We start from the raw sequence: 461,373 nt of genomic DNA on the forward strand, positions 1-461,373 counted from the left end.
CCATCGCGCCCGCCCAGTGGCAGGTACTGGCCTGGCAATTGTTCAGCGCTCTGGCGTGTGCCCACAGCTATGGCCTGATACACGGCAATCTGCGTCCAGGCAATATTATGTTCGCCAGTGATGACCAGCTGAAGCTCTGTGACTTCGGTTTTGCACCGCACCGCGATGGCCCAAGCCCCTATCAGCCGGATGAGCCACAGAGTCCGGGCGCAGATCTCTATAGCGCGGGCGCGGTGCTGTTTGAAGCCCTCACTGGCCACCTGCCCAGCGGCGGCTGGTTGCGCCTGCGCGACCGCTGGCGGCTTCGCCGTCACAAAAATCTGCGCCCACTGCTACTCGCGCTGCTCCACCCGCGCGCCAGCAAGCGGCCCGCCAGTGCAGGTGAAGTGGCAGATGCCTTGCGTCACCCTGTAGCCGAGCAGCAAACCATTGTGTCGGGCTGACCCCGCCGGCTTAACTACACCGTTGATTAGATTTCTCCGCTCAGACATCCAAAATGCGATGACCAACGCTTTTTTCGCATTTTGCAAAGCAGACTTGAAATAAATCTGCTCAAAACAGCGTTTTCCCGTGCTGGCATGATAATCGCAATATCCCGGTTAGCATTATTGCCTGAACCCGGGAGGCCCCATGAAGCCAACGTTTAACCTGACATCCACACTTGCAGCATGCGCCTTGGCATGCGGTACACACTTTGCCAGCGCCACTGAACAGGAAAACGGCCAATACCTCTGGACGTTTCTTTCCGGCCAACCCTGGCCACTGGGCTACAACCAGAACACCGGTAAACCAGACAATCTGATTTACGCGCGCGATCAGTACCCCACTGAATTTTTCCAGCGCATTCAGAACGCGTTACCCGAGTCTCGTGTGAACGAAGCCTTCATGACCGACGACGCCGGTTCCAATATTGTGCTCAAAGAAGAAGGCGAAGTGTTTGTCACGTTTTTGCACGAGGGTGCCGGTTACAAAAACAGTTTTGGCTACTTTGTTTACGACCCTGAAAATCCGCCACAGACCCCTGCCGACGTCAGGGAGATTATCGTGTTCCCAAATTTGTCTTATCCACACCTGACCAATGGCCATCGCTTGAGTCTTGGTCGTTTTCCGGCGGGCACCCACATCGGTTTTTTTATCGCGGCCAACGGTTTCTGGTATGACACCGGCGTCAAGCCGAACGCCGTACCCTACTACTACTCGCTCAAGAACCTGAATCCTGACACTCAACCCATCCACAAGCAGCATAATGTCCTGCTTTACGATACAGAGGTGCAGGAGGTAATCATTGGCTTCGAAGACCTGCCGCGCGCCTGGGGCGACAATGACTTCAACGATGCCGTCTTTTCCGTTAAAGCGACACCGTCCACCGCCATTGATCCGAGCAATCTTGTCACCATGCCAGAAGTCAATGACAAGGACGCCGATGGCGTCCCCGACAGCGAAGACGAGTTTCCTGATAACTTCCGACGTGCATTCTCGAGTTACTTTCCGTCCGCCAATGACGTGGTCACGCTGGCGTTTGAAGACAATTGGCCAGAAAAAGGCGACTACGATCTGAACGACCTGGTCGTAGCGGCCCAACAACAAACGATTTACAACGCCGACGGGGCCATTACCGGCATGCGGATCAATGGCGAAATTCTGGCGCGCGGTGCCGATCACCACAACGGCTTTGCACTGCGGCTGATGGGCATTGCGCCCTCCGCATTGAAAGACGCCAACCTGACCATTGCCGGCGAAACGTTTGGTAAAACGGCCGAAAGTGGCCAATCCGACCTGGTTCTGATCCTCTGGCAGGATAGCCACCAATTCACCGGCACCGGGGAGTCGGGCCAATGCAGCCATTTCAACACGGTGAAAGACTGTGCGGAATTCCCCACCGTGCCCTTCACACTGGATATTAATTTCAACGACTCACCGACCAGTATTGCGCACAGCACGCTGGACTATTTCATCTTCCGGACCAACTTCCGTGGCCGTGAGATTCACTTTGCCAACTACGCACCCACCGACAAGTTCGATGCGACCCAGTTCGGCAAATTTGATGACACGTCTAATGCCAATACCGGCCGCTTTTTCCGCTCGGCAGATAACCTGCCCTGGGCACTGCAGATCAACAGCCGCTGGCGCTATCCACGCGAATACATCGATGTACTCTGGGCCTACCCTGCTTATGAACAGTGGGTCGAGTCCTCCGGTCAGGACGCGGTGGATTGGTTCCTGAACAGCGACCGCGTGCACCACTACTATTAATCCCCATAGGAGATACAACCATGAAATACACAAGTACTGTTACCTTGATGGCTCTCCTGCTGATTGGTTGTGGTGGCGGAGGCGGCGGAAGCAGCACGCCGGCCCCCACTACGGCACCGGTATCGGACCCTGCACCAGCGCCCACACCGGCCCCTACTGCGACGCCAACACCCACGCCGACCGAAACGCCCACACCGGGCTATGCACCGGACGACGGCCTGTTGGCACAGGATGCAGAAACTTCGGAACAGCTTTATGTGGAAGAGAGCTTTACCTTTATCGCAACCCGCAAACTGGCGGTAACCATCAATTTGTATCACAGCGATGAGCAAGAACAGCGCGTGGAAGTTTATGCGGTGAAAGAATCCGCCGATCTGGAAACGGATCACTCGTTAAAAAGCGGCTCGTTGATTGCCATGGGAAAAACGGATGCCAATGGCACCTGGCAATCACAACTGGAAATCCCTGCGCATTACAGCCAACTGCTGTTCAAGACGTCTGCGATGGGGCTCGAAAACTACCGGTTTGTGCCTCTGATGGGCGGCGAACCTGAATACGTCCACGTAGCTTTCGAACAAGAGTAAGCGCATCAACGGGCAGTCATTTGCAAGCAGGCCATTCGGGCAGACAGCGTCTGCCCTTTTTTATCGGTACATTGCCACGACGGTTGCAGAATTGTATTCAATGACAATGGGTAAAACTGATATCGGGATTTTCCCTCTCTGCGTCCTCGCCTGCCTCAAATCAATGGTCTTTGACGTTTAATCCGATTGCACGCGATCGGTTTCCATCTTCTGATAGACAGGCCCGACCCATACCAACCCCACACAAATCGCGCCCAAAATCAGCAGTTGATGGAGTACCAGACACAGAAAGATACCGATGGGATGACCGGGTACACCTTTCGCCAACAGGTAGGACAAATACAGCGCGCACAAGGTATTGACCAGCAACGCTGCGTCGCGTGCCAGCCGCTTTCGCAACCATAACCCCGGCGCCAGCAGGCCATTGCCTATGCAACTGGCAGCCAGCACCAGCCCGGGCAATAACAACGCAACGCGGTTTCCCATTCCCGAATCATTCACACTCAGTGTTGACCAAACGGCGACCAGATGCCCGGATGCGCCCAAGAACAAAAAAAACGCCAGCAATAAGCCTGTGACTGCAGCCAGCCGATACAAATCGTTTGCCCCACTGCTGGCCTTGGATTCAATAGCCCACATCGCGGCGCCCCACTTTTGCCAAACCCGACTCATAAGCAAACACCACCGCCTGTGCCCGATCACGCAGCCCGAGTTTGGACAACACACTGGATACATGGGTTTTTACGGTTGCCGCGCCAATGGTGAGACTGTCGGCAATTTCGGCGTTATTCCTGCCTTCGGCCAATGCGGTTAACACCTCCTGCTCGCGGCTGGTGAGCCGGGCGAGGCGCTCAGCCAACTGCGGGTTGGCATCGGCTGGCACACTGAATTGTTGAATCAGGCGTTGGGTGATTGCGGGCGACAGCATGGCGCCGCCTTCCGCCACCGTGCGCACCGCCGCGACCAATTGTTCGGGCGGAATGTCTTTCAGAACGAAACCACTGGCACCAGCGCGCAACGCCCGGTAAACATATTCGTCCGGATCAAAGGTGGTCAGTATGATCACGCGGCTGGTGCAGTTGTCCGCCGCGACAATCCGCGCTGTCGCCTCCAGGCCGTCCAACCCGGGCATGCGGATATCCATCAGAATAATGTCGGGTTGCAATTGTTCGGCCGCAGCAATGGCCTCAAGGCCGTCGGCCGCCTCGGCCACCACGTCGATATCGGCTTCATGTCCCAGCACCATGGCAAAACCCCGGCGCACCAGCGCCTGGTCGTCCACTACCATCACTTTAAGCATCCTGCATGTTCCTCGGCAAACTTGCATTCACTTCAAAACCCGTCTGGCCCGCACCCGCGCAAAAAGTACCGCCCAGAAGTTGCACCCGCTCGCGCATGCCGATCAGCCCATGGCCCTGAGCGGATGCGAGCGGAGCCGGCTTAGCCGGGCCTGCGCCATTGTCGCGCACAGACACGGTAATCACGTGTTCATTGCCTTCAATCGCAACCCACACCTGCACATTGGAGCCGGCGTGTTTGATCACATTGGTCAGCGCCTCCTGTACTAACCGGTACACCGTCAGATCCAACCGCGGTTGCAAGTCCTCCAGCGCGCCGCTCAGTTCAAGAGATACATCCGGCCCGGCCTTGATCACCTGCGCCACTAACGCCGGCAAATCGCGTACGCCCGGTTGCGGGACCAGCGCCACCGCCTGTTGTCTGGGCCTTAACACGCTGAGTAGTTGGCGCATTTCCGCCAGCGCCTGCCGGCCTGCGTGTTCGACCGCGGCCATGGCATCAACGGCAGCCTGCGGATCGGTTTTAGCCACCGTGCGCGCGGCTCCGGCCTGTACGGTCATCAGGCTTAACTGGTGTGCCACCACATCGTGCATTTCCCGTGCGATGCGCGAACGCTCCGCCGCCACCGCCCGCTCCGCTTCGGCGTGCTGTTCGCGTTCCAGATGCTGCGCGCGCTCTTCAAGCAGACGCAGATATTCGGCCCTGAAACGCAAACGGCGGCCCAGATACCAGACGCCTATCACCATCATCACGGTCATGGTGCCGCCGGCGGTCAGGCTGTTAACCAGCGCTCGATCCACCAGAATAAAGACGGCGGCAGCGGCAACACCGGCAACACTGGCATGCCGGTTGGCTTCATAGCGGCCCAGGCTGTAAAGCGAAACCGCCAGTGCCACCAGGCCATCGACGGGTGCGGCCACATAAACCAGCACCGACGCCGAGAGCACCAGCGCGTGCACTTGCCACGGATGACTGCGCCGCCATAACAGCGCCAGGCTCGCGGAAAAGGCCAGTTGAAAAGTCGCCACATGGGTAAATGAGGTCAGCGCAAACAGATCGTGCCCGGCGCGGGAAGACCACATCAACAGCGTCAGAATCAGCGCGAGTAGCGCTAACAACAGGTCGGCGAATTGAGGCCAGCGCGCCAATGGCCGCCACAGCGCGTAGTGCCCCGTGAAAGGTTTATTGGCAACGCTATTGGTGGAGGCCGGTTGATTCATGAATGCATGCTAAACCAGCTGGCGCCGGGTGTCATGCCACCGGCGGCGGAGCCCGGTCGTACCCGCCTCCGCCTTTTGGGGGAGGCCCGGTTAGCGCCTGCGGCCGATGTGCGCCCAAGCTCAGCCGTTCACCATGGGCACCACTGAATGCCAATAAACGGAGCATACTCATGAGGTCTCTCGCCATCCACTCGCGCGGCTTACCGCACATTCAACCCCAACGCCTGGTCAACCACGCCGTCAACATCTGGTTCGGCCTTGCGCTCATCGGCCACTGGTTGTTTCTGGCCTATCTGTTAGTAGTGTTTTTTCCGCCCATAGCGGCGGATGGCATGGAAGGCTTGAAGGGCATGCACCTGCCTTCCGGTTTTAGAGAAGGCGATTTCTGGGGCAACCTGGCGGCTACCAGCCATGTACTGCTGGCGGCCATTATCATCGGGGGCGGACCGCTGCAGTTGATGCCGGCGGTACGCAACCGATTTCCCCGTTTCCACCGCCTGCTCGGCCGCGCCTATTTGTTATCCGCAGTCACATCCGCCATTGGCGGCCTGTACATTACATGGACCCGCAGCCCCATCGGCGATGTCATTTCCAAGCTCGGGATTTCCGGCGATGCCGTGCTGATCATCGTGTGCGCCTTCATGGCGGTACGCCACGCCATGGCCGGGCGATTCACCGAACACCGGCGCTGGGCCATGCGCCTGTTTCTGGTGGCCAGTGCGGTGTGGTTTTTCCGTGTTGGGCTGATGGGCTGGGTTTTACTCACCGGTGGCGCCGGCATTGATTTCGAAACCTTTACCGGCCCGTTTCTCTATGTGCTGGGTTTTGCCCAATACCTGTTGCCGCTGGCCATGTTGGAATGGTATCTCCACTGTCAGCGCAGCAGGCAGGCATGGCAAGCATGGAGTTTTGCTTTAGTACTGGCGCTGCTGACCCTGTACATGGGAGCGGGTATTTTTGCCGCCACCATGGGCATGTGGCTTCCGCGCATGAGCTGAGTATCTCGCAAGCTGAGGTGTGCGTCGCCCGGCGCACAACTGCACGGCTACGAAGTACACATCCGCCACCATCGTTCGCACGTAAACCCCGGAAAGGAGAACCAGACCATGTTCGGACTATTTACCCGCGACCCCACCAAAAAGCTACAGCGCCAATATGAAACTTTGTTAACCGATGCCATGGCCGCGCAAAGAAAGGGCGATATTAAACGCTACTCAATGCTGACCGAAGAGGCGGAAGCTATCCGGGTAAAAATTGAACAAATCCAGGGCACTAAATAGTCATTGGCAGCCCCGGTTAAAAAGTAGCGCTACGGCGGGATTGCATTCCTTCCTACCATAGTGCCTGCGCCAGTTCGTTCACCAAGGCGACTTCAACCCGATCAGCGACGTCCCTTCCTCCAAATGCACGCTGACATCAATAAAGCCAGCCGGGAAATACGCAGCAAATTGGCGACGGCTTCATTGCCGACAACCCGGCCAGGGTTTTTAACGTCCCCAAAAAGAGTCTGGACTGTAAAGGGCGTATTCCCCCACGGCCCGGGCTCTTGGCAAAAACGTTGCAATGAGAAAGCGCCCATCGATGGTTGATCTGAAATACCAGCGCCACCGTAAGCATCGATAGCCCACTCATGCAGTTATCGATTATGACCCAGATATACACTCGACTGACCTATGCCAGCACCGCCACCTTCCTCACCAACAGCCGTGGCGGGATCGAGGCAGATGTTGCCCGCATTTTGCTGCAATCCCGGAAAAACAACAGCCACGCAGGCGTGGGCGGTGTGCTGCATTATGGTAATGGCTACTTCTTTCAGTGTTTGGAGGGCCCGCGTGACCAGGTGAACGCGCTGTACCGAAAAATCTCCAAGGACAGCCGTCACAAAAACGTTCAGGTGTTGTCGATGGTGACAATCAACAAAAGGCTATTTGACCGATGGTCAATGAAGTACCTGCCACTGGAAGAAAACCTCACTGCCTCGCTCAAAAAGATCGGACAGGACGCGTTTAATCCCTATCTTCTCAGCGACAGCATGATAGATGACCTGCTGAAAGCCTGCGTAATCGGCCAAGATCCCACCGCCAAGATGACAACCGAAGCACCGAAAAAGAAAGACAGCTCAGTGGCCGGCTGGTGGCGTCGGATTTGGCAAGCCTCTTAATTGGGGTCAGATAAGACTTTCGGCGCGCTATTCAACATCTGGTGTGATTATAGGGCGCCCTACCACCGCCGGTCGCTGGCGCCGGTCATGCAGGGCTTCCAGCTCATCCTTGAAACGACCGTCACCCAATGCCAGACCAGCATTCACTGCCGACCGGATGCTCGTCACCATGCCAGGTTCCATATGGGCTTTGAAAAGTTGCCGGTACGCGCCCTGACGATCGGCATCATTCAAGGCCAACCTGAGGTACTCCTCATGTGGCGTATGCATCGCCACCTTTAATCCAAAGGCGTGTGCCCGGTAACTGGACCAGACATACGCCGAAGGATCATCCACCATACCCGCGCGCACAGGGTTTAGCTCTATGTAGCGCTGGCATACCAACAGGTAGTCGGTTGCCTGCACCAGGCCCGCCCGGAAACGCCCCTCCCATAGAGTGCCGCTGCGCTTGTATGTTCGATTAAAGTACCGGACGTACCGTCTCCCCAGCGCCTGCATCATTGAAGAGACTGCCTTATCAGCCCTGGGTGTCACCAGCAGATGAACATGATTAGTCATCAACACCCATGCATGGATATCCACTTTGAATTCTGTGGCATATTCGGCTAACCAGTGAAGGTATCAGGCCATGTCTTCTTCGGAGCCGAAGCACACCTGGCGGTTATTGCCGCGCTGGACGATGTGTTGAGGAATACCTATGGGAGATATCCGAGGAAGTCTTGCCATGGCAGCATCCTTGTCGCCATTGAAGTGAGGAGTGAATTTAACACAGGAGATTAGGCGATAATCTTAAAAGATGATTTATGCGCCTTAATTCTTATCTGACCCCAATTATTCGGGGTTAATGCGGCATTCTCAAAAGGTGATTTATGCGCCCTAATTCTTATCTGGCCCCAATTATTAACCCCAATTACTATTCTTATCTGACCCCAATTATTTAATTATTTCGAAAATTAGCCGTTTTTCTGCAATGGCTTCCAATTACCCTGTATTTGAGAATTTTTTTCTATCTTTTCTGAAATCATTTTTCTGAACAACAGAAATTTTTCAGCCTCGTCCGCTTCGGAATTCCTTACAACTTCTGCTAGGGTCGCCCAAGCCTCTTCTGCTTCCACTTCTTCTAAGTTTGAAAAGGGCCCCTGAAGTGCTATGTAAATATCGTTCCCTAACTCTTTAGCAAATGTTGATGACAGTGAAGACGGCTCTCTAATAACCAAATAAAATACCAACCCTGTATAGACGGCAAGAAATGCAATTATCGAATTAACAAGTGTATTTCTATAAAGCTCAAATGAATACGCCATTCCACCCAGAACTGCTTCAACCATAAGCAGAAGTAGAACTAGAAAAGTGAATGGATCTTTGACTTTATCGAGTATTTTTGCATCAACCTTAGGCATCATTACCTCCTAATTTAGGAGGCATTTCACCGCATTTATTTATCAGATCTATTAATGCACGAGACTCTTCGTCAGTTAATAAAAAATTGGTAGCCTGAGGAGCCCTAAACAAAAGCATGTTTTTTAAAATTTGGTCAGCACAAATTTTTCGCTTAGAAAGTTTATTGCAAAACTTTTTTTCATAGACAACATCTACACCATAACTCTGCCAGTCGTCTCTTATATATGGCTCGGATTCAATCACGCCCCAACCATACATTCCCTTCCGATCATCTGCACCCGCCATCCAAAAAAACACTATATCGCCGAGCTTCATTCTTTTTCTATATCTGGTCGCATACCAAGTGTCTTTTTTACCCTCTACGACCTCTAACTCAAGGTCAAAGCGTTCTGGAATTGATTGAAATATAAAAACACTCATTAATATTCCCACTTAGAAGCAGTAAATAACGCCCCGACGTTGCCCCCAAAGTCAAACGAACCACCCATCATTCCCAGAGAAAATAAGGGCATAAAATGCGTTAAAAAACTGAGACCATCGAAAGTAGTAGCAAGTTATGCTAATGGGCGGAAGAAATTCAGTCGCGCCCGCCCTATTAAAAAGGAGCTATGAGAAACCTCGATTATTCAAGATTAAAGATCATGACTCCTGGTCAATTATGCTAAAGTTCTCTCTCATAGCGTCAACAATTAAGCCAATCAAATAGCCAAATATTTCCGCCTCAACCCACTCTGGAACGTATGGAAGATCAAATTTTTTATTCAGCCTCGCCCCTAATACAGAAGCCAGTTCTTTCGCGTCCTTATCAGATATCCCATCAGATGAATTTTTCACCAAACCATACAGCTCATTTGGTAAACTTTGATATAACAGTCTATCAACCAACTTTACAGTTTTAACGAAAATGACTTTTTCCGTCCCCTCTTTAATAAATGGAATATTGATTTTTTCATTTAGCTTGGTAGCTAGAACCTCAACCTCTTCAGGCGAAAGCATCTCTATCTGTTGATCCATATCTTGCTTAACAATATTCCGCTGCTCTTCTGTTAAAACAATATTAGTCATAACAAGGCCTCTATTAAAAGTTAACAATGAATTGGCACTATCAATAAACAAAAAAATAACGGCACCATCTATTTATTGATACGTGGCACACGCTTGATATAACCCAGACCCCGCTAAAAATCATCAATAAATTTTAAGAATCCACTAGAACCAGCATAAAGACTGAAAAATATTCCGACACTAAAAACCTTTGCAAAAGAAAACCCTTACTAACTAAGACCGCGAAGAAACAAGCCCCTTCGCTTCGCATATTTGACTAAATCTATTTTTGGCGACAAAAAACAATAAATGGTGCCAAAAATTCCACGGCCACCGCATTAACTAGCAGCAAAGACCAACCATCTTTATAGATCTGCCTACATTCGACATGGAAAGTACTATCGCAGGCGACACCCTCTTCCGAAACATGATTATTTCAACTCTAGACGATGTGCTGACAAACACCTATTCAAGACACCAAGAGAAGTTCTTACCACAGCAACTTTCATTTCAGTAATGTAGTGAGGGATAGATTTAAAACGTAAGTTTACGGAACAATCTTAAATATTATTAATGCACTGCAATCCTCTACTGACTTCGACGATTTCAATAGTGCAACCTGTTCCGCCGCAAAAAAATCTCTCAAGTGATCTCAGCAGCAGCCCTATGAGACATCTTCAACCCTAGAGCTTGAACTTTTTGGTATAGGTTTTATAGGGTAAGCATTTTGCAGTCTTGGTCAAAGTCTATAAGGCGCCACTCCCCCAATTAAAAGCTTCGGTTAAGCCGGAACAGGTTAAAGCCGACCCAACTCACTCAATTAAATGGATTAAGAGCTAAATATTATTGCAGCTCCTCAATGCACATTTGTCACAAAAACCCTCAAATCCATTAGCCGAAGCCTAAAATCCTAGTTTTTTGATTACTATTTATTTTCTTTTGCAAAGTAGTCAGGCCATTGCTCTTTACGGATTTCGTCATACCTGCTCACAGCCTGACTCCACATCCGTGCTGGTATAATAGGAGAGGCTGATCTAAGAATTTCCGACTTTATAGACAGAATTTCGTAATTTTCTTGCGTCTCTAGCTCTATATCCCTCTCTAGATCGCGACGCAAGGATTCCCACTGCGCACCCACTCCTCTATGCTTTTCTGCATCCTCTTGAAATTTCATAAATGTCTGCAGTGATGATAGCACTACGGCTGATATTGCGATCCAAGAAATCACATGACTCGGAAAAATTTTTCCACCATCATTCGGATATACGTCCGCACCGACAATCGCTGTAATAACGACTAATGGGATGCCAAGAAATAAATGTTTTTTTGCCAAGGAAGCAGCAACATAATGATGCGCCACAGATCGCGTAGTTGCTTCTCTGTGCATTTTTAAAAGTATGCAATCTAATCTCATGACGTTTCTTTACCTCAACTTTGATATCTCAATCTACTGCTCGGCATTGTTCACAAAATTAGCCGCTGCAATGATAGAGAAAAATTCAGACTACTTAAAAAAACTACTGCATCAGCAATAAGGGTCTTTCAATTTCAAATATTAATGAAGACCTACAAATGCACTATAACCATTATGAGCGATTGACAGCATTAAGCGCCCACAATATATTCCTATATGCACTCATAAAACTTTCGCTTCGCCAAGCCTTCCACAACTATTTTTCGTTCATATCACGCCATACGTAATATTATAGCGATCCATACAACTCCTGAGCTTAAAACTAGGGATTTCCGTGATTTCTTCGCCAACTAATTGCCGCCATCTACGCATGCGTCAACAGAATCAAACGCAACCAACCCAATGATATAAGCCCTAGAAGAATGCAGAATCTTTCAATTAAGTATCAGCCCCTCTATTGCGTTTCACCACATCGCTTTTTTAATTCAAGATCAGAGGTAAATGCTGGATCCTACGTGTGAGTCGCGCGAAAACAACAAATGTTAACAGGCTCTACCTCTCCGCATTAACTGACAACACCGACAGCTCCGTCAGACCGACTTCTTAACCGACCTTTTATCAAGAGCACCTGATGCCGAGATCAAAATACGACACGAATCACCCAAGACTAAGATCGCCGCACAAAGATTACGGGGTGCACGAATTTAGAGATCAACCCTGAAACCACACTCTCGTTAAAATAGACAACGCATACTTTAGAAGTATCCGCTATCAGTTGACTATAATAGAAAATATTTTTAAAACAGTTGAAAATATAGATATCCTACCGACAAGATCCATCATATTGACAACACCAACACTGATCTAAAAAATCCCGAACACAGCTAGATAAACCCATCAACATACCTAAGCTCCGTATTACCATTGGAACCCACTTGAATTTCCTAACACCCATATTTAAGACAACAAATGTAAATTCAATATCTAGCTTATCAATTATTATTTAATATCGGATTACAGTGGAACCAATTATACATCTTTACATAAACCATAAATTAAAACTTTACTCTGGGCAAAACTTTGATAGATCTTTTTCAAATTCAACTGTAACCAACTGCAGATAGTTTATAGCTGCAGACAATATATCTTCATTTTCATATTCTGACCTATAATTTAAAAGTCTTTGCTCTGATTTTCTAAAATGAATTTCCGCATTATCACTTAGCAGCCAGTCTGTAATACTTATATTCTTCCGATCTAACAATTTCCATGATTTATAGGCTGCATTCAATTCATTAGTCCAACCTGAAGAATGACTTTGTAGCTGAACCACATTTGGATATGGCGAATAGCCACCAATATTCGAAGTGTCCAACAGTAACCGTTTGTCTACATCACCATACCCTGTATCTTTCTGCGCAAAAACCGCCCGATCTAAGCGGGTAAGAGAAAGCATGCCAGTACACATTAAACAAGGCTCCAGACTAGAGTAAAGTGTATAGTTATTAGCCAAGTAGGACGGCGTACCAGGGCACATTAGATAGCTGCTAACGATTCGAACTTCAGCATGCTGTGAAGCGTTTTTGGTAGCATGTCGCGCATTTCTCGCCCAAAAGATAGGTTTAAGATCTGGTCCAACAAGAACTCCACCTATATTGTGTCCTCGACGATTTTCTTTCAAGACATTAACTGACTGCCAGTTTTTATACACAACAGACATAGCCAAAAGAAGATAGATATCGTCTATTTCTTGCCTCTTCTCAATTTCATAGCTATTTGCATTTTCCTTAGCATTATTAATCGATGAGAGATTATTCTCCTCACCTAAAACACCGCTTTGAGAAAATAGAATATCGTGTTTTTCTTTTACATCTAGATTTGCAGTAGAGCAAGAAAAAACAAAAACAACACTAGCCATTGTTATTCGTCGAAAAAACATAGTTCATCGCCACCCCATAGAAACTCAAGGAAACTATCAAACATTAAAAAATTAGTGACCACTGTCCATCAGCGCACCTTTACAGCTAACGATCCCGTATTGCTTCTGCATGGCGAATTTCTAAATAAATATCTTGATCACGAATAAAGTTTTTTGTATAGATATCCCTAAATTTATTTTTTATAATACCGACATCCGCTCCTACATTTTTTCGCGCAATAGAAACACTCCATGTCCACCCCCACTTGGATGCAGAGGTACCTTTTCCAAAGCTTTCCCACCGAGAAAATCCTTGAGCCGACAAGCCATTCCCATTAACTAACTGGTCGCCAAATGATGCTAGTATATCGTTTGTAGTTTGATACCAATCAGCCCTACCATCCTTTACTAACCTTTCTTTCTCACCATCTGACATTTCCGCCCACGTTCTTTCACTTGGAGTCCAAAAAGTTAGTATCAGCGAGTCCGTTGACTCCACAACATTTTCACCAAGAAGACCAGCCTGAACTACATTTTTTACTCCTCCAACAGTACATTTTTCCAAAGAAAATATTAGAACGGAAAGAATTAAAACAATGAGGGCTGACCATACGTTAACAGGTATTCTTTGCCCTACTAGCTCCATCATACTTGCATCTGAATCTGCCATTCAATCACCATTTTTCTCACTGACGAATAGTTAGCCATTAGCATTAGATGGCCTAAAACGGAAGAATTTAAATCTACGAACACCTCACTCCTCGATAGAGGTTAGGACCCAAACCGACAATAAACACCTAAAACACCTGAGCTCAAAATTGGAATCTATAAAAGAAATTTGTCACTACTACTAAAATATCGTGTTGAGCTAAAAATAAAGCAACATAAAATTCAAAAAAAATAAGAAATACAACACAAATAATGAAAAATATCCCGACACTCCAAACAATTCCAAATAAAAAACCCACCACCCCAATTCCAATAAGAAATAAAACCTTCAAGCCGCTACCTAGCCCTCACCCAATTCCAAACGCCAAAAAACAAAAAAGGGCGCCAAAAGGCGCCCTTCAATTTCGAACAGATGTCGCTTAAATCATCACAACAGCAATTTCCGAATATCCCCGATCACCGCCGTAAGATAGGTAAAGAACCTACCTGCATCCCCACCATTAATCGCCCGGTGGTCATAGGACAAGCTCAGCGGCAACATGTTGCGCGGTTCAAACTCTTTACCATTCCACACCGGCTTCACCTGTGCGCGCGATACGCCCAGGATGGCAACCTCAGGTGTGTTGACGATGGGGGTAAACCCATTGCCACCCATGGCACCCAGTGAAGAAATGGTAAAACAACCGCCCTGCATGTCGTTCGGCATCAGCTTGCCATCGCGCGCTTTCTTCGCGAGGGCGGTGGCTTCTTCTGCCAGTTCGTACAGGCCTTTTTTGTCTACGTCGCGGATCACGGGCACCATGAGGCCGTTGGGGGTATCAACCGCCATGCCGATGTGGACGTAATCTTTTTGTACGATGTGCTCGCCGTCGTGGTGCATGGACACATTAAAGCTTGGCTCCGCACGCAATGCTGCGGCGCAGGCTTTGAGCAGGAACGGCACGGGTGTGAGTTTTACGCCGCGCTTTTCTGCCTCTGCTTTCATGCTGTTGCGGAAGGCTTCGAGCTCGGTGATGTCGGCGTCGTCCCATTGGGTCACGTGCGGCACGTTGAGCCAGCTGCGCTGCATATTGGCGGCGGTGACCTTTTTGATTTTGCTCATTTTGACCATTTCAATCGGGCCAAACTTGGCAAAATCTACCGCCGGCACAGCCGGAATACCGGAGCCCACGCTGCCGGATTGCAGCTTGCCGGTTTGCACGTCCTGGATGATGGTTTTCACGTAAGAGCGAATATCATCTTTGGTCAGGCGATTGCGCGGGCCGCTGCCTTTGATTTTGGTCATGTCCACGCCAAGCTGGCGCGCCAATTTGCGCACAGCGGGGCCGGCGTATACGGAATCCACAAAACCGGGGACGGCTTCGTCGGCTGCAGATGTTGCTGCTGCCGTTGCTGGCGCAGCGGGTGCTGCCGTAGTGGCTGGCGCAGGTGCAGCGGCTGGAGCAGCCGCTGGCGCTGAAGCAACGGGCGCGGCTTTACCTTCCGCCACAATCACACCAATGACCGAACCGGCAGAGAGTTTGTCGCCTTCTTTCACGGTCAGGCTTTTGATGGTGCCGGCAAATTCTGCGGGCACTTCCATGGAGGCCTTATCGGTTTCCAGCACCACCAGTGAATCGCCTTCAGCTACTGTGTCGCCTACAGCCACACACACTTCAATCACGTCCACGTTTTCGCTGCCACCCAGATCCGGAATCACCAGGTCCCGGTCACCGGCGGGCGCTGCAGCGGCAACGGGTGCTGCCGCCACAGGCGCAGCTGCCTGAGCAGGCGCCGGTGCGGCTTCGGCTTTGGGCGCAGACGCACCGTTACCGGCCACAGCCACTACACCAATCACGGCACCCTGCGATACCTTGGCGCCTTCTTTCAACGCAATGCTCACTACCTTGCCGGAGACAGGTGACGGCACTTCCATGCTCGCTTTGTCGGTTTCCAACACGATGAGTGAATCGCCTTCGCTCACTTCGTCGCCAACACTCACGCAGATTTCGATTACATCCACGTCTTCGGCGCCGCCAATGTCGGGCACCGCGATTGTTTCAATAGCCAAGGTAAACTCCTTGTTTATCTATTAAACCCAATGAGCGCTTACACGCTCATGGGGTCTGCCTTTGCCGGGTCAATGCCAAATTTCTTAATGGCCTTGGTTACGTCTGCCGCTTTGATTACGCCTTCATCGGCCAGCGCTTTGAGTGCAGCGATGGTGACGAAGTAGCGATCCACCTCAAAGAAGTGACGCAACTTGGCGCGCGTGTCGGAGCGGCCGAAGCCTTCCGTACCCAGGGCGATGTAAGTGTCGGCCGGGATAAAGGCGCGCAATTGCTCGGTGTAGGTTTTCATGTAATCGGTTGCGGCAATCACCGGGCCTTCCTGCTTTTCCAGGCACTCGGTAATGAACGCTTTACGCGGTTTTTTCGCTTCCGGGTTGAGCATGTTCCAGCGCGATACGCGCTGACCGTCGCGGGTCAGTTCGTTCACGGAAGTGAGGCTCCAGATATCGGATTCCACACCGTACTCGTCGCGCAGGATCACCGCCGCCGCTTCCACTTCACGCAGAATCGTACCGGCACCCATAAGCTGAACGCGCATGCCTTTCTTGGGCGTTTTCTTGCCTTCGTTCAGCAGGTACATGCCTTTGATAATGCCTTCTTCGGCACCGGCGGGCATATCCGGATGAACGTAGTTTTCGTTCATGGTGGTGATGTAATAGAAGCAGTTTTCCTTGTCCTGGAACATGCGCTTCATGCCATCCTGCATGATCACCGCCAGCTCGTAGCTGTAGGTGGGGTCATAGGTTTTACAGTTGGGGATGGTGTTGGCCAGAATATGGCTGTGACCGTCCTGGTGCTGCAAACCTTCACCGTTGAGCGTGGTGCGGCCAGCGGTGGCACCAATCAGGAAGCCGCGCGCCTGGCTATCGCCCGCCGCCCATGCCAGGTCGCCAATACGCTGGAAACCGAACATGGAGTAGTAGATGTAGAAAGGAATCATCGGGCAGTGGCTGTTGCTGTACGCCGTCGCCGCTGCCAGCCAGGCCGCCATGGCGCCGGCTTCGTTAATGCCCTCTTCCAGAATCTGGCCTTTCTTGTCTTCCTTGTAGTACATGATCTGGTCGTGATCATGCGGCACGTACTTCTGCCCTTCCGAGGTATAAATCCCCAGTTGGCGGAACATGCCTTCCATACCAAAGGTACGGGCCTCATCGGGCACGATGGGCACAACGCGCTCGCCGATGTTTTTATCTTTTACCAGCGTGGAAATGAAACGCACCCACGCCATGGTGGTGGAAATTTCACGCTCGCCGGTGCCTTTGAGTTGCGCCTTGAACGTTTCCAATGAAGGAATTTCCAGCGCATCAAAATCTGCCTGACGCGCCGGCAGGTAACCGCCCAGCGATTTGCGACGGGAATGCATGTACTGCATTTCCGGGCTGTCGGGTGCGGGCCGGTAGTAAGGCACGGTTTTCAGGTCGTCGTCGGAAATCGGAATACCGAAACGATCGCGGAAGCCTTTGAGCGATGCGATATCGAGCTTTTTCACCGAGTGAGTGATGTTGGCGGCTTCGCCGGCTGCACCCAAACCATACCCTTTAACGGTTTGCGCCAGAATCACGGTGGGCTGACCTTTGTGCGCGACCGCTTCGGCATAGGCTGCGTACACTTTGTACGGGTCATGACCGCCACGGTTGAGCTTCATGATGTCGTCGTCAGACAGATCTTTCACCAGCTCCAACAGCTCCGGGTATTTACCGAAGAAATGCTCGCGGGTGTAAGCGCCGCCGTTGGCTTTGTAGTTCTGCAACTCGCCATCGCACACTTCGTCCATGCGCTTCTGCAACAGACCGGTGGTGTCTTTTTCCAGCAGCGCGTCCCAATGACGACCCCACACCACTTTGATCACGTTCCAGCCGGCACCGCGGAACACACCTTCCAGCTCCTGAATGATTTTGCCGTTACCGCGCACCGGACCATCCAGGCGCTGCAGGTTACAGTTAATCACGAAGATCAGGTTTTCCAGCTGCTCGCGGCCCGCCAGTGCGATGGCACCGAGGGATTCCGGCTCATCACATTCGCCGTCACCCAGGAAGGCCCACACTTTGCGATCGCCGCGCTTGACCAGATCGCGCGCTGACATGTAACGCATGACGTGCGCCTGATAAATCGCCTGCAGCGGGCCAAGACCCATGGAGACGGTGGGGAACTGCCAGTAATCGGGCATGAGCCACGGGTGCGGGTAAGAAGACAGGCCAGCACCGTCCACTTCGCGACGGAAATTATCCAGCTGATCTTCAGAAATGCGCCCTTCCAGGAACGAGCGGGCATACATACCCGGCGCACTGTGGCCCTGGTAGTAAATCAGATCGCCCAGCTCTTCGCCGTCGTTGCCGCGGAAGAAATAGTTAAAGCCCACGTCGTACAGTGTCGCCGCGGAGCTGAAGGAAGAAATGTGGCCACCCAGGCCCTCGTCGTTGTCGTTGGCGCGCATCACCATGGCGAGCGCGTTCCAGCGGATCAACGAACGGATGCGGCGTTCCATAAACAGGTCGCCGGGCATGCGCTTTTCTTTCTTGGGTGGGATGGTATTGCGGTAGGGAGTGGTGATGGCAGCGGGCAGCTCAACGCCGGCCATGGTGGCCCGGTCGAACATCTGCTTCAGCAAAAAGGCCGCACGGCCATCGCCACCGTAACGAATTACCGCGTGTAGAGCATCGAGCCACTCTCGCGTTTCGAGGGCATCAATATCCTCTGTCATTCAACTCTCCTTTCGCCGGCGACGCCGGTTGTAGTGTCTGTGTGAAATAAACATTCGAAAGAGTATAGAAGTGTCGCAATCATCGCTCAAAAAAACTGATTGAGCCGACAATTGCGTCTTCCAGCATCATTCTTGTAGTTTTTTTACAAATTTAGGCGCCGCTTTTCAGCCACGCTCTGGAAGTGTGGTAGGCATAATACGGAAATTCGGGCAAAAGTACACGTTTGGCGGCCCATATGGCAAAAAAAATTGCCAGAATGCCGTTTCTTAAGAAACGGTTTCATCTGTAATTTTTCTACAGGATGTTGCGTGGTGCTACGGGATAGGTGGTTCAACGGATGGCCGCCCCGCCACTTCCACGGGGAATGCGAATGATTGGCCCGCGGCTCGAATGGCTCAGGGCACTATAAACTGTGGGCCTTCGGCCTTGAAGGTGTCTACATCGGTGACTCTGGTCACCGGCTCGGTCTCACTGGCCACGGGCCGGGTGGCAAACAGGATGCGGCGATCGGGATCGAACAACTGGTAGGCGTAGGTGCGCAGGGTCACCGCGTTCACTTCTTTGAGGGCATCCGCCAGCGCGTCGCGCCGGTAGAAATCCACCTCGCCACCGGGGCCCGCATCGGCGATGGCAGTCCAGTAGCGTCCGGCCTGATCGGCCAGGTTGCGAGGTTTTTCGTTCAGTTCGGCCAGCAGGGCTTCGCGGTGTGCGGGCAGGTTATCACCCAACCACTCGGGCACCGAGTCCAGAAAGCCGTCGAACGCTGTCCGCAATTCCAGCGGGGTGGCTTTGGGCGACTGCGCCACCAGCACCATGCCGGGGTAGTCGGCTATTGGTAAGGCTGAAGTAAAGACCACATAACCTAACTGTTGCTCTGTGCGCAGTTGGTGGAAAAACGGCGAGCGCAAGCTTTGCACCAGCATGGCCACATGAGCCCGGTCAGTCAGGCTGTGACCTGGCGCCTGATGGTAGATCACCAGCGCGTCATCCGGATGATTAACCTCGACGTCGCGCTCGTAACCACCGCGCACGTTAGTCAGCACTTTCAATTTGCCGGGCAGATCCCTGGCATTGCCCTTCACCAACTGCTGACGCACCAGGGCGGCCAATTGGCGCGCTTCGGGGGGAAGCAGGTTGCCATACGCCAGCATGTCGGCCTGGGCATTCTGATTGAGCTCCCGCCCAAAGGTTTTCACCTCGGCAAGCCCCGTATTCGCCAGTGCATCAGCCAACGCATGCTGCGGCCAGGCCGGCTGGTACAGGGTGGGCACAATCTGTTGTAGCAATTGAATATAGGGCGGTTGCCGGTCGCCGTTGCGGGTGCGGCGAATCAATTCGGTGCGCACATTGGCAAAACGGGCGGCTTCCAGGCGCGGGCTGACCAGCGCCTCAAGAATTTCCGTCAGCAGCAGGCCCTGGCGGTCGTTGTAGCCGGCCACTGTGATCTCCAGGCCGCGCGCCGTCACCTGCACATCAAACCCAAGTCCCGCCAGAAATGCCGGGTAGCTGTACTCGTTGAGTTCGTCCAATACCATGGCCACATACAGTTCGGCCTGCGCGCGGCTGGCGATGTTTTTGCCCACTGAGGGCGTGCGCAACTGGATGCGGATCACACTGCGCGGCAAATTGAACTGATTGTCCTGCATGTGCCACAAACGCAATTGCGGCTCGTTGATCAACCGCTCGGGCACCGGGGAATCGCTCACCCGCTCGCGTACCTGCAGGCGGCTGGGCACAAACGGATTGGGCTTGGGCAGGCGTAACTGCTGCAGCGCTTGCGGCGCAATGGCCGGCAGTACGGGCAACGGCGCGGTGGCGTATGGCGTATCGTAATCGGCCGCCTGATGGCTGAAAGCACCGTCGTTATCGGCCATCAACACCAGCGCGTGTTCAGGTTTGAGAAAATTCAGAAAGTACTGGGTCAGACTGGCGTCGAATCGCTCGTACATGTAGCCGCCCTGTAAAATATCGGCGGGCTTGTAACGGTTCATCTGATTGACGAGTTGCTGCACCCAGGCAGAGGGGCGCTGGCGCTCCTGAAAACGGAAATTGATGGCCGCCAACTGCGCTAGCTCTTCAAACCGCCACGCCTGTGGTCCGTCTTTTACTATCAGATCGATCGCGGCAAACACCCAGGCCATCACCCGCGCGTATTCGCGCTGGCCTTTGTCGGTGAGCGTAACCGATACAATAAAACTCCCCGCGTAGGGCCCCATATCGCTGTCGCCGGCCCACAGCGCCACCGCCAGGCCTTCCTGCTTCAGTGCCGACAACAAACTGCCCTTGCCTTCATGGCCCAGGAGATCGGCAATCTGGGTAAGCGGTTTTTCCGGGTAGTAACCGGCGCTGTTAGGAATGGGGAACATCAAACGCAGTTCGCGCAATTCTTTAACAGGCTGGTAGCGCACCAGGGTTTTAAGACGGTCTTTTTTGAATAGCGGCTCGGCATTGGTGGGGGCCGCGATATTTTTGTTGGGAATCGACGCAAAATAGCTGCTCGCCCAGGCCGCCAACTGCTCCAAGGATTGCGGGCCCAATACCACCAACGACATGATATTGGCGGAATATTCGCGCTGATAAAAATCGATCAGCGCATCGCGCACCGGTTCGTCTTCGCGGTCGGCCAGGGTGTTCAGATTACCCACGGTAAACCGGCCGGCCGGATGAGCGGGATTGGTGAAATGATTCAGCACCGCACGCGAACGGCGGGCATCGTCTTTTATTTTTGCCTGGTACTCAGCGTTGACCGCCTCGCGCTCGCGGGTGACGTAGGCCTCAGTAAACAAGGGCGCCGTAAAAAACTGGCCGAAACGCTCCAGCGATTGCGCCAGATGTGCGGGTCGCACGGTATAGAAGTACAGGGTGTGATCGAGTGCAGTGTAGGCGTTGTGGGTGCCGCCACTGGTGGCAATGAATCCCGGCCAGCCATCCGGCTCGGGAAATTTTTCGGTGCCGAGAAACAGCATGTGCTCCAGAAAATGAGCCAGACCTTCGCGCCCTACCGGGTCTACCGCACTGCCCACATTAACGCGCAGGGCCACCGCGGATTCTTCCGCTTCCGGCGAGGATACCAGCAATACCCTCAATCCGTTGGCGAGCTCCAGGTAGCGGTACTGGCGATCATCGTTGGGGCTTTTTTCGGGCGTGAACGCGGTGGTTAAGGCAGGCGGATTGTCGGCCGACCATGCGACAGCTACGCCGCAAAGCCACAACAACGCAATCCAGGCAAAACGATTAAGCATTCGCACCCTCGCCGTTAGGCTGGCTGGGCCAGGCATTGATAACGGCTTTTAACAAGGTCGCCAGCGGGATCGCAAAAAACACGCCCCAGAATCCCCAAATGCCACCAAATGCCAAGACGGCAATAATAATGGCGACCGGGTGCAGATTAACGGCTTCGGAAAACAGCACCGGCACCAGCACGTTGCCATCGAGCGCCTGAATAATGCCGTACACCAGTAACAGCCAGTAAAACTCCGAGCTCAAGCCCCATTGCCACAAGCCCACCAATACCACCGGTAAGGTCACGACAGCGGCGCCGATATAAGGCACCAACACAGACAAACCCACGGCGATGGCCAGCAGCAAGGAATAACGCAGCCCCATGAAACTGAAGCTGGCATAGGACACGGCGGCAACAATCAGGATTTCCACCGCTTTACCGCGCACATAATTGGCAATCTGGTCGTTCATTTCCAGCCAGACCCGCTGCATGATGGGGCGTTTGCGCGGCAGAAAACCACTCATCCAGTTGAGGATCAGCTTCTGATCTTTCAGAAAGAAAAACACCAGAATGGGCACCAGCACAAAATAAATCAACGCGGTAATCAGCAGCGGCACGCTGGCCACCGACACACTCAGCAAAGATTGCCCCACAGTGCCCAGTTCGTGATTGGCAAGGTTGGTGAACTGCTGGACGTGTTCAGGCGACACGTAATCCGGGTAGCGTTGGGGCAATACCGCCAATTGGGCCTTGGCATCTGCCACCATGCGCGGCAGCTCTTCAATCAGGTTACCCATCTGACGCCAGAGAATCGGAAACAACACCAGCACCGCCGAGGTGATCAACCCCACCAGCACCAGAAAGGCAGTCCAGACTGCGAGAATATGGCGCATGCCCCAATTGACCAGTCGCTGTACCAGCCCCTGCAGTAAAAAGGCCAGAATCAGCGCCGCAATGGCCGGTGCCAGCACGGTTCCCATGGTCACCACCAATGCCAGCCCAAGAACCAGTAGCAATAGCAACACCAGGGCTTCTTCGTCGTAAAAGTAACGATTGGTCCAGTTACGGAAAATCTTCAACATGGTGAGCGGGGCTCTTTAGGGACGAGGGCGAATGCTAACAGGCCGCTAGTGTTTTTGCAGCCAGAAGCGCCATTGTTGACCGGTTTCCTCGGTGGCCAGCAAGGTATGGCCGGCCAACCGACAAAATGCCGGGATATCGCGCGCCGAACCGGGATCGGTGGCCACGATGTACAAAATCTGACCAGCGGCGAGCGCGTGCAGCGCCTGCTTGGCTTTCAACAACGGCAGCGGGCAAGCCAACCCGGTGGCATCTACCGTGGCATCGGGAATCTGCCCTTCCGGGCCGGGCACAGATTGCGGGGTCATCTTGGTTTCTCATTTCCGGGGGGCGCACTATAAATCGACGCGGCCTTCATGCCAATGCAGGAACCCGGGCCGGTTTGGGAACCCCACACGACGACAAAGGTCTAACCATAGTATGATGGAAAACACTTATGCCGTGAAACGGCCCTTGTGGAGAGAGTTTGTGCCCCTTGTTGCAGGCAAACACCTAATCAGCGCCCTCGCCTTATGCGCGGGCCTGGCCGCCCCGGTTTCGGTTGCGGCCCAAAGCAGTACCGAAATTCAACTGCCCGCGCTGGGCGACGCCACCAGCGGCGTGGTCTCACCGCAGCAGGAGCGCGCATTGGGCGAAGCCTGGGCGCGCGCGTTCAGGGCCCAGGTGCCTACCTCGCACGACCCGCTGATGATCGATTATCTGGAAAAGCTTACGGCCCGGCTGGCAAGCTATTCGCAATTGAAGGACAAGCGGCTGGAATTATTGCTGGTGAAAAACCCCACCATGAATGCGTTCGCCGTGCCCGGTGGCGTCATGGGCGTTCACACCGGCCTGTTCACTACCGCAGAAACCGAAAACCAATTGTCGTCGGTCATCGCGCACGAACTCGCGCACTTGTCCCAACGCCATTTTGCCCGCTCCGTAGAAGCACAGCAGAATGCCAGCATCCCCACCACCGCCGCGCTGCTGGCGAGCCTGGTGCTGATGGCCACCGCCGGTGGCGATGCCGGCATGGCGGCGATGATGGCAACCCAGGCCGCCACCCTGGACAACCAATTACGCTTTTCCCGCCAGAATGAACAGGAGGCTGATCGGGTCGGCATGGAAACCATGGTAGCAGCAGGCCTGGACCCTTACGCGGTTCCCGAAATGTTTGAGTCCATGCTCAAGCAAACCCGCTATTCCCGTCGTCCACCGGAATTTTTACTGACTCACCCGGTAACCGAAACCCGCATTGCCGATGCCATGAACCGCGCTACCCGCTACCCGCGCCAGAGCTTTGACCAGAGCATTGATTTTCACCTGATGCGTGCCCGGGTTTTCATGATGCAGGCGGAAAACCCTCAAACAGCGGTGAAGCGGTTTGAAAGCGAACTCGAAGGCGACAGCCTGAACAAAGAAGCCAGCCGCTACGGGCTGGTGATTGCGGCCACCCGTGCCGGCCAGCTCGATAAAGCCGAGCAGGCGCTGGGCCCACTGCTGGTCGGTCGCCCCGGCTACATCACCTACCTGCTGGCGCAGGTCGATATCATGCAGGCCCAGGGCAAACGGGATCAGGCGCTGACCTTATTGCAACAACTGCTCGAGAAAGACCCCACCAATCATCCGCTCAACATGGCCTATGCGGATGCGCTGATGCGGGCCGGTTTTTACCTGCAGAGCGAACAGGTTCTGGAGCGTCACTCGCGCCGGCGCCGGGGCGACCCCTATGTGTGGTATCACCTGGCCGAAGTCAGCGGCCTGGCCGGCAATATTCTGGGTGTCCACGAAGCCCGCGCCGAGTACTTTATTCTGAACGGCATTTACGATGCCGCCATGGTGCAACTGCGCAACGCACTGAAGCTGGCAGACAACCAATACCACACCAAAGCCATTCTGCAGGAACGTGTCAGGGATGTAAGGGAAATGCAGGCCAGGGCCGACATGCGCTAAAGCACCAACGAGGCTGGACATATTATTGTCACAATCCAGTGCCAATATGCGCCTCAGGGTAGCACCTCATACTCCCCTGCCTGGTTAATCTAGTATCTCAATCACGCCTCCGCCCGGAGGCGTTTTTTTAGCCGGCTCGACTTCTGGACCGCGGCGCGGTACCTTCGTCCCTTTTATTCGTGGCGCAAGCCCCAACAATAACAATCCATCCCGAAAGGTAATCTATGATCACCAACGATGCCGTCCAGCTGGGCCTGCTGGCCATGATTCTGGGCCTGGTGTTTTACACCTCCCACAGCAATCACCGCGCTTTCCGCAGCTTTTATCGTTACGTTCCCGCCCTGCTGCTGTGTTATTTCCTGCCCTCGTTGCTGACCACCTTCAACATTATCGATGCACATGATTCACAGCTTTACTACGTGGCCTCGCGCTACCTGCTGCCGGCGAGTCTGGTGCTGCTGACGCTGAGTATCGATTTCAAGGGCATCCTGAATCTCGGCCCCAAGGCGTTGATTCTGTTCCTCACCGGCACGGTGGGCATTGTGATTGGCGGCCCGATCGCATTACTGCTGGTGTCCTGGCTGGCACCCGGTGTAATTGGCGCCGAGGCAGATCAGATTTGGCGGGGCATGACCACCATCGCCGGTTCCTGGATTGGTGGCAGCGCCAACCAGACCGCCATGAAGGAAGTATTTAATGTCGGCGACGGCATTTTTTCCGCCATGGTGGCTGTGGACGTGATTGTGGCCAACATCTGGATGGCGGTGCTGCTATTGATGGCCGGGCGCTCAGATCAGATAGACGAGTCCATCGGCGCCAATAATCAGGCCATTACCGACTTGCGCAAACGGGTAGAAAAAATGCAGGCCGACATTATCCGCATTCCGAGCCTGCACGATTTAATGCTGATAGCCGCCGTGGGCTTTACCCTGACAGGCCTGGCCCACTGGGGTGCCGATATACTCGCGCCTTTCTTTGCCGAAAACTTCCCGGCCACGGCTCGCCTGAGCCTGACCTCCGGTTTCTTCTGGCTGATCATCATCGCCACCACATTGGGTCTGGCCCTGTCGTTTACCAAGGCGCGACAACTGGAAGGCGCCGGCGCCAGCAAAGTGGGCTCGGTGTTTATTTATTTCCTGGTGGCAACCATCGGCACCCACATGGACTTGAAGGCTATTTTCGAAAATCCGGGTTATTTCCTGATCGGCATTATCTGGATGTTGGTTCACGCCACACTGATGCTGGTGATGTGCCGCGTGTTGCGTGCGCCAGTGTTTTACATGGCCGTGGGTTCGCAAGCCAACGTGGGCGGCGCGGCGTCTGCGCCCGTGGTGGCAGCCGCCTTCCATCCGTCGCTGGCACCGGTGGGCGTGTTACTGGCAGTGATGGGCTACGCGCTGGGTACCTACGCAGCCTGGCTGTGCGGCCTGATCCTGCAGACCGTGGCTCAGTAATCGGCCGGCACTTTATCCGCCCACCCCAGGTGGGCGGGATCTGCCACGGAGGTGTAAAGGTTGACCCAGCCCTCCTGAATAACCTGCTGTGGTTCGGCCATCAGCCGGTGAAAGTTGTCGATGGTTTCCAGGCCTTCAACACCGGTGAGCCCAACCCAACAATTGCGGCCACTGTGTTTGGCGGCGTACAGACAGCGATCGGCTATATCCACCACCTGGGCCCAGCTGTATTCACCGGGCCGGTCCGTGAAAAACGGAAAACAGGCGAAACCGATGCTCGCGCTGAGCTGAATCCCCACCTCATCGCCCACCGCAAAGCGGTGTTCAACAATCAACTGGCGCAGGCGCTCGGCAATCAAGGCCGCGTTTTCACGTTGTGAATAGCGGGCCACAACCAGGAATTCCTCGCCGCCCCAGCGCACCAGATAATCCGACTCGCGAAACACCTGCTGCAACAGTGGCTTGATTTGCGCCAGCACTCTGTCGCCGACCGCGTGCCCGTATTGGTCGTTGACCTGTTTGAAATAATCCAAATCCACCAGGTAAAAAATCAGGTCTGACTGCGTGGGTACCGGTTTTTCGTTCTGCAACCAGTTGAGGTAGTCACGGGCCACTTTTGAACAATCGTTGTCCAGGTGCTGAGCCAGAAACCGACGGTTGGCCAGACCGGTTAACGGGTCCGTCTGGCTGATGGTTTGCAACTGCTCGTACGCGCGCCGGAGCTCGGCATTTTTTTGTTGCAGTTCTTCGGTGCGCTCGTCCACCTGTTGCTGCAAAGTGAGATTGAGCCTGCGCATCTGATAACGACCGAACAACACCGTCGCCAACACCAGAAACACCACAAACCCGGCCAGCACCACATTGCGCTCAAACCGTTCCGCGGCCTGGCGCAGGCTTTGCAGCGCGTCTTCGCGGGCGAGCACCTCATATTGTTGCTCGCGCTTGAAGAACTCCACGCTTGCGCGCAGATGCTTGACCGAGTTGCGGCTTTTTTCCACGGCCAGCTGTTCCGCCAATGTATTGTGCGCCTGCAAGGTGGCCAACGCGCCGGCGCTGTCGCCCTGCGCCTGTTGCAATCCGGATTGCAGTTTAAGCAAATTCAGGCGGGCTTCAGACGCCAGCGCCGGCGACTCAAGCTGATGCAGTTTATTCACCAGCTGCCAGGCTTCGTCATAGCGTGCCAGGCCGGACAAGGCGCGGATTCGGTACAGGTCAAAGGTGGGGTTGGCCTGCGCCAACGGGGCGCCCTGCCCGAGCGCACGAGCCCGATCCAGATAAGTCAGCGCGTCGTCAAAACGGGATTGCCGCAGGGACATTTTGGCCAGGTTGAGCAATACGGCGGCCACGTTTTCCTGAGCGCCGAGGGATTCGAACAGGTCCAACGCCCGCCGGGCATTGGCCTCAGCCTGTGAAAACTCACTCATGGCACATTGGATGTCGGCCAGTTTATGCAGACCGTAGGCGAGGTTAGAGGTATTTTTCAGCACTTCATCTATGGCCACCGAACGCTCCAGGTAGCCCGCCGCACTTTCAAAATCGTGCAGCTCCCGGTAGATCTCACCAATGTTGTAAAGAGAATCCGCCTGACCGGGCCTGTCATTTAGGGCCCGGCGGTATTCCAATGCCTGCAAATGGGCAGACAGCGCTTCTTCCACATTCCCCATCCGCTCCAGGGTCACCCCCAGGGTATTAAAGGCATCGGCCAGCGATGCGGTCGCGCCGGCCAGTCGCAGGCTGCCGATGGCGCGCTGAACCGACTCCAGCGCTTCGGCATAGCGCTCCAAGGCGCGCAATATCTGGGCTTTATCGCCCAACAGCTGCCCTCGCAGCGGCCCGCTATGGGCGTCGGGCAATTGGGCAATGGCCTGCTGAACCAAGCCAAGCGCCTCTTCATAGCGGGTTTGGATAAACAGTTTATTGGCCGCGGCACGGCTCGCTTCGACTGCGTACAGGGGCTTGCCGGTCACCACCGACAATTGTTGCAGCTGGGCCACCAGAGGATCGATGTTGTCCAGTTGGGCCTGTTCCAGATAGGCACGCAACAACAGCCTGTGCAGTTCCGCCCGCTGTCCGGCCGGCAGGGACTGATTGTTAACATGCGGTTCTGCCCACTCAATAACCCGGGCAGGCTCCTCAAGTAACCAGACGCGCGCCTGCTCAAACGCGTCTTCAGGCAGATCGGCATGGGCGTAGCTGACCAGCGCCGCCGATGAGAGAAAGGCTGCAATAGTCCTTAGCAGAAAGAGGTACCGGCGCGTCCGGTTCGCCAGAGCGGTCATGGTGTGTCGTCTGAATTATAGATATCGGGCGAGTATAACAGACAAAATAAAGGGGGCGCTCACTGAGCGCCCCCTTTGGGTGCAGGGTCCAGCAGGACCGTCAGACGCTTTGCGGGCTGGCAGCGACGTCCTGGCTGGGCTGCTTGCGGCGGAACAGGCCCCGGATATCATTGCCTGCCACATAAAGGCAGGGGATCATCAGCAAGGTAATCACGGTCGCGAACAACACACCGAACGCCAGTGACACCGCCATGGGAATCACTATCTTGGCCTGCATGCTGGTCTCGAGCAGGATGGGCACTACGCCGATAAAGGTCGTCAGCGAGGTCAGGATAATCGCCCTGAAGCGACGGCAACCAGCATCCACCACCGCCTGGATGAGTGGCGATCCTTCCCGCCTCGCATTATTGACGTAGTCCACCATTACCAAGGAGTCATTCACCACCACCCCGGCCACGGCGATCAGTCCGAAAACCGACATGGCACTCATATCCATACCCATGATCATATGGCCGATCATGGAACCGATGATGCCGAACGGAATCACCGACATAATCATCATCGGTTGCGTATAGCTGCGCAACGGTATCGCCAGCAACGCATAGACCACGATCATCGACAACAGGAAGTTGCGCATCTGCTTGGCCTGATCATCCATTTCTTCCTGAATGCGGCCGGAAATAGAGCTCTTTACACTCGGGTAGTTCTTCAGCATGGCCGGCAGGAAGTTGTCCCGGATATCCTGGGCAATTTTCTGCGGCTCGGCCTGTTGCGCATCCACCGAGGCCCAGACATTAATAGAGCGCTTGCTGTTTTCACGACGGATTTCCGCGGGCGCCATCACCATGGTGAAGTCGGCCACCTCTGACAGAGGGACTTCGGCTCCGTTGGGCGCACGGATTACCGTGTCTTCTACCAAAGCCACACCGTTGCGCTGGTGCTCGGGATAGCGAACCATCACTTTGATTTCTTCACCGTTGCGCAGAATGCGTTGCGCTTCGATGCCGTAGAAGCCATAACCCACCTGGCGCGCGACATCGGCCAGGGTCAGACCCATGGAATAGGCCAGGGGCTTGAGCTGGAATTGCACTTCATGGGTTTGCTGGCGACGGCTGTCGTTGATATCGCCCACGCCTTTCAGGGTGGACAATTTATCGCGCAGATCCTGTACGGCCAAGTAAAGCTCTTCCTGATTGGTACTTTCCAGACGGAAGCTGATATCGCCATCGTCGCGGTCGTTGCCGAACAGGCTGTCCTGAATAGTCAGGGTCTTTACACCCGGCAATGGTGGCATGGCTTCACGCCAGCGCGCAGCCAATTCAAACGTATCCACGGGCCGGACTTCCGGATCCACCAGCATGGACATGATACGGGCACTGGTGCGGGAGCGCAGTTCTACGTTCAGGCTGCGGATCATTTTCTGACCGAACTCCGCTTCCAGCTGCTTGTCCACTTCGTAGATCATGTTTTCCACTGCCAACGCGGCATCCAACGTGGCCTGCTCAGACGCGGTGATCTGCATTTCGATGTTGATATCGGGGAAGTCGCTGGGCACTTTGGGCGTGCCGATAAAGCGGATCAAGCCACTGCCAAAGAAACCAAAGGAAATCAGCAGCACCGCCAAAAAGCTGGCCAATACCGCCCAACGGTAGTTCAGCAACGATTGCAGCTTGGGGCGGTAAATATTCTCAACAAAATGCCGGAGCCCGCCATCCACGTGCTGGCGCAACCAATGGAAAGGGTTTTTGGGGTTGTGCGGACGCTGCTTCATGTGCGCCAGATGAGCAGGCAGAATCAGCTTGGATTCCACCAGCGAAAACAGCAGACACAAAATCACCACGCCGCCAATGGCGATGGAAAAACCTTTTGATGGGCCATCGGCAAGCAACATCGGGAAGAAGGCCGCTACCGTGGTCAACACGCCGAAGGTGGCGGGCATGGCCACTTTTTGTGCACCACGGATAACGTTCTCTACCGACTGCCCCTTTTCTTCAATTTCGTTGTAGGCGCTTTCTCCGATAACGATGGCGTCATCAACCACGACCCCCAACACCAGAATAAAGCCGAACAGACTGGCGATGTTAATGCTGATGTTCACCCACTCGAGCGGCATGAACATGAAGGCGCCCAGGAAGCTGATCGGCAAACCCAGCATGACCCAGAACGCCAAACGCACGCGCAGGAAAATCGCGAGCAGGAAGAACACCAGCGCCGCGCCCATCCACATGTTGGACTTCATCATATCCAACCGGCCCTGCAGGTAGTAGGTCATGTCCACCCAGGTTTCCAGGTGCACACCGTCCGGTAGCTGGGCTTCTTTTTTCTCTACATAATTCTTGACCACCTGCGCCACAGACATAATGTTCTGATCGCGGGTTGCTCCGATGAAAAATGCGACAGAATTTTTACCATTGAACTTCTGGTATTGGATGCCGTCTTCAAAACCGTCGGAAATGGTTGCCACGTCACCCAACTTAACCTGAGTGCCATCGCGCAGATTAACCAGCGGGATCTGCTCAAACTGGTAGCCCCGATAGGCCTGATTTTCTACCCGCAAAGAAATATAGCCGTCGGCCGCTTTGATCTGGCCGGCAGACATATTGCTGGAGTAATTGCGGATCGCCTGGGCGATGTCCTGAAACGTCAGGTTGTATTCGCGCAAGCGGTCTTTGCTGACCTCCACGCCAATTTCATAACCCAACCCGGAAAAATATTCCGACACGCTCACAGACGGCAGCGATTGGATCTCTTCGTGGATTTTTCGGCCAAGATCTTTCAGCTGGGTAGGCGACAAGTCGCCATACAGCGACAGATACATCACTTCCTGCCGGTATTTGAAACGTTCGATACGGGGACGTTCGATGCCCGCCGGGAAACTGGAAATGGAATCTACCTGACCTTTGACTTCATCCAAGACTTCCTGCGGATCAAAGCCCTTGGCCACTTTGATATAAGCCTGGGACATACCCCGGCGGGAGTAGGTAATCACACGCTCCAGGCCTTGCAGGCTTTTCAGGGCCTCTTCCACCTTGAGGGTAATGCCCTCCTCCACTTCTTTGGGCGCAGCACCGGGGTAATACACTTGCACCTGCAACCAGTCGATTTCGATTTCCGGAAACATCTGCTGCTTCATGGTAATCGCAGAAATCAGACCGCCGAGGAGAATAAACACCATCAACAAATTGGCCGCCACTGTGTTGCGGGCAAACCACGCGATAATTCCGCGTCGGGTGGGATCTTCTTGTTCGATCAATTCGGGTTGATTATCAGTCATGATGCGTCCCTGCTTATTCCGCTTTGCCGGCTAAGGCTTCGGGATTGTCATTTTTAGTCTCTGGCTCGGCAATCTCACCGGGCAGGCGCAACTTCATACCCTCTACCGGATACGCCAGAGCAGACACTATGAGTTGATCATTGTGCGCAACACCCTCGGTCACCACGACATGAGTGCCCTGTTCGCGCACAATCTGCACTGGTTTGAAATGCAGCGTTTTGTCTTCGGCCAGCACCGGCACTTTGCCTTCTACAACCAGGTGGCGGGGAATCAACGCGGCCTGCTCCAAAGACATACCGGCAATCTCGGCCTTCACATAGCTGCCAAAGCGCAGCGGATGATGCGTCGTTTGATTGAGAACTTTGTCGTCTTTGCCAGGCACTTGCAGACCGTAAGGGTTAATCAGCTCGGCCACCAGGTAGGCCATGCGGCTTTGGTCGTCTATGACGCCTTCCGTGCGTACAATTTTGGCGGTCCATTCCGCTTTCTGGCCTTCCAGGTCGCCCACCAGACGGACGTCGGAATTGAGCCCCTGATCAATCAGGAAGCGCAGCTGGTTGTCCGCCACTGGCAAGCGCACTTCGGCCTGCGACACGGACAACAATTCGCCGATCTGGCTGCCGGGATTCACATAGGTACCCAGACCCACTTCGCGCGCAGCCACCAAGGCATGGTAAGGCGCGCGAATTTCGGTGCGCTCGAGGTTTTTCTGTGCGCGAGTCAGTGCCGCTTCCGCCGCTTTGACCCGCGCTTTTTCCTGAGCCAGTTGGGGTTCGCGCAAGCTCAAGGCGGTTGGCTTGCGATCTTTGATCCGGCTCCACTCGTCGCGTGCAACCGCGCCCAAGGCCATCTCCTGTTCAAGCCCCGCCTGCGCCGATGCCAGATTGGCCTGGGCTTCTACCACCAGGGCGCGATAGTCTGCGTCCTCAATGCGCGCCAGCACCTGGCCTTCCTTGATAAATCCACCCCGCTGAAACTCCGGCGCCACGTAGCTGATCGTGCCACCCACCTGTGCCACCAACTGGGTCTGGTACTTTGGCGTTACCAATCCCTGTGAATGAACGGTCAACGCCATGGGCTCCATGACCACGGGCTGAACCTTAACCAGCGGAGCAATGTCCTCCGGCGCCTTTTCTTCCGGGGGCTGTTTCATGCTGGACAAGCCAATCATGGCGACGATGCCGCCGGCAATAATGGCGATGGGCAGATAAACCCGCTTATCCTTCAGCTTTGCTAGGGCCACGATACTAATCTCTCTGACAATGATGTTTGTATACTAACTCTGACCGGTAATGGACTACTGATGGACGGTTAGCTTGGTGATTACATCATAGAGATTCGAAGCGGAATGTCACCGGTCCTGCGATGAGCGGGGAGAATGCTGCGTTTGGGGAATAACGGGGTGTTGTTCACCGATGAAATGGGGCGTTTTACCGATACAAGTGCAATGATTGTGTTTTTGAACCTGCCAGCCAATCAGCCGCGCAAAAAAAAGCCCGGCAATTTACCGGGCTTTGGATCAGCGCTGAATCATGGCTCGACCGGATAGATGATCCGCCACTCGAACTCCAAATTGGTGCTGTTCGGGAAGGATACGGTGAGCTTCAGTGTGCCCTGCTTGGACGACGTGTAGGAGGGCGACGCGTTACCCGCCAGCTGCAACGCGAAATCATGGCCGCCATTATCCAGGTTAGCATTGCTGATGGTGCCTGCTTTAAGACCATAGAGCGCCAGAATATTGGTATCGGCTTCGTTGACTTCCCATTTGAACGTTGTGCCCTTCGGCCAGGGGTTACCATTGCAGTCATCCAGGGTAATAACACCCGAAGCAGCGGCATCTGCGGCAACGGTAAGATCAATTGAACCGCCAGCGGGTTTGGGTGCAGGGAAGCCAGTAATCGCTACCACACAGGCATCATTTCGAGACATGACAATCCGCAACTGTCGCGCAATGAAAATACTGCTTTCACCGTCGCATATAGCTGCAGCATTTACACCCTGCATACAAGGGCCATCCCACTTGTTGTTGCCAAGGTCCCGGTCACCGTCCTGGTTAGTATCAACGTAGAATTCGCCAAGGTCATACATGCCATTTTCATTGGCATCGACGTAGGGCTCTGCGCGATCTTCTGTAAAGGTATCAGCGCCATCGTATACAGCATTACCGTTGACATCAGTAAAGGACTCGGCACCGCGCATATAGGCCAAGAGCCCCACTCGCATATCAGCCGGTCTGGGCGAAGCACTTAACCACTGAACAGAACAGCGCCCGTCAATCAACGAACAGGCATCATCCACCTTACCTGCTTCCGGTGACACAAAGCGCACCTGCGTGCCATCGGGTGGGCTGTTACCAAACTGGTCAGCGGCTATGACATTGATTGAGACTGCGATACCGTCGGTATTGTAGGCATTAGCCGGCTGAGTGTCGTAAGAAATTGAGAACCGGTTATCAACCGCAACGCCGGTTGAAATAACAATGTCAGAGGAGCTGCCCTGGATCTGACTGGCGTCGTGAACGGCATAAACCTTCAAGGTAGTGGCGGTTGTGCCACTTTGCACCACGGTGGTCACTTTACCTTCGGAATCGGTGACCCCAGTGCTGGTTCCCGGCGCTAATGATATACCGCCCTCCGTGGTACTTAAGCTGAAGGTTACATCTTCACCAATGATCGGCGCAGATTGCGCACCCACTAATTTAAAGACAACTTCCGCAGTTTCCTGGCCACCGATGCCCCGCAGTGACAACTGGTTTTTTGAAATGGATACGAACTCCACCGCCAGTACCTGGTCCTGCTCAACTGTAATAGTAACTTCTGCAGACAGCGACTGGGTCTCGGTAACCAATGTAGCGTTGATTGTGTCGGTGCCAACACACCCCTGAGGGGTATAACTGAAAGTAGCCAGACCATTGGAGGTGGTTACTTGCGAAACGTCGCCTCCGTTCTTACTGATTTTCGCCAGCCCAGTGCCTACACAATTAGAATTAACCGATACACTATAAGCTTCAGAAACAGCCGCATTATTTTCGTCTACCACGTTAAGACTAATGGTCGCTGAAGAACCTGATTGCAAAACCGATTTTGTAGTTGCAAGCGCGCCGCTGGTAAAACCTGAACCGGTGCCATTCCCAAGCTTCAGGACCTGAACCGTTACTGTGCCACCGGTACCACCAGTGCCACCGGTGCTGCCGGTGCCACCGCTATCGCCACCAGTATTGAACTTGGGTGAACCACCGCCACCACCACAGGCAGCCAACGCTAACGAAGCAGCAACGGCTATAGCCTTCAACAGACCTGAAGTCTCCATACAATCTCCTTATTTCTCCTTGGTCTACAGCCAAGCAACCTTGAAATTCGCCCAGAGCGATACGCGCACAATATAGCCCAGCCAGTATTAAAGTACCAGCTCATAAAAAACACATAACTGATTGTTTTTTATACAATAACCACAAAAAAATAGGGGCTATTGATAGGGGATTAGCCCTGTATCAGCGGGCCCGGTTAAATGGCGGTAAAGAATTCAGAATCGCTTTGCCGTAACGCCTTGTCAGCAAGCGGTTATCCATGATGGTAATGGCGCCGGCATCGGACTCTGCCCGCAACAGGCGGCCGCAGGCCTGCACCAGTTTCATGGCCGCGTCGGGCACGGTGATTTCCATGAAGGGATTGCCACCCCGGGCTTCAATCCATTCCGACAGGGAGGCTTCCACCGGATCATCGGGTACGGCGAAGGGTATCTTGGCGATGATCACGTGTTCGCAATAGCCACCGGGCAGATCCACGCCCTCGGCGAAGCTCGCCAGACCAAACAGAATACTGGCCTCGCCCTTTTCGATACGGGCTTTGTGCTGATTGAGCATTTCCTGTTTGGACTTATCGCCCTGCACCAGAATCTTGTCGCGCAACGCCACTGGCAGGCCATCGTACACATCCAGCATCTGCCGGCGGGAGGCAAACAGCACCAGGCTGCCTTTGGCGGAATCGAGCAAATCCGGCAAGGCGTCAATCAACCCGAGTGTGTGGTTGATGCTGTCGCTGGCATCGCTGGCCGAATCGGGGATGCGCAGCTCGCCCCGGGAAAAATCAAACGGACTGGGCACCACCGCATAACTGGCATCGTCGGGTGTGCCGGCGCGCATTTTAAGGCGGTCGAACCGGCCAAGCGCGGTGAGCGTGGCCGAGGTCACCACCGCCCCGCAGCAACGGCGCCATAAACTGTACTCCAGGGTTTTGGCGGCCAGGATGGGGCTGGAACAGATTTCGTAATCCAGGCTGCCACCAAAATCCACCAGGGTAATCCAGCGCGCTTTGGGCAACGCATCGGCCACCTGCGGTTCGGCATAGCTGGCCCAGAGCGACAGTGCCGCTTCGGCGCGGGCGAGCCACAGGCCCACCTGCGGGAACCAGTTTTCCAGGTCCACCTTGGGCACATCGCAATCGTTGGATTCCAGCGACTGCTCCAGCTCGCGGCTGATTTTGCCGAGTAATTCGGTCAACCGCTCGAAGCCGATTTTCAATTGCACGGCCACGTCCATCATGGCCTCGGGCACGATACCCTGCTCAAACCGGTAGCGGGGCGATCGCTCCGGGTCTTCAATGCGCTCGGCCAACTGGGTCACCATGGGGTAGACCAGCTCGAGATTGCGCTTGCAATCGCCCAGTGCCGCGGGCAACTGCTCGCCAAACCGATCGATGTTGCCAGCGCCACTCACCTCGCCCAACATGGCCCCGTGCACCTTATTCACCTGCTCGATCCATTTCATGCTGCCGATTAACCGGCTGTGCGCAGCAAAATGATTGAGGGCTTTATCGGGCAGGTGATGACCTTCGTCAAACACGTAGATGGCGTCTTCAGGCGCCGGCAGAATGGCACCCCCACCGAGCGCCAGATCCGCCAACACCAGATCATGGTTGGCCACAATCACGTCAAAACTGCCGAGCGAATCGCGCGATTTGATAAAACTGCAGCTGCTCACGTTGGAACAGCGGCGACCGGTGCACTGGCGGTGGTCGGTGGTGACCCGGCCCCATACATCCGCGGCCAGCTCTTCATGCCACTCGTCTTTATCACCCGCCCATTTGTTGGCCGCCATGGCATCCATCATGGACTGATAGATGGTGAGCGCCTGCTCATCCACCTGCGGGTATTCATCTTCGTACAGGGCTTTGTCGCTGTTGTTGGCCGCGTCCACATCGGAAAGAATGCGGTCCAATTTGGACAAACACAGATAGCGCCCGCGGCCCTTGGCCAACGCAAAACTGAAATTCAGCCCGGAATGGCGTTTCACATCCGGCAGATCCTTGTTGATGATCTGCTCCTGCAACGCCACGGTGGCGGTGGAGATCACCAATTTCTTGCCGAGGAACCTTGCCGCCGGAATCGCCGCCAGCAAATAGGCCACCGTTTTGCCCGTGCCGGTGCCCGCCTCCACCACGCACACATGGCCTTCACCCTCGCGCTCTTCGTCGTCATTCAGCCGGATGCCCCCGAGCGTGCGCGCGATTTCGGCAATCATCAGCTTCTGACCATAGCGGGGCTTGAGTTCCCGGGCTTCCAGAAACTGGCTATAAGCGGCTTGAATGGTTTTTTTCAATCCGGCGTCGAGCATAAAGCGGGAAAACCTCAGATTATTTGAGCGACCGCAATTTCTTGCTTATGCTCTATTGATCCCAAAAGGAGTCGGCTCAGGCCATTATATGCTGAAAGACAAATCCATACCCGTCTGGGTATTCGTCATCGCCGCTGTCGTCCTGGTGATCGTGAGTGTGGCCAGTACCCTGATCATCGCCAAACAATACCGCGCAGGCTTTGACGAGGCGGCCAGCACCAAGCGCGCTCTGGGCATTGTGGAAAACCGGCCCAAGTTCGACACCTTTGCCGGCCACGGTGTGTGTGAAGCTGCCATTTACGCCAATATGGAGGGCAAAATTGTGACCCTTCAAATGGATGAGCGGGCCGCCATCTACAATGACTTCGAGCGCACCAACACCCTTTTGTTCACCGCCGACGTTGTACCGGCCGATGAGCGGTTTTTAAGCGAACACCGCTCCACCATCCCCATGCAGGCCCAGTGCGTCACCAGCGCAGATAACAACAAGCTGGTGACACTGGTGATTGCGCCCGCCGATCAGTGACCGGCGTCCAATCGCGCATGTACCGGGTTGGCGTAGATTCCCAATAACAAATCCCGCTGCAAATCCGGCATCCCCTGCACCCTGCGCTCCAGCTCCTTTTTCACGCAGGGGTGTTGCGCCGGGTCGAAACGCTTGCCTTCGGTGCCGAAAATCACATCGGGCACGCGGCCGGTGAGCATGGTATAGGCCATGCAATTGCTGGCGTGAAGAAAGTAATTGGACAGGATCTGGCGGTCCACTTCGGCAGCAACGGCATCGGTGGATTCATAATCACCCTTGATGACGTTACCAAAGGCCAGGTGAATGGCACCTTTGTAACCCTTGATACCCTGGGCGATAGACTCCACGTCCTCATGTTCGCCCTTCTGATAGCTGCCTTCGGTTTGCAACATGTAAAGCTCGCGGCTTTTGGCTATGTCGCATGGGTCCCACTCGTAAGAAATGGAAACCGGCACCAGATTCAGCTCGGCAATGTATTCACTCAGTGGCTGCGGCTTAGGGCGATTAAGTGCAAACATGCTGATCACTGCCGGGTTGGTCTTATCGCGCCCGTCTTTGGCCCGGCCTTCGCGCTGGGCTATCCACACATTGGATTTTTCTTCCCGCACCACGTGGTGAATGTAGGAAGACAGGTATTTGGCTGCTTTCAGTTTCTCGCGCGGGGCCTTGGCCGAGCGGTTAACGATAAACGACTTGTTCAGCCGCATAATGTCCGACACATAGGGCTTGGTGAGCAAGTTGTCGCCAATGGCAATCTGCAGGGTCTGGAACTCGTTGATGTAGAGCACCCAGTTCACCATGGCGGGGTCCATGGCGATGTCGCGGTGGTTACTGGTAAACAGATAGGCCTGATTGCGATCCAGCGATTCCAGGCCGCTGAAGCTGACGCCGCGGGACTGTTCATCCAGCATGGCACGCAGGTATTTGGACACCAGCTCCTGCAGGCCATCCACGGTATCGATACCGGCGAACTGTTGCTGCAGCTTGCGCTTGACCAGGGGCTTGAGCGCCCAACCGGCAAGGCGGCTCAGGCGCGGGTAAAACAGGGCAGCAATGGCGCTGTGCAGTTCCGGGTTATCTACAATCCGGGCCAGGGTGGGGGCTACCTCATCGTCGCGGTAGGGACGGATGTCGTCAAAATCACTCATATTGTTATCGCTTGCTATTTGAGTACACTCGGCCCTGCCTTAGGCCTTTGCGGATTCGGCTCGCTTCCCGGAGCGGAAAACCGGGCAAAATACCGAAAAAGGACACTAAATGCTAGTTGAAAGCTGCCCTTGTTGTAGCGGCAAGTCTTACGCCGCGTGTTGCGGCCCCATTCATGCGGGCGGGGCCGCCGCCAGCCCCGAGACCCTGATGCGCTCGCGCTTTGCGGCGCATGCCCTGGGGTTATTTGATTACATTCTCGCGAGCTGGTCCGATGAGGCGCGCCCCGCGGTGGATCAGGCTGGCCTGCGTGATTGGCTGGCGGCCGCACAATTTGGTCACTTGCGGGTCATTGCGGCACAGGATGACTGGGTGGAATTTGAATGCTGGTACAAGCAAAACGATCAACTGGAGCAACTGCACGACCGCTCCTACTTTGTTCACGAGCACGGCCATTGGCGTTATCACCGCTCCGAGGCCCCGCGTAGCAAACCCTCCGTGCCGGGGCGCAATGACCCCTGCCCCTGCGGTTCAGGCAAAAAACACAAGAAGTGCTGTGGCTAGCGTTCAGCTCACATGCTTAACCCTGTAACTCATGCACCGACTCCTCCAGTGCATGGATCGCGTCGGTCAGCTGTTCATCGCACAGGTAAGGCGCAGGCCCCATGCGCAGCCAGTGGCGCCGGTAATCCGTGTGCACGCCCCGATCGCGCATCATTTCAGACAAGGCTTGCGCGTGCGGTGAGTCAAAGGATAAAAAGCCGCCCATGTATTCCACCGAAGTGCTGAGCTTGATCACCGCCGGATCAAAATCGTTGCGCTTGAAGGTGTTGGCCAGCAGCTCCAATTGATGATGGTGCACGTCGTCCAGGAACTCGGGCGTGAGATTCTGGGCCCGGAAGAAATCAAATACCCGGTCCGCGCGGAACACCGGCAACATATCAATGGACGAACCATGAAAACGCGCGGCGCCATCGGCATAGGCAAGGGGCGTAGCTGCGGGATTGTCCACCACCGGATCGAAGCCGCCAAACCAACCGGTAATTACCGGCCTGAAATCCGCGCCTTCTGGCACATGCATAAACGCGATGCCGCTGCCCATCTGGCAGTATTTGGCACCACCCGCCACCACAAAAGCGCCCTGCAGGTTGTAGTCTTCTACGGAAAACGACAACACATTTACCGAGTGGTAGGCATCCACAAACAGCGCTACGCCCCTGGCCTCGCACAGCGGCATGAGCGTATCCAGCTCCAGTGTCTGGTGACCGGTTTCAAAATTGACCGACGACACACACAGCGCAGCCGTTTTATCGTTAATTTGCGCGGCCAGACGCTCCACCAAGGTGCTGGCCGGATTGGCCGCCACCGATACCACCTCTACCCCCGCCTCGGCCAGACGCGCCAGCTGGCGGGCAATCGACGGATATTCCGCGTCGGTGGTGACGATTCTCGGACGCGTGGCCAGCGGCATCGCCGACAGAAAGCGGATAAACAAGTCGTGCACCGAAGACGCCAGCGCGATGCGTTCAGGCGCGGCGTGGATCAGCTCGGCAAAGCCGGCACGCACCCGATCGGCAATCTCAAATTCCTGTTCGAACCGCTCCTCGCCGTAACGGTTCAGGCAATCCCAATGCGCCTGGTAGGCGTCACCGGCACAATCCGGCATGGCCTGGTGAATATGGCCAGTGAGCATGATGCGGGCGCCAACAGCGGCGTGGCTGTACAGGGCAGCGAGTTTATTAGGGGTTTTGGTCAGGTCGGCAAGTGTGGGCATGGGCGCTCTCTCGTTCTGTTCAGGAAGTATAGTCGAGCCCTTTGCGGTAGACTGCGCGGCTCACTTCAACCAAGCCCTCAGAGGAAACCCGCGTGTCGACCCCTGCCCTGCACACCCTTGTGGACTTCTTTAACGCCACCGGCCTGCGCTACAAGGCCTATGATCTGGGCGCCCGTATCCAGCTGCTGGCCAAGGACACCTTTGTGGGCTTCGAAAGCGGCCTCACCCCCTACCCGGCCCCCTATCTGGGCAAGGCCAATCTGGGCCTGGTGCTGTGGCGCGAGGGCGACGCGCAGGCGCCGCAAATCTGGTTTCTGCGCTTTGCACTGGACGAGCAAGGCAAGCTGGCACCAGCCGAGCGGGACAGCTTCCTGCGCCAGTTACTGATCAGCGTGGGGGAAAACCTGGACGCGGCCAGTGAGGGCGGCAAACTCAAGGGCGTGTTGGACAACAACCCTTACGTGTGGGAACCGGCGGAGCCGCTGCGCGCGGCCTTCCACGCCAAACTCACCCACCGGCTGAAACTCGCCCCCAGCGCACATTACCCGGACGCCCTGCACTACCTGACACAAGGCCCATGGGACTACTGGCAGGCGCTGGGCTTGCAGGGGCTGGCAGATCTGGTGGTGCGCTGGCAGCAAACCGACGTGCACAAGGCCTTCAAAGCCAGTCTTGGCCAGCTGCCCGATGCGGTGCTGGCCAACCTTGCACCGCTGTTTGAACACGAGGCCATAGACGCAGCCCTGACCCAGTGCTGGATAGAGCGCTTAGACAGCGCCCGAAAGGCCAATCAACCCGGCCAGGCCACCGCTTGCCTGCGCGCCATCGCCAGCAGCGAAGCCCGCGGCATGGTCAATGCGGTGATTGAGCAATTGCTGGCGAGCCCGCAGTTAGATGCGGAAACCCTGGTGACCCTGGCCACCCGCCACAACCAGGCCATCAGCCAGCCCGAACTCACCCTGCCCTACCTTGAGCAGATTGCCCAACTGGACACCAGCGCCTTCAACCGCATCATGGCTGAACTCCTGTTCAACGCCAGCCTGCGCCCCGCCTGGCTCGCCGCCTTCCGCGATCCGCACCGCTCCGAACGCCTGGCCCAAGCCATTGGCGCCCTGCTGGGCAGCAACAACTGAAACACCAAAGTACCAAGGGGTCTGGCGCGACCCGGTCTGGCCCCTTGGTACTTACAACCGACTCCTTTTCGGCCATGGGAATGGCCTCCTACAAAATCATAACCTCGGGGAGTCTGACCCCAGTTCTTGCCCGCTCTCAGTTTATTTTGGTGCGGCAGCGACAACGGCGTCGCTGTTGGTTGGCATGGGGATGTGGTCCGGGCTACGGGTGGCGGATTTGTCGAGTATGCGGGCGGGCCAGAGCGCGAGCAGCCAGGCCAGCACCAGGGCGATAGCACCGATCCACAGCGCCAGCTGATAGTCGGCCAGCAACTGCCCTTCGCCCGTCACACTGAACCCTGCCACCAGTGGCCCACTGGCCAAACCCATTTTGGAGGCAAAGCCCGCCAGTGCGGTAAAGCGGCCGGAGTGATCGAATTCCGCCGCCATGCCCAGCAGGTAAGCAATCACCAACGCCCAAGTCACGCCCACCAGACAATTAGCGAAGCCGAATACCCCGGGCTGATCTGAAAACATCAGACCCCAGGTGGCCCAGGCGGTGAGCAACATGCTGATGCCCAACACCGTGGCCCGGGCAAAATGCTGACTGGTGACGATTACCAGTGCCGCGCCAGCCATGCCCATCCAGGCGGCTATACCCAACCACTGTCCCGCCTGTTCCACCGACAGGCCGGCCGACTTGGCCAGGCCCATGATTATCGCGTAAGGGCCATTGTTGCCGGCCTGAAACAGAAACAACGCCGCCAGGGTAAACACCAATGGCCAATAAGCCACCTCGGCGGATGCACCTGCCGGGCGTACTTTTGGCGCATAGTCCGGCAGCCACTGCAGCAATGCCAGCGCCACAAACGAAAACGCCATCAATGTTAGAAACAAAACGTGGCTGCCAGCGGCCTCTACCCACAGTGGCAGCCACATAACGCCCAGACCACCCAAGCCATATTGCACCACCAATAAAACGGCAAAGGTGCGCGCGGGATTCTGGGTACGGGCAAACACACCATAGGCAATACCCACCAACAATCCGCCCACACAGCCATGCGCGAAACGGATCGCCGCCAGCGCCAGTGGCTCGGCCACCACCATAGACACGGCATCCAACGCGATCAGTCCCACCAACAAGGCGGCACAAAAACGCGCCCAGGGAAAACGCCCCACCAGCACCACCGCCGCCAATGCCCCGAGGGCTGCGCCGTAAATATTGGAGGAGGTAACCGCACTGGCTTCGGCGGTGCTGAATCCACGGCCAGTGATCAGGCCATCCACCAGTGCCGGTAGGATGTTCACGTAAAAAAGTCCGGCGGTGGCAAGCCAGGCCAGACTGAACCGGGCCAGCCAGCCGTTGGGCGCCTGGCGTGGGAGCCAGGCATTGAGCGCGGTAACATTATTCAACATGCGGTAGGTCCTTTACTGACACAGTGGCGCCAACTTATGGGCTTCCTTCGCCGCCGTTTTCCATAGATAAGTGTCGTTGTCAGAAAAATAGTAATAACTGGCACCATTGGGCAGCAGTAAAACGCTGATGCCACCGTAACCCGACATGAAGGGCACCCACAAGGGTGCGCTGCAACCCACATCGCTGCCGATTTCGTGCGCCCAGAAGCCATTGTTGTAGTGATAGTCGGTTAACGGTACAGGCCCGCGATCGGTGTCATTTCGTTGCAACGCCGCTTGCAACAAATTCGCCGACAATGCCTGCACACCATTCACCTGCCCGTTGGCGCGATTGAAAAAATCCGCCAGTTTGGCCACATCATCGCGCTGATAAGTCAGGCCCCAACCGGCAAACGGCTGCGCAATTGAATCGTATGTACGACGCGTCACCTTGGCCACCGGGCTCAGCCCCAGCGGCGACCAGATATCGCGCACAATGGCGTCAGCAAAAATATCGCTGTTACTACCATCCTGCGCCCGCAAGTAGGCATTCATGGCCGTACCCAGCGTATAGGTGTCGGAGGTGTGATACACCCACTGGCTGCCGGGTGTGGCTTTGCGATCGTAATAGTTGCAGCTATAGCTGATTTTCGAGGCGTGATCTTCCGGCAGGAACAGATCGTTGGTATGGCTGGCGCCCTCGTCCGACATGTAAATGCTGGAGCGGTAATTACCGGTGGCCATGTCCAGTGCATGCTCGAAGGTCACATCCCCCCAATTACCGTTGGCCGCACAATCGGGCACCCAGTCGGCAATCTTTTCGTTTCTGGCACCGGGAAAGCGCTGCTCCAGTCGCATCAATGCCGCGCCTGCAAACACCGACTTGGCAGTGGAGTAAGACGGCACCGTTAACACATCACAGAAAGGGTATTGCCCCGCGCGGGTGTCACAACCACCCACGTAATTCACGCCTTTATACACCAACCCAAACAAGGTCATGTGCTCGGGATCCGTTTCGCTGGCAGAACCAAACTGGCTGACATCAATACCCGGATAATCAACGGCCAATTGCGCAATGGGTTTCACCGGCATGCGCGCCGCTTCATCCGCTTGGTGGGCCGCGCGCACACTGGCTGCATTTGTCGGTTCATAGGCAGAGTAAGTGGCCGGCAACCGACCCCACATATCAAACTTAAAATACAAACAGGTTTCACTGCTGATCTGGTAGGCCACATTGCTCACGCTACCCGCACCATCAAAGGTAAAACTCATGACGCCATTGTGCATGCAGTTGGCGTTTTTCTGGTGCAAGGCAAACGGCAAGGCAGCACGGCTTGCACCGTTGTCACCGTTTTCCTGCCAGACCCGGCCGGGCTGCACGATGTATTCCCATTCGGGATGAACATTGGCTTGTGTACCGCGCAGAACCGGCACCAGATGTGAACCGGTTTGCACCAACTCCATATCAAATTCGGGCAGGTGTTTACGGGTGCTGTCGCCGCTGCCGGTGTAGCGGAATGTGTCTTTGATTTCATCAAACGCACCACTGCTGGCTTCGTTACTCAATGCCAGGCGGCCGTTGAACTGGTGTTGTGGGTGTGCTGCATTAGCCGGCAAAGTGAATGCATCCATCGCAACCCTTGAGCCATCGCCCGTAGCATGCAGATCGGCATAGGTCAGTTGAGACCGGCTGACTGCACCGGAGCCCGACAAGGGATCGTAATTGTCTACCACCGAACCCTGTTCAATACCACTCCCGGTCAGGTCGATGATCCAGGGCGATTGATCACTGTTGTTAACCCATTGAATGTCACCGGCAACAAATCCCACCTGCGCGGGCGTGAAAGTCACAGTCAGTGTGCAATTGGCGCTGGGCGACAGGGTTTGATTGCTGCAGCCGTCTTGCTGCAACGCAAAGGCGGAACCGGTGATACTGGCAGCATTGAATACCAACAACGCATTGCCGGCATTTTCGAGCACAATGCTGCGACTGGCCGTCTCGCCCAGGTTGACATTACCAAAGCCCCCCTGCCCGGTTTGGGTGATGTCCGGCGCCGGTTGCAAACCGCCCGCGGTACCGGTCACGCTCACTTCATCCCCCCAACAATAATCGCCTAACAAATCACCGGTGCTGCGAAAACGCACTTGCAGGTCCGGGTTATCTTCAAAGGCGGCGTCGGTCAGGCTGCCAGAAAAAAACGTGGCGTTGTCCTGACCGTCAGCCAGCGTAATCAAGGTTTGCCATTGCTGGCCGGCGTCAGCAGACACCTCGGCATAACACCGATCGGGATCTTCCAGCCCGGTGGCTGCCAGACGCATGGCGACGGTAACGTCGGAATAACCGGTGGTATCGAGCGCATGCACGGCTGTGGCCGTTTTTTTCAGGCGTAAACTGTAATTGCCGATACTTTGTGTGCCACTGACAGCTACATTACCCAACAACTGCCAGCCTGTGGCATCACCGGATTCAAAGCCTTCATAAAACAGTGTTTCCGATTGTCCGTTGCACGCCAACAACGCCATGACGCACGCCACGGTGAGTGTGTTTACCTGCCGCATTACCGCCCCCTCGTTATTATCAAATGAAAACAGTCGGGAACAGTGTAAAGCGCTCAGCAAAACGCCATAGCGCCAGTTCACCGCTGGTGATGGCACCAGTTGTGGGGGACTATTTCCCGAGCAGAGCCAGATAAGGTTGGAAATGGGGTTCGACCTGACGCCAGCGTTCAATCCGGTGGCAATGCACACCGTCGCGGATCTGACTGGCACTGGCAGTAGCTGAGAAGCCCTGTGCCCGGGTGCTGACCGGCGTCAATTCAAGCCAGTCAAATAACGTGCGCGTCAACGCCGGCCAGTCACGCACAGCCGATTCATACTGCAGCCACTGCACCTGCGGCAATTTGGGTTGCCAGTGCGCCATGAGTTGACGGTAGGCATTCACATAACGACCTAATTCGTCCTGCCGATAGGAAAACGGATAAACCCGGCCGAATAATTGCCGGTAAAGCGCAAACCCCATGGCGCGGGGATCGCGGTCAAGATGAATCACTTTGGCCTGCGGTAAGGCAGCCAGTATCAGCGGCAGGTTCAGGCTGTTAATGGGCAGTTTGTCGATAAACCAACGCGCGCCCGACCAGCGCCGGCTTGCCTCCAGATAACGTTGCCCGACCGCCGTCAGATCGAGCGAAAATACCTTGCCGACAAATTCGGCCGGTGTGGCCGGCGGCTTGCCAAACTGGCTCTGGAACTGCTGTATTAACGCGCGGTTAAAATGCGGCAATTCGCCCGCCCCGACAATGTTCGGGTGCGACGCCAGGTGCGACTCCAGCAGACTGGTTCCGGTGCGCGGCAAGCCCACGATAAATAACGGCCGGGCGGTTTCGGCCTGTGCGGGATCGACAGGCAGCGCGGGCAATTCGGCTTCGGCCAGGCAACGCAACAGGGTTTCATCCCGCGTGACCTGATACTGAAACCCCGCGCGTTTGCGCGCAGCACCGCGATCCAACCACTGCATCATGTCATCCCAATGGCCGAGTTGCTCGGCATAGCGGGCGGCGGCATAACACAGGGCGACAGTGTCTTCTTCCGGCACAGATTGCCGGGTGATGATCTCTGTAAGCGCGTTCAATCGGGTGTCGGGGGTATCGGACGCAAGTTCGGCACGTACTAACTGGGCTTCACCCTGTGCAGGATTCAACGCCAACGATTTATCCAGCCACCGGGCGGCCTCGTCCAACTGCCCGCAATGGCGCAAAATAAATCCGTGATTACTCATCAGGCCAGGTGCATCCGGCGCCAGTGCGAGTGCGCGCTCGCTCGCTGCCAGTGCGAATTCAGGCCACTGATGCAAATGACAAAGCTGTGATACATCGGCCCAGGCCTGGGCACTGAGCGATGGCGGGTGTGAAAACCATTGCGACAACGCCTGCCGGTCAGGCTGTGAAGCGGCGGCGGCGAGGCTTTGCAGGTCGGGTGAGGATTGGATTTTCATGACAGCATTGTGCCAAAAATCACAACGAATAGCAGATTAAAATTGGCGCCAATCCATTCGCGCAAAAGATTATGAAACCGTTGACGCAGTTAGCAGTGAACTGCAGCACGCCGACCGAAGTGTCGGACCGTCACTATCCCTGGCTCCTTTCGGCATACAGTCCATCCATGGCGCCGGTTTTTGCTCCTCGGTAACGGCTCCTGCGTTACTCTACCTCCTGCTTCCATGCAGTCGTGCAAAACCGGCATTTCCGCCATCCCTGGCGGTCACAAAAAAAGGGCCGACTGGCGGCCCGAGGGAAGAAATACCCGAGGAAAGATCAATTGAAATAGTATTTGGCACTCAGACCCAAGGTTCTGGGCGTGGCCAGGTAATTACGCTGGTTGTTGCCGTAGTAATTTTCAAAAATACCGGTATCGGTGCTCATGAACGCTGAGGGGAAGCTACCAGTCACACCGGCTTCATTGAACAGATTGCGTGCATAAAGTGACAGCGTCCAACTTTCGGATTGCAACGCTACCGAAGCATTCCACAATGAGAAACCATCAAACGTATCCTGAATGGCACCATCCTGTACTGAGTTTGTAGAATCGGATTGGTAGTAACCAGACAATTGGCTGTACAAGCCCAGACCGTTCGCCAGTGTATAGACGTGATCCACCGATACGGTAAGCACATGCTCTGCGGTACTCGGCAGCCGTTGACCTTTTTCCGCAATCACTGCCTCGGTCTGAGGTGCGATCAGGTCCGCGGCCAGTTTTGCATCCGTATAGGCGTAGCCGGCATTGAAGTTTACTGTATCGGTCAGCGCATAGCTCAGCTCGGCTTCCAATCCCTGAGTTTCGGCTTTATCGCCATTTTGGGCAATAAAGAAGCCCCACCAGGCGGTTGCCGCATTGAGCTGCGGGTCTTGCCAGTCCACGTAGTAAATATCAGCCGAATAGCGCAGACGATCACTTGTGCCTTTGATACCCAATTCATAATTATTGACCCGATCAGCCTTATAGAACTGGATGGTTTCCGGATTCAGTTCGGCAAAAAAACCATCGGTAGGCACGGCGTTAGCACCACCCCGCCGGAAGCCTTGCGAGAAGGTGGCGTACAGCATGCTGTTCTGGGTGACATCCCAGGACACATTGAGTTTCCCCAACACACCGTCTTCTTTTTGCGCAGGAAAATCCTCATAGGGCACCACCACGCCTTCAAACAACGGGAAGTCCATTGCCGTTGAGTTGGTCAGTTCATTGTCAAACCAGCGCGCACCGGCCGTCACTCTCAACGTATCGGACAGGTGGAAGGTCATCTCTCCGTACACCGCCAGATCGGTAAAAGTTTCGCGACGGTCATACAGGAAATCGATTTCAGACAAGGGCGCACCCAGCCACCACTGGCCATCGGCCAGACAGTTGCTGCCAATGGCGCTACACGCCTGACTGTATTCATCCAGCCCGAGCAGGTAACTGGTATTAAAGGTGGAACGGTCCTGATCCATGTAGTACACGCCGGCCACCCAATCGATAGCGGAATCGGTTTCGTTGGAGACCAGGCGGAACTCCTGCACCAGCGCGTCTTCTTCGTAACCGGCATTCACATGTGCCACCGGGCGGGGATTGCCGGGATAGAGCCAGTGAAACCAATCGCGGCCTGTCACCCACAGGGAGGTATTGTCGCGCCAGCCGTTGCCGTTGTGTTCGTATTGCGAGGTATTGCTGGTGAGGGTGGCGAAGCCCATGTCCCATTCCATGTCGAGACTGGCCAACTGTACATCGCGTTCGGACGCTTCCAGCATGGTGGAGCCGGATTCATAATCGCCATACACATTGCCGTTGTAATCGGCACCTTCAGTCACCGAACGGCGCGCATCCACTTCATCCTTTTGTGCACGCAAATTCAGTTGCAAGGAAAAATTATCCGTCGGTTCAAACCGCAAGGCCGCGTGTGCGTAATTAATCGACACGCTGTCTGCATCTTTTTTACCGCCATAACAACTGCCGTTAAACGCCACTTCATCGGGCGTCAGACTGCTGTCTTTTACCGACTTACAGCTGCCATCGTCGGCCGCTACCACGGGCTTGCCATCTGCCAGTTCATACAAGTTGACATAATCAATCACACCGGCATTCTGCAATGTGCCCGCGCTCAGGCGAAATGCCACTGTCTCACCCAAAGGCAGGTTCACCATGGCATCGGCTGAGTAGTTGGTACCGTCACTGCCCTCGGTCATCGAGGTGGTACCGGCCACACTGGCATCAAAACCTTCAGTGCTCGGTTTGTTCATAATGTAACGCACTGTGCCACCCAGCGCGCCGGAACCATAAAGCGTACCTTGCGGACCGCGCAGCACTTCTACGCGCTCGATATCCTTCAACAAAAAGCCGGCAAATAGCGGCGTCTGATCCACATAGCTGGCCACCGTGGGCACCGCTGACAATCCGATATCACCGTTTGCACCGTTATCCACGTTCACACCGCGAATCACCATGCTATTCACCACACCGGCATTACGATAACCGCGATCCACCACAGAAATACCGGGAATGGTGCGCATGAGATCGGTGGCATCCACAATATTCTGACGTTCGATATCATCACCCTGAACGGCCGAAATATTGTAAGGAATATCTTCAATGGATTGTGCACGCGCGCTCGCCGTTACAATCACTTCTTCCAGCGTAACCGCGTCTTGCGCCTGCGCCGGTGAGACGCCTGAGGCGGCGATCGCGAGCGCAAGTGAGCTGATTTGGTATTTAGGTTTCATAGTCCCCTCGACGTTACCCGGTGATTATTGTCAGAAATCACTATGCTCGCCCTCAACCGGACCACATAGTGCCAGTTGAAATTATTTTTTGGTTCCAGTTGTCGGGGCCTGCACGGTATACCGCTCTGGCACCACCAGTTCGCCCAGCTGCTGAAGCACGGCGTGCTGGCTTGCCGGGCAACGATAAGCGGGAAATTCCACATCGTTGTCGCGCCAGCTTTTCAGCACTTGCCCCAGCCCGTGCCAGCCGCGTTCGCGGCATTGCCGGAGATAATCAAAATCCAGTTCGGCCACCATGATTTCGCGCACCTCGCCACATTGGTGCACCACTTCACCGCCGGGGCCGCAAATTAATGAACGACCGTTGCCCAGGCGACCGGCCACATTAACATCAACAAAGTAGACCTGATTTGACACCGCATTGGCGCGCGCCAGCGAAAGCTCCACCTCCCGATCAATGGTATTGGTCATGGTGGGATGCAATATTGCTTCGGCACCCATACACGCCAACGACCGGCTGACCTCCGGAAACCACATGTCGTAGCAAATGGAGACGCCGAAGCGCGCCACACCCGGCACGTCGAATACACAACACTCAGCGCCAGGTGTCACACCTTTTTCATAGGGCAAAAACGGAAAAATCTTCCGGTAGCTGGCCACCTGTTCGCCCGATGGCGCAAACACCGGCGCAGTATTGAATACCTGCCGTCCCTGGCGAACAAAAAAACTGCCCGGCAGCAACCACACGTTATTGCGGCGGGCACATTCAGCCAACCGTTCAAATAACACATCGCCCTCGGGCACCGCATGTTCGGTGGACGGACCGAACAACGCCAGCTCGCCGACCACCACCATTTGTACCCATGGAAACCGCCGCAACAAGGCGTCAACTTCCTGCTCAATCTGCGCGGAATTATCCTGGCTGGCCAGTGCCAGCTGTAATCCAGCCACTGCGAATCGGCTCATGCAAACCTCTAACACCCTACAGCATTCATTGAGGGCAAAGCCTAACGGCATTGGTGCGGTTTACTTAGAGCCAGATTGATTCCGGACATGGGGCCAGTCCATTGGTGCACAGACGGGCCATAAAAATCGGGGCGGATCTTTGTCGCGCAACCCCGAGGGTAGCAATCAGTCGGCGCGCTTCCGCAGCACGCCACTGTCGATGTACACGCGCTGATCATCAAACCAACGCACCTGATCACCTTCAATCACCGTGTAGAACTTACGTGGCTCTCCGAAGGACCACTGAGCCCACTGCCGGCAAAACTGATCGCCTTCAACCCACCAACGGCCTTCGTCGCGTTCTTCGTTGGCAAAGCCGGCATAGCCGACCATGGTGCCATCGGCAAAGAGATCAATGGTCAGCGGTTGACCGTACACGGTTTTACACAGAATGCGCGCATTGGCAAAGGCACGGGATAATTGCGCACGGGTCAACCAACACGGATTGGCGACATCCAACGCTTCGGGTGTCAGGCTGCTCAGGGTTTTGATCAATTCGGCAAGCCGTGCGATACCGGGACGGATCTGCTCTAATGGCAAGCTGCTCACGCCCACGCGGAAACACGGCGGGACTTCGCCGGAACCACCGAAATAGTGATCCACCGGCTCGATAAGAATACCCTGCTTCTCCGCCTCGGCACACAGCCGATCGATGGGCAACCCGGCCGGGCCTTCAACCCAACAACAAGTACCGCCTTCGGATTGCATCGTGTGCACCGACTGGGTGAGGTAATAATTGAGTGCATCGCGCAGCACGGTCCACCGGCTCTTGAAAGTTTCATGCAGCCGTCGCATGGTGGCGTCATAGTGCCCGAGAGACAAAAAGAACGCCGCTGTGCGCTGGTTATTGGCTGCCGGAAAGCGCGAAAACAACCGTCGCATATCGCGCGCCGCCTGAATCAGATTCGGGTCGGCCACCAGATACCCCAAGCGCAATCCGGGCGAAATAATTTTCGACAAACTGCCCAGATACAGCACCCGGCCAGTGGTGTCGGCGCTTTTGATGGCGGGGTGTGGATTGCCCAGAAAATTGGTTTCGCTGTCAAAATCATCTTCAATAATCACCTGATCAAACTGCTCTGCCTGATCGAGTAATTCGGCACGTCGGGTCGAGCTCATGGTTACTGTGGTGGGCACCTGATGACTGGGAGTCACGTAAACGTAACAAGCGTCACCGGTATTGTGTTGCGTGCAGAAGCCTTCGGCATCTACCGGTACAAAGCTCAGTTCAGCACCCCGCTCATGTACCAACGCGCGGAAATCCGGGTAGCCCGGCTCCTCCATAGCCACGCGCATGCCAGAACGGAACAGCAGATGCGCCAGCAGCGCCAGCGCTTCTTGTGCGCCGCTGGTAATCAGGATTTCATCGGCTCGGGCAGAGATACCTCGCCGGGGCAGAATCTTGGTGCGGATCTGTTCGATCAGCTGGGGATCATCGGCATCGCCACGCGCGCGCGACCAGTCATTGATCTCGCGCACGCCCAAGGCCAGCCGACTCGACTCGCGCCACTCGGCTACCGGAAATAAACTCTGGTCAAATTCGCCTTCCAGAAACGGAAAGGGATAATCCTGCCAATTGGGTGGCACACCGAATCCCGGTTCACGCCCGGTGGTATCGGGTAAACGCGAACGCCAGAGATCCGAACCGGGCGCCGGGCGCGCAACGCCGGCCAGCGCCGAAGGCCGGCTCAGCATGGCCTCATTCACGTAGATGCCGCTGCGCTCGCGACTGACCAGATAGCCCTCGTCAATTAATTGCTGATAGGCCAACACCACCGTGTTACGGGCAATCGCAAGGTGATCGGCGAGCCGGCGCGAGGACGGCAACCGCTGTCCTACCGGAATCAGGCCGTCGGTCACCAAAGCCACAATCTGTTGGCGCAATTGCGTTTGTAAATTGAGATCAGTCCCGCCTTCAAGGGAGATCAGGTTTTCCAACATGGCCGTTATTCTTGTACTTTTGTATTAAGCAATGTCGCCTTTTACCTTCGCCAAGTCAACACTACCAAGGGGTCTGGCCCCTTGGTACTTACCTACCAATGGGCCAGACCGGGTCGCGACAGCCCCCGCGCAAACCCAGCGCAAAAAAAAGGGCCCGCTATTGCGGGCCCCAGGAGGGAAAAGTCTGGCTTATTGCCATTCGTAACCGAAGCTGATGCCAAAGGTGCGCGGACGGCTCACGCCGAAGAAATGCGCAGGCACGATGCCACCGTTGTTGTTGATACCATCGTAGAACACTTCGTCGGTAAGGTTTTCCACGTAGGCAATTACAGACCACTGGTCATCTGAACGGTAACCAAAGCGCAGGTTCCATTCCTGGTAGGCATCAATCTGGGTTTCATCCAGGTCTTCCCAACCGCGACCACGCTCACCTTCGAAGGTCACGCCCAGGTTACCCACGATCTGACCGGCGCCGTAGGGGTAATGCATGTTAAGCACCGCACTACCGGACCAGTCAGGCGCCCAGAACAGCTTGGAGCCTTCGCAATAACTGTCGGTCGGGTTAGCCACCGGATCGGTGTCGTCACTGGCCGGGCATACACCTGCCATTTTGGTGGCCTCGGTATTCAGGTAGCCAATGCCTGCGTACAAGTCCCAGTTATCGTTCAGTGATGCGGTGATCGAGCCCTCGATACCGCTGCCATCCACAACACCGGCGTTGCGGACTTTAGCGGGCACTTCGCTGTTGATTACCTGCAAATCCTGATACTTGTACATGAATGCGGTCAGAGTCACATTGGCCCGTCCGTCGAACAAGGAGTCTTTGTAGCCCAGCTCCCACGAGTCAACCGTTTCCGGATCAAATGTATTGAGTGGGTAATCGCCCTGGGAAATCGGATCACCTTCGAAGGTGTCATCGGTGTCGATACTGAAGGTACCGAAACCGCCTGGCTTATAGCCCTGAGTGAAACTCAGGAACGTCATGGCGGTATCGTTCGGGCGGAACCGGACAATGGCGCGCCAGGTGGTATCGGTCCAGGTTTCGGACTGTTTGATGTCGCCATCAGTGAAGAAGCCATAAGCCCAATAGGCGCCTAAGTAGCTCTCGGGCTCTGGCACATTCTGGGTAAAGGTTTTCTTATCATTGGAATAACGCGCGCCGATGCTCGCATCCCATTGATCGTTGATGGCGTAGCTCAGGTCAACGTAAGTAGCCCAACCTTCGTAATCACCTTTTGCGCGGTTACCTTCATCCAGGAAACCGGTATCGCTAGGGTAGAAATCGGTGTAGTAATCGGAGCAACCATTGATGGTAGAACCGTAGTAATAGAAGTAGTAGTACTTACACATTTCATCTTCCGACCCACGCAGGCGGAAGGTGGCATCAATTTTTTCCTGGTAGTAAGACACACCGGCATACCAGCTCAGCGCATCGCTACCGGTGGAAGTCAGACGCAGTTCCTGCTGGAAATAATCGCCCGACTGCTCCTGACGGTAGTTATTCAGGTTAACTGGTGTGCCGTCGTAATCTTCGCCGTAGTAATAATCGTGGTCTTTGTAGCCAGTGTTGGAGACCAACTCGGCAAAGCCCAGATCGTAGCTCAGCTTCAATTGCAGCGACAGGATATCGGCGTCATCCTGATTGCCATCAGCCAGGTCCAACGCCACTTCGCGATCGCCGGTGGGCACACTGATAGGGCCATTCGCTTCGTTAATGGCATCCCAGGTTTCACCGGTAGTGACGGCGTGATAAACAGAGCCGGACTGTTCGCGGGTTTCATATTCAGCCACGAAATCCGCGCCGAGCTTTTCACCCTGGAATGTGGTGGACCAGCGCAGGGCTGACTTTTCATGTGCAATCAGGTCGGGACCGCCGGCCAGGTTTTTCACATAACCGTCTTCCTGTGAATGGTAGCCGGCGATGCGGGTGGCCCACTGCTCGTTGATGGGCAGGTTGATGGCACCTTCTACAACCGCATGGCCACGCTGGCCGAGATCGACATCGATGTAGCCAGAATTGCCGCCATTGATATCAGCTTTTTGCGTGTGCACACTGATCGCACCACCGATGGATGAGCGACCAAACAGGAAACCTTGCGGCCCGCGCAATACTTCCGAACGCTCCATATCGTACAAACTGGTCACTGCAGCGCCGTTGCGCCCTTCGTAAAAATCGTTTTTGAAAAACGCCGCCGAGGGATCACCACCAATACCGAAATCCTGGGTGCGGATACCGCGCACACTCACGGCATCCAGGAATGAATCCTTGGAGTTACCGGTAATACCCGGGGTGATGTTGATCAGGTCTTTGACATCGTCCAGGTTGTTGTCTTTGGTGAAATCACCGGTAAAAGCGGAAATGGCCAGTGGCACATCCTGCACATTTTCGGCGCGCTTGGTGGCGGTTACCGTCACTTCTTCCAGCCAGTCCTGGGCATGAACATTCATGCCGAGGCCCGAGGCAACGGCGGCGGCTGCAATACTCACAGCCAACCGTTTACGGGTAGGTAAGGTGTGCTTCATAGCTTCCTCTCTTTTGTTATCAGGGTTTTTATTCCACAGGGATTTTTTCATTGCGAAGCGTCTGCAACATGGGTTGCAGTTGTTGTTGGTATTTTTTCCAGCGGCCGATCGAGCGGGTGTGAGCAGGTTCACGCACCTGCGCCGCACTGGCGGTAGCAACCGTTGCCTGCGATTGATGGAAGTTCAGGCATTGATCTTCCCAGGGCAATTCCAGATAGTCGATTAACGCACGGGCATTGGGTTCCAGATCGCGCGCGGTCTGTTCGTAAGAAATATCGAAGAACCGGCCAGGGAAGCGCTCGCGGTAGGTGTCCATCAGCCGGCGATAGCGCGCGTGATGGCGGGCCATTTCTTCCTGATCGTAAGAATGCAAATAGGCATCGGCAAACAATTGCTTGAAGCTGGCGAAACAGGCATCCATGGGATCGCGTACCAGGTGCACGATTTTTGCGTTCGGCAGCGCTTTTAAAATAAACGGAATCAACAGGTAATTGACCGGCAGTTTATCCACAAAGCGCGGCGTGTCGCCCTGCATGCGTTGCGTGGATGCCAGGTATCGCTCACCCACCTGATTAAAATCGAGGTTGCGCGCAGCCTGGAACAATTCCGCCGAAAAACGCCGCGGGTCCTGATGCTGAGTCAGACGCCGGAGCGTGAGGCCAAACTGCTGCAACTCGCCGGCAGAGGTCACCTGCGAATGGCTGGTAATAATGCGCTCAATAAGCGTGGTGCCGGTGCGCGGCTGACCCAATACAAAAATGGGCGCAGCACTGTCTACCGACGAGGTTCCCTCGGCCAGCCAGTCGACCGTGCACAAATCCGTCAGCGCATCAAACATGGCCACTTCAGCGGCCTCATCGAACGCCACGGTTTCGCGCCGGGCAGCGGCGCCTGCAATAAACGCCTCGATAGCGCCGTCCCAGTCCTTGAGGTCTTCGCATTCTTTGCCGATGGCATAATGTAAAAACGCTTGAGCGCGGTGCGTAATACGCGGATGCGCCAGTAATGCTTGCATGGCATCTATGTGACTGCGGTCAGTGGCCTTGTGCGCGCCCGACAAGGACCAATGAATCTGCGCCTGGGAAGGCGCCTGTTCGAGCACGCGCCGGAAACGCAGTTCGGCATCCGCCAACTCGCCGTGGTAAACCCGGTTGTTGGCCAGATTCATTTCGTAGGGCACATGCCCCGGCGCAGCGGCAACGGCTTTTTCGAACGCTTGGCGCGCCAGGCCATGGTCGCCCATGCGGGTATAAACCGTGCCCATCAGATCCTGCACCAGCGGATCGTCGGTGGCCGCGCGCTCGGCCTGCACCAAGGCGGCATCGGCACGGTTGACCTGGCCTTCTTCCATAAACAACCGGGCCAGATGGGCCCAGGCTGCAGCGTGATTTTTATCGAGTGCGGTGACCGACCCGAAGGCCTGAATGGCGGTGTGGCGTTCGCGCAATTCCAATGCCACCAAGCCCACCAGAAAGTGCGCTTGAGGTAAGCGTGGATTTTGCGCAATCACTGCCTGACAAAGGCGAGCGGCATCCTGAGGGCGGCCCTGATTGAGCGCCTCAAATCCTTCTCGCAACATCTGGGCCAGCGTCTGTTGCTGGCTTGCCTGTTGAAGCAACGTGTCCATCCCCTGTGTGTTATTAGTGCGGCGTCAACGCCGCCGGCGGTGGCCTGTGACGGGCCATCCCCTCTACGTTTATATACCTTCGCCGCGTAAACGCCAGTGCTTTTCGTGATTACTGCGATTACACGCGATTGATTCTGGACAATATTTGTTCAAAACTACCTATTCCGAATAATTATTCATATACCCAAAGCGGGTCAAGTATAAATGTCATGACAAAGACTGGTAAGCCAACCGAAGCTTGGGTAAATTTGCCCGTTTTACACCAATAACAAATCGCCGGGTCCCCCTATGAAGGCCATGAATTTCCTGATGCGCAAGGCATTACTCGCCTGCCTGCTGTTCGCCGCTACCCTGTCGGGTAACGCGGTTGCCGAATCCACCGAGGAGGGCCCGTGGACGCTGCCCAGAATTGTGCTGCAAGACGTCCCTTTTTCCATCAGTCTCGCCGATACCACCCCCACCGAGGATCTATGGCTGAGTCTCAACGGCGAGCGCATCGAGCTCACACCCAGCGATGACGGCCTGAGTTTCAGCGAACTCAGTACCGGCGAAAGCCAGGCGGCCCTGCAGTTGATGCAAGGCGACACCGTATTGGCCGAAAGCACCCTCACCGCCCTGCCCGGCTGGTTTTCACTGATTCCCGCACTCATGGCCGTGACCATGGCGCTGCTGTTGCGCAACGTGATGATTGCCCTGTTCACCTCGTTGGTGCTGGGTATCTGGATGCTGTACGGCTTTTCGGCCATGGGCTTTATTTACGCGATTCTGGATTCCTGCCAGGTCTATGTGGTGAACGCGCTGACCGAGCGCGAACACATGGAGGTGGTGGTGTTCTGCTTCCTGATTGGCGGCCTGGTGGGCATTATTTCCCGCAATGGTGGCACCATGGGCATTGCCGAGCGCATCACCCGGGTGGTGAAAAACCGCGCGCAAACTCAGCTCTCCACCAGTTTTCTGGGACTGGCAATTTTCTTCGACGACTATGCCAACAGCCTGATTGTGGGCAACACCATGAAGAAAATTTCCGACACCATGCGCATTTCGCGCGAGAAGCTGGCGTACATCGTGGATTGCACGGCCGCACCCGTATCGGCCATTTTGTTCGTCACCACCTGGATCGGCTTTCAGGTGGGCGTTATCAACGATGGCCTCGCCACCATTGGCAATTTTGAAGAATCCGCCTATTCCGTGTTCCTGAACTCGCTCATGTTCAGTTTTTATCCGGTACTGGCCATCGTTTTCGTGCTCTACATCGCCGGTACCGGCAAGGATTTTGGCCCCATGCTTAAGGCCGAACGGCGCGCCTTTCACACTGGCCGCGTACTGAGTGAATCCATGCAGCACGACGCCGGCCCGGCACCGGAAGAAAAAGACCTGGAGCCCAAGCCCGGCGTGCCGCACCGCGCCTTTAACGCCATCATCCCTATGGGCGTGCTGATTGGCGTGACCATGCTGGCCATTTACATGACCGGCCTCGCCAGCCCCGACCGGGCCGACGATTCCCTGCGCGAAATCATCGGCAACGCCAACTCCTTTGCTTCCATGATGTACGGCTCCGTGGCCGGCTGCCTGACCGCACTGATCATGACCATGGCCCAGCGCCTGCTCACCGTGCACGAGATCACTGAGTCCTGGTTTGCGGGCGCCAAAGCGGTGATGTTAGTGATATTCGTGCTGACCCTGGCCTGGTCACTGTCGGCGGTGAATACCGAACTGCACACCTCCGACTTCCTGATTTCCGCCCTGGGCGACACCCTTAATCCGAACGTCATGCCGCTGGTGATTTTCCTGCTGGCCGCCTTTATGGCCTTTGCCACCGGCTCCTCGTGGGGCGTGATGGGCATCATGATGCCCATGGTGGTGCCACTGGCCTGGGCCGTGCTGATGCACAACAACATGACCGACGCCGCCAACATGCACCTGTTCTACTCCAGCGTATCGGCCGTACTGGCCGGCGCCATCTGGGGCGACCACTGCTCGCCACTGGCGGAATCCACCCTGCTCTCGGCCATGGCTTCCGGCTGCGACCTGATCGATCACGTGCGCAGCCAGATGCTGTATTGCCTCGTGGTGGGCTTGGTGGGCGCAATCTTCGGCACCCTGGCCGCCGGCTTCGGTCTGCCCTGGTGGATCTGCATGCTGGTGGGCGCCGCGCTCTTGTGGGGCGTCGTGCAGGTATTCGGCAAGCGTGCGGAAGATCCCATCGATATCCCGGCCGCCAGCAGCCAATCAGCGTCCGAAAGCGCCTGAGATCCAGGACGGGGGTCAGATCCATTCGCATTGGGCATGAAACCGGAACTCAACGCACATGAACACTAGTTCGGGATCTGACCCCCGCCTTGCCCCCGGCCTGCCTGACCTCACTCTTCCCAACAGCTGGTGGCAAGCCAGCGCCAGCGCGCCGGCGTTTTTTCAGACTGAAACCGCTTCGGGCCTCTCCGATATCGCCATCATCGGCGCGGGATTTACCGGGCATAATGCCGCCATCGCGCTGGCCGAACAGGGGCAATCGGTCACGGTGATCGATCAGGCCCAGCCCGGCTGGGGCGCCAGTGGCCGCAACGGTGGCTTTTGCTGCATTGGTGGCGATCATCTGGGCATAGAAGCCATCGCCCGCCGCTATGGCGCGGAACAAGCCCAGCGCTATGCGCACTATCAGCTAGATGCCATCGACGGTGTGCAACAATGCATCACCGAACACGCCCTCGACGCCGAGGTAAACCCTTGCGGTGAAATGGTACTGGCCCACCAACACAGGGCATCGCCCTTGCTGGATGACTATGGCCACAGCCTGCAACACTGGTATGGCCTGAACGCCAAGCGGCTGGACCGGGACCAACTGGCTGAGCTGGGCCTGAAGGCCAACCATCCAGCGGGCCTGCAGGTGCCGGCGGGCTTCAGTCTGCACCCGCTTAAATACCTGTACGGCCTGCGTGAGCGCGCGCAGCGGCTCGGCGTCCGCTTCGCACTCGGCCACCCGGTTCAACAGCTCCGCCAGACCCAGGGTGATTGGCTGGTTACGCGCACCGGCGCAGACCCGCTCCAGGCCCGCAAGTTGTTGATTGCCACCAATGGTTACACGCCGGATAGCCTGCACCCGCAGCTGGCCGGCCGGATACTGGCCGCGCAAAGTAATATTCTGGTGACCCGCCCATTGAGCGAGGCCGAGCTGGCCGCACAGGGCTGGACCAGCCAGCAGGCCTGCTATGACACCCGCAACCTGCTGTATTACTTCCGCCTGCTGCCCGGTAACCGGTTTTTATTTGGCGGGCGCGCCGGTATTTCAGACTCTGCGACGAGTTTTGCGGCGAGACGCCAGCAACACAGGGCAGACTTCGGGCGCTACTTTCCCGCCTGGGCATCGGTTGACATAGACTATTTCTGGCGAGGTCATGTGGCGTTATCGCGCAGGTTGGTACCCCACGTGGCGCAACTGGATCAGAACCTCTGGTGTGCGCTGGCCTACCACGGCAACGGGATTGCCATGGGCAGCGCCTGCGGCAAAAGCGCGGCCAGAATGATCGCGGGCCGGCCGGATGACGCGTTGCCAGACTTTATGCGGCAGCCACCCGCGAAGTTCCCGCTGCCGGTTTTGCGGCCAGCGTATCTGGCGCTGACCTACGCCTGGTATGGATTGAATGACGGTCGACTCTGAATAGCCTCACGGTCGCACAACGCAATTGAGCAGTATGAATGTAAAGACCCGGAAAATAATCACTGTCAGTGCACTCGCCGTCGTCCTGTGCCTGTTGGCTGTGGGCGCAGCGGCCACCCTGCTGTGCTGGCTGACGCCGTCGGTCAGTGTGATGAATTTAAGCGCCACCACCCTCTCAAACGTAGCGTTGGAATTGCCCTCAAACCGATGGGACCTGGAAGATCTGGCGCCGGGCAACCACTCCCACGTGTTCTACGATGCCAATCAATCCGACGGCACCTACACCATTAAATTGCAACAGGATGGCAAAATACTGACATTGCAGTGCGGCTATGTGACCCACAGTGAATGGGGTAAACGTATGCAGATCAGAATCTCCGACCAGGGCAAAATTGAGTGTCAGGAAAAACACCGCTATTGAATACACCCCACTTTAAAGGCCTCATTTTCGATCTGGACGGCACTCTGGCCGATTCGGCACTCGATTTTGATGCCATGCGCCGTGAGCTCGCCTTACCCAAAGGCACCCCGCTACTGGAACACCTGGCGACGCTCTCCTGCCCCGACGCCCGACAGCGCTTTCACGCCGTGGTGGAACGCCACGAAATGATCGGGGCGGAGAATGCGCGCTGGATTGCCGATGCCGAGCAGACCCTGTTCGCGCTCAACAAGCGCCGGATTCCGCTCGCCATCGTCACCCGCAACATGCGCAGCGCCACGCGCAGAACCATCGAGCGATTACAGATTCCCATTGAATTGGTATTGACCCGGGAAGACGTAGAACAGGTGAAGCCGCACCCGGAAGCCCTGTTGCGCATTGCCCGGGAATGGCAACTGCCGCCCGGTTCATTGGCCTACGTGGGTGACTACACTTTCGATCTGGATGCCGCACACGCGGCGGGCATGGGTGCGATTCTGTGGCGCAATGAACACAATGCCCATCTGGCACCACACGCCCACCATTGCATTGACCGGTTCGGCCAGCTGCTCGACTTAGTGCGCAGTGAGTGAGCGCATCGCCTTGTCGGCTTCGGCAAAAGAGGCGTGGCTGGAAACCGGCTTCATCAGACAATAAATCACATACCCGCCCTGCACGTATTCCACCGTGTAAGGCGACACAAAAGCGTAATCTGACTGGCCTGACTGCATTGTGATGTTCATGGCGTTAATCCCGTTAAGAAAGCGTTCAGTTGATGCAGATCATTCTATCGACTGGTTCACACTTTCCCATTCGTCCAACGGGCTAAAACGGGCTAGACCATTTTGCCTAGGCAGAGTAAGTTGACGCCATTGTTGACCCACGGGTTATGGCATTTCTGAACAACCGATACCAATGAGAGGCGTTACCAAGATGAAGTTGCACGTTGTATTAGCCGCTTTTTTCGCTGGCCTGCTGGCCGTCAACAGTTACGCGGGCGATGCCGAAGCCGGCAAAGCCAAGGCCGCCATGTGTGCAGCCTGTCATGGCGCTAACGGCAAAGCCGCCATCCCCACCTACCCGAATCTGGCCGGGCAGAATGCGCCCTATCTGGAAGCGGCCATGAAAGCCTACAAAAGTGGCGACCGCAAAGGCGGCCAGGCTCCGGTCATGACCAGCATGATGGCGAGCTTGTCGGATGCGGATATCGCCAACCTGGCGGCCTATTATTCCGGCCTTTGAAAAAGCCGACCGCGTCATTCACGTAGGGTGGAATAAGCGCAGCGCATTCCACCAAAAAAAAATTGGGGTAAAAAAATTGGGGTCAGATAAGCATTTCCGTTTGAGCTGGCAGTAATGCTGCACTAACTTGCCGGAAATACTTATCTGCCCCCAATTTTTTAACAGCAGGTTAACGCGCCGCCGGCGTCACTTTTAACAACTTGCCTTCCGGACTGTCAGTCAACAAATACAAAGCACCTTCGGGGCCCTGATACACCGCGCGAAAGCGCTCTCCGATGTCCTTGAACAACGACACCTGCTGGCCGGGCTTGTCGCCGTCCATCTGCACCCAACGCACTTCACGCGCCTTCAGGGTAGCGCTTAGCAGGTCGCCATTGAGTTCGGGAAAAAGATCACCGCGATACACCATTAACGATGCGGGCGCGATACTGGGCGTCCAGTTCACCATGGGCTGCTGCATGCCCTCGTATTCGGTAAAGGGCGTGATCGACGCACCGGAGTAGTCGCGACCATAGGTGATCACCGGCCAACCGTAGTTGTTACCAGCCACCAGCTGATTGATTTCATCGCCCCCCTTGGGGCCGTGCTCGTTGCCATAAAGCACACCGCGCACGGCGTCGTAGGCAAAGCCCTGCGGGTTGCGATGGCCCAAAGAATAGATGGCCGGGTGATAGCCTTTTTTCCCCACAAAAGGATTGTCTGCGGGCACTTTGCCGTCATCGGTCAGGCGCACCACCTTGCCCAACAAGGAATCGGTTTTCTGCGCCGATTCGCGAAAATCAAAGCCGTCGCCAACGCCCAACACCAGCGTGTTGTCGGGTAAAAACGCCATCCGCGCGCCGTAGTGGGCCGGCGTATTTTTCAGCGGCTCAGCGGTAAACAGCACCTCGTTATCCACCCAAGCATTGCCTTGCACGCGTCCGCGCACCAGCCGGGTGGCATTGGCTTTGGGCTCACCCCAGGCGAACGATAAATAGATCCAGCCGTTGTTGGCATAGTCCGGGTGCAGCATCAGATCCTGCAACCCGCCCTGGCTTTTCACGTAGGCCTCCGGCACACCGGCCAACGGCGCAGACACCTTGCCATTGTCCAACAGCCGCAGACTGCCCGAACGCTCGCTGATCAGAATCCGGTTGTCCGACAGAAACGCCAACGCCCAGGGTTGCGACAGACCGGTGGCCAGGGTTTCAACCTGCACCTTCTGCAGGGCTTTGGGTTCGGCCGCCACGGCGGCCGGTATCAGCAATAGGCCAATGAGCAGGGTTTGGGTTAAGCTTGCGCAGAATTTCATGGAGGGCCTCTGTTGAATCGTTCAGCAATCGTGTTCAGCTGGCTCATTGCCAGCACCCTTGGATTTGTGGCTGCCAGTATCAGCCACAGCATCTCAGTTCTCAACCGTTTGCAGGCCGTTGGCGTGGAGATTACGTTGAATGATCAGTGGCGGATGATTGCCAGCGACCTGCTGGGCCTCTTGCCCAGCTACGGTACCGTTATTGCGCTGGCGTTGGCGCCGGCCTTCTGGGTTGCTGGCTGGCTGGTGAGGAAGCTGCGCACCGGGCGCACGGGTTTGTATATGTTGGCTGGTTTTACCGCACTGCTGACCGCGCTGCTGGCGATGCAGCCGATTCTGGATATCACCCTCATCGCCGGTGCGCGCGGGCTGGCGGGGCTGCTGATGCAATGCCTGTGCGGCGCCCTTGCCGGTGCGGTTTACGCCGCGTTAACCGCGCGACGCAGTTTGTCGTGAATGCGATTGAGCAGATTGCGCTGTTCAAACATCGATCGGTTGGCAATGGCCGACGGCATCAGTAACCGGATGGGAATGAACAAGGCTTCCGAGGTGAGTAAGGCCAGGTCCGCGTTGTTGATGACCGGCATGTGGTGGCGCCAGTAAGGCACACAACGGGACAACGGCACGGAACCCAGCCGGCCTTCGAATTTCACCTGTAAACCCGCGTCCTGATCCCAGATCAGGTACGCCGTCGAGCTTTTAATGGCTGAACTCGGCAATTCCTGCATAGCGTCGGTATCCACCCGGTCATGCGGCACGCCGGAGAGGCGGTTTTCCCAGCCCACGACCTCCACAATATGAGTATCTGTCCATAGGCTGCAGAACTCGGAAGAATAGATACAAAAGTGCTCGCTGATTGCCGCACAAAACCGCCCCAGCTCGCCAGTCGGCATCACATGCGCCTGAAAAGACTGAACCAAAACATCTGCGTAATTCATATTCTTTGCCTGCATCACCTGACCTTCGCTAATCGTTAACCCCGTCACAGCCGCCACGTGGGTTGACTGCTATGCGCGCAAATTACCCGCCCGGCATCGGGGTTTACAAGGGATTAGGCCATCCGGGCTATGGTCTGGTCCGGCGCGCAAGCGCCACAATAGTCTCGCCGGTTGGGCGTAAATTTGCAGTTGATTCAATTACTTAACGAAACCGGCAAGGCCTTGCGACTGGTCTACACTTATACGAGTTCACTCTCACACCACACCGCCGGAGTCCCCCAGTTTCATGCACTGGCCTTTATTTATTTGCTTGTTTGCCTTGTGCACCCTTGCTTTTCCCGGCCAAGCCCAGGTTAATCTGGACCCGGTAGCGGCAGCAGAAACCATGGTGGTCAAGCGGCTGGTCATCAGCGGCGAAAGCAGCGAAATCAATCAGCAACTCGACTTTGATTTCCTGCTTAAAAAAGCCAATGAATTACGCGCGCAATACCCGGAAGAAATGACCTTTCACCAGATTTCCCGGTTAGGCGATTTGCTGACCCAGGCCCTGCGCGATGCCGGCTATAAATTTCACTATGTGTACCTGCCCCGGCAGAACGCCCGAACCGGTGTCGTGCGGCTCAATGTGGTGGAAGTGACGCTCGACGGCGTATCCATAAACGGCGTTGACGACTTGTCACGCGCACGCATCGAACAGGTGTTCGACGCGTTAATTACCCGGCCGGTGTACCAACCCGATATCGACACAGCACTGCGCTCGCTCAAAGCCTTGCCCGAGTTGTCGCTGTTTGCCTACTACTCCCGCGGTATTGCCCCCAACAGCGTGCGCCTCAACCTGCGTTTATCGCCCAAAGCCAGGCACCATGTGAGTGTGAGTACGGACAATTTCGGCTCGGAGTCATCCGGCCACTACCGGGCCACTGCCAATTACCAATGGCTCAGCCCGCTCGACCAGTTCGACCAACTGGACCTGGGCCTGATGTACGCCGATGGGGGCGCCGGCAACCTTTATGGCTACGTGAGTTATCGCACGCCACTGGCATCGGTAGACAACACACTCACGCTCACGGTGTCCAACAACCAGTATGAAGTGGGGCGTGAATTTTCCCTGCTCGAACTCAAAGGCGACGCCCTGATCGCCGGCGTAAGCCTCCACCAGCGCTGGCTCCCCAGCGACCAGACCCAGCACCGCGTGTACTTCAGCGCATTCGACAAATCGGTGGATTATTCCAACGTGTTCGACGACGACTCCCTGGTCAACGACGAGTCGGCACAGGTGTTCGCCCTGGGCTGGCAACACCAGTTCAACACGCACACCGGAGGCTATCGCGCGCACACCGATGTGAGTGTACGCACCGGCAGCCATGAACTCACCGGCAACACCGAGTACAGCGACAAATTCGCACTGGCGTGGTTCTCCCACGACAGTGTGTTTTACCCGGGCAATCAGTTGCTGCGGCTTTCGCTGGAAACACAATACAGCGATAAGTTGCTGCCCTCGTTCGAAAAAATGCCACTCACCGGCATCAATGGCGTGAAGGGTTTTTACGCCGGCCAGGTTTCGGTCGATCGCGGCGCCCGCCTGGGCCTGACCTGGCAATGGCCGCCGTTATGGCGAGGTGAGCACGGCAACCTGTGGGCATTCGCGTACGCAGACGCCGCCACCGGTGAACGCCTTGACGCTAGCGGCACTGTTTTCGACAGCGCTCAGTTGGCGTCGGCCGGCTTGGGGCTGCAATTGTCACTGGCCAACCGGTTTTTTGCCCGCCTGCAAGCCAGTGCCTGGCAGGACGCCCAAATGGATAACTCATTAGCACCCACGGAGCTGCCGCTCCTTGTAGACCTTCAATACCGTTGGTAAATCACCCGATGACGTCACACCGCTCGCTACACGCCACCCCGAAACGCATTGCGGCCGCCATTGCCAGCGCGCTTGCGTCCGGTTTTCTGCACGCCACCCCCAGTACACCGGTGGTAACCAACGGTCAGGCGCAGGTGGAGCAACACCCGGGCAACATGATTATTCACCAGACGAGCCAACGCGCTGTACTGGAATACCAACAATTTTCCATTGGTGCCGGCGAAAGCGTGCAATTCATACAACCCAATGCCCAGTCGCTCACGCTCAATAAAGTCACCGGGCCGGACGCGAGCCAGATCGCCGGCCAACTGAGTGCCAACGGCCATGTGTACCTGGTCAATCCCAACGGCGTGTTTTTCTCCCCGGGCGCGCAAGTGGATGTGACCGGTTTGGTGGTCACCACGCTGGATATTGATCGCGATGATTTTATGTCGGGTGACTTTACCCTGCACTCGCCGGGCAACGGTGAGATCGTCAACCAGGCAGACATTAACGCCGATGCATTGCTCGCGTTTGTAGCGCCATTCATCCGCAACGAAGGCACATTGGCCGCCGACAAGCAGGTTCAATTACTTGCAGAGGACACCTTAGTCATTACACCCAACGGCGAGCATACCGGCATCGCGGTCAGCCGCGACGCCATTGCCGAATCCGATCGGACGGTGATCAACCAGGGCGATATCAAAGGTCACTGGGTGGTGTTATCGGCGGGTGCCGTCGACGCCCTGCACCAAAGCCTGGTCGATAACGCCGGCGCCGTCAGAGCCCATTCGCTGGCAGACCTGACCGGCGGTGCAATCGAGGCTGCGGCAAGCTCGGTTAACAATACCGGCACACTGCTCGCAGACGCACAGGGCGAAATAGTCATCACGGGCGACTACCTCTATAACAATGGCCACATGGCTACACCCGGCGGCACGATTTCCCTGAACGCCGAAAAGGTGTTGGTGTTGGATCACCAGAGCGAGCAGGATGCCTCTGCAACAACCACCGGCGATGGCGGCAGCGTCATCAACTACGCCAAAGGCTTTGCCCATTTTAACGCCGATGCGCGCATCGCCGCGCGCGGCGGATCGGAGTCCGGTAACGGCGGCTTTGTGGAAGTGTCGGGTATCGACTATGTGGAAGCCTACGGGCTGGTCGACACGCGCGCCGCCAATGGGACAACCGGTACCTACCTGATCGACCCCACCGACATTACCATCTCGGCTGCGGCCGAATCGGGCGGCGCTTTCGGCGGCCCACCCTACAACTGGGTGCCCAGCGGGGCCAGCTCCAATATTGATGTGGGCATTTTGCAGACCAACCTGCAAACCTCCAGCGTCACCATCAATACCGCCTCAGGTTTTGCCGGCACCGGTGACATCACCATCGCCACCGATATCGACATCGACGGCAGCGGCGCCAATGTGCTCAACCTGATTGCCGACAACAATATCATCATGAACGCCGGCACCACCATTTCAGATTCCAATACCGGCACCGTGGAATCCATGCAGCTCAATATGCAGGCTGGCGGCAATCTCATTATGGCAACGACCGCGTCACTCAGCCTTGGCGGCGGAAAATTTGGTGGCGTATTTGGTGGCAACGCAGATATCAGTGCCATTGTTTCACTGAATAACGCCGCCGACGCCATAACCCTGGCAGTGGGTGACACCCTGACCGATATTCATGGCGCCACCAATAATTTCATTACCCCGGGTGGCGTCATCATCACCGCCGGCACGGTCAATCCACTGCTGGTATCCGTCAACTCAATGGATCTGACCACCACCGTCGGCAACGCCACCATCACCAGTTCTGGTGCAATCAGTTTCAGCGATATAGACACAGCCGGCAATGCAACCATCAATATGAGTGCCGGCGCACTGACGATAGCTGGCTTCACCGATGCGGCCAACCTGACCCTGAATGCAGGCGCCGGCAATGTAATTTTGCCCGATGCCGGCATTGCGATCACTGGCAATGTGAACATCACCGCCGGCGACCTGCTGGACGCCGATCGCAGTGTGATCCTCAGCGGCAACAACCTGGTGCTTAATACCGGCATAGCCGCCGGCGACCTGACCATCAATGGCAATTTTAATACAGTCGATCTGACACAAACCGGCACCAACACGCTCACCTACGACGACGCCGACACGGTCGCAATCAATAATTTTTCCGTCACCGGAGGCGGTGGATTGGACATCCTGTCGTTCGGCGACATGAACATCGCCACCGACATTGATTACGACGGGAATAATGGTGCCGCACTCACTATCGGCTCCTATGCCAACAACCTGCTGCTGAATGCCAATATCCTTGACAGCAATACAGGGACCAACGATGCCATCGGACTGGTGCTCACCGCCGGCAACAATCTGGTGATGCTGGATACCAGCCAGGTTGATATTAACAATGGCGTTCTGCTGGTGAACGCTACGGGCGATGTCACACTGGGGAATCTGGCATCAACAAACAATACCGGTGTAGCCATCACAGTCACTGCCGGCAACCGCATATTGGATGGCGGTGACACCTTTACCGATATTGTCGCCGTTAATGGCAACACGCATCTCACCGCTGTCAACGGCATCAGCGATATTGAAATTCAAACCGAGCGTTTGTCGCTCACCAACACCGGCAGCGGCAACACCACTGTGACCGAAACCAATACGGTCATCATGGACACCATCAACACCGTAGGCACAGCCACCATCAACGCCACCGCACGCATCGAAATTGCAGACGGCGTGGTGGTCAGCGCACAAAATCTCACGCTCAACAGTACCGATCTGCAATTGGGTAATGCCGGCATTGCCAATGTAAGCGGTACGCTGAATATCGCCGCCGACAACATTTACGATGCAGACCAGACGGTAAACCTTGCCGCCGGAACACTGGTGCTCAACACCAATCTCGCCGGTGGCGATCTGGTGGTGAACAGCACCATAAATAACGCCGATATCAGCCTCAGTTCCGCCAATAGTTTTACGCTGAACAACACAGGTGCCCTGAGCCTGGACAACCTGATCATGGGTACCGGGACTTACCAGATCAATTCAACTGGCAACCTCACATTGGCCAATACCATTGATACCAACTCAAGCATCGGCGCCACGCTAGGATTGAATAGCAGCGGCGGCGATCTGCTGATTAATGCCAACATTGAAGACACCATTGCATCGGGCGACAACGTCACCATCAATCTCGATGCTGGCAACGATATTATTATGCTGGATGGCACAGTGGTCAGCGCCAATGATGCGGACATTACGCTCAATGCAGGCAATAACGTAGTCGTGTCGAGTTTGCATTCTACGAATACTGCAGGCCTTGCAATCACCGTTACTGCGGGTAACCAGATCATCGATGGTGGCGATCTTGATCAGGATATACGGCCACTGGGCGGGCGAGCCTCGCTGACAGCGGTGAATGGGATCGGCATGGGTAATGCGATTGAGACCCGAGGCACCGCCCTCGACCTCTTCAATACCGGCAGCGGCGACATCGAAGCCTATAACTTCAGTGGCACCATGGATGTGCGCACATTGAATAACGTGGGCAATACCTATCTCAGTTCTGCAGACGCAATTAAAATTCAATCGGGTGCGGTAGTAGCAACCCAGGACCTGAGCTTGATTGCCACAACCAACATCGAACTGCCAGATACCGCCATTGCAAATATTGCAGGCACCTTCACTCTCAGCGGTACAGATATATTCGATAGCGACAGAACGGTGGCGTTTGCAGCAATTCCAGTGGATATTACCACCGCAACCGCGGGCGGCGATTCAGTGTTCGGCCTCACCGGCAGCAGTATCACTCTGAATAATACCGGCACAAGTCTCATCACACTGAATAAAACCAATGCCGGCAATCTTGCCATCGTAAATGGAGATACAGGCAGTGGCGACCTGAGCGTAAATCTACTGGACGGTTTGTTGCAGGTTAACAATACTGCAACAGGGCTGCGCACTGCCGGCGCGCTCAGCATCAGCGCGAACAGTATTTTTGATGTGCCCAACGACGGTGTGGTCACACTGCGCGGCAGTAGTGTTAACCTGAATTTGCTACAAACATCCACCGCGCTGCAAACCAATCTTTTTACCAATCAACTGACGCTGACCGGCCCCTCCGCGACCAACTTGACCGTTCAACGCAACAGCGGCGATCTGAACATCAATGCCATCAATTGGGCCGGTGACCTGACCTTTAATCTAAACAGCGGCAGACTGATTCTGAACAACAGCGGATTAACCAGTGCCGGCACACTTACGCTGAGCGCGGACGATCTGCTCGATTCAGACCGCACGCTAATACTTACGGCCAATAACCTGAACCTGGCGAGCGGCTTCACCGGCGGCGACCTCACATTGAACACCACCGTCGCCAACCTCGGCATCACCAACAGCGGCATTAACGCGCTCACCGTCAATGAAACCGATGCGCTGACGCTGACATCATTGAACAGCACCGGCGCGCTCAGCATCAGCAACGCCGGCAACCTTACGTTGGGGCCAGTTGCTGCTGTAACTGATTTAGATCTCACCTCTACCGGCGATGTCATTACTGATGACACCGGCCTGAACAATGTGAGCGGAACTTTAGTCATCAACGCTGCCGACCTGCGCGACAGCGACCGCAGCGTGAGCCTTGGCGCAGGCACACTCACGCTGGCGAGCGGCTTTATCGGCGGTGATCTCACACTGAACACCACCGCCGCCAACCTCGGCATCACCAACAGCGGTACCAACGCGCTGACGGTCAATGAAACCGATGCGCTGACGCTGACATCATTGAACAGCACCGGCGCGCTCAGCATCAGCAACGCCGGCAACCTTACGCTGGCGCCGGTTACGGCGGTGACCGATTTAAATCTCACCTCGACCGGCGATGTCATTACCGACGACACCGGCCTGAACAATGTGAGCGGAACTTTAGTCATCAACGCTGCCGACCTGCGCGACAGCGATCGCAACGTGACGTTGCAGGCCAATACCGCCAGCATCAGTCTTGCCGCGCAGGCCGGTGCAACCGCTATAGACAGCCAGGTGACAAACCTGAACTGGACCGGGAGCAACGCACTGACACTGACACAAACCGGTGCCCTGCAACTCAATGCCGATATGGGCGGTGCCGATTTATCGATTGCCAGCAATGACAACATTCTGATCACCGGTCTGATTCTGCCGGCAAATGTGGCCATTACTACCAGCGGCACCTTGCAACTACCCGATGCCCTGCCCACGGCCGGCAGCTGGCAGCTGACCGCCGCCGATCTGTTTGATAGCGACCGCCAGCTCACGCTCAATGGCGCCAACCTGTTTTTGGATTTGTCGGCTCCCGGCGGCAATCTCGCCATCGCCAGCAATGCCGCCCAAGCGGATCTGAATTTCGCCAATCACCAACTCACGCTGGATACCACACCCGCGGGAGCACTGGCGCTGAACGATCTGGACAGCGATGGATTTGCCGCCCAAATCAGTAATGGTTCTTTGCGTATTAACCTGTTGCAGAATGACCTGTTTATCAACAGCGATATGCAAGCCACCGATACCGTGGCCGACGGCACGCGACACGGCAAGCTCGGCATTTTTCTGAGCGGCGGCAACCTTACCCTGGCCAATGGTGTCACCCTGGCCGCGCTCAACAACGTAGAGAACAGTATTGGCGGCGGTTGGGATAACGATCAGACCGCCCTGCTCATTCGCCAACTGGACCAAACCGATACAAGCTACACCTGGACGATAGGCACCAATGCCCTGCTGGAAGCACAAGGCGGCGACCTGGTGCTGGATAACTACAACGACGCCGCCCTCAATACCGGTGTGCGCACCATTACCCTCAACACCGGCAGCAGCCTGCGCAGCTACAACAGCCTGGGCGACAGCCAGACCGGTACGGTGATCAACCAAAGCGTGGACGCCAGCAATGCAACCCTGAGTGCCTATGCCAATCGGCAACTGGCGCTGTTAACCGAAGCTCCCACGCCAACCCCCACGCCCGTGCCCACACCGGTGCCGACCCCAATGCCCACACCAACGCCGGAGCGACCGGTAGATCTGGACAGTGTGCAGAATGATCTGTCCAAGCCAACCGAGAATACCGAGACCAGCACACCCAACGAAACCGCAAATCCAAGCGTGGATAATTTACTGACCCGCGCCACCGGCGCCTGTCAACCCGACAATAGTTCGCAAGACACCAGCCCGCGCTGCAAAAACCAGGCGGCCATTGAACGGTTCCTCGGGAGCCTGTTGATTGGCGGGCAATTACCCCAGGTGGGAGACTCATCAAAATGAAAAATGTTTGCACAGGCCTGATCCGATTGATTGGCGTTCTGGCTCTGATGGCGAGTGCATGGACGCATGCGCAAATGGACAAACAACAAGCCGAGCTCCAGGTAAAGGCTCTGTTTCTCTATAATTTCGCCAATTTTGTGGAGTGGCCGGATGATGCGTTCAATAGCCCGGACGCCCCCATCCGCATGTGCCTGTTTGGTGAAATTCCCTTTGGCATTTTTCTCGATAGCGTTAACGGCACCCCCATCGGGGCCCGCAATTTGGCAGTGATTCGCACGCAAGACAAAACCGATATCGCCTCGGGCTGCCATATTCTGTTTGTAGGCGGTGACCAGAAAGCGTCGTTGCCGGATTTCTGGAAAGATGTTCAATTCCTGTTTGTACTGAGCGTGGGCGAGCAAAAGGCCTTTGCCGACAGCGGCGGCATCATCAATATCTTCCGCACCCAGGATCAGTACCAGTTTGAAGTCAACATCAGTAACGCCATGGCGGCCGGATTATTTTTAAGCAGTGACCTGTTAAGCCTGGCGCGGGAAATTCACGAGAACACCCAATAGCATGCCGGTTTTTCGCGAATTTTTTCGCCATCTGTCTATACGCCACAAGCTGCTGGCCATTATCGTGGTGTCATTGCTGATCACTACCACTATTGCCTCCATCGCGTTCATTATCTACGACCGCCACCATGCCGAAAAACAGTTGGCAGAACAGGTGGGGCTCATCGCCCAGATCACCGGCATGCGCAGCTCGGCCGCACTGGCCTTTGGTGACAAGATTGCGATGAATGCCAACCTCGAAGCACTCGCGACCTTGCCCGGCTTTATATCGGCCTGCAGTTACGATCGCGACCTGAAACCCTTTGTTGAACTGCAGAACAAGGCATCGCCCTATTCACTGTGCCCTGCGCTCACTGCCGATGCACTGGCCGATCATATAAGCTATCGCTATCTGGACGTGATCCGCCCGATCAAGCGCAACCAGACAGTCTATGGCCATATTTACATGCGCTACAGTCTGGACGAAGTGATTGAAAGAACGTGGATATTTTCCATGGTGGCGTTGCTCATTTCGCTTGGCTCCATCGGTTTGGCACTGATATTTTCCCGCCGGATGCAAGGCGCGTTTATCTACCCCATTATCAGCCTCAATGCCATTGCCGACCTGGTTGCACAAAGCGAGGATTACTCGGTGCGCGCGCCGGTACACAGTGACGATGAAATCGGCAATCTGGTCAGGTCTTTTAATGGCATGCTGCACCTGATTCAGCAAAAGCACATCAACCTGGTTGAGGCCATTACCGAACTTCAGCAAACCTCGGAAAACCTCAAACAACTGGCCAAAAGCGCGGAAGAAAAAGGCGAAGAATTCCAGCAACTGCTGGCCTCCGCCGCTCACGATTTACGCCAGCCCCTGCAGGCCATGGCCATTTTTGTGGATGCACTCAAAAGCACCGCCAGCAAAGACCAGGCACAGCTGGTGCGCAAGCTCGACATCGCCATCGACAACATGAGCCAGCTGTTCTCAGACTTGCTGGATTATTCGCGCCTGCAGAACCGTGCGCACCAGCACATTGTGGAATCGCCGGTAGAACTGAAACAGTTATTGCGCCGCGTCTCGCACGAATTTGACGCCATTGCCAGCGATAAAAACCTGTCTGTTCGATTCCGTGCCGACGACATCAAAGTACAGAGCCACGAGACCACGCTGGAACGGATTGTGCGCAACCTGCTCAGTAACGCCCTGCGCTACACCGAAACCGGGGGCGTGCTGATTACCTGTCGTTATCGCGACCGGCATGTGGTAATTGAGGTGTACGACACCGGTATCGGTATCAAACCCGAGTCCATGGATAAGATTTTCCAGAGCTATGTACAGGAAGAAAACCGTTCCGACGCGCAAAAGCAGGGGGTTGGCCTTGGTCTGTCTATCGTCACCCGGCTGATCGACCTTATGGGCTTTAAACTGGAAGTGAAATCGCGCGTGGGCCGCGGCAGCCTGTTCCGCATTCACATTCCCACCGGCAAATTGCTGGATGCGCCCGCCGGTGTGACCGCCAACACCGGCCTGACCCTGGATTCCCCCCTCACCCGCCAGCAGGTGCTGGCCGAACGGGTGGTGTGTGTGCTCGATGACGACCCGGCCATTCTGGAACAACTGGAAACACTGCTCATAAACTGGGGCGCCCAGGTGTACAGCGCGGCCTCGCTGGATGCGCTGCGCGACCAGCTCAACGACCTCAAGATTGATCCGCCCGATGTGATTGTGAGCGATTACCAGTTGGGTGTGGTGGATACCGGCATCGACGCCGTGGATCTGATCCGGGTGACGTGTAACGAACCCATCCCGGCGTTGATTGTGACCGGCATCGAAGACGAAGCGGAATTGCAGATTCTGCGCAACCAGGGCTACAGCGTATTAAGAAAACCGGTGAAGCCCGCCAAGATGCGGGCCATGCTGAGCTTTATGCTTAACCCGGATAGCTGACGGGGATTGGCAACGTGGCCTTTGTTGGAGCGGCTTCCCAGCCGCGAATAGGACCGGTGCCACACCCTTTGCGGCTTGGAAGTGGATGGCCGCTCCAACAGCGCTGATGGAGTCTGACCCCATCTAAATCACCTAATCAATCAACCCGATATCGCGCGCCTTGGATACCGCTTGGGTGCGGTTTTTAACATCCAGTTCTTTCAGGATGGCGGCCACGTGCACCTTCACCGTGCTGGGGGACATATCCAGCTCGCGCGCAATTTCCTTATTGGAAAGCCCCAACCCCATCTGGCTCAGCACATCCTGCTGGCGCTCGGTGATTTTGAAATCCACCGTCGGCTTCGGCCCCGTGCCCATGGGCCTGGGTACTGGCCGGGCCACGGGCGGTGCCACCATGAGCGGCGGCACGTAAACCCCGCCAGACAGCACCAGCTTGATTGCGCTCACCATCACCTTGGCGGAGGACGTCTTGGTGATAAATCCGCTGGCGCCCTGCTGCAGCGCCTGTTGGACCAGTTGGGGATCTTCTTCGGCGGATAGCAGAATCACCGGTAATTCGGGCGCCTCCACCTTGAGGTCGGACAAAATGGACAGGCCATCCTGATCGGGCAGGTGATAATCCAACAGTGCCACATCGAATTCCGTATTGCCCTGTGTGGCCTCGTAGGCCGCCTGCCCGGAATCCACCTCGGTAACCACCACGTCGGGCCCGAGTTGTGCCAACAGTATTTTCAAGCCCTCGCGAAACAACGCGTGGTCATCAATGATTAATATTTCCACTTGTTCAACCTGAAATCCTTACCCTCACACTATAGATCATTACGCCCGCACCTGCCCTATAGCCCATACGGCCTAGGCCGGGGCTAGGTATTCCGGTGAATACCTTACGGGCCAGCCAGCCCCTATAGTGACGTCCATCACATTTGAGGACGCAGCAATGCTCGCACACGACAAATTCTCCGCTCAGAAAGTGGCCTTCATCCAGCCAGCGAACCGCCCGCTTTCCCACCGCGAAGCAGAACTTGAGACCTTGCGCCGCAGCAACGAAGACCTGCGCCGCAAAAACGATGAACTGAATGAAAAGCTGACGCTGGAAGGCTATTTTCAGACCGAGCGCGAAACCAAATTCCGCCAGCTGGAAGAACGCAACGAACAGCTGGCGCAGGAAATGCGCAAGCTGAAAGACGAGCGCGCGAAACTGCAATCGGCCTTAAGCGACAGTAAACTGGCGCAAATCAAATTGCGCCACGCCACTGCCCGTGCGACCCGCGCAAAGATCGAACTGAACGACCTGAATCGCGATTTGCAGCAAAAAATCGATTTTTTGATAGAAGAAAATCAGCGTCTGAACAAATTCAAGTTCATCTTACTGGAAGCGAAAAACTGGATTGCACGCTGGAATTACGACCTGGGCGAACTGGCCTACCTGGCCCGTCGACGCCTGCAGGGCAAGCTGCAGCGCCAACTGAAAAAATCCGCCCCGGTCATAGCCAGCGAACCCGCCGTTGCGGCGGAAGAAAAATGGTTTATTAAATAAACATGGTAAACATGGGGTCAGACCGGGTCGCGCCAGACCCCTTGGTACTTTGGACTGGTGCGCCAGCGCATCTAACCAAAGTACCAAGGGGTCTGACCCCGTAATCACGTAATCATTTCAAACGCGCTTTGCGCTCGTCGTAATACTCAACCACACCGGCCACCGCGTCTTCATCAAATTCACGCAGGCCGCTCAGCACCAGCTTTTTCTCGCCCTTACCCACAACCTTGTCGCCATCCTTAAACGCGAAACGCACCACCACCTGGCCACGCTTGCCGTCGACGGTCATGCTCGCACCCGCCGCGTCCAGCGACAGACTTTCCAGCGCCAGGGTATTGAAGGATAAGTGCATGGACTGGTAAATCACCATCGGCCGGGCCGGGTTGATCATCACATTCTGCTCGCGCCAGAGCGGCACCAGAATGTGCGGGAAGGTGTGACCGGAAAACGCCACATAGGCGCGCGTCAGCTGCTCAACCAGGGCGGCGTCGGTATTGGCGGCGCCGGAGGCTGCCAGTGACATAAAGGTTTTATCGGACTCATCCACCAGACGCAGGCTATCGCCCTCACCGGCAAAATGCAGCGGCACACCATCGGTCACCATGTCGGCAAAGCTGAAGTCCATCTCCTGGCGGATACCCGCCCGGCTCAGGCTCAGGGCAAACAGCAGATCCCCGGGCACGCAGAAGCGCTTGGCATCCACATCGTGAATCGGGTTGAAGTCATCCGCCACCTGCTTGGCAAACCGGCTCGCCTGCTCGCGGGTAAAGCTGAATTGCTGACCATTTTGCTGATAAAAGTCATGAAGCCACATGGAAAAACCGCCTATCTTTCAGGAGGCGGCGATTATACAGGGTTGAGCCCGGGGCGCGAGGGTTTCCAAGAATAGCGAGACCCCAACCGTAGGGTGTAATAAGCGCAGCGCATTACACCACCTAACGTAAACACAAACCCGCCCACCTACCATCAACCAAAATACTCCACCACCCAACCGTACACCTTGTCCACAGTCAGATCCGCCAGCGCAATGGCCTCATAACCACTGGCCGGGTCCGCATCCCGCCGGCAGAACTGGTAACTCGCCTCCTCCGGCTTGGCATCCTGCAGAATAATCAGGATGCGCTTGTTCGACACCAGACAGTCAATGGTCACCACATCCGCCGCAATCCCGCTTGCCCGCATCTGCCGGTTAATCCCCACCACCGGATTAATCTGGGCATGTTGCTGCTGAATCCGGGCGTGGGCTTCGGTGAGTGTTGCAGACAATGTGCTGAGCTGGGGTGTCAGGGGGAATTGTTGATGAGGCATAAGTCAGGGAAACCACAGGTTGAATAAGCACATTATCCTAGCACGCACCAACCAGAACTTCGGTGGTAACTCAACGGCTTTCACCGTCGATGCGATGCACTCGACAAACGCACCCTTGAAAACGCCAACATCGTAGGGTGCAATGAGCACCGCGAATTGCACCATGGCTGAACACACAACCCATTTTTTATCCAATAAAACCGTGGGTCTCACACCATTGGCCAATACCAAACACATTTGGTATACACAGACATTAACGACTAAAAAACCAACGGAACGCCCCATGCCCTTCACCCCCTTTCACATGGGCGCCGCGCTTATCATCAAGCCCGTACTCAATCGCCACTTCAGCGTGATCGCCTTTGGCCTTGCGCAGATCGGCATGGACATAGAGCCCGCCTATGCCATGCTCACCGGCAACCCGGTGTTACACGGGCCGTCACATACAGTGCCGGGGGCGCTGGCCATTGCGACAATGGTATCGCTGTTGATTCTGATACTGCCTGCGCTGGTTAATCCGCTGCTTAACCTGTTCAACAAAGAGGTCACCCACTACCGTCTGGGCTGGCTGGCGGAACCCGGCCCGGTTTCGCGCACAGCCATTATCACCGGCGCCTTTCTCGGCACCCTCACCCACATTACGCTCGATGGCATGATGCATCTGGACATGCACCCGTTCGCGCCCTTCACCCAGGCCAACCCATTGCTGCACCTGTTAAGCCACGACAATATCTACCTGCTTTGCACGGTGCTCGGCATAACCGGCGGATCGCTCTGGCTGGTGTTAAAATGGCGCAACCGTTCACGCCACTGACACAGCACCATGCAAACGCCAGAACTTTTCACTCTTGCCGTTTACGGCTCGCTACGCCAGGGCTTCCACAACCACCACCTACTGGCACACTGCGAGTACCTCGGCACCTTCAACTCCGCCAATCGCTATACCATGGTGGACTTGGGCAGCTTCCCCGGGTTATTCCATGGCAACTGCAGCACCATCGTGGTTGAAATTTACCGCGTGGATGAAGACACGCTGGCAAAGCTGGACATACTCGAAGGCCACCCGGAACACTACCAACGCCACCCGCAAACCATCGAAGGCTTTGGCGAAGCTTGGCTCTACCTCATGCCCGAGGGCTATTTGGATACAACCAAAGTGCCACAGGTGAGTGGCGGCGATTGGCGGGCATACCGCAACGCTTAACTAACGCATCACGAATGCACATCGCGCACTGCGTAAACGCCCATCGCAGGGTATTCTGGCTGCAGCTTTTTGCACCTATGTGTAATAAAAAACCGGCATTTTTTACAGTCAACATCCGCTCACAGTGCACCCAAAACACCTTACGGTGCACATCAAAAACGCCGTCGTTTGGCAAATGAGTCGGCCAGACTGTAAACCTGCGACCTACTGACACTTTCTGACATTATCCTGTGCGACAATGCCTCATTGCCGGCCACGCAAGCGCCGGCGTTTTTCGTGCTGGGGAGAGGTTATGCACAAGACGCTCAAAGGAGTGATGATCGGTGGCGCATTGGCGCTGGGGGTTGCAGCGCTGTTGATCGGGACCAAGATGGCCCAGTTCGGCGCTATGGGCGAAGCAATGGCACAAATGGTGATGCCACCGACGCCGGTTAACAGTTACACCGCTGAGCAAATGGAATGGCAGCCGCGCTTATCGGCGGTGGGTTCCGTGGCACCGGTGCAGGGTACCGAAGTCACTGCCGAAATTGAGGGTACCATCCGCGAGATTCTGTTCACTCCCGGCGCGCAGGTGCAGGCTGGCACTCCGCTGGTACAACTGGACGACAGTCTGGAACAAGCCTCGCTACGGGAGGCCGAAGCGGCGGCCGAGCTGGCACAACTGGCGCTGCGGCGCGCGGGCGAGCTTGCCAGAACCAAAAGCATTTCCCAACTGGAACTGGATAACGCCAACAGCAATGTGCGCCAAACCCAGGCCCGGCTCGATTACGTGCGCGCACTTATTGCCAAAAAACGCATCAGCGCACCCTTTGCCGGCCAGCTCGGCATTAAACAAGTGAGCGTGGGCCAATTCATCAACAAAGGCCAGGCAGTGGTATCGCTGCAGGCGCTGGCGCAAGTGTACGTGGAATTTTCCATTCCACAACGCCAGTTGGCACAGGTAAACCCGGGCCTGATTGTGCAGGTGGTCAGCGATGCACACCCCGACCAGTTATTTGAAGGCAAGGTACTGGCGGTAAGCCCGGCAGTCGATACCAGTACCCGCAACCTGCGCGTACAAGCCTTGCTGGACAATAACGATGGCAAGCTGCGGCCGGGTATGTATGTGAGCGTGAGTCTGCAATTGGCGCGCACGGAACCGGTGTTGTTTATTCCCATCTCGGCGGTATTGCACAGTGCCTATGGCGACGCCGTATTGGTGATTGAGGCTGGAGAAGGCGACAGCCTCATTACCCGTCAGGCGGCCGTGCGCCTGGGACTGCAGCAAGGCGATTTTGTACAGGTACTGGAAGGCCTGAACGCCGGTGATGAAATTGTCTCTACCGGTAGCTTCAAATTGGCCCCGGGTATGCCGGTGGTGATTGACAATACGCTGGCGCCAACCTTTTCACTTGATCCTCGCCCCAACAACAGCTGAGTGCCCACCATGAAATCCTTTACCGATTTATTCGTCAGGCGCCCGGTGCTGGCATTGGTGGTGAGCATCGTCATCATTATTGCCGGCATGCAGTCATGGAATTCACTCTCGGTGCGCCAATACCCGCAGAGCGAAAACGCCTCCGTTACCGTGGCCACCGTTTACGTGGGTGCCAGTGCGGAGGTGGTGCGCGGGTTTGTCACCACCGCCATCGAGCGCGCTATTGCCTCGGCCGACGGCATTGATTACATCGAATCCAAAAGCCTGCTGGGCCTGTCGTTGGTGACCGCGCGTCTGAAGCTGAACTACGACGCCACCAAAGCGCTGGCCGACATCACCGCCAAGGTCAACCAGGTGCGCAACGAATTGCCCGCTGGTTCCGAACTGCCCAGCATCAGCGTGCAGTCGGCCGATTCGGAATTTGCCGCCGCCTACCTGAGCTTCAGCTCGGACACCATGTCGCAAAGCGAAATCACCGATTACCTGGTGCGCGTGGTACAGCCGCGTTTGTCAGCAGTAACCGGCGTTCAACGGGCCGATATTTTTGGTGCGCGCACCTTTGCCATGCGTGTCTGGCTCAAACCCGATCAGATGGCGGCACTGAAAATTTCGCCGCAGCAGGTGCGCACCGCACTGGCCGTCAATAATTTTCTGGCGCCAGTGGGCAGCACCAAAGGCCAGTATGTGCAGGTGAACCTGACCGCCAATACCGACCTGCGCACGGTAGAACAATTCCGCCAGTTGGTGGTGCATCAGGAAAACGACACCGTCATCCGCCTGGCCGACGTGGCCGATGTGGAACTGGGCGCAGAGGATTACGACACCAACGTCAGCTTCAATGGCGAAACCGCCGTGTTCATGGGCATATTCCCCTTACCCAGCGCCAACACCATCGAGGTGGTGAGCCGCATGCGGGAAAGCCTCGCGGGTTTGCAAAAAGATTTACCGCCGGGGCTTAAAGCCGAGGTGGGCTACGATGCCTCGGAATACATCAGCAACGCCATTGATGAAGTAGTCAGCACCCTGTCGGAAACCCTGTTGATTGTGGTGGTGGTGATCTTTCTGTTCCTCGGCTCTGCGCGCTCGGTTTTGGTGCCGGTGGTGGCCATTCCGGTGTCGCTGATCGGCTCGATTTTTCTGATGCAATTGTTCGGCTTCACCCTCAACCTGCTCACGCTGCTGGCGATTGTGCTTTCGGTGGGCTTGGTGGTGGACGACGCCATTGTGATGGTGGAAAACGTCGAGCGCCACATCCGCGAAGGCAAAACGCCTACGCACGCCGCACTGATCGGCGCGCGCGAACTGGCCGGCCCGGTAATTGCCATGACCATCACCCTCGCGGCCGTGTATACGCCCATTGGACTGCAGGGTGGTTTAACCGGCGCCCTGTTCCGCGAATTTGCGCTCACCCTCGCCGGTGCAGTAACGATTTCCGGCATTGTTGCACTCACCCTTTCGCCCATGATGAGCGCCAAACTGCTGCAAAGCGCCGAGCAGGAAGAACGCGGTTTTACCGGCAAAGTGAACCATGCGTTTGATCGCCTGCGCGACAACTACAGCGGCTGGCTCGCCGCCAGCCTGCGCCGGCGCCCAATGATTTACACCGTCTGGGCCTTGCTGGGTTTACTGACCATTCCCATGTATATGTTCTCGGCCAAAGAGCTGGCGCCGGTGGAAGACCAGGGCTTTATGTTTGGTATTGTGAACAATGCGGCCAATGCGTCAGCAGACCAGAAAGCCCACTTCGGCAAAGCCACAGAACAAATCATGCTGAACACGCCCGAACGCGATCTGGTGTTCCAGATACTGCTGTCGCCTTCCGACCCGTTTGCGGCAGCAATGGGCGTGGGTGGCTTCAGCGGCATGGTGGTAAAACCCTGGAACGAGCGCGAGCGCTCGATCAACGAGATCGTCATGGACGTGCAAAACCAACTCAACGGCATTACCGGCCTGCAGGTATTTGCCGCCCAGCCGCCCGCCCTGCCCGGGGGCAGTAACTTTCCGGTGGAATTTGTCATTACCTCCACCGACAGCCCCGAACGGATGCTGGAATACGCCTATAAAATGCAAGCCAAAGCGATGGAAAGCGGCATCTTTTTCTTCCCGCCCGATATCGACCTCAAGTACGACCAGCCGCAGAGTGAAGTGGTGATCGACCTGGAGAAAGTTGCCGCGCTAGGGCTCACCAATGCCCAGGTGGGGGCGGATTTGAGTGCGGCGCTGGGCGGCAACTACGTCAATCGCTTCAGCATGGATGGCCGCGCGTACAAGGTGATTCCGCAGGTGGCCCGCAGCGAGCGCCTGAACCCGGACCAACTGCAGGATTTGTTCATTACCGGCCCCGGCGGCCAGATGATTCCGCTTTCCGCCATTGCCCGCATTGAAGATTCTACCGTGCCGCGTTCGCTCAACCGCTTTCAGCAACTGAACGCGGTCAAACTCTCCGGCATGACGGCACAAACTGATGCCGGCCTGAAAGTACTGGAACAGGCGGCCGCCGAGGTTTTACCGGCCGGCTACACCTATAACTACACTGGCGAATCACGCCAGCTGCGCACCGAAGGCGGTAAATTCCTGCCCGCCTTGGGGCTGGCCATTGTGATGATTTTTCTGGTGCTGGCGGTGCAGTTCAACTCCTTCCGCGACCCCTTGGTGATTCTGTTCGGCTCGGTGCCGCTCGCCATGTTTGGTGCGCTGATATTCACCGTACTGAAAATGCCGGACCCGAACATGCCCTTTTTCACTCAGGGCTGGACCACCACCCTGAACATTTATGCGCAGGTGGGGCTCGTAACGCTGGTGGGATTAATTGCCAAAAACGGCATATTAATTGTGGAATTCGCCAACCAGTTGCAGGTACAAGGCAAAGCCAAACTGGAAGCCATACAGGAAGCCGCCCAAACCCGGCTGCGCCCCGTACTCATGACCTCCATCGCCACCATCGCCGGCCACTTCCCGCTGGTACTGGTCGACGGCCCCGGCGCCGCCGCCCGCAACTCCATCGGCCTGGTACTCGTGGGTGGCATGGCCGTAGGCACCCTGTTCACCTTGTTTGTGGTGCCTTCGCTGTATATGTTGATTGCCAAGCAGCATGAACGGGAACCGGTGGAGCAAGAGGCATTGCAACCGCAAGAAGCCTGAACACCCTCACCGCCCATAAACAAACGCCCCGCAAGGGGCGTTTGTTTATGCAACATCAATCAACAATCCAATCACCGTAGGGTGTAATAAGCGCAGCGCATTACACCAAAAAGCCGTTATCACTCCACACACAAAATATAAAGGGGGTCGATGAAGCAATCGGAACAGCTAATGCCATCATCGCACAGCACGTCTCAGAGGTTTCTGAATTTTCGTACGATAACGTTGTTGGTTATGGGATTTCCAAATTTTAGTGCATTTAATATCGGCTGAATTCACTGCATTCGACGCAAGCTAGGTGTAAGGCGCAATGTGATTGTCATCTTGGGTCATGAGGTTAAGCAGCTTGGGGTGCACAAAGAGCTTTTCGCGCCCGGCTTGTAGCTCTGCCAGTACGCCAATGTCGCACAGACTTTTCAGGTAGCTGGAGGCGGTTTGGCGCTTAGCGATGTCTTTATCCACCAAATTGCCAATGCGGCAATAGGGTTGCTCGAAAATAGTTTGCAACAGCTCATGGCTGTAGAGCTTGGGCAGGCTTGCCTGCACATAGTGGCTGGTGAGCTCCATGAGCGCGCGCACGGCGGCAATTTTGGCGGTGGTCCAGCGGGCGGTTTGTTCCACCGCTTTTAACATGTACAGCAACCAACGTTGCCAATCGCCCTCACGGGTGACGGCCTGCAGGCCTTGGTAGTAGCCGGGCTTGTTGCGCAGTATATAATGGCTTAAATACAGGATGGGCAAGTTGAGCAGGCCCGCCTGAATCAGGTACAGAATATTCACAATGCGCCCAGTGCGGCCGTTGCCATCGGCAAAGGGGTGAATGGCCTCGAATTGGTAGTGGGCCACGGCCATTTTAATGAGCGGGTCAAGCTCGTCTTCGGCATTGAGAAATTGCTCCCAATTGGCCAGCAACTCGCGCAGGGTGGGTTCGCCCACGGGCGGCGTGTATATAGTTTCGCCGGTAGCCGGGTTACCCAGGGTGGTCCCGGCGCCGGTGCGCAGGCCCATGTGGGTACCTTTGATGGTGCTGCAAATCTCTATGGCGGTGTTGGTGCACAGGGGCCGCGTGGCCAATTGTTGAAAACCAGCAAAGAGCGCGGTGCGGTAGCGCAGGGCCTCTTTGGTGGTGTGATCGGCGGCGGCCTCTTCTTGGGCATATCGGAACAGCTGATCTGAAGTGGTGACGATATTCTCGATTTCCGAGCTGTCTTTGGCCTCCAACAGCGGCAAGAGGTTAATCAGCAGGTTCTGATTGGGCAGCAACTCACCGGCTTGCTTGAGTTCGGCCAAGGCGGCGCGGGCGGGTATACAGGCCTTGAGCACGGCGGTGGTTTCGAGCTGATCAAGCGGTGGCGCGAGCCGTGGGAGCGCGTTGTAGGGGGTATCGGCCTGCCAGGACATGTTTAAATTTCGCTATTTTTTCGACATGTTTCAAGATTATGTCGATGGGATCGACATGTCAACGGAATATGTTTATAAAAACTAATTTTATCGACACGTTGTTGAGTTGCGTTGATAAAACCGCCTTTTTTAACCCTATTGCCCCCCCCTCCTTTGGCGAGCATATCGGGGCTACCCCAGGCAGATCAGCGTTGCACCAACCCGCAAAAAACCATCCCGTAGGGTGTAATAAGCGCAGCGCATTACACCACCAAGCCAACAAACACCATCAATCCAAAAACCGCTCCCCCGCCTCATACGCCTCAAGCATCTCCATCGCTTTAGCGCGAACTTCCTGCGCAGTAACATCCCGACCACCATCAGGCAAAGCCTGCAACCAATCCATCAATGGCCGACGAATTACCCCGGTTTGTTCAATGCAATATTCTGGTGACCGCACCCACACCTGAGGCCTGAAATTGGCTGGCGATGTATACCAAAAGCAGTAAGAGTAACCCTCTTCCTTGAGCCGGCTTTCAATCATATAACCCATAGGCAACCGAACCAGAATAGCCACAACGCCAATGCCAACAGCTAAATTGAACGTGTTCGTGTAAAGTCTACCCTTATCTTTACCAACTAATCTCAGAACCAGACAAAAGGCCAAAAGAATAAACACCGGGCTTGCAATGGCCATTGGCAATGCCCAACTGGAGGCATATACCGCTATCGCATATTGCTCAAACAGCTGAAAATTGTTTAGGAAATTACCTAAACCGAGCATTAATATAACGCCGGCAATAGCAACCATAATTATTGCAAGAAAGATAAACTTCGCTTTTTCGGAAGTGCTATGTGACGTTACAACCTGCATAGAGCCGCTCATCAAAACATTCTGCCACCAAAATAAGGGACGCCAAAAAGCCTATGCATAAACCCGACTGGGTCTTCATCCGCATAATTCAGGCCTTTCCTGACTTCTGATTTCAGCTCATTGAGTCTTTCAGACAATAGGTGTTCAGCATCAACCAAATCGCTCATTAGCCATTTTATCATCTCAGCAACCCACTCAATAAACCCGGTACTCCGACCACCCCACTGTAGGGTGTAATAAGCACTGCGCATTACACCGCAAAAGGCCATTACCCCTCCACACACAAAAGATAAAACGCATGTACTAAGTACAATTCAAAAAATAAACAACTTCGGTAGATCCTGATATATTCGCATCTTTACAAGGAGGTATATATGAACTTAACACGCGCCGAAGCCAAGATAACCATCGCCAAATTCATCGAACTGGCCTACTCCACGGACAAAGGACTGACCAAAAATATTTTCACCAAATAAGGCAGCGCCAAACTCACAGTTGATGACCAAGGTCAGGTAACCCTTAGCGGATCTGCAGGCCACCTGACCTTCAGCGGCAGCCCTGTTCTGGACAAAATTGGTGCAAAAATAAAGCGAGTTTCTGTAAATTTCAATAACATGGATAGCATGAGAGTCGGCTACACTGCCACCTTCAGCCTTGAGATCATCAGCGTTATTGTTTCCGGAAATTTCGATCTGGAAAAACTGATTACCTCATGTTCTGGATTACTCTGCAAAGCCGCCAGAGCACTTAAAGGAAGACATCAGGCTTATGACGCCGAGCTACAGCAGATTATGGGGCACTGAATGAAAACATTGACATTATTTGCGATTCTGACCTTTCTCATTTCTTGCACAACAGCCAGCAACAATAGTGCCTCTCCGTTACTGGCTTACAACCAGTACGAGACCACCTTAAACCAAGCAAATGTTGCTTCAAAGGCAAGCACTTATTTTGCACACTCGCTACTGGATGGGAAGGACTTAATGGACCCAGGCATTCAGAGCCAACTCCTGTTTAAAGATTATATGGCGCGTCGGGAAGGTAACACCATCCAATCAACCAGAAATGAAGAAGTCTGCCTGACGGTGAACGGCTACGACAAGGACAACCTCCCAATCACTTTTCACCTTGGATACGCCCTTGAGAACTCGATCTGGAAAATAAACGGAATTGAGGTTAAGTTTCTAGAATCCACCGAGGAATTTGAAAGCCAGGCGAAATGCCCACAAAAAACTAACGTTTGACGTATTCAAGACTTGGCGCCCCTCAAGATACAACTCAGCTCCGAGCTCACTGATTAACACACCATCATAACCGCTCATAAATCCTCCTTGATCTACTTAATCCCTTTTACAGATGAAACAACACGCTCTAAAATAGGTTGAACCTCCAGCTCATCCTCTTCGGCAATCGCAACCACAAGAAAAATCGGCTCATCATCTAGCGAAACATCCACCGAAATAACCCGGGTATTCATGGCGCCCAAAAATTCCGCAGTCAACCTGTATTCCAAAGCGGCTCGACCAACCACGTCATAGGCGGCTTTACTGACGACTTTGGCGGTATTACCAGGATCTTTTAAAAATGAACTTTCGATGTACGCATCGGTAAATTGCTTATGCCCGACACGATCGCTGTAGTAGAAAGTAGCGTATGAAAATTCGCCAAACTCAAAAACGATTTCTCGACCAACGTTTAATGAAAACGCCTGATCTCTTTGAAAACGCCAAGAGCTGGGATGCTCAATCGAAAAGCCATCATTGCTATACGTAACAAACCCATCATTGCTCGAGCAGTCAAGTGACAGGGCTATAGCGCAGAATGCGAAAAACAAATAGTAAAATCGATGAAGGGGGTTGCTAGAATCCATTCGCAAATCGGTCTCCATGGGGGTATAACCGAGTGGCCAATTCTATGCTATCGGCAATAATTAGCCTACAAACGAAAACCTAAGTAATACCATGGAACAGCTTTAAGTACGGGTGCTAAGGGGCCGGCGAAAAATGCTTCTCACTTGTCGCCGTCCCTTTTTATTGAGTCCTCGCCAAAAGCTATCAATCTTACCACTCAGAAATCCGGCCTATGCTCAACATCCCTGTTCTGCGGTAAAATCCGGGCCGCAAGTCAATCATTGCGCAACGTAAAAAGGATGTTTCTACATGCAGATTGAATACCAAGCAGTAGATGAGCTGGACTTCAGACTAGGGCTGATTGAATTACTCTCGGCCTACGGCAAAATCGATCAAAAAACAAACAGCCTGATAAATCGGGTGGTGGCCGAAACCAAGCTGCGAGCCATGCAAGACGCGCTCAAGCTATATGTAGAGGAAGGCCAGCGCATGACCCAATGCGAATTGATGCAAGAGAAGCATTCTTCGGGTCGGATTGGTGGCCATATGGAAACGTCCGGCTATGATAAACCTGCCGACCATTTCCACGCACATGCCATCGTTAGCGGTGGCCATAAACGCGCGTACGCCGCCCGCGAAATTCTCGCTCAATTCAATATCAGAATCGATGAACCTGCTAACGGACTTTGGCTACCAAATTACAAGAAAAATCTCCATCTAAGCCCGATATTTGATTGTGCACATGGTAATATACACAACAAAATCTATTACCTGAATATTACGGCTTGTCTAGAACAAGCAATGAGTCAACAGCACGCGAGAGAAATCCTGCGGCGAGTGGCACAGGGGATAGTCAGTGGCCGGCTCCCCATTCACCGGCAATTAAGAGCTCGAGAGATCATGGAGTTTGCAAATGGCTGAAACTAAAAAAATCTACTCCATACAAGCCAATTACGACGGCTATAAAAGCTTCGTACTCTCTAATGATGAAACCACGCTACGCTGCAAGGGCAAACCGCTGAATTGGTCAGAACCCCAACCGATAGAAACTGATGAAGAGGATGTTGGCGTACCAGAAGCCGATATCAGCCTGCTCAATATTGGTTCAATTGTCATCAACGAAAACATAAAGAAAGAATACTTCGACGTTTATCAAGACTACTGCGAATTCCTGCCGCTAGACAATGATGGCAAACGGTATTTTGCTGTCAACGTTATCAATGTATTAGACTGTCTGGATATGAATAAAAGCAGGTTCAATAAACATGGCGGCATTATCGACCCTGTATTTGATCTCGCAAAAATCCCTGACAATGCGATTTTCAAAATAAAGGAAGACAATTACACCAACATCTACTGCACTGAAGCTGTTGCTAGCAAGATATCCGATGCTCGATTGACTGGCGCCATGATTGAGGCTTTTGATACCAATGATCGGCCATATCAGAATCATTAACACTTAGCGCGAAGCCAAGTAATTCCGACTTAACGCATGAGCTTTTTAGTTTTATTTAATAAAGGCAACGCGTGTTAAAACCAACATGGCAATCTATAAACTTCGCTACCGCTTCAAAAGCTACCTCTCTATCAATGTTTCCAATCAGGAAATGCGAGACAAACTGGGCAAACCGCTTTACCCGCGCGGAGAATCGGTAGCCGATATCTGGAAGCCACTGCAAGCCAGCCTCATCAATACCTTTGACGAAACCAGCCAAAGCAAAAAACCCGACATTGCCGATTGGGAAACCAATATGGTACTAAGCCCCAATGCGTATGAGGCTCTATCCACAATGCTTTCGCCTTATGGGGAATTTTTACCGCTGAAGATTGAGGGCGAAACCTGGCACCTATACAACACTACCAGCATCTATGATGACATTGACCTGAATGCCAGCTCGCAGCAACTCATGGATGGCATGGTCATGGCTGTTGTTGCGCTACAATTTGATGAAGAAAAATTGGGGCCAGCGCCGGTGTTCAGATCCAACTTTGATGGGCGAATGGCAGTTTATTGTAAGGAAGCGTTTAAGCTAGCGGTTCAAGCGCAAGATTCTGAGGCATTGTTGTTTAGGGAAAATCTTACTTCACCGATGTAACTCTCTTGCGACCAGGCGGCGCGCCGACGATCCAGAATAGGGATTACTTCGGCCTTTCTTAGGTATTATCGAGCCTAGTTATCTACCTAGAATCCGGAATCCTTAATCAAAATACAAGTTGACTCATCTAAGCTACAACAATATTGAAATAAGTACACCGTCCCCGTAATCCCCGAAATCCGGAATCCACCAATTCCATCTACCATTCGGAGCAAAAATTAGGCGTTTTTCGAAAACACATAGCGCTAATTTCTACACCAACCTTTCTGGAAATTTCAGATAATTTGATGTATTTAATGATAATCGCAATGAACTATAGCCGGAAATTATTCTGTGACCAACCCATCTAGAATCAACAATCTGCGCCTGATTAGGGAAATTACAAAGCAACAAACGCCCTTTGAAATTTACCCATTCTTTTGGCTTGAGCAAGAAAGCACCATATGCATGAATAGACCTCCCAGAGTCATAAAAACTTTAGGGTGGATGAGACCGAAGATGTTAGCATTTTTTCTGCGACTTTTTTAGCTTCCAACAGCTCGCTCGCCGAACAATCAAAATCGATCATAGGAATATGGAACGTCTTTCCATCAATATATATCTTGGAATGCACAGCCAACTCTTCGTTGGGCGATAGCCTTGACAACATCTCCATTAGCCAGTCTTCCGAAATGCTATCCAAAGCAACAGAGAAGACGCTACGTTCATCTAACAGACTCTGAGGCCTGTACACATAGCGACTAAATTCAAGAACAACACCCCTTGAAGAAGGCAATACTTCCAACAAAAAAGATAGGGGATGCCTTAAGTAATTCATATTGTTTCTACACTTATTCCATGCAGCAATCGATAAACTTTCAGTGAAAAGTCATCTGTCATACCACAAACGTAATCAATCACCAAACGAACTCGATGATACCACTCATTTTGACCATCCATTTTAACCGCATACCGATATTGATCGACCAAACTGTTTGGCAGCTTTGAAAACATTCGACGACATAAATCTGGCCCTTTAGATTGCTCGACAAGCCGAGAAAACTGACACTCAGAAAGCTCCAATAGTACAGAAAATTTCTCGAGAAGCCCGTGAACTATATTATATCCAGCAATTTCAATATCTTCTGCCTCCGGTGAACGATACAAATTTTCCTTGCAGAAATCTCCAATTATCTTTAAAACCTTTTCTTCATCACTACCTGCGAGCAGCGACTTTTTTACAACATTCTCTTCATCCAAGATTTTATAAAAGGCTCCAGCCGCACTACCAACAAGCGAGTTGATCATTGAAGTACGAAATGATACGAAGGGCGAGGTAACACCTCCCTTTAAAGCCGACTCTGCCATTTTTCTATATTCGGCTATATTTTCATCTGCAAATCGACTCTCAAATTGCTCCAAAACACTACGTTCATCAACAATTTTTTTCTCAATTCCATCTTCTATATCACTTAGACTATAAGCAATATCATCGGCAGCCTCCATAAGGTAAACAAGCTTATTTCGTTCACCCCATACTAACCCCTCCTCTCTCCAAACACTCTTAATCGCGTCAAGCTCAGTCTGAAAAACGCCAATCTTAGAATACTGCTGCATGCAATCTGAGGAGGATTTTGGGTATTTTAAAATGGCGCCCAACAAACTATAGGTTAGATTAAATCCGTAATTGCCAGGCAACCCCTGAAGACTAACACATATCCTTACACCTTGAGGGTTACCATCAAAATTTACGAAATCCAAATAGTGCCCTGAGGCTGCATCTAACTGACCTCCATTAGTTGCAATGGCATATAATTTCTTGGCATTAGATTTAAACCAATTTTGTATTGCCTTTTCGCCCAAATGCCCAAATGGAGGATTACCGATGTCATGCAATAAACAAGCAGTCTCCACAATAGTCTCTATTTCGAGGCACTGTTCTGCGAACTCATTTCTCTGATCGACTAATGCTTTCTCTCGCACTTTTTGAACAATATATCTGCCAACATGAGACACCTCCATAGAATGCGTAAGCCGACTTCGCACTGCAGCATTGCTTTCGAGAGAAAACACCTGAGCCTTTCTCTGCAGCCGTCTTAGCGGGGCAGAAAATAACACCCTTCCTCGGTCACTCTCGATTTCCTGGCGGCTAGAACGGCTTAGCAAGCTTGTAGAGGGCCGCAGACGCTTCACATTTACCAACTTCATAACAACCCCTCAATAATGTCCTTTGATATATTCATATGCTTTATTAAAAAGCTCTTTGTCCTTACCCAAGCCAAACTGTGCCAAAGTTACCAGTAGTGCCTTCTGGATTTCGCGCGGACCGCTATTGGAGTTTTGCCAGCCTTCAAAGCGGGTGGCTTTAACGATCTTGTCGATCTGGTCTACAACATCACCGATTAGCTTCGGCGTGGTTTCTGGGCGAGTTTCCAGGAAGAGTTTGGTTAAGGCCTGCTTGTTGTCTTCTTCGGTAACGACATGCTCGCCGGTTTCGCGCTCGGCTTGTACGGTATCTTTTGCTGCATCTAACAGGCCTTTTAACCAGTCGATAGCTTTGATGACACCGGCTTCGTAGTCTTGGCGTAATTTCTCAAGGCGTTCGCCAAGCTCGACAAACTTCGGATCGGTGTGACCACGCAGGCGGCCCATCAAGTCAATTTCGAGGCGCTTCGCGCGCTGCTCTTGTTCTTTATCCGTTAGAGTAAAAATGGCGTGCTCATCCATGATCAGCTCGTCGATATCATCGCGGATGCGATTGATGTCGGTATGCTCGTGGATCATCTTGATAGTTTCAGGGCCGAGCGCGGCCCACACCAGAGCACCGGTCTGGCCTACCGGGCGTACCGACTCATAAATCTGCGCCAGCCATTTATAATCATTTCTGAACGGACTTAAGAATGGATCTGGATTGATAGCTGACCATAGCTTGGATAGCACGCCGAAGCTCGCGGCAAACTCATCGCGCTTTTCATTGGTCGGCAAGCACTCTTGAGCTGCCATTATCCCTTCGAAGCCTTCTAGCGTGCGGTCCACACTGGGGAAGAAGTCCAGGCATTTTTTCAACTGGGCGGGCAACAACTCTTTAAAGGCTTCAATGCCTTCCACCACGCCATCAATCTCTTCCGGGTTGTAGGCCAGCGCGGTGCGCAGGTTTTCAAACACGCCAAGGTAATCAATGATGAGGCCCATGTCTTTGCGAACATCGTCCGTTTCGTACAAGCGGTTGGTGCGGCACATAGCCTGCAGCAAGGTATGGTCGCGCAGCGGCTTATCTAAGTACATGCAGTAGCAGATCGGGGCGTCAAATCCGGTGAGTAACTTGGCGGTTACGATAATGAGTTGTAACGGGTGTTTTGGGTCTTTGAAGCACTCGATCAGGTCCTTTTGCACCTGATCTTCGGCATCAATATGCTGCCAGCGCTCAAAATCCGCTTGCTGAATCGGCAATTCCAACTCGTCATGCCACTTGCGCCAATCCTTGTTGACCTTATCTTTCTTGTCGCCTTCCAGCGCCTTCACGGGTGCCTGGTCCACGTTCATCACCACTTCAACGGCATCAAAGCCGAGCTTTTCACCCAGTAAGTAGTACATCTGCACGCAGGCATCGCGGTCGTACACCACCACCATGCCCTTCATTTTTTTCGGCTTGACGTGGCTGGTAAAGTGTTCGGCAATATCGGCGCTGACTGCAGCCATTCGCTTAGGCGCTTTGAGCATCACCGCTAATTTGCCCGCGCGTTTTGATAGTGCTGCCTTTTCCTCTTCGTCCAGGTTGTTTTCCTGGGCAAGCTGCTCAAACTCCTGGTTGATAGCATCACGGTCTACTCGCAGCTCCGCCAAACGTGGCTCGAACTTTACCGGGTTAGTGGCACCATCGCGGATTGACTGCTTGTAGCTGTAGCGATTCATGTAGCGACCGGGGTCTTCCTCGGCGCCGAATAGCTTGAAGGTATTGCGGTCGATACCGGAAATCGGTGTACCGGTTAAACCATAGAAGTGAGCTTTGGGAAGGGCCCAGCGCATTTTCTCGCCCAAGCCACCTTCCTGTGTGCGGTGGGCTTCGTCCACCAACACAATAATGTTGTCGCGGCTGTTAAGGCCATTAGGGTTTTTATCGTCTATCTCGACATCTTTAAACTTAAAGATGGTGGTAATCAAAATGCCACGGCTGTCTTGTTCTATATGTTCGCCAAGCTTTCTGCAGCTTTGTACTTTAATGAGGTTTTTAACATCCGCACCGCCAAAGGTCTCGTTGATTTGGCTGTCCAGGTCGCGGCGATCTACAACTATCAATACGGTGGGGTTTTTCAGGTCATTGTCTGCACGCAGCATTTTGGCGGCGTAGAGCATTAATAACGATTTACCCGAGCCTTGGAAATGCCAGATCAGGCCTTTTTTCGGGTAGCCTTTGCGCACACGCTCTACAATTTGCTTGGCCGCTTCAAACTGTGGGTAACGCGGCAGAATTTTAATGCGCTTGGGTGGCGTGTTCTTACCGGTTTTAACCGTTGAAAACAACGCGAAAGATTCCAGCAGCTGCAATAAGGTTTGCGGGTTTAACAAGCCCTCACAGCTATCCAAAACCGATGCCAAGCCGGGCAAAATGTCATCGCGCAGGTCGGTATTGTGCCAAGGGCCCCAATCTTTTACCCGGGCGTTAATGGCACCATATGCGAAAGTTTTTCCTTCACTAGCAAAACACAGCAGGTTTGACACAAAGTAGGGTTCAACGTTCTTCCAGTAGTGCTTTTTGCCACCCATGAAATCGGCGGCGCCGTCTTGCCAGGTCACACTGGGGCGGGTGGCGGTTTTCACTTCGCCCACCACCAAGGGAATACCGTTCACATAGAGCACAATATCAAAATAGACTTCAGTCGCCGCGATATAGTGCACCTGTTGAGACACCACAAAGTGGTTGTTGTCGATGTTGTCGAAATCAATCAGGTTAATGGTGATGTGGTCGCCATTCTCACCAAAGGGTAAGGTCTTTTCGGCCATCAACCATTCATGAAAATTTTCATTGGCTTTCACCAGGCCTGTATGACGCGCTTCCAGCACCACGCCACGCAGCTTGTAAATCACTTCATCGGCATAATCCGGCTGCTTAGCAATATCGGGGTTTAACGAACACAACGCGTCTTTCAGCCATTCATCGACGAAGATATCCTGCGCTTGTTTGGGCAGGCTCTCACCGTGGCAGTACGTCCACTTCACCCCGCTTAAACCTTTCAAACGGTCGATAATTCCATTTTCTGTGACGGTTTGTTCGTTAAACATATTAAAAAACCAATTTGCTTAGTATTTTTCTTCTCAGCTCAAAAGGGATCTGTAGCTTTTGGTTTAAGACATCCAGCTGATAATCAATTTGACTTAACAACCGGAAAACTCGATCTTGCTCAAATTCCGATGGGATAAAAAATGAATACGCGCCCAAATCATCCCTATTAATTTTGGGGAACCCACTTCTCATAGATACCCCTTCAGCATATCTATGAAAGTGTTCTGTTTGCAGTAAGTAAAATAAATAGTCTGTCGCAAGGCCATTACAACCCTTAATTGGATATACATCAGCACTGCAAACACCTTCAAATCTTGGGAAACAGACTTTTCTCAAATTTGGGCGAATTTTGCTGTATAGAACGTGTTCAGGGCCAAAAAGGTACTTCCCACTCGAGATACAATCTTTTTCAGCACTCTGGAAACCCAATAGCCGCCCTGTGCCTTTCTCAATATTATCAGGGGCTATATGGCTCATCTCCTTATATGGAGATACGGTAGGATCAACTTGACCACTCTGAATTTCCATATGGTTTTTTAGCTTTACAAGACGAGCGCCATCGGACTTAAGAGTCTCCGGGGCAAAGAGCTTAGCGATCAATACCCTTTTAAGTTCTTGAACAGAGGAAAAGACTTGTAACGCCTTTGAGTAAACTTCCTCATTTTTATCCAAGATGGACAGGTAATTTTTTTGTTTATGTACATCCAAGCACTTAAATGTAAAACAGCCGATATCTTTCCAATTAATATAAGGATTGGTTGAACCTTTAGACACAGATATAGAATGCTGCGTAAATTTTTCCGAAAGCATTAAATACTTTAGAAGGCCAGGTTCAAAATTTTCGTTCTTCTTCGGTTCAATTACAAATGTAGTGTTTGCGGTAATTCCGTCAAAATTAGCCTCTGCGACCTTCCTTAAATAAGTACGTCTTGAACCATACAGAATTTGTCCCTTTCTAAATATGCGGTGAAATGCCGGCCCGACATAATCATTCCCAAAAATACCCCATCTGGAGATGTTCAAACAGTCAGTGTCCATGTGCCCCCCTTCAACATACCTCTCGAAGGGATTGTCTTCTCGATCAACCGATTCTTTACACTGTTTAGCAACTTCACTAAACCTAAGCGTAACCGCATTGCCAGTATTTTTATCTGCTAACATAGGCCCCTATTCCTTATCGGTTAATTTTAGATAATTCATATCAGATAAGGCTGCACATAAATTTTTAAAATTCTTTCACTTGAACTCTATTCACATTCCAAGCCTCTATAACATGTTCAATATCATGCACTTCACCATTGTTTTGTGCCTGCACATAGAGCGGAATCGAAAGGTTGTAGAGATTCTCTTTGATGGTTTCGATATCTACCAAAGCGGTAATGTCGCTTTGCTTTTCTGGCGAAAAGAAAGCCTTGCACAACACGGCTAAATCCTCATCCGATAAGCGGCTGTGGGCGCGCTCGCGGGTAACGTGCTCCACACCGTTGATAAACAGCACTTTGTTTTTACGATCGGCGGGTTTATTGCAGTTGAGCACCACCACGCAGGATTCCATCGGCGAGTTGTAAAACAAGTTTGGCCCAAGGCCAATCACTGCCTCGATAATGTCCGACTCAATCACTTGTTTACGGATGCTTTGCTCGGAATCACGGAACAACACGCCGTGTGGCCAGAGCATGGCGGCGCGGCCAGTATCCGGTTTTAAGCTTTTGATGATATGGGTGTAAAACGCATAGTCTGCGCAGCCTTGCGGCGGTACGCCGTAGAGGTTGCGGCCATAAGGGTCGGCGGCAAACTTATCGCGGTTCCATTTTTTGATGGAGTAAGGCGGGTTAGCGAAAATCACATCAAACTGCTTGAGCTGGTCGTGTTCAATAAACTTGGGTTCCGCCAAGGTATCGCCGCGCAGCACATCGAACTCTTCAATGTCGTGCAGGAACATATTCATTCGTGCAATCGCCGAAGTGAGCAGGTTCACTTCTTGCCCATAGAGATGCACTGATCTCCATTCTTTGCCCTGAGAGCGTAAATCCATTACCGCATTTAGCAACATGCCACCGGTGCCGCAGGTGGGGTCATAAGCGGTTTCACCGGGCTTTAAGCCCATAATGCGCGTCATCAGATGCACGACTGTACGGTTGGTATAAAACTCAGCAGCAGTATGGCCGGAGTCGTCGGCAAATTTTTTGATTAGGTATTCGTAAGCCTCTCCCAGATCATCCTGAGCGACCGATTTAATCCCTAGCGGAATTTTACTGAAGTGCTCAATCAGATCAGATAGCAGGTGATCAGGTAAACGTTCTTTGTTGGTCCACTGGGCATCACCAAACACGCCATGTAAGCGCGGGTTGTTGGCTTCAATTAAACGCAGTGCGTTTTGAATGGCCTCACCAATGTTTTTGCTGGTGTGGCGCACCTTCTCCCAACGGGCTTCTTTTGGGATGTCAAAACGGTGAAACATGGGCATGGCTGCGTATTCGGCATCGCCTTCATGGATCTCCAATGCTTCGGTGTATTCTTCCAAATACACATCCGACAGGCGCTTATAAAACAGCAGCGGGAAGATGTACTGCTTGTAGTCTGAGGCGTCGATTTGGCCGCGCAAAAACTCGGCTGCACCCCAGAGGAGGTTTTCTAAGTCTGCTTTTTTCATATTTCAAAACCCTCTTTGATCAGCAGGGCTTCCAATTCGTTTTCGGCTTGTTCCAAAGCGGTGAGCTTTTGCTGAAAATCCCTTAATGCGTCTTCTACCGAGATAGTTTCTTCTTCCAGTGGCTTTTGCACATAGCGCGCAATGTTCAGGTTAAAGTCGTTTTCTTCGATTTCACTGATCGGCACCCAGCGAGCAACGCCTTCAATTTTGGCTGCTTTAGGGCCCTGTTTAACCTGGCTTTGGTAGATGCCATAGATTTCATCTGCCTGATCATTGGTCAGGGTGTTTTGTGCGCGGCCTTTGGTGAAGATTTCTTCGGCGTTGATGATTAACACATGATCTTTATGGAGCTTCGGACGTGACTTTCGTAGCACGAGAATGCTGGCTGGAATGCCGGTACCATAAAAGAGGTTTGATGCTACACCGATAATGGCTTCGATGCGGTTTTCCTGCAGAAGCTTGGTACGGATTGCGCCTTCAGCACCACCACGGAACAGCACGCCATGAGGCAAGACCACAGCCATTCGGCCGCTATCGTTAAGCGACGCGAACATGTGTTGCACCCAGGCAAAATCGCCGTTGGTTTTGGGTGCCAAACCATACTGTTTGCGACCATAAGGATCTGCCGACCAGAGATCATAGCCCCATTCTTTAAGGCTGAACGGCGGGTTGGCGATCACACAATCAAAGGTTTCAAGGCGATCACTGACCAGAAACTTAGGGTCACGCAGTGTGTCGCCACGCACAATGTCAAAGTCTTCCTGCCCATGGAGAAACAGGTTCATGCGGGCAATGGCCTCGGTGGTTAGGTTCTTCTCCTGGCCTTTGATTTTTAGCAAGCGCGGATCACCGCCGTTTTCTTTAACGTGGTGGATGGTTTCCAGTAGCATGCCGCCGGTACCGCATGCCGGGTCGTAAACGCTTTCACCCGCTTTAGGATCAAGAATGTTCACCATTAGGCGAACGATGGTGCGCGGGGTATAGAATTCCCCAGCCTTTTTGTTGGCCTTATCAGCAAAGCGTTTAATCAGGTATTCGTATGCGCGCCCCATGTCGTCGTCACGCACGCTGGCGACACCGAGGTTTACTTTGTTGAAATGATTGAGCAGTGTGCTCAATAGTTCATCTGACAAGCGATCTTTATTGGTCCAGCTGGCATCGCCAAATATGCCGTGTAGCTTTGGGTTTGCTAATTCGATGCCTCGGAACGCATCTTTTAACGCTTGACCGACATCTTTGGTGCGGTTGAATACATGACTCCAGTGGCAGTTTTCAGGAATCTGAATCCGGTGAAACATGTCGCCCTTGGCAAGCTCTTCATCACCCACCTGCGCCAAGGCCTGCTCAAATTCCTCGTCATATACATCGCATATCCGTTTAAAAAACAGGATCGGGAAGATGTAGGTTTTATAGTCAGAGGCGTCTATGGGGCCTGTAATGATATGGGCGGCGTGCCATAGATGGGCTTCTAGGTCTTTTAGGTTTATTAATGTCATGCGTAATTTGTCTCTGATACCGATTGGGCTTAGGCTTGATGCTTGTCTAAGCCCATGATTTTGCTGGCCAATCTTATCACTTGACTGGGGCGATCGGTGCTTTCTGCTTAACTCGTGACACTGGTCAAATAACGATCAGCTCACTAATCAATCCCAATACTTCGCCTTTTCCGCCACCACCCACCGCACACCCCCACGCGGATCAACCCCCTCCTCCGCATACCGCGGAATCACATGCACATGCAGGTGCATGACCGTTTGGCCGGCGGCGGGGCCGTCGTTGATGCCGAGGTTGTAGCCGGCGGGTTGGTATTGGGCGTCTAATTCGGTTTTGGCTTCATCCACCAGCGCGAGCATGGCGTGGCGTTCTTCTTCGGTGGCATCGAAAAAGGACGCGATGTGGCGTTTGGGGATGATGAGGCTGTGGCCTTGGGTTACCGGGTAGCCGTCGTCCATTAAAAAGGCGTGTTTATTTTGTGCGCGGATGCGGGTGGGCGCTTCTGCTTGCAGGGTGCAGAAGGGGCAGGTGTTTGAAGCTGGTGTTGTGTTGTGGGTTGGGGTCATGCGTTGTCCTTTAATACCTTCCTGCACTTCCGCGCCCAAGTTCCGTGGGCTTTGGAAAGTTACCTCATTTAATACATTTGTACCAGATCAAAAAACCCATCTGCTGGTATCTGGCGCGCCATTCAACGGCGTTGCGTTGAAGGTTGTTCAGAATGTGTTCACTCAACTGGGCGTTGCGGTTTGCGGGCGGAATCGCGCCAGAGGTCTTTGGTGATATCCCATTGAACCGGGCCCGTTTTGAGGGGGCCGGCTTTACGTGATTTCACGAGGCTTTTTGCGGTAAGCGGTTGAAAGTTACGCGGCAAATTTGGGCGGTTTGGCATGTTGCTGGTCCGGTATTGGGTTAGCGCTAGGACCGCAGTGCATTAGAGGGAGTTCAGGGATTATGGCAGGAGTGTGAAGGAATCTTGATGTAGCGCAGGGTTTGGGAAATTAGTGGAGTCTGACTTTGACACTTGGCGCCATCGGCTGGGTCAAAGCACCATCGAATCAATAGTAACAAAGGGGCTGACCCGAGCTTGCACCCGCTGGGCACCCTGCCCGGTCCGTCACCCTATACAGCTTAGTCGTGCGGCTGTGCGGGGTGGATCATGCTTTTGCCCGGAAACCAACAATGCCTTTGGGCATTTGCAGGCTGCTGAATAGTCCCGGCGGCGGATCAGATGATTGTTTGCATCTTGTAATTACCAATACTTGGTATATATTTACCAATACTTGGTAAATATGGATTTTCCCGATGTTCGCCCTTAAAGGCGTGCTGCGCGCCGATACGCAGGAAAAGATACTGATATATCTGCTGACCCGGGAATCGGGTTACGGCTCGGAGATTGCTGCGTTTTATAGCGTCGCCGTTAATCCCGTGCAAAAGCAATTGGCGCGTCTGGAATCCGATGGTGTGGTGGTGAGTCATCTGGTGGGCAAGGTGAGAGTGTTTCAGCTTAACCCCCGTTACCCTTTCTTAGAGCCACTGAAGTTGCTGCTCAAGGCGGCCCTGAATGCCTACCCGCCTGCACTCAGCCAGGCATTGCTGATTAAGAGAACCCGGCCAAGACAGGCGGGCAAACCATTGGTGGCGGCAAGGACAACTGAAGAATAAGGCCGGTTCATGACCAACTTTAGGGACATTTCCATTACCGAATTGGCCGGCATTGTTGCAGAGCATCTGGCGGAATGCGGCATTGAGGTGGTATTGGTTGGCGGACTGGCGGTAGAGATCTATACGGAAAACCTTTACCTGACCAAAGACATCGATATGGTGAACACCAACTATCAACCCACCGCCAAGTTACACGCCGCGATGGAGCTACTTGGTTTTTACAAGCAAGGCCGGGTATACGTTAACGATTCAACGGCGATATGTGTTGAGTTTCCGTCTGCGCCGCTGTCTGTTGGTGATGAGCTGGTGAAGTCCACGACGAAAGTTCTTGTCAACGGCAGGCACATTCCCATCCTGACAATTCAGGACATCGTGAAAGACCGGCTGTCTGCATTTATCCATTGGAGAGACAATCAATCGCTGGTGCAGGCCACTGCGCTGCTAATCAAAAACCAACTCTCCCCTGAAAAATTCAAAGCATTTTTTGATCGGGAAGGCGGCAACTATGCCTTGCTTCTCAAACTGCATCGGGTATCGGCTGAACACCAATACCAGACCATGAAAGAAATAGAACAGGCATTGTCAGAAATACTTATTAAGCAACTCTGATTCTTCAACGAGCCTCAATAACGGCCGCTCTTCGGGCGCGCGTTAGTGTTAGCAGGCACCCCGATTCCTCTGAATGTCATTTGGCAGTAAGCCACGGTGGGTTTGGCTACGCCAACCCACCCTACGGGCCTGTTCTGTTATCCGAAAATCGCTTCTTTGGCCAGGTAGTAACTCATCCCCGCCCCCAGCGCGAGGTTGGAGAGAGTGCGGCCGAACGGCAGGCGCCAATGATGCACTTTGGCGAGGATGTCGAAATTCTCCCGCTCGCCAGCGATGGCGTCGGCCAGTACTTTGCCCGCCATGTGGGTGGGCGCTAGGCCGTGGCCGGAGTAGCCCTGGGCGTAGAAGATGTTGTTGTCGATGACGCCGAACTGGGGAATGCGGTTCATGCTGATGCCGATCTTGCCGCCCCAGGCAAATTCCACGTTTACGCCTTCCAGCTCCGGGAATATTTTCAGCATGTTGGGCGTGAGCGCGGCGCGGATGTCTTTGGCTTCCTGGCCGAAGTAGTTGCACAGGCCGCCGAACAGCAGGCGCTTGTCGGCCGAGAGGCGGTAGTAGTCGAGCGCGATGCGCATGTCGTACACGCCCATGTCGGCGGGCATGAGGGCACGGGCGCGGGCTTCGCCCAGTGGTTCGGTGGCCATCACGTAGCTGGGCGCGGGAATCACCATGCCATCAAGTTTATCCACCAGGCCGAACATGTAGGCGTTGCCGGCCATGACCAGGTGGCGCGCGGTGATGCTGCCCTGCTCGGTTACCACGCGCGGTTTATCGCCGCGCACAATGCGCTGCACGGGTGAATGCTCGTAAATGTGCGCACCCAGTTTTTGGGCCGCCTGCGCTTCACCTACACAGAGTTTGAGCGGGTGTACGTGGCCGTGGCCCATGTTCACCAGCCCACCCAGGTAAACACCGGTGTTCACAAACTGGCTGACTTCATCTTTGCCCACCAGTTGCAGGGATTTCTGGTAGCCGTTGGCTTCCATTTGCTGTTTGTATTCCTGCAGCTGGCGTAGGTGTTTGTCCGACAGCGCGGCGGTGAAGTGGCCCCATTTGAGGTCGCAGTCGATCTGGTATTTTTCCACCCGCTCGCGAATGATTTCCACGCAGTCCACGCCCATTTGCCAGACTTTGCGATAGGCCTCATCGCCTTGGCTGTTGCGCACCCGCCAGGTGCCGTCGCCCATGTTGCCGGTAATCTGCCCGCCATTGCGGCCACTGGCGCCCCAGCCAATGCGGTTGGCTTCCACCAGTGCCACGCTGTAGCCCCGCTCCACCAGATGCAGCGCCGTGGATACGCCGGTAAAGCCGCCGCCTACGATGCACACATCCACGGTTTTATCGCCGGTAAGCGCGGGAAAGGCCGGCCGGTTTTCAAAGGAATGGGCGTAGTAGCTGTGGGTGTGTTCTGCTTTGGTGATGTCACTGCACATGGCAACCTCCGGGTAACGAATGGGCAAACTTTAGCCAGATGAGGATTCCAGCGCCATACACTGATCAGGGCATGGTGTCGGGGGCTATGCAGGGCTTAGGCGGGTAGTACCAAGGGGTCTGGCCCGACCGGGTCTGGCCCCTTGGTAAACGAGACCCCTTGATAAGCGCACTACTGTACCTATTGCTGGAGTCGACAAATATGTACTGAGTAAAATCCCCGGCCGCAGTCACCAAAGTCTGAAAACCTGAGGCTTTGCCGACATAGGCTGAAGGGTTTTGGGATACCCTCCAGACCTACAACTACCCTGCTCAGCGATCTGATTTCAACGGCACAAGTAGCGAGCCATTGTGAAAGATATTTCATACGGAGATCGGTAAATGCTTAATTACAGTGGAAGTGATGCGCATGCCCGCGAGATTGCCCTGCACTATGCCAACACCTTAAAAACCGACACATTACTGATGGCAATCATAGCGGGCAAAGCGCCTGTCACCTGCGCAAAGGAAGCGACATTGCTTGCTGAGTTCTACTGGCAAATGCTCGACTTATCCGCCTCGGATGAAAAACACGGTGTCGCGGTATTGGGTGAAGTACACAACGAGCACTGGATGCAGCGCTTACTCAATATTATCGGCGGATACCTTGAACAGAACGGTTATGCAGATGAGTGGGAGACGGTCTGCGACCGGTACTGATCCAACGAAGAAAAAGCCGAATTACGGGCCCTTCGCATTGAAGTATTGGCATAAAATTCCTTAATCCCTCCACATAAAAAAGGGGCAACGAACGTTGCCTTTGATCCAATCAACTAGCTGTCTGTCAGTTCGCTTCCAGCCGCAAGGTCACGTTGGACGAGGTGGAGTAGCCACGTACATCCAGGTGCCAGGTGCCGCCTGCGGGGTTGTTGAAGGTACAGGTTTCGTTGTTGCCCCAACGGTAAGGCCTGCAGTCGTAGGCGCTGGTGGTTGAAGGGGCGCCGTAGCGTACGTACAGGTCTGCATCGCCACTGCCGCCGGAGATGGACACTTTCAGCTGGCTGTAGCCGGCGGGCAGGCTGTAAGTGTAGCGCGCCCAGCTGCCGCTGTTGACGTTAACGGTGTCAATCACGGTGTTCACCGGCGTAGGCCCGGTGGACGTGGAATAGCTGCCGGTGAGCGAAACGCCACTGAACGAGCTGTAGGCTTTCACCCGCACATGGTAGGTGCCGGGGCCCTGAGTCATGGTGCAGGTTTCGTTGTTGCCACCGGCGTAGGGCCGGCAGTCGTAGGTGGAGTCTGTGGGTGCGGCACCGTAGCGCACGTACAGGTCGGCATCACCGCTACCACCGCTCATCTGGAAGGTGGGGCTGCCGGAACCGGCGGGCACTTCCATGGTGTAGGTGATGTCGTTGCCGGTGGTGGCGCTCAGGCCGGTGACCGGTACCCCATTCTCCAGGGTGTCTCCGCCGGGTGGTGGCGGTGGTGGCGGGGTGCTATCCAGCAGCGAATAGGCCAACAGATTGGGCGAGCCCTGCACGTCGCTCACCGCGCCGGTGGTGGCCGCGCCTTCAATGCCGGCCTCTACCTGGGCGGGCGTGGCGTTGGGGTTAGCTTGCAGATACAGCGCTGCAACACCAGCCACGTGCGGGCTGGCCATGGAGGTGCCGCTCATGGTGGTGCTGCCGCCCGATTGGGAGGTGGAAGTAATGCTGGAACCCGGAGCGAAAATATCCACGCAGGAGCCGTAGTTAGAGAAGTACGAACGGGCATCGCCCTGCGCGGTGGAACCTACAGTAATCGCACTGGGCGCACGCGCCGGGGAGTAGTTACAGGCATTGGCGTTGTCGTTACCGGCGGCAACCACGGTGGTGACACCGGCGGCAACCAGGTTGGCCACGGCATTATCCACCGCACTGGAGGCGCCGCCGCCTAAGCTCATGTTGGCCACGGCGGGCTTCACATGGTTGGCCGCGACCCAATCGATACCGGCAATCACGCCGGAGTTGGTGCCGCTGCCGCTACAGTTGAGTACGCGCACGCCCACCACAGTGGCGCCTTTGGCCACGCCCCAGGTGTTACTGGCAACGGTACCGGCCACGTGGGTACCGTGACCCTGACAGTCGGAGCTGTTGCCGTCGTTATCAATAAAGTCCCAACCGTTTTGTACGCGGCCGCCGAAATCGGAATGGGCGTTAACACCGGTATCAATTACGTAGGCGCGTACACCGGCACCGGTGGCGTTGTAGTTGTATTTGGTGTCGAGCGAGGACGATCGCTGATCAATGCGGTCCAGGCCCCAGGTGGCATTGTTCTGGGTCGCGTTGATCGACACCACCTGATCCTGTTCAACAATTTCCACCAGCGGGTGATTGGCTAAACGCTGCGCCGCTTTGGCGCTCATGCGCATCACCGCACCTTGCACCGCCGCGCTGAAATGGCGATCGGCGGTGGCGCCGTGGGCTTTGGCCAGCTCGCTGACTTTGGATTCCACCAGCGTGCGCATTTGCGAAGCCGCGACCATCTGGCCGGGTGGTACCAGGCTGTTGGCTTTGAAGACCACAATGTATTGATCTTCTACGGCATTTTCCGCGGCGGCGGCGATGAATTGCCCGGCCTGGGCGCTCGCGCAAGCGGCAACGCCCACGGCAAAGGCCAGTGGTTTTAATGCATTGAGAGTTTTTTTCACGATTGTTCCTCGTATTATTCTCAGCCACGTGTGTGACACTTTATTGGTGAGCATTCATTCGATGACAAACAGCATCTGAACTGCATACATCTCAGAGGTATCGAAGAAATGAGACACGCTCCGCAATCGGGAGGCATGCCGGACCAATGCTAGAAGATGGCGCTGGGATTGGTGCGCAAGTATTAATCAATTCATTTGGCATTGATGAACAGTTGTTGCGCGGGATGATTTAAGTGCCTGAATCTGTTGGCGTTTGGGTCGGTGCGGATGACGTGCTTTTCAGTGATTTCTGGCAGAGTGCGGATTCAAATCCACACTTAGGTATTGGGAAGAGCGTACCGAAAGGTTAGGAAAAAAGGAAAAAAATGGGGTGGATGGGCGCGCGGGATTGAAGGCAGCGCAACGATTTTTTGTGTGATGTTTTTGGTGCCGTGGGCGTGGGTTGGGGTGCCAGGTTTTGGGTTGGTGTTTTAGGGAAGGAATTGGTGGTGGATTGCGCTTTGCTTAATCCACCCTACCGGGTTGGGTGTGACAAGAGGTGGTATCAGGGTGTTCTTGGGGAGAGGAATGGTCGGTGTGAGAGGATGGCCTGACGGGCGTCCTGCCCGTCACCCTACGGGCGCTGGCGCGGGCGCCATTGTTCCCGACAATGGCTCGAACCTGCGGAGGTTCTCACCCGCTCACACCTGACGTGCCTTTTGGTGATAAAGAAACGGACTGGAATTTTGCGAGTTTCTGGAGGGGGGTTGGTCGGTGTGAGAGGATTCGAACCTCCGACCCCTTCGTCCCGAACGAAGTGCGCTACCAAGCTGCGCTACACACCGATGTCTGAGCCCGCGTATTGTAATCAGATTTTTACGTTGTGCAATGCGCCGCCTCTACGCGCGGGCGGAGGGGTGGGATGACTGGGGTTAAACCGGCAAATCCGGGCTCAGCTGCTACATTTATCAGGTAGTGTTTAATCATCAGGTTTTACTATGGTCTGGCTATTTGCGCGTGGAAGCGCCGCCCGGGCACGGAAGGTGCGGTGCCTGCTGGCCATTTTCCTGCTTGGGCCGTGGGCTGTGGCCTGGGCCAGCGAGTCCCCTGCCCCCATTCATATCTATCTGGATGCCGACCGCACCCATAATCAGGCCTCGGCTATCGCCATTGAGCGGGGGCTGCAGGTGGCGCTGGATGAAGCGGATAATCAGGTGCAGGGCCGGCCGGTGGCGCTGGTTACCACCGACCACCGGGGCAACAGCCTGCGCGCCAAGCGCAATATGGAGCAGGCCTTTAACGACCCTTCAACGCTGCTGGTGATGGCCGGCATGCACTCCCCGCCGTTGATCAAGTACCGCGATTACATCAATGAACAGCAAATGCTGACGCTGGTGCCCTGGGCGGCCGGTGGGCCGATCACCCGTTACAGCAAAGGCGAGAACTGGATTTTCCGGTTATCGGTAGACGACACCAAGGCCGGCCAACGGCTGGCCGCGTATGCACTGACAGACAAACACTGCAAACACCCTCACCTGCTTCTGGAGCGCACGCCCTGGGGTGCCTCTAACCAGAAGAGCCTCACTGCAGCATTCCAGGGCAAGCTGCCCATCGAGCCGCCCACCAGCTGGTTTAACTGGGAAGTCAGCGAAGAATCTGCGCGCATCATGTTGCGCAGTATTGTGAACAGCCAGGCAGATTGCCTGATTTTTGTGGGCAACGCGCGCGATGGAATCACGATCATGAATGCCGCCCACTCGCTGGCGCAATGGCGCACTATCCCGGTGATCAGCCACTGGGGAATAACCGGCGCCGACTTCAGCAAACGGGTACCGCACGCCACGCGCGAGGCGTTGGATCTGAGTTTTCTGCAAACCTGTTTCTCGTTCAATGCGCCCGATCTGCCGGCGCGTGCACAAAAAGTATTGAACCTGGCCAGCACCCGCTACCCGGGTATCCGCTCAGGCAAAGATATTCAGGCGCCGGCGGGTTTTATTCACGCCTACGATCTCGGCCGCCTGCTGCTTACTGCGCTGAACCGAATCTCTCTTGGCGACGACATGCCCACCAACCGGGCAGCCTTGCGGCGCGCGCTGGAAAATCTGCCGACACCGGTGGAAGGCTTGGTCAAAACCTATCAACGTCCGTTTGCCCCCTTCAGCCACAAAGCACCAGACGCACATGAAGCGCTGGGCCTGGACGATTTATGCATGGCCCGATACACCGCTGACAACAGCATAGAGTTACTGGCCAGCCCATGAGCAATCCGCCCACGGCACAGGATGCCTCACCGCACCGTATTGTCTGGCTGTTTCTGGCCATGCTGGGCGTTGCCTTTCTCGCAGCATTGATTGTGAGTATCTGGCTGGTGGGGCAAAGCGTGAGTCAGTCGGTTCAGTTGCTGCAAAACACCACCAACCAGACCGAGGTGACGCTCACCACGAATCAATTGGATCTGTACATTGCCGATCGGACCCAGGCGCTGCGCGATATAGCCAATTACCCGGTGGTAAAAAATGCGGTCATGGAAACCGGCCTGGGCCTGGCCGACCTGAATGACTTTATTGACGATTTGCGGATTCTGGGCGAACGGGAAGAACTGGCTTTACTGAACCTGGCCGCCGAACCCATTTATCAGCGTAAACCCGCCATCCAGACCTTTACTGAATCCGCCGCCTGGTTCCAGCGACTGATGGCAGGCGGCACCAGCCATGAAATCAACCTGATTGCGCGCGACGGCAAATCCTTTATCCAGATTGCGGTACCGGTCGAATTATCCGGCTACCCAGAGGGCGTGTTGGTGAGCCAGATCGGGCTGGATCTGAATCAGCTGTTTGGCAATGCCATCGGCGCCGACAAGCGGGGCCTGGTACTGGAAAAGGCAGATGTCCGCCTGCAATCGGCACACAATATTCCGCCCGATCAGGCCGTCGTCTTTGAACAGCAGGTGGGCAATACCGGCCTTAACCTGCGCTATCTGGTGGATACCAGCGAACTGCAGGCCAGCCAGACCTCGATTCTGATCACCATTATGGTGAGCGTTGTGATCAGCCTGCTCGCCACGTTTGGCATCATCAGTGTGATTGGCAAGCGCACCTTGCTCACGCCTTACCAGCGCCTGCAGGCGTCACAAACCAGCCTGAAAAACGCCAAGGAAGAAGCCGAGCGCAACGCCATTCTGGCACGCAGTTCGGAGGCGGCCCTGCTCATCGAAAGACGTGCACTGCAGCAAGCCAGAATCGATGCGGAAGAAGCCAACCGGGCAAAAAGCGAATTTCTGGCCAGCATGAGCCACGAAATCCGCACCCCCATGAACGGCGTACTGGGCATGCTTACCCATGTGCAGCGCAGCAACCTGGATAAAACCCAGGCTCACCAACTGGCACTGGCCCGCACCAGTGCGGAATCCCTGCTCACCATCATCAACGATATTCTGGACTTTTCCAAAATCGATGCGCGCAAACTGGAATTGGAATCCCTCGATTTCTGTCCACTCAAGCTATTGGGTGATGTGGCAGAAAGCATGGGCGAACGCTGCGCGGAAAAAAATCTGGAGCTGATACTGGATTTTCGCGAGCTGCCGGCGGTTTTTGTGAAAGGCGATCCATCCCGGCTGCGCCAGATTGTGATTAATCTGTTGGCCAATGCGATCAAATTCACCCAACAAGGTGAAATTATTTTACGCGCATCGCTGAAAGAAAACGCCGATCATTTTTTGCTCGGTCTCGATGTTGAAGACACTGGCATCGGCATCGATGCCAAGCAACTCGCCCACCTGTTTCAACCCTTTACCCAGGCCGACAGTTCCACCACCCGCCGCTATGGTGGTACGGGTCTCGGGCTCACTATCTGCAAACACCTGTGCGAGCTGATGGGTGGCGATGTCAGTGTTGAAAGCGTGGTAGGTGAAGGCTCGCGTTTTCACGCTCACATCCAACTCCTGCATTCCGAGCGCCAGCGTATTCCGGTGCCCGATATCCGCCAGTCTGCCATCCGGATTCTGGTGGTGGATGACAACGCCACCAATGGCAGTATCGTGGCCGATCAACTGAAGCGCTGGGGTGCCGACACGGCACTGGCCGGCAGCGGTGAACAAGCGCTGATTCAACTTAATCACGCGGTCAGGGACGCGCCTTTTGATCTCGCCATTATCGACCTGTCCATGCCCGACATGGATGGCCGGGCACTGGCCAAAGCGATCCGCGCCACACCGTCCCTGGCAAATCTGAAACTGGTGCTGATGACATCTTTCAGCCAATACGGTGAGGCGCGCGAATACGCCGCGTTGGGTTTTCACGCCTATTTCCCAAAGCCGGTCACCACGGAAGACCTGTACAAAGCCATCGCGGTGCTGATGGACGATACCCACATGCCCGAACCGCTGGTGACCCAACACTACCTGCGCGAACTGAACGGTGCCCAGGCCAATCCGACCAACCTCAAAGGCACGCAAGTGTTGGTGGTGGAAGACAATGTGATCAATCAGGAAGTGGTGCAAATGCTGCTGGAAGACGCCGGCATTGTGTGCACGTTTGCCAACCATGGGCAGGACGCCATCGATCAACTGAAACAAGCCGGCAGTGCCGCGCCGCAGGTAATACTGATGGATTGCCAGATGCCGGTGATGGATGGCTTTGAAGCAACCCGCGCCATCCGTCGCGGCGACGCCGGCGACGCCTTTAAAACCCTGCCCATCATCGCCATGACCGCCAATGCCATGCAGGGCGATCGCGAACGTTGCCTGGCGGCCGGCATGTCCGACTACCTGAGCAAGCCAATCGACCCGGACCTGGTGATGTTAACGCTGACCAAATGGGTAACGCCCGAGCGCGCGCCTAAGAGCACCGACGCTGCACCGCTGCCTGACTCCGACACTTCAACCGCCGGTACACCTGCGCCTGCCATTGCCAACGATGCACCGGCCTGGGATAAAGCCAGCGCACTCAAACGCGTGCGCGGCAAACGCCACTTACTCAATAAATTAATTCAGTTGTTTGTGGACGATATCCACAACCGGGTGGCCGCCATTGCCGATGCCACGGCGCAATCCGACGCTGAAGCCCTGCGGCATGCATCGCATGCCCTGAAAGGGATCGCCGGTAATCTGGGCCTGATGCAATTGTTTGAAACCTGCAAAATCATTGAATACAGCGCAGATGATTTCCGTTTTGTGCAGGCACAACTGGCCCATTTGCACGAGCAGGTAAATACCTGTCTTGTGCTGCTGGAACAGGAACAGGCAGATTTCAAAAGCGAGCAGGCGGCGTCCTGAGTCCGCCCGTTACGCGAGCGAACCGAGCGGATTGTTTACATTTTCCGGCGGCCGGGTAAACCACTGGGGCCCCTGCTCAGTCATGTAAATACAATCTTCCAGACGCACGCCGAAGTCGCCCGGCAAGTAGATACCGGGCTCGTTGGAAAAGCACATACCCGGCGCCAACGGCGTGGTTTCTCCGCGCACAAAGTTCACCGGCTCGTGACCTTCCATGCCGATGCCGTGACCGGTGCGGTGGGAAAGCCCCGGCAATTGGTAATCGGGACCGAAACCTTCCTTCTGATAAAACGCGCGCACGGCATCATCCACCTTGCCTGCAGGCACGCCGATTTTCGCCGCTTCAAACGCGACGTTCTGCCCCTGTCGCACCAGATTCCAGATGCGGGTTTGTTCCGCATTGGGCTCGCCGAATACGAAGGTGCGGGAAATATCCGATTGGTAACCTTCCACGGCACAACCGCAATCCATCAGCACTATCTGGCCGGGTTTGATTTCCTGGGGCTGATCGGTGCCGTGCGGATAGGCACTGGCTTCGCCAAACAAGGCCATGGTCCACACGCCGCTGCCACCGAGTGCGGTCTGGGCATTGCGCATCAGTGTGTTGACATCGGCGGGCGTCATGCCGGCTTGCAATTGACGATAGACTTCGCCGTAGGCACGGAGGGTAATTTCGTTGGCCTTTTTCATCAGCGCGATTTCGGTCGGACTTTTTATCATGCGACAACCCCGGGTGATGGGATCGGCCGACACCAGTTTCATTTTGGGCGCAGCGGCTCGCAGCCCGTCGGCCACAAACCAACGCACGCTCGCCTCCAGCCCGAGCTTGCCGGCTTTGATGTCGCGGTCTGCCAGCAACTGGGCCACGCGCTTAAACGGGCTTTCGTGTTCGTGCCAGGTGCGCACGTCGTCACCAAAGGTCATGGATTCGCGCACGCTGGGCTCTTCAAAAAACGGGGTAATCACGCCGATCTCGCCCTTGCGCGGAATCACCACACAGGTCAGCCGTTCGCTGCGCCACCATTTGATGCCGGTGAAATACAGCATGGCGGGGCCGGGCTCCAGCAGAATGGCATCGATCTTGTGCCAGTTCATCAACGCCTGCGCCCGCGCCACCCGCGCCTCGCGCTCGCGCACGGATATCGGATCTATGTCGCCGGTTATGGGCGTGAGTGCGGGGGTTACTGTGGCGTCGGCACTGCGCCCCGGGGTGGCCAGCGTCGCTGCCGCCATCAGGGCCGAGCCTTTAAGGAGTTGACGTTTGGTAATCATGCCGCATTCCTCTGTGGCGTTTTATGTTGTCGTGATTGCGCCTATTGTGGACCGCGGGCCGGTAAATTTCCCGACCGGGTTCGCACTAACTGGCAACAGCTGTTGAATGGACGAACACGCGCGCCGTTACCGCTGCCGGAATTGCGCCGGGGTCATGTTGCGCCAGCGCTTGAAGGCTTTGACAAAGCCGCGTTCGTCGCTGAAGCCGAGCCGGGCGGCAACGTCCATGACGTGCTCGCCGGCGTCCAGCCATTGCGCGGCCAGTGCATCGCGCACCTGATCCTGCAACAGTTTAAAACTCACGCCCTGTTCGGCCAGCTTGCGGTTCAGATGGCGGCCGCTCATGTGGATTTTTTCGGCAATGTCTTCTTTGCTGGCCGCGGGTTCCGCGCGGATAAGGTCCGCCACCTGGCGGGAAAACCCGGAGGCCGTGAGCGCGCCCAGGGCTTCATCGGCCAGCACCCGCATGCGCGCGTGTACCTGGGCGTTGGCCTGCACAATCGGCAGCGCCAGCTGGTCCACATCAAACACCAGCACATCGGCAATTTCATTCCAGCTGATGGGGCATTGCAACAGTGTAATGGCAGCGTCCGGGTCGGGCGGTGCGGCGTGGGCGAAGGCGATACGGCTGGGCTGGAATTTGCCGCCGGTTAACCAGCGGGTGGTGGCCAGGACCGAGGCCATTACCGCCGACACACGCTGTTCCCGCACTGTTTCATAGTGGGGCGCGTAAATGATGGTGCACTCACCGCCGCGGCGGGTTTCGCTGAAGTCGCCGCCCTCGCCCACAATGCGGTGGTAATCCATGAGCGCCTCCAGGGCATCGCCCAGAGTCTCGCAACTCATGAGCAGGAAACCCACCACATCCAGATGCCCGGGTTGGACGTTGAGCCCCGCCCGCAACCCGAACAAGGGGTCTTCGGCATAGCGCTCACAGGCCAACCAGACCTCATCCAGCAGCGCCAGCGGCAGCCGCTCCTCGGCCGCTTCCAGCCGCGCCTGCAGGGGCGCCGGCAAGGTCCGCCCGAGCTCGGCCATGGTCTGCACGATGGCGCGGGAGAAGTGGCTGGTCACGGTTAATGCCATGGTTTGAGTTCCTGGTTCCTAAGAGTCCTGAAAAGACCCAAGCTGTCCCGAATGGGCCTAGGGAAAAACCCCGATTTGCCTAACATAGGTACACGCACTAATACTTTGTGAGTAAACGCTCACGGAATCCGGCCATAATAACAGCAAACGAACCTATGACTGATCAATACGCACTTATCGGCGCCGGCCCCATGGGGCTGTGCAGCGCCCGCCAATTAAAACAGTATGGCATTCCCTTTGTGGGCTTTGAGCTGCACAGCGATGTGGGTGGCCTGTGGGACATTCACAACCCCCACTCCACCATGTATGAAACCGCGCACCTGATCAGCTCCAAGCACATGACGGAATTCACCGATTTTCCCATGGACGAATCGGTTGCCACCTACCCTAAGCACGACCAGCTGGGGCAGTATTTCCGCGATTACGCCAAGGCTTTTGATCTCTACCGTCATTACGAATTCAACACCCGGGTGGTGCAGGCCGAACCCAACGAAAAAGGCTGGCTGATCACCACAGAGCACGAGGGCGTGTCGCAAACGCGCCAGTTCAAAGGCCTGCTGATTGCCAATGGCACCCTGCATAAGCCCAACCACGTGGCATTGCCGGGCGTTTTCCAGGGTGAACTCATGCACGCCTCTGAATACAAGCGGCCGGAACAGCTCAAGGGTAAACGCGTGCTGATCCAGGGCTGTGGCAATTCGGCCTGCGACATTGCGGTGGACGCAGTACACGCGGCCGCCAGCGTGGATATGAGTGTACGCCGCGGCTATTACTTTCTGCCCAAATTCATCAAAGGTCGCCCCTCCGATACCCTGGGCGGTTTTATCAAACTGCCGCGCCGGGTCAAACAAGCGGTGGACGCGTTTATTATCCGGCTGATCATGGGCAAGCCCAGCGACTACGGCCTGCCCGATCCGGATTACCGCATGTATGAATCGCACCCGGTGATCAATTCACTGATATTGCATCACCTGGGTCACGGGGATATTCACGCGCGCGGGGATATTGCCCAGGTATCCGGCAAGCAGGTGACCTTTGCCGACGGCACCACGGCCGAATACGACCTGATACTGCAAGCCACCGGTTACAAGCTCGACTACCCTTTCATCGATCGCAAATGGCTGAACTGGCAAGGCATGGCGCCCTCCTTGTATCTGAATGTGTTTCATCCGCAGTTCGACAACCTGTTCATGATGGGCATGGTGGAAGCCACCGGGCTCGGCTGGCAAGGCCGCGACGAGCAGGCTGAGCTGGTGGCATTGGCGATCCGGCAACAGCAGCACCAGTCCGCCTCGGCCAGGCGCCTGCGCGCCACCGTCGAACAGCAGGCGCAGCAGCGCGCCGACGGTGGCTTCAATTATCTGGAACTGGAGCGCATGGCCTACTACGTGGACAAAACCACTTACCGCAATGCGGTGGCAACCCACTGCAAACAACTGAAGCAGGATTGGCCCGGCGATCTGCCGCGGGTTGCACCGGCACTCACCGAAAAACTCGCCGGCTGCTGATCACCCATGATGACCGAAGTGAGTTTTTCTTCCGGCCAGCTGGTGTTGTTGAACGCGATTCTGGCGCTGATGATTTTTGGCGTTTCGCTGGGGCTTAAGCCCGGCGACTTTGCCCGCATCCTCAAAGCGCCTAAAGCCCCCATCACCGGCCTGGCCGCGCAATTTATTTTATTGCCGGCGTTTACCAGTCTCGGCATCTGGTGGCTGGCCCCCGACCCGGCCATTGCTCTGGGTATGCTGCTGGTGGCGGCCTGCCCGGGCGGCAACTTTTCCAACATCATGACCTGGATTGCACGCGGCGATGTGGCCGTGAGCGTGAGCATGACTGCTGTGTCGAGTCTGGCCGCCGTGGTGCTGACACCGTTTAACTTTGCGTTTTATGCCAGCCTCAACCCGGTGACCCAACCACTGGTGTCCAGCATTGCCATCGATCCCTGGCAGATGATTAGCCTGTTCGTGCTGGTACTGATTATTCCGTTGGCATTGGGCATGCTGGTGGGCGCGCGCTTTCCGCGCTGGGTCGACAAAACCGAAGCGCCCTTCCGCATTATTTCAATGCTGATTCTGTTCGTGTTTGTGGGCATTGCCTTGTGGCAAAACCTGGATGCCATCGCCCTGGTGCTGGGGCCGGTGATACTCTGGGTGATTGTCCACAACGCCTTTGCATTGGGTGTGGGCAACCTGAGCGCCCGCCTGCTCAAGCTACGCCCGTCCGAACAGCGCGCCATTACCCTGGAAGTGGGCATACAGAATTCCGCCCTGGGGTTGGCCATCCTGTTTACCTTTTTTGCCGATCAACGCGCGATGATTCTGGTGGCCGGTTTCTGGGGCATCTGGCATCTCGTCACAGGCACCAGCCTGGCCTATTTCTGGAGTCGCCGCGCGCCGGCGGAGTGAACATGACTGCAAACACCAAAAAAATTCTCATCACCGGCGCGGCCGGCTACATCGGTTTTCAATTGGGTGAACGCCTGTGCCGCGAATACGCCGTGGTGGGTGTGGATATCCGTTCGCGCAACGATGCCCACTTCCACATTGAAACCATGGACATCCGCTCACACCGGTTGGCCCAGTTTATTGCAGACGAAAACGTCACCCACGTGATTCACCTGGCATCGGTTGTCGAGCCTTCGCGCGATGTGAGCCGCGATTACGATATCGATGTGAACGGCACCCGCAATCTGCTTGAAGCCTGTGTGAAAAACAACGTGCGCCACCTCACGGTCACCAGCAGCGGCGCGGCCTATGGCTATCACGCCGACAACCCGGCCTGGCTCAAAGAGTCTGATCCGCTGCGCGGGAACGACGAGTTTTCCTACGCCGCCCACAAACGCATCGTGGAGACCATGCTCGCGCGCTATCGCGAACACTACCCGGCCATGCAACAGCTGATATTCCGCCCGGGCACGGTGCTGGGTGCCAACACCAACAACATGATCACCCAACTGTTCAATGGCCGGCGCTTGCTGACGATTTCAGGCTCCGATTCACCGTTTGTGTTTATCTGGGATCAGGACGTAGTGGGCGCCATTGAACAAGGCCTGCGCGAGGATAAAACCGGCATCTACAACCTGGCCGGCGATGGCGCTTTGAGCATGCGCGATATTGCCGCGCTGATCAACAAACCGGTAATGAATCTGCCTGCGGGCCTGCTGCGTTGGCTGTTGCGGATTGGCAAGCTTTTGAAACTGACCCGCTACGGACCGGACCAGATCAATTTTTTGCGGTATCGCCCGGTATTGAGTAACCAGGCATTGAAGGATTCCTTTGGCTACCGCCTGAACAAAACCTCGCGCGAAACTTTCGAGTTCTTTCTCGCCCACCGCTCAACCGATACAGGCAATCCCTCATGAACCGCCCGGTTGCTTTGGTTACCGGTGCCGCCAGCGGCCTGGGCTGGGCGCTGTGTCAGCAATTGATCAAGGCCGGCTATGCACTCGCCCTGGTGGACAGGGATGAAGCCGGCCTGCAACAAAAAGCCGCGTTGGTTCCGCCAGCGCAATGCGCGCTGACCGCCGCCCTGGATCTCACCGACCGGGATGCACTGGACGCGTTGGCGATCAAACTGCGCGCGCTGCAGCGACTGGATTGTCTGGTGAATAACGCCGGCATTACCCACCGTTCGCTGGCAGAAAAAACCCAGCCGGAGGTGATTGCGAAAGTCATGGCGGTGAATTACCAGGCGCCGGTAGAACTGACGCTCTTGTGCCTGCCATTGTTAAAAGCCAGCCACGGCCAGATTGTGAATATCAGTTCCATGGCGGGCTGGATGCCGGTGCTGGGCCGCGCCGGTTACTGCGCCGCCAAAAGCGCCATGCACCAGTACTTTGAAGTGTTGCGCGCCGAAATCATGGACGATGGCGTGAACGTACTGATGGTGTACCCGAGCTTTCTGGATACCGCCATTGAAAAAAATGCCCTGGACGAAGACGGCAAACCCAACGCGCGGGCGCGCTCAACCATCGGCAGCATGCGCTCGGCCGACTGGATGGCCGAGAGAATTGCCACCGCCATTTTGTTCCGGGAGGAACGGCTGTTTCCCGACCGCTTCACGTTTTTTGCCAGTGTGCTGTACAAAATTTGCCCCCGTTTCTTTATTCACAACATGCGCAAAAAGTTTGCGGTGGAATTGAACGCCAAGGATGCTGGGTAGATAGACGTCTCTTTGTGACTGACTCCTGTAGTCGCACCGACAATTGGAAAATTTATTTTGAACTGGACACTGATCGGGCTGTTTATTCTAATCAGCTACACCCTCGAAGCCATCACCGGCTTTGGCTCCATTGTGATTGCCCTGTCCCTGGGTGCCCTGATCCTGCCGATGGATCAATTGCTGCCGGTGCTGGTACCGCTGAATATTTTCATGTCGGGCTTTCTGGTGGTAAAACACCGCCAGCACATACTCTGGCCCCTGTTGCTGAAAATCATCGCGCCCCTGATGGTGCTGGGCACTATTGCCGGCGCCTGGCTGCGGCCGGCGCTGGCGGGAGGATTGCTGGCGGTATTGTTCGCTGTGGTTATCGCCGTGTTCGGCGCGCGTGAATTGTATCGCAGCTTTGGCGCAAACCCGGTGCAAGCCCATCCCCGTTGGCTGAATCAATTACTGATGGCCGGCGCCGGCCTGACCCATGGCCTGTTTGCCTCCGGCGGCCCCCTGCTGGTGTTTGCCCTGGCCGGTACTCACGCCAATAAGAGCCAGATGCGGGCTACCCTGTTGGCGGTGTGGTTTTCCCTCAACTGCCTGCTCACCCTGCTGTTTTTGCTGGACGGACAACTGCTACCAGTATTGCCCAAAATCCTCATGTTTCTGCCCCTGCTGTTGGTGGGCGTCTGGTTGGGCGAAAAGCTGCACCACGCGCTGTCGGATCTCGCCTTCCGGCGGCTGATCTACAGCATCCTGCTGACCACGGGGCTGCTACTGTTGCTGCGTGCCTTGCTGTGAGGCATTTGGGCGGATTTTGCACCAATATTCAGCAGCGCCCGACGGCCATAACGGGCCGGGCGCGCAATAATTAGCAAAAAAAGTCACCGATAGCACCAGCTTCTTGCACAAATGCCAGCCCGGTATGCACCAGCGCCTTGAGGGCCAAATTGGTATAGCGATTGCAAAGTATCCTGGCAATAAGAGCTTGCTGAAGTTATTGCCATGAATGCAAACGCCCGCACCGAACGCACCCTGCCCGCCCAGGCCACCCATCAGGACCCGGGGTTAGCCCTGTTTGCCGAACTGATTGGCCTGCTGCAGATGCACCGGGGCGCGAGCCTGGCCGCCTTGGGGGGGCTGGAGAATTTCCACCAACAGGCCACAGCCCTGCACCCGCAAATCGATACGCTGCTCGCCAAAGTCGCTTACCAGGCCATTCAGACAGACCCGGCCCAGTGGCAACTGATCACCGGCGAATGGGAAAATACCCGTCGGCACTGGCGTCAGGATTCGGCGCTGGCGAATTTCGAAATCCATAATTTCCTGATCGAACAGTGCCACCGCCTGCTCTGGCAATATGTGGAAAGCCGCCCCCAACTGGGCCAAAGTGAAGCCGACGAATTCCTGTTCCGCGATGTGCCATTGCACGTGGAAGGACTGGGCCAATTGCGCGGGTTGGCGAGCTACTGCCTGACCCAGACACCCGACGCTGCCGAATACCAGCAGTGCCTGCCGCGCGTGGCTCAACTCAGTAAACAATCCCACTCCTCGCTGGTGGAAACCCAACGGGTGTTGATTCGCATGGCCAACCAATTGCAGAAAGCCAGCAGCCAGTACCCCAGCTTATTGCCGACACTCCAGGCCCGGGTGAAACTCACCGGCCAGTTTCTGCAAATGGTGCAGACGCAACTGGATGCCAAAACCGACGCGAAACCCCAACCCGAAAAATTATTCCAGATTGGTACCCTGGCGATTGAGGCAAATCAGAAAGTGTGGACCTTGCTGGCGCAAAAACGTTTACTGGCCGCCTGATCCCGACACCCAAATCCATTGGGCGATCAACAAGAGTGTCAACAACGCACTCAACCCCTTCCAGAATACCAGCGGATTACGTTCGATCAGCGGTGCGCTTTCGTGTTGTGACACCAGCGCACTGTTTGGCTTAGACAGATCTGCCAGTAATTCCGAATACGCCGCATAACGACCCTGAGGCCGGGCATTCAAGGCTTTCTTCAAAGCCAGATCCATCCATAAGGGAATGTCTTTTCTGACGGTGCGAATGCTGATGTAGCGCCAGGCATCGAAACTGCCGGGTGGATCGCGTTGCATATTGGGCAAGTGAAACGGCAATTTTCCGCACAGCATTTCGTAGGCAATCACCGCCAGCGAAAACAGATCCGAGCGATCGCTGCCCGGATCGCCCAACAGGTATTCCGGCGCGATGTAATCGACCGACCCCACCGGCACCTCTTCGAGCAAAGGCGAGGCAATTTCACCCAGGCCGGCAACATACACAGTACCAAAATCAATAATCACCGGCCGGCCACGCGGGTTGATAATGATATTTTCCGGCTTAAGATCCCGGTGAATCATGCTCAATCGCTGAAAGGCTCTCAGTGCATGCACTATTTTATCCAACAGTTCGCGCACCACGTTCAGATCCGGATTCGGATTATCGTAAATCCACTGGCGGAGGGTAATGCCCTCCACGTATTCGCACACATGGTATAGAAAAGGGCTGTCGTTGGGGCGCGGTAGTATTTTCATGACCCCGGGGTGATTGATGCGCGAGCCAACCCACTGTTCCCGGACAAATCCTTCCAGATATTGCGGGTCGTCTTTAAAGTTTTCAGACGGCGCTTTCAACACCTGCTGCTTGCCGGTGTTGCGGTCGCGCACGCGATAGAGGTGTGAACGGGTACCGGAATGCAGCACATCGATCACTTCAAAATGATCCAGCTTATTGCCTTCGGACAATACCGGCGGAATCACCAGCTGGCTGAGACTGCGATGGACCTCATCGATTTCCGCCAGTGGCAGTTCGTCCACGCGCACGAGCAAGCAGGTGATATTGTCATCGCTGCCCCGCGCCAGCGCGAGTTCAGCCAACTGTTTGGCAGCTTGCTCCAGATCTTCCGACGCGACCAGGGTTTCGCTCAACAGCTTGTCCGGAATCCATTCATGAATACCATCGGTGCTGAGTAGAAATACGTCGCCCGGTTGCACTTCTTCGGTCTGGTAATCCACCTCGAGGCGCGAATCCATCCCCAGCGCACGGGTGAGAAAGGTTTTTTCTCCGCCCTGTTGATGCACGTGATCGCGCGTCAGCTGTTCGATATGACCCGCGCGGTGCAGATAGATACGGCTGTCACCGGCATGAAAAATATGGGCGGTGTTGGATTTGATCAGCAAGGCACTGAAGGTGGTGACCAACCCGTCGTGCCGGGCACTGGCTTGTTGGCCGTGGTGATACAACCAAGAATTGAGTGAAGACAACACCCTTGCTGCGGCAGTTTTTACCGGCCAGGTGTCTGGGGTGGACAGGTAATCTTCAATAAACAGGGTGACGCAGGTTGAACTGGCTTGCTGGGCGTTTTCGCTGCAACTGACACCATCGGCAATACACGCTACGCCACCTTTCAGTGTGCGGGCACTGCCCTGGGGTAACAGGGCCGCAAACGCATCCTGGTTTTCCGGCTTGAGACCGGCGCTGGTGTAGCCACCAAAGCTCAGCTGGAGTTCTTTTTTCCCCACGACCACCTCTGCGATGGATTCCCGTGCATTCATACCCGTTCCCAGAAAAGCGGATGTGCGAAGCAGGTTACCGATGCGCAACCTGCTTCGCAGCTTAAACCACCCTGTTGCATAGACACAATGCGCAACAGGTGTGTTACGACACGGTAATCAATTCAACCGAGCCATCTTCGCGGACTTCTGCAATGTGGCCTTCCGGCTCTTCCATAAACAGCAGTGTGACAAAGCCCAGCACCGCAGTGCCTGCAATCACAAAGAAGAACGTGGAATAGTCCACCAGACTCAACACGGTCAGGTAAACCACTGCACCCACGTTACCGTAAGCGCCGGTCATGCCAGCAATCTGGCCGGTCAGACGGCGCTTGATCAGAGGCACAACCGCGAAAACTGCGCCCTCGCCCGCCTGTACAAAGAAAGAACAGGCCATGGCGGCAATGACTGCCATCACCAGCGGCCAGCTGGAATCCACCATTCCCATGACCGCATAGCCAACAGCCAGGCCGGCGGTGAGGATCAACAAGGTGGATTTGCGGCCAAAGCGATCGGAAATCCAACCGCCGCCCGGGCGCGACATCAGGTTCATAAAGGCGTAAGCCGATGCCACCATGCCCGCCATCACCGGGGTCAGTTCAAAGGTGTCGGCAAAGAACAGGGGCAACATGGAGACCACCGCCAGCTCGGAGCCAAAGGTCGCGAAGTACAATACATTCAGTACCGCCACCTGCTTGAACTTGTAACGATGCATTTCCGGCACCGGCTCTTTGAAGATATTTTTATTGACCTTCCAGACATGGGACAGCTCGTACAGGAACAGCAGGACCAGGCCCACGTAGCAGCCCAGGGAAACCGTTTCGCTCAGCATGCTCACACCCGCCGGCGACAACTTCCAGGTCAGCAATGCCAATGCGGCGTACATGGGCACTTTCATAATCACCAGGAAGAAGAAGTCGCCTTTACTGGTCACTTCCATGGCGCCCAGATTTTTCGGGCGGAAGTAGGTGGAGCCTTTGGGCGTATCGCTGACGTTGGCGTAGTAAACGAATGAAAACAACAGGCTCATCACGCCGGTGAGGCCGATGGCATAACGCCAGCCGTCGTCACCGCCAAAAAGCACCGCCAGGGTCGGCAGCGTAAACGCTGCTGCAGCGGAACCAAAATTACCCCAACCGCCGTAAATGCCTTCCGCGGTACCCAGCTCATTGGCGGGGAACCATTCGCTCACCATGCGGATACCAATCACAAAGCCGGCACCGATAAAGCCGAGCGCAAAACGGGCAATGGCCGCCTGCACAAAGGTGTCGGCCAGCGCAAACATGAAGCAGGGAATGGAACACAGCGCCAACAACCCGGAATAAACCACACGGGGGCCGTATTTGTCGGTCAGCATACCAATGATCACCCGCGCCGGAATGGTGAGCGCTACGTTCAGAATCAGCAGCGTCTTGATTTCAGACGGCTCCAGCCCCAAAGACGCCGCAACTGCTTGCAACAAAGGCGCAAAGTTAAACCACACCACGAAGGTAATGAAAAATGCCATCCAGCTCAGGTGCAGAATTTTCATCTTGCCTGTGAAGGAGAACAGGTTAAAGGACTTGGCCGTGCTCATGTCTTATCCCTGAAGAGTAGTGAATAAAAAGGGTATAAATTTATCTGAGGGGATATGAGCAAAGGTCATGCCTACTTTTTAACAGTTCGAGGCTTTTTGCATTTTGGGTGCGAAAGTCGCTTAAATCCGCGGAATTCTGGCCCCCGGCACCGGGCACACTCCCCAGCATGGGGATTCGCGCGCAAAGATAAGGCAGACGCCCGATCATTTTTGCACCCTTCTGGCCCAAAGCGCACCAGTGAGGGGCGCCCGGCGTAGGGGCGCCCAACATAGGGGCGACCGGCATAGGGGCGCGCGCGATAGGATCGCCCGATGTAGGTGTGAGAAACGCCAACCAGTAAAACAAAAAAAGCAGACGCAGGTTGTTTTGCCGGCAACTCGCACGCGGGGAGCTGCTGGCAAAACAACCTTTGTCTGCCAAAGGTGCAAAAAGAAACGATTAAAACAGTGTGGTCTGATCCTCAGACCGGTTAACAAATATCAGGCAGCAACTTCCACCTGACCATCCACCTCGCGTACCGCATAAACCGGTACCGAGATATCCTCTTCCAGGCATTTGCCCGTCGCCAATTCAAAATGCTGCTTGTACAGCGGCGAGGCTACCACCAGCGCATCGCCAATTGAGCCCTGAATCCCGCGCGACAAAATATTGGCCTTGCCAATGGGGTCGTAGTTATCCAGGGCATACAAGGTTTTGTCTTTCAGGGTCCGGAAAATCGCCACCTGTTTGCCCGCTACCAGGGCGCATACACCAGTGCCGGGCACAACATCGGCTGAACGACACACTTTTTGCCAATTGCTCATAGTTTTCTCCATACGGGTGGCATTACCACCCGCTTTGATCAGGGGTTATCAGGCCAGCGCCGGTTCTTCTTCCAGTTCCACCGAAGGGATGCGTTCTTCGTCGGTGGCCGGTCGGATTTGCTCGCGCTCTACCACGTACACGAGATTGTCGTCGCGCGCGCTGTCGTTAATGAAATGGCTGAAGCGCTTGAGTTTTTCCGGGTTTTCAATGGTGGTTTTCCACTCGCACTGATAGTTACCGATATTGTGGGCCATTTCGGCTTCCAGCTCGGCACCCAGACCCAGCGAATCCTGGATAATCACTTTTTTCAGATAATCCAGCCCGCCTTCCAGATTCTCCAACCACACGCTGGTGCGCTGCAGGCGATCGGCGGTGCGGATGTAGAACATCAGGAAACGGTCCACGTACTTGATCAGGGTGTCTGTATCCAGATCGGTGGCAAACAGGTCTGCGTGACGCGGGCGCATACCGCCGTTACCGCACACGTACAGATTCCAGCCTTTTTCGGTGGCGATGATGCCCACGTCTTTACACTGAGCTTCCGCACACTCACGGGTACAACCGGATACTGCAAACTTGAGTTTGTGCGGCGAACGCAGGCCCTTGTAGCGGTTTTCAATGTCGATGGCGAGGCCGACGGAATCATCCACACCGTAGCGACACCAGGTGGAACCCACGCAGGATTTCACGGTGCGCACGCTCTTGCCGTAGGCATGACCGGTTTCAAAACCGGCATCCACCAGTTTGCGCCAGATAACCGGTAAATCATTCAGTTGCGCACCGAACAAATCCACGCGCTGGCCACCGGTGATTTTGGTGTAGAGGTTGAACTCTTTCGCCACCTGACCCAGTACAATCAGTTTATCGGGTGTGATTTCACCGCCGGCCACGCGCGGTACAACGGAATAGGTGCCGTCTTTCTGCAGGTTGCCCAGGTACAGATCGTTGGTGTCCTGCAGGCCCATATGGGCATCTTCCAGAATATAGTCGTTCCAGAACGACGCAAGAATAGAGCCCACCGCCGGCTTACAGATATCGCAGCCATGACCACTGCCGTGACTTTCCAGTAATGCTTCGAAGGTCTTGATCTTTTTCACGCGCACAATATCGGCCAGCTCTTTGCGCGAGTAGGCAAAGTGTTCGCAGATATCGTTTTTCACTTCCACGCCCAGCTTTGTGAGCTCGGAGTCCATTACCTGCTTGACCAGCGCCGCACAGCCACCGCAGGCGGTGGAGGCTTTGGTGACGTTTTTGATATCGCCAATGGTGTGTGCGCCGTCCTGTACCGCGCAGCAAATAGCACCTTTGGACACGTCCATGCAGGAACAGATCTGGGCGCTGTCGGGCAGTGCATCCACACCCATGACCGCGCCGGCGCCATCCACGGAGGGCAGGATCAACGCATTGGGATCCTCGGGCAAATCCATTTCGTTAACACACAACTGCTGCAGGGTACCGTAGGCTTCGGCATCACCCACCAGCACCGCGCCCAGTAATCGGGTGTTATCACCGGAGACAATGATGCGTTTGTACACTTCATCCACATCGTTGCTGTAGGTGTAACTTTTGCTGCCCGGTGTGTTGCCGTGGGCATCGCCCACCGAGGCCACATCCACACCCAACAGCTTCAGCTTGGTACTCATGTCGGCGCCGGTAAATTCTTCCGTGCCACCTTGAATCTGGCTGAAGGCTACCTTGGCCATGTGATAACCGGGCGCGACCAGACCGTAAATCTTGTTATCCCACAGGGCACATTCACCGATGGCGTAGACATCTTTTTTCGAGGTCTGGCACTGGTTATTGATGACAATGCCGCCACGCTGACCCAGCTCCAGGCCGCACTTGCGCGCCAGCTCATCCTGGGGACGGATACCGGCCGAGAACAGAATCATATCGGTTTCAAGGAAGCTGCCATCGGCAAAGTTCATGCGGTAGCGGCATTCTTCGCCTGCCACAATTTCGGTTGTGGCTTTCTGGGTATGCACTTTCACGCCCAGGTTTTCAATTTTGTGGCGCAGCAGTTTGCCGCCACCTTCATCCAACTGTACCGCCATCAGACGCGGGGCAAATTCCACCACGTGGGTTTCGAGGCCCGCTTGCTTGAGTGCATTGGCCGCCTCCAGACCCAGCAGGCCACCGCCCACAACCACGCCCACTTTGCTCTGGCTGGCAGAGCTGGTGATGGCTTCCAGATCTTCAATGGTGCGGTACACCAGACAATGGGGCTGATCGTTGCCGGGAATGGGTGGCACAAACGGATAGGAACCGGTGGCCAGCACCAGCTTGTCATAGGCTTCGCGCCGGCCGCTGGCGGTAATCACTTCTTTGTTGTCGAAGTCCAGATCCACCACTTTGTCTTTCAGTACATACTGAACCTTGTTGTCCTGGTAGTAACCCTCAGTGGTCAACGCCAGGTCTTCGGCCGTTGAGCCGGAAAAGTATTTCGACAACTGTACGCGGTCGTAAGCCAGGCGAGGCTCTTCGGAGAAGGTAATCACCTGGTAATTGTCTGCGTGCTCGGAAGTGACCACATTATCAATGAATTTGTGGCCCACCATGCCGTTTCCGACAACCACAATGCGCTGTTTACTCATACCGCTTCCTCAAGTCAGGCTGACAGTTTGTTCTTACTTTGTTCAAAGGGAGAGGCCACTTCGGCATAGCGGGCGTTCGCCTGCCCTGCCGCGTCCGCCTCAAACCACGCGAGCTGGTCGCGCAGGGAAACCACATCACCCACCACAATCAACGCGGGTGATTCAATCTGATGCTCGGCCACCAATGCACCAAGCTGAGCAAGGTCACCGGTGACCACGCGCTGGGACGCCGAGCAACCGCGTTCAATAAGCGCCACCGGCTTTTCCGCTGCCATGCCGGCGGCAAGCAATTCGTTCTGAATGCGCTGGGCTGAACCCAGGCCCATGTAAAACACCAGCGTGTGGCCACTGTGCGCCAACGCCTCCCAATTGGTGTGCAATTCCTTTTCGCCGTGGGCGGTGACAAAGCTCACACCCTGGGTCAGACCGCGATGGGTCAGCGGGATACCGGCATAAGCGGTTGCACCCGCACCGCTGGTGATACCAGGCACAACATCCACGGAAATGCCGGCTTTTTTCAGTTCCAGCATTTCTTCACCGCCGCGGCCGAACACAAACGCGTCTCCGCCTTTCAGGCGGCACACGTGCAGCCCCAGATTGGCGGTTTCCACCAACAGACGGTTGAGTTCATCCTGAGGAATCGAGTGGCGATCTTTGGCCTTGCCCACGTAGATTGCCGGTGTGTTGCGGGGGAAGAGCGCGCGGATGTCTTCGCTGACGAGGCGGTCATAAAAAATGATGTCGGCAGCGTTCAGACACTTCACTGCTTTCAGTGTAAGCAGCTCCGCATCGCCAGGGCCTGCCCCTACCAACGACACATGGCCAATGGCACGACTGACCCGCGGCTTGATGCCGGCAAGGAACTGAATGCGATGGCTTGGGCTGGCTTTCATGGCTGACTCCGTGGGCATCAATGGCGATACCGGTTTGCTTTCGAGCCAGTAAGAGCAAGGACAATGCCAAAACGTTTTTTTTAATCAGATTTTCTTTGCAACAGAAAGCAGGCGGCGTTTTTTGCGGGCCCTATATAGAAGCAACACCGAAAAACGACGCGCGGAGCACCATAAGTGCCCAGTGCGCACCATTTGAGCACCCTTCGCGCCAGACTCCGTGCGCCCTTTTGGTTCGCACAGCACCACGAGTGAACACACCAGAATTCGCGCACGCACCATAGAAAATCACTGCGCACTCTTTTGATGCGGATGCACTGGGAAAGCAGCCCCTTTTTGGGCTGTTTTCCGGTGGCTTGCACAGAATTGCATCACGCGTCCCGCTCTACAGCCGGTTCGGCTGCCCGGAAAACCGACCGAACAAGGCAAATTTCAAGTTGGCTCGGTATTTGCCTTTACGGTAGACAGAGATGAAAACTACTCCCTTTTGAGTAGTTGGGGTGCACACAGAGAGTCACAGGAATTCACATGATTTTCGGTCGTAAAAAGCGCAAACCCATTTCCATTCCCGCCAAGCCGGTTAAAGAATGGAAATACACTACCTGCAACTATTGCTCAACCGGTTGCTCCATTGAACTGGGGCTCAATAGCGAAGGCAAAGTCATTACCAGCCGAGGCCATGCCGGTGCCGATGTGAACCGGGGCAAGCTGTGCATCAAAGGTTTGCTGGAGCACGATCTGTTTCACTCCCCCGGCCGAGGCACGGTGCCACTGGCGCGGGAAAAGGCACACCTGCCGTTCGCCCCCACCAGCTGGGATGCCGCCCTGGACACCACCGCAGCCAAGATTAAAGAAATTCAGGAAAAATACGGGCGCGACAGTTTTGCCATTGTGTCTACCGGTCAATTATTAACCGAAGAATTTTACGCACTGGGAAAACTGGTGCGCGGCCAGATTGGCACCAACAACTACGATGGCAACACCACCCTGTGCATGGCCTCTGCCGTATCCGGTTACAAGCGTTCATTCGGTTCAGACGGCCCGCCCGGGTGCTACGACGACTTTGAACACACAGGTTGTTTAATGGCATTCGGCTCCAACCTGCCCGAACAGCACCCGATCATCTACTGGCGCCTTAAAGAAGCACGCGAGAAGCGCCATTTCCCGATGATTGTGGTAGACCCACGTGTCACCATGCTGGCTCAGTTTGCCGACATTCACCTGCCCATCACGCCCGGCACCGATACGGTGCTGATCAATGCCATGATGCACGTGATATTCAAGGAAGGCCTGGCTGACGACGACTACATTGCCAAACACACCAAGGGCATCGACGATCTGAAGCAACTGGTGCTGGAAAAATACGACCCCAAACACGCGCAACACATTTGCGGCATCGACGAAGACCGTATCCGTCACGTGGCGCGGGTGTACGCCAAGGCCAGCTCGGCCATGAGCATCTGGACCATGGGCATCAACCAGTCCACTCACGGTTCGGATGGGGTGTGCAACATCAATAACCTGAACCTGATTACCGGCAATATCGGCAAGCCCGGTGGCACCAGCTTGTCGATTACCGGCCAGTGCAACGCCATGGGCACGCGTGAGTGGTCTTCCTGCTCAGGCCTGCCCGGCTACCGCTATCTGGAAAAACCCAAAGACCGCAAGCATATCGCCGATTTCTGGGGCATTGATGAGTCTTTCTTTCCGCCCGCGCGTGGGCTCGCGCAAACGGATATTTTTCCCGCCATTGAATCCGGTCAGATCAAAGGTCTGTGGCTCGTCGCTACCAACCCCATGACTTCCATGCCCAACCAGCCGCGCATCCGCAGGGCCATGGAGAAGCTGGAATTCCTGGTGGTGCAGGATGTGTATCAGGATGTGGAAACCAACCAGTTTTCGCACGTGTACTTTCCCGCTGCGGTCTGGGCCGAAAAAGAAGGTTGCCACACCAATACCGAGCGCCGGGTCAACCTCACGCGCAATGTATTGCCGGCCTACGCAGATTCCAAGCCGGACTTCTGGATTTTCAAGGAAATGTCCAAGCGCTTTGAAGACCGCAACAAACTGCATTTCCCGCAATCTGCCGAAGAGGCCTTTAACGAGATGCGCGAGCTGTCCAAAGGTGAAGGCCGCACGCTGGATATTTCCGGCATGACCTGGGATCGCATTGAAGCCGCGCGCGGCATCCAATGGCCCTACACCGAAGCCGACGCCGCCCGCGATGAAGAAAAACTCGGCAAGGTGATTGCGTTTGACCAGAAGCAGCGGGTGGATTTCCTCGGCAACCGGCGCCTCTATACCGACGGTGTTTTTCAGACCGAGGATGGACGCGCCAATCTGATTTGCGTGGATTTTGTTAACAACAACGAATGCCCCGATGACGATTACCCTTTCTGGCTCAACTCGGGCCGGGTGGTGGAGCACTTTCACACCCGTACCCGCACCGGAAAAATCGGCAACTGCAACAAGTTCAGCCCCACGCCCTACATGGAGATGAACCCGGATGCGGCAGCCGAACTCGGCATTGAACACGGCAGCTATGTGCGGTTGGTGAGCCGGCGCGGCGATGCGGTGGTGATGGTGCAAACCACCCACCGGGTAGGACGCGACATGCTGTTTATTCCATTCCACTTCCACGATTGCGTGAACCGACTGACCCTGGGTTTATTGGACCCCTACTCGCGCCAACCGGCGTTTAAGCAAAATGCCGTGCGGGTAGAGAAAGTGGATCAGAAGGAAGCGGCGCAGCTGAATCTGGAGCGGCGCAAGTTTTAACTGGGTGCGGGGCGGGCTCCGGGTATGGCTAATGGGCACGCATGAATTCATCCCTGAAGCTCCGCGCAGGCGTCCTGCCTGCGAGGGCCCAACCGCCATACCCGAAGCCCGCCAGCAAAGTCCGGCGGATGACGAAAAAGACGAAACACCTTAGCGAGACAGTTTGATGACCAGCAAAGACAACCAGTACGAGAAATTTCCGGGAAGCGATCTTCCCGGCAGCGACCTGCCGGGCACTGCGTCTAAGCCAGCCACAGGTGAACAAAAGTCCGGCAATGCCGGCGCCATGATCTGGGAAATCCGCACCGAAGAGCAGCCCTACGCGTTTTTGTCTGACAAAAAGATCGACGAAAAGAACCGCTACGGCCAACTGATCGACCTGATCGATCTTACCGAGCACAAGTTGCCGGTGGGGCGTTCGCTGCACATTAATGAAAACCCGGCGGTGGGCACCAACCCAAACCGCAATAAGCAGCACGGCTTCTTTTTTACCGCCGATAATTGCATTGGCTGTCACGCCTGTGAAGCGGCCTGTTCGGAGAAAAATGAAAACCCGGCGCACCTGGCGTTCCGCTCGGTGGGTTATGTGGAAGGCGGCAGCTACCCCGACTACAAGCGCATGAATATTTCCATGGCCTGCAACCACTGCGACAACCCCGTGTGCCTGAAAGGCTGCCCGACCCGCGCCTACACCAAGCACGTGGAATACGGTGCGGTATTGCAAGACCCGGAAACCTGCTTCGGTTGTGGCTATTGCACCTGGGTCTGCCCCTACAACGCGCCGCAACTGGACCCCATCAAAGGCCAGGTATCCAAGTGCAACATGTGCGTGGACCGCCTGGAAGTGGGTCTGAAGCCCGCGTGTGTGTCTGCCTGCGTGGGCAACGCGCTCGACTTTGGCGTGATCGAAAACATTCCGGAAAACCGCGAACAAGCGCTGACCGAAATTCCCGGCTTCCCCACTCCCGAAATTACCCACCCGAACGTACGCTTCCAGCAGATTACCCGTCTGCCCGATGAAATGAAGCGTACCGATTCCATGCCGCTGAAATACCACAAAGATGAGAACGGCCGCTATAAACCCGCCATCGATCAGAAAAAAGGTGTGCAAAAGCATTGGAACCTTGCGCGTTTGAGCTCGCGCGAAAATCCGCTGGTGCTGTTTACTTTGTGTTCGCAAGCGGCCATTGGCGCCTTTGGCCTGAGCTTTCTGGGTGCCGAGTTGGGTGTTGAACAGCTGGCTGCCTTCCGCGACTCTGCGCTCTACGCACCGCTCGCGATCCTGAGCTTTTTGCTGGTGGGTTTTGGCTTGTTCATGTCCACCATGCACCTGGGCAAGCCGCACCGTTTTTATCGCGGCTTCAACAACCTGCGCCACTCACCCGTGTGCCGGGAGGGCCTGGGCATTGCCCTGTTCATGGGTGGTTTGGGCATGCACATTCTGTTCAGTCTGCCGGCGAACAGCATTTTTCAGGGCCTGTATCAGTGGGCCTTTGGCAGTGAGGTGAGCACATTGATCAGCGCGCCCACTGCCGCCTCATGGGCTGCCGGTTTCGGTTACTTTGCGATTCCCGCAAGTCTTGTGGGCCTCTACTACATGAACAAGTGCTATCGCATTGAAGCCCGCCCGTTCTGGAATCACTGGCAGGTGGCAACGGCCTTCTTCGGCAACATGTTCTCGCTCGGCGGTCTGGTGGCAGGCCTGGTGATGGTGCCTACGCTGGCGCTTACCGATCAGGCTTACGACACTGCCCTGTTGATCTGTGGCAGCGCGATGGCGTTGGGTCTGGCCGCGGAAGGTATGGGTCATCTGGCGCACAGCAAGGCCATGGGTACTGCTGCGCACGAAGGCGGCGCCAGCTACTACATTCAATCCACCACCTTCGGTAAAACCTTCCTGTTGCGCAATGCGCTGCTGGGTCTGAATCTCGTGCTGGTGCTGAGTCTGCTCGCCGCGCTGGTGGTCTGGCAGCTGGCAGGTATTTACGCGCTGTTGGCGTGGACGCTGGCGGGGCTGTTGCTGGTGGGCACGTCGGTCATCGGCCGCGCCCTCTTCTATGTGCTGGTGGTACCTACTACCATGCCCGGCGCCTTCTTCTGGAAGAACAAAGGCTTCGAAGAACACGCCCGCGACATCGGCCTGGCCAACATGCCGCAGGTAGGTGTGGTACCGTTGACGCATTAAGAAGCTGGTTGCTCGTTTCCAGGAACTAGCGGCTAGAGGAACTGAATAGATGACATTAGAAGAGCTACTAAACAAAACCTGCCTGATTGGCCTGTCCTATTTCGACCTCAACGGCGATGCCCTCAAGCAAACCCAACACGCGGGCAAAGTGATCAAGGTGGATGCAGAGATGGGCATTACCGTGCAGCTGCACAGCACCCTCACGCAAGAGACGCCCGAATTCATTCTGCCGCCCAATCTGGACGCCTGGTACAAGGCGCCTGCCGGCCACTACAAGCACGCTGCCAGTGGTGTAGACATCGAGAACCCCGACTTCCTGGTGACCTGGGACATCCACCGCACCCAGGAAACCCGATCCGACGGCCAGCACGAGTGGTGGGAATGGGCACCCAACCTGCAGGCGCCCTCGGTGGGCAGCTGAGGAAACCTCTGCAGGGCTGGCACAGATAGCTTTATTGCCGATATGATGGGCAGGTCCTGCCACTGAGAACGATGATGACCCGGCTAATTATACTGATCAGCCTGACAATTGCCCTGCCCTGTCTGGCCTCAGACCGCTTTGATTCCATCGCGCGAAGCTTTCTTACCTATATCGCGCAAGAAAAATTCGAGCGCGCAGCGGGCATGGTAGATTACCGTGAACGCTATACATTCGATGCCCAACACCTTGAAGCCTTGTTTCCGGAAACCTTTGACGCTGCCGACTGCAAGGCCATTGCAGCAATCAATAATCTGAAAGTCAGCGCCAAGATCACTCACGCTTATTATTCCTACTTGTGCAACTTCACCTCAGTACACATCACCATGGACGTCAAAACCAAAAAAATTCTTAACGTCACCGCTGATACCGATCTTATCAGCGGCGCCAGCGAAATGTACTAACGATGCTCGTTGATTCGTTTGGTCGCATCATCGACTATATCCGCCTGTCTGTAACCGACCGGTGCGATTTCCGCTGCGTCTATTGCATGGCCGAAGAAATGACCTTCATGCCACGCGAGCAGGTATTGAGCCTGGAAGAACTGGTGGCGGTGGGCCGCGCCTTTGTCGAACTGGGTGTAAAAAAGATCCGTATTACCGGTGGCGAACCCTTGGTTCGGCGCGGGGTGATGAAAGTCTTTGATGAGTTGGGACAGTTGCCGCTGGAGGAACTGACACTCACTACCAACGGTTCACAATTGCCGAAGTACGCCAGCGCTCTGCGCGCGGCAGGTGTTAAACGCATCAATATCAGCCTTGATACGCTCGACCCGGAAAAATTCCATCAGCTCACCCGCACTGGCCAGTTATCCCAGGTGCTCGACGGCATCAAAGCCGCGCAGGATGCGGGTTTTGAACGCATCAAACTCAATGCCGTGATTCTGAAGAACCGCAATGCCGCCGAGGTGCCTGCCCTCACCCGGTTTGCGTTGGAGCAGGGACTGGACATCAGCTTTATTGAAGAAATGCCACTGGGCAGCATTGTGGAACACAGCCGTGCACTGGAGTTCTGTTCCAGCGCAGAGTTGCGCGCGCTGCTGTCGCAGCATTTTTCACTGGCGCCATTGGAAGACGAAACTGCGGGCCCTTCGCGTTATTGGCGTGCCGACCAATACGCCAGCCGTATTGGTTTTATTTCACCCCACTCAGAAAACTTCTGTGCCAGCTGTAACCGCGTACGGGTCAGCGCCGAGGGTAAACTGCTTCTGTGCCTGGGCAATGACCATGCAGCCGATTTGCGAGCGGTGCTTCGAGCTCACCCGGGTGATGACAAAATGCTGAAGATAGCGATAATGGACGCCATGCAACACAAACCCGAACGACACCATTTTAACCACTCAGACGAACCGCAAATAGTTCGGTTTATGAATACCACCGGGGGATAATCAGCAATGCAATGGATGTTGACGCTGATTGGTATTGCCATGCTGTCCGGCTGCGCATCAATGGCGATGTATGAAAAACAACGTGGCGAACACTGCGGCGCCAACGCCGAATGCCGGGCCCAACAACGAAAGGAGCAAGAGACTGCCGGAGCGATTGAGTCAGCCATCATTATCGGCGCTACAGAAGCCGTAGTAGACGCAGTCTCCCAGAAAAAGGAACCCACCCCTCAAGCTGTCGATCCCGGCTACCAATGCCGAAATCCCGATGACGTCGTCATCTGCTCCGCCCTCGATGGCTGTTACTGCGCAGAAAAATAAACCTGTAAACCTGGGTCTAAACCGGGGGTCAGACTCCCCCAAACTTTAGTTTGGGGGAGTCTGACCCCACCTTGTTTACGGGAGGTTGTGAACGTGGGAGCCTACGGGGCCTGAAAAAATGCCGCCGTCGTGCATGTCCCAATTGATGGACCAGGTCATGACGCCGTTGAAGGCCGGGTAGGCTTGTGACGGGGTCAGTGTCTGGCAATTGGCGCGCGCAGTGAGGCAATCCAGCGTTTTTTTGATGTCGGCCGTGGAGGCAAACCCACTGGAGGCGGCGGTGGGACCGGACGGCAATGCCAGACCGATTTGTTCGGGGCGCAGGCCCTGAAAAAATCCGGCGTTGCCACGTTCGAGCGGGAAGCCTTCAATTAACATCAATGCAGACGACACCATCATGTCGACCGAACCCGCCGCATAAGCCTGGTCCCGATAAGGCGTGGCGAGTCCGCCGTTGTTGTAGAGCTGCACATGCAACAGATCCAGTTCGTTGCGCAGACCATCGATGAGCGGCAGGTAGGCACCCCAAATTCCTGAGTAAGCCACATAGCCACCCTGCACGTAAGGGTGCTCCGGCGCCATGGACAAATACAGGTTGGGGAAACGCTGTTTCAGTTGTTTCACCGAGGTCACAAGGTTTTGTACCACCGGCGCACCGTGCATCACCCCGGCACCCGATTCCAGATCGATATCGATGCCGTCAAAACCATACTCATCGATAATGGCCGCGGTTGAATTAACAAAATTAGTGACATTTTCGCTGGTATTCAGCGTCACAGTGCCATTCTGACCACCAAACGACAGCACCACAATTTTGCCGGCAGCGCGCTTGGCTGCCACGTCGGCAATAAACTGCGCTTTGTTCAATCCGGGATCTAAATTAAACGCCACGCTGCCATTGCCGGCGTCGTCGGCAAAGGCCACCACAATCACATCCCATACGTCCGACACCTGGCTGATGCGATACAAACCAGAGCCGTTATCAAAGTTGTGCCAGTAGCCGACCAGTGCATGCGCAGGCAACTTGCCACTGTTACCGCCGGACGATGATCCACTCGAGGACGAGCTGCCTGACGAACTGCCCGACGAAGAACCGCTGGAAGAAGAACCACCCGACGATGAGCTACCTGAGCTGCCACAGTCGCCCACCTGGGTCCAGGCATCCTGCCAATGTGCGCCGGTACCCGGGGCATAGGCCCAGGCGGCAGAGGATGAACACCAACCGGGAATATCGCAACGGAACTCTTTGTCTGCATTGCTGACCAGCGCGTTCAACGCGTAGGCCGTGCCAGCAACATATTGCGCCGAACTGCAATTGCCTGTGCCACCGGAAGAAGATGAACCAGAGGAAGAACCGCCCGAGGAAGAGCCTGAGGAGGTGCTGGAACCACCGGACGAGCTGCCAGAGGAACTGGTGCCGCCGGATGAACTACTGGACGAGGAACTGCCATCGCAGGCGTGCTCGTAACGCCAGACATCCCAAGTGCCCGAATGGGTACTGGGATCTTCATTCTGGGTCCACCATTTTGCGCTGTAGGCATTCGCCTGATGTTGAATTTTTACGCCGCCCACGTAGGCTTGGCTGCTGTTCCAGCTGGCCAGCCCATCACAAGACTGGGCGACAGCCGCCACGGAAAGTAACGCGCCGGCCGCGACCAGCGCAACATGAATGATCGATCGTTTCATTGATTTTCCTCTGCGCCAGACACCGGTTTCATCGGCAACGCCAGCATGCGGGCGATCAGGTTTTTAAGCCGGGCCATGAGACCATGCTTGGCAATGAACAACATGTATTGCCGATACACCGGATCGCGCGACAAGTGCCGCTCTTCGGTTTTGGCGCGAATAAAGTAAATGCCATTTAACAGCAACAGCATGCCGCATTGACGCACACTCTGTTCCAGGCTGACCGATACCATGAATGGCATGCTGATTAACCACCAGGACAGATTTTTGCTGAGATAGGCAGGGTGTTTAGTCCACCGGAAAGGGCCATTGGTTAAAATGCCCCGGTGGGTGAGATTGGAAAAACGCAGGCCGAAAGCCATGCTGGCCCACACATAGATGCCAATGCAACACAGGATTGCACTGCCCCACAAGGTATAGGCCCAGGGCGTCGCCCAGAACCAGTAACCCCAGGCCGGCCCCTGATCGTATTGGATATAGGTGCCCGAGATCAGACTCCAGAACGGCTGGTAGCAAGCCAGCGCAACCGCCCAACCCAACAAACTGGGTTCGGTTGAACGGATGTGAGAATCCAGCAAGCGCAAGGTAAAACTGTAACCCACGCAGACAATCAACAGATCAACGTAGTAAAGCACGTTGAACGCCGCATCAAACACCGATTGAAAACTGCCATTGATGGCAGAAAAATCCGTATTGATCAGTTGGGTTAAATTGTTGCCAAGGTACACAAACATCAGCGGCAAAAAGAAACCTTTCACCGCCCAACCCAATAACAACTGGGTCAGTGCCTCGCACCAGGTTTCGCGCCCCAGCAACCAACGGCCAAACAGCCAGTAGCTGTCTTGCGGCTGTGTTTGCCAGCCGTCCACCCACCACACATAGGGCACAGCAAAGAGCAACCAATAGGGCAACACCTTGAAAAGTACCGTGTAAAACGGATCGTAAAACGTGCCCTGGTATTCGGGTAATAGCCAATAGGTCAATGCCACGGCCGTGATACATCCGGCCAACGCCAACAGTTTTACTATCACGCGCTGAATCTTTGGCTGGAAACCCGAGCCGGTTAAACCCGCGCTTTCGCGCCGCCAGGGTTTCAGAAAAAGCGCTTCCAACCCTGCAATAGGCAAGGCCCAGGCCAAGCCCACCAACACGCAGGCCCAGGTCCGGCTGTCCAGTACATCCGGGTTAAAAACCAGCCAGGCGGAAGCCATTCCCGCGCACACCAGTCCGGTCAGATTAATGCCCATGTGGGTTGCAGAAGTGGGTGGGGCGTCTTGGTTTTGCGTGGATGCAGACATGGTGTTTCCCAGATAAAACGGCCCCGTTAAGGGGCCGTTGTTGCAACGATGTTATTGATTTGCCTTGATGGCATTTACCAATTCACCGTTGGTGGTATCACCACTCAACTCCCAGAAGAAAGCGCCGCCCAGGCCCTGACTTCTGATGTACTGCATCTTGCCAGCGATGGTGCTGGGCGTGTCGTAGCTCCACCAGTTGTTGCCGCAATGGGCGTAGGCTGTGCCGGCAATGGTGCCATTGGCGGGGCAGGTATTTTTCAGCACTTTGTAGTCTTCAATCCCTGCTTCATAGGTGCCAGTGGCCGCGCCGGTGGCGGAACCGCCGGGTGCCGATTGTGTCACACCAGTCCAACCGCGGCCGTAGAAGCCAATGCCCAACAGGATCTTGTCAGCCGATACACCTTTGCTCTTCAACACCTGGATGCCGTTGTCGGAACTGAAGCCTTCGATTGGCATACCCGGATAGTTATAGAGAGCGGAATGAGGCGCGGTGGGGCCGGTTTTATCCCAGGCACCGAAGAAGTCGTACGTCATCAGCATGTAGAAATCCACATACTGTGCCGCACCACCGTAATCGGCAGCATTGAGTTTGGCCGCGCCCGCACCGATGGCGCTGGTCACCAGTTTGTTACCAAACTTGTTGCGCAATGCACGCATCAGATCAGAGTAACCGTAGAAGCCGGAATTATCGCAGGTAAGGCCGCATTCGTTCGGGTATTCCCAATCGATGTCGATGCCGTCAAACACGCCGTTCCAACGCGGGTCGAAGACCAGGTCGTAACAGGAGTTAGCAAAGGCTTCGGGATTCGCCGCCGCCTGGCCGAAACCGCCGGACCAGGTCCAACCACCGAAAGACCAGATCACTTTCAGGTGCGGGTACTTGGCTTTCAGTTTGCGCAACTGATTAAACGAACCGCGCAACGAACCGGTATCCCAACTGTCTGCCACGCCATCCACACTTTCGCCGGCGTTGTAGAAACGGTCGTAATCGGCATAAGAATCACCAATCACACACTGACCATTCTGCACGTTGCCGAAGGCATAAAGAATGTGAGTCATTTTTGCAGCCGAACCGGAGGTATCGATATTTTTCACGTGATAGTTGCGGCCATACACGCCCCACTGGGCGAAATAACCAATCACTTTACCGCCGCCCGAACTGCTGGAACCGCCGGAAGAACTGGTGGAACCACCCGAGGAAGAACTGCCGGATGAGGTGCTGCCGCCGGAAGACGTGGAGCCTGACGAGGTGCTGCCGCCGGACGAGGTAGATCCGGATGACGTGCTACCGCCTGACGAGCCCGACGATGATGAACCGCCGGTGCAGCTGCCATCATTGCGCCATGGCCCCCACTCGCCGCCGGAGGCAGGGTTATCGCCCTGGGTCCACCACTTGGCGGTGTAGGCTGTGCCCAGGTACTGGACTTTGTCACCGCCGTTGTAGACCGCCGTGGCATTCCACAGCGCCGGCGTGCTGCCGCAATCACCGGTGCCACCCGACGAGGTGCTGCCACCGGATGAACCGGACGAAGAACTGGTGGAACCACCGGAGCTGGTAGAGCCGCCCGAAGATGACGAGCTGGATGAACTGGATGAAGAGCCCGTGTCGCCATCGCAACTGCCCAGATCGGTCCAGGCATCACCGTTGGCCCAACCCACGCCGGGTTCGTAAGCGCCGCCCTGGGAGCACCAGCCGCCCACTTTGCATTCGAACGCGCGGGCGTTGTGTTTTACCAGCGCACCATTGGCGTAACTGGTGCCGGCACTATAGGCATTGAGGTTTGTGCAATCGTAGGCGTAGCTTGGGAGAGCAATGGCTCCCAACAGCAAGCCCGCCGTTATGGTTATTTTTTTCATGGCCGTTCCGTTGTGACTGAATTGAGAGTGGGCTTTCGCCCTGGCCACGCGGTTATTACCACCAAACCACCATAACGCGATGCCAGGGGTGACCCCCGGTTATGCCCGCGCCCGGGCTTGTGCAAGGTGCACGCTACTTCGCGTCGTCGTCCAGGCGCCTTGCTGGACAACGTTGTCCAAAATTAGCGGGGCAAATACAACGTTGTCAATTGTTCAGAGGGCGCCACGCCAGCGAGGAGAGAGTCCGCCTAATTCGCCGAAATACCACCTAAATGACGTCATTAAGCGGTTAAATGACTATAAGTATCGTTGATTTTGGCGCCAGACCCGGCGTAAAAGAAAACCAAAATGTGACCTGGTCAGAGGTTGGTCAGGCGAATAAATCACGCCTGACCGGCATAAAAATGGTACGACAGAACCAGTCAGAGCAGGCTCAATTGTCGGCTGACGGTATAACGCTGCAGACCGAAATGGCCATAGTTATAGGAATAGGTCGCCCTTTCACCCGCAATCTGGCTGGAATGGACGCCGTAGATCAGGCAGCTACCGGTGGCACACACCACCTGATCCACCCAGCTTTTTATGGAGTAGACACGGCTGGCGATGCGTTTTCCGTACAGCCAGTCAAGGAAGGGGCTGGACACTGACAGGCCATCGCGGCCACAGGTGGACGTCACCACCGCCGCAGGCCAGATGCCACAACTCATCAGGCCGCGGTAAGCGCCGGCAATACCGATAAACGCGTCGACTTTGTCCACGTGACCGGCCTTGATGATTTGCTGGGCCGCCAGAGTCACCCCCATGGAATGACCAATCACATCAATTTTTCCCGTACAGGAAGCGGTGATAGCCGCTTCGATCGCATTGCGTACCGGCGTTTCTTCTGCGCCGCTGTGATTGTTGCAGGCAGCGCAGGTGGAAGATCCCCAAATGGGCGTGAAAATCTGGCTGTTTGTGTAGCCTTGCCCTTTCAGGCCGTCAACCGTAGCGGCCCAATCGGCTGGCGACCCGGTATTGCCGTGCACCAACACCACATTATCTACGCAGGCAGAAAAGCTGGCCGGTGCGAACAGAACAAAAGAAAAAACCAAACTGAAGCGACCTAGCATCGCGGTAATATTTTTCATTGCAGGGTTCCTTACGCGTGGACGAGCGTGGACACCATGCATTGCTGCAACCGCGTTCGTCAGTGTTGTTATTGTGTTGTACTGACGTTCTCAACGTTTGCAGGCTAGAAAAAATAACCGGCGCCGGCTATGCGACCTTGGTATGCACAAGGCTTCCCCACAAAAGCACCAAGGGGTCTGGCCCCTTGGTATTTTCGGCTTAGAGCGGTGGGCGTTTATCGAACCAGGGCGCTTGTTGCTCCAACTGGTGGGCCAGTTGTAACAGGCGACCTTCATGGCCCATGGGCGCGGTGAACTGGCTGCCGAGCGGGAGGCCGGCTTCGGTCCAGTAGAGGGGTACCGACATGCCCGGCAAGCCGGTGACATTGCCCATCAGGGTAAACGCCATGCGCGACAGCACCCGTTCGGACAAGGTAAACAACAAGCCGGAGGCCATCAGCAAACGGCCCAGTGGCAGGAAGCGGCCGGCGCGCATCTGGAAGGCTTCAAAGGCCGACGGCGGAATCACACCGTGGGGTGCGGGTTCGCTGATCAGCGTGGGGGTCAACAACAGATCAAAGCGCTCGAAATAATTGCTCATGGCCATGCGCACGCCGTGCCAGCCTTCTTTGGCGGCCGCCACATCAACCGACCGGAACGAACGCCCAAGCATACCCATGGACAAGGTGCCCGCCTCCAATTCGCGCGCCGCTTGCGCGCCGAACTCGCGCCGGATCTGCTCGATTTTGTTGGCCACGTGCCCGCTGGTCACGGTGAGAAAATCGCGCCAGAGTTTATCGGCATCAATCACCGGATCGGCTTCCACCAGATGGTGTCCGGCGGCTTCCAATAAACGCAGCGTGTGCTCCAACGCTTTTTTTGCATCCGGTGATACCTGTGCGGGAATCATCGGTTTAAGCGAATAACCGATGGTCAGGGGTTTCAACGGGCGCTGCATCTGGGCCAAGAAAGACTCAGTGGGCTTGGGTACCGGAAACCCGGCCCCGGCTTCTGAGCCACACAAGGCATCGAGCATGGCGGCACTGTCGCGCACCGACAGCGTCAAGGGATGACCGGCAATGGCGCCATCCCATCCCTCCATTTCAAACGGGCCGGTGGGATTGCGCCCGCGCGAGGGTTTCAAACCAAACACCCCGCAGCAGGCGGCGGGAAAACGAATGGAGCCACCACCGTCATTGGCGCTGGCCATGGGCACAATGCGCGCGGCCACGGCGGCGGCCGATCCGCCACTGGAACCGCCGGTGGAGTAGCCGGCTTTCCACGGATTGTGCGCCGGACCAAAGGCCGCGGGTTCAGTTGAAATCATCAAACCGAGTTCCGGCAAATTGGATTTGGCAAAAGGCACCAGGCCCGCCGCCAGATAACGGTCGGTAATCTCCGCATTGCGCGGCGGGTACCAGCGCACGGCGCGGGTGCCAAAACTGGTGGGCTGGCCTTCCAGATCATCAAGCAGGTCTTTCAGGATAAACGGCACGCCGGCAAAGGGCCCTTGCGGCAAACCGGCGCGGATGCGCGCGCGCGCGGCATCGTGGAATGCGTGAATCAGGCAATTGAGTGAAGGGTTGAGTTCCGCCGCCCGGGCAATGGCCAGGTCGAGCAACTCTTCAGGCTTCACCTGCCCCTGTCGCACCAGTTCGGCGAGGCCGGTGGCATCGTATTGGATATATTCAGAAAACTTCACGGCGCGTCCTTATTGTTGTTATTCAGTTGCTTACTCTGTTTGCGTTACCCATCTTACAAAAAAGCCCGCGTGAGTGACTACGCGGGCTTGTCGACACCTTCGGGCGAATCAGCTTTTTTTGCTCATGGCCGCGAATGCCGCCAGCGATTCACTCATGCTGCCGGCACCGTTCTGGGCCCAGCCGCCATCCACCGGCAGCACCACGCCACTGACGTAGCTGCCCAGATCAGATGCCAGGAACAAGCAGGCATTGCCGATGTCTTCCGGCTGCCCCATGCGCTTGAGCGGCACCGATTGCACACAGGCTTCGCGCATTTCCTCGGTGGGCGCCAGCCGTGCCATGCCTTCGGTATTATCGATGGGACCGGGCACAATCGAATTCACCCGCACGCCGTCAACGCCCCACTCCATCGCCAGGGTGCGGGTAATCATATCCACGCCCGCTTTGGCGGCACACACATGGCTTTGGGCCTGCATGGGAATAAACGCCTGCGGCGCAGATATATTGATGACCGTCGCACCCGGTTTTTTCAAATGCGGGTACACCGCCTGCATGACGTGGAAGGTGCCCATCAGGTCGATATCAATAACCGCTTTGAATGCATTGGCCGACATGCCCATGGCAGTGGCCGGGAAATTACCCGCCGCGCCCGATACCACCACATCCAGATCGCCAAAGGCCTGTTGCACAGAAGCAACGCCAGCCGCGATAGCATCCGGGTTGCGTACATCGGCAGCAAAGCCCATGGCGTCACTGCCCAGCGCTTTTAACGCCGTGACCGTGGCATCCACTTTGTCCTGCGAGCGACTGGCAACCGCCACACGGGCACCGTGGCGGGCAAACAGCTCTGCTACACCCCGGTTAATTCCGCTGGTGCCACCCACAACCAATACATTTTTGCCGGCAAAATCCAGTGTGATTGTCATTGATAACTCCCTGCGCGATCAGTTGAAAGAAGAAAAATCGGGTTTGCGCTTTTCAAAAAACGCGGTGGCCGCTTCCTTGAATTCACCGCCGGCAAGCAATTCTGCAAACAGGCCGAATTCGTTTTTCATCACCTGCTCAACGGTGTCCAATACCGGTGCCCTGAGCAACGCTTTGGTTTTACGGACTGCCGCCGGCGGCTGGGCGGCTAAGCGCAGTGCCTGCGCACGGGCATGAGCGTGCACATTCGCTTCCACCGCATTGACAAAGCCCAGTTGCGCGGCTTTTTCCGCATTGAACATCTCGCCCAGCAACAGCAGCTCGGCCGCTGCCGCCTGCCCCGCCAAGCGCGGCACCAAAAAGCTGGATGCATATTCGGGCACCAGTCCCAGGTTCACAAACGGCATCTGGAAACGCGCGGTGTTATCGGCGTACACCAGATCGCATTGCAACAACAGGGTTGTGCCAATGCCAATTGCCACCCCATCCACCGCCGCCACAACCGGCTTGGGAAATTTCAACAGGGCCATCAGAAAATGCACCACCGGGTGCGACTCATCCAGCGGTCCCGCGGACAGAAAATCACTCAGGTCGTTGCCGGAGGTGAAATTGCCATCGACGCCGCTGATTAATGCCACGCGCACATCCGGATTCGCGGCCGCGTCGTTCAACGCCGCCGCCAATGCAGAGTACATGGCCAAGGTAATCGCGTTTTTGCGTTCGGGGCGATTGAATTGCAGGTGCAGTACCCGATCGGACAGGTTACTTGTAATATGCTCGGTCATGATATTGATCTTATATGGTCACAAAACACACCCGAGTGTAGCAGTCTGCCGGGGCTTAACACTGGCATAAGCGCTCAGAATGACTGTTCATATCGCCAACGGATGGAGTTCTCGATGGCAAACCCTCCCCTTACCAGCCCGCGTCTGCGGTTTGAAGCGCTCAGCCGCCATCACGCTCCGCTGGTTTTCGCACTGTTCAACGACCCTGCGTTTATCCGCTATGTGGGTGACCGGGGCATCAGAACGGTGGAGGACGCCGTGGCACAAATCGAAGGACCGCTCGCGCGCCAGCAGCGACCCTACGCCACTAAATATGCGGTTTATGATGGCGACAAGCCCATTGGTCTGTGTGGCCTCATGCAACGGGATTACCTGCCCGCGCCGGATCTGGGCTATAGCTTTTTGGCCGAAGCCCGGGGCCGCGGTCTGGCCCGTGAAGCCGCGCGCTGGGTACTGTACAACTGCGCGCTGGCGACTGTTTACGCCATGGTCAATCAACATAACCAGCCGTCGCGCGCGCTGCTCGAGGATATGGGCTTTGCCGTTACACCGGTCGGAAAGATACAGATCCCCTTTATCGATACGCTGCTGTACGTAAAAAAAACCGGCAGTGTATAAGTCTACTTTTATGGCTAAATGGTCTTTTCACTCTGGCATTGGGCTTTGCTATAGTGAAGGTAGCTATGTGTTCAAGGATCAGAAAACACTGTGTAATGGCGTGTTAATCCACACGTCACCACACGCCAAGGGAGGACAACCCGTATGAATGCCCCCAGCCCCCGTGCAGAGCTCAGCGAAGCAGGCATCGATGTTTTATTTATCGACAAATACATTGATCCCAGCCGTTCCGCCGATGTACTCAACAAAATGCAGGCCAAGTTTCATTTTAACGATCAGGTGAAACAACAACTGGCGAGCGGCTATCCGGTGGTGATCAAACAAAACACCGACCCACAAACCGCGCAATCACTGGTTCGCTTTATCACCGAGATTGGCGGCGATTGCTGGCAACAGCAAACCAGCCCCGAGGGGTATAGCGACCGCCGGGGCAACAACCGCCGTCAGGTTGCCGATCGTCGCCTGCTACACCGCGGCTGGGCCATTTTGCCCGACCGGCGCAAAAGCCGCGAACGACGGGTGTATTTTCATTAGGCCACCGGCATTGCTACACTCCCTGCAAACTGACAGTCAGGGAGTTCTCCATGCCACGCCGGATCGCGATCGTTCACTTCGCACTGTGCCTTCTGTTTTCCGCTCCGCTTTTCAGCCACGCCAGCGATCTGCTGATTCACAACGTTAACGGTTATACCTTCACGCAGGGTTCGGACGCCATCGCGCGCTTCGATCAACTGTTAATCCGCAACGGCAAGGTGGTTTCCACCGACCCGGCCGTCATCAATGCCCAGGTCAATGACCAGACGCCGCGTCTCAACGGGCGAGGGAAAACCTTATTGCCTGGCCTGATTGATGCCCATGGCCACCTGGAAGCCCTGGGTTCGCTGATTGAAACTGTCGATCTACGCGCAAGCCAGTCTGCCCAGGCTGCGGCCAGCGCAGTAGCGGCGTTCAGTGATAAAAACCCCGATGCACAAGTCATATTAGGGCGCGGTTGGAATCAGGAAAACTGGCCTGATCAGCGCTTCCCCGAGGCCAGCGTGCTGGACGGCCTGAATCTCGACAAGCCCATTGTGCTTTTACGCGTGGATGGTCACGCGCTGTGGGTGAATTCCGTAGCCCTGACGCTGGCAGGCATTACCGCCAAAACCCCCGATCCGAATGGCGGCCAGATTGTGCGCGACCCGTCCGGCAAGGCCACCGGCATTCTGGTGGATACGGCCATGGAACTGGTAAAGGAAAAACTGCCGGGCGCGGACAATCAGGTGCTGGACCGTCAGCTGTCGTTGGCGTACCAACACTTATTGTCACTCGGCGTGACCGGCGTGCACGATGCCGGCGTTGAGCCACAGACAGAACGCATGCTGCGCCAACACGCCAAGGCTGGCACCTTGCCGATCCGGGTCTACGCCATGCTCAAAGGCTCAGACCCCGGACTGGCGGCGCGGCTGAAAAAAGGCAAAGTGCGCGGCGATTTTTTACGCGTGCAAAGCGTGAAAATTTATGCCGACGGCGCACTCGGCTCGCGCGGCGCGACGCTGATCAATGATTATGCCGACGAAACCGGCAACAAAGGCCTGGCCATAACCGGCCCGAAAGCACTGAAGCGCCAATTCCAGATGGTGCAAAAACACGGCTTCCAAATTGCGGTACACGCCATTGGCGATCAGGCCAACCGCGATGTGCTCGATACCTTTGCCACCCTCGCATCACCGCGCGCCCTGGCGAAACACCGCCATCGGGTAGAACACGCGCAGGTGATTGCACCGGAGGACCTCAGCCGGTTTGCCAGCCTCAATATCATCGCGTCCATGCAACCCACACACGCCACCAGTGACCGGGTGATGGCCATCAAGCGCCTGGGCGACAATCGCCTGGACGGCGCCTACGCCTGGTCCAGTCTGTTGGCGTCGGGAGCCCGCATGGCCTTTGGCTCGGATTTCCCGGTAGAACCGGCCAATCCCTTTTACGGCATTCATGCGGCGGCGACCCGTCAGGACCGTGACAATCAGCCAGTTGACGGTTGGCGCATGCAAGACGCCGTGGATGTGGCCACCGCGCTCCGGTTGTTCACCCGCGACGCCGCCTACGCCGCTCACTGGGAAAAGGACACGGGCACACTTGAGCCGGGCAAGTGGGCCGATTTTATTGTGATCGACACCAACCCCTTTACCACTCTGCCCGACTACCTCTGGCAAATAGAGGTCGAGCAAACCTGGGTCGCCGGCAAGCCGGTCTGGCAACAACCCTGATTGATCGTGAGCCTGTGCCCTGCGGGGTACAGGCTCACACGCCCAAGTGGCCCGGCAATCACCGGTCAGCCACACTGAACGCCTCCTTACGCCGCACCGCTGTTTAAGACAGATCGGTTTTATTCGCATTGGGCATATCAAACCCGGCAGGTTTCCTATACTGGAAGCAATAGATCCGGAATCCTGCCCCATGAACCTGTTCAGAAATTTCACTATCCCCGCCCGGCTGTGGGGTCAGTTAACACTCGTTATCGCCGGCTTCCTGCTGCTGATCGTCACCAGTCTTTATGAGGTCAAATCCGAATTGACCATGGCCACCGCGAAAAACACCCGCATGTTGGTGGAGTCGGCCCACTCACTGGTGCAACATTTTCACCAACAAGCCCAACAGGGCGCGATGAGTGAGCAACAGGCACAGGAACAGGCGCTCGCCATGCTGGCCCAGATGCGTTACGACGATGGCAACTATTTTTGGGTCAACGACATGCGCCCGCACATGATCATGCATGCGGCCAAACCCTCGCTCAACGGCTCTGACTTGTCGGACTTCAAAGACCCGAACGGCAAAGCGCTGTTTGTGGAAATGGTCAATGTGGTCCGCGCCAGCGGTGCCGGGCTCGTGCCCTACCAGTGGCCTTTACCCGGTGCCGATAAACCAGTGGACAAAATCAGCTATGTCAAAGGCTTTGCGCCCTGGGGCTGGGTTATCGGTTCCGGGGTGTATCTGCAGGATGTGGATGCGGCCTTCTGGTCAGCGGTGCCCACCCAGATCGCCACCGCCGGGGCAATATTGCTGGTCATCGGCGTCGTGATTTTTCTGTTAATCCAATCCATTACCACACCGCTTAACTCGGTGGTCAACGCACTGCAGGACATTTCAGCCGGCGATGGCGACCTGACCCAGCGTTTGCCTTCGCAGGGTAAAGACGAAGTCACTTTATTGGCCAATGCCTTTAACGATTTTGTGAGCAAGATTCACCAAACACTGCAACAGGTACAATCGGCCACCGGATCATTGGCCGAGGCATCCAAACAACTGGACAGCCTTATGCGCTCGAGCCAGAACACCATGCGCGAACAGCAGAATCAGACCCAGGCCGTGAACAGCGCCATGCGGGAAATGACCACCACGGTGCAAAATATTGCCAGCAGTGCTGAACAGGCAGCGGCAGCAGCCACCGCAGCCGACAAAGAAGCCGATCAGGGTCGCGATATTGTGGTGGCGACGTCGAGCTCAGTGGAAGCATTGGCCGGTGAAGTGCAGCGCGCGGTCGAAGTCATCAACACCCTGGCGTCAGACAGCCAATCCATTTCCGGCGTACTGGAAGTGATCCGGGGCATTGCCGAGCAAACCAATTTGTTGGCATTGAACGCGGCTATCGAAGCTGCCCGCGCCGGCGAACAAGGGCGCGGGTTTGCGGTGGTGGCCGATGAAGTGCGCACGCTGGCGGCAAAAACCCAGCAATCCACGGAAGAAATCCGCAATATGATCGACTCGCTTCAGGGCGGCAGCAACCGTGCAGTGGCGGCCATGAGCACCGGCGAAAAAGCCTCGCAGTCCGCAGTGGACAGCACCCGTCAAACCGCCGATTCATTACATTCCATTGCCGCGGCGATCAACACGATTTCGGATATGAATCTGCAAATCGCCAGTGCAGCTGAAGAACAGTCTCAGGTAGCGAAGGAAATCGATCGGGCCATCAGTCGCATCGGCACGCTTTCCGACGAAGCCAACCAAGGCGTTGCCCAGACCGCCCAAAGCAGCCAGCAGTTAAGTGACCTGAGTAAAAAACTGAACCAACTGATCGGAGAATTCAGGCTGTGATAAAAAAGCGCAGCACCACATAGGGCACGGCAAACAACAGGAGCACCAGCAGCTTATAGGCCATCATGCCACCGTAGTGCAGACTGGCCAGCTGCTGCTCGGGAATACCGAACAGCTTTTGATGAAGACCAAATACCCATTGCCGCCCCAATGTCACCATCAGAAACCAGCATAAAAGCACCAACCAATTAATGACGGTGGCCCAGCCAAAAAAAGTCAGCCACGGCAAGGTGTGCATAGTCATCTCCTGAATGGTTTGAGGTTATTTCGACGACCGCTTACCAGGGCAAGGGTTCGCCGTTCGAATGCCGGAACTCACCTGTGTTCGCCAGTGTGGTTTCCTCGATTCTCGCGCGCAAACGTGAAGCGGCTTCATCGGCACTGATATCGCCCGCGTAATTGACCATCTCCGTTTGCACAAACCCGGGATGCAACACCGCCACCGCGATACCGCGCGGAGCCAGGTCGATGGCCAGGGATTTTGACGCACTGTTAAGTGCCGCTTTGGACATGCGGTAGCCATAGTAGGCACCGGAACCGTTATCGGCGACGGACCCCATGCGGCTGGTAATCATAGCCACCTTGGCGCCCTGCCCCAACAGCGGCAACAATGCATGTGTCACTTTCAGCGTGCCGATGGCGTTGACCGCCAGCTGCCGTTCAATCGAAGACCACGACAGCGCATCCAGCCGGTCGCTTTCCAGTAATCCGGCATTGTTGATCAATACATCTACCGGGCCACGGACCCGGCCGGCAAGATCTGCACAATCGCCGGTCACATCCACTCCGTCCACCAGGTTGATCGCGAGTGCCTCTAACGATGGGTTGGACTGGCGCACCAGCGCCGTTACCTGATGCCCGGCTTGGGCGTATTGGCTGGCCAATGCAAGGCCAATGCCCCGACTGGCGCCGGTAATAACAACGTGCATAGTATTCTCCTCAGGATGGAATCAAACCCTTGGCCTGGTTGCCCAACCAGGTGCAGATGGCGCGGCCATCGTTCAGATAAGCGCGGCCGGAATCGGCTACCGGCACGCCTTCGGGATAAATACCCTCCGGAAACACCAGTGCCGGGCTGTTTTGTAATGCCTCACCCAGCAGTTGCACCAGGGGCGCGCGCGGGCGGGTGAACGCAATGTAGTGAAAATCCACCATCGCTTTCAGTGCCGGCTGATAAACAAAAAAACCTTCAACCAAAGCACAATCCGGGCAAAACTGGTTTTCGCTCTCGCCATAACCGGGCGTCAGCAAAAATAATTGGGGTTTGGGCATAATATTGCGTATCCTGAAACCATATAATCAGAATGGAGAAGCCTACCATGATACGGACCTGTCTGTTGTTGATTTCCCTGCTTGGCGCAGCCTTCAGCGCGATGGCAAGCCCAGTCACCATCACTGAAAAACGCAGCCTGGCACCAGAGCTGGAGCCCTTTCGCCCCTATATCGGCAAGACCTATCAGGGTGAATTCAAAGACGCCAGCAGCGGCAAGACCGCCATCGATATTTCGCAGTGGGAGCGCGCACTCAACGGCCAGGCCATTCGCATTCTGCACTCCATGAATGAAGGCCAGTACGGCGGAGAATCGATCATTTTTTACGATCAGTCGGTAAAGAAGATCCGGTTTTACTACTTCACCACCGCCGGATTTTATACCCAGGGCGATGCCGAATTTGATGGCACGACCTTTATCAGCCGCGAGCAAGTGACCGGCAATGCCAATGGCATTACCGAAGTCAGAGTCAAAGCCCGCTTCGATGCAGACGGACATCTCAGCATGGATTCCGAATACCTGAAAGGCGACACGGTGGCCAACACCTCGTCGGCGATTTACAAGGTGGTCACCGGCAAGTCACCGGTATTCAAATAATTTTCTACCATGTTACTCACGCTGAAAAGCATGCCGCATCGCCAGCTTGCACTGCTGGCGATGCTGCTTCTGATGTCACCCTGGTTTTTTATCGGCGGGCCGGATTATTACGCGGCCCCGCTGTACCGCTCCTTGTGGAATGCCGGCCACCTCCTGTTTTTTTCTGTGCTCGGTGTGTGGGTAGCTCCCCTGTGCAAACAACACACCCGGCGCTGGTGGTTGATGAGTCTGGCGGTATTAACGGTCAGTCTGTGCATCGAAACCCTCCAAGGCTTCGTGGGACGGGATTTCAGTTGGCAGGACGTTTATCACAACCTGGTGGGTTTCGCACTCGGGGCACTGTGGGCGCAAGCGGCAAGTCATCGCATCCGGGCGCTGCAGCTGTGCGCCCTGTTGCTAACCACACCGCTGCTGTGGACGTTGGTGCAGGATGCACGTCTGCACTGGCGCGCGACTACCCAGTTCCCGATCATCGCAGATTTCGAATCCGAGGTTGAACGACAACGCGTGCAGGGCACCACGTATTTACAACGCGACCACCGCAGTCACGGACAATCGGCGCTGGCCATTCAGCTCTCCACCGAACGCTATTCCGGAATCAGTATTGCGCGCTTACTGGGCGACTGGCGCAATTTCACGCTGCTGAAAATGGATATCTACAACCCGGCCTCCGCCGAGCAAACGATCACGCTGCGCATTGCCGATCAACACCACAACCAACAGTATCACGATCGCTTTAATCAACGACTCAACCTGCAACCCGGCTGGAATGCCATTGCCCTGCCCATCGAGCAGATCCGCCACGCGCCCAGAGACCGGCAGATGGATTTGCAGCACATCGCCGACATCACATTGTTCAGTGCAAGCAATCCATCGCCCCGACTCATCATGTTGGATTACGTCAGGCTTGAGTAGCAGGCTGTTGATCATCCTGTAGCCTGATCACATCGTCATACCTTGGTCTAGTGGCCAGATTTTACCCAATTGTTAGGCTGTGACCGTGGAGTAGTCATGCACGGACGCCTGCGTCACACGCATTATTCGGGCGCCTGATAATAAAAAATTTCCGGAGCAATGATCATGTCACACCGATTTTCCCGGCGGCTTGCGGCTGCCTGTTACCTGACCCCTCTGTTGAGCCTTGGGCTCATTCCACTTACCGCTGACGCGGGCAGTTGGGCCAACAACCAGAGCCTGGGCGGCTTCAGCAAAGTACATATCTACACGCCCGACACCCTCTCGCCAGTTGGCGACGGTAAAGCGCTGATGCTGGTGTTGCACGGCTGCACTCAATCCATCGACGCTTACAAAACCGCCAACCTGGAAGTGGCGGCAGAGACTCATGGCATGGTGATCGCGGTGCCGGATGCGGCGTACAAACAGGGTTACAGTTGTTGGCATTATTGGGGTGCAACCAAATCCCGTAGCTATCAGGATTACAAAAACCTGATCACGCTGGCCAACACAATGAAGAACGACAGCGTGCGCGGCATTGACCCGAATCAGGTCTACATTGCCGGGCTGTCATCGGGCGCCGCCTTCGCCCACACCACCGCGTGCCTCGCACCGGATGTATTCGCCGGTATGGGCATTGTGGCCGGGCCTTCCATTGGCACATCGTCCAATGGCGCCTTCAGTTTTGAAACCGCCAACGTGGCGAGCCGCTGCAACAGTTACGCAGGCAGTTACGCCAGTCATTTTGCCACCCAAATTGGCGCCTTTGTGGCAGGCAGCAGTGATTACACCGTGCCCCAGGCCTATTTGCGCCAGAATGCGGAAGGCATGGCCACTCTGTACGGCGATACCGAACTAACCACCACCAATCGCACCCGTGAAGGCTTCAGCCATGCACAAACGCGCTGGAGCAACGACTGGGTACGGATGGATCTGATCAGCGGCCTCGGCCATGCCTGGCCGGCGGGCAGCGGTGCCAGCGGCGCTTACATCGGAGCCAATGGTTTTAACTATGCAATGTACCTGGGTGAATTTTTCCAGCAGTACAATCGCCGGCTGGTGCAAAATGCCGCGCCCACGTTGTCCAATGTGGTTACCTCAGAAAGCGCGAGTCGCATTACCGTATCGGGCAATGCCGCAGACGCCGACGGCAGCGTGAGCCAAGTTGCGGTGGTGATTAAAAACGGCAGTAACGCAACCGTGTTCAGCCAGACACTGACACCCAGCAATGGCAATTTTTCCGCCACCAGTGTCAATCTGGCGGATGGTCTCTATCAGGTCTCTGTCATCGCCACTGACAACCAAGGCAAAAACAGCGCCCAAACGTTGATGAGTCAACGCGTTGGTCCGGTGCCAGCCGCACAAGCCCCCGTGCTCAGCAACAACCTGGCGAGTGTTTCCGGTCAGTGTGTCACCGTGTCCGGCACAGTGACTGACGCAAACGGCGACCTGGCCAGTGTAACCGTGGCCGTAACGGGTCAAAGCCAGGCCGCTACGCTGACCGGCGATCAGTACAGTGCCAATTTATGCAATCTTGGCAATGGCAGCCAACAGGCCACTGTTACGGCCACCGATGCCACGCAGCTGGTTACAACGGCTAGCGTCAATTTCACCATTGACGCCGGTGTGGCCGGTAACTACAACGCACACATCAGCGCAGGTCGTATTACCTGGGGCGATGGGTATTCAGCGTGTTACCTGGCATTCGGCAGCGCCAGTTTTGTGATGCGGGAAATTGATCGCGGCAATGGTCAATGCGAATGGGTGGCCGATGCCAACGCCAGTTGCAATGGCCCTGTGCAGGCGTGCAGTGGCAGCAGCCAACCCACCGATACCGATGGCGACGGCGTGCCAGATGCAACAGACAATTGCCCGGCCGTAGCCAATCCGGATCAGGCCGACAGTGATGGCGATGGTACCGGCGATGCCTGCGACAGCAGCGGTTTTGAATGCACGCAGACCACGGCCAGCAATTATGCCCATGTACAGGCAGGTCGCGCGACGGTGAGTGGCTCTTATGCCTACGCGGTCGGCAGCGGAGATCTGTTGGGTCTGTACAATACCTTCTATTCCGCAACCCTGGCACAAACCGCCGCAGGTTATTACCAAGTGGGGACTTGTCCTTAGAGACCAGGAGTTTCTAATTTCTGAAAAACATCAGGCAGCCGGCAATGCAAACGCAAAGTCGCTGCCCACACCGGGTGTGGACTTGACCTGAATCATACTGCCATGCAATTCCAGTATGCGTTTGACAATGGCAAGTCCAAGCCCGGTACCTTCCTGTTGTACGCCTTCGGGTTTGGCGGCGCGATAGTAACGGTCAAATAAATGCGGAATCTCGGTTTGCGAAACCCCTATCCCCGTATCTGCCACATTTACACTCACCTGTCCGCGCACCTGTTGCAAACCCAATTGCACGCGCCCACCGGCGGGCGTGTAGCGCAACGCGTTCTCCAACAGATTTTCCAACACCCGCTCCATCAGGCCAATATCACCGCGCACCACATAGGCGCCGGCCATCGCTGGCAAGCTCAATGCAATATGTTTTTCCTGTGCTTTCAGTTCAAACTTCTGCGCCACATCCTGCAATAGTTCGGCCATGGAAAACAGTTCCAGTACCGGCTGAGTGCGGCCGGCATCCAGTTTGCTGAGTTCAAATAACTCGCTCACCAACCGGCCCAGACGCTGGCAGTGACGGAAGGCAATATCCACGTAATTACTGCGTTCCTCAGCGGGCAATTGCTCGCCACGAATTTTCAACAGTTCCAGATACCCCTGCATGGAGGCCAGTGGGGTGCGTAGATCATGGGAGACATTGGAAATGAGTTCGCGTCGGAGCTGATCGGTTTCTTCCAGGCTTTTCATCTGCGCTTCAATGCGCGCCTGCAACTGGCTGAAGTAATGACTGAGTGCCGCAATTTCATCGTTGCCTCGTGGGTCGTGATCAGGCAAGCCCAGTTGATGACCGGTTGCAAACGCCTGCATTTCCGCACGCAGTTTCCTGAGTGGGCGGGTTAAGCTGCTGAACAGGAAAAAGCCCACGGTGGCGCCAAATACCAACACTGCGGCAATGGCGCCCGCGGCCAATTGCAAGCTGAAACTGCTTTGCAGGGTGTCACTCAAGGTACTGAAACGTTCGCCGCCCAATACCACATAGAGAAAACCTTCAGGATTGTCGGCATTCCCCACAGGAAACGCGGAAAACACTTTTTGCTGGCCGGGATGCCGGGGATCTGCACCAAATACCGGCCCCTGTTCCGGCGCGGCCAGCCATTCCACGATGGGTGCCAGTGGCAGTTGCGGGACTTTGACCGCATCGGCCGGCACACCCTGCGACAGAATGTTTCCCGCCGGGTCCAACAAATACACTTCCACAATCGGATTGACCACCATCACCAGCTCGGCCAGTTCCTGCATGGTGGTTTCGTTGACCACGCCGTCTTCAATTAACGGCGCCCGGTCCACGATGTACATGGCCAGACTCCGGTTCAGGTTCTGGGTAATTTCCTGATAGTAGCGATCGCTACTCCACAATATCAGCGACACATAACTCACGCCGATCAGAAAAAACAACACCACAAAACTCAGACTCAAGCGCGCGCGCAGACTCCATTGCCGCCAGAATGTCATGCCTCGATCCCCGCATCAAATTTGTAACCCACGCCCCAGACGGTAAGAATGTATTTCGGTGATGCGGGATCGGGTTCTATTTTTGCGCGCAGCCGATTGATGTGGCTGTTGACCGTGTGTTCGTAACCTTCGTGCCCGTAACCCCACACGTCCTGCAATAAATCCATGCGCCGGAACACCTTGCCGGGAAAGCGCGCAAAATGCTGCAGCAAATCAAATTCCTTGGCGGTGCATTCAATGGCCCGGCCACACACGGCCACCGTGCGATCGCGGCCATTTACTTGCACATCGCCCACCTGCAACAATTCTTTGGGTGCCACCGGCGTCTGCCCCATCTGCGCGCGACGCAATAGCGCCTTCACGCGGGCAACCAGTTCGAGATTACTGAAGGGTTTGGTGAGATAATCATCGGCGCCTAACTCAAGCCCCAATACCCGATCCAATTCGGTGGCGCGGCTGGTGAGCATCAATACCGGCGTCTGCACACCCTGCGCACGCAATTCGCGACACACATCCAACCCGTCTTTGCCCGGTAAACGCAAATCCAGCAATACCACCTGGTATTTGCCGCTCAGCGCTTCCCGCAAACCGGACTCGCCATCGTGACAAATCACGCACTCCCCGGACAATTCATGCAGGTGCAGCGCCACGAGATTGGCGAGGTCGGGTTCATCTTCGATGATTAAAAATCGCTTGTCGGGCATATCTATAAACGCTTCCTTAAGCTGGACCGAGCGGGAGACAGGGCGGGCAGTTAGGGGACGCGTGAATACGTCCCTGTAGCTTGACGCTGGCATCCATGCCAGCGACACCCCTAACTACCCGCCCTGTCTCCCACTTTCCTGCATCGAGATCAGTATTCCAAAAGAGAAAAAGCAACAGACATTTCTTATTGCGTCCGCGTAATCACCACCCGCATGGCCGGGTTATCAAACCGGTGGGCGGCCCCTAATACCGAATTGCCGAGACCATCATCGGCTGTCACCACGCCGGCGTGCGCATGCACCTGATCACGCACATCATCGCGGACGGCATTAAAGCCCTCCTGTGCGCCACCAGCCGCTGCCGGACCCGGTATCGTATCCGCCGTTTCCGTATTGGCTTCGGTGCCGGCGTCGTACACTACCGCCGTCAGCGTTATAGAGTCATTGACCGCCAGATTTGTTACATCCACATTCTGCGCGGCGGTAATGGCATCGTTGGTATTCACCAGCATGGTCAGACCGCTGATGCGGATATCCACCAATTGCGCCTCCATCAGTTCCAGATCCAGCATCAGCGTCTCACTTGCGCCCGGCATCAGAATGCCAGCGCCACCGGCTTGCGCAAACACATTGCTGTCATCTGCCAGCGTCGCCAGTAACGGTGCGTTATCGCCCGCTTCGGCGACTTGCTCAAGCGGTACCGAAGCAGCGGCACCGACAGTAAAGAGCCGGGTTGCGTTGGTGTGCGCCGCCACCACCAGCGGCGAGAAAGGTTGGCCGGCGGTCATATTGGTGACCTCAATGCTGTAGCCCCGCTCGGCCAATTGTGGTGCTGGTGGGGTTGGATCATCATCACTGTTGCCACAGGCTGCCAGCCCGAAGGTGAGCGCGGTCAGTGTGGCGATGCGGTAAATAAGTTGCCGTTTCATAGCCCACCTCACTGTACGGTTAGGGTGATGCGCGCCACCGGGTTCAGCCAGCGGCTCTGGGTAGCGTCGATATCACTGACACCGCCCGCGGCATCCGCATCGCCCAATACACCCGGGTGTATGTGCACAAAGCCTTCAGCACTGCCGGTCCGGCCGGTGCCGTTCATACCCACCAGCGATTCCAATGGCGGTGGTACCGGCATACCGGCCATGCCCGGCGCACCCGAACCCCGGATTTCATCATTGGCTTCGGTGCCGGCGTCATAGGCATTCAGGGTATAGGTGTAGGTGCCGGCTTCGGTCGGCAACATCAGACTGTTCAGGCCCACAAAGCCGTCATTGGTGGGCAACAGCATGGCCACAATGGACAAGCGGGTATTGGCCGGCGTGGCATCGTTGTTGATCATCGCCGAGGTGACCGCGCCGGGTGCTAACAAACCACCCGCAGGGTTGGCAACGATCTGCCCCGATACCGAGCTGACAATGGCCTCAAGACCACTGATATCGCCACCTTCGGCCATGGTCTGCAATTCGGTACTGGCCGCCGCCCCCACCGAGAACAAGCTGGCCGACTCCGGATGGGCCGCCACTAGCAAGGGCGTGAAGTAGGTGCCGCGGGTCAGGTTTTGTACTTCTATGGTGTAGTCGGCGGCAAACGCCGGTGCGCTCATCAATGCCGCCAAAGGCAAGACGCGGGTGAGAAACGTGTTCATGGGAGCTCCCTTCATTGGTTATTGAGTGGCCAGCATCCCAAAGTGGCGCGCACCAATCCTCACGGAAGTATCACAAGAGGGTCAAAATTCCTGAGGAATCCCCCGGAATTCCCGTCATATAGGGATTCACTCATAACAAAGAACCACACCATGACCCGCTCTTTTTTTGCCGGGTTGCTGCTGGCAACCTCCAGCCTGCTAGCCCAGGCCGACGATAAACTCTCCATCGAACGCATCTACGCCGACCCGTCATTGTCCGGCCCCACCATGCAGGGCCTGGATCTGTCACCCGATGGTCAGTTGGTCACATACCTGAAGGCCAAACAGGACGACTACCTGCAACTGGATTTGTGGGCCTTTGATCAGGCCACGGGCAAACACGCACTGTTGGTGGATTCCCGTGCGCTGGTGCCGGAAAAAGCCCTGTCGGACGAAGAGATTGCCCGCCGCGAGCGCGCACGCATCACCAACACCGGCATTGTGGATTACCAGTGGGCCAAAACCGGTGAAGGGCTTCTGTTCCCCTTGAGTGGTGATTTGTTTTTCTATGAGCTGGCCAATAAAAAGGCCCGGCAGCTCACGGCCACCGACGCCTTTGAAACCGACCCGCAAATTTCACCCGACGGCAAGAAAGTGGCATTTATCCGCGATCAGAATTTGTACGTGGTGGATATTGCCAGTGGCCGCGAACAGCAGCTCACCCGCGACGGTGGCGGTCTGATCAAAAATGGCATGGCGGAATTCATTGCCCAGGAAGAAATGGGCCGCAGCACCGGCTACTGGTGGTCGCCCGATAGCGCGCAGATTGCGTTCATTCGCGTGGATGAATCACCGGTTGGCGTTGAACAGCGCTATGAAATCGACGGCGATTCCTTCAAAGTCTACGACCAGCGCTACCCCCGCACCGGCACCAACAATGTGCTCAACCGGGTGGGTGTTATCAGCCTCAAAGGCAAAGCCAAGGCCCGTTGGATAGACATCGGGTCCGAGACCGACATTTACATTGGCCGCATCAATTGGTTTGCCGACAACGAGCACCTGCTGATTCAACGCCAGAATCGCGCCCAATCTGAATTGAACGCACTGAAAGCCAATGTGCGCAACGGCAAATCCAGCACCCTGCTCACAGAAACCCATGCGGCCTGGATTAACCTCAACGACCACACCCGCTTCCTGAAAGATAACAAGCACTTTATCTGGGGCGCGGAGCGCGGCGATACGTTACAGCTTTATCTGTACAGCACCGATGGCAAGGCCGTGCGCCAGATTACCCAAGGCAATGGCGTGGTCAAAGATCTGGTAGGCATCAACGAAGCCGAAGGCCTGGTGTATTTCACTGCCAATTACGACAACCCGCTGGAAACCCATCTGTTCAGCGCCACCCTGTTTGGTGATACCCCGGTGGTGAAAAAAATCACCCAACGCGCGGGTAATCACGCCATTACCCTGTCGCGCTCGGCCACCAGTTATCTGGACAACTTCAGCTCGGCCAGCCAACCCACCCAAACCAGTTTTCACACCATCTCGGGTGAACGCATTACCTGGCTGGAACAAAATGCGCTGGATAAAAGCCATCCCTATGCGCCTTACCTGAAGGATCATATTGCACCGGAATTTGGCAGCATTGCCGCCGAAGACGGCCAGGTCATGTACTTCCAGCTGATCAAACCGGCAAATATGAAATCGGGCAAACGCTACCCGGTGATCATTGATGTGTACGGTGGCCCCCATGCCCAGCGCGTGGCCAACAGCTGGGAAGGTCGCAACAGCTACTGGCATCAGGTGATGGCACAAAAAGGTTATGTGGTGTTCAAACTCGACAATCGTGGCTCGGGTAACCGGGGCCTGAAATTTGAAACACCCCTGCACAAACACCTGGGTGACATTGAATTGCGCGATCAATTAAAAGGCGTGGAATTCCTGAAAAGCCTGAATTACGTAGACCCTGACCGCATTGGCATTTTCGGCTGGAGTTATGGTGGCTACATGACCATCATGGCCCTGTTCAAAGCGCCGGACGTGTTTAAAGTGGGCGTTTCTGTTGCACCTGTGACCGACTGGCGCCTGTACGATACCCACTACACCGAACGCTACCTGTCGCACCCGGCCACCAATGCCGATGGCTATGACGCCAGTAATGTGTTCCCCTACCTGGACGGCTACAAAGACGGCTTGCTGATCATTCACGGCATGGCCGATGACAATGTCCTGTTCCTGAATGCCACCAAAGTCTATGCGGCATTGCAGAATAAAATGAAACCGTTCGAACAATCCAATTACCCGGGTAAAAAACACGGCATCCGCGGCAAAGAAACACGGATTCATTTGTTCAACCAAATGACCGAATTTTTCGATCGGAAATTAGCGGAGTAAATCCGGGCGTCGGGTGTTACACCCGAAGGTAGAGGTAACATCGGGATATCGGATTGCCCTGCCGGATTAAAAGGTGGAATGCACTTCGCTTATTCCACCCTACAGACGATACTCCGTAGGGTGAAATAAAAGCACGGCATCCGCGGTAAAGAAATGCGCATTCTTTTATTCAACCAGATGACCGAGTTTTTTGACCGGAAATTGGCGGAGTGATATGGGGCATTGGGTGTTGTGCCCGAAGACAGAGGTAATATCGGGATATCGGATTGCACTGCCGGATTAAAAGGTGGAATGCGCTTTGCTTATTCCACCCTACAGACGATACTGCGTAGGGTGGAATAAACGAAGTGCATTCCACCATTTAACCGCGACCCAACGATTCAGACAGGTGCATTATGCTGAACCTGATTCCGGGCCCGGATACGATCTAAATTCTCGGCCCTAGTCTGGCGCAAGGGCGCGCAGTGGGCATTGCCTCGGCGCCTCTGCCATTCACGGTAAACTGCAAAAAAAGCCCGGCATTCTGCGCTGGTTCAATCAATTGACCGGTTGGTTATTTGTGGGGTTGGGCGTTAAATTGGCCTTAGACAATTAGTGTTAACAGGCAGGTGCGAATGAATTCCGGAAACGGGGTATGCGCTGCTCACATTCCGCTGCAAGAGCATCAGGGAACAACCATGAAAACCATCGGCCTTATTGGCGGCATGAGCTGGGAATCTACCGTCAGCTATTACCATGCACTGAATCTGGGCATCAAAGCCCGGCTGGGTGGTTTGCATTCAGCCAAGATCATTCTCAACAGCGTGGACTTTGCCGACATTGAACGCATGCAACACGCGGGCGACTGGCGGGGCACTGCAGAGATACTTATTCAGGCGGCACGCGCCGTGGAAACCGCTGGTGCGGATTTTTTAATGATCTGCACCAACACCATGCATAAAGTTGCGCCAGATATTAAATCCGCTATCGACATTCCCCTGCTGCATATCGCCGATGCCACGGCTGCCCAACTGCGGGCCGATAACATCACCCGTGTGGGTCTGTTGGGCACCCGTTTTACCATGGCAGAAGATTTCTACACCGGCCGGTTGCGCGACCGATTCGGGATCGAGGTGGTGGTGCCGGATGCAACGGCGCAGCAAACCGTGCACGACATCATTTATCAGGAATTGTGCCTTGGCGACATCAAATCCGATTCGCGCCAGCGCTACCTGGAGATCATAGAGCGATTGGCGCAACGTGGCGCACAGGCAGTGATTTTAGGCTGTACGGAAATCGCGCTACTGGTGCAGCAATCGCATACGCCGGTGCCGCTGTACGACACCACCGCACTGCACGCCCAGGCCGGTATCAATCTCGCATTGGCCTGACATTGTCGTCTTAGCACAGACGGACCGCTAACTGACCGTCTGCACTGTCGCTTTACCGGAAAACCTTACATCCGCCCACAGCGCACGGACCTTGTCGACACCCAACTGCATTAACAAGGTCAGCGCTAACACCACGGGCATCGCAATCAGCGTTTGTGCACTGCTGAGCGTCTGGAAACCCACGACGCCCATTCCCCAGCAAACCAGTGTCCACTGGATCACGTACAGACTGGTCACCCGCTGGCTGCAATAACGCAACAGTGCCATCAAGCGACCCAATCCCGCCCGCATCTCCCATGCATTGATGAGCCACAACAGCATCAGATTAATGCCCAGCAGGTAGAGTGCACCCCCCGGGCCCAAATGGAAAAAATCGCCGAAGTGATAAGCAAAATTCCAATAGCACAAGGCACCGCCCACGGCGATCAATGGCAAACCGACCCAGGGTAAGCGCTGCAGTACCGCGCGGTAGTCAAATGCCGCCTGCCGGAATACCAGACCCAGAAACAGGCCGAAGAAAATAAAGCTGATCCAGGGGAACACCGGAAAATAGACCTGCCAGCTGTCGGAGAACAGCAGTCGCAACAGGTAATCCACGCCCGCAACACCCACCTGTGCACCGGCTAAACCTTTTGCGCACGCCACAACCAATAAACCAATCGCCAACATCAGCCACTTGTTTTGCAACCAGGGCGCGAGCAGCGCCAACACCACCAGGGAGCAGCCGGCAAGTTGGAGTATGTCACCGGTGAGCAACAGGTAGCTGTACTGATCGACCGAGAGTGGTGACTGCCAACCGTAGGCCGCGATAAAACTGTCCGGCAGTATTCCCAGCCAGATGGGTACCACGAACTTCATGGCATTTAACCCAAAGCCCAGCAACAGAATCGCCAGGCCGCGCAACAATAACGCCGTGCCGGATAATTTGCGTGACAACACCAAGGAAACGCCCATGCAGATGAGAAAAGCTGCACTGCCCTTGCCGACAAAGTGCACCACATGGCCCAGCCAGGCATCGGACTGCACGACTTGGGTGGCGTACATCCACAAGGTATGCACGCACACCATCAATTGCACGGCCAGGCCGCGCCCCATATCCACCGCATCGGCCCGCGGGGGCCTGTTTTGTATTTGCGCGTTCACGCTAACTCCTCAGTTTTTTGACAGTGGGCAGGATTCGCAATACACCTGTTCACCCACGAGAAATGATTTACAGCAGGAACGGCGCACCAGTTGTCCGGAGCGCACGCACCACTGACTGAGCGGCCTGGCCTTGCGATCCACCAGCTGCATAGCAATACACCAACGTTGGCCTTGCGCGGCAATCCAGTGATCATCCTGATGCAATTGCGGCGCCAATGCCTGCAGGGCAAAAAACAGTGTGTCGGCCACCAACCCGCGACAATTCGCCGCACTGGCCCGCACGAGTGTCTGCAGCTGCACTAACAATTCATCCTGAAACGCCGACAGACCATTTGCTGTCAGCGATAACGCCAGTCGCTCATCCCCCACCTGTACCGGTGATCGTTGCCAGCGATAACCGGATACACCCGACAGGCTCATGCCCTGCAGCAACCCCTGCATGGGGGCCAGGGCTGAGAATCCGTGCACGGCGACAACAGAAAGATACACCGGCTGCCAGATCAACTGGCGCCAGACCCGTGTGGGCCAATAGTCCGGCCGCGCTTGCGGGTATTGCTGCTCACAGCGAGCGAGCAATCCAGCCAGCAAAGACGGTGTGTCTGACTGCCCCAGCCGGAACCCCTGCCCGGTTCGCTGCAATTGCAATGCGGGTTGCAGGCGTTGTGCCGCAGCCGCAATGGGCTCGGCACAGCAACCGGCAAAGGGCAGGCAGGCATTCACGTTAAACGGCCTCGCATTCCAGCGCCGGTTTCATCACCGTTGCAGATCGACGGAATCGCGCAATCGGGTTTTCCAACCGGCCGGAAAAGGTCAGGCTCTCGGCCGGATTTTCCAGATTGACCATTTGCAGGTTATTTTTCAGCTGCAAGCGATTCAGGCAGGAGTGAGAGAAATCCGGCGCAAACAGATCAAATTCACGGTAGCGGTCCGCGTTGTCCGGGAACTGATCCTGATAGGCATAAACACAATCGGCCACCGCCGCCCAGAATTGATGTTCGGTAAAGTCCGTATGTTCTTCCAGCACGGCGGTAAGGAAACGGAAATAGCAATCGAACACGTCGGTAAAAATACCCAGCAACTCCATGTGCGGCGGTAATTCGATCGCGATGCGCGCCACATCCTCGGGCAAATCGGCATCGGTGTTCTGCAGACAGATTTCCTCACCGATGTCTTTCATGAACACACCCACCGGCACATGGTTTTCCAGAATCAGTATCAGGTTTTCACCGTGCGGCATGAACACCAATTTGTAGCGATAAAAGCAATGCAACAAGGGTGTGAGATACGCCTGCAGGTAGCGACTGATCCAAGCCTGTACCGATAAGCCCGACGCCTGAATCAATGCCGGCAACAGCGCTTCATTGTTTTCATCCACATGCAGGAGCGCGGCCATGGTCATCAGGCGCTGGCCGGATTCAAGCCGTTCATAAGGGTTTTCCCGCCACAATGCCGCCAACATCCGGCGATAGGGATTATCGCCCACCAGGGCGCGGTCGTAATAAGGAATTTCATAGCCGACAGAGGCCACTTCCCGCAACATATCAAAGCCAATGCATTGCAGGTAATCATCCTGATCCAGCAAATCCCGCAGCCATTGATTGATTGCCGGTGTAGCGCGCATGTAATAGGCCGACAGCCCGCGCATAAAGCCCATGTTGAGAATCGACAAGGCGGTTTTCACATAGCGTTTATGAGGCTGACTGCAATTGAAAAATGTTCGGATAGATTGTTGGGCGGTGTAACAGTCATCGCCGTAGCCCAGCATCACCAGCTTGCGGGCTGCAATTTCCGGCGCGTACACACTGGCCAACTTGTTAAACCACTGCCAGGGATGCACCGGCATCAGCCAAAAGTCTTCGGGCTGCAACCCCTGCTCAATCAATTGCGTGCGGAAGCGTTCACGCAAGGTGAAGTCCAATTCCTGCGCGAACAGCTGGTCAGCATCGAGATCCGGCACGGCGGCGAAGTGTGCGCGGGATTTATGCGCAGCCAACCAAAGCAGTGTGACAGGCGCACCCGCTTCCGGTGCAAAGGCCCGATAGTCGCCTGCGTCAAATCCGATCCGGCCATTATTGGCAATAAAGCACGGATGGCCCTCGGTCATTTCGGTTTCAATAGTCTGGAAGTCAGCGGTGGCCAAGGCCGGCGCGCTTAAGTGCGGTTTGAACTGTTTATAGGCTGCACTGCACAGGGTGCTGGTGATTTCTTCCAGATAAATGGGAAACCGTTCTTTCGCGATACCCAGTCTGGAGCGCACGTCGATAATAAAGGCGATGGCATCCAACGCGACCGGCTCGCCGTCCACGCGCCGCTCGATGGAATCGGCATCCACCAACCAATGATCGAGCGCGAGGCGCCGGGCTTTGAAGGTATATTCCACGCCCACAGTATCCACCAGCAATTGGTAAGTCTGCGCTTCGGCTCGCAGCGCGATCGGTTCAAGAATGCGCTCATGCGCCAATTCGGCAATGGCCTTGCGCACCAGGTGCCGGTTAACCCGTGACCAGATGGCCGGGGTAATGGCTTCGGCTGCCTGCGCCGGATTGTCCAACATGGCACCCGGTCCGGCCGCATAATCCAGCGCCTTGTGCGGCAGATTGTGCGCCGCCTGCCGGCGCGCTTCTGTCGCCAGAGCGGCCGCAAACTGGGCCCGGGTGCAACTGCCAAACAGGGCTTTTTTCTCACCGATCATTATCGTATGAGTATGAAAAAAGCCCACGCGCCGGTTGAGCGCATGCACTTTATGGTTGCGGTAATCGGGCTCCACCACCACCCGTTGCACCGCCGGATCGTCAAACAGAAACGCCATGATGGACTGCATCACCGCTGTCGAAAAACCTTTTATCGGTGCATCCGCCGGGGCAATCAACAGGTGCATACCTACATCGCCGGTGAGTACGTCGTAGCTTTCGGCAATGGGATCAGTCGCCGGGTCGTAGCGCTCCATCAGGAACCCTGGCTCGCCATCAATCAGGCCCAGAAACACATCGAAGCCGGTCTTGTCCTGCAATCGTTGGTAGCTGGCTTGTACGTCGCTCGGCGTCTGATCCTGCATCCCCCAATAGCGAGCGTAAGGTTGGCTCACCCAGGCGTGCACTTGTTCAGCATCGCGCGCCGGGTCCAACAGTTCAAACCGGATTTCGCCAATGCCAGAGGCTGAAAAGGTAAAGGTATCAGTCATTGGACACACCACTTAATGTCATTGTTGCGTTATTGCCTGAGGCCGACGTTGTCTCAACCCTGGGTTTGAAAAGAAGATAAAAGCAGACCAGCGCCAGGCAAAAGCCCACTACCGACGCCGTAAACGTGTGCAGCACACCCAAGGCATCGACGATGTAGCCCACACTGAAGCTTGCACCGATCACACCTACATTCTGAAAAAAATGCACTTTGCTGAAGTCCGCGGCGTAGTCGTCGGGTGTACTTTTTTCAAACAAAATGACTTCGAGCCGCACCATGATCTGATACAGGCCATAGCCAAACAGGCAGCGACCCAACACGATCAACACCATGCTCTCGCTGGCCTGCAACACCAGACCCACAATCGCAGCTAATGCGCCCCATTGAATTTTCTGCACGTGATTCTGTGGGCCGTTAGCGTTGCGCCCCATCCACAAACACGCCAATGCCACCCAGGCCGGAATGCTGTAGACCAAGGCACTGAGCATTTTTTGCTCGACTCCGCTCACGCCTTCCCAGTACACGGAAAAGTAGGGCCGGGCCATGAATGAGCTGAAATAGAACAGCGCGGAGACGAACGAGATTTTCAATACGAGGGGCGACAAACCAAACAGAAAACCAGATTCACCACCGGCGGCGTCCTGCACCGGCGTCACGGTTTTGCGCAACGGCGTTTTCAGCGTCAGCACCAGACCAATGCACAGCGCCACCTGCACGGCATCGGAAGCCGCCATAAAGTAGTAGACCGATTGCGCGGCAAAGTACTGGAGCAAACTGCCACCTACCAGCGCGCCGCCAATGGCGCCAAAGTGAACCATGACCGAAAAGAGCCCCGCCACATTCAGGTGGTTGTCTTTTTCTTCCAGGCGCAACACGTAGGGATAGATCAGCAGGTAGCTGGCTTTGAACACCAGCATTAGCTGTGACGCGATCCAGAAACCCAGCAGCGATTGGGTTTGCGCACAGTAAAGACCAAGGCAACCTGCGGCAATCTGGGTGTATATCCACAGGTGTACTTCGTCTATTTTTCGCGCGAGACGGGCCCACAAAGGAAAGGCGGTCATTACCGTAAAACAGCAGGCGGCAATGTAAGCCCCCACATGCGCAGCGCTGGTTTCGCCAAACGCTTCAGCAAAAAACTGCGGGTAAAATGGCAGCAGCAGGGTATCGGCCACCACCGACACCATGGTCAACAATATGAGCGTATGTTTCAGGCGCATCAGGCACGCGCCTCCTGCAGCGAGCGGGTGTACACATAGTCCGCTTCGTTCTGCTGGGCGGTAAAGGTCTGGAATGCAATCCGCTCTTCAATGGGATAAGGCGTGTAACCCAGTATGTCGCGCAGTATGCAGCTGTTGCGGTAGCTGGCCATACCGAGGTCTGGCGTGGCAAACCCGTGACTGTGCAATTCGGCATTTTGTACGAATAAGGTTTTGTCCTTATCGATACTGTAATGCCGGTCAACCGCCAGTCGCCCCGGTGCTTCCCAATTAATGCGCTGTTGAATGCCTTGCAGAAATTCTGGCAACCGGTGCCGGTAACCCGTGGCCATCACCACATACTGGGTATAAATCTCGAACGCTTGTTCCTGCTCCGCGTGCAAAAACGTCAGTGTCAGACCACCCGCTTGCTCACGTACGGCCTGCAGAGAGGCATTGGTGGTGATACGCGAATCCAGAGGACCATTCAGGCGTTTTACATACAACAAATCGTAAATGGCGTTGATCAGCTCACTGTTGATGCCCTTGTACAAACCGTTTTGCTGTTTCAGCAGCGCATTGCGGGTTTCCGGTGCAAGACTGTAGAAGTAATCCACATAGTCCGGTGAGGTCATTTCCAGTGTGAGCTTGGTGTATTCCAATGGGAAGAACCGTGGCGACCGGGTGATCCAGTTCAGCTGGTAACCTTTGGCATCGATATCCTGCAGCAGGTCGTAGTAAATTTCCGCGGCACTCTGGCCACTGCCCACCACGGTAATACTGCGTTGTTTTTGCAGCTCATTTTTTTTGTACAGGTAATCCTGGCTGTGCATCACACGCGGATGCGACTTGGGGCAACAGGCCGGCATGCTCGCCGCCGGGCCGGTACCCAGTACCAGACGCCGGGCAAAATACTCGCAGGTTTCGGCGGTTTGTGGATTCACTGTCGTGATCCGGTAATACGCCTGCTCTGTATCGTACTCCACCGCTGTGACATTGCGATTGAATGCCAGGTTACTGAGCTGACGCGCAGCCCACTGGCAATACTGATTGAATTCGCGCCGCATCAGGAAAAAATTCTCCCGGATATAAAACGAATACAAACGCCCCTGTTGTTTTGCGTAGTTCAGGAAGCTGAGCGGGTGAGTCGGGTCCGCCATGGTGACCAGATCCGCCATGAACGGCGTTTGCAAATGGGCCGACTCCAGCATCAGCCCCGGATGCCAGCTGAACTCTGCTTTACGCTCAAGAAATACACAATCCAATCCTTCCAGCGTGGACGACAAACAGGCCAGTCCCAGATTGAATGGCCCGAGACCAATCCCCACAAAATCATGCACATGCGGTTGCATACTTACTCCCTGCCGGAACGGCATCGGTTAACGGCGAACGACCGCTATGGCCGTCAAAAGTGGTCGCATGCTAATGATAATGATAATGATTTGCATTTACAACGATTAAAAAGCGCAGACGATGCGCACAATGAGGCATCCGGACGGCGAGAAGGTGGCAACACGGGCTCAGGATCTGCGCGCAGACACCGGCAAAAGAAGTGACTTGTTAACGGACAATACCGGCATGTTAGCCACCGTTAGCGACAAAGAAACTAAAGTCAAAGCGGTAGCAACAACCGGCCATAACTTGGAAAAAGTTACCTTAATAGGATGTCGGGGTCACCGGATTCGGCAGCCGGATTCAGGCCCCGGGAAAAGCAGCAAGTGGCACAGTGGTATCGATTAGACGGTAACAGGCAACCGCTCAGGAGTGCAGCCAGACATCGCGCGCCCAGTACCAAATGGTTTCCCAGCTTTCGCTATCCTGACGACTCCCCCACCACAACTGAATCTCGCCGTCGGGGTCGACGCAATAAAACGCTTTTGGTGAATCCGGATTGGCACAAAAGGGGATCAGATGGCGTGGTACCCCCAGATCCCAGGCATTGGCCGCCATTTCCGGCAGGTAGTTGTGCGCCGAAGGGTCGGCCACCACCGCCGGTTCCAGCGACCCCACCAGCAGGTCACCGGTTTCCAACAGGAATTCACGAAAATCCCGTGGAAACGGCAATAGCATCTGCTCTTCAGCATCGACCGTGTGTTCGTGCTCAGGCTTTTCCAATCCCCAGGCTGAGGATTGAGCCGCGGCTTGCAGTTGTTCGAGAATTTCTTCCATAAGCGGTATATCAAAAAATCCGGGGTATGAACGCTGCGGGATTGTAGCCTATTTTGTGCAATATCAGCGCCACTGGGCTTGGATTGTCGCCGGCCCGGACTTGCTGTGCAGATAAGCAGAATTCCATCGCAACCGGCTGGCACGCAGTTATTCCTTGTTAATTTCGCTGCCGACGAAATCGCTCACAGACGATTTCCCAATCAGACCACCCGTTTGCGGCAATTCACCCCAGCCGGTCAGGTTGCCTATCCACGAGACTATAGGTACTTTTAGCGCATCAAATATAACAAGTGATTCCCTATGTCCGTCCCTTCCCTGCTTACCCGCATTTTAAATACCAACCTCATCGCCCAGATTGCCGTTGGCATACTGGCCGGTATTGGCCTGGCGCTGATTTCCCAGCGCGGTGCCGAACAAGCCGCATTGCTCGGCGACCTGTTTGTACAGGCCCTGAAAGCGGTAGCGCCTATATTGGTGTTTGTGCTGGTGGCCTCGGCCATCGCCAATCAGCGCCAGACCGGCCGCAGCGCCATGCGCCCGGTAATCAGCCTGTACGTGATCGGCACCCTGAGCGCCGCCTTTATTGCGGTGGCACTCAGCCTGATGTTTCCCAGCACGCTGGCGCTGACGGTAACCGATCAGAATCTCACGCCACCACAGGGCATTGGCGAGGTATTACATAACCTGCTGTTCAAGCTGGTGGACAATCCCATCAACGCCCTGCTCACCGGTAACTTTATCGGCATTCTGGTGTGGGGGCTGGCGTTGGGTCTGGGGCTTCGCCACGCCAGCGACAGCACCAAGGCCGGCTTTGTGGATTTGTCCCACGCCATCACCTTTGTGGTAAGAATTGTGATCCGCACTGCGCCGCTGGGTATTTTCGGCCTGGTTGCCGGCAGCCTGGCCGCTGGCGGGCTGGGTGTGCTGGCCGGTTACGCCCAGGTGCTGGCGGTGCTGGTGGGCGCCATGCTGATCATGGCACTGGCCATTAACCCGTTGATTGTCTGGTGGAAAACCCGCACCAACCCTTACCCGCTGGTATTCACCTGCCTGCGGGAAAGCGGCATTACCGCCTTCTTTACCCGCTCATCGGCCGCCAACATTCCGGTCAATATGGCGCTGTGTGAGAAGCTGGGTCTGGATGAGGACACCTACGCGGTCTCGATCCCCTTGGGCGCCACCATCAACATGGCCGGTGCCGCGATCACGATCACCGTGCTCACCCTGGCAGCCGTGCATACCCTGAATATCCAGGTGGACCTGTTCACCGCCCTGTTGTTGTCGGTGGTGGCGGCGGTGAGCGCCTGTGGCGCATCCGGTGTTGCTGGCGGGTCACTGTTATTGATTCCGCTGGCCTGTGGGTTGTTCGGCATCCCGGACGACGTGGCCATGCAGGTGGTGGCCGTGGGCTTTGTGATTTCGGTATTGCAGGACTCGGCCGAAACCGCACTCAACTCCTCCACCGATGTGGTCTACACCGCAGCGGCCTGTCGCGCGCATACAGGCAGCTGACGAAAAACCGATTTAATCTGCGCGTCATGCCCAGACAGCCAAGGCCCGCATTGTTATGATGCGGGCAGATTTAACCCAAGCCGGAGTAACAGGTGGTAAGGAAAACCAACCCTTGGCTGGCCATGGCATTCGCCGCGCTCAGTCTCACCAGTATTGGCGCACCCGCGTCCGCACTGGAAAAAACCGATTGCCATTTGCGTGGCCTGCCCGACAAAGCCGAATGCTTCAGTCTGATCCGGCCTGAAGATCCCGCCAATCCCAATGGCAAAACCTTTAACCTGCACGCCGCCCGCGTACCCGCTCTGACGCCGAGCAAAGCCGAGCCTCTGGTGTTTCTGGCCGGCGGTCCCGGTCAGTCCGCTATCGAAGTGGGCGGCATGGTAACCCAGGCCTTGCGTCCGCTGCTGGCAGACCGCGATCTGGTGTTTCTGGAACAGCGCGGCACCGGCGACAGTAACGGCTTCAATTGCGTTACCGACGATGAAGACCCCTACGCGGACCTCTTTGCCGAAGCCGATCTGGAGGCCATGACGCGCGCGTGTCTCGACGCCTTTGACGGCGATCCGCAACATTACAACACCCCCAATGCCATCGACGACTTTGCCGCCATGGTGCAGGCATTGGGCTATGACAAGGTGCACGTATACGGCGGCTCCTACGGCACCCGCGCCGCGCTGGTATTCATGCGCGCGCACCCGCAGTTAATCCGCAGTGTAATTCTGGACAGCATGGCGCCAGTGCAAACCGTCGTGGGCCCGTTTGCCAATCACGGCCACCGCGCCCTGACCTTATTATTTGACGAGTGCGAAGCCAACCCCGGCTGCAACACAACGCACCCGCAACTGCGCGACAACTTCTGGGCACTTTGGGCGCGTGCAGGCGAGGCACCCATCGATGTGACCGTCACCCACCCGACCACCTTTGCACCGCAGCGGCTGCGTCTGGATCAGACCAAACTGTTTCATTTGGTGATTAACTTTCTGTATTCACAGCAGCAGCGCCAGCTGTTACCCGTGGCCATCGACGCCGCGGCAGACAATAATTTTGCACCGCTGGCCGGGTTGATGGCGGCCGTCTCCGGTGGCCAGGGTCTGTATCACGGCCTGACCACCAATATTGTGTGCAATGAAGACATCCGCCGGCAAGCACCCGCGGCCGAGGAAACCCGCACGCCGTTTGGCGATGTGTCGCTCAGTATGTGGCAACGCATGTGCGAACACTGGCCCGCGTATCGCCTGGATGACGCGCATTTCGAACCGGTGGCGAGTGATCTGCCGGTGCTGGCATTGTCTGGCCGGTTGGACCCGGTCACACCGCCAGCCTGGGGCGAAGAAACCGTGGCGAGCCTCAGCAACGCCCAGCATCTGGTGGCCGACAACGCCGCTCATATTGTTGGCTTGAAAGGCTGTGGCCCGAAATTGATCCAGGCATTTCTGCGTGCGCCCGGTGCGCCGCTCGACAATGCCGACTGCCTGGCAGAACTGCCCGGCGTTCACTTCATGCTCAACCAGAATAATCACTGAGGCACGGCATGCTGAAAGTTGAATCACTGACCAAACATTTCGGCCAGGTCTGCGCGCTCGATAACATGAGTTTCGATGCCGCCGACGGCCAGATCACCGGCATCCTCGGGCCCAATGGCGCCGGTAAAACCACGGCCCTGCGCGTGCTCTACGGGTTGCTCAAAAGTGAAACCGGCAACGCCTGGGTAGATAACATCAATGTTGCAGAAAAAGCCCTGGATGCACGTCGCCAATTGGGCGTATTCCCGGATAAATTCGGCCTGTACGAACGCCTGACCTGCTTTGAACAAATCCAGTATTTTGCCGGCCTGCACGGCCTAAACGGTGCGGCGGGTAAAGCCGCAACCCGGCACATTATTGAACAGCTCGGTCTGGACGATATTGCCCACCGCCGCACCCAGGGCTTCTCCCAGGGCCAGCGTATGAAAGTGGTGTTGGCGCAGGCGCTGGTGCACCAACCCAAAAATCTGGTGCTGGATGAACCCACCCGCGGCCTGGATGTGATGAGTACCCGCATCCTGCGCGAACAATTACGCGCGCTAAAAAACGCTGGTCATTGCATCCTGTTTTCCAGCCACGTGATGCAAGAGGTGGCAGCACTGTGTGACAAAGTGATTGTCGTCGCGCGCGGTAAAGTCATTGCCGAAGGCACGCCCGCGCAGCTGTGCGAACAAACAGGCGAAGCCCAATTGGAAGATGCGTTTGTGGCGCTGATTGGCTCCGACGAGGGAATTGCAGCATGAATCCGGTTTTCCAGACCCTGCTCACCAAAGAGTTACGCGAAGCCCTGCGCGATAAGCGCGCACTCATGGGCGCGCTGCTGTACGCATTTTTTGGCCCCTTAGTATTGGCGGCCGCGCTCAATATGGCGATTACCAATCAGGAAGAAGCCACGGACATGTTCATTGCTATAGACGGCGCCGCGCACGCGCCGGTACTGGTGGCAAAGCTGGCCGAGCAAGGCATTCTGCCGCTGAACGATACCCCGACGGAGGCCGAGAAACGCTGGGCGACCGATCCCATCCGGCTTTCCATTCCGGCTGATTACAAAGAAAAACTGGATCGGGCCGAGTCGGTTGATCTGGTTCTCACCATCAACCAGGCCGACAAAAACCGCCAGGCGGCCAACAGCCGGGTGAAAGCGGCACTGCAAAACTACGCCAATGAACTCGCCACCTACCGGCTGGTGTTGCGCGGCGTCGACCCGCACCTGCTGCAGCCCTATAAAGTGGAGGTTCAGGATCAGGCCAGTGCCCAGGAAAAAAGCGGCATGATCATGGGCATGCTGAGTGTATTTGTGTTGATGAGCGTGTTTGTTTCCAGCACCAGTTTGGCGATTGATGCCTCTGCCGGTGAGCGCGAACGCAATGCGCTGGAATTGATTCTGACCCAACCCATCACCACCACCCAATTGGTGCTGGCCAAACTCACGGCGGTATCCTTACTGGGCAGTTTTGGCGCCCTGCTCACCTTGTGCGTGACCTCGGTGGTGATGGGCTTTGTGCCGTTGACCAAACTCGGCATCGGTTTTGCGCTCACGCCCATGACTATTGCAACCATCATGCTGGCCATGATTCCGCTCGCGCTGTTCGCTGCGGCCTTTCAGTTGTTCTGCGCATTCCAGGCGCGCAGCTTCAAGGAAGCACAGTCGTATATCTCTCTCACCATCATGCTGCCGCTGACGATTCCGTTCGCCATCCAGTTCATGACCCACAAACCCGACTGGGTGGATTGGGTACCGGTAGCCACCCAGAGCCAACTGATTGAATCCATCGCCAAAGGTCAGGCCATGGAACCGGTCGCTATCATTGCCGGCGCACTGCTGACACTGCTACTGACCGGCCTGCTCGCCGCCTGGATGACCCGCACGCTGAAATCGGAAAAGGCCATTCTGGCGCTGGGCTGATGGAACTTTTTACACGGTTTTTGGTCTGTTTTCAGTAGCAGGCAGGGAGACGATGGCATGAGCGAAATCAAAACCCGCCCCACCCGGGCGAGCGTAAACGCGTTTATCGCGGCCGTTGAACACCCTACCCGCCGGGCCGACTGCGAGCAGTTGCTACCCCTGTATGAGCGGATCACCGGCTGCAAGGCCGTGATGTGGGGCGAGGCCATTGTGGGCTTTGATCAGTACCTTTACACCCCCAGCAAAGGCAAGGCCAGCTACCCCTGGATGGTCACCGGTTTTTCCCCGCGCAAACAAAACCTGACGTTGTATTTCATGAATGGCTTCTCTCGCTACGGTGATCTGCTGGCAACGCTGGGCAAGCACAAGACCTCGGTGTCCTGCCTGTACATCAACAAACTGGCCGATGTGGACCTGGCGGTGCTGGAATCACTGATTACCCGGTCGGTAGCCGATATGCGTGCCGGTCACACCTGTTCAGCGTAATTTTGTGTTATTTTGGTCTTGACGTGGGAAAACACCGGCCGTAAAGTGCGCCCCACATCAAGAGAGTGGCTGACGCCAACGCCAACCTGCCCGCCCGGCAAGGTGGTACCCGCAAGATTGCGGGATGCGGTTCCGGTACTACCGGAGCAATTAAGGGGTGCGATTGCCTGAGTCCATTCAGCAGTCCCCAACGTCAGCCCTCAGCGAAGAGGGTTTTTTTATGCGTGACGCTTTATCCACTGTCGAATTCCGAATGTGCCGCTGCAATCCAACGGCACCGTTTATCTGTTCACTTTAATTCGGAATTCGCAATGACACTCAGCACTGTCCAGACCCTGAATAACAGCATCACCGATCATTTCATCAGCGCCAACCACCCGTTTTTCGGCGTGCGCGCCAGCCATTGCCATACCCTGCTCAAGCGCAGTAACTGGCAACAAAAAGGCGTGCTGGAAGGCAATCAGTATATTTTTGTGGGCGCGGCGTTTCAGGCCAAAGGCCGCATCAAGGGCTACTGCATCAACCATTGGTGTCTCGACACCCGACGCTTTGTGAGCCAGTCCTTTGTTACCGATCTCAACCTGGCGCTGGTACTGGCAAACAGTCTGGCCCAGGGCTTGCGAATGTCCCGCTCACACCTGAATCAACCCATGGCAGCCTGAGCCGCCACCGCGTCAGAATTGCCAGGTAGCGCGCAAGTAGTACTCCCGACCTGCCAGTGAAAACGGAAAGGTGGTCCAACCGTAGTTAAAACCCAACTCGGTAAACGGAAAGCCGTCTTCACCCCAGGTGTCGGGTCGGGTATCCAGCACATTGAGCACGCCACCAGCCAATACCCAGTGCGCACCCAACGCCCATTGGGCGGTGAGATCAAACAGGGTTTTGGCAGACCAGGTATGTTGTGGCGTGCCATAGCTGGCACTCGTTACCGGACCATAATAATTCGCGCGCCCGGTAACCCGCCAGGCGTCACGACTGTAATTGAGCGCCACTATGCCCCGCTCACGGGGTTGGGCACGGGTGAGTAACAGCGCCTGGCTGTCATCAAATACCCAGCTGTCGGGCACGATGCTTGAACTGGTATTTATCTGATCGATGCGGGTATTGTTCAGGTGCAGGCTGGCCTCCAACACCAAGGTTGCGCCCGCGTCGAGATCAAACCCCCATTCATTGACCCAGTCCAAACCCGTCGTGCGCGTATCCACCGCGTTGGTGAATACGCTGACATTGCGCACGCCATCCAGCGCCTCACCCGGGCCGTCGTAGCGATCAAAAAACTGATCTACCGGATGAACGGGATCACCGGTGCGACTGATATTGCCCGAGTACACTACCCGGTCGGCGATGTCGATCGAGTACCAATCCAGCGAGCTGGTCCAGCGCGCGCCGGTGTAGGTCAGCCCCACACTGAAGTTCTGCGAGGTTTCTTCCCGTAAGGGCTTGAAGCCCAACTCAGCCGCCAGCGCATCATTCGGACGCAGCGTCACCAGATCTGCCAGTTCACCGTTGTCGAGCGAAATGGAACGCTGGGTAAACCAGGCCTGCTGCATGCCCGGTGCGCGAAACCCACTGGACCAGGCCGCGCGCAAAGCCAGCGCGTCGGTTAAGTCGTAGCGGCCAGTTAATTTGCCGTTGGTCGCACCGCCAAAATCATCAAAGTGTTCATAGCGCAAAGCTGCCCCCATGTGCAGACGATCGCTCAACTCGAATTCGACATCGCCATACACGGCCTGACTATCGCGGCTTGCGCTGATGGCCATGTCGGGGCTGTAGCCCTGAAAACCCTGCATGCCCGGCGCGGTGATACCCACCTGCGCACCGCTGCCGTTATCAAAACTGCAGGTCAACGGGTCCTTGCCGGGATCGTTGCTGTTGACAAAATTCTCGTCACACAGCGTATCACCGCGCGCATAGGAGACCTCATCGCCGGCTTGTTGCTTGAAGCGGTCAGTGCGCACCTCGGCACCCAAGGCAACCGACACATTGCCGAACCGGCCCAACTCCATGCCCCGCACAGCATCGATATTAAAAAGCTGCTGTTGATTAATCAGCGCACCGTCATAAGCCCGGGTGGGACCGTCCGGGCCGTAGGAGGCATTGAGCGAGCGCAGGTTGGAAAAGGCAATCCGGTTCTGCCCCCAGACGTAACTCAAATCCATATCCCAGTCCGATACCAGCCAGCGATAACCCAATGCAAACGAGCGATCCTCTGTATCCGTGCCCAACTCGGGAGTGACACCGTCGGGGTACAGTGCAGTCCAGACCCGGCCATCATCCGGCCCGCGAAAAAATCCGAGCGATTCACCCCGCTTTTCACTGAAACCGCCAAAGCTGTAAAGGCTGCCTGTGCCCAGTGGCAGACTGGCGTTGAACCAGAGGTTGTGGCTGGTGACGTCGGGCTCGCCCACTAAGACCAATTGGCGCGTCACCGGGCTGGCACCAAACCAATCGGAGGGCGACGCCCGGTTGAGCGACCCGGCATCCACGTACTCGTAGGTGACGTTCACGTGCCCGCCCTCAGCCAGCGCCCGCCCCCAATGACCACCGGCTTTATAGGTGGTGCCATCGCCTTCGGCCGTGGTCCGGTACTGGCCCCAGAGGTTGGCGCCGTCGGCATCCTTGAGCACAATATTGATGACGCCGGCAATGGCATCCGACCCATACTGGGCAGCCGCGCCATCGCGCAAAATCTCCACCCGTTTAATGGCACTGAGCGGTATCGCGCTCAGATCGGTACCGGCCGAGCCGCGACCCACATTTTCCTGCACCGCCACCAGGGCGAATTGATGCCGGCGTTTGCCGTTGACCAGCACCAGCACCTGATCCGGCGCCAGGCTACGCAAGGTCGCCGGCCTCATCACATCCTGACCGTCGGATGTGGTGGTGTTATTCATGTTGAACGAAGGCGCAAGCTTGCGCAGCATGTCTGCCGTATCCACCGCGCCCGAATTCACAATGGCCCGCTCAGAGATCACATCCACAGGCACCAGTGAATCTGTCACTGTGCGTCCACTGGCGCGGGTGCCGATGGAAATAATTTCCTCTATATCAAAGCCTTGCTGCTCTTGTGCCTGCAATTGACCGGCACTCAAAACAAGTAACGATGGCAATAACAGCGCGAGTGAATGGCCTTTCACCGGTCTTACTCCTTAGGCGGTTATCTTTTTACTATAGACGCCGGACAGCGGGTTATCGGGAAAAGCGTGGGTGGCGGTATGCGCACTTGGCATTCATTACTTGCAACAGAATCAGAACACCGGGATGCTACCCGCATCGGCATTTTCAAGCAGACATAAAAAAAGCGCTCCGGAGAGCGCTTCAAGAGGACTAAGAAACCAATCAGAACTCGTAGCTTGCCTTCAGGTAGTAGAAACCACCGCCAATGCCATAGGGTGAGGTCTCGTAGTAGATACCGCCCAGTACACTGTCTTCTTCACCGACGATAGAGCCATCGATTTTGGTGCCGCGCTCGTCAAACAAGTTTGACACGCCAGCGGTGAAAGACAGTTCATCAGTGGCCTGGAAGCTGGCTTCCAGATCCATGGTGAAGGCACTGCCGACCATTTCGCCGAACCAATCCGCATGCACACCTACGTATTCACCGTAGTAGTTGATGCGGGCAAATGCACTGAGTCTGTCCCAGTTCTGCGCCATGGTGAAAGAACCCCGGTGCTCGGGCAGACCGCTTTCCAGACGAATCGCTTTACAGATTTCGCCTTGATCGTTCACAAAGGAACCACCACACGTGGTATCACCGCCCACCACTTCGGTTTGGTTCCAGTTGTACGCCAGACTGAAATCAGTTCCACCACCAAACCACTCGGCACCGTAGGTCGCTACGATATCCAGACCAGTGGTCTTGGTGTCGAAGTCGTTGGCAAAGTAGTTGATCTGGCCAATCAGCTCAGGGTTGGGCACACCGGCCGCCGCCATCGCTGCGCGCTGGGCGGCTGTTGGCGTGGCGTTATCGGTTAACGCAATGCGATCGGTCACTTCGATATAGTACATATCGGCAGTCACTTCGAAGGCATCCAGCGTAAACACCAGACCGGTACCGAAGTTAATGGACTCTTCCGGTGTCAGCGCCGCTTCACCCAGCTTGGTAGCGGGCAAGGTTTGCGCCTGGGTTAACTGACCGCCCACAATAGAGGTCTGGGTGTTGACCACAGAAGCCTGACCCAGGGTCGGCGCGCGGAAGCCGGTGCTGTGCGAACCACGCCAGGCAAGTGTATCGGTCAGCTGCCAGTTGAAGGCGATCTTGTAGTTCAGGGTATCGCCAAAGGAGCTGAAGTTTTCATACCGCAGAGCACCGCCCAGCAGGAATGAATCGGTCAGTTGGCTTTCCAGGTCGGCGTAGAGCGCGTAGTTGCTGCGCGAAGAGGTACCGGCAGAATCGATGGAGAAACCGGCAAAGCCGTGTGAGCCGATGTTAAAGCCCTGATCTGCCAGTTGGCCAACCTGCCAGGACTGGCCTTCACCCGCGACAATTTCGAAAGATTCGTGACGCCATTCGTAACCCAGAGCAACACTCAGCTCGTCGTATTGGCGCTGCATATCGAAGTTAAAAGTGGTTTCCTGCTGGATATACGCACCGGTATCGAAATTGCGCTTGGAATCCGGACCGAAGGACGGGTTGATGGTGTTGTTCAAACCGAACTCGGCGGCGTTACGACCAAAACTACCGCTCATGTCAAAGTTCCAGCCCTCGAGCATGGACAGCTCGCCACGGCGGCCGGCGGTGAATGAGGAGTCGGTGATGTTACCCACGAAGCGCGGGGTGTAACCGCCTGGAATCATTTTGTTGAACACGAAACAGTTGTCATCGTCCAGCAAGCCAGAGTTGACCATATCGGAGCCGTCATCTACCGGCGTTGTGCGGTAAGCATCACAGCTGGCGGCATTGCCATCCAGCGCACCCACCAGGCGGTTGCCGTCACCGTCGGTATAGACACCAGAACGGCCATTGGGATTACGGAAGTAGAATCCGCCATCCACTTTACGATTGGAGAAGTTACCGAAGGCGTAGATTTCTGTACCGTCTTTCAGATCGATACCGAAGTTGGCAAACAGGGTTATGTCATCATCGATAATGGGTGAGCCCCAGATCTGCGCAGGATCAGCGACCGCCGAGTTACCGGCATCAATCAATGCTTGCGCATCGGGACGCTGAACGGAACGGGAGGTATCGTCAGCATTTTTATACTGGAAGCTCAGGTTCAGGAAACCGGTATCGGTCATGGCCATACCGTAGTTACCTGCGAAGGTGGTGGTCTGGCCATCGCCTTCAAAATATTCGCCGGCTTTGATCTGGAAAGAGCCGCCTTCGGCGTCGTCTTTCAATACAAAGTTCATCACACCGGCAATGGCGTCCGAACCGTACTGGGCGGCCGCGCCGTCACGCAGCACTTCCACTTGTTTCAGGGCGATGCTGGGAATGACAGAAATATCCGGGCCCTGGGCACCATCGTTCAGACCACCGCCCTGGAAGGCGATCACCGAGGCACGATGACGGCGCTTGCCGTTCAACAGGATCAAGGTGGAGTCAGAAGACAAACCGCGCATGTTTACCGGCCGGATCATGGACGCGGCATCACTGATGGGCTGGTCGTGCACGTTGAACGAAGGCACAGAGCCTTTCAACATATCCAACATGTCACTGGTTCCGGTTTTCGCCATGTCGCGCGTGTTGATCACATCAACCGGCACCGGCGATTCGGTCACTGAACGGGGTTTGGTACGGGTACCTACCGTTACCACCTCTTCCAGCAATTCAAGATCATCGGACTGCGCCATAGCCAGGGGGGCGCCCAGGCTACCCGCTAAAGCGACAACGGAAAGCGACGTCAAAAGCGTCTTTGGTCTCATAGTATCTCTCCCAGTGAGATGTAGTTATTAGCGTAGGGGGTGATATACCCGTTATTGAGCATAGCCCGCCTCTACCCGCACTACGGATCAGACATTCAATTCCGCTATGGAAAATTAACTTTCCACCAGAAAAAGTTATATGGAGAGAAAAACAACACTAAAGACAGGATAAATAAATCGCCATTGACGACAGATTAAAACAAACATCCTAAATAACGCTTCACCAGCGATATTCGGTACGCACGTAGTAAAAAGCGCCATTGATTCCGTAGGGGGAGGCTTCCCAGGGGTATTGAAAACTGCCCCCGGTAATTTCCGATAACAGACTGTTACTTGCCAGACGTTTGGGATAAGTATTGAGCAGATTACTGCCACCCAGTGCCAGCGTAACGCCCCAACCAAACTGGTAAGAAATGTCGGCATCCAACAACCAGGCCTGGCCGGATTTATGGTATTGCGGTTTATCATCCGGCACGGGCAAACCCAGACCAGCCTCAGTGAAATAGCTGGTCTTCACGCTGCCATAGCGATTGATCCGGCCGCTGAAAGCCCAGCCGGCAAATTGCCAGTCGTAACTGAGCGTGATGCGGCGCCGGGGCTGGCCGGTTTCCACCAACATCACCTGCGCCGGAGAAAATAACCGGGCGGGATCAATGTTTTCCGATGCATGCAAACGGGTGATCTCGGTCTGGTTTTTGTGTCCCAGTAACGCCAGCTGGCTGCGCCCCCAATCCGATTCCCATTGATAGCGCACAACCAGATCGGCACCGGTGACAGTGCTGTCGTAGGCGTTATAAAGAAATTGCACCGCGCCGATGTTGTGCGCCTGCAACGCGAGTGCATCACGCAAGTGACAGTTTTCCACACAGCTATCCGGCTCTGCCGCGATCACATCGCTCATCGCCACCGCATCGCGCAGATGAATCCGGAACCAATCGAGACTCACCAGCCAATCCTGCGCCGGCGTCCACACCCAGCCGGTACTCAGGTGGCGGGAGCGCTCGGGCTTGAGCCCGTCAAAACCAAGCGCAAGCAACGCCGGGTTGCCCTGGGCGGCGTGCAGGGTGTTGGTGAGCACGTCGGCGCCGATGTTGGTGATCACATGGGTAAACGACTGTTGATTGAGTCCCGGCGCACGAAACCCCGATGACACAGCCATGCGCCAATACAGGGATTCAACCATGCGCCAGCTGGCCGCCAATTTACCGGTAACGTTGCGACCTTCATCGGTCACGCTTTCCCAGCGCGAGGCCAGCGTGAGATTGAGCGCGGGATTAATCGATAATTCCGCCTCGCCATAAAAGGCTGCCGATTCCCGGTGCTCTGACACCGCCAACCGGTAACCCGGAAATGCCTGCATTCCGGCCGGCGCCCGGCTGCGGGGCTGGCCATCTGCGCACACATTGCCCGTCTCTTCGGGACACGGGTCGAGCGGACTCGAAATAAAAATACTGAAATCATCCTGCGGACCATAGGCGTAAGAAGCAAAATCACCGCGGGAAATTCGGTAGCGCTCGCGTCGCCATTCGCTGCCCACGGTCAGCAATACTTCATCGAGCAGGTCGGTCGGCACCGGGCCGCTGGCCATTGCCCCGACCTGCCGCAACTGGTACGCCAACTCGCCATTATCTGCCGCGCGTGGGCTCGACTCACCCAGCGACACATTGACCGAATAATCCGTGCCTTGCAGAAAGCGGTTTTCGCCTTGGCTTGCGGACACATCCACCAGCCAACCTTCGCCCAGCATCCACTCAAGCCCGAGCGTGAACGCATCGTCTTCGGTGCGTGTGGTTTGCAAGGGCAGAAAGCCTTCCGGGTCGAGCGCCGGTACATAGCGCGAACTCACCGCCGGCTGGCCCGCCTGCGCACCGGCAGCGCGATAAAAACCGGCCGACAATCCCTGCCGGCGCGAACTGCCGCCAAACGCATACACCTCGGCCAGGTCAGACAGAGCCCATTGCCCATTGGCAAACAACGTCCAGCTTTGCTGCTCGGCATCGCCAATCCGCATACTGGTGCGCGGTGGCGTAAAACGACTGTCGGGACCGGCGCGGTTGGTGGCGGCCCGATCCTGACCTTCGAAGGTGACGAACAGGCTCGCATCTGAACCCAGATCGCTGCCGCCTGCGACACTGGCAATGAGCGACTGACCATCGCCCTCGCCGGTCAAGCCGTATTGGGCATTCACCACCGGCGCCTGCTCACCCCGCTTCAATTGCAGGTTCAACACGCCGGCAATGGCATCACTGCCGTACTGGGCGCTGGCGCCGTCCCGCAGCACCTCCACCTCGATAGCGGCGGTGGGCACGGCGTTCATGTCCACACCGGACGAGCCCCGCCCCACCACCTGCTGAATATTAATCTGGGCCTGATGGTGACGGCGCTTACCATCCACCATCACCAGTAACTGATCGGGGTTCATTCCGCGCAACGTGGCTGGCCGGACCAGATCGGCGCCGTCACTGACCATGGTGCGGGAAAAGTTGAAAGACGGCACCTGCATCTGCAACTGCTCGCCCAGCGACGCCGGCGCAGACCGCTCCAACGCCGCGCCCTGCACCACATCCACCGGCACGGTAGAGTGCAACCAGCGCCGGTTGCGGGAGCGGGTACCGATGGTGACCAGCTCCTCCATCAATTGTTGTTGGGCTGGCGCCTGACGCGGCACGCGGGAAACGGTCGGCGCCGGGGCCGGCTTGGGTGGCATCGTTTTCTGGATCGCTGCCGGCTCCACCACATACACACCGCTGCTCAATTGGCGCAGCCGGAGCGGCTGCCCTTCCAACAACGCGCGCAACGCCTGTTCGGGGTCGTCGTTGACGGCCAGCACCGTCCGGGTCTCCAGCCCTTCCAGTAACTCGGGCCGGAACACCAGCTTGATCGCCGGCCAGCGCTCGGCAACATCCAACAGCGCGTCCGCCAGCGGTTGTGACGGTGCCTGACGCGGGTCGGCATGCACGGCAGTCAACGGCAGCAACAGACACAGCGCCAACACAATTCGCGAGGCGCCGAGAATGGTTTGCCGGAATGGATGCACTGGGGATGCGCTATTGCGAGGCCTGTTCAGACGCCGGGTACAGCAGCGAGAACCAAGGCGTTATCTGGACCACCTCTACACCGAAGCCCGCTTTCAACATGGCAAGTGCACTGCCGGTATCGCCGGCGTTAAAGGCGCCGCCTACGCGCACCGCGCTCAGGCTGCCGTCGGCAATGTACATTTTGTGGTGGGAAAAGCGGTTCATTTCGTTGACGAATTCAGCCAAAGCCACATTGCTGAAGTAGAGGCGGTGTTCACGCCAGGCCAACACCTGACTCACTTCCTCGGCACTGCGCTCCGTCACCGGACTCAGTTTCTGGCCCATTTGCACGGACTGGTTTGCAGTGATCTGCAACAACGCCGGCGAGGTTTTTGCCTGCACCGCCACAACCCCTTCTTCCACCACCACCTGATGCTGATCACCCGTGGTTTTAACCGCGTATGCCGTGCCCACCGCGCGGGCGTCGCCATACTCGGTGTGTACGGTAAAAGGCCGGTCCGGGTTATGCGCCACGCGCACAAACACTTCACCGGAGTGCAGGATAATGCGGCGCGCAGCGTCCGTGTATTCCACGTCGAGGCCGGTGCCGGCATTCATCACCAATTCACTGCCGTCTTCCAACTGAATGGTCCGGATTTCACCGGTACCGGTCCGATATTCCGGCAACATGACAAAGACAGCCAACAGCAATGCCGCGGCGGTGGCGAACAAAGGCGCGAGCCAGGGTTTTGACTGCCTGGGTTGATCCAGCGCCACAGTAGCACGCACGGGCAGGCTTTGCAGACCGGGCTCGCGCGCCAGCGCTTGCGCCATCTGTGTGACCCTCTGCGAATCGGTGCGCGCGCGCGCGAAGGCCTGGCGATGACGGGCATCGGCCTCTAACCACTGCCGCAACAGGGTCTGATCATTAGCCGATAAACCGTCGGTCTGACGCTCTGCCCAAATGGCGGCCTGCTGTTCCAGGTCTTCGCTGTGAATCTGAAGAATCATTACTGCTGTCTACTGTATTGCTCTGTGCGGCTCACCTATCGGCACGCTGGTCATTAACGGCGCCGCGCACAAAGGCGCTACAGGCTTTCATGCCTGCTGCCACATGTTTCTCTACTGTACTTACGGATATGCCGAGCTTTTCCGCAATAGCTTTCTGGCTCATCTGGTGAATTTTCCGCATCACGAACACCCGCCGGCATTGGGGCGGCAGCTGCTCAATGGCCTGCCCAAGCAACGCCAGCTCGCGTTCGCTCACCAGGGCTTGCTCCGGATTGGGCAAAGGCGCCAGCAGGTCATCCACATCCACGTCGGGATCGCAATCACTGACCTTCCGATGCCGCACCTTGTCGATAACCAGGTTGCGGGCGATGGTGGTCAACAGGGCTTTGGCGCGCACTGGGTCGACTTTTTCCGCATTGCGATGGAAGCGTTCGAACACCTCCTGCATCAGATCGGCCAGATCGCAGGGGGCAACGTTGCGGGCGCGCAGATATTGCATCAGGTAGCGTCGATGCTGTTCAAACAGGTCGGCCACTATGGCCTGGGCATCAGGACAACATGTCGGATTTCCGGCACCTGAACCCGCTACGGGTGTCAGTTGGGGCACGTGTCTTTATCTCTCGTAACTGCTGTTGTTATTAATTTTCATTGCAGTGGCGGCTCTGTTTATTGACCTGGGGCTGTTTCTGCCAAGGTCGGTGGCCGCTGTTTCAGCGTCTTGTGCGCGTTAATTCAGGCGCCAGACCGGGTCAGATTACCACGGCCGTACCAGCGGTTCACGTCTTTTTAACCAAGGAAACCATCCACTCACGGAATGCCTCAGCACCGCTGCTGGCCAGCGTATCCGCCTCCGACAGCAGGTAGTAGCCGCCTTCACACGCCAGGCGCTGGCCCAATTGGACCAGATCGCCGGCGCCAATCCGGTCGGCCACGAAGTACCAGGGCAGTATGGCCACACCCATACCCTGCAGCGCGGCCTGCAGCAGCAACGGGAAGTTTTCCAGCCGTTGCCCGGGCATCTGCCGGATGGCCGAATCCACCATGCCGTGCGCGCGCCACCAGGTCTCCGAACTCGATTCCGGGCTCTTGTGGTGTAACAGCGGGTATCGCTTGAGATCTTCCGCTCCCGATACCGGCCCCGCTTTCGCCACCAACGCCGGACTGGCCACTGCCACCAGCTCATCCCCCATCAGGTAGTCAACCTGATACCCGGGCCAGTCGCCCCGGCCAAACAATACCAGCAGGTCGCAACCGGGATGCCGTTGGTAGAGTTTATGAATATCCGTCATCAGATGAATACTGATATCGGGGAATTGATCGGTAAACGCCGGCAACTGCGGCAATAACCAATGACCGGCCAGCGCGGGCTCAATGCCAAGCACCAGACTTTCGCCTGGCCGGTACAGGCGGAATTCCTCCACCGCCTGCGCCAACAAATCGAGCACCGGCGAGATTTGCTGGTGGAAACGGGCACCCGCCTGAGTCAGCACCAGGCGTTGACGCACCCGCTCAAATAAAGGCCGGCCCAGCAGGTCTTCCAATTGTTTGATTTGCCGGCTGACCGCGCTCTGGGTCAGGCAAAGCTGTTCGGCAGCACGGGTCACATTGCCATGCTCCACAGCGGCAATAAAGCATTGCAGGCTCGCGGTCGACGGTAACTGGCCTTTCACTGACCCTCCAACTTGATGCGTTTTAGGAATAGGTTTTCAAGACTAATTCCTTTTTAATTCCAACGCCAGCAGGCTATTCTGACTGCTTTGGGGCATACCCCCGCCGCCATCCACTGCGGTAGGCTTGTGGCAGAACTGAATGAGGTCAGCAATGAAAATATTCGATAGCTTTTACATAAACGGCCAATGGCAGAAAGCCCAGGGTAAAGACCGCTGGGCTGTGATCAACCCCGCCACCGAAATGGTGATAGCCCAGGTACCCATGGGTAACAGCGCTGACGTGGATGCGGCCGTCGCCGCCGCCAAAGCCGCCTTCCCGGCCTGGTCCACTACCTCCGCCGCAGAACGCGAACGCCTGATAAACCGCGTGGCTGACCTGATGACCGAGCGCGAGGATGATTTATGCGACGCAGTCAGTCAGGCCATGGGCTGCCCCCGCCACCTGACACCGGGCTTACAGGTCAAGGGCCCCACCGGTGCCATGCGCGGTTTTGCCGCGCGCGCACACCAGATGGAAGAGGTAAAAGAAGCCGGCAATTCGTTGATCGTTAAAGAGCCCGTGGGTGTGTGCGGATTCATCAACCCCTGGAACTACCCGCTGCACCAATTTGTGGGCAAAGTCGCCCCCGCACTCGCGGCCGGCTGCACACTGGTGATCAAACCGTCGGAACAGACACCGCTGCAGGATCTGATCATGGCCGAGATCATGCACGAAGCAGGCATTCCCGCCGGCGTATTCAATCTGGTGATTGGTTCCGGTCCGGACGTAGGTGCTGCAATCAGCGCACACCCGGATATCGACATGGTGAGCTTCACCGGCAGCACCCGGGCCGGCAAACTGATTGCGAAATCTGCCGCCGATACGGTCAAGCGCGTGACTCAGGAATTGGGAGGCAAGTCGGCCTACATCATCACCGAAGACGCCGACCTGGAAGCCGCCGTGAAATACGGTGTGGAAGACGTGATGATCAACACGGGGCAAACCTGCACCGCGCTCACACGCATGCTGGTACCAACGTCCCGTTATAAAGAGGCGCAAGCGCTGGCAAAAACCCACGCTGAAAGCCTTGAAGTGGGCAGCGGTGAACACGCCTTTGTCGGCCCCATGTCATCCGCGCGACAAAAAGCGACGGTACTGTCGTACATTGAAAAAGGTATCGAAGAAGGCGCCACGCTGCTCACCGGCGGCACCGACATGCCATCACACCTGAGCAAAGGCTTTTACGTAAAGCCTACAATTTTTGCCGACGTGAATAATCAAATGACCATCGCGCGGGAAGAAATTTTCGGCCCCGTCCTGGTGATGATTCCGTACACCGATATCGATGATGCAGTTGCCATCGCCAACGACACACCTTACGGATTGTCGAGCGGTGTCTACGCCAAAGACCGGGATAGCGGCATTGCCATCGCCCGGCGACTGCGCGCTGGCCAATGCTATGTAAACGGTGGCGGCTTCAATTATCTGGCGCCGTTTGGCGGCTACAAGCAATCGGGCAATGGCCGCGAGTTTGGCGACGAAGGCATGCACGAGTTCATTGAAATCAAAGCCATGCAGCTCTGATCCGCTAAAAAAATACGGTCATGCCCCATAAAAAAACCACACACACTGTGTGGTTTTTTTATGGGCAAACCTTAAAACTGCAAACCTTTATGCCTTTTTGGTACCAGCGAACCAAAGATAATGCCAGACCGCGAATAGAAATAAGTAGTTGGTATAAATTTTAACCGGCACTCGACAAAAAAGACTAAAAATTCCCCAATAACCTTACAAAAAGCACATATATTTACTGAGGGGCTGGTCCTACTCGGAAAGTCGCACGTTTCAACAATTTGGCGCGTAAATCTTTTTAAGCATCACCCGTTCACACGCCAAACCTTGCAACTCGTCCGTTTGTAGTAACTAATCCCACTGTTTGTTAATGGTTTTTTATGAGGCGTATCACACATTTCAATTTGGATGGGTATACTCCACGCTTGCACAAACCGTCGTTGGCAGATAATGTCACGTCGGTGTTTAACTTAGTACACCAGCACTAACAGGGATAGCGACGGTTCTGGGATTTGGAAATCTGTGGTGGTTTTGTGCAAGGCAGTTCATAAAAACAAGACACACTTAAGGTAGCTATCTATGTTTGGATTTATTTCCGATTTCTTTTCCGGGCGTGAAAAAGACGCTCCAGCTCCCGAGCTGGCCCAAGCACCCAAGCCCGGCGCCACCACCATTGCTTACGACCCCAACCTCATAGCGGCGCTTGAAGCGGATCACTCCAAGCTTGTAGAGCTCTATGGAAAAATGTGGGACGAGGGCTTCGAGAAGAAAAACTACGTCAAACTCTCGCGCATCCTGGCTGAGTTCAAATCTCTGTTCCAAGGACACCTGCTCAAAGAAAACGTCAGGTTTTATGTTTACCTGGAGCAAAGTCTGGGCAAAGACAAGCACACGCTTGCGGTGGTGAAAGAGTTCCGTACAGACATGAACGACATCGCGAATGCCGTGATCGGCTTTTGTAAACGCTACAGCAAAGGCGCGTTTACCTCGGCGATGGAAGCCCAGTTCAAGAAAGATTACACCGCGGTGGGCGAAGCGCTCACGCGCAGGGTTCAGTCGGAAGAGCGCGATCTCTACTCGCTGTACCAACCCTCCTGATTGACACCACGCGGACGATGCCCTTCACGGGCGTCTTCCGTAGAAGAAAGAAGTCAACAGAGGGATTTGGCAGACTGCCAGTTTAAAAGAAGGGAAGCACGCGCGATGGTTTTGCAACACCAGGCCTAAGGTGTTGTTGTAGTTTATTTTCGCGTGTTTAAGGCCGCACTGGATTGAACCGGCGCAGCTTACCCGGGACAGCCGCGACTGTTCGGTTAACGGTTAATCACTTTCCAGTGAGGACAATGAATACTCGTTCAGGTATCGAACCCAGGCCTTCGCCAGACAACAATAATTGCACGAACGCCAGTTCCAGCACTCATGTGCAAGCCAAACACCAGTCACTGATTGTGATTGGCAGCGGCCCTGTTGGTATTCGCGCCGCGCGCATGCTGGCCGGTCAGAACCCATCCCATCGCGTTACCGTTTTTGGTGAAGAGCCCCACGCCCCCTACAACCGAGTGCAATTGTCATTGTATTTGTCGGGCGAAGTCGGGCGCGACTCAATCAATATAGGCGAGCGCAGCGAGACGTCAACCAATACCCAGGAACAATGGGTCAACAGCCGGATTGTCGAGATAGACCGACGCCAGAAGCGCGTGGTGGATGAAAACCACAAAAGCTGGCCATACGATATTCTGGTCATTGCCACGGGCTCGACGGCGGTAGTGCCGGACATACCCGGTATCGATCTGGAAAACGTGCTCAGGTTCCGTACCCTGGCAGACACCGAGTCCTTGCTCGAACGCAAAGAGCAGAGCCACGGCGTTTTTGTTATCGGTTCGGGTCCGCTGGGCATCGAAGCTGCACTCGGCATGAAGACCCGGGAAAACCGCGTATTTCTGCAGGCTCGCAATTACCTGTTAGACCCGTCTCTGGATAAACGCGCCCAGGAAATTCTCGCCGACAGTCTGGAAACTGCCGGGGTTCATGTGCTGCAGGGTGATCCGATCACCCATATCAAAGGCCAGGATGGCAAGGTTATTGGCGTACAGCTGGAAAGCGGCAAGCTGATCGAGTGCGACACCGTGGTGTACTGTACCGGGGTCACACCCAATACCGGCCTTGCCAAAGACGCCGGCCTCGAAACCGCGCGTGGCATCCTCGTTAACGACGTCATGCAAACCAGCGATCCCGCCATTTATGCGGTGGGCGAATGCGCCGAGCACGGCGGCCAGACGTATGGCGTGGTAGCCCCCGGTTTCGAACAAGTCAGCCCCATGAGCACTCACGTGTCCGGCTTTGCCATGCCCTACAAAGGCTCACCCGGCAACATCCAACTGAAATTCGGCAGTCAGCCCAGTGCGCTTATTGGCGATGTGAATAATCCGCACGCCCGCTCCTATGTCTATGCCAATCGACTGAAAGGCATCTACCGAAAGCTGTTTGTCATCAACCAACGACTGATTGGCTACATACACATTGGCAGGTGGGACGAGCTACCCAGCCTGCAAGAATTCCTCACCACCGAACAAAAAATCAAAACCCGCTCACTGCTGCAATTCGACAAGTCCGGCAACCTTTGGCGCGACAGTGCCCAAAAACACGTCAAGGATCAACCGGACGACTACATTGTGTGCCTGTGTGAAAGCGTCACCCGTGGCACCCTGACCTCTGCCATGGAAGGCGGTAACCGCACCATGGAAAGCTTATGTGGCGCCACCAAAGCCGGTGTGACCTGTGGCTCCTGCAAACCTTTGTTGGCGCAACTGCTGGATGCACCCGCCCCCAACCTGGTCATGCGCCACTACAAACCCATCTACTGGTTTTCGGTTGTTGCCATCGTATTGATGGCCATGACGGTGCTGTTTAAGCCCATTGGCATCGGTGAAAGCGCACAAGTGACCTGGCAACTGGAAAAACTCTGGTTCGACAATTTCTGGAAACAAGTGAGCGGTTACACCCTGCTGGCACTGAGCCTGCTGGCCGCAGGACTTTCAATCCGCAAGCGCTGGAAAAAGCTCAATGTTGGCCATCTGGACGACTGGCGTTATGTCCATTCCATTATCGGCGTCATTGCGCTGGCCGTGTTGATGATTCACACCGGATTGCGGATGGGCAATAACCTGAATTTCGTTTTGATGGCCGTGTTTCTGGCTGCCACGCTGACCGGCTCTTTGGTGGGTGTGTTTATGGCGCGCAATCACCATTGGACAGACTTGAAACTGCGCCAACACCGTACCTGGTGGTCGAGGGTACATTACACCCTGTTATGGATGTTGCCGGCGCTCCTGGGGTATCACATTTTTGCGGTTTACTATTTCTAACAATAATTCATGAACTACCAATTTAAATTCTGGCACTACGGCCTTGTGATCACCGCCATACTTTCGCTGCTTCTGGGCTACAACCTCTGGCAGGGTGATAAGCGCTTGTTCATTTCCGGCCCGCCCACCCATGGACACCATCAGATTGAATTGGCCTGTGACAGCTGCCACGGTGGACCATTTGCCGATCGGGCCGTCATGCAAACCGCGTGCGAGTCCTGCCACCTGGAAGAATTGAACAAGTTCAGCGATTCACACCCGCAAGCCAAATTCACCGACCCACGCAATGCCGAGCTGCTGTCTCACCTGGACGCGACCCAGTGCGTGACCTGCCATCGGGAACACAAACCGGAAATCACCCGCGACTACGGCGTCACACTGGCAAAGGATTTCTGCGCGCACTGCCATCAGGATATCGCGCAAGAGCGCCCAAGCCATACCGAATTCGGGTTTGAAACCTGCACCAATTCAGGCTGCCACAACTACCACGACAATACTGCCCTGTATGAAAATTTCCTGCGCAAACACACCAAAGATCCCTGGCTGCTGAAGCGCAGCAAGTGGCCCGAACGCTCGGGTCTGGCCCAATGGTTGAAGAAAAATAAAAACACCCCACCACTCACGCCCGCCCAACACGATGGTCAAACGCTTAACCTGGATGAGCGCGAGGATATCGTAGCACTCTGGGCCGACAGCCATCATGCTGTTGCCCAGGTTAATTGTTCCGACTGTCATCAGAACGATGAAGGTAAAACCCGTACCGGGCTGGACCTGAATCTGAACAGCTGCGGCCAATGCCATGAAAAACAAACCGAACGTTTTACCCAAGGTAAACACGGCATGCGCCTTGCAAAGACATTGGGTGAAACGCTCACCCCCATGAGCCCAGCGATGGCAATCCGTCCCATGCATTCCGATGTACATAGCGCCGAACTCAATTGCAGCAGCTGCCACCAGCCGCACAAGACAGACCTGACGTTTGCCGCAGTTGATGCCTGCCTGGGCTGCCACAATGACGACCACAGCAATAACTTTCTGAGCAGCAGCCACGGCCAGCTGTGGACACAATTTGTGGCCGGCGACAAAAATGAAAAAGAAGCGGTCAGCTGCGCCACCTGCCACATGCCACGCATCAAAAAAGGGCGCAACGTGGTGGTGGAGCACAACCAAAGCGCAACGCTACAGCCCAACAGCAAAATGTTACGCAGCGTGTGCGGCAACTGCCACGGCGTGGAGTTTTCTATGGCGGCGTTGGCTGACAAGGCGTTAATAGACGCCAACTTTTCGGAAAAACCGGAGCCCCATCACACCAGCATGGACCTGGTAAGGGACAGAATTGAGCAACGACGCAAAATGCGCGAAGCGAAAGAATAAAAAAACACCCACTTCTTCACCACGAAAAGGAGGCAGTACCATGAAGAAAGGTTTACTAGGCGCCACATTGGCGATCACCACGCTGGGTGCCGCTGCGACGCAGGCAGAAATCACGCCGCAACGCATGGCCGATGCAATCTACGCTGTCATTGAGTCCGACCGGGCGGTTTACACTCGCCACGTGGTCAACCGTTTGCAGAATGAGGAGGAGGTCATCACTGCCGACGAACACTGGAAAGAAGAGCAAGCACTGCCACTGCCCGCACAGATGTTGCGCATGGGCGCCGAGGGCGTCGCCAAAAAGAACGCCGGCTTTACCTATGCCCTGCTCTCGCTTTGGCCCATTAACAAGCAAAATGCCCCGAAAACCCCAATGGAGAAAGAGGGCCTGGAGTTTGTCAACGCCAACAAGGGCAAGAACTTTTACGGCACCGAAGAATTGGGTGGCAAAAAGTACTTCACAGCGGTGTATGCAGACATGGCCGTTTCCGAAGCGTGCACCAAGTGCCACAACGATCACATCGACAGCCCGAAAACCGATTTTAAACTCGGCGACATCATGGGCGGTGTCGTCATGCGGATTCCGCTGGACTAAATTTTCCCGGTGAATTCAAGCCGCCGCAACGGCGGCTTTTTTCAACGCAAAGATCCGCATCACCCGCCCAGAAACACCGACCCTACCCAGAAGCTCAGCCAGTAGCCCACGCTGTAGGCCACTAACAGATAGCCGAACATGGTGAGGTAACTGAGAAAATTCAATTCTTTCACTTTGCTCATTGCAATAATGCCAGCGGCCGAGCCGATAATCAGCAACGACCCACCCACGCCGGTCGCGTAGGTGAGCGACAACCAGGCCGCTTCGGTCATCGCCACATCGGTTTTCAGCAGTGCCGCGGTCAGGGGCACATTATCAATCAATGCCGATGCAAGCCCCATCAGATAGTTGGCATAGCGTGGTGCCATGGCATCGTAGATACTGACCAGCTCGTTCAGTACACCGATTTCCTTCAGCATACCCACAATGAGCAGCACCCCCAGGAAGAACAGCAAGGTATCAAACTCGATCTCGCGGATGTAGTGCATGATGTTGCGGTTGGTTTTGCGCATCAGGTATTGCGCAATCAGGAACATACAGCTCAAACCGAACAGGAAGGTCAGTACCGGCGGCACCTGGAAAGCGGCATTGAGCCCCAGTGTGGCAAAAATGGTCGCGACAAACACGCCGGCGATGATCACATCAGTGGCATCAATGGGTCGGATTTCGGCATCAAATTTCACCCGCCCGCGCATTCTCACACCCAGCATGGCCGCCAAGACCACCACGCCGCACAGCGAGGGCAGAATCAGCAACAGCAAATCCACAATAGTGACTTTGCCGGCCAGGAAGATCATCAGGGTAGTCACGTCACCGGTAATCAGCGATACGCCGCCGCTGTTGACAGCAAACACCACCAGGGTGGCGTACTTCAGACGTTTGCGCACGGCAATTTTCAGGTTAGTGATGACCGCCAGGGTGACCAGCGTGGCGGTGACGTTATCGGCAAAGGAGGAAAAGATGAACGCAAACGCGCCCAGAATCACCATCAGCGTGCGCTCGTGCAATTCGTTGGGCAGAATCCGCTGCACCAGCGCAGACACAAATCCCTGACTATTGAGATACGCCACAAAGGTCATGGCTGCCATCAGGAATAACCACAAGGTGGCAATTTCCAACAGGTTTTCATTCAGCTGCAGGGTGGTTTCCTCTGCGCTGGCGCCGTGAAGGGGAAAAATATAGGCCAGCAGCCAGCACAAAGTGCCGATAAACAGCGTGGATTTAGCCTTATTAATGTGAATAACTTCTTCGAATACCACCAGCAGGAAAGCCAGCACAGCCAACCCGATTATCACAGTGTCCATATTGCCCCCAATGCTAATGGCGGCGGATTCTACTCCTCCGGACCCGGCGCACCAACCCTTAGGAACCTATGAAATCGTATGCGCACGGCCATCTGCTCACCCGACTGTATGAGCGGCTGACTACTCCCATAGGGTTAGCGCGGGAACTTATTGCCCACCGGGGCATCCAACAGGCAAGGAGGACATCATAATGAAACAACTGACTCTGGGTATTATCGCCCTGCTCGCATCCATGATGGTGATGGCCAATAACGGCAGGCCCGACTACCAATTCGATGAATTCAAGTCCATCGACAGCTTCAGAAGCAGCGACATTAAAGGCTGGGGCCGCATCAACGATCAGGTACTGACCGTCAGCGCTGGCGCCAACAAACGTTACCTGCTGGTACTAACCCGGCCCGACAGAGATATCGCGTTCAGCCACGCCATCGGGGTCACTTCCAATGCTGGCCGGGTCATGGCCAGATTCGATGGTGTTTACGCTGGCAACGCCAATATCCGGGTCAAAATCCCGATCAAATACATCTACGAGATTAAAGGCAAAGACCAGTTTGAACAGGCCCGGGCGCTGGTGGAAGAGCGGGCGTTGGCGGCGAAAAGCGCCGGGGAATAAGCCGATACCATTCACCTAGAACGTGCCACCCTGCCGGCATCCATAAAAAAACCCCGCTAAGCGGGGTTTTTTATTCGGTGGGTGATTTACAACCCCAACTCAGCTTTCGCCTCGCCAAAGGCCTTTATCGCATGATCCAGTTCGGCGCGGGTCATGGCGGCGGACATCTGGGTGCGGATACGGGCTTTGCCCTTGGGTACTACCGGGAAAGAGAAGGCAATCACATACACGCCCTTCTCCAGCATTTTCTCCGCCAGCGCAGCCGCTTTTTTCGCGTCGTACAACATTACCGGCACGATCGCGTGTTCACCGGGCAACAGATCAAAGCCATGTTTTTCCAAACCGGCACGGAAGTAGGCGGTGTTGTCTTTCAGCTGCTGGCGCAGGGCATCGTTTTGCACCAACTCCATTGCTTTTAATGCACCCGCTACCACGGGTGGCGCTACGGTGTTGGAAAACAAGTAAGGGCGCGAGCGCTGGCGCAGCATGTCGACAATTTCCTTGCGCGCGCTGGTGAAGCCGCCAGACGATCCGCCCAATGCCTTGCCGAGCGTACCGGTAATAATATCCACCCGGCCCATCACACCGCAGTGTTCGTGCGAGCCCTTGCCGTGTTCGCCCACAAAACCCGTGGCATGGGAGTCGTCCACGTGAACAATGGCGTTGTACTTTTCCGCCAGGTCACACACGGCCTGCAGGTTGGCGATGTAACCGTCCATGGAAAACACGCCGTCGGTGCTGATCAGCTTGAAGCGGGCGCCGGCCTTGTCGGCGGCTTGTAACTGGGCTTCCAGATCGGCCATGTCGCTGTTTTTAAAGCGGTAGCGCTGGGCTTTACACAGCCGCACGCCGTCGATAATGGAGGCGTGATTCAGCTCATCGGAAATGATCGCGTCTTCTGCGGTGAGCAACGTTTCAAACAAGCCGCCATTGGCATCAAAACAGCTGGGGTAAAGAATGGTGTCTTCCATGCCCAGGAACGTACTGATTTTTTGCTCGAGCTGCTTGTGCAAGGATTGGGTGCCGCAAATAAACCGCACACTGGCCATGCCGTAGCCCCACTTTGCCAGGCCTTCGGCACAAGCAGTTTGTATTTCCGGGTGCTGGGCCAGCCCCAGGTAGTTGTTTGCGCAGAAATTCAGCACCTGCTTGCCATTCACCTGAATGCTGGCGCCCTGCGGGCCTTCGATCTGACGCTCGGATTTATACAAGCCAGCGTCTTTGATTTCGTCCAGCTGAGCCTGTAAATGTTGTTGGAAGTTGCCGTACATAAAAAAGTTCCTAGTTGCTAATCGCTAGTGACTAGAGAAAGCCTGTTACCAGCGACCCAAAATGAGTCGCTGGTAACGGCTCTTTTATTCCCAATTCAGAATGACTTTGGCGGCCTCGCCGGCGCGCATGGCGTCGAAGCCTTTCTGGAAGTCGGTGTAGTGCAAGCGGTGAGTAATCACCGGGGTGATGTCCAGACCGGTTTCCACCATCACACTCATTTTGTACCAGGTTTCGTACATTTCCCGGCCGTAGATGCCTTTGATGGTGAGCATGTTGAAAATCACTTTGTTCCAGTCGATGGCCATGTCATCGCCGGGAATCCCCAACATGGAAATCTTGCCGCCGTGGGCCATGTTGTCGAGCATGGAATTAAACGCCGCCGGTGCGCCGGACATTTCCAGGCCCACGTCAAAACCTTCGCTCATGCCGAGGGATTTGACCACATCTTCCAGCTTTTCTTTGGTCACATTCACCGTGCGGGTAGCACCCAATCTGGCGGCCAGTTCGAGGCGGGTGTCGTTCAGATCGGTAATCACAATGTGGCGTGCGCCAGCGTGTTTACACACGGCCGCGGCCATGGCACCAATGGGGCCAGCACCGGTAATCAATACGTCTTCACCCAGCAGAGGCCATTGCAGTGCGGTGTGCACCGCATTACCGAAAGGGTCAAACAATGACGCCACATCCAGGTCGATACCCGGGCGGTGTTCCCACACGTTGGCGGCGGGCAGCGCAATGTATTCGGCAAAGGCGCCGGCGCGGTTCACGCCGATACCGGAGGTGTCGTTACACAGATGGCGGCGGCCCGCCATGCAGTTGCGGCAGTGGCCGCACACTACATGGCCTTCACCGGAGACGATCTCGCCCGGTTGAAAATCCTGTACGTTGGCGCCCACAGAGACGATTTCGCCCACAAATTCGTGACCGATCACCATGGGGGTTTTAATAGTTTTCTGAGCCCACTTATCCCAGTTGTAGATATGCAGATCGGTGCCGCAAATGGCGGTACGTTTCACTTTGATCAGCACGTCATTCATGCCAACCTCGGGTTCGGGCACGTCTTCCAGCCACAACCCTTCTTTTGCTTCGCGCTTCACCAGTGCTTTCATCTGCATCTCCCGAGAGCTTTCCAACAGTGATAGGCCATCCGCCGGGCTCTGGCCAGCGGCGGGCGGAAAACGTTACGGAAAACCACAGGGCCTGCACAGACCCACCAGTCAAATGACAATAATTTCAACAAAGCATGTGTTTGGCGCAATATAAATAAAAAACTTGGCAGCTTTTTAATCAGTTTGTTGATCGCGCACCGATTATCACGTCACCCAGCTCCAAAACGCGGGCATCCCGGGTCAGGCTGGCCAGATCTGCGCTCTGCAAAAACTGGCGGAACTCGGTATCGGACAGGGCTTCCATCACCCGGGGATGCTGGCGCACCCGGTTCACCCGGTGGTACATATCCACCAGTTGGGCCGCGGTTTCGCGCTCCAGCTGGCGGTCGGTCAGCGCTTCCAGCTCGCGTTGCAGGCGCCAGAGGTCCTGCACCGGGCTGGTGGCAATCAATTGGTCAAACGTGGGGTCATCGGTCAGAGCCACGATATCGCGGCTGGCCATCAGGCGCTGGGCGGAAGGGTTTTCCAGCAATGCGGCAAATTCGGGTTGGCGCGACGTGGCCTGCAATAACTTGACGCCCTTCACCGGGGACAGCACCAGTGCATTAATCAATGCGCTCACCGGCGACTCATCGGGGGCATCAAAGGCGTCCTGCTCGTAACCATAGGCCGAAAGCTCGCCGCTGTTTTCAAGCAGGCGGTTGGCATCGTTTTCCAGCACATCAAAATCCGGCCGCACGCCGGCGAGAAACGCAATCACCACCGAAATGGCGGCACCGGCCAGCAGGCCCAGAATCAAGCCCATGATGCGCGAGCCAAGGCTCAGGCGCTGGGCCTTTTGTTCAGGACTTTCTTCCCCTTCCGGGCAGGGATTGAGCACGGGCTTGCGGTCAAACAACAAGGTCAACAGTGAACAGCTGACGGAATAGAACAACGCAAACAGGAGACCACCAAACACCAGCTGGTGGAAATACAGCGGCCATTCGAGCCATTCGCGGGTATAGCGGGTCACGGGCGCCAGCAGAGCTCCGGTGGCTACCAACGCCAGCACCAGCAATTGCAGGCGGGCTAATGCTTTGGAGAAGCCATGCCAGAAGCCCCGGGCACCCATACCCAGAGTAATTGCCACGGCAACCCAGAAAATCGGTGAGTCAGTCATAACAGTGGGCCTGCGCCCTTCCCTCTTATCCTTTTATTTACCATCTCCCGCCTTCCCTGCGGAACTGTTGTGAGTGTATCAGGCAGGGTGCGCAATCTGAGTCTGCGCCACCTTGGATAAACGGCAGCTTAACGCAGCCAAGTGCCAGGGTCCCTTCGAACCCAGGACTGCTAAATGGGGCCTATCGCCCCGGTTTCAACGGCTGGTCACCCAAAGCACCACCGCATCGTCTTTGGACACCGACACCAGACAATGGCCCATGCGTGCGTCGTAATAGATGCTGTCACCTTCTGAAAGTTTCACCGGCTCGTAAAATTCGGTGTACACCTCAACCGCGCCGGACAGCACCAGCATGAATTCCTCACCTTCGTGGCGTACCCAGTCGTCGAAGTCCCCGAAGCTGCGGGCGCGCACAGTGCACTTGAACGGCACCATTTTCTTGTCGCGCATCTGGGTGCACAGGAGTTCGTGTTCATAGGTCGTGGTGGGGTGAGGCTGGCCCTCGCCCGCGCGGGAAATGTCGCGCCGGCCATTGGCGGTGGGGCCATCAGAGGGCGGCACAAACAACTGCGGGATGTCGATGCCGAGGCCGGCCGTGAGCTTCTGCACCGCCTGAAAGGTCGGCGATATCTGTTCGTTCTCGATTTTCGAGAGCGTGGAGCGTGCCAGGCCGGTGAGCCGACTGGCTTCTTCCAGCGTAAGGTTATTGGCCAGGCGGATTTCTTTCAGGCGTTTGCCCAGCTGCAGCGGTTCAACGAATTTGCCGTCGTCCTTGCGCGCCACTTCCAATACGGATGGCTGGTTCATTTCTTTGTCTCGATTGTCGCTCACCGCTGCTCCTGTGCCCTTGCTATGCCGCATTGTTAGTGCTTACCAACCATAGGCATCCTGATTTGCGGGTGATGTTACACGGGATATCGGCCCCTGCAAGGGAAATCACAAAAGTTTCCTATAGGAAATTTAAATTGCTGATCAGGAAACCCCCTGTTAGACTGCGCGCCTTAAAATTGCGGCCCCAAACCCGCCGTTTCGGGCCTGCTAAACTCCCTGATTTAAACCCTACAGGTAGCTCCCATGACCAGCCGTTACCAGGAACTCGCCCATCACGAAGAATTCATCGGCCGCCACATTGGCCCCGATGCCCGTGAAACCGCCGATATGCTTGCCGCCTTGGGCGTTGCCAGCATTGAAGAGCTGATTGAAAAGACGGTACCGGCCAAGATCCGCGCCACCACCACCGAGGCCCTGGAGCCCGCGGTAACCGAAGTGGAAGCGCTCAGCTACCTGCGTAAAGTGGCCGACAAGAACCAGGTATTCAAAACCTACATCGGCATGGGCTACCACGACACCCACGTGCCGCACGTGATCCTGCGCAATGTGCTGGAAAATCCGGGCTGGTACACCGCCTACACGCCCTACCAGCCGGAAATTGCCCAGGGTCGCCTGGAAGGCCTGCTGAACTTCCAGCAAATGATCATCGACCTCACCGGCATGGAACTGGCCAACGCCTCCATGCTGGACGAAGGCACCGCCGCGGCTGAAGCCATGGCCATGTGCAAGCGCCAGATGCGCAAGAACAAGTCCGAGACCTTCTTCGTGGCCGACGACACCCACCCGCAGACCATTGCGATCGTGAAAACCCGCGCCGAGCATTTCGGCTTCAACGTGGTGGTGGGCAACCCGGAAACCGACCTGGACGGCCTGGACTTCTTCGGCGCCCTGCTGCAATACCCCGGCACCACCGGCGAAGTGAAAGACCTCACTGCCATCATTAATAAGGTGCACGAGAAAGACGCACTGGCCACCGTGGCTACCGACCTGATGAGTCTGGTGCTGTATAAGTCGCCCGGCGCCATGGGCGCCGACGTGGTAGTAGGAACCAACCAGCGCTTTGGCGTACCCATGGGCTTTGGTGGCCCGCACGCCGGCTTCTTCGCCTTCCGCGATGCCTACAAGCGCTCCGCGCCCGGCCGCATCATCGGAGTATCGGTTGACGCCCGTGGCAAAACCGCCCTGCGCATGGCCATGCAGACCCGCGAGCAGCACATCCGCCGCGAGAAAGCCAACTCCAACATCTGTACCTCCCAGGTATTGCTGGCACTGATGTCGACCTTCTATGCCCAGTACCACGGCCCGGAAGGCCTGAAGCGCATTGCCACCCGCATTCACCACCTGACCAACGTGTTGGCGGCGGCACTGAAAAATGCCGGCCATACCCTGGCGCACAGCACCTGGTTCGATACCGTTACCATTAAAACCGACAAGCAGCAGGCCTTGTACGAGGCCGCGCTGAAAGCCGAGATCAACCTGCGCAAAGTGGGCACCGATGGCCTGGGCATCAGCCTGAACGAAACCACCACAGTGGAAGACCTGGCCGCACTGCTGGCCGCGCTGGGTGTGACGGCGGATCTGACCGCGCTGGACGCCTCTGCCGAAAGCCCGATCACCGAAGAGCTGAAGCGTCAGCTGCCGTTCCTCACCCACCCCATGTTCAACAGCTATCACTCAGAAACCGACATGCTGCGCTACCTCAAGCGCCTGGAGTCGCGCGACCTGGCCCTGAACCAGGCCATGATTCCGCTCGGTTCCTGCACCATGAAGCTGAACGCCACCGCCGAAATGATTCCGGTGACCTGGCCCGAGTTCGGCAAGCTGCACCCCTTCGCCCCCATGGAACAGGCCCAGGGCTACAAGCAATTGTTTGAAGAGCTGCAGGATATGCTGGTGGCCTGCACCGGTTACGATGCGGTGTCCCTGCAGCCGAACGCCGGCTCGCAAGGCGAATACGCCGGCCTGGTGGCGATCAAAAAATACTTTGAATCCAAAGGCGAAACCGATCGCAACATCTGCCTGATTCCATCGTCTGCCCACGGCACCAACCCGGCCACCGCCATGATGGTGAGCTTTAAAGTGGTGGTTGTGGAATGTGACAAGATGGGCAACGTGGACATTGCCGACCTGCAAGCCAAGGTAGATACCTACGGCAAGCAGATTGCCGCACTGATGGTCACCTACCCCTCCACCCACGGTGTGTTTGAAGAAGGCATTACCGACATCTGTGAGCTGATGCATTCCATCGGCGCACAGGTGTACGTGGACGGTGCCAACATGAACGCGCTGGTGGGCGTGGCCGCACCGGGCAAATTCGGTGGCGACGTATCCCACCTGAACCTGCACAAAACTTTCTGTATTCCGCACGGCGGCGGCGGCCCGGGCATGGGCCCCATTGGTGTGAAATCGCATCTGGCTCCGTTCGTGGCCGGCCACCCGGTACAGCCGGTCCCCGGCACCGACCCCGCCAACGGCACCATTTCGGCCGCGCCCTGGGGTTCTGCCTCTATCCTGCCCATCAGCTGGATGTACATCAAAATGATGGGCGCCAAGGGCATGAAGATGGCCACCGAATACGCCATGCTGAACGCCAACTACGTGGCCAAGAAACTCTCCGAGCATTACCCGATTCTGTACAAAGGCAAAAACGGCTTTATTGCCCACGAATGTCTGCTGGACCTGCGCCCGGTAAAAGAAGCCAGCGGCGTGACCGAAGAAGACATCGCCAAGCGCCTGATGGACTACGGTTTCCACGCGCCCACCATGAGCTTCCCGGTTGCCGGCACGCTGATGATTGAGCCCACCGAATCCGAATCCAAAGACGAACTGGATCGCTTCATTGAAGCCATGGTGTGCATCCGCAAGGAAATCGCCGACGTGGAAGCCGGCACCTACGGCGCCGACAACAACCCGTTGTTCCATGCACCCCACACGCAGGAAGACGTACTGGCCGACGAGTGGAACCGCCCCTACTCCCGCGAAACCGCCGTCCGCCCCACCGCTTTCCTGAAAGGCCACAAATACTGGCCCACCGTGAACCGTATCGACAATGTGTACGGCGACCGGAATCTAGTGTGTACCTGCCCAAGCGTGGATGCGTATCGGGATGAGTGATTGGCTTTTGGCCGGTCATTAAAGAAAGGGCGCTTCGGCACCCTTTTTTGTTTTTTATCACTGGAGAGAAATGCCTGTGGGCGCGCAGTAGTGGCCGCCCGCACCCCAACTGCGAAGCAGTATTTGTTGGAGCGGCTTCCCAGCCGCGAATGATGCTTAGGTATTAGCACAGATCTCCAGCTCGGCACGCCGCCAACCTGCCGCTTTGTGGTACCGAAGTCCACCTTACCGCCCAGACCATCCTCGAAACCCAAAAAAACCTTCCACACTTTGACTTCAGCGGCTAGCATCACTGGTCTGTTCAAACAGGTCAAATGGATATGGAAACCACTACTGTATTTTCCCTGGAGCCTTTGAACGATACCGAGTCGAGGCTCATAGCCGATGGGAGCACACCTCTCTTAAACGTGCCTGGCGTCAAATTAGAAGACCAATACGCCCTTGCTGACGGCCGTTTTCTGGTCATCACCTCTGAAGATTGCCCCTACGAAGAAATGCTACACATCATCCTCGCCAGACCAGGCGAATCCGACTTTGAGTGCGTCAATATCGGCAGACCTTATACGCCAGGCATCTACGCTAACCCACAAGTAATCACGAACGGAAATCTGCAATTTTCATTCTCGGACAACGGTACCTTCCGGGTATCCGTACGCTCGCATCCCGCCCGCAATATCCGACAACTCTTTAACCACAACGCCATTTCATATGATTCGTATCTGGCGAAAAGATCGCTCTCGGTCGAACAAATAGCGCAATAGGATAAAACCATGGAACCGGTTTATAGCAAAGATACTGTTGATAAAGCCATTCGCGACATGGAAGTGCAAGCTGTCAATTTCGGCTACCGCTTCATTGGTGATGCCAAGGTTCGGCAGGCATACATGCGACAAACCAAGCAATTCTCGCGTGAGCTGATCGCCTCAGTAGAATCTGGCGCGATTACGCCAAAACAAGCCGCAACGACAGCCAACCAGATGCGCAATGAACTCATGGAGTTCGCCCGCGTTCGCTCCAGCGATATAGGCAGAGCTAAGGCCAAGGCGCTAAAGGCCAGAGGACTAAACCTGGATGATTTGATGAACAAGTACGCAAATTCCTTGTTCAAAAAACCCTTTCGGCTACTCAACGGCGCTGAAAAAGACCGCGTATTTATCGAGATAGTCGAAAGCGCGGGCCGTGCCCGCCCCAAGGTCAATGCTCAGGCCGCAAGGCTTGGCGTAGCCGGCAAAGCGCTTTGGGTACTCGCCGCTGGCATCGCCATTTACAACATCAGCGTGGCAGATAATAAGTGGAAAGCCACTGGCCGAGAGGCCGCCAACCTCGGCGGCGGCTTTGCTGGCGGTGCTGCAGGGGGAGCCTTGGCAGGTATTTGGTTTGGCCCCGTTGGTGTGGCTGTTGGCGTGGTTATTGGTGGCGTCATTGGCGCCATCTCTGCCGATCAAGTTTATGTAGAGATTGCTGGCCCTGATGGCGAGTTTGCCAAACAATTTATACCCCGCTTCACGAATCTGGTGTCCACTGACGAAAGCGGAATGGCGAGCGCCTTGGTAACCGAGTGCAGCTACGAGCTGGATAAAGTGCTCGCCGTCTTTCAACAACTCAACGACAAATACCATACCGATGCTGACGACATCGCTCTCCTCTATACCAATAAAGTTCGGTCCCTTTCAATTGGCAGTCCCCTCTCCGTCGCCTTTAGAGCACACGGTGCGCTCAGACGCTACCTGGCCGAATTGATGGATGCGGGCTGGACTACCCAGGAAGAAAAAGACTGCGTAAATTACCTGCGTAGTTTCGGCTAACTTATGGTGTAAGAATCTTAAGGAGCAATGGGGGCAGAGTCATTGCTCCCTTTTTATTGTAGCTTCAACGACTCTTACTCTATTGACCACAATCCTACTGACTCGACGATTAATCCCGATCGCCTCAGCTCAAAAATCAACCAAATCCACTCGACCTGCTCCCCGCAAACCTATATAGTGCGCGGCCTTTTGCATTATCCCCATGCAGTAACCCAGCCTCAGACAGGTATTCCCGTGATTTCCACCGCTAACATCACCATGCAGTTTGGCGCTGAGCCGCTGTTTGAGAACATTTCGGCCAAATTCGGTAACGGCAACCGCTATGGCCTGATTGGCGCCAACGGCTGTGGAAAGTCCACCTTCATGAAGATCCTGAGTGGTGCCTTGGCCCCTACGGCGGGTAACGTGTCTATCGAACCCGGGTGCACCATCGGCACGCTCAGCCAGGACCAGTTCGCCTTTGAGGAATACACGGTGGTCGACGCGGTGATCATGGGCGATGTGGAATTGTGGAAAATCAAACAGGCGCGCGATGCCATTTATGCCAAAGCCGAAATGACCGAAGAAGATGGTATGGCCGTGGCAGAGCTGGAAGTGCAGTTCGCCGAGCGCGATGGCTATACGGCAGAGAGCCGTGCCGGCGAGATTTTACTGCAGGCCGGCATTGATGAGGCGCTGCATTTCGGCTTGATGAAGCAGGTGGCACCGGGCTGGAAATTGCGGGTGCTACTGGCGCAAGCGCTGTTTGCCAACCCCGATATCCTGTTGCTGGACGAACCCACCAATAACCTCGACATCCACACTATTGGTTGGCTGGAAGACATGCTGAATGCGCGCTCCAGCACCATGATCATCATTTCGCACGACCGCCACTTTCTCAATGCCGTGTGCACCCACATGGCCGATATCGACTACGGCGAATTGCGCATCTACCCCGGCAACTACGAAGCGTTTGTGGCTGCCGCCAATCTGGCGCGGGAGCAGTTGCTCTCGGAAAACGCCAAAAAGACCGCCGAGCTGGAAGACCTGCAGGCGTTTGTGAATCGTTTTTCGGCTAACGCTTCCAAGGCCAAGCAGGCCACGTCGCGCGCCCGTAAAATGGAAAAGATCAGCCTGGACGAAGTGAAAGCCTCCAGCCGGGTGTCGCCTTACATCCGTTTCAAGCAGGACAAGAAGCTCCATCGCCAGGCATTGATCCTTGAGCATCTGAGCCACGGCTTTGAGGAGCCGCTGTTCGAAAAGGGTGACCTGATTCTGGAAGCAGGCGCCAAGCTCGCGGTGATCGGCGAAAACGGCGTGGGTAAAACCACGTTTCTGCGCTGCCTGATGAACGAAATCACCGCCCAGGGCGGCACCATTAAATGGGCAGAAAATGCCACCATCGGTTATTGCCCACAAGACAGCAGCGCCGATTTCAATTGCGACCTGACGCTGTTTGAATGGATGTCGCAATGGCGCCAGCCCAAGCACGACGATTTACAGGTGCGCGGCATGTTGGGCCGGCTGCTATTCACGGCAGATGACGCCAATAAAAAAGTGAAAGTCTGTTCGGGCGGTGAGAAGAACCGCCTGCTGTTTGGCAAGCTGATGATGATGGACCTGAACGTCCTGATCATGGACGAACCCACCAACCACCTGGATATGGAAGCCATTGAGTCACTCAATACGGCACTCAAGCATTTTGATGGCACGTTGATATTCGTAAGCCACGACCGGGAATTTGTTTCGTCTCTGGCCACCCGCGTCATCGAGGTCAAAGACCAGCAGCTAATCGACTTCCAGGGTACCTACGAGGAATACCTCGCCAACCAGGCGCGCCAGAAAGCGGTGGCCTGAGCCCTAAGCCAGCCCCCAGAAAACCTTCAGGCCAGTACCGAAGGGTGTGTCAGCAATGCGAAATGGCCCCGTGATCAATGGTGCAATACGCCAGGCTATTGCACCCTACGCAATTGGAGGCTGGGTGGCGCGGCCGTCCGCGTCCCAGCCCCGAATAGCCTCCCCTCCGCACCCCGGCTAATCATGGAGGAAAGCACTGCTTTCTCCCCCGAACGTGGCCCGGGCCCCCGCCCCCAGACAAAACACCCTCGAATTGATTAAACTCCCCTCTACCACCAGAACCCAACGAGCCGACCATGAGCGAAAAAATGCCTGAAAGTGCCCTGCAAGCACTTAAAATCGCCTTCACCTACATGCCCAAGGCCATTGAAGTCACCCAATACGAATACGGTGACCGCTATCAAATCATTCTGGAGCACATTGAAACGGTGCGGGAAGAACTGCTATTAAACGACGTGGACCCCGAAGAGGTCTATGGCGATATCAACCCGGATATCACGCCACGGTCGACATACTGACCGGAGAATCAATAAACTTGCGTTCCTGATAGAACTGAACCCGAATATTAAGACAGGCACACAGAACCAAAGGTACCCCATGAAATATACCCTGATACTGCTAGCCCTTGCCGCACTTGCCAGCTGCGCCGGCAAAACCGCCTACCGCGATGCCTGCTCAGGCCAACTGTCTACCGCCTGGGCCGAACTGGACGTCGCCAAAGCCGAAGGCTTCGCCGGCACCGTCAGCTACTCCAAAGCCCTCGGCCTGCTGGGCATGGCCAAGTCCATGCAAACGGTGGAAAATTTCGACAATTGCGTGAAGCACGCCAAAGACGCCCGCTATTACATTGCCCAGTCACGCAAAGGCCAGTAATCCACAAGAAAACCATTCCGTAGGGTGGATTAAGCAAAGCGCAATCCACCATTTAGAAAGGCGCAAAAAATTTTAAGCGGCGGTTTTGGAGAAACGCCCCACCACGTGCTTCTCCGACCTTGCCTTTCAGCATTGGCAAAACAGCCGCCGTTAAGATAGCCATTGCGTAGGGTGGATTAAGCGAAGCGCAATCCACCATTCAGGCGGCGGTTTTGGAGTAACGCACCTCCCATGTGCTTTTCCAACCTTGCCTTTCAGCATTGGCATGCAATGAGCGCATAGCCCCCAGATCAAATCAGCGAGAAACCCATTCCCGTCAATTCACCGTTACAGCAGATGCACGCCAATCTGATATGGGCGTTCTGCCCAATTTTTCAATATCCAGCTAAATTGCCCCACAAAACTAAGACCAATGTCGCAATTTCCGGCGACATTTAAGATCGCTTCCGCCCGCATAGAAAAAACCTTTATATATTCGCGCGAGATTTCCCCGCGGGGCCGGAGTTGTCAGATTAAAAGGATTTTCCTATGTTGCTAGACGTAAACCCCGTCTCCCGCTGCCATGTAATTGCCGGAGAACGATCAGGCAAACCTGTCTACATTCCCCCCCAAGCAAAACCCATCTACGACGAACTCTATAAGCTGGCCAAACGCAACAACTACTGGGCCCAGGTTACCGTCAAAGGCATTCAACACCTGGCCGCCGGCCGCCTGCACATGAACAACATCTTCGTCCACCCAGGCGGCGCCCGCCGCGACGGCAAGGAAGAGTTTGTCGTGGTACTGCCCGGCTGTAAGGTGACGGCCGAGAAACTGGATGGCGATGGGTATAAGTTGCTGCATTTCGCGCCTGATGCACATTACTTCGAACTCCTGTCGGAAGACGCGAAGCCAGGCCTGTATCGGGCGGAAAACGGCAATGCGGGCTGGGACTCCAGACCTGTAAAAAACGGTGTTATAGAAAAACGAGACGACTATGTCGTAGTTGTAAGCGACAGCGGATACGAGCGACAGAGTAGGGCCCTAGAGATGGCGGCTAACAGCGCCAAAAGTACCCCGTTTTTCAGTGGCAAGCAGATAGAGCGCATTGGGTTTGACTATCACTTTACTCCTGGTGACAAACAGATCGGCGGGCTTCGCAACCTAAGAAAAGCGTTACGCCCATTAGATATGGAAGAACTGAACGGCTCTGCTCTACTGCTTGCCAATTCTATGGCCTCTGCAAGCAAGCAGAAAGGCATTGTTTGGGTTTCAGAACGTGGAGGCTCCGCTGTCCTGTCGCAAGCGCTCAAGATTTTGTCCACACAAGGTATACAACTGAAAGATCATCACCTATTTATGCTTGAACCAAAAACAAGCACAAAGCAAGCAGTTGAGTCGGCAATGAAGTTGGGAATGTCCCTTGAAAGGGACGTGACTAAGGTTGGCTTCCTGAACGTAGTAGGCAACAGCGGTCAATTAGGCGTGATTAGGTCTCGCTACAAAAATGATGACGACTATAACCTTTTGATGGCTGGCGTTGATTTTGTTAAGCAAGGCCTTACAATCCAAGGAGGGCTAGCCGCAGTAGCAACACTCCTTGCAGCCGGAGGCGCGACAATGAGTGCACCAGCCGTACCTGCTATTATCAGCTTTATTGCTGCCGTCACCGGAGGTACTGTAGGTGGCGTTGCCGCAGCCTCTACAGTGACTGAACAGGTTGCACCAAGACTACACCACAAAATAAAGGCGCATCTATAATGCTTACTACCATAAGCGCAACCCGCATAAGGTTGAGAGCACCTAAATATCCGGTTAATGGCGTACTGCCTTATTCCTGGTTAGCATCCAAAGTTTCTATTGAAGCCGCGGGCAATATCATCGAATTCACTGCGCCTCCCCATTACCCAATGACACCAGGGGCGAATAGGGCAATTCAGGCAAAGAGAGACGTTGTAGAACACGGACGCTCCTACGACGTCCCAAAAGCTGGTACTCCCCCTATCATCGAATCCTGGCGCTCGTTTTTCAGAACCTGGGCATTCAATGCACCCTGGTGGGGGGGGACGGTGGCACAACTTTCTCTGATGGTGGAAATTGTCAAACCCAAAAGGCTTAAAGAGTCGGCTGATTTATTGTCCTATCCTGCGTTGAAGTACGCGATAGAGGAATACATAGAGGCTAACTATCATCATATCTATGTAAATAACGAGCGGATAAACATGTATAGCAAACCAGACAATTGGGCGGTGGGTAGTACCAAGAACTCACCTTACATATCGCTCTCCATGTTGCGGCAAGGAGAACACATCAGGCATATTCTGAAATTTATCCCCTTAAACAAAGAGTATTTTGTGTGTTTTTGCTTTGTGCTAGACCGTCAAGGCAGAGCCACCGACGAGCAAGAGATTGAAAAACAGATACCCGCCGCCCCCATGATTAAATTGATCAATGGCATCATGTCTTCCGTGGAAATACAGCGCAAAGGCGTGGATGATCCTGAATCTGGTTTCTCGGAACACAGATTCATTGAGGAAGCTAAAGCCAATCCACTCGCATCTTCAGATTCGGGATCTGTTTCACTTATGGCAAGCTAGCCTAAGGGATCAAGGGGCCAACCACCTTGAAGTTGATCCCCCCCCGTTATTCGATGCACCCTTAACCAAATCCAATTTTGGGGCAAGGGATATCCGATAACGAGTTTTCTAAATTGAAATTCCTAGATGCTAAATTAGGTTAACTCTCCCCGGCTCTCCTGAATGGATCAACGGTTCAAAGTACCAATCGAGGAGATAGACCAGTACCAATCCCATAGGCCAAATGGTCTAGGTCATCATGTTAATACACTTGTACAATAATTGAATCTACCATGGAAGCTCCCAATAACCTGGCAGCTGACGATCATGACCTTCCTCCGATTATCCCTGATTTTTACTGCCGCCCTGTGTCTTGCGGCCTGTGGCGGTGGTTCATCCGGCTCATCCGAGCGCAATGGCAACCCCATTATTGATTTAACCCCTGGCAGCGGCTCGGGTGACAGTACAGATAATGGCACCGGCGGCGGTAACGACACGGGATCTGGTAACAGTGGCGGAGATGACTCTGACGCAGGCAGCGATACCGACAGCGATGGACAAAGCAACGGCAGTGTTCCGGATACACCACTACCGGCACCGCAGAATTTTGTCGTCACTGATACCTCTCAGATTGGTGTATCACTACGCTGGGACAGCTACGTCGCTTTCGACCAACTGGCCGGCTACCGGGTGTATCGCGATGGCGAGCAAATAGCAGAGGTTGCCAAGGACATGACCATCTGGACCGAATCCAATCTGGACAGCTTGCGCACCTATCGATACAGCCTTGAAGCGTTTGACCAAAGCGGCACAACGACACCGCAGGTGCACTTGAACGTGACCACCCTGGAAAACCTGGCGCCCACTTTTGCCCCCATTACCGAACGGCTGTTTATCCCCGCCACGACAACCGCGGACGTCACGCTTTTTACCTGGGCAGTGGAAGACCCGGAGCAACAACCGCTCCGATATGTCATTTCCCAGGGCAATGAACAGCAACTGTTTCGCATTGATGCAGAGGGCAAGGTCAGCACCACACAATTACTGACCGATGCGGCAGCAAAAAATTTCACGCTGATACTGGAGGCCCAGGACGGTGCCAATGCGGTGAGCGAGAGCCTGAACATTTCTGTTATGGCTAGTGAACCGGGCGCAAGTTTCAGTTACTACAACCAGGTGACACTGGCCGACCTGCAGGGCATAGATCCGCAGATCGATCAGCCGGCCAAAATCTACGCATTTGAAAGCCTGGAATTTGAAAACCTGGGCAATAATTACGGCATGGTGACCGAAGCCTATCTGGTACCGGAAACCACCGGCGACTACACCTTTTACATTGCCGGTGACGACGAAACCGAGCTGTACATCAGCGCCGATCACACGACCGAAAAACTGGCGTTGGTCGCCTACCGACATGCCAGCACCGCGTTTCGCGATTTCACCCGATCGGCCACCCAACGCTCAGAACCCATCACATTACAAGCCGGTCAGTATTACGCGCTGCGCGCGTTGCTGAGAGAAGGCGGTGGTGCCGACCACATGTCGGTTGCCTGGCAGGGGCCGGGTGATTCCGAACCCACGATTATTGGCGCCAATGCAATTCGCCCGGTGAACGACCTGATGGCACCGGAAGCGCCGAATTTATTCGCGGTCGCGCCGTTGGAAAACAGTCGCTACCTGCTCACATGGGAAACCAGTAAAGACAATGTGGGCATAGCGTATTACAACGTGATGGGTAACAAGGGTGAGTTGCTGGCAACCACCGAAGACACGTCCATCACCCTGACCGGCCTACAGGAAAATACGCGTTACCACTTTACCATCCAGGCAGTCGACCTGGCCGGCAATCTGTCGCCGCTGAGCAATTCCCGCTCCATTGTGATCAACGATACCACGCCACCACTGACGCCCACCGGTTTCCAGGCGGAGAGCACCAGCCAGCGCAGCGCCGGCTTGCGCTGGTTAACCGGCGAATCAAACCTGCGCTACGCGTTGATCAGAAACGGCAATAAAATCGCCGAAACCATGAACGCCAGCTATCTCGACACCCAGCTGGAACCTGCGCAGACCTATGCCTATGAACTGGTGGCCATTGATCGGGCCGGCAACCGTTCAGCGCCGGCAACACTGGAACTCACCACACCTGACTGGCCAGACGGCAGCCCGGCCATGGCGCGCGAACAATTTCTCTTCGTCATGGCCATGGATAGGTTTTCCGAGGGCACCAAAGTGGGCACGGTGGCCGCAGCCGGCGACAACTTGCGCTGGCGCATCGCCGGCGGCGAACAGGCCCAAAGCTACCACATTGATGCCGATACAGGCCTACTCACCTTGGCAAAATCAGTGGACATCACTGCCGCACGAATTGATGCATTGGTGATCGCCATCAGCAATGAACGCGACGGAGAGACTGTCGAGATCACCACCGATGTGAGCGTGCATTTCCTGTCAGATTTTGCCAAACAGCAAACCGGGGCCTCGCGTGAGTACTGGGCCAATCAGAACGGCCATACAATAAATGACATTGACTTCCTGGCTGCACCGGCGTTGAAAGATACCGTGGCGACGCTGGATACACCGATAAACCAAGGCGAGACCTATTCACAACGATTCCGCGCGTACCTGAAGCCCGCCGTATCCGGTGAATACCGGTTTTACCTGGCGGCTGACGATGCCGCGCAGCTGTGGGTATCCGATGATGCGCACACCGCAAACACCGAGCTGGCCGCAGAAATTACCTACTGGGTCAATCGCCACCAATTCAAAGGCAGCACCGCCAGTTTCCAACTGGAGGCCGGCAGCGTCTACTACCTTGAGGCAGTCCACAAAGAAGGTACCGGGGGTGATCATTTTGCGGCCGCCTGGCAAACAGAAGGCATGAGTGCGCCCGCCATCATTCCGGGTGATCAATTGATCCCCTTCGCCGTGGTTCACCCAGAGGCACCACGGGTAGTCAATGCAACGCAAACCGGCTACGAACAAGGCGGCAACCAGCTCTCCTTGACCATTGAACTGGCGGATGAAATCCCCGATACCATTATTTATCTGTACATCGGCACCCTTGACGGCGGCGAACAAAACGATGCCTGGGACAGTGTTATCCGCCTGGACAACCTCCATGCCGGCATCAACAATATTGTGATCGATGATATTGATCCCGGCAGCGAGTACTTCTACAAAACCAGCGTCACCACGGCAACGGGAACGCATTGGGGTGCCACGAACAAGATTCAGACCGAAGACGCCGGAATTGCGGGATCCACCAAACAACTGCCGGACGCGCTCAACCTGAAGGTCACGGTAAATAGCGAGGAACACAGCGTGTTTCTGGAGCGCTATTCCGTCCGCATGCCCGGCTTTGCCTTATATACCTACGACCACTGGGCCGAGAAAAAACTGCAGAAAATCATACCGACACCGGAAGTGCGCACCTACCGGGGCTTTATTGAAGGCAACGATGAAGTGATGGTGGCGGCATCTATCAACCCGGCGGGCAGCCTCACGCTGTCAGCCTGGGGTGGTAATGTCAGATTCTGGAGTACAACGGTGGATGTGTCTGATCAAATCAACGCCGACGCCACCAGCGTCGCTAAAAATGACGAGATCAGCATTAAAATCGGCGAGTCCAGTGACATTCCCGAAACCACTGGCAACCTCTACTACCAGCCCGAAGCCGGCATGGATTTTCACACCAATCTGGTCGCTGCCCAGTATGTACATCGCATGTTCGATGCGGAAACCGACAGCATTCTGAATGCGCTGACCATGATGGAAGCGAAGATCAATGAGTTCGACATTATGCGCGGGCGCGATGTGGGTCAGCGTTGGAAATTGTCTGAATCCATCATCCAGACACCCAGCCTGGACCCGGAATTCAATAAGGATATGACAGAACTGATCAGACCGGACTTTTTTGCCGAAGGCAACTACACCTCGAATTGGAATAATTTCCTGGTGATGTTCAAAGCCGGCACAGCCTGTCACGGCGGCGGCTACTTTGTCGGCTGCTGGACCGGTTACACCGCATTCGGGATAGACGCGCACGAAATCGGGCACAATTTCAGTCAGGGTCATGCCGTGGAAGAAGACACCAGCAACCACACCCAGGGCTTTGGCACTGGTCTTGAAATACTGGCTGCCCGCGGCACCTTAAAGGCCATGCAAACCGACAGCCGCATGCCCATGGCAGAGCCGATGGACACGCCCATGCCACCCAAGGCGTTTAAGGATTATGCCACGGTGTATATCAACCAAAGCACCAGTATCAGCCCGGTCATCAACGATTACGACAGCAATGGCGACGCACTCGCGCTCGACAGCGCCGCCAGTGAAAGCGTTGCAGGTGGCTCGGTGCTGGTCAGCGGCAGCAAGATTACCTACACACCGCCGCTCGACTACACAGGCACGGATTCCTTTCACTACTATGTCACCGATGGCGCCTTGCGCACCAAAGGCAGCGTGGAAATTCAGGTGCTTGGTACCAATGTGGCCGGCCGCTGGAATTTCGACCAGCTTGTCGAGTCCACGTTTGAAAACAGTGTGAATGAAGCCCTATATCTGGAAGCAATGAGCGCCCCCAAAAGTGCTAATGATTCCTTTAGTCTGCATAACTTCATCACACCCGGCGTATCGGGCAATGCATTCCAGTATCCAACCTACTTGCGTGTATTTGCGAAAAGTGATCCTCTGACCAGCGACCCCGAGGGCCACAAACGTCAACCGCATTATTACGACCCGGGCTACAAGAGTTTTTCTGCCGCACTGCACTTCCGCCTGAACGATACGGAAGGTACCCAAGTATTGTTGGACAAGGGCACCTACACCGGCTGGCAACTGTATGTGGAAAACCAGGACCTGGTAGCGCGCGTGTTCCACCACAACAAGTTGCTCATTACCGATCACACGATTGCCCGTGCGGAAGGCGTGGTCACGGCCGGCAATTGGCAACACGCAGCAATCGTAATAGATCGCGCGGCGAACCGACTCAGGGTTTATCTGAACGGTGATGAAGTCGCCTCAAGCGAACTGATCGATTCGGACGCCCCGATTCTTTCCGGCGCACCACTGGCATCTTACAGCAACACCAAGTCGGTGCTCAGCGCGGGTAAATTTGCGCAACCGGTCTGTAACGAGCAGGGTGACTGCACGCCCGATGGCCTGGCCGCCTACGATGATGTTGTGGTCTATCACAAGGCCCTGAGCACCAATGACGTCAAAGCGCTCGTAACGCCTTAACCCCTGAACCCATTCCCTTAGGTAGATCGCCGGCTGGTTTGGCGCCTCTTATGAGGCGCTTTTTTTGCGGGTGACAGATTGCAAGCACCACGCGCGCGCCTCGATTCCGACGTTGTAATGCCAGGCTACACCCTATAGTATCGGGCGACCTTTCACGCACAGGGACAACAAAAATATGGTTCGTTATCTGGTTCTGTTTGCATTGACCATTGGCAGCCTGACCGCCAATGCCAACGACATAGATATGAAAGCGTTTGCACAGACCTACTTTGACGCAGCGGTCAAAACCCAACAGCCCGGTGCCTCCGCCGAGGATATCGAAGCCTACCTGGCATTGCTCACCGATGATGTCGGCCATACTCATCTGCCCTGGTATAACGACGACAGCCGTGAGCCGGATGGCAAGGCTCAGATGCGCAAGGGCATGATGTTCTATCTGGGGGCGCATAGCCACTATCATGCAGAGCTGCTCAATGTCTTCACGTTTAATCAGTCGGCCATTGCCATCCGCTATCGCCACAGCGCCAAAGGCGTTCGCCCAGATACAAAAGAACCGGTGGAGTATGAGAGCGTGATGATGGAGTTGCTGGAATTGGAAAACGGCAAGGTTGCCGTGATCCGGAAAAACCACGAATAATATTCAGCTTCGACTACAACCCTGCGCATGGAAAGCGCGGAATCAGATGTTATCTGTTTCTTAAGGTGGATTGCGCTTTCGCTTAATCCACCCTACGGAAGGTGCTGGTTGTTGTTAATTATCCTGTTTCGTCCACACTTTGCTCAGGTCCTCCAGACTCTGGCCTTTGGTTTCACGCACCGCCAGCACCACAAACACCAGCGCCAGCAAACAGAAAGCGGCAAAGATCAGATAGGGCAGCGCGCCATTGAACAGGCTCTGGTTTATCGCCAGTTGATTCACCACCGGAAACAAGCCCGCCACAATGGCGTTGAACAACCATTGTGCCGCTACGGCAATAGACAGCGCCTGGGCGCGGTATTGATTGGGGAACATTTCCGATAGCAGTACCCACACCACCGGCCCCATGGAAATGGCGAAGGCGCCGATAAACAATAAAATGCTGATCAGTGCGGTCATGCCGAGTTTGCCGGTTAACAACATCGTGGAAAATATCAACAGGCCGAGCATCATACCGGTGAGCCCGAGCAGCAGCAGAGGTTTGCGGCCCCAGCGATCAACAGTGACGATGGCCACAATGGTGGCGGCAAAATTCACGCCGCCCAGCCACAATTGCTGCTTGAGCGCATCGGCCGGCCCGTAGCCCAGGGCCTGACTGAAAATTTCAGCGCCGTAATAAAGAATGGCATTGATGCCGGTAACCTGCTGGAACACACTCAGCAAAATACCCACCAACAGCAGATTGCGCAGCGGTTTAGCCAGAAGCTGGCGCCAGTGACCTGCGGAAGAAGCACCCACATCCTGCTCAATGGCGTTCAATTGCTGCTCTGGCTGCGGGTAGCCAAGATTGCGGATAACGCCAAGCGCGCGCGAGCTTTGCCCTTTCAACACCAGCCAGCGAGGGCTTTCCGGCACCAGCAACAACAACAGCAAAAAGGCCACGGCGACCGGCGTTTCAGACCAAAGCATCCAGCGCCAACCGTGACTCAGGTTATAGGCGTGGGCGTCGGCCTGCGCCTCGGCAGACAGCGCAGCCACATTGCCGCCACCAATGCCGTAACTGGCGAGGAATACCACAAAAAATCCCAACACGATGGCGAACTGATACAGCGAAACCAGTTTTCCACGCACCGCCGCCGGAGCAATTTCCGCGATGTACATGGGTGCCGCCATAGAAGCCAGGCCCACACCGATACCACCGATCAAGCGATAGATACTCAGGCTGGTTAGAGATTCCGCCGCCCCGCTGCCGACTGCGGAAATCACAAACAGTATCGCGGAGAATATCAGCGCCGGCCTGCGGCCATAGCGCGAGGTGAGCAGGCCCGCTACCAACGCACCCAGCAGGCAGCCATAGAGGGCACTGCCCACCGCCCAGCCCTGCTCGGCGGCAGACAAGGAAAAATATTCCGTGAAATACAACTGGCTGCCGGAGATCACACCGGTATCATAACCAAATAAAAAGCCCGCCAGCGCTGCCACAATGGCGCTTTTCAGCAAGGGCCAGCCAAGTGGTTCGGATTGATCTGCCGCCATCACCGCGGCATTCATGTGAAGTTCTGTCATTGCCACACTCTCATACAGTATGAAAAAAGCCCGCCGGATAGCGGGCTGTTATTACAGTTAAAAAATCACAGGCCAGGCGCCTGGAAACGCCAGCGCTGCGACGCCGTATTGTTGTACAACTGGGTACTGACATTGCTGCCATTGGCACCTGTCGAGCCAGACTGACCCAACACTTCATCACCTGCGCCGGTGCGGATCACATAGCTGCCGTCGGTTTGTGCTTCCAGTGTCCATTGCTGGTTTTCATTGGCGACACACTGCCACTGATGCACATTGTCCGAGCCACTGTCTGCATCCAGGCAGTTTCCGCTGTGTTGAGCGGCAAGCGAGTAACGATCATTGCCCACTGACTGCACCAACCAATGCTGGTTGTTACCACCACTGTAATCCCACAGCTGCACATTGGCGCCATTGCTATTGGATACGCCGGCCACATCCAACACCCGGCCACCGGCTTCGTTTACCACCACATAAGTACCCGATTCGAATTCGCCCACGGGCACATCCGCAGCCGCTTTGAACGACACCCAGTTCAGGTTGGCGCCACCATTCAATACTTCAATACGAATCTGGTGTTCGCCTTCAGCCAAATGGGTGCTGAAGGTTTTGGTTTGCCAGCTTTGCCAGCCACCGGTTGCCGGCACATCCACAATGCCCCGTGCTTCACCGTTCACCAACAGTTGTAAACGACCGCCGCCGGGCTGACTGGCCACCCGCAGGGCAACGTCTACATTGCCCGCCTGCGCAACACTCACCGCACCCAATGCCAGCCAATCACCGCCGTCCAGCCAGCCTACGTTCTGGCCGCCACCGGTATCCGATGTGGCTTCCGTTTGCACGCCCAGCATGTCGCAATAATCCTCTGCCTGCAGCGTGACCGGGATGGCGGCAACTTGTGTATCACAGGGTGAAGGGCTGGGTGTGGGCGTTGGCGTGGGTGTTGGCGTAGGTGTTGGTGTTGGTGTTGGCGCGCTTTGTTCGCTTACCGATAACCAATTCACATTGATGCCCGCGCTGTCAAAGCGCACCTTCAGCGTGTGTTCGCCGGCGGACAAGGCAATACCCGTTTGCGACGTCTGGTAGCTTTGCCACGCGCCGGTGACGGGCAAGGCCAGGTTCGCCTGCACGCTGTCATTCAACAACACAGCCACTTGCCCTACCTGTTCTTTGACCGCCGCGCGCATCGCCAGCTGATAGTCTCCGCCTGCCGGCACATTAATTTTGTACTCCAGCCAATCACCAGCATCCACCCAACCCACATTCAGGTTGCCGTCCACATCGCCGGTGGATTCGGTTTGCACACCAAAGGCGGCGCAATAATCTTCTGCCTCAATCCGCCCCGGCACCGCCACTGCCGCTGCGTTTTCACATCCGGCAACGGGCTGGCTGCCACCATCGGGTTTAACGGCTTCATAGAAACCGTTGTGCCACACGTGGCTGGGGTGGCCGTTGACAATGTTGTTCTGGGCGAAGCTGATCATGGCGGAATAAGCATCCGTGGGAGGCGTGCCGCCGTGGTTGATAAACTGTTTTACCCGTTCGTACTCGGCATTGGTGGGGATGGTCCACAGGGTTTTGTCGTGCGACATTTTTTTGAACGACCAGGGATAGTAACCCGCCAGATTGGCCTTGGCCCAATCGGCAATGGCCTTGAGGTTGCCCTCGTCGGTCTCACCGAATTCACCAATGATCAGCGGAATGCCCAGGCGATTAGTGATCTGCTCGCGTCCCACGGTGCCGGACACAGGGCCGTAATGGTGAATCTGGTAAGTGAGGTTGTGGTCCCATTGCGCACTCACACCACTGGCGGCTTGTACCTGCGGATCCTGCCAGTCAATTTTGGTGAGGTCCGATCCCCACCAGCTGCCTTCGGCCACAATCATGTGATTGCTGTCCACTTCCCGGATGGCGTTGCGCAGGGTGACCAATGAACCCAACAACTCCAACTCGCGCCCGGGCTGGGGTACCGGTTCGTTGATCAGGTCGTAACCCAGAATCATGGGTTCGTCTTTGTAGTAATCGGCAATGTGACGCCACACGGCTGCCGCCGTTGCCACATTATTGCCATCCCAGAATTTCACCGTGTCGCGCGGCTGGCTGGCATTGGAATCGCCATTGTCGGCGTGGTCACCCGGGTTCTGATAACCGGGTGCCGCATGCATATCCAGCAGCACGTAAATGCCGTGGGTCCGGCAGTGCTCCAACAGGGCATCGATGTATTGGAAGCCATGATTGCTGGGTGCGCCATTTTGCCAGAACATATTGAAATGGAACGGCACCCGCACGGTGTTGAAGCCCAACAGTTTCAGATCCGCGATGGCATTTTCATTCACATAATGCAGTCGCCATTGGTGCTCGAATTCACGCGCCTTGGTCTGGCTCCCAAACGCCGCCGACAGCGAGTCCAGAAACTGCGAATGGGTGCGGTAATTAAAATCACCCATCATCAGGTAACCTTCCCACAACAGCCAGTTGCCAAGATTGATACCGCTCAGGTACATGGGCTCACCTTCCGGTGAAAGAATCTGCGTACCTTCCGTTCTTACATAATCGGCATAGGCCGATCCGAATACGCAGCTTGCCAGTGTGACAGCACCCACGGCCTGATACAGGCGGGTGCGGAGCCTGTTTGATTTTTTCTTCGTTATCATTGCTTGCCTCTATTGTTATGTTTTAGCTGTGACGAAACCGCAGCGACTGCTCAACTTCCGCTGCACTTTGTATTCCCCGGAATGCGGGGGAATTCTGAAAAAGACCCTCCCTAAGGAGGGCTAAACGAGAGAGCGGACCAACAGGCTGCTGAAAAACTACCTTCGTTGTTTTTACGACGCTAAAAACATTCTCAAATGCTCATTTATTTTTTATAAACTGCGCTTTTCGACTGTTTTTAACACCCTAAAAACTACCTCGCTTACGTTTTTCAGCGGCCTGTTGAACCGCCCGAGGGAATCAGCGCAGTTCAAAACCCGCTTGCAATCCCGCTTCGGCATGCGGGGCTACCCACACATCAAATTGGCCGGGTTCAAGCAACGGTTCAGGGCCTTCGCCGAAAAACGCGAGTTGTTGGGCCGTGAGCTCAAATTGCACGCGGGTGGATTCACCTGCCGCCAATTGAACGCGCACAAAATCTTTCAGCTCGCGCACGGGCCGGGCAATGGAGGCCACCTTGTCACGCACATAAAGCTGCACCACTTCTTCCGCCGCTACCGCGCCGGTATTGGTAATGGTGGCCGATACGGTGATGGATTGATCCGCCTTCATTACCGGGCCGCTGAGCGTCAGGTCACTGTATTCAAATGCGCTGTAGGTGAGCCCGTAGCCAAAGGGATACTGGGGGCGATGTCCGTAATCCAGGTGGTTGGAGGAATTACCCGGCGCGTGCTGAAACACACCTTGCTCGATAGCCTGCATGCGCGTGTAGTTGTCGTCGGTGGCCGGGCGGCCGGTGGCGAGATGGTTGTAGTAAATCGGGATCTGACCTTCGCTCACAGGCCAGGTTAACGGCAGTCGCCCTTTGGGTGACACATCGCCATACAATACATCCACCAGCGCAGGCCCCGCCATAGTGCCCGGATGCCAGGCCATCATCAGCGCGTCCACTTTTTGCTCCGCACCATCCAACGCCACAGGCCGGCCCGCCATAATCACCATCACGACCGGTTTGCCGGTGGCAACCAACAGGTCCAACAAGGGCTGCTGCGCGCCGGGCAGGCTGATATCGCCCCGGCTATGGCCTTCGCCGGACAGGATCGACTCTTCACCGGCGAGGTAGAGAATCACATCCACTTCGGCAAGCGCTTTGCGGGTGGCTTGAAAATTGATCTGCGAATGATCGCGGGAATTTTCAAGCGTGGGCAGATACTTTACCTGTGCGTCGCCAATGCGCTGAGTAAGCGCCGGCAACAGACTGTGGCTGTCATCTTTCGAACCATCGTAAATCCAGGTGCCCAACTGCTCGTGGGGCACGTCGGCCAGAGGGCCAACGAGTGCAATGCGCTGTGAAGGTTTGAGCGGCAACACGCCATTGCGATGCTCGAGCAAAACAAAACTCTCGCGCGCCGCCTGACGGGCCGCCTCCAGATAGTCAGCCTTCAACCAGGGCGTGACTTCTGCGGCGGGCATGGGCGTTTCAAACAAACCCAATTGAATTTTTGCTTTCAGCATATTGCGCACGGCATTATCCACCTGCTGTATGGATACCACACCGTCCTGAATCAGTTGCGGCAGCTGCTGCTCGTAGGTCTGGGTATACATTTCAAAATCCACCCCGGCGTTGAACGCCAAGGCTGCAGCCTCGCGATCATCGGCCGCCACCCCGTGCGGAATCATTTCCTTCACGGCGTTCCAGTCGCTCACCACAAAACCGGGAAACCGCCATTCACCACGCAACACATCGGTCATCAGAAACCGGTTGCCGGTGGCGGCCACGCCGTTAAGGGTGCTGTAGGAAGTCATGATCGACACCAGGCCTGCATCCACGGCGTCTTTAAAGGGTGGCAGGTAGATATTGCGCAATTCGTGTAGCGGCACGTTCACGGTGGCGTAATCGCGCCCGGCTTCACCGGCGCCATAGGCGGCAAAATGTTTGGCGGTGGCCGCCAATGCCGTAGGCGAGCTTAAATCATCGGTTTGAAATCCCTTGACCATGGCGGCACCCAGGCGGCCGGTAAGCAATGGATCTTCACCCAGCGATTCCGCTATGCGACCCCAGCGTGCATCACGGCTTATGTCGATCATGGGCGCAAAAGTCCAGCGGATACCCACGCTGCTCGCTTCCTGTGCCGCCACGCGCGCACCGGCTTGCACCAGTTCCGGATTCCAGCTGGCAGCCTGGCCGAGCGGAATAGGAAAAATCGTTTTGTAGCCGTGGATCACGTCCTGGCCAAACAGCAGCGGAATGCCCATCCGGCTGCCTTCAACGGCGGCCGCCTGTAGTTTTGCAAACGCGTCCGGGTCCAGCTTGTTGGCGCTGACATTGAGAAAGCCCCCTACCCGCCCGGCTTTTACATCGTTCAACGTTTGGGTCATCGCCTCTTGCGTTGACGCCATGCTCCAATCCCGCAGCGACAGTTGTCCGATTTTTTCTTCCAACGTCAGTTTGCCCAGCAGCGCCTCTACTTGCGCATCTATGGGGTCGGGCGATGCTTTATTACTGGCATCCATCCCACTCAGGCCCACAAGCCCCAAGACGCCGACTACCAGCACAACAAAAAAATATCTGGCCGTTTTCATCAAATACTCCACTTGCGGCAGGCTGAAAAACACTCAGCCGTGCACGGGCACACAAGCCTCACCCGGGCACACCGATTACCAATGGTTTCAGGAAAAAGTCCTGCGCCTTGCGGCGCAGGCATTCAGGGAAAGATCACGCGGTCAATTATTTGGCCCTTTGAACTCCAACCAGTTGAGGTTCCACTGGTTATCGATGGAGTTGAGACGCAACTTGCCGGCGCCGGCGGGCAAGGTGACGCTGGTGGTCACAGTCTCATAGGTTTGCCAGCCACCGGTGTTGGGTACCGTTACGGTATCCAACACCACGCCGTCCAATTCAACCGCGAAGCGCACATCACCTACCAGACTCGCCAGGCGGAAATCCAGTTGGTAATCACCGGCGGTGTCCACTTTGATTTCGTACTCGACCCAACGGCCGGGTTCAAAGTGGCCGATATTCTGGCCACCGCCGATATCGCCAGAGCCTTCGGTTTGTACGCCCGGATGGGCAGCGGTGTAGTTTTCTGCCTCAATTTTTGTCGGCAAGGTGTAGAAGGTCGGACCGCTGGCGACGATGTCACTGGCGTAACCTTCATCGGTGCTGTTGTAGGCCGCCACGTAGTAGTAATAGGTGGTTTCCGGCACCAGGTCCTGGTCGCTGAAACGCGCCTGATCCACTTCGGCAATCACTTCGAAACCGGAGCGTGGCGCGGTGGAGCGGTAGACCCGGTAGCCTTCCACGTCACCGGAGGAAGCCGCCCAGGACACATCGTTGGCCGTGTCGCTGACGGTAATTACCAGATCGGTGGCTTTGCCGGGAATGTTGGTGAAAATGGTGGCTGGTGCGTCACTCTTGAGCGAGGTCATCACCGCGTCATTCTGCACATAATCCATGGTGGCGAATGCGCTGAAGAAATCTTCAATGGCTTCAATGGAGTCATTGTTGATATCCACTTTCGGCAGCGCGCGGCCATCCACATCCTGCCACCATTGCGGCTCATCGGGCACGAGGTAAATTTCGGCCCACATGTCGTTACCGCCATCACCGTTATCTTTGAAGCGACCGGACAAGGTGTAAGACTGACCACCTTGCACTTCCACGGCCTGATAGATCACGGTGTTGTGACCAGCCGGGGCGGTTACCCGTAAACTGGGCGACGTATCCACACCGGCGATTTCGCCCGCGGCATAGTTGTAATCGTAATTGTGCGGGTCACCCCACACCTGCACTTTGGTCCAGCCGGTATCACTGCCGAACTCGCCGTTCACCACCAGATTGTCGCCGGTCGCATCATTGGTGAGCGCGATGCTGTCGTAAGACACATCGGTGCCATTGAAAGAACCGGTTTTGATGGCGAGGTACATGGTCTTGGTGCCTTCACCGGCATAGGGCACGGTGGATCGCGCAGGCACGTCGCAGGCGTTCCCGAAGGTGGACTCCCAGTTGTTGCAGCTCCAGGTCTGGGCTTTGGTAAGCAGTTGGTTGCCGTTGTTGGTCACCAGGCCCCATTGGCCATTGCCCACACCGCCGGACTTGGATGTGGTTTTCAGCGACCAGGCCGTGGCCGCCCAGTTCAACAGGTTGTACTTGTCGAAGCTGGCGCGGGTAATTTCGCCACCCAGATCACCGAGGCCGGTCCAGGGTTGCATTTCGCCCACCAGCGTTGGCGTGTACACATTGCGCGCTAGACGTGCCCAGTCACACACGCCGTCCTGGCCTGACTCACCACAGGTAATCCAATCGCGGTGCACGGCATAGCCGATTTCACCCCAACCAAATAAACCAGGATAGAAATGGAGATCGAAAGCGACGTTTTCCATGCCCAGATCCAATGGATCACCGTAGCCGGAAATGCCGTCGGCATTGTGGCCGGCCAGAATAATGATGTGATCCTGGTCGATTGCACGGATTGCCTGATACAGCTCCACCGAAAATTCGGCCAAGGTTTCCGAATCCGTACCCCAGGGTTCATTCAGCAAACCGTAGCCGGCAACCGTGGCTTCGCCCTTGTATTTGGAGGCAATCTGTTGCCACAGCCAGACGGTGCGGTCGCGGTTTTCGGCACTGTCCCACAATTCGTTTTTGCCTGCGCAACCGGTGTGTTGCTCCCAGCCCTGACCGCCAGCGGCACCATGGAGATCCAGCACCACATACATTTTGCGCGCTTTGGCTTTGGCGATGGCATCGTCCAGGTAATCCCAGGCATCGGCGCGCAGGGTTTTGGGTGCGGCGTCATCTTCAAGCAGGTTGTAGGGGAAAGGAATCCGCACCAGATTAAAGCCGGCCTCGGCCATCAGATCCCAATCCGCTTCGGTGATCCAGGAGTCGCGGTGCAGTTTGATAATGCGTTCTTTTTCATCCGCACCGAAACGCGTTTCGAGTACTGATTCCAGTGTGCACTGATCGGGAATACCGGCACCGAGTGGATTTTCGCTGGCGTCGAACATCCACAGTTCCATCGAGAGCCAGTTACCCAGGTTAATACCGCGCAGCGAGACTTTCTGGCCTTCGGCATTGGCCCAGAGGGTACCGTTTGCTTTCAGGAAGCTGTAATTTTCGTCGCCGGATTCCGGCTCTTCAAACGCGGGCGGCACCGGCACAATGGGATTGGGCGCTTCGCTGCCACAAGCGCCGAGCAGCGCGGCGGCCATTACCGTTGCCGCCATGGGCATCACGCGGGCGCGGTTAATTTTTTCTATTGCGGTTGCAAGTGATTTTTTCATTATGTTCACCATAGAATTTCGTTGGGCCGACGGCCTGCGCCGCCGGCCGTGGTCATCAGAAGCTGGCAGCGAAACGCACACCGGCGGTACGGGGTGCGGCGTAGCGGCCCGGGAAACCGGCGGCAGTGTTGTTATCTACCGAGGAGCTGGACTTGGTCATTTCGTTGGTGGCGTTATTGACAAACAGATCCACCGTCCAGTTTTCACCTGAGTCGTACATCAGCCCCAGATTGACCTTGGTATGTGCGTCCTGACCGGCCGGATTACCGTAGTAACGACCGGTTTGTTGCACATCGTTGATGACGTTATTAATTGCAGCGCTGTTTTCGTTCTGGTCGCGGAAGTAGACATCATCCACCCAGCGCATATTGAAGCGCGGCGTGAGCGTGCCTTTGGCCAGAGCGAAGTCCCAGCGGAAACCTATGTTGAAAGAAAATTCTGGCGACTGAGGCATGATATTGCCGGCCAGATCGTAAAGCCCGGTGGGTTCGCCGTTTTCATCCAGAATCGGCGTGTTGTTGTCGCCATAACCGCCGTTATCCACCACATAATCGGTGTAATGTGCATCCAGATAGCCACCCGAGAAATCGACCATACCGGCCTCACCCACCAGCCAGGTCAACTCCAGTTCCAGACCGGAAATTTCCGCGCCCGCCACATTGGAGTTCACAATCTGGTTTTCTTCTTCATCGTAACCGGAGCGGATCAGGTTGTCGTACTGCATGAAGAAGGCGGCGGCATTCAAGCGCACGCGCTCGAAATCCACTTTGTAACCCAGTTCATAGCTGGTGCTGTTTTCAGGCTCGGTGGCGCCACCGGCATCCTGAATCACACCGGCACGGTAGCCGGAGCCCACACTCAGGTACGCCAGCTGGTCATCCCATTCGTAAGATGCGCGCACCAGATAGGTGAGCTGATCATCTTCCACTTCCACGTCGTTGCGTTTGTCGGCTTTACAGCTGCCGCGGGTGCGCTCGAGCCCGGTGAGATCGTCCAGGCCATCGGCACCTTCTGCACCGGTGCGGTTGTTGAGGAAATCTTCAAAGGTCACCAGCGCCGAGCCGCCCAATGTGGGCCGGATATAACCATCGCAGTCGTCGCCGTAGTTGCGGCCACCGCGGTCGTATTTCAGATCGTCGGTGTAACGTAAACCGCCGGTCACCGAAAATTCATCGGTGATATGGTAGGTCAGCTGACCGTAGGCCGCGGCCGATTCCGAACCGCGCGCGGGCTGGATAAAGGTGGCACCGCGCTGGTTCAGCCAGGGGCCATCGCCATCAAAGTCAAACCGGATGGCGGTTTCTTCTTCGAAATAATACAGACCCACGGTCCACTCCAGGGTTTCGGCATCGAGGTTCTGGAATTTCAGCTCATGGCTGGCCGCCGTGGAGTTCTGATATTCGGTGCGGGCTTCGCGGAACATGGACAGTACTCCCGCATCCTGATCCACCACTTGTTCACGGCTCAGGTCACTGGCGCCGAAAATGTATTCCACGTTGATGCCATCGGTGATGTCGTAACTTACGGTGGAGCGAACCACATCACTTTGCATATGCAGAGACACGGGCGAATCGATAAAGGTGTTAAAGTTACCTTTTTCCACTTCCACCGGATTCAGCAAAATACCGGTGTTGCCCTGGTCGGTGAAGGTCTCGTAGGAAAGGCTCCAGTCCAGGCCATCGGTGATTTCCCACAGACCGGTCAATCGCGCCGAGCGCACGTCGGTATTGTTGAGTTTAAGCCCTACGGTGTTGGCGGTGCGCAAGGTGGTTGGCCCGGAAAATTCACCGGCCAGACCGCGCGGATCGGTATCAATGGGTTTGACCCAGCCATCGTCCTGATCAGAATAGGCCGCTACGCGGAAGGACAGGCTGTCGGTGACCGGCAGGGTCACGCCACCAGACACCTGCTGGCGATTGAAACTGCCATAGGTCATCTGCACGTCGCCTTCGAATTCTTTACCCGGACGGCGGGTGGTGAGCAGCATGGCACCGCCGGTGTTGTTGCGTCCGAACAGTGTGCCCTGGGGGCCACGCAACACCTGGATATTTTCCAGGTCGTACATCAGCGCCAAGGCGCCCTGAGCACGCGCGGCGAAGACGCCATCCACATACACACCTACGCCCTGATCGCCGGTTTCGGTGGGGTTGTTGGTACCCACGCCGCGGATATAAATTTTGATATCGCTTTGATCTTCCTGGCCGGATACCACCAGGTTGGGGACGAAGCCATTGAGGCCGGTGACGTTCAGAATATCGTTTTCAACCAGCGTTTCCTGGCTCATGGCCGTGACCGCGATGGCCGTACTTTGCAGTGAGGCCTCGCGCCGTTCGGCGGTGACAATCACTTCCTCAAGTCCAATGGATTCCTCTTGGGCCAGCGCGTGGGGCACGGCAGCCAGAGCGAGAACTCCCGCAACCGCCATTGCCAGCGGTTGTTTTTTGTTCAGCGGGCTAATCATGAATTACCTACCTGTTATTAGAATGTGCATTGCTCAGTTTTTATTCAGCGGCCGGAAAATCTGCTCACTGTTTTTACTCCCCACACCGTGAGGGAGAGCCACAAGGAAAACGCGTTTCTGTTGTGACTGATGCACATCCTGCGCTCGGTACCGACCGCTGTCGTTCGCGCTGACGCAAGCGGGCGTTCGGCTTGTCCGGGACCGGTTCGGATCAGATAAATCCAGGTTCGAGTTATTACAAACATTCTATTTTGTTGGCTCTCAACGAGAGCGAACACTAACATCAAGCGTGCCTCATACGCTTGTCTGAGACCCGCGCAAGCGTGGTCTGAAACCCGTTCGAGGAGCCAGACAAACGCGACGGAGGGGATTCGAACCACAACAACACGAGGCTTCAGCCTGTATTTTTCGGCGGTCAGTGGGACTGAAAAATACCCTTGCCGCCGTCGGGCTCACGCCGGCTGGTTTCCCGGTACTGACTGGGTGTCTGACCCACCATGCGTTTGAAGAAGGTGTTGAAAACCGACTTACTGTTAAAGCCCACGTCGTAAAAGATATCGGTAATGGACTGATGGTCGAAGGCGGGATCTGCCAGCCGCGCCTTGGCAACCTCGATCCGTCGGCGGTTCACAAACTCGTAGAAATTAGTATCAAAATGGTGCTTCAGGATCTGCGACAGCTTGCGGGCAGGAATGTCGAGCGCATCGGCCAGCTTGTCGAGCGAAATATTGGGCAACGCGTACACGGCCGGGTCTTGCATGCCCTGCTCGATGCGCTGGACCCATTCTGCGGTCATGGCATCTTCGGTGTCCTGGCCGCTGTTGGTCTCCGAGTCAATCGCCTCCACTGTGTCAAAGCGCGAAAATTTGAGCAGGACCAATACATTAATGGCGAGGAAGTTGAGGTGATAGGCACTCACCCCCAGGTCGTTCAGCAGATCCATGTTGAAGTTCTGGGTGACCAGCCCGTGCAATTTCACCGTCAGCAATAACGCATCCAGGCAATACAGCAGCAGGATGGTGAGCATCATCGCCTTCAGCCATACCAGATCCTGCCGGTTGATATTGGCCACCGAATCCTGCAGGCGCAGGCCGTAACGCCACACCAGCGCCAGACCGAACAGGGCATAGCCCACCCGCAGGTATTTACTGGCCGCGTCGAAATAAAGGAACGGCGAAGAATAGGCAATATGCTGGGTTTCAATGAGCTGGACTTTGTCGGCAGCACTCAGTCCATAGAATGCCACCACCAGTAAAAACGCGTACAGCGCTAACGGCAACAGGTGTAACAGATCCACCCGCTTGAGCGCAAAATCCTTGTACAACAGGGCGCGTACAAACAAAAACAGAAAGGGACCGTCGAGGTAGTAAGCATAGCTGCCAAGGAAAAACAGATTAGGGGAAACATCCAGCATCCACAGGCGGAATTCTTTGCCCCAGAACACCAGCTCGTGCAACGCCATCAAACTATGACAAATCAGGAAACCAACAAAAAACCAGGTGCTAAGTGGCCGGTTCGGCTGGCTTATACTCAGAATTGCCGCAACTAGTAAACATTCGAAACTTAATAGAATAAGTGTGACGTCGTGGAAGTTAAATAATACTGTGTCCATCGCTACTACTGGGTTTTATTATCGTTTTTTCACAGACTACCACACGGCTGGAAAGGCCTCCAAGCGCGGCCTGTATCAGACCTTGCCCGTATGCCGACGGAATCCCGATATCGCCTCATCCCACGCCTGCGGCGCCAAAGGAATCAACTGCCTGAAATCGGCGGGTACTGGCGCAACAAACTGCAGCGGCTTCTGGCTTTCCGGGTGGGGAAGCTGAAGGCTCATCGCATGCAACCCCATCCGCTCGCCCGCGTTGCCATATCGTTCATCCCCAATGATGGGGTGCCCAAGCCAGGCCATGTGGGCGCGGATCTGGTGTTGGCGGCCGGTGTGGATGGTGACTTCCAGCAGGCTGCGGTTATGGGCCGAGGCGACGACTTTATAGTCGGTGAGCGCGGGCTTTGCGTCCGGATGCGGCCCCACGTGCGCGTGGTAGAGTTTTTCGTCCATGCGCAGGGGCTGATCAATAGTTCCCTGCGCAAGTTTGGGTTTACCTTGCACCACAGCCAGATAGGTTTTACTGGCTTTATCCCACGCCATCTGCACCTGCTTTTGCAATGGTGCGCTGGTGGTGAATAACAATACGCCAGAGGTGTCGCGGTCCAGCCTGTGCGCCGGCCAGAGTTTTACCGGTGCTTTGTGGCGACCCAATTGCTGGCGCAACAGCCCCAGTGCATGGTCGGATTTGGTATCGGCATTCGCCACCGACAACAATCCCGCCGGCTTGTTGATGGCCACGATGGCAGCATCCTGATAGAGAATATCCAGTGCCTGGGTACGCAACCGCTGGGTGCGCACCGCCTCTGATTGCTGGGCCGCGCGCACTTCCACCCTGTCGCCCGCAACCAGTGGATGATCGTGTTGGGTTATGAGCCGGTCATTCACAAACACACGGCCAGCGCCAAGCCGTTGCTTGACGGTGGATTTAGACCATCCGCTCAACCGGTCGAATAAAAAAGGCTGTAGCGCTTGGGGCTTAGTGACGTTGAATCGATCGGACATGGTGGCAGCACCTCGAAGGGAGAGTCACTTTACCCCTTCCTGCGTGCCGGGAGAACCGATTTCAGACAATTACAATGATAAATACAACCACAGACTAAAGAGGCAAAGGCAACCTATGGGTTTCATGGGTTGCCTTTGCCTGCACAGGTTGCTTACCTACAGACCTTATTCGGCGAGACGAACACCGATAAAAATGTTGGCCTCGGAACGGCTGGTTGAGCCACCCTCGGATTCAACAACAAAATTGTTTCCTACCAGCAACGAACCGTCTGAAGAAACAGTAAATGCTATATCGCCGTCACCGGGAATAGTTACCGTCAGGTTAGACGCTGTTTGGGCATAAGTGCAGTCAAAGGATACAGGGTCAGATGACGATGACACTGATCCATTCAGCCCGACTTCTCCCTCTTCCTGCTGGCCAGTGAAGGAGCAAGTTGCGTCTTCGTTAAAAGTCATGGTGTAAGTTTGCAAATAGTTGCCAACGGTAATGTAAAGGTTGGTCGAATCACCGCGGTTGAGTGATCCGAGCACAGTAGCCTGGTACTGGGCGCCCGACACGCTGGCCGATGCACCTGCCGCTTCCAACGCGGCGATGCGGGTATTGTTGTCGTTAATGGCGGTTACCAACGCATCGAAGGCAGCGTTCACGCCAGCGGCGGTGGCCGCCTCACCGGCAACAAAAGGCGTTACGCTGGCTTCGCCGGCAAATACTGAGCCAGACAGCGCCATCATGGTCACGAGTGCAAGAGATTGCTTTTTCATGTTACTGATTCCTCAAATTAAATTAGGTTGCGCAGGCGTTACTGCCAGGTCGCCTCATCCCAGTTAAAGTTGTCCCATACGGCCTGGGTGGTATCGCAGGCATTACCCAAGCCGTCGTTGTCGCTGTCGGCCTGATCCGGGTTGGCAACCGACGGGCAGTTGTCGGCGTTGTCACCCACACCATCGCCATCCTGATCTGCCGACTCGGCGTCATCCAACGGGAAGGCATCGTTTTCATCGGGGATGCCGTCGTTGTCGTCATCGCTGTCGGCATTGTTGCCAATGCCGTCACCGTCAGTATCGAGCGATTCGTTTTCATTTAATGGAAACGCATCATCCGCATCGGCCACGCCATCGTTGTCGTCGTCTTCGTCGGCGTTATTGCCCACGCCATCGAGATCAGTGTCGACGGATTCGGTTGCATCTTTGGGGAATGCATCCTGCTCGTCGGGCACCTGATCGTTATCGTCGTCGGTGTCGGCATTATCGCCGGTACCGTCACCGTCGGTATCGATCTGCTCGGCGGCATCGAGGGGGAAAGCGTCGTCGGCATCGGACACGCCATCACCGTCGTCGTCGTTGTCGCAGGCATTGCCTGCGCCATCGGCGTCGGTATCCAGTTGCGATGCATTGGCGATGGCCACGCAGTTATCGGCGTCATCGGTCACACCGTCGCCATCACTGTCGGGCGCCAGTTTGGCCGCCACCGGCGTCACGCTTACGCTGCCATCTTCCAATGCCTGGGTATCGGCGGTGGCGCCAGTGGCTTCGGTTTCAGCCACCAGCACCTGGGCCACATCAGACACGGGTGTTTCTGTGCCCGGTATCAGCAGCTGGGCCGGGTCGGTGGTCACGATGGCGGCCACGTCACCCACATCGGCAAAATCGGCAACCGCTTCACCTCCGGCCCGGCCATCAATCAGGCCGTCGCTCAGATCTTTGGCCATGGCTTTGAGCAATTGATCGTTGGTGACGGTGGAATTCGGATTTGCAGTTTTAGCAGAATCATTCAGCGCTACCACCAACGCGGAAACGGCTTCGATTGCCATCCGGTATTGGGCGGTTGCAGTCAGTGACGCCTGATTCACTGAAGTGGCATCGAGTAGCGGCGAGGTGGTGAACAGATTGCTGTCGCTACCCATGCCGAAGCCGTAGCTGGAGGCCACCTGCCGGCCAGCCGCTTGCACCGCATTCAGCAGTTCCAGTGTGGTTACCTCACCATCGCCATTACCGGTGTAAACGCCGTTGGCGAGATCGGCATTCTGCACCGCCAGGTCTACGGCCAGCGTGGTGAGCGGTGACGCATAGAGCGCGCCGCCGGCATCCAGCATGTCCTGAGTCACCAGGGTTCGCAGTTGGGTGATGACCGGTGCCTCGCCAGTGGTGAGGTCAGTGGTGTCGTCATCGGCGCTGATTTCCAGCCAGAATGGCGTTTCTACATCCTCGGGCAAAGACAGATCCTGAATAGCGGCAGCAGCATTGGTCGATCCCGTTGCCAGCGCTTCACCCACCAGGCCATTGGCAGATAAATCCACGGCATAGGCCGTCACCAGAGCACCCGCCAGCGGGCCTTTGACACCCGCGCCCGTCACACTCACGGTGGGGGTTGGCGTGGGCTCAGGGGTCGGGGTTGGCGTGGGCGTCGGTGTGGGGACTGGCGTCACACCGGGGTCAGAAGAAGACGAACTCCCTCCTCCACATGCGGAGATCATCAACGCCAATACTGACGCCGTGGCCCCCATAATTATCCGGTTCATGCGAACTCCTGTGTCTGGGGAATGGCTGACCGCTTGCCTGTCGGCGCAGTGGAGATCGGCAGCGCATTCCTTTTGATAGTCGATTAATACAATCGGGCGAACCCGAAAAAAAACTATCACGCACCTAAGCCAAAAGATCATGAAACCTTTTGAAAGTCCCGTCGCCACTTGTGAATTATGATCAATTTTTAACCAGGTATTTATGACCAATCATGAAAGCGCTGTTGTATCAGGTATTGCGGACTCCCCACAGGGCCCGAAATACCGCGGCTGAGGCCAACCCACCCACAAACCGGTTGCGAAATTAGTTTGCATGCGTACTATTAGACAGGTATCACGGTATCTGCATTCGCAAGGTCCCGCTAAGCACCAGGAGATCCACCGCTCATGAATACATTGCACATCTGGCAGACCTGCCAACGCTACCCCTTAGGCAGCTGGCTCTTTTCCCGCCTGTTCTGTCTGAAGGCGCCCTACTTCGGCAGTATCCGCCCCCGCTTTGTGCAACTGGCGCCTGAATTGTGCGAGGTGCATTTAAAGAAACGCCGCGCCGTTCACAACCACATAGGCACGGTACACGCCATTGCCATCTGCAATCTGGCGGAGGCGGCGGCCGGTACTATGACCGATGCCACCGTGCCAAAAAGCCACCGCTGGATTCCCAAAGGCATGACAGTGGAATACCAGAAAAAAGCCGGCACAGACCTCAAAGCCATCGCCCGCCCCATGAACGGGGCCAAGGCTGATGAACCCGGCGACTACCCAGTGGAAGTTCTGGTGACGGATACCAACGGTGACCAGGTATTCCGCGCAGTGATTTCCATGTGGATTTCTGAGCGGCCCGCCGCCTGACATAATCGGTGCGCCTGTACCAAGCGCACCGTCTTATTCCAGTCGCAATGATCAAGAAACGCAAAGCGCCGACCACGCCGTTTTCACGCAATGCTGGCCTGAAGCGGCCCGGATACGGGGCTTAAACACCCGGTTGCCGGTATTTGGCAACATGTGGTGAAAAGCGGCTGGTGCAATTGCAGTTGAATTCGTGCCAGTAACAACTAGCATCGCAGCTGTTGCTCATGAAGAGCCTGTCGTCACTGCAAAGGAGCCTGTACATGCCCGATATCACGATAATTCCCCACAACAGCCCGTTAAATCCCATCCAGGTACGCAGCCAATGGAATGACGTGGGCGATGCCAATGCCCGACTGGTCAAACAACGCCGCCTGGCTGCCGACCTGGGCAAACCTGCGCCGCAAGGCCAGATTCAGGATAACCCGGTACCCTGGGTGAAGCATGGCAACATATACCTGTCGCTGTTTGAAACCGGTGAAAATTCCTGGACGCCCATCGTCACCCAACTGGCCAATAACGATGGCAAGCGATTGTTCACGGTGCTCACTGGTCGTCATGGCAGCAATATTCATCTCACCAAGTCCGATGGTCAATTTACTGGCGTCAAAGATGACGAACACCGCAAGCAGGACCTGCGAAAAAAAGCTGAACTGATGCCGAATCTGCCCAATAGCAGTGACATTCTTGTATTGGATGTTTCCGATCCGGATTTTAATTCTGAACGCCGCCTGCGCACGGCCATTCGCCAACATGTGCAAGCGGGCCGTGTGGTCATTCTCGCCTGGTGTTTTTCTATTTACGCGCTCAAAGGTATTCGCGAAAACTACACTTCACAGGAACTCGCCAACAAACACCCCAATCTGGTGAACCTGACCGTCAATCAGATAATTCGCGCCGATTGGTCGCCCGTCTGATCGACTTTTCCTGAACATCTGTGCAGCCGGCCAGCAACCGGCTGCATACGTATTCACTCTCGTTTTTCTTGCCGGTTTCTGAACCGCTGGTCACACTGCAAACGTTTCCTGAGTTGTAAACGCCGGTAGTCCACTGCTTGGATTGCCCGCATTCGCTCGTCTGGAAATTGGTGAACGGATCTGTCGCGCTTTGTGGAGAGGTAAGGCGGTACGCACAGGGAGAGGTAATACCGCGCTTGTCCGTGAAAATAAAAATAAACACAGGTCAAAGCAATGAAGAGTTCACAACCCCTGGCCCTCGGGCTGGCAGGCTGCCTTTGCGCGTCTGTTTTTTCTGTCAGTGCGCAGGCGGAATGGTTTTTCCGCGGCACGCCCAACGGCTGGGCAACCACGCCACTCACCGCCGCTGGCACAAACACCTTCGAAATTTGTCAGGCGTTCGCTAACGGAGATGGTAACGGCGGCCCGCGCTTTAAAATAGATCGCACCGGCGACTGGAGCGAGAACTACCCGGGCAGCGATTTTTCCGTATCGCCCAATCAACACTATCGCATCACATTTAACAGCGCGACCAAAAGCATTACTGCCACGGCAGTGGCCGGGTGTGAAAGCAGCGGGTTTACCAGCGTCTGGCCCAGCCTGCATGCGCGCGGTACCTTCAACAGCTGGAGCAACGATGCGATGGCGCTGGTGGCCAACAACGAATGGCAAGTGGATGTTTTTCTGGATGGCCGCACCAATCAGCGACTGAAGTTTGACGTGGCCGGCGATTGGAGCAACAACTACGGCGACAACAATCAGGACAATGTGCTGGATGCCGGTGGCAGCGATATTTACGTGACCGGCGCCGGCAATTACCGGCTCACGGTGAACGACGCCAGTCGTCAATACAGCATAGTGCCCACCGGCACCAACAATCAGGCGCCCACTGCAGTGATCACCGCCAGTGGCAGCACCGAGCTGCACCCGGGCGATGTGGTGACGCTTGATGCCAGTCAGTCCACCGATCCCGATGGACAAATTACCAGCTACGCCTGGAGCGATGGCAGCAACCAGAGCAGCACACAATTCACCGCCACCCAGGTGGGAAGCTTTACCTTGAACGTCACGGTCACCGACGACCTGGGTGCGACGGATGACGCCAGCATCACACTCAATGTGACCGAAGTCAGCGCCGACAGTTGGTTTTTCCGCGGCACACCCAATAGCTGGGGCAGCACGGCCATGAGTTCGGCCGACGGTGTGACTTTCTGCACCCGGCAGAGTTTCGGCAGCAATGATCCGCGCTTCAAAATCGATCACTACGGCGACTGGACCGAGAGTTATCCGGCAGAAGATTACCGGGTAAGTGCCAACAGCCAGTACGACATTTGCTTTAACGGCCAGACTCATGCGCTGGATGTAAATCTCGCGCCCGGTGCAGATACCAGCGCGCCGTTGGTCACCGCGTCACCGGCGCCGGGCAGCTACAGTGTCAGCCAATCTGTCACCCTGAGCGTCACTGACAATCAGGACCCGGCCCCGGTGTTGCGTTACACCACCGACAATACACCCGCCGGCCCCGGCTCACCCCTATACACCGGGCAAAGCATTTTTGCGCAGGATACCGGTGCGGATATTGATCTCACCATCAACACCTACAGTGTGGATAATGCCGGCAACAGCAGTAACCAAAGCTTCACCTATCGCATCGGTGAACTGCCGGTGAGCGGCGATTTTCGCGAAGAATCCATTTACTTCCTGATGACCGCACGCTTCTACGATGGCGATGAATCCAACAACTATTACAACCGCGATCGCTACAAAGCCGGTGATCCGCATTGGCGCGGTGATTTCAAAGGGTTGATTGAAAAGCTGGATTACATCAAAGACCTGGGCTTTACCGCCATCTGGGTTACGCCACCGGTGGAAAACCGGTCTGGGCTCGATTACCACGGCTATCACGCTTACGACTTTTACAAAGTGGACCCGCGACTGGAATCCCCCGGCGCCGATTACAAAGCGTTTATTGATGCCGCCCATGCCAAAGGGCTGAAGGTGGTGCAGGACGTGGTGGTCAACCACAGCTCCCAATACGGTTTGCGTAATCAGGTGTGGATTGATCATCTGCCCATCAAGTATTACGTCCCCGCCGGCAGCAGCCAGGGCCTGATCGACAATGGTCCGTATCAGGGTAATCTGGGTGATTATCTCAGTCTCAATCGCTGTGACGATGACAACAGCAAAGCCCCGGACTGGTACCGCGCCCGCTGCAATTCCGATCCGGAGGGCATAGTCCCGCTCACCGATCCGCAAACCGGGGCCACTGTGCCTGCGGCCGGTTACAACCCCAACCGGTTCTTTGGCATCGATGCGCAGGCGCTCGATCCCGATTGGTATCACCTGGATGGATTTATGTCCGGCGGCGACTGGGAAAATCCGCAGGCCCTGCAACGTAAACACATGGCCGGCGACACCATTGATCTGGCCACTGGCAACCAGAACGTGAAGGATTACCTCAACGGCGCCATTAAGATGTATCTGGACATGGGCGTGGATGCGATCCGCGTGGACACACTCAAACATGTGGAACGCGATGAGCTGCTTACCTACATTCATGAATGGCAGGCGCACAAACCGGGCCTGTTTGTATTTGGTGAAAACCTGGTTAAAGGCACCGGTTGGGGTAGCGAAATTGCCAATGACAATGCCTCCGCGGTGATCCGGCCCTGGTGGTATACCCGCACCACGCAGGACCCGTCCAATCCCAACGGCGGTGGCGATTCGGGCCTGTCGGTGTTGGATTTCAGTTTGTTTTCCACCTTCCGCGATAACGTAACGCGCGGCAACTTTGGCGGTATTGGCGGCATATTTGCGATGGACTGGGTCTATGGCGATGCCACCAAACTGGTGACGTTTTTCCAGAACCACGATGTGGGCCCGGACAATGATTTCAAATACCGTTACGGCGGCGAGCAAGCCAATGCCGCCATGGTCTACAACTTACTGTGGACTGCGCGCGGTATTCCCACACTTTACTACGGTGAGGAAATCATGTTCCAGGCGGGCACGCCGCAGGATATTGCCAGCGCCAACGACACCATTGACCAGACTGGCCGCGCCTACTTCGGCCCGCATCTGGACAACCTGGCGCAAACCCAATCGCACCCCTTGTATCAGCACATCAAGCGACTGAACCAGATCCGCAAAGCAGTACCCGCTCTGCAAAAAGCTGGCATGAGTCAGGTGAACGAATGGAGTGCCGGCATGAGTTTTGTGCGCGATCTGTCGGCTGAAGGCAGCTATGCCGTTGTGGGACTGGCGGCGAGCGGCGCTCAGAACATCAATGTCTCGGGGATTCAGAATGGTACTTACGTGGATGCCATTACCGGCACCAGTATCAGTGTCAGCAATGGCAGTATGAATTTCAATGTTCCCGCCTACGGCGCCCGCATATGGGTGAAAAATGGTCCCGGAAAAATCGGGGTTGACGGACTCTACCTGAACTGAAAAAGCGGGCCCCGCACGGGGCCCGTCTCCTTTAAAGGCCGAACCGGTGCACAGTGTAGCGCCCAGTTAACGAATTAAACGTAATCCGGAATTGCCCTTCACCATCGGGCAATGGAATATTGGCACCATTTTGCTCAACGTAACCGTCGCCATTATTGTCGCCAAAATTCACCGCCCAATCGCCGAATACATCGAACTTGATGGCCCGGTTTTCACCCGGCTGCAGGGTCAGGGTAAAGGACCAGAGGTTGTCATCCACCAGGCGCATACCGGATGGTGAGTTCCAATAGGTGGAGTTACGCAGGTTCATGTAAGGATAGTTTTTCACATAGCCAAAACGGTAGTTGGCGCCGCCGTTATTGTCGTAATAATCCACGCCATCCACACTGTATTTCACGTAAAACTCTATGCGGTCGGAACGCGCGATGGAAAAATCCGCCTTCCAGAGTTCCGTATTGTTGGCACTGGGATTGGGGTAGCTACCGTAACCCCAGTTCAGCACAGCGCCGCCGTATTGAGCATCTACCGCCTGGCTGGTGGCCCAGTTATCTTTGGTGTAGATCACCTGCACCGATTTATAATGGGCAATATTGGCCAGCACGATATTGGTGGTTAGGAAGTTGTTGCTGGATTTGAAATCCGGTGTTTCATAATAGCTCTCCACCGCCAATGGCCGGTTTTTCCCGAGCAAATGGCCACTGCCCAGGTGGCGGTAATTGGCGCCGTAGTTATTGTCCCAGTACTCGCGACCCTCGGCCGTCATTTTAACGACAAATTCATCGCCCCAATCACCGGCATTGACCGACAGACTCCAGAGCTCGGTATCACCATCCACGGGCCTTTCAAAGGCCATGGGAATACTCGTCCAACTACCGTCCGCCAATTCGCGATGCAGGTACACCTGCTTGTTGGCGCTGACGTTCTCCACTTCCACCTGGAATTTCTCCTGCTTCCAGGTTTCACCGTAGCGGCTCATTTCAACCGAGAAGGCGGTTTTCAATTCAACCTCGCTGGCCATCGACGGCATGCCGCCCACCGCGAGCGTTGCCGCGCCAGTCAACGCAATCCATTTCATACAATTCATTACGAATACTCCTGTGTGACTCAGAATTTTTTTGCGAGGGCAGCCGCGCGTATCTGCCCTCGGAAAAATGTTACGTTGAGTAACCCATGAGCACTACGACTCAAACAGGAATATTTTATGGATTCGTATGCATGTTGCGAAATGAAACCAGACGATGAAAAATGCCCGGTTGAATGATTCGAAACCATGCTGAAAATTTCAAACCAAGGTATCAGATTCACTAAACAGGTGTGCGACCAGACGAGCACATTGCAACAGACGTTGGTGCCAAATGTGTTGCATTCGGTAACAGATTGAGAGGGATAAGCCGCGTTACTCACGGCGCGTAACAGTGTGTTTTTTATACGTCGTCGGGCAGCATCAGCCAACTCGCCACAGCTTGCTTCCACTGACCGATGTGACTGTCTTCCGATTCGAACAAACGCAAGCCCAGTAACGCCTCGCCATGCGATTCCTGGGCCCACATCACTTCAGCAATCAGAATCAGAGGATTATCGAAGCCCGGACTCCGATGTCTGACCCCCGCTTGCAAAATCGTACCCGGCGTAAGGGTGTGGTCGACCAACACCCTCAAGCCATTGGCCGACACATCCAGACACCGGGTAATAAGAATCTGTTCACCGGCACCGTCGCCCGGCACAGATAAAAACACATCGAGCCGGCTGGCCAGTCGGCTTTCGGCTCTCAATTCTTCCGAAGGCGAAGTCACCTGGCCGTGCGGTTGCGGAGAATTCTGGTGCGTCATCATTGCGTCTTCCAATGCTTATCCAGTCGGCGTCAGGAAAAATCCCGACGAATGCCCGTTATCACTTTTGCAAGCTGGTCTTCAAACAAGTTGCCTTGAGTCAAAATCACTGCGCGTCCCGCCGCCAGTTTTTCCAGCAATTGGGCACGGGAAAACTCGCCCCATTTCTGCGCTAACTGATCGGCAAATATATATTTCCCCGTGGATTTGATAATGACCGAAAGTTTGACTTTATGGGTTTCCCCCCGCTCATCGGTAATACTGAATTGCGCACCCACATGGGCCCGGTCCAGCTGTTCGGCCGCAGCCTGCAGCCGCTCTGGGGTCGCTTCCAGCTCGGGTTGCAATTGCTGTTGAGCGAGCGCGGCGGCCTCGGCGCGCGCCTTGGCGGCCGCCCGTAATTGAGCCACCGCGCCGGCAGCGGGCGCAGACTCCTCGGTTTCTTCCTGCCCTGCGCGGCTGTCCTCGTCGGCCTTGCGGGCACGCGCACGGGCCACCCTGGTCAGCAGCGGTGTTAACCAATCGGCGACCAGCGTCTGCACATTGTCCGGTAACAAGGGTTCGATCACGCCGGCACTCAACGCAAGGCCGAACGCTTCAAAACTTTTATGCAGCACTTTTCTGCCGCTGAAGTCGGAGAAAATCAACGAACCGGTTTTGGGGTTCTTGAAGGCCAGCCGGCAACGCATGCCACTGCCCTGCTCGTCTGTCACTTTGTACCACCCTCCCGGCTCCAGGGCGGCCAGCTCACGCGCCACGCCAGGGGCCAGCCGGACCAGATCGGGCACCTGCTGATCCACCTGCATCGGCGTGAAGGTCACCAATGCCTGCGGCTGCTTTTGAATCACCGTTGCCAGCGCATCGGCCAGGGTGTCGGTAAGGTGCCGGTAACCGGTGGTGGGATCGGGCAGCAGCGACTGACTGAGTTCGATTTGTTCCAGCATATTGGGCACCAGCGCATATAACTGCTGATCTTCAAGGTCGGGATCAAATACCACGGCCAGCCGGCTTAACAGCTGCTCCCACAAACGCCAGAAGCCGTCGGCTCTCGCTGCCTCCGGCCCTTTGTTGATCAGTAAATACTGAAACTCTCCCACCAGCCCCGCACGAATCAGGGCCGGCAACGCCTCGGGTAACTGGGCCCCGGCAAGTGGTTTGTTGATGACCGATAAAGCCGTTTGCTGGGTCGCCAGGGTTCTGAATTCGGCGTCGGCCGCCTCGGCCAGACGCCGCTCGGTGAGCGCGGCACGCCGCATTTGCTGGGCATCAAAACCGGCCTGTTCAACCAACGCCGCGTCCAGCTCGGCCATTTCACCAGACAACAGCGCATCGGCGGCAATGTCGAAAAGCTCGCCCAGGCGTTCAGCATACACCTGCCCGGCTCGCCCGGTTTCCGGGTAGTAGTAGCACGCTTGCTGGTAACAATAATCGAGAAATCGGGCCGGTTGCTGGCCGGGTGCCAGATCGGCAAGGCCCGTGCGCTGGATGCGCGCCGTCAGCGCGCGCTGGAACGGACGCAAGCGTTCGATAACGGCCGGATGCAGACAGGCTGCCGAACACAGCAAGGTGGACAGCTGCAAGGCCAGCCGCTGGCGCGTGTGTTCCTGCGGTTTACCGGCCAGTCCGGCCAGATCGGGCACCAGTTTGTCCCAGGCCTCGGTGCCAAGAGGTGGCTTAGCTGCAGCCGGAGCGACCATATGAGAGTCCCACGTCGGAAGTTCGCACTCCATCGGGCACCCGCAGTGCCGGTAGCCGATAGCGATCCCCTAACTATAGTCCAGTCAGTCGTCCCGGGTGAGCACCTTGATCAGCTCGATTTCAAACACCAGATCGGCATTGGGTGGTATCAGGGCGCCGGCACCGCGGGCGCCATAGCCCAGATGGGCCGGCACCTGCAGCCGCCGCACGCCGCCCTCGCGCATGGGGTTATCGCCCAGAATCCCCTGATCCCACCCGGCAATCACCCGCCGGGTGCCGATCACGCATTGAAACGGTTCGCCGCGCTTGTGGGAGCTGTCGAATTCGGTGCCGTCGGTCAGCCAGCCACGGTAATGGGCGTGGATCAGCGCGCCCTTTTCGGCCGCCTTGCCGGAACCTTGGGTCAGATCGGTAATTTCCAGAGAAGCAGTCATGTAATTCGCCTTGTTGTCGTCATTCACCGTACCCGCACTTCAACCCGCAATACCCCGGTGCCATTCACCGACCCCGTGAGCGGTTTTACCGATGCCAGGCCCGCACTGGATACCAGGGTCGCTAGTCTACCCCCATCAACAAAGGAGAACTACGATGTCTAACCAACCGATCGATCAGGACCAGATCCTGGAAAACCTCAGTAACCAACACACCTGGGTACGGCTGGTGTATATGCTGATTTACGGTGTGATGCTGCACGTGGCGGGCCTGGTCATGTGGCTGCTTTGCGCCGTGCAGTTTTTGTGCACGCTGGTATTTGGCAAAGATAACCAAAGCCTGCGCAGCCTGAGCGCCAATATCGTTGAATTCATTCACCAGGCGCTGCAGTTTGTCAGCTACAACAGCGAGTCCCGGCCGTTCCCGTTTACCGGCGAACACCAGCCCCACGGCCCAGCCCCCGAGGCAGAGGCTAAAGCTGCACCGGCAGAGGCCGAAACTGAACCAACGCATGCAGAAAAGACCGAACCCCAGACGCTGGACAATCCGGCACAGGACGCGAACAATGACGCATCAGACGCCGCCAGGCCCACTGCCTGAGTTAATTTCAGCCACAGGAATCACCATGAGCAAAGACAACAAAAATCTGAACCCCCGCAGCTTGTTCGGCATTGGCTTAATCGTATTCGCGGTTCTGCTGTTCCTGAGCAACATCGGCATTCCGCTGCTGGGCATGATTCTGCGCCACTGGCCTGTGCTGCTGATCATTCTGGGCGCAGTGATGTTGCACCACCAGAAAGAAAACCCGCCCGCCAGCGGCCGTAAATATCTGCCCCATGGCCTCATTGCCGCCGGCATCGTGTTCCAGCTCGCCAATTTGCACGTACTGAGTTTTGGTGTGGGTGCGATTCTGGTGCCCATGGCGCTGTTATTCGTAGGGTTTCACCTGGTGCGCCCGGGCAGCAAAAATGCGCAAGCCAACCCATTTGGCCAGGGCGATATCTACGAAGGTGAGCTGGCCGATGACGGGGAAACGGTGACCGCCAACACCCAGAGCGGCGATAGCGACAAAGCCAAAATCGATGTGTTTACCCTGCTGGGCGGCGGCCACTACTCCACCCGATCGCAAAAACTGGTGGGCGGCAATGCCACGGCGATTCTCGGTGGCGTAGAAATCGATATCCGCGAAGCCGATAGCCAGGCCAACACCATTGAACTGGATGTGATGGCGGTCATGGGTGGTGTGGAAATCAAAGTGCCGCCCCATTTTTCCGTGAGCAGCAATGTGCTGCCCATATTGGGCGGCGTCACCAATACAACCACCTGCCTGGCCGACAAATTAGGGGTGCCGCAAAAACACCTGGTGATTAACGGCCTGGCATTAATGGGCGGTGTCGAGATTACCAACTAGGTAGCCTTAATCTCATGCACCCGCTATTTAATTCGAATCGCAGCTTTTTAAGTCTGTCGATATTATGGACACTGCTATGCGTATTGATGTCATTCATACTGTTGCAGCTGGCACAGGCAAAGGACGCGCCTATCTTCTGGCTTACGGCCTTTGTGCAATTCTTACCCTGGTACTTTTTATTACTGTTTTTTTCCATCTCCAACGTGTATCTGTGCCAGCGCTTACCCCTGGACTCGACACCGGGCCTTGCGCTCACGCTCGTCCAGGGTCTTGCGGCGTGTATTACCATCGGCCTATGGCTGACCGCGGGCTGGGGCTGGAGCCGGTTGCTGATGCAAACGGGGTTTACCGACGCCGGCGCGCTGCTTGACGGACTGCTGGCGTATCACACCCTGTTTGGATTACTGGTGTACGGCGTGTGGGTGATGTTGCACTACACCTTTTTGGGGGCAACCCAGCAACAGGGTAAAAACGCCCGCCAGCTGGAACAACAATTGATGATCAAATCCATCGAGTTGCAATCACTGAAGGCCACCGTACACCCGCATTTTATGTACAACAGCCTGAACATGTTGGCGAACCTGTCGCAGAGTGCACCGGACCAGATTCATCCACTGTGCGTGCAGATGTCGGAGTTTTTGCGCTACAGCGTCAATCACGGTAAAAAACCCGCGGTAACGCTTGGGGAAGAACTGAAACACGCGCAGAATTACCTGGCCATCGAGCGCGCCCGCTTTGGGGAACGCCTGACCATTGAATACGATTATGGCGACGCCGACCTGACCTGTGCCACGCTGCCGCTGTTGCTGTTTCCGCTGGTGGAAAACGCCATCAAACACGGCGCCGGCTCTCAGCTCGACGCTGCGTTTATCCGCATCAGGCTCAGCACTCAGGAACAATGGGTCACTGTCGTCGTCGAAAACAGTTTTGACCCGCACGGAATCAAACCCGGTACCGGCCACGGACTCTCCAACACCCGACGCCGCCTGCACGCCAATTACGGCGACGATGCACGCCTGACCCACCGGGCCAGCGACGGCCTGTTCCGGATCGAGATCAAGTTGCCGCCCCTGCCTGCCGCCCGCCGACTGGAAGCAAAATTATGACCACGCCCATCACCACGCTCATCGTGGACGACGAACAACACGCCCGCACCGCGTTAAAAAACCTGTTGTCCAGACACCCGGCCATCGACATTGTGGCCGAATGTGAAAATGGCAAAGACGCCGTCAAAGCCGTGAACGAACGGGAGCCTGCGTTGGTATTTCTGGATATCCAGATGCCTAAACTGGACGGCTTTGAAGTACTGGAACTCTTGGGCGATAAAGCACCACTGGTGGTGTTTGTCACCGCCCACGATGACTACGCCATCCAGGCGTTTGAAAACAACGCACTGGATTACTTGCTCAAACCGGTATCGCCCGAACGCCTTGCGGAGACCGTGGCCCGAGCCAGTCAACGGCTGGCCGACCATCAACCCCAACAGCGCGAACAGCAGGCCATGCTCACCGACATACGGCGCCAACAGGGACACCTGAGCCGGATACTGGTGCGCGACAAGGGCGACGTTCATGTGATTCCCGCCGCCGATATTATCGCGATTGAAGCCGCCGATGATTACGTGGTCATTCATACCCCTGCGGGCAATCACATCAAACAGGAGCGTCTGGGCCGACTGGAGGAATCCCTGGACCCCCAACAATTTTGCCGGATCCATCGCTCCTGCCTGATCAATCTGGATTTTCTGTCCAATATCGAAACCGAAGGAAAAGATACCCGCTTTGCCCACCTCAAAAGTGGCCAGAGTTTCGCCATCAGCCGCAGTGGTTACAGCAAACTGTTGGAACGGCTCTGAGCAACGCCCGAACCGCCACCGGGGATATTGTCGCCACCCTAAAAGCCTTCTGCACGATCCTTACGGAACCCTGTCCTGTATCCACGGTCTAACCCTCGCCTCACTTGGTCGCAGTACCCTTGCCGGCCGGGGCGAGACAGTTAAGATACCCATAAAAACGCACAACGGATCTGTACATGAACAAAGCCCTTTCCTCTTGCCTGCTCGGTGTCGGCCTGTTGTCCAGCGCGCTCAGCCACGGCCAGGACTTCGCTGAAATCACGCTGGATTCCCCTTATACCCCAATCCAACCCCTGTTTGCCGCCGACGTGATTGCCGGTGACAATCTGGAAATCGTGCTTTTGGGCGTGGATGATAAAAGCGAGCGTCATCTGGTGCTGTACGGCGTGAACGCGCAGGGCGACGGGCTCGTTACGCTGGATGACATCACCATCCCCCGCCACTTCCACAGCTTTGACATGGAGCGCGACCCGGAAAAAAAACGGCCCGGCATCTTTTTTATGAGTGCCAACGAACTGGCCACCTATCAACCGGGCGAAAACGGCGGCGCACTCAAATCCATTGCCAAGATCAGCAGCGTCTACCAACAGGAAGCCACCAGCCTGCTGGCGCGTGCGCGCTTTGTGACCGATATCAACCAGGATGGATTATTGGATTTACAAGTGGCTGACTTCAACCGGTTACACCTCTACCTGAGCACACCGGACGGCGACTGGGTGGCAGAGGAATTACCCATACCCGCGCAAATGGTGGCGGAAAATGGCCGCGTTACCTATTCCGCGCCGGCCGTATTTGTGGAAGACGCCAACGGCGACAAGCTGATGGATGTGGTTCACGCCCAGGACGGTCAACTGGTGGTGTACCCGCAAACCGGTAAAGGCGAATTCGGCGACCCGATCACGGTCAAAATCAATCCCGACATCAATGGTATCGACTGGTGGAACAAGCGCGATGCCAATGGCGAGGAATTTGACCAGAGCCAATTGGTGTACCGGAAGCTGGATCAGTTAAAAGACATCAACAACGATGGCTGGCCCGATATGGTGGTGCGTTTTACCCAGAGCAAAGGCGTGTTGGATCGCACCAACGATTACGAAGTCTATCTGGGCAAGGGACTCATTGACCGGGTCAGCTACGGCAATAAAGCCGATAGCGTTATTCGCGCGGATGGCACACTCACCGGCCTGGATTTTGTCGACATCGACCACGATGGCCGTTTTGAAGTCACGCTGGCCGGGTTTGATATTGGCGTGGGCCAGATTATCGGCGCATTGCTCTCCGGTAGTATTGATCAGGACGTGTACCTGTATCAGCTCAACGGCGACGACAAGTTCGGCGAAGAACCTGCCACCGCCCACACGGTCGACCTGAAGTTCAGTCTCACCAAAGGCCAGTCCGGCAGTGCCATCGTCAAACTGGCCGATATCAACGGCGACGGCTACAAGGACCTGTTGCTGTCCAAAGATACCAAGGCCCTGCGCATCTATGCCGGCCAGCAGGGCTCAAGCCCGTTTGCGAGCAAAGCCATTCGCTACAAAACCCTGTTGCCGGAAAACGGTGAACCCGTGCAGACGGCGGACATCAATCGCGACGGTAAAGCGGATTTATTACTGCGGTTTGGCCGTTTGGATGCGAGTGAACAATTGCGCACTATCAAAATACTGCTGGCACGCTAGCTGGCCACAATACGATTGCGCCCTGCCGCTTTGGCCAGATAGAGGTTTTGGTCCGCGCGCTTCAGCACCCCATTGGCTGGCGCGCTACCGCTGATTTCTGTGACACCGAAACTCAGGGTTACGCGGATACGTGCGCCATGGCAGATGACATCCATGTCTGCCAGATAGCGCCTCACATGATCCATGCGGCGCTCAGCCATGGCCAGATTGATTTTGGGCAAGACTAACAAAAACTCTTCTCCACCCCAACGCACCACCAAATCCTCGCAGCGGGTTTCCGAGGCCAGAAACTGCGCCACACTTTTGAGAACCACATCGCCCACGTCATGGCCGTAGCGATCATTGATCGATTTAAAATGATCCACGTCTGCCAAAACAACGCAGCCACCTTGATACACCGGCGCAAAGGCACCCCCAAGGATGACCCGCTCCGAGACATAACGACGGTTTGGTAACTGGGTAAGCGCGTCTGTTTGCGCTGTGTGTTGCACCTCACTGTGCAGTTCAGCCACCTTGGACTGCGAATGGGAATGCACAAATTCCACCGCCAGGGTGATAATGCCCAGGCAGAAAAATGACACCACAAACCGGGTTCTTACCGACGCGGAATACTCGTATTGCAACAAAGGATTTTCCGGCCAATAAAGGATGTACAAAATTGCGCAGGAGAAAAGCGCAAGGATGTAACTGGCTGGCCTGAATCCTGCGGTAAAGATGGCTACGGTCATCATGGGATAGACCCACAGTATACCGGTACCGTCCACGCCCCCCGTACTGACCAAAAGTCCGCTGACTGCCGCCGTGACAAACGCCATGACAACGGCGGCACGGGAATAATTATGGCTGTAAAAAAGTACCAGCAGGTTCAGGATGCCAATGCCACCGGCGGTCAACAGAAAAACCGCTAACAGGTATCGGTCGTAAGCGTAGCTTAGCACGCCAAAAATCAGCAGAGTCGCGACACCCAGCGTGGTCAGTAAAACCACCAACAACACCCGCCGCCCGTCCTCCAGCGCCTGAAGATCGGTACCGCGCAATAACCGCCGGGAAAGGCTTTCTATCCAGTGCATTGTGCCAACCAAATCGCAATACACTGAGAGTGTAGCAGTTTAAAAAAGCTTCCAGAGCGCCAGCGCACTGACCACTAACGCAATCACCACACCCACGCCATTGGCCAGCCAACCATTGACGTGGTTACCCAGCAACTGCCGGTTATTCATGACCCAGAGCAGGAATACGGCGACGACCGGCAACAGGAAACCGTTAAACGCCTGGGCGAATACAATGGCCGTCACCGGCTTGATACCAAGCGATGCCAGGGTTGTGCCTACCACCACGACCACCAACGCCACCCAACGTTTCACCTGGGCTGCCTTGGGATGGTCGCGGCCCAGTGCCCCCGCCACCGCGTAACCCGCCGCCAGGGGCGCGGCAATAGCACTGCTCAAACCGGCGGCAAATAAACCGGCGGCAAAACACCATCGAGACCAGCTGCCTAACAAAGGTTCCAATTGGGTTGCCATGGCCACCCCACTGAAGCCTTCCGAGCGGCCAAAAAACGCCACTGCCGCCGTGCTCATGATGGCGAGCGTAATAAGCCCACCCAACCCCACGCTCCAGGCCGCATCGGCACGGGCCAGTGAAATTGCCTCCCCCGCAGGCAGGCGACCCCATTTTTCCTGCACGCTGGATGCATGCAAAAACAGGTTATAGGGAACTACTGTGGTGCCAATCAGTGCCAAGGCGGTCACCGCGGACCCTTCCGGCAATCCCGGTGCCAGCCCGCCCGCAATGGCGCCCCAATCGGGTTCTGCCGCCAGGAACGTCAACAGGAATACAGCACTCATCAGCAGCACCAGAACCACCAGCACGCGCTCGAGTAACAGGTATGAATTCGCCATCAGCAATGCAAATGCCAGCCCGCCAATCAACAGCGCCCAAGGGCCCTGCCCCCAAAGGGATTCAAGCGCAATGGAGGCACCCACAATATTGCCGCCCTCATACGCCGCGTTGCCAAACCCGATCGCAGCCAGTACCAAGCCCACACACGCCCAGCCCAACCAGGGGTGCCCCATCTGGCCCCGCAAGGCTTCGGTCAGCCCTTTGCCCGTGGCCAGGCCCAGGCGCGCGGCCATTTCCTGCAATACCCAGGTGGCCAGCACCGAAAACACCAACGCCCATAACAGCGCATAGCCAAAATTGGCACCCGACATACTGGCAGTGGTTACAGTACCGGGTCCGATAAATGCGGCGGCGACCAGAAACCCCGGCCCAAAACGGTTTTTAAATGACATGGTTTGTCTGCATCTGGTGGAAAACAGCATGTTAACTATTGCCCTGTGGATCGCCAACCCGTGTGAGCGGCACGACCTGTGGCGTCCTTTCTCACTACGCCAATCCACGGTATGGTTGAGCCCTTACCGGAGGATCTATGCGCAACCCATCCACACTCAAAGGCGGCGGACTGGAAAAAGTCCTGTACACCCTCAATACCGCCAGAAAAATGGGAGTCACCGCTTCCGCCAAAGCGCTCACCGCCAACAATGCCTGCAAAGCCTGCGGCCTCGGCATGGGCGGCCAACGCGGTGGCATGACCAACGAACAAGGGTTGTTTCCGTCCGTATGCAACAAAAGCGTGCAGGCACAATCCACCGATATTCAACCGGAAATTCCGCGGGCGATATTCAATCATCCGTTAAGTGAGCTGCAACAGCTGGACGGCTATCAGGTAGAACATCTGGGACGGCTCAATACCCCGCTGTATAAAACCGCCGGGGCTGACCGGCTGGAACCCATCAGCTGGGATCAGGCGTTGGCCATTGCCCGTGAACGCTTTGTGCATTGTGTACCGGAGCGATTTTTCGCCTACGCCTCCGGCCGGTCATCCATGGAAGCCGGCTTCATACTGCAACTGTTGGCGCGCGCCAAGGGCACCAACAATGTCAACAACTGTTCCTATTTCTGCCACCAGGCAACCGGCGTGGCACTCACCCAGGCGGTAGGTTCGGGCACGGCCAGTGTGCAATTGGATGATTTGGATCACTGCGATACGGTGATTCTGGCAGGTGCCAATCCGGCCTCGAATCACCCGCGCCTGATTCACAAATTGCGCGCAGTGCGCGAACGCGGTGGCCGGGTGATTGTGATCAACCCCATGAAAGAACCGGGGCTGGTGCGTTTTGCCAATCCGAAAAGTTTACGGTCACTCGCCACCGGCGGCGATGCCATCGCCACCGATTACCTGCAGCCCAAAACCGGTAGCGACTTATGGTTGTTTGCCGGGCTGGCAAAAACCGTATTGCATCTGAAAAAAGAAAACACCGCCTTCCTGCACGACCACTGCGAAAATGCCGACGCCTATTGCCAATGGCTCGATGCAATAAGTTGGCAAACCATTGAACGCCATACCGGCTTGGCTGAAGCGGACATTCAGTCCATCGGTGAAGCCTACAGTGAATCAGACCGCTGCATTTTCGCCTGGGGCATGGGGCTTACTCATCATCAACATGGCGTACAAACACTCGAGGCACTGGTGAACCTGTGCCTGTTGCGCGGCCAGGTGGGTAAAGCCGGCGCGGGTCTGCTGCCATTGCGCGGCCACAGCAACGTGCAGGGCATGGGCAGTATCGGCGTGAAGCCGTTACTCAGTCCTGACGTTATGGCAAAGCTGGAACAGCAGCTGGGCATCGCCGCACCCGGCACCGATGGCATGGATACCATGGCGTGTTTACGGGCAGCCCACGCAGGCAGTATCGACATGGCGCTGATCATGGGCGGTAATTTACTGGAGGCCGCGCCTGCCACCGATTGGGCCAAAGTGGCGTTAGAGCGGGTGGGCTTCAAGCTGTATTTAACCACCACCCTGAACCGTGGCCACCTGCACGCCTGCGACCAGAGCGAGCAACTGATCCTGCCCGTGTGTGCGCGCGATGAAGAACAACAGCCTACCACGCAAGAATCCATGTTCAGCTTTGTGCGCCTGAGTGACGGCGGCATTCACCGGCTGAACAACGTTAAACCAGAAGTGGACATTCTCGCCGCGCTGGGTGAATCCCTGCCCGATGGCGCCAGCTTTACTCGCTTGAAAAACCATCAGACGCTGCGCGCCACCATCGCAGAAACCATTGCAGAGCTTGAACCGCTGGCGGACATCGACCAGACCAAAACTGAATTTCACATTCCGGGCCGGCACCTGAACCGGCCTCATTTTCCGACCGGGAATGGCCGCGCCCGCTTTTGCATTTCGCCACTGCCGGACGAACACGATGCAACGACCGCCCGCAGATTCCGGCTGATGACGGCCCGCAGCGAGGGCCAGTTCAACACCATCGTGTACGAACAAAAAGACAGCTACCGGGGCATGGATCACCGGCGCGTGATTTTGATGAACGCCGACGATATGCGCGCGCAAGGGCTCAGGGGCGGGCAAAAAATTTCTTTGCAATCCGACCAGGGGCAGGTGACCGGTTTTGAAGTTTACGCCTTTGATCTTCCGCGCGGCTGCCTGTTCGGCTATTACCCGGAAACCAATCCGTTGGTGGGGCTGAACATTGATCCGCGCAGTAAAACCCCGGCGTACAAATCCGTTCTCGTTGACATTCAGCCCGAAGTAATCTGATGAAATCTTTTTTACCCTGTCTCGCGATGGCCACAGCTATTGCCATCGCGCTGCCGAGTGATGCTGCAGAATCACTGGAAACTCTGACCGTCATCGCCAGCCGGGAAGTCCAATCACTCAATGATCTGGCTGCCAGTGTGTCGGTGGTTACCCACGATGACATCGCGTTGGTTTCTGCCGTGCACGTCAACGAGTCACTCACCCGGGTACCCGGCGTGTGGGTATCGCGCGGCAATGGCCAGGAACACCTCACCGCCATCCGCTCGCCGGTGCTCACCGGTGCCGGCAGTTGTGGTGCTTTTGCCATTACCGAAGACGGCGTGGCCGTGCGCGCTACCGGTTTTTGTAACGTCAACCAACTGTTTGATATCAACACTGAACAAGCCGGCCAGATCGACGTATTGCGTGGCCCCGGCACGGTGCTCTACGGTTCCGACGCGCAACACGGTGTGATTAATGTGGTGAGCCTGGCACCGGCAAGCCAGCCGGAAACCCTGATGGGGCTGGAGGCCGGCCCGGACCAATACGCTCGGCTGACATTCAGCCACAGCAACCGGCAGGGCGAGCATGCCTACCGTGTCAGTGCTAACGGCGCCCACGATGAAGGCTACAAAGACGACTCAGGTTTTGATCAACAAAAACTGACCGCGCGCCACGACTGGCATGGCGGCGATACCCGGGTGAAAACCCTGTTCAGCCTCAACAATCTGAACCAGGAAACCGCGGGCTATGTGGTGGGGAAAGATGCCTACAAAGACCCCGAACGCAAGCGAGAGAACCCCAACCCGGAAGCCTTCCGCGATGTAAAATCCGCCCGCATTCAATCACAGATCAGCTATACGCTCGACAACGACAGCCAGCTGCTCATTACACCCTATGCCCGTATCAATGAAATGCAATTCCTGATGCATTTTTTGCCCGGCACACCGCTGGAACAAAATGGGCATCAAAGTGTGGGGCTGCAATCGGCCTGGTTCAGTTCACTGTCGGATACCGCCCGGCTGACCACGGGGGTTGACCTGGAATATACCGAAGGCTGGTTAAAGCAATCGCAGGCGGTGGGGTTTTCCTCCTTTCCCGCCGGCAAACAATACGACTATACCGTAGACGGTTTACTGGCCGCCGGCTTCGCCTCCGTTGACCTGGCGTTTTCACCCGCCACCGAGCTCACCACCGGTCTGCGCTATGAGTGGCTGCAGTACGATTACCATAACCGCATGATCAGTGGCGACACGGCAGAAGATGGCAGCCAGTGTGTGAATGGGTTTACCGGTGCTGTGGGTTGCCGCTACACACGCCCTGAGGACAGCGTGAATCGCTTCGGCAACCTCAGCGCCAATCTGGGCCTGCTGCATAAATTCAACGATCAACAGGCCCTGTTTGTGCGCTTGGCACAAGGCAAGCGCGCACCGCAGGCCACAGAAATGTACCGACTGCAAAACGGCCAGATGCAAGCCGATCTGGCATCGGAACGCATTCTGAGTGCCGAAATCGGATTGCGCGGCCAATGGGAAAGCCTGCGCTACAGTCTGGCCGCGTTTCAGATGAACAAAGCCAACGTCATGTTCCAGAATGCCGACCGCCTGTACCTCGCCGGCGGCGAAACCGCCCATCAGGGCATTGAATACGACCTGCAATGGATGCTTAACGACACCTGGGACCTTGCAGCCGCTGGCACCTTTGCAAAACATGAATACCGTTCCGATGTCTCGGCACCGGGCAGCGATGATGAGTTGCAAACCCGGGGCAACCGAATTGTCTCAGCACCGGATCAGATGCACTCGCTCCGTTTAGGTTGGCAACTGGCCGACAAGGCCCGGGCGGAACTGGAATGGTTAATCATGGGCAGCTATTACACAGATCTGGCCAATGAGCATGATTACGAAGGCCACAACCTGCTCACGCTGCGGACCCACTATCAGCTTTCTTCAAGCATCAGTGTAGGCGCCCGTATTAAAAACCTGACCAATACCGATTACGCGGAAAGGGCAGATTATTCGGCGTTTGGTGGTGACCGGTATTTTATCGGTGAACCCCGCGCACTCTACGCCGACATACGCATGCGTTGGTAGCCCAATGACGGGCGCGGCAATCTATTATTGCAACGCCCGTTTGGTTTTCGCGGTGGGCAAGGCCTGCAACGGGTCGTCTGGCCAGGGGTGTTTGGGGTAACGGCCTTTCATGTCTTTTTTTACCGCCTGATAGGAGCCGGCCCAGAAGCCGGCCAGATCCTGGGTAATTTGCAGCGGCCGGCGTGCCGGTGACAGTAAATGAATCAGCACTGGTACCCGGTTGTCCACCAGCCGGGGTGTATCTACGCAGCCGAACATTTCCTGCAGTTTCACCGCCAACACCGGTGGCGAGACCGAGTAATCAATCGCTGCGCTGTTACCCGAGGGCACATCCAGCCGCGCCGGCGCCAGGCGATTGAGTTGCTGACTTTGTTCCCAACTGAGCAGGTTCTGCCAGAGCGACAAGAGGTCCAGTTTTTTGAAATGCGCGAGTGTGGAGACATCCTGCAAATAGGGCCCGAGCCAGGTATCTGCCGACGCAAGTAAGGCGTCGTCGTCCACATCCGGCCACTCGCCACCCAGATGCTCACGCACCAGACGCACGCGGCCGCGCCATTGTTCGCATTCATCGGTTACGTTGAATAACGCCAACCCCCGCTCTGCCACCAGCGCGAGCAACGCCTGTTGCTTCTGCGCCGCATCGGGATGCGTCAGAGGCTTTGCAGACAATACGATCTGGCCGATCCGGCGCCTGGTTTCGGCAATAAAGCGCCCGGCTTTTTCTTCCCACTGCATATGGCTTTGTTCGCACACCTGATCTGCCAGCAGGCTATCGAACAGCGCCGGATTCAATCGGGCTGCGAGATACACGCGATCCACACTCGCACCTTCGTGTGCGCCGGCATCGGCCACCACCAACCATTGTGAACGCGCCAAGCGATCTTGCAGGCTCAAGGCCACGCGCCGGCCATTGGCCAGCAAGTAAGCTTGCTGCTTGCCGTCTTGCGAGAGACCGCGCGCCTGCGCGATTCGATCGGGATAGGCACAGGCCAACAAAAAACCGGCCACATCCTCCGCTGCGATGTTACCCGCGCCCGGCGCAGTCGGCTGTTCGAACACGCGACGGAATTGTTGCGCTAATGGTTTTAACCGGGATGCCTCAGGCCCTTGCATCCAATCCAAACGCAGCTGGATATCCACACTGCTGGCCTGGCCGAGCGGGTCTCTGTCAGACAAGAGCGCGGCCAGATCTGCCGCCGGTTTCAACAGACCTGCAGCCTCCGCCGCCACCAATAAATGCGCCAGACGTGGATGGGCACCAATGCCGGCCATACGCTTACCGTGCGCGGTGACGCGCCACTGGCCTTGGTGTTGCTCGCCCGCGCCCAACACTGCCAACAGATCCAATGCCTGCGCCCAGGCGCCGGCCGGTGGTGGCGTGAGCCAACGCAGTTCGGACGGTTGGCCGATGCCCCAGTTCAACAGCTGTAACGCCAGGCCGGATAAGTCAGCCAGTAAAATTTCCGGTCGGCTGAAGGCGGCCAGCTCATCCTGCTGGGATTCACTCCACAGGCGGTAACAAATACCGGGGCCGAGGCGCCCTGCCCGGCCAGCGCGTTGCACACTGGATGCGCGGGATATGCGCCGGGTGGCCAACCGGGTCATGCCGGTGGCGGGATCAAATTGGGGTTCGCGGCACAGGCCGCTGTCTACCACGGCGGCGATACCATCAATGGTTAACGAGGTTTCAGCGATGTTGGTAGCCAGCACAATTTTGCGTTTGCCCGCCGGTGCCGGCTCTATCGCTTGTTTCTGCTCGGCGAAACTGAGGTTGCCGTACAAGGGCGCAAGGATCACATTTTTATCACCGGCCAGTGCCGATGACAGCCCCGCCGCTGCCCGGCGGATTTCCGCCTGACCGGGTAAAAACACCAGGATGCTGCCGGGCTGATCGGCCAGCGCCTGTAACACCGTGTGTTGAATGCGCTCGTCCAGTCGCTGGTCGTATTTCCACGGGCTGCCGTGAGATATCGTGACGGGAAAACTGCGGCCCTCGCTGGTAATTACCGGCGCCTGGCCGAGCAGATCGGCCACCGCAACGCCATCCAGTGTGGCCGACATCACCAGCAGCTTGAGCGGTTGCTCGCGCAAATCGCCATACAATTCGCGCCCGGCCAGCGTAAGTGCCAGACCGAGATCGGCATCCAGACTGCGCTCGTGGAATTCATCAAAAATCACCAGACCAATACCATCGAGGGACGGGTCATCCTGTAGCAGGCGATTGAGCACGCCTTCGGTCACCACCTCGATACGGGTCTGTTTCGACACCCGCGATTCCAGCCGCACCCGATAGCCCACCGTTTGCCCCACCGGCTCACCCAACAGTTCAGCCATGCGGGTAGCGGCGGCTCTGGCGGCCAGGCGTCGGGGTTCCAGCATCAGGATTTTTTGCCTGCCGAGCCAGACTTGGCTGAGCATCGCCAGCGGCACACCGGTGGTTTTACCGGCGCCGGGCGGTGCCTCCAACACGCATTCATCGCGTTGGATTAATGCCTCGCACAGCTGCGGCAACACGGAATCAATGGGAAGGGTCAAAGGGCTGTCCTGCCGTCATCGGGCCGCCATTGTACCCGAAACTGCCATCTGGCCTAGGCCATCAACTAGGTCATCGTGCCAATGGGCCCGGCTGCCGGCGGCGGTCAGAATGAGCGCCTGAAATTCAATGACAGACTGATATCCCGGAGTCACCCATGTTCAACCCATTGATTGTGAAATCTGCCTGTGCCCTTGTGCTGGCAAGTGCCCTGTCTGCCTGTGGCGGCGGCAGTGCTACTGCAAACGTCAACACAGATCCGGACACCGGTGAAACCACCATCACCGTAACCCCCGGCACAGGCGCCAACAACGGAGGATCCGGCAGCGGCAATACCAGCGGTACCGATGCAGGTAACACCGACGGCGGCGATTCGGGCAGCACTGACAGCAGCAACTCAGGCAATACGGGCGGTGTCGATGCCGGCAACAGCGGTGACACTGGTTCCGGCAATACGGGTGGCAGTGATACCGGCAACACCGGCGGCACTGAATCCGGCAATACCGGCGGTAGCGATGCTGGCACTATCGGTGGCGGCGAGTCCGATGGCGTTGATAGCAATGATTCAGACAACAACGACAGCAGCGATGCGGGCAACACCGACAACAACGATGCGGGCAGCTCCGACGGCAATGCTTCCGATAACACCGACAGCGGTGATTCAGACAGCACTGACAGTGTGGAAACCACTGCACCGGATAGCGGTTATGCGGCTTGGGATGCAGGCCAGACTTACAATGGCGGCGACCGCGTGAGTTACGCAGGCGCTGTGTACGAGGCCAAGTGGTGGACCCAGGGCGATGTACCCGCCGACAACACCGGCGACGGCAAAGTCTGGAAATTAATTGAAGGCGAGGCCACCGGCGCTCAACCCACAGAGGAAAACGACACCGACGCGGGCGCCGATGAAAGTGCCACCGGCAATCAGGATCAGAACGGCGAGGAAAATACCGTCACCGATAGCGGCAGTCGCCCCGAAGGTATGGTGGTGGGCACCTATTTTGTTGAATGGGGCGTTTATGGTCGCAACTATCACGTGATGGATATGCCGGCCGAAAAACTCACTCACGTGCTGTACGGCTTTATCCCAATTTGCGGCCCGAACGATTCACTGCAACAGGCTAATGCATCAGGCTATTCCGCGCTGGTGCAGCAATGTGCAGGCAAGCAGGACTACGAAGTCACCATTCACGACAAATACGCCGCGCTGGAAAAGTCTTATCCTGGCGATAAGTGGGACGACGAAATCAAGGGCAACTTTGGTCAGCTGATCAAGCTCAAACAGCAGCAACCGCACCTGAAAGTGTTGCCCAGTATCGGCGGCTGGACTTTGTCTGACCCATTCTTCCACCTGGCCACCGATGACAACAAACGCGCGGTATTTGTGAATTCTGTTGCGAACTTCCTGCGCACCTATCGCTTCTTCGACGGTGTGGATATCGATTGGGAATTTCCCGGCGGTCGCGGTGCCAATGCGAACCTGGGTTCTCAAGCGGATTATGAAGCCTATGCCGACCTGATGCGCGATCTGCGCGCCATGCTCGACAATCTGGAAACTGAGCTGGGCAAAGAACTGGAACTCAGCTCTGCCATCGGCACCAGCCCGGTGATGGTAGCCGCCGCCAACTACGGCCGCGCACACCAGTACATGGATTACATTTTTGCCATGACCTACGACTACTACGGTGCCTGGAGCGGCGTGCTGGGTCACCAGACCGCGTTGAACAACTACAGCTACAACACCAACAACGGTTTCTATGCGGCGTCTGTACTTGATAGCCTGACCGCTCAAAACGTGCCGGCCAATAAAATCGTCATGGGCGTTGCCGCCTACGGGCGCGGTTGGAAAAACGTGTCGGGCGGTCAGCCGGAATGGCCATTCAGCGGCACCGGCAATGGCGCAGCTAAAGGTACCTGGGAAGACGGCGTGCTGGATTACAAAGACATTGTCACCAACTACCTGGGCGGCACCACCGGCAACGGCATCAATGGTTTCAGCTACTTCTACGACAGCGAAGCAGAAGCACCTTACCTGTGGAACTACAGCACCGGCACCCTGATCACCTACGACAACCCGCGCTCCATCAAAGCCAAAGCCGAGTTTGTGAAAAACCGTGGACTCGCCGGGCTTTTCAGCTGGGAAATCGATGCCGATAACGGCGACATCACCAATGCCATGGTGGAAGGCCTGAGCCAATAAGGCACCTTCACCACACCCTTTCCTCTTTCCCTGGCGGGCCCTATCCCGCCCTTGATACGGGCGCAACGCGCCCGTTTTTTTATTCAGCCCAAACAACCAAAGTACCAAGGGGTCAGACCCCATGGTACTTTGGTTGCTTTGTTTAGCTGGCAGTCCACATACGGGCGGCACGCGGTGGGATGCGAATCCATTTCACACTGGCGTCAATGGAAAAGGTTTCGCCACTGAACACATCGGTGTAATTGCGGTACCAATAATATTTTTCATTGGTATTGAGCTTGATCCATTTTTCCTCGCCGCATTTGTTGATGCCTACCACGCCTTCTTTGCCGCGGCGGAAAGCCAACACACACTGATCGGCCCAGATACCTTCCTGGCCCTGACCTTTCACGCGGTTGTGGAATTTCACCATGGCTTTGATGTCGCTTTGCTTGTAGTCATTCACCCAACGGCCGCCATCGGTGCCGGTCTGGTCGCTGAACACCATCGGCGCGCCATCCTTGCGACCCAGCACGTAGGCATAAGCCAGGTGCTCGTCGGTGGTGTTCATGATCAGGTAGCGGAAACCGGCGTTAGTGGGAATGTCATGGGTAATCGGCATGGTCACAGCGCGATCACCCGGCAGCGCATTGCCACCGGCCACCGGGTTATCCAGCGATGACATCCAGCCATTGGGTTGCAACGCATTACGCATGGCATTCAACAGCGGAAAATCATAGGCGTCGTGATCCGTGCCACTCAGGTAGGGCCCAAGGAATTGCTGGTAGTCGCTGCTGGAAGTGCCACCGCCGGTAATCACTTCGCCAAACACATGCATACCGCTTTTAATGGACGAAGTAAAAATCTGGTTCATGTGCCAGTTGGTCATGTGCTTCGCAGCATCCACCCGGAAACCTTTTACCCCCAGATTTTTCAGCGCCTGCAAATAAGCCCGCTGCTGATCCACCACGTAGCTGTTGGGGTTAAGGTCCGGCAATCCTTTGTCGGGGTAGGCGCCGCAAATACGCCAGTTCTGCACCTGCCACACATCGTTGTAGTTGCTGATGCACTTGGCTTCGTGAAAATCCCACGGGCTCAGCAAACCATTGTCGAGATTGCCGAACAGTTTTTGTTTATTCCAGTAGGTGCGGTTGTTGGCATAGTCCACCAATGTGCTGTTACCGGGAAAGTCGGTGGCACCATTGCGCTCGTTGGCCATGTGATTGAGTACGATGTCTGCATAGACCACCACACCCTTCGCCTGCAACGCATCGATCATGGCCTTGAAGGATTCTTTGTTACCCAGGCAGTGATCAATCACCCGCCAATCCTGCGGCTGATAACGTTGCCACCATTCGCAACCGTTTTTGGCTGACTTCAGCGGTGGCGCCACCAATACGGCCTTGTAGCCAATACTGGAAATTTCACTGGCCTTATTTTTTACATCGGTATAAGACCAATTAAACGCGTGCAGAATGACATCGGCGCACGCCAGGGAAGGGATACAAAGGGAGGCAGCGACCGCTGTGCTCTTCAGCGCATTTCGCCACCCGGACAGAACTTTCTTATTCATTATTTCGCTCCGGTTGAGTTAGGGGATAAACCCGCACCGGAGTTAAGTGGTTGCCGATAATTTGATCAAGACCAATGCATACGTATTCAATAACAGAGGTATTTTGGCAACCTCAATGGCGAACGAAACCACAGAAATATCAAGGGTTTAATCCGTTCATCCCCACTGCGTGCGCCACCGCCTGCGCCGGAACCAGCGCACAATTTTCACCCATGCATTCCATCAACCGGTGAGATCAGAACGCCAGTACCGAAACGCAAATCAACGCTTTTTATCGATTTTGGTACTCGGCAATTGTTGACCATACGCCGCAAGTATCTGCTCAAACTCACCATCGGCCCGCGCGGCGGCAAGCGCGTCACGCCACTGCGCATAAACCGGTTCCGGCGTGACACGGTTGAAAACCAGAAACAGTCCCTGACGTTCGAAGCAGTGCAAATGCCGGATGGATTCCTTGCCCAAGCCCACTTTCGATAAGTGCAAACGGTCAGTGATGGTGCTGCTGAGCCAGGCGCTGGTGCGGCCACGCTGCAGCATCCTCACGTTCTCGTCGTCAGATTCAACCAACAGCAGATTGGTAAAACCCAAGCGGCGTAACAAAGCCTCGCGCGCGTCATTTTTAACCACACCAATGGCGGGTAACTCGCGCGCCTGCTCGAGGCTGAGCCCGGTTAACCCGCTGTCGTCGAGCACGGAAAAGCACCATTGCACATCCACCAACGGCCCGACCCAGTAGAACAACGCGCGCCTTTCTTCATTAAAAGCCGCCGCGAACAAGGCCACCGGTGCTTGGTTCTGAAGTGTGGAGCGATACCCCCTTACCCAGGGCACCATCTGGAGCTGGCCTGCATGACCGGTACGCCGCTGCAGCATGCGCATCACATCGATCAATAAACCGCTCTGCGCACCGTCGGCATTCTGGTGTGCCAATCCTGGCGTCAGCTCGCCATAGATCGTCAGGTCGTCATCCGCGATTACCCGCATACAACCTACATCTATTACTAAGAATAACGCCAGCAACCAATAGCGCAATGCAAACCCCAACCTGAAAATTCGACGTAGTTTCAATAGCTTAGCAGCCAACACCAAACCCGCAACCAGGTCTGGGGGCAGGTCTTTGCTATTGCTGTAAAGCGGCGCGGATCATGGCCTGTTGCGACGGGAAACGCCAGGCGTAGTCGCCCAATTGAGATTCGTTCAGCCACAACACCTCCCGGATTTCGCCGGCCAGGCCAGGCACCTGTGATTGTCCGTAGGCCCCGGGTGCCGTAGTACAGCGGAACAGACTAAAGCCGTTATCAAACACTTGCATCCGTGCTCCCACCTGTACCGCCAGACCAGTCTCTTCGAAGGTTTCACGCCAGGCCGTACACTGCGCCGATTCGCCCCGCTCGCTGGTGCCACCGGGCAGGCTGATCTTGCCGGTAAGTTCACGCACCATCAGCACCTGACGCTCCTGAATCACCAGGCAACCTGCATTCGCCGGTGGCAGCGGTAAGCTCACATCCGGACAAGCCGGCGGCTTGCCACAGGCGATCAACCCGGCCAGCAACAGTACAATTGCAAAGGCATTCAGTCCTGGCTTCAACATTTTTTATCCGATTCATCCGGTAACAACGACCAGCCAGAGGCGGCCAATGGTGCCTGCAGATCTGCAAAAAATTGCTGCGGCAGGGCCAGCCGGTAAGTCACCTGATCGGCGTACTCCACCGCCACCAACTCCCCCTGATGCTGCCCCAGCCAATGCCGAAGCCATTGTTCTGCAGCGTAATCGGCGATCACGGTATAGTGACTCACGGGCGTGATCATCGTGGTTTCCAATTGGTCAATCACGGCTTGCGTGGCCTGAGAATAAGCCCGCACCAACCCGCCCGCGCCGAGTTTGATACCACCGAAATACCGGATCACCACCACCGCAATATCGCCAATGCCTTTATGGCTCAAAACGTTAAGCATCGGTTTGCCCGCTGTCCCACCGGGCTCGCCGTCGTCGGAAAAAGCCTGCGATGCAGGCGTCAGTCCCGGGCCCAGCAGGTAGGCCCAGCAATGGTGGCGCGCATCCGGATAACGGGCTTTTGCATCCGCCAGCAACGCCATGGCCTGCTCACGGGTTTGCGCCCGGTCTGCCCAGGCAATGAAGCGGCTTTTCCTGACCTCGGTTTCCGCTTCGGCCCGACCGGCGGCAACCGCGTAAGCACCGTTGATGGTTGGCTCAGTCATAACGCAACAATCATGTCGGCGAGTCGTTCAATCCGCTCATTGGTAAGCTGCCGGTAATCCGGGTAGGGGCTGACCAGTAAGCGTCGTTCCGGCGAGCGGGCAAAATGCGCGCACTGCCATTGCAGCGGCAACGCCTGCGCGCCAGCAAATTGTTTCCCGCAAACCACATCGATCGCAGCGCCGGGCGGGTGCGCAGCACCAAACCAAAGCTGCAACTGCCCGGGCTTCTGCAACAACTCACGATCACGCAGCGCTTGCCAACGGCTGTGATTTTCCTGGCTCCACCCCGCTTGTCGTTGGGCCAGGGCAAATTGCAATTTCGCCAGCACATTAAACACCTTGCGCCAATGATTGGAACACTGGCTCACCAGGTGCGCCAATTCGCCTTCAACCACCGGTGCACACGCGGTTGCACTGGCATAAGGTTCTATGGGTGGTTTGTTGGCAATAAAAATGCGCAGCCGGGGCACTTCAGCACCCAATCCCGAGGGCGCAGGTGTCGGTGCCGGGTAATCAGAAGGCGTGATGTTCATAGGCCCTTGGCGATGATCAGAAGATTGCGGGGCGTCAGATGATAGGGGCAAAAAGCCACCACTTCTACCGCAGCGCCTTTTTGTTCAAGCAAGAGGGCGCGATCCAATACCAGCCACAACTCCAGCGGGCGACGGAACCAATGACTGACCCACTCCATCCGACGCACGCGATCTGCCCGCGCCTGGCCTTTGGCCAACCAGGGGGCAGGATCAAAATCCGGCGCCAGCGCCAACCCTTTTTCCTCCGCTGCCCACTGGAAAAACGCAAGTACCGAGTCATTTAACTGGCTGGTTTTCAGGGTTGGCAAGGGCAAGTATTCGTCAACACCACGATGTGCGCGTTGCCAGGCGTCAAACGCCATCCGCCACAACAATTGGCGATCGCGAAGGCGCCGGCTGCCGGCACCACCGGTGACAAATTCCTGCAGCGGCAAATGCAAATCGCGCGCGCGCAAACCCAGCGCGCTGCGCTTACCGGCATCACTCAGGGGTTCCGGGGTGGCGCTGAGATGGTAACAACAGGGTGCGCAGGCCAATACGCCACTGGCCGGCCAATGGCGGATTAAATTCAGGTGTAAATCGCCACAGGCATGCAGTGCCACTGCCGTGTGATGATGGGTGAAGTGCGCTTCAATACCCGTCGACAGCACGTCTGTACAGACAAAGCGCTGATCCAGTTGCTTTTGCCTGGCCAGGGCATTGCCGGCCTGGCACAAGGCATCTTGCCACTCAAGGCTGGTCACCGGTTGGCCGCTGGTATGCGCCAGTAACCGCCCCAGATGGCCTTTACCCGCACACCATTCAAGCACTGCACCTTCAGGCAATGGCGTGGCGCCAGCAAAATACTGAATCTGTTGCCACTTGCGGCCGGGAATGTGCTGACTGAAGAAACGATCGTCAATGCGGCTGGACAAGCGGCGCTCGGGCACCCGGGTCAGGGATTGCCAGCGATCGGACGACGGCAATGGGGCCGGCGCAGCGTCAAACAGACCCGGCGTAAAACCCGCCAGCTGGTCCAGCGATTGCTGCTCCAGCCACTGCACCAGGCCGGTCTCCCAGGTGACCGGATAATCGGTCAGATGAAATGGGTCGATCTGCCACAAATGGCGATGGTCCACCAGCAATTGGTCGAGCGCGGCAAATTGGTCGAGAAGCATGTTACGGCAGGCAAAACCGCATAGTAGCACAGCGCGGCAAGCAAAAAAAAAGGTGGCCATCGCCACCGAGGGTGTAAGCGGTGTGTGGGCTTGCGACCTGGTGTTTACTCCCGTCTGGAGCTCGGTCGTTGACCGCTACCAGGTCTGCCACATCTTGTGCGTATGGGCGCGGTACCCGAGGGTTATGCGAATGCCCCGGACCGCGAGTAGAGCGGCACGTCCTTGTGCCTTGTGCTGTCCCTACCTCCTATCAGCAAGGGTTACAAATCCCACTTTACGCCAAGGCTGAGTGTGCGATCGGCCACTTCCTCAAGAATCACCACGCCGTCCTGTTTCACCTCACGTTCCTGATTAAGCAGGTTGGTCAGGCGTAACCGCACGCTGAGATTCTCCATGGGATAAAAGGCGTAGTTCAGATCCAGTGAATTGAACGGCTGCTCGTAGGCATCATCTGCACCATCGCGGGCGGCAAACAGAATGCGCTCACCGAAGAAGTTATATGCCAGCGTCGCCGAGTGATATCCATCGGGCGAGTCAAAGCCCACTTGAATGTTGGCCACTTCTTTCGAATGGCCGGTCATGCGGCGCTTATTATTGGTTAAGCCGATATCCGTATCGGTAATGGTGATTTCCGAGTCACTGTAAGTGACGTTTCCGGAGACGAAAAAGCCTTCGGCACCGATCGGTTGCATGTCATACAACCATTCCATTTCCACACCGGTGAGCTGGGCTTCTTCCGCGTTAACAAAGGTCAACACCACGTTGTCATCGGAGCCGGCGGCGCGAATGGTTTCGATGGGCGAATCGATATTTTTGTGAAACAACGACACCGTGAAGCTGTTGCCATTATCAAAAAACCACTCCCCCCGGGCATCGTAGTTCTGCAGATCCGATGTTTGCAGGTAGGGGTTACCCACCACGCGGTAATCCGTCACCGGGTCGATGTATTGCACCACTGCCACTTCCCGCAGATCCGGGCGCACCGTGGTACCGCCGTAACCCAAGCGGAACTGAAAGGTTTCAGCCCAGAAATCCTGGGTCATATAGGTCATGGACAATGACGGATAGTTTTTCGCCTCCGCCACCACAATATCTGCCAGCTCGTCATCGGACACGCGCAGCTGATTATCAAAATCCAGCGTATCGATAGGCAGCGCCGCCTGCTTGAAATCTTCCCGACGGAGACCGCCGGACACGCGCCAGGTGTCATTCCAGGTTACATCGAACTTGCCGTACCAGGCATCCAGCGTTTGCGCAGCCAAATAGGATTCAGCTTCGGCGGAACCCAGCGATGCAATAAAACCGTTGTCCCGGTCCTCAATGCGACCACAGCAGAGAGCCTCGCCGGGGGTACCAGCCAAAGCATCGGGATCGGCATTGGACGTATCGATATTGACCGTGGTGCCCAGATAGCTGCGATCCTTGCGGGAACCATCGTAACCACCGCTCAGTTCCAGCCGGTAGTTATCGCCTTCGACAGGCAATACCAGATCCCAACCATAGCTTTCCACATTGTCGGCCAGATCGGTAAAACGGAATACCGCCGCCGTCGACAGGTCTTCAATTCGGGTGCTGAGCACCGCACCGGTATCCATATCAATGGCATTCATGCCTTCCACAGATACTTCGTTGGGCTTGTCAGTGGTGGCCTTGGAATCCGAGTAAAACCATTCGAACGCCAGATCGTCCGCCCACCGGAATGGCAGTTCGTACACCACGTCATTGAAGGTGGAGACCAACTTGTGTTCACCCCGCAATTGGTTGGTGCGCAGCTCCCGTTCTTCGTACCGGAGTTCGTAGGTGACGTATTGGTTACCACTGTCGATCTCGGCATTATTGGCATTGAAACCGGTGGTTATGCTGGCCTCATCGTCAGTATCGCGGATGAATAAATGGGTGTAATCGATCTGGTGATCCAACCCATAGGCCAGGCCCACGCTGCCAAAACCATTGAGCGAGACTTCATCCACGGTGCGTTGGGTGTCGGAATAAATGCGCTCGGGATTGTTCGAACTGCGGTTGGTGCGATCTTTGTTGCGCACTTTATTGTCGTACGAACCCATGGCAATAAAGCCCAGGTTCCAGTCGTCGCTTAAATCGAAGTTGTATCCCACGCCAGCTTTGATTTTTTTGTCGGGGCCATTGGATTTTGTGGTGATATCAATATCGCGATTGAGCGACGCGGCAATTTTCCGGTTAATGGCCTGCGCTTCCGGGATGGTGTGAAAGCCGCCATCTTTATTCAGTGTCTGGAAAATATTGGCAACCGAAATGTCGCCGCGATAGGTCTGTATCGCCTGGGTGATTTCAGCGGGCAACGCCCGCGTTCCGTCATCGGTACCCAGCGCATCGTCACCACCGCCATTGTAGGTCAGGCCGTCTTTGCCCGTACTGGCCGAGCTCCAACCGCTGCCCACGGTAACATTCACCAGCAGGTCGTTGGGCAACGCGCGGGTGCGGATATCCACGTTACCGCCACCAAAATTAGCCGGCATGTCGGCGGAGTAAACTTTTTGCACCGCCAGCGACTCAATCACCTCTGCCGGAAAAATATCGAGCGGAATCACATTGCGCTGCAAGTCCGGTGAAGGCACCAGCGCCGAGTTGAGCTGGGCCGAGGAATAACGTTCACCCAGACCGCGCACGTAGATAAACTTGTCATCCACCAGCGTCAGGCCCGGCACACGTCGCAACGCAGACGCCACGTTCGGGTCACCCACCCGCACGATCTGCTCGTTACTGATGATGTCGGTTACCACATCGTATTCGAGCCGCTCGGCAATCACATCTTCGGCACTGCTTTTCTGGCGGGCGACGACGGTCACTTCTTCAAGCGGTTGGGCAATCTTGATTTCAGTGTCCTGTGCCAGCGCCGTTGGCGCTACGCCCCAAGCTGCCGCAACGATCGCGCTTGCCAACGCGTTTCGCTGCCAGGATTTATTCATGTTCATGTTCTGCAAACCTTGTTGATGTTTTCTTACGCGAAGGGTTTGGGGTGTCCCCCAAACCCGGCGTCGGCACACTGGCAACCGGATTCAGTTACCGGTACAACCCAGGTCTTACTCCAGACCCAGGGTCCAGCCCGCAGTCCAATCATCATCAGCCGTTACCGCGCCGAAGTGAGAGGGGTTTTCCAGGAACATATCGGCGTTTTCAGGCAGTGTTGAAACGTCGGTCATATTGACGGTGATAGCGCCACCACCGGCCGCTGCAGACGCCATCAGCATGTCAGCGGTAAAAATACCATCCAGCACGCTGGCGGCTTCTGTGTCGCGGAAATTGTTGCTGAATGCATCGAAGAACGCAGTGGTATTGAAGCTGGAACCGGCGGGCAGGTCTGAAGCCCCGGCGTTTTTCACGGTTTCAGAGCAAGCCAGAATGGTGGAATCCACGGTGATCTTGCCATCTTCGGCATTTTTCACGGTACCGGTGCTATTGATTTCAAAACATTCGTTGCCGCCGGCGGGGGAGACGACGATAGAGTTATAAATCTCACCTTCGGCGCCATGACGCAGCAGGAAGCCTTCACTGTCGCCGTGGGTGCCATTGTCATTGCCCGATGTAATGCAGGTCAGGTTCGAGAAAACCGGATGAGAAATGGGTGCGATCAACCAGTCTGCGGGATTGGCTGCATCGGCCGGGCGCTTGTCGGAGATGTTGTCGCCTTCTATGCAACGGTTGCCGTTGTTGCCCGCGTGTTTGATCAGCGCATACTGGATCTTGCCCACATAGCCGTCGGAAAAATCCAGGGAGTCGTCGCGCACATTGACCAGCACCGCGTGGGATACGTTTACCGCGCCACCGAAAAATTCGAAGCCGTCATCGAAGGTATTGTACACCTGCACGTGATCCACCGTGGTGCCGGCGCCCACGGCGTTAAAGGTAATGCCGTTCAGCTCGTCGCCTTCAACCACCGCGAAGCCGGAATGCTTGACCACCACATAGCGGAGTGAGCCGGAGCTTTCGGTGTTGTCATTGCCACCGTAATAGGATTCCTGGCCTTCAGACTGCACCGAACAGGTGCCGTTGGTGCGCTCGGCTTCGGTACAGTTGTTAGTGATACCGTTGCCGTTGATCATGATACCGCCCCACAGGCTGACCGCATCCTCGGCCGCGGTATTGGTCACGAGATCGGAGTAGCCCGAGAAGATGATGGGTGCAGCCGACGTGCCGTTGGCAATGATGCGCGAGCCGCGGGAAATCCGCACGTAATCACTCGGATTTGAAAAGGCCAGTTTGTTGCCAGCGGCAATGGTCAGGGTAGGACCATCACCGGCGCGCGGCACGGTGGTGCCAGCGGCGATGTCTGCCGGCGTGACGTCTTCGCCCACAAACAGGCTGCTCTCAAAGATGTGGACACCAGAAATAAACGGGATGTTCAGATCGGCCATCAGCGGCTTGTTCACGCCCACAAAGGTGGCATCGTAAAAGCAGTTATTACCATCGAAGGAGCCGATGAAGGTCTGGCCATTGAGCGCGTAGTTGGCACAGGGATTGTTGTCGCCTGATCCACCACCGCTCACCACACTGTTGTCAACGGAGTTGTCGATGTTGGTGGGTTGCAGCACAACGTCGCCACCGCCACACGCCATAAGGGCAGCTGCCAGTGCATTGAGGGCCAAGATGTTTTTGAGTTTCATGGAATCTCCTAGAATGATGTCTAAACTGTGTCGGGGTGGTCCAGCTCTGGGGCCGTTTGTAATCACCGAGCGCAAAGACTAACGTCCCAAAATGACAATCACGCGAAGAATAAATGTCAGTTAAATGGCGTCTTAATGAACGTTTATTGACAGTTTTAAGACCAGGAAACAGAAAGATTGCCCGCCGCCCTAAACGCTCAGAGCCTCCGCCCGCCACAGTACTTTTGTGCTAAAAAGTTATCAGATACGCCGTCGGCCCTGTGCTAGGCTCATAAGGGTTTTATTTGGAATTCAGCATGTACCGAAGGGCTCTGGGCCAGCATAGGTGGTTGTCGGGTTTAATTGCGCTTGTGTTGGCGGGCAACGCCCTCGCTGCAACCGTGACAGTGCAATTGCGCTGGGATCACCACTTCCAGTTCGCCGGCTACTATGCCGCACAAGCTCAGGGTTATTACGATCAGGCCGGACTGGACGTGACGCTCAACAGCGCGTTCACCACTCAGGGCGAACGGATCGATGCGGTTGAAAGTGTGCTGGCCAAACGCGCGGAATTTGGCGTGGCCGGCATAGACCTGTTCAAAGCCGCTGACGCTCAAAACAACATAAAAATTCTGGCGCCAATCTTTCAGAAAAGCCCGACCACATTGGTCAGCCTGAAAGGCACGCCACTGCGGGATTTGCAGGATCTGCAAACCCTCCGCATCGGCTACCCCACCGACTTTGGCAGTAAAGTTGAACTGGACAGTGTGTTGCGTCAGGCCGGAATCAATCCTCAATCCATGCAATGGCAAAGCGGTGTCTGGAATGTAGAAGCGCTGCAGTACAAGACCGTCGATGTCCTCTTAGGCTACGGCCCGGACCTGTTGTTTCAGGCGCAGAAGGCCAAGCTGGAGGTCAATAAAATGCTGCTGGCGGATTACCAGCGCCAGTTTTACAGCGACATTCTGATCACCCATGCGGATTTTCTGGCGCAGAACCCGGGCAAAGTCGCCCGCTTTGTGGATGCCACCCGGCGCGGTTGGGAATACGCGCTGGCCAACCCAAATGAAATTATCAACCTGATCCTGCGTGACCACACCCCGGTCCGCGCCGCCGAATCCCGCCGCAATCTCACCGAGTACAACCGGTTTTATGCCGAGCAGATTCAGGACTATATTCAACACCCCAAAGTCCCCATCGGCTATTCAGACGCCTTGCGCTGGCAGAGCATTGTGGACTCGCTCTACTCGGCCGACGAAATCGCCGCCCCCTTGAACACCCAGGCCATGCTGTGGCGCGCACACGAACCCAGCTATGGTACACGCGCCCTGCTGCCCTACCTGAGCCTGATCAGCCTTTGCCTTATCGTGACGTTTTTCCTCATTGCCAAGGGCCAATACCAACCCTTGTTGCTGGTGCTGGCCGCGTTGGTGATTACCTCCACACTGGCAATCGAACGCTGGTTACTGCTGGAAACCAAGGAAAAACAATACCTGGCCCAACTCGAATCCAATATGCAGCTGCGCGCCCAATTAGAGGGCGTGATAAACAACACCCTCACCGGCATCATTGGCCTGGCACAGCATTTGTCCAATAAACCCGACATTAACAACCGCGACTTCGAGCGCTACGCGCAGGCGCTGATGACCCGGGACTCCAGTATCCGCAATATTGCCCTGGCGCCGGGTCTGGTGGTGAACAAAGTCTACCCGTACAAGGGCAATGAAGCGGTCATCGGTTTGGACTACCGCAACGCCGGCGCCCAGACCGAAGCGGTAATGCGTATGCGACAACGTGGCAATACCGCCATCGCAGGGCCGGTTCAGTTAGTGCAGGGCGGACTGGCATTTATCGTGCGCGTGCCGGTATACATTCCCAAAGCCGATGGCAGCGAAGTGTTCTGGGGGATTGTGTCCGCGCCCATCGACGCCAATAAGCTCTGGCTAAAAGCCGGCCTCAACCCTGAGGGCTTCAGCTTTGACAGTGCAGCCGGAGCGACCAGCCCGCTGAACATTGCCATTCGCGGCAAAGATGGCCTGGGCAATGTGGGCGCGGTATTTTATGGTGACCCGGCCATATTCAGCGCCGCCTCGGCCATCGAAACGCCCATTATTCTCGGCAACAACAGCTGGATTCTGGCCTCGGTGCCACCCGATGAAGCCACCTTGTCTTTTAATACCCTGGTCGCCACACGATCGGCCGGTCTGGTTTCACTGATGGTGTTTTTCCTGTTTATTGCGATGCTGCGCGATCAGGAGAAACGCCGGCAATACACAGAAAAAAATCTGCAGCAAAACAAAGAGCTGCTGACCGAAATCGGCAGCATGGCACAGGTGGCCGGTCTGCGCGTGGAAAACGGCAACGTCGTAACCGAGATCAATCATCTCGCGTTTGAGATTCTGCACATCACCCCCAAACAACCGCCTTTTACCTCGCAGGAACTGATGCATGGCCTGAGCCGTTCCGCCTCGTTAAAGCTGCTGTTCGCCATCAAGCGTTGTGAAGAGACCGGTGAGAAGCAACATGCGGAAATCATGGTGGAGCGAGAAGACCAGGAAACCCAATGGATTAAAGTTATTTTCTCCAGCCAGGGCCGCGGCCTGGTGGGCGCGTTACAGGACATTACCCGGCAAAAGAACAACGAGCAAACGATACGCGACCAGGCCACCATCGACCGCATTACCCAACTGCCTAACCGCTGGTTCTTCAACGAGCAAACCGATCAGGAACTGGCGCGTGCTAAACGCGAAAAAGAACAACTGGCCTTATTGTTTATCGACGTGGACAATTTCAAGTCGATTAACGACAGTCTGGGTCACGCGATTGGCGACGAGTTTTTGCGCGCGGTGGCGATCCGACTGAAAAACTGCACCCGCAATTCCGATCTGGTGGCGCGCCTGGGCGGGGACGAATTTACCGTGCTACTGCTCAATATTGAGGATTACAAAAACGCTTACAAGGTGGCCGAACAAATTATCCGGTCCATGAATCAGCCGTTCATGCTCAATGGCCATCAGGTATTCTCCAGCGTCAGTATCGGAATTTCGGTGTTTCCCGATGATGCGCTCAATGCCGAAACCCTGATCAGCCATGCCGACCAGGCCATGTATGCCAGTAAACAAAGTGGCAAGAATAACGCCAGCTTTTTCACGCTGGCGATGCAGGAACAATCCGAACGCCAGCACTGGATTTATAACGAACTGGTCCGCGCCATTGATGACAAGGAAATCACCGTGGTGTACCAGCCGATTTTTGATATTCAGAACGACTGCATCACCGACTGCGAAGCCCTGGCGCGCTGGCCAAGAAGCGACGGCAAATGGATTTCACCGGCGGAATTTATCCCCGTGGCAGAAAGTTCCGGCCTGATCAGTCGCTTGGACTTGCTGGTCCTGAAGCGTTGTCTGCAGCTGCTGGATGAGGTGGATGCGCTCGGCATTTCCGTCAACATCTCTCCCCGTTTGTTCTATGAAGTGGAACGTGGCTTCGAGGAATGGCAAGCGCTGGTCATGAATCACAAACACCGGAGCCGGCTGACAGCGGAAATTACCGAACGCCTGCTGGTGGATGATCACATCAATGCCGAAACGCTGTTGGCGAATTTGCAGAAAGCGGGACTGGCGCTATCGCTGGATGACTTTGGCACCGGCTATTCTTCACTCAGCTATTTGTCGCGTTTCAATGTGGACAAGCTCAAGATAGACCGCTCGTTTGTCAGCGCCATCGGTCGCAACAAAACAGAAGAGACGCTGATTGAGACCATATTATCCATGAGCGAAAAGCTGGGTATCGATGTGGTCGCGGAAGGCATAGAAACCGAAGAACAACTGGCGTTTTTACGCGCCCGGGGTTGTAAATACGGACAGGGCTTTCTGATGGCCAAACCCATGCCGCAGGATCAGTTGCTGACCCTGCTTGCCACCTACCCCGCCGTCGGCAACGCGGTGTCGTAAAAACCCGGCACCCGACATTGAGCTTAGGGAACCTCTGAATAACTCTGGTGCCGCTCTGGCTACCAGCAAATTTCGTGCGCTAGGCGCGGCTTCGAAGGCATACCGGGGTCTGTCGAGAAGTCGCAAGCGGATGGCCGCCCCCTAGCGCACGGAGTTTGCTGGCAGCCCCGGAGGGCGCGACCTGTAGCGGCCATCCGTAGCGTTGAGCTTCTTGCTAAGGGCTATCGGAATGCCGCCCAGACCATTAGCTGCGAAACTCGCCTTGCGGCTAACCGCTACAGGTCACGCAGAGCGGCACCAGAGTTATTCAGAGGTTCCTTAGGTGCCGGACAAACGGGCGCCTTGGCAAAAGACGCCGCACAAGCATGCATTAATCGTGCTGGTGGCCACCCACGCCATGGGCATGACCGTGCGCCACTTCATCGGCGCTGGCATCGCGCACACTCAAAACCGAAATATCAAAAGTCAGGGTCTTGCCCGCGTAGGGGTGGTTGGCATCGATATCCACATTGAATTTGCCTACCTTGACCACGACGGCATCCTGCGGGCCGTGCTCCGTATTGACCGCGACGGTCATACCCGGACGCAGCCGGTTTTTCAGCTTGGCGTGATCGACCAGGTGTTTGATCGGGATGCGCTGGGTCTCGCCCTCACGGCGCTTACCGTAGGCTTCCTCCGGTTTCAGGGTAATGCTGAAGTTGTCGCCTTCGGCCTTACCCTCAAACCCTTTTTCCATCGCCGGCAGCAGGTTTTGATGGCCGTGCAGGTACAGCACAGGGTCTTCCTTACGCGAGCTTTCCAGCACCTGCTCCGCCTCTTTCAGGTCATAGTGGAAACCCACCACCTTATCCTGTTCGATTTTCACGTAATCACCCCACGTCTGGCTAAAAAAAGGGCGACAAGTATGGCGACGGCGCCCCCGGTTGGCAAGGAGATAACCGCCCGAAGCGCACACCACTGTACCCCACATCGCGGCCTTGGTATGGTTGGCCCACGCTTTAAGGAAAACCCTTTATGACCGGATTTTTGCGCACCCGTTTTCTCGCCCTGTTCGCCGCCTGTGCCGGCCTGTCACTCGCCGCCTGCAGCCAGCTCACCGTCAAACTGCCGGCCATTGCCGACTCGGATCAATACCGGCCCGGCCAGGTTATCTGGCGCGACCTGCTCACCCGCGACATGGCGGGCATTAAACACTTTTACGGCGAACTGTTCGGCTGGCAGTTCACCCCGGTCGCGGGCGCACTGGGCGACGCGGACTATCAGCTGATTGAATACCAGGGGCAATGGATCGGTGGCGTAGTCGACACCCGTGGGTTCAAGGCCCGGGACAACCTGTCGCAATGGATTAACGTGTTCTCCACCCGCGACATGGCGGATTCCGTTGCCAGGGTCAAAGCCGCCGGCGGCACCCTCGTGGGCGGCCCGAGGCAGGTGGGCGAGCGGGGTGAACTTGCCTTGGTGCAGGACCCGCAAGGTGCCCATTTCGCTTTGCTGCAAACCCGACAGGGCGACACCGTGGCACGCCCCCATCAACCGGGGTATTTCCTGTGGCAAGAATTGTGGAACCAGGATGGCAATGGGGATTTCTATCAGACCCTGTTTGGCGCAACCAAACAGCAGGCGACGCTCAATGGCGGCAGCTTTGACTACTTTGCCGTGGACGACAAGCCCGCGTTCGCGGTGCTGAGTTCGCCCCTGGAAGGCCTGCCTTCCACCTGGGTGTCCTACTTGCAGGTTGAGGATGTGGGCGCCACCCTGGCGCGGGTTGAATCGCTCGGCGGCCGGATTCTGGTGCCAGCCCAGAACAACCCCGCGGGCGGGCAACTGGCCGTCATTCTCGACCCCAGTGGCGCTGGTCTGGTGATCCAGACCTGGGCCCACACCACCGCAGACGCCACTCACACACTGAATGCATCGGGAGTTACACCATGAAACTGAAAACCCTTCTCAGTGCCTGCGTGCTGACACTCAGCTGCATCAGCCTGTCCGGCTGCGACAACGTGGCCGTTTATGGCAGTATGACTGTCGGTAACAGCTGGGGCAGTTACCCGGGCTACGGCGGCTCGCGCATGGGCACGAGCGTGACTATATCCGGAAGAATTCGCTGATCAGGCGAGCGCTGTCCTGACGGGCGCAGTCGCTGGTATCGAGCCCCATATGCACCAGCAGCCCGATGCCCCACCAACGGGTCTTGGGCCACAAGGCCATCAGGCCATATACCGGCCAGAACCAGACCCGGTGTAACGGATGTGTGGTAACGCTGCAGCGCTCAGGATCGTACAAGGGGGTCGCCAGCAGGTGATCCAGATCCACCAGCATGGTGGCCATCATCACACCCCACACCGGCAGCCATTGCCCGCGGGCAAACAGGCGCGCCAGCGCCAAAGGCACTAGAATGTGCAGTAATAAATGGACGATCGACCCAATACCCATAACCTAAAACGCCATTTATGGCACCGAAAAGGCACCAAGCCCGTAAACATGGTTAATTTAGGGCAAACGCCGCTACGCAGAAACGATGCCACTTGTGTTAGCAGCCGCTTGCCCTAAAATCCGCCACTTTAACATTATGGAATCGCCGTAAAACCCCGGTGTACAGCAATCACATCGGCGCAAACGGCGGTTCGCCAACCCCCGAGGGCCAGCACAACCCATGAATTGGTCAATTGACGATTCCAGAGAACTTTACAACATCACCCACTGGAGCGACGGCTACTTTGACGTCAATGACCAGGGCGAACTCATAGCCAAGCCTGATCCGGACAAGCCAGCGCACACGGTGAGCCTGATGACGCTGGTCAAACAAGCCCAGGCCCTGGGCATGACCACGCCCTTATTGGTGCGATTCAATGACATTTTGCACGATCGTGTCGACCGGCTCTGCGGCGCCTTCGACAACGCGCGCGAACGTCTGGGCTACAAGGGTCAATACCGGGCGGTGTATCCCATCAAGGTGAATCAGCAACACGACGTGGTTGAGCAGTTGCTACTGCATGGCGGCCAGGAACGCTTCGGTCTGGAGGCCGGTTCCAAACCCGAGCTGATGGCGGTAATCGGTCTGGCCAAACCGGGCTCGGTGATCGTGTGCAATGGCTACAAAGATCGCGAGTACATCCGCACGGCGCTGATTGCCGAACACCTTGGCCACCAGGTGTACATCGTGGTGGAAAAAATGTCCGAAATGAACCTGGTGCTGGAAGAAGCGCGCAATATGGGTGTGAGCCCGCGCATGGGCGTGCGCGTGCGCCTGGCTTCTCAGGGCAAAGGCAAATGGCAATCCAGCGGTGGCGAGAAATCCAAATTCGGACTCTCCCCCACACAAATTCTGAGTATGGTGGACACACTCAAAGCCCAGGGACAACTGCAATCGCTGCAGCTGGTGCACTATCACCTGGGCTCCCAGCTGGCCAATATCCGCGATATCCAGCACGCGCTGCGGGAAGCCGCGCGTTACTTTGCCGAATTGCACGCACTGGGCGTGAACATCGGCTGGGTCGATGTGGGCGGTGGCCTGGGTGTGGATTACGAGGGCACCACCAGCTCCCGTTCTTCCTGTTCAACCAACTACACCATGCAGGAATACGCCAATAAAGTGGTCAGCGCACTGGTGGATATCTGCGACGAAAACAACATCGAACACCCGAACATCATTTCTGAATCGGGCCGCGCCATGACCGCTCACCACGCCGTGCTGATTACCGATGTGATCGGGGTGGAAGAAACCATCGGTTACAAACTGCCCAATCCGGTGAGTGACGACGATCATCCGTGCCTGCAGGATTTGTGGCACGGCTTCAAAAATATTTCCAAGCGCACCGCACTGGAGATTTATCACGACGCGGTATACAGCATCGGGGAAGCCCACAGCCTGTACGTACACGGTTCATTGAATTTGCAGGAATGGGCGCGCGCCAGTGAACTCTATGCGGCCACCTGTGTCAGCGTACGCGAAGTACTGCAGAACAACCCCGGTGTTCACGCTGAAATACTGGATGAGTTGAATGAAAAATTAGCCGATAAAGTATTCTGTAATTTTTCGTTGTTCCAATCCCTGCCCGACGCCTGGGCCATTGACCAGGTGTTCCCGGTATTGCCATTGCATTACCTCGACCGGGCACCCGAGCGCCGCGCGATATTGCAGGACATTACCTGTGATTCCGACGGCAAGCTGGATATGTATGTGGAAGGCGAAGGTATCGAACCCACCCTGCCCATGCCGCGCTTTGACGAGGATAAACCCCTTTACCTCGGCATGTTCATGGTCGGCGCCTATCAGGAAATTCTGGGCGATCTGCACAATCTGTTTGGCGACACCCACTCAATGCACGTGGGCTTCAAAGACGACGGCAGCCACGAAATCCTGAACCCGTTGATGGGCGATACCGTGGCCGACATGCTGGCCTGCGTGGATTTTGACGTGAATCACCTGATGCAGACCTACGCGCAAAAACTGGCCGCCAGTGACTTGCCGGAAGCCACCCAGAAATCCTATCTGGCGGAACTTCAGTCAGGTATGAACGGCTACAGCTATCTGGAAGAGTGATAGTCACTCGCTGTAAACGGGAGCCCACCGGGCTCCCGTAACGCAGCGCCTCAACGTTGCGCAGCCCGCAAATGATTGAGTAGCCGCTTGCCCCAAGCGGTAACCAAGCGCTCTACATTCGCCCGGTTGGTATCGATGCTATTCAGTTGGTAACTGTCGCCAACGGATTGATCCCCGCTCAATACAGCAATCAGATCACCTGAGGCGCCATCGATAAATTCAGCGCGCACAGATATTTCTCCCGAACCCTTGGTGACGACTTGTTCATCCCGGTTTGCAAAGGGTGTGACACTGGTGATTTTCACTTCCAGCTCCATGATGCCGGGGCCGGTAAATGGCACAACGTGAAACCGGCTGTCTTTTTCCACTTCTGCTGTCAGCGTAGAGAGGAACAGTTGCTGGGTAAAGGCGCGGTCATCAGCACTCAGATCCCAGTGTTTACGGGATTGGTCTGACGCCCAGGCTGGCGGAATAACCTTGGTGCGCTCTAGGTTCAACGGATGAATCATTACTTGTGTGTATTGGCTGAAATCTACTCCAGGTCGCACATATTCGACTTCCAACTGCTCCAGCGCGGCAGCCCAGGGAGCCGTAACAAGCAATAAAAGCGCGATAAGCCCGCGCATATGGCCAGACATTGTTCGCATCTCGTTGTCCTCTATCAGATAAGACTGTGAGTAGCGTTAGTCTCCTTGTGGCAAGTAAAGTTCAGACAAATTGCAAACAAAAAAAAGCCGGCTGACGCCGGCTTTTTTATTGATCAGGTGGTCATCAGACTTTGGTTTGTGTCAGTTCGTTACACACCATCACATCCACATCCAATGCACCAATCACGCGCTCGGCGGTGTTGCCACGTAACAGCGTACCGGTTGAACCCAACTGGTTAAGTGTGCCCATGATCACCAGATCCGCGTCGATGGCGCTGGCAACCCCGGCTACCACTTCATCGGTATAACCCTGCTTCACATGAATGCGCTCGGCAGGCACGCCGGTTTGATTCGCCAGAGCACCGCGATCGGGGTACAGCATGGAGTCCAGATAGCCATTCACAAAATGCAGTTCAGCATTGTAATTACCGGCGGTGTATTTAGCGCGCTGGATAATTTCTTTGTTCAATGCTTTTTGCTTGTCTTTGTCGGCCTGGAAATTCACCGCCGCCAGAATGACCTTGCGCTCATCGTGCGCACCCGGGCGGATGAGCACCACGGGACAACGGGCTTTTTTCAGCACTTCCCACTTGGATTCCGCAAACGTAAAACGACGGCTGGTTTTGGCGTGCACCGGCAGGTAAATCATTTCGGCGTCACAACGCTTGGATTCCTGGATGATGGCACCCTGCCAATCGGACGACCAGCACACCTGAATTTCACAGGTCAGGCCCGCCTCTTCCACCGGCTTGCGGATCTGATCGCGGAACCAGAATTCATCGCGGAACAGGTGGTCGTTGGTCGCACGGGTGTCGACCGCTTCACCGTCCACGGCCACAAACACGGTGAGCTTGGGGGAAGGATTACGGAATTTGGATGTAATCAACGCCCGCTCCAGGGCGATGTGTCTGTCGTCGTTGGGGTCCACCACCACGAAAACTGTGTTTTCAGCTTGCATAATTATCCTCTGTGCTGATTACCTGTTAAGGGCTCTGATCTGTCGTGCCTGGGCCTGCTATTGCCGGGGCAACGGCAGGCAATGTGTTAGAGGCAGATACCATACCACTAACCCCCGATCTGCGCAGCAGCCTCCCGCCGCTGTTCGCCCGGGGCTTGCGTCAAATCAACCTTTGCGGTGCTTGCGGATCAAATCGTAGGCGCGCTGGACTTCCTGCGCCCGCTCGGTCGCCATTTTGATCATATCTTCCGGCACACCCTGGCCCATGAGCTTGTCCGGATGATTTTCACTCATGAGCTTGCGATAGGCTTTCTTCAACTCAGCATCGGTGGCAGACGCCTGCACCCCCAACGCGCGGTAGGCGGTGGCCAGCTCATCGGCCGCGGGCGGACGCTGGCGCTGGTCGCGAAAACTGTCTTGGGCCCGCAGCATGCTCATGAGCTGTTCGAACATGGCGCCGCCGTATCCCAGCCCTTCCGCTATGCTGCGCAGCGCACTCTCTTCGCCCGGGTGCAACTCACCGTCGGCCATGGCAATCCCGATCAGGTATTGCAATAACACACGGCGCAGGTCCGGCTGCAACTGAGTGGCGCGATGAAACTCTTGTACCACCGCCGCCGGCGTAAATATGGGCTCAGAGCCAATTTTAAACAGGCTGATTGCCTGATCCCGACGCTCGGCGGTCATGCCATAGCGCACCATCAGGGTTTCGGCGTGGTCGATCTCATCTTTGGTAATCACCCCATCAGCCTTGGCGATGTGCCCCAGGAGCGGGAATAAGGTATTGATGAAGCGGTTTTGTAATTCCTGTTTCTGCTCGGGGGTCAGGCCATAGCCCACCTGCCTCAGCCCCTTGTCAAAGAAGTGGCCGGCAAACGCACCGAGAATCAGGCCCAAAGGGCCAAGCGTAAAAAAGCCCAACAGGCCGCCAACTATTTTTCCGATCATTGCGAGTGTCTTAATCCTTATAAAGGCTGTAAATGGGCTTCCCAGTCGCCTGAGCGGGCGATAGACATAAATGCCTCGCCCAGCGCCAGGCTTTGCTCTTTGGCATGGCGCCAGCGACGTTGGCGCTCGGCATCATTGCCCTTGAATCGTTGAAAATCCTTGCGGTCCGGAATCTGGCCGCCGGCCAAACCCGCCACGTGTGCGGCGCTCGGCGCGATCATCACCACCCAATCCAGCGCATGGGCACCGGCGCGGCGGGATTTGAGGTATTTGTCGTACCAACCCGGCAGCAGCCAGCGATAAAAATGCGGGTACAGGATCAACCCCGGTTCCTGCCAGAAGTTGCCCGGCACCGGGTGATAGTCGATCAATCCGCCGTCGCGATAGATACCCTGTGGGGCACCTGCAATGGCAGTTTTAGGGGCCATAACATAGGGAATCGACCCCGATGCCACCACCGCTTCACGCACATTGTCCACGGACAAGGGTTGTACTTCAGTGGCAATGCCATCCAACCCCGCCACCTTGGGCAGGCGTCGCGGGTCGGCAAACACCACCCGATCAAACTGGCGGTTTAGGTGTTCGCGTCCGCGCAAATTGCGCCAGAAGGCGCCGCCCATACCTTTGGCCAGAGTCAGTCCGGCTTCTTCCGCCATGGCGCCATGGCAGCGTGCCACACCACAGTGATAGTGAAAACGCGGATGCGATAGCAGGTCTTCGGCCTGCGGCCGCTGCAGGAAACGGTCGAGAATTTTCATCAACTCCCGGTGCACTACCGGCTTGTTGATACCGCCCTGGTAGGACTGTTCGATATAACCTTCGGCCAGCTCATTCAGCGCCCAGCCAGCCTGTCGCTGCCCCGCTGCAGCCAACTTCCAGGCGCCAATGGAGGTGCCGAACAAGTGCACGGGCTGATGCGATTGCGGCAACCATTGCTCGAACAGTGCCCGGTCCAGGCCGTAAATCGTCAGCCACTTGGCGGCGCCCGAAGCGCCGAACACACTGGCCACGTGCTCGGGCTGCAATCCATTGGCCCGGATATGCGCCAGGGCTGCCGGACCCGCATAGAGATTCAGGGATGATGCAGACATCGTGAAATCCAAACAAAAACGGCGGCTAGCCTACCCTCAGCTGGCGCCATGTGCAATTTAGGCGGGATTCTCCAACCAGACGCTTAACTCGGATAAGGCGGTGGAGTTGAGCAAATAGGCATTTTGCTGTTTTTGTGCCCGCCGCTGGATTTCCTGGAACAGCGCGGGCAGGTTCTGGTAGGTCCGGCCCGGTAACTGCCCCTCGGCTGAGACATAACCCCACATCTGCAAAAGCGCATCGCGCAGTGGCTCAAGCTCGGGCCGCTGGCGCATGACCAGCAATATATCCTGGGCAACCTGGGCAAAGGCGTCGTTGCCGCGCCCGGCAGTCACTTTGACACTGATGGCGCGATAGGCCTCCATGGAGCGGGCGGCGACCGAATACTTGTAGTGGCTCCAGAGCCCCTGAATAGTGCGGGGTAGCGCAATCCGGCCGCTATCGCGTTCGCTGCCCAGATGCTGAAAGCGCGTGACCACATCCGGCAAGCTGGGCCAGACCAGGTTCAGCGGCGCCAAATGGGTGCGCTGCCCCTGCTCCAAGGGCCCCAGACCGCGTAAGTCCCATTCGGCTTGCATCCAGGCCTCCAGGCAACGCAGGGCATTCAGGCAACGGCCCCAGCGACGGCTGACCTCGGGATCGTCACTTTGGCCACGGGCAGCCAAAAGAGCGGCAATGTGCGCCAATTGCTGACGCAACTCTTCGTTATTCAGGTAGCCGGGCGATAAATCCCACACCAGCATAAGCAGGCCTCACAGGTATGACTTCCGACTCCAAGTGGCAGAGCCGACATGGGTCAGATTGTAAGGACTGGCGCGCCGGCTGGAAAGCCCGCACCTCAGCCGGTCACCCGCCGCCAGAGCGCCCGGGTGATCATCCGAACCTTGGTGGGAAACGGCATGCGCTTGAGATTGGTGCCGACAATGCCCTGGGTAAAGCGGGTTTTCTTGGAATAATCCACTTTCACATCCAGTATCACCGGCCGCCCCTGGGACGCCAGTGCCAAAGCCTCATCCAGACAGCGGTCAATGTCGGCATTGGTTTCCATGCGCAGATATTCAACCCCGGTGGCATCGGCGATGCCCTGCAGGCGCAGATCGCCCAGGCGGGTGCAGGTTTTGCGGTTGTAAGGCACCTGCTGTGCCTGCGAAATCTGGCTCAGCTCGCCGTCGTTGAATACGGTAAATACCGCTCCCGTCCCCAGCGCGGCCGCAGAGAACAATTCCATGGCGGTCATCAGGAAAGCACCATCGCCGATAATACCCACCACCTGGGCCCCGGGATTGGCCAGCTTGGTGCCAATGGTGGCCGGCACCGCGTAACCCATGCAGTTGAAATCCGTGGGCGAAATAAACCGCCGGGCAGCGTGAATAGGCATCAGCTCGGCCGCCAGAAACGTGTGATTGCCATCGTCCACCACCAGAAAATCCTCGTCACCCAATCGCTCGCGTAACGCGGCAAAGTACTTAGCCGGGTTGACCCGATCGGCCACATTGTGGGCAAACCACTCGTCCCGGTAGGCCTGTTTCTGGCGCGCAATCAGGGCTTGCACATCGTCTTTACGGCCGGCGGGCTTGAGTGCCGCCAACGCTTCGGCCAGGCGCGGCAGCAGATCGCGCGCATCACCGGCCAGGCTGATGGCAGCAGGGTAATTGGCATTGAACACCTTGGGGTTGATATCCAGGTGCACCAGATTGGCGGGCACCGTGACGCCAAAACTGCCGGTGGCGATTTCCGCAAACCGGGTACCCACGGCCAACAGGGCATCGCACTCTCTGAATGCCTCGGTCGCCGCCGGCACCGCCGCCGGCCCGAAACTCATGCCGGTGTGCAACGGGTGATTGGCGGGAAAAGCACTCAGGCCCTGCAAGGTGGTGGCTACCGGTGCATTTAACAGGTCGGCAATGCGGGCAGACGCTTCGCCGCAATCCACTGCACCCCAACCGAGAAACAAGCCGGGCTTGTCTGCTTTGGCCAGCAGGGCGGCGGCCGCCGCAATCGCCGCATCATCCACGCGCGTGGTCGATGAGGGGGGCTGATAGGCCGGCAGGTCACCCGCCTCGCCCGTGTCCAGCTGAATATTGACTGGCACTTCCACAAACACCGGACCCGGCTCCCCGCTGATGGCGGTGTTGTAGGCTTCGTACAGGGTCGGGATCACCTGATCGTGGGCAGTGATTTTATAGGTACCCTTGGTGATGGGGGCCAGCATGTCGTGCTGCTTCATGTCGTGCAGCTGGTAGTCAAAATCCGAATTGGTGCGCACGCCACCGGAAATCACCAACATGGGAATGCCATCGAGATGCGCCTCGCCAATACCGGAGGCCGCGTGGGTGGCGCCGGCCGCCGGCACAATCACCAGCGTGCCCACCGAATCGGACGTACGGCTGATGGCGTCGGCCATGAACGCGCCACAGCCTTCGTGCGTTACCAGCACCGGCGTGATCGATGCCGACTGGTCCAGCTCGTCGTATATTTCCGTGTTGTGCACGCCGGGTATGCCGAAAGTGTGCGTGATGTTGAGTTGCTCCAAGGCATAGCGTACAAGCCAGGCGCCGGTTTTTTTCATGGTTCTGCCCTCGTTATTGTTCGTTAATGTGTTGTGCGGCTTTGCGCGCGGTGAGCACGCAGCCGGCCAGAAAAGTGCCTTCGAGCGAGCGCTTGCCACTGGCGCCGCCGCCACCAAAGCCGGCGGCTTCACCGATTGCGTACAAACCGGCAATGGGTTCGCCGGTACCGGTGAGCACCCGGCTGTGTAAATCGGTCTGGATCCCCCCCAGGCTTTTGCGCGAAATCAACCGGCAGCGAATCGCGATCAGCGGGCCCCGGCGCGGGTCGGTAATGGGCGCAGGCTTGACCGTGCGCAGCCGGTCTGGCCGCCAGGCGCGGGCGTGATTGATGCGCCGGATCTGGTCGTCGTCCTGCAGGTGCGGTGGTCGCGCAGTCATCTGGTCCCAGTGCGCCACGGAGGCCTTGACCTTGTGGACCTGCACCGGCATTTCAGGCGTGAGCGCCTGCATCTTTGCCACCAGTTCATCCAGCGAATCGGCCACGAGGAAGTCTTCGCATTCCTCCAGCATCTGTTGCACCAGCGCGTGATTGCCGCGCAGGGTCTGCCAGAGAAATTTAACCAGTTTGTGATCGCGGATGGCCGGGTTATGTTCGGCACCGGATACCGCCAGTTCGTGCGCGGCGATGTGCCAGTTGAGCAGCTGCCAGGTGTGCGGGTGGTGACTGACCTGTTCACAGAGAAAATTGGTGTCAAACCCCGTCACCAGCGGCACCGGCCCGAGCCGGTCGCCCTGCTCGTCCAGCCAAAGGGCCGATTTGCACGGAATCAGGCTGAGACCATGGCCGTCGAAGTGCGGGCGGGGGTGACTCACGCCTGCCGCGTAGTTCCACATATCACTCACATGACTGATGCGCCCCCCCAGCGCCGCCACGCGCTCGTGGATCTGCCCGTCGGCAAAAGGATGGGCGCCATTGAGCAGCTGCGCCTGCGCGGCTTTACCCCAATGCGCTGGCCAATGCTTTATGACTTGTTGTACTGAACCATTGATGCCGCCGGTAGCCACCAGCGTGCGTTGCGCATTCACCCGGAATGCATTGCCCTCACCATCCACACCGGTGACGCCCACCACGCCGTGCTGGTCTGGAATGAATTCAGTGGCGGTATGTTGGTGTAACCACTGCACATGGGATTCAAAGGGTCTGAGTGCGTTCAGCAACGCCTCCACCAGCCCCAGGCCCGCGCCCCACAGCACGTGGTAGCGAGGCAGGCTATTGCCGGGTACAAAGAGGCCTCGCTCAACCCAGTTCACCGCCGGCATGAACTTCAGCCCCAGCGACCTGAGCCAATCATAAATAACGGGCCGACTTTCCTGCACATAAGCCTGTGCCCAGGCTTTGGGCCAGTGATCGTACTGCGAAAATTCGGCAAACGAGGCCCAATCGTTATAGGCAATCGCGGGCGTATCCGGCACCCCCATGCGGCGCTGTTCGGGCGTGCCCACCAGCGCCATGCCACCAAAAGCCCAGCGCGCCAGACCGCCAATGCGCTCGTGCGTATCCCGGTCCACAATCGTCACCTGCCGGCCGGCACGCGCTAATTCCAGCGCCGCCACCAGCCCTGCCACGCCACCGCCAATAATCAGGTTATCTGTCCGATATTCCATCGCCCGCCACTATGGGTTAGTGTGAATCCTGATTGTGGGCCAGTCCCACCGGCTTAACGATAGTAAAAATTCACTAATGCCCCAGCTCGACGCCCTCATTGCCCGCCTCTACCGCGCCACGGCCGACGTGCCCGCCAGCGATTTCCGTACCTGGGCACTGGAAGCCGTGCGCTCGGAAATCCCGTTTGATGGCGCTGTCTGGGGCACGGGTCACGTGAGTGCATTGCATTTTCACACCCGCACCTGCCTGCAGGTAGACGAAGCGCTGTTCGACGATTTGCTCGCACTCAAACACCTCAACCCCATTGGGCACTTTTTTTCCGCCGACAATCTGGTGCCCGGCCAACAACCGCCGGCAGACTTACGCGCCCGATTCGGGCAGGCGATTTCCATGGCCGACCTGATCGATGACGCACACTTTTACGATTCAGACATTTACCGGCTTTGCTTCCAACCACGCGGTATCGAGCGGATTCTGAGCTCGTTGCATTTTCACGACCGCACCGGTATTTACACGCTGTTGAGCTTGTACCGGTTTGACCGCGACTACCCCTTCACTGACGCCGAAAAAGCGCTGCAACAGCAACTGCTGTTTCATTTACTGGAAAGCGAACGCCATGCCTTTGACCTGCGCCTGAAAGCCTCTGAACCGCAACCCGGCGAGCAATTTGCGCTGGTAGACGAAGCGGGCCATTACCATCAGGCCAGTGTGGAATTTCTGGATCTTTTACCCGACAAAAGCCAATTGCCGTTTCTACCGGCCAGCGCGCCGGCACAGTTCGGTTCGCTGCGGGTGCGCATCGAACGCGAGGGTGAATTGTGGGTGGTGGGACTCAGGCCCGAGCAACTGTGGGATCAATTGACCGAGCGGGAAATGCAGGTGGTCAACGGCGTGGCGTCAGGCAAAACCTTCAAAACCATTGGCAAAGAAATTCAGCTTTCACCTTCCACCGTGGCCAATCATTTATACCGGGTGTATCGCAAACTCGGGCTCAGCAGCCGCAACCAATTGCTTGCGTTGATGCAGACGACATAGAAAAACGGCGCCCTGGGGCGCCGTTTTTATTCTGTCTGGAATCAGAACGCCAGTAAATAAGCGTCGTACTCCATGCGCGTAACCGTGTGCCGGAATTCGTTCAGCTCCTGACGTTTGGAGGCCAGGTAAGCACGCTGCAGCGATTCGCCCAGGTATTCGCGTACAAACTGCGAACGTTCAAAGGCGTTGAGCGAATCGGGCCAGTACACGGGCAGGCTCGATGTCATCTGTGAGTAGGCATCGCCTTCCATTGCGGCGGTCGGCATACTTTTCTTCACAATGCCGTCATAGGCGCCGGCCAGAATCGCGGCCAGTACCAGGTACGGGTTGGCATCGGCGCCACTTACGCGGTGCTCAATCCGGGTCGCCGCATAGTCATCGCTGGGAATGCGCAGCGCAACGGTGCGGTTTTCATAGCCCCAGGTGGGCGCCATGGGCGCGTAAGAACCGGGCTGGAACCGACGGTAGGAGTTAAAGTTAGGCGCATAAATCGCCATGGTTTCCACCATGGTGGATTGCACACCGGCAATGGCGTGCATCAATGCTTCCGAACCTTCTTCGGTTTCATTGTTGAAAATGTTGTTGCCCGCATCATCCAGAATACTGAAATGCACGTGCATACCATTACCGGCCATATCGCCAAACGGCTTGGCCATGAACGAGGCGCTCAGGTCGTGGCGACGGGCCACGCTTTTGATCACCCGCTTCAGCATCATGGCGTGATCAGCAGCGCTGATCGGGTCATCTTCGTGGTGCAGGTTGATTTCATACTGCGCAGGCGCAAATTCCTTCACCAGCGTATCCACGGGCACGCCCAGGGTTTCGCAGGCCTCGCGCATTTCGTGGAAGGCCTCTTCGTATTCCTGCATCAGGTCCAGACTGTAAGGCTGACCACCAATGGGGTAGTCGGCATTGGCGTCGGAGCCTGCATGCACCGGCCGGCCGGCAGAGTCACGCTTTTCTTCCAGCAGGTAGAATTCCAGCTCGATCGCCACCACCGGGGTCAGACCGATGGCCTTGAACTTCTGTACCACCTGGTCGAGCACCACACGCGGATCGCCAACGTAGGGCGTTTCATCCAGGTCGGCCATGTGCACGAACATCTGCCCCATGGGGCGGTCGGTCCAGGGCACCCGCGACAGGCTGGAGGCCACCGGCAGGCAAATCCCGTCGGCATCGCCATCATCAAACGCCACTCCGGGCGCGTCGCGCCCCCAGATGTCAAAATTGAGTGTGGTGACCGGCAGCTTCAGGCCGCCTTTGAATGCCTTCAGCAGGTTGTCCCGGGGCAGCCATTTGCCGCGCAATACGCCGTTAATATCGGGCAACAGCACTTCAATGGTTTCAATATCGGGGTTTTGCTCCAGAAATTTTTTCGCTATTTCCAGATCGTTAGCGTTGCTAGGGCCAAGCATGACCTTCTCCATCCGGCGCACAATAGGCGCTTTCGTTACTCTTAGTGTGAATTTAGTAAATTTTTTGGTGTCGCGTGACGAAATATTCAAGCTTCTACAGGTGTTTGTTCGCCCCTTGATGACCAAAATAGCCGCGCAGCGGGTCTTGGTTTGGTGCTGCGTCAAAACAGCCAAGTGAATTGATGAAGAGGGAGAAGACCTCGGACTGTGAGCTCACATCCAGCTTCTGGTATATGTTCTTGCGGTGCCGCCGCAGGGTTTCGGTGGAAATACCGAGCTTATCGGCGGCAAACCGGGTGGCGTAGCCACCCAGCATCAATTCGAGCACATCGCGCTCTCGCGCGGTCAACAGGGATTCTCCGAACAGGCCCACAGCCTTGCGAACCCCTGCTTCAATGCTGGGCTTGGCCTTGCGCACCAGGGTGGCGTGTTGGCGCAGGAGCTGAACTACCATGGGGCTGCAGGCACGCAGCTGGTCCAGTTCGGCATCGCTGAAATGGGTGCCGGAGCGGGAACGCATCAGGCACAGGTGCAAGCGGGTCTGCTCGTCTACCTGAGCCACAAAGACCACCTCATCGCACACATCCTGGCCATCGTAGTACTCGGAACGGGCAGAATTGGCAGCTGCGCGCCAATGGCTCAGGCCGGTGCCCAGATCACCGTTGCGGGAAAGCCGGTAGAACGGGTCCTGCCGGAAGGCGCCGGCGACGTATTCCTCCACCTGCTGCTCGCGGCGGGCGCCGTTAAGCCGGTGGAACACCACCACGGGCTCGGGTTTGTCGCGGGTGTATTGCCACACCTGCGGGTAGTCGATGGGCAGGGTGGCGGAAAGCGCATCCACCAGTGCACTGTAAAAGTCAGAGGTTCCAAGACAGGCAACTGCCGTTGCCATTTCACGATTCCAGACTTCAAGGGCCTGTGTGTGCAGAGTCATTGTTAAACAGGGCTTGGGGCCCACACCTCGTTCGGTCGCTGATTTGTGCCTGTTAAAACAGAATAATTATTCTATTTTGAGGCTGCAAGTTTTTACGTTGGTATCAATTCACCCAGCTGCAAACCTGCATCCCACTTGTTATCACCCTGGGCTTGCCAAAAAATGTGATCACAAATACGATATTGACCATAATCTACTCGCCCGAATGAAACAAGTCAAATGCGCTATGGCCGATAACCTCCCCCCGTTCAAAACCCAGCAGGAGCGCGTCTACTTCCAGCTCCGCGAAGCCATATTGTGTGGCCGCTTTGTACCCGGCCGGGCGGTGACCTTGCGCGGCATTGCCGACATGCTCGACGTCAGCCCCATGCCCGTGCGCGAAGCCCTGCGCCGTCTGACGGCCGAAAATGCCCTGACCCTGCAGGACAACCGGCGCGTCGCCGTGCCGCAGATGACCGCCGACAAGCTCGCGCAAATCGTGGAAGCCCGCGTGGCACTGGAAACACAAGCGGCGCTGCGGGCCTTGCCGCACATGACCGAACAGCACCTGCAGCACTTAATTACCCTCGATGATCAGGTCACTGAAGCGATCAAGGTACAGGATGCCGAGGCCTACATTCGCACCAACCTGGAATTTCACGCCAGTATGTACCGGTGCGGGCCCAATGACGTACTGATGCCGTTGATTGAAAGCCTGTGGCTACAGAGCGCGCCTTTTATGCGACTTGTGCTAAACCGTATAGGGCTGGGGTATATCACCGACCGCCATGTACAGGCCACGGATGCCATCGCCAGCCGCGACGCGCTTGCACTCAAGCTCGCTATCGCCAGCGACATCCGCGAGGGCATCGGTGCGCTCGGCCAGGAAGAGCTTGAGGCCGCCCTGTCCGGCGAGGACTAACCCTCACAGGGGTGTTGCCAACCACACCAAAAATGTGATCACATTATGGTTATGACAGGGCAGCCGACGCTGCCCGCATGAGATTAACGCGCCTGCCGCCACAGCCGGCTGCGCTTTGCCAGCCACACTAGGAGGTTCCATGAGCCAGGTCTACAAACAGCGCTCCACTGCCGAATGGCAATCCATGGATGCGGGTCACTACCTGCACCCGTTCACCGACTTCGCCGACCAGATGGAGCGCGGCAGCCGCATTATCACCAAAGCGGAAGGCCCCTACATTTACACCAGCGAAGGCCAGAAGATTCTGGACGGTATGTCCGGCCTCTGGTGCTGCAACCTGGGCTACGGCCAGGAAGAAATCGTCAGCGCGGTGACCGAGCAGCTGCGCGAACTGCCGTTCTACAACAGTTTCTTCCAGTGCGCGCATCCGCCATCAATCGAACTGTCCACCAAGCTGGCAGAACTGGCGGCACCGCACATGAACAATGTGTTCTTCACCGGTTCAGGCTCTGAAGCCAACGACACGGTAATCCGCATGGTGCACCGCTACTGGGATCTGAAGGGCGAGCCGGATCGCAAGATCTTCATCAGCCGCCACAACGCCTACCACGGTTCCACCATCGGCGGCGCCAGCCTCGGTGGCATGGGTGGCATGCACAGCCAGTTCACCCGCCTGCCCTACGTTCATCACGTAGACCAGCCTTACTGGTTCGGCGAAGGTGGCGACATGGACAAGGACGCGTTTGGCCTGAAAGCGGCGCAATCGCTTGAAACCAAGATTCTGGAACTGGGTGCCGACAAGGTAGCGGCCTTTATCGGCGAGCCCATTCAGGGTGCCGGTGGCGTGATTGTGCCGCCGGCCACCTACTGGCCTGAAATCCAGCGCATCTGCGACAAGTACGGCATTCTGCTGGTGACCGACGAAGTGATCTGTGGCTTCGGCCGCACCGGCCACTGGTTCGGCGCCGACTACTTCGGTGTGAAACCCGACCTGATGCCCTTCGCCAAAGGCGTAACCAACGGCTACCAGCCATTGGGTGGCGTGATGGTAGGCGACCGCGTTGCCGGCGTACTGAAAAGCCAGGGCGGTGAATTCGCCCACGGCTACACCTACTCCGGTCACCCGGCCGCCTGCGCCGCCGCCCTGGCCACCATCAAGATTCTGGAGCGCGACAAGGTGCTGGAATCGGTGCGTGAAGGCAAAGGCAAGCTGCTGCAGGACAAACTCGCCACTCTGGCCGATCACCCGATCGTGGGCGAAGTGCGCGGCGTTGGTTTTGTGGCCGCGATCGAGCTCACCAACGACAAGCAAGCCCGTACCCGCTTTGACGATAACTGCACCGCCGGCGCCCTGTGCCGTGCGGCGTGTATCGAGAGCGGCCTGGTGATGCGCGCCGTGGGCGATACCATGATCATTGCCCCACCACTGACCATGACCGAAGCCCAGATCGACGAGCTGGTCACCAAAGCCCGCAAGGCACTGGATCTGACCCAGCAGCGTCTGGGTAAATAACTTGCCCGTTGAATAAAAAAAGCCCCGGTAAATCCGGGGCTTTTTTTTGGAGGACTTTCTGAATCCAGGTAACCGACGAAACCCTTTTACCCGAACACTCGGGTTAACTAACGCTTCAGGGGCACCCAGTCAGACCTCAGATACCATCTGACGGTAACAAAGTTCTTGCCTTCACGTCGTCAGCATCTTTTTTGGCGAACACCGGCAGATAGTCTTCCTGCTTTTCCACTACGCTGGCGCGGTTTTTTTCAAACCACTGACGGGCGGCATCAGACATTTCCACCCGCTTGGTTTTCTCCTGCCATTGTGCAAAGTTTTTATCCGCTGTATTGAAATCGGTGCTGCCATCGGCGCGCACAGGTTGCAGAGAAAAACGTGCTTTCCAGGCGCCCATACGCGGCGTTACCATCGCATAGTAGGTTTTTCCCGCCACCAGTTCGGCATTCATGAAATCCGCCGCTTCCGACACCACCATAAATTGGTAGTTGCCGGGTGCCACGTCATACACTACTTTGGTGTCATTTTCGATAATACCGATGAAATCAGTTTTGCCACCGGTCACATCATAGAGAGATGCACTGATCACATGGCCCAAAAAAGATGAGCGCATAAAGACCACTTGCGCCTTGTCGGCGGGTGCAGCCACCACTTCCTGATTACTGGCGACCTGCATAGGGTTAGTGCCAGCACAACCCACCAGTACCGCCAATGATGCTAAAACTAAAACTTTAAACAGTTTCATAAAAATCCTTCTCTGAGTGTTGTGAATAACCGCTAAGCGTCTCCACGCTTAGCGGGGTTTGGAATCCTTGAAAGTAAAGCTGGCTACAACGGGAATTTGCGTGGCAATGGAATTCAACTTCGCCAGCGCCTTCAACTGATCAACCCCAGCCAATAACTGGAAGTCCGCAAGATTGACCACCAGCGGTGCGATCGTTGTGGCCTGAATGGCACCGTCTGCCAAGCGGGTAACACGCAAAGGCAGCTGGTAGCTTTTTTCGGCGCCGTGCAAGGTAACGGCAATGGTCTGCTCGAATTGAATCTGCTCACCGGCAGCGAGTGCGTTTACCGCTACCATATCCACTTTAGCGGTGATGCTCAGCACAGGAAATTTGGCAACTTCCAGCAGGTGCTCTTTCATCCGCTGATCGCGGATGTCAATGTGGGTCACCAGACTTTCCGCCTGAATATCGACCCTGACGTCACCCTGGGCCGACAGCGAGCCGTTGAGCGCAGTAAAATGATGAACTTCAGCAATGGCGGCGTTTTTAGTGGACACCAAATGAAGAGACGAACGTGAACCATCGAGCGTAAGGCCGGCGTGAGCCAACCCCGCCCAAAGGCCACTCACAAGTAATAAGACACGCACAAACATAACAAACCTCCCTATTCAATAAACGCCAGAGCCTACTGCGCCGGCTGTTCCGGTTCAAGCCCGCCAGCGTTTGAATATCAACGAGGTGTTGATACCGCCAAAGGCAAAGTTGTTGGACATGACATAGTCGCAGTCAATGGCCCGGCACTCGTCGCGGATATAATCGAGGGCGCCACATTGCGGATCCGGGTGTTGCAGATTGCAAGTGGGGTGAAACCAACCTTCATTCATCTGATGGATTGCCGCCCAGGCTTCGATGGCACCGCAGGCACCGAGTGTGTGCCCGGTATAACTCTTCATGGCACTGATAGGCACAGTATCACCAAACAGGCGCGCAGAGGCTTGCGATTCCGCCACATCGCCTCGGTCCGTGGCCGTGCCGTGGGCTGAGATGTAGCCAATATCCGACGGTTTCAGTCCGGCGTCGACCAGCGCCAGGCGCATGGCCTGCTCCATCGTCTCGGTATTGGGCTGGGTGACATGTAAGCCGTCGGAATTGGTGCCAAAGCCCACCACCTCAGCATAAATGGTGGCCCCGCGCGCTTCGGCCGACTCCAGCGACTCCAGAATCAGACTGCCGGCGCCTTCGCCAATGACCAGGCCGTCGCGATCCCGGTCAAATGGCCGCGGCGTGGCTTCTGGTTTGTCGTTACGGGTACTGGTGGCAAACAAGGTGTCAAACACCGCCGCTTGAGTGGCGCATAACTCTTCGGCACCACCCGCCACCATCCACCGTTGCTGACCGGCGCGAATCGCTTCGTACGCCAGACCAATGCCTTGACTGCCCGAGGTACAGGCACTGGAGGTGGTGTAAACCCGACCTTTCAGTCCAAAAAACACACCCACATTCACAGGCGCGGTATGAGCCATCATCTTGATATAGGAGTTGGCGTTCAGCCCACCGGTGTCTTCCTCAATCAGCATGCGACCAAAATCCACAAACGCCGACGTCGAGCCGGCGGACGAACCATAGGCAATCCCCATGGAGCCATCCTGAATCGCAGGGTCCTTCAACAGGCCCGCTTGCTCCAATGCCAGTTCAGTGGCGCGGGTTGCCATAATGGCCACCCGGCCCATACTGCGCACCATTTTGCGGGTGTAGTGGGCGGGGGTTTCGAATTCCGCCGGGCCGCCCAAGCGCGTGATAAGGCCGTTGTATTTGTCCCAATCGGGCATGTAGCGGATACCGGTGCGGCCGGCACGAAGATTGGCAGACACACTGTTCCAGTCATTGCCAATGGGCGTAATGGCTTGCAAGCCGGTTACAACAACACGATTCATCAGCACAAACCACCATTTACCGAGATCACCTGACGGGTGATATAACCGGCGTCCTCCGACATTAAAAACGCCACCGCGGCGGCCACTTCGTTCACCTGCCCCAGACGTTGCGCCGGGATCATTTTCAATGCGTGCTCCGCCACTTCCTCGCTCACCATTTCGGTTTCAATCAAACCGGGAGCCACACAATTGACGGTAATTTTCCTTTTCGCCAGCTCCAGTGCCAAAGCTTTGGTGGCACCTATCAGGCCAGCCTTTGCCGCCGAATAATTCACCTGGCCACGATTACCCATGACCCCTGACACGGACGACATCACCACTATGCGCCCCGGCTGACGCCGGCGCACCATGGGCATGGTAAGCGGGTGCAGTACGTTATAAAAACCGTCCAGGTTGGTGTGCACCACCTGGTCCCAGTCTTCATCGGTCATGGCGGGGAAAGCGGTATCTCGCGTGACACCTGCATTGCACACGACGCCGTAATAGGCGCCATGCTGCTCGATATCGGCGTCAATGGCCGCCCGCGCTGCGGCGCGATCGGCCACATCAAATTGCAACACGCGTACACTGCGCCCGATATCGCGGATACGTTCCGCCACGACTTCGGCCTGCGCCATGCCATTCCGGCAATGTAATACCAGATCAAAGCCTTCGCGCGCCAAACGCTCGGCGATGGCCGCCCCTATGCCCCGGCTGGAGCCTGTCACTAACACTGTCTTGCTCATAATCCTGCAATACTGCTTGTTGTTTTCACTTTCATTCAATTGCCAGCGGCCAGAAAGGCGGCCGGATCTTCTGGCTCAAATACATTCAGGTTGGCACTCACCTCGATGCCTTCCGCGGCGACACGGCAATCAAACACGGACAGACCGTTGTCGCCTTTGAGCAGTGGTTTCACGCATACCGTCAGCTGTGTGCCCGACGCAAAAAACGCTACGTTGCTCCGGTACTTGCGGGTTCCTACTAAAAAACCCAGTTCCACTTTACCTCCTGCGCTCAGGGCCAGATGACCGGCGTAAGCGGCCACTGCCTGCGCCATATACTCAATCGCCACCAGCGCCGGTACGCCGTCGGATTCGTAAAACGGGCTGTCGGACTCAATCGACACGCCCGCTACCAATCCCTTGTCGGACACCGTTAACACCTGCTGCAACAGGCTCATGGGCTGGTCGTGAGGTACCAACTGCAATACCGGCCAGGGTGATGCTGTGCCACCGATATCGGCCATCATTTCATCCCTGATCATGGTCATCCCCCTGTGCCAACAGCAACGCGATATTATTTCCACCAAACGCAAAAGAACTGCTCATGGCGATGCGCGGCGCAGACTCTGGCCAGTGGGTATCGCCGGCAACCAATTGCAGCGACGCCAACTCTGGATCGAATTCACCATCCCAACGGTGCGGCGGCAATCGCCCGGCTTGCAGCGCCAATGCGCAAATGCCCGCCTCCAGCGCGCCCGCAGCCCCAAGGGTATGGCCGGTAAAGGGTTTGGTGGAACTGGCTTTCACAGTGCCCAACACCCGCTGTACCGCAAATGACTCCATTTTATCATTGAGCGCTGTGGCTGTACCGTGCAGATTCAGGTAGGTGACGAACGATGCGTCCAGCGCCGCATCCGCCAATGCGCCATTCAGCGCCCGCTCAGCACCATGCCCTTCCGGATCGGGCGCGGAGATATGGTGTGCGTCGGACGACTCGCCCACACCCAGCAATGCAATCGGCCCGGGTTCACGCGACATCAGAAACAGCGCGGCACCCTCACCGATGTTGATACCATTGCGGTTAACGCTCATGGGGTTGCATGGACTGGCAGATATGGCCTCCAACGCGCCAAAACCCCGTACCGTAAGCGCACAGAGCGCATCGGCGCCACCAGCAATCACCCAATCAACCAGCCCGGCGTTCAATAGGCGCCGGCCACTGGCCAGGGCTTTGGCGCCGGACGTACAGGCCGTCGACAGGGTATAAGCAGGGCCGGTGACGCCAAGCCTTTGTGCCAGAAAAGCGGCAGGTGCCGCGATCTGCTGTTTGGCGTAATCGGGCGCCCGGTTCATGCCGGGGGCGAAACAGGCTTCACTTTCACTGATACCTGAGGTGGACGTGCCAATTATCACCGCTACCCGACTGAGATCCACGCCGGTGGCGATGGCCTGCCAATCATCGGCGATTTGCTGCCAGGCCGACCAGAGTATCTGGTTGTTGCGACTGCACTCGTGCTCTGACCAGGCACTCGTATCGGGCAGAGGCGCGTTTACCCGGCCAACAGGCAGCGGTTGTCCGGGACTGTAGTCATCGGTCACGGTCAATGGCGAAGAAAAGGCAGCATCCCACAAACTTTGACGGTGCGCCTCTTTGCCAATGCCCAAGGCAGAAGTGAGACCGTAGTTGTGTAAAAAAACGGGTTTCGTCATGCTTCGGCCTCGCGCATGCGGATCAATTCCACCAATGCATTTAATCGACGATCCGCCTGCACCACGTAGGGGTTGTCCGTATCCCATACATAGCCGGCCAATATGGAGCTGATCATGCCTTTAATCCGTTCATTCTGTTGCGGCGAAAAAATAACGTCCTGAAAACGGCCGTCATACCAGGCAGTGACGTAGGTTTTAAAGCATTCGATACCAGGCTTAAGCCGCTCAGTGTAATCGCGCTGCCAATCCACCGGCTTGCCGGCCAACTGCCGGATCACCAGCGCCGATGCCAATTGCGCAGATTTAAACGCGATGGCCACGCCCGACGAAAACACGGGATCGAGAAATTCTCCGGCATTGCCAAGCAGGGCAAAACCGTCACCGTGCAATGACGACACATCTGCAGCGTAACCTTTTATCTGCCGCACGTCTGCGCACACTGTGGCATTGGCGAGCAGCGCACTGAGTGCCGGTAATTCGGCAAGCCAGGCCGCCAATCGTGACTCAGGATCGGCACCACGGCTGTCCAATACCGCGGCTTCTGCCACCACACCCACCGAACAGCGGCCCTGCGACAACGGAATCAACCAGAACCACACGTCATTATGTTCGGGGTGCACATTGACGAGAATTTTGTTGCGATCAAAGGCCAGATCAGCAATGCCATCCTCCACATGTGTGAACAGCGAGCTGCGCACCGGAAAAGGGCTGGGTTTTTCCAACCCAAACAACCGGGGCAATACCCGGGCAAACCCCGATGCATCCAGTACAAATTTCGCCAACTCGGTACTTTCACCCGCCGGCCCCCGCAACTGAATCGAAGATAGCCCCTTGGTGCGCGAAAGGTTGGTGACTTCTGTCTCGAATCGGAGGTCGGCGCCGCGCTTAGCCACTTCATCGGCCAATAGCTGATCAAAGCGAGCGCGTTCTACCTGGTAAATGGTACCCGGGCCGGGACTGTATTTTCGCTCAAAATCGAACGCGGTATAACGCTCGCCACATCGAAAGGCAGCGCCGTTTTTAAACTGGAAGCCGGCGTCGTGTACGCACTGATCCAAGCCCGCTTGTTCAAGAAATGTCATACACGCGGGCAGTAAGCTTTCACCAATAGAGAAACGCGGAAACCGGTTTCGCTCCAAGACCAATACCCGCAATCCCTTCTGCAGTAACAGAGCAGCGGCCAGACTACCCGCCGGCCCTGCGCCGATAATCGCTACATCATAAATCATGGCAGATTCCTGCCTGGCGCCTGTACATCCAGAGCCTGTACGGAAATTGTTGTCACCTGTAATTCAGGTCCTTGCGCTTGGGTTATTTTGACGCTCGAAAAAGGCGCGAGACTATCAAACTGGAATACCATGTAAGGCGTCCCGTTGCGATACACTTGTCTCAATGCCCGATCCTTATCTTCGGTTAGGCTCCAACCCGCCGGCATAGCGGCATTGATATCGGCCAGCGGCCAATAGGCCCACTGAATCTGACGAATCAGTTGGTGCAATTGGTTCGCGGGAATATCCGGCAATGCATGACGAATCCGTATTTCACCGTCTTGTTGCGAAATATTAAACAAAAGCTGGCCTGCAAGACTGAGCCCCGCCAGGCTGAATACATTGCTCTCACGGCTCCAGACCACATTGAATTGCCTTTGTCCCTGCGGCGCTGGCACGCTCACCAATTGGTTTACCTGGACATTCTGGCCCAGCGCTTCAGGTAACAGCAACGGCGGTGTCTGCGCACACGCCGCCAGCAACAAACCCCAAAAAACCAATATCAGAGCGCGTAACATCAGTTCACCAACCGGCATTCCAACAGGGTATGACTCACGCCGATATCATCGGTGGTGGCCACAATTTCCATGCCCGCCGCCTCCACGCAACGGCGAAAGACATCGGAGTGATACATCTGGCTATTGCCGTTGGCCAGGCAGGTAAAATACAGCGAAGTCTGCTGCAGACAGAAGGCCCCGGCCTCGAATTTCTGACGGTCCCAGAAAGTTTCCATGATAAAAATCCGGGTATCTTCATCAGACACAGCCGCAACCTTGTTCAGAATGCCGGTAATTTCTGCATCGGAAAAACAATCGAGAAACTGGCTCATCCACACTACATCATGCCCCTTGGGCAAACCCAGCTCCGGATTCAGAATATTGGTGGGGTAAAAGCTCACCCGGGCCGCACCTGCATGATCTTTTATTGCTTGCGTGGCCAGCGCCACCTGCTGCGGCAAATCCACCAGCGTGACCTGAACTTTGTCATCATGGCTCACACAGGCTCTCGCCCACTTGCCGGTATTACCACCAATATCCATTAACCGGGTTACCGGCTTGGCAAACACCTTGTCCATGACCAGGCCAAACGAACCGTCTGAATAGTAGTGATCAAACGCCAGCCAGCTCTTCAGCTGTTGTTCGGTGAGCGAGGACAAACCTTCGTAAATGGTGGACCAATCGCCCAATGCCTTCAGGCCTGCCGGCTCACCTTTTTCAATGGCTTCATCCAGATGAAAAAAACCCTGGTAATTAATGTCGTGATTGAAATCGAAATTGGCGATAGTCATGGGGTCTGTCAGCACGAACAACCCGGTTTTCGTGAGGCGGTAGCTGCCATCGTTTAAAGTGCAAAGGCCGATACCCAAAGAAGCTTCCATCAATACCCGCACACCATAATCGCTGATATTCGCTTGCGCCTGCAGCTGCTCCAGTGTGACACCCCGGCGGCCAGCACCGGATACAATCTCGAGCAAACCGAATTTACGCAAGCAACGTGCAGCCTGAAATGCCAGAGGGCCAAAGGCCAGCTTTTGCGCTTCATAACGTGCATCGAGCGCGGTAAGTTTATCGTCGGTAAAGTAAACGGGCCGATTATCGGTCATCGGTTTTCCTCAAAATTATTCGGTATCAGATTTTACGATGGGTTGCACCATTAGAGGCACCAGCAACCACACCAGTAGAAGGCCGTATGCGGCCACAGTGCCAAAACTTTTCAACACAGGCGTGGTGCACAATGCCAGGAGCCCAAACGCCAGTAGACTGGTGAGAATGGACAGACTGGCTCCGCGCCAGGCCTCCGGGCCTGGACTGCGAGCGAAAAAAATGCTGCTGTCAAACCCCACACCCAACACCAACAAAAGCGCAAGGCAATGAAATAAATTGACGCCGCCATCCATTACTGCCACAAGCCACAGAACAGCGATGGCTGCCACCAGTGGCGAAGCCAGTAACAGTGCACCCGCAAGGCCATAGCGAAACCACAAGGTGAGGGTCAACACAACCATCGCCACCTGCACCCACAACAACAACCAATGGCGATACTTGGCCAATAAGTCACTCAGCTCTGCGCCCCGGTCAACATAGGTCCACGAACCCTGCGGCAAATTCGCCAACTGATCGGTTGTGAGCACGAATTCCGGGTAAACGAATGCCAGGGTTGCGGATGGCAGCAGATAAAGCGCTGCGAGTTCCGCGTTCACATGATCGAGTGTCATGGGTAACTCAGCTATTGCTGCGATAGCCTCGTCCGCCATAGACTCTGCGCCCAATGCAGAGAACCAAACCGGCAAACTGGCTTGGTAGAATTGTGACAGGCGCGCGAAATCGGACATTTGCTGTGTCTTTTCAGGCAACCATTGTCTGACGCTCTGAGACTCAATACCCTGTGCGTTTAAAGCGGACTCCAGTGTCTGCAACTCTTTGAACAAATCATCGCTGTCATGACCTCGCACCAAGAAATAGCGCCCCGGTCGCGGTGCCTGGCTGATGGTTAAAAGCGCTTGCTCCTGGGCCAACATACTTTCGGTAGAGGTTTGCAGGCTGGCCACCTGATCCCGGCCAGGCAACCACAATAATGACACCAGCGCCAATACCAGTATCCCGAGTGATACACGGGGAAAGGCTGGCACTTTTGCAGCCAGCTGACGCCATGCGTCGGCCAGATTGAATAACGGTTGCACAAGTCTGGAACGGCTCGGCGACTCGGCATGTTCCGGCAACCATAAAACCACCGACAACCAACTGGCCGCCAACCCTACGCAACTGAACAGTGCCATTTGTGTAAGCCCCGGCATGTGCACCGCAGCCTGCAAGCCATAGGCTACCAGACTGGTGAACAGCCCCAGCCCCAGAGCCGGCAGCAACTGACGGAAAGTCTGGCCATGCTGTTGGCCATTGCGTGCGTGGATGCCATAGTCAATGGCCACACCAATAAGTGACGCACCAAAGGCCAGCGTAATCAGATGCAGACGCTCAAAACTCCACACGCTGACCACCAACGCGATCAGCAAACCCGCACTCAATGACGCCAATAAAATCAGGCTCGAACGACCAAAGGCGGCAGCTAGTACCAGGATCACACCCAACAGTGAACCCAGACCGATAAAACTGATTTCATCGCGCGCCTGATGCGCGCCATGCGCCGCGTGAAATACCATGCCCGATTGCAATAGCTGCACGCCTTCTGGCAAACCGGCGCGCAGTGAGTGGACCAATGCCGGTAAAGGCGTCGTTAACGCCTGAGCAAAAGCATCGGTGGACAGTTCGTATTGCAGCAGGCGCCAGTGCAGACCGTCCAGCAACCGGCTGGGATAACCCTGATCCAATTGCAGCGCCGATGCACGGGCTTGCTGTTGCAAAAAATTCTGAAACAAAAACAAAGGATCCTTTACCGGATCATAGCGGCCGTCGCCCACCGGGGCATACAAGCGCAAGCGCGCGGCGTCGATTATCGCCTGTGGTGAAGATTGCATTGCTTGCCGGTCGTCTGTTGCCAGCAGGTGATAGCGATGCGGCCAATAGGATTGCCACAACTGCTGAGCTTGCCGGCCCGGCTCGATGTAGCGCCAGTCACCATCCGCCAATTCACGCCGGACCTGCTCTGCCGCCGCCAGACTTGTTTCTGCATCAGCCGCCCCCACCGCCAGTAAAAAGCGGTTGCTGCTCAATTGCGCCAGATGCTTATCTGCCTCAATCCGCGCGTCATACCATTCGCTGCGGGCATGGTCGGGCAGCAGCGCCAACAAGTCAGTATCAAATTGGTAATCCGGCAAACGCCAGATCAGCGATAATGCCGCTGTCAGCACCAACACCAGCCAGCCTTTGGCCAGCAATGGGCGTTGCCCCTTCATGGCAGAGGAACCAAACGGATGCGGGTACTGTTGGCGTTGGTTTCTTCAACGATAAGCTGTTGCACCCGCTCGCAGCCTTCGGCGCCTACGCGAGTGATGGCCTGCTGCAATGCCACATCGCGCACCTTCAGGTCCAGCCGCCAACAATCGCCATCCAACGCGAGATCCGTTACCGCAAAATGCGCCAACAGTGCCGTCACATCACCACGGACCAAGGCGCGCATCAGCTCGCTGACCACCGCCACGACGGGTTGCTCGGTGCGGGATAATGACCAGACCCGCTGGCCGCCAGACCATTGTTCGATGGCTTCAGTTGTGAACCGGGTTTCGCTGGCAAAGGGCTTCAGGGTTCGCCAATGCAATTGCTGATCCTGCACGGCAAACTCACCGCTGGATTCCAGCGCTAAAGGCAACCCCTGCACGGTTTTCCATTGCTGAAATTCACCCTCTGTCAAAGGCGTGGTCAGTCGTACCGACAACGCTTCAGCCACCTCGTGAGGGGCGGTGGCGAGCGCATTCATGGCAAGCAGATAAAACATCACCGGCCACAGGCGCGCGCGACTCACAGGGATGACTCCGCGAGCCAAGGGGCCAGCTTTTGTTTTAATACCGGCGGGGTGGCCAACTCCATTGCGCCAGTGGCAATATTCACTGCCACCTGGTCAGTGTGACCAAAGGTGATGCGTTTGCCTTCACTGTTGCGCGCGGTGTAGGCAATTCGCAAACGGTTCTCCCACTCTACAATGCCGGCTTCCACACTGATGGTTTCGCGGAAACGGGCCGGACCAGGGTAGCGGATATGCAGATCAACTACCGGCCAGGCAAAGCCTGAATCCCGCATTTCAGGGTAGTTGTAACCAATTTTATCGAGCAGCACACAGCGCGCCACCTCAAAATACTTTACGTAGTGACCGTGCCAGGCCACAGCCATAAGATCGACATCGTGAAAAGGAATTTTCACCGTCGCTGTTGCACTGACCAGAGGTTTAACTTTTGCCATCACGCCGCCGTATAACATTCAAACTGTTGTTGAATAATCGCTACACAGGTGTTGCGCAGATCCCATTCCAACGCACGGTCTTCGCCCACAAATGCACTCACAGAACGCACACTGCGCATAAAACGCTGCAGCTCTGGTGCCAGAGCGTCGTCGCCCACATCGCCCTGGCGCAAGCGCAGCTCAACGCCTTGCACCATCGCCAGCAGGCCAGCCGCCGCCACTTGCTCCGTTAATGTCAGCACCCGCAAGCAATCACGCGCGCTGATGGTACCCATGCTGACTTTGTCCTGATTGTGGCATTCAGTGGAGCGCGAAAAAACGCTCGCCGGCATGGTGTGCTTAAGCGCTTCTGCGGTCCAGGCACTGGCGCCAATCTGTACCGCTTTAAAACCATGGCTGATGGCGCGCCGGTCGCCGGTGGCGCCGGAAAGATTGGATGGCAGCCCGTGATTGAACTTCACATCCACTACCATGGCCAGCTGGCGATCGAGCAGGTCTGCCAGGTTAGCCACTGCATTTTTCAAACTGTCCATGGCAAACGCAATATGGCCACCGTAGAAGTGCCCGCCGTGTAAAACATGCTCGCCCACGCCATCAATAATCGGGTTGTCATTGGCAGAATTGATTTCGTTTTCTATTAACTGGCGCAAAAATGGAAGCGCATCAGCCAGCACGCCGATGACATGGGGTGCGCAGCGCAATGAGTAGCGATCCTGCAGGCGCTGGGGATTTCTGGGCGGCTCGCCTACGTGCAAATCATCGCGCAACCAGGCCGCTACCTGTTGCTGTCCCGGGTGAGGCTTCACCGCAAACAGCAACTCGTCAAAATGATGGGCATTGCCTTTGCTGGCGATGGTGGCCAGGGCGGTAATCCGGGTGGCAAGACGCATCAGATACTCTGATCGGCCAAAGGCTTCGCACGCCAGTGCGGTCATGACGGCGGTGCCGTTCATCAGCGCCAGGCCTTCTTTGGGACGCAACTTCAACGGCGTAATACCCAACATCTGGTATACCTCAGCGGTGGCACGACGCTCACCCTGAAATAACACCTCGCGCTCACCACACAATACCGCGGCTACATAGGACAAGGGGGTCAGGTCACCACTGGCGCCCACCGAACCCTCCTGAGGAATTACCGGCACTATGTCTTTTTCCAGAAGCAACGTCAGGCGCTGTAACAACGCCAGACTGACGCCGGATACCCCCTGACACAGGCTTTGCAGACGCACGGCCAGCACAGCGCGAGACTGCTCCCGGCTCAGCACGTCGCCCATACCACAGCCGTGGAAGGTGTAGAGGTGCGCTGGCAACTCATCTACCAGTGCAGGCGGAATCGACACGGTGCACGAGTCTCCGTAACCGGTGGTCACGCCGTAAATTACCCCTTCCTCAGCCAGAAGCCGATCAAGAAAATCAGCGCCGGCGTTGATTTTGGCAATGAATTCAGGGCTGTCGGACAGGCGCACAGCAGCGCCCTTGGCCACGGCCACTATGTCTTCAATGGATCTTGGATTGGAGTCAAAGGTAATCATGGATTTTCAGCTTCTTTAAAATCATGGTCGGTTTTCTGGCGTTCATCGATGCGCCAGAAATCGTAAAAATTGCCCCACTGCAAGGGAAATTGGCGGGCAAATTCCCCCAGTCTGTCGGCAAACTGCTGAACATAGGGCTGCAGTGATGCTTCCCTTTGGCCACGTTTCATAATCAGCCGATCTGCCAGGGGTTGTAAGTGAATATCGTAGCGATTGCCGGTTTTCACACAGCAAAGAAAAAACACCGGTCGACGCAAAAGCGCAGCCAGCATAAACGGGCCCAGCGGAAAATCTGCAGCCTCGCCCAGAAATTCAGCCGATAGGAGACGTTCATTGCGCGCACCCTCGCCCACCGCCGTCCGGTCACCGGCAATCGCCAACAGCTCACCCGCCGACAATCGGTCCGAAAGCATCATGGCGGTAGCCGGTGAAATATCAGTCACCTGAATTAAATTGATCGCGCGCTTACCCGACACGTCGCTCACCATGCGGTTGAATTTTTCGGCATGTGCGGTATGCACCAAAGCGTTGACCTGCGCTCTCTCCCACCGCTCAGCCAAGGCCATACTGATATCCACATTACCCATGTGAGCCACCAACAACACCGCCCCTTCGCCTTTCGCAATCAATTGATCGAGCGGATCGAAGCCGTGGATAACAAATTCCGAGTCCAGACAATCAAACCAGATGGCGAGTTTGTCCAGCAGCAATTCACCATAGGTCATGAAGTGGGTAAAGCTTTGCCATCCGCGACGCCAAGCAGACCAATCCGCATTATCCGTGGCACGCGCAAGAAAATCCAAAGACGCGCGCCGCGCAGTACCTTTAAATAAAAAGAAATACAGCATGACCGGTAACAGAAACAACCGAAACAAAGCTCGACCAAAAAAACGGTAGGTTATGAACAGTATTTTCAAACCGAGTAATGATCCGGCTTCTTTTTTTTCCGACCAATGGCTCACAGTGCGCGACCTCGCTTCTGCAAACCGAGCAACCAAAGAGGCCAGCGCCACAACATGCCGAAAAACAGCCGGGCATGCATACAGGAAATCAACCAATTGTCCATACCCGGTAGAAAATGAGATACGCCGTCTTCAGGGTAATGCACGCGAGTGGAAAGCTGCTTTACATCACCGCCGCGCCAAAACCAGCGCACCAGTACCTCAGGATCAAAATCCATGCGGTTCCCGGTGTATTCCTGCTCCAACAACTGGCATACCGCCGCCAGCGGATAGACACGAAAACCACACATGGAGTCTTTCAATGCCCCAGAGAGCGTATTAATCCACACCCACACATGCGTCAGGTAGCGCCCATACAGGCGCGCCTTTGGAATAGAGGAATCATATTCCGGCACGCCACAAATCAGTGCCTGCGGATTTTCAGTTGCCGCGTCGAGAAAACGTTGCACATCACTCAGATTGTGCTGACCATCGGCATCCACTTGCAGCGCATGGCTATAGCCCAACGTTAATGCATGCATCAGGCCTGCCTTGACCGCGCCGCCTTTACCGAGGTTTTCGGACAGTTCCACCAGAGCCACACCCGGCCCGGCTGCAAGCGTTCGCAACACTTCCGTACAATGGGCATCACTGCCGTCGTTCACCAGCACCACCGGCAAGCCATGGGCACGCACCTCCGCCAGTGTTCTGCCCACCGCCAGTGCATGGTTGTAAACCGGGATTACTGCACAAACTTTCATGCCACAACCACCAATCGTCCGGAGGAATAATGCTTTTCACCCGCGCTGTAGGCAAAACCAAGGCGTTGCCTGTCGCGCTCCAGCGTTAACACCAGTTCAACCGAATCACCCGGCCTTACCACCTGCTGAAATTTCACCACCTCGAGGTTTGAGGCGCGACGGATCCATTCGCATTCTGGCCAGAGCGCAAACCCCAGCTGTCTGGCCCAGTTCATCTGAACGACGCCCGGCAGAATGGGCGTATCGGGAAAATGCCCATCAAACCAGAAAAGATCATCCTCTATGCGCAGTCGCAAGCGGCAAACGTCTGATGCAGGACCATCCTGCAATTCAATGCGAGGCATCAGAGGTTTATCAGCCACACGAATTCTCCGTCAATAATTCCCGCACCAGCTGCTGCAGCCGGTGATGTTCCAGCTTGCCCTGGGTATTGCGGGGAAGCTGATCTACAAAGCGCCAACGGCGTGGCAGTAAAGGTCGCTCAACCACCGCCGCCAGCGTGGCCTTGAGCTCCGCAATCAACGCACGACGATTTTCTGTCAAACGCCGAACACCGGCATCACTCAGCACGGCGATAACCAGCAATTCATCCCGACCGGCTACCTGACCCTGGCGGTGATAGGACTCTATACGCACGTCCACCAGCGAATGATGGGCCAGCAGCGCCTGCTCCAGCTGCTCCAGAGACACCCGCTTGCCTTCCACTTTGGCAATCCGGTCAACGCGCCCCAATAGCAAAAAATTCTGTCCCACCAGCTCGGCCCTGTCATCGCAGCGATGCCAGTTTTGGTCCTGCAAATGGGGCGACTGAATAAGCAGAATGCCCTGCGCATCGGCCCTCACTGCCACCCCGGGCAAAGGCCGCCAGGCGCGTTCACCCAGATGCTGGCAGCGCCAGCCAATACCGCCGGTTTCGGTACTGCCAAACACCTCTACCACCTGTGCATCAAACTGACTGGCTGCCTGGCAACTGGCCGATTCAGGCAATGGCGCACCAGAACTGAAAATAGTGGCAACTCGAGGCTCGTTAACAGTGGGCGGCAAACGGGTCAGGTGCGTGGGACTGGTTACCCATATCAATTGCTTTGCCGGGTAGTGCGTAAGCGTTTCGGTATAACGTAAATTTTCAGCGGTAAACACCCGCCCTCTCATCACCGGCCACAGCAAACGGAACAGAAAACCGTAAATATGCTGATGCGAAACCGACGACACTACCAGCGAATCACCCAGGCGCTCACCAAAACAGCGCTCAAGTGTTTCCACTTCGTTAAACAACTGGCGAGCGTTTTTTTCAACACATTGCGGCGCGCCGCTGGAACCCGAGGTAAAAAACGAAATGGCCGGTTCGGTCCCGGTTGCCACTTTCGATCTCTGCGAGTCCGCATTGGCCGAAGCCTGGGTGCCGACCGGAAAATCACCGAGAAAACCATCGACCCTGTGACTCATCGCAGCGCAGGTTGCGGGCAAATTATTGGGTGCCAGACAAGGTTGCCCGCCCGCTTCCCATACCGCCAACACATGCGCAAGACAGGCAATGCTGTCTTCAAAAAACAGCGCCCACCGGCCACCAAGGTCTGGCAGGGTGGTGCGAATAGCCGCCACTTGGCGCAACAAGTCTGCCGCAGACACGGCCACATCGGCATCGGACAAAGCGATCACACGGGATGGCTCCGCCGTTAAACGCTCCATTAGCAACTGAACACTCATAACCGCCCGGCTCCGGCAATGCGAGCCTGCACCCGACGGCGCACCAACCATTCAATGCCTGCAATCAACGCCATCAACCCATACGCCACCAGCCCGTTATACAAAAGCCAGGTCGCCCTGTCGGCCCAAAGTGCGGTGTAAAGGGCGATACTGCCGTTAAAGATAAAAAAGCCACACCAGACCTGGGTAACGATGCGGGTATATCGCACCGCTTCCAGAGGCAGATCGGGCTGCTGAATGCGCGCCAGTTTTTCCACCAGAGACTGAGCGGAAAATAAACTGGTAAAGAACAGGGCAAACAAACTGGCATTTACCAATACCGGATATAGGAGCAACCCCAGATCGGAGTCCAACACCCATGACAAGGTTGCGAGTACCAGAATAGCCAGCCCCCAAACCACTCGAGCCCAACCATTCGCCAATTGCCAGCCGAACAACCGCAAGCCCGCGATACACACTAACGCCAGCACCAGATAGCGTGGCGAGGTGAGTTGCGAACCGAAGTAGATTGCGAAAGGGTATGCGACAGTCAGCAGCGCAAATCCCGCAGTGGCCAGCCGCGCCATGGATTCAGTTCACCAGTTGGTGAACCACATCCACGACGTCAGACACGGTGCGTACAGCCTTAAAATCATCTGGCTGAATGGCTTTGCCGGTCATTTTTTTCAGCTCTACCACCATATCCACGGCATCAATGGAATCGATATCCAGGTCGTCGTAAAGGTGCGCATCCAGCACGATCGCGTCGGCGTCCAGCTCAAACATATCCACGAGAATGGTGCGAATGGATCCAAATACCTGCTCTTTGGTCTGCATTATTTTGCCCCCGACACGAAGGCAACCAGTGCGTTTACCGAGGCAAAGTGCGCGCGGGTTTCTTCCGAATCGGCGTCCAGCTTCACGCCGTACTGCTTTTGCAGTGCAAGCCCCAACTCCAGCGCGTCGATCGAATCCAGCCCCAGGCCTTCAACAAACAAGGGTTCGTCGGACACTATGTCGTCCGGGGTGATGTCTTCGAGATCGAGTGTATCGATAATGAGTTGTTTCAACTCAAGTTCCAGCGACGCCATGGGTTCTTAGCTCCTCGGTAAAATAATCTTCCAATGATCGGGTCAGTTTTCTCGCCGCCAAAGCCGGCGGCATGTGTTCATAGACGGATGAAACCGGTAACTCCGGCATCGCAGTCAAGCGCATAGTGAAGGGACCGTCGGCCGGAATCTGATACCAGGGACGGTGCTTGGTGAGCGTATCCGGTTCTACAGTAATCAATACCGGCCGGATAGGTTGCCCCAAACGAAGCGCTACATTGGCGGCCCCGCGCTGCATCCGGATAGGTTTGCCGGGCACAGTGCGCGTGCCCTCCGGGAAAATAATCAGGCTATTACCTCGACGCAGGGATGCCCGGGCGGCCTCCAATACCTGCTCGGGATCGTTATTGGCGATATAACCAGCCAGACCAATGACCCCACGCATAGTAGGGTTTTTCAACAGATTGGCCTTCACAACGCAATCTGCCTGAGGCAATACACTGATCAGGAACACAACGTCAATCAGCGACGGGTGATTGGCCAGAATCAACTGACCGGGTCTGCGCAAGTCATCCAGATGTCTGGCGTCGAATCGCATTATGCCAAGGCCCTGCATCATATGCATGAACGCCTTGAAGTTCACATGGACCAACCAGCGAGCCCTGCGCTCGCGGGCAACCCCCGCTGGCGTCAACAGCAGTATCGGAAGCGCATACAGAGGCAGCAACATACCCCCCACGCCAAAGACGGTGAAGGCCAGCCCGGTTGCAAACAGGCGCCATAACCAGTTGAGGCGCACTATCAGCTTTGCCATAACCAACCTCCGGCGCCATCCTTCAGCGCCAGCGCACGCTCAGCGCCCGCTGACCACCAACGCAACCACGCAATGACCTCTGGCTCCTGCATGTATAGATCGGCTGAAGGGCATGCCGCCAAGGTGAGCGGCCGGCCTTCCTCCAGCGTTAATTCCAACGCCACTGCGTAGGCACAACTCTGATTATCGTGATACGAGTAATCCGCTGGCAACGGCAGGTCGTAGAGAACACACACTACGGCACGTGCACCGGACATCAGCTGGCCATAGGCTTCAATGACGGCGGCTGATAACAGGCGGGAATTCGCCGACAAGGCTGTGTGAGGACCGGTCGCCTTTTTCGCGATGGACAGCAAACCCGCCGTCGCGTTGTGTACGGACATACTGAACGCCGCTGGGGAAAGCGGGCTGCCTGCACCTATTTCGGACAATAACTGGAGCGTTTTGGCCTGGTCGCCGTGGCGTGAGGCAAAGACCAGAGACTGGTGATCACCGGGCTCTAACATGTCCCATGCCACAGCGGCCACCGGCTTACCAAGGGGGCCAAGACGACGTCTCAGCATGGCAGGCACGGCGGCAACATCGGGCTGATCGGACTCAGCGGGCGCACGCTCGCCTGCCGCCCATTGAGCACATGCCGCCTGTCCTTGAATGCCGGGCAGCCAGGCGTTCCACCGCCTGACCGCAACCCGGGCTACACTGTTCATCGCTTATTATCCCGGTGGCTCTGTGACCACTCGATTGAAACCGGTTCTAGCGTACCAACCAGAAATTTAAGAACCGGGCATTTTAAAGCTTGCGCGTCGCTTGGCAAAGCTTTATCCCCGGCCTTGGCTGTCCAGCCAGTCACAATTACACTGTGTGCTCCCTATCTGAGAGGACACAAAGGATGAAGACGCTTTGTTTGGTGGCAGCCACCGCAATTGCACTGGCGACCAGTTTCAGCACCCAAGCCCGCGATACCACCCATTTTCTGCCCATCGAAAAGGCGTTAGGGGCCGCGCAAGCCAGCGGCAAGATCGACGGAGGTGTAAAATTTTTCTTCGCAGACCAGGCCCATCCCGGCGTCGCCAAGGACTTCGGCACATTTACCACCAATAAAAAGACCAATGCATTTGGCAAGTCAGATGCAACCGCCTGCGACTGGGCCATGCAGTCGGCACTGATTGAGCTGTTTAACCGCGCCGTGAAAGAAGGCGCCGATGCGGTGGTGGGCATTGAAAGCTATTACAAGAAAAACGTGTACAGCGATGCCGAAAAATATGAGTGCCATGCCGGCGCCATGGTTGCCGGTGTCGCCTTGCGCGGCAAGGTAGTGAAACTGAAATAGCATGCTCAGGCTGATTCTGGCACCGATTGTCGCGCCCTTATCTGACAAGCCCGCAAGTCCGTTTTTTTGTGCAGACGAGTGGCGACGACTCGACCAGATCAGCCACCCCAAGCGACGCGCCGAGTATATTGCCGGCCACAAACTCCTGCGCATTGCCGTCAATCGGTACGCAACGGACCTGGGTATAGAGCTGTCATCGGCAGAATGGATTCAACCGCCGGCATCTGCGCCGCGATTGAAACACCAGCCTTCGCTTGTCACCAGTATCAGTCACAGCCAGGGTTGGGCATTGATAGCAATCGCCAGCATTGACCACACCTGCGCTCGCCTCGGCATCGACATCGAACTCAACCGACCCCGTAAAAACCTGGCGCAATTGGCCCGCTATAGCTTTGGTAAAGAATGGGTTGAACAACACAATCACAATTTAGTAGAGGCGTTTTTTCTGCGCTGGACTCAATGCGAATCGGTGGTCAAAGCGAGCACCAAAACCCTCGGCACCCAACTCCTGAGTCAACAGGTATTTTCTGACACTCACCCTATTGGAATCCCCGGCCTGAGCGGCCGGATCAATTACCCGGACTTGCCCGAGTTTACTTTGAGTATTGCTGGCCCTGAAAATAATAACGCCAGCCTGGAATTATTCACCCCGGAATCCAACCGATTCACCGCGCTCGCGCTGGATTGGCAATCCTGGTGGGCCGCCGATTAGAGCTTACTGCGAAACACAAAATACACCGCCCCCACCAGACACAGACCCGCCCAGAGAAAATCCAGCTTGAGCGGCTCCTTCATATAATACAGGGCAAAGGGCACAAACACCGTCAAGGTAATCACTTCCTGCAGGATTTTCAGCTGCCCGACGTTTAATACGGTATAGCCAATGCGGTTGGCGGGCACCTGCAGCAGATACTCAAACAGAGCGATACCCCAACTTACCAAGGCGGCAATTATCCACGGCTTGTGATTCAGTGATTTCAGGTGCGCGTACCAGGCAAAGGTCATAAACACATTACTGAGCAATAACAGCCCGATACTGATCAAGACGGGATGCACATTAATCATCTTTGCTGTCGCTGCTGATCAGACCTTTGACTTTTTGGTAGACGCCTCTGGAAAACGCCGAGGAGTAGTCTTCCAACAGATCCACACCCGCCAGTACAAACACCACAATGACAGAGAACTTGATGGCGATCAGCAGCTTGCCGATCGCAATACAAACGCCGAGGGAGGCCAGTACCCAGATTGCGGCGGCCGAAGTCACACCAATGACCACACCTTTGCGAGCCAGCATCACGCCCGCACCCAGGAAACCAATGCCGGTAATGACCTGACCGATAATCCGGGACGGGTCGGTCATGGTGGAGGCCACGCTCATGGAGGCGGCGATAAACACATAGGTGCCAAAAATAATCAGGGTGGCGGTCCGGATACCCACGGGCTTGCCCCGTAACTGCCGCTCCAGCCCCACAACAGTGCCACACAACAGTGCCGTACCCACGGACGCCCAATCGAAGGGGGTTATATCCAATAACTGCGTTAATTCCAAAAGATTCTCCTAAACCGGTGGCCAGCGCCCTGCCCGACTTGGCACGATTAAAACCGAAGTATTATTTTAGTTGAATCGGGTTTTTTAGATAGAGGCCACAAGATACCACTTTTTCCTTGACCCTCAGGGCAATAGGTCTTAATTTTCGCAGCTCAAAACGTCCAAGCTGACACGCTCCACTCAGGCACCCACCCAAGTGAGGAAACGGATAAGGCGTTGCTACCCTACTCTTAAAGCAAGCATTCAGGAGCAACCCCAGGCATGCAATACAAAGTCGATATCAACGATTACTTTTCGCCCGAAGCCTTCAAGCGCATCAAGGATCTGGCCGACACCAAAGAAACCCCCTTCGTGGTGGTAGACAAGAAGACCGTCGGCGAGCACTACGACGACCTGGTGGCCGGCTTCCCCATCGCCAAGATCTACTACGCGGTAAAAGCCAACCCCGCCGATGAAATGATCGCGTTGCTGAAGGACAAAGGCTCTAACTTTGATATTGCCTCTATTTACGAGCTGGACAAGGTTATGAAGCACGGTGTGGGGCCCGAGCGCATCAGCTTTGGCAACACCATTAAAAAGAGCAAGGACATCCGCTACTTCTACGAGAAAGGCGTGCGCCTGTTTGCCACCGATTCCGAAGCCGATCTGCGCAACATTGCCAAAGCGGCCCCCGGCGCCAAGGTTTATGTACGCATCCTGACCGAAGGCTCGCAAACCGCCGACTGGCCGCTGTCGCGCAAGTTCGGCTGCCAGACCGACATGGCCATGGACCTGATGGTAATGGCGCGCGACCTGGGCCTGGAGCCCTACGGCATTTCCTTCCACGTGGGTTCCCAGCAGCGCGACATCGGCGTGTGGGATGCGGCCATTGCCAAAGCCAAGGTCATTTTCGAACGTCTGAAGGAAGAAGACGACATCACCCTGAAGATGATCAACATGGGTGGCGGCTTCCCGGCCAACTACATCACCAAGGCCAACAGCCTGACTACCTACGCCGAAGAAATTACCCGCTTCCTGGAAGAGGATTTCGGTGAAGACATGCCCGAGATTATTCTCGAGCCAGGTCGTTCGCTGGTGGCCAATGCCGGCATTCTGGTGAGCGAAGTGGTGCTGATCTCGAAAAAATCCCATACCTCACTCAACCGCTGGGTGTTTGTGGACGTGGGCAAGTTCAGTGGCCTGATCGAAACCATGGATGAATCCATCAAGTATCCCATTTACTCAGAAAAAGGCGGCGAACTGGAAGAGTGCGTGGTGGCAGGCCCCACCTGTGACAGTGCGGATATCATGTACGAAAACAACATGTACCCGCTGCCACTGAACCTGGCCATCGGCGACCGCCTCTACTGGGTGTCCACCGGTGCCTACACCACAAGTTATTCGGCGGTGGAATTCAATGGCTTCCCGCCGCTGAAAGACTACTTCGTATAAATTACCCCTCAAAAGGCCGGCAACCCCGGCCTTTTTAACATTTCACGCCAAAAAACAAATCCAGCAGCCAGATAGCGTAGTATTAACTCTTTTATAACAAGGAGTTGCCCATGCGTTATCCCTTACTCGCTATTGCCGCTGCCATTACCTTAGGCTGTAGCCCCGCCCCAGACACCGAGTCCCAAGCGCCCGTAGCCAGTAATGCGGTCACCACGCCCGACCACTACCACCCCAAGGGCAAGGCACCTTCCGAATTCACCCGCGCCAAACAGGCCGAACTGCGTAAAACGCTGCCATTAGCAGACAAGCGCGATTTCGACGAGCAGACCAAAGGCTTCATTGCGCGCCCCGACTACGACCAGATCATGGCCGATGCCGGCCACGTGGCCTGGGATATGGGCAAATACCAGTTTCTGCTGGAAGGCAAAGATTTCGACTCCATTCACCCATCGCTGCAACGCCAGGCCGTGCTCAATATGAACTATGGCCTGTACGAAGTGAGCGAAGGCATTTATCAGGTGCGCGGCTTCGATCTGGCCAATATCAGCTTCGTCAAAGGCGACACCGGCTGGATTGTGTTTGATCCGCTCACCGCTGCTGAAACTGCCCGGGCCGCACTGGCGCTGGTGAACAAGCATCTGGGCGAGCGCCCGGTGGTGGCCGTGGTTTACTCGCATTCACACGCTGACCATTTCGGCGGCGTGCGCGGCGTGGTGGATGAAGCCGATGTACAGTCGGGTAAAGTAAAAATCATCGCCCCGGAAGGGTTCATGCACCATGCGGTGGCGGAAAATATCCACGCCGGTAACGCCATGAACCGGCGCATGTTCTACCAATACGGCGTACTGATGCCTGCCGGCCCATACGGCCATGTGGATCAATCCATCGGCAAAAATACGGCCGCCGGCAACCTGGGGCTGATTGCGCCCAATGTGACCATCGCGGACGATATTGAAGAAATGACCGTGGATGGCGTGCGGATGGTGTTCCAGAATACGCCCGGAACCGAAGCACCGTCTGAAATGAACACCTGGTTCCCCGATAAAAAAGCCTTCTGGGCGGCGGAGAACATTACCGGCACCATCCACAACATTTACACCTTGCGCGGTGCGCTGGTGCGCGATGCGCTGGCCTGGTCGAAATACATCAACCAAGCGCTGTTCCTGTTCGGCAAAGAGGCCGAGGTCATGTTTGCCTCGCATTCCTGGCCGCGTTGGGGCAATGAACGTATCCAGGAAGTGATGCGCGGGCAGCGGGACATGTACGCCCACCTGAACAACCAGGTACTGCACCTGGCCAACCAGGGCGTAACCATCAACCAGATGCACAATGCCTATAAGGTCCCACAAAGCCAGCAGGACCAGTGGTATGCGCGCGGCTACCACGGCTCGTTTGAACACAACTCGCGCGCCGTGATCAATCGCTACCTGGGGTACTGGGATGCCAACCCCGCCACCCTGATTCCTCTCTCCCCAGAGGATTCCGCGCCGCTGTACGTGGAAATGATGGGCGGCAGCCAGGCCATTCTCAACAAGGGGCAATCCTTGTTCAATGAAGGCAAGTACCGGTTGGCGCAGGAAATCGTCAATAAGCTCGTGTACGCCGAGCCTGCCAACCAGAACGCCAAAGATTTGCTGGCGGATATTTTTGAACAAATCGGCTACCAGCAGGAAAGCCCGAGTGTACGCAACTCGTTCCTGGCGGCGGCACTGGAACTGCGCTCCGGTATCCCGTCAGGCGCCAGCCCCAAAAGCAGTGGCCCGGACATTATCCGCGCCATGACCACAGAAATGTGGCTGGACTACATCGGCATCCTGATGAATGCAGACCAGATGGACGGTAAGCACCTGGTGTTCAACCTGGTCATTCCGGACCAGAACGAAAAATTTGTGGTTGAGCTGTCCAATGCCGCGCTTACGGCGGTTGAAGGCTTCACCGATGCCGAGGCAGATCTCACCATCACCATCGATCGCAAACACCTGGAAACCGTGATGATGAATAAAGCCACTCTGTTGGATCAGGTCAATGCCGGCAATGCCAAAGCCGACGGCGACATGAGCGCCCTGAACGAGCTGATGGCAGGCCTGAAGCCGTTTGAACTGGGCTTTGAAATCATGCCCGGTACTAAGGCAAAGTGAACGGGCAATGCAGTTGAACAAAAAAGGCAGCGAAAGCTGCCTTTTTTATTGCACAGAAAAAATTGGGGTCAGATACATATTTCCGTTAAAGAGAGGTTCGCTTTGAACCTTCGTCATCCGGAAAAATGTATCTGACCCCGATTTTTATCAGGCCAACTCCACCACACTGCCCCACAAGTCATACTCATCGGCGTGCTCAATTTCCACCAGCACAATATCGCCCGGCTCCACATCGAACTCGTCGTTGAGATACACCGCGCCATCAATTTCCGGCGCGTCGCCCTGGGTGCGGCCTATCGCACCCTCTTCATCCACTTCGTCGATGATCACCGGTAACACGCGGCCAATTTTCTGCTGCAAGCGCGCCGTGCTGATGCGTTGCTGGGTTTCCATGAAGCGTTCCCAACGGTCTTGTTGTACGTCTTCCGGTACATGATCCGGTAGTTCGTTGGCGGTGGCGCCATCTACTGGAGAGTATTTGAAGCAGCCCACGCGATCCAGCTGCGCTTGTTCCAGGAAGTCCAACAGCATCTGGAAATCCTCTTCGGTTTCGCCGGGGAAACCCACGATGAAAGTGGAGCGGATGGTGAGATCGGGGCAGATCTCGCGCCACTTTTTAATGCGCTCCAATACTTTTTCGCTATGCGCCGGGCGCTTCATGAGCTTCAGGATACGCGGGCTGGCGTGCTGGAAGGGAATGTCCAGGTAAGGCAGGATTTTGCCTTCGGCCATGAGCGGAATGACTTTATCCACGTGCGGATAGGGGTACACATAGTGCAGGCGCACCCATACACCCATTTCGCCCAAGGCCACCGCGAGATCCTGCATGCGGGTTTCGGCGCCGCTGGCGAGATCCAGTTTGAACTTCACATCCACGCCGTAGGCACTGGTGTCCTGGGAAATGACCAGCAATTCCTGCACGCCCTGGCTCACCAGATCGTGGGCTTCCTGCACTACATCATTGATGGGTCGGCTCACCAGGTCACCGCGCATGGCGGGGATAATGCAGAAGCTGCAGCGGTGATTACAGCCTTCGGAAATTTTCAGGTAGGCGTAATGGCCGGGGGTAAGCTTAATACCCGCCGGCGGCACCAGCTCGTGGCGGTGCGGATTCATATCCTGCGGCGGGATGTATTTGTGCACCGTATCCATTACCGTGTCGTAATCAGCCGGTCCGCTCACCGACAGCACGCCGGGATTGGCGGCCTTGATGGCCTCGGCATCACTGCCCTTACCCATGCAGCCGGTAACGATCACCTTGCCATTTTCGGCCATGGCTTCCTTGATGGCATCCATGGATTCCTGCTTGGCGGAATCGATAAAGCCACAAGTATTCACCACCACCAGATCGGCGCCACTGTAATCGGGCGACACCTGATAGCCGTCCAGGCGCAATTTGGTCAGGATGCGCTCGGAATCCACCAGCGCCTTGGGGCAGCCGAGGGAGACGAAGCCTACTGTGGGTTGTTTTGCACTCATGGTGACGATTACCGGCATGTATCAAAAGGGCGCACATTCTAATCAGTTCAGGCCGCCATTGCAGCCCCGACCTGGTTATTTTTTGTTCGCCCACGGCTTTTTCAGGCGTGAATCCCATGACTGGGCAAGCGTTCGGGACAATGCCATACTGACCCGAAAAGGAGTGGTTTCATGCCCAACCCGTTGTTCAACATTGCCCACCGAGGGGGAAAATCCGGTCCGGAAAACAGCTTAGCGTCTATCCGGGATGCCGTTGCACTGGGCGTCGATGCAGTGGAAATCGACGTATGGGCACTGCAGGATCAGATCTGGGTGACCCACGACCGCAGGCTTGGGCGCACCATCGCGGGCTCTGGCTTGATCGAGCAACTGACGGCCGACGAACTGGCAGCCCTGCGCCTGAACAACGGCGAACCCTTACCCACTCTGCCCCAGGTTCATGCCCTCACACGCGGTCGCTGTTTGTTGAACGTTGAAATCAAAGGCCCCGAGACCGCAAGCCCGCTGTGCCGTTGGATCAAACAACAGGTGCAACTAGGCCAGGCCAGCTATGAGGACTTCCTGATTTCCAGTTTTGATCACGTGCAATTGCTCTACTGCATGGAGCGTTTGCCCGAGGTCCGGCGAGCGGTGTTGGTGGAAGGCATCCCACTCAGGGTCAAAGACTTGTGCGAAAGCCTGAAGGCCTGGGCATTCAATCCATCATTGAGCTTTATTAACCGGGACCTGGTACAGGCAGCAAAACGGGCCGGGCTGAAAGTATTTGTCTACACAGTCAACCACCCGGAGGATTGGGCCTGGCTGAGCGAACTGGGCGTCGACGGGGTTTTTACCGATGTGCCCGAGCGACTGATCGATTACAACGCTTCGGTTGACGAGCGAAAGTGAGCGTTGGCTCAACCGCCCTTCACATCGAGATAGCCACGCTGAATTGCCGTTTCCACCGATTTGGAGCCCTCCACCAAATCGATAAATCGCTGGCGTTTTGTGGCCAGCACTTTCATCTCGGCTTCGTCCGGTAATCCATCCTTTGACTCGTACTGTTTGGCCAGCTCATGCAGGTGCTTAAGGTAGTCGGCCCGCGCCCGCGCCACCAGATTGGCAACGGGTTTCAGATCATCTACCGTCAATTCATCCAGAATGGGATTGATGGCTTCGCGATTGGCTTCGCGCAAGATACGCTCAAACGCGAGAAGCAGACGGTTCATTTGTGTGCTCATGCGCTGGCAACCTCTGCTGATTCCGGGGTCAATATTTGTTCCAATTGCGCCATTAACGCCGTTAATTCGTGTATGTCTTCCTCACACAATTCTGCGCGACAGATCTTGGCGGAATTATTATCCATAATCATCACCTCAGGTGGATGCAGTTCTGAGCCAGAGGGAATCCGGTAACAGGCAACCTGATCGCGAAAACGCGTCAGAACAGAGGATTGCCAGTGCTGCATGGGATCATCGCCCAACAGCAGCACAACGGGCTTGGGTAACAACAACTCTCGCATGGCCTGCAATAATGTGTAATGCGCCTCCGGCTGACGGCGCAACAGGGGCATGGCCACATCAATGCAACGGCGTGCGGCGTCAACGTAACGGGGTTCAGCGCTCAGGTGGCCAAAGCGCAACAACGCCAGCGCCGCCACGCCATTGCCCGCCGGGGTCATCGTGTCGGCAAACGGTTTGGGCTTGAAGGGTATATCGTCCTGATCATTGGCCACCATGAAAAAACCACCCGCCTCCGGGTCTTCAAAATGGTTGATCAACCCTTCCGCCAGATGGCGGGCCAGCTCGTAATCGCTGTCGCGCCAACTCACGCGCAGCAGATCCAACAACGCCAGCAATAAATAGCTGTAGTCATCCAGAAATGCCGGGAGGCGATCGCCGTTTTTATACACGATGCTAAACAACCGCTTGTTGTACCAGTTCCGCGCCACCAGTTTATCCACCAACTGCTGCGCATAGCGGACCGGCACTGTGTCGCCGGAATAACGCGTCAACTGCGCAAGGGACTTCACCAATAATGCATTCCAGCCGCACAGGACTTTCTCATCCCGCGCAGGCAGCGGTTTTTCATAGCGCAACAAACGCAGTTTTTCGATGGCTGATTCGTACAACTGTTGCGACGTCGGAATATCGATTCCGAGCCGGACCGCGGCCTCTACCGGCGAGCGAACACAATGCAATAGAAAACGGTCACGACTGATGCGTTCCAAACCGTATAACGCATCCAGAAATTTGTATTCGTCAGGGTTCACTGCCTTGCGGATTTCCTGACGGCTGAACATGTAGGTGGTGCCGTCGCCGTCGCCGGTGGTGGCATCGAGGCTGGCGGCAAAGCCGCCTTCTACCGACAGGGCACGACGCACCCAGGTGAGGGTGTGCTGTGCTACAAAGCCGTACAATGGCTCATGCAGAATCGTCCCCGCGGCGGCGTACAAGCCGATCAAAGCTGCATTATCGAACAACATTTTTTCGAAATGGGGTTCGCGCCAGGCTTCGTCCGTGGTGTAGCGGAAAAACCCGCCGTCTACACCGTCGTGAATGGCAGACCCACCGAGGCGATCCAGCGTCAGCTTCAGATGGTCGGACGCCGCCTCAGCGAGTTCACCGCCTTCTGACACGGTTTCCAATAACCGCCAGAGCGCGTAGGGCATGGCAAATTTGGGTGCGCCCTTAAATCCGCCATGCTCCCGATCGGCTGATTCAAGCAGGCGGCGGCTGGCCTCGTGCAACAGGTAAAGGTCTGCCAGCTCGGGCACGTCGGCTGAGGGAATTTCATTCAATACCTTGAAGCTGCGCGCCATCTGATCGCGCAGATTCTGAAACTCCTTGTGTTGCTTGCGGTAAAATTCGTCGACCCGGATCAACAGATCTTTAAAGGGGATGCGACCGTGGCTGGGCAGGCGCGGGAAATAGGTGCCAATCACAAACGGCATGAGCGTTTTTGGACACAGAAACGCCGTCAGCGGCCAACCACCCGATTGGCCATTAAGTAATTGATGTGCGGTTTGATAAACGTCATCCAGATCGGGGCGCTCTTCGCGATCCACTTTAATACTGACAAACGTGGCGTTCATCAGGCTGGCAATGGCCGGATCTGAAAAGGATTCCGCCTGCATTTGCTGGCACCAATGACAGGCCGAATAACCCACCGACAACAAAATAGGCTTGTTTGCCGCGCGCGCCGCCGCCAGCGCCTCCGGGCCCCAGCACTGCCAATCCACCGGATCTTCGGCATGCTGAAGCAAATAACGACTTTGCTGCCCGTGCAGCGCATTGCCAGACATCTACACTTAGCTCCCTCACACTTGCGGACTGTGTGTCCGCCACCCCGGCATTGGTTTAGTTATAGACTTTTATCAGAAGCGCCGGGTGCCGGAATAAGCTTAGCACCAATGAGGCGGCAAAAGCTGTTTAATTCCAATGACTTAGACAGGCAAGCTAGAGTGCAGATAAACGGTACTTTGGTGTGAACCGATTAGGCCGACTGGTCACCCAGCGGCAGACTCATCACCGTGCAGGGGCGTCCACCAATGATCGCCTGACGCGCCGGCTGCCAACCCAGGGCGGCATAAAAGGCGGACTGGTCCTGCGTGTAGAGCTGTAAACAGGCTGCCCCCTGCCGCTTTGCAGCCTGGACCTGACGCTGGCAGAGATGGCGCCCCAAGCCTTGCCGCCGGAGTGCGGGAGCAACCCACAGATTACTTAACCAGAGCCCGGCGCCGGGTCGCTCATGCAACGGACCCAGGCTGACACAACCGGCAATGTAGCCCTCCGGGTGCAGCGCCAACGTTGTTGACGCCCCCGAAGGCCCGACGATTTCAGCCTGTAATCGGTTAATCAGTGTGGGGAGCGGTAACGGGTGCCCCTCGAGCACCCGTTGCTGGCTGAGAATATAGGCCAGCGGTTCGAGCCAACCCGGGCTTTGCGCCAGGGTGGTAAACAGCAGCTGCTCAGCGAGCCGGCAGCTGTTCGCCATGGGCCTGCTTGTCGGCGTGGTAGGAAGACCTTACCAGCGGGCCGCAGGCCGCGTGCTTGAAGCCCATGTCCTCCGCCAGACGGGTGTACTCGTCAAACTCATCTGGATGCACGTAACGGTCCACCGGCAGGTGATCCTTTGATGGCTGCAGATATTGGCCAATGGTGAGCATATCCACGTCGTGCTCGCGCAGATTACGCATCACCTCGATGATTTCTTCCTTGGTTTCACCCAACCCCACCATCAGACCGGATTTGGTGAGTACATCCGGCCGGCGCGCCTTGTATTCTTTCAGCAGCTTGAGCGACCAGGCGTAGTTGGCGCCCGGACGGGCCTGGCGATACAGGCGCGGTACGGTTTCCAGATTGTGGTTGAATACGTCAGGTGCCTCGGCTTCGAGAATGTCCAGGGCGATATCCATGCGACCACGGAAATCGGGTACCAGCACTTCCACCTGAAGATTGGGCGACATGGCGCGCGATTCGCGGATACAGTCGGCAAAATGCTGGGCACCGCCGTCGCGCAGATCGTCGCGGTCGACCGAGGTGATCACCACGTATTTCAGGCGCATCTCCGCAATGGCATCGGCCAGATGCTTGGGTTCGCCCGGGTCCAGAGGATTGGGCTTGCCATGGCCCACATCGCAGAAGGGGCAACGGCGGGTGCAGATTTCACCCATGATCATGAAGGTGGCGGTGCCGCCCGAGAAACATTCACCCAGGTTCGGGCAATTGGCCTCTTCACACACCGATGCCAGTTTGTTCTTGCGCAGGATCTTCTTGATCCGGTCCACTTCGGGGTTCACTTCCAGGCGCACGCGGATCCAGTCGGGCTTGCGCTGGGGGCCGTCGGAGGCGATCACCTTGACCGGGATCTTTTCCACTTTGTCGGCATCGCGGAGTTTTTCGCCCTGTTTCAGGCGCTGGCTGCGCTTAACGGGGAGTTCGGCGGCGTTGATGATCTCGGGTTCTTTCATGGGATTCTCTGATACAGCTCAGTGTGCGGCCAGGGCCGCGGGTAAATTCGGGTGCAGGTCTTCGGTGAATTGTACCTGCTGGTAGCCCAATCGGTCGGCAAACAATTCGGCCATTACCTGGGCCGCTTCGGCCGGCGTGGGGCAATCCTCGACCAGATCAACCAGCTGGATCATTTGCAGGCCCTGATAGCCACACGGATTGATGCGGCCAAAGGGCTCCATGTCCATGTTCACATTCAGCGCCAGGCCGTGGTAGCTGCGCTGCTTGCGCACCCGCAGGCCCAGCGAGGCAATTTTGGCACCGGTGTAAGCGGGTCTGTCCACATACACACCGGGCGCATCGGCCTTGGGGTAAGCGGTCACGCCATAGTGCGCCAGGGTATCCACCACCAATTGCTCGATGGCCGTCACCAGATCGCGCACGCCCAGCCCGCGACGTTTGATGTCCAACAGGGGATAACCCACCAGCTGGCCCGGGCCGTGGTAGGTCACCTGCCCGCCCCGGTCCACCTGGACCACGGGAATGTCACCGGGCATCAGCAGGTGCTCGGCCTTGCCGGCCTGCCCTTGGGTAAACACCGGTGGGTGCTCCAGCAACCAGAATTCATCCGGGGTGCTGTCATCGCGTTCCGACGCCAAGGCGGCCATGGTGCGCCATACGGGTTCATAGGGCTGGCGGCCCAGCCAGCGCACAATCAGGTCGGCGCTCATTACAGCACCATGCGCACAACGGGATTCTTTTTGAGATCCTGGAATATGGCCTGCAACTGGTCTTCACCGGTGGCGGTAATCATTACGGTCAGTGACTGGAACCGGCCTTTGCTGGAGTCACGCACGCTGATCAGGCCGGTGTGAAAGCCATCCACATGACGCTCCATCACTTCAACCACCAGGGCATGCAGCTCATCGCCCGCATCACCCATGATTTTTACCGGGTAGTTTTCGCAGGGAAATTCGATTTTTGGGGGTTCTTGATTGGACATCCGCCGTCACATCTGGGTCACAAAAGGACGGCGATTATAGCGCTTTGACGGGGCCGGCTCTACCGGCCCTGAATCAGACGTTTGAGAAAGAGGGCCAGCCGATCAATTAAACAGCTGGAAGAAGAACAGCTTGATGCCGTCCCACAGGCGGGCAAAGAAGCTGGCTTCAGGCACGTCCTGCTGCACCGTCAGCGGCTTGTCGTACAGGACTTCGCCATCCAGGCTGATGGTCAGCGAGCCCAGTGCCTGACCGGCCTGCAAAGGCGCTTTGATCACGTCCGGGATCTTGATTTCGGCCTTCAGGTCCTCGCCGGCACCGCGCGGAATGGTCAGGGCTACCGCATCGGCCACCGTGAGATTGACACTGTCTTCTACTCCACCCCAGACGCGGTTAGTGGAAAGCACCTCACCCGCCGGGTAGACCTTGCGGGTCTGGTAATAGCGGAAGCCATAGGCCAACAGCTTTTGCGACTCCTGCGCGCGGGCTTTTTCGCTCTTGGTGCCCATCACTACAGCGATCAAACGCATATTGTCGCGCTTCGCAGAAGAGACCAGGCAGTAGCCGGCTTCATCTGTATGACCGGTTTTAATGCCGTCGACAGAGTCATCGGTAAACAGCAGTTTATTGCGGTTAGCCTGGGTTTTCGGGTTTTCTCCCGGTGCCCCGTAAGTGAAATACTTTTCGGCGTAGATGCTGTAGTGCTCCGGATGATCATTGATCAACGCCCGCGCCAGAATCGACAAATCGCGGGCCGTGGTCACATGGCCTTCTGCAGGCCAGCCGGTGGCGTTGACGTAATGGGTATTGTTCATCCCCAGCAACGCCGCCTGCTGATTCATCACATCGGCAAAGGCACTCTCGCTGCCGGCCACATGCTCGGCCAATGCGACACTGGCATCGTTGCCGGATTGAATAATCACGCCGCGCAGCAGGTCGATTACCGGCACCTGGGTGCCTTCGCGCACGAACATCTTCGAACCGCCCATGCGCCACGCTTTGACACTGATATTGACCAGGTCATCCTCGCGGATTTTACCGTTGTGGATATCGCCGGAAACAATGTAGCTAGTCATCATTTTGGTCAGACTCGCAGGCGGCAACTGCTCGTCTGCGTTGTGCTCTACCAGCACTTTGCCGGTGCCGGCATCCATCAGCAGGTAGCCGGTGGAGGATAACTGCGGCGGCGCCGGAATCAGCGCGGGGGCAGCCAGACAGGCAGCGCTCAGGGTGAGACTGAATACGCCGGCCAACAGGTGAGGAATCATCCTTAACTTCATGAAACGCTCGATACTCTTGTGAAAGTTACTGGTACACAACATGCGGCCTGACACCACCCTTCTGGGTGATCAGTTCGCGCAGTTGCATGAGTTCATAATTGTTGCTGATCGGGCCGATGCGGACCCGGTACAAGCTGTTCTTGTCCGCCCGCGCTACCAGTACGGGGAAGTGGGTCAGGCCATTAAGACTGGTCTTAAGCTGGTTGGCCGCTTCCAGGGTAGAAAATGCACCGGCCTGCAAAAACGTATTGGGCGGCAGGTTAAAGCCTTCCACACTATCGGGCACCGGCGCCGCCGCTTGCTGGGTTGCATTCAGCTTTGGCGGTTGTGCCACGGCCTGAGCCCGGTTGCCGTTTTCTTCACTACCCCAACGGCGGGCATCGATGGCTTCCACCCTGACCCGCGCTGTGCCTGTCTCGGCATAACCCAGTTTGCGCGCGGCAGAGTAGCTCAGGTCGATGATGCGGTCGTCGTGAAAGGGGCCACGGTCATTGACCCGCACAATCACCGAGGCACCGTTATCGAGGTTGGTTACCTTGACGTAGGTGGGTATGCGCAAGGTTTTATGGGCCGCCGTCATGGCGTACATATCGTACACTTCGCCGTTTGAGGTTTGGTGCCCGTGAAATTTTTTGCCGTACCAGGAGGCTATGCCCTCTTCGGCATAAGGTGCGTCCGCCGGCAGCAAGCTGTAGGTTTTACCCAGCACACTGTAAGGCGATTTATTACCTGCCGCGGTGCGGGGCTCCACCCGCGGAATCGCATCGGGCACATGGGACACATCGAGCGGCGCATCAGGCCCGTAATCCTTCTCGACCTGATACCGCGACGCGGGTGATTGTGTCTCGGGCGCCTGTGATGAAGGCACCCGCTGGTGGGTCTCACACGCCAGCAAGCTGCCCAGTAACAGGGGCAAGCCAAAGCGTGACAGTTGTGTTGCAGTGATCAATTTATAGTCCGTGCCGTTCAGTTGCCGGCCTGATAAGCCTGTTCGATTTTCTGGGACAGCTGCCAGGCAGCGAGTGCATACATGCGACTGCGGTTGTAGCGCGTTATCACATAATAATTCTGGGTACCGGCCCAGAACTCGGCGCCGTGGTCACCTTCCAGTTGGTATAAGGTTACCATTTCAGCGTCAGGCAGCGAAGTCACCGGTTCAAATCCGGCTGCGCGTGCGTTGGCCACGGTAACGTCCGGTTTCAGGTTGGTGTTGAGCAGGGCCGCGTCGTGGTCCGCCGACACCCTGACCCGCAGGGTCACCGGTTGCCCGGTTTGCCAACCATGTCGGGCAAAATAATTGGCCACGCTACCAATGGCATCCACCGGGTTTGCCCAGATATCGGCAATGGCGTCGCCATCGTAATCCACCGCATAGGCGCGAAAGCTGGACGGCATAAATTGTCCGTAGCCCATGGCGCCGGCATAAGAACCTTTCAACGCCAGAGGATCCTGTTTCTGCTCCTGGGTCAGACGGATAAACTCGGCCAGCTCCTTGCGGAAAAACGCGGACCGCGGCGGGTAGTCAAACGCCAGGGTCGAGAGCGCATCGATCACCCGGTAACTGCCCATATTGCGACCATAACGGGTCTCAACACCGATAATGGCAACAATCATGGCAGCGGGCACTCCGTACTCCGCTTCAGCCCGCGCCAGGGTATCGGCATGTTCACGCCAGAAACCGACGCCTTTGTCGATGCGATCACCGGTCAGAAAAATGCGGGAGTATTCCGCCCAGGTTTTGGTTTTTTCGGCGGGCCGGGCAATGGCCTCCAGAATACTTTTTTGCTGGCTGGCACTGGCAAACCACTGCGCCAGTTGCGCCTGGGTTGCCACTTCGCTGGCCACCAGCTCATCAATCAGTGCCTTCGCATCGGGATGTTTGCTGTAATCGGCCTGCGCCGCCAGTGTAACTGCAGAGCCCAACAACAACGCGGTCATCGTTTTCAAAGATTTAAACATGTTACTCCATCGTTTTTCACTGCTGACTTACCCTACCACAGGGCACGCCAGAAAAAATTGTTGCGTGCACAGGCCGGAAAAATTCAGCCTTTAGTGCTTTTACGTCTGCCGGTAACTGCGCCGGCTTTACAAAGTCACCCTGCGTTTCTCCGTGCTGATCGCCATCAGAACACCAAATCCCGCCATCAAGGTCAGCAACGAGGTACCACCGTGGCTGACCAGGGGCAACGGCACACCCACCACAGGCAACAAACCAGACACCATCCCCATATTGACGAATACGTAAACAAACAAGGTGAACGTCAGGGCACCGGCTAACAAACGGCCAAACGAATCCTGCGCTCTGAGCGCGATATAAAAACCGCGCATCAGCAATAACAGGTACAGCGCCATAAGCAGCATCACACCGACCAGCCCAAACTCCTCCGCCAGTACGGCAATGATAAAATCCGTGTGGCTTTCAGGCAGAAAATTCAGGTGCGATTGCGTACCCTCAAGCCAGCCTTTGCCCTCCAGCCCGCCCGAGCCGATAGCCGTTTTAGACTGGATAATATTCCAGCCGGCACCCAGTTTATCGGCTTCAGGATTTAACAGCGTCAGCACCCGCTGTTTTTGGTAGGGATGCATCACAAATTGCCACATGGGATACACAGCACTCAGCGCCAATAGCAGTGCGCCGATAATGTAGCGCCAACTGAGACCGGCAAAGAACAGTACCACCAGACCAGACTGTGCGATCAACAGCGAGGTCCCCAGATCCGGCTGTTTGAGAATCAGCACTGTCGGTAAACCGATCAGCACCAGAGACCAGATCACATGCTTGAACCCCGGCGGCAAAATCCGCCGGGCCAGGTAGCCGGCCAGCAACACCGGCACCGCGAGTTTCAGAATTTCCGAGGGCTGAAACCGGAAGCCACCCACACCCAGCCAGCGCTGTGCACCTTTGGCGCCACTGCCGACCAACAGCACCAATATCAATAACAGCACGCCACCGGCATACACCCAAGGCGCCCACCGCTGCATCATGGCCAGCGGAATCTGCGCCACAATAAACATGCCGATAAACCCCATCACAAAAAACACCGACTGGCGTTTAACGTAATGCAACTCACTGCCTGCAGCACTGTAGAGCACAGTGAGCCCGAAGGCCGCCAACGCGAGCAACAAAACCAGCAACGGTAGATCAATGTGAAGCACCTGCAGAACATTGGCCTTGCGACGCAGATCCGCGTGCGCTTCCGGCATGCGCCGGCGGAAATCTCCGGTTTTCATGGTTGGCCTCCGCTGCCGAGCCAGGCGGGTGTCACCTGGCTGCTACTGGTTTGCCCTTCCTGGGTAAACTGGGCATCAAACAGCGTGCGCGCAATCTTCGCGGCCTCGCTGCTCTTTTCGCCATTTTCGACAATCACCGCAACCGCAGTGCGCGGGTTATCGGCGGGCGCAAAGGCGACAAACAAGGCGTGATCACGCAAGCGTTCTTCCAGTGCTTCGGAGTCGTACTCCTCACCCTGGGCAATGCCCACCACCTGTGCGGTGCCGGTTTTACCCGCGATCTTGTAATTGAGTTTGCGATTGATACTTTGAGCCGTGCCGCGCGGGTTATGGACCACCGCTTCCATGGCCTGCTCCACCAATTGCCAATCACCGGCTGAAATTTTTTGTGTATCGACCACTTCGGGCTCAATCACCACCTGATTGGCCGCTTGCACCAGGTGTGGCCGGTACCTTATGCCCTTGTTGGCCATGGTGGCGGTCATCACCGCCAGCTGCAGTGGCGTCGTCAACACCGCGCCCTGGCCAATGCCCATATTCAGACTGTCACCGGGGAACCAGGGCAAACCGCGCATGGCGCGCTTCCAGGCCCGCGACGGCCAGATACCCGAACGCTCGTTGGGCACGTCAATACCGGTTTTATTGCCCAACCCGAAATGGCTGCCGAATTCGTGCATGCGATCAATGCCCATGCGGAACGACAGATCGTAAAAATACACGTCGCAGCTTTGCTCAATCGCGGTATGCAAATTCACCCAGGCACCGTGACCGCCTTTTTTCCAGTCCCGATAAAAGCGCTCGTCGTTTTCCAGTTGATACCAGCCCGGATCCCGAACCCGGCTGTTAGCATCCACAATACGGTAGTGCAAACCCGCCAGCCCCAACATGGGCTTCAGGGTGGAACCCGGTGGGTACTGGCCCTGGAGTGAGCGGTTGAACAGGGGCAAATCGCGCGACTGGCTGAGCGCATCGTAATCGGCATAACTGATGCCGGTGACAAACAGGTTGGGATCAAACGACGGTGTGGACACCAGCGTAAGTATGCCGCCGCTATTGACATCGATGGCCACCACAGCACCGCGCCGACCGGCCAGGGCCTCGTGGGCCACTTGCTGTAAATGCGCATCCAGAGTGAGCGTCAGGTTCTGGCCGGCTTCCGGCGGTTGAGTATCGAGCGTGCGCAGCACCCTTCCGCGCGCATTGATCTCCACCTGCTGACTGCCCACCTGCCCGAGCAGTTGGTCTTCATAGGATTTTTCGATACCGAGCTTACCGATGGTGTGGGTACCGGAATAGCGCGCATAGGCATCCTCGTCAAAGGCGGCCAGTTCACGCTCATTGATCCGGCCCACATAACCAATGGAGTGCGCAAACAGTTCGCCGTAAGGATAAAAACGCACCAGCTCGGCACTGACTTCCACCCCGTCCAACCGGTATTCATTAACCGCCAGACGGGCAATTTCAGCCTCGGTCAGGCGATAGCGCAGGGGAATCGCTTCGAACGGCCGGCGCCGTTGTTTTTGCCGCTCGGCAAACGCGGACAAATCCTGCTCATCCAAGGCAACTAATTGTTTGAGGGTCTCGAGAGTGGTGTCCAGGTCTGTGGTTTGTTCGCGCACAATGCTCAGGGTATAGCTCGGGCGATTGTCCGCCAGCAGTCGTCCGCTGCGGTCGTATATCAGACCCCGTGTGGGCGCCACCGGCTGCACCTGCACCCGATTGCGATCCGAGCGGGTCACATAGTCTTCGTGCTCAGTAATCTGGAGCCGGTAATAACGCACAAATATGAGCGACAGACATCCCAGAATCAGTATCCCCGCCACGCCGGCCCGGCGGGCGAATACACGTGCTTCGCGATGATGGTCTTTTATCTGTAGATGGTCGGACATTCGCACTTGTTATGGCTTTTCAGGAGCGCAGGCACACCCAGGACCTGCGAGCGCAACGTTATCACACTCTCACAAGAGAATGAGACACGCGCACAGCCAAAAGATTCAATTATTTGTGATAGGGGTGATTGGCCAGAATGGTCCAGGCGCGATAAACCTGCTCGGCCAACAACACCCGGACCAACGGATGCGGCAATGTCAGACGGGACAGAGACCAATGCACTTGCGCGCGGGCCCGGCAGGCATCGCTCAGCCCATCGGGGCCACCCACCAGCAGTGACACATTGTCGCCATCCATTTGCCACTGGGCGAGCTGGCCCGACAACTGCTCGGTGCTCCAGTCCTTGCCCTTGACCTCAAGTGCGATGACTTTGTCGTTGGCGCCAATCGCCTGCAGGATCGCATCGGATTCTTTGGCAATGGCTGCGGCGGTGGAGCTGCTTTTAGTGCGGGTACCAAGCGGGATTTCAACCAGTTCCAGACTGATTTCCCGCGGTAAACGTTTGACGTACTCCTGCCAGCCCTGCTCTACCCAGGCGGGCATTTTGGTGCCCACGGCGATGAGCCGGATGCGCATCAGCTGCGCTCGCCGGGCTTCATGGACCAGAGTTTTTCGAGATCGTATAACTCGCGGGTGGCGGGCATCATCACGTGCACAATGGTATCGCCAAAATCCACCAATACCCATTCGGGCGCATCCAGACCTTCCACACCCAGCGGCCGGATGTCGTGCTTCTTGGCCTCTTCCACCACATTTTCAGCCAGTGATTTCACATGCCGCGTGGAGGTACCCGAGGCGATGATCATGGTATCCATCACGTCCGACAGGGAGGACACATCCAGTGTCACCAGGTCCTTGGCTTTCACATCTTCCAAAGCCTGGATCACGATTGCGTTTAATTCTGTACTCATTGACTCGCTCTTTAACAGGGTGCCCATTGCACCAATATTTCTACTATAGCGGCTGGTGCGGGGTATGGCCTGACGGTGTCGGGCCATACCGGGGACCTAGCGGCGTATCTGGCCGGTGCCGAAAACAATCCACTTTTGTGAGGTCAGGCCCTCGAGGCCCACCGGTCCGCGCGCGTGTAACTTGTCCGTGGAGATGCCGATCTCGGCGCCGAGACCGTATTCAAATCCGTCCGCAAAGCGGCTGGACGCATTTACCATCACCGAACTTGAATCCACCTGGCGCAGGAACTGGTGCGCACGCGAATAATCCTCGGTGACAATGACATCGGTGTGGCGCGAAGAATAGGTTTCTATGTGGTCGATGGCTGCCGCCATATCGTCGACCACCCGAATGGACAACACCGGCGCCAGATACTCCGTACCCCAATCCTCTTCGGTCGCAGGCAGCGCATCAATCACCGCCCGGGTTTTTTCGCAGCCACGCAATTCGACGCCCTTGGCGCTATAGGCCTCGGCCAGGCGCGGTAAAATTTCAAATGCCACGCCCTGATTGACCAACAGGGTCTCCATGGCATTGCACACACCGTAGCGATGGGTTTTGGCGTTCACCGCAATCGCAAAGGCCTTGTCCATGTCGGCGCTGTCATCGATGTACACATGGCAGATGCCGTCCAGGTGTTTGAGCACCGGGACCCGGGCATCCCGGCTGATGCGCTCAATCAGGCTCTTGCCGCCGCGCGGCACAATCACATCCACGTATTCCGACAGGGTGATCAACTCCGCCACCGCGGCCCGGTCGGTGGTTTCCACCACTTGTACACAACCGGCCGGTAAACCGGCCTGCGCCAACCCCGCGGCAATGCACGCGGCGATGGCGGTATTGGAATGGATCGCCTCGCTGCCGCCGCGCAATATGGTGGCGTTGCCGGACTTGAGACACAAGCTGGCGGCATCAATGGTCACATTGGGGCGCGATTCGTAAATAATCCCGATCACCCCCAAAGGCACGCGCATCTTGCCCAGCTGAATGCCGGACGGCCGGAAACTCATATCGGTTATTTCTCCCACCGGGTCCGGCAGAGCCGACACCTGGCGCAAGCCTTCTATCATCCCATCGATGCGCGCGGCCGTCAGGGCCAGCCGGTCCAACATCGCCTCATCGAGGCCTTTGGCGCGGCCCGCTGCCAGATCTTTGGCATTGGCCTCGGCCAGCGCAGCGCGCGCCGATTCCAGTGCAGTGGCAATGGCGTCGAGGGCTGCGTTTTTCTGTGCGCTATCGGCGCTGGCCAATACCCGACCAGCCGCACGGGCTTGACGCCCGAGGGATTGCATATAGGCAGAAATATCCATGAATCTCCCGTTTGATGAAAAAATGGCCGCGCATTATACCGGCAAATGGACGCCGGCGCGATGAAACTACTGGTGAGTCAACCGGTCCAGGGTCTCGGCCAGCCATTGCAGACGGGCATTGGGTGTCAGCGCCATGGCGTCCTGGCGCTCGGGTTCGGATAAGGGCAACAACTGCAATAACTGCCAACCCAATTCGGCTTCCGTGGCGACATCAGCCAATGCAAGGCTTTGTACGGAGGGGTGCTGGACGAGTTGATTCAATACCACCCGCAACCCATCCCAACTGTGTTCTGCCAACGGCTGGTCGCCGGCTGTGGCTGACGCCAGCGTCTGGCACTCGGCGGTCATCAGTCCGTCGGGTTCCAGTGCCGGCTCGTGCAGACGGGTAATGGCGCGCCCCTGGATTGTGATACCCAGCAGGCCATCGGGCAACTGATCCCAATCCACGATGCTGACTTCAACCGCCAGCGGCCAGACAGAGGCCCCGGGTCCCACTTCTTTGCCGTCCCGGATCGTTGCCACCACAAAACCATCGCCCGCGCGCAGCTGGCGCCGCACCATATCCAGATAGCGACGCTCGAAAATCCTGAGCGGCAGACACACGCCGGGCAAAGGCGCCGTGGACAGCGGAAAAACGGGTCGGCGCATCAGGCCGACTCGGGCCCGAAGGGGCGCAACAACAGAATCAGCCGGGGCAACAAAGTCAGTGCGGCGACAATGGCCGCCACCATGGCGAGGGCGGTCAGCAAACCGAAATACACCGAGGGAATAAAGTTCGACAGCGCCAGAATGGAAAAGCCCAGTGTGATGATCACCGAGGTAAAGAACATGGCCTTGCCGATTGAGGCATGTGCCCGGTGCATGGCGGCGACATAGCGCCGGTCCAACTCGAATTCGCGCCTGAACCGATGGATATAATGAATGGTGTCATCCACACCGATCCCCACCACAATCGCGGCAATGGTGATGGTCATCATATCCAGCGGAATACCCACTAGGCCCATGGTGCCGAGCACCACAGCTGCCGCCAGAATATTGGGCAGAATACCCACCAGCGCCAGTGTCAGGCTGCGGAACAGCAGACTCATCATCAACGCAATGCCAAGGAACACAGCCCCCAAGGTCACTATCTGGGAGCGGAACAGGCTTTGAAGCATGTTGTTGTACAACACCAGCACGCCACTGAATTTAATCTGTGAGGGCTCTACCCCTAAGTCGTGACCGGTGGCGTAGGCGCGGATCTGCTCGATCAGCTCAGCCCGACGCAGATTCGGGTCGGTCTCTTTGACCCGCAGGGTGATGCGCGCCTGGTTGTGCTCCGCCGACAAATAAGGCCGGATCAATAACCGATAAGTGTCTTCCGGCAGCGACTGGCGCAACACGGCCAACTCAAAATCGTTCAGCGGCCCACGGTTGAGATCGCGCGCGACCTTGTGGGCGGTCGCCAGCGATTGCACTTTGCCCACTTCCGGCAAACTTTCCAGATAATCGTGTATGACCTCGATTTGCGCCAGCCCCAGACTGGTAAACCAGTAGCTTTCGCGCGGCGGATTGGCCGGGTGCTGCTCAGAAAATGGGTCCACCTCGGCAAAGGGATCGGCCTCTACCACCGGCTCCGGGGCGTCGAACGGGTCCGGCGTATCGAATGCATCGACCTCGTTGAAAGGGTCTTCCACCGCCGGGTTGCGCTCGATCTTGTCGGGAATGCCATCGAGAATGATATCGAGTGTTGCGGTGCCACCCAGGTATTCATCGATAACCGACATGCCCTGATAAATTTCCGTACTCGAACGGAAGTAGTCGATAAACCGGTTTTCCACTTTCAGCTGACTGATCCCCAGGCCGCTGAGCGCGCCAATGCCAATGGACAGAATCAGCACGGAACCGCCGAAGCGTTCGGTCAGTTTGGAAAAGCGGGTGGTGATAGCGGCGGAGTAATCGCGATTGGTGGCCGGACGCAACGCCGCCGGTTCCGACAACATCAACCCGGCGGGCAAGAGCACAAAGGCCAAGGCTACGGCGACAACCAAGCCCAGCACCATCATCCAGCCGAAATCCATTACCGGTTTGATATCGCTCACCACCAACGAGGCGAACGCGACCATGGTGGTGAGCGCGGTGAATAGCACCGGCTTGAACATGAACCGGACCGTTTCCCAGACCAGCATTGCCTGCGTCGAGTCCCGCTGTTCGTAGGCGAGTTCACGGTAGCGCACCACCAGGTGGATGGTGATGGCCAGGCCAATGATCAACAATAGCGCCACGAAATTGGACGAGATCACGGTCAGGCGCCAGTCCAGCCAACTGAGCATACCCAGCATGAGCAACACCGAGCCGCCGGCGACCAGTAGCGGCCAGAGTACAAATTGCCAACGCCGGAAAATCACACTCATCAACAGAATGATGAACACCAGAATGGCGGAGCCGAATACCAACAGATCGCTTTTGATAAACGCGATCATATCGGTGGTGATCATGGTGACACCGCCCAGGAACAAATCGGCCCGGTCGCGGTAGTCGGCTACAATCGCACGCACTTCGGCAACCCGTTGCGCCGAACGCGCGGCTTCCTGGGTGCGATAGGCCAGAAACGCGTCAGACACCTGCGCCAGGCGCGCACGTTCTTCCAGGCTCAAACTGGCTTCACGCGCTCGCAAGCTATCGCGCTCCTGCACCAGCGCGATATAGTGTGTGTCGACCGCCAGATTCAACAGCAGCGCGGTAGTCTGCTGGTCGGGGCCCAACAACATGTCCCGGTAAATCGGGCTTGCAAGAAATTCGCGCCGGGCGGCATCGCGATCAACGCCTTCCGACAACAGGGTCTTCGGGTCTTTCAGCCCATCGATGTCCACCAATGGGGAATAGAGTAACGGCACATCGAGAATGCTGTTTACGGACGCAACGCCATCTACGTCGGCCAGACGCGCGCGCAACTCGGACAACATGTCGAGCACGGAATCAGAAAACAACTCGGCATGCGGTTTGAAGGTAACCACCAGAAAATCGCCGGAATCATAGCGCTTGCTCACCTCGCGGAAATAATCCACGGCGGCATCGTTTTCCAGCGTCAGGGAATCGGCCGAAGCGTCCAACTTGAAGCGCGGCAAGCCTGCGGCCGCCACTAACATCAGTACAAATACCAGCATCAATGCCAGTCGTGGTCGCTGAATGACCACGGCGCGGTAGGCGCCGGTAAAAAGTTCCATCATAGGTTTGTTTGGATCACAATGGCCGTTGCGGCGCAATTATGGGGGTGAGCGTTTGAAATTTAAACTGCCGTTTAACAGAATTTTCAGGCCACAGACCGAAAAAAACGGTATAAAGCCCTGATTGTACACCAGTGCGACCGCAAGCCATTGGCAAAGCCAACGTTGTTTTCGTTTATACTCAGGCCCCACCCGGGCTCTGAACCCCAACTGAGTTGATGCATGTATAAAATCCATGTTCAAGGCGACCAACAGCCACCGCACTGGATCAGTGACAAAAATCTGGTGCTTGGCAGTGCGCCCGATTGCGGTCTGCAATTGCCTGGCGCAGAGCCCCATCACGCGCGCCTGATCGCCCAGAACAACCGGTTGATACTGAAAGATAACCGCAGTCAGGGCGGCAGCTTTGTGAACGGCCAGCGGGCGACGGAGCGCGAGGTGTTTCCGGGTGACCTGGTCCGCTTGGGCGAAACCAGCTTCAGGATCATGGGCCCCAGCGATTCGCTGGAACCAAGTACCACCAAGCGCGCCCACATCGACAGTCGCTGGAGTCTGGTGAGCGATTCCAGCTGGCTCGCCGGTCAGGAATTCGTGATTGCGCCCGGGGTATCGGCCATTGGCCGTGCGACCCAATGTGAAATTGTCATTCCGGGCACCCACCTTTCGCGTCAGCATGCCGAGTTTGAACTCAGCAACGGCCAACTGCGCATCCGTGATCTCGGTTCTTCAAATGGTACTTTCGTCAACGAAGAACGCCTGACGGCCAATCAACCACTGCGCCTGGTCCCGGGCGACCGGCTTCGGTTTGATGTTTACACTTTTCAGGTGGTGGGTCCCGGCATGACCACGGGCTCCACCCGTTTGCGTGACACTCTGAGCGAGAGTGGCAACCGGGAGAAAAAACCGCTGGCCGACAGCAAAATGTGGAAAACCAAACCCACGTCACCGGGCAACCGGATTGAACCGGCACCGAAGAATTACAGCTGGCTCAAGGCGGGCCTGATTCTGGTGATTCTGGTGGTGGCCGCCGGCTTGTACATCCGCTCCATTCTTTGACTGACAAGAGTGCCGCCATGCCACTGACCCACGGCGTCATGCTCGATGGCGATAGCCTGGGCAATGACCTGAACCTGAAGGATTTGCGTGCCACCGTGCCACATTGGGACTGGCACCCAAACACCCAGCCCGCGCAAACTGCCGAGCGCATTCGTCAGGCAGACATCATTATCACCAATAAAGTCGTGCTCGATCGCGCACTGCTGGCGCAAGCACCGACGCTGAAACTAATCTGCGTGGCCGCCACCGGCACCAACAATGTGGATCTGGCGGCGGCAGCCGAGCGCGGCATTTGCGTTTCCAATGTGGTGAATTACGGCCCCGCATCGGTCGCGCAGCACACGCTGATGCTCATGCTCAATCTGGCCACGCGCGCGTTCGACTACCAGCGGGCAGCGACCGACGGGCGCTGGAGTCGAAGCCCGTTTTTCTGTCTGTTGGATTACCCCATCGTGGAATTGGCCGGTAAAACTCTGGGCATCGTGGGCTATGGCACACTGGGGAAGAAAGTCGGGGCACTGGCCCAGGCCCTGGGCATGCAGGTGCTGGTCAGTGCGCGACCGGGACAACCGCCCACCGACGGACGCGTGGCGTTTGACGAATTGCTGGCGCAAGCAGACGTTCTCAGCCTGCACTGTCCGCTCACGCCAGACACGCAACACCTGATCAACCGGGACACCCTGGCGAAAATGAAACCGGGCGCGCTGCTGATCAACTGCGCGCGCGGCCCGCTGCTCGATGAAACGGCCGTGGCGGATGCACTGCGTTCCGGACAACTGGGCGGTGCCGGCCTCGATGTTCTCAGTCAGGAACCCCCCAGCCCAGACCACCCATTACTGCAACCAGGCATCCCCAATCTGATCGTCACCCCCCACACGGCCTGGGCCAGCCGGGAAGCCCGTCAGAACCTGGTCAACATCCTGACCGGCAATATCCTCGCATTCAGCCGTGGGCAACCACGCAATCGCGTAACCCCCACCTAAAACGGCAGTACCAAACCAGGCAGCAAAACTTACGACTTTAGTGCAGTTTATTGCGGCTGACCTATGCCAGCGAATCGCGATGTCATTATCATCGCCGCGCCCCGCTGGGGCCTCCCGATCGGGATTCATCATTTGACAAGGACGCAAAATGTTCAAAGCACTTTCAGGGATTGCCGCCACATTTATTCTCGCCACCCAGGTAGCGGCCGGCCCCATCGATATTATTGAATCCATCCACTCGGAGGCGCCGGAAGAAGGTGCCGTAAAAGTGGCTGTGAGTGTGACCAATAACACCAGCGCTTATCTGTCGGCGTTTATGATTGGCACCAACTCTCCGGTCATGACTGAAGACCTGATTTCTCAGGGTTTTGACCGCGAGACAGAAACCGTGGGCGCCACTTATCCGCTCAAATGGGAAGGCGACATCTACTCAAAGGAAAAGTGGCAGGAAGGCCAGTCATTCTGGGCCGCGCCCACCGACAGTGACGAAGGCGCCGTAATTATCAACACACTCGACTATGCCTGGGACAGTATCTTCAGCGGGTTCAGTCACGTATTTGTGTATTACAACGACATCGAATTCTGGGGCGGACACGATGCTATTGGCAGCGGCGAGACTAAAACCGGCTTCTTTTTTGAGGCGGGACAAATGGCGTCCCCCTTCCTGGCTGTGTTTTCCGACGGCAGTTCGTACGTGGGTGAAACATTGCATGACGCACCGGTAACCGTCCCCGAGCCCGCCAGTGCCGCTTTATTGTTGGCAGGGCTGCTGGGCTTGCTGGCAATGCGCAGACGGTCTGTTTCCCGCCATTAATCCAACACCCATAAAACAAACCCGGTAAGGCGCGCCTTACCGGGCGACTCAATCTCCTACGCAGATTCAGGCTGCGCCAGCGCTACTGGCACTGCACCATCACCAACGACAAATTGTCATCCGCACCTTTGGACAATGCCAGTTTTAACAAGGCTTGCGGGCGTTGGCCGGTGGGCAAATTACTGGCCAGGGCTTTGTCCCAATCCGTTTTCTTCAGAGCGTTAGACAAGCCATCGGTGCAGAATGCAAACAAATCACCGGACTGGACCTTGTGCACCGCAACAGAAAAATCAAACGGTTGCTTGGCACCCAAAGCCCGCGTGAGTACGTGATGGGACACATCGGTACCGGCGTTTTCTTCCACATACGTATGATCGCGCGTCAACCGGGCCAATTCGCCTGCGCGCCAGCGGTAACAGCGGGAATCACCGGCGTGCAGCAGCACCAGCTGCCGCTCAAATAACAGACCGGCAACCAGGGTGGTGCCCATTTTCGCCAACGCGGGTTCGGCATCCTGCTCTGCGAGCAACCGGTGGTGCGCTGCGCGGGCGGCAGACAACATCTGGGCGATGGCGTCGTTCACGTCGACCATGCCCAGGATTTTGTCTTGCAGGTGGTACAGCATCACCTCGAGCGCCAGTGAGGAAGCCACTTCGCCACCGGCATAGCCACCCATGCCATCGGCCACCAATACCAGCGCCCGGTCTGAACGCGGGCTGAGGTACCAATCGATAGCGTCTTCGTTGTGGTCGCGCTTGCCGCGCTCCGTGTGTCCGGCGACCGTAAATTTCACTGCTGCTCCATTGCCTTTATCAATTTCCGATGAATGCCCCCAAAGCCGCCGTTACTCATGATCACCAGGTGATCACCCGCTTGCAGCTGGGTCGCCAATTCGTCCACCAGCGTATCCAGCTGGCTCCGGACTTTTTCGCGCCCGGGATCCCGCACCAGGCTCTCCAATGCCCAGTCTACCCCTTCGGGCTGAAACCAGTACACCTGATCGGCCTGACCCACTGCGTCGGGCAAGGCCTCGCCGTGCACGCCCATGCGCATGGTATTGGATCTGGGTTCGATCAGCGCAATCAAACGCGATTGACCTACCTTGTTTCTCATACCTTGCAGTGTAGTGGCGATTGCCGTGGGATGGTGGGCAAAATCATCGTAGATGCTCACGCCCCGGATTTCAGCCAGTTTTTCCAGCCGGCGCTTGACGCCGGCAAAAGTTGCCAACGCCTGCACCGCCACCACCGGCGTCACACCCACATGGTGTGCTGCCGCAATCGCCGCCAGGGCATTACTCACATTGTGCAGCCCGGTCTGCCCCCAGCGCACCACACCGCAGGACTCACCGCGCATGCACACCTCAAACTCGCCGCCATCGGGTGTTAACAGGTTGGCGGTAAAGCCTTCTGCACTGCCCAAGGGCATTTGTTCGCTCCAGCAGCCCTGTGCTAACACGCGGGAGATGGCAGGGTCGCCGGCCGGATAGATCAGCCGCCCCTGGGACGGCACCGTGCGCACCAGGTGATGAAACTGACGCTCGATCGCGGCCAGGTCCGGGAAGATGTCGGCATGATCAAATTCCAGGTTGTTAAGCACGCAGGTGCGCGCGCGGTAGTGAACAAACTTGGAGCGTTTATCGAAAAACGCGCTGTCGTATTCATCGGCTTCCACCACAAAAAACGGCGAATCCCCCAAGCGGGCCGAGACGCCGAAATTCTGTGGCACGCCGCCAATCAGGTAGCCCGGCGCCATGCCGGCAACGTCCAGAATCCACGCAAGCATGGACGAGGTGGTGGTTTTTCCGTGCGTGCCTGCAACCGCCAGAACCCAGCGCTCATCCAGCAGCTGTTCGCGCAGGAATTGCGGACCTGAGACATAGGGAATGGTGCTGTTGAGCAGGGCTTCCACCACCGGGTTGCCACGGCTCATGGCGTTACCGACCACCACCAGATCCGGCGCCGGATTGAGCTGGGCGGGGTCGAAGCCCTGCACGATTTCAATGCCGGCCGCCGCCAGCTGGTCACTCATGGGCGGATAGACATTGGCGTCGCAGCCGGTCACTTGCATACCACGGGCACGAGCCAACTGCGCCAGGGACCCCATAAAGGTGCCACAGATCCCCAAAATATGAATGTGCATCAAAAACCCGACTCCTTACTGACAGCGGCCAAGCCTACCATACGGGGCAGATTTTCACTGCAAAGGCGACGCTCATCCGTTACACTGCGCGCCCATAAAGGCTGGCACAGACCATCCGCGGCCAAAGCGCCACTATACTTAGTTTAGAGACGAGACAGAGAACACAACCATGACAAGGAAAAACGCGTTTTACGCGCAATCCGGTGGGGTAACTGCGGTGATCAATGCCAGCGCCTGCGGCGTGATTGAGACTGCCCGGGCCCACAGCGACAAGATCGGCACAGTGTACGCCGGCAATAACGGCATCATCGGTGCGCTGCGCGAAGAGCTGATCGATACCAGCGCCGAGTCAGCCGACACCATTGCCGCCCTGCGCCATACGCCTTCAGGCGCCTTCGGCTCCTGTCGCTACAAACTGAAAAGCCTGGAACAAAACCGGGCCGAGTACGAGCGCCTCATTGATGTGTTCAAAGCGCACGACATCGGTTATTTTTTTTACAACGGCGGTGGTGACTCGGCCGACACCTGCCTGAAAATCAGCCAGCTGTCTGAAACCATGGGTTATCCCATTCAGGCGATCCATATTCCCAAAACCGTGGATAACGACCTGCCGTTTACCGACAACTGCCCGGGATTCGGCTCTGTGGCGAAATACGTGGCTGTGTCCATCCGCGAAGCGGGCCTGGACGTTGCTTCCATGTGCGAATCCTCCACCAAGGTGTTCATCATGGAGGTCATGGGCCGCCACGCGGGCTGGATTGCGGCTGCCGGCGGACTCGCTGCCGAAGTGGACGGCGATGCGCCTCAGATTATCCTGTTCCCGGAAATCGCCTTCGATAAGGCCAAATTCCTCGCGCGCGTGGACGAATGCGTTAAGCGCTACGGTTACTGCGCCATCGTCGCCTCTGAAGGTGCCCAGTATGCAGACGGCAGCTTCCTGGCCGACTCCGGTAACGTCGACGCCTTTGGCCACAAACAACTGGGTGGCGTAGCGCCAACACTGGCCAGCATGGTCAAGCAGGAACTGGGCTACAAATACCACTGGGCACTGGCCGATTATCTGCAACGCGCCGCGCGTCACATTGCCTCCGGCACCGACGTTGAACAAGCCTATGCAGTGGGCAAAGCCGCCGTGGAAAAAGCCATCGAAGGCAAAAGTGGCATCATGCCCACCATCGAGCGCGCAGCCTCTGCTGAATACCGCTGGTCCATTGGCGAAGCACCGCTGGATCAGGTAGCGAATGTGGAGCGCAAGATGCCGCGCGACTACATCAGTGAAGACGGCTTCCACATCACCGACAAAGCCCGTGACTATCTGCTGCCGTTAATCCAGGGCGAAGACTACCCGCCCTACCGCGACGGCATGCCGGTATATGCCAAGCTGAAAAAAGTCATGACGCCCAAAAAACTGGCCGACTGGCAGTAATCTGCTGTACCCGGGCCAGCTAATCCTGGCCCTTTTCACCCCTCACGTCCTCACCCCAAACCTCCCGTAAACGCTGGTCGCGCCCACAGGCATAGCGGTAATACTTGTACCTGACCGGATTGCGCTGATAGTAATTCTGATGATATTGCTCGGCTGGGTAAAACGTGTCGGCCGTTTCGATGGTAACGGCCACCGATTGCCCAAGCTGCTGCTCCACCGCCATCAGACTGGCCTGCGCAAGCGCAGCCTGTTGCGCTGAGCGGGGAAAAATAGCCGGCCGGTATTGGCTGCCCTTGTCGCAAAACTGCCCTCTGCCATCAAACGGGTCTACATTGCGCCAAAACACCGTCAGCAATTGTTCAAAGCTGACCTCAGCCGGGTCATACACCACTTCAACCACCTCGGCGTGCCCGGTGCCTCCCGCCGACACCTGCTCATAGGTAGGATTTCGGGTTTTACCCCCCATATAGCCGGACTGGGTGGATTTGACCCCGCGCAGCTCGTCAAAGGGTTTTTCCATGCACCAGAAACACCCGCCGGCAAACACCGCCGTTTCCGTTTCTGCCGCCGAGGCCAAACCGGCCAACGCCAGCGCCCACCAAAACAAGACCCATACTTTCATCATTCACCTCCGGGGCTTAGAGACTGACCCAGCCGGATTGTTACGCGTCAACGGGTCTCAGCGCCCACTCATTGCCAACAGTCTGGCTGGCGAGGCTAAGTTGCCAGCGCGTGGACCAAATCAAATGCCCGCAAACAAGGCGTTTTTCGACAGCCTGCTAGACTGATTGCACACCAGCCAAAAACACCCGGACCATGTACGAGCGCAGTTCGTCTCCCGCAAGCCTGATAGTGACTCTACTCGCCCTGGTACTGGCGGGATTGCTGGCGGCCTGGCAAATACAGAGCAGCTATAACAAACAATTGGAAAGCTCGCTCAATCTGATTCTCAACGCCACCCAACAGGCGCTGCAACGTTGGCGTCAGACGGAGCTTCAGCGGGTGCAATTTCTGGCGCGCGACCCTGCGCTGACGCAACTCGTCACTCGCCTGTTGCAAGCCCGGGACGATGAGCAAAAAGCGCAAATCCGGGTACTCATTAACCAATTGTTGGCCGGCTTCAATGCCGATGCCTCATTGCGAGGCTACCTGATTATCGATCGCTCTCATCGCGTCCTGGCCGCTAACCAACCGAGCATGATCGGGCAAAGCCCAGCCATTGCCCAGCAAATTCAGCGGATGGACAACCTTTGGTCTGGCCAGCCGCGACTGTCCCGCATCATGCAGCGAGCGCCAGACGAAGCGCCAACACCAATAGGCGGCAGCCACACCACGATGTTTTCGCTGGCGACTATCAGCGCGCCGTCCGGCCAGGGCGTGGCGATCTTTGCCATCGAACTCAATCTGGACACCCGTTTCTACCCGATCCTGTCACAAGCCCGCTTGGGCTATTCGGGCGAGACGTATGTGTTCGATCAGGCCGGCGTCATGCTCAGCGAAAGCCGGTTCCGCGAGCAACTGCGCGAAATGGGCTTGATTGGCGACAACCAGTCCGCGGCCCTGAATATTCAGTTACACGACCCGGGCCAGGACCTCAGGCAGAAGCAAGCCAGCCTGTCGGGGGAAAAATTGCCGCTGACACAGATGGCCCAATCCGCCATCAAGGGCATCAGCGGTTTCAGTGCCACACCCTACCGGGATTATCGTGGGATACCGGTCATCGGCGCCTGGACCTGGGATCAACAGCTGAACCTGGGTATTGCCTCCGAATTGGATGCGGCCGAAGCATTCTCGGGGCTGAAGGTCAGCCTGTACTGGTTGGCAGGGCTCACCGCCATGGCGCTGATGCTGATAGTCCTGCTGTTCAGTTTGGTTCGACGCCACCAGATTAATCTGGCCCGTGCACACCGGGAAAGCTCGGCCATTCTGAACAACGCACCGGCGTTTATTCTGGTGCGCGATCTCGATAATTGTCTGATGTTTGCCAATCGCGAAGCGTTGGAGTTTTTCGGCGTACGCAACCAACACCTGTACACCGCCACTGCCATCGACCGCAATGTATCCAAGCCTCATTTGTCCGAATTACTGCCCGCCCGCTTCCAGCAATTCATTGAGGACAAAGATGATCAGATCCTGAAGGAGAAGATCGGTTTCACCTATACCGCCAACATCAGTTTCGACAATACCCAGCACAATCTGCTGCTGACCAAATTTCCTCTGCGGGAAGCGGATGGAAAAGTATACGGTATTGGCCTTTCCGGTGTTGACGTGACTGAGCGAATGAACACCGAAGCCAAACTCAAGGAAAAGGAGCTATTCCAGGCCAACCTGATGGCCAGCCTTCCAGGTGCCGTGTATCGCTGCAGTCTCGATTACAATGGTTGGCACCTGGTCTATATCAGCCCCGGTTGTCTGACACTGTTGGGACACAACAATCAGGAACTCACCGATCAGGATGGCAGATTGTTCAATGAACTCATTCACCCGGAGGATCGGGAGATGGTTCAGGAAAAAATCCGTTTTGCATTCCAACACAATCAGCCTTACGAGTTCGAATACCGGCTGAACAACAATGACGTGGTCATCTGGCTGTGGGCCAGAGGTCGTATCATTGAGCAGGATGGCTCGCTCTTTACCGAGGGCTTTTTATCTGACATCACCGAGCGCAAGCTGGTTGAACGGGAACTGGCAGCACACCGCCGTCAGCTGACATCTGTTGTGGCCGAACGCACCCGGGAGCTGGACCGGGAACGTGAACGCCTGGCCGACATTATTCGCAGCGCAGCCGACGGAATCATCAGCTTTGACGATCACCTGCATATCAATCTGTTCAGTCCATCTGCGGTCAGAATTCTGGGACTGGAACACACCAATCTGACAGGCCTTCCGGTATTAAAATTTTTTACGGATAAAAGCCAGATTATATTGAAGGAGAATATCGCCAAACTAAATCAAAAAATGAAAATCAAGTCGGCACAGGAGCTTTGGATTGCCCGTAAGAATGGCGAGGTTTACCGGGTGGAAGCCAGCCTGAGCCGCAACGCCACCCATGGTACCGAAAACTACACACTTATTCTGCGTGACATCAGTCTGCGTCTCGAGCAGCAACAGGCGTTAAAAGCCGCTATTAAGAATGCGGAAGAAGCGAGCCTGGCCAAATCCCAATTTCTGGCCAATATCAGCCATGAAATCCGTACCCCGCTCAATGCCATTATCGGCATGAGCCAACTGACCCTGAATACAGAGCAATTGCGTTATCTGAAAACCATCGAGTATTCGTCACATACGCTGCTGGGCGTGATTAACGATGTACTGGATTTTTCAAAAATCGAAGCCGGAAAACTGCAGATCGAATCCATTCCATTCAATCTTGAAGCTTCATTGGAGGCCATCAGCCAGATGACCGCCTTGCGGGCGCAGGAAAAAGGGGTGGATTTCCTGCTCGATATCGACATCGGCGTCCCCAGCCAATTAGTGGGGGATCCGCTGCGACTCAGCCAGATACTGACTAACCTGTGCTCCAATGCCACCAAATTTACCGAACAAGGTCATATCACCCTCGGCACAAAACTGTTATCTGAAACAGAACAAACCGTCACACTGGAATTTTTTGTGGAAGATACCGGCATCGGTCTGAGCGCTGAACAACAGGCGCAACTGTTTAAGGCCTTTGCACAAGCAGATCCTTCTGTCACCCGCCGCTACGGCGGCACAGGACTTGGACTCAGCATCTGCCGCGAGCTGGTCAGGTTGATGGGCAGCGAAATCCGGGTGACAAGCGAAGTGGGCCTGGGTTCGCGCTTCAGCTTTTCACTCACACTGCAAAGGGACTGCCAGTCCACACAAAAGGCACTCAGAAGCACGCACTCCGAACTGTCGATTTTGTTGGTGGAGGACAACGCCGCAACGGCAGATTTACTGATGCTCGCATTGAAAAAGATGGGTCACCGTGTCACCCACTGTGACGGCGGCGAACAGGCGCTGGCACACCTGAGTAATCATGCAGACTATGATGTCCTGCTGGTCGACTGGCAATTACCCGGTATTCCGGGGGACGCACTGATCAGCCAGGTTAAATCCCGTTCAGACGAGAATACGCCGGTGGTGGTCATGATTACCGCCTTTGAAGAAACAGAGGCCGCACCCGTTGCCTGTCAGGCAGGGGCCGATGCACTGTTGATCAAACCCATTTCTGCGTCGACCCTGTTCGATACGCTGGACAACCTCACGTCGCCTATCAAACCCAAGCCCTACTCCGGCTTCACCCCCATCAGCCCTTTCAGAATTCCGCCCACCCTTCGCGGCGCCAGTTTACTGCTCGTGGAAGACAACGAAATCAATCAGGAAATCGCGCGAGAAATATTTGAAAGTGCGGGTTTCAACGTCAACGTCGCAAGCAATGGCCAGGATGCGGTCGATTGGTTCAGTCAGGGCCATGCGGACCTTATTCTTATGGACGTGCAAATGCCGGTTCTGGACGGAGAGTCGGCAACCCGCACGATTCGTGCGACGGAAAAAGGGCAATCGGTACCGATCATAGCCATGACCGCCAATGCAATGAAGGAGGACGAGCAACGCTGTCTGGCCGCAGGCATGAACGATTACCTGACCAAACCCATCAATATCGATAAAGCCCTTGCCACTGTCTGCCAATGGCTGGAACGCACGGGCGTGCAGGCTGCACCGGCAAGCAACAGCCGCAAGGCAGCAGCCAAACCGGGAGATGGCCTGCCGAAAATGCCGGGCCTCGATACGCAGCGAGGGCTGATCAACTGTTCTGGCAATGCGTCGCTTTACATTCGCCTGCTGCAGGAATTTGCCGAAGACTACGCTGATGTACCACGCCAGATCATGCAATTGCTCGATGAGGAAAACTGGTCGGAAGCGCATCAGAAAACCCACTCCCTCAAGGGGGTGTCCGGCAATCTCGGTGCCAATCTCCTGTACCTCGCCACCAAAGAGCTGGACAACAATATCCGGCAGCAAAATCCTGATCGCAATAAACTGGCCGGACAGGCTTTCTCGCTGAACCGGACTTTTCAACAACTGACCACAAGCATTCAACGGCTGAGTAGTCCAAACGGATAAGCCGTTATTCAGAGGTTCCCAAGCGTGTGCAGACCATAAAAAAAAGCGCCCGCAGGCGCTTTTAAGGTTTTCACTGGTAAGCCATTACAACAGCGGGGCAATCACCAGACTTACAATGGCCATGACGTTAATCAGAATGTTCATGGCAGGACCCGACGTATCCTTGAACGGGTCACCCACGGTATCGCCCACCACGGCGGCTTTATGCACCGGGCTGCCCTTGCCACCGAGATTGCCCTTTTCCACGTACTTTTTGGCGTTATCCCACGCGCCACCGGCATTGGCCATAGTGAGCGCCAGCAACACACAGGAAATCAGTGCACCACCCAGCATACCACCCAGCACCTCTGGTCCCAGGCCAAAGCCTACTACCACCGGTGACGCCACCGCCAGCACGCCCGGCAGAATCATCCGGCGCAGGGCCGCCTGGGTGGCAATATCCACACAGCGTTCGCTGTCGGGCTTGGCAGTGCCCTCCATCAAACCGGGAATCTCCTTAAACTGGCGCCGGATTTCCTTGATCATGTCGAACGCCGCATCGCCCACTGCCCGCATGGTGATCGCCGACACCAGGAAAGGGAAAATCCCCCCCAGGAACATACCCATGAGCACCTGCGGATCATCGATGCGCAATGCAAATCCATCTACATGGCGCTCTACGGTCTGAATAAAGGCGGCGATGATGGCCAACGCAGCCAGACCTGCAGCACCAATGGCAAAGCCCTTACCGATGGCGGCAGTGGTGTTGCCCACCTCGTCCAGGCCATCGGTAATAGCGCGGGTTTCAGGCCCCAGTTCCGCCATCTCCGCAATGCCACCCGCGTTATCTGCCACCGGCCCGTAGGCGTCGATGGCCATGGTGATACCCACGGTTGCCAGCATACCGACGGCGGCAATACCCACGCCATAGACACCGGCGCCTTCGGGCAGAATACCGGCCGAGGTATAAATAATGCCGGCAATTACCAGCACCGGTATCACCACCGATTCCATACCTGTGGCCAGACCACTGATCATCACCGTAGCCGGGCCGGTTTCTCCGCCTTCGGCAATCAACCGCACCGGCTTACCGCCTGTGTAGTACTCCGTAACCAGGCCGATGAAAATGCCGCCCACGGCGCCGCACACCACACACCACCACACTGCCATGCTGATACCCTGCCAGTTCAGCAGGGCCCAGGCCGCGACAATGAAAATCAGGGTGGCGCCGATAGTGCCGGTGCGTAACGCCCGCGCGGGAGCGGCGGCAGAGGACATGCGCACCACAATGATCCCGGCAATGGAACACAGTAAGCCCACACTGGCCAACGCCAGTGGCGCGAACATCAGGGCCTCCCGCGACCCCGCCAGCTCACTGACCTGGGTCAGTGCCAGGGTGGCGGCTATGGCAATGGTCGCGATCATCGAACCACAATAGGATTCAAAAATGTCGGACCCCATGCCGGCCACGTCACCCACGTTATCGCCCACGTTGTCGGCAATGACGCCGGGGTTGCGGGGATCGTCTTCGGGGATACCCGCTTCCACCTTGCCCACCAGATCCGCGCCCACATCGGCACTTTTAGTGAAGATGCCGCCACCCACGCGCGAGAACAGGGCGACCGTAGATGCGCCCATACCAAACCCGTGGATCGCCTCTGCGTGTTGCGGATCGTTACCAAACAGCAGGTATAAGGTACCCAGGCCCAGCAACCCCATGGACGCGACTGCCAGCCCCATGACAGAGCCACCGTAAAACGCCACACTCAGGGCATCGGCAGCGCCGGTATTATTGGCTGCCACCGTAGTACGTACGTTTGCGCGGGTGGCGGTATACATGCCAATGTAGCCGGCAATGGCCGAACAGAAGGCCCCCACCACAAACGCCAAAGGTGTGCGCCAGCCACCGAACCCCCAGGCCAGCAACACGGTAACCACTAACAGAAACACCCCCAGAATGGTGTATTCACGGCGCATGAACACCATGGCACCGCTGTGAATCAGGCCGGCAATTTCTGCCACTTTGCCCTCACCGGCTGGGAAAGAAATGATGATGCGGTAAATAATGAAAGCAGCCACAAGCCCGATCAGGCCCAAAGCTGGCGGTAACAACAGTAGATCCATGGTAAACCCTCGTCATTGTTATTGTCGGGGCCACACCTGAGTACTTCGCACCACACCCATCAATCAGCAAACGCTGTACTTCCTCTATGTAGGTGGCCGATTGATGGGGTACACCGGATTGCTCTCAGTAACTCGGCCACTAAGCCCATAGTAGGCCAGGGTTGGGGTCGCCGGCAAATCATCCTGCTTTTGACCGATTTAGACCATTGTCTGGCTCTGACAGTACCGGAACCCTGTGGTAGAATCCCCGCCCCGAATTTGTAACCCTCCACGGACACACACTATGAGCCTGCATCTGGTACCTTCCGGCAAGAGCCTGCCTGACGATATCAACGTCATCATTGAAATCCCGCTCAATGGCGACCCGATCAAATACGAAGTGGACAAAGACTCCGGTGCGATCTTTGTGGATCGCATGCTGGGCACTGCCATGCACTACCCCTGCAACTACGGCTACGTGCCCCACACCCTGTGTGGCGATGGCGACCCGGCCGACGTGCTGGTGATTATGCCGCTGGCACTGATTCCCGGTTCGGTGGTGCGCTGTCGTCCCATTGGCGTGCTGAAGATGACCGACGAAAGTGGTGAAGACGCCAAAATCGTTGCTGTACCGCACGACAAAATCACGCCGCTGTACGCCAACGTTGAGTCAGTGCGCGACCTGCCCGAAATCACTCTGAACCAGATTGCTCACTTCTTTGAACACTACAAAGATCTGGAAAAAGGTAAGTGGGTGAAAATTGAAGGCTGGGAAGGCCCTGACGCCGCCAAAAAAGAACTCGAAGAAGCCAAGGCCCGCTACGACGCGGAGCCGGAAAAACCCCGCTTCTGAGTTATCAGCCCACAAAAAAAGCCCCTTCAGGGGCTTTTTTTGTGGGCAATCATAGGGCACACCTTTGCCGGTGATTTTGATTAATCCGCCAGCGATAGGCCGCTGGTATCCGGTGCCGGGGGCGCCGGTGGGCGCTTGATCTCTCCCAGATCACTGCCGGCAGGGGCCAGATCCACTTCCAGATCGGCAACCGCGGGCGGCGCCTCTTGCGCTCGGTAGGCCGCTTCAATGATGTCGGCACCAACTTCCGCCAGATCAAATTCAACGTCCGGTACCGCCAACGGTTGCGAGCGCTCGATCTCCGATTCATCAAGTAACCGCTCGCCCACCGGTCTCAGGTCTGCATTCAGTGGCGCCACGGCAATCGCTTCGGGTCGGGCCGATGCACGCTCAGCGTCAGACAAGAGATTACCTTCCATCGGCGCGAGACTTAATCCGGCTTGTGCTTGCGTTTGTGCTGGCACTGGCTGGGGCTGTTGTTCGGCGGGTGCCGGGCGGGGTTTAGGGGTGGGTTTGGGACGCGCCACCGGTGCATTCAGGGTGCCGGCGGGCCTGACTTCCACCAGCGCGCCGGCCTGCAGCAGCACTTTTTTGATTTTTCGGCGGCCTCTGCATCCACATTCTTTTTCAGAGGAACAGGCGTGCCGGCAAACAGAGGCTCAATTTGCTCAGGTGTGCGCTTGAACAATGCAGCCATACGCTGTTTGACCTGCGGCAATTGGTGTCCAGGGGCAATATCACCCCGGAAAACGATATCAAACACCCCGAATTCCTCTCGCATAAAACTCCTTACAGTGTTGCCGATTGTAAGCCCCTGCACAAGCCATGTAAGCCTTGGCTGACAGCTATTGCCACTTTCACCCACTGGAGGCTGTCCAGCGCTCCGATACACTGTGAAACATAAACACAATCAGGGTGCAGACAGGAATCTGGCACCCCCGATTCCGGCACAGAAGGCAACATCCAACGTGCCGGAGGGCTAAATCAGGGACTACACCATGAGCCAGCCGCTCTTTTCCAGCGAGCAGTCGTTGGACAATCAACTCAGCCAGACCTCCATCAGCGACGAAATCCGCCGACTGGAGCAACGCATCCACCGGATGCAACTGACACCGGATCAGGATACCGCGTCCATCGTGGCCTTGAGCCGTCAATTGCGTGAACGCCTTATGGTACTCAACTGGAGCCGTGGTCACCGGAATGACCAGGAAGTGTGAACTGCATCGCAGCTCGCTTGCAGTGCCCCCACCAACGTTTATAATCTTGCGCTTCTGAGGCTCTGGCCTCTCCCGAATCTGATGAAGAGGCGCTTGTGTCACGCTGGCAGTTGCTTGTAATTCTTCCCCTCACGCTTTCCGGTTGTCAGCTGTTTCAAGCGCCGCAGCCACCACTGGCCGCAGAGCCGGCGCTGGAATGCCCGGCACCGCCCGAGCCTCAAGCCTGCCCCGAGCCCGTAGAAATCATCCGCGAATGTCCAGCACCTGAACCCTTGGTGGTTGCCGAAGTGAAACCCGCGCCGGCGCCGAAGGTGGCACCTGCGCCAATACCCACCCGCATGGGCGACAAGCAACTATTGATCATCGGTGCGGCCGAACAGGTATTGCTCGACCCGCCCGGCATTGTGGTCAACGCCCGGATTGATACCGGCGCTGAAACGTCTTCCCTGCACGCCAACAACATTATCGGCTTCGAACGCGAAGGCGAACGCTGGGTGAGATTCGATCTGATTCTCGAAGGCGATGCGGAACCCATTACCATTGAGCGCCCCCTCTCACGCAAAGTCCGGATCAAGCGCCAGGATGCCGAATCCGATCGTCGGCGCGTGGTCGAGATGCGCGTGCGTATCGGCGACATTGACGAAGAAATCGAGTTTACGCTGTCCGATCGCTCTGATTTTGTTTACCCCATGTTAATCGGCCGTAATTTTCTTACCGATAATGCCGTGGTCGACGTCGCCCGCAAATTCAGCATCCGCTGACCCCGCCCTATTTCAGGAGCACTATGAAAGCTCGAATTCAGCTCTATGTTGTGGCCGCCCTGCTCGCGTTGCTGGGCCTGGCCGCAGTGTCTTACAAATACTGGGTGCTCGGCTTCCCTCTGTTACCCGGGGAATCCCGCAACGTCTGGACGCTGCAATCCAAAATCAGTTTTGAGCCCACGGGCGAACCCATGGAGATTACCCTGGCGCTGCCCCAGGCCGGCTCCAATGGCGTAATCGTGGACGAAAATTTTTCCTCTTCGGGGTTCGGGTTCGTTATCAACGAAGAGCAAGGCCAACGCTTTGCGCGCTGGACCCGACGCGATTCGCCCTCGCGCGCGACGGTTAACCTGAATTACAAATTACAGGTGGTGGTCAACCAGAACCGGGTCGAACAGCCGCCCGCCCCAACCGAAGAACTCGCGAAACCAAGAACATTCCCCAGCGAACGAGATTCCCTGCGTCTGGTATTCGAGCAACTCTCCGCTCAATCGGCAACCGATGAAAGCTTCACGCAGCTCATGTTCAAGCGCCTGAACGCCCGCGAAAAATCACAGGACGTGGCGTTTTTGCTGTCGGTCAACAACGATGATTATCTGGCCGTGGCACACAAGCTGCTAGCCTACCGGGGCGTGTACGCGCAAAATATCAAAGGCCTGCAACTGCAGGACGGCCGGCGACGCGCCACCTACTCCGAACTGCTGGAGATCTATACCGGCGGACAGTGGATTCAATACAACCCGGAAACCGGTGAACGCGGCATTCCCACCGATTTCATGATCTGGCAACGGGGTGGCATTTCCCTCCTCGACGTCATTGGCGGTCGCAATTCCAGTGTGGAATTTTCCATGGTGGTCAACACCATGCCCGCCAAGACCGTCGCCATGTTGCAGGATATTTCCAGCCAGGCTGCGCTGATCGACATGAGTATCTACTCGCTGCCGGTGGAACAACAGGGCGTGTTCAAAACCTTGCTGTTGATTCCGATCGGTGCGTTGGTCGTGGTATTTCTGCGCATCATTGTGGGCATTCCAACCTCCGGCACCTTCATGCCGGTACTGATTGCGCTGGCACTGGTGGAGACCGGCTTACTCGCGGGCCTGCCCATGTTTTTGCTGGTGGTGTCCGTAGGCCTGTGGATTCGCTATTACCTCAGCCACCTGAATTTACTCCTGGTGGCGCGCGTCAGCTCGGTGATCATTGTGGTGATCGGTTTGATGGCATTCTTCAGCATTGCCAGTTACAAACTCGGCATCGATTCAGCCATGAGTGTGACGTTTTTTCCCACCATTATTCTGGCCTGGACGATCGAACGGATGTCCACCCTGTGGGAAGAAGAGGGGCCGCGCGACGTGGTTAAGCAAGGGGGTGGCAGCCTGCTGGTGGCCGTCATAGCCTATGCATTGATGACCAACACTCTGGCCAAACACCTCACGTTTAACTTCCCTGAACTGAGCCTGCTGCTGCTGGCATTGATTCTGATTATCGGCCAGTACAATGGCTACCGTCTGAGCGAGCTGTACCGGTTCCGGCATATGGTGTTCACGCAGAGCGGAAACGCCAAATGACCTGGTTTGCCAGCCCGAAAAAATTGCGCGAGGCGGGTGTTCTGGGCATGAACCGCCGCAATGTGGAATGCATTCTGCGCTACAACAAGCGCAGTCTTTATCCGCTGGTGGACAACAAGCTCAAGACCAAACAGGCAGCCATTGATGCCGGGGTTGCGGTCCCCGAACTGGTGGGCGTAATTGAACACCAATTCCAGATTGCCCAGTTGCTCACCACACTGGGCGATCGCAACCAGTTCGTGATTAAACCGGTACAAGGTTCCGGCGGCAAAGGCATTCTGGTGATCGTCAACCGCGACGGCGACAACTTCATCAAACCGTCGGGACAGCGCGTGGATGTAGCCTACGTCAAACGCCATATCTCCAATATTCTATCGGGCCTGTTCAGCCTGGGCGGACGCCCCGATTACGCCATGATCGAAGCGCTGATCAATTTTGATGAATCCATGGCCAAATACAGCTATGAAGGCGTGCCCGATGTGCGGGTGATTATTTACCGGGGTTATCCGGTCATGGCGATGATCCGCTGTGCGACGCACAGCTCCGACGGCAAAGCCAATTTACACCAGGGTGCGGTGGGCGTAGGCCTAAACCTGGCCGATGGCCGCGCCATTTGTGCCGTACAAAATGGCAGTCTGATCGACCGCCATCCCGATACGCACGAAGTGTTCACCGAACTGCAGGTGCCCCATTGGCGCGATATTCTGATGCTCGCCAGCGGTGCCCACGAAATGACAGGGCTTGGCTACCTGGGTGCCGATATCGTGCTGGATAAAATCCACGGCCCCTTGATTCTGGAGCTGAATGCACGGCCGGGGCTTTCGATTCAGGTTGCCAACCAATGCGGCCTGTTAAACCGCCTGCACGCTATTGACGACGCCATTCTTCAACAGCAACGCACCATTGAAGAACGCGTGAGTTGGTCGCAGCGCGAGTTTGCCGTAACACAACACCCGGTGCTTCAGGCGGACTCATCGCCTGTGTGATGGTTCATTTCGCGCGCGGGCGCGGGCGACGCAGGCCGCCCCACCGGCTTCGCCGGTACGCCGGCGACGGTGGTGTGCGCGGGCACCGATGCCAGCACCACACTGCCGCCCGCAATTTTCGCGCCCTCGCCCACGGTAATGTTGCCCAACAGCTTGGCCTGTGCACTGATTAATACACCGGGTCCGATCTTCGGGTGGCGATCGCCTTTGCTGTAACCGCTGCCACCCAGCGTCACCCCATGCAGCATGGACACGTCATCCCCAACCACGGCAGTCTCGCCAATAACAATGCCGGTGGCATGATCCATGAGGATGCCGGCGCCCAACCGGGCGGCCGGGTGAATATCCACATCAAAGGTCTGGGCAATCTGATTCTGGAAAAAGAGCGCCATCGCTTTGCGGCCCTGTTGCCACAGCCAATGCGCTGCCCGGTAACACTGCAACGCCTGAAACCCTTTAAAAAACAACAAAGGCATTGTGTAGTGATGACATGCCGGGTCCCGCTCGATACACGCCAACACGTCGCGCACGCACGCATCCACCAGTGCCGGCGAAGCCTCATAGGCCTCGGTAAATAACTGACGCAACAACAAAGACGGCAAGTCCGCCGAGTGGAGTTTTTCCGCCAGGGTATAACTGAGCGCGCCCGAGAGCGCCGGATGCGCTAACACGCTGGCATGATAGAAGCTCGCAAGGGCCGGCTCCGCCCGGCAAAAAACGCGTGCCTCCTCCTGCATTTTTGCCCATACGGCCGAGTTATCCATCCAGTACTCCGCGGCTTTTTAACAATGAAGGTAGCTCCGCCATGTGGGCAAAGGGTGTGACGTCACCCTGCATTTGCGCCATGACTTCACCACCGTACCAGAATACCGGCATCCCCGCCGCCACCCCGGCCTGCACCCCCGTGTGGGTATCTTCCACCACCACACATTGGTCCGGCGTGAACCCCCATCTCTCTCGCCGCGAGCAGAAACACATCGGGCGCAGGTTTCGGCTTGTCGACCTGGGTGACACTGAAACGAACAGGCTGAAATGCTGCCTCAATACCCGAGGCCGATAGGGTGACAGCCATTTTTTCATGATCGCCTGAGGAAGCGACGCAAAAGGGCCGGCCGGCCGCGCGCAATGTGGCCAATACTGCCATGACCCCGGGCACAGGCTGTACCTGCCGCAAGGCCTGTAATGTTTCCGTCTGTAATTGCTGCCAGCATGCGTGCGCTTGTTCCGCGCTCATCCAACGCTGCATGTGCTGGACACAACCGGCGGCCGAACGGCCTTTGAATTGCGCCATTACCGCCTGTTCATCAAGTGGCACACCGTGAAGCCTCAGGTGGCGGGCCAGAATGCGATTGGCCAGGGTTTCACTGTCGACCAGAACACCATCGCAGTCGAAGATAACCAGCATTAATCTGCCACCCGGGTATATCGCGCAACCAGCGCCGGTAAGTCTGACAGGATCAGCGCTTTGAGCTCGATATCCGAGGCTTCCAGCACCTGTGCCAGCCGGGCCGGATTCAAGACCCCTTCACATTGGCGGGCCCAGGGACGAAAACTCAGGTGCCAGGGCTCCGGGGCCACGCCGCCCAGATCTTCCCGGTAGGGTCGATACCAATCGCTCTGCTGGTCAAGCCAGCCCGTCAGCCACTGGTGGAAGCCAGCCATCGCGCCGTCACACTCAGCCTGGGTCAATTGCACCTGATAACCTTCGACACAAACCCCCGCATCATAGATATCCAGGTCGGTGCCCCAATGGTGGCGAGACAAGCCAGGCAGCGCCGACCAGCGCAAAATGGCCGCCAGCCGCTGCTCTTCACTGAGCCGCTCCGCCTGCAATACCTGCCCCTGGCTATCCAACAACGGACGTTGCCCCCGCGCCTTGGCATTGAATATGGCTAACTGGCGCTCAAAATCCCGGTATCCGCTCGCCACGGCCGGTTGAAAACCCGCCGACTCGGCCGCCTGCAGCAACGGTTGCAGAGCTTCAATCACGGTGGGATGCAAGCGTCCGCCACGACATGCGCTCAGTGGCGGAGGGGTAAGGCCCAGGCAAAGATCGGGACAGAGTTCGGCGAAGGGAGTCATAATTCCGGATTGCGCTTATCAAATCTGACTGTATTATAGCGATTGGACATATAAAGGCACACGAGCACTTCGCCGTGTCAGACATAACAACCTGTGGGAGTCCACCTATGGCAGCCAGCCAGAGTGACCTGTTGCAACTGAAAAATCTGGGCGCAGCATCCGTCAACATTCTGCACGCGATCGGCATCAACAGTTACGACGACCTTAAAGCGGTTGGACCGGTTAACGCCTATCGTCGAATCAAGGCCAGAGGTATTAATGTCTCCAAGGTAATGTTATATGCTCTGCAAGGCGCGCTTACCGATACTCACTGGAACGACCTGGCCCCGGACCTGAAGGCCAAACTGGTTGAGGAAGCCGAGCGCGAAAGCGAAGCCACTCCCGGCTGACGCCAGCAAAAAGGCGAAGGAATCATGCACCTACCGGATAGCCAGCCGGACCACCTCACAGACCTGTCCGGCAAATTGCGCGGACTCACAGAAATTATTTTGCAACATTGCCCGGTGGGCGATGCCATTCAGACCGATGCCTGCGCGGATCTGTTCGACGGCCGGGCGGAGAAACAATTGCTGCTGATTACGGATGGTCAGGTCAAACTGGAACGCCAGGGCAAGGCCATTCTGCATTTTGAGCGCGGCGACCTGCTGGGCCTGTCGCGCGCACTGCAACTGCCCGAGGGCAAACTGGTGGTGGAAGAAAGCGCCAGTTTTGTGCCGGTCAATCGCGATGACCTAATGACCCAGGTCAACGCCAGCCCGGAGCTGCAGAAGCACTGGGCCTACTTCCTGATCTGCCTCGCCACTTATTATCGCGAAGCCCTGACGCTGGAAAAACGTGCTCACTTCCAACCCAGCACCGGCTTTATGTCTTATGGCCCCGGTGAAACCATCATCGCGCAGGGCGAAACGGCCGATTGCGTGTATACACTGTTGGAGGGTAAAGCTTACGCCACCCGCGACGGCGTCAGAGTGGGCGACATACACACCGATGAAGTCTTTGGCGCCCTGGCGGTATTTACCCGCCAACCCCGCAATGCCAGCGTCATCGCCGAAACCGATTGTTCGGTCATGGCCGTGCGCAAGGAAGACTTTATCGACCTGGTAGAACACCAACCCCAGATTTGTATCAGCCTGATCGAAGAAATGGCCGACAAAATCAACCAACTGAACCAGCAACTGGCCGCCAGTTAATTTTTGTAAACCCCGATTGAATTTTTCCCGCCCGGACGCATCTATAGATGCGTGGGCGGCGTATGCCCGTTAACTTTTTGAGGATTGTCTGATCGTGATGCGAATTGGTTTGTTCCTGTTGACCAACCTGGCTGTGATACTGGTGGCCAGCCTGGTGTTGAATATACTGGGCGTGGGCTCCTATCTGGATGCTTCGGGCTCGGGCCTGAACCTCACCAACCTGCTGATTTTCTGTGCTGTGTTTGGCATGACCGGCAGCCTGTTCTCCCTGTTCATTTCCAAATGGATGGCCAAGCGTGCCACTGGCACCCGGATCATTGAACAGCCCCGCAATGCACAAGAGCAATGGCTGGTGCAAACCGTCAAGCGCCTAGCGGACAAGGCCGGCATCGGCATGCCCGAAGTGGGAATTTTTCCCGCCCAGGAATCCAATGCCTTTGCCACCGGCTGGAACCGCAACGAAGCTCTGGTGGCGGTCAGCCAGGGTTTGCTGGACCGCTTCAGTCAGCAGGAAGCCGAGGCCGTTCTCGCCCATGAGATCGGCCACGTGGCCAATGGCGATATGATCACCCTGTCGTTGATTCAGGGTGTGGTGAATACCTTTGTGATGTTCTTTGCCCGCATCATCGGCAGCACCGTGGACCGGGTGGTATTCAAAAACGAAGAAGGTCATGGCATCGGTTTTTATATTGTGACCTTCATCGCCGAAATGGTGCTGGGCATTCTTGCCTCGATCATCGTGATGAAATTTTCCCGCTGGCGGGAATTCCGTGCCGACGCCGCCGGCGCCACGCTGGCCAGCCGTCAGGGCATGATCGGTGCGCTCGCCCGGCTGAAGGCCGAACAGGATGCCCGCATCCAATCGAGCATGCCCGACAGCCTTTACGCCTTCGGCATCAGCAGTGGTGCCAAGCAAAGTCTGGCCGCTCTCTTTTCCAGCCACCCGCCTTTGGAAGACCGCATCCGGGCACTGCAAAGCGCGGCATAATTCCCTACACTACCGGCCTCACACGAGGCCGGTTTTTTTTGATGACCCTGCATGCTCTCTGCGCCACAAGCGCCATTGGCGAAGGCCAGTGCAAACAATTTGAAATCGATGACCACAAACTGTTCGTGGTCCACTATCACGGGCAGTTTTACGCCTACCGCAACCGCTGCCCGCATCTGGGCATCGAACTGCAGTGGCAACCCGACCAATTCCTGGACTACGACGGTGAACTGATCCAGTGCAGCACCCACAACGCCCTGTTTGTCATTGAAGACGGCGAGTGCGTGGCCGGCCCCTGCCGGGGCGCGGCGCTGGAATCCCTCCCGCTGACCGTGACCAAAGGCGAACTTATAGTCAACTTGCCACCACCGGCAACACTTCGGTGAGCTCAACCGACGCAGCGCTCATGCGCGCCCGCCAGGCCATGACTTCCACGCCTGCCGCCTGTGCCTGCGTCAACAGATCTGCGTAGGTCGGGTCAATATGCCGCGCGGCGGCCACCTGGGAAATGCCCGAATGCTGCACGCAGAAAAACAGTACCGCACGATGGCCGGCGGCGACCATGGCCATCAGTTCCTGCAGGTGTTTGGCGCCGCGACTGCTCACCGCATCGGGGAAGTAACCCTTGCCGTCACCCTCGTGCAACGTGACGTTTTTGACCTCTACATAACAGTCCGGTAAATCCTCGCCCGAAAGCAACAAATCGATGCGCGAGCCTTCCCCGTATTTGACCTCGCGTTTCAGTTCGCGGTAGCCCGCGAACGCCGGCACCTGGCCCGAACGGATCAGTTCCTCCACCAGCGCATTGGCCCTGTGGGTATTGATGCCCGCCAGATGGCCATCGGGCGTGGTAGCAATTTCCCAGGTGTGTGGATACTTGCGCGTTTTGGATTCAGACAGGGAGTACCAACAGGCACTGCCCGGCGCCAGACAGGCGCGCATGGAGCCGGTGTTGGGGCAATGGATGGTAATCGTCTCCCCTTCAGGGGTCATCACATCGGCGAGAAAGCGTTTGTAGCGTTTTATCAGGTGTCCCTGAATCAATGGTGGCGAAAACTTCATAAATAACCTTGTTTATTTTTTGTACTGCCGTGGGACTTTTAGCGCGCCGTGCGCGGCAAAATACTGGCAGCACCAGAAGGAATCTGGTAGTTTGCAGCGTTCTTTGGGGCAAGGGGCTTGAAAAGCCTTTCCGCACCCCCATTCTGCTCAACCCGGAAGTTTACAGAAGAGGCGTCACTATGCCCAAAACCGCAGCGAAAGAAGCTCATATGGAAGCCACAGGCTTCACGCCCTACAAGGAAAAGAAGGGCGAGGAGTACATGAATGAAAACCAGCGGAACCACTTCCGCAGTATCCTGCTCAACTGGAAACGCGAGCTGATGGAAGAAGTGGATCGCACCATGAGCCACATGAAGGACGAAGCGGCCAACTTCCCGGACCCGGCCGATCGCGCCAGTCAGGAAGAAGAGTTCAGCCTGGAACTGCGCACCCGCGACCGCGAGCGCAAGCTGATCAAAAAAATTGACAGCACCATTGAACTGATCGATAGCGACGACTACGGCTACTGCGACACCTGTGGCGTCGAAATCGGCATCCGTCGCCTGGAAGCCCGCCCCACCGCCACCTTGTGTGTGGACTGCAAAACCCTGGCCGAAATCAAAGAAAAGCAGATCGGCGGCTAACCCGTTCTGCCTGCACCGGCGCCCTGCGCGCCGGCTGCCCTGCACCCGATGACCTCTCACACCTACCGGGGTCGCTTTGCCCCCTCACCCACCGGCCCGCTGCATTTCGGCAGCTTATTGGCGGCACTCGCCAGTTACCTGGACGCCCGCGCACACGGTGGCACCTGGCTGGTGCGTATGGAAGATCTGGACCCACCCCGCGAACAGGCGGGTGCGGCCGAACACATACTGCACGCCCTGTCGGTTCACGGCCTGAACAGCGACGAGCCGGTACTGTATCAATCGCACCGATTGCCAGCCTACGAACAGCAACTGCACGCATTGACCGCGCGCGGTCTGGTTTACCCCTGCAACTGCAACCGCGCCCGCCTGCAGGTATTGGGCAGGGTGTATGACCGCCACTGTCTGCACAATCCGCCCACAGGGACCGACGATTGCGCCCTGCGCCTGAAGATCCCGTACCCCGATCAACCGGTGGCCTTTAACGATAGGATCCAGGGCCCGCAACAGCAGACGCCGGCACAGGATTTCGGCGACTACATCCTGAAGCGCAAAGATGGCTTGCACGCCTACCAGCTGGCCGTGGTGGTGGATGACATTTTTCAGCACATCACTCACGTGGTACGCGGCAGCGATCTGCTGGACGTCAGCGCCCGGCAACAAAGCCTGTTCAGCATACTGGGTCAGACGGCGCCCGCCTGGGCCCATATCCCGGTGATCAACAACGACCAGGGTCAGAAGCTCAGCAAGCAAAACCACGCGCCGGCACTCGACCTGAACTGCCCCACAGACAACCTCTGGCATGCGCTCCGTTTGCTCGGCCAATCGCCCGAGCCCACCTGGCAAACACTCGCGCCGGATGCATTGCTGATGGCCGCAACGCCGCGCTGGGATCTGAAGCGGGTCCCCCGCCGGATGGCAATTACCGACCCGGCCTACAGCCGATAACGGCCAACGGTTGCCAAGCCGGAGCGCGCCACTTACCATCCGTCCTTTCCCGAGCCACTGCCCAGCCCTATGCCCAACCAACGCCTGATTATCCTGCTGCTGCTGGTGGCCTACATCTTTTCGCCCACCCTGTTTGGCTGGGTCATCAACCCGGAAGGCTCCTGGTACCGCCCTTTTATCATCTGGGTTCTGATCATAGTAATCGCTTACTTCATCCAGTCTGCCAGCAAGAGACGCCGCCATGACCCTTAGCCTTGGTCAGGTATCGCTGCTGTGCGTCGGTTACCTGCTGGTGATTTTCGGCGTGGCCTGGATTACCGAGCGGGGCTGGATCCCCGACAAGATCGTTCGCCACCCCATCACCTATATTTTGTCGCTCGGCATCTTCGCCAGTGCCTGGTCCTTTTACGGCGTGGTGGACCTGGCATTCCAGTATGGCTACGGTGCACTCGCCTATTATCTGGGTACCGGTGCCCTGTTCCTGTTTGCACCGGTCGCGATCCGCCCCCTGGCCGAACTGGCCCGCCGCTACCAGATCCATTCGCTTGCCGACCTGCTGGTGTTCCGTTACCACTCCAACTGGCTGGGGGCACTGGCCACCCTGTGCATGTTACTGGCGGTGTTACCGCTGCTGACCCTGCAGATCCAGGCAGTGACCGATACCCTGCGGATCATCACCGAGGACCAGGTGCCGGATCTGGGCCTGGCCCAGACCGGCGTAACCCTGAAGCAGTTCCTGGCATTTATGTACTGCGCGCTGGTGGCCACCTTTACCATCATGTTCGGTTCCAACCGGGAGCAGCACCGGGGCATGATCACCGCCATGGCGCTGGAATCTTTGCTCAAGGTCGCCGCCATGTGCGCTGTGGGGATTTTCGCCCTGTTTTTTGTCTTTGACGGCGTTGCCGGTCTGGACCAATGGCTGCTGGAGCACCCGGAAAACCTGGCATTGCTCCACAACCCCATGAAGGACTCGGCCAGCTCGACCCTGATCCTGGTGTTTTTCGCCACCGCCGTGGCCATGCCGCACATTTTTCACATGAGTGTGGTGGAAACACCCATGGAACACTCCACCCAGACTGTAAGCTGGGCCTTCCCGTTGTTCCTCCTATTTATGGCGTTACCGGTATTCCCGATTCTGTGGGCCGGTTTTGAGCTGGGCGTGCCATTACCGGCGCAATATTTCACCTTGGGCGTGCCCATGGTGGGCGAGTCCCACTGGCTCACCCTGGTGGCGTTTGTCGGCGGTTTGTCCGCCGCCACCGGTGCCATGGTGGTTATCGCCCTGGCCATGAGTACCATGCTGCTCAACCATTGGCTGCTGCCATTGCTGCAGATGAGCTACCAGACCGACATCTACGCACGCCTCATGTGGCTGCGCCGGAGTCTGATTGCCGTGGTTTTCCTGGCCGGCTTCATGCTCTACCTCTGGTTCGACAACGATTTTTCCCTTGCCCAGCTGGCCTTGATGGCGTTTATTGCCACCCTGCAGTTCCTGCCCGCCATTTCCGCGGTGGCCTACTGGCCGCGCGGCAACCGGTTGGGCGCCAGCTGCGCACTGGGCACCGGCGCCAGCGTCTGGGCACTGGGCTTGTTGTTCCCGTCACTGTTGGATATCAGCGCCTACCAGATCATGGACTGGACCCTGCCGGTGGGTATTAATTACTGGAGCGAAATCACGCTGATCGCACTCGGCGCCAACACCCTGGTGTTTGTCAGTCTGTCTCTGTTGACCAGCCAGGGCGAAGACGAGAAATTTTCCGCCGACATCTGCGCCGACGATGAACTCAGCCAGCCCCTGCGCCTGTCGCTGGAATTGCGCTCGGCACGGGAATTCCGCACCCGTCTGGCCGATGTGCTGGGGCCGCAATCGGCACGCGATGAGGTGGCGCGCGCACTCGGGCAATTGGGCTTCACCATTGAAGAGCGCCGCCCCTATGCCCTGCGGCGCCTGCGCGATCAGATTGAGGCCAACCTGTCGGGTCTGATGGGGATCGGCATTGCTAACGACATTCTCGACCGCTGCATTCCCTACGCGGTCAGCGAGCAACGCCAGACCGCCGACATCAACCTGATGGAATCCCGTCTGGGCCAGCTGCAAACCCACCTCACGGGTATGGCGGCGGAACTCAACCGCCTGCGCCTGTACCATCGCCAGACCCTGCAATTGCTGCCCATGGCCGCCTGTTCACTCGGGCAGGACGGTGAAATCCTGATGTGGAACGACGCCATGGAGAACCTCACCGGTATTGCGGTGAATGACATTACCGGCTCGAGCCTGGAGGACCTGGATGAACCCTGGGGCAGCCTGATCCGCGGCTTTGCCCAAAGCCAGGACACCCACCTGTACAAGCAGAGCCTGCAACTGCACCAACGCACCCACTGGATCAGCCTGCACAAGGCCTTGCTGGCGAATGAAGACGACAACCCGGACAGCCTGTTCGACGGTCAGGTGATCCTGCTGGAAGATGTCACCGAGACCCAATTGCTGGAGCAGGAACTGGTACACAGCGAACGATTGGCGTCGGTGGGCCGGCTGGCGGCGGGGGTGGCCCACGAAATCGGTAACCCCATCACCGGCATCGCCTGTCTTGCACAAAACCTGCACTACGAATCCGACGATCAGGAGGTGCATGAAACTGCCAATCAGATCCTGAGCCAGACCGACCGGGTCTCGCGCATTGTGCATTCCCTCGTGAGCTTCAGCCATTCCGGTAACAGTGGCGAAGAGCATCAGGTGGAGCCGATGAATATGTTCAATTGCGCCCAGGAAGCCATCAACCTCATCTCGCTACAGAAAGACCGACAGCAGGTGGGCTTCAGCAACCACATCGACCCCGAACTGAACCTGCTGGGCGACAGCCAGCGCATGATTCAGGTATTCGTGAATTTGCTGTCAAACGCCCGCGATGCCAGCCCCGAAGGCAGCGAAGTGAGCTTGTGGAGCGATATCGACGGCGACTATGCCGTGGTAAGCGTGGAAGACGAGGGCTCCGGCATTCCGCCCGAGCTGATGGATCGCATCATGGAGCCGTTTTTCACCACCAAGGAACCCGGTCAGGGCACCGGACTCGGCCTGGCCATGGTCTATTCCATTGTCGAGGATCACAACGGCACGCTGAACGTCCACAGCCCGGCCGACGAGTCCACCGGACTCGGCACCCGATTTGATATCCGCCTGCCGTTGCCAAACGGGGCGGACACCCATTGAACCCTTGCATTAACCGCGGAGGTTGGTAACACTAACCCGTTATGTTGTTGCCAAAAGAAACACTATGAGCCACATACTGATTGTTGAAGACGAACCCATCATTCGCATGGCTTTGCGAAAACTACTGGAGCGCAACAAGTATGTGGTGAGCGAGGCCGGGTCGGTCAAAGAGGCCACCACCAAGCACAACCTCGCCGGTTTTGACCTGATTATCTCCGACCTGCGCCTACCCGGCGCGCCCGGCACCGACCTGATCACTGTGTCCGGCGACGTGCCGGTACTGATCATGACCAGCTATGCCAGTCTGCGCTCTGCCGTGGACTCCATGCGCATGGGGGCCGTGGACTATATCGCCAAGCCGTTCGATCACGACGAAATGCTGGCTGCGGTCAAGCGGGTGATCGGCAAGGCCAGCCGCGCCGCCAAAGAGCCGGCACCGGATAATCCGGTAGGCGTAGCCAGCATGATTGGCAACTCCAACGCCATGAAGAACCTCTATGCCAAAATTCACCGGGTCGCGCCCACCGGCGCCACGGTGCTGGTGCACGGTGAAACAGGCACCGGTAAAGAACTGGTCGCAAAAGCCATACACGCAGAAAGCCCGCGCGGCGAAAAACCGCTGATTTCAGTGAACTGTGCTGCCATTCCCGAAACCCTGATTGAAGCCGAACTGTTCGGCCACGAGAAAGGTGCCTTCACCGGCGCCGCCTCTATGCGAGAAGGCCTGGTGGCTGCCGCCGATGGTGGCACCCTGTTTCTGGACGAGATCGGCGAGCTGCCACTTGAAGCTCAGGCCCGCCTGTTGCGGGTATTGCAGGAAGGCGAAGTCCGCCCTATTGGTTCGGTTGAATCGCGCAAGGTGGACGTGCGGCTGGTGGCCGCTACCCACCGGGACCTGCGCAAACTGGCCAAAGAGGGCAAATTCCGCGAAGACTTGTATTACCGGATCAACGTGGTGCAGCTGGAGCTCCCGCCCTTGCGCGAGCGCGGGCGCGACATTCTGCTGCTGGCCGAGCACATGCTGCGGCGCTATTGCGCCCAGTTTGGGAAATCCCTGCTCACCCTGTCGCCGGAGGCCATTCAGGCCATTACCACCTATATCTGGCCTGGCAACGTGCGGGAGCTGGAAAACGCCATACAGCGCGCCATTATCCTGTGCCAGGACGATCAGGAGATCGGCCACGAGCTGCTGGAAATCGACCTGGACCTGGTGGAAGTTGAGCAGGACGACGAGCCCGATGATGTGCAACCGCGCAAAACCCTGGGCAAGGCCAAAGAAGACCCGGCAGAAGACCTCTCATTGGAAGACTATTTCCAGCGCTTTGTTCTGGAACACCAGGACACCATGAGCGAAACCGAACTGGCGAAAAAGCTCGGCGTCTCGCGCAAGTGCCTGTGGGAGCGCCGCCAGCGCCTGGGTATTCCGCGCAAAAAAGCCACCGCCCGCTGATCTATCACCCGCACACCCCCTAGCTGATTACGCCGCCTTCCCCACTGTTACCGGTCCCATGTGGCCGGTAGACCAGTTTTTGATCAATTGCCAATCCGCCCGTCTAATCAGGGTGTTACCTTGTCATAGAATCGTAACCAAAAGCGTGCGTTACGGTAACGAATTGCTGCCAGTCGTCTAAATCATCATTCCGACTATTACTCATAAGTCTTTGTTTTATTAACAAACAAAAGTTGGCACGGTAAGTGTATTAGAGACGGGCAGAATAAGAACAATAAATAATAAAAACAGATAACAACATTCTAATAACAACAACAAACAATAAGAAAAACAGACCACTTTTAATAACAACAATAAATAATAAAAACAGAAAATTATTACTAATAACAAGAAACAATAATAAGAAAGCGATTTAACTGACTAGAAAACTAGGAGAGGGTTTGCCAGTAAGCAAATTGCCGAACCGGGCAGGGAAGCACCACCTAATAAGCATAACAATGTGGACGTAACACAGAATTGGCGGGAAAGCAGAGCTTTCCCGTTTTGCTTTCTGGGCCACAGAAAACCGCCAGATCCAAGTGATTTCCGTGGTAAACTCGCCGCTTTTCAATAAACCGGCTCTCAACCTTTATGCTCAAGCGCCTGCTCTCCTACATCCCCGGAATGGCTTCAGCCCCTAACAAGCCAGAAAAACGGGTGATTCCGCGCGACGAACACTCCATTTCACGTGCCAATATCAGCCGTGGCGCCCTATCCGCCATGCGACGGCTGCACGACGAAGGCTACGAGGCCTACCTGGTGGGCGGCGGCGTTCGCGATCTGCTGCTGGGAGGCCACCCGAAGGATTTCGACCTGGCCACTAACGCCACGCCCGAGCAGGTAAAAGCCCTGTTTCGCGGCGCCCGTATCATTGGCCGCCGGTTCAAGATCGTACACGTACGCATGGGCCGCGAGCTGCTGGAGGTCACCACCTTCCGCGACAACCACTCGGAAGCTGAAAACGAGCGCGACTCACACCAGGCCGACTCGGGTATGTTGTTGCGCGACAATGTGTTTGGCACACTGGAAACCGATTCCGCCCGCCGCGACTTCACCATCAACGCCCTCTACTACACCTCGCAGGACTTTACCGTGCACGACTATGAGGGCGGCATGAAGGATCTGGAGGCGCGTCAGGTGCGCATGATCGGCGACCCACTCACCCGCTATAAGGAAGACCCGGTACGGATGCTGCGCGCCGTGCGCTTTGCCGCCAAGCTGGGCTTCAAAATTGAAAAGCACACCGCCAGCCCCATTGCGCCCAATGCCGCACTGCTGAGCCAGGTGTCATCCAGCCGGCTGTTCGATGAGTCATTGAAATTGTTCATGGCAGGTTCCGCACTGGCCACTTTCCAGTTGCTGCGCGACTATGACCTCCTGGCCCACCTGTTCCCGCAAACGGATGCCCTGTTGAAGCAAGGCGATGAGCAGGCGGAAAAACTGATTGAACTGGCGCTGATCAATACCGACAAGCGCATCCGCAATGAACAACGGGTCACGCCGGCCTTCATCTACGCCGCGCTCTTGTGGCCGGTGGTGGAGCGCGAGCAAATCAAGCTGATGGAGCGTCAGGGACTGAGCCCGACGGTTGCCCTGGCCCAGGCGGCCGGTAGCGTGGTGAGCCAGCAGCTCGCCAGCATCTCCATCCCCAAGCGCTTCACGATTCCCATGCGGGAAATCTGGGAACTGCAATTGCGATTGCCCAGCCGTGCTGGAAAACGCGCTTTTGCCGTGGCTTCACACGAGCGTTTTCGCGCGGCCTATGACTTCCTGCTGCTGCGCGAAGATGCGGGCGCGCAGACCGATGGCCTCGGTCGCTGGTGGACCGACTGGCAAGCCGCCAACGAAGACGAACGCGAGCGCATGGCCAAAAGTGTCAGCGGCCCCAAGGGCAACCGTTCCCGCAAACGCCGCCCGCGTAAAAAGCCCGCCGCCAACAACAACTGATGGCCATCGATGTCGCCATTGGCCTTGGCAGCAATCTGGACGACCCGGTCGGCCAGATTGAGCAGGCCCTGGGGGAACTGAACCAGCTGCCCGGCACCCGACTGATCAACGCATCGCCGCTCTATGGCAGCAAAGCGGTGGGGCCGGCGCAACCCGATTACGTCAATGCCTGTGCCCGTCTGCAAACGACGCTGGCACCGCTCGCACTATTGGACGCGCTGCAGGCGCTGGAGCAGTCGCACCGGCGCGTTCGCAAGATCCACTGGGGGCCGCGTACCCTGGACCTTGACCTGCTACTGTACGGTGATCAACGCATCAACCTGCCGCGGCTGACGGTGCCACATGCTTTCCTGACGGAGCGCAACTTTGTGCTCTACCCGCTGGCCGATGTCTGGCCCGACGCCAGATTACCTGACGGTCGCACGCTTGATTCCCTGTTGGCAGTCTGTACGATGGAAGGCCTGTGGCGACTGGGCAACGAAAAGGAGTAAACCTTGGAGCCGTTTTTTGACCTGCACCTGGACACAAGTCAGCAACCGCTACCACGCTTCATTGCCGTTGAAGGCGCCATTGGGGTAGGCAAAACCACCCTGGCCAAACATCTGGCACACACGTTTAATTACGACACATTATTGGAACAGCCCTCGGAAAACCCTTTTCTTGAGCGCTTTTACCGCGACCCGAAAAACGCCGCCCTGCCCACCCAGTTGTTCTTCCTGTTCCAGCGCGCCCAGCAATTGCGCGACCTGCGTCAGGACGATATTTTTGAGCCGGTGAGGGTATCTGATTTCCTGATGGAAAAAGACCAGCTGTTTGCCAAAGTAACACTGGACGACGATGAATTTGCGCTCTATCAGCAAGTCTATGACCGGATGATCATCGAGTGCCCGAAGCCCGACCTGGTGGTCTACCTTCAGGCGCCGACCGAAACGTTATTGGCACGCATCAAGCAGCGGGGTATTGCCGCCGAACAGACCATCGGTGCCGACTACCTGAATCAACTGAACGATGCCTATATGCGCTTTTTTCATTTTTATGATGAGGCGCCGCTGCTGATTGTGAACGCCGCCGACCTGGACCTGGTGTCCAATGCCGACCACTACCGTCAATTGGTGGATCACTTACTGAGCATTAAATCCGGCCGCCACTACTACAACCCAACCCCCAAGTTGTAACGGGAGAACACCATGCCCTACGGAAAACCCACCAGCGAATCCGCCCTGCAAAAAGCGGTGACCGTGAATACCCTCCGCAAAATGAAAGCCGAGGGCGAGAAATTTGTTACCGTTGCCCTGTACGATGCACCCATGGCAGCGATGGCAAAAAAATGTGGCGTCCAGGTGCTGCTCGTGGGCGACTCACTGGGCATGACGGTACTGGGTTATGACGACACCATTCCAGTGACCATGGAGCACATGATTTACCACGTGGAGGCGGTGCGCCGGGGCAACAATAAATCCCTGATCATGGGTGACATGCCGTTCATGAGCTACGCCACCACCGAGCAAGCGTTTGCCAACGCCACCCGTATCATGCAGGCCGGCGCGCACATGGTAAAACTGGAAGGCGGCGAATGGGTGGCCGATACCGTGCGCCAATTAACCCAGCGCGGCATCCCCGTCTGTGGCCATCTGGGGCTTACGCCGCAGTCGGTAAACAAACTCGGCGGCTTCCGCGTACAGGGGCGCAACGACAAGCAAGCAAAGCAAATGCTGCGCGATGCCAAACTGCTGGATGAAGCAGGTGCCGATTTATTGGTACTGGAATGCGTACCTTCTGCACTGGCCGCGGAAATCACCGCCGCCGTGTCCATGCCCACCATCGGCATCGGCGCCGGCAAGGAAACCGACGCACAAGTTCTGGTGATCAACGATATTCTGGGCCTGACCGAGCAGCCACCCAAGTTTTCGAAAAACTTTCTGGTAGAAGCCGGCGATATCCCCAGCTCCCTGCTGAAATACTCCGACGACGTCAAAAACGGCGTCTTCCCCGCACCGGAACATTGCTTCGATTAACATCAGGCTCAACGCCTGATGTTAATCGGGGGACAGACCAAAGCGCACACGGTTAGCTGAAACGTGTACAGACACCTCCAGCTTTGCTCTGTCCCCCTCTACCAGTAACACCCCAACCATCGCGCTTTTGCTCTGTCCCCCTCTACCAGCAACCACACAGCCTTTTTAGCACCCGCGACAATCCACAGCCCCACCACCCCACCCAGCGCCGACTACAGGCCACCGTTTGCCGCTCAACAGCCCATCCCTGGGCTGATTCGCTAACCGGGCGTCCTGCCCTATGCCAACAGTGGCCTGCAGTCAGCGCGTCGCGAATGTGCGATATTCCGCGAGCGCATCTTGAGTCTGGAGGACAACATGGTCTGCAGGGAACAGCAGTAAATAGTCCTCAATAAGTGAGAGTGGTACAGTAGGAGTTTCAGAACCAGAAAGCACGCCAATGACCCAACCCAACAACCCCCTCCACGGCATAACCCTGGAAAAACTTTTAACTGAATTGGTCGATCATTATGGCTGGCAGAGATTAGGCGAGCTAATAGCCATAAATTGCTTTCGCAAGGATCCGTCTATCAAGTCGTCTTTGAAGTTTCTTCGGAAAACGCCATGGGCAAGAGAAAAGGTTGAACAACTCTACGTAGCTACCTTTACGGCATCCTCCCCGTGGCAGTAATCCTAACGCAGGAGAGGCTTTGGTGGATTACGCTTCGCTAATCCACCCTACGACACCGTAGGGTGTAATAAGCGAAGCGCATTACACCAGAAAACTTTCGCTACTTCTTCTTGTCCAGATCAATATTAATCGGCCCACCCTTCTTGATCTCTTCCCGCAATGCTTCGTATTCAGAGGGATTAACCAAGCCTTTTTCACGCGCCTTTTCAAGGTCTATAAGTTCCTGCCCCACAGTGGTGTTTCGGTAGGCTTCAACTTTCACATCATTACCTGCGACGCAACCCCACAAGGGCAATAGCAACCCGGCCAACAAAACGTAACGTACTTTTCCTGCATTCATATATTGGCCCCCAATGGACACGATCGATTTGAGTAAACTCTACACCCGGAACTCAGCAACAACCATTCAGTCACGATAAGGCTTTGATCTGACACGTTAAAGCGAAAGCAGGTGCGGGCATTACGATTCAGGTCCGTTTATCGCTTGGGTTGATGCAAAAATGCCTGAAAAACCAGCTCGAGCCGGTCCGCTGCTGTTTTCTGACCGGCAAGGCGCAGTATCTCAATGGCACATTCCGCGGTACAAAGCCCGGCGGACTTCTGGTTACGTCGTAGCCAGAACTGTGACGGCCGCTCGCGGGCCAATTCCAGTCTGGGCAGCTGTTGCAGGTAGGGGCTTTGATTAAACATCTTTTGCGCTTGCTGCCAAGTGGCATCAATCAACACAATTACCGGCGCTTGCGGCAATAGCGTCGCCAGTTGATTGCGGGTGTTGTGATGGTCTTTTTCTTCCAAACAGGTCAATCGGAAACCGTCGGCACCCAACAAAGGGTAAACCAGTACAACACGACGCTGTTCAATGTCAGACAAGAGTTGCGTATCGGGTGTTCGTCTGGCCCAGACAATCCGGCGCGCCGCAACACCTGCAGCCGCAAGTATGAGTTGGCCGGTATTCGACGGTTTGGGAAGTTCCCGCTCGTGTGTAATAAGCGTAAATTGCATGGCGATTGGCTTTGATCTTCTACAATAAAAAAAGCCCGGCATTGCCGGGCTTTTCTACCAAACCAAACCGATTACTCGGCTGAAGCTTCCTCAGAAGCGGCTGGTGCATCGGCACCGCCTTCTTCTGCTTTGGCTTCTTTGATCGACAGTTTGATGCGGCCGCGCTGGTCTACGTCCAGACACTTCACGCGCACCACCTGGCCTTCTTTCAGATAGTCGTTCACATCGTTCACACGCTCTTCAGCGATTTGTGAAATGTGTACCAGACCGTCTTTGCCGGGCAGGAAGTTGACGAAGGCGCCGAAGTCCACGATGCGTACAACCGTACCTTCGTAGATTTCGCCCACTTCAGCTTCTGCTGTGATAGCACCGATACGATCCAGCACATCGCGGATGACTTCGCCGGTCTGGCCGAAGATAGTGACGGTACCGTCGTCTTCAATGTCGATAGACGCACCGGTTTCTTCGGTCATGGCACGGATCACTGCACCACCTTTACCGATGATGTCGCGGATCTTGTCCGGATCAACCTTGATCTTTTCGAAGCGTGGCGCGTTGTCGTTGATCTCACCACGAGGAGCAGAAATCACCTTGTTCATTTCGGCCAGGATATGCAAACGGGCGTGCAGCGCCTGCTCGAGAGCAATCTCCATGATCTCTTCGGTGATACCTTCGATCTTGATGTCCATCTGCAGCGCAGTCACACCGTTGGCGGTACCCGCTACTTTGAAGTCCATATCGCCCAGGTGGTCTTCGTCACCCAGGATATCGGTCAGTACGGCAAAACCGTTGTCTTCTTTCACCAGACCCATGGCAATACCGGCCACGGGGGCTTTCATTGGCACGCCAGCGTCCATCAGCGCAAGGCTGGTGCCACACACAGAGGCCATAGAAGAAGAACCGTTGGACTCGGTAATTTCACTCACAACGCGCAGGCTGTAGGGGAAATCGTCCATGTTCGGCAGGCTGGCAGCCACACCGCGACGGGCCAGACGACCGTGACCAATTTCACGACGACCAGTGGCACCCATGCGACCACACTCACCTACAGAGTAGGGAGGGAAGTTGTAGTGCAGCATGAAGGGATCTTTGCGCTCGCCTTCCAGTGCATCAATGATCTGTGCATCGCGGGCAGAGCCCAGAGTTGCAACCACCAGTGCCTGGGTTTCACCACGGGTAAACAGGGCAGAACCGTGGGCCTTGGGCAGAACACCCACTTCCACTTCAATCGCGCGCACAGTTTTGGCGTCGCGGCCGTCAATACGGGGTTCACCGGCCACTACACGTGAACGCACAATATTTTTTTCGAGCTTGGCAAAGGCTTCGCGCACATCATCTTTGGAAACGCCGGCGTCTTCATTGACCAGCTCCTCAATAGCCTGACTGCGCAGCTCGCCCAAACGATCATAACGCTTGGCTTTGTCAGTAATGCGGTAAGCAACGCCGATAGAGTCTTCGAAACCTTTTGCCAGGGCCGCTTTCAATTCAGTGTTTTCAGCCGGTGCAGACCAATCCCACACGGGTTTGCCTGCATCGCGGGCCAGTTCACTCACCGCCTGCACAACGGCCTGCATTTCCTGATGGGCGTACAATACGGCACCCAACATGATGTCTTCTGGCAATTCGTTAGCTTCTGATTCAACCATCAGCACGGCGTCTTTGGTACCGGCAACCACCATGTCCAGCTCACTGGTTTTCAGCGCGCTGTAGGTGGGGTTCAGGATGTAACCGTCGGCCTGGGTGTAACCCACGCGCGCAGCACCAATGGGGCCCGCAAAGGGAATACCGGAAATGGCCAGGGCCGCCGAGGTACCGATCATGGCGCAGATATCGGGATCGACATTCTTTTCTGCGGAAACGACAGTACACACCACCTGCACTTCATTCTTGAAGCCATTGGGGAACAGCGGGCGGATGGGACGGTCGATCAGACGCGAGGTCAGGGTTTCTTTTTCGCTGGGGCGACCTTCGCGCTTGAAAAAACCACCGGGGATTTTACCCGCCGCGTAGGCTTTTTCCTGATAGTGCACAGACAGAGGGAAGAAGTCCTGACCCTCTTTGGCTTCTTTGGCACCGACTACAGTACACAGCACTGAAGTTTCGCCGATAGTTGCAATGACCGCACCGCTGGCCTGACGCGCAACGCGACCGGTTTCCAGAGTTACGGTGTCACTTCCGTATTGAAACGATTTGATTACAGGATTCACTTATATCGTCCTTTTCTCTTCTTACTTTCACTTGTGTTGTTTGTTGCTACATATAACGTTCGGAAAACTGGGGAATAATTGGGGTCAGGGAAAATTGGAATAATTGGGGTCAGATACACTTTTCGCCAATAGAAAGTAGCGATTTACGCTGCGCTCGCGAAATGTGTATCTGACCCCAATTATTCTGATTTTCCGTGTATCTGACCCCAATTATTCAAAGCCCAATTCCCCTGAATAAAAAAGCGCCCGCCAAAGGGCGGGCACCGGAAACTTAGCGACGCAGGCCGAGTTTCTTAATCAGGACAGTGTAACGCTCGGCGTTTTTGCCCTTGAGGTAATCCAGCAGCTTACGACGCTGGTTAACCATGCGGATCAGACCACGACGTGAGTGGTGATCTTTTTTGTTGTCAGCAAAGTGACCCTGCAACTTGTTGATGTTGTGGGTCAGCAGGGCAACCTGCACTTCCGGCGAACCTGTGTCGCCTTCGGCCTGCTGATACTCTTTAACGATGTCCGCTTTTTCTACTGCACTCAGTGCCATTTCATTCACCTTACAATTAAATAACAATTGAATATGCAAGTTGTTTGGAAGAAAGACTCTTTCATAACAACCGGTTATAAGGCCTGCCCGTGCATATTTACAGACAGGTCCTGCTTCCGACCGAGGGCTGAATCAGCCTTCAGGCGTCGAAACTGTGGCCACCAGTCGCTTGGGCGCGACCATGCCGTCATCGGTCAATTCGCCGATGCCTAAAAATTGTTCAGTATCGTCGAAGACACGCACCATATCACCAACCCCGCCCAAGGCAAAGGCCCGCGCGTCCATTACCGGGTTACCACGGCGAAAATAGTAGGCTGAGTCGGCAATCAGCGCCAGTTCAGGCAGGCTGGCCACCGGGGCATCGACCGGTAAAAGATGGTGATCCAGCACTTCGGCCAACCCTTCACCACGCTCTTCGGCCAAGGCCTCCAGCGTCACGGCCTGGGCATCGGTAAAAGGCCCCGCCTGGGTACGGTGTAAACGGCTGATATGGCCACCCACCGCCAGTGCCTGCCCCAGATCTTCTGCAATGGAGCGTATATAGGTGCCCTTGGAGCACTTGACGCTGATATCCACCTCGGCCACGTCACCGGGTCTGAAATCGAGCAATTCCAATGCGTAAACCGTTACAGTACGGGCTTCCCGCTCCACTTCCACGCCTTCACGCGCCAACTTATACAACGGCTGGCCGTCTTTCTTCAGCGCCGAAAACATGGAGGGCACCTGCTGGATTTGCCCCCGGAAGGCCTCCAACGCTTTGGCGACCTGTGCTTCGGTGATGTGGGAAGCATCGGTCTTTTCTACCAATTCGCCATCGCTGTCGGAACTGTCGGTGCGTTCACCCAGGCGAATAGTGGCGTCGTAGCCTTTATCGGCATCGAGCAGAAACTGGGAAAACTTGGTGGATTCACCAAAACACAGGGGCAGAACACCGGTCGCCAGGGGATCAAGGCTGCCGGTGTGGCCGGCTTTGGCCACGTAAAATAACCGCTTGGCTTTCTGCAGGGCAAGGTTGGACGAGATGCCCGTGGGCTTGTTCAATACCAATACGCCGCTTACCGGGCGGCCTTTTGCGCGTCGACCCATGCAGACTCAGTCCTCGGACTCATCCTGATGGCGCGCCTTGTCATCCGACACGGCCTTTTCAATCAGGCTGGCCAGGGCGTTGCCACGCACGGTGGTATTGTCATAAATAAATTGCAGCTTGGGCGTGGTGCGCAGATCCAGGTCTTTCGCCACCAGGGTGCGCAGAAAACCAGACGCTTTATTGAGCACGTCCAGGGCTGCTTTGCACTCGGCGTCGGTTTCGCGCCCGACAAAGGTCACGTACACCTTGGCAAAAGCAAAATCGCGCGTCACTTCCACGTCGTTCACATTGACCATGCCAATACGGGGATCGCGGATTTCGTGCTGAATGAATTGCGAGATGGAACGCTGGAGCGCGTCGCCTACCCGGTCGGTGCGTTTAAATTCGCGTGCCATAACCTCTACCCGAAACTGGCCGCCCGCAGGCGGCCCGGAAAAGCGGACGGCGAACCATTACAGTTCGCGCGCAACCTCTTTCACATCGAACACTTCGATCTGGTCTCCCACCTTCACGTCGTAGTTCTTAACACCGATACCGCATTCCATACCGGAGCGGACTTCTTTCACGTCATCTTTAAAGCGACGCAGGGATTCCAGCTCGCCTTCAAAGATCACCACATTGTCACGCAGAACGCGGATAGGCTTGTTACGATACACAGTACCTTCCGTCACCATACAGCCGGCCACCTGACCGAACTTGGGTGAGCGGAAGACTTCGCGCACATCGGCAATACCCACAATCTCTTCCACGCGTTCAGGCGCCAGCATACCGGCCAGAGCGGAACGGACTTCGTCCAACAGCTGATAAATAATGCTGTAGTAACGGATTTCCACGCCCTCACCTTCGGCCAGTCGACGGGTGCCGGCATCGGCACGCACGTTAAAACCGATCACAATCGCACCGGTCGCCAACGCCAGGTTCACATCACTCTCTGTGATACCACCCACACCGGACGACACCACGTTGACCTGAACTTCTTCGTTGCCGATGTCAGCCAGTGAACTGATGATCGCTTCGAGTGAACCGCGCACGTCGGTTTTGACCACCACAGACAGAATCTTCTTCTCGTCTGCGCCCATGTTGGCAAACATGTTTTCCAGCTTGGCGGCCTGCTGACGCTGCAGTTTTTCGGAGCGCTCTTTCTCCGCGCGATGCTCGGCCACTTCACGGGCTTTGCGCTCGTCCGGCACCACGGCGAAATCTTCGCCGGCACCGGGCGCGTTGTTCAGACCCAGAATTTCCACCGGCGTAGATGGACCGGCTTCTTTCACCTGCTGACCGTGTTCGTTGGTCATGGCGCGCACGCGACCATAGGTCTGGCCGGCCAACAACATATCGCCCTGACGCAAGGTACCTTCCTGAATCAGCACAGTAGCAACGGCACCGCGGCCTTTGTCCACACGCGATTCCACCACCACGCCTTTTGCCGGGACATCGGCCGGTGCTTGCAGCTCCAGGATTTCTGCCTGCAGGGAAATAGATTCCAAAAGTTCATCAACGCCCTGACCGGTGTGCGCGGATACGTGCACAAACTGGGTATCGCCACCCCAATCTTCCGGGATCACTTCGTGCTGAACCAATTCATTCTTCACGCGGTCAGGATCGGCGGCTTCTTTGTCACACTTGTTAATGGCAACCACGATCGGTACACCAGCGGCTTTGGAGTGCTGGATCGCTTCAATGGTTTGCGGCATCACACCGTCGTCGGCAGCCACCACCAGAATCACCACGTCCGTGGCCTGGGCACCGCGTGCACGCATGGCGGTAAAAGCCGCGTGACCCGGGGTATCCAGAAAGGTGATTTCTCCCATCTTGGTGGACACACGGTAAGCACCGATATGCTGGGTAATACCACCGGCTTCACCCGCGGCCACTTTGGCTTTACGGATGTAGTCGAGCAGCGAGGTTTTGCCGTGGTCAACGTGACCCATCACAGTAACCACCGGCGCACGGTGTACCATCTCACCTTCGTGAGTGATGGACTGCTGCAGTGCTTCTTCCAGCTCGTTATCACTCTTCAGGCGGAAGGTGTGGCCCATTTCCTCAACAATCAGCTGAGAGGTTTCCTGGTCCAGTGAATCGTTCAGCGTGGCCATCACGCCCATCTTCATCATGCGCTTGATCAGCTCATTGACTTTGATGTTCATGCGGCTGGCTAATTCACTGACGGTAATCAGTGGGGGTAATTCAACTTCCAAAATTTGCTTCTGTGTTGGTTTTTTGAAGCCGTGCTTGTTAGACAATTTCAACGAGGCACGGGCGCGACGCGGTTGCGCCAACTCATCTTCCAATTCGTCCAGATGGGCCAGATCGATGCGTGCACCTTTCTTAGGTGCCGCAGGTGCCGCCTTTTTGGACGCGCGGTGACCGGCTTTCTTGGTGTGGCGGCCAGCTTCTTCGCCATCGTCAACGTCTAGATTGCGGGCCGCTTTTTTCGGTGCCTGACCGTGCTTGCCTTTGGTCTCTTCTTCTTTCTTGGCCTTGGCTTCGGCGTCGGCACGCTGCTGACGCAGCTCTTCTTCCTCGCGGCGTTTAGCCTCGAGTTCTTCCTGCTTCTTGCGATCTTCCTCTTCCTGCTTGCGACGGGTTTCCAGCGCAGCTATGCGGCGCTCTTCCATGTCGTCCAGGCGATGACTCGCGATTGAAGCCGGTGCTTCAGCCTGCTTGGTTTCGGCAGCTTTAGCAGCTGCTGCAGCCGCTGCATCGGCTTCGGCCTTGGCTTTCGCCGCCGCTTCAGCTTCCGCCTTGGCTTTCTCTGCAGCGGCTTTTGCCGCTTGCTCGGCAGCCTCGGCCTCAGCGTTAACCGTCGCCGCTTCGGCTTCCGCCTCTGCCGCCGCAGCCAACTCAGCCGGATCACGTTTCACATAGGTGCGTTTCTTGCGCACTTCTACGTTCACGGTTTTGCGCGATGCACCCGAACCGGTTTTCAGGGTCGTAGTGGTTTTGCGCTTCAGGGTAATTTTCTTGGGCTCGGAGACGTCTTCACCGTGGCTGCTTTTCAAATGGCGCAGCAGGGTTTGTTTTTCGTCGTCAGAGACCAGCTCATCCGCCTTCTTGTGTTTCAGGCCAGCTTCCTGCATCTGCTTGAGCAGACGTTCTACGGGAGCTCCGACTGATTCGGCGAGTTCGCTTACAGTTACTTCAGCCATTCTGTTTCCTCGGGTTATTGCTCGTCCGCGCTGTCTGTCTCATCGGCAAACCAGGGTTCACGCGCTTTCATGATCAGAGCGGCGGCGCGCTCCTCATCCATTCCTTCAATATCCAAAAGATCGTCTACCGATTGTTCGGCCAGATCTTCCATTGAAATTACGCCAGCAGCTGCCAGCAGATAAGCCGTGTGCTTATCCATGCCTTCCATTGTGAGCAGGTCCTGTGCCGGCTCGGTATCCAGTTTCTCTTCTGTGGCCAGCGCCTGGGTCAGCAGCGCATCTTTGGCGCGAGCACGCAACTCTTCGGCAATATCTTCGTCGAAGCCATCGATAGCCAACATTTCTTCCAGAGGCACATAAGCCACTTCTTCCAGCGTGGTGAAGCCTTCTTCCACCAGCACTTCAGCGACTTCTTCATCCACATCCAGTGCGTTCATGAACACTTCAACAAAGTTACCGGACTCTTCCTGCTGCTTGGAATTCCAGTCATCAATGCTCATGACATTGATGGTCCAGCCAGTCAGCTCGGACGCCAGGCGAACATTCTGACCACCACGACCAATGGCCTGGGCCAGATTGTCTTCTTCAACCGCCACGTCCATGGACTCAGTATCTTCATCCACCACAATGGATTCGATTTCAGCCGGCGACATGGCGTTGATCACAAATTGCGCCGGGTTATCATCCCAAAGCACGATATCAACGCGCTCATTACCCAATTCGTTCGACACAGCCTGTACACGAGAACCACGCATACCCACGCAGGCGCCGACAGGGTCAATACGGCCGTCGTTGGTTTTCACCGCGATTTTGGCGCGTGAACCCGGGTCGCGGGCAGCGCCTTTGATCTCGATCACTTCCTCGGAAATCTCGGGCACTTCAATCTTGAACAGCTCAATCAGCATTTCCGGGCAGGAACGGCTCAGGTACAGCTGGGGACCGCGGGCATCAGGCCGCACATCCAACAGTAACGCACGCACACGGTCGTTCATGCGGAAGACTTCACGTCCCACCAGCTGATCGCGAGGCAACAGGCCTTCAGCGTTGTTACCCAAATCCACAATCACCGCATCGCGGGTCACTTTTTTAACGGTGCCGTTGACCAGCTCACCAATGCGGTGACGGTATTCCTCAACGATTTGTGCACGTTCGGCTTCGCGCACTTTCTGCACAATAACCTGCTTAGCGGTTTGGGCTGCGATGCGACCAAACTCAACGTTTTCAACCTGCTCTTCGTACACATCACCGGCTTTCAGGTTGGGGTCCACTTCGTGGGCTTCTTCCAACGTGAACTGTGTGCCCAATTCGGCCAGGGTGTCGTCGTCAACAACCAACCAGCGGCGATAGGTTTCGTAGCTGCCATCTTTGCGGTCGATCACAACGCGGATATCCGAGTCTTCTTCGTAGCGCTTTTTGGTGGCAGTTGCCAACGCAGTCTCAATGGCCTCAAAAATCACGCCACGGTCTACGCCTTTTTCGTTGGACACCGCCTCGGCAACCAGCAAAATCTCTTTATTCATAATGGTAAAGCCTCTGTAATTCCACCTGCCGCTCAGAATTGCGGAACGATGTTAGCCTTTTCAATTGAATCAACAGTAAATAAAAATTCTTCGTTATCGACGCGGACGACCACTTCGTCACCTTCCACGCCAACGATAAGCCCCGAAAATTTGCGACGGCCATCAAACGGCACCCGCAAACGTAGCTCGACTTTTTCGCCAGCAAAACGCGCATAGTGCGCCAGCGTGTAGAGCGGACGATCCATCCCGGGCGATGACACCTCAAGGGTATATTCACCGGCAATAGGGTCTTCTACATCCATCACTGCACTGACCTGGCGACTGACTTTTTCACAGTCTTCAAGCTGCACGCCGCCTTCTTTTTCAATAAAAATACGCAGCGTGGCATTGCGACCCTGAGACAGATATTCCATCCCCCAGAATTCGCACCCCATGGCCTCAACCACCGGGATCACCATAGCTTCGAGCGCATCGTGTTTTGCTGTCATTCGATAGACCTGAAAAAACAAACAAAAAATGGGCACTGAGGCCCATTCTTATTTTCGCCTCGCATCGACAATGCGCGGCATTGTTACTGCGTGCAGCCATGCTGCACATACAAAAAAACCCCATAAGGGGCTTTTCGCGCGTCGCTGACGCTGCTCAGTAGCCAAAAGCCGACCTGGTATTTCGACTTCTGCCCGGCGATGCCGGCCAACTGCGCCACACTATACATCAGTGTTAGCATTGGTACCAAACCTGAAAATTGGTAGCGGGGGCTGGATTTGAACCAACGACCTTCGGGTTATGAGCCCGACGAGCTACCAGGCTGCTCCACCCCGCACCGTCACTCGGTGTGAACATGTCCCCAACCGAGGCCGCGAATTATAGGGAGACCCCCATAGTCGGTCAACCCCCTTTTTGCATTTATTTTATAAAAACAATTACTTAGGGCAGAAATACAGCGGGACGGGCAGTTTTTGAGCGGAACGCCAGGGGCCGGCCGCTAATCACCTGATGCTAGCCACTAAATCCCTCATCCAAGCGGAGGACCTCCACCATACCCCCATGCGCTTACCAAATGAAAACCAGGGCTACCACAGCAGCCCACATTGCATTACCCAGATAAAGCTGCCTTCAAACGTGATATGGGAGGAAAAAGTCCCGCAAGCGAAGCAAAGCGGGACTTTTGCATTGGTGCCCACTCGTTTGCCGGGAGCAAACGAGGACTGCGACAGCAGCCCGAAGGGCGGCGGCCACGGACGGCCGCCGTCAACCCGGACGTAGTCCGGCCCAGCCGGGGTAGGCCTTAGAAAATAAAAAGACCCCGCAAGCTTTGCTTGCGGGGTCTTTTTTCATTGGTGCCCAAGGCCGGACTTGAACCGGCACGACTTGCGTCACTACCCCCTCAAGATAGCGTGTCTACCAATTTCACCACTTGGGCATAAGGGGTTTGCAGCAATTGCTTACTGCTCAGGAACTTCTGGTACTTCCGAAGATTCCTGTTGAACTGAAGGTACTTCTCCGCCATCTACCGGTGCAGACTGCTCAACCACTGCCGGAATACCCGCGCTGGATGAGATCTCAGCCTGGTTTTTGGCAACAATGGCCAGACCAAAGCTGGTAGCAAAGAAAATCACCGAAAATATCGCGGTCATGCGGGTAAAAAAGTTACCACCGCCCTGACTGCCGAATACCGTCTGAGACGCGCCGCCGCCAAAGGAAGCCCCTGCCTCTGCGCCTTTACCCTGCTGCAGCAGGATCAGGCCGATGATGGCCAGTGCCGCCAGCACGTGAACCACAATAATAATCTGTTCCATAACCTTCTCTTACTAATCGCACGCACTCAGCGCACTCAATTCAATCGGCCGCCCGGCAAATGGCGTAAAAGTCATCTGCTTTGAGCGCTGCGCCACCAACCAGCGCACCGTCTATATCCGTCTTGGCAAACAGCGCCTCGGCATTGGCCGGCTTGACACTGCCGCCGTATAAAATTCTGACCTGCTCGCCTGCAGCGCCCAATTGGTCGCGAATGAACGCGTGCACTGCCTGGGCCTGCTCGGGCGTCGCCGTTTTACCTGTGCCAATTGCCCATACGGGCTCATACGCCACAACAATTTGCGCCAGCGACGCACCAAACAATGCAATCACCGGTGACAGCTGCTCGCTGATGACTGCGAGAGTCTGGCCGGCGTCGCGCTCAGACAGCGTCTCGCCTACACAAACCACCGGCACCATGCCTTCAGCAAGCACCGCTTTCGCCTTTTTGGCGACCAGCTCACTGGACTCTGCATGATATTGCCTGCGCTCGGAGTGGCCGACGATCACATAGCGACAATCGAGTTCCGACAACATGGCGGCCGCAACCTCACCGGTAAACGCCCCACTCGCATGTGCGCTGGCATCTTGCGCGGCTAACTGGATATTACTGCCGCTCAGCAGCTGACCGACTTGTGCCAAGTGCAACGACACAGGCGCGACCGCGACTTCAGCTTTGTGCACACCCTGCCATTTAGCCAGGAGCGCCTCAAGCAGCACCTGATTGGCAGCCAGACTGCCGTTCATCTTCCAGTTGCCCATCACCAGGGAACGTCGCATGCTCATTTCCTTCATGTCAGGTGAATGCAGCAGCACTCAAGCTAGCGCTTCCCAGGGGGCCTCCCTGAGCGGGCGCCAATGTTAGCGAAGTCGCCAATCAGATACAACGGCTTTTTACTGCAATTTCAATAATTTGGAGGCCCGGGCGATCAGGCGCCAACGGCTTCTTTCACCACGTCCGCCAGCTCACCCGCCAGGCGTTTTACCACCACGGCGTCATCGCCCTCCACCATCACACGGACCACCGGCTCTGTGCCGGAGGGACGCAACAGTACCCGCCCCTTGCCCGCCAGTGCTGCCTCCACTTCGGCCACGGCGGACAGGATGCGCGGATTATCGTCGAGCGCGGCCTTATCTTTTAAACGCACATTGATCATGGTTTGCGGGAATTTGCTCATGACGGACTTGAGCTCGTGCAGCCCTTTACCGGTAGACACCATGGCGAGCAGCACCTGCAAAGCCGCCACCACGCCATCGCCGGTGGTGGTCAGGTCACCACAAATTATGTGGCCTGAGCTCTCACCGCCAAGATCCCAACCATTGTCGCGCATAGCCTCGATCACGTAACGGTCGCCGACTTTTGCACGCACCAGCTGCATGCCGAGGTCTTTCAGACCCAACTCAAAACCGAAATTGCTCATCAGCGTACCCACCACACCGGGGCAATCGCGCCCCTGTTCACGGCGGTGCGCAGCAATGATGAACAGCAGTTCGTCGCCATCGACCAGCTGACCACGATGATCCACGAACATGACACGGTCGCCGTCACCGTCAAAGGCAATACCCAGATCGGCTCCCAGCTCCATGACTTTTTCGCGTAGCACATCCGGCTTGGTAGAGCCGCAAGCCCGATTGATATTGGTGCCGTTGGGCTCATTGGCAATGGGCACTACTTTCGCACCCAATTCGCGGAACACGTCCGGGGCTACGTGATAGGTCGCACCATTGGCGCAATCCACTACAATCTTGAGACCCTGCAGGCTGAAACCCCAAGGCAAGGTGCCTTTACAGAATTCAATATAGCGGCCGGCGGCATCGCCGATGCGGCGGGCTTTGCCAAGCCGCTCGGAGGTGTACATGGGTTCATCCAGCATGGCTTCGATTTTCTGCTCGACACTGTCGGGCAGCTTGGTGCCGGTACCGCTGAAAAACTTGATGCCGTTGTCGCCAAAGGCGTTGTGCGAAGCACTGATCACAATCCCGGCCTGCGCCTGGAAGGTGCGGGTCAGGTAAGCGATGGCGGGCGTCGGCATAGGGCCTAACAACCCCACGTCCACGCCGGCATTGATCAACCCTGCCTGCAGGGCCGACTCAAACATATAGCCGCTGATGCGGGTGTCTTTACCAATCAGGATTTGCTTGGGTCCGTCAAAGCGCTCGCCCAGCACGTGGCCCGCCGCCCAACCCAGCTTGAGCATGAAATCGGGGGTAATGGGGAATTCCCCGACGGCACCACGGATGCCATCGGTGCCAAAATATTTACGGCTCATATGTGTTTCTCTCTTGCGTCCTTGCGCCATTGCAGTTGCGCGACATTTTAAACCAATTAGGGCGTACGCACTAATGCTTAGCCTGGCCGCAGGCCCGCCAGACTTTGACGGTATCCATGGTTTCAGCCACATCGTGCACGCGCAAGATACTGGCGCCCGCCTGCAATGCCAACATCGCGAACGCCAGGCCGCCCGCCAGGCGTTGCCCCACGTCGCGGTTGCACAACTGCCCTATCATGGTCTTGCGCGATACGCCGACCAGCACCGGCGCCCGCGTGGCAAACGCCGGCAGCGCTCTGAACAGCGCAAGATTGTGCTCCAGCGTTTTGCCAAAGCCAAAGCCCGGATCAAACAGCACATTGCCGGCCCCGATCCCCGCCTCCACACACGCCTGATGACGCCGGGAGAGAAAATCCTGCACCTCCGCTACTGCATCATGGTATTGAGGTGCGCGCTGCATGGTATCCGGCTGACCCTGCATGTGCATCAGGCACACGGGCAACCCGGTCCCGGCGGCGGCCGCCAGTGCGCCCGGGCGGCCGAGCGCCCGCACGTCGTTAATCAAACCGGCGCCCAGACCGGCCGCAGCGCTCATCACTTCCGGCGTACTGGTGTCCACGGATACCACCACATCAAATCGCCCGGCCAGAGCCTCAACCACCGGCAGCACCCGGTCCAACTCCTGCTGCACGGAAACGGGGGCAGCACCCGGACGGGTAGACTCACCGCCCACATCCAGAAAACTCGCGCCTTCATCTACCATTGTTGCCGCCCGATGCAATACGGCATCCAGGTTAACGCCGCCAGCAAACAGCTGGCCGCCGTCGCTGAAGGAGTCCGGCGTTATGTTGAGAATTCCCATGACGTGCGGTTGATTCAGGTCGAGCCTGCGGCCACCAAAATCCATTGTCTTTGTCATCTGCTTTACCAGCCACCGAAAATGAAAAAGGCCGGGAGTCCCGGCCTTGTAGGATGACGCAATCAGCGCGCCTTAACTCAGAGATCTTTTGCCGGCCCGCCAATGGGTGACTCACCCTTGTCTTCAGGCTTGGCTTTCGGGTCGGACTCGCCGCCACCGGAGCCGCCACGCAGGTGCGAATTAAAATCGCGATCATCCCAGTCGCGCGGCGGACGTACCTTACGGCGCGCCATCAGATCATCCACCTGTTCCGCATCGATAGTTTCATATTCCATCAAGGCATCTTTCATGGCTTCCAGAATATCCCGGTTCTCTTCCAGGATTTTCTGGGCGCGGGCGTAGGTAGTATCGATAATCCGGCGCACTTCTTCGTCGATCAAACGGGAGGTGCCATCGGAATGGGCCGAGTGGTACATGCCCGGATATGCGCCTTCCTCCTCGCCGTAATTCAACGGACCCAGCTTTTCAGACAAGCCCCAACGGGTCACCATGTTACGTGCCAACTGGGTTGCGCGCTCGATATCGTTGGAGGCACCCGTGGTGACGCCCTCAAAGCCCAGCGTCATTTCTTCGGCAATACGGCCGCCGAACAAGGTACACAGCTGGGATTCCAGCGCGCGCTTGGAGTAGCTGTACTTGTCATCTTCCGGCAGGAACTGGGTGACACCCAATGCACGCCCCCGCGGAATGATGGTCACCTTGTGCACCGGATCATGCTCCGGCACCAATCGCCCGACAATGGCGTGACCTGCTTCGTGATAGGCGGTGTTTTCCTTTTCTTTCTCGCTCATGACCATGGTCTTGCGCTCGGCACCCATCATGATCTTGTCGCGGGCCTTTTCGAATTCTTCCATGGTCACCAGGCGCTTGTTGGCGCGCGCCGCGAACAGCGCCGCTTCGTTCACCAGATTGGCGAGGTCGGCACCGGAAAAACCTGGCGTACCGCGGGCAATAATAGATGCTTCGACTTTCTCATCCAACGGCACCTTGCGCATATGAACTTTCAGGATCTGCTCGCGCCCGCGAATATCGGGCAGCCCGACAAACACCTGGCGATCGAATCGGCCGGGGCGCAACAGTGCCTTGTCGAGCACGTCGGGACGGTTAGTGGCGGCAATCACGATAATGCCTTCATTGCCTTCGAAACCGTCCATTTCCACCAGCAGCTGGTTCAGGGTTTGCTCGCGCTCGTCGTGACCGCCACCGTGGCCGCCGCCCCGGTGCCGACCGACAGCGTCAATTTCATCGATAAAGATGATGCACGGCGCTTGTTTCTTGGCCTGATCAAACATGTCGCGCACGCGGCTTGCGCCCACGCCCACAAACATCTCCACAAAGTCGGAGCCGGAAATGGAGAAAAACGGCACCTTGGCTTCACCAGCAATGGCTTTGGCCAACAGGGTTTTACCGGTACCGGGCGGGCCGGACATCAACACCCCGCGCGGGATCATGCCACCCAGGCGCTGAAAGCGGCTGGGATCGCGCAGGAACTCCACCAGTTCCTGCACTTCTTCCTTGGCTTCGTCTACGCCGGCAACATCGGCGAAAGTGGTCTTGATCTGGTCTTCACCCAGCAGCCGCGCCTTGGACTTGCCAAAACTCATAGGGCCACCCCGACCACCTGAGCCGCCCTGCATCTGGCGCATAAAGAACATGAACACGGCAATGATCAGCAGAATCGGGAAGCTGGCAAAGAACAGCTGCTGCCAGAAACCGGCCTGCTCGGGCTTTTCAACCGACACCTTGACCCGGTGATTAAGCAGGTCCTTCATCAGGCCACCGTCGTCAATAAAGGGCGGTCTGACGGTGAGGAAGCGGGTGCCATCCTGACGCAAACCGTCGATACTCTGCCCACTGATATTCACTTCCCGCACCTGGTCGCTCTGTACTGCCATTACAAAGTCGGAATAGGGCAGCTCTTCTTTGGCGCTCGTGCCGCTGAAGTTCTGGAAAACCGACAGCAGTACCACGGCAATAATCAGCCACAGAACCAGGTTTTTTGCCATATCATTCAAAAGGTTACCCTCACATCTTAAAGTCAGCCATTAAGAGCTGGCAGACACTTATACCCAAGTATAGTGCCAGCATGACAAAGATACGCCCCGGCTGTAAATGGCGATGAGTGTCAAATGGGTTAAATTTGCAGATTCTCACGACTACCTGCCTTCTCTTTATGGGGGCGCGGCAGGTGATTACAAGCAGACACAATAAACGCCCCCGCCCCTCGCCCCTCCGGCGCATTGGGGGTACAATGCGCCGCCTCAAGTATCCGTACCAATTCCAGGTGTATTTATGGCTATCAGCCCCGAGCGCAAAAAACTTTTCCGACAGATCGGGCACAACCTCAAACCCGTGCTGATCGTGGCCGAAAACGGCCTGAGTGAAGGCGTCATGGCCGAACTGGACCGCGCCCTGGAAGATCACGAGCTGATCAAGGTGAAATTCGCCATTGCCGATCGCGACGCGCGCAAGCTGGCAGTTGAAACTTTGTGCAAACAAGCCGGGGCGGAACTGGTTCAGGAAATCGGCAAAATTGCCTTGGTGTTCAAACCTGCACGCGAACCCAATCCTCGTCTGTCGAATCTGCTGCGCCAATTCTGATTTGCCTGTGCCACCCCTGAGCCGGTTTTTTTGACCCATAAAAACCGGCAATGCCATAACAGATTGACATTATTCCTTCATTTGCATCACCTATACTGTTTATAACGACGCGACTTTTTTCGCTTGGCAAAGTCAGAAGGCGGGAGTATGGTTGAGTCGTCAACGGGTTCCTGAAAGTGCTGCTGGTGCGGTGCTCCGGTAGCGCACAGGCAGGCCGAAAGGCTGTCGCAATGTGTGGTCACCGGAGGTTTTTATATGGGCATAGCCAGTAATCTTGCGCATTTCCTGTCCGAGAATCATGTTCCGTTCGAAATCATTCAACACCAATACGCCGAAGGCAGCGTAAACACCGCCAACAGCGCTCACATTCCCACGCATCAACTTGCCAAGGCGGTCGTGTTTCGCGACGAAGACATGTATTACACCGTGGCAGTGCTACCCGCCAGCTATAAAGTCAAACGCCATACATTGAATCAGATTTTCGACCGGCACCTGGAGCTGGCCGGCGAAGATGAACTGGAGGCGTTATTCGAAGACTGCGCCCCCGGCGCCATTCCCGTATGCGGCCAAGCCTATGGTCTGCGGGTGATCTGGGATGATGCGCTCAGCGAACTGGATACGGTGTACATGGAAGCCGGCGATCACTTACACCTGCTGAAGGTCAAACGCGATGATTTTCTGAGCATGATGGCCGACCACATGCACGAACGCTTTTCGTGTGAACGTCAACGCGCTAAAACCGCGCGATTACTGCAGTACATCCGCTCAGCCGGCTACGACTGGAATGACCCGGAGCCGGTGTACGCCAGAAACTAAAAGTCTACCTTGCCTCGCGCGCGCTTGATCTGGCCGCGCTCGGTTTTTGCCTTCAGTCGCCGCTCCTTGGCCGCCCTTGAGGGCTTTGTGGCCCGGCGTTTTTTCTGGACCTGACTGGCGTCCTGAATCAGCAACAACAATCTCGCCAATGCCGCTTCTTTGTTTTTCAACTGTGTGCGGTATTCCTGTGCACGGATCACCAGCACACCATCATTGGTGAGTCTGGTATCGCCGCTGTTTAATAACCTCTGGCGGCAGTGTTCCGAAATCAACGGCGAGTTTTTCACGTCAAAGCGCATCTGCACCGCGGTGGCGACTTTGTTGACGTTCTGCCCGCCCGCGCCTTGCGACAAAGTAAAACTGATGTCGACTTCGGCCAATAATTTTTCTGCCAGACTGCGCACGATTCAAAATCCACTGAAAAAGAAAAGGGCCTTTCGGCCCTTGATCGATCAGGTTTTCGGCAGGGTTACACCCGTCTGCCCCTGATACTTTCCGCCCCGGTCCTTATAAGACACATCGCAGGTTTCATCCGACTCAAAAAACAGCATCTGCGCCACGCCCTCGTTGGCATAAATTTTAGCGGGCAGCGGCGTAGTATTGGAAAACTCCAGTGTTACATGACCTTCCCACTCCGGCTCCAGCGGCGTCACATTCACGATGATACCGCAGCGCGCGTAGGTAGACTTACCGAGACACACAGTCAGTACATTGCGGGGGATGCGGAAGTACTCCACCGTGCGCGCCAGCGCAAACGAGTTAGGCGGAATGATGCACACATCGCTCTGGATATCCACAAAGCTGTTTTCATCGAAATTTTTGGGATCAACAATGGTGGAATGCACATTGGTAAAGATCTTGAACTCGTTGGCGCAGCGGACATCGTAGCCATAGGACGAGGTGCCGTAGGACACAATGCGGTGACCATCGGGGGCATAGCGAACCTGTTCTGGCTCGAAGGGCTCAATCATGCCGTGGCTGTCCACCATACGGCGCATCCACTTGTCGGACTTGATACTCATGGAACTTCTCTGATACCGGGCTAATTCGAAAACCGGCACATGATAGCGGGTTTGTGGCCGAATGGGGAGGATTACTGATCTGGTGTATGATGGTCTCCGACCCCCGAGCGGCCATTTCACTTCCATCAGACCTTTGACCGATGCCCCACGCCGAACACCACTTTATCCACAGAGCCAATTGGCTCCGGGCTGCCGTACTGGGCGCAAATGACGGCATTATCAGCACTGCCAGCCTGCTGGTGGGAGTAGCCAACGCCGGCGTGAGCGACAACGCGCTGGTGGCAACAGGCATCGCCGCGACCCTGGCTGGCGCTTTATCCATGGCCGCCGGCGAATACGTTTCGGTGAGCTCGCAGGCAGATACAGAGAAGGCCGACCTGGCCCGCGAAAAGCAGGCACTGCGGGAAGACCGCGCGTCAGAGACCGAAGAGCTGGCCGATATTTACCGGGCCAGAGGGCTGGACCACCAACTGGCCGACCAGGTCGCCGAGCAACTGATGGCGCACAACGCGCTGGAGGCCCACGCGCGCGATGAACTCGGCATCTCCCATGTGACCAATACCAACCCCCTGCAAGCCGCCTGGTCTTCCGCCGGCGCCTTCAGCCTGGGCAGCCTGCTTCCCCTGGCAACCGCTTACCTCGCCGCCGACAGCACCGCCTGGTGGATTGCCTCCGCCAGCCTACTGGCGCTGGTTTTGCTCGGTTTGATTTCGGCACGCGCAGGCGGTGCCAATTTATTCAGAGCGACCGCAAGGGTGGTCTTGTGGGGTACGTTTGCCATGGCAGCAACAGGACTGGCAGGCTCATTGCTCGCAGCAGCAGGACTGCCCGTTTAAACCGAAAAGGAGATTCAGATGTGCCGACCGGCGCTGGCGTTACTTATTATTTCACTCTTGACCGGGTGTAGCAGTACGCCCGATCAGCCTTCCCCCCTGGACGCCTACAGTCACTGGGCGGAACCGGAACAAAACACCACTGAAGCACATGAAATCGCGCTGCTGTACGAAGCGCGACGCTGGGGTAACCCGGACAGCCTGGCGCAAGATCCGGTGGATATCGCCAGCCAACTGGCCGCCCCTATCAACCACGCCTACATCAACGTCATCGGCACCGGCCAGAACGAAGCGCTCCGCTCACTCGCCACCAAACTCTGGATGATCGATAACGCCGAGCACACACTTGATCTCACCTATTACATCTTCAAATACGACCAGGCCGGAAAAGCCTTGCTGGGCGCGCTATGCCACGCGGTAGAGCGCGGCGTGGATATCCGCATCATGGTCGACTCCCTGGGCTCCATGCACTTTACCCACCAGCCAATGCTGGCCTTGCAGACCTGCGCAGAAAATGCCGGCTATATCAAAGACCGGGAGGGCCGGTCGCTGCCCCAGAAAGCCCGGGTACAATTTGTGATTATCAATTCCCTGATGAGCAAACGCAGCTGGTCCAACCGGCGCTCTCACGACAAGCTGATCATCAAAGACGGACACTTCGCCGGTAAAGACATGGTCATGACCGGCGGCCGGAATATATCGCTGGACTACTACGGCATAGATGCACAAGGCAATCCCGATCCCGACAGTTTCCGCGATCTGGAAATTGTTCTGCGCTCCCGCACCGATGCCCACAAGAGCGAGGAATTTACCATCGGCGATATCAGCAGCTTCTATTACTCGCTGCTGTTTTTGCATGAAGGCAATCGCCCGCGCACCCCAATGCCAGATCCGGTCAGCTATAAACCCGGGCGCGCGCCCAGCTATGATCGCTATCAGCCGCTACGAACATCCCTGCGCGAGGCCTATGCGGCGATAAGGTCAATTCCGGCGTTGCAGCCACTGTATGCAGGGGTAAAGACCAGCTTGGAGCAGGATTACCTCGCGTCTAACGCGCGCCTGGCCCACGACCTGATCAACCTCACCAGCACGGACGTGGTTACCAGTGCCGATGAAATCAAAGCCAGTAACGCCAACTCCATTGAAGGCATTCTGGATGAAGCACTGAAGCAAATAGAACAAGCCCGTGGCGACCCGGGAAAACTCTATGTGGTTTCACCTTACCTGTTTATTCCACGCTACAAAACAAACGTGGGGAGGTCACCCGCGATGGCGCCGCAGACACCCTGGCCGCATTGGAAAAATACCCTAACACCGAAATTCATATCATCACCAACTCCGTGCTCACCAGCGATAACTTTTTCACCCAAAGCGTTATCGACATGGATACAGCGCCACGCCTGTTACTTGACTCAACCAGTTATGCGGCATGGCTGGACGCCGAACACAATCCGGCGCTGACTGAATCCGCGCTCTGGCGAAAACTGATCGATCACCCCCGCATACACATCTATCAAACCGGCACGCTGGACGCCGACCTGATTGGCGGCAATACCGTATTCGGTAAGCTGCACGCCAAGTTCCTGTTCACCGACCTGTTTGGTTTTGTTGGCACGTCAAACTTCGACTACCGCTCGCGCTTGTACAATAGCGAAATGGGTTTCTACTTTGACAGCCCGGAGGTCATCAAAGCGCTGCAAAAGGAATTTGACTTCCTGAAATCGCAATCGTTGCGCTGGGGAACGCCGGAATGGCTGGAAATGCGCCAGAAGATCATCCAGGCAGGCGGAATGAAAGGCTACTCCACCAAACAACAACGCCTGCTTTATAAAACCATGAAAGGGACCGGGCTGATCTGGTTATTTTAAGCGCGACCTTAGTGCCCTGTCTGGGTGGCTCACTGATAACCAGCGAACTTCCCAGACGGCACACCTGCGGGCAATTGCTGAACTAAGGCCTTGATTGCTTATAGGGCACCGAGTAAGCCATTCCCCAGCAGGTCAGGTATTCATTGCACGCCGCGGTTGGCTCGGTGCCGCAACGTTCCACCACCAGACCATTGCCGCCCTTATCGAGCACTTGTAATTTCATCGCTTTTACCAGCGACTGTTTGCTGACGGGCGCATCGCCTGGCTTGGGCTGGCACTCGCTGGCTTCAATCAGTCCAAGCGCATCAGCGTTGTATTTGACGATATCTTCCTTGCTGTACTCTACGACTGCAGTGCTCTTTACCGACCCTGTAACATACTCGCCAACGTTGGTCGAAAAGCTCATGCCATTACAGCCGGTGAGCACTAACCCACCTAAAAACACAATACCGTGCATCCTGTTCATTGCTCTATTTCCTTGAAGAAACACTTTTCACTCGAGGGCAGAATCTTGCTCAACCCACACAATTTCGTTCACATTGAATCCCAATCCATCAATACGCTCGATGAATTGCCGCTTGACCTCCTCACTCACCGTCGGCGTACGCGAGAGCAACCAGAGATAGTCCCGGTTGTAGCCCGCCACATAGGCTAACTGATACGCCTCAGGCATCGCAAACACCACATAGGTCGAATAGAAAGGCCCGAAAAAAGACACCTCCAGGTGCGCCGTTTGCGAATCGCCGGAAAACTGCGCAACGCCTTCGGCCTCTCGCCACTCGCCCGAAGCGGCATCAAAGCCGCGATTCAAAACCCGCACCCGGCCATCGTCGCGCACAGAGTATTGCGCACTGACGCGACTCAGCCCCCGCTCGAAACTATGGTCCAGGCGGGCTATTTCATACCAGGTACCTGCATAACGATTCAGTTCAAAGGGTTGCACTGGCGCAACGCCTTCAGGCAAACCGGTACACGCTGTCAGTAGCAGCGCCACCAAAAAAAACCACAACCGTGTTCGGATACGCATTTAATCCTCCCCGTGCTTTTGACATTGCGCAGGTACCGACGCAATGTGCCTGCGCTGATAAAGCCTGCCCACCGATTCCAACCGGAATAATGTGAGCGGTTGCGCCTGATTCATATCGGTAATTTCATACCGTTCGCCCGCCTGCGCGGTCCACTCGAACAGGCAGTCATAGTGGCCCGAAAACGTCGGATAGCGGGCCTTCACTTGCAGTGGGCCAGGCGCGAGTTCCAACCGGTATCCGCGCACATCGGTTGCCGGCAAACGAGCACCACCGGCCGTCCAGATTTTAAACGACGATTCCACGAGAACCCATTCGTCCGTCCGCGCCTGAGACACAACAAACATCAGACAGAAACCAACGAGCAAGCGCTTCATCGTGCACTAATCCCCACATTAACGCCACGTAAATCGCCGCCACCAATAACGCCAAACTGTACCCCGACAGATTCCCAACCGAACCAACCCAAAGGCCGGATATTGAGTTGCCAGTCGAGACCGGCACCCAACTCATGCTGCCGGGTAAAACCCAGAGACAGGCGACTGAAGTCGGAAAAGTCGGTGAAGTGGTAATACACCCGCCATCGCCATGGGCGGCCACCCCACTGCCAGGGGCTGGCGAAACGCGCCTCGGCCCCGAGTTTGTGCGCGTGTGTCCAGTCATCCGTATCAACCAGATCGACCCGACTATTGAGCACATCTGTGTACATGCCGTTGATCTGCGCCGCCAACAACCATTGGGTCTGTCCTTGCCAGAGCACGTATTCAACATCCAGATTGCCGGCCAGAGAGACCGTATCCACGTCATCGCCAATGGCCTGCTCAACGCTTTCCGAAAACGCCGTGGACGAGAGATCTGTTAGCTGAAACTGCGTTTGGGTTTGCATCCAGCTGGTGGTCATATACGGCCGGATTTTGAGCGATGAGGTCAAGGGCAGCGACCAGCCATAGGAAAGACGCAGGCCCTGCATTTCGCGCTCGATATTCAAAACAACCGTTTCATCATTCGGGCCTGCAAGCTCCACCCGATCGCGATGGGTACCCGCAATAAACCCGGCGCCCCAGAATCCGTTTTCGATGCGGTCGGGCAAGATAAATTCGGCATTGAAGCCCAAGCCGGTGCGCGATATTTCCGATTCACGCCGGGGGGCATCAATAGACATTTGCGCACTTTCAAGTCCAGGCGTTGAGGTTGCGCCGATAAAAGCAATAAATGATCGCTTGATGGCTTGCTCGTCCAGCGCCTCCAACTTCAGCCGGTCATCAGCCATCGCGCCCGGCGCCAGCAAGACGCACATGATCAATACGACACCTGAATGGCGAGACAGCCTGAATGCCCGCGCACACCAAAGGCTCTTCAACACGCGACTAGTCGTCCTTGCCGGGTGTCACGTGCAGGCCCACCAAGCGCGCCATAATGATGGCAATGTAAAACTGCCCTATCATGGCCTCCACCGCCGCCCAGCTTTGCGCAACTTTATGGACCGGCACAATGTCGCCGTAACCCAGCGTGGATAAGGTAACAAAGCTGTAGTAGGTAAACACCCCCATCATCTGTTCTTCCAGCGCCATTGCAGCCTGCTCGGGCGGAAACCGGAAGGCGCCATCGAAATAAAGATTGATATTGGAATAGATCGCCGCCCACATGAGCGCCAACATCAGGTAAACGCACATAGACGCCACAATGATATTGGTTGTCACCTGTCGGGCGCGCAGGATGTGAAGTAAAAAGCGGTAACAGATAAAACCCAGAAATGCGATGGTAGTGAGGTTGTCCAGATAAAAGACAAAGTTGCTGTGCTGAAAATGCTCTAACCACAAAGTGGCCAGCGTGGGCAGCAACAGTAACACGGCCATTAACAAAATCCGCCGCTGCCCAACCACCGTGTAAGCTGCCGCCACCAGCACAGCGGTGAATACTCCTTTCCAGATCAGATTGAACAGCGGATGACCATCAAAGTAGGGAGGGATCAATACCGCGCCGAACAATGCGGCCAACAATAACGAAAACCGGAATTCGCCGGTCTCTTCATGTGCCAGCAGGCTCATACCAAATCCTTGAGATTAAATTTTTCGCCACAGTGCGGGCAGGATTTCAGGTGGCTGTTGAATTTGCGCAGCAGTTCCTGTTCTTCTTCATCGGACACCCCTAAATCAGCTTTCATCTGCGCCAATACCACCGACTCCTGTTGGGTAAGCTGCCCGTCCTCAAGCGCGTGTTTGAGTTCGGCCTCAAATTTTTCACGCCGCAAACCAAGCTCCCGCGAATAGCCGGCCGCCAATATACCCGCCGGCAAGGCCGCCATGCCCACGCCAGTCAGCATCAGCAACACACCAAACACCCGCCCCATCAGCGTAACAGGGACCACATCGCCGTAACCGACGGTGGTCAGGGTCACGGTGGCCCACCAAAGCGCATGCGGTATTGATCCGAACGCTTCGGGCTGTGCGTCGCGTTCCACCACATACATGCCACTGGCGGCGAGAATAATCAGGATTGCCATTACAAACATGGCACTGCCGATACTGGGCAGTTCTTTTTTGATAACCGTGACCATCAGTTCCATCGATGCGGAATAGCGGGTCAGTTTGAAAATACGCAGCAGGCGCAAACCGCGCAGCACGCGGGCATCGATGCCGACTAACATACTGAGGTAAAAAGGTGCGATGGCCAGAATATCCACCAGCGCCATACCCGATCGCATAAACGCCAAGCGGGGATAACGGCGCCGATTAAATTGCGGATGATCGGGCGCTACCCAGATGCGCAGCAGGTATTCCACTGTGAATATTGCGACCGATACCAATTCAAACCAGTAGAATTCGCGTTGCCATTCCAGGTAGATGCTTCGCACAGACTCCACAACCACTGCAACCACATTGGCAAAAATCAGCAGCATCAGCAGTGCATTGAACAGTCTGGACGCGAACCCCTTGTTGGTTTCAAGCAACTGATAGGTTCTGAACCGCAAGCTGTTGGCCATTGGGCACCTTATTATTTTTTTAGGAGTTTTTATCTTAACTCAATCGTCATCCATTTCGATCACAGGCACCTGCACGCCCTCGGCCACCCACAGGTTAGCCGCCATCTGGCGGGCTATGCGGCGGTAGCTTTCTGCCACATCACCCTCGGGATCGGCGATCACAGTGGGCTTACCTGCGTCCATCTGCTCGCGGATGGCGAGCTCCAGTGGCAGTGAACCCAGCAATTGGGTCTGGTATTCGCGCGCAATGCGCTCACCGCCACCCTCGCCAAATATATGCTCCTCATGACCGCAGGCGGAACACACGTGGGTGGCCATGTTTTCCACCACACCCAACACCGGCACGTTTACCTTGCGGAACATTTCGATGCCTTTCTTGGCATCCAGCAGTGCGATGTCCTGCGGCGTAGTGACAATCACAGAACCGGTCACCGGCACCGATTGCGCCAGTGTCAGTTGAATATCACCGGTGCCCGGCGGCATATCAATTAATAAATAGTCCAGATCGTGCCACAAGGTGAGCGACAACAACTGCTGCAGGGCACCGCTCACCATCGGGCCGCGCCAGATCATGGGGGTTTGCTCGGTCACCAGAAAGCCCATGGAATTGATCTGCACACCGTGCGCCTCGATAGGCTCCATGTGTTTCTGCCCCCGGATTTGCGGGCGCACCTTGCCCACGCCGAACATCTGCGGCTGGCTGGGGCCATAGATATCGGCATCCAGCACCCCTACGCGCGCACCTTCGGCCGCCAGCGCCAACGCCAGGTTGGCGGTAGTCGTGGATTTACCGACGCCGCCCTTGCCCGAGGCCACGGCGACAATATTGGCCACCTGGGGCAGCGGTTCTTTCTGGTTAGCGCTGGCTTTGGGTTGAATCAGCCAGCCCACATCGCAGGTCACCGATTGCACGCCCTCTACGGTGGACACGGCAACGCACACAGATTCCTCAATATGCCCCTTGAGCGACCTGGCCGGGTAACCCAGCATCACGTGCACGGCCACTGCACCGTTATTACTGATCTCCACCCCGGCAATCGCGTTCAGGGCGGTCAGCGACCGGCCGGTACAGGGGTCTTTTACGTACTCCAGCGCGGCTAATACAGACTCGCGCGACAGGCTCACCATGGGAATTCCTTGTGCTCAGATTCAAGTTTTGCGGGCATTTTACCCGAAATCACACGTACCACACCTAATCAACCGACGGCAAAAATGCTATAGTGCGCGGCTTTTCGCGGCCCGGGCAAGGGCTGCGTATCCGAGATGACACTGATTACAGAGAATACCCATGAGTGAACGCCGTCAGATTCTGGTGACCAGCGCCCTGCCCTATGCCAATGGCTCCCTGCACCTGGGCCACTTGCTCGAGCACATTCAGACCGATATCTGGGTACGCTTCCAGCAGACCCGCGGTCACGACTGCACCTACGTGTGCGCCGACGACGCCCACGGTACCGCCATCATGTTGAAGGCTGAGGAACTGGGCATCAGCCCGGAAGCCCATATCGACAACATGAAGGCCGAGCACATGGCGGACTTCAAAGGCTTCCTGATCAATCACCACAATTATCACTCCACCCATTCGGACGAGAACCGGCAATTGTCGTCGCTCATTTATGAGCGCCTGAAAGCCAATGGTCACATTGCCAGCCGCACCATTACCCAGGCGTTTGACCCGGAGAAAAACCTGTTTCTGGCCGACCGCTACATCAAGGGCAGCTGCCCCAAGTGCAAGGCCGAAGACCAGTACGGCGACAACTGCGAAGTGTGCGGCGCCACCTACTCGCCCGCCGACCTGATCAACCCGCGCTCGGTGATCAGTGGCGCCACGCCGGTGAAGAAAGACTCCGAACACTTCTTTTTCCGTCTGCCCGCGTTTGAGGATTTCCTGAAAACCTGGACCCGTTCGGGCACCCTGCAGCCGGAAGTGGCCAACAAACTGGCCGAATGGCTGGATAGCGGCCTGCAGGAGTGGGACATTTCCCGCGATGCACCCTATTTCGGGTTCGAGATCCCGGGCGAAAAAGACAAGTTCTTCTATGTATGGCTGGACGCGCCCATCGGCTACATGGCCAGCCACAAAAACCTGTGTGACCGCACCGGTGCCGACTGGGACGCCATCTGGAACAAAGACTCCACCGCCGAGCTGTACCACTTCATTGGCAAGGACATCGTCAATTTCCACGCCCTGTTCTGGCCCGCCATGTTGAGCTCCGCCCAGTTCCGCACGCCCACCAAGGTGTGCGTACACGGCTTTCTCACCGTCAACGGCAAGAAGATGTCCAAGTCGCGCGGCACCTTTATCAATGCCAAAAGCTACCTGGAACACCTGAATCCGGAATACCTGCGCTACTACTTCGCCGCCAAGCTGGGCGCCTCGGTGGATGACCTGGACCTGAACCTGGAAGACTTTGTGAACCGGGTAAATTCGGATCTGGTGGGCAAGGTGGTCAACATTGCCAGCCGCACCGCCAAGTTTGTGCAGAAGGCCGGTGGCGTATTGGCTGCCAATCCCGAGCCCGAACTCTGGGCACAGTTTGTGGATGCAGGCGAATCCATCGCCCGCTGCTATGAAGACCGCGAATTCGGCCGTGCCATGCGCGAAATCATGGCCCTGGCCGACACCGCCAACGAGTACATTGCCGCCAAAGCGCCCTGGTCGCTGGCGAAGGAAGCCGGCAAAGAACCGGAAGTACTGGCCATTTGCTCGCTCGGCATTAACATGTTCCGCGCCCTGCTCACCTATTTAAAGCCGGTGCTGCCGGCCATGACCGAAGCCGCCGAGGCCTTCCTGGGCGAAACCCTGGCCTGGGACAAGCCGGTCAGCTACCGCGATGGCGAGTCCATCAACGACTTCAAACCCTTGATGACCCGAATCGACACCAAAGCCGTAGACGCCATGATTGAAGCCAACAAGCAACCTGAACCCGCGCCCGAAGCCAAGGCCACAGGCCCCCTCGCCGATGAGCCATTGGCCGCCGAAATCAATTTCGACGATTTTGCCAAGGTGGACCTGCGCATCGCCCTGATCAAAGACGCCCAGCATGTGGAAGGCGCCGACAAGCTGCTGCAGCTGACGCTGGATATTGGCGGCGAAACCCGCAATGTGTTCTCCGGCATCAAGAGCGCTTATCAGCCGGAAGATCTGGTGGGTAAGCTCACCGTGATGGTAGCCAACCTGGCACCGCGCAAAATGAAGTTCGGCATGAGCGAAGGCATGGTGCTGGCGGCCGGCCCCGGCAAAAAGGAGATTTACCTGCTGGAGCCACACGCAGGCGCAAAACCTGGCCAGCGGGTCATGTAACACTGCCTAAGCATATTCGTAACCGATATAAGGCTACCTAGCCGGTAATATTGAAGGCTATAAAGGCCGCAGGGATAATAGCGGCCTTTCACTGACACGAACGTACTAGCGACGTTCTTCATATTGAGGGGCCACGGCCCAGGGGACACCACAGCCAATGACCGAATTTGCCGTCATTCTGCTGAGCACCATCTTGGTGAACAACTTTGTACTGGTCCAGTTTCTGGGCCTGTGTCCTTTTATGGGCGTGTCCAACAAAGTGGAAACCGCCGTCGGCATGGGCGGTGCCACCACCTTTGTGCTCACCCTCGCCTCCATTGCCAGCTATGTGGTCAACACCTGGGTGCTGGCGCCGCTGGGCCTGGAGTACCTGCGCACCATCGCCTTTATTCTGGTGATTGCGGTGGTCGTGCAATTCGCCAAAATGTTTATCGAAAAAACCAGCCCGCTACTGTACCGGGTGCTGGGTGTGTTCCTGCCATTGATTACCACTAACTGCGCGGTGCTGGGCGTGGCCCTGCAAAACACCGCCCACGCTCACAACTTTTCCCAGTCGGCACTTTATGGCTTTGGCGCTGCACTCGGGTTTTCGCTGGTGCTGGTGCTGTTTTCCGCCATGCGCGAGCGCCTGGCCATGGCCGATGTGCCGGAACCCTTTAAGGGCGCCGCCATCGGTATGATTACCGCTGGCCTCATGTCGCTGGCGTTCATGGGCTTTGCGGGGCTGGTGTGATGCTGGAATTTATTCAGGCTCAACCCATCGTTGCTGCACTCATTGCCCTGGGCGGCTTATCCCTGCTGTTCGGCGCCATCCTGGGCTTTGCCGCTGTCCGCTTTAAGGTAGAAGGCGACCCGATAGTTGAACAGATCGATGCCCTGCTGCCGCAAACCCAATGCGGTCAATGTGGCCACCCGGGTTGCAAGCCCTACGCCCAAGGCATTGCCAATGGCGAAGCCATCAATAAATGCCCGCCCGGCGGCCAGGCCACCATCAATGCCATTGCCGACTTACTGGATGTGGAAGCCCCCACGCTGGATGCAGAACACGGCGTAGAGTTGGATGTACCACGGGTCGCTTATATTCGCGAAGACGAATGCATCGGCTGCACCAAGTGTATCCAGGCCTGCCCCATGGACGCGATTCTGGGGGCTGCCAAACAAATGCACACGGTGATTGCCGACGAGTGCACCGGTTGCGACCTGTGCGTCGAACCCTGCCCGGTGGATTGCATCGACATGATCCCGGTGGAAACCACCCTGAAAACCTGGAAATGGGACAAGCCCGAGATTATTGCCTCGGACAAACCCACGCCTAAGACCGAGCAGGCTGCATGACCCCTACCTGGCCCATACACGGCGGGATTCACCCGGCCGAAAACAAACATCAGTCAATGCAACTGCCACTGGCCGACGTGAGCCTGCCGGACGAGTTGGTGCTGCCGCTGAATATGCACCTGGGCGCCCCAGCCGAGCCCATCGTTGCGGTGGGCGATCGCGTACTCACCGGCCAGATGATTGCCGAACCGGTGGGACCTTTTTCTGCTGCCGTGCACGCCAGCAGCTCTGGCACCGTCACTGCCATTGAAGACCGTCCATTGCCGCATCCGTCCGGTATGCGCGGCCTCTGCATTGTGATTGCCACCGACGGCAAAGACGAATGGGTTGAACTGACACCCTGCGATGACTACCGCGCGGTGGCACTGCCCGATCTGGTGGAGCGCATCCGACGGGCCGGCATTGCCGGCATGGGCGGCGCCGGCTTTCCCACCGCCATCAAGGTGGCACCGAAAGCCAATCAGCCCATCAAAACACTGATATTAAATGGCACCGAGTGCGAACCCTACATCACCGCCGACGACCGGCTGATGCAGGATTTTGCCGCCGAAGTGGTTGCCGGCGCCGAATTGCTCGCGCACCTGCTGCACCAGCCCGAACAGATTCTGATTGGCATTGAAGACAACAAACCCGATGCCATTGCCGCGCTCAAAAAAAGCCGCGCAGAACACCGCGGTGAACGTCGTAGTGTTTCCCACCAAATATCCCTCTGGCGGGGAAAAACAACTCATCCAGATTCTCACCGGCAAAGAAGTGCCGAGTGGAAAAATTCCGGCCGACATCGGCATCGTAGTGCAAAACGTCGGCACCGCCGTGGCCGCCTGGCGCGCCATTGTGAAGGGCGAGCCGTTGATTTCGCGCATTACCACGGTGGTGGTGAAGCGCTTGAAGTCCAACGCAATGTACAGGTCCGCCTGGGCACCCCAATCGGCCATGTACTCAAAGAGCACGGCTTGCGTGCCGCCGACGTGGCCCGCCTGATCATGGGCGGCCCCATGATGGGCTTCACACTCGAAACCGAAGCGGTGCCGGTGGTAAAAACCACCAACTGCATTCTCGCGCCCACGCAACAAGAATTGCCGCCGCCGCCACCCGCGCAAGCATGCATTCGTTGCGGCCTGTGTGCGGAAGCCTGTCCGGCCAGTTTATTGCCGCAACAACTTTACTGGTACGCCGACGCCGGCGAACACGACAAGCTGGAAGCTTACAATCTGTTCGACTGCATCGAATGCGGCGCCTGTGCCTACGTGTGCCCTTCGTCCATTCCGCTGGTGCAATACTATCGCGCCGCCAAAGGCGAGATCCGGCAGGCACGCGAAGACAAAATCAAATCCGACCGCTCGCGCGAGCGCTTCGCGTTCCGGCAGGAGCGATTGGCAAAAGCCGAAGCAGAAAAAGAGGCCAAGCGCCAGGAACGCGCCCGCGCCGCCGAAGCCGCGAAAGCGCGTATGGCGGAACAACAAGCCGCCAACCCGGCCGCGCCCGCCAATGACCCGGTGGCCGCCGCCATTGCCCGTGCCAAAGCCCAACAACAGAACGCCCAACAGGCGCCTGGCGATCAGCGCGAGAAACTCGAACGCCAGCTGGCCTCCGCCAAAAGCCGGCTGAGTTTGTGCGAAGAAAAAATTGCCAGCGCCGAATCGGAAGAACAAGCCGAAAAATTCCGCGCGGCAGTAAAAGCCGCCGAACTCAAAGTGGCCGAGTGCGAACAAAAACTTGCCGCCCTGGCCTCAGCCGCGCCAGCGCAAGCTGAAACTACGCCTTCCGACGACCCGGTAGCGGCCGCCATTGCACGCGCGCAAGCGAAGATGACGATGAGCCCTGCGGAAAAACTGCAGTCCTCACTGGAATCCTTGCAACAGCGCCTCGGCAAAGCGGAAGAAAAGCTCAACGAAGCCAAAGCCGCCGGCGACAGCAAAGCCGATGCCCTGCAAACCGGCGTGGACAAACTCAAGCAAAAAATTGCCGACACCGAAGCGGAACTGAAAGCGCTGGCACCTGCCACGCCTGCCCCCGCACCGGCACCCGCCGAACAAGACGCCGCTGCCAGCGCCATTGCCCGCGCCCAGGCGCGCGCCGCCGAAATGGCGAACATGAGCGAAGGCGACAAGCTGCGCGAGCAACTTCAGTCGCTCACCGGCCGACTGGAAAAAGCCCGCGCCAAACTCGCCACCGCCGAAGCCGAAGGCAGCGACCATGTGGACGCACTGCGCACCGGTGTGGACAAGCTAGAAACCAAACTCCGCGAAACCCAAGCCAAACTGGAAAACGCCTGACATGGCCCTGATGCGCATTACCTCGCCCCACGCCACCGGCAGCAACCGCACCCAGAAAGTGATGCTGACCGTGTGCCTGGCCACCCTGCCCGGCCTGCTGGCGATGACCTGGTTTTTTGGTGTAGGGCCCATTATCAACGTGGTGCTGGCCGGCCTTTACGCCATGCTGTGGGAAGCACTGGTACTGCGTTTGCGCAAACGCCCGGTTGGATTTTTCCTGCGCGATGGCAGCGCCTTGCTCACCGGCATTTTGCTGGGACTTGCGCTACCACCCTATTGCCCCTGGTGGTTAATTTTAATCGGTACCGGCTTCGCGGTAGCCATTGCCAAACAACTTTACGGCGGTCTCGGCCAGAACCCATTTAACCCCGCCATGGTGGGTTACGTGGTGTTACTTATCTCGTTTCCGGTGGCCATGACCCAGTGGCCACTACCGGAAGCCGCGCTCGCCGCCAGTCACCGTTTGCCGTCACTGACTGAAAGTATCAGTCTGGTGTTCGGCACCGGCACGGTTGCCGATGCCTACACCGGCGCCACACCGCTGGATGCGTTCCGGCAAAACAATGGGTTGCTGGTGCAAGACCTTTATGCGGACGCCAGCGTGTTTGCGCACGGCCAATGGGCCGGCATCGGATTTGAGTGGGTCAACCTCGGCTTTCTGATGGGGGGGTTGTTTTTATTACAACAGCGTCTGTTCACCTGGCACGCGCCGGTGGGTATGTTGGGCGCACTGGTGCTGTTGTCGGCAGTATTTTATGACGGCGGCAGTTCCAACTCCGCCGGCTCGCCGCTGATGCATTTGCTTTCCGGCGGCACCATGTTGGGCGCGTTTTTTATCGTGACCGACCCGGTGACTTCCTGCACCTCCAACCGAGGCCGTTTGATTTTCGGTATCGGCGTGGGTGTGCTGGTGTTCTGTATCCGCACCTGGGGCAACTACCCCGACGCGGTGGCCTTTGGCGTATTGCTGATGAATTTTGCCGCACCGTTCATCGACTACTACACACCACCGCGCACCTATGGCCACGAACGCGCGCGCAGTGTGCGGGAGAAAGCCGAATGAAACTGACGCACTCCATCAGTAAAAACAGTTTCCTGCTCGGTTGCTTTGCACTGATTACTGCAGGCCTGCTGGCGAGCGTTAATCAGGTTACCAAAGGCCCCATTGCCGAGGCCGAACGAGCTGCGGCCCAGAAAGCCTTGCTGGAAATTCTGCCGCCCCACACCCATGACAATCAATTGCTGGATGACACGCTGGCGCTAACCGATGCATGGCAAAAACAACTCAATAGCAATGCCGACGCCAATATCCACCTCGCGCGTCAAAACGGTCAGGTGGTTGCAGCAATCATTCCTGTCACGGCCCCCGATGGCTACAGCGGCAACATAAAAATGATTGTGGGCGTCAATCGCGATCTGACCATCGCCGGTGTGCGCGTGCTGACCCACTCTGAGACGCCCGGACTCGGCGACAAAGTAGAACTGAAGAAGTCCAACTGGATCTTGTCCTTCAATGGCAAAACCCTGAGCAACACGCGCTGGCAAGTGAAAAAAGACGGCGGCGACTTCGACCAGTTCACCGGCGCGACAATCACACCCCGTGCCGTAGTCAAACAGACAAAGCGGGCATTGGCGTTTGCCAAAGAAAATTATTCGGTGCTTTTTTCCGACGCAGGTGGCAAGCATGACAACTGAAGCCATAACAGACAATATTCCCGCGGCTACAACGCCAACGGTAAAAACCGATTACGCCGCCATTACAAAAAATGGTTTGTGGACCAACAACCCGGCGTTGGTTCAACTACTGGGACTGTGTCCGCTGCTGGCCGTTTCCGGCTCTGTAGTGAACGCGCTCGGCTTGGGACTGGCCACCATGATGGTGCTCGTCGGCTCCAATGGCGTGGTGTCCTTGATTCGCAATCAGGTCAGCGACGCGGTAAAACTCCCTGTATTTGTCATGGTTATTGCTGCGTTCACCACTTGCACTGAAATGTTGATGAAAGCGTTTACCTACGAGCTGTATCAGATTCTCGGTATTTTTATTCCACTGATCGTTACTAACTGCGCGATTCTGGGTCGCGCCGATGCTTTTGCCTATAAACAAAAATTACTGCCATCATTGGTTGATGGACTGATGATGGGGTTGGGATTTTTACTGGTGTTAATTACCCTTGGCGCGGTAAGGGAATTACTCGGTCAAGGCACACTGTTCGCCAACATGGATTTACTTTTCGGCGCACACGCCGCTAACTGGACACTTGTTTTATTGAATAATTATTCCGGTTTTTTGGTGGCCATTCTTCCGCCCGGCGCATTTATTGTTACCGGCTTTTTAATCGCGATAAAAAACATCATCGACAAAAGAGCCAAAGAAAAACGTGACAAAATGGCGGAAAAAACTGTCAAGGGCAGCAAACGCGTGAGAACCACCGGCACAATTAGCTGACTGTTTCGCAAAATTCCTGTTTTTCTATTCCCAAACGAAAAATTCCCGTTACAATGCTTTTGCACATAACGGTTGAGCCTATGTAGCCAATCGGCCAAAGCGTCCGGAGAGACCTTACAAAAAGTACGGAATTTTTCGTTTACTTACATTTGAGGGAAAGGGAATGACAGCAGCAGTTAGCCAGTCTAAGACTGACAATATCGAATTTCAGGGAAGGAAGGCCCAGCGTGCAGACAGCCGTGAGCGTCGTCGCGCTATTCTGGAGGCCACCCTGCGAATCGTTGTCCGCGATGGTATTCGCGGTGTTCGCCACAGGGCGATAGCAAAGGAGGCCAACGTACCCCTGGCCGCCACCACCTACTATTTCAAAGACATCAATGAGTTGGTGTGCGACGCGTTTAACCTGCACGCGCAAGACAGCATCAAGCACACCGAAGAACTGGAAGAATCTGGTTTTGCGGCGCTGGAAAAACTCAAAGGTGCCAACCTCGCCGACCCGCAAATTTTTGACTTGCTGGTCAACGCACTGACCAATGCCATCATGACCCACATCAGAAGCCAGGTTGAAAGTCGCGACCGGCGGGTCATTGAACACACGTTCAAAACTGAAGCGCTGCGGAATCCGGTACTGGCAAAAACGGCGTGCATCCCGCAAGCCAGCACCACCGGCTCCATCGTCAGCTTTTTCAAACTGCTGGGCTCAAAAGAACCGGAAGCTGATGCGCATATTGTGCACGGGGTGATTCTTTACATGGAGTACCAGCTCTTGCTCGGTCAGGAAATGATGGCCATTGAGATGGCCCACAAATCCATCCGGCGGATGATCTCGCAGCTACTGGCCCTCTCGGTCAAAAAATGATCTCAAAAGGCAGCCTCTGGCTGCCTTTTTTATGTAAACCAGCCCGGACCAACCCCGCGGCAACCCCCTGACATAACCAAGCCGCCTTTCACCAAGCCTCATCCGGCAAACAAGCTATTGCACATTTGTTCAATTTAGATACAGTAGAGTTATCTGGCGGGATAGATGTGACCCGTTAGTCTACTTATGAGCGGATGGTACATTGGTACCAACTGCTGTTAAGCTACCTCCGCGCCCGCCAGGGAGCCAGTCACAATAACAATGAAGGAGAGACATCATGCGTCGCACAACCCCTATGCTGGCAGCCAGCATCGCGGCGATTATCGCCGCCCCCTCAGTTGCCCAGGAATCACTGGCACTGGAAGAAATTGTGGTCACAGCCCAAAAGCGGGCAGAAAGTATTCAGGATGTACCCATCGCCATTTCCGCCTTCGATGCAGGCGCAATTAAAAACACCGCGTCAAAAAACATCGATGACCTCTCCGTCTTCACGCCGGGTTTTGAGGCCAACAACAACAACGTAACCCAGCCCAGCTACAACGTGCGCGGCATCGGCTCCAATAACTTCGGTGCCGGTGACGAGTCCTCAGTCGCGGTTTACGTGGATGGCGTTTACACCACCCGCTCCGGCGGTGCACTGGTGAATTTTGCCGATGTGGACCGGGTTGAAATTCTGAAGGGCCCGCAAGGTACCCTGTTTGGTCGTAACGCGGCCGCAGGCGCCATTCACATCATCACCAAAAAGCCCGAGGAAGAAAATTCCGGTTTGGTGCGCCTGCGTCTGGGCACCTATGGCCAACGCGACTTTGACGGCGCCTTCAATACCGCCCTGTCCGATGATGTATTCCTGCGCGCCTCTGTGGGTTACCAGAAAAACGATGGCATTTTCAAAAACGGCAACGGCGGCAACGACTATGAAGCCGACGACAGCCTGACCTTCCGCGGCGCACTGCTGTGGAATGCCGGCGACAACACCGAAGTGATTGTGCGCGCCGATGCCAACAGCCTGGAGCAATCCAATTCACCCGGCTCGTCCACCAACCCCACCGCTAATCCGATGGGATATGACGATCCCTATGGTCCTCATTACGTGGACACCGACGCCTTTGAAAAGCGCGATTTGTGGGGCAGCTCGCTGGAGATCAATCACGACCTCAATGAAAACCTGACGTTTACCTCCATTACCGCCTATCGCACCTTCGATACCCTGAACCGGGAAGATGAAGATGGCTCCGATAGCCTCTATTACTTTGCCGAATCCGATAACGTGGAAGAGCAAAGCCAGTTCTCCCAGGAATTCCGTTTCAGCTACGTGGGCGACGACCTTAAGTGGACGTCGGGCGTGAGCTACTTCAAAGAGGATATCGAGCAGAATCACATCATCCGGTTTAACAAGGAAACGCTCGAGCAGTTTGCCATTACGCTGGTTGCTCAGGACCCGAGTTTTGCCGGTGCGGTTGAGCAGATCAGCCAGATAGAACAGAGCCTGGGCGGCAGTGCTGTAACGCTGGATATGGATTCAGTGTCTTCAGGTTTGTTCATTACCGGTGACGCAACACAGGCCGCTAATCTGAATGGCTGGGCCGCAGCCGTAGCAGGCGCCGCCGGCGTGTATGCTCCACACCCCAGCTTGCCAGGCTGTGCCGTAGTGCCGCCGGGCACCTGTGCCAACGGCGTTACCACTTTCCCACGCCTTCCCTACGTAATGGGTGATGCATTAGCAATCTTCCTCGACAGCTCCTTCGGCACCAACTTCGGTATCGGCGCTGCGGGCGGAGGCCTGGCGGGCGAATTTGCGGGCGACACCACCTGGACCGAAAGCACCCATAACAAAGGCTCCACCACCAGCTGGGGCGCCTACTTCGACGGCACCTACAGCCTGACCGAAACACTGGATCTGACCTTTGGCCTGCGCTACACGCGCGACAGCAAAGACTTCACCGTCTCCAGTGCTTACCAGAACACGCTCGGCGGCATTCCGCTGGCGCTGGCCTTTACCTCGGCCGGTGAAGAGAGCGGCAAAAACAGCTGGACCGCCTGGACACCGCGCGTTGCGCTGAACTGGCACGTGGCCGAAGACGTCATGCTCTACGCCACCGCTGCCCAGGGCTTTAAAGCCGGCGGCTTCAATAGCTTCCTGCTGCCCTCAGACACAGACCCCACCGTGGCGCAATCGCTGCTGCCGTTTGATGAGGAAAAGGTCAACAACATCGAAGCCGGCGTGAAGTCCACGCTGCTCGACGGCCGCGTGCGGCTGAATGGTTCTGTATTCAGCTATGTGTACGATGGCCGCCAGGACCTCGACCTGGTGGATTCCTTCACCGTGTCCGCACAGCAGGTACTGCCGGTATACGCCGTGCGCAACTCCGACCTGGAAGGCCAGGGCTTTGAGGTGGATGCCACTTGGCTTGTGAACGAAAACTGGATCCTGGGCGGCAACTACGGTTACACCGAAACCGAGTACACATCCTATGGTCTGTTCCCACTGGAAGACCCGGCACCCGCACCAGAAGGCGATGACGTGACCGGCCTGCCCGCTTCGAGCGTACCCGAGCACAAAGCCAACCTGTTCGTTCAGAACAATTTCTCGGTGGGCAATCTGGGCGAGATCCAGACCAACGTGAACTGGAACTTCACCGGTGAGCGCACCCAATCACTCGGCACCGTGGGCCTGGAAAAAATCGACGCCTTCCAGATCGTCAACGCCCGCTCCGCGCTGGTGTCGGCAGACGGTGACTGGGAACTCGGCATCTGGGCAAAAAACCTGCTGGATGAAGAATACCTCTACGGCGTAGGGGGCACCGGCTCCGCCATCGGCTCCAAAAATGCCGAACGCGCCGCCGGCCGTACCTACGGCATGGATTTCATCTACAACTTCTGATTTGACCTTTGCGTGTCATATTTTCAGGGGCCTCCGGCCCCTTTTTTTATGTCCAGGGATGGACTGTATGCCGAAAGGAGCCAGGGATGGCGATTCGGCGCGTTGCAGATCACTCGGATACAGTTCAAGTTGCTCTAGCGAACTTCCGGACCAGTCTCAAAACCCTTCGCGCAAAGCATTACGGATGGCCGCCCGTACTCCAACGGCTCTTACTGCCCCGCCCCACCATACCAATCCACCAAACCATAGCGTGCCATCAATGCCGCCAGTCGGCCATCGGCGCGCATGCGCGCAAGCCCCGCCTCAAACTGCGCCAACCATTGGCGATTTGCCGGGGTATCACGCAGACCAATGTACAAGGGCCGGGGCTCGGTAATGACCCGCTGCCAGAACGCCACATCGGGAAACTCCTGATGCAACAGGTGCTTGATCACTTGCGGGTTTTCCATTGCCGCACTGACCCGACCGGCAATCAGCATGCGCACCAACAAGGCCGACGCGTTCTCGCCGGCCACGGTCACAACGCCGCCGGGTTCCCGCGTTTTTCGCGCCGCCAGGTATTGCTCATAGGCGCTTGCCGGCGCGAGCGGAAAGGTCACCACCCCCAGCCGGTAGCGATCTAACCAATCGAAAACCGTAGTGGTGGAAGACGCGGCAGGTAAAGGCTCAAGACTGGTGATGGCCACCGTATCAAAACCAATAACCGATGAAAGCAACAGCCCTTCGGAGCGCCGTTGACTCACCGCCAGGATACCATCGGCCTGCGCCTGCCGGACCATCACCAGTGCCCGCTCCCACGGGTACACAGCGTATGTCACACGGGTGGACGCATCCGCTGTGGCCGCGCGCACCAGATCGACCAGATACCCCTCCTGCGGCGCACCCACCGCACAGACAAAAGGGCAATAGAGATCGCTCACCAGTTTGACGGTGTCTGTTTCCGCTCTAGGCAATGAACTCAGGCTCAGCCACACCAGAAGGGATGTGAAAACCCCCAGCCGCATGCAAGCTCCCCAATAAAAAGGATTTAAACGCTATAAAACCATAGCCCAATTCCGCCACCCATTAACACATTGAGCACCGGAACCGCCCCCGGCGGTTACCCGACATTGGTGCCAGATTCGTGACCGCAACCCCCATTTCGTTCATGAAAAAGAACCAAATATGACCTCAGGCGCTTTCATGGTCGAACCAACCCTGTATAATTAGATTCATGACTGGCACGAACGTACCAACTAAGAATAATGACAACGTTTAAGCTCGCGACCACCGGCGCAATCGCGCGGCGAGTCCCGGCTAGACTGAAGTTTGCCAACAGAGGGAATCATCATGACATTCAAGCGACTACTGGCCATTTCGGGCTTGGCACTGTGTGGCCTTAACACGCACGCCGAACCTGCCTACCAGGCCTGTGCCGTTTGCCACGGCGCCAATGGCGAAGGTAACCCCGCCATGCACGCCCCTGCGCTGGCGGGCCAGTCGGCCGGCTACCTGGCCAGACAGCTGCAGCATTTCCGTTCGGGTGTGCGCGGCAGCCATCCCCAGGACACCTATGGCGCGCAAATGAAACCCATGGCCAGCACACTCGCCGATGACGCCGCAGTCAAACGCGTGGCCGACTATCTCGCGCAGCTGCCCCGGCACAATACCGCGGCCAACATCGAGGCCGATGCCGACGCCGGCTACAAGCAATACAACATGAAATGCGGCGCCTGCCACGGCCAGAAAGGCGTGGGTAATGAGGCGCTGAATGCACCTGCATTGGTGGGCGTGGGTGATGCTTACCTGAACCGGCAGATGGCAAATTTCAAAGCCGGTATTCGCGGTTCCGACCCCAAAGACAAGTTCGGCCGGCAAATGAAGATGATGGCCGCCACCGTCAGCGACGCCGAACTCCAGCAAATACTCGCTTACCTGAACCAGCAGAACTGAGGCTTATGACCAAGTATTTTTTACTCGGCCTGATGTGCCTGAGTGCCAGCGCCGTGGCGACGGCAACCACCGACGCATCGATCACGCTGGCGAATCACTGCCCGCCAGGCTTTGAGCTCACGCAGCAAAACAGCTGCAAACTGCACAGCCTGTACGATCAATACAACTCGCTCTATAACCGCGGTGTGGGCGGCCTGAAAACTGCCCTGCCCACGCGCCGCGACGGCTTCAGCCCCCAACAGATAGACCTGGGCCGACACCTGTTTTTCGACCCGATTCTGTCCGGCGACAAAAGCCTCTCTTGTGCCAGCTGCCATCACCCCCAATTGGGCTTCGCCGATGGCCTGCCCCGCTCCATCGGCATTCACGGGCGCGAGGCCACTCGCGCCGCACCGAGCTTATGGAACATGGCGTTTCTGACCCGTTTTTTCTGGGATGCGCGCGCGTCCAGCCTGGAAGAACAAATGCAGGGCCCGCTCTATTCGGACGTCGAAATGGGGAATAATCCGGGCCAATTGCTCACCGACCTGAATGCCAATGCAGATTACCGGCGCTTGTTTGCCGAGGCCTTTCCCGAGCAAGCGCAAACGATCACGCTGGATCAGATCTATCTCGCGATCGCCGCCTTTGAGACCTCGCTGGTGTCGCTCAACAGCCGCTACGATCACTACGCCCACGGCTTCCACGGCGCGCTCAATCAGACCGAGCAGGAAGGCCTGAATATTTTCAGGAGTTTTGTGGCCCGTTGTGCCGAGTGTCACACGCCGCCCTTGTTTACCAACCAACAAGTGGCAGTGATTGGCGTCGCCGAGCCCGACGGCCGGCCGTTCGACACCGGCGCGGAAACGATTTTCAACAACCCCACCTGGCGTGGCGGGTTTAAGGTACCCAGTCTCCGGAATATTGCCCGCACCGCGCCCTATATGCACTCGGGCACTTTCGATTCTCTGCGCGATGCCACCGAGTTTTACACGCTCGGGCGCGGCCATGCACTGACCGAAGCGCAAAATAAAAACATGGTGCTGCACTGGCATATCTGGGAGCCCAAGCTCACCGATGATGAACTGGATTTACTGGTGACGTTTATGGAAACGCTCACCGACGAAAGCTTTACCCCGGCCATACCCGCGCAGGTACCATCCGGCCTGCCACCGGTGGGCCAGTTACCACCCGCATTACAACAAACAATAACGTTCGAAGAGGGAAACAGCGATGAATAAATTGGTATCCGTTCTGGTTGCCGCAGGCCTGGTGGCAGGCGGCGCCTGGTTGGGCGCAACGCTCACCGCCGACAACAGCGCCACCGTTGTTGGCGATGCCTCCCGCTATGCAAAAAACGACGGCTCCCAGGTGAGCGCCGGCACAAAACTGGACGCGTCAGTGGGTGCGTCTGGCAGCGGCAACATTATTGAAGTGAAAGACGGCGGCTCGATTCAGGCCGCGGTAAAGCAAGCGCAACCCGGCGACATCATCCAGGTATGGCCCGGCACCTACAAAGAAACCGTGTACATCGACAAAGACGATATCTGGATTACCGGGGTCATCAAAGACGGTAACTGGCCAGTGATGGAAGGCGAGCACAAACTGAACGACGCGGTGCTCTATTCCGGCAACAACATCACCGTGGAGAACCTGCGCATTACCCACTACAAGGGCAATGCCATCATGGGCCAGGCGGGCAACAATTTCCTGATCCGCAACAACCATGTGATCGACACCGGCGTGTACGGCATCTTTCCGCAGTTGGGTAAAAATGGCCTGATCGAACGCAACATTTTATCGGGCATTGAAGACGCGGCTATCTACGTGGGCATGTGCGACAACATTCACGTGAACAACAATGAAGTCTTCGCCAACGTGGCCGGTATCGAAATCGAAAATACCCGCCACGCCATTGTGGAAAACAACAAGGTGTACAACAACACCGGCGGCATTCTCGCGTTCATCACACCCGGACTGCCCATTAAAACCACCTACGATGTGATCATCCGCAATAACTTCATCAACGATAACAACCACAAAAACTTTGGCGCGCCCGGCTCCATTGTGGCAGGCGTACCCGCCGGCACCGGGATTATTGTGATGGCCGCGGACGAAGTCACCATTGAAGGTAACATCATCACCAACAATAAAAACGCGTCCATCGTGGTGTCCGATCACCACAGTTTTGCCAACATCACCATCGACCCGGAATCCGAACCCCATTCCGACAAGGTGGCGATTCTGGACAATGTGATGTTCAACAACGGTTATGAACCCATTGATGAAATCAAGGCGTTGAAACTGGCCACCTTTACCGAAGGCAACGTGGACATCATTAATGTGGGCAAGAGCACCGACAGCTGTATTCTCGACCGCACCAAGTATGTGAACATCGGTCTGAAGGATTACGGCACCTGCGGTTTCGACAATACCGCCGCCACGGTCAGCTACTTGCTGAGCGAACCCGCCGAACCCTATCCGTTCAAAGAAGACGAGAAAGGCAAGATGGCTTACTTCGGCGTGTGTACCGGCTGCCATGCCTACAATGTGCGCATGATCGGCCCACCCGTTCAGATCATCCAGGCACTGTATATGGACAACCCTGAAGGTCTGGCCGAATACATCGCCAACCCGGTGAAAAAACGCGAAGACTATCCGGAAATGCCGGCACAGGATTATCTCGACCCGGAAATGCGTCTGGCGGTGGCCAAATTCATGCTGGGTGTGGACAACAAAGGGATCTTTAACGACCCGGCGTTAAACCAGGATCAGTAAAACAAAAAAGCCCCGACTTTCGGGGCTTTTTTTTGGGCGCGTCCTGCTGTGGGAGCGCAATCCTTTGCGCGAATGGCTATTGCCGACACAAACCATTCGCGCAAAGGATTGCGCTCCTACCAGGAAAGCTTTCCAACTATTTCCCCCGCAAATCCTCCACCGCTTTGCGCGAACGTTCAAACAGCTCGCTCGCATGCGCATCCCGTTGCGACATCAGAATGAATAACAAATCGGTAATCATGTGTTGCGCCGTGCGTGCCAGAATACTGGAGCTGCGCACGCCGGCTTCCTCGGCCATGCAGAATAAATTGGTATTGGCCATATCTGCCAGAGGGTTGCGCGAATAACGCGTGAGCGAAATCACCTCGGCCCCTTGTGCCAAGCCGGTTTCCGCCACCCGCAACACATCCTGTGTCGTGCCCGATTCCGAAATGGCAAACACCAGATCGCCCCGGTGCAACGTGGCTGCGTTGGCCACCTGAATGTGGGCGTCGCTTTCCACCAGTACGCTCTTGCCCAACTTCATCAGTTTGTAGGCAAAATCCCTCGCCACCAGTGACGATGCACCCACACCGGCCATGACAATGCGCTGGGCACTGGCCAATTGGTCGATGGCCGCCAGCAGGGTGTCCTGCGAGTTCACCCGGAAGGATTCATTCAGCGAGGCGGTTTTACGGGCGATGAGTTTGTGCGCCACCGTGTCCAGATCATCATCGGCACTGATGTCGCCGTGAATCGCTTTCGGCAAGGCTGCAGAGCGCGCCACCGACTCGGTCAACGCCAGCTTCAATTCGCTGTAGCCCTTGTAGCCCAGCTTCTGGCTGAATTTCACCACGCTGCTCTGCGACACCCCGATGGACTCGGCCAGGGTTTTGGAGCTGTGGTCACGCACGGACGCCACATGCTCCAGCAGGTAATTGGCAATGCGGCGTTCATGACTCGACATGGCATCCCGCATGGCGCGGATTTTGGCAATACTTCCCATTGGGCTCCCGTCATCCCCCGGGCCATCAACGGTCAACGCGGGTGGATATTGTTACGTTCATCAATAGATCAGCGGCAATTCTATCGGGTGTGCCGATAGATAGCACTTTGCAAGATCACAGAATAAATGATACCAATATATACACAACACAGGAATAATATATTACTCCCATGCAACTACCTTTTGCTTTTCTCGATTGGCTGCTGTTTGCCCTCTACGGCGCGCTGATGCTGGCCGTGGCCTGGTATTTCAGTCGCCAGAGCGCCCATAACAACAGCGAGTTCTTTCTCGCCGGCAATGCCATGCCCGTGTGGATGGTGGCCATTTCCACCCTCGCCACCACCCAATCGGCGGCCACCTTTCTGGGCGGCCCCGACCTGGGTTACCGCTCGGACCTGAGCTATTTGTTCACTAATCTGGGCGCCGTAATCGCCGCGCTGGTGGTGGCACGCTGGCTGATCCCGCGGTTTTATGCCCTGCGGGTCACCACCGTGTACGAATTGCTGGAATCCCGCTTCACAGCCAATGCCAAGCGCCAGGCCGCCGGCATGTACCTGCTGGGCCGGCTGTTCGCCTCCGGTGCCCGGTTGTTCATGGCGGCGCTTGCCGTATCCATGATGCTGTTCGCCGATATCGAACCTGGCCATATGTTGCTCGCCATCGGCCTGCTGGTGGCAATCAGTCTGGTTCAGACTATTTTCAGCGGCGTGAGTTCCGTGATCCAGACCGATGTGATCCAGTGCGCCGTGTATGTGAGCGCCGCCCTGGCCGTACTGGCCGTGCTGGTTACCCAGATTGACGCAAGCCCTGCCGAGGTGTGGCAGGCGCTGGCCAGCCCCGCCGATGGCGGCGCCTCCAAGCTCACCCTCCTGGATACCGGCTGGGACTGGCAGGACCCGTTTAACCTGTGGGCCACGCTCACCGGATTTGTGTTGCTGAATATCGCCGCCTTTGGTCTGGACCAGGATGTGACCCAGCGGGTACTCACCTGTAAAAATGCCAACGAAGGCGCACGCGCCATGCTGTTCAGTGTATTGCTGGTGATTCCGGTCATGGCACTGTTCATGATCATCGGGTTGCTGCTCTATATCGTGTTTCAACGCCCGGATCTCATGGGTGGCGCGGCCATGAGTGCCCCCACCACCGGCGATGTCACGGTATTCATGCACTATGTACTGAACGGGTTACCGGCCGGCGTGCGTGGGCTGGTGATTATCGGCGTGATGGCGGCGGCCCTGTCCACCCTCACGTCCAGCCTCAATTCCATGGCCAGTGTGATCACCGAAGACTTTTACCGGCCCTGGGCCGAAGCCCGCGGCCAGCGCAGCGATGCACACTATCTGCAGGCCGGCCGCCTGGCCATGTTGGCTACCGGTCTGGCACTGGGCGCCATGGCGGCCCTTTGTTATGGCTGGCAGCGGGTATCGGATTTACCCCTGCTCGCGTTTGCCCTGTCGGTCATGGTATTCGCCTACTCGGGCTTGCTGGGCGTGTTCCTGACCGCCGTGTTTACCTCCCGCGGCAACCCCACCAGCGTCTGGCTGGCGTTGGTGGCTGGCTTTGTCATTACCCTGGTACAACAACCCTGGGTGATCAGCTGGCTGGCACTGGATGCCTGGTACACCAGCCCCAGCTTCACCTGGCAACTGTGTGTGGGCGCGGGCCTGTCATTCATCATTTGCTGCCTGGGCCGGCCCCACACCGAACCGCACGCCGCATTGGAGGCATCCTCATGAGTCAAACCATTCTGGGCATCGACGCCGGTGGCACCAAAACCATTGGTCGCATTGAAGTGGATGGCGTAGTCCTGGCCGAACGCAAAGCGGGCCCGGGCAATATTGCCAGCCACCCGGAAGCCGCCGTCGCCAATATCGGCAGCCTGGTCGCCGAGCTGGCGCACCAGACCGATGTGCCTCTGGACACCATCCATCTGGTGTGCGGCGCCGCCGGTGCCGGCAGCCAGCAGGCGACCCGACGGTTGAGCCATTACCTCGGCAACCTCGGTCTGGCCAGCGCCCGGGTTACCTCGGATGCCTACACGTCGCTTATCGGCGCCAGCCAGGGCGAACCTTGCATCATGCTCGCCATTGGCACGGGCTCAGTCGCCATGCGCCTCGACCGGGCCGGCCAGGTACGCCAGTTCGGCGGCTGGGGCCTGGCCATCGGCGATGAAGGCAGTGGTGCCACCATGGGTAAAGCGGCTGTGCGTGCCCTGTTGTGGGAACTGGACGTCCACGGCGAAGCGCGCAACCCCCTCACCCACGCCGTGCGCAATCTGGTGGGCGAGCAGCGCGATGCCATTCTCGGTTGGCTGTCCAAAGCCGGCCCCCGCGAATACGCCGCGCTGGCACCCACGGTGCTGGAACTCGGCCATCACTGCGAGGAAGCGCGCAAGGTGCTCGACAAAACCATTGCCGAAGTCAACCAGTTGCTCGAGGCCGCCAGTGGCGACGAAGACCTGCCGCTCACCCTGCAGGGTGGCCTGGCGCAGCACCTGCAACATCTGCTGCCGGCCGCTGTCCAACAGCGACTGGTACCCGCCCGCGGCACGGCGCTGGACGGCGCCTGCCTGATCGCTCGCGAACCCCAAAGGTTTAATTGATGGATGGATTATTTCTGGGCCTGATGTCCGGCACCAGCTTCGATGGCATTGATTGTGCCACCGTGCGCTTTGCAGCCGATAGCATGGAACTGGTGGCCTCTGACACCCTGGCGCTGCCCAAGCCACTGGTAGCGCGCTTAACCGAGGCCACGAACATGGCCCCCATGAGTCTGGCCGAGCTGGCGGCTCTGGACGCGGAGCTGGGCCAATGTTTTGCCGATGCCGCACGCCACAGTCTGCCCGCAGACGAACCCCTGGTGGCCATTGGCAGCCACGGACAAACGCTGGCACATTTTCCCCGCGGCCCGCTCGCCAACAGTTTGCAGATGGGCGATCCGAATCGCATTGTCGCCGCCACTCAGGCCACGGTGGTCACCGACTTCCGCCGCGCCGACATGGCCCTTGGCGGTCAGGGCGCGCCCCTGGCACCGGCGTTTCACGGTCGCTGGATGGGCAACGGCGGCGAGCGCCTGATCCTGAATATCGGTGGCATGGCCAACCTCACCCGTTTGTCCGGCAACGAGGTCCACGCCGGCTACGATGTGGGACCGGGCAATGTGCTGATCGACAGCTGGATCCGCAGCCAACGCGGCTATGACTACGACGCCTGCGGCGACTGGGGCCGCACCGGACGCGTCCACGCAGCGCTGTTGGCACGCCTAATGGACACACCTTACGTGCGCGAACCGGCCCCCAAAAGTACCGGCCGGGAATTATTCAACGCCGCGTTTATCCAACAGGCTCTGGCGGGGCTGACGGTGGCGCCGGCCGACGTTCAGGCCACGCTCACCGAATTCACTGCGGCCTGCGTGGCGCTGGCGGCCGAGTCCTTGCCTGCCGCCGACATCGTGGTGTGCGGCGGTGGCGCCCGCAATCATCTGTTGATGGAGCGCATTACCTACCGGACCCGCCGGCTGACCTACAGCAGCCAGAAAATCGGTATTCACCCGGACTATGTGGAGGCGATGGCCTTTGCCTGGTTCGCACAACAAACCCTGATGGGCCAGCCCCTGAATATTGCTACTGCCACCGGCGCAGGTCACACTGCCGTTGCCGGTGCCATTTATCCCGGAAAGGGACTAAGGTTTACCTACCATGAATCGTAATTTGCTCGACGAACTCAACCAGCTCACCAGCGAGGCCCGCAACCCGGACACGCAGGATATCGACCTGCTGCCCACGCGCGCCATCCTGGAAAAAATCAACCACGCGGACCGGGATGTACCGGTGGCGGTGGCACAGGTGATTCCGCAAATTGCCGAGGCGGTTGACGCCATTGTGGCAAGCTTCAGCGCCGGCGGCCGGTTGATTTATACCGGCGCCGGTACCAGCGGCCGGCTCGGCATTCTGGACGCAGTGGAGTGCCCGCCCACCTATGGCACACCGGAGCAACAGGTGGTGGCATTGATCGCCGGTGGCGCGCCGGCGATTTACCGCGCTCAGGAAGGCGCCGAAGATAACCCGGCGCTGGGCCAGCACGATCTGGAACAGATTCAACTGGAACCGCGCGATGTGGTGGTGGGCATTGCCGCCTCCGGCCGCACACCTTATGTGATTGGCGCGTTGGATTACGCGCGCAGCTTGGGTTGTACCACCGTGGCCTTGTCGTGCAATCGCGTTGCCACCATTGCGCGCCATGCAGACATTGCAATTCTGCCGGAAGTGGGGCCGGAAGTTCTCACTGGTTCCACCCGCATGAAAGCCGGGACCGCACAAAAACTGGTGCTGAATATGCTCACCACCGCGAGTATGATCCGCATGGGCAAAAGTTTTTACAATTTGATGGTGGACGTCAAAGCCACCAACGAAAAACTCGTCAGCCGCACCCGCCGGATTGTGATGGAAGCCACCGGTGTGAGTCTGGACGAAGCCGACCGCGCGCTCAACGCCTGCGACCACAACGCCAAACTCGCCATCATGATGATCCTCTCCGGCCTCGACCGCGCCGCCGCCGAAACCCGTCTCGCCTCCGCCAATGGATTTTTGCGCATGGCCTTAAAACCGGATCACTGAAGAACGATCCAGAAGTCAGAATCCTCGCTCCCGTCGAGCTCCGGCACCAACCGTAGGGTGGATTAGCGAAGCGTAATCCACCTTTGTTTTTGTGATCAATAAAACAGCCCATTAATCAAAAGCCGCTGAGCTTTCCAACAGATGTGAGCAGTCTTTTGTTTGCCTGGGGTTTTCCGCGAATTTGTTTTATCCCCACCAAATTGCCACGCCGCCATTACCCGCTACCTTTTGCCGCTCAACAAACCCTCCCTGGTTTGATTCGCTCTCAGGCCATCCTTGGCCTTTGCAAAAGGCAGCGGGCAATAGCGGCCGAACGATCGCAGAGTTTTCCGCGACTGGTGCAGGGCTGCAGTTATCGCCATCAAGAGGTCTGATTCCTTGATGGCTACATCAAAAACATCAGAGCCCTTTCTGATAAAGATCAAGGAGTCTGTCCCCTTTAACGCACTTGCCGTTTTTCGATGGGTGGACACACAGCGTCAAAACGGCGCCTAAATTACCAACCAGCCTGAAAGCCTGAGTATGAAACGGGGTTTATCAACAGCCTGGCAAACCTTTGCAAAAGGCACCGGGCAAAAGCGGTTGAACGATCGCAGAGTTTTCCGCGACCAAGAAACCATAACTTCAGATTCACTGATCCCTTATAGAGGCGGCATTCACCGTAGGGTGGATTAGCGAAGCGTAATCCACCGACTATTCTGCAGAATGGGTGATCGAAAAGCCCGCCTCATTGACATACCTGATCCACCGCACAAACCTCACCGTAATCCGCTATAGTGCTTCAACCACTGCCAACCCAATAACAAGAGGCCAGATTCATGAGCGTCAACCCAACACCGCTGAAACCCTCACAGATTCCTCAGGAAGCCTTCGACTGGTATGACGCTTACGCCCACGGCGCGATGGATCGTCGCACCTTTATGAAAAAACTGGGCACGTTGGTGGCGGTGGGCTATTCCATGACGGCACTCACATCGGCCTTGTTGCCCAATTACGCTTTGGCAGAGCAGGTGTCATTCAATGACCCGGAGATTATTGCCAGCTATGAAGAATTTGCCTCACCGGATGGCCACGGCAAAGGCCGCGGGTATCTGGTAAAGCCCACCAAAGAGATAGCCGCGTTTCCCGCCGTATTGGTGATACATGAAAACCGCGGGCTGAATCCCTATGTGAAAGATGTGGCGCGCCGGTTGGCCAAAGCCGGTTATCTCGCTTTCGCACCCGACGCACTGTTTCCGGTGGGTGGTTATCCGGGCAATGATGATGCCGGTCGGGCGCTGCAACGCGAGCTGGACCGGGAAAAAATCCAGCAGGATTTTGTTGCGGCGGCGAGACACCTGAAGGCGCATGCGCTGAGTACCGGCAAACTGGGTGCCGTGGGATTCTGCTTTGGTGGCTACATGGTCAACTACCTGGCCGCCATCGACAGCGACCTGCTGGATGCCGGCGTGCCTTTTTACGGTACACCCGCGGCAGAATCACTGCGAAAAAACATCAAGGCGCCGCTCTTGGTCCAGCTGGGCGAACTCGACGAGCGGGTAAACGCTTCGTGGCCGGAATACGAGCAGGACCTGAAACGCTACAAAGTGGACTACCAGATGCACATGTACAAAAACGCTCACCACGGCTTCCACAACGACTCCACCTCCCGTTATGACCAGGCCAATGCCGACCTCGCCTGGGAACGCACCCTGGCGTTCTTCGCAAAGCACCTGACCTGATCCCGACGCACACCGTAGGGTGGATTAAGCAAAGCGCAATCCACCTTTTTTATCAGGAAGCCATTCGACTGTTTACCGTGCTATATCTGCGCCCGGATTCCCTTTACGCCATTGCGCAATCGCCCCGGCCAACAGGGCCAGTGACGGTTGCAGCGCGTTGACCACCTGATCGGGCTGGCCGAAAAGTGTACGGGCTTGCTGTTGTGAACCCAGTTCCAACAAAAATGCGCCGCCGGCCGAGTGACCGGCGATGTGCAACGTCTGATTATTCTGTTCGCGCAGGCGGGTTTCATAATCGGGCCGCAACCGCAGCCCGGTGCTGCCCAAATGCTGCAGCAGCTTTACATCATTCAGCAAATAATCGGTTAATGAAGCGGTTGCCGGGCTGATCGCACGGCTATCAATAATGAGCTGCACACCACCAATATAGTGGGCATCCGCCAGGCTGGCTTCCGGCGGCAACCGGTCGGCATCAAAATGCAGCGCCACAATGGTGAAACCAGCCGCAACCGCCTGCTTCAGCAACGCATCATAGCGCGCATAGGCTTGATTAAACCCGGCCTTGTCTTCGATGCGACCACTGCAATGCTGATCCTCCACCGTGAGCACATAGGCACCCAGATTCTGTTCTGCCAGATATGCCGCGAATGCGCGCGCAGCCGGGTCTATGTATTCGCGTTCACGGCCCTCGGCGCCAGCGCTGGCCTCACCATAGTGTTGGGGCAAGGTATGATCGGTTGCGATCAACACCTGGATATTGTCTGGTAAGGGCTTAGGCAAATCGCAGGTATTTGCCGCTGCCTTTGCCCACAGGGGGATTGCACAAACGGCCATTGTAACGAGACAGGACAAAACAGATTTCACGAGGACGTCTCCTGCAACGCAACCCATTGACCGTTTAATACCGCGCCCAGTACGCGACTGTTTTTGCGCACCAAAAACCACGCCGGCATACGACGCCGGGGCAATTGATTGTCCGCCAGTGGTTGCGGCAAGGTCAGCACGGGCCATTGGCTGTTATTGGAAAGCAACCCAGCGTCACCCACAAAATGACTGTAACCTTCCCTTAATAACCGGGCATAGGCAACATCATCCAGCACAAGTGAATCGGTGAGTGCAAAGGGCCTTCCGGCATCGTATTCGGCACCGTCCAACTGCAACGATTGATAGCCCGCATAGGGCGACAGATCACCCACATCGGCGATACGCGCATCGCCGTCGCTGTAGAGCGCTTGCTGAATGCCCATATCGATCTGATAGGAGGGATGACCTTTTACCGTTAATTGCGTGAGCAACAAATCAAACACGCTTTGTTCGCGATTCTCCGGAATGGCCCAGTAGCTTTCGGGGTTCACGTCGCGATAGGTTTGATGAGCAATGGCGTCCAGTGCCTCCAGCAGCATTTGTGCATTGAGTGCACGAGCCACCTGCCGGTTGGGGTCGTTGGGGTAACCGCCCGACTCGATCAGAATCGTGCTGATACCCAGTGCCGCCAGGTTGTCACCAAAGGCGCGGGCCGAATAGGTGTCGTCGTAACGCCCCACGTACTGCTGCATGGGCGCGGGCATTGTCTGTTTCAGATGGGCAATCAGTTGCATGGCCGCCCGGCGTGAATCGTTTACGGATTTGGCCGGATCGTAAGCCGGCGCCAGTACGGAGATCGTCGCGGGTTTGCCATTGCCGTCCACCGCGTAGCGACGATCCTGATCGTGCAAATTGAATCCCACGTGCGGCCGGAACCGTTTCGCTTCTGCCATCAGCAGCCGGCCTTCGGGTGTTTGCAGCGCGCGCGCATCGCGATTGATATCGATGCCCTGTGCATTCTGGCGTTGAAAAATTTCCGCGCCGTCGGGGTTCAGCATCGGTATAACCCGCAAGGTAATTTTATTCTGCAAGCCGGCCCAGCGTGCCGCCTGTTCAGGCGCCAACAAATGCGCCAACAGATCGAGCACCGCCGCCGTCGCCGTTGGCTCGTCACCGTGCATCTGGGTCCACATCAGCACACGGCGTTCGCCCACACCTAACTGCAAGGCCTGGATCGGCCGCCCCTGGTAAGACTTACCCAGCGTGTCCAGCTGTACCGCCGGGTGTTGGCCGAGTCGCTGCACGGTGAGCGCGATATCGCGGGCTTTGATTTGCCAGTGATCCAGTCCGGGTTCGGGTTCAATCGCCATGGCAGCGCCTCCGTAACCCATCAATAAAAACAAAATAAACAGGGGTTTCCATTTCATTGTGATTCAAGCCAGTCAGTAATACTTATTCTTCAATCGGCAAAAAAGTGTGGCGGGCCAGCCACACCAGCCAATGCTCTACCGGCGTTACCGTGCCACCTTGTAAATGCATCTGGCAGCCGATGTTAGCGGTGAGTAGTGTCGCTGGCAGACTTTGCTGCAAATGACCGAGTTTTTGGTCGCGCAGGCTACGCGCCATGGCGGGTTCAAAAATGGAATAGCTGCCGGCCGAACCGCAACACAAATGACTGTCGGTAATCGTGGGCAAACTGGCACCCAGATCGGTCAGCAAGCGCTGAACCGCATCGCTGAGTCCCAGGCCGTGTTGCAAGCTGCAGGGGCAATGAAACGCAATGGGCTCGGCGTTGGCGAGATCGGGCAACACATCCGGCTGTTGTGCGTGCAACTGCGCGATAACAGTCACTGGGTCACACACCTTGCCAATCAACTCCCGGTCTTCCGCCGTGAGCTGTTGCCCCAGAAGAGCCTCATATTCAGCCAGCTGCAAACCACAGCCGCTGGCAGTGGACACAATGGCCACGATGTCACCGCGCGCGGCGGCATCACGCCATTGCTGCAGATTTGCACGCGCCAATTCCCGCGCTTGCTGCTCGGCACTGGTGTGAGCGCTGAGTGCGCCACAACAACCGTGCACCCATTCCACCGCTACACCGAATTGCGCCAATAAATGCGACAGGGCGTTGTCGGTATCGGGGCGAAGGTGCGGCTGTACGCAGCCCGCCTGAATTAAAACCCGTGCGCCGGTCCGTTGTTCAAAAGCATCGGCAAACAACGGCGCCGGGCCCAACAGGCGCTGCGTGGCCACGGGCAATAATCCGGATAAGCTGCGCGCCAACCCTGTCGCCCACGCCAGAGGCCTGCGCGCTAATAAAAGGGTGCGCACCAGCGCTCGCTTTATTTTTCGTCGGCGGTTGGGCACCAGAGCATCCACCGTCTCGCGCCCGATCGCCAGCAGGTCATGGTATTGCACGCCGGAGGGACAGGTGGTTTCGCAATTACGGCAGGTCAGGCAACGATCCAGGTGCTGCTGAGTGGTAGGCCCGGCGCTGCCCGAAGCCAGCATTTCCTTGATGAGATAAATGCGCCCGCGAGGGCTGTCGAGCTCATCGCCGTTTTGCAAATAGGTGGGACAGGTGGAAGTGCAAAAACCGCAGTGGACACAAGCGCCGACAATGGCTTCTGCTTCGGCGGCTTTATCACTGGCCAGCAGTCCCGGCTGCACATTCAGTTGCATCTGGCCTCCATTGCGAGGTGCTGCTGAAACAGGACCGGATTAAACAGAGCGTGAGGATCAAACGCCTGCTTTAGCGCGGAATGCCAATGCGACAAACCTTCACCTAGAACCGGCACGCGGATACCGCGCCACACCCGCAATTGGCCGCCCTGCTTACACGCCCAGGATGCCAGCGCATGGTGATTGGCGTTTGCCAACCAGAAGCGGCGACCCTCCCAATCCACCATGGCATGATCCAGCCATTCGTCCGGCGGCAGTGGTTCGGGGAATGTCAGACTGGCGAGGCTGTCGGCCCGGAATACCGGCGCTTGCCAATGGCTGTGCACATCAAATTGTTCCGGGTCTGCTTCTGAAAAATCGTCGGGCAACGCTTTATCGATTGCGTTTAACGCCTGTGCGCGGCCTTCAAAGCGCAACACCATCTGGCCCTGCCAATAAAAACCACCGCGATAAAACGGCAATAATGCCTGGCAATGTTGCCAGATTCGCATCGCCTCCATCGGCGCTAGCCGGGCAACAAAACACTGGGTTAATTCCGCCAGCGGTCTGAGCTTCAGGCTCACATCCAACAACACACCCAGGCTGCCCATCGCGCCCACCTGCAGGCGGGTCAGATCATAACCGGCCACATTTTTCACTACCTGCCCGCCAAAACGAACGCGCTCGCCCAGTCCGTTAATTAACTGACAACCCAGCAAGCTATCGCGCAAGCCAAAACCAACCGAGCGCTCCGCGCCTTCCAGCCCCATGGCAATGGCCCCGCCGACGGTGCTGCGATTATCGGGTTGAGGCCATTCGGCCACCAGGCGCTGGCCCTGCTCCGCCAAAACGGATTGTAAATGGGATAAACGGGTACCGCCGCGCACGCGCACCACCAGCTCTTCCGGTTGATACTGGATAATGCCGCTGTGGTCGGCGCAGGGCAGTGCCTGCGCCGGATGGGTAATGCGCGTGCCATTGCCGGCAATGCGCAGCGCACTCAACCGGCCCGCAACCGCATCCACCACCGCTTCATTAACCGCGGCCACTAATGGCAAGCTCAGATCACTCATGCGCCGGCTCCCCGGCCTGACGCGCGCGCAACTGGCGATACTCCCGGCAGCGCGCGAGTGTGGGGACGTGCTTGTCCGGGTTAAACAATTGCTGCGGGTCCAGCGCGGCTTTTACCCGCAGGAACTGGCCGATTTCCGCATCGGAAAACTGCAGTGCCATCTGATCATATTTCTCCCGACCCACGCCGTGCTCGCCGGTAATGGTACCGCCCACGTCCACGCACAGCGCGAGAATATCGGCGGCCAGTCGTTCGGTTTTTTCCAGCTCACCGGGTAGCGAAGCGTCAAACAGGATCAGCGGGTGCAGGTTGCCGTCGCCGGCATGAAACACATTCGACACGCGCAAGCCATAGCGATCACTCAATGCCTGAATGCCTTCCAGCACATCGCCGATGCGGCCACGCGGCACAGTGCCATCAATGCAATAGTAATCCGGGCTCAGGCGGCCAATGGCCGGGAAAGCGCTTTTGCGGCCCTTCCACCAACGTTGTCGCTGGGTCTCATCGGCGGCCTCCTGCACACGCGCGGCGCCGCTGAGGGCCAATAGCGTTCGCACCTGTTCAAGTTCGGCCGCCACTTCCAATGGATGGCCATCCAGATCAATCAGCAACACCGCGTTAGCGCCCTGGCCATAACCCGGCTGACAAAACGCCTCGGCCGCCTGAATCGCAAAGTGGTCCATCATTTCCATGGCGGCGGGAATAATGCCGGCTCGGATAATTGCCGATACCGCGTCACAGGCCGGACGCACCTTGTCATACACCGCTAACAAGGTCCGGGTCTTTTCCGGCATCGGGGTAAGCGAAAGCGTAATTTCCGTCACAATGCCCAAGCAGCCTTCAGACCCGTGCACCAACGCCAATAAATCCATACCCGTTTGCTCGCCGCGGTGCGCACCCATGCACAGAATCTCGCCGCGGGCATCCACCAGTCGCAACGACTGCACGTTGTTGACGGTAACGCCGTATTTCAGGCAATGCACTCCGCCCGCATTTTCAGCCACGTTGCCGCCTACAGAGCAGGCGATGTGCGACGAAGGATCGGGCGCGTAATACAAGCCGTGCACCCGCGCGGCCTCACTGACCCGGGCGTTGACCACGCCGGGCTGCACGCGGGCAATGCGTCGTGTTGGGTCCAGTTCCAGAATTTCACGCATGCGACTGGTGACCAGAAGCATGCCATCGCGCTTGGGCAGGGCGCCGGCCGACAGCCCCGTACCCGCGCCGCGCGCAACCAAGGGCACCTGAAAGCGGGCAGCGGCTTTTACCACCGTCTGCACTTCCGCTTCCGATTCAGCCAACACCACCAGCGCCGGGGTCTCGCTGTACACCGCCAGCGCATCACAGGCGTAGACTGCACACTGCTCGGATTCCAACAATAACCGGTTTGCCGGTAGCTGTTGGCGCAAGTGTTTTATCAGTGCTTGCAGCTCTTGGGTCATTACACTTTCCAGATAATGGCGCGTTTGTACATTTGCCACAAAACGCCATAGAAAATCAACAAACAGGTCACTGCAAACGCCAGCGAGCCTGGGTAGGCACCCAACAAGGGCGCAAAGAACTGAGTATAGAGCCAGTGCTTGAGGCTCGCCTCGCCGGCGGGGATCATCACCAGTAGTCGCCCCACCACACCAGCAAGCATGAACAGCGCAATGGCATTCACACCAAATACCAACAGGGGCGACAGCCATCGCTGATGGCCACGGACATCGCACAGCCAATACAGACTGGCCAACAACAATTGTGAAACGCCGGCGGTTACCAGCACAAAGCTTGGCGTCCACAGGGCTTTATTGATTGGGCAAACGGGGTGCAATAACTGCCCCGCCACCAGCATCAATACGCCGCCGGCAAACCAGATTTCGAGTCGCGAAGAATGACCCGCTGCCTTTAATTGCAAACCCGCCAGTACGCCCAGCAATCCAGAGCTGATGGCCGGCAAGGTGGTGAGCAGTCCCTCCGGATCAAACGCAAAGGGTTGCGCAGTCTGGTAGTAAAGATGCTCGCGCCCTAACAATAACTGATCCAGCCAGGCACTGAAATGATTCCCAAACACCAGTTGGCCGCGATAAATTTCACCGGTGTCATCTGCATAGGGGATCGAGAGCATCAGGGCATAGGCCAGCCACATGAACACCAATGTCGCAAGCCACAATAACCACTGGCGCTTCTGACATAACCAGGCCAGGTAACAACAGGCCAGATACACCAGCGCGATGCGTTGCAATACGCCCAGAATGCGCACATCCAGTAGCTGATCGCGCCACCAACTGAATTCCGGTTTAGCGAAGGGAAAATAAAACAGCGCGAGAAACAAGCCCAAACCAAATAATTTCGCCGCCCGCAGCCAGGTGCTGCGACCGGGCAAGGCGAAGGTTTCACCTTTTTGCGCCAGCACAATGCTGAGCCCTACCACGTAAAGAAACAAAGGAAAAATCACATCAGTGGGGGTCCAACCGTGCCATTCGGCGTGCGCCAATGGCGCATACACATGCGACCAGCTGCCCGGATTATTGACCAGCACCATGGCGGCAATGGCCAGACCGCGCAACACATCCACGCTCATCAGCCGACCGGCCGGGCGCGCGGCCAGTATATGGTCGATATGATTCATTGTTCCGCGTAGATCAGATAGGGTTTGCGTTGCTCGCGAAAGCGGGCGATATCCTCAGCCCAACTGGCTTCAATCTGCGCCTGGGATTGGCCTGCAATAATGGCTTTGCGCAATTTATCGGTGCCGGCGAGCTTGTCAAAAAATGCGGCGCGGGTAAAAAACGCGTCACCCTGTGCGCCCAGGCGTTGATACCAATTCAGCAGATAGCTCAGCGAAAATTTCGACGACACCGGCACAGCTCGCAGATCATCGCCGCGCAGCATCACCCCATTGTGCTTCGGGTTTTCCGAGGCACCGGGTTTGGGTACCGGCGTGAATTGAAACTGGCCGTTGCCATCCGCAGGATGCCCCAGCACCTGAAACGGAAAGTCCGTGCCACGCCCCACACTCACATCGGTGCCTTCAAACAAACCCAGCGAAGGATAGAGTCTCACCGACAAGGCATTGGGCAAATTGGGTGATGGGCGTACAGGCAATGTATAAGGCGTGTTGCGATTGTAGTGGGTAACTGCCCGCACACTCAGCTGGCATTGTGCGCCGCCGTCCAGCCAGCCTTCACCGTTAATCATGCGCGCCAGCTCACCTACCGTGAGGCCATGCACCAACGGAATCGGGTGCATGCCCACAAAACTTTTAAACGCCGGCTCCAGCACCGGGCCCGCCACCTGATCGATCAGCGGATTGGGTCTGTCCAATACCAACAAAGGCACCTGATGATCGGCGCAAGCCTGCATCAGATAGTGCAGTGAACTGATGTAAGTGTAGTAACGCACGCCCACATCCTGGATATCGAACACCAGCAGATCCACGTCGGTAAGATCTTCAGCATCGGGACCGTATTTTCCGCCATAGAGCGACACCACCGGCAAACCGGTCATTGCATCGCGGCCGCCTTCTACCACACCGCCGTTTTCCACATTGCCGCGGATGCCGTGCTCGAGTGCGAACACTTTCTGCACCACCACGCCGCGCGCCAGCATGGCATCAATCAGATGCTGATCGCCCACACGCGAGGTCTGGTTAACCACCAGACCCAGGCGCGTCTGTTTCAGATAATCTTCAGCAAAATCCAGTTGGGCGGCACCCACCACCGGGTGCGCACTGACCAGAGATGACAATAAAACCGAAACGAGAAAAAGCAGCCAGGCGCGCATTATTGATTCCAATACAGGGTCTCGCCCTTGAGCATATCGTTAAACGACTCGCGTTCGCGCGCCACGGTATACGCCTCACCGGCAATCACCACTTCCGCCGCCCGGGGCCGGGCGTTGTAATTGGAACTCATGGCAAAACCGTAAGCGCCCACATCGTGCACCAATAGCAGATCGCCTTCATCCAAGGCCAGCTTCTGATCGCGCGCGATCACGTCGGCCGATTCACACACGGGCCCCACCAGTTCGCACGCGCGCGCCGGTTCGGTACAGCCACTTTGCAACACACTGATGCGATGCTTAGCGCCGTACAATGCCGGCCGCAAGTTATCGTTCATGGCGGTATCCAACACCACAAAGCGCTTTTCCGCCGTGTCTTTAATGCACAGCACTTCGGTGATCAACACGCCGGCATCGCCCACCAATGAACGGCCGGGTTCAATAATCAATTGCAGCCCACGCGCTGCCAGTGTCTCCCGGAACAGCGCCAGATAAGACGCTTTGTCGGGCAGGTTTTCATTGCCATAGGCAATACCCAGGCCGCCGCCCATGTCCACGTGGTTGAGATGAATACCCTGTTCGGCCAATTGATCCACCAGCGCCAGCACCCGCTCAAAGGCATCGGCAAAGGGCGCCAGTTGGGTCAGCTGTGAACCGATATGGCAGTCCACACCCACGATGCGCAGATTCGACAATTCTGTAGCCAATGTGTAGCAGGCCAGGGCCTGATCCATGGCGATGCCGAATTTATTGTCTTTCATGCCGGTGGCGATGTAAGGATGGGTTTGCGCGTCCACATCGGGATTCACCCGGATGCTGATGGGCGCGACTTTACCCAGATCTACGGCCTGACGACTGATGCGGCGCAGTTCCGATTCGCTTTCCACATTAAAACATTTAATGCCCATATCCAGTGCCAGGCGGATTTCCGCATCGGATTTGCCCACGCCGGAAAACACCACCTTGGCCGGGTTGCCGCCGGCGCGCACCACGCGCAACAATTCACCACCGGAGACAATATCAAAGCCCGCCCCCAGCGCCACTAAATGACGCAATACCGACAGATTACTGTTGGCCTTCACCGCATAGCACAGCAGGTTGCCGTCACCCAAAGCGTTGGCATAATCGCGATAATGCTGGCTGATTTTATCCAGGTCATACACAAAGGCGGGCGTACCTACCTGATCGGCAATGGCCTGATACAGAGCTTGGCGATCGAGAGACGCCGGATTGATCCGGACAGCAAAATTCATGGTGCAGCACTCACGGGTTGGGAAAAGTAGGTATCGGGGTAAGGCTCGGGCTTGAAGGTGTAATGCCACCACTCCTGCGAATAATTCACAAACCCCTGGGCCGTCATGGCCGCCAGCAGCAGGTCGCGATTGGCGCGCACCGTCTCACTCACGGGTTCATAAGCGGTGGCAGAGCTCACATCCATAAAATCAAAACCGGTGCCCATATCGAGCGCTTTGCCATCGGCCAGACGGTACACACTCAGGTCCACGGTGGCACCACGGCTGTGGCCACTGCGTTCGGCAATATAGCCGCGTTCAAATAGCAGCGCTTTTTCTTCGTTCGGGTAATACAGCGGTTTGGTGGTCAGATCCTCGGGGCTCGCAGCCCAGCGGACAAAATGATTCACTGCGGTTTGCGGCCGGTAGCAGTCAAAAATCAATAACCCCAGGCCCCGCTCGCGCAATCCTGCCGCCACTTTCTGCAGCGCCTCAGCCGCCGGCCGGGCCAGCCAACAGCTGGGGGCGAGGTAACCATCCAACCGCTCCCCTACCAGGTTGTCGCCGGTAAAATATTTGATATCGAGCTGAATGCCTGCACCAGAGACGGCCACAAAATCCGGCGCCGGCGGCTGGTCGGCACAACCACTCAAGCCCATGGCAATCAGTAAAAAAATGATCCCGGTTTTTACGGGCTTCAGCCCGGCGCGCTCGGCCATTCGATAACTCCTGATCGTTTTACAACATCACCAACGCCACGGCCACAAAACCCACCGCGCTGATGGCGCCAGCAATCAGGGCATAGGGCAGCTGGGTGGACACATGATCCATATGGTGGGTGCCGGCCGCGAGGCTGGACACAATGGTGGTATCGGAAATGGGCGAGGCGTGATCGCCGAATATGCCGCCCGACAAGACTGCCGCCACAAATAAAGTGGGGTCTACATTCAATGCAGTGGCTACGGGAATGGCGATGGGCATCATGATGGAAAAGGTGCCCCAGCTCGAACCTACGGAAAATGCAATCACGCCGCTGACTAAAAAGAAGCTCACCGGCAACAACCAAAGAGGCACCGCATCGCCCACCAGACCGGCCACGTACACGCCGGTGCCCAGGGTTTTGGCCACGCTGCCGAGTGCGAGCGCCAACAACAGAATAATCGCAATGGGCAACATCCGGCCCGCACCTTCCATCCAGGTGTTGGTGAGTGATTCAAGATTCATGGTGCGCTGGAACAACACCAGAGCAGACACCACCAGCAGCCCGATCAGGCTCGCCCACAACACACTTTTGGAACCGCTGCCGGCAAACAAATCGCCATTGCCGGTAAAGTACAAACCCAACGGCATGGCGGCTATCAATGCCACTACCGGCAGGATCATGTTTTTTGCGCGCGCGGGCGCGTCGCCCAGGTCGGCGGGTTCCGTGATATTCAGACCACCCGTTTCGCCACTGGCGGCGCGGGCCTCGGCCGCCCGCATGGGGCCGATATTCCAGTTGCGCGCCACCACAAACGCAGTCAGCAACACGGCGGTAATGGCGTATAAATTCAGGGGAATGGTGGCGAGCAACACGCTCACCGGGCTGTCCACGCCCAAGCCGTCCAACAGCCCGAGATTAAACGCGCCCCAGGCATTGAGTGGAATCAGAATGCAAATGGGCGCCGAGGTGGAATCAATGATATACGCGAGCTTTTCGCGCGCCACGCGGAAGCGGTCAATCAATGGACGCGCCACGGTACCGGCCACCAGTACGGTGATATTGGACTCAATAAAAATAACGATGCCGATCAGGTAGGCCATCCATTGGGACCGGCGACCGTCGTTCACCCAGCGCGCGCGCTCCAGCCACTGCACAAAGCCGCGCACACCTCCGGACCGTTCCAAAGTTAAAATAAACGCGCCGATCACCAGCGTGAACACAATTACCCGGGCGTCGCCGGGGCTGGCCATGACGCCGATACTGCCTTCAATGGCGTCGGCCAGGGACGCAAACACACCCACATCACCCAGCAGAAAATACCCGAGCCAGACACCGGCAAATAGCGCCAGATACACCTGACGGGTGAGCAGTGCCAGACCAATGGCAACGAAAGGTGGCAGTAATGAGGTCCAGTTGGGTTCGTTCATGGTGGCGTCAGCATTCCTGTTATTGCTTTATCTGGATATCTGCGTGTGATTAATACTACCGGTGTAAGGCGTATTAACCAGTCAGCAGTCAACGGTTGAGCCTATAGGATAAGCAGGCTATTGATAAACCCCCTGAATGCGGGAGCCCGCAGAGGATTTTAACAGCCTGCTTGCCCCGTCAGCGCAATACGGCTTCGGTAAGGGTTAAACGGCCGCTATCGCCATCCAGTTCCGCCTGTCCACCCACGGGCACTATGGTCTGGTCTTTCACATGCCCGATCATCAGGCCGCGCACCACCGGTACCTTAAGTTGGCCAAAGCGCTGTTCGAATACCTGCTCCAGACTGAAAGTATTGCCGTCTGTGCCGGCGTCGGTGAATTTACCCAGCACCACCCCGGCCACCTGATCGAATACCCCTGCCAGCCACAGCTGGGTGAGCATGCGGTCGATGCGGTACGGGGCCTCGTGCACATCTTCAAGAAACAGGATCGCATCGCGGAAATCCGGCTGAAACGGCGTGCCCATCACGCTGGCAATCAAGGTGAGGTTGCCGCCAATCAAGCGGCCCCGCGCACGCCCCCCCACAAAGGTGGTGATGCGGTTGTCTCTTTCCACGCGGCCGGGTGCGGCATCAAATGGCGGCGCCTCGCCCAACGCCACGGGGTGTTGCGCCTGCATCATCACCTTGTTGAATTCAGCGTAGGTGTAATCAGTAAAATTCTGTCCGGCAATGGGGCCATGAAAGGTCACCAACCCGGTGCGCTGGTGAATCGCATTGTGCAAGGCAGTGATGTCGCTGTAGCCCAGCAGCACCTTGGGGTTTTTGCCAATGGTTTTGTAATCCAGCAGCGGCAGTATGCGCGGGGTACCGTAGCCGCCCCGCATACAAAAAATAGCATCCACCGATTTATCGCTGAACATGTCGTTCACGTCTGCGGCCCGCTGTGCATCGGTTCCCGCCAGATATTGATTGCGTGCGTACAAGTGCCTGGATTCTTTAACCTTAAAACCCAGCGATCGCACCACGTCCGCAGCAAAGCGTATGTCTTCGTTTTCCGGCGCATTGGATGCCGGCGTAATCAGGCCCACGGTCATGCCCGGTTGTAAACGCCGCGCCAACTGGCGCGCGGGCGCGCCACTGGCACCTGCCAAAGCCTGACTGCCCAGCGCACCCAGCAACGGTGCAGCGATCAAGGATTTCATTAACGTTCTGCGATGCATGGGAGCTCCATCATTTTTCTAAAAAAAGGGCCCGCAGCGCGGGCCCAATGTTTGCCTCGGTCATTCAGGCTACCAGCGTCCGGCTGGCAGCACCACCTGAGGGAGGAGGTGCCTGGATAGACTCCTTAGAAGTCAACACCGAAAGACAACTGCAGGCGGCGAGGACTGAAGTAGCTGCGCGCCTGCCCGAAGGTTTCGCTGTAATCATAGGGGTCGTAGTTGTAGCCGGTCTGACGATCAAATACGTTGAACAGATCAGCGCGGAACTTAAGCGTTACACCTTCATACACGGCAAAGTTCTGGGTGTAATTCAGATCCAGCTGCCAATGAGAGGGTGAGCGGCGACTACCCGCGTCTTCTGCATAGGCATTGGTGGTGTAGTAGTAGCTGTTATCCGGCAGGCCATAGTAGGCACCAGACCACTTCTCCCATGGCTGGCCCGACTGAAACACCAGATAAGCTCCGATATTGGCTTTCCAATCGGTAGTGTAGTAGCCGTAGGCTTTGAAAATATGTGGTCGATCCCCGCTCAGGGTACCCTCTTTGTGATCCCAGATGTATTTACCGGTATCGTCCGCAATGTAAGATGAACCCACAAAGTTATTGGCATCATTCACACCGGTGGAGTTGTCGGCATCGAAATTACCCCAGTAGCGGCTGCGAGTGTATGACGCGCTCAGATAAGTGCGTTCACCCACCCACTCGGCTTCCAGGTTCACTTCCCAGTACTTGGTGTAACCATCATCCATCTCGGCAATCACGTAAGATGAGCCGCCAATTTCTGCGCGCACGTCAGCGAGGTTAGGCACATAGTCACCACGTGCTTCAATGTGCGCCGGTACACCTCTGTCGGTATTCGCGTTGTAAGGGTTACCTTCACTCGAACGGGCATAGTTCCAGATATCTTCCCAGAAGTGCGAACCTTCACGGTAACGCACGTGCGCACGCACACTCAGCTGATCGGTCACGCCTTTGGTAGTACCGAAGGTGAATTCCTCGATAGTGCGGGGTTTCATGCCTTCCTGGAAGAACTTACCGCTGGATGCACGCTTCGGACGCGAGGCGATGTAATCACCATTTTCATCAAACTCTACCCACAGCTCACGTGCCAGGTTGCGGTCCCAGGACGCTGCACGTGGCAACGAGGTGGCTTCCGGGTTGTAGGTGGCATAGTTGGCGAATACAGTATCCTGACCGTTATAAGCCCAGGTTACGCCAAGGCGCGGCTGGATCATGTCTTTCCAGTCAACAGTGTACATTTTGTACTTGTTGCCGGTTGCCAACTCAAAGCCAGAAACGGTGCCGGCTTTTTCACGCAAACCCTGCCCGTACAATTCATCTTTTGAAATCAGCACACCGATGTTGTAGGTGAAGTTTCCATGCGTAATGGTGTCATTTAATTCCAGATTGTAATTTTCAATGTAGGAATTGATTACCGGTACCACTTCACCGCTATCGTCAACCAAGCTCTGCTGCTGAGTCAGTGTCTGATAGAACACCGGCGTTGCGCCTGCATCAGAACCGGCTTCCAAACCACCAATGTATTCAACCGAGCCCCAACCGTTCGAGAAGCGGCTTAGCTCCTCTTTGGCACTCGAATATTTGAAACCCACATGCAGTTCATGGGTAGTAGACCCAAAACTCAGTTCATGATCCAAAGCAATTTCAAACGAATCACGGAAGAAGTTTTGGTTGTTGATGGACGAGTAGCCACCCACAGCACCGCCACCGGTTTTGCCATTGGTGCCGTCGTAACCGTATTGATTGATCAGCACCTGAGCCTGAGCGTTGTAAGCCAACTCCTCTGGCGTAGTGGCGTTATCCAGCAATGTGGGCACAGTGAAATAGCCCATTTGATCCAGATTGGCCAAATCCAGCGAGGCACCGGTACTAGGTACAACCGCCAGCAGGTTATCGGGCAGGCTCGCAGTTTCCAATGCAAAGCTGTTGTATGCAAAGCTCAGGGTAGTATCGGGCGTGATGATCCAGGAGCCGTCAAAAGTCAGAATATCCTGATCGGCTTTTTCGCCCAGAGACACATCATCGCGCTCAAATTGCCCCACAGACAAACCCTCACCCAGACGATCTGACGTACGGTAGCTCAGGTTCAACAGCACATAATCGATCGGCGCATAGGTCAATTTGCCAAAGTATTCATCGCGCACACTGCGATAATCTTTTGCAGGGCCATAAGCGGTTTCTTTGTTTTCACGGGTGACTTCCGGGCGATAATAGGAACCGTAGAAAAACAGTTTATCCTGAACAATCGGCCCACTTACAGCGCCTGTAAACCAGCTCTGGTCCAGCTCATAAGTAGCGCCGTTTTTGATGTCCGATACAAAGGATTTGGGCTGAATTTTGTATTCCAGATTACCGTGAAACTCATTGGTACCCGATTTGGATTTGGTGTTCATGGCAAAACCACCGGCGCGGTTAAAGCCGATGGCCGCCGCACCGCCGCGCTTAATCGACACCATTTCCACATCGTGCGTGGAAGGTTCGGACGCCAGATTACCAAACAAAGGAAGAGAAACGTCTACGCCGTCAAAACCATAAGAGTTATCAACGCCTGAGCCACCAGCGGACGGGCCCAGAACAGAATTTTCAGAGTACTGTACACCAGGGATCAATTTCATCAGGTCGCGGTAGTCCTGTCCCACCGGCACACCTTCAACCACATCTGCGCCAATCGCATTGGCGACAGAAGCGTTACCAGCCAGATTAATCGCCTGCCCCATCACGTACACTTCTTCCATTTCAGCCGCATCCAACTGGCTGTCGATGACCATATCCACGCGCGTGGTTTGCTCCAGCAACACTTCGGTGTTGACAGTGCGCACACTGCCATCGGCGGCTTCAAAGGTCAGCAGGTATTTACCCGGCACCAGCAGCGGCAGGTTATAACTACCGTCGCCCGAAGTGGTTACGGTACGCGCCTTCGGCATCACGTTACTGGTGGCGGTAACTTTCACACCTTCCACCTGGGCACCGGCTTCAGCACTCACTTTACCTTTGATACCACCGGCAAGCTGGGCCTGCGCAGGCAGCGCCAATAATGCGCCTACCATCACCGCCGCCGAATAGGCTGCAGGCTTACTGATGGCGTTACGGGTTGCTGTGACGAGGCGCTTCAATTCGAAACCCCGGGGATGACTAGACATATCTCTGTCCTCTGTTGTTATTGGTTCTGAGAGCGACCCACCCTACCGCTTGACGTAGCCACTGCTTACGAATAATTTATCAACATTAAATATTCCTGTAAATATAAATTATTCCTCAATGAAGAATAATTTATTAATCCGACGAGATTGCCATGAAAAGCGCCCTGGCCTTGCTGAGCCTGTATTGCAGCAGTGTATTTGCCCTGGACCTGACCCAGTTGCAGCAACAAATTGATCAGGGGCACTACCGTCAGGCCCGTATCGCCATTCAACTGGCACAGAGCCAACGGCCGGCGCCAGACCTGCAAACCCGGCTGGGCTTTGAGCTGGAGCGCATGCGCCGGATAGAAATGGAGTTCACGCTGGATGAAGCCGGACTCAAAGCCAGCGTGACCCGCTACCTGCCCACGGTAACCGACACGCAATTCCGGCAATGGCTCAGCCAGGGCCGATTCGAATATAAGAACATAGATGGCGAACGCCGTTATTTTGCCCGCGCCGCCTACAACCTGTTCCAGACCGATGAAGCGGCCCGCGCTCTGCTACCCGATCACCAACGCTTTACCGACAAAGCCCCGCTGTATTGGCTGCACCCCCATCATGAGGCGGTATTGCAGGCAGAAACCCCGCCCAATCGGCAATTTGAAGTGACTTATTCGCTCACCGTTAAAGCCGATGCCGTGCCTGACGGCGAACGGGTGCGCGTGTGGTTGCCGTTTCCACAGGAATTACCCGGCGAACAGACCGGCGTAGAACTGCTCAGCACCAGCCACACCGGCTTTCAACTTGCCCCCAACGGCACCCCTCAGCGCACGCTGTATATGGAGGCGGTGGCCCGCGCGGGCGAGCCCACCCACTTCAGCCAGCGCTACCGGTTTGTGAGTCACGCCAAAGGCGCCACAGTGGATGCCGATGCGGTTGAGCCACTCGCGCCGGCAGACCCGGCCCGCGCCTGGTTGGGTGAGCGCGCGCCACACATCCAGTTCACGCCAGCGCTCAAAGCCCTGTCGGCCCAGCTGGTGGGGCTGGAAAGCAATCCCTACCGCATTGCCCAGCGGCTGTTCGCCCACGTAGACAGCATTCCCTGGGCCAGCGCGCGCGAGTATTCCACCATCCGCAATATCAGCGATTACGCACACCGCATGGGCCACGCCGATTGCGGTCAGCAAACCTTGCTATTGATTACATTGTTGCGGCTTAACGGCATACCGGCACGCTGGCAATCGGGCTGGGAGTTCGGGCCAGGCAATTTTGACACCATGCACGATTGGGGCGAGTTCTACTTACCGCCCTATGGTTGGCTGCCCATGGACGTCACCCACGGCCAGCTGGAAAGTGATAACCCGGCCCTGCGCTGGTTTTATCTGGGCCGGCTCGATGCCTACCGGCTGATATTCAATACCGATTACAGCCAGCCCTTAGTGCCTGCCAAACAGCACGTCCGCTCAGAAACCGTGGATTCACAGCGCGGCGAAGTGGAATGGCGCGGCGGCAACCTCTACTTTGAGCAGTGGCGCTACAAGATGGAGTGGCAACTGGTTGAATGACACAAGGGGCTGCGCTAGTCTCAATCAACCGCAGCCCAACGATGTCACGCCGTGCTACAACGAATTACCTGCATTGCCCTGTGCACGCTCCTGTGTGTGCTGTCTCAGCCAGGCGCTGCTACCGCACCCCAACAGCCGCTGACCGTGATAGTCCCCACCCGGGATGTGTCGACGGTGGCAGACAGTGAATTTTTCTTTCCCCTGCTGAGGCTGTGTCTGGAAAAAACCGTGCCTAGCCATGGCCCTTACCAGCTCGAGTACTACCCCAGCGCCCAATCCTCCGAACGGATTATTTCCAACATGATCAAGGGCGGGCCGGTCAACACCATGTGGACATCCACCAGCAAACGCCGGGAACAGCAGCTGGATTTCGTGCCCATCTCACTGCTCGGCGCACTCAGCGATCACCGGGTATTGCTGATCCGGCTGAACGATCAGGCCCGCTTTGACGCCATCGCCAACCTCGAACAATTACGCACGCTCAAAGCCGGCATCGGGGGGCATTGGCCCGACGCCAGATTACTGAAGAACAACCAGATCCCCACGGTAACGTCGATCTACTATGAATCCCTATTCAAGATGCTGATTGCCGGCCGGTTTGATTACTTTCCACGCGGCCTGTTTGAGGTGAAAGACGATCTGGATTTATACAGTGAAGGCAAGCTCACCATGGAATCCGGCTTGCTGTTGCACTACCCGGCGCCGTTTTACTTTTTTGTCAGCCCCAAGCATCCCGAGATCCGCTCCCGCATTGAAGCAGGCCTGGCGCGCGCCATGGCCGACGGCAGCTACCAGGCGCTGGTAAACCGCATGCCCGCATTCGTGTTTGGCCAACAGATCCTGAATCAATCGCGCACGGTGATTGAGTTGGTGCCGGACTACCGCTGAGCCGCCAGCCAACGGCGATGATCGGAGAAGTGCGCGCGCGCCAGCTGTTCACATTGATGACGGGCCGAATCGCCCACGCTGTTGTCCGCACATTGCACGCGGGGAAAACGCCCGAGACCTGCCAACAACACATACCAGCTGGGGCGCATATACACACTGCCCAGCGGCCCCGCTAACAGGCTGTGAAGATCCTGACCCTGATCCCAACGCGTCAGCAATGCGCGCAAGGCTTCACTGGCGCAGCGCGTGTCGCGCGCCGCCTGCCAATAAGGTTCGTTGCGCCCGGCCAGCAGATAGTGGCCCACAATATAATCCCGCACGCCATCGAACAGCCGGTTGATATGGGCATTGAACGACGCCACCTCCCGAGCCTGAATAAATAATTCAATGGTGGATTGCACCAGCATCAGCGCGGTGGCCTCCAGCGGCTCGACAAATCCCTGCGATAAACCCACCGCCAGACAGTTCCCCTGCCAGTGCTGATGCACCCGCCCCACCGGAAATTGCAGATGCCGCACCGGATGATCAGCGCCCACCCCCGCGTGAGCGCGCAACTCGGCAGCCGCTTGGTCGGGCGCACAAAACCGGCGACTGTACACATAGCCATAGCCGGTGCGCTGCTGCAATGGAATCTGCCAGGCCCAGCCGGCGGTGAGTGCGGTTGAGCGGGTGCGCGCGGGCAAACCTGGCAAGGGCACAGAATCCTGCAACACCACGGCCGCATCATTTAACAGTGCATCGGTGTAAGGGTGAAATCCCACACCCAATCCCTGCTGCAACAACAGGCTGCGAAAGCCGGTGCAATCCAGATAAAAGTCCGCCTTGCATTCCGTGCCATCGGCCAGCGCGAGGCCGGTGATTCTCTGATCATCCGTATGGACCGCGGCTAGCTTTACCGGGCGATACCGCACGCCCCGGCCACAGGCGTGGCGACGCAGCAACGCACTCAGCTTGCCCGCATCAAAGTGATAACCGTAGTCCACCTCGAACGGCAAAGCGTTGGCAGGCGCTGCCGCCAACCCAAGCTCGGCCACCTGTGCCGCCACAAAATAATCCGCTGGCCGCGCATCAACCGCAGCACCCCGGCGGCGCCTATCAGCCTGATGAAAAAATGCATCGCCGGTGTTGAGATCAAGCGCGGAAAAAAACGGGTGAAAATAATCGGGTTCACTGGCAGACCAGCCATCAAACAGAATACCGGCTTTGTAAGTGGCATCGCAGGCGGGCATCCAGTCGGATTCGCAGAGCCCCAATCGGGAAAAGAACCGCTTCAGCAAAGGCGTCGAGCCTTCACCCACGCCAATGGTGGGCGTATCCGGATCTTCAATCAGGGTAATGGTGCAGGCATCGCCCCAGGCGGCCTGCAGCAAACAGGCGGCCATCCAGCCTGCCGTGCCGCCGCCCACAATGGCGAGTGAACGGGGTGGTTTCACGAGTCCAGCAGCAGGCCTGCAATCAGGCTTTCCACCAAATGCATTTGCGCCGAACGGAACAACAGGCGCTGCAACACCCGCTCATCTTCCGAGGGCACCACAAACAAATTGATGTCCGCGTGCATACTCACGGCGTTGTGGTTGTAGCGCGTGAGGCTCAACACCTGAGCGCCGCGCGCGCGTGCCGTGCGGGCCACTTCGGCCAGCGGCTCTTCTCGGCCGAAATCACAAATAATGCACAGCACATCGCGCTCTTCAATGCGCGCAGCCACCTTGCGTTGTAATTCCAGATCCTGATCGAACACCGTCCAGTAGCCCAGCTCTAACAGCTGCAGCGCCAGAAAACGCGCGACGGACACAGACCCTGAACAGGCGGCAATCTGAATGCAGCGGGCGCCGCGCACCGCCTCCACTGCGCGCTGCAGCTCGGCGATATCGTTGATGCGCACGGTGTTTTCCAGCGCTTCCAGTTTTTTCTGGCCGAGTGCTGAGAGCGCGGTGCCGGGATTGGTGAGCAGGCTCACCTCGCCGCCTTCCGGGCGCGTTTCCTGGGCATAGGTTTCATACACCGCCAGCTTCAGGCTGGGGTAACCCTTGTAACCCATTTTCTGGGAAAACTTCACCACGCTGGATTGCGACACACCCACGGCATCGGCCAGCTGTTGCGAGGAGTAGTCGCGCAACAGCTGGGTATTTTCCAGAATAAAATCCGCCAGCTTGCGTTCGTTAACCGATAACTCATCGCGCATGGCCCGCATTTTTAACAGGCAACTCATGGCATTGTGTCCTTAATCCAGCAGTTGCAGGCCGTCGATGCGTTCAATGCCGAGGCCAGGCGTCTGGTTGAGAATAATATCGGCGTCTTTGTAGCTGACACCGCCAATCACCGGATCATATTGGCACAGGGAGGGTACGTCCAGATCCACTTTGGTGACCACGCCCGATTTGGCCGCCGCCACGTGTGCCGCTGCCGACACCCCGATACTGGTTTCCAGCATGCAGCCCATCATGCATTCCACGTCGTACACGCCGGCAATATCGGCAATGCGGATGGCGTTGGCGATGCCGCCGGTTTTCATCAGTTTGATGTTGATGATATCGGCCGCGCGTTGGCGGATCAGATCGATCACTTCGATGGGGCCGAAGGTGCTTTCATCGGCCATGATCGGCGTGTGCACCCGCTCGGTGATGTAGCGCATACCTTCCAGATCGTGTGCGCGCACCGGTTGCTCCACCAGTTCCAGTACCACGCCGGCATCTTCCAGCGCGCGGATCGCGTGCACCGCCTGCTTGGGCGTCCAGCCCTGATTGGCGTCCAAACGCAACAGTGCACGGCCTTCGACCGCGGCATAGATCGCTTTGATGCGCTCCATGTCCAGGCGGATATCTTTGCCCACTTTGACTTTGAGGATTTCAAACCCGCGCTCTACCGCACGCTGGGCGTCGGCCACCATCTTGTCGATGTAATCCACACTGATGGTGATATCGGTGGTCATGCTGTTCTCCCCACCGCCCAGAATTTTGTACAAAGGCGCATCAAAGGATTGGGCAAACAAATCGTACAAGGCAATTTCCACCGCCGCCTTGGCGCTGTAATTTTTCACCATGGCCGACTGGATAATCTGGGTGAGCTGGTTCAGTTCGCCAACATCGCGGCCGATCAGCAACGGTTTGAACACGGTATTGATCGCCTCGATCACCGAGCCGTGGGTATCGCCGGTAATGGCGGCGGTGGCCGGCGCGTTGCCGTAGCCCACGCGGCCACAATCGGTTTCCATGAGTACGATTACGTCTTCAACGCAATCCACCGTGCGGATGGCCGTTTTGAACGGCGTAATCAACGGCACCTTGAGCTTGCCGAGCCGGATATTGGTAATTTTCATCAATTGCTCTCACTCACTTATGGTTTTGATCGCATAGATTGCGTCAATAAAATCCTGTTGTTCATTCAACCGCAGCGGCTTCAACGGCGTCACCGACACACCCGACAAGGTGCCGGTGTACAGTGACTGCTCACCCGCTGCGTTACCGGTGAAATAACTCAAGCCGGTGACATCGTGGATCACGTAGGGCTCACCTTTCACCTCACCGATGTACAACATCACATGGCCGGGGATATAAATCAGATCGCCAATGCGCAACTGTGCAATGGCGGCCAGCTTTTCATCGCGACTGCGGCCATCCAACCACACGCCGGGTGCGAATTTACTGCGCCCCTGCTGGCCCGAATTGCGCGGCATCAACAAGCCCATACTGCGATACACCTCGCCCACAAAGCCGGTGCAATCGCGGCCGTAATAATCGTGCCCCCAGCCGTAACGCTCACCCAGAAATTTGAAACTCTGGCGCAGGATGTTGGCTTCCGTTAACGGCAGCGCGCCCGCCTGTACATCCTGCGAACGCGCGATCAGCGTGGGCACCAGCGCCAGGCTGCCATCGGCATTGCGCACAGGCAGTTGCACAATGTGGCTGGCATACGGGTTCTGGCCATTGACCGAATGCCCCACTTCGGCTGCGCGCAAACGCGGCAAGCTCACGCCCATGTCCAACAGCACGCGCGAACTGCGCGGCTCTTCCGGGTTGAAGTTGGTGTGCACCTGCGCGCCGGTAATCATCAAACGATCAGGCGCATTCACAAATGCCGCCACCTGTTCGCGACTGGCTTCGGCCACGGCAGATTTACGAATCCAGGCGGCGTAGTGATAGTGGCGCACAAACCACCAGTGACCGTCGGCGCTTTCATGCAACAGCGCTACCGCCTCGCCAGGGAACACACCGGATTCCTGAAACCGGTCCAGGTCCCAATCGCCTGCGGCTTTATAAATTTTTTCATCGGTGGGAAAGCTGCGCAGCGCCGCGCGGGTTACCACCAGACCAAAACGCACCGGTATCTTTGCCGGCAGTTGCTCCGCGCGCGCCGCCGATTGCCAGCGGGCCCAATCTGCCTCAGTGACCGCTTCGCCGGTGCGGAAAAAACGGGGGCTGCCGGCTTTGCTGCTGACGCCAGACAACCACCTGGCCAATTGCGTGCCCGACAGCGCATCACCGAGCGCTAACGGGTCCATCAGGTAAGGGTCGTCCGCCAGATTACGGGCATTCCACTGCGCCAGCCGCGCCGGACTCAGGCGCACACCGTCGGATGCCCCCGCCAGCCAATAGGCCGGCGCCAGCATGGACTCCTCCACACCTGGCACGTCGGTACTGAATGATTGCGCCACGGACCCGCAGGCCCAGGCCAGCAGCCATGCTGCCAACAGGGTTCTCATAATGTCGCCTTTAATAAATCACCCGCAGGCTCTGGCATTGGACAGCCTGTGCGGGAACATACAGCAAGAATACATTATTCATAGCACCACAACAACGAAGAATAATTACTTCAATGGAAATTTTGGTGGTTAGGCGCATCTTGTTGGAGCGCGGGGCGGCCATCCGCTTCCCAGCCGCGAAGGGTTTGGCACCTGGTCCATTCGCGGCTGGGACGCGGATGGCCGCCCCGCGCTCCCACAGGGAAGCGGATGCCCGCCCCGCGCCCCAACAAAAAAAGCCGGCACAACGCCGGCATCAGAAGGGCCACTGGAGAGGAGGAACAGAAGCCAAAAAAGGCCCCGAAGGGCCGAGGGAAATCAGAACTTGTAGTTGGCACCCAGGAAGAAGCGGCGGCCGTTTTCCCACTCACTGCCCTGCAAAGTAGGACCATCGGTAAGTTCAAACACATCGCTCACGGTTTCATTGGTGAGGTTCAATGCTTCCGCCCGCAGGGTGAGGTTTTCGGTCACGTAGTAGCTGAACTGCGCATCCAGTGAAGACTGCTTGTCGCGGTACAGCTTGCCTACACCAGTCTGGGCACTGAAGTATTCAGACCGGTAGTTGTAAGCCAGGCGCGCGCTCAGCAGATTGTTTTCAAAGAACGCGCTCAGGTTCGCCATGTGCTTGCTGTTACCCGGCAGCGTGGCGGTGGTGCCATCCACCAGCGTGGCATCACCCACGTCGGTGAAGGTGTAGTTCGCCACCGCACCAAAGCCGTTATCGAAGGTGTATTGCAGCTGGGTTTCCACACCCGAGAGGCTCACTTCAGGCCCGTTCTGCGGCCGCGACATGGACGGGATGTTGATCACGCCATCGGGCGTTACCACATTTTCCTCGCGGATTTCGGTAAAGATGTAATCGGAAATGTCCTTGCGGAACAGGGTGGCTGCGGCCACCGCACCTTCAGCAAAGTACCACTCCATACCCAGGTCATACTGGTTGGCGCGGTAGGGTTCCAGGTTGGGGTTACCGCCGCTGCCGCGACCGGATTCCGGCGTGACCGAGACTGACGACGTCAGCTGGCTGGGGCTCGGGCGGGCAATCACTTTTGCCGCCGCGGCACGCAGCACCATGCTGTCGTTAATGTCCCAGGCCAGGTTCAGGCTCGGCAATGTATCGGCGTAGTTGGCTTTCACCACATCGTAGACGTAATCGCCTTCGGCACTGGAAAAACTCCAGGCGCCGGAATCGGTGTCGGTGGTGACATAACGCAAACCCACGTTACCGCGAATACCGGAGTCTTCGTGGGCGAAGTTGGCCTGCACATAAGCCGCATTCACTTTTTCCGAAATATCAAAAATGCTCGGGTACCACACCTGGTTACGTTTGGCACAGGTGGCGGTTACACCGTCCGCGCAATCAGGCAATGCGCCAAAGTAGGCATTGAGCTTGGCACGGTCCGGATCAAAATAGGCGGACGGGCCAAAACCGGTTTCGCTGTGCAAACCAGAGACCACCGCCCCGCTCCAGAAATCAGCCGCATCGCCAAAACCATCGGGCGCCATGTTGGCCGCGGTGGTGCGCAAGCGGTCCTGAGTGATTTCACGGTCGCGCAGTTTGATACCCACTTCAATTTCGTTAACAGGACCAAATTCCACATCAAATTGCGCATCGGCCTGGGCGTAGTTTTCCGCGTCGGTCATCACAATGCGCGATTCGAAATAACCGTTCAGAATCAACTCGTCGGCGGGGTTGGTAATCCAGTCGCTGTTGTCAAAGCTGGCGCTCGGGCGGCCGGCGTTGGTGTAAGTCCAGGACACGCGGTCGTCGTTCGGGCGGTTGAAGAATTCGTAGAAGTCGTCGTTGGCTTTGCCTTCAGAAGTGGTACGACCCACCTGGCCGTGCAGGCGGATGCCATCCATGTCGTAGTTCAGGTCCAGGTCCACCACATCGGTGTCCATGCTGGAGCCATCGCGATAAATCACATCGTAGGCCACATGTGCCGGCGCCAGGCTGCCGTCGATCTCGGACGAGGTCACCACACCGTTGGCATCCACCTGGGTGTTGGTGCCGCCATCGCGCACCGCGTTGCGGGCCAGTGGCAGGAAGTTCTGGTTCATGTTGCTGGCACCCAGTTCAGAGGCCAGGTAATGCAGGGTGGCATCAAACGCTTCGGTGGGCTTGTACTGCACCGCCAGATCCACGCCGCGGCGCTCGCGCTGCTGCTGGAACAGGGCGGAACCCAGACCCCAGGGTACATAAACCGATTCACCGGTGTCTTGTGCCGTAGTGGGCACATAGTTGGCCAGCACTTCGGAACCGTGGCGCTCGACGGTGCGGTCCTGGTACACCAGTGAACCCAGCACGCCAATGGTGCTGTCGTCATTTTTCCAGGAATAGAATGCCGAGGCGGAAGGATCCCACTCGCCCGGCAGCTCGCTGTATTGGGTTTCCAGGCTCAGGGACGCGGTGCCCGATTCCAGGTCCAGCGGCTTGCGCGTGCGCAGGATAATGGTGCCGCCGAGCGAGCCTTCGTCGATGCGCGCTTCGGGTGACTTATATACCTCGGCACTGGCAATCAGGTCTGACGGCAGCATGGCGTAGTTAAAACCGCGCGACAGGGCCGACAGCACCTTCCACTCGGAGGTGGCCACGGTCTGGCCGTTCAGCAGGGTGATGTTCTGGGAACTGTCGGTACCGCGAATGGACACCCGCTCGCCTTCACCAAAATCGCGCGAAACCGACAGACCCGGAATGCGCTGCAGCGCCTCGGCCACGTTTTTGTCCGGGAACTTGCCAATGTCTTCCGCGGTAATGGCATCTACCACCGCGCCGGCAAAGCGCTTCATGTTCACGTTCTGTTCCAGGCTGGCGCGGATACCCACCACCTGCACTTCTTCGATGGCCTGCGCCTCGTCATTGGCCAGCACCTGTGGCGCCGACGCCAGTACACCCAGACCCAGCAGGGTGCGGTTGGCCAAGCGGATGGCCTGCTGCAGCGTATTGTTCATTTCTCGGTCCCGTTTGTTGTTATAGGGGGCAGCTGGACAACGTTGTCCAACTGGACGAATAAATTATTCGTTGAATTTCACCTTGTCAAGAATTATTCTTTAAGTGGATTGCTAAAAGGAATTTTTTATTATGTTGCGCCCGACCCTCTGGCTGGCGGCCCTTTGCCTGTGTGCCTGCCAGACCAGCCCCTACTCGCTGGAACATCACCCCTCGGAAAACACCAACGACCGGGTACGCTTTCTGGTGCTGCACTACACCGCCATCAACTTTGACCGCTCCCTGCGCGCGCTCACCCTGCCAAGCGGCTCCCCGGTGAGTTCCCACTACCTGGTGCCGGAATCCAACGACCCCAGCTATCCGCATGCAGATCTCCGGGTGTACAAACTGGTGGATGAAAACAAACGCGCCTGGCATGCAGGGCCCAGCGCCTGGGAAGACCGCGAAGCCCTGAACGACCAATCCATCGGCATCGAAATCGTCAACCTCGCGCACTGCCACCCGCCCATGGAAACCGGCACCGACAGCCTCTGCTTCTTCCCAGATTTCGATCCGGTGCAGATGCAGCTGGTGGCCGGGCTCGCCAAAGACATTCTCGTCCGCTACCCGGACATAACCCCCACCCGCGTAGTGGGTCACGGCGACATTCAACCCTTCCGCAAAAACGACCCCGGCCCCCGCTTCCCCTGGCAATGGTTGGCCGCCCAGGGCATTGGCGCCTGGCCCGATGACGACAAGGTACTGGCCCACTACCGCGCACTCGAAGCCGCGCCAGCGCCAGTGCTGAACGAATGGGTCAACAAACCCGATCCGGAAAATCCCACCCCGCTGCCCGAACCCACGCCCGACGAACGCCAGTTCGCCCACTGGCTTGCCGCCTACGGCTACGGGATAAAACCCTGCGAAGCCAACCTGTACGAAATCCAGCGCTACACCCGCGCGTTTCAATACCACTTCCGGCAGCACAAGGCAGATGGCCTGTCGGATTTGCATACGCGGGCGTTGTTGTTGGGGTTGTTGGAGGAGTATTGGCCGGAAGTGGATCTTAGCGGGATGGATCAGAACGCACCTGCAGCATGCCCCGATTAAACCCATAGGCCAGAGCGATAACTGCCGACTTGCAGCGACTGGCATGTCCGGAGGAGCATAAGCGCAGTAGCCACCAGCCGGGATCGGTTCGGTAAAGAACAGAAAGACAAGGATGACAACGCATGAAGCGGATATTCACACTGACTCTCTGCCTGTCGGCGACCTCCTATATTGGCTGGACGTTAAACTCGGACGGCAAAACGCCGGCACAGGACGAATCCATCAATCAGGGCACTCTGGCAGAAGCCAGGACGGCATTGCCGCGCCGGCAGCAACCAGGCGCCGATTGGGTGGCACAGTCATCAGATCCGGCACCCGAAACACCACTGACGGCTACGCCTGATACAAGCGCGGGAATAAGCGAAACGCAATTGCCGGCTGAATCCGCTCAGGCGGCTGAGTCCACACCCTTACCAATCCCCATATCCCGTGCGCTGATCAATCATGACGAGGCGGGCAAAGCAACCAGCCTGAATCTCGATGTGGCAAAAACGCTTTTAGACGAGGAATTCCAGCTATTGCTGGATGAGTTCTCGCGATCCAACACCGAACTAAGCGCCCGCAATCGGTACCAGCAACATGAAGCCCTGAGCAGTATCAGCAGCTTATCGACGGCTAATCTGGAAGCGCTGGAATGCAACGACTCTCTCTGCGTTGCCTGGATTACGCAGTCCGCGACAAATCAGGAACTCATCGCCGAAGCAGTAAAAGATCGCTTAACCAGTAACGCCGTGCTGTATAACTGGCAGGGAAAAGGCAGTGGTATGAACCCGGATTTGTATGTGCTGTTCAGCGCAAAAGAAAGCATCAAAGGTTTTAAGTTCAAGAAATGCCAGCCTGAGTCTGGCTCAACGTGTGAAGACCCCGGTAAATAGCGAGAAAAAGACCCCTATGAAAAGATCCTCGTGGCACGACCAGCAGGAACCGAACTACAAAATCTACGTCGGTAAACTCCGAATTGTCTGCATCCTTTTCATTATGCTTGCCGCTGTACCACTAAATGCGCTATCGAGTGATTTATGTGATACAGAAGCACTCAAATCTGAACTAAAAATCCGGGCAGATAAAGATCAACACCTACGAAAGAGCTGGAAACCGGGACTGAAGCTCAGTGACGACACCATCCTCCAGGACATTCTGGCTCTGGAAAAAAGCAACGCCGTATATATTCCCGACTTATTGCAAAAATGCGGATGGCCGAAAAAGTCGGTGGTAGGCGAGGATACTGCGCTGCACATATGGCTTCTGGTTCAACATTTGGACAACCATCTGCATATTCAGAATCAGGCAGCCGTGAAAATGTGGGAGGCGGTCGCACAGGGCGAGGCATCAAACGGATCATACTCCGCTTTGATCGACAGAAACCGACGAAACTCCAACCTGCCACAAGTCTACGGATTTCAGACCTATAACATGAAAGACCGCATAGAGTTCTATCAGATAGTCACACCAGGGCTCATTGATGAAAGGCGCAAACGTATAGGGCTTCCTTCCTTCTATTGCTGGACGCTTCAGCTTTCAGGCATACATCCTGACTTAGAAATGGAATGGCCACAGGGTGTACCTTACAAGCCAGAGCAATGCGATACAAAGTAGATGGCCAGGTCATACAGTAATTGCATGATCACAGAAATCCCTATTACTGATGTGATGGATAATTGGGGTCAGATAAGAATTATGGCATCAGATTCAACATCTGAGGCCCAAAAAACATTCCCCTGGCGCCGCGCGAGATCGCTTGATATATTTCTTGGTTACAGTTCGCCTGGCGATACAGCGTGGATTTCGCTTTGCTTAATCCACCCTACGGCATCCGATTAAAAGCCAAGATTTCGGTGACTGTTTACTTACCTATCCAACACCTATTCCGCCCTATAACGGATCGCCTGACAACGGCCGCAAAACCTGAAAGCACACCATATTTACGACCTACTTGTACCGCCCCTGCTCCAATATACTGCGCTTCGGACAAGCGACCACCGGATAAGCCGGATTAATAGTGATCAGCGAATAGCTAACTTGACGGCAGGCAAATAATTACTTAAATGAACTGACAACCACACTTCATCCTTTGGCGCGCAGCGGAAAAGGTCTGAATTCATGAATAAATTGATAATTACCTTAATACTACTGGCATTCCAGCTTCAGGCTATGGCTTCCATTTATGGCCCGGAAATCCCCATTGTGGTTGGCGCCAAGCTCGACAGCAACAGTGTGGATTTCAGCTTTTACTCACGGAATGGCGAATCCTACGCTCTTGAGGAAAAATATGGCAAAGAAATGAAAGAGGCAACGACCGAGATCATCAATCGTTTCGGACTCCAGGGAAATTATATTCCGGAGCAGGAGCCGATAAATAAGCCAACCATAGTCTTCTTTTTATCGATCGAGTCACAACGCATTCCTTGCACAGAGAAGCACCAGAATTTTATTATTATTGAAGCGAAACTGATGCGGCGGGTTAATTTTATAGCTAATGGCATAATCCATGAAATCGAAGTCACGGTGTTTGAAGAACAAGGAAAAAGGCTATTACCATCCGATAAGGCAGATTTTTACCCGCATCTGATACGTGAGCTCGAGACACAGGCCAATACTATATTGAGAATTATCCAGGCATCCAATAAGTAACCCTATTGCAGAGTCAGGAATTCAGACACCTTGAAAAACTGACACTGAAGATACTGACATGACGATGATCGGGGTTAGATAAGAGCAATCGTATCAGTTTCATCATCTGAGCCCCGAAAAACGCTTTACCGGCCCCAGCATGAAATCGCTCGATTTTCTTCTTGGATACGGCTCGCCTGGCGGCACATGGTGGATTGCGCTTTGCTTAATCCACCCTACGAGAGCGGTCAACACCATAAAAAAAGGGGGCATTGCCCCCGTTGCTCGAGCAGAAAACTGCTACTTATTCTGCGCGGCTTCGCTGATTAGCCGGCCTTTCTCATCCGTATCAATCAAACCATCGCGGGCAGCTTTGTTTACCACGCGGGTTACGCAGCTCATGTATTTGCCGTGACTTTTGGCTTTCCAGCTGTCGCACTCAACCGCCATCGTTTGGGTCACGCTGCAGCCTTCGCCGTCGACATTGGCATTTAGCGGGGTTGATGGGCACAGGTCGAGTGAATCGATGACGCCATCGGCATCTTCATCTGGCGGCACGCAGCTGTTATCCAGTTTGACCAGGGTTACGTGGCCGGTCAGGTCTTTGGTTACGGTAAGGCCCGCATCATTCACGGTGAATTCAGTCAGGCCACCGGCGTCGCCATTAATGCGGTAGTTGCCGTTGGGCAGGTACACCGTCGCCGGGTATCGGGCCGGGGCATGGGAGTGAAACCAGTAGCGGTGCGTGGACGTAGGCGTGAGGGCGACTTTATTCAGACCGCAGGTTTCGTAGCCTACCGTGGTGACTTTCCGGCCATTGGCCTCGGTGGCAACGGACCGGATCTTCAGGTGGCCATTCACCGCCACATTGCCTGCCTCATCCAACGCGAGGTCACCAAACTTTTTGTTCACGTCGTTAAGTGCCACCACCAGAAATTCGCTGGCAGCCGGAATATGCACACTGAAATCCTGCTGGGATGCGGTGAATTCACGGAAACCCGCGTGCAGAATATTTTCGTTGAAATCGCTTTCAGTCAGTTCACTGGAATTCACCGTCACCTGCGGAATGGCCTCCACATCAAAGCTCAACGTCTGGGTTGCGGCGTCCCACAGCAGGTGTTTATCGGCACTTACATTCATGCCCTCGTCTACGGTGATGGTGCCATACCAATCCAGATTACCGCGGGAGATGTATTTGTAGCTACCTGGCGTGAGGTGTAGGTAATAGTCGTTGCGCCGGCTGGCACTTTCGCCACCCACCTCATAAATACCCGTGAGTACATTCAGCTCGTCGGCCCGGCGGATATTGATTTTTGCGAGGCGGGCGATATCGATCCGCACGTCGCCGCCGTCCTGAAACAGAAAACGGTTATCAAAGCTCAGCTGGCCATTGGCAATGGTCACAGTACCAAACGCACTGCCCGCATTGCGGAATCCCACCGAGTAGCTACCGTCCGGCAGGTAGAAAGTCACCAGGTCGCCCCGGATGGCATTATTTATACCCTGGACGTTATAGAAAATATCCAGCAGGCCGCCATTAATATCGCCAAAGTGAATGGCCGTGCGGGTCAGTTTGCTCACATCAAACGCCAGCGTATGGGTATTGCCATCGAATACCAGGGCGCCAGAAGTCGCTGTGAGTAGGTTGTTTTCGATACTGAAGGCGCCATAGAGGTAACTGTTTGCCGTGGTGAGCTGATAGTTTCCGTCCGCAAGCTCCAGGGATTGCGTGGCATTGATGGAGATCCGCTTGGTGCCATCCTGCAATATGACAGAGGCATAAGCGCTGACCGGTGCCGACAGGTTATCCCGGTTAATGGTGACATTGGCCGCGAAAGTGGCGGCGGAAAAAAACGAAAGCGTCGTCAATACAGTGGAGACCAACCGCATGCTTAACATAATTATTCCTTTTATGAATCGGTAGATGCGAGCGACCCGAACGGGCGACCCAGGCCCTGCTGCAATGCGCCTCAGCACCCCAGACTACAGAAGGCGCACCCATGACCTTCTACCCCCAAGCCCCGGATAACGCATCCACAGCAGCGCAGCCATGCTACCGCCAACCATGTTGATTTGCACGCCAAAAAGCCTAGCCCCTTGAGCGTGGGTACGACCTTGAGAGCCGGCTCGAGATAACAACCGCAGAGCGGTTTTTATTGCGGTCGTTTAATGCAAGTCAAACCGCTTTCCATCGACATCACTGTGACGCCTGCTGTTCGTCCAGTTTGTATTGCGCCATTTTCAGGTAGCGGTTGGCATCCTCCACCAGGCTTGCGTTGTGCGCCCAGTTGGCCGCATTGGCGAGGTAAGCTGCCGCGTAGTCATAGTGTCGGGCTTTGAGTAAATACTTGCCGACAAAGAAATTCACGTAAGCGCTGGACGGCATGCGGTTGCCCAGCTCAATGGCTGAATCAATCGCCGCCTGATACTGTTTACTGTTCCAATAGATTTCTGTGAGCATACGGTAAGTGTCCGGGTGCGGTGCTTTGCTGTTGGCCTGCTCAAGCAAGGCTGTTGCAACCGGCAGGCGGTGGGCCTGATCGGGTTGAAAGGACATCAGCCCAAGCATGGCCCGGGCGGTGAGCCGCTGCACATCCGGGCGATTCTCTGTAAGGTTCTTGTCCACCAGCGTTTCAATCAAGGTTTGCGCCGGGCCAAACGCCTGCGCAGCAATATGGTTATTGGCCTGCACCGCCAGCGCAACCGGATCGTTGGATGCGAGCGCAGCTTTCAGCAGCTCATCCGCAAGAGACGCGGTCTCCTCCCGACGGATGACCAGGTCATACAGCTTCATCCCCATTGCATGCGGCGATACGGTGGTTTTTTTGTAGCTGAACTCGGGCTCTTCATGTTGCAATGCCAGCACACTGATCCGGCGTTTGCCGGCGTACTGCTTTATTTCGTCCGTCATTTGCTCAAGCGTCACATCGAATGCTTCGGCAAACGCCTGCTCGGAGGTTTTACCTTTGCCCACCAAATGAAGGTAATTGCTCATCTGCCCAATGCGATTGGGAAAGCCGTTCAAGTGGCCCAGGTTCAGGTAATGGGTCAGCAGCCAGGAGGACGCATAGTGCCGGGCAATGTAGTTATCGCTTGAGGATTGCGTCACATCAAAATCCAACACATCTTCCAGCGGCAACAGACCACCCCGGCTCCAGGGGCCGCTCTGCAACCAACTGGCCCGTATTTCCGGAATAGCACCCACCAATAGCTTCCCGCGCTTGACCTCCAGCGTCGAGAAAAACTCGGCGATGCCTTCGTCATACCAACGCGGATAATTCTGACCACTCAGCGCACGCACCAGATAATGCATATACTCGTGTTTCAGGACTTCATGGGTACCAATTGATGCACGACGGGACGCCTTGTACATCACCAGTACCGGAGAGAGATCAATTTCTGTGTAGAATCCGGCGGTGTGGGCATTGCTCACCAGCTGTTTGAAATCGCTGCGACTATCGAACAGAAACACGGTAAAAGGTGTAAGGGAATCACCCAGATCATCTTGCCTGCTTTGGGTGACCAGGTTTTTGAGGCGCAAAAATTCAGTGAGCGTTTCCTGCACATAATCTTCATCGCTATTGGAATAGACCACAAACTGATCCAGCTGGTAGCGGTGCCAGTCTTCCAGGTCGAAATCTGCATAGGCACACAACGAAAACACCATCGCACCTAAGACGGGCACAACACGACGGACGATGAAACAGATCAAGGCAGAATACACGTTACAATTCCTTTGTAGCATTTATTATTTATTGGTCCGACGAACGACTGAAAATGCATCATATAGCAAAATCGGGGTCAAAATCGTGGGCAGAAAAGAATTTTGACATAAAATTCGTCATTCTAAACTTCGATAATGCTTCCCATATTCGGCATGATATAGCTTTTTTTATGACTGTAGTTTACCTGTCGATAATTGGTGGATTGCGCTTTGCTTAATCCACCCTACCAAACCACTGCCAACCTGAACTTATTTATGTGAAGGCAAGAATACCTGCGCAGGTCTTAAATTAGGCGTTTCACAACGATCGCCGTACAACAAACACATTGAAGCATGAATTAGGGCCGGGTCATCCCGCAACACATCAGCCATAAGTTCTTTAATCAATCTACTTTCGTTTCTGAATTTAGCCAATTTCAACCACAATTCACGAACACGATCAGGCCCTATTCCCTGAAGCCAATAGAAAAAGGATTCACCGCAAACATAGTGATCGGCCCGGCGTGAAAGTTCATTGATGTGAGCTTCACCCATAAGGGCTTTACAGCGTGAGATTTGGTCACTACGCCTTTGTTCGTACAATTGGGCTGATATAAGACCCAGTGACAGCAGCGTTTCTTGTGCCAGAAAATTCGCACCCCCCTCGATCAACCAGTCTTCGCTTGCAAGATTGGCATTCCAGAGGTGCGATACTTCATGGGCGAGCAGCGTGATCGCCTTTAAGTGAAGCCCCGGTGATGTTTTGTGCCAGCCATCACCCACCACATTGATCACCAACTGACCGCCTACCACCCCGCCATCGATACGGGTCTCATCGGCAGACTGCTGGTAACCCACCAGAACGAAAGGATCTTCATCGAGGGAAGTTTCAAAGTATTCCCGGAAATAGTTGAGCAATACTGGCAACTGCGCTTTATACAAGCTGTACAACCAGTCGGGCAATTCAGAGTCCAGCAGCACTCGCTGCTGCCCCACCTCACTACCTGCCTCAACCAAAAGAGCGTAGTTGCGATACTTATCAGCGACATGCAGATTTTCTCGGGGCTTATCTCCACTCGGCAGCACAACCGACTTGCCTGCAACTGGTTCTATTTGCAGATCCACATCGAAGGTGGAAATATCCCGCCAGAGTCCTTCAGTCTTTAAAGCCGCAGGCAGGTAATGGCCCTGATAGATCGCCATGCCCTGGTCAAAATTAACAAACGGCGTATAAAACCCACCATAGACCAGATCAGACTCAACTCGGATTTCAGCGCCGATCTCTTGCACTGGCGCGTCAAAAACCAGATCAATCAGCTGATAGTCAAATACCCCGATCACCGGCTTCCATTGATCGTGCACGAAATGAAAGGGAGTAGATGAGAAACGAATCGCCTGCACGGGGCTGCCCAATATCCATTTCACATGCAACAGGTTGTCAGACGGAGTGAGCAAGATACTTAACCTATCCCCGGGTTCAGCTTTTACGCATAGTGATAATCCCAAGAAGACCAGTAAAACCAACCGTCGTCCATAATCGCTCATATTGATCTGCCAATCCTTTTAGCCAAAATAATGTATTACAGCCAGCCTGATCTACGGAATCATCAGTCAGCTTTTCGATTTATTACGGCAAAGACCTTTCGTCGAACCGAGCCTGAATCCAGTCCGCTCAGATCCAGATATATATCCGGGACCAGCGGTTCATTGTTGCCACGTAAACGATTGCGCCAGACCTTCAGCGGCATCTGCAAGCGGTTTCCGCTCGGCAATACCACGGTTGGAGCGCTCATATAGAGACTATCTGCCGCCGTCGTTTCCCCTACATGCAAAGAACCCGGTGTAGCCCGGATCATGTCAGCAAAATCCAGGCAAGCCGATACACAGGCACCATCAGTGAGCAACACCAAAGCTCCTTTGAAATTTCTGGGCGCAATGTTCATACGCTCAAAGTCCTGCAGGTTCCATCGGGCATTGGAATTGTAAACCAGCCATGTGCGGCCAGCTTGCTTCGCCTCCAGCATTGCCGTTTTCAATTTGCTGAAGTAATCTGCCTGCAGGCCCTCCCGACCAGGGTCTTCCGATAGCCTGCTCAACATGTCATTGATTCGGTCAAGACTGTAATCAGAAATTCGCCATTGGGCATATGCCATCGGGAGTTGCGAACGCTGCGCTTCTGTCATCTCAATACCACCGGTCACCGCAGTGAATATCGCCTCGCCGAATAAACTGCTTCCACCTTTATTTCCTCGCACGTCAAACACGACGGATTGGAAACCCTCGAGCTCCACAAGTTCTTCGATCATTGCATTGAAGCGCGCCAGCTTTGCGCCCTCCAGCGTAAAGCTGGGCAAGCCGATCCAAAGCACGCCATCTTTGAGTTCATAACCACTACTCGCCCTATTTGATTGGGGGAGCGTGGAAACATACCAGTCAAAAAAATCGTTGGAGGATACTGACCGCTGCTGAAACGCCACTGTATTTGATGCGCCTGATTCCGAACCAAAGGTGCAATTTTCAAAGTTCATCTCTGGACTGGTTCTGAGAGAAAACCCTTTTACCGCCGCTCCGAGCGCTCTGCCCGGATTCGCCGTGAAATTCTGATACGGCACTAGGTAGTTCAGTAGAATATCCTGCGCACCCACACCATCGCAGGCTAATAACTCGTCGCCTAATCCAGGCAAAAGCCCGTTCCAGCCAGGCATATGACTGGTAACCATCAACTTGCCCTGATCGTAGCCGAGCGAAAATCCAGCAGTGACAATATTATTACCAATACGCCGGATGTCGTCTGAAATATTTAAATGCGCATCGCGAAATCCATTGAGAAAATAGCGCATCACGCCCAGGTACGTATCGTAATCCACCACTTGTGGAATCAGCATCCCCGCACGAGAGTACTGATGTGCAAGCAAATCAGGGAATTGTGGATTCTGTTCATCTATGTAACCAGGGTGACCTGCCTTTATATAGGCATACGCTGCGTCCAGATCTTGCTTGAGAACCGACTGCCATAGTTCGCTGCTTTTTGCAGAACTGGACGTGGCAACCAACAGACAAACCCAAAACAGATAGATCACGGCTGACCGCTCATTGTGTCGTCTTATCCTAACCATGTTTTTTTGTTTCGAGCATTTGCAACCACTCATTACTGACAACAGTCAGGTGTTTCCGTTCGGCATGGAAAAACCTACCACTCAATTGCATCCATTCATTTCCACGAGTTAGCCAGAGATATAGCCTCTTCCGCTTCTTTTTCCAGTGCTTCACTGTGGGTACGGGCTTTTACCCGACCGTAGAAGTAACGTGTATAGTCCGGATTCTGCATGGCTTTCATTATCCGAGCCGCCAACAATGTTGCGTGCCAACTGCCCGGTACTCGCTCCACCAGCTGCTGCAGGGGCTGAACCAGTGATCGGAAGTCTTCCTGAACGAAGTAGATTTTCACGCGCAAGTAAAGAGATTGAATCGACTCGCTGGCAGGATCCAGCGGATGCATATCAATGAGTTGACGCGCCATGCCGATATGTCTGCCGGCTTCAGGCGCATCTTTGCCCGTGACATAGAGGCCGTAATGATATTCAGACAGCAGGTAAGTAAGCTCATGCATTTCAGGTTGCTGTGCGCGGATCATCAGCCGTTCCAGGTCGCTATCTGCAATGGGCTTTGCTGCATAGCCAGACACAGCCGCCCACTGTGCTTCCACCAGCACATCCGAATTCAGGTAGGGCAGCAATAATTGTTCGCTGAGCGCAAAATCACTACGACCCCATGCCAGATAAGACAGCCGCCGAGCCATGTCGGGCGCTGACAGAGCACGCGCTTCTAGCGCCACTTTCAAATTGGGAACCTTCACCGACAGACCCGGCAAAGTCCGGTTTCGGGCGTAGCGTTTCAGGTTGCCATCCATGTCTTTTGTGCTTTGCCCAAATGCAACCTGAAAGGCCTGGAAGTCGTCAGCCCCGTGGTTAAGTAACGTCAGGAAGCCCGCAATGGCTTTACGGTGGTCCGGTTCACCCGCAAGATAACCGAAGGAGAGGTAGTGACTGAACAACCACGCTGATGCGTAATAGCGACCTATATATTCTGGGTGACGTCCTGCTACAGGCTGCATTACCAGTAGGTCCTCTACAGGCAGAATTACACGCCGCTTCAACCATTGCTCCCGCATTTCCGGTATGAAACCAAATACAACCGTATCGCCTTCTACTTTTGCCGTAGACAGCACCTCGGCCATGCCCTCGTTGTACCAGCGGGGATAGGCACTGTCTGCATTTAACGCTACCAGATAGTGGACGTATTCGTGCAGGAGCACCACCAGCTGGTGATCCGCATTGGTTGGCCCCACCACGATGATAGGCTGGCCGTTATCATCAAAGTAGAAGCCTTTGGTAGTCCGCCTATTGGCGTAATCACTGAACTGGGATTTACTATCGAAGTAGTAAATATGAACTGGCTCCTCATTGTTAGTGCGATCATGCAGACCTAGCAGCAAGCGAGCGGCGCTATCGAATTGCGCTAACAAAGAAACAAAACGGATCACCTTATTTTCAGGCCGATCCGAAAAAACCAGATACCCCGGGGCCCGATACTCAATCCAGCCGCTGGCATCCGCAAAGCTGGAGGACCCGAAGCATAAGACAAAAAGCACACAAAGAGTTTTACGAATTAGACGTTTCAAATTTTTTCCCTGGTATAAAACGAACATTTCCATTTCCCAATCAAAGGAACGGGCTTGCTAATTCCTGCATGCTTCATCTGAAAATTTTTTCACCCTTTCCGCTAACAAACCCGACGAAGCCGGCAATGAGTGGTATGTTGGAGTTTCCTGCTCAATTGCCAACTTCATCAGGGAGAACCGCCCGCCGCTCAGATAGTGATCCCTGTTACCCCGGCTGCGGCCGACAATTTCAACAAAGGACTGTTCAAACGCGAAAGGATCCGCACTACCATTACTCAGTAGTGTCAGGTATTTATCCAACGACTCCGAAAAATCATCCTCGCCATTGATTGGTCCCAGTGTGAGAAAGTGGGAAAACAGCCAGGCTTTGGTAATGAATCGTTTTTGGCCGCCGGCTGTAAGCGTGTCGTGTGCATCGGTACGAACCAGGTCACTGAGCGGCATAGTCAGGCAATACTCAACATTACGCCACAAGGCTTTGGGTATTTTCCCTACTATGACCGACTCTTTATCAAAATCTGTCGTTGCCAGTAGCTCCGCCATCCCCACCCGGTACCAATCGGGATAGCGCATCTGCACATCGCTAATCATCAGGTTTCTTATGTAGTCACGGAAAAGTGACAATCTGGCGCGATGATTATAATCACCATAAAGCTGAAACATTTGCGGGTCACCGGGATGTGCAGAATATGCCTCCGGATTTGAGCAAGCGTGAGCAGGTAAAGAGACCGAGGAAAACAAGACTGTAAACGACAAAGGTTCGAATGGTTCCGGGATTCGCAAGATAGCCCGGGCAGCGCGATCGAAGCGTGAAAGCTCATCTACCAATCTCAACACTTCTTCTACAGGCTGGTCTGATAACACAGTAGATCTGCCTATCGAGTACTCGCTCCATTGAGGCTCGGCTGCATGTCCATTGAGGCAAAATTGCCACAAAACCACTGCTATAGCCCACGCATTCCGCCACATATTTTTTATTCCTTTAAAAAAAACGGCGGTTAAACAACCGCCGGTCAAGAGAGAACACATCATGAGAAGAAACTGTTAAACCTTTTGTGCCACCTGCAACCCCGGCCACGCGCCTTGTGCATACCAATTGCCGAAGGCCTTTTCCACCTGATACCCCACCGCCATCACATCCATTTCCCGGTAAGGGCGGCCGACAATTTGCACGCCGGTAGGCACGCCGTTAGCGCCGAAGCCGGAGGGCATGGAGAGCACCGGGCAACGGCTTAAGGTGTTGAACGGGTAAGTCATGAACCAGCCTTTGATGGGCTCCACCAATTCACCATCCACGCGCATCTGATCTTTTGCGTAGTCGTAATTGGCCGGCACCTGAGTGGTGGCTGTGGTGGGGCATAACAAAATCGCGTAGCGCTCGAACACTTTGGCGAGTGCGGTCCACATGTGCTGGGCGTAGCGGTCGGCTTCGAGCACGTCTTCCAGGGTGACCTGATCGGCCAGCTCTAAATAGCGGCGGGCGTAGCTGGTCATGAGCGATCGCTGTTCGGATTTGCCGTATTTTTCCCGCACCAAAGTGCCGAGCAGGCTGCCCTGATGCACTTGCGCGGTGCGGATACAGCGCTCGTCCCAATCGATTTCCACCAGGTCGACGGTAGCGCCGAGGTCGCGCAGACGTTCAGCAAAGGCGAGCGTATTGCGGCGCACATCGGGTTCCAACCGGTAGAAACCCAGATCGAGCGACAGCGCCACTTTAACGCCAGCGAGGCTCGGGTATTCCGCCGGCAGAAACGGATCGTCAGGTAAAAATGAGGTGATGTCGGCCGGGTGCGGGCCGGCTACCTGGTTGTACATCAACACCAGGTCGGCAATGTTGCGCGCCATTACGCCGTGGTGCACGTAGGGATCGGCATTGTAAGGCGGCATTTCCGGCACCCGGCCGTAAGCCGCCTTCAGCCCTACCACGCCACACATGCTGGCGGGAATGCGGATGGAGCCGCCGCAATCGGTGGCATTGGCAAGGGTGGTGGTGCCGGCGGCGAGCATGGCGGCCGAGCCGCCGGAACTGCCGCCCACGGTGATAGCGGTATTCCACGGGTTGCGGGTAACGCCCCATAAATCCGACCAGGTGAAACCAGCGCTGGAAAATTCCGGCGCGGTGGAGCGCGCGTGCACGATACCGCCGGCGGCCAGCAGCCGCTCAGGCACCGGGTCGGTCACATCGGCCACATTGTCCTGCATCAGGCGCGAGCCGTTGGTGGTGACCTGCCCTTCTATATAGGTCTCGTCTTTGATGGCTATGGCGAGGCCTTCCAGGGGCCGGGCGCGGCCTTCGGCCCAGGCCCGCTCGGCGGCTTTGGCCTGCTCCAGCGCCTGCTCGTAAAACCGGAAGGCACTGGCATTAATGGCGGGTTCTACTTCGTCTGCGCGGGCAATCAGCGCCTGCATCAATTCCACTGGCGACAGGCTGCGGTCAGCGAACTGGCGCAGTGCCTCGTGAGCGGATAGATAACACAATTCTGATGCCATGAACTTTCGGGACCTTTTCTGAAATAACTTGTCCTGTTTCCGCATTGTAGGGAGGCCAACCGGTAATGTAAGTTAGCAACCATAGGCGGCGCCGATAGTTATTACCTGACGCCAACGGTTTGATTGATAGTAATATCCAGCCATTACCCGGAGACAGCCAATGAAAACCAAACTCTTCAGTTATCTGGCCCCCGAGCAACTGGAAGCTTTTGAAGTGACCGCGCGGGTAGGCTCTTTTTCCGCCGCCGCCCGCACCCTGGGCAAGGCCCAGTCCACCATTTCGGGGCTGATCAATAATCTGGAGATTGATACCGGGCTGGAGCTTTTCGACCGCTCCCGGCGCGAGCCGCACCTGACCGAACACGGCCAGTCACTGCTGGCGGAAGTGCGCGCGGTGATGAATGCCTTTAACCGGCTGGATGCGAAAACCCGCAGTCTGGTGGCGGGCGTGGAGGACAGTATTACCCTGGCCGTGGACGAAGCGGCCATTTCCCGGGGCCAGCTGCACACTACCCTGGCGGCTTTCAGCGAAGCGTTTCAGACCGTCTCCTTGCACCTGCTGCTGGCGCCGGAAAACGACCCGGCCATGCTGATCCGCGAAGGCCGGGCCGACCTGGGCCTGATGCTGGCAGGCGATGATTACCCCGAGCAATTCCAATTCAAGGGCATTGGCACCACTTATTTTGAGGCGGTGGTAGGCGCCCAGCATCCGCTCGCGCAGCTTGCCGAAGTGAGTGCCAACAACCTGCGCGACCACCTGCACCTGCGCATTGCCGGCCGCGGCCGGGAAGGCACCGCCAGCAGCGATTTCAGCCACCGGGCCTGGTATGTGGACAGCCACAGCCAGCTGATCGATATGGTGCGCAATGGCCTGGGTTGGGCGGCCGCGCCCTCGCACCTGGTGGCGCCGCATCTGGCCGACGGCAGTCTGGTGAAACTGCCCACCAGTTACCAGCTCACCCCCTTTCCCCACGGCGTAGACCTGATCTGGCCCCAAAGCCGGACGCTGGGGCATGCCAGCCGGTGGTTGATTGATACGCTGGCGAAGCAGGTGAGTGGGAAGCGGTAGCTTTGTGGAGATGGGCAATAGGGCAGACATTCCGGGGACGCGTAAATACATCCATGTAGCTCGACGGCGGCCC

The 461,373-nt window shown here is 56.3% G+C and carries 374 protein-coding genes, 3 tRNA genes, 1 pseudogene and 1 riboswitch (1 of these 379 only partly in view); of the genes and pseudogenes, 154 read left to right on the plus strand and 224 right to left on the minus strand.

Annotation, left to right across the window (positions count from 1 at the left end; translation table 11 throughout):
- The 3 genes from M5M_RS19365 to M5M_RS20470 form a co-directional block, all read left to right on the plus strand.
- A protein-coding gene (locus M5M_RS19365; RefSeq protein ID WP_016389242.1) for a protein kinase domain-containing protein crosses the window boundary here: on the plus strand, window positions 1–443 show its 3' end. The gene continues 1,090 nt to the left of window position 1, outside the view; only the last 443 of its 1,533 coding nucleotides appear in the window; the start codon falls outside the window, past its left edge; it ends in the stop codon at window positions 441–443.
- A gap of 187 nt (window positions 444–630) precedes the next feature.
- Window positions 631–2,253, plus strand: coding sequence for an LruC domain-containing protein (locus M5M_RS05755; RefSeq protein WP_016389243.1), 1,623 nt, complete (start codon window positions 631–633; stop codon window positions 2,251–2,253).
- A 20-nt stretch (window positions 2,254–2,273) separates the two neighbouring features.
- Window positions 2,274–2,837, plus strand: coding sequence for a hypothetical protein (locus M5M_RS20470; RefSeq protein WP_015046530.1), 564 nt, complete (start codon window positions 2,274–2,276; stop codon window positions 2,835–2,837).
- A 177-nt stretch (window positions 2,838–3,014) separates the two neighbouring features.
- On the opposite strand, the gene M5M_RS05765 is transcribed toward M5M_RS20470, so the two are convergent.
- Genes M5M_RS05765 through M5M_RS05775 form a run of 3 tightly spaced genes read right to left on the minus strand, consistent with a single transcriptional unit; the run spans window position 3,015 to window position 5,356 of the window.
- On the minus strand, window positions 3,015–3,476 hold the full coding sequence (locus tag M5M_RS05765; RefSeq protein WP_015046531.1) for a hypothetical protein: 462 nt from the start codon (window positions 3,474–3,476) through the stop codon (window positions 3,015–3,017).
- Window positions 3,463–4,137 carry a response regulator gene (locus M5M_RS05770; RefSeq protein ID WP_015046532.1) on the minus strand — a complete coding sequence of 225 codons (675 nt, stop codon included), beginning with the start codon at window positions 4,135–4,137 and terminating at the stop codon, window positions 3,463–3,465. Before M5M_RS05770 ends, M5M_RS05765 begins: the two co-directional genes overlap by 14 nt.
- The gene (locus M5M_RS05775) at window positions 4,130–5,356 is read right to left on the minus strand and encodes a sensor histidine kinase (RefSeq protein WP_015046533.1); all 1,227 of its coding nucleotides are present in this window, start codon (window positions 5,354–5,356) and stop codon (window positions 4,130–4,132) included. The genes M5M_RS05770 and M5M_RS05775 overlap by 8 nt, the downstream gene beginning before the upstream one ends.
- A 170-nt stretch (window positions 5,357–5,526) precedes the next feature.
- Between M5M_RS05775 and M5M_RS05780 the strand changes: the two genes are divergently transcribed.
- The 3 genes from M5M_RS05780 (at window position 5,527) to M5M_RS05785 (ending at window position 7,517) form a co-directional block, all read left to right on the plus strand.
- Entirely contained in the window at window positions 5,527–6,354 is an 828-nt protein-coding gene (locus M5M_RS05780; RefSeq protein ID WP_016389244.1) for a DUF2306 domain-containing protein, read from the plus strand.
- 108 nt (window positions 6,355–6,462) lie between these two features.
- The gene (locus tag M5M_RS20105) at window positions 6,463–6,636 is read left to right on the plus strand and encodes a DUF6435 family protein (RefSeq protein WP_015046534.1); all 174 of its coding nucleotides are present in this window, start codon (window positions 6,463–6,465) and stop codon (window positions 6,634–6,636) included.
- 365 nt (window positions 6,637–7,001) lie between these two features.
- On the plus strand, window positions 7,002–7,517 hold the full coding sequence (locus tag M5M_RS05785; RefSeq protein ID WP_024330367.1) for a BLUF domain-containing protein: 516 nt from the start codon (window positions 7,002–7,004) through the stop codon (window positions 7,515–7,517).
- 27 nt (window positions 7,518–7,544) lie between these two features.
- Here the strand turns inward: M5M_RS05785 and M5M_RS20670 are convergent.
- The 12 genes and pseudogenes from M5M_RS20670 to M5M_RS05835 form a co-directional block, all read right to left on the minus strand.
- Window positions 7,545–8,117, minus strand: a pseudogene (locus M5M_RS20670) (transposase); the annotation flags it as partial.
- Between the two features lie 353 nt (window positions 8,118–8,470).
- Window positions 8,471–8,917, minus strand: a complete 447-nt coding sequence (locus M5M_RS05795; RefSeq protein ID WP_015046537.1) for a hypothetical protein — start codon at window positions 8,915–8,917, stop codon at window positions 8,471–8,473.
- Complete coding sequence (locus tag M5M_RS05800; RefSeq protein WP_015046538.1) at window positions 8,910–9,338, minus strand: EVE domain-containing protein; 429 nt, start codon at window positions 9,336–9,338, stop codon at window positions 8,910–8,912. The genes M5M_RS05795 and M5M_RS05800 overlap by 8 nt, the downstream gene beginning before the upstream one ends.
- A gap of 219 nt (window positions 9,339–9,557) precedes the next feature.
- The gene (locus M5M_RS05805) at window positions 9,558–9,983 is read right to left on the minus strand and encodes a hypothetical protein (protein ID WP_015046539.1); all 426 of its coding nucleotides are present in this window, start codon (window positions 9,981–9,983) and stop codon (window positions 9,558–9,560) included.
- Window positions 9,984–10,887: 904 nt separating this feature from the next.
- Window positions 10,888–11,376, minus strand: a complete 489-nt coding sequence (locus tag M5M_RS05810) for an SLATT domain-containing protein (RefSeq protein ID WP_015046540.1) — start codon at window positions 11,374–11,376, stop codon at window positions 10,888–10,890.
- 1,063 nt (window positions 11,377–12,439) lie between these two features.
- On the minus strand, window positions 12,440–13,294 hold the full coding sequence (locus M5M_RS19840) for a nucleoside deaminase (RefSeq protein WP_162141166.1): 855 nt from the start codon (window positions 13,292–13,294) through the stop codon (window positions 12,440–12,442).
- Window positions 13,295–13,400: 106 nt separating this feature from the next.
- Window positions 13,401–13,964 (minus strand): hypothetical protein, encoded by a 564-nt coding sequence (locus M5M_RS20110; protein ID WP_016389247.1) that lies wholly within the window; start codon window positions 13,962–13,964, stop codon window positions 13,401–13,403.
- Window positions 13,965–14,390: 426 nt separating this feature from the next.
- Window positions 14,391–16,013, minus strand: coding sequence for a dihydrolipoyllysine-residue acetyltransferase (gene aceF, locus M5M_RS05815; RefSeq protein WP_015046541.1), 1,623 nt, complete (start codon window positions 16,011–16,013; stop codon window positions 14,391–14,393).
- A gap of 38 nt (window positions 16,014–16,051) precedes the next feature.
- On the minus strand, window positions 16,052–18,715 hold the full coding sequence (gene aceE, locus M5M_RS05820; RefSeq protein ID WP_016389248.1) for a pyruvate dehydrogenase (acetyl-transferring), homodimeric type: 2,664 nt from the start codon (window positions 18,713–18,715) through the stop codon (window positions 16,052–16,054).
- Window positions 18,716–19,111: 396 nt separating this feature from the next.
- On the minus strand, window positions 19,112–21,958 hold the full coding sequence (locus M5M_RS05825; protein WP_016389249.1) for an insulinase family protein: 2,847 nt from the start codon (window positions 21,956–21,958) through the stop codon (window positions 19,112–19,114).
- Window positions 21,951–23,021: an AI-2E family transporter gene (locus M5M_RS05830; protein ID WP_015046542.1), complete on the minus strand. Its 1,071-nt coding sequence runs from the start codon at window positions 23,019–23,021 to the stop codon at window positions 21,951–21,953. Before M5M_RS05830 ends, M5M_RS05825 begins: the two co-directional genes overlap by 8 nt.
- Before the next feature lie 45 nt (window positions 23,022–23,066).
- Complete coding sequence (locus M5M_RS05835) at window positions 23,067–23,327, minus strand: sulfurtransferase TusA family protein (protein ID WP_015046543.1); 261 nt, start codon at window positions 23,325–23,327, stop codon at window positions 23,067–23,069.
- 112 nt (window positions 23,328–23,439) lie between these two features.
- On the opposite strand from M5M_RS05835, the gene M5M_RS05840 reads away from it, so the two are divergent.
- Window positions 23,440–24,951, plus strand: coding sequence for a M48 family metalloprotease (locus tag M5M_RS05840; RefSeq protein WP_015046544.1), 1,512 nt, complete (start codon window positions 23,440–23,442; stop codon window positions 24,949–24,951).
- 224 nt (window positions 24,952–25,175) lie between these two features.
- Window positions 25,176–26,405: a DUF819 family protein gene (locus M5M_RS05845; protein WP_015046545.1), complete on the plus strand. Its 1,230-nt coding sequence runs from the start codon at window positions 25,176–25,178 to the stop codon at window positions 26,403–26,405.
- Here the strand turns inward: M5M_RS05845 and M5M_RS05850 are convergent.
- The 5 genes from M5M_RS05850 to dinG form a co-directional block, all read right to left on the minus strand.
- Complete coding sequence (locus tag M5M_RS05850) at window positions 26,399–28,684, minus strand: GGDEF domain-containing protein (RefSeq protein ID WP_015046546.1); 2,286 nt, start codon at window positions 28,682–28,684, stop codon at window positions 26,399–26,401. The genes M5M_RS05845 and M5M_RS05850 overlap by 7 nt on opposite strands.
- 100 nt (window positions 28,685–28,784) lie before the next feature.
- Window positions 28,785–31,958: an efflux RND transporter permease subunit gene (locus tag M5M_RS05855; protein ID WP_015046547.1), complete on the minus strand. Its 3,174-nt coding sequence runs from the start codon at window positions 31,956–31,958 to the stop codon at window positions 28,785–28,787.
- 13 nt (window positions 31,959–31,971) lie between these two features.
- Window positions 31,972–33,201, minus strand: coding sequence for an efflux RND transporter periplasmic adaptor subunit (locus tag M5M_RS05860; RefSeq protein WP_015046548.1), 1,230 nt, complete (start codon window positions 33,199–33,201; stop codon window positions 31,972–31,974).
- 287 nt (window positions 33,202–33,488) lie between these two features.
- Window positions 33,489–35,267 (minus strand): hypothetical protein, encoded by a 1,779-nt coding sequence (locus M5M_RS05865; RefSeq protein ID WP_015046549.1) that lies wholly within the window; start codon window positions 35,265–35,267, stop codon window positions 33,489–33,491.
- Between the two features lie 181 nt (window positions 35,268–35,448).
- The gene (gene dinG, locus M5M_RS05870; protein ID WP_015046550.1) at window positions 35,449–37,569 is read right to left on the minus strand and encodes an ATP-dependent DNA helicase DinG; all 2,121 of its coding nucleotides are present in this window, start codon (window positions 37,567–37,569) and stop codon (window positions 35,449–35,451) included.
- Window positions 37,570–37,657: 88 nt separating this feature from the next.
- Between dinG and M5M_RS05875 the strand changes: the two genes are divergently transcribed.
- Window positions 37,658–38,095 (plus strand): hypothetical protein, encoded by a 438-nt coding sequence (locus M5M_RS05875; protein WP_015046551.1) that lies wholly within the window; start codon window positions 37,658–37,660, stop codon window positions 38,093–38,095.
- On the opposite strand, the gene M5M_RS05880 is transcribed toward M5M_RS05875, so the two are convergent.
- Entirely contained in the window at window positions 38,089–39,243 is a 1,155-nt protein-coding gene (locus M5M_RS05880) for a 1-acyl-sn-glycerol-3-phosphate acyltransferase (protein ID WP_015046552.1), read from the minus strand. The genes M5M_RS05875 and M5M_RS05880 overlap by 7 nt on opposite strands.
- Window positions 39,244–39,352: 109 nt before the next feature.
- On the opposite strand from M5M_RS05880, the gene M5M_RS20680 reads away from it, so the two are divergent.
- Window positions 39,353–39,805, plus strand: coding sequence for a YchJ family protein (locus M5M_RS20680; protein ID WP_016389250.1), 453 nt, complete (start codon window positions 39,353–39,355; stop codon window positions 39,803–39,805).
- A 16-nt stretch (window positions 39,806–39,821) separates the two neighbouring features.
- Here M5M_RS20680 and M5M_RS05890 read toward each other — a convergent pair whose 3' ends face one another.
- Window positions 39,822–41,015, minus strand: coding sequence for an aminotransferase class V-fold PLP-dependent enzyme (locus M5M_RS05890; protein ID WP_015046554.1), 1,194 nt, complete (start codon window positions 41,013–41,015; stop codon window positions 39,822–39,824).
- A 92-nt stretch (window positions 41,016–41,107) separates the two neighbouring features.
- On the opposite strand from M5M_RS05890, the gene M5M_RS05895 reads away from it, so the two are divergent.
- Window positions 41,108–42,148, plus strand: a complete 1,041-nt coding sequence (locus tag M5M_RS05895; protein WP_015046555.1) for a DUF3549 family protein — start codon at window positions 41,108–41,110, stop codon at window positions 42,146–42,148.
- A gap of 141 nt (window positions 42,149–42,289) precedes the next feature.
- Here M5M_RS05895 and M5M_RS05900 read toward each other — a convergent pair whose 3' ends face one another.
- The 8 genes from M5M_RS05900 to M5M_RS05935 all read right to left on the minus strand — a co-directional run bounded on the left by M5M_RS05900 (window position 42,290) and on the right by M5M_RS05935 (window position 57,367).
- Window positions 42,290–43,543 (minus strand): MFS transporter, encoded by a 1,254-nt coding sequence (locus M5M_RS05900; RefSeq protein WP_015046556.1) that lies wholly within the window; start codon window positions 43,541–43,543, stop codon window positions 42,290–42,292.
- 12 nt (window positions 43,544–43,555) lie between these two features.
- On the minus strand, window positions 43,556–46,081 hold the full coding sequence (locus M5M_RS05905; protein ID WP_015046557.1) for a choice-of-anchor D domain-containing protein: 2,526 nt from the start codon (window positions 46,079–46,081) through the stop codon (window positions 43,556–43,558).
- A gap of 109 nt (window positions 46,082–46,190) precedes the next feature.
- On the minus strand, window positions 46,191–47,513 hold the full coding sequence (locus M5M_RS05910) for a tetratricopeptide repeat-containing sulfotransferase family protein (RefSeq protein ID WP_015046558.1): 1,323 nt from the start codon (window positions 47,511–47,513) through the stop codon (window positions 46,191–46,193).
- A gap of 319 nt (window positions 47,514–47,832) precedes the next feature.
- Window positions 47,833–50,271 carry a TonB-dependent receptor gene (locus M5M_RS05915; RefSeq protein ID WP_015046559.1) on the minus strand — a complete coding sequence of 813 codons (2,439 nt, stop codon included), beginning with the start codon at window positions 50,269–50,271 and terminating at the stop codon, window positions 47,833–47,835.
- An 81-nt stretch (window positions 50,272–50,352) separates the two neighbouring features.
- Window positions 50,353–51,237: a carbon-nitrogen hydrolase family protein gene (locus M5M_RS05920; protein ID WP_015046560.1), complete on the minus strand. Its 885-nt coding sequence runs from the start codon at window positions 51,235–51,237 to the stop codon at window positions 50,353–50,355.
- A gap of 165 nt (window positions 51,238–51,402) precedes the next feature.
- Window positions 51,403–53,217: a MocR-like pyridoxine biosynthesis transcription factor PdxR gene (pdxR, locus tag M5M_RS05925; protein WP_015046561.1), complete on the minus strand. Its 1,815-nt coding sequence runs from the start codon at window positions 53,215–53,217 to the stop codon at window positions 51,403–51,405.
- Window positions 53,218–53,406: 189 nt separating this feature from the next.
- Window positions 53,407–55,740 (minus strand): TonB-dependent receptor, encoded by a 2,334-nt coding sequence (locus M5M_RS05930; RefSeq protein ID WP_015046562.1) that lies wholly within the window; start codon window positions 55,738–55,740, stop codon window positions 53,407–53,409.
- Between the two features lie 28 nt (window positions 55,741–55,768).
- The gene (locus M5M_RS05935) at window positions 55,769–57,367 is read right to left on the minus strand and encodes a tetratricopeptide repeat-containing sulfotransferase family protein (protein WP_016389251.1); all 1,599 of its coding nucleotides are present in this window, start codon (window positions 57,365–57,367) and stop codon (window positions 55,769–55,771) included.
- Between the two features lie 288 nt (window positions 57,368–57,655).
- On the opposite strand from M5M_RS05935, the gene M5M_RS05940 reads away from it, so the two are divergent.
- Genes M5M_RS05940 through M5M_RS05955 form a run of 4 tightly spaced genes read left to right on the plus strand, consistent with a single transcriptional unit; the run spans window position 57,656 to window position 62,033 of the window.
- Window positions 57,656–59,617: a Na+/H+ antiporter NhaC family protein gene (locus tag M5M_RS05940; RefSeq protein WP_015046564.1), complete on the plus strand. Its 1,962-nt coding sequence runs from the start codon at window positions 57,656–57,658 to the stop codon at window positions 59,615–59,617.
- 58 nt (window positions 59,618–59,675) lie between these two features.
- Window positions 59,676–61,022: an NAD(P)/FAD-dependent oxidoreductase gene (locus M5M_RS05945; RefSeq protein ID WP_016389252.1), complete on the plus strand. Its 1,347-nt coding sequence runs from the start codon at window positions 59,676–59,678 to the stop codon at window positions 61,020–61,022.
- A gap of 34 nt (window positions 61,023–61,056) precedes the next feature.
- The gene (locus M5M_RS05950) at window positions 61,057–61,443 is read left to right on the plus strand and encodes a hypothetical protein (protein WP_015046567.1); all 387 of its coding nucleotides are present in this window, start codon (window positions 61,057–61,059) and stop codon (window positions 61,441–61,443) included.
- Window positions 61,440–62,033, plus strand: coding sequence for an HAD family hydrolase (locus M5M_RS05955; RefSeq protein WP_015046568.1), 594 nt, complete (start codon window positions 61,440–61,442; stop codon window positions 62,031–62,033). The genes M5M_RS05950 and M5M_RS05955 overlap by 4 nt, the downstream gene beginning before the upstream one ends.
- On the opposite strand, the gene M5M_RS20315 is transcribed toward M5M_RS05955, so the two are convergent.
- The gene (locus M5M_RS20315; protein ID WP_156025700.1) at window positions 62,016–62,183 is read right to left on the minus strand and encodes a hypothetical protein; all 168 of its coding nucleotides are present in this window, start codon (window positions 62,181–62,183) and stop codon (window positions 62,016–62,018) included. The genes M5M_RS05955 and M5M_RS20315 overlap by 18 nt on opposite strands.
- A gap of 190 nt (window positions 62,184–62,373) precedes the next feature.
- On the opposite strand from M5M_RS20315, the gene M5M_RS05960 reads away from it, so the two are divergent.
- Window positions 62,374–62,682 carry a c-type cytochrome gene (locus M5M_RS05960; RefSeq protein WP_015046569.1) on the plus strand — a complete coding sequence of 103 codons (309 nt, stop codon included), beginning with the start codon at window positions 62,374–62,376 and terminating at the stop codon, window positions 62,680–62,682.
- Window positions 62,683–62,851: 169 nt separating this feature from the next.
- On the opposite strand, the gene M5M_RS05965 is transcribed toward M5M_RS05960, so the two are convergent.
- Window positions 62,852–63,973, minus strand: a complete 1,122-nt coding sequence (locus M5M_RS05965) for a PQQ-dependent sugar dehydrogenase (RefSeq protein ID WP_015046570.1) — start codon at window positions 63,971–63,973, stop codon at window positions 62,852–62,854.
- 12 nt (window positions 63,974–63,985) lie between these two features.
- Between M5M_RS05965 and M5M_RS05970 the strand changes: the two genes are divergently transcribed.
- Window positions 63,986–64,429, plus strand: coding sequence for a hypothetical protein (locus M5M_RS05970; RefSeq protein ID WP_015046571.1), 444 nt, complete (start codon window positions 63,986–63,988; stop codon window positions 64,427–64,429).
- Here the strand turns inward: M5M_RS05970 and M5M_RS05975 are convergent.
- Entirely contained in the window at window positions 64,393–64,911 is a 519-nt protein-coding gene (locus M5M_RS05975) for a hypothetical protein (protein WP_015046572.1), read from the minus strand. The genes M5M_RS05970 and M5M_RS05975 overlap by 37 nt on opposite strands.
- Before the next feature lie 286 nt (window positions 64,912–65,197).
- On the opposite strand from M5M_RS05975, the gene M5M_RS05980 reads away from it, so the two are divergent.
- Genes M5M_RS05980 through M5M_RS05995 form a run of 4 tightly spaced genes read left to right on the plus strand, consistent with a single transcriptional unit; the run spans window position 65,198 to window position 75,546 of the window.
- A complete protein-coding gene (locus M5M_RS05980; protein WP_015046573.1) occupies window positions 65,198–66,772 on the plus strand; it encodes a ShlB/FhaC/HecB family hemolysin secretion/activation protein in 1,575 nt (524 codons plus the stop codon).
- An 8-nt stretch (window positions 66,773–66,780) separates the two neighbouring features.
- Window positions 66,781–73,062: a two-partner secretion domain-containing protein gene (locus M5M_RS05985; protein ID WP_015046574.1), complete on the plus strand. Its 6,282-nt coding sequence runs from the start codon at window positions 66,781–66,783 to the stop codon at window positions 73,060–73,062.
- Window positions 73,059–73,619 (plus strand): YfiR family protein, encoded by a 561-nt coding sequence (locus M5M_RS05990; protein WP_015046575.1) that lies wholly within the window; start codon window positions 73,059–73,061, stop codon window positions 73,617–73,619. Before M5M_RS05985 ends, M5M_RS05990 begins: the two co-directional genes overlap by 4 nt.
- A 1-nt stretch (window position 73,620) precedes the next feature.
- Window positions 73,621–75,546, plus strand: a complete 1,926-nt coding sequence (locus M5M_RS05995) for a hybrid sensor histidine kinase/response regulator (RefSeq protein ID WP_015046576.1) — start codon at window positions 73,621–73,623, stop codon at window positions 75,544–75,546.
- A 132-nt stretch (window positions 75,547–75,678) separates the two neighbouring features.
- On the opposite strand, the gene M5M_RS06000 is transcribed toward M5M_RS05995, so the two are convergent.
- A complete protein-coding gene (locus tag M5M_RS06000; protein WP_016389254.1) occupies window positions 75,679–76,326 on the minus strand; it encodes a response regulator transcription factor in 648 nt (215 codons plus the stop codon).
- Between the two features lie 157 nt (window positions 76,327–76,483).
- Between M5M_RS06000 and M5M_RS06005 the strand changes: the two genes are divergently transcribed.
- The gene (locus tag M5M_RS06005; protein WP_015046579.1) at window positions 76,484–77,083 is read left to right on the plus strand and encodes a hypothetical protein; all 600 of its coding nucleotides are present in this window, start codon (window positions 76,484–76,486) and stop codon (window positions 77,081–77,083) included.
- A gap of 112 nt (window positions 77,084–77,195) precedes the next feature.
- Here M5M_RS06005 and M5M_RS06010 read toward each other — a convergent pair whose 3' ends face one another.
- Both M5M_RS06010 and M5M_RS06015 read right to left on the minus strand, forming a co-directional pair.
- On the minus strand, window positions 77,196–77,897 hold the full coding sequence (locus M5M_RS06010; protein ID WP_015046580.1) for a DUF3581 domain-containing protein: 702 nt from the start codon (window positions 77,895–77,897) through the stop codon (window positions 77,196–77,198).
- Between the two features lie 152 nt (window positions 77,898–78,049).
- Window positions 78,050–78,391, minus strand: coding sequence for a hypothetical protein (locus M5M_RS06015; protein ID WP_015046581.1), 342 nt, complete (start codon window positions 78,389–78,391; stop codon window positions 78,050–78,052).
- A 283-nt stretch (window positions 78,392–78,674) separates the two neighbouring features.
- Here M5M_RS06015 and M5M_RS06025 point away from each other — a divergent pair, with 283 nt between their 5' ends.
- The 4 genes from M5M_RS06025 (at window position 78,675) to M5M_RS06040 (ending at window position 84,153) form a co-directional block, all read left to right on the plus strand.
- On the plus strand, window positions 78,675–79,205 hold the full coding sequence (locus M5M_RS06025) for a DUF4184 family protein (RefSeq protein ID WP_015046583.1): 531 nt from the start codon (window positions 78,675–78,677) through the stop codon (window positions 79,203–79,205).
- Window positions 79,206–79,214: 9 nt separating this feature from the next.
- The gene (locus M5M_RS06030; protein WP_015046584.1) at window positions 79,215–79,595 is read left to right on the plus strand and encodes a gamma-glutamylcyclotransferase family protein; all 381 of its coding nucleotides are present in this window, start codon (window positions 79,215–79,217) and stop codon (window positions 79,593–79,595) included.
- A gap of 292 nt (window positions 79,596–79,887) precedes the next feature.
- Complete coding sequence (locus M5M_RS06035) at window positions 79,888–81,012, plus strand: efflux RND transporter periplasmic adaptor subunit (RefSeq protein ID WP_016389255.1); 1,125 nt, start codon at window positions 79,888–79,890, stop codon at window positions 81,010–81,012.
- A 9-nt stretch (window positions 81,013–81,021) separates the two neighbouring features.
- Window positions 81,022–84,153 carry an efflux RND transporter permease subunit gene (locus M5M_RS06040; protein WP_024330167.1) on the plus strand — a complete coding sequence of 1,044 codons (3,132 nt, stop codon included), beginning with the start codon at window positions 81,022–81,024 and terminating at the stop codon, window positions 84,151–84,153.
- 294 nt (window positions 84,154–84,447) lie between these two features.
- On the opposite strand, the gene fic is transcribed toward M5M_RS06040, so the two are convergent.
- Both fic and M5M_RS06050 read right to left on the minus strand, forming a co-directional pair.
- A complete protein-coding gene (gene fic / locus M5M_RS06045) occupies window positions 84,448–85,554 on the minus strand; it encodes a protein adenylyltransferase Fic (RefSeq protein ID WP_015046586.1) in 1,107 nt (368 codons plus the stop codon).
- Between the two features lie 268 nt (window positions 85,555–85,822).
- Window positions 85,823–86,419 (minus strand): DUF1240 domain-containing protein, encoded by a 597-nt coding sequence (locus tag M5M_RS06050; RefSeq protein ID WP_015046587.1) that lies wholly within the window; start codon window positions 86,417–86,419, stop codon window positions 85,823–85,825.
- A gap of 791 nt (window positions 86,420–87,210) precedes the next feature.
- Here M5M_RS06050 and M5M_RS06065 point away from each other — a divergent pair.
- The gene (locus tag M5M_RS06065; RefSeq protein ID WP_016389258.1) at window positions 87,211–87,651 is read left to right on the plus strand and encodes a hypothetical protein; all 441 of its coding nucleotides are present in this window, start codon (window positions 87,211–87,213) and stop codon (window positions 87,649–87,651) included.
- A 92-nt stretch (window positions 87,652–87,743) separates the two neighbouring features.
- On the opposite strand, the gene M5M_RS06070 is transcribed toward M5M_RS06065, so the two are convergent.
- Window positions 87,744–88,277 (minus strand): hypothetical protein, encoded by a 534-nt coding sequence (locus tag M5M_RS06070; RefSeq protein ID WP_015046592.1) that lies wholly within the window; start codon window positions 88,275–88,277, stop codon window positions 87,744–87,746.
- Window positions 88,278–88,566: 289 nt separating this feature from the next.
- Between M5M_RS06070 and M5M_RS06075 the strand changes: the two genes are divergently transcribed.
- From M5M_RS06075 to M5M_RS19375, 3 genes are all read left to right on the plus strand, one after another.
- Window positions 88,567–89,178 carry an AHH domain-containing protein gene (locus M5M_RS06075; protein ID WP_015046593.1) on the plus strand — a complete coding sequence of 204 codons (612 nt, stop codon included), beginning with the start codon at window positions 88,567–88,569 and terminating at the stop codon, window positions 89,176–89,178.
- Window positions 89,171–89,713 (plus strand): imm11 family protein, encoded by a 543-nt coding sequence (locus M5M_RS06080; RefSeq protein WP_015046594.1) that lies wholly within the window; start codon window positions 89,171–89,173, stop codon window positions 89,711–89,713. Before M5M_RS06075 ends, M5M_RS06080 begins: the two co-directional genes overlap by 8 nt.
- An 85-nt stretch (window positions 89,714–89,798) precedes the next feature.
- Window positions 89,799–90,353 carry a hypothetical protein gene (locus M5M_RS19375; protein ID WP_015046595.1) on the plus strand — a complete coding sequence of 185 codons (555 nt, stop codon included), beginning with the start codon at window positions 89,799–89,801 and terminating at the stop codon, window positions 90,351–90,353.
- A 252-nt stretch (window positions 90,354–90,605) separates the two neighbouring features.
- Here the strand turns inward: M5M_RS19375 and M5M_RS21050 are convergent, their stop codons facing one another.
- The 8 genes from M5M_RS21050 to M5M_RS06120 form a co-directional block, all read right to left on the minus strand.
- The gene (locus tag M5M_RS21050) at window positions 90,606–90,785 is read right to left on the minus strand and encodes a primase 1D-like protein (RefSeq protein WP_420834868.1); all 180 of its coding nucleotides are present in this window, start codon (window positions 90,783–90,785) and stop codon (window positions 90,606–90,608) included.
- Between the two features lie 34 nt (window positions 90,786–90,819).
- Window positions 90,820–91,170 carry a primase 1D-like protein gene (locus M5M_RS06090; RefSeq protein WP_016389259.1) on the minus strand — a complete coding sequence of 117 codons (351 nt, stop codon included), beginning with the start codon at window positions 91,168–91,170 and terminating at the stop codon, window positions 90,820–90,822.
- Window positions 91,167–92,540, minus strand: a complete 1,374-nt coding sequence (dgt, locus tag M5M_RS06095; protein ID WP_016389260.1) for a dGTP triphosphohydrolase — start codon at window positions 92,538–92,540, stop codon at window positions 91,167–91,169. Before dgt ends, M5M_RS06090 begins: the two co-directional genes overlap by 4 nt.
- A 9-nt stretch (window positions 92,541–92,549) precedes the next feature.
- A complete protein-coding gene (locus M5M_RS06100) occupies window positions 92,550–95,612 on the minus strand; it encodes a type I restriction endonuclease subunit R (RefSeq protein WP_015046598.1) in 3,063 nt (1,020 codons plus the stop codon).
- 1 nt (window position 95,613) lies between these two features.
- Window positions 95,614–96,774, minus strand: coding sequence for a restriction endonuclease subunit S (locus M5M_RS19380; protein WP_015046599.1), 1,161 nt, complete (start codon window positions 96,772–96,774; stop codon window positions 95,614–95,616).
- 64 nt (window positions 96,775–96,838) lie between these two features.
- Window positions 96,839–98,266 (minus strand): type I restriction-modification system subunit M, encoded by a 1,428-nt coding sequence (locus M5M_RS06110; RefSeq protein ID WP_016389261.1) that lies wholly within the window; start codon window positions 98,264–98,266, stop codon window positions 96,839–96,841.
- Window positions 98,263–99,762, minus strand: coding sequence for a type I restriction-modification system subunit M (locus tag M5M_RS06115; protein WP_015046601.1), 1,500 nt, complete (start codon window positions 99,760–99,762; stop codon window positions 98,263–98,265). Before M5M_RS06115 ends, M5M_RS06110 begins: the two co-directional genes overlap by 4 nt.
- Window positions 99,763–99,909: 147 nt before the next feature.
- Complete coding sequence (locus tag M5M_RS06120; protein WP_024330169.1) at window positions 99,910–100,326, minus strand: HIT family protein; 417 nt, start codon at window positions 100,324–100,326, stop codon at window positions 99,910–99,912.
- A gap of 736 nt (window positions 100,327–101,062) precedes the next feature.
- On the opposite strand from M5M_RS06120, the gene M5M_RS06125 reads away from it, so the two are divergent.
- Window positions 101,063–101,422, plus strand: a complete 360-nt coding sequence (locus tag M5M_RS06125) for a winged helix-turn-helix domain-containing protein (RefSeq protein WP_015046603.1) — start codon at window positions 101,063–101,065, stop codon at window positions 101,420–101,422.
- A gap of 9 nt (window positions 101,423–101,431) precedes the next feature.
- Window positions 101,432–102,031, plus strand: a complete 600-nt coding sequence (locus M5M_RS06130) for a nucleotidyltransferase (protein ID WP_015046604.1) — start codon at window positions 101,432–101,434, stop codon at window positions 102,029–102,031.
- Between the two features lie 137 nt (window positions 102,032–102,168).
- Here M5M_RS06130 and M5M_RS06135 read toward each other — a convergent pair whose 3' ends face one another.
- The gene (locus M5M_RS06135; protein ID WP_015046605.1) at window positions 102,169–103,467 is read right to left on the minus strand and encodes an NAD(P)/FAD-dependent oxidoreductase; all 1,299 of its coding nucleotides are present in this window, start codon (window positions 103,465–103,467) and stop codon (window positions 102,169–102,171) included.
- A 379-nt stretch (window positions 103,468–103,846) separates the two neighbouring features.
- Here M5M_RS06135 and M5M_RS06140 point away from each other — a divergent pair, with 379 nt between their 5' ends.
- The gene (locus tag M5M_RS06140; protein WP_015046606.1) at window positions 103,847–104,164 is read left to right on the plus strand and encodes a hypothetical protein; all 318 of its coding nucleotides are present in this window, start codon (window positions 103,847–103,849) and stop codon (window positions 104,162–104,164) included.
- Between the two features lie 124 nt (window positions 104,165–104,288).
- Here the strand turns inward: M5M_RS06140 and M5M_RS20955 are convergent, their stop codons facing one another.
- Window positions 104,289–106,133 carry a S8 family peptidase gene (locus tag M5M_RS20955; RefSeq protein WP_015046607.1) on the minus strand — a complete coding sequence of 615 codons (1,845 nt, stop codon included), beginning with the start codon at window positions 106,131–106,133 and terminating at the stop codon, window positions 104,289–104,291.
- A 747-nt stretch (window positions 106,134–106,880) separates the two neighbouring features.
- Window positions 106,881–106,957: transfer RNA gene (locus M5M_RS06150), tRNA-Pro, on the minus strand.
- Window positions 106,958–107,110: 153 nt separating this feature from the next.
- On the opposite strand from M5M_RS06150, the gene M5M_RS06155 reads away from it, so the two are divergent.
- Both M5M_RS06155 and M5M_RS19385 read left to right on the plus strand, forming a co-directional pair.
- A complete protein-coding gene (locus M5M_RS06155; RefSeq protein ID WP_015046608.1) occupies window positions 107,111–108,373 on the plus strand; it encodes an ABC transporter substrate-binding protein in 1,263 nt (420 codons plus the stop codon).
- Window positions 108,370–111,384, plus strand: coding sequence for a hybrid sensor histidine kinase/response regulator (locus M5M_RS19385; RefSeq protein ID WP_015046609.1), 3,015 nt, complete (start codon window positions 108,370–108,372; stop codon window positions 111,382–111,384). Before M5M_RS06155 ends, M5M_RS19385 begins: the two co-directional genes overlap by 4 nt.
- A gap of 9 nt (window positions 111,385–111,393) precedes the next feature.
- On the opposite strand, the gene M5M_RS06165 is transcribed toward M5M_RS19385, so the two are convergent.
- The gene (locus M5M_RS06165; RefSeq protein WP_015046610.1) at window positions 111,394–112,656 is read right to left on the minus strand and encodes a M24 family metallopeptidase; all 1,263 of its coding nucleotides are present in this window, start codon (window positions 112,654–112,656) and stop codon (window positions 111,394–111,396) included.
- A 126-nt stretch (window positions 112,657–112,782) separates the two neighbouring features.
- Window positions 112,783–113,742, minus strand: coding sequence for an AraC family transcriptional regulator (locus M5M_RS06170; RefSeq protein WP_015046611.1), 960 nt, complete (start codon window positions 113,740–113,742; stop codon window positions 112,783–112,785).
- A gap of 155 nt (window positions 113,743–113,897) precedes the next feature.
- On the opposite strand from M5M_RS06170, the gene M5M_RS06175 reads away from it, so the two are divergent.
- The 6 genes from M5M_RS06175 to M5M_RS06200 all read left to right on the plus strand — a co-directional run bounded on the left by M5M_RS06175 (window position 113,898) and on the right by M5M_RS06200 (window position 119,706).
- Window positions 113,898–115,250: a flavin-containing monooxygenase gene (locus tag M5M_RS06175; protein WP_015046612.1), complete on the plus strand. Its 1,353-nt coding sequence runs from the start codon at window positions 113,898–113,900 to the stop codon at window positions 115,248–115,250.
- Window positions 115,251–115,256: 6 nt separating this feature from the next.
- Window positions 115,257–116,147 (plus strand): bile acid:sodium symporter family protein, encoded by an 891-nt coding sequence (locus tag M5M_RS06180; protein WP_015046613.1) that lies wholly within the window; start codon window positions 115,257–115,259, stop codon window positions 116,145–116,147.
- 2 nt (window positions 116,148–116,149) lie between these two features.
- On the plus strand, window positions 116,150–117,103 hold the full coding sequence (locus M5M_RS06185) for an SDR family oxidoreductase (protein ID WP_015046614.1): 954 nt from the start codon (window positions 116,150–116,152) through the stop codon (window positions 117,101–117,103).
- Window positions 117,100–117,903 carry an SDR family NAD(P)-dependent oxidoreductase gene (locus M5M_RS06190; protein WP_015046615.1) on the plus strand — a complete coding sequence of 268 codons (804 nt, stop codon included), beginning with the start codon at window positions 117,100–117,102 and terminating at the stop codon, window positions 117,901–117,903. The genes M5M_RS06185 and M5M_RS06190 overlap by 4 nt, the downstream gene beginning before the upstream one ends.
- A 57-nt stretch (window positions 117,904–117,960) precedes the next feature.
- Window positions 117,961–118,692 carry a sulfite exporter TauE/SafE family protein gene (locus tag M5M_RS06195; protein WP_015046616.1) on the plus strand — a complete coding sequence of 244 codons (732 nt, stop codon included), beginning with the start codon at window positions 117,961–117,963 and terminating at the stop codon, window positions 118,690–118,692.
- A gap of 204 nt (window positions 118,693–118,896) precedes the next feature.
- Entirely contained in the window at window positions 118,897–119,706 is an 810-nt protein-coding gene (locus M5M_RS06200) for a hypothetical protein (RefSeq protein WP_016389262.1), read from the plus strand.
- Here the strand turns inward: M5M_RS06200 and M5M_RS06205 are convergent.
- The 5 genes from M5M_RS06205 to cobA all read right to left on the minus strand — a co-directional run bounded on the left by M5M_RS06205 (window position 119,692) and on the right by cobA (window position 127,326).
- Window positions 119,692–121,461, minus strand: coding sequence for a bifunctional protein-serine/threonine kinase/phosphatase (locus M5M_RS06205; RefSeq protein WP_015046618.1), 1,770 nt, complete (start codon window positions 121,459–121,461; stop codon window positions 119,692–119,694). The genes M5M_RS06200 and M5M_RS06205 overlap by 15 nt on opposite strands.
- Window positions 121,462–121,564: 103 nt before the next feature.
- Window positions 121,565–123,034, minus strand: coding sequence for a NarK family nitrate/nitrite MFS transporter (locus tag M5M_RS06210; protein ID WP_015046619.1), 1,470 nt, complete (start codon window positions 123,032–123,034; stop codon window positions 121,565–121,567).
- 480 nt (window positions 123,035–123,514) lie between these two features.
- Window positions 123,515–123,838: a nitrite reductase small subunit NirD gene (nirD, locus tag M5M_RS06215; RefSeq protein ID WP_015046620.1), complete on the minus strand. Its 324-nt coding sequence runs from the start codon at window positions 123,836–123,838 to the stop codon at window positions 123,515–123,517.
- 48 nt (window positions 123,839–123,886) lie between these two features.
- Window positions 123,887–126,433 (minus strand): nitrite reductase large subunit NirB, encoded by a 2,547-nt coding sequence (gene nirB, locus M5M_RS06220; RefSeq protein ID WP_015046621.1) that lies wholly within the window; start codon window positions 126,431–126,433, stop codon window positions 123,887–123,889.
- A 14-nt stretch (window positions 126,434–126,447) separates the two neighbouring features.
- Window positions 126,448–127,326, minus strand: coding sequence for a uroporphyrinogen-III C-methyltransferase (cobA, locus tag M5M_RS06225; protein ID WP_015046622.1), 879 nt, complete (start codon window positions 127,324–127,326; stop codon window positions 126,448–126,450).
- Between the two features lie 525 nt (window positions 127,327–127,851).
- Between cobA and M5M_RS06230 the strand changes: the two genes are divergently transcribed.
- The 6 genes from M5M_RS06230 (at window position 127,852) to M5M_RS06255 (ending at window position 134,469) form a co-directional block, all read left to right on the plus strand.
- On the plus strand, window positions 127,852–130,101 hold the full coding sequence (locus M5M_RS06230; protein ID WP_015046623.1) for a molybdopterin oxidoreductase family protein: 2,250 nt from the start codon (window positions 127,852–127,854) through the stop codon (window positions 130,099–130,101).
- Between the two features lie 166 nt (window positions 130,102–130,267).
- A complete protein-coding gene (locus M5M_RS06235) occupies window positions 130,268–132,286 on the plus strand; it encodes a DmsC/YnfH family molybdoenzyme membrane anchor subunit (protein WP_015046624.1) in 2,019 nt (672 codons plus the stop codon).
- A gap of 49 nt (window positions 132,287–132,335) precedes the next feature.
- On the plus strand, window positions 132,336–132,707 hold the full coding sequence (locus M5M_RS06240) for a hypothetical protein (RefSeq protein ID WP_016389263.1): 372 nt from the start codon (window positions 132,336–132,338) through the stop codon (window positions 132,705–132,707).
- A gap of 74 nt (window positions 132,708–132,781) precedes the next feature.
- Complete coding sequence (locus tag M5M_RS06245; protein WP_015046626.1) at window positions 132,782–133,168, plus strand: hypothetical protein; 387 nt, start codon at window positions 132,782–132,784, stop codon at window positions 133,166–133,168.
- A gap of 2 nt (window positions 133,169–133,170) precedes the next feature.
- Complete coding sequence (gene moaA / locus M5M_RS06250; RefSeq protein WP_015046627.1) at window positions 133,171–134,151, plus strand: GTP 3',8-cyclase MoaA; 981 nt, start codon at window positions 133,171–133,173, stop codon at window positions 134,149–134,151.
- Window positions 134,152–134,157: 6 nt separating this feature from the next.
- Window positions 134,158–134,469 (plus strand): hypothetical protein, encoded by a 312-nt coding sequence (locus M5M_RS06255; RefSeq protein ID WP_015046628.1) that lies wholly within the window; start codon window positions 134,158–134,160, stop codon window positions 134,467–134,469.
- Window positions 134,470–134,544: 75 nt separating this feature from the next.
- Here M5M_RS06255 and M5M_RS06260 read toward each other — a convergent pair whose 3' ends face one another.
- From M5M_RS06260 to M5M_RS06290, 7 genes are all read right to left on the minus strand, one after another.
- Window positions 134,545–136,155 (minus strand): glycosyl hydrolase family 18 protein, encoded by a 1,611-nt coding sequence (locus M5M_RS06260; RefSeq protein ID WP_015046629.1) that lies wholly within the window; start codon window positions 136,153–136,155, stop codon window positions 134,545–134,547.
- Window positions 136,152–137,453: a methyltransferase family protein gene (locus M5M_RS06265; protein ID WP_016389265.1), complete on the minus strand. Its 1,302-nt coding sequence runs from the start codon at window positions 137,451–137,453 to the stop codon at window positions 136,152–136,154. The genes M5M_RS06260 and M5M_RS06265 overlap by 4 nt, the downstream gene beginning before the upstream one ends.
- A 51-nt stretch (window positions 137,454–137,504) precedes the next feature.
- Window positions 137,505–139,310: a glycosyl hydrolase family 18 protein gene (locus tag M5M_RS06270; RefSeq protein ID WP_015046632.1), complete on the minus strand. Its 1,806-nt coding sequence runs from the start codon at window positions 139,308–139,310 to the stop codon at window positions 137,505–137,507.
- Window positions 139,311–139,732: 422 nt separating this feature from the next.
- On the minus strand, window positions 139,733–140,437 hold the full coding sequence (locus M5M_RS06275) for an alpha/beta hydrolase (RefSeq protein ID WP_015046633.1): 705 nt from the start codon (window positions 140,435–140,437) through the stop codon (window positions 139,733–139,735).
- A gap of 199 nt (window positions 140,438–140,636) precedes the next feature.
- The gene (locus M5M_RS06280) at window positions 140,637–142,118 is read right to left on the minus strand and encodes an amidase (protein ID WP_015046634.1); all 1,482 of its coding nucleotides are present in this window, start codon (window positions 142,116–142,118) and stop codon (window positions 140,637–140,639) included.
- A gap of 108 nt (window positions 142,119–142,226) precedes the next feature.
- The gene (locus tag M5M_RS06285; RefSeq protein WP_015046635.1) at window positions 142,227–143,045 is read right to left on the minus strand and encodes an SDR family oxidoreductase; all 819 of its coding nucleotides are present in this window, start codon (window positions 143,043–143,045) and stop codon (window positions 142,227–142,229) included.
- Between the two features lie 18 nt (window positions 143,046–143,063).
- On the minus strand, window positions 143,064–143,828 hold the full coding sequence (locus M5M_RS06290) for an enoyl-CoA hydratase-related protein (RefSeq protein WP_015046636.1): 765 nt from the start codon (window positions 143,826–143,828) through the stop codon (window positions 143,064–143,066).
- A 114-nt stretch (window positions 143,829–143,942) separates the two neighbouring features.
- Between M5M_RS06290 and M5M_RS06295 the strand changes: the two genes are divergently transcribed.
- The 4 genes from M5M_RS06295 to M5M_RS06310 all read left to right on the plus strand — a co-directional run bounded on the left by M5M_RS06295 (window position 143,943) and on the right by M5M_RS06310 (window position 148,520).
- Entirely contained in the window at window positions 143,943–144,446 is a 504-nt protein-coding gene (locus M5M_RS06295; RefSeq protein WP_015046637.1) for a GNAT family N-acetyltransferase, read from the plus strand.
- 144 nt (window positions 144,447–144,590) lie between these two features.
- Window positions 144,591–144,980 carry a hypothetical protein gene (locus tag M5M_RS06300; RefSeq protein WP_015046638.1) on the plus strand — a complete coding sequence of 130 codons (390 nt, stop codon included), beginning with the start codon at window positions 144,591–144,593 and terminating at the stop codon, window positions 144,978–144,980.
- A gap of 50 nt (window positions 144,981–145,030) precedes the next feature.
- On the plus strand, window positions 145,031–146,695 hold the full coding sequence (locus M5M_RS06305; protein ID WP_016389266.1) for an amidohydrolase: 1,665 nt from the start codon (window positions 145,031–145,033) through the stop codon (window positions 146,693–146,695).
- A 190-nt stretch (window positions 146,696–146,885) separates the two neighbouring features.
- Complete coding sequence (locus M5M_RS06310; protein WP_015046641.1) at window positions 146,886–148,520, plus strand: methyl-accepting chemotaxis protein; 1,635 nt, start codon at window positions 146,886–146,888, stop codon at window positions 148,518–148,520.
- Here M5M_RS06310 and M5M_RS06315 read toward each other — a convergent pair.
- The 3 genes from M5M_RS06315 to M5M_RS06325 are packed head-to-tail and all read right to left on the minus strand — an operon-like array spanning window position 148,510 to window position 149,792.
- Entirely contained in the window at window positions 148,510–148,758 is a 249-nt protein-coding gene (locus tag M5M_RS06315) for a DUF6868 family protein (protein WP_015046642.1), read from the minus strand. The two genes, M5M_RS06310 and M5M_RS06315, sit on opposite strands and share 11 nt — an antisense overlap.
- 40 nt (window positions 148,759–148,798) lie before the next feature.
- Window positions 148,799–149,449, minus strand: a complete 651-nt coding sequence (locus M5M_RS06320) for an SDR family oxidoreductase (protein WP_015046643.1) — start codon at window positions 149,447–149,449, stop codon at window positions 148,799–148,801.
- A gap of 10 nt (window positions 149,450–149,459) precedes the next feature.
- On the minus strand, window positions 149,460–149,792 hold the full coding sequence (locus M5M_RS06325; RefSeq protein ID WP_016389267.1) for a DUF3088 family protein: 333 nt from the start codon (window positions 149,790–149,792) through the stop codon (window positions 149,460–149,462).
- A gap of 47 nt (window positions 149,793–149,839) precedes the next feature.
- Here M5M_RS06325 and M5M_RS06330 point away from each other — a divergent pair, with 47 nt between their 5' ends.
- The 3 genes from M5M_RS06330 to M5M_RS06340 all read left to right on the plus strand — a co-directional run bounded on the left by M5M_RS06330 (window position 149,840) and on the right by M5M_RS06340 (window position 153,469).
- Window positions 149,840–150,388: a hypothetical protein gene (locus tag M5M_RS06330; protein WP_015046645.1), complete on the plus strand. Its 549-nt coding sequence runs from the start codon at window positions 149,840–149,842 to the stop codon at window positions 150,386–150,388.
- Between the two features lie 9 nt (window positions 150,389–150,397).
- The gene (locus M5M_RS06335) at window positions 150,398–151,303 is read left to right on the plus strand and encodes a VanZ family protein (protein ID WP_015046646.1); all 906 of its coding nucleotides are present in this window, start codon (window positions 150,398–150,400) and stop codon (window positions 151,301–151,303) included.
- Window positions 151,304–151,468: 165 nt separating this feature from the next.
- The gene (locus tag M5M_RS06340) at window positions 151,469–153,469 is read left to right on the plus strand and encodes an extracellular catalytic domain type 1 short-chain-length polyhydroxyalkanoate depolymerase (RefSeq protein WP_015046647.1); all 2,001 of its coding nucleotides are present in this window, start codon (window positions 151,469–151,471) and stop codon (window positions 153,467–153,469) included.
- Window positions 153,470–153,499: 30 nt separating this feature from the next.
- Here the strand turns inward: M5M_RS06340 and M5M_RS06345 are convergent, their stop codons facing one another.
- The 4 genes from M5M_RS06345 to M5M_RS06360 form a co-directional block, all read right to left on the minus strand.
- Complete coding sequence (locus M5M_RS06345; RefSeq protein ID WP_015046648.1) at window positions 153,500–154,972, minus strand: sensor histidine kinase; 1,473 nt, start codon at window positions 154,970–154,972, stop codon at window positions 153,500–153,502.
- Complete coding sequence (locus M5M_RS06350) at window positions 154,969–155,676, minus strand: response regulator transcription factor (protein ID WP_015046649.1); 708 nt, start codon at window positions 155,674–155,676, stop codon at window positions 154,969–154,971. The genes M5M_RS06345 and M5M_RS06350 overlap by 4 nt, the downstream gene beginning before the upstream one ends.
- 185 nt (window positions 155,677–155,861) lie before the next feature.
- Window positions 155,862–156,605, minus strand: a complete 744-nt coding sequence (locus M5M_RS06355; protein ID WP_016389268.1) for a spondin domain-containing protein — start codon at window positions 156,603–156,605, stop codon at window positions 155,862–155,864.
- Window positions 156,606–156,613: 8 nt separating this feature from the next.
- Window positions 156,614–157,318 carry a spondin domain-containing protein gene (locus tag M5M_RS06360; RefSeq protein ID WP_015046651.1) on the minus strand — a complete coding sequence of 235 codons (705 nt, stop codon included), beginning with the start codon at window positions 157,316–157,318 and terminating at the stop codon, window positions 156,614–156,616.
- 150 nt (window positions 157,319–157,468) lie between these two features.
- Here M5M_RS06360 and M5M_RS06365 point away from each other — a divergent pair, with 150 nt between their 5' ends.
- Together M5M_RS06365 and M5M_RS06370 are read left to right on the plus strand one after the other, a co-directional pair.
- Window positions 157,469–159,691 (plus strand): S9 family peptidase, encoded by a 2,223-nt coding sequence (locus M5M_RS06365; RefSeq protein WP_015046652.1) that lies wholly within the window; start codon window positions 157,469–157,471, stop codon window positions 159,689–159,691.
- Window positions 159,692–160,368: 677 nt separating this feature from the next.
- Window positions 160,369–161,061, plus strand: a complete 693-nt coding sequence (locus M5M_RS06370) for an aspartate/glutamate racemase family protein (RefSeq protein ID WP_015046653.1) — start codon at window positions 160,369–160,371, stop codon at window positions 161,059–161,061.
- A 27-nt stretch (window positions 161,062–161,088) separates the two neighbouring features.
- On the opposite strand, the gene M5M_RS06375 is transcribed toward M5M_RS06370, so the two are convergent.
- The 6 genes from M5M_RS06375 to M5M_RS06405 form a co-directional block, all read right to left on the minus strand.
- Window positions 161,089–162,204, minus strand: coding sequence for a heparan-alpha-glucosaminide N-acetyltransferase domain-containing protein (locus tag M5M_RS06375; protein WP_015046654.1), 1,116 nt, complete (start codon window positions 162,202–162,204; stop codon window positions 161,089–161,091).
- A 9-nt stretch (window positions 162,205–162,213) separates the two neighbouring features.
- Entirely contained in the window at window positions 162,214–162,924 is a 711-nt protein-coding gene (locus M5M_RS06380; protein WP_015046655.1) for a hypothetical protein, read from the minus strand.
- A 1-nt stretch (window position 162,925) separates the two neighbouring features.
- On the minus strand, window positions 162,926–165,385 hold the full coding sequence (locus M5M_RS06385) for a GNAT family N-acetyltransferase (protein ID WP_016389269.1): 2,460 nt from the start codon (window positions 165,383–165,385) through the stop codon (window positions 162,926–162,928).
- Entirely contained in the window at window positions 165,378–166,604 is a 1,227-nt protein-coding gene (locus M5M_RS06390) for an MFS transporter (protein WP_015046658.1), read from the minus strand. Before M5M_RS06390 ends, M5M_RS06385 begins: the two co-directional genes overlap by 8 nt.
- Window positions 166,604–167,935 (minus strand): lysine N(6)-hydroxylase/L-ornithine N(5)-oxygenase family protein, encoded by a 1,332-nt coding sequence (locus M5M_RS06395; protein ID WP_015046659.1) that lies wholly within the window; start codon window positions 167,933–167,935, stop codon window positions 166,604–166,606. Before M5M_RS06395 ends, M5M_RS06390 begins: the two co-directional genes overlap by 1 nt.
- 406 nt (window positions 167,936–168,341) lie before the next feature.
- A complete protein-coding gene (locus M5M_RS06405; RefSeq protein ID WP_015046661.1) occupies window positions 168,342–168,752 on the minus strand; it encodes an SMI1/KNR4 family protein in 411 nt (136 codons plus the stop codon).
- A 300-nt stretch (window positions 168,753–169,052) separates the two neighbouring features.
- On the opposite strand from M5M_RS06405, the gene sstT reads away from it, so the two are divergent.
- From sstT to M5M_RS06435, 6 genes are all read left to right on the plus strand, one after another.
- Entirely contained in the window at window positions 169,053–170,264 is a 1,212-nt protein-coding gene (gene sstT, locus M5M_RS06410) for a serine/threonine transporter SstT (protein WP_015046662.1), read from the plus strand.
- A 92-nt stretch (window positions 170,265–170,356) separates the two neighbouring features.
- A complete protein-coding gene (locus M5M_RS06415; protein ID WP_042454954.1) occupies window positions 170,357–171,787 on the plus strand; it encodes an alpha/beta hydrolase in 1,431 nt (476 codons plus the stop codon).
- A gap of 8 nt (window positions 171,788–171,795) precedes the next feature.
- Window positions 171,796–172,530: an ABC transporter ATP-binding protein gene (locus tag M5M_RS06420; RefSeq protein ID WP_015046664.1), complete on the plus strand. Its 735-nt coding sequence runs from the start codon at window positions 171,796–171,798 to the stop codon at window positions 172,528–172,530.
- Window positions 172,527–173,693: an ABC transporter permease gene (locus tag M5M_RS06425; protein ID WP_015046665.1), complete on the plus strand. Its 1,167-nt coding sequence runs from the start codon at window positions 172,527–172,529 to the stop codon at window positions 173,691–173,693. The genes M5M_RS06420 and M5M_RS06425 overlap by 4 nt, the downstream gene beginning before the upstream one ends.
- A 57-nt stretch (window positions 173,694–173,750) precedes the next feature.
- Window positions 173,751–174,179, plus strand: a complete 429-nt coding sequence (locus M5M_RS06430; protein WP_015046666.1) for a DUF1801 domain-containing protein — start codon at window positions 173,751–173,753, stop codon at window positions 174,177–174,179.
- Between the two features lie 49 nt (window positions 174,180–174,228).
- Window positions 174,229–174,343, plus strand: a riboswitch (SAM-I-IV-variant riboswitch).
- A 147-nt stretch (window positions 174,344–174,490) separates the two neighbouring features.
- Entirely contained in the window at window positions 174,491–174,841 is a 351-nt protein-coding gene (locus M5M_RS06435) for a hypothetical protein (protein WP_015046667.1), read from the plus strand.
- A 12-nt stretch (window positions 174,842–174,853) separates the two neighbouring features.
- On the opposite strand, the gene M5M_RS06440 is transcribed toward M5M_RS06435, so the two are convergent.
- From M5M_RS06440 to M5M_RS06465, 6 genes are all read right to left on the minus strand, one after another.
- Complete coding sequence (locus tag M5M_RS06440) at window positions 174,854–177,316, minus strand: TonB-dependent receptor plug domain-containing protein (protein WP_015046668.1); 2,463 nt, start codon at window positions 177,314–177,316, stop codon at window positions 174,854–174,856.
- A 202-nt stretch (window positions 177,317–177,518) separates the two neighbouring features.
- Complete coding sequence (locus tag M5M_RS06445) at window positions 177,519–180,044, minus strand: TonB-dependent receptor plug domain-containing protein (RefSeq protein WP_024330175.1); 2,526 nt, start codon at window positions 180,042–180,044, stop codon at window positions 177,519–177,521.
- Window positions 180,045–180,264: 220 nt separating this feature from the next.
- Window positions 180,265–183,081 (minus strand): TonB-dependent receptor, encoded by a 2,817-nt coding sequence (locus tag M5M_RS19390; RefSeq protein WP_052329303.1) that lies wholly within the window; start codon window positions 183,079–183,081, stop codon window positions 180,265–180,267.
- Window positions 183,082–183,091: 10 nt separating this feature from the next.
- The gene (locus tag M5M_RS06455) at window positions 183,092–184,072 is read right to left on the minus strand and encodes a FecR family protein (RefSeq protein ID WP_015046671.1); all 981 of its coding nucleotides are present in this window, start codon (window positions 184,070–184,072) and stop codon (window positions 183,092–183,094) included.
- Between the two features lie 31 nt (window positions 184,073–184,103).
- The gene (locus M5M_RS06460) at window positions 184,104–184,679 is read right to left on the minus strand and encodes an RNA polymerase sigma factor (RefSeq protein WP_144062403.1); all 576 of its coding nucleotides are present in this window, start codon (window positions 184,677–184,679) and stop codon (window positions 184,104–184,106) included.
- A gap of 169 nt (window positions 184,680–184,848) precedes the next feature.
- Window positions 184,849–185,742 carry a LysR substrate-binding domain-containing protein gene (locus M5M_RS06465; RefSeq protein ID WP_015046673.1) on the minus strand — a complete coding sequence of 298 codons (894 nt, stop codon included), beginning with the start codon at window positions 185,740–185,742 and terminating at the stop codon, window positions 184,849–184,851.
- A gap of 151 nt (window positions 185,743–185,893) precedes the next feature.
- Here M5M_RS06465 and M5M_RS06470 point away from each other — a divergent pair, with 151 nt between their 5' ends.
- The 5 genes from M5M_RS06470 to M5M_RS06490 all read left to right on the plus strand — a co-directional run bounded on the left by M5M_RS06470 (window position 185,894) and on the right by M5M_RS06490 (window position 192,628).
- A complete protein-coding gene (locus M5M_RS06470) occupies window positions 185,894–187,306 on the plus strand; it encodes an aldehyde dehydrogenase family protein (protein ID WP_015046674.1) in 1,413 nt (470 codons plus the stop codon).
- A 567-nt stretch (window positions 187,307–187,873) separates the two neighbouring features.
- A complete protein-coding gene (locus M5M_RS06475) occupies window positions 187,874–188,392 on the plus strand; it encodes a hemerythrin domain-containing protein (protein ID WP_015046675.1) in 519 nt (172 codons plus the stop codon).
- A 245-nt stretch (window positions 188,393–188,637) separates the two neighbouring features.
- A complete protein-coding gene (locus M5M_RS06480; protein WP_081640117.1) occupies window positions 188,638–190,659 on the plus strand; it encodes an FAD-dependent oxidoreductase in 2,022 nt (673 codons plus the stop codon).
- Window positions 190,660–190,668: 9 nt separating this feature from the next.
- Entirely contained in the window at window positions 190,669–192,033 is a 1,365-nt protein-coding gene (locus M5M_RS06485) for an ammonia-forming cytochrome c nitrite reductase subunit c552 (protein WP_015046678.1), read from the plus strand.
- A gap of 40 nt (window positions 192,034–192,073) precedes the next feature.
- Window positions 192,074–192,628 (plus strand): Tll0287-like domain-containing protein, encoded by a 555-nt coding sequence (locus M5M_RS06490; RefSeq protein ID WP_015046679.1) that lies wholly within the window; start codon window positions 192,074–192,076, stop codon window positions 192,626–192,628.
- A 59-nt stretch (window positions 192,629–192,687) separates the two neighbouring features.
- Here the strand turns inward: M5M_RS06490 and nhaD are convergent, their stop codons facing one another.
- The gene (gene nhaD / locus M5M_RS06495) at window positions 192,688–193,932 is read right to left on the minus strand and encodes a sodium:proton antiporter NhaD (protein ID WP_015046680.1); all 1,245 of its coding nucleotides are present in this window, start codon (window positions 193,930–193,932) and stop codon (window positions 192,688–192,690) included.
- Window positions 193,933–194,122: 190 nt separating this feature from the next.
- Here nhaD and M5M_RS06500 point away from each other — a divergent pair, with 190 nt between their 5' ends.
- Entirely contained in the window at window positions 194,123–194,545 is a 423-nt protein-coding gene (locus M5M_RS06500; protein WP_015046681.1) for a DUF6491 family protein, read from the plus strand.
- 86 nt (window positions 194,546–194,631) lie between these two features.
- Here the strand turns inward: M5M_RS06500 and M5M_RS06505 are convergent, their stop codons facing one another.
- The 4 genes from M5M_RS06505 to M5M_RS06520 all read right to left on the minus strand — a co-directional run bounded on the left by M5M_RS06505 (window position 194,632) and on the right by M5M_RS06520 (window position 198,916).
- Window positions 194,632–195,816: a glycine C-acetyltransferase gene (locus M5M_RS06505; protein WP_015046682.1), complete on the minus strand. Its 1,185-nt coding sequence runs from the start codon at window positions 195,814–195,816 to the stop codon at window positions 194,632–194,634.
- An 84-nt stretch (window positions 195,817–195,900) separates the two neighbouring features.
- Window positions 195,901–196,926, minus strand: coding sequence for an L-threonine 3-dehydrogenase (gene tdh, locus M5M_RS06510; protein WP_015046683.1), 1,026 nt, complete (start codon window positions 196,924–196,926; stop codon window positions 195,901–195,903).
- A 178-nt stretch (window positions 196,927–197,104) separates the two neighbouring features.
- The gene (locus M5M_RS06515) at window positions 197,105–198,085 is read right to left on the minus strand and encodes a hypothetical protein (protein WP_015046684.1); all 981 of its coding nucleotides are present in this window, start codon (window positions 198,083–198,085) and stop codon (window positions 197,105–197,107) included.
- A 195-nt stretch (window positions 198,086–198,280) separates the two neighbouring features.
- Window positions 198,281–198,916 carry a helix-turn-helix domain-containing protein gene (locus M5M_RS06520; RefSeq protein WP_015046685.1) on the minus strand — a complete coding sequence of 212 codons (636 nt, stop codon included), beginning with the start codon at window positions 198,914–198,916 and terminating at the stop codon, window positions 198,281–198,283.
- Window positions 198,917–199,159: 243 nt separating this feature from the next.
- On the opposite strand from M5M_RS06520, the gene gcvP reads away from it, so the two are divergent.
- The 10 genes from gcvP (at window position 199,160) to M5M_RS06570 (ending at window position 214,971) form a co-directional block, all read left to right on the plus strand.
- On the plus strand, window positions 199,160–202,030 hold the full coding sequence (gcvP, locus tag M5M_RS06525; protein ID WP_015046686.1) for an aminomethyl-transferring glycine dehydrogenase: 2,871 nt from the start codon (window positions 199,160–199,162) through the stop codon (window positions 202,028–202,030).
- 320 nt (window positions 202,031–202,350) lie between these two features.
- A complete protein-coding gene (locus tag M5M_RS06530) occupies window positions 202,351–202,791 on the plus strand; it encodes a hypothetical protein (protein WP_016389273.1) in 441 nt (146 codons plus the stop codon).
- A 9-nt stretch (window positions 202,792–202,800) separates the two neighbouring features.
- Entirely contained in the window at window positions 202,801–203,835 is a 1,035-nt protein-coding gene (locus M5M_RS06535) for a hypothetical protein (protein ID WP_015046688.1), read from the plus strand.
- A 234-nt stretch (window positions 203,836–204,069) separates the two neighbouring features.
- Window positions 204,070–205,671: an ABC-F family ATPase gene (locus M5M_RS06540; protein ID WP_015046689.1), complete on the plus strand. Its 1,602-nt coding sequence runs from the start codon at window positions 204,070–204,072 to the stop codon at window positions 205,669–205,671.
- 296 nt (window positions 205,672–205,967) lie between these two features.
- A complete protein-coding gene (locus M5M_RS06545; protein ID WP_015046690.1) occupies window positions 205,968–206,189 on the plus strand; it encodes a hypothetical protein in 222 nt (73 codons plus the stop codon).
- 79 nt (window positions 206,190–206,268) lie between these two features.
- On the plus strand, window positions 206,269–206,544 hold the full coding sequence (locus tag M5M_RS06550; RefSeq protein WP_015046691.1) for a hypothetical protein: 276 nt from the start codon (window positions 206,269–206,271) through the stop codon (window positions 206,542–206,544).
- 528 nt (window positions 206,545–207,072) lie between these two features.
- Window positions 207,073–208,284, plus strand: a complete 1,212-nt coding sequence (locus tag M5M_RS06555) for a hypothetical protein (protein ID WP_015046692.1) — start codon at window positions 207,073–207,075, stop codon at window positions 208,282–208,284.
- The gene (locus M5M_RS06560; protein WP_015046693.1) at window positions 208,284–209,120 is read left to right on the plus strand and encodes a hypothetical protein; all 837 of its coding nucleotides are present in this window, start codon (window positions 208,284–208,286) and stop codon (window positions 209,118–209,120) included. The genes M5M_RS06555 and M5M_RS06560 overlap by 1 nt, the downstream gene beginning before the upstream one ends.
- 306 nt (window positions 209,121–209,426) lie before the next feature.
- Window positions 209,427–214,334 carry a PA14 domain-containing protein gene (locus tag M5M_RS06565; protein WP_015046694.1) on the plus strand — a complete coding sequence of 1,636 codons (4,908 nt, stop codon included), beginning with the start codon at window positions 209,427–209,429 and terminating at the stop codon, window positions 214,332–214,334.
- Window positions 214,335–214,509: 175 nt separating this feature from the next.
- A complete protein-coding gene (locus M5M_RS06570; protein WP_015046695.1) occupies window positions 214,510–214,971 on the plus strand; it encodes a nuclear transport factor 2 family protein in 462 nt (153 codons plus the stop codon).
- A gap of 114 nt (window positions 214,972–215,085) precedes the next feature.
- On the opposite strand, the gene M5M_RS06575 is transcribed toward M5M_RS06570, so the two are convergent.
- The 9 genes from M5M_RS06575 to M5M_RS20115 form a co-directional block, all read right to left on the minus strand.
- Window positions 215,086–216,537: a sugar porter family MFS transporter gene (locus tag M5M_RS06575; RefSeq protein WP_016389274.1), complete on the minus strand. Its 1,452-nt coding sequence runs from the start codon at window positions 216,535–216,537 to the stop codon at window positions 215,086–215,088.
- Between the two features lie 65 nt (window positions 216,538–216,602).
- Entirely contained in the window at window positions 216,603–219,188 is a 2,586-nt protein-coding gene (locus M5M_RS20960; RefSeq protein WP_015046697.1) for a carbohydrate-binding protein, read from the minus strand.
- A gap of 298 nt (window positions 219,189–219,486) precedes the next feature.
- Window positions 219,487–221,769 (minus strand): beta-glucosidase BglX, encoded by a 2,283-nt coding sequence (bglX, locus tag M5M_RS06585; RefSeq protein WP_016389275.1) that lies wholly within the window; start codon window positions 221,767–221,769, stop codon window positions 219,487–219,489.
- 141 nt (window positions 221,770–221,910) lie between these two features.
- On the minus strand, window positions 221,911–224,472 hold the full coding sequence (locus M5M_RS06590) for a cellulase family glycosylhydrolase (protein ID WP_015046699.1): 2,562 nt from the start codon (window positions 224,470–224,472) through the stop codon (window positions 221,911–221,913).
- A gap of 55 nt (window positions 224,473–224,527) precedes the next feature.
- Window positions 224,528–226,933, minus strand: coding sequence for a TonB-dependent receptor (locus M5M_RS06595; protein ID WP_015046700.1), 2,406 nt, complete (start codon window positions 226,931–226,933; stop codon window positions 224,528–224,530).
- A 415-nt stretch (window positions 226,934–227,348) separates the two neighbouring features.
- Complete coding sequence (locus tag M5M_RS06600; protein ID WP_015046701.1) at window positions 227,349–228,395, minus strand: AraC family transcriptional regulator; 1,047 nt, start codon at window positions 228,393–228,395, stop codon at window positions 227,349–227,351.
- A 225-nt stretch (window positions 228,396–228,620) separates the two neighbouring features.
- Window positions 228,621–229,547 (minus strand): RluA family pseudouridine synthase, encoded by a 927-nt coding sequence (locus tag M5M_RS06605; RefSeq protein WP_015046702.1) that lies wholly within the window; start codon window positions 229,545–229,547, stop codon window positions 228,621–228,623.
- A gap of 165 nt (window positions 229,548–229,712) precedes the next feature.
- Window positions 229,713–230,309 carry a hypothetical protein gene (locus tag M5M_RS19395; RefSeq protein WP_015046703.1) on the minus strand — a complete coding sequence of 199 codons (597 nt, stop codon included), beginning with the start codon at window positions 230,307–230,309 and terminating at the stop codon, window positions 229,713–229,715.
- A gap of 38 nt (window positions 230,310–230,347) precedes the next feature.
- On the minus strand, window positions 230,348–232,066 hold the full coding sequence (locus M5M_RS20115; protein ID WP_016389278.1) for a thrombospondin type 3 repeat-containing protein: 1,719 nt from the start codon (window positions 232,064–232,066) through the stop codon (window positions 230,348–230,350).
- Between the two features lie 387 nt (window positions 232,067–232,453).
- On the opposite strand from M5M_RS20115, the gene M5M_RS06620 reads away from it, so the two are divergent.
- The 3 genes from M5M_RS06620 (at window position 232,454) to M5M_RS06630 (ending at window position 237,321) form a co-directional block, all read left to right on the plus strand.
- The gene (locus tag M5M_RS06620) at window positions 232,454–232,918 is read left to right on the plus strand and encodes a hotdog fold domain-containing protein (RefSeq protein WP_015046705.1); all 465 of its coding nucleotides are present in this window, start codon (window positions 232,454–232,456) and stop codon (window positions 232,916–232,918) included.
- Between the two features lie 260 nt (window positions 232,919–233,178).
- Window positions 233,179–233,832 (plus strand): hypothetical protein, encoded by a 654-nt coding sequence (locus tag M5M_RS06625; protein WP_015046706.1) that lies wholly within the window; start codon window positions 233,179–233,181, stop codon window positions 233,830–233,832.
- A gap of 273 nt (window positions 233,833–234,105) precedes the next feature.
- The gene (locus tag M5M_RS06630; protein WP_015046707.1) at window positions 234,106–237,321 is read left to right on the plus strand and encodes an alpha-amylase family glycosyl hydrolase; all 3,216 of its coding nucleotides are present in this window, start codon (window positions 234,106–234,108) and stop codon (window positions 237,319–237,321) included.
- A gap of 31 nt (window positions 237,322–237,352) precedes the next feature.
- On the opposite strand, the gene M5M_RS06635 is transcribed toward M5M_RS06630, so the two are convergent.
- The 4 genes from M5M_RS06635 to M5M_RS06650 all read right to left on the minus strand — a co-directional run bounded on the left by M5M_RS06635 (window position 237,353) and on the right by M5M_RS06650 (window position 241,282).
- Window positions 237,353–238,405 carry a carbohydrate-binding protein gene (locus M5M_RS06635; RefSeq protein ID WP_015046708.1) on the minus strand — a complete coding sequence of 351 codons (1,053 nt, stop codon included), beginning with the start codon at window positions 238,403–238,405 and terminating at the stop codon, window positions 237,353–237,355.
- Window positions 238,406–238,745: 340 nt separating this feature from the next.
- Window positions 238,746–239,153 (minus strand): PilZ domain-containing protein, encoded by a 408-nt coding sequence (locus M5M_RS06640; protein ID WP_015046709.1) that lies wholly within the window; start codon window positions 239,151–239,153, stop codon window positions 238,746–238,748.
- A 29-nt stretch (window positions 239,154–239,182) separates the two neighbouring features.
- The gene (locus M5M_RS06645; RefSeq protein ID WP_015046710.1) at window positions 239,183–240,847 is read right to left on the minus strand and encodes a DUF1631 family protein; all 1,665 of its coding nucleotides are present in this window, start codon (window positions 240,845–240,847) and stop codon (window positions 239,183–239,185) included.
- A gap of 84 nt (window positions 240,848–240,931) precedes the next feature.
- Window positions 240,932–241,282: an FKBP-type peptidyl-prolyl cis-trans isomerase gene (locus M5M_RS06650; protein ID WP_015046711.1), complete on the minus strand. Its 351-nt coding sequence runs from the start codon at window positions 241,280–241,282 to the stop codon at window positions 240,932–240,934.
- 154 nt (window positions 241,283–241,436) lie between these two features.
- Between M5M_RS06650 and M5M_RS19400 the strand changes: the two genes are divergently transcribed.
- The 5 genes from M5M_RS19400 (at window position 241,437) to M5M_RS06675 (ending at window position 246,222) form a co-directional block, all read left to right on the plus strand.
- The gene (locus tag M5M_RS19400) at window positions 241,437–241,880 is read left to right on the plus strand and encodes a DUF4389 domain-containing protein (RefSeq protein WP_015046712.1); all 444 of its coding nucleotides are present in this window, start codon (window positions 241,437–241,439) and stop codon (window positions 241,878–241,880) included.
- A 25-nt stretch (window positions 241,881–241,905) separates the two neighbouring features.
- Window positions 241,906–242,691 carry a LiaF transmembrane domain-containing protein gene (locus M5M_RS06660; RefSeq protein ID WP_015046713.1) on the plus strand — a complete coding sequence of 262 codons (786 nt, stop codon included), beginning with the start codon at window positions 241,906–241,908 and terminating at the stop codon, window positions 242,689–242,691.
- Window positions 242,692–242,777: 86 nt separating this feature from the next.
- Window positions 242,778–243,797: a sensor histidine kinase gene (locus M5M_RS06665; protein WP_051143402.1), complete on the plus strand. Its 1,020-nt coding sequence runs from the start codon at window positions 242,778–242,780 to the stop codon at window positions 243,795–243,797.
- Window positions 243,794–244,546: a LytR/AlgR family response regulator transcription factor gene (locus tag M5M_RS06670; RefSeq protein ID WP_015046715.1), complete on the plus strand. Its 753-nt coding sequence runs from the start codon at window positions 243,794–243,796 to the stop codon at window positions 244,544–244,546. Before M5M_RS06665 ends, M5M_RS06670 begins: the two co-directional genes overlap by 4 nt.
- Window positions 244,547–244,722: 176 nt before the next feature.
- Window positions 244,723–246,222, plus strand: coding sequence for an FG-GAP repeat domain-containing protein (locus M5M_RS06675; RefSeq protein ID WP_015046716.1), 1,500 nt, complete (start codon window positions 244,723–244,725; stop codon window positions 246,220–246,222).
- Here the strand turns inward: M5M_RS06675 and M5M_RS06680 are convergent.
- Together M5M_RS06680 and M5M_RS06685 are read right to left on the minus strand one after the other, a co-directional pair.
- Window positions 246,219–247,292 (minus strand): GGDEF domain-containing protein, encoded by a 1,074-nt coding sequence (locus M5M_RS06680; protein ID WP_144062405.1) that lies wholly within the window; start codon window positions 247,290–247,292, stop codon window positions 246,219–246,221. The two genes, M5M_RS06675 and M5M_RS06680, sit on opposite strands and share 4 nt — an antisense overlap.
- Window positions 247,293–247,331: 39 nt before the next feature.
- Window positions 247,332–248,516: an Nramp family divalent metal transporter gene (locus M5M_RS06685; RefSeq protein WP_029879297.1), complete on the minus strand. Its 1,185-nt coding sequence runs from the start codon at window positions 248,514–248,516 to the stop codon at window positions 247,332–247,334.
- A 137-nt stretch (window positions 248,517–248,653) separates the two neighbouring features.
- On the opposite strand from M5M_RS06685, the gene M5M_RS06690 reads away from it, so the two are divergent.
- Window positions 248,654–250,840 carry an FdhF/YdeP family oxidoreductase gene (locus M5M_RS06690; RefSeq protein ID WP_015046719.1) on the plus strand — a complete coding sequence of 729 codons (2,187 nt, stop codon included), beginning with the start codon at window positions 248,654–248,656 and terminating at the stop codon, window positions 250,838–250,840.
- On the plus strand, window positions 250,840–252,912 hold the full coding sequence (locus tag M5M_RS06695) for a TonB-dependent receptor (RefSeq protein WP_015046720.1): 2,073 nt from the start codon (window positions 250,840–250,842) through the stop codon (window positions 252,910–252,912). Before M5M_RS06690 ends, M5M_RS06695 begins: the two co-directional genes overlap by 1 nt.
- Window positions 252,913–252,936: 24 nt before the next feature.
- On the opposite strand, the gene hrpB is transcribed toward M5M_RS06695, so the two are convergent.
- Window positions 252,937–255,447, minus strand: a complete 2,511-nt coding sequence (gene hrpB / locus M5M_RS06700) for an ATP-dependent helicase HrpB (RefSeq protein WP_015046721.1) — start codon at window positions 255,445–255,447, stop codon at window positions 252,937–252,939.
- 155 nt (window positions 255,448–255,602) lie between these two features.
- On the opposite strand from hrpB, the gene M5M_RS20965 reads away from it, so the two are divergent.
- A complete protein-coding gene (locus M5M_RS20965) occupies window positions 255,603–257,645 on the plus strand; it encodes a glycosyl hydrolase family 18 protein (RefSeq protein WP_015046722.1) in 2,043 nt (680 codons plus the stop codon).
- A gap of 142 nt (window positions 257,646–257,787) precedes the next feature.
- Here M5M_RS20965 and M5M_RS06710 read toward each other — a convergent pair whose 3' ends face one another.
- From M5M_RS06710 to M5M_RS06745, 8 genes are all read right to left on the minus strand, one after another.
- On the minus strand, window positions 257,788–259,197 hold the full coding sequence (locus M5M_RS06710; protein WP_015046723.1) for an alpha-amylase family protein: 1,410 nt from the start codon (window positions 259,195–259,197) through the stop codon (window positions 257,788–257,790).
- Window positions 259,198–259,458: 261 nt separating this feature from the next.
- Window positions 259,459–260,181 carry a substrate-binding periplasmic protein gene (locus M5M_RS06715; RefSeq protein WP_015046724.1) on the minus strand — a complete coding sequence of 241 codons (723 nt, stop codon included), beginning with the start codon at window positions 260,179–260,181 and terminating at the stop codon, window positions 259,459–259,461.
- A gap of 136 nt (window positions 260,182–260,317) precedes the next feature.
- Window positions 260,318–260,788: an NUDIX hydrolase gene (locus M5M_RS19405; RefSeq protein ID WP_015046725.1), complete on the minus strand. Its 471-nt coding sequence runs from the start codon at window positions 260,786–260,788 to the stop codon at window positions 260,318–260,320.
- Complete coding sequence (locus tag M5M_RS06725; RefSeq protein WP_015046726.1) at window positions 260,782–261,417, minus strand: IMPACT family protein; 636 nt, start codon at window positions 261,415–261,417, stop codon at window positions 260,782–260,784. The genes M5M_RS19405 and M5M_RS06725 overlap by 7 nt, the downstream gene beginning before the upstream one ends.
- Window positions 261,414–261,950, minus strand: a complete 537-nt coding sequence (locus M5M_RS06730) for a DUF6942 family protein (protein WP_015046727.1) — start codon at window positions 261,948–261,950, stop codon at window positions 261,414–261,416. Before M5M_RS06730 ends, M5M_RS06725 begins: the two co-directional genes overlap by 4 nt.
- A complete protein-coding gene (locus M5M_RS06735; RefSeq protein WP_162141141.1) occupies window positions 261,947–263,107 on the minus strand; it encodes a methyltransferase in 1,161 nt (386 codons plus the stop codon). Before M5M_RS06735 ends, M5M_RS06730 begins: the two co-directional genes overlap by 4 nt.
- A 260-nt stretch (window positions 263,108–263,367) precedes the next feature.
- Window positions 263,368–266,052: a TonB-dependent receptor domain-containing protein gene (locus M5M_RS06740; RefSeq protein WP_037432829.1), complete on the minus strand. Its 2,685-nt coding sequence runs from the start codon at window positions 266,050–266,052 to the stop codon at window positions 263,368–263,370.
- Window positions 266,053–266,166: 114 nt separating this feature from the next.
- A complete protein-coding gene (locus tag M5M_RS06745) occupies window positions 266,167–267,747 on the minus strand; it encodes a hypothetical protein (RefSeq protein WP_015046730.1) in 1,581 nt (526 codons plus the stop codon).
- Between the two features lie 296 nt (window positions 267,748–268,043).
- On the opposite strand from M5M_RS06745, the gene M5M_RS19410 reads away from it, so the two are divergent.
- Complete coding sequence (locus M5M_RS19410; protein WP_016389281.1) at window positions 268,044–271,679, plus strand: EAL domain-containing protein; 3,636 nt, start codon at window positions 268,044–268,046, stop codon at window positions 271,677–271,679.
- A 370-nt stretch (window positions 271,680–272,049) separates the two neighbouring features.
- Here M5M_RS19410 and M5M_RS06755 read toward each other — a convergent pair whose 3' ends face one another.
- On the minus strand, window positions 272,050–272,544 hold the full coding sequence (locus tag M5M_RS06755; protein WP_015046732.1) for an FKBP-type peptidyl-prolyl cis-trans isomerase: 495 nt from the start codon (window positions 272,542–272,544) through the stop codon (window positions 272,050–272,052).
- A 149-nt stretch (window positions 272,545–272,693) separates the two neighbouring features.
- On the opposite strand from M5M_RS06755, the gene M5M_RS06760 reads away from it, so the two are divergent.
- Complete coding sequence (locus tag M5M_RS06760) at window positions 272,694–273,611, plus strand: VOC family protein (protein ID WP_015046733.1); 918 nt, start codon at window positions 272,694–272,696, stop codon at window positions 273,609–273,611.
- Window positions 273,608–273,787, plus strand: coding sequence for a hypothetical protein (locus M5M_RS06765; RefSeq protein ID WP_016389282.1), 180 nt, complete (start codon window positions 273,608–273,610; stop codon window positions 273,785–273,787). The genes M5M_RS06760 and M5M_RS06765 overlap by 4 nt, the downstream gene beginning before the upstream one ends.
- Here M5M_RS06765 and M5M_RS06770 read toward each other — a convergent pair.
- Complete coding sequence (locus M5M_RS06770; RefSeq protein WP_015046734.1) at window positions 273,765–274,112, minus strand: DUF6122 family protein; 348 nt, start codon at window positions 274,110–274,112, stop codon at window positions 273,765–273,767. The two genes, M5M_RS06765 and M5M_RS06770, sit on opposite strands and share 23 nt — an antisense overlap.
- A gap of 220 nt (window positions 274,113–274,332) precedes the next feature.
- Between M5M_RS06770 and speA the strand changes: the two genes are divergently transcribed.
- Window positions 274,333–276,222 carry a biosynthetic arginine decarboxylase gene (speA, locus tag M5M_RS06775; protein WP_015046735.1) on the plus strand — a complete coding sequence of 630 codons (1,890 nt, stop codon included), beginning with the start codon at window positions 274,333–274,335 and terminating at the stop codon, window positions 276,220–276,222.
- 50 nt (window positions 276,223–276,272) lie between these two features.
- Here speA and M5M_RS06780 read toward each other — a convergent pair whose 3' ends face one another.
- From M5M_RS06780 to M5M_RS06810, 7 genes are all read right to left on the minus strand, one after another.
- A complete protein-coding gene (locus M5M_RS06780) occupies window positions 276,273–276,869 on the minus strand; it encodes a DUF3313 family protein (protein WP_081640122.1) in 597 nt (198 codons plus the stop codon).
- A 124-nt stretch (window positions 276,870–276,993) separates the two neighbouring features.
- Entirely contained in the window at window positions 276,994–277,827 is an 834-nt protein-coding gene (locus tag M5M_RS06785; RefSeq protein ID WP_015046737.1) for a universal stress protein, read from the minus strand.
- 165 nt (window positions 277,828–277,992) lie between these two features.
- Window positions 277,993–278,775, minus strand: a complete 783-nt coding sequence (gene djlA, locus M5M_RS06790; protein WP_015046738.1) for a co-chaperone DjlA — start codon at window positions 278,773–278,775, stop codon at window positions 277,993–277,995.
- Between the two features lie 17 nt (window positions 278,776–278,792).
- Window positions 278,793–279,866, minus strand: a complete 1,074-nt coding sequence (locus tag M5M_RS06795; RefSeq protein WP_015046739.1) for a hypothetical protein — start codon at window positions 279,864–279,866, stop codon at window positions 278,793–278,795.
- Window positions 279,867–279,923: 57 nt separating this feature from the next.
- Complete coding sequence (locus tag M5M_RS06800) at window positions 279,924–280,607, minus strand: hypothetical protein (RefSeq protein WP_015046740.1); 684 nt, start codon at window positions 280,605–280,607, stop codon at window positions 279,924–279,926.
- Window positions 280,608–280,702: 95 nt separating this feature from the next.
- Complete coding sequence (locus M5M_RS06805; protein WP_015046741.1) at window positions 280,703–282,433, minus strand: thiamine pyrophosphate-binding protein; 1,731 nt, start codon at window positions 282,431–282,433, stop codon at window positions 280,703–280,705.
- A gap of 13 nt (window positions 282,434–282,446) precedes the next feature.
- Entirely contained in the window at window positions 282,447–284,039 is a 1,593-nt protein-coding gene (locus tag M5M_RS06810; RefSeq protein WP_015046742.1) for an FAD-dependent oxidoreductase, read from the minus strand.
- 76 nt (window positions 284,040–284,115) lie between these two features.
- On the opposite strand from M5M_RS06810, the gene M5M_RS06815 reads away from it, so the two are divergent.
- Window positions 284,116–285,075 (plus strand): helix-turn-helix transcriptional regulator, encoded by a 960-nt coding sequence (locus tag M5M_RS06815; RefSeq protein ID WP_015046743.1) that lies wholly within the window; start codon window positions 284,116–284,118, stop codon window positions 285,073–285,075.
- Between the two features lie 41 nt (window positions 285,076–285,116).
- On the opposite strand, the gene M5M_RS06820 is transcribed toward M5M_RS06815, so the two are convergent.
- Window positions 285,117–286,490 carry a glutamine synthetase family protein gene (locus M5M_RS06820; protein WP_015046744.1) on the minus strand — a complete coding sequence of 458 codons (1,374 nt, stop codon included), beginning with the start codon at window positions 286,488–286,490 and terminating at the stop codon, window positions 285,117–285,119.
- Between the two features lie 94 nt (window positions 286,491–286,584).
- Window positions 286,585–287,382, minus strand: a complete 798-nt coding sequence (locus M5M_RS06825) for a helix-turn-helix transcriptional regulator (RefSeq protein WP_015046745.1) — start codon at window positions 287,380–287,382, stop codon at window positions 286,585–286,587.
- A gap of 268 nt (window positions 287,383–287,650) precedes the next feature.
- Between M5M_RS06825 and M5M_RS06830 the strand changes: the two genes are divergently transcribed.
- Entirely contained in the window at window positions 287,651–288,325 is a 675-nt protein-coding gene (locus tag M5M_RS06830) for a GntR family transcriptional regulator (protein ID WP_015046746.1), read from the plus strand.
- Window positions 288,326–288,464: 139 nt separating this feature from the next.
- Window positions 288,465–289,838 (plus strand): aspartate aminotransferase family protein, encoded by a 1,374-nt coding sequence (locus M5M_RS06835; protein WP_015046747.1) that lies wholly within the window; start codon window positions 288,465–288,467, stop codon window positions 289,836–289,838.
- 136 nt (window positions 289,839–289,974) lie between these two features.
- On the opposite strand, the gene M5M_RS06840 is transcribed toward M5M_RS06835, so the two are convergent.
- From M5M_RS06840 to M5M_RS06945, 22 genes are all read right to left on the minus strand, one after another.
- Window positions 289,975–290,580, minus strand: coding sequence for a hypothetical protein (locus tag M5M_RS06840; protein WP_015046748.1), 606 nt, complete (start codon window positions 290,578–290,580; stop codon window positions 289,975–289,977).
- A 48-nt stretch (window positions 290,581–290,628) separates the two neighbouring features.
- A complete protein-coding gene (locus M5M_RS06845; protein WP_015046749.1) occupies window positions 290,629–291,213 on the minus strand; it encodes a YceI family protein in 585 nt (194 codons plus the stop codon).
- Between the two features lie 54 nt (window positions 291,214–291,267).
- Window positions 291,268–292,494, minus strand: a complete 1,227-nt coding sequence (locus tag M5M_RS06850; protein WP_015046750.1) for a beta-ketoacyl-ACP synthase — start codon at window positions 292,492–292,494, stop codon at window positions 291,268–291,270.
- Entirely contained in the window at window positions 292,494–293,219 is a 726-nt protein-coding gene (gene fabG / locus M5M_RS06855) for a 3-oxoacyl-ACP reductase FabG (RefSeq protein WP_015046751.1), read from the minus strand. Before fabG ends, M5M_RS06850 begins: the two co-directional genes overlap by 1 nt.
- A gap of 35 nt (window positions 293,220–293,254) precedes the next feature.
- A complete protein-coding gene (locus M5M_RS06860) occupies window positions 293,255–293,740 on the minus strand; it encodes a hotdog family protein (RefSeq protein ID WP_015046752.1) in 486 nt (161 codons plus the stop codon).
- A complete protein-coding gene (locus M5M_RS06865) occupies window positions 293,727–294,908 on the minus strand; it encodes a beta-ketoacyl-ACP synthase (RefSeq protein ID WP_015046753.1) in 1,182 nt (393 codons plus the stop codon). The genes M5M_RS06860 and M5M_RS06865 overlap by 14 nt, the downstream gene beginning before the upstream one ends.
- Window positions 294,905–296,137, minus strand: coding sequence for an NAD(P)/FAD-dependent oxidoreductase (locus tag M5M_RS06870; protein ID WP_015046754.1), 1,233 nt, complete (start codon window positions 296,135–296,137; stop codon window positions 294,905–294,907). Before M5M_RS06870 ends, M5M_RS06865 begins: the two co-directional genes overlap by 4 nt.
- The gene (locus tag M5M_RS06875) at window positions 296,134–296,694 is read right to left on the minus strand and encodes a DUF3261 domain-containing protein (protein WP_162141142.1); all 561 of its coding nucleotides are present in this window, start codon (window positions 296,692–296,694) and stop codon (window positions 296,134–296,136) included. Before M5M_RS06875 ends, M5M_RS06870 begins: the two co-directional genes overlap by 4 nt.
- Complete coding sequence (locus M5M_RS06880) at window positions 296,694–297,779, minus strand: methyltransferase (RefSeq protein WP_015046756.1); 1,086 nt, start codon at window positions 297,777–297,779, stop codon at window positions 296,694–296,696. Before M5M_RS06880 ends, M5M_RS06875 begins: the two co-directional genes overlap by 1 nt.
- 15 nt (window positions 297,780–297,794) lie before the next feature.
- Window positions 297,795–300,026 carry an MMPL family transporter gene (locus M5M_RS06885; protein WP_144062406.1) on the minus strand — a complete coding sequence of 744 codons (2,232 nt, stop codon included), beginning with the start codon at window positions 300,024–300,026 and terminating at the stop codon, window positions 297,795–297,797.
- Entirely contained in the window at window positions 300,023–300,592 is a 570-nt protein-coding gene (locus tag M5M_RS06890) for an outer membrane lipoprotein carrier protein LolA (protein ID WP_015046758.1), read from the minus strand. Before M5M_RS06890 ends, M5M_RS06885 begins: the two co-directional genes overlap by 4 nt.
- Window positions 300,589–301,026, minus strand: coding sequence for an acyl-CoA thioesterase (locus M5M_RS06895; RefSeq protein WP_144062407.1), 438 nt, complete (start codon window positions 301,024–301,026; stop codon window positions 300,589–300,591). Before M5M_RS06895 ends, M5M_RS06890 begins: the two co-directional genes overlap by 4 nt.
- Entirely contained in the window at window positions 301,026–302,558 is a 1,533-nt protein-coding gene (locus M5M_RS06900; protein WP_015046760.1) for an HAL/PAL/TAL family ammonia-lyase, read from the minus strand. The genes M5M_RS06895 and M5M_RS06900 overlap by 1 nt, the downstream gene beginning before the upstream one ends.
- Complete coding sequence (locus tag M5M_RS06905; protein WP_144062408.1) at window positions 302,555–303,433, minus strand: LpxL/LpxP family acyltransferase; 879 nt, start codon at window positions 303,431–303,433, stop codon at window positions 302,555–302,557. The genes M5M_RS06900 and M5M_RS06905 overlap by 4 nt, the downstream gene beginning before the upstream one ends.
- An 83-nt stretch (window positions 303,434–303,516) precedes the next feature.
- Window positions 303,517–304,260, minus strand: a complete 744-nt coding sequence (locus tag M5M_RS06910; RefSeq protein ID WP_015046763.1) for a glycosyltransferase family 2 protein — start codon at window positions 304,258–304,260, stop codon at window positions 303,517–303,519.
- Window positions 304,257–304,622, minus strand: a complete 366-nt coding sequence (locus M5M_RS06915; protein WP_015046764.1) for a 3-hydroxyacyl-ACP dehydratase FabZ family protein — start codon at window positions 304,620–304,622, stop codon at window positions 304,257–304,259. The genes M5M_RS06910 and M5M_RS06915 overlap by 4 nt, the downstream gene beginning before the upstream one ends.
- On the minus strand, window positions 304,615–305,967 hold the full coding sequence (locus M5M_RS06920; RefSeq protein WP_015046765.1) for an AMP-binding protein: 1,353 nt from the start codon (window positions 305,965–305,967) through the stop codon (window positions 304,615–304,617). Before M5M_RS06920 ends, M5M_RS06915 begins: the two co-directional genes overlap by 8 nt.
- Window positions 305,964–306,533, minus strand: coding sequence for a COG4648 family protein (locus tag M5M_RS06925; protein WP_015046766.1), 570 nt, complete (start codon window positions 306,531–306,533; stop codon window positions 305,964–305,966). Before M5M_RS06925 ends, M5M_RS06920 begins: the two co-directional genes overlap by 4 nt.
- 4 nt (window positions 306,534–306,537) lie before the next feature.
- The gene (locus tag M5M_RS06930) at window positions 306,538–306,783 is read right to left on the minus strand and encodes an acyl carrier protein (RefSeq protein WP_015046767.1); all 246 of its coding nucleotides are present in this window, start codon (window positions 306,781–306,783) and stop codon (window positions 306,538–306,540) included.
- Window positions 306,783–307,037, minus strand: a complete 255-nt coding sequence (locus M5M_RS06935; protein ID WP_015046768.1) for a phosphopantetheine-binding protein — start codon at window positions 307,035–307,037, stop codon at window positions 306,783–306,785. Before M5M_RS06935 ends, M5M_RS06930 begins: the two co-directional genes overlap by 1 nt.
- Window positions 307,018–307,809 carry a lysophospholipid acyltransferase family protein gene (locus tag M5M_RS06940; protein ID WP_015046769.1) on the minus strand — a complete coding sequence of 264 codons (792 nt, stop codon included), beginning with the start codon at window positions 307,807–307,809 and terminating at the stop codon, window positions 307,018–307,020. Before M5M_RS06940 ends, M5M_RS06935 begins: the two co-directional genes overlap by 20 nt.
- Window positions 307,797–308,516 (minus strand): beta-ketoacyl synthase chain length factor, encoded by a 720-nt coding sequence (locus M5M_RS06945; RefSeq protein WP_015046770.1) that lies wholly within the window; start codon window positions 308,514–308,516, stop codon window positions 307,797–307,799. Before M5M_RS06945 ends, M5M_RS06940 begins: the two co-directional genes overlap by 13 nt.
- 182 nt (window positions 308,517–308,698) lie before the next feature.
- Here M5M_RS06945 and M5M_RS06950 point away from each other — a divergent pair, with 182 nt between their 5' ends.
- Window positions 308,699–309,139, plus strand: coding sequence for a hypothetical protein (locus tag M5M_RS06950; RefSeq protein ID WP_015046771.1), 441 nt, complete (start codon window positions 308,699–308,701; stop codon window positions 309,137–309,139).
- 1 nt (window position 309,140) lies between these two features.
- Window positions 309,141–309,851 (plus strand): 4'-phosphopantetheinyl transferase family protein, encoded by a 711-nt coding sequence (locus tag M5M_RS06955; RefSeq protein ID WP_015046772.1) that lies wholly within the window; start codon window positions 309,141–309,143, stop codon window positions 309,849–309,851.
- Here the strand turns inward: M5M_RS06955 and M5M_RS06960 are convergent.
- Together M5M_RS06960 and M5M_RS06965 are read right to left on the minus strand one after the other, a co-directional pair.
- A complete protein-coding gene (locus tag M5M_RS06960) occupies window positions 309,848–310,204 on the minus strand; it encodes a DMT family protein (protein WP_029879312.1) in 357 nt (118 codons plus the stop codon). The genes M5M_RS06955 and M5M_RS06960 overlap by 4 nt on opposite strands.
- Window positions 310,197–310,688 carry an MgtC/SapB family protein gene (locus M5M_RS06965; protein WP_015046774.1) on the minus strand — a complete coding sequence of 164 codons (492 nt, stop codon included), beginning with the start codon at window positions 310,686–310,688 and terminating at the stop codon, window positions 310,197–310,199. Before M5M_RS06965 ends, M5M_RS06960 begins: the two co-directional genes overlap by 8 nt.
- 261 nt (window positions 310,689–310,949) lie before the next feature.
- On the opposite strand from M5M_RS06965, the gene M5M_RS06970 reads away from it, so the two are divergent.
- Window positions 310,950–312,119, plus strand: a complete 1,170-nt coding sequence (locus M5M_RS06970) for a type III PLP-dependent enzyme (protein WP_015046775.1) — start codon at window positions 310,950–310,952, stop codon at window positions 312,117–312,119.
- A gap of 110 nt (window positions 312,120–312,229) precedes the next feature.
- A complete protein-coding gene (locus M5M_RS06975; RefSeq protein WP_015046776.1) occupies window positions 312,230–314,257 on the plus strand; it encodes an alkyl/aryl-sulfatase in 2,028 nt (675 codons plus the stop codon).
- Between the two features lie 147 nt (window positions 314,258–314,404).
- On the opposite strand, the gene rimO is transcribed toward M5M_RS06975, so the two are convergent.
- Entirely contained in the window at window positions 314,405–315,736 is a 1,332-nt protein-coding gene (gene rimO / locus M5M_RS06980; RefSeq protein ID WP_015046777.1) for a 30S ribosomal protein S12 methylthiotransferase RimO, read from the minus strand.
- A 171-nt stretch (window positions 315,737–315,907) separates the two neighbouring features.
- Here rimO and M5M_RS06985 point away from each other — a divergent pair, with 171 nt between their 5' ends.
- The gene (locus M5M_RS06985) at window positions 315,908–316,624 is read left to right on the plus strand and encodes a glycerophosphodiester phosphodiesterase (protein ID WP_015046778.1); all 717 of its coding nucleotides are present in this window, start codon (window positions 315,908–315,910) and stop codon (window positions 316,622–316,624) included.
- An 8-nt stretch (window positions 316,625–316,632) separates the two neighbouring features.
- Here the strand turns inward: M5M_RS06985 and M5M_RS06990 are convergent, their stop codons facing one another.
- The 16 genes from M5M_RS06990 to M5M_RS07065 all read right to left on the minus strand — a co-directional run bounded on the left by M5M_RS06990 (window position 316,633) and on the right by M5M_RS07065 (window position 333,539).
- Window positions 316,633–316,944, minus strand: coding sequence for a hypothetical protein (locus M5M_RS06990; RefSeq protein WP_244431063.1), 312 nt, complete (start codon window positions 316,942–316,944; stop codon window positions 316,633–316,635).
- Window positions 316,945–316,952: 8 nt separating this feature from the next.
- Complete coding sequence (locus M5M_RS06995; RefSeq protein WP_016389284.1) at window positions 316,953–319,019, minus strand: thioredoxin domain-containing protein; 2,067 nt, start codon at window positions 319,017–319,019, stop codon at window positions 316,953–316,955.
- 191 nt (window positions 319,020–319,210) lie between these two features.
- Window positions 319,211–319,711: a GNAT family N-acetyltransferase gene (locus M5M_RS19415; protein WP_015046782.1), complete on the minus strand. Its 501-nt coding sequence runs from the start codon at window positions 319,709–319,711 to the stop codon at window positions 319,211–319,213.
- Window positions 319,686–320,687: a lipoyl synthase gene (gene lipA, locus M5M_RS07005; RefSeq protein WP_015046783.1), complete on the minus strand. Its 1,002-nt coding sequence runs from the start codon at window positions 320,685–320,687 to the stop codon at window positions 319,686–319,688. Before lipA ends, M5M_RS19415 begins: the two co-directional genes overlap by 26 nt.
- An 18-nt stretch (window positions 320,688–320,705) precedes the next feature.
- Window positions 320,706–321,398 carry a lipoyl(octanoyl) transferase LipB gene (gene lipB / locus M5M_RS07010; protein ID WP_015046784.1) on the minus strand — a complete coding sequence of 231 codons (693 nt, stop codon included), beginning with the start codon at window positions 321,396–321,398 and terminating at the stop codon, window positions 320,706–320,708.
- Window positions 321,398–321,670 (minus strand): HP0495 family protein, encoded by a 273-nt coding sequence (locus M5M_RS07015; RefSeq protein ID WP_015046785.1) that lies wholly within the window; start codon window positions 321,668–321,670, stop codon window positions 321,398–321,400. Before M5M_RS07015 ends, lipB begins: the two co-directional genes overlap by 1 nt.
- Window positions 321,671–321,772: 102 nt before the next feature.
- Window positions 321,773–322,936, minus strand: a complete 1,164-nt coding sequence (locus M5M_RS07020; protein ID WP_015046786.1) for a D-alanyl-D-alanine carboxypeptidase family protein — start codon at window positions 322,934–322,936, stop codon at window positions 321,773–321,775.
- A 37-nt stretch (window positions 322,937–322,973) separates the two neighbouring features.
- Window positions 322,974–323,897, minus strand: coding sequence for a septal ring lytic transglycosylase RlpA family protein (locus tag M5M_RS07025; protein ID WP_015046787.1), 924 nt, complete (start codon window positions 323,895–323,897; stop codon window positions 322,974–322,976).
- 17 nt (window positions 323,898–323,914) lie between these two features.
- The gene (gene mltB / locus M5M_RS07030; protein ID WP_015046788.1) at window positions 323,915–324,907 is read right to left on the minus strand and encodes a lytic murein transglycosylase B; all 993 of its coding nucleotides are present in this window, start codon (window positions 324,905–324,907) and stop codon (window positions 323,915–323,917) included.
- Between the two features lie 126 nt (window positions 324,908–325,033).
- Window positions 325,034–326,179 carry a rod shape-determining protein RodA gene (rodA, locus tag M5M_RS07035; protein ID WP_015046789.1) on the minus strand — a complete coding sequence of 382 codons (1,146 nt, stop codon included), beginning with the start codon at window positions 326,177–326,179 and terminating at the stop codon, window positions 325,034–325,036.
- Window positions 326,176–328,068 carry a penicillin-binding protein 2 gene (gene mrdA, locus M5M_RS07040; protein WP_015046790.1) on the minus strand — a complete coding sequence of 631 codons (1,893 nt, stop codon included), beginning with the start codon at window positions 328,066–328,068 and terminating at the stop codon, window positions 326,176–326,178. The genes rodA and mrdA overlap by 4 nt, the downstream gene beginning before the upstream one ends.
- 109 nt (window positions 328,069–328,177) lie before the next feature.
- The gene (rlmH, locus tag M5M_RS07045) at window positions 328,178–328,645 is read right to left on the minus strand and encodes a 23S rRNA (pseudouridine(1915)-N(3))-methyltransferase RlmH (protein ID WP_015046791.1); all 468 of its coding nucleotides are present in this window, start codon (window positions 328,643–328,645) and stop codon (window positions 328,178–328,180) included.
- Window positions 328,645–328,980 carry a ribosome silencing factor gene (gene rsfS, locus M5M_RS07050; protein WP_015046792.1) on the minus strand — a complete coding sequence of 112 codons (336 nt, stop codon included), beginning with the start codon at window positions 328,978–328,980 and terminating at the stop codon, window positions 328,645–328,647. The genes rlmH and rsfS overlap by 1 nt, the downstream gene beginning before the upstream one ends.
- Window positions 328,981–329,076: 96 nt before the next feature.
- Window positions 329,077–330,330: a glutamate-5-semialdehyde dehydrogenase gene (locus tag M5M_RS07055; protein ID WP_015046793.1), complete on the minus strand. Its 1,254-nt coding sequence runs from the start codon at window positions 330,328–330,330 to the stop codon at window positions 329,077–329,079.
- A gap of 66 nt (window positions 330,331–330,396) precedes the next feature.
- On the minus strand, window positions 330,397–330,978 hold the full coding sequence (locus M5M_RS07060; RefSeq protein ID WP_015046794.1) for an LON peptidase substrate-binding domain-containing protein: 582 nt from the start codon (window positions 330,976–330,978) through the stop codon (window positions 330,397–330,399).
- The gene (locus M5M_RS07065; protein ID WP_024330185.1) at window positions 330,978–333,539 is read right to left on the minus strand and encodes an efflux RND transporter permease subunit; all 2,562 of its coding nucleotides are present in this window, start codon (window positions 333,537–333,539) and stop codon (window positions 330,978–330,980) included. The genes M5M_RS07060 and M5M_RS07065 overlap by 1 nt, the downstream gene beginning before the upstream one ends.
- A gap of 219 nt (window positions 333,540–333,758) precedes the next feature.
- Between M5M_RS07065 and M5M_RS07070 the strand changes: the two genes are divergently transcribed.
- The 3 genes from M5M_RS07070 to M5M_RS07080 all read left to right on the plus strand — a co-directional run bounded on the left by M5M_RS07070 (window position 333,759) and on the right by M5M_RS07080 (window position 336,389).
- Window positions 333,759–334,592 carry an FHA domain-containing protein gene (locus M5M_RS07070; RefSeq protein ID WP_015046796.1) on the plus strand — a complete coding sequence of 278 codons (834 nt, stop codon included), beginning with the start codon at window positions 333,759–333,761 and terminating at the stop codon, window positions 334,590–334,592.
- Window positions 334,593–334,609: 17 nt separating this feature from the next.
- A complete protein-coding gene (locus M5M_RS07075) occupies window positions 334,610–335,575 on the plus strand; it encodes a 2-hydroxyacid dehydrogenase (RefSeq protein WP_015046797.1) in 966 nt (321 codons plus the stop codon).
- A 148-nt stretch (window positions 335,576–335,723) separates the two neighbouring features.
- Window positions 335,724–336,389, plus strand: coding sequence for a PEP-CTERM sorting domain-containing protein (locus M5M_RS07080; protein ID WP_015046798.1), 666 nt, complete (start codon window positions 335,724–335,726; stop codon window positions 336,387–336,389).
- Between the two features lie 82 nt (window positions 336,390–336,471).
- Here the strand turns inward: M5M_RS07080 and M5M_RS07085 are convergent, their stop codons facing one another.
- A complete protein-coding gene (locus M5M_RS07085; RefSeq protein WP_015046799.1) occupies window positions 336,472–337,182 on the minus strand; it encodes a PP2C family protein-serine/threonine phosphatase in 711 nt (236 codons plus the stop codon).
- Entirely contained in the window at window positions 337,179–338,531 is a 1,353-nt protein-coding gene (mpl, locus tag M5M_RS07090; protein WP_015046800.1) for a UDP-N-acetylmuramate:L-alanyl-gamma-D-glutamyl-meso-diaminopimelate ligase, read from the minus strand. The genes M5M_RS07085 and mpl overlap by 4 nt, the downstream gene beginning before the upstream one ends.
- Before the next feature lie 169 nt (window positions 338,532–338,700).
- On the opposite strand from mpl, the gene M5M_RS07095 reads away from it, so the two are divergent.
- Window positions 338,701–339,957, plus strand: a complete 1,257-nt coding sequence (locus M5M_RS07095) for a 6-phosphofructokinase (RefSeq protein WP_015046801.1) — start codon at window positions 338,701–338,703, stop codon at window positions 339,955–339,957.
- Window positions 339,958–339,976: 19 nt separating this feature from the next.
- Here the strand turns inward: M5M_RS07095 and msrA are convergent, their stop codons facing one another.
- Window positions 339,977–340,582, minus strand: a complete 606-nt coding sequence (gene msrA, locus M5M_RS07100; RefSeq protein ID WP_144062410.1) for a peptide-methionine (S)-S-oxide reductase MsrA — start codon at window positions 340,580–340,582, stop codon at window positions 339,977–339,979.
- Between the two features lie 191 nt (window positions 340,583–340,773).
- Between msrA and M5M_RS19420 the strand changes: the two genes are divergently transcribed.
- On the plus strand, window positions 340,774–345,045 hold the full coding sequence (locus M5M_RS19420; RefSeq protein WP_015046803.1) for a response regulator: 4,272 nt from the start codon (window positions 340,774–340,776) through the stop codon (window positions 345,043–345,045).
- 84 nt (window positions 345,046–345,129) lie between these two features.
- Here M5M_RS19420 and M5M_RS07110 read toward each other — a convergent pair whose 3' ends face one another.
- The gene (locus M5M_RS07110) at window positions 345,130–347,148 is read right to left on the minus strand and encodes a sodium-translocating pyrophosphatase (RefSeq protein ID WP_015046804.1); all 2,019 of its coding nucleotides are present in this window, start codon (window positions 347,146–347,148) and stop codon (window positions 345,130–345,132) included.
- A 283-nt stretch (window positions 347,149–347,431) separates the two neighbouring features.
- Here M5M_RS07110 and ppa point away from each other — a divergent pair, with 283 nt between their 5' ends.
- Window positions 347,432–347,980, plus strand: a complete 549-nt coding sequence (gene ppa / locus M5M_RS07115; protein WP_015046805.1) for an inorganic diphosphatase — start codon at window positions 347,432–347,434, stop codon at window positions 347,978–347,980.
- A gap of 80 nt (window positions 347,981–348,060) precedes the next feature.
- Here ppa and M5M_RS19425 read toward each other — a convergent pair whose 3' ends face one another.
- Entirely contained in the window at window positions 348,061–348,567 is a 507-nt protein-coding gene (locus tag M5M_RS19425) for a hypothetical protein (protein WP_015046806.1), read from the minus strand.
- 411 nt (window positions 348,568–348,978) lie between these two features.
- Here M5M_RS19425 and M5M_RS07130 point away from each other — a divergent pair, with 411 nt between their 5' ends.
- From M5M_RS07130 to M5M_RS07145, 4 genes are all read left to right on the plus strand, one after another.
- Window positions 348,979–349,197, plus strand: a complete 219-nt coding sequence (locus tag M5M_RS07130; RefSeq protein WP_015046808.1) for a hypothetical protein — start codon at window positions 348,979–348,981, stop codon at window positions 349,195–349,197.
- A 95-nt stretch (window positions 349,198–349,292) separates the two neighbouring features.
- A complete protein-coding gene (locus M5M_RS07135; protein WP_015046809.1) occupies window positions 349,293–349,958 on the plus strand; it encodes an ATP-dependent zinc protease family protein in 666 nt (221 codons plus the stop codon).
- A 23-nt stretch (window positions 349,959–349,981) separates the two neighbouring features.
- The gene (locus M5M_RS07140; protein WP_015046810.1) at window positions 349,982–351,526 is read left to right on the plus strand and encodes an inactive transglutaminase family protein; all 1,545 of its coding nucleotides are present in this window, start codon (window positions 349,982–349,984) and stop codon (window positions 351,524–351,526) included.
- Complete coding sequence (locus M5M_RS07145) at window positions 351,523–352,512, plus strand: alpha-L-glutamate ligase-like protein (RefSeq protein WP_015046811.1); 990 nt, start codon at window positions 351,523–351,525, stop codon at window positions 352,510–352,512. Before M5M_RS07140 ends, M5M_RS07145 begins: the two co-directional genes overlap by 4 nt.
- On the opposite strand, the gene cysE is transcribed toward M5M_RS07145, so the two are convergent.
- The 3 genes from cysE to M5M_RS07160 form a co-directional block, all read right to left on the minus strand.
- Window positions 352,488–353,276 (minus strand): serine O-acetyltransferase, encoded by a 789-nt coding sequence (gene cysE / locus M5M_RS07150; protein WP_015046812.1) that lies wholly within the window; start codon window positions 353,274–353,276, stop codon window positions 352,488–352,490. The two genes, M5M_RS07145 and cysE, sit on opposite strands and share 25 nt — an antisense overlap.
- Before the next feature lie 86 nt (window positions 353,277–353,362).
- A complete protein-coding gene (locus tag M5M_RS07155) occupies window positions 353,363–353,917 on the minus strand; it encodes an HAD family hydrolase (RefSeq protein ID WP_015046814.1) in 555 nt (184 codons plus the stop codon).
- Window positions 353,917–354,594, minus strand: coding sequence for a M15 family metallopeptidase (locus tag M5M_RS07160; RefSeq protein ID WP_081640125.1), 678 nt, complete (start codon window positions 354,592–354,594; stop codon window positions 353,917–353,919). Before M5M_RS07160 ends, M5M_RS07155 begins: the two co-directional genes overlap by 1 nt.
- A gap of 107 nt (window positions 354,595–354,701) precedes the next feature.
- On the opposite strand from M5M_RS07160, the gene M5M_RS07165 reads away from it, so the two are divergent.
- From M5M_RS07165 to M5M_RS07180, 4 genes are all read left to right on the plus strand, one after another.
- Window positions 354,702–354,983, plus strand: coding sequence for a TfoX/Sxy family protein (locus M5M_RS07165; RefSeq protein ID WP_015046816.1), 282 nt, complete (start codon window positions 354,702–354,704; stop codon window positions 354,981–354,983).
- A 24-nt stretch (window positions 354,984–355,007) separates the two neighbouring features.
- On the plus strand, window positions 355,008–355,784 hold the full coding sequence (locus tag M5M_RS07170) for a Crp/Fnr family transcriptional regulator (RefSeq protein WP_015046817.1): 777 nt from the start codon (window positions 355,008–355,010) through the stop codon (window positions 355,782–355,784).
- 94 nt (window positions 355,785–355,878) lie between these two features.
- Entirely contained in the window at window positions 355,879–356,772 is an 894-nt protein-coding gene (htpX, locus tag M5M_RS07175; RefSeq protein WP_015046818.1) for a protease HtpX, read from the plus strand.
- Between the two features lie 41 nt (window positions 356,773–356,813).
- Window positions 356,814–357,158, plus strand: coding sequence for a Rieske (2Fe-2S) protein (locus M5M_RS07180; protein ID WP_015046819.1), 345 nt, complete (start codon window positions 356,814–356,816; stop codon window positions 357,156–357,158).
- On the opposite strand, the gene sfsA is transcribed toward M5M_RS07180, so the two are convergent.
- Entirely contained in the window at window positions 357,127–357,834 is a 708-nt protein-coding gene (gene sfsA, locus M5M_RS07185) for a DNA/RNA nuclease SfsA (RefSeq protein WP_015046820.1), read from the minus strand. The two genes, M5M_RS07180 and sfsA, sit on opposite strands and share 32 nt — an antisense overlap.
- A 179-nt stretch (window positions 357,835–358,013) precedes the next feature.
- Between sfsA and dksA the strand changes: the two genes are divergently transcribed.
- The 10 genes from dksA to M5M_RS07235 all read left to right on the plus strand — a co-directional run bounded on the left by dksA (window position 358,014) and on the right by M5M_RS07235 (window position 368,737).
- Entirely contained in the window at window positions 358,014–358,457 is a 444-nt protein-coding gene (gene dksA / locus M5M_RS07190; RefSeq protein ID WP_015046821.1) for an RNA polymerase-binding protein DksA, read from the plus strand.
- 48 nt (window positions 358,458–358,505) lie between these two features.
- A complete protein-coding gene (gluQRS, locus tag M5M_RS07195; RefSeq protein WP_015046822.1) occupies window positions 358,506–359,405 on the plus strand; it encodes a tRNA glutamyl-Q(34) synthetase GluQRS in 900 nt (299 codons plus the stop codon).
- A 69-nt stretch (window positions 359,406–359,474) separates the two neighbouring features.
- Entirely contained in the window at window positions 359,475–359,657 is a 183-nt protein-coding gene (locus M5M_RS07200) for a hypothetical protein (RefSeq protein ID WP_015046823.1), read from the plus strand.
- Complete coding sequence (locus M5M_RS07205) at window positions 359,647–362,616, plus strand: ATP-binding protein (protein WP_015046824.1); 2,970 nt, start codon at window positions 359,647–359,649, stop codon at window positions 362,614–362,616. Before M5M_RS07200 ends, M5M_RS07205 begins: the two co-directional genes overlap by 11 nt.
- 64 nt (window positions 362,617–362,680) lie before the next feature.
- Window positions 362,681–364,066, plus strand: a complete 1,386-nt coding sequence (locus M5M_RS07210; RefSeq protein ID WP_015046825.1) for a sigma-54-dependent transcriptional regulator — start codon at window positions 362,681–362,683, stop codon at window positions 364,064–364,066.
- Window positions 364,067–364,696: 630 nt separating this feature from the next.
- Complete coding sequence (gene pcnB / locus M5M_RS07215; RefSeq protein ID WP_015046826.1) at window positions 364,697–366,052, plus strand: polynucleotide adenylyltransferase PcnB; 1,356 nt, start codon at window positions 364,697–364,699, stop codon at window positions 366,050–366,052.
- A complete protein-coding gene (gene folK / locus M5M_RS07220) occupies window positions 366,052–366,543 on the plus strand; it encodes a 2-amino-4-hydroxy-6-hydroxymethyldihydropteridine diphosphokinase (RefSeq protein ID WP_015046827.1) in 492 nt (163 codons plus the stop codon). Before pcnB ends, folK begins: the two co-directional genes overlap by 1 nt.
- Window positions 366,544–366,546: 3 nt before the next feature.
- A complete protein-coding gene (locus M5M_RS07225) occupies window positions 366,547–367,227 on the plus strand; it encodes a deoxynucleoside kinase (protein WP_015046828.1) in 681 nt (226 codons plus the stop codon).
- Between the two features lie 12 nt (window positions 367,228–367,239).
- Window positions 367,240–368,067: a 3-methyl-2-oxobutanoate hydroxymethyltransferase gene (gene panB, locus M5M_RS07230; RefSeq protein ID WP_015046829.1), complete on the plus strand. Its 828-nt coding sequence runs from the start codon at window positions 367,240–367,242 to the stop codon at window positions 368,065–368,067.
- A 439-nt stretch (window positions 368,068–368,506) separates the two neighbouring features.
- Window positions 368,507–368,737 carry a VF530 family protein gene (locus tag M5M_RS07235; RefSeq protein ID WP_015046830.1) on the plus strand — a complete coding sequence of 77 codons (231 nt, stop codon included), beginning with the start codon at window positions 368,507–368,509 and terminating at the stop codon, window positions 368,735–368,737.
- Between the two features lie 100 nt (window positions 368,738–368,837).
- Here the strand turns inward: M5M_RS07235 and M5M_RS07240 are convergent, their stop codons facing one another.
- The 16 genes from M5M_RS07240 to ftsH all read right to left on the minus strand — a co-directional run bounded on the left by M5M_RS07240 (window position 368,838) and on the right by ftsH (window position 385,235).
- Window positions 368,838–369,077, minus strand: a complete 240-nt coding sequence (locus M5M_RS07240; protein WP_144062411.1) for a hypothetical protein — start codon at window positions 369,075–369,077, stop codon at window positions 368,838–368,840.
- Window positions 369,078–369,214: 137 nt separating this feature from the next.
- A complete protein-coding gene (locus M5M_RS07245) occupies window positions 369,215–369,781 on the minus strand; it encodes a DTW domain-containing protein (RefSeq protein ID WP_081640126.1) in 567 nt (188 codons plus the stop codon).
- A 29-nt stretch (window positions 369,782–369,810) separates the two neighbouring features.
- Window positions 369,811–371,946 carry a polyribonucleotide nucleotidyltransferase gene (gene pnp, locus M5M_RS07250; protein ID WP_015046833.1) on the minus strand — a complete coding sequence of 712 codons (2,136 nt, stop codon included), beginning with the start codon at window positions 371,944–371,946 and terminating at the stop codon, window positions 369,811–369,813.
- Window positions 371,947–372,217: 271 nt separating this feature from the next.
- A complete protein-coding gene (gene rpsO, locus M5M_RS07255) occupies window positions 372,218–372,487 on the minus strand; it encodes a 30S ribosomal protein S15 (RefSeq protein WP_015046834.1) in 270 nt (89 codons plus the stop codon).
- Window positions 372,488–372,619: 132 nt separating this feature from the next.
- Complete coding sequence (truB, locus tag M5M_RS07260; RefSeq protein WP_015046835.1) at window positions 372,620–373,573, minus strand: tRNA pseudouridine(55) synthase TruB; 954 nt, start codon at window positions 373,571–373,573, stop codon at window positions 372,620–372,622.
- Between the two features lie 6 nt (window positions 373,574–373,579).
- Entirely contained in the window at window positions 373,580–373,969 is a 390-nt protein-coding gene (gene rbfA / locus M5M_RS07265) for a 30S ribosome-binding factor RbfA (RefSeq protein ID WP_015046836.1), read from the minus strand.
- 57 nt (window positions 373,970–374,026) lie between these two features.
- Window positions 374,027–376,723, minus strand: a complete 2,697-nt coding sequence (infB, locus tag M5M_RS07270) for a translation initiation factor IF-2 (protein ID WP_015046837.1) — start codon at window positions 376,721–376,723, stop codon at window positions 374,027–374,029.
- Between the two features lie 14 nt (window positions 376,724–376,737).
- Entirely contained in the window at window positions 376,738–378,243 is a 1,506-nt protein-coding gene (nusA, locus tag M5M_RS07275) for a transcription termination factor NusA (protein ID WP_015046838.1), read from the minus strand.
- Window positions 378,244–378,275: 32 nt separating this feature from the next.
- Window positions 378,276–378,731, minus strand: a complete 456-nt coding sequence (gene rimP / locus M5M_RS07280) for a ribosome maturation factor RimP (protein ID WP_015046839.1) — start codon at window positions 378,729–378,731, stop codon at window positions 378,276–378,278.
- A gap of 258 nt (window positions 378,732–378,989) precedes the next feature.
- Window positions 378,990–379,066, minus strand: a tRNA-Met gene (locus M5M_RS07285).
- Window positions 379,067–379,581: 515 nt separating this feature from the next.
- A tRNA-Leu gene (locus M5M_RS07290) sits at window positions 379,582–379,666 on the minus strand.
- Between the two features lie 22 nt (window positions 379,667–379,688).
- Window positions 379,689–380,042 carry a preprotein translocase subunit SecG gene (gene secG, locus M5M_RS07295; protein ID WP_015046840.1) on the minus strand — a complete coding sequence of 118 codons (354 nt, stop codon included), beginning with the start codon at window positions 380,040–380,042 and terminating at the stop codon, window positions 379,689–379,691.
- Window positions 380,043–380,082: 40 nt separating this feature from the next.
- A complete protein-coding gene (tpiA, locus tag M5M_RS07300) occupies window positions 380,083–380,820 on the minus strand; it encodes a triose-phosphate isomerase (protein ID WP_015046841.1) in 738 nt (245 codons plus the stop codon).
- 149 nt (window positions 380,821–380,969) lie between these two features.
- Window positions 380,970–382,310 (minus strand): phosphoglucosamine mutase, encoded by a 1,341-nt coding sequence (gene glmM / locus M5M_RS07305; protein WP_015046842.1) that lies wholly within the window; start codon window positions 382,308–382,310, stop codon window positions 380,970–380,972.
- A gap of 70 nt (window positions 382,311–382,380) precedes the next feature.
- The gene (gene folP / locus M5M_RS07310) at window positions 382,381–383,229 is read right to left on the minus strand and encodes a dihydropteroate synthase (protein ID WP_244431066.1); all 849 of its coding nucleotides are present in this window, start codon (window positions 383,227–383,229) and stop codon (window positions 382,381–382,383) included.
- Between the two features lie 77 nt (window positions 383,230–383,306).
- Window positions 383,307–385,235 carry an ATP-dependent zinc metalloprotease FtsH gene (ftsH, locus tag M5M_RS07315; protein ID WP_042454978.1) on the minus strand — a complete coding sequence of 643 codons (1,929 nt, stop codon included), beginning with the start codon at window positions 385,233–385,235 and terminating at the stop codon, window positions 383,307–383,309.
- Window positions 385,236–385,521: 286 nt separating this feature from the next.
- Between ftsH and yhbY the strand changes: the two genes are divergently transcribed.
- Window positions 385,522–385,830: a ribosome assembly RNA-binding protein YhbY gene (yhbY, locus tag M5M_RS07320; protein ID WP_015046845.1), complete on the plus strand. Its 309-nt coding sequence runs from the start codon at window positions 385,522–385,524 to the stop codon at window positions 385,828–385,830.
- A gap of 255 nt (window positions 385,831–386,085) precedes the next feature.
- On the plus strand, window positions 386,086–386,646 hold the full coding sequence (locus tag M5M_RS07325; RefSeq protein WP_015046846.1) for an aminoacyl-tRNA deacylase: 561 nt from the start codon (window positions 386,086–386,088) through the stop codon (window positions 386,644–386,646).
- Here M5M_RS07325 and arfB read toward each other — a convergent pair.
- Window positions 386,643–387,050 carry an alternative ribosome rescue aminoacyl-tRNA hydrolase ArfB gene (gene arfB / locus M5M_RS07330; RefSeq protein WP_015046847.1) on the minus strand — a complete coding sequence of 136 codons (408 nt, stop codon included), beginning with the start codon at window positions 387,048–387,050 and terminating at the stop codon, window positions 386,643–386,645. The genes M5M_RS07325 and arfB overlap by 4 nt on opposite strands.
- Before the next feature lie 48 nt (window positions 387,051–387,098).
- Window positions 387,099–387,668, minus strand: coding sequence for a dCTP deaminase (dcd, locus tag M5M_RS07335; protein WP_015046848.1), 570 nt, complete (start codon window positions 387,666–387,668; stop codon window positions 387,099–387,101).
- 140 nt (window positions 387,669–387,808) lie between these two features.
- Between dcd and M5M_RS07340 the strand changes: the two genes are divergently transcribed.
- Genes M5M_RS07340 through M5M_RS07350 form a run of 3 tightly spaced genes read left to right on the plus strand, consistent with a single transcriptional unit; the run spans window position 387,809 to window position 390,369 of the window.
- Window positions 387,809–388,504: a VIT1/CCC1 transporter family protein gene (locus M5M_RS07340; RefSeq protein ID WP_015046849.1), complete on the plus strand. Its 696-nt coding sequence runs from the start codon at window positions 387,809–387,811 to the stop codon at window positions 388,502–388,504.
- An 18-nt stretch (window positions 388,505–388,522) separates the two neighbouring features.
- A complete protein-coding gene (locus M5M_RS07345; protein ID WP_042454980.1) occupies window positions 388,523–389,962 on the plus strand; it encodes a phospholipase D-like domain-containing protein in 1,440 nt (479 codons plus the stop codon).
- Window positions 389,878–390,369, plus strand: coding sequence for a phospholipase D-like domain-containing protein (locus M5M_RS07350; RefSeq protein ID WP_244431080.1), 492 nt, complete (start codon window positions 389,878–389,880; stop codon window positions 390,367–390,369). Before M5M_RS07345 ends, M5M_RS07350 begins: the two co-directional genes overlap by 85 nt.
- 82 nt (window positions 390,370–390,451) lie before the next feature.
- On the opposite strand, the gene M5M_RS07355 is transcribed toward M5M_RS07350, so the two are convergent.
- The 7 genes from M5M_RS07355 to apbC form a co-directional block, all read right to left on the minus strand.
- Window positions 390,452–390,835, minus strand: coding sequence for a hypothetical protein (locus M5M_RS07355; RefSeq protein ID WP_015046850.1), 384 nt, complete (start codon window positions 390,833–390,835; stop codon window positions 390,452–390,454).
- Window positions 390,836–390,862: 27 nt separating this feature from the next.
- Complete coding sequence (locus M5M_RS07360) at window positions 390,863–391,396, minus strand: lipocalin family protein (protein WP_015046851.1); 534 nt, start codon at window positions 391,394–391,396, stop codon at window positions 390,863–390,865.
- Window positions 391,397–391,771 (minus strand): hypothetical protein, encoded by a 375-nt coding sequence (locus tag M5M_RS07365; protein WP_015046852.1) that lies wholly within the window; start codon window positions 391,769–391,771, stop codon window positions 391,397–391,399.
- Window positions 391,768–392,697, minus strand: coding sequence for a hypothetical protein (locus tag M5M_RS07370; protein ID WP_144062412.1), 930 nt, complete (start codon window positions 392,695–392,697; stop codon window positions 391,768–391,770). The genes M5M_RS07365 and M5M_RS07370 overlap by 4 nt, the downstream gene beginning before the upstream one ends.
- A 64-nt stretch (window positions 392,698–392,761) precedes the next feature.
- Window positions 392,762–393,442, minus strand: a complete 681-nt coding sequence (locus tag M5M_RS19430) for a potassium channel family protein (protein ID WP_015046854.1) — start codon at window positions 393,440–393,442, stop codon at window positions 392,762–392,764.
- Window positions 393,439–394,377, minus strand: coding sequence for an ion transporter (locus tag M5M_RS07380; RefSeq protein ID WP_015046855.1), 939 nt, complete (start codon window positions 394,375–394,377; stop codon window positions 393,439–393,441). Before M5M_RS07380 ends, M5M_RS19430 begins: the two co-directional genes overlap by 4 nt.
- Window positions 394,378–394,416: 39 nt before the next feature.
- Entirely contained in the window at window positions 394,417–395,505 is a 1,089-nt protein-coding gene (apbC, locus tag M5M_RS07385) for an iron-sulfur cluster carrier protein ApbC (protein ID WP_015046856.1), read from the minus strand.
- 160 nt (window positions 395,506–395,665) lie between these two features.
- On the opposite strand from apbC, the gene metG reads away from it, so the two are divergent.
- From metG to M5M_RS19435, 9 genes are all read left to right on the plus strand, one after another.
- Window positions 395,666–397,681 carry a methionine--tRNA ligase gene (metG, locus tag M5M_RS07390; protein ID WP_015046857.1) on the plus strand — a complete coding sequence of 672 codons (2,016 nt, stop codon included), beginning with the start codon at window positions 395,666–395,668 and terminating at the stop codon, window positions 397,679–397,681.
- 157 nt (window positions 397,682–397,838) lie between these two features.
- Window positions 397,839–398,414, plus strand: coding sequence for an electron transport complex subunit RsxA (rsxA, locus tag M5M_RS07395; protein ID WP_015046858.1), 576 nt, complete (start codon window positions 397,839–397,841; stop codon window positions 398,412–398,414).
- Window positions 398,414–399,016: an electron transport complex subunit RsxB gene (gene rsxB / locus M5M_RS07400; protein WP_015046859.1), complete on the plus strand. Its 603-nt coding sequence runs from the start codon at window positions 398,414–398,416 to the stop codon at window positions 399,014–399,016. Before rsxA ends, rsxB begins: the two co-directional genes overlap by 1 nt.
- Window positions 399,013–401,292, plus strand: coding sequence for an RnfABCDGE type electron transport complex subunit C (locus M5M_RS21055; RefSeq protein WP_016389287.1), 2,280 nt, complete (start codon window positions 399,013–399,015; stop codon window positions 401,290–401,292). The genes rsxB and M5M_RS21055 overlap by 4 nt, the downstream gene beginning before the upstream one ends.
- A gap of 1 nt (window position 401,293) precedes the next feature.
- Entirely contained in the window at window positions 401,294–402,355 is a 1,062-nt protein-coding gene (rsxD, locus tag M5M_RS07410) for an electron transport complex subunit RsxD (protein WP_015046860.1), read from the plus strand.
- A complete protein-coding gene (rsxG, locus tag M5M_RS07415) occupies window positions 402,352–402,987 on the plus strand; it encodes an electron transport complex subunit RsxG (RefSeq protein ID WP_015046861.1) in 636 nt (211 codons plus the stop codon). Before rsxD ends, rsxG begins: the two co-directional genes overlap by 4 nt.
- Complete coding sequence (locus tag M5M_RS07420; protein WP_015046862.1) at window positions 402,977–403,738, plus strand: electron transport complex subunit E; 762 nt, start codon at window positions 402,977–402,979, stop codon at window positions 403,736–403,738. The genes rsxG and M5M_RS07420 overlap by 11 nt, the downstream gene beginning before the upstream one ends.
- Before the next feature lie 163 nt (window positions 403,739–403,901).
- Window positions 403,902–404,597 carry a TetR/AcrR family transcriptional regulator gene (locus M5M_RS07425; RefSeq protein ID WP_015046863.1) on the plus strand — a complete coding sequence of 232 codons (696 nt, stop codon included), beginning with the start codon at window positions 403,902–403,904 and terminating at the stop codon, window positions 404,595–404,597.
- A 277-nt stretch (window positions 404,598–404,874) separates the two neighbouring features.
- Window positions 404,875–407,478, plus strand: a complete 2,604-nt coding sequence (locus M5M_RS19435; protein WP_015046864.1) for a TonB-dependent receptor — start codon at window positions 404,875–404,877, stop codon at window positions 407,476–407,478.
- Between the two features lie 209 nt (window positions 407,479–407,687).
- Here the strand turns inward: M5M_RS19435 and M5M_RS07435 are convergent, their stop codons facing one another.
- Window positions 407,688–408,482, minus strand: coding sequence for a substrate-binding periplasmic protein (locus tag M5M_RS07435; protein ID WP_015046865.1), 795 nt, complete (start codon window positions 408,480–408,482; stop codon window positions 407,688–407,690).
- A gap of 325 nt (window positions 408,483–408,807) precedes the next feature.
- On the opposite strand from M5M_RS07435, the gene M5M_RS07440 reads away from it, so the two are divergent.
- Genes M5M_RS07440 through M5M_RS07450 form a run of 3 tightly spaced genes read left to right on the plus strand, consistent with a single transcriptional unit; the run spans window position 408,808 to window position 412,167 of the window.
- The gene (locus M5M_RS07440) at window positions 408,808–409,410 is read left to right on the plus strand and encodes a c-type cytochrome (protein ID WP_015046866.1); all 603 of its coding nucleotides are present in this window, start codon (window positions 408,808–408,810) and stop codon (window positions 409,408–409,410) included.
- A gap of 5 nt (window positions 409,411–409,415) precedes the next feature.
- Window positions 409,416–410,630 carry a cytochrome-c peroxidase gene (locus tag M5M_RS07445; protein ID WP_015046867.1) on the plus strand — a complete coding sequence of 405 codons (1,215 nt, stop codon included), beginning with the start codon at window positions 409,416–409,418 and terminating at the stop codon, window positions 410,628–410,630.
- The gene (locus M5M_RS07450; protein WP_015046868.1) at window positions 410,623–412,167 is read left to right on the plus strand and encodes a parallel beta-helix domain-containing protein; all 1,545 of its coding nucleotides are present in this window, start codon (window positions 410,623–410,625) and stop codon (window positions 412,165–412,167) included. The genes M5M_RS07445 and M5M_RS07450 overlap by 8 nt, the downstream gene beginning before the upstream one ends.
- A gap of 136 nt (window positions 412,168–412,303) precedes the next feature.
- Here the strand turns inward: M5M_RS07450 and M5M_RS07455 are convergent, their stop codons facing one another.
- On the minus strand, window positions 412,304–413,152 hold the full coding sequence (locus M5M_RS07455; RefSeq protein ID WP_015046869.1) for a MurR/RpiR family transcriptional regulator: 849 nt from the start codon (window positions 413,150–413,152) through the stop codon (window positions 412,304–412,306).
- Between the two features lie 170 nt (window positions 413,153–413,322).
- Between M5M_RS07455 and M5M_RS07460 the strand changes: the two genes are divergently transcribed.
- From M5M_RS07460 to M5M_RS07485, 5 genes are all read left to right on the plus strand, one after another.
- A complete protein-coding gene (locus tag M5M_RS07460) occupies window positions 413,323–414,888 on the plus strand; it encodes a sodium:solute symporter (protein ID WP_015046870.1) in 1,566 nt (521 codons plus the stop codon).
- Window positions 414,885–415,754, plus strand: coding sequence for a glucosamine kinase nucleotide-binding domain-containing protein (locus M5M_RS07465; protein ID WP_015046871.1), 870 nt, complete (start codon window positions 414,885–414,887; stop codon window positions 415,752–415,754). The genes M5M_RS07460 and M5M_RS07465 overlap by 4 nt, the downstream gene beginning before the upstream one ends.
- Window positions 415,754–416,860 carry an anhydro-N-acetylmuramic acid kinase gene (locus tag M5M_RS07470; RefSeq protein ID WP_015046872.1) on the plus strand — a complete coding sequence of 369 codons (1,107 nt, stop codon included), beginning with the start codon at window positions 415,754–415,756 and terminating at the stop codon, window positions 416,858–416,860. Before M5M_RS07465 ends, M5M_RS07470 begins: the two co-directional genes overlap by 1 nt.
- Window positions 416,850–417,767 carry an N-acetylmuramic acid 6-phosphate etherase gene (murQ, locus tag M5M_RS07475; RefSeq protein ID WP_015046873.1) on the plus strand — a complete coding sequence of 306 codons (918 nt, stop codon included), beginning with the start codon at window positions 416,850–416,852 and terminating at the stop codon, window positions 417,765–417,767. The genes M5M_RS07470 and murQ overlap by 11 nt, the downstream gene beginning before the upstream one ends.
- Window positions 417,768–418,585: 818 nt before the next feature.
- Window positions 418,586–419,488 (plus strand): dienelactone hydrolase family protein, encoded by a 903-nt coding sequence (locus tag M5M_RS07485; protein ID WP_015046875.1) that lies wholly within the window; start codon window positions 418,586–418,588, stop codon window positions 419,486–419,488.
- A 72-nt stretch (window positions 419,489–419,560) separates the two neighbouring features.
- On the opposite strand, the gene M5M_RS07490 is transcribed toward M5M_RS07485, so the two are convergent.
- From M5M_RS07490 to M5M_RS07545, 12 genes are all read right to left on the minus strand, one after another.
- Window positions 419,561–420,238, minus strand: coding sequence for a DUF871 domain-containing protein (locus M5M_RS07490; RefSeq protein ID WP_144062413.1), 678 nt, complete (start codon window positions 420,236–420,238; stop codon window positions 419,561–419,563).
- 110 nt (window positions 420,239–420,348) lie between these two features.
- Window positions 420,349–421,719 (minus strand): M14 family zinc carboxypeptidase, encoded by a 1,371-nt coding sequence (locus M5M_RS07495; protein ID WP_015046877.1) that lies wholly within the window; start codon window positions 421,717–421,719, stop codon window positions 420,349–420,351.
- A gap of 25 nt (window positions 421,720–421,744) precedes the next feature.
- The gene (gene glcF / locus M5M_RS07500) at window positions 421,745–422,974 is read right to left on the minus strand and encodes a glycolate oxidase subunit GlcF (RefSeq protein WP_015046878.1); all 1,230 of its coding nucleotides are present in this window, start codon (window positions 422,972–422,974) and stop codon (window positions 421,745–421,747) included.
- Complete coding sequence (locus tag M5M_RS19440; RefSeq protein ID WP_015046879.1) at window positions 422,965–424,026, minus strand: FAD-binding protein; 1,062 nt, start codon at window positions 424,024–424,026, stop codon at window positions 422,965–422,967. Before M5M_RS19440 ends, glcF begins: the two co-directional genes overlap by 10 nt.
- A complete protein-coding gene (locus M5M_RS07510) occupies window positions 424,019–425,467 on the minus strand; it encodes an FAD-linked oxidase C-terminal domain-containing protein (protein WP_015046880.1) in 1,449 nt (482 codons plus the stop codon). Before M5M_RS07510 ends, M5M_RS19440 begins: the two co-directional genes overlap by 8 nt.
- Window positions 425,467–426,639 (minus strand): acyltransferase family protein, encoded by a 1,173-nt coding sequence (locus M5M_RS07515; RefSeq protein ID WP_015046881.1) that lies wholly within the window; start codon window positions 426,637–426,639, stop codon window positions 425,467–425,469. The genes M5M_RS07510 and M5M_RS07515 overlap by 1 nt, the downstream gene beginning before the upstream one ends.
- The gene (locus tag M5M_RS07520; protein WP_015046882.1) at window positions 426,636–427,793 is read right to left on the minus strand and encodes an exo-beta-N-acetylmuramidase NamZ family protein; all 1,158 of its coding nucleotides are present in this window, start codon (window positions 427,791–427,793) and stop codon (window positions 426,636–426,638) included. The genes M5M_RS07515 and M5M_RS07520 overlap by 4 nt, the downstream gene beginning before the upstream one ends.
- Window positions 427,793–429,043, minus strand: coding sequence for a diaminopimelate decarboxylase (gene lysA, locus M5M_RS07525; protein ID WP_015046883.1), 1,251 nt, complete (start codon window positions 429,041–429,043; stop codon window positions 427,793–427,795). Before lysA ends, M5M_RS07520 begins: the two co-directional genes overlap by 1 nt.
- Window positions 429,040–429,741 (minus strand): M15 family metallopeptidase, encoded by a 702-nt coding sequence (locus tag M5M_RS07530; protein WP_015046884.1) that lies wholly within the window; start codon window positions 429,739–429,741, stop codon window positions 429,040–429,042. Before M5M_RS07530 ends, lysA begins: the two co-directional genes overlap by 4 nt.
- Before the next feature lie 19 nt (window positions 429,742–429,760).
- Entirely contained in the window at window positions 429,761–431,152 is a 1,392-nt protein-coding gene (locus M5M_RS07535) for a Na+/H+ antiporter NhaC family protein (protein WP_015046885.1), read from the minus strand.
- A gap of 178 nt (window positions 431,153–431,330) precedes the next feature.
- Window positions 431,331–432,356, minus strand: a complete 1,026-nt coding sequence (locus tag M5M_RS07540) for a S66 peptidase family protein (RefSeq protein WP_015046886.1) — start codon at window positions 432,354–432,356, stop codon at window positions 431,331–431,333.
- Window positions 432,357–432,499: 143 nt separating this feature from the next.
- On the minus strand, window positions 432,500–435,535 hold the full coding sequence (locus M5M_RS07545; RefSeq protein ID WP_015046887.1) for a TonB-dependent receptor: 3,036 nt from the start codon (window positions 435,533–435,535) through the stop codon (window positions 432,500–432,502).
- 152 nt (window positions 435,536–435,687) lie between these two features.
- Here M5M_RS07545 and M5M_RS07550 point away from each other — a divergent pair, with 152 nt between their 5' ends.
- Window positions 435,688–437,082, plus strand: a complete 1,395-nt coding sequence (locus M5M_RS07550; RefSeq protein ID WP_015046888.1) for a transglutaminase-like domain-containing protein — start codon at window positions 435,688–435,690, stop codon at window positions 437,080–437,082.
- A 51-nt stretch (window positions 437,083–437,133) separates the two neighbouring features.
- Window positions 437,134–437,970: a substrate-binding periplasmic protein gene (locus tag M5M_RS07555; RefSeq protein WP_144062414.1), complete on the plus strand. Its 837-nt coding sequence runs from the start codon at window positions 437,134–437,136 to the stop codon at window positions 437,968–437,970.
- Here the strand turns inward: M5M_RS07555 and M5M_RS07560 are convergent.
- The 5 genes from M5M_RS07560 to M5M_RS07580 form a co-directional block, all read right to left on the minus strand.
- Complete coding sequence (locus tag M5M_RS07560; RefSeq protein WP_015046890.1) at window positions 437,961–439,403, minus strand: tryptophan halogenase family protein; 1,443 nt, start codon at window positions 439,401–439,403, stop codon at window positions 437,961–437,963. The two genes, M5M_RS07555 and M5M_RS07560, sit on opposite strands and share 10 nt — an antisense overlap.
- Window positions 439,400–440,179, minus strand: a complete 780-nt coding sequence (locus tag M5M_RS07565; RefSeq protein WP_015046891.1) for a MurR/RpiR family transcriptional regulator — start codon at window positions 440,177–440,179, stop codon at window positions 439,400–439,402. The genes M5M_RS07560 and M5M_RS07565 overlap by 4 nt, the downstream gene beginning before the upstream one ends.
- A 12-nt stretch (window positions 440,180–440,191) precedes the next feature.
- Window positions 440,192–441,286 (minus strand): dipeptide epimerase, encoded by a 1,095-nt coding sequence (locus M5M_RS07570; protein ID WP_015046892.1) that lies wholly within the window; start codon window positions 441,284–441,286, stop codon window positions 440,192–440,194.
- Between the two features lie 9 nt (window positions 441,287–441,295).
- A complete protein-coding gene (locus tag M5M_RS07575) occupies window positions 441,296–442,669 on the minus strand; it encodes an SH3 domain-containing protein (RefSeq protein WP_015046893.1) in 1,374 nt (457 codons plus the stop codon).
- Between the two features lie 357 nt (window positions 442,670–443,026).
- Complete coding sequence (locus M5M_RS07580) at window positions 443,027–445,660, minus strand: TonB-dependent receptor (protein WP_015046894.1); 2,634 nt, start codon at window positions 445,658–445,660, stop codon at window positions 443,027–443,029.
- A 130-nt stretch (window positions 445,661–445,790) separates the two neighbouring features.
- Between M5M_RS07580 and M5M_RS07585 the strand changes: the two genes are divergently transcribed.
- The 4 genes from M5M_RS07585 (at window position 445,791) to M5M_RS07600 (ending at window position 449,378) form a co-directional block, all read left to right on the plus strand.
- Window positions 445,791–446,747, plus strand: a complete 957-nt coding sequence (locus M5M_RS07585; protein ID WP_015046895.1) for an N-acetylmuramoyl-L-alanine amidase — start codon at window positions 445,791–445,793, stop codon at window positions 446,745–446,747.
- A 122-nt stretch (window positions 446,748–446,869) separates the two neighbouring features.
- Window positions 446,870–447,622 carry a hypothetical protein gene (locus tag M5M_RS07590; protein WP_015046896.1) on the plus strand — a complete coding sequence of 251 codons (753 nt, stop codon included), beginning with the start codon at window positions 446,870–446,872 and terminating at the stop codon, window positions 447,620–447,622.
- Window positions 447,623–447,638: 16 nt separating this feature from the next.
- Window positions 447,639–448,343, plus strand: coding sequence for a DUF6624 domain-containing protein (locus M5M_RS07595; protein WP_015046897.1), 705 nt, complete (start codon window positions 447,639–447,641; stop codon window positions 448,341–448,343).
- A gap of 504 nt (window positions 448,344–448,847) precedes the next feature.
- On the plus strand, window positions 448,848–449,378 hold the full coding sequence (locus M5M_RS07600; protein ID WP_015046898.1) for a hypothetical protein: 531 nt from the start codon (window positions 448,848–448,850) through the stop codon (window positions 449,376–449,378).
- Between the two features lie 279 nt (window positions 449,379–449,657).
- On the opposite strand, the gene M5M_RS07605 is transcribed toward M5M_RS07600, so the two are convergent.
- From M5M_RS07605 to M5M_RS07635, 7 genes are all read right to left on the minus strand, one after another.
- Window positions 449,658–451,256 (minus strand): hypothetical protein, encoded by a 1,599-nt coding sequence (locus tag M5M_RS07605; RefSeq protein ID WP_015046899.1) that lies wholly within the window; start codon window positions 451,254–451,256, stop codon window positions 449,658–449,660.
- A 298-nt stretch (window positions 451,257–451,554) separates the two neighbouring features.
- Window positions 451,555–453,081: a hypothetical protein gene (locus M5M_RS07610; RefSeq protein WP_015046900.1), complete on the minus strand. Its 1,527-nt coding sequence runs from the start codon at window positions 453,079–453,081 to the stop codon at window positions 451,555–451,557.
- 249 nt (window positions 453,082–453,330) lie between these two features.
- The gene (locus M5M_RS07615) at window positions 453,331–454,605 is read right to left on the minus strand and encodes a hypothetical protein (RefSeq protein WP_016389290.1); all 1,275 of its coding nucleotides are present in this window, start codon (window positions 454,603–454,605) and stop codon (window positions 453,331–453,333) included.
- Window positions 454,606–454,667: 62 nt separating this feature from the next.
- Window positions 454,668–456,140, minus strand: coding sequence for a S41 family peptidase (locus tag M5M_RS07620; protein ID WP_015046902.1), 1,473 nt, complete (start codon window positions 456,138–456,140; stop codon window positions 454,668–454,670).
- 131 nt (window positions 456,141–456,271) lie between these two features.
- Entirely contained in the window at window positions 456,272–457,768 is a 1,497-nt protein-coding gene (locus M5M_RS07625) for a hypothetical protein (protein ID WP_015046903.1), read from the minus strand.
- A gap of 30 nt (window positions 457,769–457,798) precedes the next feature.
- Window positions 457,799–458,710: a hypothetical protein gene (locus tag M5M_RS07630; protein WP_016389292.1), complete on the minus strand. Its 912-nt coding sequence runs from the start codon at window positions 458,708–458,710 to the stop codon at window positions 457,799–457,801.
- Between the two features lie 75 nt (window positions 458,711–458,785).
- Window positions 458,786–460,231: an amidase gene (locus M5M_RS07635; protein WP_015046905.1), complete on the minus strand. Its 1,446-nt coding sequence runs from the start codon at window positions 460,229–460,231 to the stop codon at window positions 458,786–458,788.
- A 160-nt stretch (window positions 460,232–460,391) separates the two neighbouring features.
- Here M5M_RS07635 and M5M_RS07640 point away from each other — a divergent pair, with 160 nt between their 5' ends.
- On the plus strand, window positions 460,392–461,300 hold the full coding sequence (locus M5M_RS07640; protein ID WP_015046906.1) for a LysR family transcriptional regulator: 909 nt from the start codon (window positions 460,392–460,394) through the stop codon (window positions 461,298–461,300).
- The last annotated feature ends 73 nt before the right edge of the window (window positions 461,301–461,373 follow it).

Source organism: Simiduia agarivorans SA1 = DSM 21679 (assembly GCF_000305785.2).
Classification (GTDB): domain Bacteria; phylum Pseudomonadota; class Gammaproteobacteria; order Pseudomonadales; family Cellvibrionaceae; genus Simiduia; species Simiduia agarivorans.

What these genes read in the sequence shown, in the direction of transcription:
- M5M_RS19400 (WP_015046712.1), top strand. Translation starts at nt 241,437, where the DNA reads ATGTCTAACCAACCGATCGATCAGGACCAGATCCTGGAAAACCTCAGT.
- M5M_RS06260 (WP_015046629.1), bottom strand. Translation starts at nt 136,155, where the DNA reads ATGAAACGATCGATCATTCATGTTGCGCTGGTCGCGGCCGGCGCGTTA.
- M5M_RS07055 (WP_015046793.1), bottom strand. Translation starts at nt 330,330, where the DNA reads ATGGATATTTCTGCCTATATGCAATCCCTCGGGCGTCAAGCCCGTGCG.
- M5M_RS19440 (WP_015046879.1), bottom strand. Translation starts at nt 424,026, where the DNA reads ATGAGTGATCTGAGCTTGCCATTAGTGGCCGCGGTTAATGAAGCGGTG.
- rsxD (WP_015046860.1), top strand. Translation starts at nt 401,294, where the DNA reads ATGGCCCTGATGCGCATTACCTCGCCCCACGCCACCGGCAGCAACCGC.
- M5M_RS06100 (WP_015046598.1), bottom strand. Translation starts at nt 95,612, where the DNA reads ATGTTTAACGAACAAACCGTCACAGAAAATGGAATTATCGACCGTTTG.
- M5M_RS05845 (WP_015046545.1), top strand. Translation starts at nt 25,176, where the DNA reads ATGATCACCAACGATGCCGTCCAGCTGGGCCTGCTGGCCATGATTCTG.
- gluQRS (WP_015046822.1), top strand. Translation starts at nt 358,506, where the DNA reads ATGACCTCTCACACCTACCGGGGTCGCTTTGCCCCCTCACCCACCGGC.
- M5M_RS06505 (WP_015046682.1), bottom strand. Translation starts at nt 195,816, where the DNA reads ATGTACGGCAACTTCCAACAACATTTACAGGCTCAGCTGGACGAAATC.
- speA (WP_015046735.1), top strand. Translation starts at nt 274,333, where the DNA reads ATGAATTGGTCAATTGACGATTCCAGAGAACTTTACAACATCACCCAC.
- lysA (WP_015046883.1), bottom strand. Translation starts at nt 429,043, where the DNA reads ATGAATTTTGCTGTCCGGATCAATCCGGCGTCTCTCGATCGCCAAGCT.
- M5M_RS07130 (WP_015046808.1), top strand. Translation starts at nt 348,979, where the DNA reads ATGAGCCAGCCGCTCTTTTCCAGCGAGCAGTCGTTGGACAATCAACTC.
- rsxG (WP_015046861.1), top strand. Translation starts at nt 402,352, where the DNA reads ATGAAACTGACGCACTCCATCAGTAAAAACAGTTTCCTGCTCGGTTGC.
- M5M_RS06835 (WP_015046747.1), top strand. Translation starts at nt 288,465, where the DNA reads ATGAGCCAGGTCTACAAACAGCGCTCCACTGCCGAATGGCAATCCATG.
- M5M_RS05965 (WP_015046570.1), bottom strand. Translation starts at nt 63,973, where the DNA reads ATGAAATTCTGCGCAAGCTTAACCCAAACCCTGCTCATTGGCCTATTG.
- M5M_RS06185 (WP_015046614.1), top strand. Translation starts at nt 116,150, where the DNA reads ATGACTGCAAACACCAAAAAAATTCTCATCACCGGCGCGGCCGGCTAC.
- M5M_RS06960 (WP_029879312.1), bottom strand. Translation starts at nt 310,204, where the DNA reads ATGATTAATGTGCATCCCGTCTTGATCAGTATCGGGCTGTTATTGCTC.
- rlmH (WP_015046791.1), bottom strand. Translation starts at nt 328,645, where the DNA reads ATGCGCATCCGGCTCATCGCCGTGGGCACCAAAATGCCCGCCTGGGTA.
- rsfS (WP_015046792.1), bottom strand. Translation starts at nt 328,980, where the DNA reads ATGAGTACAGAATTAAACGCAATCGTGATCCAGGCTTTGGAAGATGTG.
- M5M_RS06880 (WP_015046756.1), bottom strand. Translation starts at nt 297,779, where the DNA reads ATGACCGATAATCGGCCCGTTTACTTTACCGACGATAAACTTACCGCG.
- M5M_RS05880 (WP_015046552.1), bottom strand. Translation starts at nt 39,243, where the DNA reads ATGAGTGATTTTGACGACATCCGTCCCTACCGCGACGATGAGGTAGCC.
- M5M_RS06070 (WP_015046592.1), bottom strand. Translation starts at nt 88,277, where the DNA reads ATGGATTCTAGCAACCCCCTTCATCGATTTTACTATTTGTTTTTCGCA.
- M5M_RS06500 (WP_015046681.1), top strand. Translation starts at nt 194,123, where the DNA reads ATGAAACAACTGACTCTGGGTATTATCGCCCTGCTCGCATCCATGATG.
- M5M_RS07235 (WP_015046830.1), top strand. Translation starts at nt 368,507, where the DNA reads ATGACCCAACCCAACAACCCCCTCCACGGCATAACCCTGGAAAAACTT.
- M5M_RS19395 (WP_015046703.1), bottom strand. Translation starts at nt 230,309, where the DNA reads ATGAAAAAGCAATCTCTTGCACTCGTGACCATGATGGCGCTGTCTGGC.
- M5M_RS06565 (WP_015046694.1), top strand. Translation starts at nt 209,427, where the DNA reads ATGACCTTCCTCCGATTATCCCTGATTTTTACTGCCGCCCTGTGTCTT.
- M5M_RS05980 (WP_015046573.1), top strand. Translation starts at nt 65,198, where the DNA reads ATGCACTGGCCTTTATTTATTTGCTTGTTTGCCTTGTGCACCCTTGCT.
- M5M_RS20680 (WP_016389250.1), top strand. Translation starts at nt 39,353, where the DNA reads ATGCTAGTTGAAAGCTGCCCTTGTTGTAGCGGCAAGTCTTACGCCGCG.
- M5M_RS06635 (WP_015046708.1), bottom strand. Translation starts at nt 238,405, where the DNA reads ATGAATTGTATGAAATGGATTGCGTTGACTGGCGCGGCAACGCTCGCG.
- M5M_RS07585 (WP_015046895.1), top strand. Translation starts at nt 445,791, where the DNA reads ATGTTGCGCCCGACCCTCTGGCTGGCGGCCCTTTGCCTGTGTGCCTGC.
- M5M_RS06575 (WP_016389274.1), bottom strand. Translation starts at nt 216,537, where the DNA reads ATGACAGAACTTCACATGAATGCCGCGGTGATGGCGGCAGATCAATCC.
- M5M_RS06320 (WP_015046643.1), bottom strand. Translation starts at nt 149,449, where the DNA reads ATGCACGTTGTTATTACCGGCGCCAGTCGGGGCATTGGCCTTGCATTG.
- M5M_RS07465 (WP_015046871.1), top strand. Translation starts at nt 414,885, where the DNA reads ATGAGTCAAACCATTCTGGGCATCGACGCCGGTGGCACCAAAACCATT.
- M5M_RS06445 (WP_024330175.1), bottom strand. Translation starts at nt 180,044, where the DNA reads ATGAGACCAAAGACGCTTTTGACGTCGCTTTCCGTTGTCGCTTTAGCG.
- M5M_RS07535 (WP_015046885.1), bottom strand. Translation starts at nt 431,152, where the DNA reads ATGAACGAACCCAACTGGACCTCATTACTGCCACCTTTCGTTGCCATT.
- M5M_RS06370 (WP_015046653.1), top strand. Translation starts at nt 160,369, where the DNA reads ATGAAAACCATCGGCCTTATTGGCGGCATGAGCTGGGAATCTACCGTC.
- M5M_RS06165 (WP_015046610.1), bottom strand. Translation starts at nt 112,656, where the DNA reads ATGATTACCAAACGTCAACTCCTTAAAGGCTCGGCCCTGATGGCGGCA.
- M5M_RS06690 (WP_015046719.1), top strand. Translation starts at nt 248,654, where the DNA reads ATGCGCAACCCATCCACACTCAAAGGCGGCGGACTGGAAAAAGTCCTG.
- msrA (WP_144062410.1), bottom strand. Translation starts at nt 340,582, where the DNA reads ATGATGAAAGTATGGGTCTTGTTTTGGTGGGCGCTGGCGTTGGCCGGT.
- rpsO (WP_015046834.1), bottom strand. Translation starts at nt 372,487, where the DNA reads ATGGCACTGAGTGCAGTAGAAAAAGCGGACATCGTTAAAGAGTATCAG.
- M5M_RS05800 (WP_015046538.1), bottom strand. Translation starts at nt 9,338, where the DNA reads ATGAGTGTTTTTATATTTCAATCAATTCCAGAACGCTTTGACCTTGAG.
- M5M_RS06420 (WP_015046664.1), top strand. Translation starts at nt 171,796, where the DNA reads ATGCTGAAAGTTGAATCACTGACCAAACATTTCGGCCAGGTCTGCGCG.
- M5M_RS20105 (WP_015046534.1), top strand. Translation starts at nt 6,463, where the DNA reads ATGTTCGGACTATTTACCCGCGACCCCACCAAAAAGCTACAGCGCCAA.
- M5M_RS05825 (WP_016389249.1), bottom strand. Translation starts at nt 21,958, where the DNA reads ATGCTTAATCGTTTTGCCTGGATTGCGTTGTTGTGGCTTTGCGGCGTA.
- M5M_RS06710 (WP_015046723.1), bottom strand. Translation starts at nt 259,197, where the DNA reads ATGAATAAGAAAGTTCTGTCCGGGTGGCGAAATGCGCTGAAGAGCACA.
- M5M_RS19410 (WP_016389281.1), top strand. Translation starts at nt 268,044, where the DNA reads ATGTACCGAAGGGCTCTGGGCCAGCATAGGTGGTTGTCGGGTTTAATT.
- rimO (WP_015046777.1), bottom strand. Translation starts at nt 315,736, where the DNA reads ATGAGTGCAAAACAACCCACAGTAGGCTTCGTCTCCCTCGGCTGCCCC.
- M5M_RS07515 (WP_015046881.1), bottom strand. Translation starts at nt 426,639, where the DNA reads ATGAATCATATCGACCATATACTGGCCGCGCGCCCGGCCGGTCGGCTG.
- M5M_RS20470 (WP_015046530.1), top strand. Translation starts at nt 2,274, where the DNA reads ATGAAATACACAAGTACTGTTACCTTGATGGCTCTCCTGCTGATTGGT.
- M5M_RS06115 (WP_015046601.1), bottom strand. Translation starts at nt 99,762, where the DNA reads ATGACATTAATAAACCTAAAAGACCTAGAAGCCCATCTATGGCACGCC.
- M5M_RS07510 (WP_015046880.1), bottom strand. Translation starts at nt 425,467, where the DNA reads ATGACCCAAGAGCTGCAAGCACTGATAAAACACTTGCGCCAACAGCTA.
- M5M_RS06555 (WP_015046692.1), top strand. Translation starts at nt 207,073, where the DNA reads ATGTTGCTAGACGTAAACCCCGTCTCCCGCTGCCATGTAATTGCCGGA.
- M5M_RS06795 (WP_015046739.1), bottom strand. Translation starts at nt 279,866, where the DNA reads ATGTCTGCATCATCCCTGAATCTCTATGCGGGTCCGGCAGCCCTGGCG.
- M5M_RS06295 (WP_015046637.1), top strand. Translation starts at nt 143,943, where the DNA reads ATGGCAAACCCTCCCCTTACCAGCCCGCGTCTGCGGTTTGAAGCGCTC.
- M5M_RS19420 (WP_015046803.1), top strand. Translation starts at nt 340,774, where the DNA reads ATGTACGAGCGCAGTTCGTCTCCCGCAAGCCTGATAGTGACTCTACTC.
- M5M_RS06670 (WP_015046715.1), top strand. Translation starts at nt 243,794, where the DNA reads ATGACCACGCCCATCACCACGCTCATCGTGGACGACGAACAACACGCC.
- M5M_RS06490 (WP_015046679.1), top strand. Translation starts at nt 192,074, where the DNA reads ATGAAGAAAGGTTTACTAGGCGCCACATTGGCGATCACCACGCTGGGT.
- M5M_RS07075 (WP_015046797.1), top strand. Translation starts at nt 334,610, where the DNA reads ATGCCACTGACCCACGGCGTCATGCTCGATGGCGATAGCCTGGGCAAT.
- M5M_RS06840 (WP_015046748.1), bottom strand. Translation starts at nt 290,580, where the DNA reads ATGAAACTGTTTAAAGTTTTAGTTTTAGCATCATTGGCGGTACTGGTG.
- M5M_RS07530 (WP_015046884.1), bottom strand. Translation starts at nt 429,741, where the DNA reads ATGGCCGAGCGCGCCGGGCTGAAGCCCGTAAAAACCGGGATCATTTTT.
- M5M_RS06910 (WP_015046763.1), bottom strand. Translation starts at nt 304,260, where the DNA reads ATGAAAGTTTGTGCAGTAATCCCGGTTTACAACCATGCACTGGCGGTG.
- M5M_RS06230 (WP_015046623.1), top strand. Translation starts at nt 127,852, where the DNA reads ATGATTTTCGGTCGTAAAAAGCGCAAACCCATTTCCATTCCCGCCAAG.
- M5M_RS19405 (WP_015046725.1), bottom strand. Translation starts at nt 260,788, where the DNA reads ATGTTGAAGCCAGGACTGAATGCCTTTGCAATTGTACTGTTGCTGGCC.
- M5M_RS06485 (WP_015046678.1), top strand. Translation starts at nt 190,669, where the DNA reads ATGAACTACCAATTTAAATTCTGGCACTACGGCCTTGTGATCACCGCC.
- M5M_RS06005 (WP_015046579.1), top strand. Translation starts at nt 76,484, where the DNA reads ATGCTCGCACACGACAAATTCTCCGCTCAGAAAGTGGCCTTCATCCAG.
- M5M_RS07495 (WP_015046877.1), bottom strand. Translation starts at nt 421,719, where the DNA reads ATGAAATGGAAACCCCTGTTTATTTTGTTTTTATTGATGGGTTACGGA.
- M5M_RS06535 (WP_015046688.1), top strand. Translation starts at nt 202,801, where the DNA reads ATGGAACCGGTTTATAGCAAAGATACTGTTGATAAAGCCATTCGCGAC.
- M5M_RS06590 (WP_015046699.1), bottom strand. Translation starts at nt 224,472, where the DNA reads ATGAAAAAATCACTTGCAACCGCAATAGAAAAAATTAACCGCGCCCGC.
- M5M_RS06175 (WP_015046612.1), top strand. Translation starts at nt 113,898, where the DNA reads ATGACTGATCAATACGCACTTATCGGCGCCGGCCCCATGGGGCTGTGC.
- M5M_RS05810 (WP_015046540.1), bottom strand. Translation starts at nt 11,376, where the DNA reads ATGAGATTAGATTGCATACTTTTAAAAATGCACAGAGAAGCAACTACG.
- dgt (WP_016389260.1), bottom strand. Translation starts at nt 92,540, where the DNA reads ATGAAGTTGGTAAATGTGAAGCGTCTGCGGCCCTCTACAAGCTTGCTA.
- M5M_RS06385 (WP_016389269.1), bottom strand. Translation starts at nt 165,385, where the DNA reads ATGACTGATACCTTTACCTTTTCAGCCTCTGGCATTGGCGAAATCCGG.
- M5M_RS06040 (WP_024330167.1), top strand. Translation starts at nt 81,022, where the DNA reads ATGAAATCCTTTACCGATTTATTCGTCAGGCGCCCGGTGCTGGCATTG.
- M5M_RS06405 (WP_015046661.1), bottom strand. Translation starts at nt 168,752, where the DNA reads ATGGAAGAAATTCTCGAACAACTGCAAGCCGCGGCTCAATCCTCAGCC.
- M5M_RS07435 (WP_015046865.1), bottom strand. Translation starts at nt 408,482, where the DNA reads ATGCGGCTGGGGGTTTTCACATCCCTTCTGGTGTGGCTGAGCCTGAGT.
- tdh (WP_015046683.1), bottom strand. Translation starts at nt 196,926, where the DNA reads ATGAAAGCACTGGTGAAGCGCGAAGCAAAAGAAGGGTTGTGGCTGGAA.
- M5M_RS07550 (WP_015046888.1), top strand. Translation starts at nt 435,688, where the DNA reads ATGAAAAGCGCCCTGGCCTTGCTGAGCCTGTATTGCAGCAGTGTATTT.
- M5M_RS05875 (WP_015046551.1), top strand. Translation starts at nt 37,658, where the DNA reads ATGCTGAAAGACAAATCCATACCCGTCTGGGTATTCGTCATCGCCGCT.
- M5M_RS07015 (WP_015046785.1), bottom strand. Translation starts at nt 321,670, where the DNA reads ATGTCCAATCAAGAACCCCCAAAAATCGAATTTCCCTGCGAAAACTAC.
- M5M_RS06455 (WP_015046671.1), bottom strand. Translation starts at nt 184,072, where the DNA reads ATGATTCTTCAGATTCACAGCGAAGACCTGGAACAGCAGGCCGCCATT.
- M5M_RS07180 (WP_015046819.1), top strand. Translation starts at nt 356,814, where the DNA reads ATGACCCTGCATGCTCTCTGCGCCACAAGCGCCATTGGCGAAGGCCAG.
- M5M_RS06870 (WP_015046754.1), bottom strand. Translation starts at nt 296,137, where the DNA reads ATGATTTATGATGTAGCGATTATCGGCGCAGGGCCGGCGGGTAGTCTG.
- M5M_RS06365 (WP_015046652.1), top strand. Translation starts at nt 157,469, where the DNA reads ATGACCCGCTCTTTTTTTGCCGGGTTGCTGCTGGCAACCTCCAGCCTG.
- M5M_RS06390 (WP_015046658.1), bottom strand. Translation starts at nt 166,604, where the DNA reads ATGCGCCTGAAACATACGCTCATATTGTTGACCATGGTGTCGGTGGTG.
- M5M_RS06285 (WP_015046635.1), bottom strand. Translation starts at nt 143,045, where the DNA reads ATGACAATCACACTGGATTTTGCCGGCAAAAATGTATTGGTTGTGGGT.
- M5M_RS06015 (WP_015046581.1), bottom strand. Translation starts at nt 78,391, where the DNA reads ATGCCTCATCAACAATTCCCCCTGACACCCCAGCTCAGCACATTGTCT.
- M5M_RS06330 (WP_015046645.1), top strand. Translation starts at nt 149,840, where the DNA reads ATGATACGGACCTGTCTGTTGTTGATTTCCCTGCTTGGCGCAGCCTTC.
- M5M_RS07240 (WP_144062411.1), bottom strand. Translation starts at nt 369,077, where the DNA reads ATGAATGCAGGAAAAGTACGTTACGTTTTGTTGGCCGGGTTGCTATTG.
- M5M_RS05780 (WP_016389244.1), top strand. Translation starts at nt 5,527, where the DNA reads ATGAGGTCTCTCGCCATCCACTCGCGCGGCTTACCGCACATTCAACCC.
- M5M_RS06860 (WP_015046752.1), bottom strand. Translation starts at nt 293,740, where the DNA reads ATGATCAGGGATGAAATGATGGCCGATATCGGTGGCACAGCATCACCC.
- M5M_RS06050 (WP_015046587.1), bottom strand. Translation starts at nt 86,419, where the DNA reads ATGAGCGGCTCTATGCAGGTTGTAACGTCACATAGCACTTCCGAAAAA.
- M5M_RS07325 (WP_015046846.1), top strand. Translation starts at nt 386,086, where the DNA reads ATGGGCATAGCCAGTAATCTTGCGCATTTCCTGTCCGAGAATCATGTT.
- rimP (WP_015046839.1), bottom strand. Translation starts at nt 378,731, where the DNA reads ATGACAGCAAAACACGATGCGCTCGAAGCTATGGTGATCCCGGTGGTT.
- M5M_RS07020 (WP_015046786.1), bottom strand. Translation starts at nt 322,936, where the DNA reads ATGATTCCTCACCTGTTGGCCGGCGTATTCAGTCTCACCCTGAGCGCT.
- M5M_RS07340 (WP_015046849.1), top strand. Translation starts at nt 387,809, where the DNA reads ATGCCCCACGCCGAACACCACTTTATCCACAGAGCCAATTGGCTCCGG.
- M5M_RS06315 (WP_015046642.1), bottom strand. Translation starts at nt 148,758, where the DNA reads ATGCACACCTTGCCGTGGCTGACTTTTTTTGGCTGGGCCACCGTCATT.
- M5M_RS05830 (WP_015046542.1), bottom strand. Translation starts at nt 23,021, where the DNA reads ATGTTGAAGATTTTCCGTAACTGGACCAATCGTTACTTTTACGACGAA.
- M5M_RS05890 (WP_015046554.1), bottom strand. Translation starts at nt 41,015, where the DNA reads ATGCCCACACTTGCCGACCTGACCAAAACCCCTAATAAACTCGCTGCC.
- M5M_RS06920 (WP_015046765.1), bottom strand. Translation starts at nt 305,967, where the DNA reads ATGAGTGTTCAGTTGCTAATGGAGCGTTTAACGGCGGAGCCATCCCGT.
- aceE (WP_016389248.1), bottom strand. Translation starts at nt 18,715, where the DNA reads ATGACAGAGGATATTGATGCCCTCGAAACGCGAGAGTGGCTCGATGCT.
- M5M_RS06470 (WP_015046674.1), top strand. Translation starts at nt 185,894, where the DNA reads ATGAAAATATTCGATAGCTTTTACATAAACGGCCAATGGCAGAAAGCC.
- M5M_RS07070 (WP_015046796.1), top strand. Translation starts at nt 333,759, where the DNA reads ATGTATAAAATCCATGTTCAAGGCGACCAACAGCCACCGCACTGGATC.
- M5M_RS06645 (WP_015046710.1), bottom strand. Translation starts at nt 240,847, where the DNA reads ATGGTCGCTCCGGCTGCAGCTAAGCCACCTCTTGGCACCGAGGCCTGG.
- M5M_RS06820 (WP_015046744.1), bottom strand. Translation starts at nt 286,490, where the DNA reads ATGCTTGGCCCTAGCAACGCTAACGATCTGGAAATAGCGAAAAAATTT.
- pcnB (WP_015046826.1), top strand. Translation starts at nt 364,697, where the DNA reads ATGCTCAAGCGCCTGCTCTCCTACATCCCCGGAATGGCTTCAGCCCCT.
- M5M_RS07360 (WP_015046851.1), bottom strand. Translation starts at nt 391,396, where the DNA reads ATGCGTATCCGAACACGGTTGTGGTTTTTTTTGGTGGCGCTGCTACTG.
- M5M_RS06945 (WP_015046770.1), bottom strand. Translation starts at nt 308,516, where the DNA reads ATGAACAGTGTAGCCCGGGTTGCGGTCAGGCGGTGGAACGCCTGGCTG.
- M5M_RS07160 (WP_081640125.1), bottom strand. Translation starts at nt 354,594, where the DNA reads ATGACTCCCTTCGCCGAACTCTGTCCCGATCTTTGCCTGGGCCTTACC.
- pdxR (WP_015046561.1), bottom strand. Translation starts at nt 53,217, where the DNA reads ATGTTGGAAAACCTGATCTCCCTTGAAGGCGGGACTGATCTCAATTTA.
- M5M_RS06830 (WP_015046746.1), top strand. Translation starts at nt 287,651, where the DNA reads ATGGCCGATAACCTCCCCCCGTTCAAAACCCAGCAGGAGCGCGTCTAC.
- M5M_RS06735 (WP_162141141.1), bottom strand. Translation starts at nt 263,107, where the DNA reads ATGCTTCTCGACCAATTTGCCGCGCTCGACCAATTGCTGGTGGACCAT.
- M5M_RS05920 (WP_015046560.1), bottom strand. Translation starts at nt 51,237, where the DNA reads ATGAGCCGATTCGCAGTGGCTGGATTACAGCTGGCACTGGCCAGCCAG.
- M5M_RS07245 (WP_081640126.1), bottom strand. Translation starts at nt 369,781, where the DNA reads ATGCCGGGCTTTTTTTATTGTAGAAGATCAAAGCCAATCGCCATGCAA.
- M5M_RS06425 (WP_015046665.1), top strand. Translation starts at nt 172,527, where the DNA reads ATGAATCCGGTTTTCCAGACCCTGCTCACCAAAGAGTTACGCGAAGCC.
- M5M_RS07640 (WP_015046906.1), top strand. Translation starts at nt 460,392, where the DNA reads ATGAAAACCAAACTCTTCAGTTATCTGGCCCCCGAGCAACTGGAAGCT.
- cysE (WP_015046812.1), bottom strand. Translation starts at nt 353,276, where the DNA reads ATGGATAACTCGGCCGTATGGGCAAAAATGCAGGAGGAGGCACGCGTT.
- M5M_RS06895 (WP_144062407.1), bottom strand. Translation starts at nt 301,026, where the DNA reads ATGGCAAAAGTTAAACCTCTGGTCAGTGCAACAGCGACGGTGAAAATT.
- M5M_RS06620 (WP_015046705.1), top strand. Translation starts at nt 232,454, where the DNA reads ATGAATACATTGCACATCTGGCAGACCTGCCAACGCTACCCCTTAGGC.
- M5M_RS05995 (WP_015046576.1), top strand. Translation starts at nt 73,621, where the DNA reads ATGCCGGTTTTTCGCGAATTTTTTCGCCATCTGTCTATACGCCACAAG.
- M5M_RS20110 (WP_016389247.1), bottom strand. Translation starts at nt 13,964, where the DNA reads ATGGCAGATTCAGATGCAAGTATGATGGAGCTAGTAGGGCAAAGAATA.
- M5M_RS07205 (WP_015046824.1), top strand. Translation starts at nt 359,647, where the DNA reads ATGACCCTTAGCCTTGGTCAGGTATCGCTGCTGTGCGTCGGTTACCTG.
- M5M_RS07580 (WP_015046894.1), bottom strand. Translation starts at nt 445,660, where the DNA reads ATGAACAATACGCTGCAGCAGGCCATCCGCTTGGCCAACCGCACCCTG.
- M5M_RS07570 (WP_015046892.1), bottom strand. Translation starts at nt 441,286, where the DNA reads ATGAAAATTACCAATATCCGGCTCGGCAAGCTCAAGGTGCCGTTGATT.
- M5M_RS06865 (WP_015046753.1), bottom strand. Translation starts at nt 294,908, where the DNA reads ATGACGAAACCCGTTTTTTTACACAACTACGGTCTCACTTCTGCCTTG.
- M5M_RS06995 (WP_016389284.1), bottom strand. Translation starts at nt 319,019, where the DNA reads ATGTCTGGCAATGCGCTGCACGGGCAGCAAAGTCGTTATTTGCTTCAG.
- M5M_RS07155 (WP_015046814.1), bottom strand. Translation starts at nt 353,917, where the DNA reads ATGCTGGTTATCTTCGACTGCGATGGTGTTCTGGTCGACAGTGAAACC.
- bglX (WP_016389275.1), bottom strand. Translation starts at nt 221,769, where the DNA reads ATGAAAACGGCCAGATATTTTTTTGTTGTGCTGGTAGTCGGCGTCTTG.
- M5M_RS06475 (WP_015046675.1), top strand. Translation starts at nt 187,874, where the DNA reads ATGTTTGGATTTATTTCCGATTTCTTTTCCGGGCGTGAAAAAGACGCT.
- M5M_RS06180 (WP_015046613.1), top strand. Translation starts at nt 115,257, where the DNA reads ATGATGACCGAAGTGAGTTTTTCTTCCGGCCAGCTGGTGTTGTTGAAC.
- M5M_RS06310 (WP_015046641.1), top strand. Translation starts at nt 146,886, where the DNA reads ATGAACCTGTTCAGAAATTTCACTATCCCCGCCCGGCTGTGGGGTCAG.
- M5M_RS06970 (WP_015046775.1), top strand. Translation starts at nt 310,950, where the DNA reads ATGCAATACAAAGTCGATATCAACGATTACTTTTCGCCCGAAGCCTTC.
- M5M_RS07425 (WP_015046863.1), top strand. Translation starts at nt 403,902, where the DNA reads ATGACAGCAGCAGTTAGCCAGTCTAAGACTGACAATATCGAATTTCAG.
- M5M_RS06680 (WP_144062405.1), bottom strand. Translation starts at nt 247,292, where the DNA reads ATGCACTGGATAGAAAGCCTTTCCCGGCGGTTATTGCGCGGTACCGAT.
- lipA (WP_015046783.1), bottom strand. Translation starts at nt 320,687, where the DNA reads ATGAAAGAACCCGAGATCATCAACGCCGCCGAACTCCCCGTTAAGCGC.
- M5M_RS19385 (WP_015046609.1), top strand. Translation starts at nt 108,370, where the DNA reads ATGAGCAATCCGCCCACGGCACAGGATGCCTCACCGCACCGTATTGTC.
- nusA (WP_015046838.1), bottom strand. Translation starts at nt 378,243, where the DNA reads ATGAATAAAGAGATTTTGCTGGTTGCCGAGGCGGTGTCCAACGAAAAA.
- sstT (WP_015046662.1), top strand. Translation starts at nt 169,053, where the DNA reads ATGTCCGTCCCTTCCCTGCTTACCCGCATTTTAAATACCAACCTCATC.
- nhaD (WP_015046680.1), bottom strand. Translation starts at nt 193,932, where the DNA reads ATGGACACTGTGATAATCGGGTTGGCTGTGCTGGCTTTCCTGCTGGTG.
- M5M_RS07355 (WP_015046850.1), bottom strand. Translation starts at nt 390,835, where the DNA reads ATGAACAGGATGCACGGTATTGTGTTTTTAGGTGGGTTAGTGCTCACC.
- M5M_RS06875 (WP_162141142.1), bottom strand. Translation starts at nt 296,694, where the DNA reads ATGTTACGCGCTCTGATATTGGTTTTTTGGGGTTTGTTGCTGGCGGCG.
- M5M_RS06345 (WP_015046648.1), bottom strand. Translation starts at nt 154,972, where the DNA reads ATGACATTCTGGCGGCAATGGAGTCTGCGCGCGCGCTTGAGTCTGAGT.
- M5M_RS05900 (WP_015046556.1), bottom strand. Translation starts at nt 43,543, where the DNA reads ATGTTGAATAATGTTACCGCGCTCAATGCCTGGCTCCCACGCCAGGCG.
- M5M_RS07165 (WP_015046816.1), top strand. Translation starts at nt 354,702, where the DNA reads ATGGCAGCCAGCCAGAGTGACCTGTTGCAACTGAAAAATCTGGGCGCA.
- M5M_RS06090 (WP_016389259.1), bottom strand. Translation starts at nt 91,170, where the DNA reads ATGAATTACTTAAGGCATCCCCTATCTTTTTTGTTGGAAGTATTGCCT.
- M5M_RS07590 (WP_015046896.1), top strand. Translation starts at nt 446,870, where the DNA reads ATGAAGCGGATATTCACACTGACTCTCTGCCTGTCGGCGACCTCCTAT.
- M5M_RS06630 (WP_015046707.1), top strand. Translation starts at nt 234,106, where the DNA reads ATGAAGAGTTCACAACCCCTGGCCCTCGGGCTGGCAGGCTGCCTTTGC.
- M5M_RS21055 (WP_016389287.1), top strand. Translation starts at nt 399,013, where the DNA reads ATGACCCCTACCTGGCCCATACACGGCGGGATTCACCCGGCCGAAAAC.
- M5M_RS06600 (WP_015046701.1), bottom strand. Translation starts at nt 228,395, where the DNA reads ATGGCGTTGCACGAGCTGGTGTTCTGGGGCAAAGAATTCCGCCTGTGG.
- M5M_RS07605 (WP_015046899.1), bottom strand. Translation starts at nt 451,256, where the DNA reads ATGTTAAGCATGCGGTTGGTCTCCACTGTATTGACGACGCTTTCGTTT.
- M5M_RS06325 (WP_016389267.1), bottom strand. Translation starts at nt 149,792, where the DNA reads ATGCCCAAACCCCAATTATTTTTGCTGACGCCCGGTTATGGCGAGAGC.
- truB (WP_015046835.1), bottom strand. Translation starts at nt 373,573, where the DNA reads ATGGGTCGACGCGCAAAAGGCCGCCCGGTAAGCGGCGTATTGGTATTG.
- M5M_RS06235 (WP_015046624.1), top strand. Translation starts at nt 130,268, where the DNA reads ATGACCAGCAAAGACAACCAGTACGAGAAATTTCCGGGAAGCGATCTT.
- M5M_RS05905 (WP_015046557.1), bottom strand. Translation starts at nt 46,081, where the DNA reads ATGCGGCAGGTAAACACACTCACCGTGGCGTGCGTCATGGCGTTGTTG.
- M5M_RS05775 (WP_015046533.1), bottom strand. Translation starts at nt 5,356, where the DNA reads ATGAATCAACCGGCCTCCACCAATAGCGTTGCCAATAAACCTTTCACG.
- M5M_RS06255 (WP_015046628.1), top strand. Translation starts at nt 134,158, where the DNA reads ATGCAATGGATGTTGACGCTGATTGGTATTGCCATGCTGTCCGGCTGC.
- M5M_RS06925 (WP_015046766.1), bottom strand. Translation starts at nt 306,533, where the DNA reads ATGGCGCGGCTGGCCACTGCGGGATTTGCGCTGCTGACTGTCGCATAC.
- sfsA (WP_015046820.1), bottom strand. Translation starts at nt 357,834, where the DNA reads ATGAAGTTTTCGCCACCATTGATTCAGGGACACCTGATAAAACGCTAC.
- M5M_RS06950 (WP_015046771.1), top strand. Translation starts at nt 308,699, where the DNA reads ATGAAGACGCTTTGTTTGGTGGCAGCCACCGCAATTGCACTGGCGACC.
- M5M_RS20115 (WP_016389278.1), bottom strand. Translation starts at nt 232,066, where the DNA reads ATGAACCGGATAATTATGGGGGCCACGGCGTCAGTATTGGCGTTGATG.
- M5M_RS05765 (WP_015046531.1), bottom strand. Translation starts at nt 3,476, where the DNA reads ATGTGGGCTATTGAATCCAAGGCCAGCAGTGGGGCAAACGATTTGTAT.
- metG (WP_015046857.1), top strand. Translation starts at nt 395,666, where the DNA reads ATGAGTGAACGCCGTCAGATTCTGGTGACCAGCGCCCTGCCCTATGCC.
- M5M_RS06135 (WP_015046605.1), bottom strand. Translation starts at nt 103,467, where the DNA reads ATGTGCAGTGACATCACCAAAGCAGAACACACCCACAGCTACTACGCC.
- M5M_RS05915 (WP_015046559.1), bottom strand. Translation starts at nt 50,271, where the DNA reads ATGAAACCTAAATACCAAATCAGCTCACTTGCGCTCGCGATCGCCGCC.
- M5M_RS07630 (WP_016389292.1), bottom strand. Translation starts at nt 458,710, where the DNA reads ATGTGGCGGAATGCGTGGGCTATAGCAGTGGTTTTGTGGCAATTTTGC.
- M5M_RS06975 (WP_015046776.1), top strand. Translation starts at nt 312,230, where the DNA reads ATGCGTTATCCCTTACTCGCTATTGCCGCTGCCATTACCTTAGGCTGT.
- M5M_RS06035 (WP_016389255.1), top strand. Translation starts at nt 79,888, where the DNA reads ATGCACAAGACGCTCAAAGGAGTGATGATCGGTGGCGCATTGGCGCTG.
- M5M_RS07080 (WP_015046798.1), top strand. Translation starts at nt 335,724, where the DNA reads ATGTTCAAAGCACTTTCAGGGATTGCCGCCACATTTATTCTCGCCACC.
- M5M_RS07545 (WP_015046887.1), bottom strand. Translation starts at nt 435,535, where the DNA reads ATGTCTAGTCATCCCCGGGGTTTCGAATTGAAGCGCCTCGTCACAGCA.
- M5M_RS07060 (WP_015046794.1), bottom strand. Translation starts at nt 330,978, where the DNA reads ATGCGCCGACCCGTTTTTCCGCTGTCCACGGCGCCTTTGCCCGGCGTG.
- M5M_RS05950 (WP_015046567.1), top strand. Translation starts at nt 61,057, where the DNA reads ATGAATGTAAAGACCCGGAAAATAATCACTGTCAGTGCACTCGCCGTC.
- M5M_RS06515 (WP_015046684.1), bottom strand. Translation starts at nt 198,085, where the DNA reads ATGACTGACTCACCGATTTTCTGGGTTGCCGTGGCAATTACTCTGGGT.
- M5M_RS06675 (WP_015046716.1), top strand. Translation starts at nt 244,723, where the DNA reads ATGAACAAAGCCCTTTCCTCTTGCCTGCTCGGTGTCGGCCTGTTGTCC.
- M5M_RS06120 (WP_024330169.1), bottom strand. Translation starts at nt 100,326, where the DNA reads ATGACCCCAACCCACAACACAACACCAGCTTCAAACACCTGCCCCTTC.
- M5M_RS06545 (WP_015046690.1), top strand. Translation starts at nt 205,968, where the DNA reads ATGAGCGAAAAAATGCCTGAAAGTGCCCTGCAAGCACTTAAAATCGCC.
- mpl (WP_015046800.1), bottom strand. Translation starts at nt 338,531, where the DNA reads ATGCACATTCATATTTTGGGGATCTGTGGCACCTTTATGGGGTCCCTG.
- M5M_RS06265 (WP_016389265.1), bottom strand. Translation starts at nt 137,453, where the DNA reads ATGTCTGCATCCACGCAAAACCAAGACGCCCCACCCACTTCTGCAACC.
- M5M_RS05795 (WP_015046537.1), bottom strand. Translation starts at nt 8,917, where the DNA reads ATGCCTAAGGTTGATGCAAAAATACTCGATAAAGTCAAAGATCCATTC.
- M5M_RS06480 (WP_081640117.1), top strand. Translation starts at nt 188,638, where the DNA reads ATGAATACTCGTTCAGGTATCGAACCCAGGCCTTCGCCAGACAACAAT.
- nirB (WP_015046621.1), bottom strand. Translation starts at nt 126,433, where the DNA reads ATGAGTAAACAGCGCATTGTGGTTGTCGGAAACGGCATGGTGGGCCAC.
- dinG (WP_015046550.1), bottom strand. Translation starts at nt 37,569, where the DNA reads ATGCTCGACGCCGGATTGAAAAAAACCATTCAAGCCGCTTATAGCCAG.
- M5M_RS06650 (WP_015046711.1), bottom strand. Translation starts at nt 241,282, where the DNA reads ATGACTGCTTCTCTGGAAATTACCGATCTGACCCAAGGTTCCGGCAAG.
- M5M_RS07485 (WP_015046875.1), top strand. Translation starts at nt 418,586, where the DNA reads ATGAGCGTCAACCCAACACCGCTGAAACCCTCACAGATTCCTCAGGAA.
- M5M_RS07440 (WP_015046866.1), top strand. Translation starts at nt 408,808, where the DNA reads ATGACATTCAAGCGACTACTGGCCATTTCGGGCTTGGCACTGTGTGGC.
- M5M_RS07345 (WP_042454980.1), top strand. Translation starts at nt 388,523, where the DNA reads ATGTGCCGACCGGCGCTGGCGTTACTTATTATTTCACTCTTGACCGGG.
- M5M_RS06780 (WP_081640122.1), bottom strand. Translation starts at nt 276,869, where the DNA reads ATGCGAACAATGTCTGGCCATATGCGCGGGCTTATCGCGCTTTTATTG.
- M5M_RS06725 (WP_015046726.1), bottom strand. Translation starts at nt 261,417, where the DNA reads ATGACTGAGCCAACCATCAACGGTGCTTACGCGGTTGCCGCCGGTCGG.
- M5M_RS06785 (WP_015046737.1), bottom strand. Translation starts at nt 277,827, where the DNA reads ATGCAAGCTGAAAACACAGTTTTCGTGGTGGTGGACCCCAACGACGAC.
- M5M_RS06715 (WP_015046724.1), bottom strand. Translation starts at nt 260,181, where the DNA reads ATGCGGGTAATCGCGGATGACGACCTGACGATCTATGGCGAGCTGACG.
- M5M_RS06940 (WP_015046769.1), bottom strand. Translation starts at nt 307,809, where the DNA reads ATGGCAAAGCTGATAGTGCGCCTCAACTGGTTATGGCGCCTGTTTGCA.
- M5M_RS06130 (WP_015046604.1), top strand. Translation starts at nt 101,432, where the DNA reads ATGACCAACTTTAGGGACATTTCCATTACCGAATTGGCCGGCATTGTT.
- M5M_RS06335 (WP_015046646.1), top strand. Translation starts at nt 150,398, where the DNA reads ATGTTACTCACGCTGAAAAGCATGCCGCATCGCCAGCTTGCACTGCTG.
- M5M_RS07065 (WP_024330185.1), bottom strand. Translation starts at nt 333,539, where the DNA reads ATGATGGAACTTTTTACCGGCGCCTACCGCGCCGTGGTCATTCAGCGA.
- fabG (WP_015046751.1), bottom strand. Translation starts at nt 293,219, where the DNA reads ATGAGCAAGACAGTGTTAGTGACAGGCTCCAGCCGGGGCATAGGGGCG.
- M5M_RS06140 (WP_015046606.1), top strand. Translation starts at nt 103,847, where the DNA reads ATGCTTAATTACAGTGGAAGTGATGCGCATGCCCGCGAGATTGCCCTG.
- M5M_RS06350 (WP_015046649.1), bottom strand. Translation starts at nt 155,676, where the DNA reads ATGCCCGACAAGCGATTTTTAATCATCGAAGATGAACCCGACCTCGCC.
- moaA (WP_015046627.1), top strand. Translation starts at nt 133,171, where the DNA reads ATGCTCGTTGATTCGTTTGGTCGCATCATCGACTATATCCGCCTGTCT.
- M5M_RS07450 (WP_015046868.1), top strand. Translation starts at nt 410,623, where the DNA reads ATGAATAAATTGGTATCCGTTCTGGTTGCCGCAGGCCTGGTGGCAGGC.
- mltB (WP_015046788.1), bottom strand. Translation starts at nt 324,907, where the DNA reads ATGTTTAAATCTTTGAAAACGATGACCGCGTTGTTGTTGGGCTCTGCA.
- M5M_RS06825 (WP_015046745.1), bottom strand. Translation starts at nt 287,382, where the DNA reads ATGGCAACGGCAGTTGCCTGTCTTGGAACCTCTGACTTTTACAGTGCA.
- M5M_RS05975 (WP_015046572.1), bottom strand. Translation starts at nt 64,911, where the DNA reads ATGAATTACGCAGATGTTTTGGTTCAGTCTTTTCAGGCGCATGTGATG.
- M5M_RS07540 (WP_015046886.1), bottom strand. Translation starts at nt 432,356, where the DNA reads ATGAAATCCTTGATCGCTGCACCGTTGCTGGGTGCGCTGGGCAGTCAG.
- M5M_RS06290 (WP_015046636.1), bottom strand. Translation starts at nt 143,828, where the DNA reads ATGACCGAGCATATTACAAGTAACCTGTCCGATCGGGTACTGCACCTG.
- M5M_RS07145 (WP_015046811.1), top strand. Translation starts at nt 351,523, where the DNA reads ATGACCTGGTTTGCCAGCCCGAAAAAATTGCGCGAGGCGGGTGTTCTG.
- M5M_RS07565 (WP_015046891.1), bottom strand. Translation starts at nt 440,179, where the DNA reads ATGAGTTGCCTGTTAAAAATGCGGGCCATGCGCGATGAGTTATCGGTT.
- M5M_RS07095 (WP_015046801.1), top strand. Translation starts at nt 338,701, where the DNA reads ATGACAAGGAAAAACGCGTTTTACGCGCAATCCGGTGGGGTAACTGCG.
- apbC (WP_015046856.1), bottom strand. Translation starts at nt 395,505, where the DNA reads ATGGTGAGCCTGTCGCGCGAGTCTGTATTAGCCGCGCTGGAGTACGTA.
- M5M_RS06665 (WP_051143402.1), top strand. Translation starts at nt 242,778, where the DNA reads ATGTCATTCATACTGTTGCAGCTGGCACAGGCAAAGGACGCGCCTATC.
- M5M_RS20960 (WP_015046697.1), bottom strand. Translation starts at nt 219,188, where the DNA reads ATGATAACGAAGAAAAAATCAAACAGGCTCCGCACCCGCCTGTATCAG.
- M5M_RS06730 (WP_015046727.1), bottom strand. Translation starts at nt 261,950, where the DNA reads ATGAACATCACGCCTTCTGATTACCCGGCACCGACACCTGCGCCCTCG.
- M5M_RS06935 (WP_015046768.1), bottom strand. Translation starts at nt 307,037, where the DNA reads ATGGCGTCGCTGGAACTTGAGTTGAAACAACTCATTATCGATACACTC.
- M5M_RS07615 (WP_016389290.1), bottom strand. Translation starts at nt 454,605, where the DNA reads ATGAGCGATTATGGACGACGGTTGGTTTTACTGGTCTTCTTGGGATTA.
- M5M_RS06900 (WP_015046760.1), bottom strand. Translation starts at nt 302,558, where the DNA reads ATGATTACCTTTGACTCCAATCCAAGATCCATTGAAGACATAGTGGCC.
- M5M_RS06075 (WP_015046593.1), top strand. Translation starts at nt 88,567, where the DNA reads ATGCAGATTGAATACCAAGCAGTAGATGAGCTGGACTTCAGACTAGGG.
- M5M_RS06810 (WP_015046742.1), bottom strand. Translation starts at nt 284,039, where the DNA reads ATGGAATATCGGACAGATAACCTGATTATTGGCGGTGGCGTGGCAGGG.
- ftsH (WP_042454978.1), bottom strand. Translation starts at nt 385,235, where the DNA reads ATGGCAAAAAACCTGGTTCTGTGGCTGATTATTGCCGTGGTACTGCTG.
- M5M_RS07140 (WP_015046810.1), top strand. Translation starts at nt 349,982, where the DNA reads ATGAAAGCTCGAATTCAGCTCTATGTTGTGGCCGCCCTGCTCGCGTTG.
- M5M_RS07200 (WP_015046823.1), top strand. Translation starts at nt 359,475, where the DNA reads ATGCCCAACCAACGCCTGATTATCCTGCTGCTGCTGGTGGCCTACATC.
- M5M_RS06155 (WP_015046608.1), top strand. Translation starts at nt 107,111, where the DNA reads ATGGTCTGGCTATTTGCGCGTGGAAGCGCCGCCCGGGCACGGAAGGTG.
- folK (WP_015046827.1), top strand. Translation starts at nt 366,052, where the DNA reads ATGGCCATCGATGTCGCCATTGGCCTTGGCAGCAATCTGGACGACCCG.
- M5M_RS06815 (WP_015046743.1), top strand. Translation starts at nt 284,116, where the DNA reads ATGCCCCAGCTCGACGCCCTCATTGCCCGCCTCTACCGCGCCACGGCC.
- M5M_RS06275 (WP_015046633.1), bottom strand. Translation starts at nt 140,437, where the DNA reads ATGAAAAATATTACCGCGATGCTAGGTCGCTTCAGTTTGGTTTTTTCT.
- M5M_RS06025 (WP_015046583.1), top strand. Translation starts at nt 78,675, where the DNA reads ATGCCCTTCACCCCCTTTCACATGGGCGCCGCGCTTATCATCAAGCCC.
- M5M_RS06110 (WP_016389261.1), bottom strand. Translation starts at nt 98,266, where the DNA reads ATGAAAAAAGCAGACTTAGAAAACCTCCTCTGGGGTGCAGCCGAGTTT.
- rsxB (WP_015046859.1), top strand. Translation starts at nt 398,414, where the DNA reads ATGCTGGAATTTATTCAGGCTCAACCCATCGTTGCTGCACTCATTGCC.
- M5M_RS06550 (WP_015046691.1), top strand. Translation starts at nt 206,269, where the DNA reads ATGAAATATACCCTGATACTGCTAGCCCTTGCCGCACTTGCCAGCTGC.
- M5M_RS06990 (WP_244431063.1), bottom strand. Translation starts at nt 316,944, where the DNA reads ATGAACCGTCTGCTTCTCGCGTTTGAGCGTATCTTGCGCGAAGCCAAT.
- M5M_RS06080 (WP_015046594.1), top strand. Translation starts at nt 89,171, where the DNA reads ATGGCTGAAACTAAAAAAATCTACTCCATACAAGCCAATTACGACGGC.
- M5M_RS06530 (WP_016389273.1), top strand. Translation starts at nt 202,351, where the DNA reads ATGGAAACCACTACTGTATTTTCCCTGGAGCCTTTGAACGATACCGAG.
- M5M_RS07635 (WP_015046905.1), bottom strand. Translation starts at nt 460,231, where the DNA reads ATGGCATCAGAATTGTGTTATCTATCCGCTCACGAGGCACTGCGCCAG.
- glcF (WP_015046878.1), bottom strand. Translation starts at nt 422,974, where the DNA reads ATGCAACTGAATGTGCAGCCGGGACTGCTGGCCAGTGATAAAGCCGCC.
- secG (WP_015046840.1), bottom strand. Translation starts at nt 380,042, where the DNA reads ATGGAACAGATTATTATTGTGGTTCACGTGCTGGCGGCACTGGCCATC.
- M5M_RS06740 (WP_037432829.1), bottom strand. Translation starts at nt 266,052, where the DNA reads ATGAATAAATCCTGGCAGCGAAACGCGTTGGCAAGCGCGATCGTTGCG.
- M5M_RS06955 (WP_015046772.1), top strand. Translation starts at nt 309,141, where the DNA reads ATGCTCAGGCTGATTCTGGCACCGATTGTCGCGCCCTTATCTGACAAG.
- rsxA (WP_015046858.1), top strand. Translation starts at nt 397,839, where the DNA reads ATGACCGAATTTGCCGTCATTCTGCTGAGCACCATCTTGGTGAACAAC.
- djlA (WP_015046738.1), bottom strand. Translation starts at nt 278,775, where the DNA reads ATGATCGGAAAAATAGTTGGCGGCCTGTTGGGCTTTTTTACGCTTGGC.
- M5M_RS06770 (WP_015046734.1), bottom strand. Translation starts at nt 274,112, where the DNA reads ATGGGTATTGGGTCGATCGTCCATTTATTACTGCACATTCTAGTGCCT.
- mrdA (WP_015046790.1), bottom strand. Translation starts at nt 328,068, where the DNA reads ATGTCCGACCATCTACAGATAAAAGACCATCATCGCGAAGCACGTGTA.
- M5M_RS06010 (WP_015046580.1), bottom strand. Translation starts at nt 77,897, where the DNA reads ATGTGGCTTCATGACTTTTATCAGCAAAATGGTCAGCAATTCAGCTTT.
- M5M_RS06605 (WP_015046702.1), bottom strand. Translation starts at nt 229,547, where the DNA reads ATGTCCGATCGATTCAACGTCACTAAGCCCCAAGCGCTACAGCCTTTT.
- M5M_RS05945 (WP_016389252.1), top strand. Translation starts at nt 59,676, where the DNA reads ATGAACACTAGTTCGGGATCTGACCCCCGCCTTGCCCCCGGCCTGCCT.
- M5M_RS07170 (WP_015046817.1), top strand. Translation starts at nt 355,008, where the DNA reads ATGCACCTACCGGATAGCCAGCCGGACCACCTCACAGACCTGTCCGGC.
- M5M_RS06885 (WP_144062406.1), bottom strand. Translation starts at nt 300,026, where the DNA reads ATGAAGGGGCAACGCCCATTGCTGGCCAAAGGCTGGCTGGTGTTGGTG.
- M5M_RS07600 (WP_015046898.1), top strand. Translation starts at nt 448,848, where the DNA reads ATGAATAAATTGATAATTACCTTAATACTACTGGCATTCCAGCTTCAG.
- rodA (WP_015046789.1), bottom strand. Translation starts at nt 326,179, where the DNA reads ATGAAAACCGGAGATTTCCGCCGGCGCATGCCGGAAGCGCACGCGGAT.
- M5M_RS06270 (WP_015046632.1), bottom strand. Translation starts at nt 139,310, where the DNA reads ATGAAAAAAATAACCATAACGGCGGGCTTGCTGTTGGGAGCCATTGCT.
- M5M_RS06805 (WP_015046741.1), bottom strand. Translation starts at nt 282,433, where the DNA reads ATGAAAAAAACCGGCGCCTGGCTTGTACGCTATGCCTTGGAGCAACTC.
- M5M_RS06435 (WP_015046667.1), top strand. Translation starts at nt 174,491, where the DNA reads ATGACACTCAGCACTGTCCAGACCCTGAATAACAGCATCACCGATCAT.
- M5M_RS06190 (WP_015046615.1), top strand. Translation starts at nt 117,100, where the DNA reads ATGAACCGCCCGGTTGCTTTGGTTACCGGTGCCGCCAGCGGCCTGGGC.
- M5M_RS06685 (WP_029879297.1), bottom strand. Translation starts at nt 248,516, where the DNA reads ATGTCATTTAAAAACCGTTTTGGGCCGGGGTTTCTGGTCGCCGCCGCA.
- M5M_RS06125 (WP_015046603.1), top strand. Translation starts at nt 101,063, where the DNA reads ATGTTCGCCCTTAAAGGCGTGCTGCGCGCCGATACGCAGGAAAAGATA.
- M5M_RS05770 (WP_015046532.1), bottom strand. Translation starts at nt 4,137, where the DNA reads ATGCTTAAAGTGATGGTAGTGGACGACCAGGCGCTGGTGCGCCGGGGT.
- infB (WP_015046837.1), bottom strand. Translation starts at nt 376,723, where the DNA reads ATGGCTGAAGTAACTGTAAGCGAACTCGCCGAATCAGTCGGAGCTCCC.
- ppa (WP_015046805.1), top strand. Translation starts at nt 347,432, where the DNA reads ATGAGCCTGCATCTGGTACCTTCCGGCAAGAGCCTGCCTGACGATATC.
- M5M_RS05840 (WP_015046544.1), top strand. Translation starts at nt 23,440, where the DNA reads ATGATGGAAAACACTTATGCCGTGAAACGGCCCTTGTGGAGAGAGTTT.
- M5M_RS06800 (WP_015046740.1), bottom strand. Translation starts at nt 280,607, where the DNA reads ATGCTGGTGTGGGATTTATCGCCCGGCTACCTGAATAACGAAGAGTTG.
- M5M_RS06745 (WP_015046730.1), bottom strand. Translation starts at nt 267,747, where the DNA reads ATGAAACTCAAAAACATCTTGGCCCTCAATGCACTGGCAGCTGCCCTT.
- nirD (WP_015046620.1), bottom strand. Translation starts at nt 123,838, where the DNA reads ATGAGCAATTGGCAAAAAGTGTGTCGTTCAGCCGATGTTGTGCCCGGC.
- M5M_RS05835 (WP_015046543.1), bottom strand. Translation starts at nt 23,327, where the DNA reads ATGACCCCGCAATCTGTGCCCGGCCCGGAAGGGCAGATTCCCGATGCC.
- M5M_RS06430 (WP_015046666.1), top strand. Translation starts at nt 173,751, where the DNA reads ATGAGCGAAATCAAAACCCGCCCCACCCGGGCGAGCGTAAACGCGTTT.
- M5M_RS06985 (WP_015046778.1), top strand. Translation starts at nt 315,908, where the DNA reads ATGCCCAACCCGTTGTTCAACATTGCCCACCGAGGGGGAAAATCCGGT.
- M5M_RS06210 (WP_015046619.1), bottom strand. Translation starts at nt 123,034, where the DNA reads ATGAGCACGGCCAAGTCCTTTAACCTGTTCTCCTTCACAGGCAAGATG.
- glmM (WP_015046842.1), bottom strand. Translation starts at nt 382,310, where the DNA reads ATGAGCCGTAAATATTTTGGCACCGATGGCATCCGTGGTGCCGTCGGG.
- M5M_RS06660 (WP_015046713.1), top strand. Translation starts at nt 241,906, where the DNA reads ATGAGCAAAGACAACAAAAATCTGAACCCCCGCAGCTTGTTCGGCATT.
- M5M_RS07470 (WP_015046872.1), top strand. Translation starts at nt 415,754, where the DNA reads ATGGATGGATTATTTCTGGGCCTGATGTCCGGCACCAGCTTCGATGGC.
- murQ (WP_015046873.1), top strand. Translation starts at nt 416,850, where the DNA reads ATGAATCGTAATTTGCTCGACGAACTCAACCAGCTCACCAGCGAGGCC.
- M5M_RS06760 (WP_015046733.1), top strand. Translation starts at nt 272,694, where the DNA reads ATGACCGGATTTTTGCGCACCCGTTTTCTCGCCCTGTTCGCCGCCTGT.
- M5M_RS19375 (WP_015046595.1), top strand. Translation starts at nt 89,799, where the DNA reads ATGGCAATCTATAAACTTCGCTACCGCTTCAAAAGCTACCTCTCTATC.
- M5M_RS05960 (WP_015046569.1), top strand. Translation starts at nt 62,374, where the DNA reads ATGAAGTTGCACGTTGTATTAGCCGCTTTTTTCGCTGGCCTGCTGGCC.
- M5M_RS06030 (WP_015046584.1), top strand. Translation starts at nt 79,215, where the DNA reads ATGCAAACGCCAGAACTTTTCACTCTTGCCGTTTACGGCTCGCTACGC.
- M5M_RS07380 (WP_015046855.1), bottom strand. Translation starts at nt 394,377, where the DNA reads ATGGCCAACAGCTTGCGGTTCAGAACCTATCAGTTGCTTGAAACCAAC.
- M5M_RS05990 (WP_015046575.1), top strand. Translation starts at nt 73,059, where the DNA reads ATGAAAAATGTTTGCACAGGCCTGATCCGATTGATTGGCGTTCTGGCT.
- M5M_RS07460 (WP_015046870.1), top strand. Translation starts at nt 413,323, where the DNA reads ATGCAACTACCTTTTGCTTTTCTCGATTGGCTGCTGTTTGCCCTCTAC.
- fic (WP_015046586.1), bottom strand. Translation starts at nt 85,554, where the DNA reads ATGTCCTGGCAGGCCGATACCCCCTACAACGCGCTCCCACGGCTCGCG.
- M5M_RS06360 (WP_015046651.1), bottom strand. Translation starts at nt 157,318, where the DNA reads ATGAACACGTTTCTCACCCGCGTCTTGCCTTTGGCGGCATTGATGAGC.
- M5M_RS06300 (WP_015046638.1), top strand. Translation starts at nt 144,591, where the DNA reads ATGAATGCCCCCAGCCCCCGTGCAGAGCTCAGCGAAGCAGGCATCGAT.
- dcd (WP_015046848.1), bottom strand. Translation starts at nt 387,668, where the DNA reads ATGAGTATCAAGTCCGACAAGTGGATGCGCCGTATGGTGGACAGCCAC.
- rbfA (WP_015046836.1), bottom strand. Translation starts at nt 373,969, where the DNA reads ATGGCACGCGAATTTAAACGCACCGACCGGGTAGGCGACGCGCTCCAG.
- M5M_RS06560 (WP_015046693.1), top strand. Translation starts at nt 208,284, where the DNA reads ATGCTTACTACCATAAGCGCAACCCGCATAAGGTTGAGAGCACCTAAA.
- M5M_RS19840 (WP_162141166.1), bottom strand. Translation starts at nt 13,294, where the DNA reads ATGGCTAGTGTTGTTTTTGTTTTTTCTTGCTCTACTGCAAATCTAGAT.
- M5M_RS05755 (WP_016389243.1), top strand. Translation starts at nt 631, where the DNA reads ATGAAGCCAACGTTTAACCTGACATCCACACTTGCAGCATGCGCCTTG.
- M5M_RS19415 (WP_015046782.1), bottom strand. Translation starts at nt 319,711, where the DNA reads ATGGCGAACAGCTGCCGGCTCGCTGAGCAGCTGCTGTTTACCACCCTG.
- M5M_RS07520 (WP_015046882.1), bottom strand. Translation starts at nt 427,793, where the DNA reads ATGCGCGCCTGGCTGCTTTTTCTCGTTTCGGTTTTATTGTCATCTCTG.
- M5M_RS07110 (WP_015046804.1), bottom strand. Translation starts at nt 347,148, where the DNA reads ATGGATCTACTGTTGTTACCGCCAGCTTTGGGCCTGATCGGGCTTGTG.
- M5M_RS06640 (WP_015046709.1), bottom strand. Translation starts at nt 239,153, where the DNA reads ATGATGACGCACCAGAATTCTCCGCAACCGCACGGCCAGGTGACTTCG.
- M5M_RS19430 (WP_015046854.1), bottom strand. Translation starts at nt 393,442, where the DNA reads ATGAGCCTGCTGGCACATGAAGAGACCGGCGAATTCCGGTTTTCGTTA.
- M5M_RS06850 (WP_015046750.1), bottom strand. Translation starts at nt 292,494, where the DNA reads ATGAATCGTGTTGTTGTAACCGGCTTGCAAGCCATTACGCCCATTGGC.
- M5M_RS19435 (WP_015046864.1), top strand. Translation starts at nt 404,875, where the DNA reads ATGCGTCGCACAACCCCTATGCTGGCAGCCAGCATCGCGGCGATTATC.
- M5M_RS07365 (WP_015046852.1), bottom strand. Translation starts at nt 391,771, where the DNA reads ATGAAGCGCTTGCTCGTTGGTTTCTGTCTGATGTTTGTTGTGTCTCAG.
- yhbY (WP_015046845.1), top strand. Translation starts at nt 385,522, where the DNA reads ATGGCTATCAGCCCCGAGCGCAAAAAACTTTTCCGACAGATCGGGCAC.
- M5M_RS06930 (WP_015046767.1), bottom strand. Translation starts at nt 306,783, where the DNA reads ATGCAGACCAAAGAGCAGGTATTTGGATCCATTCGCACCATTCTCGTG.
- gcvP (WP_015046686.1), top strand. Translation starts at nt 199,160, where the DNA reads ATGACCAGCCGTTACCAGGAACTCGCCCATCACGAAGAATTCATCGGC.
- M5M_RS06570 (WP_015046695.1), top strand. Translation starts at nt 214,510, where the DNA reads ATGGTTCGTTATCTGGTTCTGTTTGCATTGACCATTGGCAGCCTGACC.
- M5M_RS05855 (WP_015046547.1), bottom strand. Translation starts at nt 31,958, where the DNA reads ATGACTGATAATCAACCCGAATTGATCGAACAAGAAGATCCCACCCGA.
- M5M_RS07575 (WP_015046893.1), bottom strand. Translation starts at nt 442,669, where the DNA reads ATGAGAACCCTGTTGGCAGCATGGCTGCTGGCCTGGGCCTGCGGGTCC.
- M5M_RS06245 (WP_015046626.1), top strand. Translation starts at nt 132,782, where the DNA reads ATGACCCGGCTAATTATACTGATCAGCCTGACAATTGCCCTGCCCTGT.
- M5M_RS20965 (WP_015046722.1), top strand. Translation starts at nt 255,603, where the DNA reads ATGTTCAACCCATTGATTGTGAAATCTGCCTGTGCCCTTGTGCTGGCA.
- M5M_RS05930 (WP_015046562.1), bottom strand. Translation starts at nt 55,740, where the DNA reads ATGAAGCACACCTTACCTACCCGTAAACGGTTGGCTGTGAGTATTGCA.
- M5M_RS05865 (WP_015046549.1), bottom strand. Translation starts at nt 35,267, where the DNA reads ATGGAGACTTCAGGTCTGTTGAAGGCTATAGCCGTTGCTGCTTCGTTA.
- folP (WP_244431066.1), bottom strand. Translation starts at nt 383,229, where the DNA reads ATGACAAAGACAATGGATTTTGGTGGCCGCAGGCTCGACCTGAATCAA.
- M5M_RS05940 (WP_015046564.1), top strand. Translation starts at nt 57,656, where the DNA reads ATGAAGGCCATGAATTTCCTGATGCGCAAGGCATTACTCGCCTGCCTG.
- M5M_RS05850 (WP_015046546.1), bottom strand. Translation starts at nt 28,684, where the DNA reads ATGACCGCTCTGGCGAACCGGACGCGCCGGTACCTCTTTCTGCTAAGG.
- M5M_RS06845 (WP_015046749.1), bottom strand. Translation starts at nt 291,213, where the DNA reads ATGTTTGTGCGTGTCTTATTACTTGTGAGTGGCCTTTGGGCGGGGTTG.
- M5M_RS06205 (WP_015046618.1), bottom strand. Translation starts at nt 121,461, where the DNA reads ATGAATGCACGGGAATCCATCGCAGAGGTGGTCGTGGGGAAAAAAGAA.
- M5M_RS05935 (WP_016389251.1), bottom strand. Translation starts at nt 57,367, where the DNA reads ATGGACACGTTGCTTCAACAGGCAAGCCAGCAACAGACGCTGGCCCAG.
- dksA (WP_015046821.1), top strand. Translation starts at nt 358,014, where the DNA reads ATGCCCAAAACCGCAGCGAAAGAAGCTCATATGGAAGCCACAGGCTTC.
- M5M_RS20315 (WP_156025700.1), bottom strand. Translation starts at nt 62,183, where the DNA reads ATGAACATCACAATGCAGTCAGGCCAGTCAGATTACGCTTTTGTGTCG.
- M5M_RS06765 (WP_016389282.1), top strand. Translation starts at nt 273,608, where the DNA reads ATGAAACTGAAAACCCTTCTCAGTGCCTGCGTGCTGACACTCAGCTGC.
- panB (WP_015046829.1), top strand. Translation starts at nt 367,240, where the DNA reads ATGCCCTACGGAAAACCCACCAGCGAATCCGCCCTGCAAAAAGCGGTG.
- M5M_RS06625 (WP_015046706.1), top strand. Translation starts at nt 233,179, where the DNA reads ATGCCCGATATCACGATAATTCCCCACAACAGCCCGTTAAATCCCATC.
- M5M_RS06595 (WP_015046700.1), bottom strand. Translation starts at nt 226,933, where the DNA reads ATGATTAGCCCGCTGAACAAAAAACAACCGCTGGCAATGGCGGTTGCG.
- M5M_RS19380 (WP_015046599.1), bottom strand. Translation starts at nt 96,774, where the DNA reads ATGTTAGCAGATAAAAATACTGGCAATGCGGTTACGCTTAGGTTTAGT.
- M5M_RS06065 (WP_016389258.1), top strand. Translation starts at nt 87,211, where the DNA reads ATGAAAACATTGACATTATTTGCGATTCTGACCTTTCTCATTTCTTGC.
- M5M_RS06395 (WP_015046659.1), bottom strand. Translation starts at nt 167,935, where the DNA reads ATGCAACCGCATGTGCATGATTTTGTGGGGATTGGTCTCGGGCCATTC.
- M5M_RS06305 (WP_016389266.1), top strand. Translation starts at nt 145,031, where the DNA reads ATGCCACGCCGGATCGCGATCGTTCACTTCGCACTGTGCCTTCTGTTT.
- M5M_RS07420 (WP_015046862.1), top strand. Translation starts at nt 402,977, where the DNA reads ATGACAACTGAAGCCATAACAGACAATATTCCCGCGGCTACAACGCCA.
- M5M_RS07210 (WP_015046825.1), top strand. Translation starts at nt 362,681, where the DNA reads ATGAGCCACATACTGATTGTTGAAGACGAACCCATCATTCGCATGGCT.
- M5M_RS06695 (WP_015046720.1), top strand. Translation starts at nt 250,840, where the DNA reads ATGAAATCTTTTTTACCCTGTCTCGCGATGGCCACAGCTATTGCCATC.
- M5M_RS07595 (WP_015046897.1), top strand. Translation starts at nt 447,639, where the DNA reads ATGAAAAGATCCTCGTGGCACGACCAGCAGGAACCGAACTACAAAATC.
- M5M_RS06240 (WP_016389263.1), top strand. Translation starts at nt 132,336, where the DNA reads ATGACATTAGAAGAGCTACTAAACAAAACCTGCCTGATTGGCCTGTCC.
- M5M_RS06340 (WP_015046647.1), top strand. Translation starts at nt 151,469, where the DNA reads ATGTCACACCGATTTTCCCGGCGGCTTGCGGCTGCCTGTTACCTGACC.
- M5M_RS06170 (WP_015046611.1), bottom strand. Translation starts at nt 113,742, where the DNA reads ATGGCATTAACCGTGACCAGCCACTTCTCCCGCGCCATCGTGCAGACC.
- M5M_RS07445 (WP_015046867.1), top strand. Translation starts at nt 409,416, where the DNA reads ATGACCAAGTATTTTTTACTCGGCCTGATGTGCCTGAGTGCCAGCGCC.
- M5M_RS05985 (WP_015046574.1), top strand. Translation starts at nt 66,781, where the DNA reads ATGACGTCACACCGCTCGCTACACGCCACCCCGAAACGCATTGCGGCC.
- M5M_RS05805 (WP_015046539.1), bottom strand. Translation starts at nt 9,983, where the DNA reads ATGACTAATATTGTTTTAACAGAAGAGCAGCGGAATATTGTTAAGCAA.
- lipB (WP_015046784.1), bottom strand. Translation starts at nt 321,398, where the DNA reads ATGAGCGCCGACCTGATTGTGCGCTGGCTGGGCCGCCAGCCCTATGAA.
- M5M_RS06200 (WP_016389262.1), top strand. Translation starts at nt 118,897, where the DNA reads ATGAATGCAAACGCCCGCACCGAACGCACCCTGCCCGCCCAGGCCACC.
- M5M_RS05785 (WP_024330367.1), top strand. Translation starts at nt 7,002, where the DNA reads ATGACCCAGATATACACTCGACTGACCTATGCCAGCACCGCCACCTTC.
- tpiA (WP_015046841.1), bottom strand. Translation starts at nt 380,820, where the DNA reads ATGCGACGTTCCCTGGTGATGGGCAACTGGAAGATGAACGGCAGTCTG.
- M5M_RS07455 (WP_015046869.1), bottom strand. Translation starts at nt 413,152, where the DNA reads ATGGGAAGTATTGCCAAAATCCGCGCCATGCGGGATGCCATGTCGAGT.
- cobA (WP_015046622.1), bottom strand. Translation starts at nt 127,326, where the DNA reads ATGAAAGCCAGCCCAAGCCATCGCATTCAGTTCCTTGCCGGCATCAAG.
- M5M_RS05910 (WP_015046558.1), bottom strand. Translation starts at nt 47,513, where the DNA reads ATGAAAATCCAATCCTCACCCGACCTGCAAAGCCTCGCCGCCGCCGCT.
- M5M_RS07625 (WP_015046903.1), bottom strand. Translation starts at nt 457,768, where the DNA reads ATGTTCGTTTTATACCAGGGAAAAAATTTGAAACGTCTAATTCGTAAA.
- M5M_RS06355 (WP_016389268.1), bottom strand. Translation starts at nt 156,605, where the DNA reads ATGAAACGGCAACTTATTTACCGCATCGCCACACTGACCGCGCTCACC.